We start from the raw sequence: 461,373 nt of genomic DNA, 5'->3' as shown, positions 1-461,373 counted from the left end.
AGTGTTGTAAGGGAAGGGAATATAAATCCAGAAGAAGTTGAGAGAGAATGGACTGCTCAAATTGAGAAGTTTTTATCTTACGGATTAACACCAACTCATTTAGATAGTCATCATCATGTGCATGGTTTACCGATTTTACATGATGTTCTTGAGAGATTAGCGGCTAAATATAATGTTCCGATTCGTCGTTGTGAGGAAGATAGAGCGGTGCATCCATTTTCTGATGTGTTTTACAGTGACTTTTATGCGGATGGTGTGACGGAAGATTACTTTGTGAAGTTAAAAGAAAGAGTACAAGGTGAACAAACGGTAGAAATTATGGTTCATCCAGCTTATATTGATCCAGAGCTTGTGAAACGTTCTTCTTACGTAATGGATCGAGTGAAGGAATTGCGTATTTTAACAGAGAGTGAGTTGCCAGAAGGAATAGAGCTTGTGAAGTTCTAATAGAAAAACGACGGCTACATCATGCCGTCGTTTTTTCTATTTATAAAATGGACAGAATATATCCGCCAAAGGCTCCGAGTATAACGATAACCCAAGGTGGTGTTTTCCAAAAAGCTAGTAAGCAAAAAAGAAGCGAAGCGAAAACGAAATCTGAAGCATTTATAATTGTACTCGTCCAAATGGGATCGTAAAAAGCGGCAATTAAAATACCAACAACTGCGGCGTTAACACCAAGTAGTGCGCCTTGTATGAATGATATTTTTCTCACACTGTTCCAAAATGGTAAAACACCAATGACGAGTAAGAAAGCAGGGAGGAAAATCGCAATTGTTGCGAGTATTGCCCCAAGCGTCCCGTTTAACACTGCTCCTATATACGAGGCGAATGTAAATAGTGGTCCTGGTACTGCTTGTGTTAATCCGTATCCAGCTAGGAACTGTTCTTTCGTCATCATTCCGTTTTGTACGAACTCACCTTCAAGAAGGGGTAGCACGACGTGTCCTCCTCCAAATACAAGTGCGCCAGAGCGATAGAAACTATCAAATAAAGCGATGTAATAAGAGAACGGTCTTAATATTGGTAGCAGTAGTAAGAGTCCAAAGAATAAGACGAGACAAGAAACTGCTATCTTTTTTGAAATAGGTACTTTTATATGCTGAGATTGGCTAATTGGTTGGTTGCGATATAAAAACCAGCCGATAAAGCCACATATTATAATGAGGATCACTTGCGTCCAGCTACTTGGCCATAATAAGGCGATTGCGGCAGTTACAATCGCAATCGTCGCACGGTTGCGATCTGGAGTTAACTTTTGCGCCATTCCCCATATGGCGTGAGCGACAATAGCGACTGCTACAAGTTTTAGTCCATGAATCCAGCCAGCACTCCCAAGATCGAACTGATTAAGGAATGAGGCGAAGAAAACTAAAACAAGGACAGACGGTAAAGTGAATCCAATCCATGAAATAATAGCTCCTAAAAGCCCGCCCCGTAATAATCCAACCCCCATACCGACTTGACTGCTGGCAGGACCAGGAAGGAATTGACATAGCGCTACTAAATCTCCATAGCTTCGTTCATCCATCCATTTTCTTTTTTGCACGTATTCGTGGTGAAAATAGCCGAGATGAGCGACAGGACCGCCGAATGAAGTAAGTCCTAATTTAAATGAGACGAGAAAAATCTCTAATAATGTGTGAAAGGTGTGTTTGTTTTTTTTCAAAATAACCTCCTAGAATGTTTTTGCTATGTGCATTATACAAGAAGTGGTAAAGCAAAAGGAACAAATCTAATGTAAAGATTTTGTGAATCTTTTCTTTGTAATTAAAATTGAAAAAGTCATAAATGATTATGTCTAAACCATAAAGTAGTAGAAGTAGTGCTGGGAAATTTATATAAGGAGAATGCCTTATGACAACACATTTCTTTGCCAGGTTAACAGGTAAGAGGGAAGTGCCTCCTGTAAATACAGAAGCTTTTGGGGTAGCAGAGTTTATTTTTAGTGATGATTTAACGAAATTGCATTACAGAGTAATACTAAAAAATATAGAAAAGGTTACATCGTGTCAAATTCATTTAGGGAAGTCTACTCAAATTGGTCCTGTTGTTTTATATTTGTATGGTCCACTGGAGCAAGGGATTAGCTTGAACGAGGGAAGTATTACTGGTGTAGTGAATGTGGAGGATTTTGAGGGACCTTTACAAGGGAAATCATTTGTACATTTACTTCAAGAAATTATTCAAGCAAATGTATATGTTAATGTTCATACGAAATCACAAAAAAGAGGAGAAATAAGAGGGCGAGTTAGAAAAGTAAAGAAGTAGAGGAAAAGGCTGTCCATATGTTGGAACAGCCTTTTCTCATTATATAAGGTGCTAGTTTTAGCGATTATTGTCGGTAAATCGATATATTTTGAAAAACGCTGATATAACTCGCGTTGCGCCGATATATTTCAATAATCGCTGATATAACTCGCGTTACGGTCGATATTTTTAAAAACTGCCTCGATTAATTTTTCACAGGTTGATTTTTAATAAAGAAGTCCATAACGTAAAATACTTCGTCATCTGGTATTTGTATTTCAAATGTATTTTCAATTGGTTGCAATGCTTTTTTTACTTTCATATACATCCAGTATTCATCTTGTCTCCTTTTCTCCTTATCAGGATGAGGAAGAAGGCTTTCTCCTTTTTGGAGACGGTCAACCATACAGCTCATATGCAGAATAACACCCATTAAGCTATCAGGAGTTAGCTGTAAGGAAATTAATTCTTGGATTGTATTTAATGCGTAACGAATTGTTTTAATCAGTAATGCCCCATCGTTACGTTGCATTTGTTGTTCAAGAATATCCGCCATTTTTGCATATGTTTCTTCATACGTAATTAATTCTTGAATGGGCTGAATCGCTGTGTAGTTTACGATGTCTTGGAAATGATATGTTAAGCACGGCACTTGCACATCGAAATTCGTGACGATACAAATGATGTTACGCTCTTTTTTTATGTTCTCGATCATTTTCGTTAAATCTTTTTCATGGACGATACTAATCGGAATAATTTCAATTAAGTCTTTATCAAATCGTAAATAGTTCTCTAACATTTTTTGAATAGCTAAAGCACTTCCTTCACCAGTTAAACAAGCTGTTAAAATAACAGATTTCATTGGAGAGAGAGGTTTTTTCTTTTCTTCTTGTACGTTTAAGTAAAACGGTGTTAAATTTTTTACTGTTTCATATAGCGCATCTAATGAATAACCGAGCTGAGCTTTTCGAGCTGCTTCTAGTGCATGTGGTGTGCTCGTCATCGAGAGAACACGTACAGGAATTTTGAATTCCGTTTCTAATATGTCACCGATATAAGCAAGTGACCCCATATCAACAAGTAAAAGAAGCCCATTTACATTTTGGAGTGTTTTCATATAAACTTTCACACGCTCTAAGAAATCTTTCGGTGATTCGTGTAACGGCATATCAATACCGGTTACTTCCTCAATGCCGAGAAGTTCGTTTGCAACGTTTGCCATTTCAGTTGCGATGCCATTACCGTGTGCTAATATTAATACTTTTACTTCTGTTTGTGAGGCAGGAATTGGATCAACAACGAAGAACATTGTTAAAAAGCCAGCTTCATCAATAGGCATTGTTATTTGTAATTCTTCCTCCAGTAGTTGAATGCATTGCATGGCTACGGAAAAGGCTTCTTTATATTTCGTACGAATTTGATTTAATTGTGGGTGATGTATTTGTTTTCCACTTTGTAAACGTTGTAGAGTTGTCTGTACATGTAAGCTTAAAGCGAGAAATACTTTTTCATCAAACGTCTTAGATAAATGCTTTTCAGCAAGTTCCGCTATTTTTTCACATACGGACACGATATTACGATCCACAATTTTAAAAACATTTTCATGGCTTGTTTTTTTTGATATTTGGTTAAAATATTGTACGAAAAAGCTTTGAACATCATTTTCTATTAGTAATTCTAATTCTTCCTCTTCAATACCACGTGCTTGAAGTTCTTCGTATTTATAATCAATATAATCGTAAATAGAAGAGCGTTTTTCATCTTCTGTTTTATGATTACTCCAACCTTCATCACCTGTAAATACAAATGTTTCATTTGGTATTTGATATAAGTGACGGCTCTTTCTTTCAATGAACAGTCCTTCTTTCATATACCAAGGTAAATCTGTACTTGAAACATAGACAGAATCACGTTTCTTTGTCACGAAGTCAGAATAGGCTTTCGCACAGGCGATTTGAACATCCGTTTTTAATTGACCGATGTTATTGGGACAATTGTAAAAGACGAAAGCACGCATTGCATTTGGGCTAACGTGAATTTCTTTTCGCAGACGAATTGCTTCATTTGTGAAAAATAGCTGTAGTAAAGCAAAGCGTTCTTTATGTGTACGCTCACGAAGTGGTGGCAGCGTAACAGTCATCGGTATACGTCTTGTAAATGTTTTTAATAAAAAGGAATTTGGTTCTTCTGTTGTTGCAGTAATGATTAATACTTGTGCTTTACGTTCGTTTTCTGTTTCTCCAAGGCGGCGGTATACTCCGCGGTCAATAAAGGTGAAGAGCATTTCTTGTCCCTCTGGAGGCAGACGATGTACTTCATCTAAGAAGAGAATTCCTTCATGAGCTTTTTCAATTAATCCTTTTTGATCACTTGCACCTGTGTAAGCCCCTTTTTTAATCCCAAATAACTGTCCAAGTAGTAGTTGTGGATTGTTTGCGTAATCAGCACAGTTAAAGACGATAAATGGTGCATTTTTGGGAAGCTGTTCAACTTCAATTGCATATTCGTGCATTAAAGAAGCAAACATAGACTTTCCGACCCCTGTTTCTCCTAGTAGTAAAGTATGCATACCGTTTGGAGGGTAGAGAATAGAAGCTTTCGCTTTTTCAATTGCGATTTTAAGGCTCGTATTTTCAATTGCAAATGTATCTAATGAAGTTATGTCTTTTGAATGCGTTTCCAACGAAGTGTTCGTTTCTATGTAAAAACGAACAGGTCGCGTATTTGTTTTTAATAACCGTTTATCTTTTACAAGTTTGTTTAAGTCGCTACTCACATTGGCGCGATCTAGTTGTAGAAATGTAGCGAGTTCTGATGCGGTTACACCTTCTGTATAATTTCCTTCTTGTATTGCATTAAAAATGAGATCTATTCGTTTCATTTCCATTCACCTCGAAACTTCATCACTATTTAAAATTTTACACAAAAATGGGAAGGGTGGGAAGAGAAAAATAAAACAGCTTTAGTCTAGAAGTACTAAAGCTGTTACAATCTTGTGTCTTTCCAAAAATTTACCTCGAGGTGAGAAGATGGATTATAGGGAAGAAGTTTGTATCCTTGTGACTGTAAATAATCAATTACTTTTGGCAGTATTTGTACAGTCACACTCGAATCATGCATTAAAATAACTTCGACTTGTTCATCACTTTGATTACGCACTCTTTCGAGTATGGCAGAAGGATTATCATAGCTTTTCCAGTCATAAGTATCGATCGTCCAATCCCACATTTTATACTGGGCTGATACAAGTGCATCACGGTAATTCTTTTTTAAGTAAGGCATACTACCATATGGAACGCGAACGAGATGTGTATTTAATTTCGTAACTTGCTGGACAATGCTTTGTGTTTGTTCCATTTCTGCAATTAAAGTGGAAGGGTCACCAGTGTAAAGGCGTTTTACATCATGTGACATGCTATGGAGCCCGATATAATGTCCTTCTTTAATTAATCGTTGCATCGTTTTTCTGTAATGCGGCACTTTTCCGCCAATAACAAAGAAAGTTGCTTTTCCGTTCTTTTCTTTTAAGATGTTTAAAATTTGCGTCGTATATTTGTTTGGTCCGTCATCAAATGTTAAGTACGCAATTTTTTGTGTAGGAGAAGTTGTTTCAGTATTTGGATGATGTTCAGCAGGAATAACGGTTGTTGCTTCAGTATTAGATGATGCGTACATAGTAATTGTTAAGAATAAAATAATACATTGAAATACTCGCTTGATCATAACATTCACCCTCAGTTTGACAATCAAGATGTAAAAAAACTTGATACTTTTCTTATTATGTATATCTTTCTCCAATAGAGGAACTCTCAAACAATCTATATTTTGGAAATATAAAATAAGGAATAAAAAATAGCATCCTAAAGGATGCTATTTGAATATTTCATAATGGTAAAGGCTATACTACAATTAGTCTTCGCGTTTTTTCACTTTTTTATAAAAGGAAATAAGTGGTTTGTAACGTTCATGTACAAGCCCGATTATTTCAGCAATGATTTCTGTGAAGAAAATCAAAGCGAAAAGAAGAATAATGGATAACCATAACGTTGCACTAGTGAAAATAATGGCATTTACACTAAAGAAAATACCGAATGCGTATATAATTAGTACCGTTTTACGATGAGAGAATCCCATTGCAAGTAAGCGGTGATGTAAATGCGATTTATCTGGTGCTGAAATAGGTTTTTTATTTACGATACGACGGATGATTGCAAATATCGTATCAAATATAGGTACACCTAAAATGATAATTGGAACGATAAAGCTGAATAACGTTACACTTTTGTATAATCCAAGTAACGATATAACAGAAATACAGTATCCTAAAAATAGTGCTCCTGTATCTCCCATGAAAATTTTTGCTGGATGGAAGTTGAAGAATAAAAATCCAATTGTACTTGCTAATATAATTAATGCGAGTGGCAAGATAATAGCTGTTCCAGTACCCCATGGGCTAGTGAAGGCCATATATGCTAGCGTTGCAAGTACGATAGATGAAATACCAGCAGATAATCCATCTAAGCCGTCAATTAAGTTGATTGCATTCGTAATACCTACAAGCCAAAATACTGTAATTGGATAAGCAAGCCATCCAAGTTCAGTATCCCCAAGGAATGGGATATATAATACTTGCACTAATAATCCACTTTTTACAATCATAATGGCAACTAACAGTTGTCCACCGAATTTTACTTTCGCAGATAACTCGTACATATCATCTAAAATTCCGATGATTACAATGATAATCGCACCTAGTGTTATCGATAACATTCTTTGCTCATATAAGCCGCCGACAACAAATCCTACAGCTACACCAATAAATATTGCTAACCCGCCAAGACGTGGCATAATCTTTTGGTGCACTTTACGTGCGTTTGGCTTATCTGTCGCTCCTATTTTAAAAGCTAATTTAATAACTAAAGGAGTAACGACGAGTACAGTGATGAAAGATGCCAAAATGGCATAAATCACTTGTGAGTCCATTAATACCCCACCCTTTATATTCTAACGTAATTTTTTTTTTGAAAATATATTTATCTGAAAATTATGATGTTTATTTACAGGCTCATAACATATGGTATCACAAAAAGATTAGAATTCAATCTTTTTTTCTCTTTACGGTTAATGGAAGCGGATAGAATATATGACAATTGTATATAGAATGTTGCATCATATGAGAAGGTTAATCGTACTGGACTTTGGAATATGACATTTCCTTTTTTTCTTCGATAGTGAATACTTTTAGTTCAGTATTATAAGTGTTACACGTAGAAATGAGTAAGTTTCATGTTAAAATGTGGGAATTTATCTCGCGTCAACTAGTAGCCCCATTCCCACTAATTAAAGTTTCACTTTATATTATAGTGCATTTAATTTTACAAAAACTTTAAAAAAAATAAGGGGAGTAATTCATATAATGAAGAAGGAAAAGGGTTTTCTCATTTTTAATGTGAGAGGGGGAAGCACAGGGAGAATTCTGTATTTCATATCTTTTCTATTGTAAATTCCTGTGCGAAAAGGAAATGAAAATTACGATAATAGGTACTGGATATGTTGGATTGATTACAGGAGTAGGATTGGCAAAGTTGGGGCATTCAGTTACATGTTTTGATATAGATGATGAAAAAATTAAACGAATAAAACAAGGCGATTTACCTATTTATGAGGTTAGATTACATGAATTAATAAATCATGCATATAAGAATAATGCTTTAATTTTTACATCAAATAAAGAAGAGGCATTTGATGATGTAGAGTTTATATTTATTGCAGTTGGAACACCATCTTTATTAGATGGGACGGCGGATTTAACGTATATTCAGAGTGCTTGTAACGATATTGGATTATATGCGACGAACGATATTATTGTTGTTACGAAAAGTACAGTTCCAGTAGGTACAAATGATGTAATGAAGGGATGGATTGAGGAGAAGTTAAAAGGGAGGCATACAGTACATATCGTATCGAATCCAGAGTTTTTGCGTGAAGGTTCAGGTATTTATGATTTCTTTCATGGAGATCGTATTGTAATTGGAGCGGATAGTGAGGAAGTAGCAAGAAGAGTAGAGAGTTTGTATAGCCAATTATGCTTAGAAACGTATGTTACAGATATTAAAAGTGCAGAGATGATTAAATACGCATCGAATGCCTTTTTAGCTACAAAGATTAGTTTCATTAATGAAATTTCAAATATATGTGAGAAGGTAGGCGCAAATGTATTGGATGTTGCTAAAGGGATGGGAATGGATCAGAGGATTGGTGCATCTTTTTTAAATGCAGGTATTGGATACGGGGGATCATGTTTTCCAAAAGATACGAAAGCGCTGGTGCAAATTGCGGGAAATGTTGCTCATGATTTTCGTTTGTTAAAAGCGGTTATTGAAGTAAATAATAAGCAACAACTGCTATTGATTGAAAAAGCGAAAAAAGTCATGAACATGAATAAAAAGCGGATTGCAGTTCTTGGCGCATCATTTAAACCGAATACGGATGATATTAGAGAGGCATCATCTCTTATTATAATAGAAGCATTACTTAATATAGGTGCAGATATTGTTCTTTACGACCCAAAAGCAATTCAATATGTGAAAAATATATTTGGAGATGCTATACAATACAGTAATTGTATAGATGAATCGATTAGAGATGCGAGTGGGGTTTTTATCGTAACAGAATGGGAAGCTATTCGAGTGTACCCGTTAGAAAAGTACGTACAACTTATGAGAGAGCCTATTTTATTCGATGGGAGAAATTGTTATACTGATGAAGATGTTAAGAAACAAAAGATAGATTATTACTCGGTGGGCAGAAAAAGTATTTGTAATAGAAAAGTTTCTGTTATGCGTTAAAAAGGGATGTACTCATGCATATTTTTATATGTCATAATAGAAGCTGTAATTAGTGAAAGAAAAGAGGCAATCACATGACTGAACGTTTAAAAGTAATGACAATTTTCGGGACACGTCCAGAAGCAATTAAAATGGCACCTCTTGTATTAGAGTTGCAAAAACACCCAGAAAAAATTGAATCAATTGTGACTGTAACAGCACAGCATCGCCAAATGTTAGATCAAGTATTAAATATCTTTGGAATTACGCCAGATTTCGATTTAAATATCATGAAAGACCGCCAAACTTTAATTGATGTTACAACGCGCGGTTTAGAAGGTTTGGATAAAGTAATGAAAGAAGCGAAGCCGGATATTGTACTTGTACATGGTGATACAACAACAACATTTATTGCAAGCTTAGCTGCTTTTTATAATCAAATTCCAGTAGGTCATGTTGAGGCGGGCCTTCGTACGTGGGATAAGTATTCTCCATACCCAGAAGAGATGAATCGTCAATTAACAGGTGTAATGGCGGATCTTCATTTCTCACCAACAGCAAAATCAGCAACGAACTTACAGAAGGAAAATAAAGATGAGTCACGTATTTTCATCACAGGAAATACAGCGATTGACGCGCTGCAAACGACTGTAAAAGAAACATATAGTCATCCTGTACTAGAGAAACTTGGAAATGATCGTCTTGTACTTATGACAGCTCACCGTCGTGAAAACTTAGGTGAACCTATGCGTAATATGTTCCGTGCAATTAAGCGTCTTGTTGATAAGCATGAAGATGTACAAGTTGTGTACCCTGTTCATATGAACCCTGTTGTTCGTGAAATAGCAAATGAAATTTTAGGTGAACATAATCGTATTCATTTAATTGAGCCGCTAGATGTAATTGATTTCCACAATGTTGCAGCTCGTTCATACTTAATGTTAACGGATTCTGGTGGTGTACAAGAAGAAGCTCCATCACTTGGGGTACCAGTTCTTGTTCTTCGTGATACAACAGAGCGCCCTGAAGGTATTGAAGCAGGTACGCTGAAATTAGCAGGAACAGACGAAGAGACAATCTTTGGTCTTGCAGATGAGTTGTTATCAGATAAAGAAGCTCATGATAAGATGGCGAAAGCATCTAACCCTTACGGTGATGGTCGTGCATCAGAGCGCATTGTAGAAGCAATTTTACAACACTTTAATAAGTAAATAAAAAAGGCCCAATCGGATAGATTGGGCCTTTTTGTTACGGCTGATTGCGCATAATCCACTCTGCATGAGCATTTGTAGAAGGTGGCGGATCAGTTGGTGTTTTATTTTGGTTTGTTTCTTTTTTTGCTTGTTCGTTAGAATTAGAACTTGAATTTGAATCAGGATTTGAGTTGTTTTTTGTAGTTGGATTTTTTGCTTTTTCCCCTAATTCTTTTTCAATTTCGTTACGCACCGTTTCTACACTGATTGGATCTGGAAGGAAGTAATAAATACCGCCTATCTTTTTGTCTTCGCCTTCAAGCTTTAACGTTTGCATTGTAGAAGGATCAAATCCAGAAAGTTTATTGTAAAGAGCAAGTCCGTCTGAAATAGGAATGTCGGTTTTTACATATTTTCCAACGACAGCTGTTAAATCTTTAATTTTAAATACAGTAGAGGTGGAGTTTAGCTTTTGGGCAACAGCGGCTAGTAATTGTCTTTGTCTAGCAGCTCGACCATAATCGCCATTTGGATCTTGCTTTCGCATACGGACGTAAGCAAGTGCTTCTTCACCGTTTAAGTTTTGCTGTCCTTGCTTAAATTGAATTTTTTTGTAGTAATCTACGTCAGAGCGCTCCCAGAAATCGAAGGGTACGTCAACCGTAACGCCGCCGACAGCATCAACGATACCTTTAAAGCCTTGGAAATCAATTTTAAGATAATGGTCTACAGGAACTTTTAGAAAGCCTTCGACAGTTTTGATTGCCATTTCTTCTCCGCCGTAAGCATGGGCAGCGTTAATTTTGTCTTCCTTATTTTTACCAACAATTTTAACTCGAGAATCACGAGGAATACTCATAAGTGAAATCTTTTGCGTTTTCGGATTGACTGTTGCAAACATTAATGAGTCTGTACGACCATTTTGACCGTCTGTCGCATAATCTTCTATACCCATAATGAGAATTGTAAAAGGTTCCTTTGTAATTTCTACATCTTTGTTTCTTAAATCCGATTTTTCACGAGTGAAACCACTATACATCCCCATAAGAGAAGAGTAAGAATTTAACACATAAACTCCTATACTGCCAAATAAAAATGCGAAAATAAGGAAGAAGAAAAGTTTCCTTCTTCGCTTCTTTTTTATTCTGCTATTTTGGAGATGATAATAACGTTCTTCCATATATAATCTCCTTAGTTCGTTAGTTCATTTGTAGGGAAGTAATTCACTACATTAATCTTTAAAGGTGATAAAAGGGTTATGCTTAGATAACATCTTGTTCTAAGTACAACATATCTCCTTCTGTAATTGTACATTTCCCGTTTGTTAATTCAATCATCCAATTTGTAAATGCTTGTTTGCCGTCTTCTTCTACATAAGTATCAAATGTGACATTTTCTAGATAATGTATATCTTTAATGGCATATTTTGAATTACGTAATTCATTTTCTACTTTGCCAAGTAATGTGTAATCAATCTCGGTTTGCATCACACGCATTAGTTTTCGCTGGACAACACCGACATGATTAATACCTTCGCTTGTACACTTTCCATATGCACGAATTAATCCACCTGCGCCAAGTTTAATGCCACCAAAATAGCGTGTTACGACAACGACGGTATCTTTTAGCCCCCGTTTTTTTAGTACTTCTAGCATTGGTACGCCAGCTGTACCGCTAGGCTCGCCGTCATCATTTGCTTTTTGAATATGATCTTGTTCGCCAATTAAATAAGCGGAACAATTATGTGTTGCATTCCAATGCTGTTTTTTTATTTTTTGTATAAATTCTTGAGCCTCTTCCTCAGTCGTTGCTCGGCTAATATAACAAATAAATCTTGATTTTTGAATGACGATTTCGTGTTCGCCGTAGTCTTTGATTGTTAAATATTGTAATAGCACTTGTATACGCCCCTATCTATCAAAATGACTAGTACTTTCCATTTTAAAAGCGAGCCTTTTTATATTCAAACATTTTTTCTAAATAGGCTGAAGTTTTTGGTGAGTATTTTATCTTTTTGTTGTAATTTGTCGAGATGGTGAGTATAATTTCAACCGGCATTTCCCTGTATGGATGCACCATTTGTAGTTTTCGTGTAAAATTAGGAAATAAAACTTTTTATAAGGCAGGTACGAAAATGAAAATAGCTATTGTTACTGATAGTACAGCATATATACCGAAGCAAATCCGTGATGAACTCAATATATATATGATTCCATTAAACGTTGTGTTTGGAACAGAATCTTATCAAGAAGAAGCTGAAATTTCAGCAGATGATTTTTATGTGAAAGTACGTGAACAAGAGGAACTTCCAAAAACTTCTCAACCAGCAATCGGAAAGTTTGTTGAGCTATATGAAGAACTAGCTAAAGATTATGATGCAGTTATTAGTATTCACCTATCAAGTGGAATTAGTGGTACATATCAAACATCAACGACAGCTGGACAGATGGTAGAGGGTATTGATGTATACACGTATGACTCTGAAATTAGTTGTGAAGTACAAGGATTTTATGTGCGTGAAGGTGCAAGGTTAGCAAGTGAAGGAAAGAGTCCAAAAGAGATTATTGCTCGTTTTGATGAAATGAAGAAAACGATGGACGCCTATTTTGTAGTTGATGATTTACATCATTTACAACGTGGTGGTCGATTAAATAGCGCGCAAGCTTTCATCGGCAGTCTGTTACAAGTGAAGCCAGTTTTATATTTTAGAGATAAAATCATTATTCCGTTTGAAAAGATTCGTACACGTAAAAAAGCATTAAAACGTATCATTGAAATTTTTGATGAGCAAGCAAGTAAAGGTGTACCTATGGAAGCAGTTATCATTCATGCGCAACGTGAAGAGGAAGCGAATGAATGGAAGAAAGAATTAGAAGCAAAATATCCTCACGTCACAATTCGTACAGGTTATTTTGGAGCTGTAATTGGTACGCACTTAGGTGAAGGTGCATTAGGTCTTGGATGGTATACGAAGTAATAAAGATATAAAAAGCTCTCTTTTTAAGAGGGTTTTTTTACGGGTATGTTACGTTTAGTTGACAAGTTAATATTTGGAAATGGTAAAATATACGTAAAATAAAATAATGAGGAAAGTTTTATAACTTACTTTTTACAAGAAACTATATTATAATAGAAGAGAGGTGAAACATATGGAGCATAATTCTTGTTTATGTCCAAAGTTTGAGTCAGCTTTTACTCTGCTTAGTAAGAAGTGGACTGGCTTAATTATTAAATCTTTGCTTGAAGAGTCGAAACGTTTTAGAGAAATCGCAGATATTATCCCAAATATGAGCGATCGTATGTTGTCAGAGCGTTTGAAGGAATTGGAAAGCGAGGGCATTGTAGTTCGTAATGTCTATCCAGAAGTACCAGTTCGAATCGAGTATGGCTTAACTGACAAGGGAAAAGCGTTAGAAAGTGTTATGGATGAGGTCCAAAATTGGGCTGAGAAATGGATGAAGTAGCATTTCATTTGTATTCGTATATTTAATAAAACGTAAGGGATTCCTTACGTTTTTTCTTTGTTTATAGAAGTAAGAAAAGTATATAAATTTCTACAAACACATACAAAAATATACGAATTTTGCGCTAGAGCTACATATAATATTACATTTGTTTTACAAAAACGTAACATTAGCAAAAAAAATCCCGAATTATGGTATAAATTTTATAGGTTATATACGGAAAAAGAAAAAAGAAAGCGGTGTAAAAAATAAAATGAAAAAGCTAAAAATGGCATCTTGCGCATTAGTTGCAGGGTTAATGTTTTCAGGGCTAACACCAAATGTATTTGCAGAAGATAAAATTTCTGACGTGAAATCACAAATTAATACACAAAATGACACTTTACATAAACAACAACAAGAACGTGATGAATTACAAAAACAAATGAATGACTTAAACAAAACAATTCAAGGTTTAGATAAGTCTGTTCAAGAGAATGCTGCAAAGCTTGATGAAACAACGAAAAAAGTTTCTGATACTGAGCAATTAATTGAAAAGAAAAATAAAGATATTGCAGAATTACAAACGAAGATTGCAAAACGTGAAGAGTTATTAAGAAAGCGTTTAGTTGCACTTCAAGAACAGCCAAATACGAACGTTGTAACAGAAGTTCTTGTAAACTCTAAAAACGTTGCAGATTTAGTTGATCGTTTAACTTCTGTTTCTAAAATTCTTGAGTCTGATGAAGATATCATGAAAACACAACAAGAAGACCAAGCTAGTGTGAAAAAAGATGTTGCAACGGTAAAAGAGAAACAAAAAGAATTAAAAGAAGCACAAGTTCAAATTGAAACTGCTAAGAAAGAACTTGACGCTGAAAAAGAGAAAAAAGCAACGGCGGTAAACGATTTAAGCGGTAAAATGGATACAGTTGTAACTACAATGACAAGTACAGAAAGTCAATTGAAAGAGCTTGAAAAACAAGCATTACAATTACAACGTATTGCCGAAGAAGAAGCACAAGCAAAAGCTGCACAAGAAGCTGCTGCTCAAAAACAAGCAGAGCAAGCTGCTAAAGCTGCGCAAGCTCAACCAGCACAAGCACCTGCAGAGCAAGCTGCACCAGCAAACAATGGTGGACAAGTTCAAAAAGAAGAGCCTAAAAAAGAAGAGCCTAAAAAAGAAGTACCTAAAAAAGAAGATAAAAAACCAGAACCGACACCAGGCCCAGCTCCGACTCCTGGCGTAATTGGTAAAGCACAACAATACTTAGGTTTACCATATGTTTGGGGAAGTGCATCTCCATCAAACGGTGGTTTTGACTGTAGTGGATTTATTTCTTACGTATTCGGTGTAGGTCGTCAAGACGTTAATGGTTACTGGCATTCAGTTTCAAAAGTAAGTAGCCCACAGCCAGGGGACTTAGTATTCTTCCAAGGTACTTATAAAGCAGGTCCATCTCACATTGGTATTTACGTTGGTAATGGTCAAATGATTCATGCTAGTGATAAAGGAATTGCGTACGGTGATATCAACAGCTCATATAACCAAAAACATTTCTTAGGTTACGGTCGATTCTAGGATTTATAAAAGAATAAAAAACGTGTATAAAGTCGATAGCTTACTATTTTATAAGTAGGTTATCGACTTTTTTGAGTTTTTACGGGATTTGAAGAAGGGTTTATAGTAGTGCTGGAGGTGATTGTCGATGCTAGCGGGGAAACAGTTGCTATTAGACGAACTTTCTTCAGATTTACAGAGGGAATTAAATGATTTGAAAAAGAAGGGAGAGGTCGTCTGTGTACAAGGTGTAAAAAAGAAGGCTTCTAAATATGTATGTCAGCGCTGTGGAAATATAGAACAGCGGCTATTTGCGTCGTTTTTATGTAAAAGATGCAGTAAAGTGTGCACATATTGCCGGAAGTGTATAACGATGGGGAGGGTAAGTGAATGTGCTTTACTTGTTCGCGGGATTGCTGAAAGAAAGAGAGAAAAGAATTTAAACTTGTTACGGTGGAGCGGAACGTTGTCTACTGGTCAGAATTTGGCGGCGCAAGGAGTTATAGAGGCTATTAAGCGAAAAGAATCATTTTTTATTTGGGCTGTATGCGGGGCTGGGAAAACAGAGATGTTGTTTTACGGTATTAACGAAGCGCTTCAAAAAGGAGAAAGAGTTTGTATCGCAACGCCGAGAACGGATGTTGTTCTGGAATTAGCACCGAGATTACAAGAAGTATTTCCATATATAAAGGTAGCGGCTTTATATGGAGGGAGTGTGGATAAAGAAAAAGATGCAGTACTAGTCGTTGCAACCACGCATCAATTATTGCGTTATAATAGGGCGTTTCATGTCATGGTTGTAGATGAGATAGATGCTTTTCCATATTGTGCAGATCAAATGTTACAGTACGCGGTAAAACAAGCGATGAAAGAAAGAGCGGCGCGTATTTATTTAACTGCGACTCCAGATGAAACGTGGAAGCGAAAATTTAGAAGAGGTGAACAAAAAGGTGTTATTGTTTCTGGACGATATCACCGTCATCCTTTGCCAGTTCCTTTATTTTGTTGGTGCGGGAATTGGAAAAAAAGCCTCATTCATAAAAGAATTCCTCGAGTTTTACTACAGTGGTTACAAACGTACTTAAATAAAAAATATCCTATTTTTTTATTTGTTCCCCATGTGCGATATATAGAAGAGATAAGCCTGTTGTTAAAGTCATTAAACAAGCGAATTGAAGGTGTACATGCAGAAGATCCGGGTAGAAAAGAAAAAGTAGCGGCTTTCAGAAAAGGAGAAATCCCATTATTAGTTACAACGACAATTTTAGAGCGAGGCGTAACAGTAAAAAATTTGCAAGTAGCGGTTTTAGGGGCGGAAGAAGAAATATTCTCAGAAAGTGCACTCGTACAAATTGCGGGCCGAGCAGGGCGGAGTTTTGAAGCACCGTATGGAGAGGTCGTTTATTTTCACTATGGTAAGACAGAGGCGATGGTGCGCGCGAAAAAACATATTCAAGGTATGAATAAAAATGCGAAAGAACAAGGATTGATCGATTAATGCATTGTTTACTTTGTGATGAGTGTTTTGTAGAAACGGTTAGTTGGTACAATTTTTTTGTAAAGTGTCATAGAAAATATATATGTGATAGATGTGAGCAGAAACTTTCCTATATTATAGGAGAAATTTGCATGGAGTGTGGGCGGCCTTTAGAATATGTTCCTTCCTCATTTCAAGAAGACGGTATTTGTATAGATTGTCTAAGGTGGATGAAAGAGGCGAAATATCGTTCTTTTAAAAACCGTTCGTTATATATGTATGATGATGAGATGAAAGAAATAGTAGCGCAGTTTAAGTTTCGGGGGGATGCAGAGTTAGTGCGCATTTTTTATCGTCCTTTTCGAAGTTTATTTCAAAAGTATTTTGCTAATGTTTCAACCGTTATCGCTGTTCCGCTTAGTAAGGAAAGGGAAGTTGAACGTGGTTTTAATCAAGCTGAGTTATTAGCAACTTGTTTACCTGTCAAAATTTCTTATCCATCATTAAGAAGAAGGGAAACAGAAAAGCAAAGTAAGAAGACACGTAAAGAAAGGGTGTCAGGGAGCAATCCTTTTTATTTTCAGGGAGAAGAGATGTTTTCTGGGCAACATATTTTACTCGTTGATGATGTGTATACGACTGGAATTACAGTTAGGCAAATCGGAAGTTTGTTATATGAAAGAGGGGCGAGGGAAGTATCTAGTTTGACACTTTGTAGAAGTTAATATGGCAGTGTCGAAAGGGATAATAAAAAGGCGATAAGTCTTCTTTGACTTCATATGTTGTCATTCGTTATAGTCAAAATATGGGGCGAATGCCCTGATTTTTAGAGTGAAGGGAATGGAATGAACATGCAAGGAAGAGTGAAATGGTTCAATGCAGAAAAGGGATTTGGGTTTATTGAGCGTGAAGATGGTGACGATGTATTTGTCCATTTTTCTGCTATTCAACAAGATGGGTATAAGTCATTAGAAGAAGGGCAACAAGTAGAGTTTGACATTGTAGATGGAGCACGTGGACCACAAGCAGCTAACGTTGTGAAATTGTAGGGGATATTGTTTTGGGAAGAGAAAGCTGCGTTTGTGGCAACGTTATATATATGTAGTAGAACCTCTTGTTTTTTGCAAGGGGTTTTTTGTTATAGGGTAAGTTGTCAAAAAGTTGTTTCTTTTCTGTAACGAATTGTCCACAGTTATATTCGTTATCCATGATGTTAATAGGATAAAATAAAGATAGAAACGATGCATCTTTTCATTTCAACAAAAAACGATAAAAAAATCGCAATTCCACTAATTTTTTTAAAAAAGTTAGAAGGAGTTTTTAAGCCAATGTCGAAATTATAGGACATAGGCTTGAAAGGAGGAATTCATCTATGAAATTCAACATTCGTGGTGAAAATATTGAAGTAACTCCAGCATTAAAGGAATATGTAGAGAAAAAACTAAGTAAGTTAGAGCGTTATTTTGATACATTCCCAGAGATTAAAGTTAATTTAAAAGTATACTCTGACAAGCAACGTGTCGAGGTAACAATTCCATTTACTGATTTATTACTTCGTGCAGAAGAAACTAATAGCGATATGTACGCTGCTATCGATTTAGTAGTTGATAAACTTGAGCGACAAATTCGTAAACATAAAACAAAGGTAAATCGTAAGTTACGTGAGAAAGGTTCTGTGAAAACGAACTTTATCCTTCCAGAAGCAGTAGCTGTTCTGGATGCGGTAGAAGAGGATGAATTAGAACTTGTACGTACAAAACGATTCGATTTAAAACCGATGGACGTTGAAGAAGCGATCCTACAAATGGATATGCTAGGACATAATTTCTTCGTCTTCACAAATGCTGATACAAATGAAACTAATGTTGTATACGGCCGTAAAGATGGGAAATACGGTTTAATCGAAACTAAATAATAATTCAAAAGCGCAGCCGAAATGGCTGCGCTTTTTTTGCTGAAAATAGATTTTTAAAAAACTTTTCTTAATTTAGAACGAGACATTCGGCCGATTGTTGTCATAGTTATAAGACAAGTGTTACAATTATCATTAGGTATATACATTTTAGTTTTTTTAATTAGGAGAAAAATTGGCATAACATACATTTGATTTTTACAACGACTGATTGTAATAGAGAAAAAGAAAAACAATCGGAAGTTTTATTTTAATAAAAAGAGGAGCGTATTTCCTATGATCGGTATTTTAAAAAAGGTATTTGATGTAAATCAACGCCAAATTAAACGTATGCAAAAGACAGTTGAGCAAATTGATGCATTAGAGTCATCTATTAAGCCACTAACTGATGAACAATTAAAAGGAAAGACGCTTGAATTTAAAGAACGTCTAACAAAAGGTGAAACAGTAGATGATCTGCTACCTGAAGCTTTTGCAGTTGTTCGCGAAGCGGCAACTCGTGTTCTTGGAATGCGTCCATATGGCGTACAGTTAATGGGTGGTATTGCCTTACATGAAGGGAATATTTCTGAGATGAAAACGGGTGAAGGTAAAACGTTAACATCTACATTACCTGTATATTTAAATGCTTTAACAGGAAAAGGTGTTCACGTTGTTACAGTCAATGAATACTTGGCACAACGTGATGCGAACGAAATGGGACAACTTCATGAGTTCCTTGGCTTAACGGTAGGAATTAACTTAAATAGTATGTCACGCGAAGAGAAACAAGAGGCTTATGCTGCTGATATTACGTATAGCACAAATAATGAGCTTGGATTCGATTACTTACGTGACAACATGGTTTTATATAAAGAGCAGTGCGTTCAACGTCCACTTCATTTTGCTATTATCGATGAAGTCGATTCTATTTTAGTCGATGAAGCACGTACGCCGCTTATTATTTCAGGACAAGCTCAAAAGTCAACAGAGCTATACATGTTTGCAAATGCATTCGTTCGTACGTTAGAAAATGAAAAAGAGTATTCATTTGATGTGAAAACGAAAAATGTAATGTTAACAGAAGATGGTATTACGAAAGCAGAGAAAGCTTTCCATATTGAAAACTTATTCGATTTAAAACATGTAGCACTTCTTCACCATATTAATCAGGCGCTTCGTGCACACGTTGTTATGCATCGTGATACAGATTATGTTGTACAAGAGGGCGAAATCGTAATTGTAGACCAATTCACTGGGCGTCTTATGAAAGGTCGTCGCTATAGCGAAGGTTTGCACCAAGCGATTGAAGCAAAAGAAGGTGTAGAAATTCAAAATGAAAGTATGACGCTTGCAACAATTACGTTCCAGAACTATTTCCGTATGTATGAAAAGTTATCTGGTATGACTGGTACAGCGAAAACGGAAGAAGAAGAATTCCGTAGTATTTACAATATGAATGTTATCGTAATTCCAACAAACAAACCGATTATTCGTGATGATCGTGCCGATTTAATCTTTAAATCAATGGAAGGTAAGTTCAATGCAGTTGTTGAGGATATTGTAAATCGTCATAAACAAGGGCAACCTATTCTTGTAGGTACAGTTGCAATTGAAACTTCAGAGCTTATTTCAAAAATGTTAACGCGTAAAGGTGTACGTCATAACATCTTAAATGCGAAAAACCATGCGCGTGAAGCAGATATCATTGCAGAAGCTGGTATGAAAGGTGCTGTAACGATTGCAACGAATATGGCTGGTCGTGGTACAGATATTAAGCTTGGAGATGATGTGAAAATCTTCGGTCTAGCAGTTATCGGTACAGAACGTCATGAAAGCCGTCGTATTGATAATCAGTTACGTGGTCGTGCTGGTCGTCAAGGGGACCCTGGTGTGACGCAGTTCTACTTATCAATGGAAGATGAATTAATGCGCCGATTTGGTTCAGATAATATGAAAGCAATGATGGATCGTCTTGGTATGGATGATTCTCAGCCAATTGAAAGTAAAATGGTTTCTCGTGCGGTAGAGTCTGCACAAAAACGTGTTGAAGGAAATAACTATGATGCACGTAAGCAGTTATTACAATACGATGATGTACTTCGTCAGCAACGTGAAGTTATTTATAAGCAACGTCAAGAAGTAATGGAATCGGAAAACTTACGTGGCATTATTGAAGGTATGATGAAATCTACAGTAGAACGTGCTGTTGCGCTTCATACACAAGAGGAAATTGAAGAGGATTGGAACATTAAAGGTCTTGTTGACTACTTAAATACAAACCTGCTTCAAGAAGGAGACATAAAAGAAGAAGAATTACGTCGCCTTGCTCCTGAGGAAATGAGCGAACCGATTATCGCGAAATTAATAGAGCGTTACAATGACAAAGAAAAGCTTATGCCAGAAGAGCAAATGCGTGAGTTTGAGAAGGTTGTTGTATTCCGCGTTGTAGATACGAAATGGACAGAGCATATTGATGCGATGGATCACCTTCGTGAAGGTATTCATTTACGTGCTTACGGTCAAATTGATCCACTTCGTGAGTACCAAATGGAAGGATTCGCGATGTTCGAGTCAATGGTTGCTTCTATTGAAGAGGAAATTTCTCGTTACATTATGAAAGCTGAAATTGAACAAAACTTAGAACGTCAAGAAGTTGTTCAAGGTGAAGCTGTTCATCCATCTAGCGATGGCGAAGAAGCGAAGAAAAAGCCAGTTGTAAAAGGTGACCAAGTGGGCCGCAACGATTTATGTAAATGTGGTAGCGGTAAAAAATATAAAAACTGCTGTGGTATTGTTCAGTAATATAGGGCGGTAGCTTTGGCTGCTTTGCAAACTTTTATATCAAAAATGTATAATTAAGAAGAATTAAACTCTCTCCGTAATAAGTGGAGAGAGTTTCCCTTGTTTTCATACGAAAGTAACAGCAATTACATAGAGGTGAAGGAAATGGAATTAGTAGAAATTAGACAGGAATTAGAGAAAATGGCTAAGCGATTAGCGGCTTTTAGGGGGTCTCTTTGACCTCCCTACTAAGGAGAAACAAATTGCAGAATTAGAAGAAAAAATGATGGGCGCAGGATTTTGGGATGATCAACAAGGCGCGCAAGTTGTAATTAATGAAGCGAATGCGTTAAAAGATATGGTTGGAAGCTTCCGTCAGTTAGATGAAACGTTCGAAAATTTAGAAGTAACGCATGAGCTTTTAAAAGAAGAATATGATGAAGATTTACATGAGGAATTAGAAGCAGAAGTAAAAGGCTTAATTCAAGAAATGAATGAGTATGAGCTTCAGTTACTATTAAGCGATCCTTATGATAAAAATAATGCGATTTTAGAATTACATCCAGGTGCAGGTGGAACTGAGTCACAAGACTGGGGTTCTATGTTATTACGTATGTATACACGTTGGGCTGAAAAACGTGGATTTAAAGTAGAAACAGTTGACTATTTACCAGGTGATGAAGCTGGTATTAAGAGTGTAACTTTATTAATTAAAGGTCATAACGCTTACGGTTACTTAAAAGCAGAGAAAGGTGTACATCGTCTTGTACGTATTTCACCATTCGATTCTTCAGGACGTCGTCATACATCGTTTGTATCTTGTGAAGTTGTACCAGAGTTCAATGATGAAGTTGAAATCGAAGTACGTACAGAAGATTTAAAAATTGATACGTACCGCGCAAGTGGAGCGGGTGGGCAGCACGTAAATACGACAGATTCAGCAGTTCGTATTACACATACACCGACAAATACAGTTGTAACGTGTCAGTCAGAGCGTTCACAAATTAAAAACCGTGAGCATGCGATGAAGATGTTAAAAGCGAAATTATATCAAAAGAAACTAGAAGAGCAACAGGCGCAATTAGATGAAATCCGCGGGGAACAAAAAGAAATCGGATGGGGTAGCCAAATCCGTTCTTACGTATTCCACCCGTATTCTCTTGTAAAAGACCACCGTACAAATACGGAGGTTGGTAACGTACAAGCAGTTATGGATGGAGAGATTGATCCATTTATTGATGCTTACTTACGTTCTCGCATCTAATAAGCGAAAAAAAGCCAACAAAATTGTTGGCACATGCTGAGGATATAGAGGATAGAAAGAATTTGATTTTATTTTTATAGATGAAGTAAAGAGGAAGAGAAGTTGGAAACGACAACTTCTCTTTTTGATGGGATTATATGTAGATTACAATGCTGTATATTGTTTTGTAAAAAGTAGAGAATAGTAAAATAGAGCGGTAATAGGGGAAAGATTTATATAGAACTTTTCTAATTTTCCTTTTAAAAAGGATTCTTTATAGAAGTTCTTTAAGTTGTTCACAGAATTGAAACAACTTATGAAAGCTTTATTTTATCAAGGTTCTCACTGTATTTTTGAGGAATATGAAATACACCTTGGTTTTTCTATATAAAGATAATGCTTATAATGAAAATGAGTGTGTTAAGAATAAAAAGAATATCAACAATGGGGAGCGATAGAATTGAAAAAGAAATTGTTGGCTATTGCGCTAGGGACATCGGTTGTTTTTGCTTTAGGAGCATGCGGAAATAAAGAAGAGAGTAAGTCTTCGAAACAGTCTGCAAGCACAGACAGCGCAGAACAAATTTTCCAAAGAAGTTGTGCGGGATGTCACGCAACAGATTTATCAGGGGCAACTGGACCTGATTTAAGAAAAGTAGGCGGTAAGTACGACGCTGCAGATATCGAAGAGATTATTAACAAAGGCCGCGGTTCAATGTCACCAGGACTTATTCAAGGTGAAGATGCGAAAAAAGTGTCTGAATGGTTAGCTGAACATAAATAAAAAAGGTGAAATGGACGAGTTGATAATATAGTCAACTCGTTTTCCTTTTTTCTGGTATGTAACATAACTGTAACAAAAATGTATCCAAATTGGAAACCGTTTGATGTTACAATGGGGTTTGTAGAATTTTGCTGAAATATATTACATAGAGTGGTATTGCTTATGAGAAAGCATAAGTAAACTATCTTCAACAAGGATGAATAAGTGAAAATGAAGGATGTCTTTTATTTTCAGATGTACAGAAAAGTATTTCGAAAAAAATCATTAAGTATTGGGTGATAAATAATGATAAAAATGACGAATGTTTATAAGGAGTACCCGAATGGTATGAAAGCCATTGCTGGTCTTACAGTTAACATTAAACAAGGTGAATTCGTATACGTAGTTGGACCGAGTGGAGCCGGAAAATCTACATTTATTAAAATGATGTATCGTGAAGAGAAACCATCTACAGGATCTATTAATGTAAATGGACTTACTATCGAAACATTGGCAGAAAGAGACGTTCCGTATTTTCGTCGTCAATTAGGCGTGATTTTCCAAGATTTTAAATTGCTACCTAAATTAACGGTATATGAGAATGTTGCATTTGCTTTAGAAGTAATTGAAGAAGAACCGGATGCAATTCGTGAGCGTGTAACAGAAGTTCTAGGTCTTGTAGGCCTTGAAGATCGTGCAGATGCACTTCCAAGTGAGCTTTCGGGCGGGGAGCAACAACGTGTGGCTATTGCAAGAGCAATTGTAAATAGACCAAAGGTTGTAATTGCCGATGAGCCAACAGGTAACTTAGATATTGAAACAGCTCTTGATATTATGAATATTTTTACTCGCATTAATGAGCGCGGCACAACGATCGTTATGGCGACGCATAATGCAGATATTGTAAATACAATCCGTCATCGTGTAATCGCGATTGAAGGCGGAAAAATTGTTCGAGATGAGATTGAGGGAGGATACGGATATGAAGGCTAAGACCCTTAGTCGACATTTGCGAGAAGGTGTAAAGAATCTATCACGTAACGGATGGATGACATTTGCTTCTGTTAGTGCAGTAACAGTTACATTATTACTTGTAGGTGTCTTTTTAACAGCGATTATGAATATGAACCATTTTGCGACGAAAGTAGAGCAAGATGTAGAGATTCGTGTACACATTGATCCAGCTGCAAAAGAAGCGGATCAAAAGAAATTAGAAGAAGATATGAGTAAGATTGCAAAAGTAGATTCTATTAAATATTCTTCTAAAGAAGAAGAGTTAAAACGTTTAATTAAAAGCTTAGGTGATAGTGGAAAAACGTTTGAGTTATTTGAACAAGATAACCCACTTAAAAACGTATTCATTGTAAAAGCAAAAGAACCAACCGATACAGCGACAATCGCGAAGAAAGTTGAAAAAATGCAGTTTGTCAGTAATGTTCAGTACGGAAAAGGGCAAGTTGAACGATTATTTGATACTGTAAAAACTGGTCGTAACATTGGGATTGCGTTAATTGCTGGTCTTTTATTCACAGCGATGTTCTTAATCTCTAATACAATTAAAATTACAATTTATGCTCGTAGTACAGAAATTGAAATTATGAAACTTGTTGGTGCAACAAACTGGTTTATTCGTTGGCCATTCTTGCTAGAGGGATTATTCTTAGGAGTATTAGGATCAATTATTCCAATTGGCCTAATTCTAGTTACGTATAATTCGTTGCAAGGTGTGTTTAACGAAAAACTTGGCGGAACAATTTTCGAGCTTCTACCATACAGTCCTTTCGTATTCCAATTAGCTGGTTTACTAGTGTTAATCGGTGCTTTAATCGGTATGTGGGGAAGTGTAATGTCAATTCGTCGCTTCTTAAAAGTATAAAAAGTTGCAAACATAATTCGTACAAGCTTATCATATAGTAGAAATAGGTAAAGGCATCACACACTGTGTGATGCCTTTTGCTACACCACCTGTGTGTTTTGGAAAGGGGAATTCCGCATTGAAACGTAGAGTTGCAATTATTGGAATGGTTGTTGCATTTTTAATTGGTGCTGGCGGAATGTTTGCAGGCATGTCTGTATTTGGGGTTACCCCAGCAGAAGTAACGCAAACAATTTCGAGTGGGAATGCTAGCACTGCGCAAGGGAATTTGGCAAAAATTAATGAGGCGTATGCACTAATTGATTCACGTTATGTGGAAGACGTGAAAGATGAAAAGTTAGTTGAAGGTGCAATACAAGGTATGTTGTCTACGCTGAAGGACCCTTATTCCACGTATATGGATAAAGAAACAGCCAAACAGTTTAGTGAATCGCTTGATCCTGAATTAGAGGGGATTGGGGCTGAGGTGAACAAGACGGACGATAAGCTTATTATCGTATCGCCAATTAAAGGTTCACCAGCAGAAAAGATAGGAATTAAACCGAATGACCAAATTTTATCTGTAGATGGAAACAGTGTGAAAGACTTATCACGTGAAGAAGCGGTATTAAAAATTCGTGGTAAAAAGGGAACGACTGTCGCAATTGAAATTAAACGTGCGGGAGTAACTGATCCGATTTTATTTAAAATTAAGCGTGAAAAGATTCCAATCTTTACAGTGTTTAGTTCTGTGAAGCAAGAGAGTGGAAAAGATATCGGTTATATGCAAATCACTTCTTTTGCTGAGAATACAGCGAAGGAATTTAAGGATCAGTTAAAAGAGTTAGAGAAGAAAAATATAAAAGGCTTAGTTATTGACGTGCGTGGTAATCCTGGTGGCTATTTAAATAGTGTAGAAGATATACTAGGGGAAATTATGACGAATAAAAAGCCAATGCTACAAGTAGAGCAGCGAAATGGTGAGAAGAAGAAATTCTCTACGGAACTGAAAGAGAGAAAACCATATCCAATTTCAGTATTAATTGATAATGGAAGTGCTTCTGCTTCAGAGATTTTAGCGGGTGCGCTGAAAGAAGGAGAAGGATACGATTTAATTGGTGAAAAAACATTTGGTAAAGGTACTGTCCAGCAAGCTGTTCCATTTAAAGACGGCAGCAACATTAAATTAACGATGTTTAAATGGTTAACACCGGATGGGAACTGGATTCATAAAAAAGGAATCGCACCAACAGTAGAAGTGAAGCAACCAAATTATTATCATGCGACACCAATTCAAATTGAAAAAACACTTTCATACAATTCAAATGATGTACAAGTAAAACATGCTCAAGAAATGCTTAAGAGCTTAGGGTATGTACCAGGTCGTGAAGATGGATACTTTAGTAAAGAGACAGAATCGGCGCTGAAAGCATTCCAAAATGCGAATGAGATGGAAGCGACAGGACAGCTTGATAAAAAGACAGCTGAAGCGATTCAAACTAAAATTATCGAAAAAATCCGTTCTGGAGAAAATGATTTACAATTACAGTCAGCATTAAAGTTAATGGCAAAATAAGAAGAAATACAGGCAGTTTGCTGCCTGTATTTTTTTGTGTTAAACAAACGTTTGTTTAGTTGTGATAATATAAAAAGAAAGAATGATATAAATGGTGGTGAATGAGTTCGTGGAGGCGTGGATTTTTGAAATAATGCGGGCAGTTGGACGTTTTTTCTTACACCCTGCTGTCTATATATTTGTAATAAGTAGTATCTTCGTTGGATACTTACGTATGTTAAGAGAACGAAAAGATTTTTCTTTTAAAGTTTATGATATTTGGTTTGAACTGCGAACCTCTCTATTTGCAGGGATTGGATACGGATTAGTAGTATCTATTATTACGATTGGGCTTGGACTTGTTGTTTCTAAAGCAAGCTTATGGGCCATTTTAATTTGGACATTACTATTTGGATTAACGGCTATGTATCGATATTTATCGGCAGCTTATACATTTAGCATTGCGATTGTATGTGTTCTATTATCTTCTAAGCTACCAGTTTCCTTCTTACAGCTTCGAGAAGGTGAAGAGAGTACCATTGTATCCCTTGCTATTTTACTAGGCGTTATGCTTATTGTAGAAGGCTTATTGATTTCTAAAAACGCGGTAGGATACTCTACACCGAAGATTAGGAAAGGGAAGCGTGGATTAAAGATTGGTTTACACGAATCAAAGCGTTTATGGATCGTTCCTATTTTTATTCTTGTACCGGGTGATGCGGTAACGCAGTTTATTTCATGGTGGCCTGTCGTTTCAATAGGTTCAAATACATATTCTCTATTCCTCGTTCCATTTTTAATTGGGTTTATGAGAAAGATTAAAAGTTATGAGCCGACGGAAGCTTTATTATTTACAGGAAGACGTGTTTATGGATTAGCAGGACTTGTGCTCGTTTTAGGAATCGCAAGTTACTGGTGGCACGTACTTGCAATTATCGCGATGGGAGTCGCGATGCTTGGGCGTTTCACAATTTCGATGCAAGAGAAAATTGCCGATGAAACAAGACCAGCGTATTTTGCTGCACGCAATGATGGGCTCATTGTACTAGATACAATTCCAAATACAATTGGAGCAGAGCTGAAATTACTGCCTGGAGAAATTATTACGAAAGTAAATGGAGTCATTCCAAAAAGCGCCGAGGAATTTTATGATGCGCTTCAAACGAAGACGACAGGAGCATTTTGTAAATTAGAAGTATTAGATACAAATGGTGAGCTTCGTCTTGCACAAACTGCATTATATGCTGGTGGACATCACGAATTAGGTATTGTATTCGTTGAACAGGAGCATGAGTGGGATTCAGAAGCGATGTAATAGAAGGAAAGGTATCACCTTGTGGTGATACCTTTTTTGTTTTTTGGGCGGGGAAGGGTAGTTAGTAAATGAAATTTATATCGGCGATTTTCCGAATATATCAGCGCAACTTAAAATATATCGGCGATTTTGCAAATATATCAGCGCAACTCGAAATATATCGGCGATTATTCGAATATATCGACTTTCCGGCAAAAAACGACAACTATCGCAAAGCTTATTTTCAGTTTCATAGACGGATAACTTGAATAATCATTTGATAATGGTTATCATTTAGGGAGTCTTTTTAATTTTGGAAAATGGAGGTAAGATATGCTGCGTAAATTTTTCTCTTACTATAAACCGTATAAAGGTTTATTTATACTCGACTTTTCTTGTGCGGTTGTCGCAGGATTACTGGAACTTGGCTTCCCACTTATCGTAAACCAATTTATTGATAAGTTATTGCCAGGGCAAAACTGGACGCTTATTTTATGGGCTTGTTTCGGTTTACTCGCAGTTTATATGTTAAATGCAGGCTTACAATATGTCGTTACATATTGGGGACATATGCTTGGTGTTAACATTGAAACAGATATGAGGCAGAAATTATTTGATCATATTCAAAAGCTATCATTCAGATTTTTTGATAATAATAAAACAGGTCATTTAATTTCGCGCCTTACAAACGATTTAATGGAAATTGGGGAAATTGCTCACCATGGACCAGAAGATTTATTTATCGCCGTAATGACTTTAGTTGGGGCATTTTCATTTATGATGATGATCAACTGGAAGTTAGCGCTATTAACGTTCTTCGTCATTCCATTCTTATTATGGTTGGCGCTTTACTTCAATAAAAAAATGACAGGTACGTTCAGACGTTTATTCTCAGATGTTGCTGATTTTAATGCATGCATTGAGAACAATGTAGGGGGCATTCGTGTTGTACAAGCATTCGGAAATGAAAAGTTTGAGAAAGAGCAATTCGCTGTGAACAACGCTCGTTTCCGTACAACGAAATTAATGGCGTATAAAATTATGGCTTTAAATTCATCGATTAGTTATATGCTCATGCGTCTCGTAACGCTCTTCGTATTAATATGCGGTACATGGTTTGTTCTGCAAGGAGAATTAACATACGGTGGATTTATCGGATTCGTTCTATTAACGAATATTTTCTTCCGTCCAATTGAAAAAATTAACGCGGTAATCGAAAGCTATCCGAAAGGAATCGCTGGTTTTAAAAGGTATGTAGAGCTTCTTGAAACAGAGCCTGACATTGTAGACTCTAAAGATGCAATGGAAGTTAAACAGGTACATGGTGATATTCAATATAACAACATTACGTTCGGATATGAAAATAAAGAACCGATTTTAAATGATATTAGTTTGAACATACATGCAGGTGAAACGGTTGCGTTCGTTGGACCATCAGGAGCAGGGAAAACGACGTTATGTAGCCTATTACCACGTTTTTATGAGCAATCATCTGGATCAATTCAAATTGATGGTATTGATACGAAAGATATGGCACTATCTTCACTTCGTAAGCAAATTGGAATTGTGCAGCAAGATGTGTTCTTATTCTCAGGAACAATTCGTGAAAATATTGCTTACGGGAACTTAAAGGCGTCAGAAGCTGAAATTTGGCAGGCAGTAAAACGTGCGCAGTTAGAAGACTTAATTTACTCACAACCAGACGGTTTAGATACTGTTATCGGTGAGCGTGGTGTAAAACTTTCTGGTGGACAGAAGCAGCGTCTAGCAATTGCTCGTATGTTCTTGAAAAATCCGCCAATTTTAATACTAGATGAAGCTACTTCCGCACTAGATACTGAGACGGAACTTGCAATTCAAAAATCACTTGCTGAATTAGCAGCTGGTCGTACAACGTTAGTTATCGCTCACAGACTTGCAACGATTAAAAATGCAGATCGAATTGTCGTTGTAAATAAAGACGGTATTGCAGAACAAGGTTCACATGATGAATTAATTGAGCAAGGCGGAGGATACAGTAGGTTATACGAAGCTCAGTTTAGTTCGTAAATATAATTTGTACTGAATTAGTGCACCATAAGTAGGTGAAAATCTCATATGGGAGGCTATAAAGTATGATTGTAACAACAACGTCTACAATTCAAGGAAAAGAAATTATTGAGTATATCGATATCGTCAATGGAGAAGCGATTATGGGTGCGAATATCGTTCGTGACCTCTTCGCTTCTGTCCGTGACGTTGTCGGCGGTCGTGCGGGTGCTTATGAAAGTAAATTAAAAGAAGCACGCGACATTGCAATGGAAGAGATGAAAACTTTCGCAAGACAAAAAAATGCGAATGCCATTGTTGGTATTGACGTGGACTACGAAGTCGTTCGCGAAGGGATGCTAATGGTTGCTGTGAGCGGGACTGCCGTCCGAATATAAAGTAAAAAGCCGTGCTGATGCACGGCTTTTTACTTTATATGTCGAAGTTTCAATATTTCTTGGGAAATGTGTAAGGCCCCGTCGATATATAGGGAAGACATTAGAGCGCTTCTTTACATTTCCGTATTTGAACTAATAATGTTTCGTATTCTCGTTCGAGAGATGTGATGTCATCGTGATGATTTGGTATGGAAATTCGGCCGATGATTTCTGTTAATTTTGTTTGTAATCGTAATAATTCTTGTTCAGTAACGTTTACAGAATCCCCGGTTGTTCTTTTTGTGTATTGCTCGTAATTACCGTGGAATACTCTTGGTTCATTCTCATCTACTTGTAGAATATGGTCTGCAACAGAGCGAATAAAGGCACGGTCATGGCTAATGAAAAGTATTGTGCCAGGATATTCTTGTAACATGGTTTCTAATTCTTCTTGCGTTGCTAAGTCTAAATAGTTTGTCAAACTTATTTCTATTTGCTATTTTTGAATTCGATATTATAAAATTGTGCTTTTGCCAGCGCCTCTGCATCGTTTTTGATTTCATCTAATCCATTCGCATCCCCAATGATATATCCTTCAAATGATGAACCAACAAAATCAAAGATGTATTGAAACTGAGCGATAAGCGGTAATGCTTTCAGTTTAGGGTTGTCTCCGCCAACGATGACAACGTACATTTTTTTGTCTTTCATTTTTTCTTTGAAATGAAGGGATGTATCACGCAAACTTTGTGACCAGCGATCAACGAAGTTTTTCATATGTCCGCTCATTCCGTACCAATATAGCGGTGTAGCAAAGATAATCGTGTCGTGCTCTAACATACGTTCAATTAACTGCTCGTAGTCATCATGTACAGGTTGGAATCCTTCTGCGTCATGACGTTGGTCTGTAATAGGATGGATTGTATGGTCTTGCAAGTAAATTTGTTCTGTTTCAATTATTCCATCTATCATCGTATGTGTTAAAGCTTCTGTATTTCCATTTTGTCTTGAACTGCCATGTATAACAAACATGTAATCATCTCTTTTCTTTTGCTTGTTTTAGGAGTGAAACGTGTTTTTGCAAATTCGTTTGGATGTTGGAAAGTAATGTGATTTGCTTTGTTACTTCATTGAGTTTATCTTCGTAAAGCGTAAGGATACTGCTGCACGGATTGTCGTACAGGTGCGGTTCAATTTCAAGGCAGCGCAGCATCCTTGCCGTCTCTTCTAAATTTAAGCCAATTTGTAAGTACATTTGAATAAGCTCCACTTTTCCGATGGCACTTTCATCAAAATCACGGTAGCCATTTGCGAGGCGCTTAGAAGGGAGTAATCCCTTTTCTTCGTAATGTCTTAGTGATCTTTCACTAACGCCAGTTTCTTTTGATAATTCTCCAATTCGCAATGTGTTTCACTCCTTTTACATGTATTGTAAACCTTCACACTAATGTGAAGGTCAACTCTGTTTTTTCGCAAAAGAAATTACATAATTTAAGAACACTTGAATGGCTTTAGATGGAATGAAATATTTGCCGCGAACGATAGAGAACGGACGGATTAGTTGTTCATTTGGAACTTCGACGTGGAATAGTTCTTTTGCTAGTAGCTCTTTCCGTACAGTCCAATCAGAAAGTATAGCGATGCCAAGACCGGCACTAACAGCTTCCTTTACGCTTTGGATACTACTGAATGTAAAGAATCGTTTCATTTTTAAATGGTGTTGATGAATAAAGCGGTCACTATAAGCACGTGTACCAGAACCACTTTCTCTTAGTACCCATACTTGATCTTGGAGTGTGCTTTCATTTATTTCATTTGTGCGGAGCAATGGATGATTTGGCGGAACGACGAGCTTCATTTCATCTTGCATAAACGTTTCAACGTCAACGTCAGCGTATACGACTTGTCCTTCCACTAAGCCGATATCAATTTGATTAGAGCGAAGACTTTGCAAAACTTCTTCTGTATTTGAGATAAAGGTATGCACTTCGACGCGTGGATTTTCATTCGCATAGTTAGCCAGTATTTTTGGAAGTAAGTATTCGCCAATTGTAAAACTAGCACCAATGCGAAGTGTTCCTGTTACAACGTTATGTAGTTCATTAATTTCTTGCTTAGCATCTTCGTAAAGAGAGAGCATTTGCTTTGCATGTATATATAATATATTTCCAGCTTCCGTGACTTGGACATGTTTCGGAGATCGCTGAATGAGTGTAGTTCCAAATTCGTTTTCTAAGTTGCGTATATGCATACTTACGCCAGGCTGTGAAAGATTTAATAATTCCGCTGCACGAGAGAAGTGTTTCTGTTCAACGACAGTAACAAAAATTTTTAAAATGTCTACGTTCATATAATGGGCTCCTTTCTTTTCTATCATCTTATCATAAGTATTTCTGATGATAGAGATTTGGTATTGGTATTAAACCTATTATAGAAACTCTCTTATAATGTAAGTAGAAAGAACATGCATGTTCCAATACGATTGTTGGGGTGGTACAAGGTGGAACAAACACTTGTTATACAAAAGAAGAAGGGCTTTGGATTTTCGCAAGGAATTGGGATTACATTATTAATCGCAATTGCCGCGAAATATTTAGCAGAGCTTCCATTTTTAAATATTATGGGACAATTAGTAATTGCTATTCTAATTGGGATGGTTTGGCGCGCTGCAATTGGAGTTCCTCATGATGCGATTGCAGGAACGAACTTTGCGAGTAAGAAGTTACTGCGCTTTGGGATCATCTTACTTGGAATGCGATTAAATCTTGTTGATATTGCGAAGGCGGGGCCGAAAGTATTGGTCATCGCGGCGGTTGTTATTACATTTACTATTTTTGTTGTATACGGACTAACGAAAGTATTTAAAGTAGAAAAGAAACTTGGGATTTTAACAGCATGCGGTACGGCAATTTGCGGCGCGGCCGCGGTCGTGGCAATTGCACCGCAAGTGAAAGCAAAAGATGACGAAACAGCAGTTGGAGCGGCGATCATTGCAATTTTAGGTACAATATTTACGCTTATTTATACGTTATTATATCCAGTGCTTGGCCTATCTCCATACGGATATGGAGTGTTCTCAGGGGCGACACTGCATGAAATTGCTCACGTAATTGCGGCTGCGGCGCCAGGAGGAAGCACGGCTGTAGATATCGCAGTTATCGTGAAACTAACGCGCGTTGCAATGCTTGTACCAGTAGCGATTTTAATTGGATTATGGTTTGGTAAGAGTGAAGGTAGCGAGGAAAAAAGATCATGGCGCGACCTTCCAATTCCATGGTTCATCTTCGGGTTTTTAGCAATGAGTGCAGTGCATTCGCTTGGGATTATTCCAGAAGTTGTTGCGGGATACATTGTTGTCATTGCTTATATGCTAATCGCAATGGCGATGGCGGGGCTCGGTTTAAATGTAGAGTTTAAAACGTTCCGTAAATTAGGAAGTAAAGCATTCGTGGCGGGGCTGATTGGCTCGGTTTGCTTATCGGTTCTTGGATACGTTCTTGTATGGGGATTAGGATTTATATAAGTAGGACGAAGAAGCTGTTCCAAAAGATATTTTGGGGCAGCTTCTTTCTTATGCTTATGGTGCTACTGATGTCGATATATTTGGGAAATCGCCGATATAAATGGAGTTGCGCTGATATATTTGCAAAATCGCCGATATATTTTAAGTTGCGCTGATATATTTAAAAAATCGCTGATATAAATTGAATTACTCTTGTACTTTGTTAGAGAAGATATGCAGTGAAATGTTTTTCTAAAATTTGTAAAGATATCTTTACTTATAACTGGAAAATATTTATAATTTAAGTAAAGATATCTTTACGTTTGAAGGTGGATCCTATGGGTGTGAAAAATAAAATAAAAGAGTTAAGAAAGCAAAATCATATAACGCAAGTTGAAATGGCAAAGGCGATGCAGGTGACGCGGCAGACAATTGTGGCGATTGAAAACCATCATTATAACCCGAGTCTAGAGCTATCCTTAAAAATCGCCAAATATTTTGGGATGAAGGTGGAGGAAATATTTACGCTGGAGTAAGGGGAAAGAAAATAAAGGATGAGCTTGAGAGATTTCAATTAGATTAAACGTTTAAATATATAAGGATTGGTTTTGGTTTATTAATTAGTACGGCATCAACGAGCGTGTTAGCAACAAAGAATAATAGATAGAAAAAGGGGAACTGGGATGGGATTACCGGTGTTATGTGTCGCTACAGCTATATTTGCGCTTCTTTGGGGAATGCAAAATTTTTCTCGTAATCCAGTGCCGAGTATTTGTATTATGATTGGTACTGTAGGTTTATCGTATTATTTATTATTATTAGCCCATTATCATAAAACGGCAACGAGTGTTGTTGTTGGAGCACTTATTTTATTTTGTGGGCGCGCCATACAAAAGGGGTTATTTCCATAAAAGCTGTTTATACACTTTGTATAAACAGCTTTTTGTATTTTTTTTACAAAATACTTGAAAGTTACGTAACGTCATCTTCTATAATGAGGGGGAAGAGGTGATGGTAGTGATTTCAATACAAGAATTGACGAGAGAAACAGGGGTTACAGTACGTACACTACGTTATTATGATCAAATAGATTTATTAAAGCCGAGCAGAAAAACAGAGGGTGGGCATCGGTTATATAGTGAAGCTGACGTTATTCGTTTGCAACAAATTTTATTTTTAAAAGAAATGGGATTTTCATTAAAAGAAGTTGCGAATATGTTAGTAAAAGGTGAGCTGGATTTGAAAAAATCACTTGAAAACCAACTTCGATTTGTACAAGAAGAGCAAAAGAAGTTCAATCGAATGGAGCGTGTTTTACAAGCGGTTGTTTATTCGGTAGATGTAGAGGGAGAACTTGATTGGAAAGTTATGTTTGAACTTATTCAGCTTTCAAAACAGTCTCCTCGTATACGTGAAATATTTCAAAATGAAGTATTTTCAAAGGAAGAACAAAAGTTGCTTCATAATTTGCCAAATATGAGTGAGGAAGATCCGAATGTTTTAGAATGGGTAGATTTATTAAAGCAATTACGTATTTTTATGAAAGAGGGTAAAGAAGCCGCTAATGATGAGGTACAAAGGGTAATGAAGAGATTAATGCAGAAGTGTTTAGAAATGGCTAATGGTGACGAAGCGTTTTTAGATAAGTTATGGGAGGTTAGAAAATCAAAGGAAGATTCACAGAAAATGAGCATGTATCCAATTGAAGAAGAGTTTTTATTATATATGGATGAAGCTTTTCGTATTTATGATGAAAGGGAGAAGGATAAATGAGCATACTCGCAGAATATCGTTGGTATTTTTTAATTGGAGCAGAGATTGTATTTTGGTTATCGGCTATCGGTTTCTTTTTACTCCGTTACGGATTCCGTTTGAAGAAGACGAGCTTTATTATGGGGATTGTACTCCTCGTAAATGAAGTGTTTATTTTAACATTAGGGGCAGTGGACTATTATCAAACAGGAAAGTTCTCTAATTTTCAAATCATTACTGTAATTATTTTACTGTATGCAGTTTTCTACGGGAAAAAGGATTTGAAGAAGCTTGATATATTTGCGCAAAAGCTAGTTGCGAAATGGCGTAATGAACCGGCGCCTATTATTGAAGAACAGGTAGAATTAACAGGTATGGCCTATGCAAAGCAGGAAATAAAAAATTGGGTATTACATCTTGTTTTATTCGTTGGTGTGCACATATTCTTTTTCTTCGCGTATGGATTTATTCCATTTGAACAATGGGGTAATTGGTTAGAATCGGGAATCGTTTTAAATAAAGCTGCAAGTCGCGTGAGCCAAGTTTGGGCAATTATATTTTTAGTTGATACAGCGATTTCATTTTCATATGTGGTTTTTCCGAAGAAGGAGAAAGGAAAAGAAAAGCTACTTTCATAGTTGAAAGTAGCTTTTGGGTATACAAATAATTTTTATAGGAGAGGATGACAATAGAAAAAAGAACCAGCTTTATATGTCTATTTCTCTTTAGTTTAGTAGCATGCTCACCATCTAACACTACAATTGATAAGAAGAACGATGTTATTGTAAAGGGAACCAGGATTTCCAATCTAGATAAATTTGAAAAGTTCGTTTTGAATGTCGAGCAAGGGGAAGTTGATAAAATAAGAATTGTACAGTATACCCTTGAAGGGGACCCGATTTTTCAAACGTTAGAGTATAGTGGGAACGATATATTTTATGTGTCAGATAATAGAAAAGATAAATTTGCTGGGAAGGATAAAGGGTTACATAAAGATAGCTGTAAAAGGATTGTTAAAGAGCAGCGCGAATCAGAAAGTACTTATCGGTTAATAGATTGTATGAATGAAGCTGGGCGCAATGGATATGACTTAGTATATGTACCTAAAAAATAGAGTTAGTAGAGGAAGGAAGTATTTACTCCTTCCTTTTTCTATGTGTATATTGTCGAAAACTTTACCGAATATCTGTTCGTTTTTTTAGGTTTTTTATAGGCATTCGTGGTAAAATAATAATACAGATTTTTATGAGGAGGTCGGATTTTACTTGGAACATCAATTTGAAATTATATCAGCGTATTCCCCGCAAGGTGATCAGCCAGTAGCTATAGAGAAGCTTGTAGAGGGAATTAATAGTGAAAAGAAAAAGCAAGTGTTGCTTGGAGCGACAGGAACGGGTAAGACATTTACGATTTCAAATGTCATTAAAGAAGTGCAAAAGCCAACACTTGTTATGGCTCACAATAAAACGTTAGCAGGACAGTTATATAGTGAGTTGAAAGACTTTTTCCCGAATAATGCAGTTGAGTATTTTGTTAGTTATTACGATTATTATCAGCCGGAAGCGTATGTACCACAAACAGATACGTTTATTGAAAAGGACGCGCAGATTAATGATGAAATTGATAAATTGCGTCACTCGGCAACGTCTGCATTATTTGAACGGGACGATGTAATTATCGTTGCGAGTGTATCGTGTATATATGGTTTAGGTTCTCCTGAAGAATACCGCGAGTTAGTTGTGTCACTTCGAGTTGGTATGGAGAAGGACCGTAATCAATTGCTTCGTGAACTTGTTGATGTACAGTATGGACGTAATGATATTGATTTCAAGCGTGGTACATTCCGTGTGCGCGGAGATGTAGTTGAAATCTTCCCAGCATCACTTGATGAGCATTGTATTCGAATTGAATTTTTCGGTGATGAAATTGATCGTATTCGTGAAGTAAATGCGTTAACAGGTGAAGTATTAGCAGAACGTGATCATGTAGCAATCTTCCCAGCATCTCACTTCGTTACACGTGAAGAGAAAATGAAGGTCGCTATTGAAAATATCGAAAAAGAATTAGAAGAGCGTTTAAAGGAATTAAATGATAACGGTAAGTTGCTAGAAGCACAGCGTATAGAGCAACGTACACGTTATGATTTAGAAATGATGCGCGAGATGGGCTTTTGTTCAGGTATTGAAAACTATTCCCGTCATTTAACACTTCGTCCAGCGGGTGCAACACCGTATACGTTATTGGATTATTTCCCGGAAGATTTCTTAATTGTTATGGATGAGTCGCACGTATCAGTGCCACAAGTAAGAGCGATGTATAACGGGGACCAAGCACGTAAGCAAGTACTTGTGGATCATGGATTTCGTCTGCCATCAGCTTTAGATAATAGACCGCTCATGTTTGATGAGTTTGAGGAGAAAACGAATCAAGTTATTTACGTTTCGGCGACGCCAGGACCGTACGAGTTAGAGCAGTCACCAGAAGTAATAGAACAAATTATTCGTCCAACAGGGCTTTTAGATCCACCAATCGATATACGACCTATTGAAGGGCAAATTGACGATTTATTAGGAGAGATTCAAGATCGTATTGCAAAAAATGAACGTGTATTAATTACGACTTTAACGAAGAAAATGTCAGAGGATTTAACGGACTACTTAAAAGATGTAGGAATTAAAGTTAACTATCTTCACTCTGAAATTAAAACGTTAGAACGTATTGAAATTATCCGCGATCTTCGCCTCGGTAAGTTTGATGTACTGGTCGGTATTAACTTATTACGAGAAGGATTAGATATTCCAGAAGTATCACTTGTAGCGATTTTAGATGCTGATAAGGAAGGGTTCTTACGTTCAGAGCGCTCATTAATTCAAACAATTGGTCGTGCCGCGCGTAATGAAAACGGCCGCGTTATTATGTACGCAGATCGTATAACAAGATCAATGGGAATTGCAATTGAAGAAACGCAGCGTCGTCGTACTATACAAGAAGCCTACAATAAAGAGCATGGTATTACGCCGAAAACGATTCAAAAAGGCGTACGTGATGTAATCCGTGCAACGACAACTGCTGAAGAGACAGAAACATACGAAGCAACTCCTGCTAAGAAAATGACGAAAAAAGAGCGTGAAAAGACAATTGCGAAGATGGAAGCAGAGATGAAAGAAGCAGCAAAAGCGTTGGACTTCGAGCGTGCAGCTGAACTAAGAGATTTACTATTAGAATTAAAAGCGGAAGGGTGAAAAGAGTGAGTAAGAGCAAGGATTTTATCGTTGTAAAAGGTGCTAGAGCACATAACTTAAAAAATATTGATGTAACCATTCCGAGAAATCAGCTTGTCGTTGTAACGGGATTGTCTGGTTCGGGGAAATCATCATTAGCATTTGATACGATTTATGCAGAAGGGCAGCGCAGATACGTAGAATCGTTATCTGCGTATGCGCGCCAGTTTTTAGGACAAATGGATAAGCCGGATGTAGATACGATTGAGGGATTGTCACCAGCGATTTCAATCGATCAAAAAACGACGAGTCGTAATCCACGTTCAACTGTCGGAACGGTAACGGAGATTTATGATTATTTACGTTTATTATTTGCGCGAATTGGTACGCCAATTTGTCCAAATCATGGGATTGAAATTACATCACAAACAGTAGAGCAGATGGTAGACCGTGTTCTTGAATATCCTGAACGTACGAAATTACAAGTGTTAGCTCCTATCGTTTCTGGGCGTAAAGGTGCACATGTGAAAGTACTTGAAGATATTAAGAAGCAAGGATATGTTCGTGTACGTGTTGATGGTGAAATGCTTGATGTGTCTGAAGAGATTACGTTAGATAAAAATAAGAAGCATTCTATTGAAGTTGTAATTGACCGTATTGTTGTAAAAGAAGGAATCGCAAGCCGTCTTGCTGATTCACTTGAAAGTGCATTAAAGCTTGGCGGAGGCCGAGTGTTAATCGATGTAATGGGAGAAGAGGAACTTCTATTTAGTGAACATCATGCTTGTCCACATTGTGGTTTTTCAATCGGAGAATTAGAGCCGCGTATGTTCTCATTCAACAGTCCGTTTGGAGCGTGTCCTTCTTGTGATGGACTTGGTTCAAAGCTAGAGGTAGATTTAGAGCTTGTTATCCCGAACTGGGATTTATCATTAAATGAACATGCGATTGCACCTTGGGAACCGACAAGTTCACAATACTATCCACAACTTTTACAATCTGTATGTAATCACTACGGCGTTGATATGGATATGCCTGTGAAAGATATACCGAAAGATTTATTTGATAAAGTGTTGTACGGAAGCGGGGAAGAGAAGGTTTATTTCCGCTATGTAAATGAATTCGGTCAAGTAAAGGAAAATGAGATTTTATTTGAAGGTGTTATTCCAAACATTGAACGTCGTTATCGTGAAACGAGTTCTGATTACATTCGTGAGCAAATGGAAAAGTATATGGCAGAACAAGCTTGTCCGAAGTGTAAAGGCGGCCGCTTAAAGCCTGAAAGCTTAGCTGTTTTTGTTGGTGATAAAACGATTGCTGACGTAACGAAGTATTCAGTTCAAGAAGTACAAGAATTTTTCTCGAATGTAGAGCTAACGGAGAAGCAACAAAAAATAGCTCATTTAATTTTAAGAGAAATTCAGGAGCGCGTTGGATTCTTAGTGAACGTTGGTTTAGATTATTTAACGCTAAGTCGTGCGGCTGGTACGTTATCAGGTGGTGAGGCGCAGCGTATTCGCTTAGCGACGCAAATTGGTTCTCGTCTAACTGGCGTACTTTATATTCTTGATGAGCCTTCAATTGGTTTACACCAGCGCGATAACGATCGTCTTATTCGTACATTGCAAGAAATGCGCGATTTAGGTAATACATTAATCGTTGTTGAGCATGATGAAGATACGATGATGGCTGCTGATTATTTACTTGATATCGGACCAGGTGCAGGTATTCACGGTGGGCAAGTTGTATCGGCAGGGACACCAGCTGAAGTGATGCAAGATGATAATTCGTTAACAGGAAAATATTTAAGCGGTAAAGAGTTTATTCCAGTTCCACTTGAAAGACGTAAAGGTGACGGACGTAAAGTGGAGATTGTCGGCGCAAAAGAGAATAACTTAAAGAATGCAAAAATGTCATTCCCACTCGGTACGTTTGTAGCGGTAACAGGTGTATCTGGATCAGGTAAAAGTACGATGATTAATGAAGTACTATATAAATCGTTAGCGCAAAAGTTATATAAAGCGAAAGCGAAGCCAGGTACTCATAAAGAGATTAAAGGTCTTGAACATTTAGATAAAGTAATTGATATTGATCAATCGCCAATTGGTCGTACACCACGTTCTAATCCAGCGACGTACACAGGTGTATTCGATGATATTCGTGATGTGTTTGCACAAACGAACGAAGCTAAAGTGCGCGGATATCAAAAAGGACGTTTCAGCTTTAACGTAAAAGGTGGCCGTTGTGAAGCGTGCCGTGGTGATGGAATTATTAAAATCGAAATGCATTTCTTACCAGATGTGTATGTTCCGTGTGAAGTTTGTCACGGTAAACGATATAATCGTGAAACGTTAGAAGTGAAATATAAAGATAAGAATATTTCTGAAGTGTTAGGGATGACAATTGAAGATGGAGTAGAATTCTTTGCCAATATTCCTAAAATTAAGCGTAAACTTCAAACGCTTGTAGATGTTGGGCTTGGTTATATGAAATTAGGTCAACCAGCAACAACATTATCTGGTGGGGAAGCACAGCGTGTGAAATTAGCTTCTGAATTACACCGTCGTTCTACAGGTCGTACGTTATATATTTTAGATGAGCCAACGACTGGGTTGCATGCGCATGATATTGCACGTCTTCTAGAAGTGCTGCAACGTCTTGTTGAGAGTGGTGAGACGGTACTTGTAATTGAACATAATTTAGATGTGATTAAAACAGCTGATTATATTGTTGATCTTGGACCAGAAGGCGGGGACAAAGGTGGACAAATCGTCGCTTCGGGAACGCCAGAGCAAGTAGTAAAAGAAGAGCGCTCGTACACTGGTAAGTATTTAAAAGAGATTTTAAATCGTGATAAAGCAAGAATGAAAGAGAAAATAAAAGAAGTAGAGTTATCGCAATAAGTTTATTGATGAAAACCGAGTGGAAATGACGCTCGGTTTTTATTGTATAGGGGGAGAAGATGGAGTTTTTAGAGGTGTTAAGAAAGAAAAATATGAAGGTAAGAGAATTTCAAAGTTGGGGTGTATATTTTCGAAAGCGCTGGGAGGATCACTTTGCAAATCATTTAAGTGATAAAGAAAAAGAAGATATTTTTCTTCATGGAGATAGGTATGCATGTGGTTATCTATGGCACATATTTAGTTATGAGAAAAAGAAGTGTTTAGAGGGTAAAGAAGCGGAAAACGCGTTTCATAATGAAGTGAAAAAGGATTGCTACATTTTCTACCAACACTGTGATGAGGTACTGTTAATAAAGGATGCGAGTTTGTTACATATGGATGATATATTGTGTGAGACAGAAGATGCGTATAAAGGTGATATCTATATCGTAGATAAAGATTTCACTTGGGCCTTTGTAAAAACTCATGAACATAGGTGGTGTGGTCCTTATTTTGCGAGGAAGTGTTAGTAGGTATACAAGCATGAAAGATAGAATAAGTTGATATAAGTGTTTGTATCATACTTGCGTTTATTATCTATTAGCGTATGATGAAATATATATGTTTAAAAGGATGTGTAACGAAATGAGATGGATTGTATCACTTCTTGTAAATAGCGTTGTGTTAATCGCTGTATCGGGGCTTTTAAAAGGGATTGCACCAGATGCATTTTACGTAGCAAATATACAAACTGCAATTATTGCGAGTATTATATTGGCGGTTTTAAATGTGTTCGTAAAGCCGTTTTTAATTTTAATTACGCTACCAATTACTGTTGTAACTTTCGGCTTCTTCTTAATTGTTATTAATGCGATTACGTTAAAAATAGCAGATTCATTATTAGGAGATGCTTTTAATATATCAGGATTTGGTGTAGCGATTGTTGCGGCAATTTGTATTTCAATTTTTAATATGATTATTGAGAAGGCAATTGTGGAACCTCTATATGAAAAAAAGAGAAAATGACAAAAAGAAAAACATTTCATTATTCGTATGAAATGTTTTTTTCTATTTATTAGAAACCGTATTTCTTGTTTCCAGAAAAAAATGGTACAATATCCGGTAGAATGGAATTTTACATCAAACGAGACTGAACCCGCAGCGGAGTGGAGGTTTATACATATGCCAAAAGTAAGGACAAAAGATTTAATTGAACAATTTCAATTGGAGTTAATAAGTGGTGAGGAAGGAATTCATCGTCCGATTGATACAAGTGATTTATCACGACCTGGAATTGAAATGGCAGGATTCTTTACATATTATCCAGCTGATCGCGTGCAGCTTCTTGGAAAAACGGAGCTTACGTTCTTTGATACGTTAACAACAGAGCAAAAACAAGAGAGAATGAAAGCGCTTTGTACCGAGGAGACGCCATGTATTATTATAACTCGTAATCAAGATGTACCAGATGAGTTATTACAAGCATCACGTGAATCAGGCATGCCTTTATTACGTTCTTCTCAAACGACAACGAGATTATCAAGTCGTTTAACTAATTATTTAGAAGGTAAGCTAGCACCAACAACTGCTGTTCATGGTGTATTAGTAGATATTTACGGTGTTGGTGTTTTAATTACAGGTCAAAGTGGTGTTGGTAAAAGTGAGACAGCTCTTGAACTTGTGAAGCGTGGTCACCGCCTTGTTGCGGATGATAGTGTAGAAATTCGCCAAGAAGATGAAGACACATTAGTAGGAAGCTCACCAGATTTAATTGAGCATTTATTAGAAATTCGTGGTCTAGGTATCATTAACGTTATGACGTTATTCGGTGCAGGGGCAGTGCGAAATTATAAGCGTATTACACTTGTTATTAATCTTGAAATTTGGGATCAAAAGAAAAACTATGATCGCTTAGGTCTTGATGAAGAGAAGATGAAAATTATTGATACAGAACTTACGAAGATTACACTTCCAGTTCGTCCTGGTCGAAACTTGGCTGTTATTATTGAAGTAGCAGCGATGAACTTCCGTTTAAAGCGTATGGGAGTCAATGCAGCACAGCAGTTCTCAGAACGATTAATGAGTGCGATTGAGTTAGGGAATCAGGAGTAAACATTGGAGAGGGAGGTCATACATATGCTGTTAGGTTCTGTACCGCAGCTTGACCGCGTAGCTGTCCAACTTGGGCCGTTTCCTGTTTATTGGTACGGGATTATTATCGGTACAGGGGTGCTATTAGGTCTTTGGCTAGCAACTCGCGAGGGAGAAAGGCTAGGTATTCCAAAAGATACATTTGTTGACCTTGTATTAATTGCAGTACCGATCGCTATTCTATTTGCGAGAATGTACTATGTTATTTTTGAATGGGAATATTACGCGCAAAACCCGAGTCAAATTATTAATATTCGTCAAGGTGGCTTGGCGATTCATGGTGGTTTAATCGGAGCGGTTATTACAGGGATTCTTTTTGCAAAGCGACGCGGGGTTTCATTCTGGAAGTTGGCGGATATTGCTGCACCAAGTATTTTATTAGGACAAGCAATTGGCCGATGGGGAAACTTTATGAACCAAGAGGCGCATGGTGATGAAGTAACGAGACAGTTTTTAGAAGGTCTTCATTTACCAGATTTCATTATTAATCAAATGTATATTGAGGGTGTGTACTATCATCCGACGTTTTTATATGAATCATTATGGAATTTTGCAGGTGTAATTTTACTACTTGCATTAAGAAAAGTGAATTTACGCCGCGGGGAATTATTCTTCACATATTTAATTTGGTATTCAGTAGGACGCTTCTTCGTAGAAGGCTTACGTACAGATAGTTTAATGCTAGGACCACTTCGTATTGCACAAGTAATGTCAATTGGACTTGTTGTTATTTCTATTATTTTCATTATTGTGAGACGAAAAATGGGGCAAGCTGATAAAAGATATTCGGAAAATTAGAGAAAAGTAGCATCTTATTATAAGATGCTGCTTCTTTCATATTCAGGAAGGCGAAAGGACTAAGGCAATGAGAATAAATACAGTGTTATTTGATTTAGATGGAACTTTAATTAATACAAACGAACTTATTATTTCTTCTTTTTTACATACTTTAAATACGTATTATCCAAATCAATATAAGCGTGAAGATGTGTTGCCATTTATCGGTCCATCTTTGCATGATACTTTCAGTAAGATTGATGAAAGTAAGGTTGAAGAGATGATTACAAGTTATCGCGAATTTAACCATGATCATCATGATGAATTAGTAGAAGAATATGAAACTGTATATGAAACAGTTCGAGAGTTGAAGAAGCAAGGTTATAAAGTTGGTATTGTTACAACGAAAGCGAGACAAACCGTTGAGATGGGATTACAGTTGTCAAAGCTTGATGAATTTTTTGATGTTGTCGTGACAATTGATGATGTAGAGCATGTGAAACCACATCCAGAGCCACTTCAAAAAGCGCTTGAATTATTAGATGCAAAACCAGAAGAAGCATTGATGGTTGGAGATAATCATCATGATATTGTCGGTGGTCAAAATGCGGGGACGAAAACAGCTGCGGTTTCATGGACGTTGAAAGGTAGAGCGTATTTAGAAGCTTACAAGCCGGACTTTATGCTAGATAAAATGAGCGATTTGCTACCGATTTTGTCTAATATGAACCGTTCATAAAGGTCCAAGTAAGTTAGTAGAGGAGCGAGCTAAGTGCGACGGACAACGCGCTATCCTGTTTCAGGAGAAAATTCATTATGGAATGTGTATAAAACAGTGTCTTTTTGGAAGGTAATGAAAAACTTTATTATTATCCAAATTGCGCGTTACACGCCAGTTTTATCTGTGAAGAATTGGTTGTACCGCACTTTTTTACGGATGAAAGTAGGAAAGAAAACATCATTTGCGCTTATGGTAATGCCGGATATTATGTTCCCGGAAAAGATAACTGTGGGAGAAAATTCGATTATTGGCTATAACACAACGCTTTTAGCGCATGAATATTTAATTCGTGAATATCGACTTGGGGAAATCGTCATTGGAAATGAAGTGATGATTGGAGCGAATGTAACAATATTACCAGGTGTGAAAATTGGAGACGGTGCGATTGTCTCAGCTGGCACACTTGTTCATAGAGATGTACCGAGCGGTGCTTTCGTAGGTGGAAATCCAATGCGTATTATTTATACGAAAGAGCAAATGACCGCAAGAGAAGGTTCATGGTGAAAATGTAACATTTCTCCTCTTTTTTTATGAATAAAAAGGAAATAATTGAGTATAATATACTGTTTTGTTTTTTACGGAATCGTTTATACTTATAGATAGAAGAATGTGTGAGCGAAGAAAACAAAAAACTGGAGGATATATGGGGAAAAATCAAAGGATATATAAGGAGAACGGACAAGTTATCTCTTTTAATCAATTAGCGGACTTCTTTTATAAAAAAGGGATGAGAGCTTACAAAGGACAAAAATTGCAAGATGCAATTAAATATTTTCGAAGAGCGGCACAAAGTGAGAAGGAGCCGTTTATTTTATGTCAATTAGCAACGGTATTATCTGAGGCTGGTGAATATCAAGAGTCGAACCAAATCTTCTTAAAGTTAGTTAGATCTAATCCAGAACTTGAACAGTGCTATTATTTTATTGCAAATAATTATGCATATATGGGGTTATTTCAACAGGCGAAGAAATATGCGGATCGTTATTTAGAAGTTGCAAAAGAGAAGGAATTCGTAGAAGATACATTAGAACTTCTTGAGATTATGGAAGAAGAAGCAATGGGTGCGGAAGAGATTGAAGATGAAGATGATTTAATTGTTATGCAGGAAGAAGCGAATCGTTATATTCGTAATGGACAATTGGAAGAAGCAATTGCTACATTAGAAATTGTTACGAAAGATTATCCGGAATTTTGGTCAGGTCATAATAATTTAGCCATTGCACATTTTCAATCGGGTAATGTAGACAAAGCGCTGAAGTTAACAGAAATGATTTTAGAGAAAAATCCTGGTAATATACATGCGCTTTGTAATACGCTTATTTTTCTATATTCAATTGGAGAGCATAAACAAGTAGAAGCGTTAGCGGGACAGTTAGTTTCGGTATATCCGATTTCATTTGAACATCGTTTGAAACTGGGAACTACACTTGCAACAATTGGTTATTTCGAGCATGCATATAAATGGTTCAAACTATTAAAGCGTCAAGGATACGAAGGAGACGTTAGTTTTTATTATTGGTTTGCATATTCTGCGTATATGGTGAAAGATCAGCAACTAGCTGAAAAAATGTGGCAACATGTCGTGGAATTGCATCCTGATAAAAAGGGAAAAGAACCGTGGAATGCGCTGAATTTAGCAGATGAAGGACAAAACGTGTTATTTGAAGAATTACGAAAATCATTTCAGCAAAGTGCGACGCTAGAAGAACAAATGCTAGCTTTATATTTAATGAATGAATTGTCAACGCCGGAGAAGGTTGGATTCTTCTTTGATATAACGCAAGCGAAGAACGGTGTTCCCATCGTATCGCAACTTGCAAAGTACTTCTTTTTACTTAATAGTCATAAGAGTATTCCAGCTGATTTACAACAATTTGAGCAGTGCGCGAGAATCGCGGATGCCTTATACAATTATACGAAAAAAGATGATGAATTAATTGAAGAGTGTTTACACTTTTGGTTTTGTACGTTCATACGTTTATATACATCTGGAGACATATTTACAAATGTGTACGGCTGGTCAGCTGCGATTGAATACATTGTACGCGGCGAACAAGGAAATAAAATGACACAGTCGGAGCTTGGAGATGTATATAATGTATCTGTAGCGACTGTCCGAAAGTATGTGCAAGCTGTTAAGCGTACGCACACATAAGATAAGCAAATCATTGGGAAAAAAATGATGCTAACAGTATAATGAGGGTAACTTAATTGTGTAGGAATGGATAGGAGTGAATAGTGTGTCAGAAGAAAAAATTTATGATGTCGTTATTATTGGTGCAGGACCAGCTGGTATGACAGCTGCAGTATATACATCTCGTGCAAATTTAAGCACATTAATGCTTGAGCGTGGTATTCCAGGTGGCCAAATGGCAAACACGGAAGATGTAGAAAACTACCCAGGTTATGAGTCTATTTTAGGACCAGACTTATCAAATAAAATGTTCGAGCATGCGAAGAAATTTGGTGCTGAATATGCATACGGTGATGTGAAAGAAGTCATCGATGGTAAAGAATACAAAACAATTATTGCTGGTAAAAAAGAATATAAAGCACGTGCAATTATCGTTGCAAGCGGTGCAGAGTATAAAAAAATTGGTGTACCGGGTGAAACAGAACTTGGCGGCCGTGGTGTATCATATTGTGCAGTATGTGATGGGGCATTCTTTAAAGGAAAAGAACTTATCGTAATTGGCGGCGGAGATTCTGCTGTTGAAGAGGGTGTGTTCTTAACACGCTTCGCATCAAAAGTAACGATCGTTCACCGTCGTGACACGCTTCGTGCACAGAAAATTTTACAAGACCGTGCTTTCCAAAACGAAAAAGTAGATTTCATTTGGAACCACACTATAAAAGAAATCAACGAAGCAAGTGGTAAAGTAGGAAGTGTAACACTTGTAGATGTAAACAGTGGAGAAGAGAAAGAAGTCAAGACTGACGGCGTATTCGTATACATCGGTATGTTACCATTATCAAAACCATTTATTGAACTAGGTATTACAAATGAAAATGGTTACCTTGAAACGAACGAACGTATGGAAACGAAAATCCCTGGTATTTTCGCAGCTGGTGATGTTCGTGAAAAAATGCTTCGTCAAATTGTAACTGCAACAGGTGACGGTAGTATTGCAGCACAAAGTGCACAACATTACGTAGAAGAATTATTAGAGGAATTAAAAACTGTATCAGAAAAATAAGGGATAATATACCTTGTGAGAAGAAAGCTACCGACAGGAGCTTTCTTCTTTTTTTTGTGTGAAAATGTCAAAGTTTTGTCAAAAAATATAAGGATTATAAGCTTTCTTATTGATATACTGGACTTTACGGAAAAAATCACTATAAGAAATGAGGAATTTATTCAGTATGGAATGGCGTAATATATATCGTGGATTTTGTATGGGTGTTAGTGATTTAATTCCTGGTGTGAGCGGCGGTACAATCGCTGTTGTGTTAGGGATTTATGAACAATTGCTTGCGGCAATTAGTGGATTCTTTAGTCGTGAATGGAAAAAACATTTAGGATTTTTAATTCCCCTTGCAGCTGGTGTGGCAGCAGCGTTTTTAACGTTAAGTCATGTTATTAAATATTTACTTGCAAATCATTATGAACCGACTCAATTTTTCTTCCTCGGTTTAATTATTAGTATATTACCGATGTTAATGAGAGAAGCTGATGCAAAGTCGTCGTTTAAAGGTAAGCACATTGTTTTATTAATAGTTGCAGCAATTCTTGTTGCGATCACAGCTTTCTTTAAACCAGATAAGGCAGCAGATCCAATTACGACGTTAACAATTTTAAATGCAATTGGTTTATTTTTCGCAGGATGGATGGCTAGTATGGCTATGCTACTTCCTGGGATTAGTGGATCGTTTATTTTATTAATTATTGGTGTGTATCCAACAGCAATTAACGCTTTAACTACACTTAACTTACCTTTAATCGTGGTTATCGGTGCTGGTGTTATGGTTGGATTTGTTGTAAGTAGTAAAGGCATTAGTTTTTTATTAGATCGTTATAAAAGTATGACATTTGCGGCAATTATTGGACTAGTTATCGGTTCGATTGTAATTGTGTTCCCTGGTATTCCAACTGGTGGATTTTCAATTATAAGTTCAATTATTACCTTTATTTTAGGATTTGCGATTGTTACTTATTTCGGTAAGAAATAAGGGCTTTAATCCCCTTGGCGATAAAAATCGTTAAGGGGATTTTTCATGCTATTCATTAAAAGTCTAAGCATTTACATTGCTTGTTATGGAAAGCTTTTTTAAAATTGTTGAGTAGCGTATGCTTAGCGAAAGAGGACTGGCTCCTTCGTTGTAGCAAACTGTTTTTGATAGTATAATGAAAGAAGTATGCAGTGAGAAATTTTACTGCAAGTAGCTGAGGTGAAGAAACATGCAAAGAGTGACAAACTGTGTGTTAATTAGAGATAATGAAGTACTCTTACTCCAAAAACCTCGCCGAAATTGGTGGGTTGCACCAGGCGGGAAAATGGAGCGTGGTGAGACTGTAAGAGATTCCGTTGTTCGCGAATATCGCGAAGAAACAGGTATTTATTTGAAAAACCCAGCGTTAAAGGGGGTCTTCACCTTTGTCATCCAAGAAGGTGATAAAGTTGTTTCTGAATGGATGATGTTCTCCTTTTTAGCGACAGATTTTGCAGGAGAAAACAAACTAGAGAGCGAAGAAGGCATCATTGGTTGGCATACATTTGATAAAATTGATGATTTAGCAATGGCGCCAGGAGATTATCACATTATTGATTATTTAATTAAAGGAAATGGCATAATCTACGGTACATTTGTATATACCCCAGATTTTGAGTTGCTTTCATATCGATTAGATCCGAGTTAAACCGTCAAGGAGAGGATACGATGACAGAGAATAATGATATAAAAATGGTAATTATTACAGGGATGTCTGGAGCTGGAAAAACAGTAGCTTTACAAAGTTTTGAAGATTTAGGATATTTTTGTGTAGATAATTTACCACCGATGTTATTGCCAAAGTTTATTGAGCTTATGGCGGATTCAAAAGGGAAAATGAATAAAGTGGCACTTGGTATTGATTTACGTGGCCGCGAGTTTTTCGAGCATTTATGGGGAGCACTTGATGATTTATCAGAACGTACATGGATTATTCCTCATATTTTATTTTTAGATGCGAAAGATAGTACGCTTGTAACTCGTTATAAAGAAACGAGACGTTCGCATCCACTTGCACCAACTGGTTTGCCGTTAAAGGGAATCGAAGCAGAGCGCAATTTATTAACAGATATGAAGGCACGAGCAAATATTGTGCTTGATACATCGGATTTAAAACCGAAAGAATTACGTGAAAAAATTGTTCACTTGTTCTCAACAGAAACTGAGCAAGCATTTCGTGTAAATGTTATGTCATTTGGATTTAAGTACGGTATTCCAATTGATGCAGATTTAGTATTTGATGTTCGTTTTTTACCAAATCCATATTACATTCCACATATGAAGCCATTAACAGGACTAGATGAAGAAGTTTCTTCGTATGTACTGAAATTTAATGAGACACATAAGTTTTTAGAGAAGTTGACGGATCTGATTACTTTCATGCTGCCTCATTATAAAAGAGAAGGCAAAAGTCAACTTGTAATTGCAATTGGATGTACAGGTGGACAGCATCGTTCTGTTACGCTTACAGAATACCTTGGGAAACATTTGAAACCAGAGTATAGTGTTCATGTATCTCATCGTGATGTGGAGAAGAGAAAGGGCCATTAAGGGATGAAAAAAGAGAGAAAGCCTAAAATTGTCATCATGGGAGGCGGAACTGGACTCTCTGTTTTATTAAGAGGATTAAAGCAATATCCTGTTGATATTACAGCAGTTGTTACAATCGCTGATGATGGTGGCAGTTCGGGTCGATTACGTGATGAGCTAGAAATTCCACCTCCAGGTGACATCCGTAACGTACTTGTCGCGTTATCGGATGTAGAGCCACTGGTGGAAGCTTTATTTCAGCACCGTTTCACAACAGGAGACGGACTGAAAGGTCATGCGTTAGGAAATCTATTGTTGGCAGGTATGACCTCGATTACAGGAGACTTTTTCCATGCAATTACGGAAACAAGTAAAGTATTAAATGTCAGAGGACGTGTATTACCAGCAGCGAATCAAAGTGCGGTACTTCATGCGGAACTTGAAGATGGGGAAATTGTAACAGGTGAATCAAAGATTCCTTATTACGGAAAGAAGATTAATCGTGTCTTTTTAACTCCAGAAGATGTAGAGCCATTGCATGAAACGTTGGCTGAGATTAAACGAGCTGATTTACTTGTTTTCGGCCCAGGAAGTTTGTATACGAGTATATTACCCAACTTAGTTGTTAACAAAATTGGGGACGCTGTTCTTGCCGCAAAGGCGAAGAAGGTATATGTATGTAACGTTATGACACAAGCGGGTGAAACGATGGGATATACTGCTTTTGATCATGTGCAGGCGTTACACGATCATTTAGGGCAACCATTTATTAATACTGCAATTGTAAATAACCGTGAGATTCCTTGTGAATTACGTAAGTTATATGAGGAAGAAATGTCTACACCAGTTGTAGTGGATGAAGAACGTTTTGCTGAAAATAATATTGATGTTATTCAAGAGGGATTAGCGAAGTATGATGATCGTGTTGTAAGGCATGATACGTTAAAGTTAGCTTCGATTTTATATTCATTGTTATAAATGTGCGTTGCCTCGTTTGAGGTGGCGCTCCTCATTCATATAGGACAAGAATTTTGTTCCATAATAATCGTATAAGGAGGTGTTGACTGTGTCATTTGCATCAGAAACAAAGAAAGAGCTGACGAATCTTGAAGTGAAAGAATGCTGTGAGAAAGCAGAATTATCGGCGTTACTTCGAATGAACGGATCGCTTTCTTTTTCAAACCGTCGTCTATCTATCGATATTCAAACAGAAAATGCGGCAATTGCAAGAAGGATTTATACGCTTTTGAAAAAAGGATATGATGTGACGGTAGAATTACTTGTTCGTAAAAAAATGCGATTGAAGAAAAATAATGTATATATCGTAAGGCTTGTTGAAAAGTCTCGCGAAATATTAGCCGATCTTCATATCGTTCGAGAGGACTTTTCATTTATTCGAAATATATCACAAGAATTGATTGAGAAGAAGTGTTGTAAACGATCGTATTTACGCGGTGCATTTTTAGCAGGTGGTTCAGTAAATAACCCAGAAACATCATCTTATCATTTAGAGATCTTTTCGTTATATAAGGAACATAATGATGCTATATGTGAACTGATGAACGGATTTGATTTAAATAGTAAGACGTTGGAAAGAAGAAAAGGGTACATTACGTATTTGAAAGAAGCGGAGAAAATTACGGAATTTTTAAATATTATTGGTGCTCATAATGCACTTTTAAGATTTGAAGATATTCGAATCGTACGTGATATGCGTAATTCCGTAAATCGTTTAGTGAACTGCGAAACAGCTAATTTAAATAAAACAATTGGTGCAGCGCTAAGGCAGATTGAAAATATCCGCTATATTGATGAGACGGTTGGTCTTGATATATTGCCAGATAAACTACAAGAGATTGCGCAACTACGAAGAGATTATCAAGATGTAACATTGAAAGAGTTAGGTGAGATGGTATCCGGGGGGAAAATTAGTAAATCGGGTATTAATCATCGTTTGCGTAAAATCGATGAAATTGCAGAGAAATTACGCGCGGGGGAAACGGTAGCAAAAAAATAAGAGGGTAAAGGGGAAATGGAGCTGTGGTTCAAAAACGAGTTCAGGTTTCATTAAAAAACGGTTTACAAGCACGTCCGGCTGCGTTGTTTGTACAAGAGGCAAATCGCTTTCATGCAGATATCTTCATTGAGAAAGATGGAAAGACAGTAAATGCAAAGAGCATAATGGGGATTATGAGCTTAGCAATTGGAACTGGAAGCATGATAACAATTACAACAGAAGGTTCAGATGCTGAAGAGGCTTTAGAAGCATTAGCTGCATATGTACAATAAAGAGCTATCGCGTATATGCGATAGTTTTTTTGTTTTGTTGTTTGTGCGGATTAGCGGGGAGGGGTATTTAGCTGGTTTGTCCTTGTCGGAGATTGTCGGTAAATCGATATGTTGTGTCGAACCGTTGATATATTAAAAAAATCGTTGATATAATTTGAGTTTTGTTCGATATAATTGAAAAATCGTTGATATATTTAGAGGGATACTGGATGGGGTATGTGAGCGGGGAACAATATATAAAAGAAGCGCCCAATTATAGGGCGCTTCCACTTTTAGTTGTATCCAGCTCCAGCGACCTGCGATTCTAAACGAGCCGCTTTCGCTTTTTAGTATTAACGATTTGTAAAGATCTTATCGATTAAACCGTATTCTAAAGCTTTTTCAGCTGTCATGAAGTTGTCGCGGTCTGTGTCGCGTTGTAGTACTTCAAGTGGTTGACCAGTGCGGTCAGCAAGAATTTGGTTTAGTTTTTCACGTAAGAATAGGATACGTTTTGCAGCGATTTCGATTTCAGTCGCTTGACCTTGTGCTCCACCAAGTGGTTGGTGAATCATTACTTCACTGTTTGGAAGTGCATAACGTTTTCCTTTTTCACCTGCTGCAAGTAAGAATGCACCCATAGATGCAGCCATACCGATACAGATTGTTGATACTTGTGGTTTAATAAACTGCATTGTATCATAGATTGCCATACCCGCTGTGATAGAACCACCAGGGCTGTTGATGTAGATGTGAATATCTTTTTCTGGATCTTGAGATTCCAAGAATAAAAGCTGGGAAACGATTGAGTTAGCTACGTTGTCATCAATTGCACTACCAAGCATAATGATGCGGTCTTTTAATAGTCGAGAGTAAATATCGTAAGCGCGTTCTCCACGATTTGTTTGTTCAATTACTGTAGGAATTAAATTCATCTGTTATTTCCTCCTTATAAAGCTTTCTTAGTCTTATAATACAATTATGGTCAATAAAGGTCAAACGAAACCACTTTAAATCAAAAAAATATGTAGTTGTACCATGAAATATTCGCTATGTTTTCGAAATTCCCTGCTTATGTATCTTCAACATCATAACCGAATTACATAAATTTAAACGTTATGAAAACTGTAGAAAAAAGAAAAGAACGCCTTTTAACTGAAGCGTTCTTTCGATAATTAGTCTTTTAAAAGATAGGTTACTTTATTTAAAATCTTTTCGATTTGTTTCGCGTTTTTACTATACATTTCGCTTGCTGATTTCGACTTTGTTTCTAGAGAAAATAGTTCAAGATCAGCATGACATTTTTTTAAAGATGCTAATAATAAAGGTTTGTTTTGAGGAGAAGGCATTTGGAGTTTGTCATTGTAAATGTCGATAGTAAGTTGTCCGTATGAATCCACTTGACCGAGGAAGACATTTTCAATAACAACACCGAGTTTTTCTAATTCTGAATGTAGCCAAGCACGGTTATGTCCGCTTGCTGAAAGAGGTTCATCTAGTACATTTCCATCCATAATAACAGTTTGTGGTTCTTTTTCATTCGGTACTTTTAAACCGATGTCTTTTGCAGTAAGTGGCTGAGAATCTTTCTTTAATAGTACATTTAATTCTCCGCTCGGTTCTAAGACAGCAAATTCGACTTCAGCTACGCTGAACGCACTTTTTCCACGGAGAAGTTCCAGTAATTCGTCACTCGTATATTTTTCTTTCTTCAAGTTATCTTCGAGTATCTTTCCGTCTTTTATTAATACGGTAGATTTCCCTTCAAAGAAGTCCCGAGCTGTTTTGTTCTTTAAAGAGAGGATTCCTGTGAAAAAAGGTACCGCAGCGAAAATGAGTATCGCAAAGACGCCGTGGAAAAATTTCGAATCGAGCCCTGTAGATACTTGGGCAGCGATGTCACCGATTGTCATTCCGGCAATGTATTCAAAAAAGGATAGCTGAGAGATTTGTCTTTTCCCTAACCATTTCGTAATAGCGAATAAAATAATTAATATGAATACAGAGCGCAGAATGACAAGTGTCCATTCCGGCAGGTGAGACATAGTCATTTCCTCCAGTCTACTTAAAACCCTTTATATTGAGGTTCTTCACGTTCTAATACTGAAACTCTATTCTGTAAATCAGCGATGATGCTGTCCATTTCTAACATACATTCGTGAAATATACGTTTTGATTCTTCATCCTGTGAATTTAGTGAAAGAGAGCTTAAACTTGCTTGAGCGCCCCTTACACTGGCAAGGCAGGTTTTAACGCTAGCGATAACTGTCATACGAACACCTTATCCTTTCGGTTTGAATAACAATGCTCCAATGAAGCCGAAAATAATAGCTGCTGATACACCGGCGCTCGTTACTTTAAACATGCCGGTAATAACGCCGACGATGCCATGTTTTGCAGCTTCTTCCATTGCGCCATGAACGAGGGCATTACCAAAGCTTGTAATAGGTACAGTTGCCCCAGCTCCAGCGAAATCAATTAATGGCTCATACAAATTAAATCCATCTAATATAGCTCCAGCAACAACGAGTGTTGCCATTGTATGGGCGGGTGTTAGTTTGCCGACATCAAACATAAGTTGGCCGATTACACATATGAATCCGCCAATGACGAAAGCCCAGAAAAAAATCATTGCGTTGCACCTCCAAATTCAATCGAAACGGCGTGAGCGATACACGGAATCGTTTCTTCTTGTTGGAATGTAAGTGGAGATAGTAAAGCGCCTGTCGCAACGACAAGTATTTTTTTGAACTCTCCTCTTTTCATTCGGTTTAATAAATGACCATACACGACTGTTGCGGAACATCCAGGCCCGCTAGCACCAGCTATGACAGGTTGTCCTTCTCTATAAATGATAATTCCGCAATCTTGAAATTGTTCGCTCGTTACTTTCGTTCCGTGTTTATGTAGTAAGTCGTAAGCAATTTCGCGTCCTACATGTCCGAGATCGCCTGTTACGATTAAATCGTAGTAAGAGGCATCAATTTGGCGTTCACGTAAATGGGCTTCAATTGTATCAACTGCAGCTGGAGCCATTGCGCCTCCCATATTAAACGGATCCGTTAATCCCATATCAACCACTCGTCCGATTGTTGCAGAGGTTACTCTTGGACCGTGTCCAGTATCGCTTAAAATAGCGGCTCCTGCTCCGGTTACTGTCCACTGTGCAGTAGGCGGCTTTTGTCCACCGTATTCGGTAGGGTAGCGGAATTGTTTTTCTACAGCAGTATTATGGCTTGAAGCTCCAGTTAATAAATATTTTGCACCTTTTGCATTTACGATACTTGCCCCAAGTGCTAAACCTTCCATAGAAGTAGAGCAAGCCCCGAATAATCCGAGATAAGGAGTGCCAAGTGTCCGGCAAGCAAAGCTTGTTGGAGTAATTTGATTGATTAAATCTCCTGCAAGTACAAATTGAATATCATCTTTACGAAGTTCTGCTTTTTCAGTAGCACGACTACAAGCTTCTTCGAATAAAATTTTATGTGCTTTTTCATAGGAATCTTGTCCGAGCCATAAATCTTCATGAAGGATATCGAAGTCTTCTGGAATGTTTCCCTTTGCTTCAAATGGTCCACCGACAACCCCTGTTGAGATAATGACTGGTTTGTTTTCAAATACCCACGTTCGGTGTCCTTGTAACATTTATAGACCTCCCCATTGAACGAGAATCGTTTTAATAAGTGCGATGACGAAAGCTGAAAATACACCAAATAAAATAACAGAACCAGCTAGTTTAAACATATTGCCGCCAACACCAAGGACGAATCCTTCCGTTCGGTGTTCGATACATGCTGCAATAACAGAGTTACCAAATCCAGTAACAGGTACAGCTGTACCAGCACCAGCAAACTGTCCAAAACGATCGTATATACCAAATCCAGTTAGTAACATAGAAATGAAAATAAGAGTTGCGACTGTTGGATTTCCTGCTGAGCGTTCAGTGAAATCAAAATATGTGATGTAAAAAGTAGAAATGAGTTGTCCAATGAAGCAAATAAAACCACCGACGAAAAAGGCTTTTATACAATTTTTTAAGACAGGTCGTTTCGGTTCGCGTTCTTGTTCGAATTTTTTATACTCCTGTTGTACAGGGGTTAAGTTTTTATCTTTACTAGACATTGCAATCCTTCCTTTTCTTTTAAAAAGCGTTAAGTGTTAGACTCCATTTTTTTACCAATGAATTTTAATTGTTTATTAATTTCATCTTTAGATACTTCTTTTTCCTTAATTTTTCTTTCGAGTTTTTCGAGTAACATAAAGATTTTTTTATCTGTACTGACACGAACATCGAAAGTAGGATGCTCATCACTTAGCTGCTTTTGAAGCTTTTTACGAAGAGGTTTTAATCCAAACCTTTCGTGATGCTCCGGTGTAACTGCTATGTAGAGATCTAAATTTGAATTCACTGCTGTGCTTTTTATAATTTCATCCATAGCGAGAGCTCTTTTCTTCGCTCCTTGTGATATAGATTGATTAAAGGATTCCGTACTCGTCTTTGTTAACTTTGGACCTTTTTCTTTCTCCGTTCGTTTTGCTTCTTCTTTCACTTTTTTATCTAAAGGACTATTATCACATCCGGTAAAAGAGCTAAATAGAAGTGCAAATAATGCGGTTATGAGGCCGAGTTTTCGCATAATTATCATTCCATTTCTATTGCAATATGTAATGTGATAGAAAAAGGATGACTGCATATCATCCTTTTTCTATTTCACAGCAAGACTGATTCGTTATTGCTGTGAGTATTGTGGTTCTTCTTGTTGGACTTCTTCAACGCGTGGGTTTAAAGAATCGATAATCGTTTGTGTTTGCTGCGCAGCTGTTTGGAAAAGTTGCTTAGCTTGTTGGTTATCCGTATCAAGAGCGAATCCCTCTAAGCTAGCTTGTGCACTTTTTAATCCAGAAACAGTTTGCTTTAATTTTGTAATTACAGTCATTGAATGAAGCCCCCTTTGGAATATCAATTCAAAGATTATAATTTGTGAGTTGGGGTGAATTTATGATTGGAAAATTTAGGGGTGGAATAGATTTTATATGCTTTTAGCTAAGATGCATAAGGTATTACGGGGATATTTTTATTGATTTAGATGGATTTTATTGCTATTATTATGAGAAGAAAATGAAGTGTTTTCTATAATCATGCGCCCATAGCTCAGTCGGATAGAGCGGTGGTTTCCGGTACCACGTCTGCCGGGGGTTCGAATCCCTCTGGGCGCGTCAAAAAGTCCTAACTTACGTTTTGTAGGTTAGGACTTTTTTATTTATCTCATTATTTGAGGGTTAAACAAAACAAACTGATGGAAGTCTCATTTTATATGTGTACTTTCAAAATGCCTTGTCTCATTGCTTCTGTTAAAGCTTCGGAGCGTGATCCTACTTTTAATTTTTTGAAGATTTTTGTTAGGTTGTATTCTACAGCTCTTGAACTCATGTACAGTTCATCAGCAATTTGTTTATTGCTACTTCCTTTAGAGACGGATTCTAAGATTTCTAATTCTTTTTGTGTAAGAAGAGCGGTTTTATTTTCAAGTTGTTGAGTCGTTATATCGTCTGTACGTAGTTGACGTAATAAAGAAATAGGAAGTAAAGTATATCCATTTACAGCTGCACGAATTGCCATTAATAGCTCTTGCTGAGAAGCTGATTTACTAATAATTCCGCTGATACCAGAGTTTATTAATAAATTAAATTGGGATACGTATTCAAAACCTGTGTATAAAATGATTTTTGCATCTGTTTGAATATGTAATATTTTCTGGGCGAGTTCAATACCACTACAATTGGGCATATTCATATCTAAGAGGTATACGTCAAAAGGTGTAGCGTCACTTTTTATAAGTGCTTCCTGTTCATTTAAAATATATTCTGCTTGCATATCTTCTTCTAATTCAATCATGCTCTTTGTTCCTTCGCCTACAATTTGATGATCATCTACGATTAATACTCGAATCATTATTTACCACCTCGGAACTGTAATGTTTATTTGAATTCCTTTTTTAGCTTCGGATACTATATGTATTTCTCCACCAATTGATTGAAGCCTTCCTTTTATACCGGAAAGCCCCATATGCTGATTAGGAGAGTAGGGAGTGTCTATATTAAAACCTTTGCCGTTGTCTCGGTAGTCTAGGAAAATACAGTTATTCTCTTCCCATAAAAAAATCGATACGATGGTTGCCTCGGAATGTTTATCTGCGTTTGTTAGTAGTTCTTGAATGATACGATATAAAGATAAAATTTTGTCAAAATCGTAATGATGTTCTTGAATTGATTCATGATCAAATTGAATATGAAACTGCACACGTAATTGTGTTTGGGCTAGCAATTCTCTTAATGCACCAATTAAACCAGCATCTGATAAAAGTGATGGACGCAATTCATTACATGTGTCGCGAATTTGTTGTATTACATCGTGCATACCGAAGTGGATTTTTTTTAGTTCATTTTTTAATTCTAGTGGAACGGATTTGTTTTTTAGTAAAGAGTCTAGTTTGCGGTACCATACGATTTGATCTTGTAATGCAGAGTCGTGTAAATCTGAAGCGAGTCGGCGCCTTTCTTGTTCAGAAATTTGAAAGAGTAGGCGTGATAAGCTTGCAGAATTTGTTTTGGATTCTAAACTCTCCTGCTCTAGAGAATGAATAATTTCATTAATGGTATACAAGTTTTCGTAAATAAGACGGACGTATGTCGTGACAGTGATGAACCATGATTTTTCATGCGTATTATATTTAATATTATTCACTTTTCTTCCAATCCAGATGTAGTGTTTTATATGTTTAGTAGAGTATAAGTAAATGCCAATGCATCCATCATCCTCTAATAAATCATTAATTAGTAATGCTGCCATATTCCATTTTTTCTTTTTAGAAAGTGTGAAATCTTTCGTTTGTCCATATCCGTTACAGAGTGTATATGTGTTGTCTTTCATATCATATTGAACAAATTGAATAAAAGAAGGTTTCAACATCGAAACGATTTCATTAGTGAATTTTTTCTCTAACTCTTCTGTTTTCATAATAGATGATAGCTGTGCGGTAAACTGTTCAATGTTTACGTATAAGTTTGTTTTAGTCCGAAAGAGGTGATTACGGAATGTAAAATCTAATCTTTCTTTTAATATGAGAAATAGAATGTTTAATGGAAAAATAATAATAAAACTTTGCAGTAGTCGAGAGAGAAAATTGTCTTTGTAATAAATGCTCCAGCTCGTAATGATTGCAATTAATAGAGTTGGAATTAGTGACAGAAATGCGTAATACCGTAAACGATCAAATACAAACTCTATATCAAAAATCTGCTTCGTCGCTACTAAATAAAAATAACCGATTGGTAGAGCGATTAGGAACATAGCGCCAATATCTGCTGAGAGAATCGGTGTTCTGAATATTGCATCTGGAAGAGCATAGAGTGTAACGAACGGAAAGAAGGCAATGGAATGAATCGTGAGCATTAATTTTAAAAATGGTTTATGTACTGTACTGTGATATTTGATATAGGCACGGATTAAAAAATATATACAAAAGATAATATTTATTGAAAGGTAAATTAGTTCTAATCCACTGGTATTAACCGTGAAAAACGGAATGAACATCGTTAAAATAGAGAGTGATAGTACAAGAATACCGATTGTAATATTAATTTGTAGAAATCTATTAGAAATAACGTATATTTGCTTCTTTTCAAATAGTTCATTCAACAAGAGAATGAGAGACATAGGTGTACCTTGAAATACAATACCTAAAATAATGATGGCGATAAAATCACCTCTACCAGATTCAACTGCAATTAGAAGGCTCGAAGATGTCATAAAGAGAAATGTTATTAAAAAGAATGTTTCTCGATTTAAAGGCTTCTGTTTATACAGAAAAATAGATAACCCTAAACAAATAAAGGCGAGTAGGGAGGGGAAGTATATCGAAATGATTTTATTGCGATAATCAATAATATGTTGTGTTCCTTTATAAGTTTGGGTGATATCGTCTCTTTTAACTTGTATTTCAGATGCAGTTAGTGATTGATTTTGATATCTTGGAAGTATTCCTAAATGAGGCTTTTCTTTATTAATTGAATAGATTATATCTCCTTCTTTTAAGTCCGTATGAAAAGCCCAACCGGAGGATTTAATTTTTGCTATTGTGTATGTAGCTGAGTCTGTTTTAGAAATAAGAACGCCGCTGTACGGTTGATTTATTTTATATAAAATATAGCCTTGTAAACAAAAGTACAGGAAGGTTACACATAAAATGAAAACAAAGTTACGTTGTATCTGCAACGGTTTGGGCACCTCTCTTTATAGGTATAACATTTAAATTCTGAATATTTTTATAATAACATTTAAGGAGTTTTCATACAATTAACTTCATCTGTTGAAATTGCGGTGAACCACATAAGAGTGGTTCACCTTTTTTACGGTAAATACAGTACGGATTGCGGACAATAGCATCAGAAAGAAGTCTATGATAAAGATACAAATTAACAAGTAAATGAAGGAGGAAATAGTGATGAAAAAGTTTTTGTTGATGGTAGGCGGGATCGTATTAGGAATGGCGGTTATTTATTTCGTAAAAAGTTAAAAGGAGCTGTTATGGATGGCATTTGAAATTCAAGGATTAAATAAAACATTTGGTGAATATAAAGCCGTTAATGATTTAAATATACGTGTAGAAGAAGGTGGAATTTTAGGGATGCTGGGCCGAAATGGTGCTGGTAAGACGACAACGATTCGTATGATCTTAGATTTAATCAAACCGGATAGCGGCCAAATTCTATGGAATAATCGCCCTTTTTCAAAGAAAGACCTATCTATCGGCTATTTACCAGAAGAGCGTGGATTATACCCGAAAATGAATGTAGTGGAGCAATTGGTGTATTTCGGCAAGTTAGAAGGAATGCCAGCTAATCTTGCAAAAAGGCATGCGTTACAGTGGCTAGAAAAATTAGAAATGACACCACATTTAAAGAAGAAAATAGAGGAATTGTCAAAGGGAAATCAACAAAAAATTCAATTGATTTCAGCGATATTGCATAATCCGGAATTCATCGTACTAGATGAACCATTTAGTGGATTGGATCCTGTAAATGCAGAGATGTTAAAAAATGTTGTGCTCGAGTTAATCGCGCAAAGAAAAACGATTATCTTCTGTAGTCATCAAATGGACAGTGTAGAAACGTTCTGTGAGGAAATTTGTATTATGAAAAATGGTCAACTTGTATTATCGGGTGCCTTGTCAGATATTAAGAAAAGTTATCAATACAAATATATGATGTTGCAAACGGAAGGGGATATTGAACCTATTCTTAAGAAGAAAAATTTCAATTTTGAAAAAGTTAATCGTACGTTCATGATTAAAGTTAATGATGGAGAGGATGCATTTTCGCTGCTTGAAGACATTAAAACTAAACAATATATCCGAGATGTTTCTATTAAAGAACCTTCTTTACATCAAATCTTTGTTGAAAAGGCGGGTGCATAAGTAATGAGGAATTTCTGGATTGTTTTAGGGCAAACGTATTGGGATCGTGTGAGGACGAAAATATTTATTGGGATGACATTGTTATTAATAGGGGGAGGGATATTCTTATTCTCCTTTCCAACTTTAGTACAAAAGTTTTCTGGAGAGAAAGAAAAAGCAAAGGTTGTATTTATTTCCGAAGCACCTAATGTTACTTTGGATCAATCTAATCTTAGTAAAGCTCTTCCAGAATGGGATTGGTCTTTAGGCGATAAAACAAAATTAAATCAATATAAGCAAGATTTGTTAGATAAGAAAGTCGAAGCGCTCTTTATATTAAAAGAGGGTGCGGGTGCTGAACCAGTATTAGATTACTTTATGAAGGTGGATAATCCTAAGTTGATTCAAAGTGCGCAGGTATTTGTACAAAATCAGTATTTTCAAAGTGCGGTAGTTAAACAACAGTTATCAGAAGAGGCTGTGAAATCACTGACGATGAACGTGCAAGCGAAAAAGCAAAACTTAAATAACGAAGAAACAAGCTCATTCTTACTGGTGTATTTATTAGTAGCGATTATGTACTTAGCAATTACTTCGTATGGAAATGCGATTGCTACAGCGGTAGCGTCAGAGAAGGCGTCGCGTGTTATGGAAGTGATGGTAACGAAGGTGTCGCCTGTTCACATGGTCTTTGGGAAGATATTAGGAGTCGGTCTTGCTAGTTTGACACAGTTATTTATTTTCTTCCTTAGTATGGCGCTATATATTAAATCTGGAATTTTTAAGGTATCGGATTCGTTTTTTGGAGTGAATATTGATGTAAATATGATTACAGGTGAGCATGCTGCATATTTCTTGTTATATTTTGTTCTCGGTTACTTCGTTTATGCGGCACTTTTCGCAGTGTTTGGTTCTATGGTAAGCAGGCCAGAAGAATTATCCGGAACAACGATGCCGATTACTCTTATATTGATGGGAAGCTTAGTGGTGGAGTTATTAGTAGTACTTGATAACCCTGAAGGGCTAGTATCAAGGGTGACATCATATGTTCCGTTTACAGCTCCAATTAGTATGGTAGTTAGGATTATTAATGGATCCGTTGGGAGTTTAGAAATTATTACATCTATGGTTGTATTACTGGCTAGCATTAGCTTAATTGCTATGTTTGCAGCGAAGGTCTATCCGAAAGGTGTATTAAGAAGTGGTAAGAGCCTTAAATTCATTCAATTGTTAAAAAATAATTAATTGCAGGGGGGAATAAATTATGGGATTTTTTCGAAAAGAAAACAAAAAATGATGGATAGTAATAACGAGAGAAGCGTGAAAAAAATAGTTGAGTTGTCTGTGGAAGAGATGAGAGGAATTCAAGGAGCGTCTAGTGAATCGAACGATTATCTCTATGATTCCTATGTAATTAGAAATCAAAGTTCCTTAGCTTTAAATAAGAGGTTTCTTTCTTAATTAAGAATCGTAAAAGAGTAGTTAGGCATAGTGAAGTGTCACTATACCTAAACTGCTCTTTTTATTTTGGAATTGAACAGAGATAAATTTAATGTTGTTATATATAAAATTAAGGGTTACTATTAGTATGTGGTAACAAATAATTGAGTTTATTATTTTCTTTCAATATTATTCAAATTTAGGTTGTAAGTTGTAAATCTCATTAATACATATAAATTAATAATATTTTGGAATGGGTGTCTGTGATAGCATTCTCCTTTTACCAAACTTATTGTACAATAGAAACAAGGGGGAGATTAGTTTGAAGGCAAGTCTTTTACAAGAACAAAGCTTACGTTTGGCAATGACACAAGAGTTAAGGCAAGCGATTACAATGCTCCAGTATAATGTACAAGAATTATCGGAGTTTTTGTATGAGCAATCGTTAGAGAATCCCCTTATTGAGTTAGGTGGTTTTGAGAGGGAGAAGAAAAAGAGCTCTAACAACAGTAAAAGTACCAGCAAACAAGTCGAGAATCAGATGGAGATCTACAGTGTGGATTCTACAACGATTCAGCAACATTTATTAAATCAAATACAGTATTATAAAATAGATGAAGAAGAGCGAAAAGTAGCTTCTTTCATTATTATGAACATGGATGGAAATGGATATTTACAAGAAACGAATGAAGAGTTAGCAGAGCTCCTTTCTGCACATATTCATGTAGTCGACCGATCTGTAGAGCTTGTCCAATCACTGGAACCAGCAGGGGTAGGGGCGCGTAATATTCAGGAATGTTTAACCTTGCAATTGAAGCGCTTACAAAGACGGAATGGAATAGCAGAAGAGGTTGTAGAAGATCATTTCGCTTATTTTGTGAAGAAAGATTGGCGAAAGCTCGTTCAAGTGTTGAAATGTAGTAATGAGGAATTACAGAGTGCGGTGAATTGTATAACGTCATTACAACCAAAACCAGGTCTTGCGTTTTCTTCAGATAAACCACTTTATATTGTGCCTGATATGGCGGTGAAAAAAGATGGCGATCGCCTCGTTTTACAAATGAATGAGAGAAATATGCCGAGAATTGAAATTCATTCTGAATATAGTGCGCTTCTTAATAATAGTGAAAGTGAAGTAGCATCTTACGTATCAGAAAAGTATCAGCATGTGCAGTGGATTATGCGCAGTTTGAAGCAGAGAAAACAGACGCTGCTGCAAGTGATGAATATTATTATGGAAAAACAACGTGATTTCTTCTGGAAAGGTCCAGAGTATTTAAGACCTCTCGCTTTAAAAGAGGTAGCGGAAGAGTTAAGTGTGCATGAATCAACAATTAGTCGTGCGACGCGAAATAAATATGTGCAAACACCACACGGTTTATTTGAGATGAAATCGTTCTTTAGCAATGCCGTTTCAACGACTGAAGATGAAGCAGTTTCTACAAAACGTGTAAAACAATTTATTCAAACGCTAATTGGGGCAGAGGATAAGAAAAAGCCACTTTCAGATCAAAAGATTTCAAAATTATTAGAAGAAGAGCATGAAATTGTTATTTCTCGAAGAACAGTGGCGAAGTATAGAGAACAAATGCATATCCCAGCTTCGTCATTACGAAAAACGATCGGATAGGTGAAGAAGATGAAAGTTGTACTGTATACTAAAAAAGATTGTGGCCTTTGCGTGAAGGCAAAACAAGTTTTACAGGAAGTACAATGTGAATATTCTTTTCAAATCGAGGAAATAGATATATATGAAGATAATGACCTTTTAGAAAAATATCACTTAATGATTCCGGTTGTAGAAATGGACGGAAAACAAGTAGAATATGGTAACATTCACAAAGGTGTCATAATAAACTATATAAAGAATGCAGTTAAGAGTTGAATAAGTTTCTATCTCCTGTTACAATAATACACGTAGCAGGGATTATTTTTTTAACCTATGTGGGACACAAAATGTCACTACGGGACGTAAAGTGACCATGAAGGAAAAATGAACCAATGTAGTGAGGAGAAAAGATATGCGCTCATGGATTCAGAACACAAAAAAATTATTACCTGATCTGCTACCTGTTATGCAAACGAGAATGCAAATTCTTCAATACATTAGGCTCATGCAGCCGATTGGAAGAAGAAACTTATCAGCAAGCCTCGGTATGACAGAACGAGTATTGCGAAGTGAAGTTCAAGTTTTGAAAGAACAAAACTTAGTTCACGTCGCTTCTTCTGGAATGACTTTGACAGAAGAAGGAACAGCTTTAGTTCTTGCTTTGGAAGACTTTATGAAAGAAATTTCCGGGTTAAAGGTTTTAGAAAAGCAACTTAAGGAAACATTAGACTTGGATGAAGTTTTCGTTGTCCCTGGTGATAGTGATGAATCACCTTGGGTCAAACTGGAGATGGGCCGTGCTTGTGTGACTTGTATAAAAGACCGTCTGACAGCGAATAATATCGTTGCTGTGGCTGGAGGAACTACGCTAGCTGCTGCTGCGGACATGATGCAACTTGATTGCAAAGATTTACATATGCTATTTGTCCCAGCACGTGGTGGAATTGGAGAAGGTGTTGAATTAGAAGCCAATACCATTTGTGCCAAGATGGCGCAAAATACGATGAGTAATTATCGCTTATTGTATGTTCCAGACCATGTTAGTAGCGAAGCATATGCGTCTATTGTGACAGAGCCTTCCGTGAAAGAAGTTCTTGAGTTGATTCGATCTTCCAATATCGTCATTCATGGAATAGGTGATGCGTTAACAATGGCACGTCGCAGAAGTACTTCAGAAGCAGATTGGTTAAAGATTCAGGCAAGCGAAGCAGTTGGCGAAGCTTTCGGTTACTACTTTAATGAAGAAGGAAATGTTGTTCATAAAGTAAGAACAGTGGGTATGCAACTAGAGGATTTACAAAATGTATCTCACGTTGTTGCAGTCGCTGGAGGTTCTTCAAAGGCAAAAGCAATACAGGCTGTAATAAAGCAAGGGCACACTTCAATTCTAATTACAGATGAAGGTGCAGCAAAACAGTTAACAAAGGGTTTTACCCTTTAATATAATCCCCCAAGGAGGAAATTCAAATGACTAAAATTGGTATTAATGGATTTGGACGTATCGGACGTAACGTATTCCGCGCAGCTCTTAACAACTCTGAGGTAGAAGTAGTAGCAATCAACGACTTAACAGATGCTAAAACATTAGCTCACCTTTTAAAATATGACACAGTTCACGGAACTTTAAATGCAGAAGTATCTGCTAACGAAAACAGCATCGTTGTTAACGGTAAAGAAATTAAAGTTATCGCTGAGCGTGACCCAGCTCAATTACCATGGAGCGACTACGGAGTAGAAGTAGTAGTAGAATCTACTGGCCGTTTCACTAAAAAATCAGACGCTGAAAAACACTTAGGTGGATCAGTTAAGAAAGTTATCATCTCAGCTCCAGCTTCTGACGAAGATATCACTGTAGTTATGGGTGTTAACCACGAACAATACGATGCAGCTAACCACAACGTAGTATCTAACGCTTCTTGTACTACAAACTGTCTAGCTCCATTCGCTAAAGTATTAAACGAAAAATTCGGCGTAAAACGCGGAATGATGACAACAATTCACTCTTACACTAACGACCAACAAATCTTAGACTTACCACACAAAGATTTACGTCGTGCTCGTGCAGCAGCTGAAAACATGATCCCAACATCTACTGGTGCAGCTAAAGCTGTAGCATTAGTATTACCAGAACTTAAAGGTAAATTAAACGGTGGCGCTGTACGTGTTCCAACTGCTAACGTTTCTCTTGTTGACTTAGTTGTTGAACTTGACAAAGAAGTAACAGTTGAAGATGTAAACGCAGCATTCAAAGCAGCAGCTGAAGGCGAATTAAAAGGTATCCTTGGATACAGCGAAGAGCCATTAGTATCTATCGACTATAACGGATGTACAGCTTCTTCTACAATCGATGCATTATCTACAATGGTAATGGAAGGTAACATGGTTAAAGTACTTTCTTGGTACGATAACGAAACTGGTTACTCTAACCGCGTAGTAGACTTAGCAGCTTACATGACTTCAAAAGGTCTTTAATTCTTAATTATATAAGTTATCAATGACAAAACGAGGGAGAGGGTTTGTTCCCTCTCTCTCTTCTTTCGTTTTAAAAGCAAATGTGTTAAGCTTTTGAATGGGTTTTGTCAATCCTAACTAGTAGTCGGAGGGAAATCCAATGAACAAAAAATCAATTCGTGACGTAGATTTAAAAGGTAAGCGTGTATTTTGCCGCGTTGATTTCAACGTACCTATGAAAGAAGGCAAAATTACAGATGAAACTCGTATCCGTGCAGCTCTTCCTACAATTCAATATTTAGTAGAGCAAGGTGCGAAAGTTATTTTAGCAAGCCACTTAGGCCGTCCAAAAGGTCAAGCAGTAGAAGAATTACGTCTTACTCCAGTAGCAGCACGTTTAGGCGAGCTTCTTGGTAAAGATGTTAAAAAAGCGGACGAAGCATTCGGACCAGTTGCACAAGAAATGGTTGCAGCAATGAACGAAGGCGACGTATTAGTTCTTGAAAACGTACGTTTCTATGCGGGCGAAGAAAAGAACGATGCAGAACTTGCGAAAGAATTTGCAGCACTTGCTGACATCTTCGTAAACGATGCATTCGGTGCAGCTCACCGTGCTCATGCTTCTACAGCAGGTATCGCAGACTACCTACCAGCAGTATCTGGTCTATTAATGGAAAAAGAGTTAGATGTACTTGGTAAAGCACTTTCTAACCCAGAACGTCCATTTACAGCTATCATCGGTGGTGCGAAAGTAAAAGATAAAATCGGTGTAATTCGTCATCTATTAGACAAAGTAGATAACTTAATCATCGGTGGCGGACTTGCTTACACATTCGTTAAAGCTTTAGGTCATGAAATTGGTCTATCTCTATGTGAAGACGACAAGATTGAACTAGCTAAAGAATTTATGCAACTAGCAAAAGAAAAAGGCGTAAACTTCTACATGCCAGTTGATGTTGTAATCACTGAGGAATTCTCTGAAACTGCAACAACTAAAATCGTTGGTATCGACTCTATCCCTTCTAACTGGGAAGGCGTGGACATCGGTCCTAAAACACGTGAAATTTATGCAGATGTAATTAAAAATTCTAAGCTTGTTGTATGGAATGGACCAATGGGTGTATTCGAAATGACTCCATTCGCAGAAGGTACAAAAGCAGTAGGACAAGCATTAGCAGATGCAGAAGATACATACTCTGTTATCGGCGGTGGTGACTCTGCAGCAGCTGTTGAAAAATTCGGTATGGCTGATAAAATGAGCCACATTTCTACTGGCGGCGGTGCGTCATTAGAATTCATGGAAGGTAAAGAGCTTCCAGGTGTAGTTTGTCTTAACGACAAATAAGTAGCAGCCAAAGAAAAAGGACGGTGCAAAGCATGCGTAAACCAATTATCGCAGGTAACTGGAAAATGAATAAAACTCTATCTGAAGCAGTTAGCTTCGTAGAGGAAGTTAAAGGTCAAATCCCAGCAGCTTCAGCTGTTGATGCAGTAGTTTGCTCTCCAGCTCTATTCTTAGAGCGCCTTGTAGCAGCAACTGAAGGAACTGACTTACAAGTAGGTGCACAAAACATGCACTTCGAAAAAAATGGTGCATTCACTGGCGAAATTAGCCCAGTAGCACTTAGCGACTTAAAAGTTGGCTATGTAGTACTTGGCCACTCTGAGCGTCGTGAAATGTTTGCTGAAACAGATGAGTCAGTAAACAAAAAGACTATCGCAGCATTTGAACATGGTTTAACACCAATCGTATGTTGTGGTGAGACTTTAGAAGAGCGCGAAAGCGGAAAAACATTTGATCTAGTAGCAGGTCAAGTGACAAAAGCACTTGCAGGTTTAACAGAAGAGCAAGTTAAAGCAACTGTTATCGCTTATGAGCCAATCTGGGCTATCGGTACAGGTAAATCTTCTTCTTCTGCAGATGCAAATGAAGTATGTGCGCACATCCGTAAAGTTGTTGCAGAAGCTGTTTCTCCAGAAGCTGCAGAAGCTGTTCGTATCCAATACGGCGGTAGCGTAAAACCAGAAAACATTAAAGAGTATATGGCACAATCTGACATCGACGGCGCTTTAGTTGGCGGTGCTAGCTTAGAGCCTGCTTCGTTCTTAGGTCTTCTGGGGGCGGTAAAATGAGAAAGCCAACAGCTTTAATCATTCTTGACGGTTTCGGACTTCGTGAAGAAACTTACGGGAATGCTGTAGCACAAGCTAAGAAACCTAATTTTGATGGTTACTGGAACAAATTCCCTCATACAACGCTTACAGCTTGTGGTGAGGCGGTAGGTCTTCCAGAAGGTCAAATGGGTAACTCTGAGGTTGGTCACTTAAATATCGGTGCTGGCCGCGTAGTATATCAAAGCTTAACACGCGTTAACGTTGCAATTCGTGAAGGTGAGTTCGATAAGAACGAAACTTTCCAAAATGCAATTAAAAGCGTAAAAGAAAAAGGTACTGCACTTCATTTATTCGGTTTACTTTCTGACGGTGGTGTGCACAGTCACATGAACCATATGTTTGCTCTTCTTCGCTTAGCAGCAAAAGAAGGCGTGGAGAAAGTTTATATCCATGCATTCTTAGACGGCCGCGATGTTGGACCACAAACAGCAAAAGGTTATATCGATGCAACGAATGAAGTAATTAAAGAAACAGGAGTAGGACAATTCGCGACTATCTCTGGTCGTTATTACTCTATGGACCGTGACAAGCGTTGGGATCGCGTAGAAAAATGTTACAGTGCTATGGTGAATGGTGAAGGCCCTACTTATAAATCAGCAGAAGAGTGTGTAGAAGACTCTTATGCGAACGGTATCTATGATGAATTCGTATTGCCGTCTGTAATTGTTAACGAAGATAACACGCCAGTTGCAACAATCAATGATGATGATGCAGTTATCTTCTATAACTTCCGTCCAGACCGTGCAATTCAAATTGCTCGTGTATTTACAAACGAAGACTTCCGTGAGTTCGATCGTGGTGAAAAAGTACCTCACATTCCAGAATTCGTATGTATGACACACTTCAGTGAAACTGTAGATGGTTACGTGGCATTCAAGCCAATGAACCTTGATAACACTTTAGGTGAAGTTGTTGCGCAAGCGGGATTAAAGCAACTTCGCATCGCGGAAACTGAAAAGTATCCGCACGTTACATTCTTCTTTAGCGGTGGTCGTGAGGCTGAATTCCCAGGAGAAGAGCGTATCTTAATTAACTCACCAAAGGTTGCAACGTATGACTTGAAACCTGAAATGAGCATTTACGAAGTAACGGACGCTTTAGTAAATGAAATCGAAAATGATAAACATGATGTTATCATTCTTAACTTTGCGAACTGTGATATGGTTGGCCATTCTGGGATGATGGAACCAACAATTAAAGCAGTAGAAGCAACTGACGAATGTTTAGGAAAAGTTGTAGAAGCAATTCTTGCAAAAGATGGTGTAGCACTTATTACTGCTGACCATGGTAATGCTGATCAGGAGTTAACTGCTGATGGCGGTCCTATGACAGCTCATACAACTAACCCGGTTCCTTTCATCGTTACAAAAAATGATGTAGAGCTTCGTGAAGGTGGTATTTTAGGAGATATCGCTCCAACAATGCTTACACTTTTAAATGTGGAACAACCGAAAGAAATGACAGGTAAAACAATTATTAAATAATTTGCTTATATAAAAAGGAGAGAATTTATTATGTCAACAATTATTGATGTTTATGCTCGCGAAGTCCTTGACTCTCGTGGTAACCCAACTGTAGAAGTAGAAGTTTACACAGAAAGCGGCGCTTTCGGACGCGCTATCGTACCAAGTGGTGCATCTACTGGTGAGCACGAAGCAGTAGAATTACGTGACGGTGACAAATCTCGTTACCTTGGTAAAGGTGTTGTTAACGCAGTAAACAACGTTAACGAAATTATCGCTCCAGAAATCGCTGGTTTCGATGTAACTGACCAAGCTGGTATCGACCGTGCTATGATCGAATTAGATGGCACTCCAAACAAAGGTAAACTAGGCGCTAACGCTATCCTTGGTGTATCTATGGCAGTAGCTCACGCAGCAGCTGACTTCGTAGGTCTTCCATTATACCGTTACCTTGGTGGATTCAATGCAAAACAATTACCAACTCCAATGATGAACATCATCAACGGTGGTTCTCACGCTGATAACAACGTTGACTTCCAAGAGTTCATGATCTTACCAGTTGGTGCTCCAACATTCAAAGAATCAATCCGTATGGGTGCTGAAGTATTCCATGCACTTAAAGCTGTATTACATGACAAAGGTCTTAACACTGCAGTAGGTGACGAAGGTGGATTCGCTCCAAACCTTGGTTCTAACCGTGAAGCTCTAGAAGTAATCATCGAAGCTATCGAAAAAGCTGGTTACAAAGCTGGCGAGAACGTATTCTTAGGAATGGACGTTGCTTCTTCTGAGTTCTACAACAAAGAAACTGGTAAATATGACCTTGCAGGCGAAGGCCGTACTGGCTTAACTTCTGCAGAAATGGTTGATTTCTACGAAGAGCTTTGCAAAGACTTCCCAATCATCTCTATCGAAGATGGTTTAGACGAAAACGACTGGGATGGTCACAAATTATTAACTGAGCGTATCGGTGATAAAGTACAATTAGTTGGTGACGATTTATTCGTAACTAACACTCAAAAACTTGCTGAAGGTATCGAAAAAGGTATCTCTAACTCAATCTTAATTAAAGTTAACCAAATCGGTACTTTAACTGAGACTTTCGAAGCTATCGAAATGGCTAAACGTGCTGGTTACACAGCAGTTGTATCTCACCGTTCTGGTGAAACTGAAGATGCTACAATCGCTGACATCGCAGTTGCAACTAACGCTGGCCAAATCAAAACTGGTTCTATGAGCCGTACTGACCGTATTGCTAAGTACAACCAATTATTACGCATCGAAGACGAACTAGGCGAAATCGCTGTTTACGATGGTATCAAATCTTTCTATAACATCAAACGATAATTGTAGAAAATAAACGACAGACCGTGAGAAATCACGGTCTGTTTTTTTATGTTAAAATTGTTCACCTGTCATAAGTGACATGAAATGTTTGAAGAAGCGGTTATAATCAAAATTAATTGCTATTTGATGACTCGGCCAATCAATAAATGGTTTAGGTTCTCCTAAAGAGCGAAATTCTCCAATGCTTGCCCCCTGTGCATAAGATTCTGTCATGACAACGATAGGTGATTTGTGATAGGTAAAAACATAGAGTTATCAAGTAAAGCGAGTATTGGCATTGTGTCATGGAAGGGGCTGCCCTTTAAATGTGGTAGGGCGTCTTTATAATATCCGTAGTAATAATGATCGAATAACGGTTTGACAAGTGGGGCTTTTCCTTTGGCCTCAATGTATTCGGCCATTTCTGGTGTAATGATGGAATATTGGGTGACGTTTAATGGGTATATGTACATGTTAGCTGCGGATTGAAGGACTATATTAGCTGCAGTAGGGTCGCCATAAAAGTTTGCTTCGGAAATAGGGGTAACATTACCAGGATGTAAAAAGGCACCGCCCATTACGTAGTAGGGTTTAACTTGCTCCATTAATTGTTTACATACGATAAATAAAATTGCTAGGGAGGTAAGTCTTCCTAAGCTCACAATAATTAATTCATCTTTATACTGTTCAATAAGAGGAATAACTTCAAAAAAATTCTCCATTTCTTCGTTAGTTACATTCACCTTTGGAATAATTGGCCCGAGCCCTTGTTTCCCGTGTACATCTGTAAAAAAAGCAGGAGGAGCACCAGTAATTGGACGTTCTGATCCACCAAAGATTTTGATATTTCTACCCTTTACTTCGCTTGTAAGAAAATGAGCATTTTCTACGGCCATTTTTTTTGGAACATTGCCATAATCAGCAACGATACCGACGATTTCTATTTCATTGATAAAGAATGCTAAGAGGAGAGCCATCGTATCATCAATCCCAGGATCACAAAAAATGAGAACTTTTTTGGGCATATGTTCACCACCTATCTTGTTTATCCCGTACAAACCCGCTTGGTGAGGAATGATCAATGGGGATGAGGAAACCCTCAATGATTAAAGTTTCACTTTATATATATGTAAGTTTAAGGATAAAAAGATTATTTTATTGAAATAACAGTCTTGTAAATTCAGAAAATAAAAACTTTTTATATTAGGTCAAGGTTTTTGACATAATTTTCGTTTGAAAATGCAGTCATATCAAGGTTGTAAGCGTGTAACATAGGCTGTTTTTGCTGTCAAGTTGATAAATTGCAGCTTTTTACAATTTATACTATGATAAAGATATTAACAGAAGATCGTATAAACATGAGGGATGATGAACATGAAATTTACAAAGATTCTTGTCCAAATTGCTGCTCTTTACGTGTTTTATATGGTTGGAACTTGGGTGCAAGAAATGTTAAACATTCCAATTCCAGGAAGTTTGATAGGGATGTTCCTCTTACTTGTTTTACTTAGCCTAAAAGTTCTTCCAGTGAAATGGTTCGATTTAGGAGCAGAAACACTCGTTGCTATTATGCCGTTTTTATTAATTCCGCCAACGCTTGGCCTAATGAATTACGGTGCTTTTTTTATGAGTAAAGGAATTTCTCTTTTCATTACAGTTGTAGCGAGTACATTTTTAATTATTATTGTCGCAGGACATACAGGACAATATCTTGCGAATAGGAAGGAAAGAGAGTCGCGATGAGCCAAATATTAATCGGAATCGGTTGGGTTCTTTTTACGGTGCTATTATATCAATTATCTAAAAAAATCTATAAATTATTTCCAACACCATTCACCATTCCAATGCTTGTAGCAACAGGATTAATGGCTTTCCTATTTATCGTGCTTGATATACCATATCAACATTATATGGAAAGTGGTGGTGGCTGGATTGCAAAGCTACTTGGACCCGGTGTTGTAGCATTTGCAATTCCTCTTTATAAACAACGTCATGTTCTGCAAAAATATGTTGTACCGATTGCTGGTGGGGTATTAGTAGGTACAACAGTTGCAATCGCTAGTGATTTTGCCATTGCTTCACTTATGGGAACAGATAAAAGCTTAATCTTATCGTCTTTACCAAAATCGGTAACAATGCCAGTTGCGATGAGCGTTTCTGAACAAGTTGGTGGTGTACCTTCCTTAACAGCAGCTTTCGTTGTTATCGCAGGTATTACTGGAACGATTACAGGACCTCTCTTATTAAAATGGAGCCGTGTTACAAACTCAGTTGGTAAAGGTATCGGATTTGGATGTGCTTCTCATATTATGGGTGTTATGAGAGCAATGAAAAATAACGAGCATGAAGGTGTTATTGGATCGGTAACAATGACATTAACAGCAATTTTGACATGTTTACTTGGACCGTTATTTGCAATGATGTTTATGTAATAGAAGAAAAGCGAGGGCAACTCTATAGCTCTCGCTTTTCTATAGGATTTATGCTACAGTTACAATAACTGAATCTTTGTAGGAGGTACGCCAAGTGCATACGTTATTATCCGTTTTACTTATTACTGTATCGATTTTAATGATTGTTATGGTACTTATGCAGTCTAGTAATAGCTCAGGCCTTTCAGGTGCAATTTCAGGCGGTGCAGAGCAATTATTTGGTAAGCAAAAAGCACGTGGAATTGAAGCAGTATTAAACCGTATTACAATTGTTTTAGCTGTATTGTTCTTTGTATTAACAATTGCTGTTACGTACTTAAACTTATAGAATTGAAAGAAGAAGCGTTAGTAAGATGTACTAATGGTTCTTCTTTTTTGTTTTGCCATTTGAAAGATGTTTCTAATTAGATTATAGAAATGTAAATATGGTACACTAGATATAGAAAGAATACGACTAGATTACAGAAGAGAAAGAGGAGAAGTACATGATGAAATTAGCATCTCCGAAACCATTTACATTTGAGGGTGGAGACCGCGCTGTTTTATTACTACATGGATTCACAGGGAACTCAGCTGATGTACGTATGTTAGGGCGTTTCTTAGAAAAGAAAGGCTATACTTGTCATGCGCCAATTTATAAAGGGCACGGTGTACCACCAGAAGAGCTTGTTCATACAGGCCCTACAGATTGGTGGCAAGATGTAACGGAGGCATATCAGCTTTTAAAAGATAAAGGTTTTGAGAAAATTGCTGTTGTTGGATTGTCACTTGGCGGCGTATTTTCTTTAAAATTAGGTTATACAGTACCGGTTTTAGGTGTAGTACCAATGTGTGCACCGATGTATATTAAGAGCGAAGAAACGATGTACCAAGGTATATTGGCATATGCCCGCGAATATAAAAAACGTGAGCAAAAATCACCAGAACAAATTGAACAAGAAATGTTGGAATTCCAAAAGACACCGATGAATACATTAAAAGCATTACAACAATTAATTGCTGACGTACGTAACAATGTGGATATGATTTATGCACCAACATTTGTTGTACAAGCACGTCATGACGAAATGATTAATACAGATAGTGCTAACATTATTTATAACGGTGTAGAATCTACGTTAAAAGACATTAAATGGTATGAAGACTCTACGCATGTCATTACACTTGATAAACAACGTGACGAGCTACATGAGGATGTATATAACTTCTTGGAGCAACTAGATTGGTAAGATCTAGTTGCCTCTTTTTTTCATAAGGAATTTTTTGTGAAAACTGTAAAAATCATAAGGGGAGTATTGAAGTTTCGCTTTATACATCCCCTATCTTTCGGATACACTAAATAATATAAGGTTTTAAAGGAGGTATTTTTGCTTGGAAGAAATCACACAAGAACATATTGATAAGTTGTTATTATTTATGAGAGAAGAAGCGTATAAACCGCTAACGATACAAGAGTTAGAAGAGGCATTTGGAATTGAAGGTTCTGAGGGCTTTAAAGACTTTGTAAAGGCACTTGTAATGATGGAAGAGAAGGGACTTGTTATTCGTACACGTAGCAACCGTTACGGTCTTCCTGAAAAGATGAATTTAGTAAGAGGTAAGTTAATTGGACATGCACGTGGTTTTGCATTCGTTGTACCAGACGAGAAGAAAACGGGAGACGATGATCTTTTCATCCCTCCTACAGAATTAAACGGTGCACTTCATGGCGATACAGTATTAGCACGACTTAGTTCTCAATCGAGCGGTTCACGTCAAGAAGGTTCAATTGTACGCATTTTAGAGCGTGGAACGAAAGAACTTGTTGGTACATATACAGAATCGAAAAATTTTGGCTTTGTTATACCTGACAATAAGCGCTGGACGAGTGATATCTTTATCTTGAAAAGTGCATCAATGGGTGCTGTAGAAGGTCATAAGGTAGTTGTGAAAATTACGAGCTACCCAGAAAACCGTTTAAGTGCAGAAGGTGAAGTTATTCAAATTCTAGGTCATAAAAATGATCCAGGAGTAGATATTTTATCTGTCATTCATAAACATCATTTACCTTTAGCATTCCCTGAAGAAGTGATGGAGCATGCAAACAGTGTACCAGAAACGATTTCAGAAGAAGATTTAAAAGATCGCCGTGATTTACGTGATCAAATGATCGTAACGATTGATGGTGCAGATGCGAAAGATTTAGATGACGCTGTTACAGTAACGAAGCTTGAGAACGGCAATTACAAGCTAGGCGTTCACATTGCGGATGTAAGTCATTACGTTCAAGAAGGTTCTCCAATTGATGTAGAAGCAGCGGAAAGAGCGACAAGTGTGTATCTTGTTGACCGTGTAATTCCAATGATTCCACATCGTCTATCTAACGGTATTTGCTCATTAAATCCGAAAGTAGACCGTCTGACATTATCTTGTGAAATGGAAATCAACAACTTAGGTGATGTTGTTAAACACGAGATTTTCCAAAGTGTGATTAAAACGACAGAGCGTATGACGTATGCTGACGTAAGAAGCATTTTAGAAGATGAGGACGAAGAGTTAATTAAGCGTTATGAGCCATTAGTACCGATGTTTAAAGAGATGGGGCAATTGGCACAAATTCTACGTGAAAAACGTATGCGCCGTGGTGCAATTGACTTTGACTTTAAAGAAGCGAAAGTATTAGTAGATGAAGAAGGAAAACCGACTGATGTTGTTATGCGCGATCGCTCTGTATCAGAGAAGTTAATTGAAGAATTTATGCTTGTTGCGAATGAAACAGTAGCAGAGCACTTCCACTGGATGAACGTACCGTTTATGTACCGTGTCCATGAAGATCCGAAAGAAGATAAGCTTGAGCGTTTCTTCGAGTTTGTAACGAACTTCGGATATGCGGTAAAAGGACGTGCGAATGAAGTGCACCCTCGTGCGCTGCAACAAATTCTTGAAATGGTTCAAGGACAGCCGGAAGAAGTAGTTATTTCAACGGTTATGCTTCGTTCTATGAAGCAAGCACGTTACGATTCGGAGAGCTTAGGACATTTCGGCTTATCAACTGAGTTCTACACGCATTTCACATCGCCAATTCGTCGTTACCCAGATACGATTGTTCATAGATTAATTCGTGAATACATCATTAACGGTAAAGTCGACAGTGAAACACAAGCAAAATGGCGTGAAAACTTACCAGAGATTGCAGAGCACTCTTCTAATATGGAACGCCGTGCTGTTGAAGCAGAGCGTGAAACAGATGAGATGAAAAAAGCAGAGTATATGGTTGATAAGATCGGTGAAGAGTATGACGGTATGATTAGCTCTGTAACAAACTTCGGTCTGTTTGTAGAGCTTCCAAATACGATTGAAGGTCTTGTACACGTTAGCTACTTAACGGATGATTACTATCGTTACGACGAAAAACATTTCGCTATGATCGGAGAACGTACAGGTAACGTATTCCGCATCGGTGATGAAATTACAATTCGCGTTATTAACGTAAATAAAGACGAGCGTGCAATCGACTTTGAAATCGTTGGTATGAAAGGCACACCTCGCCGTAAGTTCAAAGATCGTCCAGTCGTTATCGAGCAGCCAAGAACAGGCAGAAAGAAACGCGGTGGACGTAGCGAGCGCAGTAATGAGCGTGGCGGTGAACGTGGCACAGGTAGAAAATTTGACCGTGGTGGCAAAGGAAAAGGAAGAGGATCCGCATCTGCATCCACATCCGCATCCGCAAGTCAGCCAGGGAAAAAAGATGGTAACGGCAAGAAGAAAAAAGGATTTTTCGAAAACGTACCAGGATTCAAGAAGAAAAAGAAAAAGCGTAAGTAAGAAAAGAGTGGCTTCGCTTTGATGAAAAGCGGGGCCGTTTTCTTTTTTCTTCGTGGCTTGAGAGCGAGCCACTTTCGCTTTTTGATGGAATCCAGCTACAGTGGCTAGAATGTTTGGCGGCTTCGCTTCTTCCCAGAGGCAAAGAGCGCCTCAAGGTCAGAAGCTCCATCCACCTCACATTCTGAACGAGCCACTTTCGCTTTTTATTAACATTTGTTACAATAGTAAAAATAGAGGAGGGACGTTATATGCCAAAAGGTACAGGTAAGGTTATTGCACAAAATAAAAAAGCGTTTCATGATTATTTCATCGAAGAAACATACGAAGCAGGGCTTGTCCTTCAAGGAACGGAAATTAAGTCGATTCGCGCTGGTCGCGTGAACTTGAAAGATGCGTTTGCACGTGTACATAATGGTGAAGTATGGGTTCATAATATGCACATTAATACATACGAACAAGGGAATCGTTTTAACCATGATCCACTTCGTACGAGAAAATTACTTCTTCATAAAAAAGAAATTGATAAGCTAGCGGGCGCTGCAAAAGAAACAGGTTACGCATTAGTTCCACTTAGAATCTATTTGAAAAATGGATTTGCAAAAATGGCACTTGGTTTAGCAAAAGGTAAGAAACAATATGATAAACGTCACGATTTAAAAGAGAAAGAAGCGAAACGTGAAATTGCACGCGTGTTCCGTGATCGCCAAAAGATGTAATACAGATATTTACATTTGTAAAACGGCGCGCGTATGATATAATAACTTATGTAAGGTTGTTGCACATTGAAAAACAGCTCTTAGTAGCTATCACGATATTTTCTTCGTATGCTCCATTTTTATCATGGGGACGTTACGGATTCGACAGGGATAGTTCGAGCTTAGGTTGCGAGTCGAGGGGATCGGCCTCGTTAAAACGTCAAAGCCTATAATTGGCAAACAAAACAATCTTTCTTTAGCTGCTTAATTGCACTAAAGGTTCCTCCCTCCATCGTCCATGTGGTAGGGTAAGGGACTCAAACTAAGTGGACTACGCCGGAGTTCGCCGTCTGAGGACAAAGGAAGAGAACAACCAGACTAGCAACTTGGAAGCCTGTCGATAGGCCGAAGAGTTCGCGAAATGCTAATATATCGACTACACTCGTAGAAGCTTAAGTGCCGATATTTTTGGACGTGGGTTCGACTCCCACCGTCTCCACCAATACATATTTGGTGGTTTTTTTATTTTGTATGATATGAACCATAATTTTGCCAGATTGGCGAGGTTATGGTTCTTTTTGTTTGTGGCAAAGTTATGGTTCTAAAAATAGAATGTATCTAATTTCTTGGTTCTTTCAATTACATCATCAATGCATCTTGTGTGTTATCCCTTAACTATCACAATTTTATCCAGTAAAAGCCTGATTGGTGAGGACTCATAAGCAGTGGGGGATGAACATCTCTATTTAATTAATACTTCGATTTATTAGAATCTTCATATGTTTTGTGTTTTTATCCATACCTATTGTAAGATTATATAGAGTTCTCCTAATAAACTGTTTTAATGGATTATTTAGGAGTTTTAAATTTATAAATCTTAAATTATTTTTCCAAGATAATTTTTTTATCTAAATAATTTATATTGAAGTAGAGGTGAACCATCGGTGAAGCAGGTGTTGGTGATTAAAAATGAACGGTCTTCAGCAAAGAAAATCGTAAGCGGTTTAACGCAAGAAGGCTATTTCATTTTAAAACTTCACAATGAAAACGAAGGTTTAAATATAATATATGAACAAGATTGGGATATTATCATATTGGATTGGGACTCATTAAGTATATCTGGACCAGAAATTTGCAGACAAATACGACTTGTTAAAACCACACCGATAATTATTGTGACCGACAATATTTCTAGTAAGGATTGCATAGCAGGGCTACAAGCAGGAGCAGATGATTATATAAGAAAACCATTTGTGAAAGAAGAATTAGTAGCAAGGGTTCAAGCAATTTTAAGGAGAAGTGACTATATCCAGCAAAATGAGATGAAATTTTTTCAGTTTAAAGATCTCTTTGTTGATGCATCTAGCAATATTGTGAAAAAAGGTGGCGAAAATCTCTCACTTACTAAGCGCGAGTATGATTTACTTGTATTTTTAATCAAAAACAAAAACACAATATTGAGCCGTGAGATGCTTTTGAATCAAGTTTGGGGATATAACGTAGTAGTAAATCCAAATGTAGTAGATTTATATATTGGGTATGTAAGAAAAAAGTTAAAGTGCGAGAAGAAAGACAGATATATTCAAACGATACATGGCAGAGGCTATTCAATGATTGACTGATAAAAATAAGATAATAAAAAAATGAGTAAAACTATTTCATTCAGTTTTACTCGTTTTTTTATTAAATGTGATAATCAAATAGTTTCTGAGAAGTATTAAAAGATGTAAAAAAATATTTCTATCAGGTAATGGATTATGAAAACATTAGCTATTAATGAGCATTTTTTGCAGGGGAAATTATGGTTTATAAGGTGCTCATCTTTTGGGTATTGTGTAGGGGACGATTCTAGCGCGCATTAGTTGAGACCGGATCTAATGAAAGTGTCTACTCGAAAAAAATCGACACGCTCTGAAGAATAAAGGTTAATCAACACGCCCGACTTCATATATTACTTTGTTTGCCTGATTTTATGAATTCACACCATTCACAAGATTTTCACAGAATTAATGACTATACTAATTAACAGGATGTTCAAATGAAAATGATTATCAATAGCGATTCAATTGAATAAAAGTTACTTTCTAATTCAATCTATGGATGTCATCATTTTCGAAATAAATCACACTATAAGGAGTATACATATGAAAAAATCTATGCTTTTAAAATTAGTGAGTATTCTAGCAATTTTCACTTTAATGTTAGTAGCTTGCTCAGATTCAAGTAAAGAAACTTCGAAGGCTAATAATAAAGATAATGGTAGTGATAAGCCAAAAACGGTTGAAATCACTGATGCTCATGGAACTGTTAAAGTCCCTGTAAACCCAAAGAATGTAGTTGCTTTGGATAACAGAACTTTTGAAACTTTATCTGATTGGGGAATTAAATTAGCGGCTGCTCCAAAGGATATCATGCCTGCTGATTCAGCATATAAAAAGGATGAAAAAGTTCAAAATATTGGGAATCACCGTGAACCAAATCTAGAAATTATTGCAGCGGCAAATCCTGAACTTGTAATTGTTGGTCAAAGATTTGCTGACCATTACGAAGAAATCAAAAAATTAGTACCAAATGCAGCAGTTATTGATCTTAATTTTGATGTTTCTGAGAAAGCTACTAAGCCTGGCGAAAACTTAGTAAAAGGACTTAAAGATTCTACAATTACTTTAGGAAAAATCTTTAATAAAGATAAAGAAGCTAAACAATTAGTAGCTGATTTTGATAAATCTATTGAAAAAGCAAAATCTGCTTATAACGGAAAAGATAAAGTTATGAGTGTTATCGTTACTGGTGGTAATATTGGTTTTGCTGCGCCACATTCTGGTCGTGTTTGGGGACCAATGTATGAAATTTTCGGTTGGACTCCAGCGTTAGAAGTTTCAAATTCTACTGCAGGTCATAAAGGTGATGACGTTTCTGTTGAAGCTATTGCACAAACAAATCCTGATTGGATTTTCGTATTAGATCGTGATGCTGCAACATCTGATGCAGCTAAGTCAACACCTGCTAAGGATGTTATTTCTAAATCACCTGCTCTTCAAAACACAACTGCTGTTTCTAAAAAACAAGTTATTTATGCACCAGAAGATACTTACACAAATGAATCAATTCAAACTTATATAGAGTTATTTGGAAATATGGCAAAAACTTTAGCTAAGTAGTGTAAAGGGGTACGAAACAGTGTCAAAAAATATGATTTCTAGGGTTGAGAATATTTCTCAACCCCAGTTTTATAATCAAAATAAAATATGGACAAAACCTTTTATAATAGCAGTTATAGTTGTTATAATTTTAGGGATTATATCACTGTTTACTGGAGTTTATGATATACGTGGACAAGAGGACGGGACAGAGATGTTTTTCATAACTCGTGTTCCGAGAACAGCTGCATTAATGCTTACTGGAGCTGCGATGGCGATGGCAGGGCTCGTAATGCAACTCATTACACAGAATCGCTTTGTTGAACCTACTACAACGGGGACTATTGAATGGTCAGGCTTAGGCCTGCTTTTTGTGTATTTATTATTTCCTGCCCCGACTTTAGTTCAAAGAATGACTGGTGCAATCATTTTTTCTTTTATAGGAACTATGATTTTCTTTCTATTTTTAAGAAGAGTTAAGCTTCGTTCGTCTTTAATTGTTCCGATTATTGGATTGATGCTTGGAGCAGTAATTTCTGCAGTGTCTACTTTTTTAGGACTCCTTTTTCAAAAGACGCAAAGTATTGAAACTTGGTTTGTAGGTTCATTTGCTAACATTCAGGTGGGAAGATATGAATATTTATGGCTGATTGTTATCATTACTTTTCTTATTTTTATGTATGCTAATAGATTGACTTTAGCTGGACTAGGAGAAGATGTCGCAACAAGTCTTGGAGTTAATTACAATAGAATTGTTCTTTTTGGGACTGCTCTTATCTCTGTTGCAGTTGGAATTGTTGCAGCTGTTATTGGACACTTACCTTTCTTAGGATTAATTGTGCCAAATATCGTTTCAATGTTTAGAGGTGATGATCTTAGGAGTAATTTACCTTGGGTTTGTGTGATCGGAATGGGATCAATAACTGCCTGTGACATCATTTCTCGAACAATTATACAGCCTTTTGAATTACCTGTTTCTTTAATACTTGCAACAGTGGGAGCAGTCGTGTTTATTACTATTTTATTGAGACAAAGAAAACCAAGGAGGCTACGATGATCACATTAGAATATAGAAAAAAAGAAAATGTCGAAATCGATTCTAGCCTTCATAATGAAAGTAGATCAGCTAGTGCTTTTCGGTCTAAGAAGGAAGCAAGACGTTATTGGATTTTACTGATAACATTGATTGCTTTAGGTCTTCTTTCTTCATATGGACTTTTAGTTTATAACAATCCAGTTCCGATAGATTCACCTTCTTTTATCCCAGTCGTTAAGAGAAGGATAGTAGCTATTGTTGCAATGATTATTGCTGCGGTTTGCCATAGCTTGTCGACAGTTGCTTTCCAATCTATTACGAATAATAAAATTATTACTCCTTCACTTTTAGGTTTCGAATCACTTTATTCAGCAATTCAAACGAGTACAGTATTCTTCTTTGGTGCTAGTGCGTTAATAAATTTTAATGGAATTGGATCATTTTTATTCCAAGTTGTTGTTATGGTCTTCATGAGTTTAATACTTTATGGATGGTTACTTTCCGGTAAATACGGGAATTTACAACTTATGCTTTTAGTTGGAATTATTATTGGTACCGGGCTAAATTCTGTGTCAACTTTCATGAGAAAACTACTTGCGCCTTCAGAATTTGATATTTTACAAGCAAGATTATTTGGTTCTGTTAATCATGCAGATCCTGCATATTTTCCTATTGTAATTCCTATGATCATAATTGTAGCGGTATTAATTTTTGCTCATTCTAAGAATTTGAATGTTTTGTCACTAGGAAAAGATGTTGCTACTTCTTTTGGAGTTAAATACCAACCTAGTGTAATTTATACGCTTGTATTAGTAGCTATTTTAATGTCCATTTCAACAGCTCTAATTGGGCCACTTACTTTCTACGGCTTTTTAGTGGCAACTTTGAGTTATCAGGCAGCGTCAACTTATGATCATAGATATATTTTTCCGATGGCTTTTGCTATAGGATTTTTAATAATGACGAGCGCATACTTTTTAATGTATCATTTATTCCATGCTCAAGGTGTAGTTTCAGTTATTATTGAATTATTTGGTGGAATCATATTCTTAACTATAGTTTTAAGGAAGAGGGCTTTATGATAAAAATCGATAATGTTAAAAAGTTCTATACTGATAAGGTAAAAATAGGACCTTTGGATATTGAAATACCAAAAGCAGGCTTTACTTCTTTAATTGGACCAAATGGTGCTGGAAAGTCAACAACACTTTTGATGATTGGCAGACTTTTAGATATGGATGAAGGCCAAATTCAGGTAGCAAATATGGATGTTTCTGAATCCAAATCAAAAGATTTAGCAAAAGTTTTGACTATATTGCGACAAGAAAATCATTTTGTAACTAGGCTTACTGTGAGACAACTAGTTGGATTTGGGCGCTTTCCTTATTCAAAGGGAAGATTGACTAAAGAAGATGAGGCTATCATCTCTAAATATATCGATTTCTTAGATTTAACTAGTTTAGAGAATAGATATTTAGATGAGCTTTCTGGTGGTCAAAGACAAAGGGCATATGTAGCGATGGTATTGTGCCAAGAGACGGAATATGTACTTTTGGACGAACCTCTGAACAACCTTGATGTTGCTCGTTCTGTTCAAATGATGGAGCATTTGAGACGTGCAGCTAATGAATTTGGACGAACAATTTTGACTGTCATGCATGACATAAATTTTGCAGCTAAATACTCGGATAAAATTTGTGCTATGAAAGATGGACAAATTGCTGCTTTTGGAACAGTAGAAGAAGTTATGGACCCAACACTTTTGACAGATATTTTTGAAACAAAAATAGAAATTATTAATGGTCCTTATGGGCCGATCGCAGTTTATTAGTTATAAAATGTCTTGCGTAGATTATGCAAGCTACTCTAGTTGAAGTTGCTGTCTATATTTTATAGGCAGCAGCTTTTTTTATGTGATTACTCATAAAATGCAAAAGAATGCTTCACCTTTTCAAGTATGTACCAAACGAAAAAATATCTCTGTATAATTTTTCAAAAGAATTCAGCTTGTTTTTTGTATATGTAATATTGCATATCAGAGTGTATTGATAAAAGTGTAAGGGGTCACTATAATGAGGGCATAAAGATAAATCACATTTTCGTAGCAATAAAAAGGAGGAAATAATATGGAAATCGCAATGGCAGTTTTAAAATTTGTAGGTGGCGTAATCCCGTTAATTCAAGAACTTTTAAAAGCATTTATGTAAATTTATTAGTTAGCAATCATTTATCAATCATTATCATATTTTACTAAAAAAAGAACGGGGTGATTTTTCTGAATATTAAGAAAAACACTAAAAGAAGAAAGTTCCTTGCATGTTTATTAGTTAGTCTATGCACTATTAATTATTCATCTATTTCCTTCGCAGAAACACAAGCAAGTAATGCAACTGATGTAACCAAAAATGCTAGTGGCATTGATACTGGTATAGCAAATCTTAAATATAATAATCAAGAGGTTTTAGCTGTAAATGGTGATAAAGTAGAAAGTTTTGTTCCGAAAGAAAGTATCAATTCAAATGGTAAATTTGTAGTAGTGGAACGCGAGAAAAAATCACTTACAACGTCACCAGTCGATATTTCAATTATTGATTCTGTAGTGAATCGCACGTATCCAGGAGCTGTACAACTTGCTAATAAAGCTTTTGCAGACAATCAACCGAGTTTATTAGTGGCTAAGAGAAAGCCTTTGAATATTAGTATAGACTTACCGGGCATGAGAAAAGAAAATACAATCACTGTCCAAAATCCGACATATGGTAATGTAGCTGGAGCAGTAGACGATTTAGTATCTACTTGGAATGAAAAGTATTCTACAACACATACGTTACCTGCAAGAATGCAGTATACGGAATCTATGGTTTATAGTAAATCACAAATTGCAAGTGCTCTTAATGTTAACGCTAAATATCTTGATAACAGTCTAAATATTGATTTTAATGCGGTTGCAAATGGAGAGAAAAAAGTGATGGTAGCGGCGTATAAGCAAATATTTTATACGGTAAGTGCTGAACTACCTAACAATCCATCCGACCTTTTTGATAATAGCGTTACTTTTGACGAGTTAACTCGAAAAGGCGTAAATAATTCGGCTCCACCTGTTATGGTTTCAAATGTAGCTTATGGTAGAACGATTTATGTAAAATTAGAAACAACATCTAAGAGCAAAGATGTACAAGCTGCTTTTAAAGCCTTACTTAAGAATAACAGCGTTGAAACAAGTGGACAGTATAAAGATATTTTTGAAGAAAGTACCTTTACTGCTGTAGTATTAGGCGGAGATGCGAAAGAACATAACAAGGTTGTTACTAAAGATTTCAATGAAATCCGAAATATTATTAAAGATAATGCTGAATTAAGTCTTAAAAATCCAGCATACCCAATTTCATATACAAGTACTTTCTTAAAAGATAATGCAACTGCTGCTGTTCATAACAATACAGATTATATTGAGACGACAACTACAGAATATTCAAGTGCTAAAATGACACTTGATCATTACGGTGCTTACGTTGCTCAATTTGATGTATCTTGGGATGAATTCACATTTGATCAAAAGGGTAACGAAGTACTAACACATAAAACGTGGGATGGTAGTGGAAAAGACAAAACGGCTCATTACTCTACAGTTATCCCTCTTCCACCGAATTCAAAAAATATAAAAATTGTAGCAAGAGAATGTACAGGTCTTGCATGGGAATGGTGGAGAACAATTATTAATGAACAAAACGTTCCATTAACAAATGAAATAAAAGTTTCAATTGGAGGAACAACATTATACCCAACAGCTAGTATTAGTCATTAAGTATAAAAAAACACTTTTTCCACGGAAGAGGTGTTTTTTTATAGGGAATACAAATAAAATTATTTTCAAAATATGTGGTTGGAATTCAAGTAAACGCAATTTTAGTGAATACATTTTAAAGTCTTGCAATCAAATCAATCTTGATATATAGTTTAGTTAAGTGAACTAAATCAAATTGTATTCGGGGGTTTTGAAATGGAAAAAGAAATAATTTCAAACGAAAATAAACAAAAAAAGCCATTGCTTTTTAAAATTGGAATAGGACTTCTAATCATATATGTTCTACTTTGGGGAAGTGCTTTAATCATACCATTTACTTCACTTTCGACGCAGGTAAAGACCATTGTCATTCCAGGGTGTATAGTAATAGGAGAAATTCTATTTTTGATAGGTGCTGTCTTTGTTGGAAAAGAAGTGGTGGCAAAATATAAAAAGTATTTAAACCCGAAAAATTGGAGAAGAAAAGGTGAGAGAGAAGTATGATAAATAAAAATATAGCTGAGGAAATCAATCAAACACTTGAAGAACTATGGATATTACTTGAAACGAAAGAAAGATCTTATACGAATTTTAATTTAAATAATCAGCAATATACGTTGTTAACATTAATTATTAGGTACCCATCATCCACTCCTAAAGAGTTAGCTGAAAAAATGAATGTGACGAAAAGTGCCATTAGCCAGCAGTTAGTGAAACTTGAAACGGAAGGATATATTTTCAGAAGGCAACATGCAGAAGATAAACGTGCATTTTCAGTTGAATTAGGTGAGAAAGGCTTGTTATATAAAAAAGAAATGGACGCATATATGCAACAGGTTTCTGAAAAATATTATGCAAGTTTATCACCTGAAGAATTAACAAACCTTTTATCAGCGCTTCAAAAGCTAACGAAAGTAATTGATGAACTGTAGTGGTTATTCAATGTAAAAAATAGTATACGCTGAACAAAACGGTCAGCGTATACTAATTCATGTTTCGAATATAAAAAGTAGATTTTTAATCAAATCAATTAAAAACTAAATTGTGGTTTCATATCACCTTTATAAGGTTCATGTTCAACGAATATAGTTATATCCTTACCAGTTTGGTCTTTACCAGTTCTTTTATACGTAAATTTATTCTTATTTAGTTCAGTAAGCTCAAGAGCAGCACCGTATTTATTATTTCCAATTGAAACATGGGCTCTTATTTTATTTTCGTGTACAACATCGAAGTAGCCATAATCACCGCGGCTTTGACCTGTTTCGCTATTGAAGAACTCATATTTATTAGATTTGTCATCAAATTTTGCTAGGCTTATAAAATTCGAATTAAACTGTGTTACATCGTTACCAGCTTCGTTTAATACCTTTGTTCCGTGCCAAAGGGTACCGCCCAAAATTTTATCTCCATCAACGTTTTTAACAATATCTCCTGTAGTCGTGTTCAGCTGCTTGTCCGGATCAGTGAAAGAAAGTTCTTTTTCTTTATATGGGACATGTTCAACGAAAACTTCTACATCTTTACCGTTAGCGTCTTTCCCCATTCGTTTATAAGTAAATACATTTTTGTTTAGTTTTGTCATGTCAACGACAGCTTGATACTTCATTGATTCTGAAATTAATATTCTCTTCTTCCCATCATTTGTGACAAAGAAAGTTCCTTTATCGCCACGACTTGCACCTGTTTTAGCATCAAAAAATTCATATCTGCCTGACTTCGCATCATATTTTGCAAGACCAATGAAGTTTGCATTCTCTTTTGTTAAGTCATTCTTATCTTTGTCATACACTCGTGTACCTTGCCAATTTGTCTCGCTAAGAATATTAGCCATTTTTTGCCCTTTAGTTAATTTATTTTCCTTTTTTGTTTCTTTAGCAACTTGTTCTTGTTTTTGTTTCCCATGATTTTCTTCAGCTTTAGTACCAGCACACCCTGTTAATGCTAATGTGAATCCGAGCAGTACGGATGATAGTGCTTTTGCTTTTTTGTTCATGTTTTATCGTCTCCTTATTTTATGATTTCAAGTAGTACGGTTAGCGATTATAGTAGCAGTGCGTCATATATGAACTTAGTTGCTACGTTTCTTATGTTAATACCCGACTATAAACTGCCTCTAAATAAAACATTAAAAAAATATAAACTAATTCCTAAAATTTGTTCATATTTATAAAAAATCGCTAGATTACTGTAGTGCCTACGAGTAATCCAAAAAATACATTGTAAAGAAGAAGGAAAGCGGCTAATAATAATGTAATTGCTAATAGAGCTAATCGATTTTAGTACAAAACTTTTGAGAAAAACTGTAGGGGAAATGAAGATTTTATAGAATTCGTTTCATATAGGAAGGGGATGTCCATGTTTGATTCAACAGATTTTAAGATTATACAATTACTACAAGAAAACGCTAGAATGAACTGGAAGGAAATTGGGGAGATAGTACATTTGACTGGCCAGGCTGTTGGGAAACGAATTAATAAATTAGAAGAAGCAGGTGTTATTCAAAAATATACGATAAATATCGATAGGGCGAAGCTAGAAGGTTCTATTATGACCTTTGTTACACTATTTTTACATGCACCACACTATCATAATCAAATTCAAAACTTTTTTGAAAAAACGGACGTAATTACTGAAATGTATCGTATAAGCGGCGATGGATGCTATATCATGACTCTTCACACATCTTCGCATCAGCAATTAGAAGAGGCTCTTGCAGATGTTTTACATTATGGTGATTATCGTATAAATACTGTCATTAAGACGATGGAAAAAAAGAAAGAATAAGATACTTATCCTTTCTTTTTTTTCATATGGAACTGTAATTCTTTATTTGCTTTTGTTTATAAAACAGTTTGCCGACATGACTGTTGCATAAATATCACCAAACTCTAATGCGCTCATGAACGATTGATGAGCGTGTACTGCGGGGATTAGATTTCCTTGAAATTCTAAATCTTTTGTTGTACAAGCATCTTCAATTACAATACATTGAAATCCGAAGTCACTGGCAGCGCGCACTGTTGCATCAATACATACATGAGTCATCATACCGCAAATGACTAGTCGGTCTATTTTCTCTGTCTGTAATATTTCTAATAAATTTGTTCTTAAAAAACTGTTAGGGTGATGTTTTTGAATGACTCTTTCGTTAGCAATTGGTTGTACATCATCATAAATTTGAACACCTATTGTATCGGGTAAGAAGAAAGTAGCCCCTTCATTGTTCGCAATATGTTGTACGTGAATAACTGTTTTATGTTTTTCACGAAATGCTTTCAAAACTTCTTTCGCTTTTTGTGCGGCTTTTTCAGGTTGATGTAATTCCATATTGCCGCCTTCAAAGTAATCATTTTGTATGTCTACTAATAGTAACGCTTCGTTCATCGTTATTCCCCCATACTTAGTGATTCAGCACGTTATTTGTACTGTACCGTTATTATATAAATTGTAGCTATGCGGAAGTAATAACGGTATGAAACGATTTTAACGGATATAGTTTCAGTGTGAAAAAAGTGAAAGTTGGTATAAGTACAAATGGATTTTGTGGAATTCACAGCAAAGTTATAGATAGAGTGGCATCGCAAGGTTAAAAACCATACCTTTGCTGGAGGAGCGGGTTATGGTTTTTTTATGAGGAAATACGATTTTAAGTTTTTGCTGAAGGTGTTTTTCTAGGATATGCTGTGAGTGATTGGAGTGAGGTAGTGTCAGATATTGTCGACCAATCGATATATTGGAAAAATCGTTGATATATTTGTAAAGGGGTGTTTGAGGTGATTGTGAAAGAGAGAAAAATGCCGATTTATATAAGACAGTTAGAAGCACTTCTTAGAAGGTTACCTGTACATCATCCGAAACGAAATTTAATTGGAGAAAACTTGGCAAAACACATGGCGGGGTATAAAGGAGAGCAAGCGATTGATTATCCGCTTAGTTTTATTTCTGAGAAAGAGTATAGTGTTTTACATGATGTTCGCTTATGTAATTATGATAAATACTTTCAAATTGATACTATTATCCTTTCCACAAAGTTTCTTCTTTTTCTTGAGATAAAAAATATAGCAGGTACATTAATGTTTGATGCAAAGTTTAATCAACTTATCCGAATAACAGAAGGAAATTCAGAGGGATTTCCAGATCCGGTTTTACAAATAAAAAGGCAAGAAATACAACTAAAGAAATGGTTAAACTCACATGGATTTTCCTCTAGTCTTCCAATTGAGTCCCTCGTTGTTATTAGCTCGCCTCGTACCATTATAAAATCTTCAGATGACAATCTTCTTCATACAATTATTCATAGTGCCAATTTACCTCATAAAATAAAGTGGTTTGAAAGTAAATATAAGAGAAAAGTTATAGATAATGTAGATAGGCTCATTCATCAAATAATAGCGGAGCATTCTCCACTTCAACAAAATATACTTGAGCAATATAAAATAGAAAAAGAGGAGTTGCTAAATGGAGTACAATGTGAGAAATGCTTAGTTATTCCAATGGTTAAAGTTAAGAAGGGTTGGCGTTGTACAAGTTGTAAAGATTTTTCAAAAGTGGCAAATGTGGATGCTATACGAGATTATGCATTGCTCATTAGTAAGACATGTACGAATGGTAATTTGAAAGAGTTTCTCAATGTTTCGTCGGGTATGGTTGTAAACAGAATTCTCCACACACTAAATCTTCCCTATACTGGCAACAACAAAGGACGAATATATGATTTAACTTCTTTCCAATCGTAATTTTGCTATAATAAATAAGTACTTATACGAAGGGGAGTCTAAAGAGAGTATGAAGTCATTTAATATCGATCATGTTATAGCTAGTGTTTTGCAATGGATATTAAATATAGCTTTAATTATATTATCCATTGTGTTATCAATTTTCTTAGTGAATGAGACAATTACATTTGTGCAGTATATTTTTTCGGCAAAAGAGTATACGTCTTATAAATTGGTTGAAAGTATCATCGTTTATTTCTTATACTTCGAGTTCATTGCATTAATTATTAAGTATTTTAAATCGAATTATCATTTCCCGTTACGTTATTTTATTTATATCGGAATTACGGCTTTAATTCGATTAATTATTGTGTCTCATGAGGAACCGATGGAGACGTTATTATACGCAGGAGCAATTCTTGTTTTAGTTATTGCTTTATACATATCGAATATGAGAGATTTGAGAAAAGAGTAGTAGTGCAGACGTAAGTTTGCACTACTTTTTTCATCTTGACCTTCAAGTTGCTTGAAAGTTTACAATGAAATTAGGGCGTTTGAAATCGAAAAAAATTGAGAAATTAAGTGAAGAGGTTTCTTTTACTTGGAGGTTATAGGAATGAATCAGGAATTGAAGTTACGTCCATTAGAGCGAGAAGATTTAAAGTTTGTACACGAACTTAATAATAATGCACATATTATGTCTTATTGGTTTGAAGAGCCTTATGAGGCATTTGTGGAGCTGCAAGACTTATATGATAAACATATACATGATCAAAGTGAACGCCGATTTATCGTTGAGAAAGACAATGAAATGGTTGGATTAGTTGAGTTAGTAGAAATCGATTATATTCACCGTAGAACAGAATTCCAAATTATTATTGATCCGAATTATCAAGGATATGGTTATGCAGTGGATGCGACGCGTTTAGCAATGGATTACGCTTTTTCCGTACTAAATATGCATAAGATTTATTTAGTTGTAGATAAGGAAAATGAAAAAGCAGTACATGTTTATAAAAAAGTTGGGTTTATGATAGAAGGTGAGCTTATCGATGAGTTTTTCGTTGATGGTAACTATCATAATGCAATAAGAATGTGTATGTTCCAAAAGGCATACTTTGGCACAAAATAACCGATTGGAAGAGCTATAGATAAAATATTATCTGTAGCTTTTTTGTGATGTGAAAAAACATTTTTTATTGTAAAACGATAAATAATTGTTGATTTTTAATAATTCCGGGCGTATTATGATGGTAATAAGATCAGTGAGAATTAAAGGAGAGCATATGATGAAAAATAAATACGTAGTAGCTATTTCTTTCATGATTTTAGCGATTATTTCTTTAACTATACATGCTTCAAACAGTAAAGTAGGAGCGGATGGATTCCTTGAAGAACCTTTCTTTTTCCTAGTACCGATAAGTTATGTATTGTTCCTTAGTGGTATTGGTGTATTATTATTTGGATTTATTACTTCAAAGCTGAAAAAGGGCAATAGATAGGGGCTATCAATAGGGACAAAACACTCACTATGAAATAGAAACATACCATATGGAAGAAAAAGAATAAGTGAGATGAATCATGATGAATCATCATTTTTATAATGGAAGACAAGTAGGAGCAGCTATTACACTGGCTGGGGCACAGGGGACAATTCATGCTATGAATCAAGCTATTCAAATGCAACAACAAGCATATTTTGCACAAATGATGCAAAGTCAGTATATGCCGTATTCACAGTTTCCGATGCAAATTGTACATTACGATGTACATCCAGCTGGTTTATTTTCCATTCCATATGGCGGGACATATTTCTTATGAAAGAAAGCGACTGGTTAGAGTCGCTTTCTTTTTTTATCCCGCTATGGGCGGCCTGATTAAAGTTTCATTTTATATTCCACCTAGCTTCATCCCAAGGAATGCGAAGAGGATACCAATTATGTAAGTAGCACTTAAATATAAAAGGAAGATGTATAGTTTTTTACGATTGAGAAGCTGAACAGATTCTAATTTAAACGTAGAAAATGTAGTGAATGCGCCCATAAATCCAGTACCTAATAATAGTTGCCAGCCTGTAGTGACTCCGTTGCCAATTATATATCCAAGTAAAAACGCCCCTGTTATATTAATAAGGAATGTAGCAATTGGAAATTGTGTTTTATTTCTTTTCTTAAACCAATTGCTAATTGCAAATCGTGTAATCGCACCGAAAAATCCTCCTGTTGCGACTAATAAAGCTTCTATCATGAGTAATCACCTTCCGTAAGAGATTTCTTAATTAAGAAATCTCCAAGTGTATAGCCAAGGCCAGACATAATGAGGCCACCAAGTATGCTGCATGATACATATAAGAAGGCTATGCTCCACTCAGAATGATTGATCAATTGCACAGTTTCTACACTAAATGTTGAAAAAGTCGTAAAGGAACCGATGAATCCAGTTCCGATGCCTGTGATAACCTCTGAAGGTAAGATGTTTAGCCGAGCGATATAAGTAGTTAGCCACGCTAAGAAAAAGCAACCGATTAAGTTAATGAGTAATGTTGCCAATGGAAATGAATGATGCCAAAATGTGTTGATATTAAGACCTAAATAATAACGAGAAAGAGCTCCTAATATACCAGCAATGCCAACGATAATATAAATCAATTTTCTCACCTCTTTAAATAGCTTGCTCAAAAAAATAGACTCCTACCAGTATCCATACTGGTAGGAGTCATTAGCTAAGCAGCGTTTATGGCGAACTCCATCGCCTATGATTATTACATATAGTGTACTAAATATACCGTTTAATTTCCAGTGAGGAGGTGGGTGTAACGTTTCTTTTTTTGATGTCTGAAGGCTTTTTAAGTAATTAAAATGGGATCGATTACTTATCAACTAAATATAGTGATATAAGGTTTTAATTATGATAAAATGTTTCTTATGTGTGTCGTTTTATTTCATTTGACTGAAAATAAAGAAAAATAAATTCACGTGAAAAGGAGTCATTTATTTGAAGAAATTTTTTAAAATCGTATTTATATGTGTTTTAGTAGTAGCGGGCATTGTAGGAGGATTTCTAGCGTATATGACACTTACTAAAGAACAGCCTGCTGATGTTACAAGCTTGAAGGTGGAGAATAATAAGGAGCGCGTATTAGCGACTGGAAATGAATTTAAAGTTACAACATTTAATATTGGATATGCTGGGTTAGATAAGGATCAAGATTTCTTTATGGATGGTGGAAAGGGATCTGGTTCAAGTAGTAAAGAGCAAACGGAAACTAATTTAAAGAATATGCTTTCGTTTTTACAAAATGAGAATAGTGATTTTGCGCTATTACAAGAAGTTGATATAAAGTCACTTCGTTCATTTGATGTAAATGAACATGAATTTTTGAAAAAAGGATTACCTGATTATGTTTCATCATTTGGCAAGAACTACGATACGAAATGGGTTCCAGTGCCAATAACAAATCCAATGGGCTATGCGGAGGCTGGATTAAGTACGTTTTCTAAATACACTGTTCAAGAAGCGAAGAGGTTCCAGCTTCCTGGAATGGAGCCTTGGCCAAAGCGTTTGTTTGATTTAGATCGAGCAATTGTGGAATATAAAATTCCTGTTAATAATGGGAAACATGTTAGACTCGTAAATTTACATTTGTCTGCTTATGATGAAGGCGGGAAAATTAGAAAACAGCAAGTAGAGTACTTAAAAGAATATATGAACAAGCATTATGAAAATGGTGATTACGTAATAATGGGCGGAGATTGGAATCAATTAGTTTCAAACGCTCAATTAAGTGATCCGAAGTTCGTGAAAGAGCGTCCTGAGTGGTTAGTAGAGTTACCGAAGGACTTTACGGACGGTGGCTTTAAGTGGGCTGTAGATCCGTCTGTTATGACTGTGAGAGATGATGTAAAGAAATATGTAGAAGGTGAAAATTTCGTCACTATTATTGATGGCTTTATCGTTTCACCGAATGTAGAGATTGTAAATGTACAAGGGAAAGATTTAAAGTTTGAAAATAGCGATCATAACCCAGTAAGTGCGGTATTTAAACTGAAGTAATTGATATGTATAAGTAGAAGGTGGGGCTTCATATGGAGTGGTTAAAGAGGACTTGTTTTTCTAACCTTGAGAAAGAATCACAGAAAAATCATTTATTACTGTTTATAACGATTTGTAGTTTCTTCCTTGGGATAATCGCGATTGGGTATTATGGATATATTTTTACAGAGAGAGCAATAGCGTTTTGGATTTGTGGTATTTCTGTCGTTGTATTTGGAACGCTTTTTACTTTTATAAAAAGTATGGAATCAGCATATAAATATATCATGACATTTATGTTGCTTACAATGTCTTACATTATGGTACAAGCTTTTAATGAAAGCCCGGCTGTATTTCAAATGGTCTATTTTACATTAGCTGTTTCACTTATTTACTTAAGTGAGCGCCTCATTTTAATTCTTGGCGGGGTAGCTGTTGTGATCACATTTATCCTTTGTAGCTATTGGCCGGAGCAATTTTTTGCTTATACAGCCTCGTCTGAAGCTGCTAATTTTGCAAGTTTGTTAGCGATTGTAACAATCGCTATGTGGGGCGTCACGAAAATCGGTTCTAATCTGCTCCTTCGTTTAAGTGATGAGAAGCAAGAAGTAATGAGAAAAGCTCAGGAGTTAGAAGAGACGCAAAGACTTATTGAAGAAACAGTTGTGAAACTAGATAGTAATTTCAATCATTTAAGACAAAATATGAACACGTCGATGGAATCGATGAGTGAAATTAATTTTGCCTTTGAAGAGGTGGCAGTTGGTACGCAATCACAATCAGAGATGATGTATCGTTCGGTAGAAGTATTGAATGATATGGAGGGAAATATTGAACAAATCATCTCTCAAGTAAGAACTGCATCGGCTCGTGTGGATGAAAGCTTAGAAATTTCAAAAGGTAGTGTACATACTCTAAGAAATTTTGAAACTAACATGAGAAGTTTAAATGATGTTGTTTCACAGTCTGGAATTATATTTAGAGATTTAATGATGCAATCGAAACAAATTAATGAAATTGTAGATGTAATAACGAATATTTCAAGTCAGACGAGTTTGCTAGCTTTAAATGCAAATATTGAAGCTGCGAGGGCAGGCGAGCATGGAAAAGGTTTTGCTATTGTAGCGAGTGAAGTGTTAAAGCTTGCTGAAGAATCAAATCGTTCTGCGGGAAGAATTCAAGGGATTTTGAAGGAGTTTAGTAATCAAGCAAGTAAGGTAGAAGTGCAGGTAGAGAAGTCAGAAAGAGTACAAGAAGAATGTAACGAGATGTTAGCAAGCGTTTTAACAAACGTAACTGATTTAGGGAAGTTTATTGATACGATTAATGAAGTAATGCGAGAGGTTGTTGTTCATCAAGAAAGTTTCCACGTTAAAACGACGAATATCGTAAAGGATGTTACGTATGCTTCTAACGTAATTCAGCAAACTTCTACAGCTACAGAAGAAGTGCTAGCGAGTGTGGAAGAAGAAAAATATCGAAATGATACGTCAGTGAAGACGTTACAAACTGTTAGCGAGCAAGTGAAGTTGTTAGAAGATATTTTAGAAAAGTAATATTGTTTGGAAAGAGCACAAATGATGTGCTCTTTTTTCATTGAAATGAATACTTGATAGGAATTTAATTGCTTTTCTGCGCGTTTTCTGCCAAGCTTAAGGAGATAAAGTGAGACTAGTACATACTGATTATTAGCCCTCACTAATCAAGCTATCCGCAAATAGCGGAATAAAATACTTCAAAGAAAGAATTATATAGGTGACGCATATGATCGAAGTTAAGACTTCTGAACTTAGTGATGGAGAATTTAATAGAGGTGTATTTGCAACTCGTGATATTAAAAAGGGTGAGTTGATACACGCAGCACCAGTTATCTCTTATCCGAATGAACAGCATGAACATATTGAGAAAACGTTACTTGCTGACTACGCATTTGAGTATGGGATCAATCATACGGCAATCCTTTTAGGATACGGTATGTTATTTAATCATTCATATAAACCGAATGCAACGTATGATATTGTCTTCGAGAACCATACGTTTAACTTCTTTGCTTATAAGGATATAAAAGCAGGAGAAGAAATTTTAATCAATTATAATGGTGAAGTTGATAACGATGAGCTGTTATGGTTTGATAAAGAAAAAGAAGAGAACGAAAAGTAATATAAAGAGTATAGAAAGAGCACATTCTGTCGGATGTGCTTTTTTTATTGATGTAAATAAAGTAAAAAGTACAAAAAAATACCACTTTCTTTTTGTATGGTATAGTAAGATACTGAGGGATAGTGTTTTGAAAAAGTCACATATTTTACAAATTGTTGTCTTTCTGATGACATGTCAAGTTTAGTAGTCCATTTGGGTTGCTTTATTATGCAATATATATTTTAATATGAGTGGCACCTCTTATAAATTAAGAGGTTTATAGGTGTCTCGAATTGATTTTGGGTACACTGTATCCACCACTTTAGGTTCTTTCATGTACGTGGGGATATTATGGGCCCGTATAACGGGATAAAATGAATATAGAAATAGAGGAATCGTAAAATGAATATGCAAGAGGTTTATAAATATTTAAGTACGGTATTGCCTGAAGGACATGTTAAACAAGATGAAATGTTAAAGAATCATACGCATATTAAAGTTGGTGGAAAAGCAGATGTTTTTGTTGCGCCTACAAATTATGATGAAATTCAAGAAGTTATCAAATATGCGAACGAATATAATATTCCAGTTACGTTTTTAGGAAATGGATCGAATGTCATTATTAAAGATGGTGGAATTCGCGGGATTACAGTAAGTTTAATTCATATTACAGGTGTTACTGTAACAGGAACGACGATTGTAGCACAGTGTGGTGCAGCAATTATTGACGTATCACGTATTGCTTTAGACCATAACTTAACGGGTCTTGAGTTTGCTTGTGGTATTCCAGGTTCAGTTGGCGGAGCGTTATATATGAATGCAGGTGCATACGGCGGTGAAATTTCGTTTGTATTAACAGAAGCTGTCGTAATGACAGGTGATGGAGAGCTACGTACTTTGACGAAAGAAGCATTTGAATTTGGATATCGTAAGAGTGTATTTGCGAACAACCATTACATTATTCTTGAAGCGAGATTTGAACTTGAAGAAGGTGTACATGAAGAAATTAAAGCTAAAATGGATGATTTAACGTTTAAACGTGAGTCAAAACAGCCTCTAGAATATCCTTCGTGTGGTAGCGTATTTAAGCGTCCACCAAATAACTTTGCTGGTAAGTTAATTCAAGACTCAGGACTACAAGGTAAGCGAATTGGTGGAGTGGAAGTTTCTTTAAAACACGCTGGATTTATGGTGAATGTTGATAACGGAACAGCACAAGATTACATCGATTTAATTCACTTCGTACAAAAGACAGTTGAAGAGAAATTTGGCGTGAAGTTAGAGCGAGAAGTAAGGATTATTGGAGAAGATAAGGAATAACGAAATACGTATGAAGATATGAATTATTTTAAAATAATATTTGGATATTGTTGACAATTTGTTTTCAATTCAATATAATGCTAATAATTTAACAAATAACATACGTTGAAAGAGCCCAGTAGCAGTTTGTCACTGTTAACGAGAGAGCTAGGGGTTGCTGGAACCTAGCACAAACAAACTTGCGAATTACACTCTGGAGTATCTTAGGTAATGCTAAGCGGACTAGCAATCGATATTATTGCTAAGAGTGGTATGAGTAGCTATGCTATTTATGCAAACTGGGTGGTAACACGGTGAATAATCGTCCCTATGTCTATCGTAGACATAGGGGCTTTTTTGTTTTTAAAAAATAAAGGGGATGACAAAAGATGAATATTATTGATGAATTAGAATGGCGCGGCGCCGTTAATCAGCAGACTGACGAAGAAGGCTTACGTAAGCTAGTAGAAGAGAAAAAGATTTCACTATACTGCGGAGTTGATCCGACTGGTGATAGTATGCATATCGGACATTTGATTCCGTTTATGATGATGAAGAGATTCCAATTAGCTGGTCATCATCCTGTTATTTTAATTGGCGGGGCAACAGGAACAATTGGTGATCCGAGTGGACGACAATCAGAGCGTCAACTTCAAACGTTAGAAGTGGTTCAACATAATGTAGATGCGTTAACAGCACAAATGAAAAAGCTATTTGATTTTGGTGGAAATAGCGAAGTGAAGATGGTAAATAACTATGATTGGACACATGAAATAAATATTATTGAGTTTTTACGTGATTACGGGAAAAACTTTAGCATCAATAGCATGTTAGCGAAGGATATTGTAGCAAGCCGTTTGGATACAGGTATTTCTTTCACGGAATTCACGTACCAAATTTTGCAAGCAATGGATTTCCATCATTTATACACGAAAGAGGATGCTCAACTTCAAATTGGTGGTAGTGACCAATGGGGAAATATTACGAGTGGTTTAGATTTAATTCGTAAGTTAGAAGGTCATGAGGCGAAAGTATTCGGATTAACGATTCCGTTATTATTAAAATCGGACGGTACAAAGTTTGGTAAATCAGCAGGTGGTGCGGTTTGGCTTGATCCCGAAAAAACGACACCGTTTGAATTTTACCAGTTCTGGGTAAATACAGATGACCGTGACGTAATTAAATACTTGAAATACTTTACGTTCTTAACGAAAGAGCGTATTGATGAATTAGCAGCGAAGGTAGAAACAGAGCCTCATAAACGTGAAGCGCAAAAAGTATTAGCAGAAGAAATGACGAAATTCGTTCATGGAGAAGAGGCGTTATTACAAGCTGAGAAAATTACAGCAGCGTTATTTAGCGGAGATATTAAATCGTTAACAGCTGATGAAATTGAACAAGGCTTTAAAGAGATGCCGACATTCCAGTCTTCAAAAGAGACGAAAAATATTGTAGAGTGGCTAGTTGATTTAGGAATTGAACCATCTAGACGACAAGCGCGTGAGGATATTAATAATGGAGCTATATCTATGAATGGCGAGAAAGTAACAGATGTGGGTATAGATGTTACTGTAGAAAACTCGTTTGATGGAAGATTTATTATTATCCGTAAAGGAAAGAAGAACTATAGCTTAGTGAAATTGGGATAATAGTTTTTGTGGAAGAGTGGAAGGAAAGAAGATGCTTTCACTCTTTTCATATACACAATTTAGACATAAAATAATCAGTAAATTTAGATAATTAAAAGGGTTATATTATTCTTTTGCCGAATAAATAAATTAGAGAAAATTACGGATAAAAAATAGCCCGAACCATGCAGGGCATGATTCGGGCTTATATTCAGATTAGTAAGCTAAGCTGAATAGACCTTTAATGTGTGATAAGTAACGAACGTTACTTGCTTCTTTCATTAATGATGCTGGTAGACCTTTAAGTGGAGTATTGCTTGCTCCGATTGTAGCAACAGCATCTTTACGTCCTAGACTAGCAAGTGTTCCAGAGTTTACAGGTGCGAACTCTTCGAATGCTTTGCCTTCTAGTGCTGCGTATAAGTTGTATCCAATTAACTCACCCATTTGCCAAGCGATTTGTGCAGTTGGTGGGTATGGACGACCGTCTGGAGAGAAGACAACAGCGCTGTCTCCAGCAACGAATACGTCTTTGTGAGAAGTAGATTGTAGGTATGCATCAACTGTTGCACGTCCACGGTTAACTTCAAGACCTGATTCACCGATTAATGGGTTACCTTGAACGCCACCTGTCCAAACGAATGTGTTAGCAACAAGTTTTTGACCGTCTTTTAAGTCGATTTCATTGCCAGCAACGTTTGTTACAGGAAGACCAGTTAAGAATGTAACGCCGCGTGCTTCTAGGCTAGTAGTTGCACGTTCGATTAAGTGGTCTGGTAATACTGGAAGGATTTTTGGACCTGCTTCAACAAGAAGAAGTTTAACTTCTTTTGGATTTACGCCGTGGCTTTTTGCAAGTTTAGGCATAATGTCAGCAAGCTCACCAACTAGCTCAACGCCAGTTAATCCGCCACCACCGATTACGATTGTAGCATCAGCTTCGTTTTTCGTTTTCGCGTATTCACGAATACGGTCTTCAACGTGTTTGTAGATTTTGTTTGCATCAGCAGCAGATTTTAATACCATGCTGTTTTCTTCTAGTCCTGGAATACCGAAGTAAGCAGTTTTACTTCCTAAAGCAACTACAAGTGCATCGTAAGATAAAGTAGTGCCGCCAGCTAGTTTGATTTCTTTGCTATCAACTGAGAATGACTCAACTGTTGCAATTTTAAGATCGATATCTTTACCTTTGAAAAGCTTTGTAAGTGGCATTGCAATTGCTTGCTCAGACACGTTACCAGCTGCAAGGCGGTGTAATTCAGTGATGATTTGGTGTGTTGGGTATTGGTTAATCACTGTAACTTGTGCTTCTGATTTGCTGTAATATTTACGTACGTTTAAAGCGGCAAGAAGACCGCCATAACCAGCGCCTAAGATGACAATTTGTTTTGACATAGTATGATATCCCCCGTCTTTACTAATTGTTGTTATAAGTTAAATTATTTATTGTTACGTTCTGCACTAATTTGAAGATATGCGTTCACAAAGCGGAACATTTTTTGTGCTTGTGGATCTTTTAGTAATTTTAACAGACCGAATAGGCCGATAACTTCGTTGCTTTCGTCAGCACGATCTTTCGCTTCGATTGCAGTTGCAGCCATGCTTTTCACTGTATCTTTTACAGGTTCTACAAGCTCTGTAATTGCACCAACAGTGTCGCTTTTTAATACTTCATCAGTAGCAACAGTTTGAGCGAAGTCATAAGACTTAGTTAAAATGTTAACAAGCTCAGTTAATTTTGGAAGCTGTTCTACTAGTGTTGTTAATGATTCTTGTACCTCAGGTTTTAACAACTGATCAAGTACATCAAGTTGTCCTTGGCTAGCAGAAATTTGTACAGTTTCTTGTTCTGGCTTTGTTTGAGTCATAGTTTCTGGCATCTCCAATTCTCCTTTACGATAGCAATACTCTTATTTTTTATAAGTAAGATAGTAAACGTTTACGAAACTTTATGCAAAGTTTCACAAAACACAATAAAATGCCTTTAAATTTATGACAGCAAGTAAGCTGCAAACATAAATCTAAAACCATAACGTCTTACTTATTATTTATGAACTGTCCGATATATGGCTTGTCCGCATAATGGAAAAGCTCCGTTACCGGAAAGTGTATATAATATATATCCTATATTATATACTATATACACCTATGTTAACATAAAAATGATTCCTAATTATTTGATATTGAGTGTATAACGTAGTACTGACAAGGTATGAAAGCGTATAAAATATTTTGTTTCAGTTAGAAATGTACATATATATATAGAAAAAAAGGAAAAAACGAACAAATTCATGTTCGTTTTTTCCTTTTTCCTATTATTCACCTTCCGCAATTAGCATCGATGTGTTACCTTCTTTTTCAAGATGGCATTCACCCCAAGAACAAAGAGAATCAAGAATGGATTCTAAAGACCAACCGTAGTCGGTAAGAGAATATTCTACTTTCGGTGGGACTTGGTTGTATACTTTTCTTTGAATAACACCGTCGTCTTCTAATTCACGTAATTGCTGCGTTAACATTTTTTGTGTAATACCAGGCATTGAGCGTTTTAATTCACTCGTTCTCTTTGTACCTTTCGTTAAGTGACAAAGAATAACAACTTTCCATTTGCCGCCGATAACTTCTAAAGTCGCCTCTACAGGAATATTGTATTTCTTCATATGAAGCCCTCCCTTTTTGAGTAAAGTAAGTTTAATAATACAAATGTTACTTTTTAGTACCTATAGCACTTTAAAGTACGTACTTTTTATTATGTTAAATATGTTTCATAATAGCACATGTAAGAGGCAAATGAGTAGTACGGTACCGAAAAGTGACTATGTTACTTTTTAGTGCCTATCGTACTTTAAAGTGCGTTCTTCAAAAAAGGAATGAAACCATTCATAATAGCATTTGTAAGTATGAAATATATTTTTTAGAAGATAAAAGGGCCTTTTTATCACACTATTATGATTGGATTTCTTGTAATAAGGAGGAATTCAATTGAGTTCATATACAGTACCATCTTCGGAAGCTCAGACGAGTCGAAGAAGTATGTTTGCTTTATTAGCACTAGCAATTAGTGCATTTGGGATTGGTACGACCGAGTTTATTAGTGTCGGTTTACTACCATCTATTTCAAAAGATTTAAATGTGTCGGTTACAACAGCTGGTTTAACGGTTTCCTTATATGCGTTAGGAGCGGCAGTAGGAGCTCCTGTTTTAACAGCGTTAACGGCTAGTATGTCGCGAAAGACATTATTAATGTGGATTATGGTTATTTTCATTATTGGTAATGGCATTGCGGCTGTTGCAACAAGCTTCACTGTATTAATTATCGCAAGGATTGTAGCTGCATTTGCACACGGTGTGTTTATGTCGATAGGATCTACAATTGCGGCTGCAATCGTACCAGAAAATAAACGTGCTAGCGCAATTGCGATTATGTTTACTGGATTAACAGTTGCGACTATTACTGGTGTGCCAATTGGAACATTTATCGGTCAAGAGTTTGGCTGGAGAGCGTCATTTATGGCGATTGTTGTAATTGGAATTATTGCTTTCATCGCAAACAGTATATTGGTCCCATCTAATTTAAAAAATGGTGTACCTGTATCGTTTCGTGATCAATTTAAACTAATTAAAAATGGAAGACTGTTACTTGTTTTCATTATTACTGCACTTGGATACGGTGGTACATTCGTAACATTTACTTATTTATCACCCCTATTACAAGAAGTAACAGGATTTGAAGCAAGTACCGTTACCATCATTTTATTAGTGTATGGAATTGCCATTGCGATAGGGAATATGGTCGGCGGAAAATTATCGAATCATAATCCGATCCGAGCGCTATTTTACATGTTCCTTATTCAAGCGATTATATTATTTGTTTTAACATTTACAGCGCCATTTAAAGTAGCTGGATTAATCACAATTATTTTCATGGGACTATTCGCATTTATGAATGTTCCGGGGCTACAAGTATATGTAGTTATATTGGCAGAGCGCTTTGTTCCAGGTGCGGTTGATGTTGCTTCAGCAATTAATATTGCCGCATTTAACGGAGGAATCGCTTTAGGTTCTTATATAGGTGGCCTTGTAACGAATTCGTTAGGATTAATCCATACTGCTTGGGTAGGCGGTCTTATGGTAGTAGGTGCTGTGATTTTAACAGCATGGAGCATGACATTAGAAAAAAGAGATCAAGTAAAATAAAAGGAGAGAAAATAAAATGAAAAACTTACAAAGTAAAACAGTATTAAATAATGGTGTAGAAATGCCTTGGTTCGGTTTAGGTGTATTTAAAGTAGAAGAAGGACCAGAACTTGTAGAAGCTGTAAAATCAGCGATTAAAGCAGGATACCGTAGCATCGATACAGCTGCAATTTACGGAAATGAAAAAGCTGTAGGTGAAGGAATCCGTGCAGGTATTGAAGCGACTGGTATTTCAAGAGAAGAATTATTCATCACTTCAAAAGTATGGAACGCAGATCAAGGATATGAAACAACAATCGCTGCATACGAAGAGAGTCTAAAAAAATTAGGACTAGATTATTTAGATTTATATCTTGTTCACTGGCCTTCAGAAGGAAAATATAAAGATACATGGAGAGCGCTAGAAACACTTTATAAAGAAAAGCGCGTACGTGCAATTGGTGTAAGTAACTTCCAAATCCATCACTTACAAGATGTAATGAAAGATGCAGAAATTAAACCAATGATTAACCAAGTAGAATACCACCCTCGTTTAACACAAAAAGAACTACAAGCTTTCTGTAAAGAACAAGGTATTCAAATGGAAGCATGGTCACCACTAATGCAAGGTCAATTATTAGATAACGAAACATTACAAGAGATTGCTGAGAAACACGGTAAAACAACAGCTCAAGTTATTTTACGTTGGGATCTTCAAAACGGAGTAATTACAATTCCAAAATCAACGAAAGAACACCGTATTATTGCAAATGCTGATGTATTTAACTTTGAATTAAAAAAAGAAGACATGGAAAAAATCGATGCGTTAAACCAAAATCACCGCGTTGGTCCAGATCCTGATAACTTCGATTTCTAAGATTAAAGTAAAAAAGAAAAAAGAGTGCTTTTATTGAACTGCACCCCAATTGTTAGACACAGTCTAACAATTGGAGGTGCAGTTTTTCTATGGCTAAATTTACAGCTGATGAAAAAATACAAATCGTTCTACGTTATTTGAACGGAAATGAAAGTTATCGAGAAATGGGTAGATCGCTCGGTATAAGTGACACAATCATTTTGAATTGGGTAAACCAATATAAACAGAATGGTCTGGAAGCTTTTCTAAAACGATGTACAAATTACACACAACAATTTAAACTAGACGTACTAAACTTTATGATTGAAAACGGTATGTCCTTATTTGAGACGGCAGCTATCTTTAATATTCCTGCCCCTTCAACGATTTCTGTTTGGAAAAAACAGCTCGAAACACAAGGAATTGATGCCCTTCAATCTAAGAAAAAGGGGCGTCCATCCATGAAAAAAGATTCAAATAAACAATTAAAACAACCTTTAGCTGAAGGGTCAGTCGAAGCACTTGAAGCACGCATTAAACAGCTTGAGATGGAAAATGAGTACTTAAAAATGTTAAATGCCTTAGTTCAAAACAAGGAAAAATCACAAAACAAGACAAAGCGCAAGTAGTCTATGAATTAAGGCATAAATATTCGGTGAAGGCACTCGTGGAGCTAGCTACTATTCCTCGAAGCACGTATTATGATTTAGTAAAGAAAATGAATCGTCCAGATGTAGATGCCGATTTGAAAGTTGAGATTAAAGCGATTTATGAGGAAAATGAAGGTCGTTATGGTTACCGTCGCATTCGTGATGAATTAACGAATCGTGGCCAGAAAGTGAACCACAAGAAGGTTCAGCGCATTATGAAAGAGCTTGGGTTAAAGTGTGTTGTGCGTATGAAGAAATATAAATCCTATAAAGGAAAAGTCGGTAGAATTGCACCTAATATTTTAGAGCGTAATTTTCATACAGATGCACCGAATCAAAAGTGGGTAACAGACATCACAGAGTTTAAATTGTTTGGAGAAAAACTGTATGTATCACCTGTATTAGATTTGTATAATGGTGAAATTATTACCTATACAATTGGTTCTAGACCGACGTATTCGCTTGTTTCAGGCATGTTAGAGAAAGCATTGGAACGTTTACCTGAAACCCACCAGCTACTGATGCATTCGGATCAAGGATGGCATTATCAAATGAGACAGTACGTCCGGACACTTGAATCAAGAGCTATCGTCCAGAGTATGTCTCGAAAAGGCAACTGTTACGACAACGCAGTAATAGAAAATTTCTTTGGGATTATGAAGTCGGAGTTCCTCTACATAAAAGAATTTGAAAATGTAGAGCACTTTAAAATAGAATTAGAAAAATATATAGATTATTATAATACGAAACGGATTAAGGCAAAATTAAAAATGAGCCCAGTACAATACCGGACTCACTTTTATCAAGCTGCCTAATGAAATAACCGTGTCTAACTTTTAGGGGTCACTTCATTATGCGCTCTTTTTTTTTGCATAAAAATATTTTCTAATTAAATACTACTTAGTATTAAGTTTGTTATTAAGGGGCTGTAAACATGAATATAAAGCAATCGTTCAAACTTTTAGCTATGTTTTTAAGTGTCTTATTTGTATTATTCCCACTTCAAAAAGCATTCGCAGAAGTTATGGATCATACAAAGTATGAAATGAATTGGAGTTATAGTAAGTCAAAGAAGAAACCAATTCGAACAGAACTTATTAAAACGGCAGATGGAAAAATTGCATTTTGCTTAAATGTAGATTTAAAATCTCCGAGTGGTCAAGATTTACCAGAAATGGGTAAAGTGGATATTAATGTGTACCGTGTACTGTTGAATGGATATCCACAAAAGAGCCCACAAGAATTAGGAGTATCTGATTGGAGAGAGGCGCATTACGCAACGCAGCTTGCAGTATGGAATGCGTTAAAACAAATTGATGTTAATGATTTAGATTTCCGAAATAAAAATGTAGAGAAAGTAACAAAAGATATCGTTGCAAAAGCAAACGCTAGCGAAGAGCTACAAGAAATTACGATGAGTGTAACTCCTACAGAAGAACAAGAAGCAGTATTAAAAAATGATTTCTTTGAAACAGGTTTATATACGGTAGAAACAAATGCAAAAAGCGGAACGTATAAAGTGCAAGCAACAGGTGCACCAGCGGGCGTGAAATTTGCAAATGAAAAAGGCGAAACAAAAACAGAATTTAATGTAGGAGAGAAGTTCCGCATTTTAATTCCGAAACAAACACCAGCTGGTGGATTTAGCTTTAAAGTGTCAGGAAATTTAACGAAATTACAAGGGATTGCGCATAAAGGTACACCGACAATTCAAAATGCGGTAGTATTACTTGAGCGTAGTGAAGAAAAAACAAGTCCAGAGTTAGCGGTAAGTTGGAAGAAACCAGAAGGGCCACAGACGCCAAATAAACCGTATACTCCAAATGAGCCACATAAACCGAATCAAAAAAGATAATGAAAAAGCATTGGCGTGTGCCAATGCTTTTTCATTATGGATTCTTCAAAGATATACCAAGATAATAATTAATCAAGTGAAACACTATTCCAACGTTTTAAAAAGTATTTTAAAATAATAAGATATAACAAAATCTAAACGTTACAATCAACGGATTTTATTCACAAAATTGTAACATTATTCTAATTAGAGAGGCTATCAAACAAAGTGTAAAGCGTGTACAATTCAGTTGGAAAAACTACCTATAGATGGTCATATATAAAGAAAATGTAAGATTTTATTGTCGCTCATGCTTTTAGATGTATAGATGACAAGACTGAAAAATATCTATTACTATTCTTTTTTTATGTAGAAAGAGAACTCGTCACAAGTAGAGAAGTGAGGAGGATACAATACATAAAAGCTTTACAATGTAAGAAAGTGAATATGTGGAAAGGGATGCGGTAGTAATAGATATAGGTGCGAGAGATCTTAGTCTGTACATTAAATGTTTTTATAAAGATAATAGGATTTTTAATTAAATGGATATATGTAGGATGGTTTGTCTAAAAAAAGAATAGAGGACACAGATTATGTCAAAGAAGAAAAAGAGTAGGGTATTAGTAGCTGGTGTTTGTTTAGCTACGTTATTAACACCATATGGTCTTGAAGTGCCTAGGGTGTATGCAGAGATGTCACTTGCAAATATGGAGAAACAGCAAGAAGAGCGAGTGTATCAATTGTTGCCAAAAGGTGACGTGAAAGAGATACGTGACTTGCATAAACGTCAATTTAGTTTTTCTCCATATGAACCAACAGGTATTTATGCAGAACCAGGTGAAGAAATAGTTATTCAAGTAGGTGGCAATCAGCAAATTAAAGCTTATATTGGTACATATTCTTATGAAAATGAAAATGTATTAGGAGGACCTATCGAATTTAATTTAAATCCTGGTGAGAACAAAATTTCTTCTCCAAAGGGTGGGTTATTGTACTTTTATAATTACAATAATTCAGGTGAAATAACTGCTAAAGTGGAGAAAGGTGGAAGTACAAATCCTTTATTTATTTTAGGGAAACATACGACAGAAGATTGGAAGCGTATGTTGGTAGAGAATCCTAACCCTTATGCAATAGAGATGAAGGGGGAAAATAGTTTATTGACTATGCACCCTGAAACTGTGAAGGAACATTTGAAGCAAGCAGATCCAACTGAGTTACTAAAGAAACATGATGAAATCATTAATATAGAAAGTAGAATATCAGGTTTATCAAAAGATGGTGTAGGCGCTACGAATAGGGGCAAACATTATATTCATTTCGTGGAAGATTGGTATACAAAAACTCATATGTACGCTATGGAGTATAGAACAGCCTATTCAAAAGGGAGTTTAAAACCAGTATTAGATGTAGAAGAATTAAATGCTAATGGATGGGGCCCTTGGCATGAATTAGGTCATCAACATCAGCAGGATCCTTGGTTATGGAATGGGCTTGGAGAGGTAACTGTTAATATTTATTCTTTAGCGGTTCAAACTACATTTGGGCATAAAACGAGATTAGAAAAAGAAGGGCGTTATGAAGATGCATTTGCATATTTAGGTAAACCGGATGCGCAAGAGAAAATGGGGGTATTCGAGAAATTAGTTATGTTTTGGCAGCTGCATTTAGCTTATGGAGATCAATTCTATCCGAAACTGCACCAAATGTACCGTATGTTACATGATGTAGAAATGCCTCAATCTGATGAAGAGAAAAAGCAGATGTTTATTTATATGACGTCCAAAGCAGCTGGACAAAATTTAATTTCTTTCTTTGAAAAATGGGGATTAACTCCAAATGATGATACAAGAGAGAAAATAGAGGGATTAAATTTACCTAAATTAGAAAAAGAAATATGGTTATCGACAGATAGTAATCCAATTCGAGAAAAACAAACTGAGCTATATGAAGTTCCATATGGTGAGCCAAATGATACAAAAATACAAAATATAGCAGTTGGTACTACATATGATGAGAAAAAAGCAAACGAACTTGTACAAAATTTAGGAGAAAGTGTAAAAGTAACAGGTGTAATTATACAAGATAAACCTGGAATTGGAGAAAAAACTGTAAAAGTAGAAATTATAGATGAAAAAGGGAATAAAAATTTAATTCCAGTTTTAGTGAATGTTGGCTACGAAAATAGTATAGTCTTCCAGGGCAATGGTGATGCGATACGTTCTATCGTAACTGTGAATCATAATACGAAAAAGCTACAGACAACATTTACGGATTCTAAAGTTCATTATCGTTTTGAGAATGAAAAGTATATGGGAATCACGCTATATGATCAAAATGGAAATGAAAAGAAAGTTATTTCGGTAGAAGGGCAAGAGAGTTCGAAAAACTTTGCAGAACAGTTAAATGGTATAGACTTTGCATATGGTGATGTTGTGGAAGTGTATCATGCAGAATCAGAACGATTAAACTGGTATCAAAATAACGAGTTTGTAGGTAAGGGAAAAGGGGAAGCAGAACAAAAGTTATATTTCAAAATAACAGAGCATGGTTTCGAAAGAATGGAAACGCAACAAGAAGTAACAGCAGTCCCACAAAAAGTAGTAATCGGAACAGACGTTGAAAAATTAGATGTAAAAAACTTTGTTCAAGTGAAGGATGGAGAAGTAGTTGGATTTGTAGAAAAACCGGATACAACAAAAATCGGTGAACAAAAAGTGAAAGTAGAAACGAAAGATCGTTTTGGAAATAAGAAAGTGACGGAAGTGCCATTGGAAGTAATCTATGGCGATAGCTTAGTCTTCCAAGGTGATGGTAATAATACGCGTTCTATCGTAACTGCGGATCATAATACGAAAAAGCTACAGGCAACATTTACGGATGCTAAAGTTCATTATCGTTTTGAGAATGAAAAATATATGGGAATCACGCTATACGATCAAAATGGAAATGAAAAGAAAGTTATTTCGGCAGAAGGGCAAGAGAGTTCGAAAAGCTTTGCAGAACAGTTAAATGGTGTAGACTTCGCATATGGTGATGTTATTAAGGTATATCATGCAGAATCAGATCGATTGAAGTGGTATCAAAAAAATGAGTTTGTAAGTAACGGTAAAGGGAAACAAGAGTTGTACTTTAAATTAACGGAAAAAGGTTTCGAGAGAGTGGAAGCTCAACAAGAAGTAACAGCAGTCCCGCAAAAAGTAGTAATCGGAACGGACGCTGAAAAATTAGATGCGAAAGACTTTGTTCAAGTGAAAGATGGAGAAGTACTCGGATTTGTAGAAAAACCGGATACAACAAAAATTGGTGAACAAAAAGCAAAAGTAGAAACGAAAGATCGCTTTGGGAATAAGAAAGTGACAGAAGTATCTGTGGAAGTTACATATGGAGATAGCATAGTATATCAAGGTGTGTCGAATGTAACACGTTCAATTGTTACGTTAAACCACGCTGAAAAGAAATTACATGCAACATTTACAAATGAGGAGATTCATTATCGCTTTGTAAATGAGCAGTATATAGGCCTTACGATTTATGATCAAAATGGAAATGAGAAAAAGCATGTAACGGCAGAAGGACAAGAGACTTCAAAGAATTTTGCTGGGCAAGTAAATGGAACGGCATTTGAGTATGGAGATGTGCTGAAAGTATACCATGCGGAACCGAGTCGTTTGAATTGGTACAAAAAGAATGAGTTAGTTAAAAAAGAGGATGCGATGAAGGGGCAAGAAATATCCTTTAAGATTACTCAAAATGGATTAGAGCAAGTGCAATAATAAGAAAAAGCTCGTAAAACATAATGTTTTACGAGCTTTTTCTTATTATTCAGCTTCAGATACTACTGTGAAGCGTTCGTTTACGTGTTTTGGATTTTCGATTTCATCAAGTGCTGCAACTGCGAAGTCTTCGTAACTTACGTAGCTATCACCTTTTGAGTTAACAAGAAGATTGTCTTTGCCAGCTTTGTAAGAACCAGTGCGTTTTCCTAATGCGAATAGTGCAGAAGGGCTGATGAATGTCCAAGTGATATCATTTGTTTGTTGCAAGATTTCTAAGTTTTTACCTTGGTTTTGAGCTGTTGCAAGGTATTCGCCCGGGAAACCTGGTGCATCAAATACACGTGTTGTTTTTTCTTCGTCTACAAATAAGCTTCCTGCTCCGCCAACTACAAGTAATTTTGTATTTGGTGCACCTTTCACAGCTTCAATAAGTACGTTTCCTGCATCTACGTGAAGGTGTTCTTGTCCTGCTGGAGCACCGAATGCATTTACAACTACATCGAATGCTTGCAAGTCGTTAGATGTAAGAGAAAATACATCTTTCTCTAAAACTTTTACGTTTTCTTCTGTAATTTTTGCAGCATTTCTTACGATTGCAGTTACTTCATGTCCGCGATCTAATGCTTCTTTTAAAATACGACTTCCAGCTTTACCAGTTGCTCCGATAATTCCGATTTTCATAATAAATCCCTCCAAAGTGTTTTGTTAAAGTGTATATCTGAAAGCGAATGAATGTATTGTAATTAGGTTTGTTACAACCTGATGTAACCATTATAGTTACAGTTATGTATTTTTGTCAATGATGTTGTTTATGAAATTATTTTTTGTTTAGTATGCACAGCTTGTAAAAGTAAAATCACAAATGAACAACGCATTCATTGAAGGGAACCTAATATTTGGAAGTCGTAAGATGTCGAAAAATGTTGATTTTTGAATATTTTTTGAATATAATTCGATTTATGGAGAAAAGGAGGGGTTAATTGTATGAATATTTTGGAACAATTCGTTTCGTCAACGAATACGATTCTTTGGTCATATATTCTTATTGCAATGTTAATTGGTTTAGGGCTTTATTTTTCTATTAAATTAAAATTCGTACAACTTACTCATTTAGGGGAAATGATTCGTTTAATGGGTGATGGACTAACTGGTAAGACACGTAAAAAGGGCAGCGTATCATCGTTCCAAGCATTTTGTATGAGTTCTGCAGCTCGTATTGGTATCGGGAACTTAGCTGGTGTAGCGTTAGCTATTTCTATGGGAGGACCTGGAGCTGTATTTTGGATGTGGGTTATTGCGATTATCGGTGCGTCTTCAAGTTTCGTAGAAAGTACGCTTGCGCAAATTTATAAAATAAAAGATGGCAGTGGCTTCCGCGGTGGTCCTGCTTATTATATGGAAAAAGGTTTAAATAAACGTTGGATGGGGATTTGGTTCTCTATTCTGATTACAATTAGTTACGGTTTAATTTTCAACTCAGTACAAGCAAATACAGTAACATTAGCGTTTGAAAATGCATTTGGCTTAGAGCGTTATATTGTTGGTATTGTATTAGCTGCATTAGTTGGGGTTATTATTTTTGGTGGTGTAAAAAGTATTGCACGTATGTCGGAAATGATTGTTCCACCAATGGCGCTTATTTATATTGCAGTAGCGGTTTTTGTTGTCATTAAAAACTTCTATTTAATACCAGATGTGTTTACGGAAATCTTTAACGGTGCATTCGGTTTAGATTCAGCTGTAGGTGGCGGTATCGGTGCTGCGATGAAATATGGTATTCAGCGCGGATTATTTGCGAACGAAGCAGGTATGGGTAGTGCGCCGAACGCGGCAGCAACAGCTGATGTAACGCATCCAGCAAAACAAGGTTTTATTCAAACGATTGGAGTATTAGTAGATACATTCTTAGTGTGTACATCAACAGCATTTATCGTACTATGTTCTGGTGCGTATAAAGCAACGAATTTAGAAGGTATTGAATTAACACAAAATGCATTAAGTTCACAAATTGGCCCATGGGCGAGCAGTTTCTTAGCGATTATTATTTTCTTATTTGCATTTAGTTCACTTCTAGGAAACTACTATTATGGTGAAACAAATATTGAATTCATTAAGCAAAGCAAAACGTGGTTAACAATTTACCGTATTGCGGTAGTTGGAATGGTATTATTCGGTTCTGTTGCGACGCTTCAAGTTGTATGGAATATGGCAGACTTATTTATGGGTCTAATGGTAATCACGAACTTAATTGCGATTACACTTCTTGGCCGATTTGCGTATGCAGCATTAGCAGACTATGTAAGGCAAAAGAAACAAGGGAAAGATCCAGTCTTCAGTGCAGATTCTATTCCTGGTTTAACGAATACAGAGTGTTGGGATAAGTCAGCGGTAACGGATAAAGAAAAAGCAGTGTAAATGAAAAGGCGAGCATCGAGGTGAATTCGATGCTCGCCTTTTTTGTTGTAGTAAATGATGAAAAGGGTGAGAGGTAGTTATTAATATAACTTTTTTTATTTGTTCCTCTCGTTATTTTTGGGGAACGTGCTGTTTTAAAAGTATGACTGGTTGAAGAGGATAAGTGATTGAGTATTGGATAAATGCATGTAATAGCTATATTTTTATGAAAAAAAACACGTATGTTAAGATAGTTAACATACTCATGTCATAAAACCTTACATAAAGTTCTTGATTACTTAAAGTTTTTAGAATATAATTTTCTTATTGTTAGGAAGAGGGGGCAATACAAATATGGATTTTTTAGCTAGGGTAATTGGGGATGTAAATAATATCCTTTGGTCATATGTCATTATTGCGATGTTAATTGGGTTAGGGCTCTATTTTTCATTTCGTGTGAAATTTGTCCAAGTTCGTTACTTCGGTGAAATGATTCGTTTGCTTGGGGATGGAGCAAGCTCGAAAACGAGGAAAGCGCAAAAAGAGAAGAGCGGTGTATCGTCATTCCAAGCATTTTGTATGAGTACAGCTTCTCGTGTAGGTACTGGTAACTTAGCTGGTGTAGCTATTGCAATCTCAGCAGGTGGACCAGGAGCAGTATTTTGGATGTGGTTAATCGCGGTAATTGGGGGTGCTTCTGCATTTGTAGAGAGCACATTAGCGCAAATTTATAAAGTAAAAGATGGGAATGCATTCCGTGGGGGCCCAGCGTATTATATGGAAAAGGGTTTAAATAAACGCTGGTTAGGTGTTGTGTTCTCTGTTCTAATAACAGTAAGTTTCGGATTGATTTTTAACGCTGTACAGTCTAATACTGTAGCAGCTGCCTTTGATGGTGCATTTAAAACAGATAGCAGATTAGTAGGTCTTGTTATGGCTGGTTTACTTGCAGTTATTATTTTCGGCGGAGTAAAACGAATTGCTCGCGCGGTTGAAATGATTGTTCCAGTAATGGCAATTATTTATGTAGCAGTGGCATTATTCGTTGTTGTAACAAACATTACGGCAATTCCATATGTATTTAAAGAAATTTTCTTACATGCTTTCGGAATTAAAGAAGTAGTAGGCGGAGGATTAGGAGCTGCGATTTTATTAGGGGTAAAACGTGGATTATTCTCAAATGAAGCAGGTATGGGTAGTGCGCCGAACGCAGCAGCGACTGCAAACGTAACGCACCCAGTTAAACAAGGTTTCATTCAAACTTTAGGGGTATTTACAGATACATTATTAATTTGTAGTTGTACAGCATTTATCATTCTTTTATCAGACGTGCATAATGCAGCTGATTTAAATGGAATTCAATTAACGCAGCAGGCGTTAAGTCAACATATCGGTCCATGGGCTTCTATATTTGTAGCAGTTGCGATCTTCTTGTTTGCATTTAGTTCATTAGTAGGTAACTACTACTATGGTGAAACAAATATTGAGTTCTTAAATGGAAGTAAAGTGTTATTAAATGCATACCGCATTGCTGTACTTGGTATGGTTATGCTAGGATCTGTAGCGACAATTCAAATCGTTTGGGATTTAGCAGATTTATTTATGGGAATTATGGCTGTTATTAACTTAGTAGCAATTGTATTCCTTTCTAAGTATGCTTTCGCAGCGTTATCAGATTATATTAAGCAAAAGAAACAAGGGAAAGATCCAGTCTTTTATGCGGAGTCTATTCCAGGTTTGAACAATACAGAGTGTTGGGATGAGCCAGTAGTAGCTGATAAAGAAAAAGCAGTATAATGAGGTGAGCATCAAGTGAAACTTGATGCTCATTTTTGTTGGTTCAGCTATTTGTGTGAAGTGAAACTCCTGCTCATTAAAGTTTCGCTTTATAATGAAAAAGACGAACATTCATGAATGTTTCGTAATAAAATGTATTTTTTTTAGAAAAGTGCGGATATGAGTTGTGATTTATGTTAGAATGGAAAATGCCTTTGAAATAAGAGGTTTTATGATCTTTCCTATCCGATTGAAGATTTTGGAGGGGAAATGGAAAGTTCGGATTATTTCTTGTTTTGAATGGTCAGACGTTCAACGTTAATGAAGAGTTAAATGGAGGATTTTATTAATGAAGTTTGTTATGTTCCTTGTAGGATTACTCGTTGTATTTGTACTCGGTTTTCTTATAAGTGCCGATCGAAAGAAGATTAAGTATAAACCAATCGCAATTATGCTTATTATTCAGCTAGCATTATCTTATTTCTTATTAAATACGCAAGTTGGTTATATTTTAGTAAAAGGAATTTCAGATGGATTTGGCGCACTTCTTGGATATGCGGAAGCTGGAATCGTTTTCGTATTTGGTGGTCTTGTTAATAAAGGAGAGGTTTCATTCTTCTTAACAGCGTTATTACCAATCGTATTCTTTGCGGTTTTAATCGGAATTCTGCAACACTTTAAAATTTTACCGATATTTATTCGTGCTATTGGTACGTTGTTAAGTAAAGTAAATGGTCTAGGAAAACTAGAATCATATAACGCAGTAGCAGCTGCCATTGTTGGACAAGCAGAAGTATTTATTACAGTAAAAGATCAATTAAGTAAAATCCCAAAACATCGTTTATATACATTATGTGCATCTTCTATGTCGACAGTGTCGATGTCAATCGTTGGTTCTTATATGAAAATGATCGAACCGAAATATGTAGTAACAGCACTTGTATTAAATTTATTTAGTGGTTTCATTATCATTCATATTATTAACCCGTACGATATTACAGAAGAAGAAGATACACTGAAATTAGAAAATAAGAAAAAACAATCATTCTTTGAAATGCTGAGCGAGTACATTATGCTTGGTTTCACGATTGCGATTACAGTAGCAGCTATGTTACTCGGTTTCGTAGCATTAATTACAGCAATCAATAGCTTGTTTGATACAATGTTCGGTATTACATTCCAAGCTATTTTAGGATATATTTTCTCACCATTAGCATTCGTAATGGGCATCCCGCAAGCAGAAATGGTAACAGCGGGACAAATTATGGCAACAAAATTAGTATCAAACGAGTTTGTTGCGATGCTTGACCTTGGAAAAGTAGCTGGTGATTTATCGGCTCGTACGGTTGGTATTCTTTCTGTATTCCTTGTATCATTTGCGAACTTCTCATCTATCGGAATTATCGCAGGTGCAACGAAAGGTATCGATGAAAATCAATCAAATGTTGTATCATCATTCGGTTTACGCCTTGTGTACGGTGCGACGTTAGTAAGTATTCTATCAGCGATTATCGTTGGTGTTATGTTATAAAAAAAGGATGGCTCTAGCTCATAGCTAGGGCTACTTTTTTTATGGTAAATTTGCATGAAAAAACCAATTAATTAGGAATATATTAACATATAAAAATCTTTTAAAATTTATATTGCATTTCACCTAGATAACGCTTACAATTTGATTTGTAGGTGGTATCAATTTCAGACTTTCAAGTATGGTAGGAGAGAAGAAGCTACCTTTTATAAATTGCAATTTATGTAAACGCTTACTGATTTTAGATGACAGTTGAATAGTTTTAGGGGTTTTAAATTTTTTTAACAACAATGGTCAGACGTCATTCGTTATACGTTATACGACCAATAATTCGTGGGAGAAGTGGGGGATTCACATATGAAAATAGTAATGTTTCTAGTCGGTTTACTTGTAGTGTTTGTACTAGGTTTCCTTATCAGTTCAGATCGTAAGAAGATTAAATATAAACCAATTGCACTTATGCTTGTTATTCAATTGGTACTTGCGTATTTCTTACTAAATACAAAGGTCGGATTTGTATTAGTAAAAGGGATCGCAGATGGATTTGGTTCTATTTTAAAATTTGCGGAAGCTGGGGTTAATTTCGTATTTGGTGGTCTAGCAAACGATGGACAAGCACCATTCTTCTTAACAGTATTATTACCGATTATTTTCTTAGCAGTATTAATCGGGATCCTGCAACATATTAAAGTTTTACCGATTATCATTCGTGCAGTCGGTTTCCTATTAAGTAAAGTTAACGGTTTAGGAAAACTAGAATCATATAATGCGGTAGCAGCTGCAATCGTTGGTCAAGGGGAAGTATTCATTACAGTAAAAGATCAACTAAGCAAATTACCGAAAAATCGTTTATACACACTTTGTGCATCTTCAATGTCTACAGTATCGATGTCAATTGTCGGTTCTTATATGAAAATGATTGATCCAAAATATGTAGTAACAGCACTTGTATTAAACTTATTCAGTGGATTCATTATCGTTCATATCATTAATCCATATGAAGTAAAAGAAGAAGACGATATTTTAGAATTACAAGAAGACAAGAAACAAACATTCTTTGAAATGTTAGGCGAATATATTATGCTTGGTTTCTCAATCGCTGTAACAGTAGCGGCGATGTTAATCGGTTTCGTGGCATTAATTACAGCAATTAATGGTGTATTCGATTCAATTTTCGGAATCACATTCCAAAGCATTTTAGGATATATCTTCTCACCATTAGCATTCGTAATGGGTATTCCAACATCAGAGATGTTACAAGCAGGACAAATTATGGCAACAAAATTAGTAACGAACGAATTCGTTGCAATGCTTGACCTTGGAAAAGTAGCTGGCGATTTATCAGCTCGTACAGTAGGTATTTTATCTATCTTCCTTGTATCATTTGCGAACTTCTCATCTATCGGAATTATCGCAGGTGCAACGAAGAGTATCGATGGCAAACAAGCAAACGTTGTATCATCATTCGGTTTAAAACTTGTATACGGTGCAACGTTAGTAAGTATATTATCAGCGATTATCGTTGGGGTTATGCTTTAATAAATTAAGAAAAGCAATGAGCGTAGGCTCATTGCTTTTTTTGTTTAACTTGCTTTATCCAAGTTTCTTTTAAAACGTGGTTTCTCTAAATAAGTTCCCAGTCTCCAGGCATATTCCACTGGCCCCATTCGGTATTTTTGGAGCCAATAGGTGCTAACGAATAATTGAATCGTATAAATTCCGATGGTTAAAAGAATACCGAAGAAATAGCCGATTTTCCCGTATAAGCCAAATCCATATGCGTAAAAAACAGTTGTTGCGATAATAGATTGCGCTAAGTAATTACTAACGGACATTTTCCCCATGTTCGCCATGTATGTTAGTAGGCGGGTTGCTTTTTTGTAATGGAATAATAAAATGATTGTGCTTCCGTAAAAGAAGGTCATAGTTACTGGTGTAAGACCATCTTGTAACATAATTAAAAGCGAGTGCTTTATGAACATAGCTAAGATTTTAATTGTAAAAGAGAAGAGACCGGTGGCAAACCATATTTTTTTGACAGCAGGTATATGTTTACTGACCTCAAATAGCCAGCCTTTTTTCCCTACATACATTCCGAGTAGGAACAGTGGAGACATAAAAATTATTGCGAAAACTGATATGAAAAATAATCCGAATGCACCGTCAATTCCCATGTAATCAAAAGGATTTTCAGTCAATCTAAAGTTGACGTGATCCATATAGCTTCCAGTTTGATGGACTTTATGTTCTTTTTCAGTATAAGGTGCGAAATCATTTATATTTGTAGATGGATCAGTTTGATAAGACATAAGTGTAGTAAGTGCGAGTAGAATAATCGCCCAAATAAGCAAAGTTTTCGGTTTTCGATTGATGAATATCATTAAAAAAATCCCGATTATTCCGTATGCAAATAAAATATCCCCCTCCCAAACAAAAGTGCCATGAATGTAGCCGAGTAGTAAAAGAATGATAATACGTCTTATGTATGTGGGGAAGAATTTTTTTCCTTTTGCGATAATACTTTTTTGTAACAAAATAATGCTAAGCCCAAATAGAAAAGAAAATAGGGATATAAAGTTATGTGTGCCGAAAAATTGAATAAACCAATTAGCACCTTTATCAAGATCGCCAAATAGATAAGTTGGTTTTTCACTGGTGAAGAACCCAAATTGAATTAATGTCATATTGACTAGTAAAATGCCAAACAAAGCGAAACCACGAATTGCATCAACAGCTTCTACACGTTGATTCATTTTTCCTCTCCTCGTATATTCGTTTTTATATTGAAAATAATACCATTTTATATCTGGTACTATGTCAAATATGAGGAAATTTAAGGTGATTTTAAGATAGAGAGCAAACAAAAAAATCACCTTAATACATGTATTAAGGTGATTGAAATATTACTCAGCTGGAGGCGTAAATGTACGTTTCTCTAATTCAGCATCTAGCATAAACAGTGCGTTTGAATCGCTTGTAATACGTTTTAGTTTTTGGATGATGCTATCGAATGAAGCTTCTTCTTCAACTTGTTCATCAACGAACCATTTTAAGAATGTAATTGTTGCATGTTCACGCTCATCCCAAGCGATATCAGATAAGTTGTAAATACGTTTCGTTACTTCACGCTCGTGTTCAAGTGCAACTTCAAAAGCGTTTAATACAGATTCGTATTCGTTATTCGGATTATCAAATCCAGTAATAATAGCGCGCTCTCCGCGGTCATTAATATAGTTGTAAAGCTTCATTGCGTGGAAACGTTCTTCTTCAGCTTGTACAAGGAAAAAGTTAGCGAATCCATCATAGCTCTCAGCTGTACAGTAAGCAGCCATTGCCATATAAGCATGGGCAGAGTAAAATTCAAAGTTCATTTGTTCATTTAATGCGTCGTGCAATTTTTTTGATAACATAAAATCCCCCTTAGTATTGTGACAAGAATATTATACCATAATTGATAATATTCTCATTTAGATACTTCGAACCTTTTCGAAAGCTTTGTGACGTGTGCGTCCATAATGTCTTGTAAGTCTAAATCATATTTTTGCGAAAGAATAATAAGGTTAGATAGTACATCGCCAAGTTCTTCTTTTAGTTCTTGTTTTAGCTCTTCTTCTGTTTTCGCATCTTCATCAGGGCGATCGCGGCCGATTTCAATAGCACGAACGACTCGTGAAACTTCCCCAACTTCCTCGGTTAAGAAATTTAAGCGAATAAAGGCATTATACTGTGACCAGCTTCGTTTTTCGTAAAATTCCTCAACCCATCTTTGAAATGCAACGATATCCATTTCTTCCTCATCTCCTCAATATGTTGTACAATGTCAATTGTATCATAACAATATATAGTTTCGGGGTGTAGGAATGAGAAAGATTTGTGTGTTTGCAGGTTCTAATTTAGGGGAGAGACCAGAATTCAAAGAGCAGGCAATTCAGTTAGGTAAAATGTTTGTTGAGAACGAGTATGAGCTCGTATACGGTGGTTCATGCGTTGGATTAATGGGAGAAGTAGCAAACGAAGTTCTTCGTTTAGGTGGACGTGTAACAGGTGTTATGCCACGCGGTCTATTCCGAGGAGAAATTGTGCATACAGGATTAACAGAATTAATTGAAGTAGAGACGATGCATGAACGTAAAGCGAAAATGGCAGAGCTTGCAGATGCTTTTATTGCGCTTCCAGGCGGATACGGAACGTTTGAAGAACTATTTGAAGTTGTATGTTGGTCACAAATTGGTATACATAATAAGCCGGTTGGTTTATTAAACATAAAAGGTTTTTACGGACCAATTCTGCAAATGGTTGAACGTGCAGCAGAAGAAGGATTTATGAATCCATCAAATAAAGAATTGATCGTTTCAGCTGAGACGGCAGATAAACTAATTCATGCAATCCAAAATTATGAGCGTCCTGTTTTGGGAACAAAGTGGAAGCAACTATCATAGCAAATACGGAAACACATGTCGTTTTAATTTAAGATGGCATGTGTTTTTAATTTGGTTAAATATGTTAATGTTGAGATATGATGTTTTTTTGAAAAGGAGAAATTGATGGAGGAGTTTGTGTATTTACATCCTGTTTTTAAAAGTATTTTAGCAGCGTCTATTCTTGTTATGCTAATCGTTTCAATACAGAAGAAAGAGCTAATTAATGAATTTTCGCTTTGGTTTATTTCGATATTGTGTATCAGTGTTTCGGCGATAACACTCTTTATGATTGGCTTTATTGTTGATGAGTATAATTTGGCTGGAGATCCACAATCGTTTTGTATGTTTATTGCGATTGGTTGTATTAGTGGCCTGAATTTCATTATTTATTACAGAAGGCAATAAAAGAGGCATTCCATATTACTTTGGAATGCCTTTATCATTTTGATTGCTTTGTTTTTTATAGATGTCTTTGGAAACACATGTAAGTTTATTTTAAAAAAGCATGTGTTTTTAATTTGGTTCAATATATTGATAGTGAGATGTGGAAGCGTTTGAAGAGGGGAAGTAGATGGAGGGATGTTTTGATGAATTAAAAAAGAACATCTGAATAAAGGGTGAGTAAGGAATTATTGAGTGATATATAATTGTTCCGTTAAAGGATCAGATTGTGGAAGATACCTAATGTTTTTATGAAGTTAGTAGAGGTTTTTTTAATCGAAATGAGAATAAATTTTATAGATGTAATCCTTTGGAAATTTTTAATCAGCTATGTATCATAATCTAATCATTAAAATGAAATTTGGAGGAGAGATGAGCATGGGGCGTTCTGTATTAAAAATGTATAACTACCACTTATGGGCAAATGAAGTTATTTTAAATCGCTTAAAAGAACTACCGCAAGACATTTTCCATAAGGAAGTTAAGAGTGGTTTTTCTTCGGTTGCAAAAGTAATGTCTCACATATACCTCACAGATTTAGCCTGGTTTGAGATTATTTCTGGTAAAAGCATGAGTGATGCAATGGTACACACAGACCAATTGAAAGAGCAGCTGGAAACAAAAAATATTGAGGAAATGAAAACTAGTTTTTATGAATTATCTAAACGATATAAAGTACTTTTAAGTAGTCAACAAGATTATGAAAAAGTGGTTGAGGTTGATAATCCATATGCTGGGCACCTAGATACGACGGTTTCTGAAACAATACTACACGTCGTCACCCACGGAGCATATCACCGTGGGAATATAGCCACAATGTTGCGGCAAATGGGTTATACCTCTGTTATGCAAGATTTCGGACTGTTTCTATATTCAAAATGAATTCTTTTTATTTACCATAGAATATGGGTTTTTATGATATTTTTTGGGGACTGCTTTTATTATTGGTTTAAGTTTAATTATGTAATATAGAATAAAGGCATTCCATATTATTTCGGAATGCCTTTATTGTTATTTTTATTTTGTTTTTTATACAGGTACCAGCCACCCCATCCGCCACCAATTGCTACGACAACGAGGAAAGCATAGTCTTTAACCTCGACACGTATATTGAAAATATTAGCTATAAGTAAGAGAATCCCAACTGTTATCAACGCAAAAAATGCTCTAATTAAGTAGTCTTTCAACTGAACCACTCCCGTCATTTAAGTAGTAAATGATGAATTTGGAAAAGCTTTTTGGATCTATGATACTAAAGGGTGTTTCCTATATTTTAACATAGATGAGATTGTAATATATTGATAAAAGTAGGGGAGAGGGGCGCTGATATTGTCGTGATTTGTCGGCAAATTGATATCCTTTGTCAAATCGTTGATATATTGCGGGTAATGATCGATATAATGAAAAAATCGTTGATATATTGCGAGTTATGATCGATATATTTGAAAAATCGTTGATATAATTTCGTGTACCGTTAAGTGCGACCATTACATAAAAAAGCGACTCTAAACGAGCCGCTTCCGCTTTTAAGTATTATTGATTCAAGAACGCACGTAGCATCCAAGCGTGTTTTTCTAGTTCTGTGTAGATGCCTAGTAGTAGGTCAGATGTCATTTCGTCGTCAGAGTCTTGAGCGATTTCCATGCCTTTTTTCAGTTCGACTAGCATCATTTCGTAGTCTTTCATGATTGCTTCGACCATCCCTTCTGCAGTTTCTCCGTATGCTGCTTCTTGAATAGAAGATAGTTCTAAGTATTCTTTCATTGTTGCTACTGGTTTGCCGCCAATTGCTAAAATACGTTCTGCAATTTCATCGATGTGAGTAGCTGATTCTGTGTAAAGTTCTTCGAATTTCTCGTGTAATGTGAAGAATTGAGGTCCTTTTACATACCAATGGAAGTTGTGAAGTTTTGTGAATAAAACGCTCCAGTCTGCTACTTGTTTGTTTAATACTTCGATTACTTGTTTGTTCATTATGATCAATCTCCTTTTGAGTTGTTATGTGATATCAATTACTAATTTATAATTATTATAATCTAGTAATCTATATAAATCAACCCTTTTGCTGGAATTAATTTGAACAAATTATGAACTGTTGTAAATAAAAGGCCCTATTACGATGAAGTAATAGGGCCTTTGTTTGAGATATGGCTCTTGTTCTAAACGAGCCGCTTGTGCTTTTAGTGATATCCAGCTCCGGTGACTAGACCAGTCGGTCATTTCGCGCCTTCCTGTGAGGCAAAGAACGCCTCTTCGTCAGGAGCTCCAATGCCCTCCTGTTCTGAGCAAGTCACCTCCGCTTTTAATTAATATCCAGCTCCAGCGGCTAGAATCTCCGGTCATTTCGCTCTCTCGCTCGAAGCAAAAAGCGCTTCAAGGTCGAGAGCTTGAAGTGTCCTGCGATTCTGAACGAGCCGCTTCCGCTTTTATTTGTTAAACAGCCTTTTGTTTTTCTTCTACATCCTGTCCATCCCAGCACTCTGTATTCTTTAAGCCAGGGATAGAGTTTGCAACGAAGACAGGATCTTTGCCTTGTTTCTTTTGCTTCAAATAGTCTACTAATGCAGCGTAAGCAAATTTGCTAAGGAATGAGATGGCAATTAAGTTTGTGAATACCATTAGTCCCATGAATAAATCAGCTAAACTCCAAACTGTTTTAAGAGCAGCGATTGATCCGAAGAATACCATTCCGACAACTGCAACACGATAAATCATTAACCATGTTTTGCTTTCTTTAATGAAAGCGATATTTGTTTCACCATAATAGTAGTTTCCTAGAAGTGAACTGAAAGCGAATAGGAAAATAATAATCGCTAAGAAAGTGCTTGCCCACGGTCCAATTTGTGAACTTAATGCGTTTTGTGTTAATTCGATGCCTTCTAAATTTGATCCTTTGTAAAGTCCAGAACATAATACGATAAATGCTGTTGATGTACATACTAAGAATGTATCTACGAAAACGCCTAATGCTTGAACAAGCCCTTGTTTTACAGGGTGAGATACATCAGATGTTGCGGCTGCATTAGGAGAACTACCCATTCCTGCTTCTGTAGCGAATAAACCGCGCTGAATACCGAACTTGATTGCTGCTCCAATACCACCAGCGATGGCTTGGTCTAAACCGAATGCACCGTTAAAGATTTCCATGAAAATGCTTGGTAACATACTGAAGTTGTTAATAACGACAAAAATAGCCACGCCGATATAAACGATTGCCATTGGCGGAACAATCATTTCTGTAATACGTGAAATGCTCTTAATACCACCAAAAATAATAACTGCAACTAATAAGGCTAATAGAGCTCCTACGATCGTTCGCTCTAGTCCAAAAGCATTTTCAAACGCTATTGTTACTGTATTCGCTTGAACTGAATTGAAAATTAATCCGTACGCAACTGTAATAAGAAGTGAGAACCAGATACCCATCCAGCGTTTGTTTAATCCTTTTTCCATGTAATATGCTGGTCCACCACGGAACCTACTTCCATCTTTTACTTTATAAATTTGCGCAAGTGTACATTCTACGAAACTAGTAGCTGCTCCGATAATCGCGATAAACCACATCCAAAATATTGCGCCAGGTCCACCCATTGAAATTGCTAATGCTACGCCAGCTAAGTTCCCAATACCGATACGTGCCGCTGCACTTAAGCAAAATGCTTGGAATGGGGAGATGCTATCTTTCTTTTTTTCTTTTCGATTAAACCCTTTACTAATTAAGCTGACCATCTCACTGAAATGAGTAATTTGGACAAATTTTAATTTAAAAGAGAAGTAAAGACCGAAGCCGATTAGCATTGCAATAAGAATATATGACCATAAAATATTATTCGTTACCTCAAGGAATCTGCTAAAGATATCAACCATATAATACACTTCCTTTTTTTCGTAATAAGAAAATTATATGCAAAAAATATACGAGAATCAATTTTTCTAAAAAATTATGTTACTTAAGTCATTTTTGTGTTATGATTATGTTACATCGTAATATTTTTAGAATTATTTACATTTTAAAAAACTAAATTTAAAGCGAGAAGGTGGGGATAATTTGAAAGAAGATTCTTTATTGAAAGTAAGCCTTGAGAGTTTGAAAATGAGAAGTAATATATTTTTTATCATTACATCTTTAAGTATCTTTTTAGGGTCCACTTATTATTACAATAAAAGATTTCCAAATCACAAATATCCTGAGTGGTTAGAATTTCTAAAGCTGATTGGATGAATAAAAGACGGAAAAACAGAAAATTAAAATAAATAAGTTATGGAGGAGCTAAAAATGAATATTAGAGAAAGTGAACTTCCGGGTATTGGTTATAAGTTTCAAATCGTTACGAAAGGTAACGAAAAGATGGTAATTGTTATTCATGATGATGGACGTAGAGAAATGTATCATTTTGATTCAGACCATGAAGAAAGCATCTCAAGTATTTCACTACGTGACTCAGAGGCAAGACAAATTGCAGCAATATTAGGTGGAATGGTATATAAGCCTAGGGCGTTAGAAAATGTTGAGATGGTTTTTGAAGGTTTAGCGATTGAGTGGTTCAAAGTGGAGAATACAGCTCCAGCAATCGGAAAAACAATTGGCGATCTTGAAATAAGAAAAACATATAGCGTAACGATAATCGCGGTTATGAAGAAGAACATGAAGAAGCTATTTAATCCAGGACCAGAAACAGTAATTGAAGAAGGAGATATGCTGGTAGTTTCAGGTGAGAGAGAAGAAATTAAAAAAATCATTAATGAATTACTTTCAAATAGGGGGGACTGATTAGATGGATACGTTAATTTTTGAAGTTGGTACAGCTTTAGTTTTAGTGGCAATTGCAGCAGTAATTGCTGGAAAATTTAAATTCTCAGTAATTCCTTTTCTAATTGTTCTTGGAATGTTAGTAGGACCGCATGCACCGACGATAGGTGTTATCGATCTCAAATTTATTGAAAGTGCAAGTGTAATTTCCTTCCTTGGACGAATTGGGGTTCTATTCCTTCTATTCTATCTAGGATTAGAATTTTCAATGAAAAAACTAATTAAATCTGGACGCTCTATTGCGATTGGCGGAACGATTTATATTTTAATTAACTTTTCACTTGGTTTGTTATACGGATTTATAATGGGATTCCCATTACTAGAAATCTTAATTATTGCGGGTATTATTACGATTTCTTCTAGCGCTATCGTTGCTAAAGTGTTAGTGGACTTAAGAAGAACTGGTAATAATGAAACCGAATTAATTTTAGGAATTATTATGTTTGAAGATATATTTCTTGCTGTATATTTATCAGTTGTTTCTGGTTTAGTACTTGGGGATCATGCTTCCTTCTTAGGTGCTCTTACTTCAATTGGAATTGCTTTAGGATATATGCTTCTATTCTTTATAGTAGCTAGAAAGGCTACGCCGTTATTAAATAAATTGCTCAACATTAGCTCAGATGAAATCTTTATTATTGTAGTATTTGCTTCGTTATTCTTCATTGCTGGTTTTTCAGAAACAATTCACGTTGCAGAAGCAATTGGAGCACTTCTTCTAGGATTAGTTTTCTCTGAGACAGAGCATAGTGACCGAATTGAACATCTTGTTGTTCCATTTAGAGACTTTTTCGGAGCTATTTTCTTCTTCAGCTTCGGGTTAAGTATTGATCCGTTCTCATTAGGCGGAGCGATATGGTTAACGTTAGGCGCTGTCCTTCTTACGATAATCGGTAACTTTGTAGCAGGAATGATCGCAGGAAGACAAGCTGGATTATCCCATAAAGCATCAACAAATATCGGATTAACAATCGTTTCAAGAGGAGAGTTCTCCATCATTATGGCTAATATCGGTATCGCCGGTGGTTTAATGTCAGTACTGAAACCATTCTCAGCACTATACGTGCTTATACTATCCATTTTAGGCCCACTTTTGACAAAAGAGTCGAAGAATGTATATAAATTCTTAAATAAAATCTTTAAGTGGGATACGAAGACTAACTAAATTTACAAAAATAAAAGTACAAGATATTTCCTGCTTGTACTTTTATTTTTGTAATGAAAACAGTAAAGAGAGGTAAATGATGTTAGGAGAGTTGATTCATTCCGTTTTAGTTTTTTTAGAAGGACTTGGTTATTGGGGAATTATGCTTGGATTAATGCTAGAGGTTATTCCAAGTGAAATCGTATTGTCTTATGCAGGTTATTTAGTATCAACAGGAAGCATTACATTTTGGGGCGCTGTCGCGTTCGGTACAATTGGTGGTGTAATTGCACAACTATTCATTTATTGGATTGGTCGATATGGAGGAAGACCTGTTCTTGAGCGATATGGAAAATATATTTTAATTCAGAAGAAACATATTGATTATGCTGAAGACTGGTTTAATCGTTATGGAACTGGCGTTATCTTTACCGCACGTTTTATTCCGGTTGTGCGTCATGCTATTTCGATACCAGCAGGTATTGCAAAAATGTCACATACTAAGTTTATTACGCTAACTACATTAGCTGTTATTCCTTGGTCAATTGTGTTTGTATATTTAGGTTTTAAATTAGGAACAGAGTGGGAAAGTATAAATAAAGTTGCGGGGCCATATGTGAAATACTTTGCACTTGCTGCCATTGTTTGTGCAATTGGTTACTTTGTATTAAAAAAAATGATGAAAAAAAAGTGATTACAGAAAAGGAATCTATGTCGACGTAGATTCCTTTTTTATTGGCATTTTTTCAAGGATGAAAGAATATGTTTAATATTTACCATATTGTGGCATACATATAGAAAAAGGGTGCTTGGAAAGGGGAATAAAGAGAAATGGAACTCCAGTTTCAAAATGTATATCAACAGGTAGAGAATTGGTATGTGTTGGATTCGGAGCTTCCTTGGGATGTCAAAAAGTTGAGAGAGGATTTGTTTTCTCTTATTGAAGTATGTAAAACGCCCGTTATTTTTTGTGATACGTGTGATGCAAACGATGTGCTTCTATCATTAGGAGAAGAGGAAGAAGAGTTCCTATTCCCAGTAGGTGGTTTTTATCATAAAGAAAAGCAATTAATTTTCGTTTGTATATGGGAAGAGTATGAGCAAGTTCTCAAAACGCTACTGCATGAATTCCGCCATGCGATGCAGCATAAGAGAGATATATTGTATGTGGGAAGTGAACGGTACGAAGAGCGGTGGATTGAAAAAGATGCGAGGAAGTTCGCGGAGAGGAAATTGGATGAATATAAGAGTAGAAAGTTAATGTAAAGCATAGTGGAGAAATAGAGCTGTGCTTTCTTTGTGCTTATTAAAAATAAGTATTTGACTTTTATAAAGTTTAGTTCTAAACTAATGATATAAAATGAGCGAGGTGATGAAATGAAAACAGAAGATAGACTAGGGCTACTATTATGGTTTCGTTTATCACGTTTTTATAACAAGAGCATCCGTGAGACGAATCAGCATTTGAAAAAATGGAATGTATCTGCCGCTCAGTTTGATGTGCTAGCTCAAGTCGGAGGACATGATCGTTTAACACAACAAGAACTTGGAAATAAGCTATTTGTTACGAAAGGAAATGTGACGCAGCTTTTAAATAAAATGGAGCAGCTTGAGTGGATTCATCGTGAGCAAGAGGGTACTACGAAATATATTTCGTTAACAGAAAAGGGCAGAGCTTTATATGAGGAAATTGTCCCACCTCAAGAAACGTTCCAAGCAGAGAAGTTTCATAATTTAAATATAGAAGAACAAAATCAATTATTAACACTACTAAAAAAGTTACAGTAAGAAAAAAATTTTAAAATAAATCTCGAATTCGAGATAATATGAGGTGAAGGATATGTTTAGAAAAGTTGATCATAAAAATATGGGCAGAGCAAATCATGGTTGGTTAAATACACATTTTCATTTTTCCTTTGCTAATTACTATAATCCAAATAACATGAGCTTCGGATCGTTACGTGTTATTAATGATGATCTAGTAGCGGCACAAACTGGTTTTGATATGCATCCGCACCGTGATATGGAGATTATTTCTTACGTTGTAGATGGTGCTTTAACACATGAAGACAGCATGGGAAATCGCGGAACGATTGAGCGTGGACATGTTCAATATATGAGTGCTGGCACGGGTGTATTTCATAGCGAGCATAATTTAGGCGATGAAACGCTGCGTTTATTACAAATTTGGATTTTACCAGACCGCGCAGATCATAAACCAAACTATGGTGAGTTTAAATTTGATTGGAGCAAGCGTAAAAATGAATGGTTCCATATGGTATCTTCAGTAGAAGGAAATGCACCAATTCAAATTCACCAAGATGCGAATTTATATTCTTTATCATTAGAGGCTGGAAAAGAAATTCATTTTCCAGTGAAAGAAGACCGTCAATTGTACCTTGTACAAATTGAAGGAAGCAGCGTAATAAATGGTGAAACGTTTGTTATGCGGGATGCAGCAGAAGCGGTAGAAGAAGATATTCACATTCAAGCGAAAGAGCAATCACACTATTTAGCAATTGAATTGAAAAAACAATAAAATGCGTAAAAAAAAGAGGACATCCGATAGGATGTCCTCTTTTTTGATTGGAATTGTCTGAAAAATGTTTCTCAAATTTTTGGTAGAGGTATCAGCTGTAAAAATCAGAATTGTATAAAAGTGTCAAAAATCTTTATGGGAATGGGGAATGTTATAGTGAAAAAGCAAGTCATTTCATCAGCATTAGCGTTAACTGTTATCGCCGGGGGATTTGGAGCGTTTGGGGCAACGACAACGAAAGCGGAAGAACAAAAAATTCAATATCATCAAGAATTTAAAACACCTGCATACATAGGTGAAGAATGGAAAGCACCGGAAGGACTAGATAAAAAAGAGACGGTCTTTCAATACTTAGAGAGTAAGAAAGATATGTTTAAATTAGCAGGAAATATTGAAAAGCATTTTAATATCGTTGGAGAAGAAAAAGACGCTGAATCTGATACGACACATGTAAAGCTAGTTGAGAAACATAATAACATTCCTGTGTACGGTTCTGATCAAACTGTTACACTTGATAAAGAGAATAATGTAAAAGCATTCTTCGGACAAGTTATTCCGAATTTAGATGATAAAAATATTCCTGCAGCTGCAAGCATTACTGCGGAACAAGCAGAAACAATTGCAAAGGCAGATATTGAGAAAGAAATTGGTAAAGTAAAGAGTTATGACGGTGTGAAAAAAGATTTATTTGTATATGAAAAGGACGGTAATTACTATCTTGCATACTTAGTTAAGGCATCGATTTCAAAACCAGCTCCAGGATATTGGCATTATTTTGTTGATGCAACGAATGGAAATGTTATTGAGAAATATAACGCTGTAGATAACATTACTGGATTTGGTTACGGAGTATTAGGTGCTAGACAATCATTTGAAATTGCTCAAGATACGAAAACAGGACAATTCAACTTGTTTGATGGTAAACGAGGACAAGGTGTTCATACATTTGATGCAGAAAATATGGACGAGAACTGGTTTAATTTATTCTCACAATGGCTTGGATATACAGGAGAAGAAGTTGAAAGTAAATCTAAGTTCTTCGAAGATAAAGCTGCAGTTGATGCGCATGTAAATGCAGGAAAAGTATATGATTACTACAAAAAGACATTTAATCGTAACTCTTTCGATGATAAAGGTGCGAAGCTTATTTCAACTGTTCACGTAGGGGAGAGCTGGAATAACGCAGCCTGGAATGGTGTGCAAATGATGTATGGTGATGGCGATGGAAAAACATTCATTCCATTATCTGCTGGACTTGATGTTATCGGTCACGAATTAACGCATGCTGTAACTGAGCATACAGCAAACCTTGTTTATAAAAATGAGTCAGGGGCGTTAAATGAATCGTTATCTGATATTATGGGTGTTATGGTTGAGAAGAAGAGCTGGGATTTAGGTGCTGACATTTATACACCTGGTAAACCAGGCGATGCACTTCGTTCATTAAAAGATCCAGCGTCTATTCCAAACCCATTAAAACCAAGTGAAGGTTACCCAGATCACTATAGTAAACGTTATACTGGAACGGCTGATAATGGCGGCGTCCACATTAACAGTAGTATTAATAATAAAGCTGCTTATTTAGTATCTGAAGGCGGAGATCATTACGGCGTGAAAGTAACTGGAGTGGGCCGTGAAGCGACAGAAAAAATTTACTACCGTGCGCTTACAAAATATTTAACTGCAAACTCTGACTTCAAAATGATGCGTCAAGCTGCACTTCAGTCAGCTGAAGATTTATATGGTAAAAACTCTAAAGCTGTACAAGCTGTAACGAAAGCTTATGATGCAGTAGGCGTAAAATAATAAGAGAAAAAAACCTGACTAGAGTGTCAGGTTTTTTTTCTTTATCCCGCTAGTCGCGAATGCCTAATGCGATTTTCGCCATACGTGACATACGTTCTTTCGACCACGGTGGATTCCAAACGACATTTACTTCTATTTCATTAACTTTAGGTACGTTCGTTGATAATACTTTTTTAACGTCTGATACGATTTGCCCAGCCATTGGACAACCGATAGAAGTCATAGTCATCGTAATGACAGCATTATTATTTTCATCTGCTGTAACATCATACACTAATCCAAGATTAACGATATCAACACCTAGTTCAGGGTCAATAACAGCTTCTAAATTGGCCAATAATTTATTTTCAAATGCTTCTTGTGACATAAGCAGCCCCTCCTATATTTTAATGATATCGATTCTCATTATAACGGAAATGAGCATAATGTGCAGGAAATGAGCTCAAAAAAATATCCCTCTTTGAAAGAGGGATATTTTTGAAAATCTATTCTGTTTTAAAATGAGATACGAGTTGATCTAACTCTTCAACTGTTTGTTTCATTTTTCCAGCAGTTACTGTCATTTCATTCATAACGATAACTTTCTGTTCAGCAGATTGTGCCGTTGCGGCGGTTTCGCTGGATACTTCGGTCGAGATAGAAGAGATGTTATTAAGTGAAGCATTCATTTCTTCAGCACTTGCAGCCATCTCTTCAGCAGTTGCTGATATGTCTTGCATTTGAGTAGAAGCTTGATTTACTTGCTCCAAGATTGTTGTGAAAGAAGAACCTGCTTCACGAATAACGTTAATACCTTCTGATGCTTCAGATCGCCCTTGAGACATCATAGAATTGGCAATTTCTGTATCATTTTGAATTTGATGAAGTAATTGATTAATGTCTGTTGCAGCTGTTTTAGATTGTTCAGCAAGCTTTCGAACTTCGTCAGCTACGACAGCAAATCCTTTTCCTTGTTCACCAGCACGAGCTGCCTCAATAGAAGCATTTAAAGCAAGTAAGTTTGTTTGCTCAGCAATATTAGATATAGATTGTAAAGCTGTATCAATATATTTCGTATGAGTGATTAGACGTTCGACTACTTCTGACGTAGCATTTACAGCTTCGTGAATCGTTGTCATTTGTGTAATAGATTTTTGGATAACGTTATTTCCATCATTCGCATGTTCATAAGTGGCTACAGCCAATTCTGCTACAGAGGACGCAGAATTAGCAATACGTTGAACACTTACTGCCATATCGTCCATTGCAGTTGAACTTTCTTCCATACTAGCAGTTTGAGATTGAATACTTTCATTTAAATTAGACATCGATCGTTGAACTTTTATTGTTGCTTCGCGTGATGTAGTTGTTTTTTCTAGCATATTTTCAGAAGCAGTTTGTACTTCCACTGATGTTTTTTGAACACGATTAATGATATGTTGTAGGTTTTCTAACATTTTATTAAATGATGTTGCGATAGCACCGATTTCATCGTTGCTATTTACTTGTAGACGTGCCGTTAAGTCACCTTCTTGAGAGGCTAATTCTTTTAGTTTTGTGTCAATTTGTTGAATTGGTTTCACAAGTTTACCAGAGAACCACCATGCAAGAATAATTGCAGCGACAATACAAATAACAAGTGATAAGAAAATAACATATTCGATTAAGAGTGCAGATTGGTCAATTTTTTCAATAGATTGTTCACGTAATTTAGCTTGTTCATTACTGTAATTTGTGAAGTCACCAATTACTTTATAGACAGTTCCGTTCTCTGAAGAAGCTACTTGTAAAGCTTCTTCCCATTTTTGTTCTTTTGCAAGAGTGAATACTTTTTCTTCAACGAACTTTCTCCAAGTAGACCCTAATTCCATTGTACTTTTTACGGACGAAGAAGCATTTGGATTAGAAAGAAGTTTATCTTTTGAATCCTCAAGACGTTTACTCATCTCATTAAACTTGTCTAATTCGACTTGATCATGTTGTAGTAAATAACCTCTTAAAGCAGAGAGCTGTACTTGATAAGCGTCTCCACGTTCTTTTAATTCTGTTGCCAGTGGAGAAATTTCTTTTTGTAATGTTTCAGCTTTACGAGATTGGTCAATAGCAAAAAATAAAATAAATGCTAAGGCGATACCGAATAAAGCGCAAATCGTTCCCATCATGAACATAAGTTTTTTTCTGATACTTACAAAATTCATATGATAAAAAGCCTCCTTTGTGAAATCTTAGTATTAGAATTAATAAATGTAAAAAATTGAAAGAAAGCTTTACTCCAGTTGGAATAAAGCTTTCTTATTTCCTTTAGGAATTATAGCAGACGGAATGAGAGATAGAAAGAGATATTTTAAAGTGAAAAAAGAGAGACTGTAAAACTTGCTTTCCTATACCTTTGAGTTCGTGTCATTTTCACTTTAAGCGTTTGTTTTGAAATGAGAAACGAGAACTTCAAGTTCTTGTACGATTGTTTTCATTTCAGATGATTTGTTAGCCACGATACTCATTTTGTTTACTTGATCACCAGCCGAATGTGCTGTTTGTGATGTTTCTGCAGCAACTTCGTTTGAAATAGAAGCGATATTATTTAAAGCTGCATTCATTTCTTCAGAGCTTGCAGCCATCTCTTCAGCAGTTGCAGACATTTCTTGCATTTGCGTAGAGACTTTGTTAATGTAGTTAACAATTTCTGAGAATGAAGATCCGGCGGTACGAATAACCGTAATTCCTTCAGAAGCTTCTGCTTGGCCTTGTGTCATCATGTCATTTGCTATTTTTGTATCGGCTTGAATTTGATGCAGTAAATGGTTAATGTCAGTTGCGGCTAGTTGAGATTGTTCAGCAAGTTTTCTAACTTCATCGGCAACAACAGCGAATCCTTTGCCGTGTTCACCAGCACGAGCTGCTTCAATAGAAGCATTTAAAGCGAGTAAATTTGTTTGCTCGGCGATATTCGAAATAGATTGAAGTGCAGTATCGATATGATTTGTATGTGTAATGAGTCGCTCAACTACTTGTGATGTAGCGTTAACGGCTTCGTTAATTGTATGCATTTGTGTAATAGATTTCTCAATGACTTTATTCCCATTATCTGCTTTTTCTGAAGTTGTGACAGCTAAACTAGTAACAGAAGAGGCGGACTCAGCGATACGCTGAACACTCGTTGCCATGTCATCCATTGCGGTTGAACTTTCTTCAATGCTAGAAACTTGTGAACGAATATTGTGTTCAAGAGCATTCATAGTTTCTTGGGTCCTTGCGGTATTTTCCATAGAAGCGGTTGTTTCGATAAATACATTTTCGGAAGCTTCTTTTACACTTGTTGATGTTTGTTGAACTTGTTTTATTATATGCTGTAAGTTAGTGAGCATTTGATTAAAGGAATTTGCAATGTCACCAATTTCATCTTTACTCGTTACGTGTAATCTAGCCGTTAAATCTCCATCTTGAGAAGCTAATTCTTTTAACTTCTCATCAATTTGTCGAATTGGTTTAACGAGTTTACCAGAGAACCACCATGCTAATAAAATAGACGTTAATGTACATGTAATGAGTGAGAAGAAAATAATATATTGAATAAGTGATGAAGAAGACTCGACATCAGCAATTAATGCGTCACGTTTCTCATTTTCTTCATTTGTATATTTATTAAAACGACCTAAAAGATCATTTACATAATCTGTTTGTGCTAAAGCAATTCTAGATGCTTCGTCCCATTTTCCTTCACGCGCAAGAGGGAGTACCTCATTATCTATGACGCTACGCCATTTTCCTCCCATTAAAATGGCTTCTTTCATTCCTTCTGGGAGCTTTTTGTCACTTGTTACTTTCTCTCTAGTATCAGCTAATTTTTTCCCTTCTCGGTTGAACTTATCTAATCCTTTTTGATCATGTGATAGCAAATATTCTTGTAAACCAGCAACTTGTCCTTGGAACCAATCGCCACGTTCTTTTAAAATCGTCGCTCTTTTCGATACATCATTTTTTAACGTTTCGATTTCACTTGCTTGATTCATGGCGAATGAAAGAATAACAATAAGAGCAATGCTAAATAAAGAAGAAATGCTTAAGAGTGTGAACAGTAGTTTTTTTCGAATACTAACATATTTCATCGTTACCCCTACCCTCATTTAAACTGTTTATTATGATTTATAGATATTTAAAACGAAATTAATAAAAACATTATTATGAAGTTATTAATCTGTTCAATAAAAATTATAGCAGATAATGGAAGGAGTCAGATTGGTATTAGAAAAAGTTCTTAAAATGTATACATTTGCATATCATAAAATTCATAAATAAATATTAGAAATGCTATTGAAATTTGAAATGACATCATGTATACTTCTAATTAGTTGATAACGATTATCAGTATCAACTAAAAACATTACTCTTCGTTATGTTGGTCATACCCCTTTTTGACGACGTAAGTCAGAGACGAAATGTTGAAATATCTTGTGTCCTATTCTACAGAATTATGGTAATCTCCAACCTCAACTTATATGCGTGAGCATGCAAAAAGGATCCTATCCGTGAAGGGATCCTTTTTTGCATGCTGTCGCAATTATTGTATATAGACCAGGGATACGTTCTTCGATTCCTTCTGGTGCAGTAGAAGGGAAGACCCATCTTTGATGAGATCCATGTTCTTCAACTAGTTTTTCAATTTTAAAATGTTCTTCCGCAAGTGTTGTAATGATTTCTCCTAGCGTCCAGCGACGGATGGTTGTTTTAGGTAGCGATTCTTTCTGTGCTTCTGTAAGAAGGATGCTATAAGCAACATCATCTTCAATTAATTCTTCATCGAAATAATTTCCACTTGCTCGAAATGATGGATGGTCTACTCCTAATAGCTTTGTGTATATTGGATGGTAATCGCGAAGGATAAGTATCCCCCCTGGCTTTAGTAGTTGAGAAATTTTTTTGAAAAGTGGTTTTAAATCTAGAAAGTAATGAAGTACACCAAGCTCCAGTAATACGATATCAAATGATTTGGAGAGATTTACATCTAGTACATCAGAAACGATGTAATGAATAGAGACGTCTGCGGCGGCAGCAAGTTCATTTGCATATTTTGCATTACTTGCTGAAATATCAACAACTGTTACGTCAGAACCTAAAAGGGCGAGAGCAACAGCTTTATTTCCTTTTGAGCCGAGTAAATTAATAATACATTTTCCTTTTGGAGATTGTATGTAAGGTAAATAATGTGCTACTTCGCGTGTGGGATCTTCCATGATTTTTTTCGCATAATCCTCCGGTGCCCCATGGCGATTCGTCCAAGCTTCATAAGCAGCTGTATTCCAGCTTTTTTCATTTATAGTGCTTAGTTGTTTTTGGTTCAATGTTATCACTCCTTTTGTGAACGTATAGGTATTCGGCGGGAGGATGGGATTTCCTGTTTTTTTGATTTAAAGTTTGATTTTTCTGTTAGTTAGTCGTAAAATACGTGTTATACGTAAAAGCATTGAAAAGGAAAAGTAGAATGAAAATATTCTTTCCAGAGAGCTTCGGTAGCTGAAAAGAAGCAAGAATATTCATTTGAACAATGGCCTTTGAGCTTCGTCCTGAACTTATCAAATGATAATAGTAGGCGGCGACGAGAGTTGGTACTCGTTATCAAAACCACAGTATAAGAGCATAGAGCTCCGTACTTGTTAAGGCTAATTATGTGAGTGATTGGCGAAATAAGGTGGTACCGCGACTGTTTATACAGCCCCGCCCTTATCTTTTTTAAGATAGGGGCGGGGCTTTTTATATTTTAAAGGAGGAATATAAGATGAGTATTTTTATTGGAGGCGCTTGGCCGTATGCAAATGGTTCGTTACACCTTGGCCATATTGCGAGTTTATTACCTGGAGATATTTTAGCGCGTTATTACAGGGCAAAAGGTGAGAATGTGCTGTATGTTTCAGGGAGTGACTGCAATGGAACACCGATTGCAATTAGAGCAAAACAAGAAGGTGTGACAGCAAAAGAAATTGCTAATAAGTATCATGAAGAATTTCAGCGATGTTTTCGTGATCTCGGTTTTACGTATGATTGCTATACACGTACCGATAGCGAGCATCATCATGAAACTGTTCAAAAAGTTTTTTTACGTTTATTAGAAGAAGGCTATATTTATAAAAAAACAGTGGAACAAGCATATTGTGAAACGTGTACGCAGTTTTTACCGGATCGTTATGTAGAAGGAATATGTCCATATTGCCATGAAGCAGCAAGAGGAGATCAATGCGATGCTTGTTCTGCTATTTTAGATCCTCTTGATTTGTTAGAAAAGAAATGTAAGTTATGTGGTAGTACGCCATCTGTAGAGGAAACAGAGCATTTCTATTTTGCATTGCATACATTTCAGGAGCAAATTAAAAAAGTTGTAGAAATCGCAAAAGAAAAAGGAACATGGCGTGATAATGCAATTCAATTAACGGAAAGATATGTAAAGGAAGGGTTACAAGATAGGGCTGTATCAAGAGATTTACCAATCGGGGTATCAATTCCAGTGAAAGGGTATGAAGATAAAAAAATTTACGTATGGATTGAAGCAGTGGCAGGATATTATTCAGCGAGTAAACATTGGGCTGAAGAAACAGGAAAAGATGATCAAGAGTTTTGGAATAGCGATGCGCAAACATATTATGTACACGGCAAGGATAATATTCCATTTCACTCCGTCATTTGGCCAGCGGTATTACTTGGAATAGGGGAAGAAGCAATCCCGCGTCATATCGTTTCGAATGAATATTTAACAGTTGAAAAAAGAAAATTATCTACAAGTAAAAACTGGGCAGTATGGGTGCCTGACATATTAGAACGCTATGATCCAGATTCTATCCGTTACTTCTTAACAGTAAATGCACCAGAAAATCGTGACACTGATTTTTCATGGCGTGAATTTATTTACAGTCATAATAGTGAATTGTTAGGAGCATATGGAAACTTCGTGAACCGCACATTAAAGTTTATTGAAAAATATTATGATGGCACTGTACCAAAGGGGACTATTGATATAGAGCTGAAAGATAAATTAGAAGGATTATATAAAAATGTAGGAGAGGCGATTGAGCAAACTAAATTTAAGGTGGCGTTAGAGACAATATTTGATGCAGTACGTTTTGCAAATAAATATTTTGATGAAAAGCAGCCTTGGAAACAAAGAGAAGATGATCCAGTTTTGTGTGAAGAAACGATTTATAACTGTGTGTATCTTATCGCTAATTTTGCAAATCTCCTTGAACCGTTTTTACCATTTTCAAGTGAAAGAGTTAGAAGCACATTGTCGATTATTAAACGAAATTGGGAACCGCAAAATACGTTGCCAAGTAGAATTGATAGCGTGCAGCCACTATTTGAGCGAATCGATGTAAAACAAATTGAGCATGAGGTAGGGAAGCTATATGGAGCGGTAAAGTGAAATATAGAAAAAGACCTTTCAAGTAAATGAAAGGTCTTTTGTTATGCAGTATGATTCTCTTTCTTATCTTTCAAAAAGAAAAGTACGGCAAGGATTACAAGAATAATAGCTGCAATATCATACGTTATTTTAAATGTAGTATTAAAGTTTAAGTACTCTACGAAAGGAGTTTTCACTGCTCCTGCATATATACAAACGGGAATGAGAAGTAAATCGTAAAATTTCTTTTCTTTCATATATCTTATTAGGAAGAAGATACACATAATAGCAAAAAATATGATGCTTAAAATAGTCATTTATACCTCCAGATAAATTTACTTATTTTAATTGCAGTTATATCTTTTATATAAATTCTGTATTTTTTCAAGCGCTATGCACGCGATTGTGTTTCCTTTCTTTCCTAGCCGTAAGCAGCTGAGGAGTGAAAATCCCAACCAATATAAAAATAATACCAATCCACTGCATGAATGTTACGACTTCATGTACAAGTGTAATAGAAGCGATAATAGCAGTTGGTAATTCAGCTGCACCTAATATTGTACCGAGTCCTGTTCCAACCTTTGGTACACCGATTGAAAAACAAATGACAGGTACAACAACGCCGAATAATCCGAGGAAGAAAGCATATTTCCATAGACCGGCTTGCAGGGCACCATCTGTTAAAAAGGTTGGTGGGAAGAATAGACATACGATAAGAGTCGCACTTGTTGTCATAAGAAAGCTTTTCGTATAAGGCGGAACATCTGTAGCAACGCGTCCGCTTGCAAAAACATAGAATGAAAAAGAGACTGCAGCTAATAGTCCAAAGATAATCCCTTTCGTAGAAAAACTTTGTCCGAGGCCTTCAAATACACCACCTGCAAACAATGTACCAGCAAATAAAATAAGGATAGATATGATCTTATCGCGGCTTGGAAATGTTCGATTTGCAATTGCTTCGATAATGACACCAATCCAAGTGAACTGAAAGAGTAGGACGACAGCGATAGATGCGGGTAGTTCTTCTACAGAAATAGCGTAGAAAATTCCAGTCATACTCATTGTTGTTCCGACGGTTAGTAATGAAAAGAATTGTTTTTTTGTTACTTTATGACGTGAAAAGAAAAGAACGAGTAGAAATAGTCCAATCCATCCGAAGACATATTGTCCCCCTAATAGTTGATGTGCTGAAAATCCATTTATGAATCCGAGTTTGAAAATAGTTGAAAGTATGCCGTAGCTGCAAGCACCGAATAAAACGAGCAATGAATATTTAAACTTATCCATAAAAAATCCTCCTTTTAAGTAATAAAAAACGCCCGCTATCCAAATAAGGATAACGGGCGAACGAAACAGAGTAAGACACTCTACAAAATTCCGCCACTCACACATGAAGTATGAGTTTGGGGTATGTAATTATAGTGAATGTTACATTGCTTTTGGGAATACAATGGAGCATTTTACACCTTGAGCTGTGTTTTGTATCCCGTAAGGAAACTGATGTTTATCTAATATTTGTTTCACGATATATAATCCAAGACCACTACCTTGTACTAAACCGTGTTTATCAGGGTTTGCGCGATAGAAAGGCTCAAATAAATGAGCAAGTTTATCTTCATCAATTTGTGAACCTGTATTCAATACTTCTAATGCGTAACCGTTTGGTTTTTCATAAAGCTTTATATATACGTGCTGATGGTCAATTGTATAATGAATTGCATTTGAAATAATGTTAAAAATAGCAGTTTGAATAAATTTAGGATCAGCTAAAATTTGTACGTCGTGTTTAATATTAGATTGTACATTTAATTGTTTTACAGATACAAAGTAATCTACTTTCTTTATAACATCCTCAATAATATTAGATAAAGAAATGACTTCTAAATTCGGTTTAAATTGAGGGTTTTGTATTTTGGATAATTCCGACATTTTTTCCGTTAATATGTTAATGTCTTGCATCATCTCGTAGGAACGTTTCAAATACTTATCTCTATCTTTATAAGCTCCAATTCCGTGAATCATGCCATCTAGTTGTCCCATAACGGCTGCGATGGGTGTTTTTAATTCATGGGATACCATAGACATAAATTCTTTACGAGATTGTTCTAATTGTTGTTCCTTCTTGAGCTCATTTCTTAAATCTTGATTGCTTTCATGTAAATTCTTCACAATATTTGGTACTTGTGAAGCGGCTACTGACAAATTAAAATCTGTTTGATCTGTATTTTTGTTAAGTAGCTTTTTATCTGAGAAATCAAGATTCATAATATCTTTTAAAGCATCGCTCATATATTGAAAAGGTTTAGCAATTAGTTTTGCGTACATTAAAGATCCGAGTAGAGATAATGCAAGCATTGTCGCGCCAACCTGTGGAGCTAACTGCTGCAACGCATCTGCTAACTTTGGATTATCATTTGTATCATTTGTTTTACTTGCTGCATTTTGTGTATGTAAGGCATCATTATTAGCGGCTTTCTTTTCTGCTTCTGTAAGCTGATTAGAAGTGCTATTTTCCCCCGAAAGGTTTTGTGTATGTTCTTTTGCCTTTGCAGTTTGGCTAGGCTGCAAAAGGTGATTGATAGCTGTAGAAAGAGATTTATAATCTACAATAGAAGATTGGAAATTAGAAATGTTTCCCTCTGACACAGCTTTATTTTGATTCGTTTTACTTTGATCGTTTTGCTTATCTAAATCCGCCTGTTCTGTAGTTGGCGTTCCATTTTCTTTCACAAAACGTTCTTTATCGTAGTTTGAAGCTAGAAAGTAAATGATTTGATAAAGACAAAGTGATAAAAGAATACAAAATAATAAGGTTTTGATGAAAATATTTTTGGTGATGTTGTCTTTGCTACGATTCGATTTTGTAGCCAATGCCTTTCACCGTTTTAATATAAGGAATTCCTAATTTTTTTCTTAAGTTTTTAATATGTGTATCTATAACTCTTACATCACCATAATGTTCATAGCCCCATACCTTATTCAACAAATCACTTCTTGATAATACTTTTCCTCGATTTTGCAGTAAAGTATAAATAATTTCAAATTCTTTTGTTGTCAATTCAATTTGATTACCATGAACATAAGCTGCATATGCTGTAGAATTTAACATCAATTCATGGAATTGTAGTATAGTTGCAGCTTCTGCTTCCTTTGTTGCTGCCCTTCTTAATACAGCCTCTACACGCTTAATAAATACGGTGTAATGGAACGGTTTCGTAATATAGTCATCAATACCTAACTCAAATCCTTTAATTTCACTTTCTTCATTATGTAAGCCAGTTAACATAATGATTGGTACATCAGATTGTCCTCGCATAATTTTACAAATACTATAGCCATCTATATCTGGTAACATTACATCGAGGAGGACAAGATCGTATGAATTTTTTTGGAAAAGAAGAATACCTTCTGTTCCAGCACCAACTACATCAACAGTAAAGTTTTGTGCCATTAGAAATTCACGAATAAGTTCTTGTATATCTGGGTTGTCTTCAATCACCAGTATATGCGTCATAGTAACACCTCCTAAATAACGCTTTTTACTGCAATATTCGAATTCATCATTTTTCGAGTGACTCAGATTGTTTATACATATAATAAGCCCCCGCTATAAAATAATAATAAAAGTAGCAAGGGGAATAGTTTAGTGTTACTGATTAGTTCAGAATTACAGTAGTTCTATTATAGTATGTATTATAAAATTTATAAAACATTATAACTGTATAATTTTAATATCTACGTTTATCAATGTTTGGATATTAGCTAATCAAATCTATTCCTATTATATATGTAAATACAGTTGTTTTGCTACTGTAAATGAATAAATAAAATAAGCCAAGACATAAAATTCTTGGCTACACATAAATCTTGTTTTTAGGCTATTTTACAGTGACAGTAGCTTGCTGCTGAACGCGCTCAAATAACCAGTGTATATCATTATTATACATACGAATACAACCAAGTGTTGTCCATTTGCCGATTGCTTGATTATTGTTAGTTCCGTGAATCGCATAAGTTGTTCCGTAAGTTCCTGCCATATTTAATCCAAGCCAACGGTCACCAAGTGGATTACGTGGATCGCCGCCTTTAATTTTGCCTGTATAATAAGGGCGGTTTTTAATTTTATTTACGATTTGAAAAGTGCCTTTAGGTGTAGGCGTTGCAGCTTTTCCAGTAGCGACAGTAAAACTTTTTATAAATTTTCCATCCTGATAATAATCCATTTTATTTAACTGAGTGTCTACGATTAATTGATCTTTCGTTGTAGCGGCCTCTGCGCTAGCGAATGGAAGAGTTAAAAATCCTAATGATAATAGTGCGCTTAATAATAATTTTTTCATTGTTATTCTCCTTTTACGATCGTAATAGTCTTACATACAATGAAGTTGTAATCCTCGTAATGCTTTATTTACATTTTCATCTAATGTTTCAAAGAATGTAGTGATTTTGCTGTTGTGTTTGTTGTTTTTATCAATAAGTAATCTTTCGTTTAATAAAAGCTCGCCGCGTAGTCCAAAACTTTGAACTTGAATATTTAGCTCATCTTCATTTTCAGAAATAATTGGTAAGAAATAGTGAAAAGCTTTCGTTGGAATGATGTAGCTTTTGCCAATCATGCTTTCTTGGTTTGAGTTAGTCCATTTTTTCGTGACAATTTTAATATTCTTTTTTGAAACGATAAAAGATAGTGTTGTAGATTTTGTTAAACTTACGTCAAATTCACTTGTTTCACATATGTGTAAATTAAAAACGGTTTCATTTTGATGAGATTCAACATTTGTATTAATAAAATCGTGCATTTTATATGCTTCCATTTCGTATTCACCCTTTTTTCAATTTCGAAAAACGACTTATATTTATTCAAATTAATGCTTAGTCATATATTAGTTAAATTTTTCAACAAATTCCGATATAATCTTACAATACGTATATGAAGCTAATATGAAGTTAGCATGAGTTTGTGGTGGTTTTTTATTGAGAACAAAATAAGAAAGGTTTTTCAGTGTTAAAAAATGGATAAAATTTGCATATTATTAATGCGTCTTTTTGTTATTTCGACTTAAAAAATGCTTTTAACTACTTAATAAAGAACGGAAATCATTAGTGTGACCCTTACAAAAATGTAATAAAAATGTAAGCTATTGTGATAGTTATTTCGACAATTTTTTTATAGAATAATAGTAAGAAGTTGTACGTGATTGAAAGGAGAGATGACATGGAATGGATTCATGAATTATTTCAGCAATACGGGTACTATGTTGTACTTGTAGGTTTGCTGTTAGAATATATTGCACTTCCGTTTCCGGGAGAGCCAACGTTAGCATATGCGGGATTTTTAGCACATAAGGGTGATTTAAGTTTACCGATTTTAATTATTCTATCCTTTATTGGGACAAGTGTAGGAATGACGATTCAATACTTTTTAGGAAATAAATTAGGTATGCCTTTCATTCAAAAGTATGGGAAATACGTATTTTTAACACAAAGAAAAATTGACTTAACGAGAATGTGGTTTGATAAGTATGGGTACTTCTTAATTTTTATTGGTTTCTTTATTCCTGGTGTACGTCATTTCACAGGATACTTTGCAGGAATTATTAATTTACCATTCCGTCGTTTTGCCATTACAATTTATTCAGGCGCTCTATTTTGGGTATCATTCTTCTTAATCGGTGGTTACTGGTTAGGTGGAAACTTACATGATATCTTTGGAGTGCTAGAAGGTCATATCGGTAAAATCATTTTTGGAGTTATTGTGATTGTAGCGGTTACGTTAGGTATTCGTTTCCGTAAGCAGTTAAAACGAGTATTACTACAAAACGCAAGCTAATATGAAATCCATTCTATGTCAGAATTTAGGAAGGCAGTGCAAAAGCACTGCCTTTTTTATTTTATTGTTAAGACTATGTTTAATGTACATTTTACATTCTTTATAGGAATTTGATACAGGATAAGAAATAAGTATCTTGTCAATTATTATAGTCGTAATGACAATTATAATTGACAAAAATAAGGATATTATTTACAATTTTAATTAAATAAATGAAAAAGAGGGAAGACATGAAGCTTCAAAATCGAGTGAGGGAATTGCGAGCAAAGCATCGTTTATCACAAGGGGATTTAGGAAAAGTGATTGGATCATCACGGCAAACGATTAGTTTAATTGAACGTGGGGATTATGCACCATCTATTGTATTGTCTTTAAAAATCGCGCAAATTTTCAATGTACCAGTGGAGGAAATATTTACGTTAGTAGAGGGGGAAGAGGACGATGAAGAGTAAGCGAAAAAAACAATTTGATTCTGTGGGGAAAATAGCAGTAAGTATGATGGGTGGCTTTTTAACGTCTTATATAGCTTTAAATTTACTCTCGGATGAACCGAGAAAATTATCATCTAATACATTTATAGGTATATGTACTATTTTTGGAATTTTAATGATGTACTATACTTGGAAGAATACACGTATGTTAGCAGAGGCACGCGATGAAGAAGAGAGCGTACAAGGCAGAAAATTAGGCATTATAAGTATATATTTACGTGTAGGTGATATAGTTACGCAGGCATGGTTTGTATATGCAGTTATTACATGTAGACGTGCACTGTTGCAGGATACAAATGTTTCATTTGCGGTGTGGAATTTAGTAGCTTCTATTGTTTGTTTAACTACTGTAGTAACTATCGGACTCATAACAAAAAATCGTTATAATAAGCTATATCCTGAACAAGGTGTAACGTATATGGAATCTATGAAAATGTGGACGAAAAATGCAGATGAAGGATTAAAGCACATTGTGCATGAGGCTGGATATAAAGCGTATGAATTTACGAATACAATATTGGCATATGTATGGTGGGCTGCCGTTATATATACAGCTGCTAGTGATATCGATTTTGTGTTAATTGGTTTAATCTCATTTATTTGGATATTGCATCTCGGGAAGTTCATGTACGAAATGCAGAGAAAAATGATTTATTAAGGGGAGAAAAAGGTGGATATTTTAAGAAGGCCAGCTGGCTCAATGACAGTGGCGCTAATTCTGTCCATTTTATACGGAGTAATCCGAACTGGGAAATTAGAAGTAATTTTGAACCTATGGGCAATAGTTGGAATTTCATTGTTAGTGTTAGCCATTCATGAGCTAGGACATGTAGTATTTGGTGTAATAGGTGGTTTAACATTTAAATTTATGACAGTAGGACCCATTACTATTCAAAAAGAAAAGGGAAAATTACGTATTCGAGAAAATAAATTATGGGCGTACTTTGGAGGCGTTGCAACACTAGTACCACCTTCTATAGAGACACCGAATCTTTCGAAAAAGTGGGCGTGGCTCACTTTAGGTGGACCGATTACGAGTTTACTATTTGGTATTACTTCCGGTTACATATACATGGTGAGTTATTATCAATATCTTTTATATTTTTCCTTTTTCCATTTTGCAATCTTTGCGGTTACAATTGTGCCAATAAAAGGAATGCTTATGAGTGATGGGATGCAATTTCTTATTTTAATTAAAGATGATGAAAGAGCTAGAAATCACTTATATGAGATTCAAATATCGAGTGAGTTATTTAGTTATAAAAGACCGAAAGATTGGGATGAAAGATTAGTAGAATTGAGTGAGGAGAAAATAAAAGAGAATAAAGGGATAAGAGAGATAATGAGTAGACTTATGCTCGTCTTTTTTGCTCGTGCAGATCAAGAGGGAATGGAAAGAGCGATACCGTATATAGAACGAATTGTTCAACTACCTGTAACGAAAGAAAATAAGTTTTTCGTTAGTAGTTTTCATAGTTGGTACCTTTTATATAAAGCTCTTTATCAGATGGATAGTCTTTCGTTGCAAGAAGCAAAGGAACATGCAAAGGCTATTACAAAAATGGACCTAAGTGGATATTACCGTACACAAGGAATTATTAAATATGTAGAGGGCAATATGGAAGCGTCCCGTACTTATATGAAGAAAGCTGATCAAGAATTAAAGAGCGCCGAGAAGAGTGAAATGGGATATTTACAATTAGAAAGAGAATGGTTTAAGCAGCTGAAAGAGAGGGTATCTTACGATGGGTGAGGTATCCTCTTTTTTATATGTCATCTTATGCCGTTCCATAAATAGCCTAGGGCGAGTAAAATGAGATAAGAAGAGCAAAGCTTGGAGGAAGTAAATATGGAAATTTTATCAATTATTTTGATAGTCTTGCTCATTTATGTTGTTTTTAAAGTGGCATATGTAGCATTAAAGATACTCGCGATCCTATTAATTATCTTTTTAATCGTAGAGTTCGGCAGTAAGTTGCTTGGGGGATAGGGTATGTTGTGCGTTTTGAGTGTCGAAGGATGTCGGTAAATCGATATCCTACGTCGAATCGTTGATATAATGAAAAAATCGTTGATATAAGTGGAGAAACGATCGATATATTTGAAAAATCGTTGATATATTTTAGTGAATACGAAGTGGGGTATGTGGAAAAGAAGTTGCCATGAGGGTAACTTCTTTTTATCGTGATGCGGGGATATGCAAACCAACATAAAAAAGCTGGAAGAGTATCTTCCAGCTTAAGAGTTACTTTCGATTTGGCGACCGCTATCTTCTTCATTGTCTTGTAATAGGTTGAATACGTCTGCTAGGCAGAATGCAATGAACCAAGTCCATAGACCGTGGAAGAAAGCTGAGCTTAATTGAAGTGGTAATGTATAGTTTGTCATTGAGTAGGAAATACATCCACCAACGATTCCGATCATTGTTAATAACATTGTTTTTTGAGCATTTTCTTCTGGATTAAAGAGGAAGTAAATGTATCCGCCTAAAATTGAAGCGCTTACAAGTGTTTCGATTCCATTAAAGATGATATTCTCTCCAAGCTGAGTGTTTGTCCAGAAGCAGATTGTTCCGCCGATAATAGCAAACAGGACAGCTATTGTATATCGTATATATTGATTCATATGTTCATCTCCTTATGTAATAAGATGATTTGGAAGTCAAAAAGGTAGGTATAGTATATTGAAGTGAGTTTTAATTGTACGTATCTTTTTATAAAAAGATCATTGAAGAGTAACTAAGATGATCGGTTGTTTAAACCGTTACGTGTATGGTGTCTGAAATATACCCGACTGCTCGTTTCTTTTTGCTTGTAAAATAAGAGAAACTTCCAAGTCTATATACTCTTTTTTTGTGAGTCTGCTTTCATTATAACACATTTAGAGACATAATAATAGAATTATCTGATTTTGTAATAAGTGTAAAAAATAAAAAGCGCAAGGAAATACCATTAACGGTGCAGTTTAGTGGAAGAAGGATTTTAATTTATTATGATGAAATATGTAATCAAGGTGAGATCTAAGAAGGAGGCTTAAATACTATAAAAAATGTTTTATAGTATGAATGTAAGGGAGGAGAGCTAACTTGGAGTTCACAACAGAAAGATTAATAATTAGACCTTTTAAGAGTACTGATTTACAGGATGTATTTGTTATTTATAATAGTGATGATACATGTAAGTTCCTATTACATAATAAGTGGACTCATGAAGACATGCAGAAAAGATTTAATAAGAAGTTAGCAAATAATGTACTTACTAAAGAATCAATATTAAGTTTGGCAGTTATATACAAAACTAAAGTAGTTGGTGATTTATCCGTATGGTACACAAATATGAAAGACACTGTTGAGATTGGTTATAGTTTTTCAAATGAAGTAGCTGGGAGAGGTTTGGCGACAGAAGCAGTAAGTAGTTTGGTATTGAAATTATTTAATGAATTTAATGTACATCGTATACAGGCTAATCTTGATGCACGTAATACAGATTCACAAAAATTGTGTGAACGAATAGGCATGAGAAAGGAAGCCCATTTCATACAAGATTTTTGGAATAAAGATGAATGGACAGATAGTATTGTATATGGGATGCTATCCTCCGATTTGTAGTAATAAACTTAGTGATTTTATTATGCTAAAAGGTACGTGAGTTGAATAACAAAGGGCATAACATATTATATATGACTAATATGTTATGCCCTTTAATTTATTAACCTTTTTTATATGCGTTTGAAACGGCCGACAATTTCAACTGTTTCAGTAATGTTCATAAATGCTTTGTTATCCACTTGACGGATAATACGTTTCATTTCGCCTAACTCATAGCGAGTCACGACAGTGTAAATCATTTTTTTCTTATGGTTTGTATAGCCGCCGACAGCGTCTACCATTGTCACCCCGCGTATGCCGTGATGTAGTAGTGCGCTTTTTATTTCCTCACCTTTTTCTGTAACTGTCATTATCGTTAATTTAATATGTTTCGTATGCACAGCATCGATAACTTTGCTGACTACAAACCGGCTAATTAACGTATAAAGTGTAATATCCCATCCGAAAATAAAACCTGCTGCAACAAGTAAGACTAAGTTGAATACAAAGATGATTGCTCCAATTGAAATATCTCGATGTTTCGCTACAATCAATCCAACAACATCAAAGCCACCTGTTGAAGAAGCAAATCGGAATATGATTCCGGAAGCTGCTCCGCAGATTACACCACCGAATACAGAAGATAGTAAAATATCGTCTGAAACCTGGTGTACAGGGATAATGTTCATCGCTAACGATGATACAGCTACAAAGTAAGCTGTTAAAAAGGTTGTCTTCTTGCCTAAGTAAAAGTGACTTAAAATAAGAAGAGGAATGTTTAGTAAAAAGATAAGTGCACCGATATTGTAGTGCATTAAATAACCGATAATCATCCCTACACCAGCGAATCCACCGCTAATCATGTTATGCGGGATAAAAAACATATTCATAGAAATTGCATACAAAATAGAAGCTATAAAAATAACAACCAACTGTATCATAAATTCTAAGTGAAATGTTTTAGCTGCTGGGAAGGATAAAAAGGCGGTGTCGGGAACGTAATCGGCGTCTCCTAGTTGACCCATAGTATGTTTCATCTCCATATTCATTTTTGATTACAAGAAGAGAATAAAGGTTTTTTCAAAAACTGGCAATAGTTTTATTATAATGCAAAAATTTTATAAATTTCTAATAAATCAAGCCTATTCATTGATGTGCGTGAATATACTAAAGAAAGCGAATACAACGTTTCTTAATTATTATTTTCTTGAGAAAATATGCAAAATACTTTTTTTGAAAATAAAAGGAAATAGAGAATGTTTGCCTAATGTGCTAAAATGACCTTATTAAGGATGTGAAGCGATGGAATTTTTATTGCAGGATGCAATTCTATATATATCGTTTGTAACGACGGCACTTTGTTTATTAGAAGTTTTCTTCCTTGCTAATGTTTCTCGCTTTGTGCGTCAACAAGCGTCAAGCGGTAGACAAAGAGCTTTTGCGCTAGTTGATACATGTGAAGATAGTGCGGGAAATGTACCGCTATTTTCTATTTTTTATAAATATGGAATGATTCGTTCTGTACGCAGACAAGAATCAAGTGAAGAGAATGACGAGGTCGGTCCGTATACACCAATGTTTCGCTAAATAATTACGAAACATTGGAGGAATGAACATGTTAAAATCATACCGAGCTGTGCTCGTTAGTTTATCATTATTATTTGTTTTTGTTTTATCTGGTTGCAGTAATGCAGCCCCAATTGATGCACATAGTACTGGGATTTGGGATCATTATTTTGTATATCCAATCTCGTTTATGATTCAATTTGTTGCTCATCATATACCTGGAGCTAGCTTTGGGATTGCTATCATTATTATGACGCTCGTTATTCGTTCAGCAATGATTCCATTAGCTGTTTCGCAATATCGCAGCCAAGCGAAAATGAAGAAAATGCAACCTGAACTGCAGAAGCTAAAGAAAAAGTACGGTGATGTAAGCAAAGACCTTGAAAAACAAAAGCAGTATCAAAAAGAAATGTCAGAACTAATGAAATCAGGCGGTTGGAATCCACTTGCTGGTTGCTGGCCATTATTAATACAAATGCCGATTTTCTCTGCTTTGTATTATGCGATTAGCAGAACGGAAGAGATTCGCACATCTTCGTTTTTATGGGTGAACCTAGGACATGCAGATCCATATCATATATTACCGATTATTGCAGCGTTAACGACATTTATTCAGATGAAAGTTTTCCAATCGAATATTACACCTGGAGAACAAGTACAGATGCTAAAGATGCAGCAAATTATGATGCCGGCAATGATTCTATTTATGGGGTTTGCGGCGCCATCAGGACTTGTGTTGTACTGGATAACAGGTAACTTATTTACAATGACACAAACAATTGTATTAAGAAAAATAATGGAACGTGAAGAGTTACAATTACAAAAAGCATAGAGAAACACCGCTCATTACGAGCGGTGTTTTTTTGTTAAGTCGTTAAGGAAATGTTAAGAAACCGACATTACTATAGGCATTGTATACGAAAGTGTACATGCATTAGAAATATGAAGGAGGAAATTTCCTATGAAGAAGAAAACAGTTGGGTATTTAGCGATTGCAGGTGCGTTATCATTCGGAATCATTGGAGGAGTCGGCATTCCGGCATTCGCGGCAACGAATACTCCAGCAGTGGATCAGCCTGCAAAAACGGCGAAAAAGGATTTGGATGACGCTACAAAACAAAAAGTAAAAACAATTATGGACGATACAAAGAAACAGTTAGAGGAAATAGGTGTAAAGCTTCCGGAGAAAGAGAAGCGTAAAGACATGTTTGTAGGATTAGATGAACAGGCGAAAGCAAAAGCGAAGTCAATTTTAGAGCAAGAGAAATCCGGAAAACTAACACGTGAACAAGCAAAAGAGGAATTAACAAAGTTAGGCGTGAAAATGCCTGAGAAAGGTAAGCGTGGAGACATGTTTGCTAACTTAGATGAACAGGCAAAGGAGAAAGCGAAGTCGATTTTAGAGCAAAAGAAATCTGGAAAATTAACGCATGAACAAGCAAAAGAGGAATTAACAAAGCTAGGCGTGAAAATACCTGAGAAAGATAAACATGGAGACATGTTTGCAGGATTAGATGAACAGGCAAAAGAGAAAGCGAATTCAATTTTTGAGCAAGAAAAATCCGGAAAATTAACGCATGAGCAAGCAAAAGAAGAATTAACGAAGTTAGGCGTGAAACTCCCAGAGAAAAAGAAGCATGAAGACATCTTTGCAGGATTAGATGAAGCAACAAAAGAAAAAGCAAAAGCGATTTTAGACAATGAAAAGAAACAATTAGAGGCATTGAATGTTGATTTACCGCACCATAAGTTTTTTATGAAAAAAGAAGATAAATAATTGAATGAAGTCGTATCTTTCGTGTGGGCAACCGGAAGGTACGTGCAAGGACCGATTTCTATAAGTAGAAATCGGTCCTTTTTAATGTGGCATTGAAATTCTTTTTATTGTTAGTATGTATCCGAAGACGCAGTAGAAGATTGCAAAACCGATAAACACTTCCGTATATTGATATTTACCCAATAAGTAGAAGGAAACAGCTGGTATAATAGTTACAGCTAAAATGCTATAACCAGGATACTTGTTTCGATACGTGATAGTGAATAGAACAGAGAGAAACGTAGCGATGATACAAAAGACAGCAATCATTATTAGTACACCTCCTAAAATAATTATACCATTTTTAGGGAATTAGAGAAGTTTTGTATGTTCTGTTATAATATAAGAAGCGAAATATTTCCTATGTTATATAAAAAAATATATTGATTTTTTCTAACAATTCAATATAATGAACAATAACTACAAAATTCGACATCAAGAAGTGATGATGAGGACACGATCAATTTTTTACGATTCTCAGAGAGGGAAGCCTTTGGCTGTGAGCTTCCTAATACGGAAAAATGGATTACCACCTCTGAACTGCAGCAGTGAACGAACATCTAGTAATTGCTTGCCGGCAAAAACCGTTATTTAGACTTGAGAAATTGGTGAAGTGTGTTACTTTACGAATTGAAACAAGGGTGGAACCACGAATACAACACTCGTCCCTTTTTTAGGGAGGAGTGTTTTTTTATTTCATTTTTGCATCACACTAGGATTGGAAGGAGGATACGCAGCATGCATCATGATGAGAAGAACAAAATTGGTTTAACAGTAGCACTTTCTATCGTAGTAGGAACGATTATTGGATCTGGTGTGTTTATGAAACCAGGGAGCGTATTAGATTACTCGGGGAGTTCTAATATGGCCATTCTTGCTTGGATAATTGGTGGTCTGTTGACGCTAGCGAGTGGTTTAACAGTAGCTGAAATTGGAGCGCAAATCCCGAAAAATGGTGGGTTGTATACGTATTTAGAGGAGATTTACGGAAGTTTTTGGGGATATTTATCAGGTTGGATGCAAACAATTGTTTATGGACCTGCTATTATCGGAACATTAGGTTTATACTTTAGTTCTTTAATGATTAATTTTTTCTATTTAGATAAAGTGTGGAATTTACCAATTGCAATTGGAACGGTTGTGTTCCTTGGCGTTATAAATAGTATGGGAACAAAATACGGAGGTATCGTCCAAACAATCACGACAATCGGGAAGATGATTCCGATCATATTAATTGTCGTGCTAGGTTTTTGGAAAGGGAATAGCGATATCTTTAACGTAGTAGTGCCGATATCAGAAAATCAAAGTATCGGTATGGCAATTTTAGCAACGTTATTTGCTTATGACGGATGGATTTTACTTGCTTCGATTGGCGGAGAAATGAAGAATCCAACAAAGTTATTACCGAAAGCAATGACAGTGGGGATTTTAATCGTAACTGCTGCTTACGTATTAATTAACTTGGCGTTATTAAATGTATTACCAGCAGCGAAAATTGTAGACCTTGGAGAAAATGCGACAGCGACAGCTGCGGGTATGTTACTTGGAGAATATGGCGGGAAGATTATTAGTATCGGTATTATCGTTTCTATTTTCGGCTGTTTAAATGGAAAGATTTTAACATTCCCACGTATTCCAATGTCTATGGCGGAACGTGGACAACTTCCATTTTCTAAGTTTATTGCAAAGGAAAGTCCGAGATTTAAAACACCAGCAAATGCGATTACTGTTGAAATCATTTTAGGAATTATTTTAATGATTATTAGTGATCCAAATAAGCTATCTGAGATTTCCGTATTCATTATTTATATTTTCTATGTAATGACGTTTATTGGTGTCTTCATTTTAAGAAAACGTAATAAGAATAAAGAGCGTGCATATAGTGTACCGTTATTCCCAATCGTACCAATCGTAGCGATTTTAGGTTCGTTCTTTGTAATCGGTAGTGCGATTATTAACGATCCAGTAAGTTGTTTCTTATCAATTGGAATTGTCTTTACTGGACTACCGGTGTATTGGTACTTGAATAAGAAGAAAGAAACAGAATGATGGAAGGGTAGGCGTATAATACGCCTACCTTTTTTACTGTAAAAAAATTATACTTGCGTCCGCTTTCTATTTTGGTTACTATAATCGTAGTAACCAAAATAGAAAGCGTGGGGAAAGACTTGAATTTTCGTGTTTATATTTTAGCTATCGCGGCTTTCGTAGTCGGAACGGTTGAGTTAATTATAGGAGGAACGCTCGATTTAGTTGCCAATGATTTAGGAGTATCTATTAGCGCAGCTGGTCAGCTTATCACAATATTTTCGGTAGTATTTGCTTTGTCAGGTCCAGTTTTATTAGCTTTGACAGGGAAGTTTGAAAGAAAAACATTGTATGTTGGAGCATTATCGATTTTCTTAATCGGAAATATTATTTCGGCATTTAGTGTAAATTACGGAATGCTAATGTTCTCAAGGGTTATTTGTGCGGCAAGTGGTTCATTAATTATTGCGCTATCGGTAACACTTGCTTCTAGTGTAGTAGAACCGCATTTTCGTGCGCGTGCAATTGGAATCATTTTTATGGGAATTAGTGGATCACTTGTACTTGGAGTACCGCTTGGTCTTGTACTCGGAAATGCATACGGATGGCGTGCACCATTTGTGTTAATTTCGGTATTAACAGTTATGGCAATTGCTTGTATTTCATTATTCTTAACGAAAGTACCACCGACATCGGTATTATCAATAAAAGAACAACTTGCTACTTTAAAAGATAAAAAAATTGTAAGTGCACAGTTAACATCATTTTTGTTTTTAACGGGTCATTTAACATTGTATGCATATTTAACACCGTTTTTAAAAGATGTTATGCATGTTGAAGCAAACTGGATTAGTGTGTTTTACTTTATTTTCGGAATCGCAGCAGTAATTGGCGGCGGATTCGGTGGATGGCTTGCTGATAAATGGGGATCGAAGAAAAGTATTATCTCGATTATTATCGTATTTGCATGTGCAATCTTCATGTTGCCATTAATGACATTCTCATTCCCGCTCTTCATCATTATGATGGGACTTTGGAGTATGCTGAGCTGGGCGATTTCACCAGCACAGCAAAATTATTTAATTGAAATTGCACCGGAATCAGCTGGTATTCAGCAAGGTTTAAATAACTCTGCGCTTCATTTAGGAATTGCACTTGGTTCAACAGTAGGTGGAGTTGTTATTGAAAAATCATCTGTTATATATAATGCTTGGGTAGGCGGTGGCTTTATTATATTAGCACTGCTTTGCGCGATTTTCTCGATTACGAGAGGACGCTCTACTCAGTTCGTGAAAGAAGAATCTATCGTTTGATAGGTTCTTTTTTATTTGTAAAAAATTGCAGGTTTTAGTAGGTAAATGGAGAAAAGGGTATATAGCGAGGTGAGGTATATGTATTCGAATTTTTCAATTATTGGTCTTCTAATTTCAATGCTCCCTTTGTTTCTTATTATTCTTGCACTTAGATGGGTTCGTTTCATCTATCAAAATTCAGAGAAACAGGTAGAGCAAAATGAGAAAATCATTGAGCTGTTGATGGAGATAAAGGAACAAAATAAAAAGGAGTCTAAGTGAAAAACTAGACTCCTTTTTATTATTTAATTAGTATCTTAATTTCATTAACAAACTCTTAATCTCCTCATCTTTCATAAAGAGATCGTGGTGCTTCTGGGTAATCTTTGCAAGTGCAACGTCGTGATAGAAAAATTCTGTAAAGAACTTTACGAAAGGTTGTGACATTGTTTTCATCGCTTGCCATGATTCTTGTTCTACGCCAGCAAATAAAATTTCACGATCGTCAACGATGAGTAGCAAGTAGCGCTCTAATGCATTAGGCTCTTCAGCTGGGATTAGAAAATGCATGTTTTCTAAGTCTGTTTCTACTTCTCCAACAATAAGAGATTCAATTTGAACACCTTGTTTTGCTTTTTGTTCTAGTAAAGGGAGATATTCTAAAAGAGTATCATTCCAAGCTGAAATACGGATTGATTCTTGTGCACTTTCAATGAGTTCTTTACTTTGAACTCGAATAGAAGATTGCATTTTTAAGCTCCACACACGGTCATCTGTAAATGATTTTTTTGATATGTTTGTTTCCAGTTCTTTAATATTTGATTGGAATTCTGTCGTTAATTTTTCAATTGCTAGTTTTAGTGGTAATGCTGTATACAATTTTTTCTTTTCTGAAACAGAATCCATTACCATTCCTTTATCGATTAGGCGTGCTAGTACTTCATATATTTTTGCTTTTGGAACACCTGAATGCTTCACAATTGTTGTAGCATCTAATGGTTCATTGCTTGATACGACAACTTCATAAGCTTGGCTTTCATATTGTGAGAAACCGAATTTTTGTAACATAGTTCCCTCCGAACGAATGAGATTATATTTTAAGGATAATGAACTATTTGTTTTTGCACAAGTGGTAGTCCGTTTTCTAATTGTATTAAGGTGAGAATTAATTTCAATTTTTTAATTTTATCTATTATACTTAATATAATGATTAATAAGATTTTAATTTAATACGAAGGGGATGCTTGGGGGAAAATGTTAAGAAGTTTACGTTTAAAAATTGCGGTAGTGTTTTCAGTACTTATTTCTATGATGTTCGTAATATTGGGTACAGCTGTGTATCAATTACAGAAAGAAAAGGAAGTGCGCTCCTTAGACGAGTATTCTCAAAATGCGATGGATCTTGTGACAGAGCAACTTACGACATTTATTCAAAGAACGGATGAAGATATGGGGTATTACGCGAACAGTGAGATGATTCGTAATATGCTTCAAGGTGGGGTTACTCCGGAAGAGGAAGCGTTTTTAACGAAAGAGTTTGCGGAGTATAAAAAGAATCATCCTGGTATTTTAGATTTATATATTGGTACGAAAGATAAAAAAACATTAAGTGCCAATCTTGCTGAAGGTGGGCAAGTGCCAGAAGGATACGATCCAACGACAAGACCATGGTATAAAGATTCAGAGGCTGATGTAAAAAAGGTCCATTGGGGACAACCTTCTTATGAAATTGCAACAGGCAAGTTAAGTGTAGGTGTTTCTAAAGCAATTACAGCTCAAGATGGGTCTGTATTAGGCGTTGTTGCGATGGATGTATCGCTTGGGACGATTCAGAAGTTGCTTCACAATATTCAATACAATAATGACGGAGAAATGTTTATTATAAATGATAAAAATATGGCTCTTGTTTATCCAGAAAAGATAGGGAAAGATGTTTCTAAAGAGCCACTTATAAAGAGTTTAAATAAAGAGGTAACAAAATATGCGGTCACTACAATAAAAGGTGAAGATGTAATTGTTTACAGTCAATCATTTGATACGATGAAATGGACGATAGGAATCTTTTATCCGAAAGAAACGATCGATGGGCTATTAAATAGTACGAGAAATACAGTTATTATAATGGCATGTATTAGTTTATTAGTTGGAATCGTAGCTTCCTACTTATTCTCAAGAAGATTAGCAAGACCACTGCAACTATTAAAGAATCACGTTCAAAAAGTAGCAGAAGGCGATTTAACGCTGCGAATGAAAGTGACAAGTAAAGATGAAGTTGGAGAGTTGACGAAGCACTTTAATGATATGGTTGAACAAATGAATGAAATGGTAAGTAAAATTAAAAACAGCGTATCAACGGTGCAACAATCAACGAATAGTTTACATTATTTAACGAACGAAACAGTGGCGGCTAGTAGAGAAGTTTCAGGAGCAATGGATGATGTGAGCGGAGGAGCTTCTACTCTTGCGAATAGTGTGGATGAAGTTTCTGCTCAGCTCGAAAATATGGCGGAGTCAGTGGAACAAATGAATAGCTCTGTTGATGAAATAAAAGGAGTGGCTGGCAAAGCGGAAGAGGCATCTAAGCAAGGATTAAATACAATGAGGAATTTAATCCGTACGAGGGGACAATCATCTTCGATTGTTGTTCATACAGAAGAAGCATCGGATAAGTTAGAACAAAGAGTTGGATCGATTCAAAATGTTGTTGAGCTTATAAAAGGCATTTCGGATCAAACAAATTTACTTGCTTTAAATGCTTCAATTGAAGCTGCCCGTGCAGGTGAGCAAGGTAAGGGATTTGCGGTTGTTGCTGAAGAGGTTCGGAAATTAGCGGAACAATCAAAAGAGGCAACCGGAGAAATCACAACGATGATTGGTGATGTGCAAGTAGAAGTAAAAAAAGTTGTAGAAGTTGTAAGTAAATTGAAAGACATTGCAGATGTGCAAAATAAAGTGACGACAGAGGCAGAAATGGAGTTCCGCACAATTATGTCAGTTGTAAATACGATTAGTACTTCAGTTGAAAAAATTGTAGAAGAGGTATATAACATAGGTTACGAGCAAGGAGAAATTACAGCGGTAATGCACACAATTGCTGGTACGAGTCAAGAAAGTGCAGCTGTTTCCGAAGAGGTACATGCTGCAACGGAATCACAGGTGAATCATTTAGAAAAGGTAGCTCACACGATGGAAAGTTTGACAGAACATATGAGAGATTTAGAAAGATTAGTCGAGCAGTTTAAAGTGGAAGAGTAACATATTAGTAAAATGATGAGGATTTCGGTAAAATAGACAATGGATATATAAGAAACGATTATAGGAGGAAGACTACTATGGCAATTGTTGATGTATCGATTATTCCAGTAGGAACAGGTAATCCAAGTGTTAGTGAATATGTAGCAGAAGTACAAAAGGTGCTAGAGAAAAATGCGGATCGCGTGAAGTATCAATTAACACCGATGAATACAATTATTGAAGGAGATCTTCCTGTCATTCTAGAAGTAATTCAACAAATGCATGAAGTGCCTTATACGAAAGGTGCACAGCGTGTTGCAACAACAATTCGTATTGATGATCGTCGTGATAAAGTAAGCACAATGGAGAAGAAATTAAACTCTGTTCGATCAAAATTATAAGAAAAAGCAGCGATCTTCGCTGCTTTTTTCATATAGGAGGTAAATAAGATGAGTGAAAAGTTTAATGAACAATTTGACGGGTTGTTAGAGAAATACACGGAATTATTACTTGGAGAGAGCAATGAAGAGAGAAAAGAGCAGGTGCAGAAGTGGGCACTTTATTCTTACATAGCGAAGACGATGCCAGCTTTAGTGAAGCATTGGAATGAGACATATCCAGATGCGAAAGAAGAGATGGTGCAGTTAATTACGGATATTAAAAGGCTGAATGAAGAGAAGCGAAATGAGCAGTGAGAAAACTTGAGGTGAATGTTACCTCAAGTTTTCTTTATTAATATCCTTATATAATTTACATGGAATATTAAGGGTTTTATAGGCATGTCGAATATTTTCGGTATGCCTATTTTTGCCCTAGTAAACCCGTTTTTTCTAAATGTCGAAAAATATTCCCTTCATATTTACATGCGAGAATATAGGTTTTTAAATGTTTTTATAGTATTTTATAAATTATCTAAATAATTATTTGTATCCAATAATTTTAAACAATGATATAATTTTGAAGAGGGGTAAAAAACAGATAAATTACAGTCATAGGGGTGAATTACATGGAACAATTAATGCGAAATTCGTTTCTTTTCTTATCTAAAAATAAAGCGCTAACAAAACTGGCTAAAAAGTACGGTTTACGCTTTGGTGCAGGTCGCTTCGTCGCAGGGGAGACGATTGAATTAGCGACAGCTGCCATTCAGGCATTAAATAAGCAAGGACTTTGTGTAACAATCGATTATTTAGGTGAATTCGTTGATAATGAAGCGGAAGCAAATGAAATGGCTAACCAATCGATTGAAGCGATCCGTGCAATTGGAAGAGAAGGTCTTGATTCGCAGCTTTCTTTAAAGATGACTTCTATGGGATTAGATATCTCTGATGAAATCGTAATGAACAATATGCGCCGTATTTTAGAAGCGGCAAAAGAAAATGGTGTGTTCGTTACCATTGATATGGAAGACTATACACGCTGCGGGAAAACAATTGATATCTTTAAACAATTAAAATCTGAATACGATAATATTGGTACTGTTATTCAAGCTTACCTATATCGTACAGAAAAAGATATTGAAGACTTAAACGCTTATAATCCTAATTTACGTCTTGTAAAAGGGGCTTATAAAGAACCTGAAGAAGTGGCGTTCCCGGACAAGAAAGATGTAGATGACAATTATAAAAAAATTATTAAAATGCACTTATTAAATGGGAATTATACTGCAATTGCTTCACATGACGAAGCGATTATTGAATATACAAAAAAACTTGCCGAAGAACACAACATTCCAAGGGATCAATTTGAATTCCAAATGTTATATGGTATTCGTAATGAGCGTCAACTTGAGCTAGTAAAAGAAGGTTACAAAATGCGTGTTTACGTACCTTATGGAAACGACTGGTATGGCTACTTCATGCGTCGTCTAGCAGAGCGTCCAGCAAACGTTGCGTTCGTATTAAAAGGTATGGTTAAAAAATAACCAAGGAGAAAATACTCCTTGGTTATTTTAATTGCTGAAATGCGTAATGCGCCATTTTTTTCGTATCAGGATATAGTTGCGCGCGAGTAGAAGATAATACGACGTTAATGACGCGTTTACCGTCTTTTTCATCCACTGTTACGACTGTATATTTGCCGAGTGCTGATAGACCGCTTTTACTTCCAATCGCATATGGATCGTCATATAGTTCTTCTCGTCCATAGTTTGCGATGTTTGGAGAGCGTTCTGAAGTATGTAGAGTTGTACGTGTTGAATTCATATATTCTAAAACAACTGGATACTTTAATGCTTCTTTCGTAATAATAGCAATGTCATATGGTGATACTTTATTCCCAATTGCATCAGCACCACTTGCGTTCTTGAAAGTTGCATGCTTTGTACCAAGTTCCTTTGCTCTAGCATTCATCATTTTCACAAATTCATTTTTTGATCCTGCGATATGTTCTGCAATTGATTCAGCTATTGGATCTGCACTAATGATAAGCATAAGTTTTAATGCCTCATCACGCTTTAATTTTTCTCCAGCACGAAGTTTAATTTTCTTGCTTTGACTTTCTGTTTTAATTGCATTTTCTGTAACCGTAATTTCTTCATCTTCTTTTACATTCTCTAGTAAAAGAAGGGTTGTCATCATTTTGGCTATACTAGCCGGATAAGAACGTTCGTCTTCGCGTTTCCCATACAAAATTTCACCTGTGTTTGCATCGATTGTAATCCCATATTGCCCAGTAATGTTAGGTTGATCAGCTCTTACAGCTTGTTGCCTTTGTGCATAAGAGAAGAAAATCATCCCTGTAAATAGTGTAGCAATCATTACAATCATAACTATTGTTCGTTTCATCATCGTTCCCTCTTTTGTTTTCCATATGTACAAATAAATTGGGCAGAAAAAGCAGCCATTAATCATTATGCCACGTTCTCTGCCCAAAAATATAGCGTTATTTTTCGCCCATATTATGCTTCTTATATTGTTGGTTATTACCTTGGCGTCCTTTTTCAACACCTTGATTATGTGGACCTGCGTTTCCAGTTACACTAGCTGCACTAATTCCAGCATTTGAAGGGTTCTTCTTAAGTTTTGCCATATATATTCCTCCAGTTTCGTCAGATTATAAAAAGGAAAAGTGCATTTAAACAAAGAAAATACACATGTATAGCATAGCCAAATGAAAGAAAAATATTTATTTCAGAAAATTTTATCAATAAATATATTGCGAAAATTTAAACAGTATCATATATTTATTAGTAGAGGCTCACTCATTGATTGCGACTTATGTCGAAAAATTGAATGAGCATTCATTCAAGAATAGGGGGAGAATTGGATGTTCCAAATTAAAAAGGCTGCTGTTCTAGGTTCAGGCGTAATGGGTTCGGGAATTGCGGCACACTTAGCTAATATTGGTATTCCGACATTATTGCTTGATATTGTACCACCTGCGCTTACGAAAGAAGAGGAAGCGAAGGGACTTACATTAGAACATAAAAGTGTGAGAAATCGTTTTAGTAATACGGCTGTACAGAAACTATTGAAGCAAAAACCAGCTCCTCTGACAGTGAAAGGAAATCTAGCACTGATTGAAGCAGGTAACTTAGAAGATGATCTTGAGCTTCTTGCTGATGTAGATTGGATTATTGAAGTAGTAGTTGAAAACTTAGATATTAAAAAGAAATTATTTGAAAAAGTAGACGCTGTTCGTAAACCAGGTTCTATTGTAAGCTCGAATACGTCAGGTATTTCAGTTGAAAAAATGGCAGAAGGTCGTTCAGACGACTTCCAGAAACACTTCTTAGGCACACACTTTTTTAACCCACCACGATATTTAAAACTTCTAGAGGTAATACCGACGAAAGAAACAGATCCACAAGTATTAAGCTTCATGAAACTATTTGGCGAAGACGTTCTTGGAAAAGGCGTTGTTATCGCAAAAGACACACCAAACTTTATTGGAAACCGCATCGGTACGTACGGTTTATTAGTAACTCTTCAAGAGATGATAAAACGCGGCTACAGCATTGGGGAAGTTGATTCTGTAACAGGTCCATTAATTGGTCGTCCGAAGAGTGCAACGTTCCGTACATTAGATGTTGTCGGTTTAGATACATTCGTACACGTTGCAAATAACGTATATGAAAACGTACAAGAAGAAGAGCGTGATGTATTTAAAGTACCAGCTTTCATGCATGCCATGCTTGATAAAAAATGGCTTGGAAGCAAAACAGGTCAAGGCTTCTTCTTAAAACAAGGAAAAGAAATTTTAGAACTAAATCCTGAAACGATGGAATATGAAGCGCGTAAAAAATTAAAAGCTGCATCCGTAGAGTTAAGTAAACAAGAAAAAGGATTAGCGAATAAATTGAAAGCGCTTGTATACGCAAAAGACCGCGCAGGAGAGTTATTATGGAACATCATTACACCAACTCTTTTATACTCTGCAAAACTTCATAAAGAAATTGCTGACGATATCGTTGCAATTGACCAAGCGATGAAGTGGGGCTTCGGCTGGGAGCAAGGACCGTTTGAAGTTTGGGATGCAATCGGCGTTGAAAAATCTGTTCAAAAGATGGAAGAAAACGGCGTAGTCGTTCCTACTTGGGTGAAAGAAATGTTAGAGAAAGGTTTCACTACTTTCTATAAACATGATAACGGCGATAGCTACTATTACGATAATGGCGAATATAAGCTAATCGAGCGTAATAAAAAAGCAATTTCTCTTAAGCAATTAAAAGCGAAAAATGGTGTATTAAAGAAAAATAGCGGAGCGAGCTTAATTGATTTAGGCGACGGCATCCTTTGCTTAGAGTTCCATTCGAAGAGCAATGCAATCGGTATGGATATTACGCAAATGATTAACTACGCTGTTGATGAAGTAGAAAAGAATTATAAAGGTCTTGTTATCGGTAACCAATCGAAGAACTTCTGCGTTGGTGCGAACCTAGCAATGATCTTAATGGAAGCACAAGACGACAATTACTTTGAAATTGAGTTGGTTGTGAAAAACTTCCAAGATGCAATGACGAAAATTAAGTACTCTTCTAAGCCAGTTGTAGCAGCACCATACGGTATGACGCTTGGCGGAGGTACAGAAGTTTGCTTACCAGCAGCTAGCATTCAAGCTTCTAGTGAAACGTATATGGGCTTAGTAGAAGTTGGTGTTGGCTTAATCCCTGGCGGAGGCGGTAATAAAGAGCTATACATTAAACACTTAAATAAAATGCCAAACGGTGTAGAGTTTGATCTGCAAAAAGTTGCGAATAAAGTGTTCGAATCTGTAGCGATGGCGAAAGTTTCTACATCAGCACAAGAAGCTGTATCGAACAACTTCTTAGGCGATAAAGACGGTATTAGTGTGAATGGTGATCACTTACTATATGATGCGAAACAGAAAGCACTTGCTTTATATGAAGCTGGCTATAAAGCACCGATTCGTAAAAAGATACCAGTTGTTGGTGAAACAGGATATGCAACTCTTGTACTTGGTGCAGAAGCAATGCATTTATCAGGTTACATTTCTGAACATGATCTTCACATTGCGAAGAAACTTGCATATGTCATTGCGGGCGGAAAAGTGCCGTACGGAACAGAAGTTGATGAGCAGTATTTATTAGATGTAGAACGTGAAGCATTTATTAGCTTAGTAAGTGAGATGAAATCACAAGCAAGAATGCAGCACATGCTTGTAAAAGGAAAGCCATTACGTAACTAATAACGAGGGGAGATATCGTTCATGAGAGAAGCTGTCATTGTTGCGGGAGCAAGAACACCAATTGGAAAAGCAAAGAGGGGTTCATTAAAAACAGTTCGTCCTGACGATCTAGGGGCGTTAGTAGTAAAGGAAACGTTAAAGCGTGCAAATTATGAAGGACCAATCGATGATTTAATTTTCGGTTGTGCGATGCCAGAAGCAGAACAAGGTTTAAATATGGCTCGTAATATCGGCGGACTAGCAGGACTTTCTTACGATGTTCCAGCTATTACAATTAACCGTTACTGTTCTTCTGGTTTACAAAGTATCGCTTACGGAGCAGAGCGCATTATGCTTGGTCACTCTGAAGCTGTATTATCAGGCGGAGCGGAATCAATGAGTTTAGTTCCAATGATGGGACACGTTGTTCGTCCGAATAGTCGCCTTGTAGAAGCGGCTCCGGAATATTATATGGGTATGGGACATACAGCAGAGCAAGTTGCTGTGAAATATGGAATTTCTCGTGAAGAGCAAGATGCATTTGCAGTAAGAAGTCATCAACGTGCTGCCAAAGCATTAGCGGCAGGAAACTTTGCTGATGAAACAGTATCTGTAGATGTGACGTTACGCTCGGTTGGCTCAAACAATAAACTGCAAGAAGAAACAATCATTTTCGCACAAGATGAAGGTGTAAGAGCAGAGACGACGCTAGACATTTTAGGTAAATTACGTCCAGCATTTAACGTTCGCGGTTCTGTAACAGCTGGTAACTCTTCACAAATGAGTGACGGTGCAGCATCTGTACTATTAATGGATCGTGAAAAAGCAGTGAGCGATGGCATGAAGCCACTTGCGAAATTCCGTTCATTTGCAGTAGCTGGCGTACCACCAGAAGTAATGGGAATCGGCCCAATCGCTGCAATTCCAAAAGCGTTAAAACTAGCTGGCTTAGAGCTATCTGATATTGGCTTATTCGAACTAAACGAAGCATTTGCTTCTCAATCGATCCAAGTTATTCGTGAACTTGGTTTAGATGAAGAAAAAGTAAACGTAAACGGTGGTGCAATCGCACTTGGACATCCACTTGGCTGTACAGGAGCAAAACTAACACTATCTCTTATTCACGAAATGAAACGCCGCAACGAACAATTCGGTATCGTAACAATGTGTATTGGCGGCGGAATGGGAGCAGCGGGAGTGTTTGAATTACTATAAAAAAAGTGGAAGCGGTTCGCTTAGAACGAGACGACGCTAAAGCAAAGAATGGAAGCAACAAAGGTTTATAAAAAATAAACGGGAGAGCCAGCTTCTTTCAAAAAGAGAGAAGCTGCTCATGAAAATATGAAGGAGGAAATTTTCATGGAAAAAACAGTAGGAAATGCGGTTAAAGGCGGTAGCTTTTTAGTTGATGAGATTACGATTGATCAAGTGTTTACGCCAGAAGATTTTTCATCTGAGCATAAAATGATTGCAAAAACGACAGAGGACTTTATCGTAAATGAAGTTCTTCCAGAGCTTGAATATTTAGAGCAACATGAATTTGATCGTTCAGTTCGTCTTTTAAAAGAAGCTGGGGAGCTTGGTTTATTAGGCGCTGACGTACCAGAAGAGTACGGTGGGATTGGTCTTGATAAAGTAAGCTCAGCGTTAATCGCAGAGAAATTCTCTCGCGCTGGCGGCTTTGCAATCACTCACGGTGCTCACGTAGGTATCGGATCTTTACCAATCGTATTATTCGGTAACGAAGAGCAAAAGAAAAAGTATTTACCATTACTTGCAACTGGTGAAAAATTAGCTGCATACGCATTAACTGAGCCAGGTTCAGGATCTGACGCATTAGGCGCAAAAACAACTGCACGTTTAAATGCAGAAGGTACACATTATGTATTAAACGGTGAAAAACAGTGGATTACAAACTCTGCATTCGCTGACGTATTTGTTGTATATGCAAAAATTGATGGAGAGCATTTCTCAGCATTTATCGTAGAGAAAGAATACGCTGGTGTATCTACAAGCCCTGAAGAGAAGAAAATGGGTATTAAATGTTCTTCAACTCGTACGTTAATTTTAGAAGATGCGTTAGTACCGAAAGAAAACCTACTTGGTGAAATCGGTAAAGGTCATATTATCGCATTCAACATTTTAAATATCGGTCGTTATAAATTAGGTGTTGGTACAGTTGGATCTGCAAAACGTGCAGTAGAAATTTCAGCACAATATGCAAACCAACGTCAACAGTTCAAGCAACCAATCGCTCGCTTCCCATTAATTCAAGAGAAACTTGCGAATATGGCAGCAAAAACATATGCAGCTGAAAGTTCTGTATATCGTACAGTAGGTTTATTCGAAAGCCGCATGAGCACATTATCTGAAGAAGAAGTAAAAGACGGTAAAGCGGTAGCAGCTTCTATCGCTGAATATGCAATCGAGTGCTCTTTAAATAAAGTATTCGGTTCTGAAGTATTAGACTATACAGTAGATGAAGGTGTTCAAATTCACGGTGGTTACGGATTTATGGCAGAATACGAGATTGAAAGAATGTACCGCGATTCTCGTATTAACCGTATTTTCGAAGGAACGAACGAAATTAACCGCCTAATCGTACCAGGTACGTTCTTACGTAAAGCGATGAAAGGTGAATTACCACTTCTTCAAAAAGCACAAAAATTACAAGAAGAGTTAATGATGATGATGCCAGAAGAAGTAGGCGATGAGCCATTAGCACTTCAAAAGTATTTAGTAACTAATGCGAAGAAAATAGGCTTAATGGTAGCTGGATTAGCTGCTCAAAAATACGGTAAAGCATTAGATAAAGAGCAAGAAATTCTTGTGAATATCGCTGACATCGTAAGCAACCTATACGCAATGGAATCAGCTGTTCTTCGTACAGAAAAAGCAATCAAAACAACTGGTCTTGAAAAGAATAAACAAAAAGTGTTATACACTGAAGTATTCTGCCAAGAAGCATTTAACGAAATCGAAGCAGATGCGAAAGAAACACTTATCGCAGTTGAAAACGGCGACATGCTGCGCATGATGTTATCATCATTACGTAAATTAACTCGCCACACACCACTTAACGTAATTCCGAAGAAACGTGAAATCGCTGCGAAAATTTTAGAAGATGAGCGTTACACAGTTTAATATCTTTAAAGAACAGTAGTCGTTTATACGGCTACTGTTCTTTTTTTTGAAAAAAAGAAATTTTTAGTGACATAAAACTAATACCATTAGTATAATAAAACTAATGGTATTAGTTTTCGTGAAAAGGGAGATGGGACTATGAGGATGATACATGAAAAAACGTTATATCAATTGTCATTTTTGCCAAGAGCGTTTCCTGTAAATTGTTACTTTGTAGAGGAAGATGATGGTTTAACTTTAATTGACGCGGCTTTGCCATATAGCGCAAAAGGTATTTTACAGGCGGCTGAGAAAATAGGAAAACCAATTACTAAGATTGTATTAACACATGCGCATGATGATCACATCGGTGCATTAGATGCATTAAAGGAAGTACTTCCTCATGTTCCAGTCCATATTTCTAAGCGGGACGCAAAGCTGTTAGAAGGAGATACGACGTTACAAAAGGATGAACCGAATATACCGATAAAAGGCGGTGTACCTAAAAAAGTAAAAACGGTACCTGATGTTTTATTAGAAGATGGCGACCGAGTTGGATCGCTTCTTGCAATTATGACACCGGGACATACACCAGGATCCATGTCGTTTCTTGATGTACGAAATAAAGCTCTTATTGTTGGGGATGCATTTCAAACAAGAGGAGGTATGGCTGTTTCGGGACAAATGAAATTTTGGTTTCCGTTTCCAGCGATGGCAACGTGGAGCAAAGAAATATCATTACAAAGTGCACAGAAGCTAAGCGAATATGAACCTTCCTTGCTTGCGGCAGGGCACGGAAAAATGATAAAGAATCCAGGGGCCGTCATAGAGCTTTCTATTAAGGAAGCGAAGCGGAATATAGAAAGTAAGAAAGAGGGGTAATTTATGTCACCGAGAATCGGACTTACATTGCAGAAAATTGTAGAAACAGCTGCAGAAATTGCAGATACAAATGGAATACAAGAAGTAACGTTAGCTTCATTAGCGCAAAGGTTAGGGATACGTTCGCCCTCACTATATAATCATGTAAAAGGGTTACAAGATGTACGGAAAAATCTTGGTATTTACGGAATAAAACAGCTGCATAACAAACTGGAAGAAGCGGCCGAGGATAAACAGATGGATGAAGTAATTCATGCATTAGGAGAAGCGTATGTAGCATTTGTCCGAAAACATCCTGGACTATATGAAGCAACTTTTTTACGAGATGAAGAAGTAAGAAAAGCAGGTGACGAAATTGTAAAGCTTTGTCTTCGAGTTTTACAACAGTATGGCTTAGAAGGAGAGAATGCACTTCATGCGACACGCGGATTCAGAAGTATTTGTCATGGATTTGCTTCGATTGAACAGCAAGGCGGATTTGGTTTGCCGTTAGATCTGGATATAAGTTTACATGTATTATTGGAAACGTTTATTAAAGGATTACGTGAATAAGAAACGAGGCAAACAAAAACCTTAGAAGTGATTCTAAGGTTTTTTAGTGCATATGATTCGAAAAGAGCGGTAGGCTTTTTCTCATTACATGATATTATTTAGTAGGTTTGAAAAATGTGTATATAGCTACGGAAAGGCAAACGAAAATAAAAGCAATAGGATCTTGATATGGACTAGGCTCAGAGCCCTTCTGGATTTCTGTAAGGAAGTCATGTGTTTTCATGTTCATTGCTCCTTTAACTAATAAATTTTATATGATGCGAGAGTTATGGTGGATAGATAAGAAATTTTTGGAATTTCATCTAATAATTATTCTATAGTAATCTAATTCCAAAAACTATATAATACAAAGCTTTCATGATATGTAAAATTGCATATTATTCTTTTTGAAAAAATTGTTATATTATCTATATATTTGTATTAAAGGTTTTTGTTAAGGTAATGAAAACAAATGGAGGAATAGTATGAGAAAAACAGTATTAGACGCGTATAATGCAGAAAGAGAAGTAGATAACATAACATATAAAAATCTAGTTGTAACGATTGCTAGCATTCTAGGGTTCTCACTCTTAGGGGGATTATTCCTTGCTTTAGCCCTTGGAATTTTTGGAGAAGAGGTATTACGTGCTAATTTAGAGGGATATTATTTACTTCTATTTGATGCAGCTGTTGTTACTATTGTTTTATTTGCGTATAAACCAGTGCTTCATTTTATTAAGAACATATGGGATGTATCTATTTTAAAAAATGGGAAAACCTACTTGTATTTATTAATAGGTTTTATCATCATTGCATTAACTCAGTATGTAATGTTAGAGTTGTTTAGCTTTGAAAGTGCAGAGCAGCAACGAGATCAATTAGGGAGCTTAGGACTTCAAAATAGTCTACAAAGTATTATATATGTGTTAAGTGTTGCTATAATTACACCAATTAAAGAAGAAATTTTATATAGAGGTATTTTGTATCGATTTTTTGAAAAGAAATATAGTTTTCTAGTTGGTATCATTATTTCTTCCTTTATCTTTGGGATTCTTCATGGTGGTTTTCCGGTTACGGCAATGATTATGGGGATTGTATTTGCTATGTTATATAAGAAAACACAATCTATTTTACCTAGCATCATTTTACATATTGTATGGAACCTACTTGTGAGTATAAGTATGATTGTTTCTTTATAAAATTGAATGAATATTTAGCATAAAAGATGAATGGCCTAGCTATTCATCTTTTATTTTGTTTATATGTGGGAAAAGTTGATGAATACAATCCAAAAAGAACCAAATACTAATGATGAATGAACAAAGAAAGGCGGGTATGTTATATGCAAAACTTAACAGAGCTTGAAGTAGAAAATTTACGTCATTTAATTGGTGGACACGCAACAATTATTAACAAGTTGGAGCAGTATGCACAGACGTGTACAGATCCACAACTGAAACAAATGCTACAAAAAGATGCGCAAGATGCACGAAATACGAAACAGCAATTAATGACTTTCCTAGGATAGGAGGAAGCGGAAAATGAATGAAAAAGATATGGTAAATGATTATTTAGCAGGATTAAATGCAAGTTTAACAAGCTATGCAAATTATATTGCTCAGTCTGATAATGAACAGTTACATCAAACGTTAATTCAAATTCGTAATCAAGACGAGGCGCGCCAACGTAATATGTATGAGTATGCAAAGCAAAAGAGTTATTACAAACCGGCAGCACCTGCTAATCCAATGATTGTACAGCAATTAAAAAGTCAATTAAGTGCGGAATAACAGGAAAAAGAAGACGAGCGAATTTATTCGCTCGTTTTCTTTTTGTATATGTCAATAAATACATAATAAATATTTTTCCAGTTGTAACAAATATGACGAAAATGGAATATAACAATTCACAAAAAGGACAAAAACTTTGTTCAATATTTCACAAAGTATCCATGGTTTCTATCGTGAGAACCTCTATAATTAGGATTGTAAAGAACAAAAGAAATAGATTATATGATCAATTAGGAGAGATTGCTATGAAAAGACATACAAGAAAAATTGCAATTATCGGTACTGGATTAGTTGGATCAAGTTGTGCGTATTCTATTGTGAATCAAGGTATTTGCGAAGAGCTATTATTAATTGATATAAATCATGAACGTGCAGTTGGGGAAGCAATGGATTTATCACATTGCATTAACTTTACAAATACAAGAACAAAAGTATATGCAGGAAGCTATGAAGACTGCAAAGATATGGACATTGTCATTATTACAGCAGGACCAGCACCAAAACCAGGGCAAAGTCGCTTAGATACTTTAGGAGCGAGTGCGAAGATTATGGAAAGTGTTGTTGGTGGCGTAATGGAGAGTGGATTTGATGGTATTTTCTTACTTGCATCGAACCCAGTTGATATTATTACATATCAAGTTTGGAAATTATCTGGATTACCTAGAAATCGCGTAATCGGTACTGGTACATCACTAGATTCTTCTCGCTTAAGAACAATTTTATCTGAAATGCTACATGTAGACCCTCGTAGTATTCATGGGTATTCATTAGGAGAACATGGTGATTCTCAAATGGTTGCTTGGTCTCATGTAACTGTTGGTGGAAAGCCAATTCTGCAAATTTTAGAAGAACAAAAAGAACGATTTGGAGAAATAGATTTAGATGGAATTGTTGAGAAAACTGCAAAAGCCGGATGGGAAATTTATAAACGTAAAGGAACTACTTATTACGGAATCGGAAATTCTCTAGCATATATTGCAAGCTCAATCTTTAATGATGATCACCGTGTCATTGCTGTATCAGCCATTTTAGATGGTGAGTACGGTGAATATGATATTTGTACAGGAGTACCAGCTATTATTACTAGAGACGGTATAAGAGAAGTTGTAGAACTCAATTTAACAGAGGATGAAGAATCTCGATTCGCAAAATCAAACGATATTTTACGTGATTATATGAAAACAATTGGTTACTAACTTATAGGAGAAGGTGAAACAAATGAAGGAATATATAATGTCTCGTGTATTTAAAGCATCTGCTGGTATCGCACAAGGTATTTTCGTATCCCTCGGAATTGGTTTACTAATCGAAAATATAGGAAGAATTGTTGATATACCATTACTTATTACAATCGGAGTTGTTGCAAAATCACTAATGGCACCGGCAATTGGTGCAGGAATTGCTTTTATGCTCGGTGCAAACGGTCTTGTAATCTTCTCGGCGATGGTAGCCGGAGCGATTGGTGCCGGATCCATTTCAATTACTGAAGCTGGTCTAATTATTAAAACAGGTGAGCCAATCGGTGCATTATTAACAGCAACTTTAGCTGTATATATTGGTAAACGTTTAAGTGGAAAAACTGCTTTAGATATGATGCTCGTTCCATTTGCGGCCATATTAGGTTCTGGTTTAGTTGGTATTTGGTTATCTCATAATATTACTCCTGTTTTAAATGCAGTTGGAGCGTTCATTAAAGATAGCTCAGCTGGTAGCCCGTTTATCGCTTCTATCGTCATTGCAGTAGTTTGGGGACTATTACTTATCTCTCCAGCTTCATCAGCTGCGTTAGCGATCGCACTTAGCTTAGACGGTGTTGCAGGTGGTGCAGCTCTTGCCGGATGCGTTGCTCAGTTTATCGGATTCTCTGTCATCTCAGCAAAAGAAAACAATTTAGGTGGCATATTAGCTCAAGCTCTTTGTACTCCGAAAGTACAGTTGCCAAATATCACTAAAAATCCAATGATTCTCGTCCCAACTGTCGTCGCCAGTGCTATAGTCGGTCCGGTATCCGCATTAATTTTCCAACTGGAAGCAGGAAAAGAAATTGCAGGTCTTGGATTAAGTTCTCTTATCGCACCAATTAATTTAATTTCCAGCGAAGGATGGGAAGTTCTCCCGGCGATGGTAATTACTTATATCGTCATTCCAGTAGCTGTTTCTTATATACTTTACATTGCTCTTAAAAAAGCAGGTCGTATTCATTCTGGTGATATGACTGTACCGCAATCTTAAATTGAACATCTCCTTAATAATAGATAAAAGCAGACTGAGAAGCCACAGTCTGCTTTTTTTTCATGTTACATTCTATGATTTTGTTTTACTGGAACTCTTATTGATTCTTTGGCCAATAAGAGTTGAACGCCGAAGTATAGTATGCTTGCGAGTGTCATTCCAGAAACGGCATCTACAAAGGCATGTTGCTTCGTAAATAGCGTTGATAAAATAATAAGTGTACCGAAGAAAGTAAGGATGTAATATTCAAAAGCATGTTGCTCTCTACGCTTAAAGGCAGCTAACATAATTACAAATGTAGTAAGAACGTGAATGCTAGGGAAACAGTTTACCGGTTGATCGATACTATAAATATAGCGAACTAGTTCAGAAAATACATCTGTTCCAACGACAGTCGGACGCGGTACAGTTGTTTGCCAAAAATAATAAATAGAAAAACAAGCAAGCTTTCCAAAAATAACACTGCTTAAAGTGACATAATATTGCTTTCGGTCAGCGAAGCAGTAATAAATAAGTGCGCCGTATAAGTATGGAAACCAAAGTAAATAAGGAATAATAAATGCTTTTACAAATGGAATCCAATCATCTACTACAGTTGTAACGTCTACTGCGTGAACAGTCGATTTATTTAATACGTCGTAAAGGGGACTTACGAGTACGAGTAGAAGTATATAACTTAACGGAAGAAAAGATGAAAGTTTAAATTTCTTCATGTTGATCTCCTATGTTTAGTAATGTAAGTAAATTCAATTGATTATAATATAGAAACGTGAATTGGGCTATCGATTTTACTTACATTTTCTTGAATTAACCTTACGTTTTTGTCACTTGACTAAAAAGAAGGGTGAGGGTGCTAAATGAAGCGTTTATCATATTTTTTAGTTTTTATATTGTTATGCCTAGTAGGTGCTGGGTGTGCAAAGAATAACGAAGGAGAAAAATTAGAATATAACGGAAGAGCACTCGTAATTGGAGTTGTTGGAGAAAAGCCGAAAGATACGTTTAGGAATGTAAAGTTTGAAAGTATAAAGTTAGAAGAAATGCAGGAGAAATCAGCAAAAGTTGATGGTTTTTTCGTTATGAAAGAATACTTTAAAGAGGCATCAAAGGAGCAGTATACGGACTTATTTTTATCGTTAAAGAAGCCGGTATTTTTTATTGGTTTGCAAGATAGACCGTATTTAATTTTTACTAACAAGGATTTAGATTATGATAATACCCCGAAGGATAAAACGATGACGTATACGCAAGGGTTTGTAAATATGGGGAACCCTGAAGGTCAATATTGGGGTATGGGATTATATAATGATACTGTTTCCGATCGAAATATTCATAATATGTATATAGTCGTATTTCAAACCATTTCGGATTACTTAAGTCGATGATGAAGGAGCCTGTAAAAAAGGCTTCTTATTTTTTAAAAATAAACGTTTGTTTAAGCTGTATGCTCGGTAGAAAGAAACTCATGTAGTTCAAAGGTTAAGAAAGAAAAATGGAGAATTAATCAAACGTTTGTTTAAGCTGTATGTTCGGTAGGAAGAAATCGATGCAGCTCAAAGGTTAACAAAGAAAAATGGAGAATTAATCAAACGTTTGTTTAAGCTGTATGTTCGGTAGAAAGAAACTCATGTAGTTCAAAGGTTAACAAAGAAAAATAAGAAATTAATCAAACACTTGTTTAAGATATATGTTTGGTGCAGAATCTAAAAAAATTTATATATTTATTTTTTTCTTAACAAATGGCGGAAAAATAAGAAAAATTCGCAGGATTATTAAAAATTATCACGAAATAAGTAAAAGTTTAGCGAATAATGGTTTGAAATAATAAAACGTTTTCTATATGATAAAGGTAAAGGTTAGTAAAAAAGTAGGTGAATTTATGACAGTAACATTTTATTCATATCCAAAGTGTGGCACATGTCAAAAGGCAAAGAAATGGTTTGAGGCAAACGATGTAGCATATGAGATGATTCATATTGTTGAAAATCCACCATCAAAAGAAGATTTACGTAATTTACATGAAAAAAGTGAATTACCATTAAAAAAATTCTTTAATACAAGTGGAATGCGTTACCGTGAACTTGGTCTGAAAGATAAGTTGAAAGATGCAAGCGAAGACGAAATGTATGAGCTTTTAGCATCTGATGGCATGTTGATCAAACGTCCAATTGTAACAGATGGAACGAATGTAACACTTGGTTTTAACGAAGAGCAGTTTGAAAGTGTGTGGAAAAAGTACCAATAAGGTATTTTTACATAATTAATACATTCACTGGAGGTACAGTCATGAGCATTCCAAATAATTTACGTTACTCTGAAGAACACGAATGGGTAAAAACTGAAGGTAATGAAGTTGTTATCGGTATCACTCACTTTGCACAAGGTGAGCTAGGTGATATCGTATTCGTTGAACTTCCTGAAGTAGGTGCAACAATCGAAGCTGACGAGCCATTCGGAAGCGTAGAATCTGTTAAAACAGTTTCTGAGTTATACGCACCTGTAAGCGGTAAAGTTGTAGCAGTAAACGAAGAATTAAGTGACCAACCAGAACTTGTTAACGAATCTCCATACGAGGGTGCATGGATGGTTAAAGTTGAACTTTCTGATGCAAGCCAAGTTGAGAAGTTATTAACTGCAGAAAAATATGCAGAAATGACAAACCAAGACTAATTATAGTCGACTAAAGGACAGCCTTTGTGCTGTCCTTTTTTATTTTGTGTAAAATAATGAATGTAGAATCATATACTAATTATCGTGTAGGAGAACGTTTTTTGAAAAAACTTTTTCGTTTAATCTTTATGCAGGTCTAGCCGTTTTTGTTTTTCGTTGTCTAGCTCCAGCGACTAGATTGTTCGGTGGCTTCGCTTCTTCCTACAAGGCAAAAAGCGCCTCTACGTCAGAAGCTCCATCCCCCTCACAATCTAAATGAGCCGCTTGCGCTTTTCATTGTCTAGCTCCAACTCCTAGCCCTTCATGTCTAAGAACCTTCCGCACGAGAAGACAAAAAGCGTCTTCTGTACGGAAGAACCTTAGCCAACAGGGCTAAACAGTCGGTTTCGCTTTTCTTTTGCAAAAATAAACAGGAAACAACATGAAAATAACGAATATACTATATACTAAGTTCAAGGTTGTATAGTATATGGTGATCGGGTGATGACATATGATTTATGTGGAAAAAGTCATTATTGTAGAAGGTACATCAGATAGAAGAAAGATTGAATCTATTATTCGTGAACCAGTGGAAATTGTTTGTACAAATGGTACAATTGGTTTGTCGAAAATGGATGAGCTCGTTGATCAGTTTTTTGATAAGGAAGTGTATGTGCTAGTGGATGCTGATGATGCTGGAGAAAAGTTAAGGAAACAATTTCGAAAAGAATTTCCGCAAGCCGAGCATATCTATATTGATCGCTCGTACCGAGAAGTGGCAACTGCGCCATCTACACACTTAGCAAATGTATTATGGGGAGCCGACATTGACGTTTATACAGAATATTTACGGTAAGGAATGATAGAAGTGATTGATTGGACAGGAGCCGAAGCTACAGCCCTAATAGAGAATGAAGAAAAAACAGTGTTATATGTATATACTCCAATGTGTGGAACATGCCAATTAGCAAAAAAGATGTTAACAGTCGTTGAGATGACAATTGAAGGCCTCAAAATTGGGATGTTAGATTTAAATTATGCTCCGCATTTAGCGAAAGAGTATGGGATTGAAAGTGTACCTTGTTTACTTGTTTTTGAAAATGGGACACTGATGAAGAAGATATATGCATTTCATTCGGTTGAATATTTATATACGGAATTAAAGTAGGCGGCAAAATTTTTGCCGCCTCGACATATTTCTTGGGAAATATGTCGAGATGCAGGATGGATACAGTATTTGTCGAGCGAAAATAACAGGATTGCTCTTTAGTGAGAGGGAATGGTATGTAATAGAAAGTGATATGAAGGATGTGATTTAGGGTGAGATTATATTCTTTGCTTCAATCATTTGTAAATTACGCTAATGGTCAATATCATTTAGAACCACTTTTAAGACAAGAAGAAAAAACTGTTAATTTCCGCTTTAGAGATGAAAGTTGTTCGTTACAAATTTCAAGAGATTATATAGAGCTGGTACATGAGGAAAGAGGAACGGAACAAATCATTTGCTTAGACGAAAAGGATATAGAACAATTGGTGAATGGAAATGTACGATTGCAAATGTTAATGAATGATGGACGTGTACAATATTCAGGAACGTACCGAACGATGTTATTAGTGGAATCGATGTTTCATATATGTAAACCGATGTCAGTAGGTGCTTAAAATTCTGAAGTTTCATTTTTTACGAAAATTTCTGTTGACATGGTGAGTGTATATTGATACAATTCAAGTCATAAAATATAGACAATTTCATAAATTTCAAATCAGACGAAAATTGAATCTGATTTCTCTTATCAAGAGAGGTGGAGGGACTGTGCCCTGTGAAGCCCGGCAACCGTCAACTTATGTTGAAATGGTGCCAATTCCTGCAAAGCGAATGCTTTGAGAGATGAGAGAGAGGGATAATGTTGTTATATACGCATATAAACCTTTCTGCTTCTCTAAAGCAGAAAGGTTTTTTTATTGTTTGAATGTGGAGGACATTCAAATAATAAAAGTAGTTATAACGGTGGACTACACGCATCAAAAATAAAAATTGCGAGGTCTATCTAAACAAAAAAGGGGTGAACATCATGATTCTGTTAGAGAATGTAAAGAAAATATATAAGGCGAAAAGCGGTGATGTCACTGCTGTAGATAACGCCAATTTAAAAATAGAAAAAGGCGAAATATTTGGTGTTATCGGATATAGCGGCGCTGGGAAAAGTTCTTTAATCAGATTGTTTAATCAGTTAGAGAAACCGACTTCTGGCCAAATTACAATTGCGAATCGTGTTATATCAGCAATTACAGGAAGTGAACTTCGTAAGGCAAGGCAAGAAATCGGAATGATTTTTCAGCACTTCAATTTACTTTGGTCACGAACTGTACGTGAAAATATAGAGTTTCCACTTGAAATTGCAGGTGTTGATAAAACGAAGAGAAGAAAACGTGTTGATGAATTAATTCATCTTGTTGGATTAGAAGGAAGAGGAGACGCGTACCCATCTCAGCTGAGCGGGGGACAAAAACAACGCGTTGGGATTGCAAGAGCATTAGCTAACAACCCACAAGTACTTTTATGTGATGAAGCAACGTCAGCTCTTGATCCAGAAACGACAGATCAAATTTTGGATTTACTATTAGACATTAATAAGCGCCTTGGTTTAACAATTGTACTCATTACACATGAGATGCACGTAATTCGAAAGATTTGTAATCGAGTGGCAGTAATGGAGAGAGGAAAGATTGTAGAAACGGGTCCAGTACTTGATGTATTCCGTAATCCGAAGCAAGATATTACGAAACGATTTGTACAGCAGTTAACAGATTCTGAAGATACAAATGAAACGATTGAAAGTTTAATTGAAAAATATCCAGATGGAAAAGTGATTCGTTTGCAGTTTATCGGTGAGGCTGTAGAAAGACCAGTGCTTCAACGATTGATGCAACGCAGTGATATAGAAGTTAGCATTTTGCAAGGAAATATCGCACAAACGAATAACGGTTCTTACGGTAGTTTAGTTGTTCATTTAAATGGTGAGGAAACAGCGATCCAGCAAGCAATAGAAGGAATTCATCAAGATCAAGTAGAGCTGGAGGTGATTGCACATGGATAAGTTACTCGCAAATGTTGATTGGAATCAAATGTTAGAAGCAACTGGTGAAACGTTATATATGACGGCAATCGCAGCTCTTGCGACATTTGTTTTAGGACTAATTTTAGGATTGTTACTCTTCATGACAGCGAAAGATAATTTATGGGAAAACAAATCAATTAATACGGTGATTGGAGCATTCGTAAACATATTCCGTTCTATACCGTTCATCATTTTAATTATTTTATTAATCCCATTCACAAAGATTCTTCTTGGAACAATTCTTGGAGCAAGTGCAGCGCTGCCAGCTTTAATTATTGGAGCGGCACCATTCTACGCGAGAATGGTTGAAATCGCACTTCGCGAAATTGATAAAGGTGTAATTGAAGCTTCAAAAGCAATGGGAGCAAAAACAAGCACAATTATTTTAAAAGTATTGATTCCAGAATCGTTACCAGCATTAGTATCTGGTATTACAGTTACGACAATTGCTTTAGTAGGCTATACAGCAATGGCGGGAGTTGTTGGTGCTGGTGGTCTTGGAACACTTGCTTACTTAGAAGGATTCCAGAGAGGGAATAACGATGTAACAATCGTTGCGACAATTTGTGTATTACTAGTTGTATTTTTAATTCAGTGGATTGGTGATAGTTTAACGACTCGAATAGATAAACGATAATAAAAAACGGGAGGATGTTTCAAATGAAAAAATTATTACTTACGGCACTTATTTCAACTTCAATTTTTGGTTTAGCTGCTTGTGGCGGGAAAGATAAAGATGAAAAGAAACTTGTTGTTGGTGCTTCTAACGTACCGCACGCTGAAATTTTAGAAAAGGCAAAACCGTTACTTGAGAAAAAAGGAATTGAGTTAGAAATTAAAAAATTCCAAGACTACGTATTACCAAATAAATCGTTAGCGGATAAGGATTTAGATGCAAACTACTTCCAGCACATTCCGTATTTAGAAAAAGAAATTAAAGATAAAAAGTATGACTTTGAAGTAGCAGGAAAAATTCATTTAGAGCCAATTGGTGTATATTCTCAAAAATATAAGAGCTTAAAAGAACTTCCGGACGGAGCAACAATCATTATGAGTAATTCTGTTGCTGACCATGGACGTGGTTTAGCAATTTTACAAAAAGAAGGCATTTTAAAAATTAAAGATGGGGTAGATCCAGTTAAAGCAACTCCAAAAGATATTGCAGATAATCCGAAAAATCTAAAATTCAAAACGGATATCGAGCCTGGTTTATTGCCACAAGTGTATAACAATAAAGAAGGCGATGCTGTTTTAATTAACTCTAACTATGCAATTGATGCAAAGTTAAATCCGGAAAAAGATGCCATTGCAATTGAAGGAAATGATTCACCGTACGCAAACATAGTAGCTGTTCGTAAAGGCGATAAAGATAAGAAAGAGATTAAAGCTCTTGTAGAAGTATTACATTCTAAAGAAATTGAAGACTTCATTAATAAAGAATATAAAGGGGCAGTTGTTCCTGTAAAAGAATAATTGCTGAAAAGGGCTGGTCTGATGCCAGCTCTTTTTCATAACTACATAACTATTGGGGAGAAGGGGACATCATATGAAAAAGATTCTATTGTCAGTTGTTACAGCGCTGTCTGTATTTACATTAGCTGCTTGCGGAGGGAAAGATGAGAATAAGCTTGTTGTTGGAGCTTCTAACGTGCCACACGCTGTTATTTTAGAAAAGGCACAGCCGATATTAGAGAAAAAGGGTATTAAATTAGAAATTAAAAAATTCCAAGATTATGTGTTGCCGAATAAAGCGTTAGCGGATAAGGAAATTGATGCGAACTACTTCCAGCACATTCCTTACTTAGATAAAGAAATCCAAGAAAAGGGATATAAAATTGTAAACGCAGGAAAAATTCATTTAGAGCCGATGGGCATTTATTCTAAGAAATATAAAAGCTTAAAAGACTTACCAGATGGCGGGACAGTTATTATGAGTAATAATGTAGCGGAGCGAGGCCGTATGTTAGCATTGTTACAAAAAGGCGGCGTGATTAAGCTTAAAGATGGTGTAGATGTGGTTAAGGCGACAGTAAAAGATGTAGTCGAAAATCCGAAAAACTTAAAATTTAAAACAGATGTTGAACCTGGACTTTCACCGAAGTTGTATGAAAATAATGAGGGAGATGCTTTATTCATTAATTCGAACTATGCAATTGATGCAAAATTAAATCCAACGAAGGATGCAATTGCGATTGAAGGAGCAGACTCTCCGTATGCAAACATCATTGCAGTTCGTAAAGGTGATGAGAAGAAAAAAGAAATTAAAGAGCTAGTAGAAGTACTGCATTCAAAAGAAATTCAAGATTTTATTAATAAAGAATATAAAGGTGCTGTACTTCCGGTAAGTGAATAAATATAAGGAAAGGACTGGGGAATTACCAGTCCTTTTTTCTTTATATAAATAAGAAGAAAGGTGTATCATAGAAAGATGTAAAGGAAATACTTATATACATTTGTGAAAAAACGGTTACTTTTTTTCGTCGTTTGCGATATCATTTTATTTGATATAAAATTAGAATGAGAATAAAATGAGAATATGAACGTTTTAGGAATTTTTAAAATGTATATATAGGATTAATGGAGGTATTGAGATGGCTGGTTCTACATTAACGGTTAAAGACTTACACGTATCAATTGACGGCAAAGAAATTTTAAAGGGTGTAAACCTTGAAGTAAAAGGTGGAGAAATCCACGCAATTATGGGACCTAACGGAACAGGTAAATCAACTTTATCTTCTGCAATTATGGGTCACCCAAAGTATGAAGTAACAGAAGGTAGCATCATCATTGACGGTGAAGATGTATTAGAAATGGAAGTAGACGAGCGCGCACAAGCGGGTCTATTCCTAGCAATGCAATATCCAAGTGAAATTAGCGGAGTAACAAACGCTGACTTCTTACGTTCTGCAATTAACGCACGTCGTGAAGAAGGCGATGAAATTTCTCTTATGAAATTTATCCGTACATTAGATAAAAACATGGAATTCCTAGAAATGGATCCAGAAATGGCACAACGTTACTTAAACGAAGGTTTCTCTGGTGGAGAGAAAAAGCGTAACGAAATTCTTCAATTAATGATGATTGAGCCAAAAATCGCAATCTTAGATGAAATCGACTCAGGTCTTGATATCGATGCATTAAAAGTTGTATCTAAAGGTATTAACCAAATGCGCGGCGAAGAGTTCGGTTGCCTAATGATTACGCATTACCAACGTTTATTAAACTACATCACACCAGACTTCGTTCACGTTATGATGAACGGTCGTATCGTTAAATCTGGTGGCCCTGAGCTTGCACAACGTCTAGAAGCTGAAGGTTACGACTGGATTAAAAAAGAATTAGGTATTGAAGACGAAACAACAGAGCAAGAAGCGTAAGAGAGGAGCATAAACATGACAATCGGTACATTACCTTTCGATCAAGAAACAATCCGTCAACGCGCAAGCGAAGTAAACGAAGCTGCTTGGTTGACTGAGTTCCGCTTACAAGCTCTTGCACAAGCAACAGAACTTCCAATGCCAACGCCTGATAAAACGAAAATTGAAAAATGGGACTTTATCGGAAAAGGCGACGCTGCTAAGCAAGAGCCTGTAAGTTCTTTAACAGAGCTTCCAGAAGCAGTGAAAAACTTAATCGATGAAAATAACAGCGTATTAGTGCAACGTACTGGTACAACTGCGTTCGTTTCTTTAGCAGACGAAGCAAAAGACAAAGGTGTTATTTTCACAGATATCGTAACAGCTGCAACAGAGCATGCTGAACTACTACAAAAGTATTTAATGAAAGACGGCGTGAAAGTAGACGAGCATCGTCTAACTGCACTTCATGCTGCATTAATCAACGGCGGTGCATTCGTATATGTTCCGAAAAACGTTGTTCTTGAAACTCCACTTCAAGCTGTATTCTTAGTAGACGGCGAAGAAGCTAACGTATATAACCACGTATTATTCGTAGCTGATGCGAACAGTACTGCAACTTATGTAGAAAACTATGTTGCAAATGAAAATGCTAAAGGTATTGCAAATATCGTAGCAGAAGTAATTGTGGAACAAGGCGCACAAGTGAAATTCGGTGCGGTTGATCTATTAGCAAAAGACGTAACAACTTACGTTAACCGCCGCGGTGTTGTTGGACGCGACGGCCGCATTGATTGGGCTCTAGGCCTTATGAATGACGGAAACACAATTTCAGAGAACGTTACGAACTTAATGGGCGACGGTTCATATGCTGATACGAAAACAGTAACAATTGGCCGTGGTAACCAAACACAAAACTTTACAACTAAAGTTGTTCACTTCGGTAAACACTCTGAAGGTTGGATTTTAAAACACGGTGTACAAAAAGATAGTGCAACATCTATCTTTAATGGAATTGGTAAGATTGAACACGGTGCATCTAAATCAAATGCACAACAATCTTCTCGCGTTCTTATGTTAGACGAGAAAGCTCGCGGTGATGCGAACCCAATTCTTTTAATTGATGAAGATGATGTTATGGCAGGTCACGCAGCTTCAGTAGGCCGCGTAGATCCGTACCAATTATACTACTTGATGAGCCGTGGTATTCCAAAACGCGAAGCAGAACGTTTAGTCATCCATGGATTCTTAGCACCTGTAGTAAATGAGCTTCCAATTGAAGGAGTAAAAGCACAGCTTGTTGAGGTAATTGAAAGGAAAGTTCGCTAATGAATATTCATGAAATACGCAAACAGTTTCCAATTCTTGATCAAAAAGTGAACGGCAAACAACTTGTTTATTTCGATAGTGCAGCAACTTCTCAAAAACCAATTCAAGTCATTGAAACGTTAGAACGTTACTATAAAGAATATAATTCTAACGTGCATCGCGGTGTTCATACGCTCGGTACGAAAGCTACCGACGCGTATGAAGGTGCACGTGAGAAAGTTCGCAAGTTTATTAACGCGAAATCAATGGAAGAGATTATTTTCACGCGCGGAACGACAACTGCATTAAATACAGTAGCGGCTAGCTATGGCCTTGAAAATGTAAAAGAAGGCGATGAAATCGTTATTTCTTACATGGAACACCATAGTAACATCATTCCGTGGCAACAAGTTGCGAAGAAAACTGGCGCAACTTTGAAATACCTTCCGCTTCAACCAGACGGTACAATTTCTTTAGAAGATGTTCGTCAAACTGTTACACCGAATACAAAAATCGTTTCTATTATGCAAGTATCAAACGTACTTGGAACGATTAACCCTGTAAAAGAAATCGGAGCAATCGCACACGAAAACGGAGCAATTATGGTCGTTGATGGTGCACAAAGTACACCTCACATGAAAGTGGATGTACAAGATTTAAACTGTGATTTCTACGCATTATCTGCTCATAAGATGTGCGGACCTACAGGTATCGGCGTATTATATGGTAAGAAAGAATTGCTAAACAATATGGAGCCAATTGAATTTGGTGGTGAAATGATTGATTTCGTAGATTTACAAGAATCTACTTGGAAAGAGCTTCCGTGGAAGTTTGAAGCGGGTACACCGATTATCGGTAATGCAATCGGACTTGGTGCGGCAATTGATTTCCTAGAAGAAATCGGTCTTGATAATATTGAAAAGCATGAGCATGAATTAGCGCAATACGCTTTAGAAAGACTATCAGAAGTAGATGGCGTTACAATTTATGGTCCAAAGCATCGCGCTGGTCTTGTTACATTTAATATTGAAGACGTACATCCTCACGATGTAGCGACTGTATTAGATGTAGAAGGCATTGCAGTTCGCGCAGGACATCACTGTGCACAACCGCTTATGAAGTGGCTAAAAGCTTCTTCAACAGCACGTGCGAGCTTCTATTTATATAATACAAAAGAAGAAATTGATACATTTGTTGAATCGCTAATCAAGACAAAGGAGTATTTCACAAATGTCATTTAATAATTTAGATACGTTATATCGTCAAGTTATTATGGATCATTACAAAAATCCTCGTAACCATGGCGTGTTAGAAGATAGTGTTACCGTTAACTTGAACAATCCAACTTGCGGCGATCGTATTCAACTTACGATGAAAGTAGAAGAAGGTATTGTGCAAGAGGCGAAGTTTGAAGGCGAAGGATGTTCAATCTCAATGTCTTCAGCTTCAATGATGACACAAGCAGTAAAAGGTAAGAAAATTGAAGAAGCACTTCAGCTTTCGAAAATTTTCTCTGACATGATGCTAGGAAAAGAGTACGATGACAGCATCGATTTAGGAGATATTGAAGCATTACAAGGCGTATGCAAGTTCCCTGCACGTATTAAATGTGCAACATTAGCGTGGAAAGCGTTAGAAAAGGGCTTAAACGAAGATAAGTAATGTTAAAGGTTCCTAAAAATGAGGTTATCTAAGGAGGGACACACCAACATGGCGAAGCAACTGCCAGATATCGGCGATTACAAATATGGTTTCAAAGACAAAGACGTTTCGATTTTCCGTGCTGGACGCGGTTTAACAAAAGAGATCGTTGAAGAGATTTCACGTATGAAAGAAGAACCACAGTGGATGTTAGACTTCCGTTTAAAATCACTGGATAAGTTCTATGAAATGCCAATGCCACAATGGGGCGGCGACTTAAACGACTTAGATTTCGATGAAATTACGTACTACGTAAAACCATCTGAGAAATCTGAGAAGTCTTGGGATGAAGTACCTGATGAAATTAAAGCAACATTTGATAAATTAGGTATTCCAGAAGCTGAGCAAAAATATTTAGCTGGTGTATCTGCACAGTACGAATCTGAAGTTGTATACCACAACATGAAAGAAGACCTAGAAGCTCTAGGAATCGTCTTCAAAGATACAGATAGCGCATTAAAAGAGAACGAAGATATTTTCCGTGAGCATTTCGGAAAAGTAATCCCACCAACAGACAACAAATTCTCTGCATTAAACTCTGCAGTTTGGTCTGGTGGATCATTCATCTACGTTCCAAAAGGTATTAAAGTTGATACACCACTTCAAGCGTATTTCCGTATTAACTCTGAAAATATGGGACAATTCGAGCGTACGCTTATCATCGTAGACGAAGGCGCACACGTACACTACGTAGAAGGTTGTACAGCACCTGTTTACACTACTAACTCACTTCACAGTGCGGTAGTAGAAATCATCATTAAAAAAGATGCGTATTGCCGTTATACAACAATCCAAAACTGGGCGAACAACGTATACAACCTAGTTACAAAACGTGCGGTTTGTGAAGAAAACGCAACGATGGAATGGATTGATGGTAACATCGGTTCTAAATTAACGATGAAATACCCAGCAGTTATCTTAAAAGGCGAAGGCGCTCGTGGTTTAACATTATCAATCGCGATTGCTGGTAAAGGCCAACACCAAGATGCTGGTGCGAAAATGATTCACTTAGCACCAAACACGTCTTCAACAATCGTTTCTAAATCGATTGCGAAGCATGGTGGTAAAGTAACTTACCGTGGTATCGTACACTTCGGACCAAAAGCGAAAAACTCTCGCTCTAACATCGAGTGTGACACGTTAATCATGGATAACCAATCTACATCTGATACAATTCCTTACAACGAAATCAAAAACGATTACGTTTCACTTGAGCACGAAGCGAAAGTATCGAAAGTATCAGAAGAACAATTATTCTACCTAATGAGCCGCGGTATTTCTGAGCAAGAAGCTACAGAAATGATCGTAATGGGCTTCATCGAGCCATTCACTCGTGAACTTCCAATGGAATACGCAGTTGAAATGAACCGCCTGATCAAGTTTGAGATGGAAGGTTCTATCGGTTAATAGTTAAAGTAGAAGCGCCCTGCTGTGCAGGGCGCTTTTTTGTTTTGCGGATTTGTCGTGGCTTGGGAGAGGATACCCGGGTGGGTGTTCAGCTAAATATATCAACGATTTTTCAAATATATCGATCATAAACGGGAATATATCAACGATTATTTCAATATATCAACGTTTCGACAAGGAATATCGATTTGTCGACAAGATAAGACAAAAGAAAATCCTCACATACCCCAAACATTTTATAAGAACAGAGAACGACTAGGTTTAAGACAAAGATACTGACAAATCCACTTGAACAACCACCCACTGAATTCTCTATTAAACTTTTTGACAAATCCACCCCTCCCTCCACTATCTGGAATTCTTTCCTGCATTAGCAAAAGTTTCTCATATGAAAAGGACAATCTTTTGCTTTTTCTCACAATGCGAGTACAATGTAAAATAGCAAGAAAAGACGAAAAGTATTTACAGGATTATTGTGTGCGCATAGCGTAAATGGCAGTAAGGAACTGAGAGGAGGTTTTTTCTCTGAATACAAATAAAGAAACAATCATCCACCTTTATCATACAAACGATATACATAGTCATTTTGAAAATTGGCCGCAAATTTCTCGGTTTGTTCTAGGGGAGAAAAAGCGAAGACAGGAAGCGGGAGAGACTGTTTTGACGGTTGATATCGGTGATCATGTGGATCGTTTTCATAGTATTTCGGAAGCGACAAATGGCCTTGGGAATACGAAGCTTTTAAATGAGGCGTTATATGATTATGTAACGATCGGAAATAATGAAGGCATTACGTTAGCGAAGGAGCATTTGAATCGTCTATATGATGATGCTGGATTTGAGGTGCTCGTTGCGAATTTATTTGAAAAAGAAGGGGTACGTCCAGCGTGGGCGAAACCTTATAAATTACATACGACGACAGATGGGATTATCATTGCTTTTATCGGATTAACGGTAGCTTATCCAGAGTTTTATCATATGCTCGATTGGCATATTGAAGATCCGCTTATCCATTTAGAGTCTATTTTAGAAGAAGTGAAAGATGAGGCGCATATTACCGTTGTCCTATCTCACCTTGGAAAAAGTATGGATGAGTATATGGCAGAGCATTATGATATAGATGTTATTTTAGGTGCACATACGCATCATTTATTTGAGCGTGGTGTTCTACTGAACAATACTTTACTTTGCTGTTGTGAAAAGTGGGGACGTTACGTTGGCCACGTTCAGCTTACTGTGGATAAAGAGACGAAGAAGCTGTTGAAAAAAGACGGTAGAGCGATTAAGACGGAACGTTTAGGTGCTTATAGCGAGCCGTTATCCACAATTGAAATACTGCAGGAAGAAAGTAATCATATAATGGCAGAGCCTGTCGTTCATTTAAAAGAGTCATTACCGGTTGATTGGTTTCAGGAGACGCCGTTTTCTCATATGTTAGCAAGTGCGCTGAAAACATGGTGCGATGCAGAGATTGGCATGGTGAACGCCGGTGTACTTCTTGAAGGGCTAGAAGAGGGTGTTGTAACGCGCGGAGATATTCACAGAATTTGTCCACATCCAATTAATCCGTGTGCTTTGAAAGTTCCAGGAAAGATATTAAGAGAAGTTATTTTGAAAGCACGTAAACCGAACATGGAGAAGCTTGAGGTGAAAGGATTCGGATTTCGGGGGAAAGTGATGGGGAAAATGATTTATGCTGGTGTAGAAGTCATTCCAGATACGATTCCTGGCAATAAAATTTTATTAGAAGATGTATTGATTAACGGCGAATCGCTGGAGTTAGACCGTATATATACGGTAGGAACAATCGATATGTTTACGTTTGGATACTTATACCCAGAGCTATCCACACTTTCTGGCAAACAATATTATATGCCAGAACTACTTAGAGATGTGTTAACGGATATGTTAATAACTCATACAACTTCCGTTAAACTATAGGCTAGTTAACTTGTAACACTCATTTTTCTCTTGTCATACAGATAAGAAAGAGAGGAGTGTGAACTATGGTTAATGTGGAGCCAATTATAATTGATAATTATACGTTTATTGCGGTTAGCGTGAAACTTCCAAAGACGAATTTGCTAGCTGTAATGAGCGATAAAGGATATATTATGTGTGGTGCATTAGATGTAGGTCTTTTAAATGAGAAATTAGGTGATCGAGGAATTATTGCTGGCCGTGCGGTTGGTGTAAGAACGATTGAACAACTTCTTGAAGCGCCACTAGAATCGGTAACGACTGGAGCTGAAGCGTTAGGCATTCCAGTAGGAACGATTGGAAAAGAAGCATTATTAAAAATGAGATAAGCATATATCGTCCCTCCTTCTTGCATAGAAATGATATAAGAAGGAGGTTTTTTTATGAGTATATTTCGCTCGAAAAACTCGCGGTTTCGAAGGGGACCTATTGCCTTTCGGTATATACTGCTTATGTCGTTTATTCTTTTTGTTATATTACTTACGCAAGGGTTGTGGATTGTGAATAATAGTATTCAGCCGACCTTAATTAAATATGGGGAAGTAGAGACACATAAAATGGCGACAGCAATTATGACGAAGGCGGTAAAGGATAGAATTAATGAAGGATTCGATGTCGATTCATTAATGAAAGTACAGAATGATAAAAACGGAAAAGTATCCACAATTAATTTAAATACGAAGCAAGTAAATGAAATCGTAACGTCAACGACCACGTACATAGAAAAATATTTGCAACAAGTAGAACAAGGGAAGTTGAAGGAGCTAGGTATTTCTGAAAAAAACGGGGCGACTATGGCAGTTCCTTTTGGGCGTGTAACTGATAATGCACTTCTTGGTAATATAGGACCAGATATTCCGATTCATTTCACGCCAATTGGGCATGTGAATACAGATATTAAACAAAAAATTGAGCCGCATGGAATTAATACTACAGCGATTCAAATTGTTATGGAAATGGAAGTAACATTGCAAGTAATTATTCCATTTCATACGAAAGAGATAACTGTGAAACAAAATGTTCCGATTGCGACGCGTATCGTTCAAGGGGAAGTGCCTACGTATTATGGAAGCGGAAGTGTTGCTGTACCTGATAAAAAGAAAACAGATAGTTAGTTGCATATAAAGTAAAAATCGGCTGAGCCGGGCTTTTACTGGATAAAAAATAACCGTAGCAATGCAGCTACGGTTATCTTTTTGTATTTGCTCGTTCTTTGCGTTCCCAAAGGCTTAAATGCATGTATGGATCGAAGGCCCATTCTGTATAGCCATTGTCTTTATATATGCCAAAATGTAAGTGGGGTGGGAATTTTCCGGCTGTACCAGGAGGTCCATAACCAGTGCTACCAACAAATCCAATTACTTTTCCTGGCTCAACAATTTGTCCAAGCTGTATTTCTTTTGAGAACCCGCCTAAATGAGCGTAATAATGGTAATTATTATGAAGGTCACGAATACCAATGCGCCATCCACCAAGGCGGTTCCAGCCTTTTGTTTCAATAATGCCATAGCAAGTCGATCTTACTGGCACGCCATATCCGGCGAAAATATCGGTTCCTTCATGAATTCGTCTTCCGCCAAAACTTCTTCCAGCGCCGAAAGTACTACGGTAGCTATGGTCACTACGAATCGGAAGAGGAAAAGCATTTCCTTCTAAATTAATACGTCCATAATGTTTATAAATTTGGGCGTACTCGCTAATTAAATCAACTGTTTTTGCACGTCTATAATATTCCCAAAGCATAATTTTAATACGGTCTTCTGACGTTCCTTGTTTCCTTAAAATGGTCGCTGCAGTATGCAGAAGATCACGGTCGCTATTTGCATTTGCAAATCCATCTTTGTCACCATCTAAACCTATTCCGCCAAATAGAGAAATTGTATGGGGGAGAGTATCGTTACTATTAACAGGTCCAGCCCATATTTCTGGTTTGAAATAAAGGGAAATGATGGCATCTGGTTTTTTTGGAATATCTTTTCTTACGCTCCGTATATTTCTTTCATATTGATCCATTGCAGCTAAGTAATACCATGGAATGCCTGAAGATTGCTCGGTTTCTTTATATAGTGCCATGCGCTTTTCGTATATGCTTTGCTGATTATCTTCACCGTAAGCGATGTTTTGGTGGAGAAGAAAACAAATAGAAAGCAAAAGAGAAATTTTTCGAAGCATGAAATAGACTCCTTTCACAACATCACTCTTTTTAGTGTGGGATATACGGAGTATTTCATTATAGGGAACGATTGGAAAAAATCTTAGAATCTTCATTTGAGCAAATCGCTTTCATACGTTAGAATAGATATGTTACATTGAAAGAAGCGAACACGGTAAACTATTTCATATTGTGCGGAGTTGATAACCATGACAAAACAAACAGAATATAAGCGCAAGCCCGAATGGTTGAAAATTAAGTTAAACACGAATGAAAACTATACAGGCTTAAAGAAAATGATGCGTTCTAAGAATCTTCATACCGTTTGTGAAGAGGCAAAATGTCCGAATATTCATGAATGCTGGGCTGTAAGAAAAACAGCAACATTTATGATTTTAGGTGCGGTTTGTACACGTGCTTGTCGTTTTTGTGCGGTTAAAACAGGCTTACCAACTGAGCTTGATTTACAAGAACCAGAACGCGTAGCAGATTCAGTAGTACAAATGGGCTTAAAGCACGTTGTTATAACAGCGGTTGCACGTGATGATTTAAAGGACGGCGGAGCAGCTGTTTTTGCTGAAACAGTACGAGCAGTACGTCGTAAAAACCCATTCACGTCTATCGAAGTATTACCATCTGATATGGCTGGGGTAGAAGAAAACTTAAAAATGTTAATGGATGCAAAACCAGATATTTTAAACCATAACATTGAAACAGTACGTCGATTATCTAACCGAGTTCGCGCTAGAGCAAAGTATGACCGTTCATTAGAGTTTTTACGTCGAGCAAAAGAAATGCAGCCTGATATTCCAACTAAATCGAGCATTATGGTCGGCTTAGGTGAAACAAGAGAAGATTTAATTGAAGCAATGGATGACTTACGTGCAAACAATGTGGATATTTTAACTCTTGGACAATATCTACAACCATCTAAGAAGCATTTACCAGTTATTAAATATTATCCACCAGCAGAATTTGCAGAGCTTAAAGAAATTGCACTTAGCAAAGGATTTAGCCACTGTGAAGCTGGCCCACTTGTGCGTTCTTCTTACCATGCGGACGAGCAAGTACGTTCTGCAAAAGAAAAAACAGCAGAAGCTAAATAATGAAAAAAGAGAGCTAACGATCAGCTCTCTTTTTGTTTGTACTCTAAAACGGTATTTGTACATGTTAATAAAATCTTTTTTAATTCTTCTGTGGATAATTCAATTGTAAATTCAGGTACACCAGGTGTAATTAAAATTTTATCGTACGTATAAACGGAACTGTCCACAATAATTGTTACTTCTTGTGAATAACCAAAAGGAGCTACACATCCTGGAGTACAGCCAGTTTCCATTCTTAGTTCATCAGGAGAACAGAGCGATAAGCGTTCTCCCGTTATTTCTTTCATCTCTCCGCGATTAAGCCGATTTCCTTCTAACGTAAAAAACACATAAAAATTTCCAGATGTTGATTTTAAAAATAAGCTTTTACTTGGAGTACCTTGTAAGCCAAGTCTTTCACGTACAATCCGATCTGTCTCATAATCGAGTACCGGTTCGTGTTCGAACTTTTCATAAGAAACATTTGTTTTATGTAGTAGAGCAAGTACGTCTTCGTACATATGAAATAATACCCCTTTCTATTGTTAGAACAGTCTCTTCTCGTGGCGTCAACTGAATGTTTTGGAAAGGGATATTACTTGGACGATGCTTCCCATAAGCGTGTTATGATACATTGTTCGTCGATTGTAATTTCGTAAATATCAGGATTCGTTAAATTTCTCCATTCATTAAAACCAATCGTATGATCAAAATGCTTTAAAATGAGTGTAAGTAAATTGCCATGTGTAACAAGTAGTGTTGTCGTATGGTTTAATTGTAAAACGTCTTGAATAAGCGATATGGCACGGTCTGTTGCTTGTTTTGTGGACTCTCCGCCTAAGAAGGCAATATCTATGTTCGTAAAAGTGGATTCTAGTTTTTGCATCCAATCATCCATTGGAACGTTGCTCAATATGCGTTCAGTTAATCGTTCATCTTCTTGGATAGATAAGTTAGCTTGGAGCGCATAGGGCCGAATGGAATCGATAGCTCGGACAAATGGGCTTGAAATAATATGATCGATTTGTAGAGTATTTTCTAAGAGGAATGTAGCAAGGGTATTTGCTTGGTCTTTTCCATCGGTCGTTAATTCAGCATCACATTCTTGCCCAATTGCTGAACAATGTCGTATTAAAATAATTTTCTTCATAATTCATCCCCATCTTTCAAGTTGACGCTATATACTTCGACAAATGTGGAAATAATTCCTTTTTATTGGAAACAGCATATGGATTTAAATATGTGGAAAAGTAATGTGGATAATAAAAAATTGAGGTGCAATGATGAAAAAAATGATATGTATCGTATTCATTATTTGTTTTCTTGCGCAATTGTCCACAACATATGCAGAATCCAACCGAAAACTAAATTATCCAAGCAATCAAAATAAGTCATTTGTGAGTGAGGATGTTTTTTATAAACAGTTAGATAAGAAGATCTATAAAGAATACAAAAATGCAGCATATAGTGTTCGGAAAAAAATCTTATTTAAAGAAGTGCCTGATGAAGAATTTTCTTTCCTACAAAAAACAGCTGTCGGTTGTCGAGGTAGAGTGGTACTTCAAGATTTTTTTGTTCACTCTGATCGCCAAGTATACTTTTTCGCTTCTTTTATTCAAAATGAAGTAGGAGAGTTTCATAAGTACATCGTTATAGATGCAGAAACAAAGAGGGAGTTGCGAGAGGGTAAAAGTTATCATCAGTGTGGTAATCCATATAAAAAATAAACCACCAATTTTGGTGGTTTATTTTTTACTCCGGTACACTCATTAATTTCTCTTTCATTTTGCGAATAAGAACGACAGCGCCAATTGTACACAGAAGTGTAATTCCTTCGGCAACGAAGATGTTGATTGTTTTTGTTTGGTAAAGTGCCGCGAAAAAGTCTACAAATGCGTGGAATAGTATAGCGTATACTAGGAAGATGTATTTCTTCTGTTTGACTGCGTATAAAACAAGCATTGTAAAGGCGATTTGAAGCACGAGTGCCATAATTCTTTCTAAGCTACCAAGGAAGTATAAGTAGGCAGGTTGCTGAATTAACATGTCCTGTAAAATGCTAAGCTCGGGTTTTTGTTCAATCAGTCGAGCGAAGCTACCATCGTTAATAGAATTAGCAAAGATTAATGCTTGTAATGCAGAAAAACCGCCAATTAAAATAGATTCAATTCCGCCGTGACCAATTCCATAAGCGAAGCCATCTTTATATTCTAGATATTTTTTTAGTAAGAAGAAGAAGGCAACGAAGCGTCCTAATTCTTCAAAAATACCAGCAGTCAATCCGCCATAAATTGCGAAGACAAACGGATTTTCTAAAAATGGAGCGATTGTTGAATTACCGCGCATAAATAGGTGGAATGGTGTTTCAAGAATTTGGGTGAATCCGATAAAGATAAGAACACCAATGCCGACCACTTTCCAATTAATATTATATTTTTTACGGAAATAAACGAGTACGATAATTGGGACCAGAATCGAGACAATGAGTTGAAAGATGATGCTGGCAATTACAGTATTTGAAACCATACTTTCACCGCTTTCTAATATATGTACATATCTATTATGCATGAAATAGGGGAGAGATGAAACTTTTAGAAAGAAAATGAATTTACTTATTGACTCTAACGTTGCGTCATACTTTATCGTATGTACTAAGGGGGAGATACAAATGACAATGAGAGTAAAAGAAGTAGCTGATTTAGTTGGAATTAGTGTGCGCACACTGCATCATTACGATGAAATCGGGTTGTTAACCCCAGACGAGACGACAGAGTCTGGATATCGTCTGTATTCCAATGAAAATTTAGAGACATTGCAGCAAATTTTGTTTTTTAAAGAACTAGGCTTCCCTTTGAAAAAAATTAAAGAGATTATCATGAGTCCATCATTTGATCACGAAGAGGCACTACAGCTTCATAAGAAAATGCTTCTTGAAAAGCGTGCCAGATTAGATAAGGTGATTGCGACGATTGATAAAACAATTCAGCATACAAAAGGAGAGATTGAAATGACGAACAAAGAGAAGTTTGAAGGATTCGATTTCAGCCATAACCCATATGAAGAAGAAGCCCGTGAAAAATGGGGAAACGCAGCTGTAGATAAAGCGAACGAATATGCAAAAGGTATGTCAAAAGAGAACCAAGAGGAGTTTAATGCTATTTATAGAAATTTAGCAACGCTTAGACACGATGCACCAGATTCTAAAGAGGCACAAGAAGCAATTGGAGTGTGGTATGGTTACTTGCAAAACTTCGGCGAATATTCATTAGATGCTTTTAAAGGACTCGGTCAAATGTACGTCGCTGATAAGCGCTTCACGAAAAATATCGATAAGTTTGGTGAGGGGTTAGCGCAGTTTATGTGTGATGCGATGGAGATTTATGCGGATCGTAATAAAAAATAAAAAGTAAAACAGGTGGAGGTTCTCTCCACCTGTTTTACTTTTTAATCATATTATTTAAAGTCTGATCCCCCGTATTATTCAAATGAGGATTTTTACTCATTTCACGTTTTAGCATATCGAGGCTTTGCGTATATTCTGTATCATTTAATGCGCCAGATTGAAGGCCTTGAATTTGGGAAATCAACTTTTGGTCTGTTGATACATATGCTTTATAATAGCGAGGGACGATGGACAAAGCAGCTCTATATACTTGATCCGCTACGAGTTTTGGATCCGTTGTGTTTGCACGGTATACAACAAATACTTCATCATCGGTAACGAGTGTAGCAGCGTTTGTAACGTCAGGAAGTTTGACTGTCATGCTTGTAATCATTTCAGCGACTTTCTCGCGATTAATGGCCCCTACTTGTTTGTTAGATACTTCATGCTTTTGTTTAGAAGAATAACCGACTCTTGCGAGTCTTGTATTTGTATTTTCCGTATGATACATGTCGTTTTTATTGGAAACAAGAACACGGCTTCCTTCTTCACGTTCCATTTCAGCTTTGTTCGCTGATTGGCAGCCTGCAAATAAGGAAAGAGTGAGAAGGGAAAGTAAAATTTGTTTTTTCACGATGTATCACCTCCTTCTCCATAGCATGTACTAATTTGCAATTTTTTGTATTTGAAATTGTTGGTTGTTATGCTTTGTGATACGATAAAAAGAAGAATGCTTAGAGAGGAAGTTAATGATGGAGCAAAAGCAAGAGCAAGAGATTCATGCTACGGTGAGCATTAATAATGTTCAGTACGAAGTAATTAAAAACTTTCGTGACGGTTTTAGTGAAGAAGCATTTAAAGAGCGCTATGCAGAAATTTTAAATAAATATGATTATATCGTTGGAGACTGGGGATATGAGCAACTTAGACTGCGAGGATTCTTTGATGATAGTAACCAACGTGCGACATATGATACGAAAATTAGTACGTTAACGGAGTATTTATACGAGTACTGTAACTTCGGTTGTGCACACTTCGTATTACGAAAAGTGAAGAAATAAAAAAATCCTCTTACAATTGTAAGAGGATTTTTTACATATTCTCGCTTATAAACAAATCGAGATATGATCGCCTTCAGAAAGTATTGCATTTGGTTTCATTTGTTGTCCATTTAATTGAATATCCCCATTTTTAATTTTATCCACAATGCGTGTACGGCTCCAGTCGGAAATATATGTGGATAAGGCTTTATCAATGCGGTGGGAACCGAAAACGATATCTAATACGATCGTGATTTCAGCTACGCCACTTTCTTTATGTTGCGTAATAGAAATAGTAGTACTTGTTTCTGTTTGATCTTGCTGCGTCATATCGATCGTTTCAACGTGATCAGTAAATGATTTATAAATACGCAGTTTTTGATTCCACGTATGATCTTTCGAACATTTATAAATGGCAAAGCGGTATATGTTTTTTCCATTGGCGTTATGCCTACGAATATTCGTATCAGTAAATAGGGTAGTACGTCCGCAATTTTTACAATATTTTTCGATTGTGTGTTGCTGATTTTCATATAAACTCCAAGAAAGTTGTACTTTCTGCATTTTCCTTCACCTCTTATAGTAGTGGCAAAGAAACGTAATACAGCTATTTGGATGTCTTGTAGTATGAAGACATGAGAAAAAGACAAAAATAAAAGGAGGTTCCCCAAAGAGGAACCTCCGTAAACATCATACTACAGATGCAATACGTTCCTTTGTAATGGGAATGGGCAGACTACTCCCTTGAAAAAGCGTGGTGCTTTTTTGAGAGTAATGCTATCCAATTGCTGGTCCATTACAAAGTAAATGTTGGCATACGTAGATAACGTCCTTTCTATCCAAATAGATTTATTCTTCATTATAACATATAATACTGAAAATTCTAAATAATAAAGGCGAAAAAACACCAGCTAAAATAGCTGGTGCATACGATAAATTATATAAGTTCAAATAAAAATGAGCGTAATTCTTCTGCAATTTCTTCAGTCATAGAAAATGCGTGCTCTAAGTAGCCTGGTTCGTTTAAATCGTCAGCACCGATAATTGCAAATTTATTACTTTGCATATCAAGTACAATTGTTTTACCGTAATGACGATCGGAGTATAAAAGCGCTAAATCGTGACGCTCATTTTCTCCCATAAAGCTAACGAAACGAGTTTTTGTAGCGACAGTGTCGTCGTACAGAAAGAAACGTTCTTCCATACACATGGCTCCTTTATTAAATATCTAAGTTTAAGTGTGGTTTATGATCTAAATGGTGATGTGTTTTAATGAATCGTACTGTTCTTGTTTTGTAACGCATTACGATAGAGTATGTTTCAGCTAAATCTCCGCCAAGGAATTTAACACCGTCTAATAACTCACCAGCAGATACACCAGTTGCTGAGAAGATTGCATCATCCCCAGATACTAAGTCATCTAACATAAGAAGTTGACGAGGGTCTTCTAATCCCATTTCACGACAACGAGCTTCTTCTTCTTCGTTCATTGGAACTAAGCGAGCTTGCATTTCACCTTCAAGGCACTTTAATGCTGCTGCAGAAATAACACCTTCTGGAGCTCCGCCAATACCTACGAATAAGTCGATACCCGTTCCAGGTAGTGCTGTTGCGATTGACGCACCAACATCACCGTCACCAAATAATTTTACGCGTGCACCTTTTGCACGAACACGGTCAATAATATCTTGATGACGTTCACGTTCTTGAACGATAACCGTTAGGTCACGAATCTTTTTATTGTTAGCTTCTGCTACAATTTCAATTGTTTTTTCAATTGGATCATCTAAGCTAATTTTACCAGCTGCTTTTGGACCAACCGCGATTTTTTCCATGTACATATCAGGAGCATGAAGAAGGTTCCCTTTGTCTGCGATTGCAATAACTGCCATTGCATTTGCAAGACCTTTTGCAACGATGTTTGTACCTTCTAATGGATCAACGGCGATGTCTACTTCCGGACCGTTACCTGTTCCTAGTTCTTCACCAATATACAACATCGGTGCTTCATCAAGTTCTCCCTCACCAATTACAACTGTACCTGCCATGTTTACTGAATCGAACATATCACGCATTGCTGTAGTTGCTGCATCATCTGCTTCATTTTTCTTTCCGCGGCCCATCCACTGTGCGGATGCTAAGGCTGCTGCTTCTGTTACACGGACAATTTCTAGTGCGAGTTCACGTTCCAAGATTCCATTCCTCCAATTTCAAAAATCATACAAATATAACTATAACAAATAACGGAGAAAAGGTGAATTCGAAAAATTGTCGATTTTTTCAGAAGAAAGCGTTACAATTAAAATGTAAATGCTTTAATTTCCAGGTAGGTGACATTCATGTATTTTGTAGACAGAAAGAAAATAGAACAAATGCTAGTATGTTTAGAACGAGCAACAAGTACATTTCAAGAGAAAAAGATATATGAAACCGAGTTTGAATTTTACGCATTAGAGCGCATAGCCCATCTTATTATTGATACTGTATTAGATGTAGGAAATGCGATGATTGATGGATTTATTATGCGCGATCCAGGAAGCTATGAAGATATTATTGATATTTTAATGGACGAGCGAGTGATAAGTGAAGAAGATGGCCAAGGGATGAAAGAAATTATCCTTCTTCGAAAAATGCTTACGCAAGATTATATTCAAATGAAGCATGATGAATTATATAAGACGATTCAAAAACATATTGCAGTGGTGGAAAAGTACCCAGCAAATATTCGCAGTTATTTAGAAAAGGAATTAGGACCTGTATCTGCATTTGTACCAGAATAATTATGCTTATAAGATCCCCAGAGAATACCTTTTGGGGATCTTATATTGTATGTGAGAAAGAAAAGGGAGAAGGGTGAAGTATGGGGGAAGCACGTACTACGAAAGACGAGATTGTACAATTGTTGAAAGTAAAGGGAGAGCACACAGTAGCTGAACTAGCAGACGTTTTAGAGATTACAGAAATGGCAATCAGAAGACATTTAAGTAATCTTGAGAAAGACGGACTCATTTATTCTAAGATGGTAAGGCAACATGTCGGAAGACCAACTTATTTGTATGGATTAAGTGAAAAGGGAGAAGATACATTCCCGAAAGAGTATAAGCAATTTGCGATTGATATGCTAGAAGATTTAGCTCGAATCGGCGATGAAAAAATACTTCGTTACGTTTTAAAAGAGAGAACGAAGCGAATGGAAGAACAGTTGCAAAAGAGAGTAAGTAATCAAAAGAATTTAGCATATAAAGTGCAAGAGATAGCAGCTATGCAAGAGAAAAATGGTTATATGGTTCAAATAAAGAGAGATGGAGAGAACTCTTTCGTAATTGAAAAACAAAACTGTCCGTTAAAAGAAATTGCAGAGAGATTCCCACAAGTATGTGAAGATGAAAAAGAGATGTATAAGCGTTTATTTACGAACGCAGATGTGAAAACGCTAGCAAACATGTGCGAGGGCGATTGTAGTTGTTCTTACCAAATAAAAGAGAAAAAATGAACGTTATGGGGCGCTTTAAAGTAAAGCGTTTTTTTCTTTGGAAAAAGCGGGTAATATAAGAGTGGTATGATAGGTGAGAACGTTAGCATAGAAGGAGAGACATAATGATGTATAAAGGTTACTTAATTGACTTAGACGGTACGATGTATCGCGGAGAAGAACAAATTGAAGAAGCGAGCGACTTCGTAAAAGCTTTAGGAGAGCGCGGCATTCCTTATTTATTCGTTACGAATAACTCAACGCGTAAACCAGAACAAGTGGCAGAAAAACTTGTTCGTTTCGATATTCCAGCGAAAGCAGAGCAAGTATTCACAACGAGTATGGCGACTGCGAACTTCATTTATGAACGTAAACAAGATGCAACTGTATATATGATTGGTGAAGAAGGCTTACACGATGCACTTGTGGAAAAAGGATTTGAACTTGTGGATGAAAATCCTGATTTCGTTGTTGTTGGTTTAGATCGTGACATCACATATGAAAAGTTAGCAAAAGCGTGTCTTGCTGTGCGTAACGGTGCAACGTTTATTTCCACAAATGGGGACATTGCCATCCCAACTGAGCGCGGGTTATTACCAGGTAACGGTTCATTAACATCGGTTGTAGCAGTATCAACAGGTGTGGATCCAATCTTTATCGGAAAACCAGAATCAATCATTATGGAACAAGCTTTAAAAGTTCTTGGTATAGGAAAAGATGAAGCATTAATGGTTGGGGATAACTATGATACAGACATTTTAGCAGGAGTAAATGCTGGTATGCATACGCTTCTTGTCCACACTGGAGTCACAACTGTGGAGAAGTTAACAGAATACGAAGTTCAACCGACGCAAGTTGTGCATAACTTGACGGAGTGGATTGAGAAGATGTAATGAAATGCAGGTAGCCGGAAGAGGTTACCTGTTTTTTTATGCATAATTGCATATGTACTATAGGTATACGGAATGTAAAATTTAAATGTATTGATATAAGGGAGGAATAAGAATGTACTGGATGTCATGTATTATGCTTGTTTTTACATTATGCGTTTTGTTCTTTGTTCTATGGAAAATATATAAAATAAATGAAATGAAAAAAAGCGCAGGAAAACTTATTGCAATGTATCCTCGGGTGAAAAGACGTTGGATTGCATTACTTGGACCAGCATATTTCATTGGACAATGTATGTATATATATGCTCAGTACGTAAGTGGCGATATTGATACAGTTGAACAGTTTTTTATTCAGCTAGGTATTCATGCTGTAGCAAGTTGTTTTATGACTTTAATAGCTATACATCTTATTAAAAGTGTACAAATATATGAAAAAGGTGTAATAGATGGATTAAACTTTTATTCATATGAAGAATTGAAAGGCTATAAAACATCAACATGGGAAAATCCAAAAGAAAATATATTTTTATATCGCGGGAGAGAAAAAATGAATGACAATGTGAATTTACTTATTAGAAAGGAAGATATGAATGAATTAGAAAGCATTCTTCAAAGATATATTCCGAAATTAATGGTGAAATAAAAAAACTCCGGTTTTAACAACCGGAGTTTTTTATTAGAATGCACGATTCACAACGTCTTTTACTTCTTCAAGATATTGTTTACGCACATCATTATCCACAGAAGGGACACTTGTATAGAATGTATGCTCAAGTGTTTCAATACCTGTAAATTCAAAAATACCAACATCCGCTGTTTTCTTCATTGCATCAAACATACCGCCTGCTGTGTATGCCTCTTTCGTATTGCCCATTGTAGATAATAACAATCCTTTTTTACCGCTTAATAACTTTTCAATGCCGTTTTCACCGTAAGCATAAGCAAATCCATGGCTAAACACACGGTCAACGTATCCTTTTAAAATAGCAGGAAGTCCCGCCCACCACACTGGATAAATGAATGTAATGCTATCAGCCCAAGAGATATGCTCTTGTTCTTCTTTAATATCTTCGGGTGTGTTTCCTTGAGAAAATGAGATGAAATCGGAAGCGCCTAATACTGGATTGAAGTTTAATTCGTATAGATCGCGAACGCGTACTTCATGACCTTTTTCTTCTAATTCACGTTTTACCGTTTCTAAAATCGCATGGTTGAAGCTTTCTGTATTTGGGTGTGCATAAACGATTACATGTTTCATTGTTCTTCCTCCTATTTGTGGATATGTGAATAGCTATTTGTATATCTGTAACTATTATGGTTACTACTTTTATAGAAGTCAAGTAATACATATGTATGTATAAAAAGACGCTCGAAAATCGCCTTTTTATACCCCGCTCATACAAAGTACAAAGAAGACGAATAAAATGATAACAATACCAATGCCAAAGTTAAATACGAGAGTACTATCCATATATGTAGCCTCCTTGTTTGAAAGTAAAAAGCACTCTAGTTAAGAGTGCTTTTTTTATTTTGAATCTACTTTATAACTTTTAGAAAGTGATTCATGCGTGTAATGATTTACATTATTTTATGTATTTATACTTTGAAATGAGTAAGTCCTTGTTGGATATAGAAAAAAAGACACTCGTTCGAGTGTCTTTTAAGATGACAAAATGTGCCAATTGCTTGAGGTTGATAAGACGCTAATTTCCGTGTTAACGCCTTTTCTTTAATCAAGAAGTGTAGCAACAGCGATTCAAATAAATTGTACCATCTGTTTAATCGCGGTGCGTATGCAATTGTGCATATTATGATCATGAGGTAGGTAATGAACTGTGAATAATTTGAAGTGATTTATTTACGATTTCTTCTGCGGCATATATGCCGATTGCGTCTGTTTTTAAAATATGGGGTTGTAAGTTATCATGCATTGCCCCTAACTCACCATGAAGTGGTGCGAAGGCATGGTTCGCCTTTTCAAGCATGCATAAATCAAGTAAAGAATCCCCAGCTGTAATAATCGTATCTATTTGCAAAATTTCTTTTATATATTGCACGGCGTCCCATTTATTAATTGGTTTTGGTACAAAGTATAGCTTTCTACCTTGAAGTGAATGATTCCAGCCTTGTTTGTCTAACCAGGAAGTGAAGGATGATAATTCATCATAAGGAATGTTCTCCCGTTTAATAATGCAATAATGGAATAGATCATCAGCTGTTTTTTGTGATATAACCCAATCTTTATGAGCTATTTGTCCAAATTCCTTTAGTATGTCGTTTCTCTCTATACATTCAACCGATAGTCTTTCTTTTACTGTCCTGTTCCAAGTACCATCTTGTTTCCCGTTATGAAGGATATTGCCGCCGTTACTTGTAATGGCGTATTCGGGAATGATTTCGTTTTGGAATAAAGCAATACGCTGAAACTGCTCAATAGTTCTTGTTGTAACTGGGATGAAATGTGAGTGCAGTTGTAATTTTTTTAGTAGTGAAATGGTTTTATGTGATATGAAAGAAATTTCTTTTCCATCTAAAGTTTCAATGAGTTGAATTGATTCATCTTCTATAGGGGCACGAAACGATTTCCGGGAATAAATAAGCGTTTGATCAAGATCACTGGCGAAAATCATATTGTTTCCTTCCTAAGAAGCTTAATGAGCCCGCAACATGAATAAGCCATATTCTCATAGGTTTCAATTGGGACATTCTTTTCTTTAGCGAGAAGTAAAATATGCTTTAAATCGGGATTATTTTGCTTACGTATTAAAATTTTCCACGGTATTCTCCGGAGTAATACACGAGTTGTTTCACCGACTCCTGGCTTAATTAAGTTAATATCGTCAATTTTAAAGTGATTTTGGATAGACTGTATATCTTTTAATCCTTGCCAAGATGGATCAGTGTAAGTTGAAGTAATATAACGTAATTGATTATCTATATGAGAATGAACAGAAGGGAATAAATCTGTTACCTCATCAACGAAGAAATTTGATAAGTCTTCTTGTTCTAGCTCCTTATAATATTTAACACCATGAAAATCATTTGGACCGATATAGGTGTCATTTAGTACAGTGCGGCTAATTAGTCCAGAGACTGTTGCATTTAAGCAAGCGCTAGGAATAAGAAAATCTTCACGTGTACCGTAAATTGAAGTACAGTAACCGGGATCAGCAAGCACAGCCATACAATGAGAAATGTGTGTATTATTTCGTTCGTTAAATGTGTGTACTGCATATTCTAATTCTTTTTTTATTGCACCTTTCCCAGTCCATCCATCAATGAATTGAATTGTTTCTTTAGGGTGATGTTCTAAAATATAATGGAGTGCATTTTCATCAATACCGCGTCCGCGAACAATAGAAATACAATAGTGAGGTACATCAAGGTTGTATTGATAGCGTATGTAGCGTTTGATAAGAATGCCAATAGGTGTACCAGCACGAGCTAATGAAACGAGGACAAGGTTAGTTCCTTTAGTTTGTATAATCTGTTCGGCGACAACTCCAACAGCGATGGCTAGTTTGTGTTTGTATTGTTGCAGGGAAGAAAAGAATAAATCCATATACGCTTTAGATGGTTTATATTCCATTGGTAACATTTCGGAATAATGTGTGCCAGCTTGAATTGCTTGTTCTCTAGTTTCCGTGGAACTTTCTTTCATTAAATCACTAATATCTTTTAATAGAAAAATAGCATCATTTGGATTGTAACTACTAATATGAGAATTTACTTTTACCATAATTATCAACCTTCCTTTTCTATACTATTTGAAAATGAGACGATATGAATAAAGGGAATAACTGTTTGTAACTGCTGTAGAAGAGGAAACAGGGCTTTTTCTCCTAAATCACGCTCAATAAAAACAAATACTTCATCGTAATCATGAGGTGAAATATTATAAAAGTAATTTGTAATAGTAGAATCTTCAGGACTTGGATATGAGAAATGATTATGAATGGCATAGTTCACATCATTTGAAACAGGATGGATAGGGCTTCTTGTTGTAGATTGATATAAAATATTTTCACCCATTTCAGCAGCAATTTTCATTGGGATATACATAAATTCACCCGTTCCGAGACAGAGTGTTCGTTTTCCAACTCTTTCTCTTTTTAAAGCTTTTCCTGCTTCTTGAGCGAAAGAATGAATGTGCTTTTGTTCATATGCTGAAATGCTAAATCGCCCAGTATATTTTATATAATTTGATGTATAGGGTGATTTTGGGCAGGTAAGGGTATGCTTTTTGAAATCAGGTTTTGTTTCTTTAATTTGAATATCTGTTTTTGCAATATTTAATGGTTGGCCAGTTGTATGAATACTGCCTTCTAATAAAGAAATAACATGAATCTTAATTTGAAGTTCTTCTTCTAATTGTTTAAATTGTTTTCTATCAGTATGAGAACGCCAGTCTAATAAAGAAGCAATTATATATTCTTCTCGTGGGAATTTATTTTGAATAGATCTAATAATATTTAATGCTGTTTTTCCTGTTGTCATCTCATCATCTACGAGAACAATTGGATTGTTATTTTGAAAAAAGCTTTCATCTACATAACAACGGTGCGATGTTGCATGAGAATGTTCTTCCTCAAATGTAATGACAGATTCTAGGTGGGGTATCGATTCCCTAGTTGTATGCACATACTTTGCATTTTGAAAGCATTGAAACATAGAATGACCAAGTGCTGTCGCTGTTTCAGCGAATCCGATGAACAAAACTTCTTCTTGCAGAGGATATTGATAACGAAATACTTCCTCTGGGATTTCATCAATTTCTAATGAAATGAGATTTAAAATTTCTTTTTGAAATGGATGAGAAATATTATGTAGTATTTCCATATATCTTGCAGCGAGAGCAACTCCACTTGATAGGGAGACTGCAGGTTTAATAGGAAGATGCTTTCCAAGGATTGTACTCACAAATAAAAAACTACGTTTCTTATTTATTCTCGCAGCCATTTGAAAAAGCTTGTCTAGCGCTAAATTATATGGATTATCACGTACTTCTACATGGACTTGTATATTATTTAAAACGTTATACGTGTTGCTTTGCGTTTGTAATAAGGAGATCGGTGAATTGTTTGTTTTCATGTAGCACCCCGTAAATATTAGATTTTAAAATGGTTTTGCGAGCCCAGCCATAATGAGGTTTTACTTCATTCATTTTGTTAGAAAAACTACTTTTTAGCACTCCATTATACGTATCTGCATTTTGTAAAATGGATCTCGCATCTAAATAATCTTCCATTGTGACAATATGCATTGCCTGTACAACTTTAATATGAGATGGGTGAATAACTGTCTTACCGATTAATCCATTTGCATGGTCGAGTGATACCTCTTGGATGAGCCCTTCTTCATAATCATTAGAAAAATATTCCCATACACATCCTGAAATAATATATTCATTTGTTGCCCTTGAGAAAACGTTAATAATGTCCGAAATACAATCACGAACAACAGTAATATGATAGATAGGTGTGTATTTATTACGCCGAATACTAAATATACTTGAAAAGTCAGTAGCACCAATACGTACATTTAAGATGTGATCACGATAGGAATCTAGTAAATCCTTTATTTGTAATAATGATTCTATCCGTGTTTCTTTATACATAATTTCTGGTGATTCTAAAATCGGCATTCCATAAAGTGATAATGAGTATAACTCGTTTATATATGCAAGCTGATTGATATAAGCCTTTCCATTAATCGGTGTGAATTTTGGAAAGACAAAACCACATAAACAATGAACAGCACTACCTAATTCAGTAACAATTGTCTTCATTTGACTTGGCTGTCGAACTCTAATAAAAAGAAGTGGGATGTCTGCTTGATTTAGTATGTTGGCACTGACTAAGTTGGCGATTTGCTGTATTTGAACGACGATGTTTTGCTCTGCAAGTTTTACTTCTTCATCGCTGATAGCGTCCTCTAGACAAAGAATAATTGAGGTAGCATCCACATGTTTCTTTCTAATTATATCTTCCGCAATCGTTTCTTTCGTGCCAGGAGTATATAGTGTGGCGCCTAGTGCGTAAGCTAGTTGTTCTTTCCCTATATTTTTTGAAAAACTAAGAGGTTCTTTATAGAAAAAATTTTGCCGTTCTTCTAAGGAGAGGTAAGAAAAGTAATTCAAATTGTCACCACCTTATTTGTAATGATTCTGTTTAATTGTAACATAATAAGAAAAATCTTCCATAAAAATGAAGCGAGAAATTAAAAAAATATATTGAGAAAGATGAATTATAAGATGAATATCGAATATTGTTAATAGAAATATAATAGGGGGAAAGAGAAAGTGGATATATATAAGTTAACAGAGGAAGAAGCAAATGAGATAAATACGTGGACGTACGAGGAACCATATAGTTTATATAGTTTTTCAGGCGAGAAAGAAGTAATAGAAGAGCTATTAGATGGAACGTATTATGGCTGTTGTGTCGATCAAGGAGAGTTCATCGGCTATTTTTGTTTTGGAGAAAATGCACAAGTACCAGGTGGAAGAGATGCTAATTTATATGGTGGAGAAGATGTGATTGATATCGGACTTGGTATGAAGCCGGCGTTAACTGGGAAAGGAATGGGGAAAGAATTTTTCCAAGCTGGAATAGCGTTTGCCACGAAAGAGTTTAACGCAAACATGTTTCGATTAAGTGTAGCAACATTTAATACAAGAGCGATTACGCTATATAAAAATATCGGATTTAAGCAAGGGCCTATTTTTTTGAGTCGCGGAAGAGAATTTATGCTTATGGAATACGAAAGACCGTCAGCATGAAACTGACGGTCTAGAAAACATTATTATTCCGAGTGATCAGCTCGGTGCGCTAAACGGCTTGAGGCAGCGGCAGCAATTCCGCCAACGATATCGTCAAGGAACGTGTGCACTTTTCCAGTTGATTTATCATTTAAGTATTCTAAAATACCAGGTTTTAATTTATCGATATATCCAAAGTTCGTGAAACCGATAGATCCGTATACATTCACGATAGAAAGTGCGATAACTTCATCAATTCCGTATAAGCCTTCATCACGTTTTACAATATCTTGTAACGGCTCACTTAGCATTCCCTTTTCAGCAAGGACATCAAGCTCGATACCAGTAATCAGTGCGTTTTGTACTTCACGTTTTGATAGTACACGTTCTACATTGTAACGGCATTCTGACATCTCTAAATTTGGATGATATTTTTTTTGAAGAAAATGAACAAGTTCAGCAATATCGTCAATTGTTACACCGCGTTCTTGTAATAGTTGTAATGCTCTTTCTTGTAGTTGATTTGATTCTTTCATGTTTATCACCTTTTTTTCTTTTTAGTATTTGTATACGTTTCGTTGCTTTATCATGTGCATAGGAATGAAAGGCGAGCACAAGCTCATATATATAAAGAAAAACCATAGGTGGCGACTGCGATGATTCAGCATATTTATGAGCATTATCACATGCATGTTAAAGAATTAATCCCCCTTGGCCCCTATAAAAGCTTTTGGATTCGCAACAAAATTTATGTACTTGTTCCAATTGGAGAAATGGAGGAAGAAGTACTTGTAGAGATGAAAAAGCTCAGTGATTATATGAACCAGCAAGGGGATATAACTGTAGCGACTTTCGTTCCGACTATACACGGCTACTATGTAAGTGAGATAGAAGAACAAAATTACTGCTTATTAAAAGGTATGCGCACGTTAGAACGACATGCTATGTCATTAGGAAGTGAGCTTTCTATATTCCATAAACGAGGTGCATTCTTTCCAGAAGAAATTGAGCAATTAAGCCGTATTGGTGAATGGAAAGCGTTATGGGAAAAAAGGCTCGATCAATTAGAAAAGTTTTGGCAATCACAAGTGATGAACCACCCTTCAGATGTATTCGATCAATTGTTTATTGAATCCTTCCCGTATTACTTAGGAGTTGCAGAAAATGCAATTCAATATGTTGTCGATACAGAAATGGATGATACGCCGCAACTAACGGATGCAGCAACAATTTGCCAAGAACGATTCACACCTTTATTATGGCATCAAACGAAGCGGCTCAAACTTCCTTTTGATTGGGTGTATGATCACCCGAGTCGAGATATTGCAGAATGGATCCGCCATATGACGATAGAAAAAAAGAAAGACTGGGAGCAAACAATCGTTCAATTTGTTACAGATTATGAACGTAATTATTCGCTATCCTCATTTGGTTGGCGCTTATTATTTGCAAGGCTCCTGTTCCCGCTTCACTATTTTGAAACGGTCGAACGATATTACCAAACTGGAAACGAAGAACAAAAAAGCATATATAGAGATCGCTTAGAAGCCATTTTACACGATGTGAACCGCTCAGAGCAATTTATGAAGCATTTTTATGGCTCACTTCGTTTACCAGTAGATAAGCTTGGGATTAGAAAATTAGATTGGTTATCTTAAAAATATAAAAAAGAGACCGAGTGAGGTCTCTTTTTTATATACCACAATTTTATGTAATACATTATGCCCCTACCTGCTGATCTGTACATATATTTAAAACGAATTGATGCCTTTCGAGCTTTTCATTTACTTTACCCAATAATTCTTGCTGGATTTCTTTAAATAAAAATTGATAGCTTGTATTCCATGTTGGTATAACGGATGAAAGGCCTAATAAATACTCTTTCTTCTTTTCTAGTTCTTGAATTGTTACAAAAGTGTTCCCCATTTTTGGCATCTGTCGTCCCCCTATATTTTTTTACTGTATATGTGTGAACGATTCACTATATAGTATTAATTATCGCATTTTTTGAGAAGGATTTCCAATTTTGTTTTATGATGTTAACGGATAAATGTGATTTGAATAAAAAAAGGAGACCAAATTTGGTCTCCTTTTAGAAGGCGATTCTGAACGAGCTGCTTCTGCTTTTAATTAATATCTAGCTCCAGCGGCTAAAATGTTCGGTGGCTTCGCTTCTTCCGTCGAGGCAAAAAGCGCCTCTATGTCAGAAGCTCCATCCCCCTCACATTTTGAGCGAGCCGCTTCCGCTTTTAGATTAAAATACTTGTTCTACTTCGATAACGCCTGGTACTTCTTCAAGTAACGCGCGCTCGATACCAGCTTTTAGTGTGATTGTAGAACTTGGGCAGCTTCCGCATGCACCCATAAGGCGTAGTTTTACGATACCTTCTTCAATGTCTACTAATTCAACGTCTCCGCCATCGCGAAGTAAGAATGGACGTAATTTATCTAATACTTCTAATACTTGTTCTTGCATATGTGGGTTTTCCATTTTTATCGACTCCTTTCATCAGTTTTATTATAATCAAGATAGAGGGGAAAATCTATTTTTTCTCTTCTTGTTTTATTGTCGAAATATTGTATCGTGTTTTTTCAGTATAGGGGTATGGAATAAGTTTGTAAAATGATGTGCTTATGTAATAAGACATCTGAATATACTGTTGGGACAAGAAGTGGGGGAGAAGAAATGGTTAATGTTCAAGTGTATGGGACGAAAGTAATTTGTGCGAGCTGCGTCGGAATGCCATCTTCAACAGAAACGTTTGAATGGTTACAAGCGGCAATTGGTCGTAAATATGAAGGACAAGAAAATAAATTTAATTTCGAGTATATTGATTTCCAAGAAGAACAAGAAGATGCAGATAAAAAAGCATTCGCAGAGCGCGTAGTGGAAGAAGATTTATTTTATCCGGTCGTTCTTGTAAATGGAGAAATTGTTGGAGAAGGAAATCCTCGTTTGAAGGATGTTTATGAAGAAATCGAGAAATATTTATAAAACAAGAAGTCTTTGCGAATTTGCAAAGGCTTTTTTTATTGGAGGGATAGATATGAAAAATGGAGTGAAGCATGCGTTACCAACGGAAGTACAACAGTTAATGGAGCGGTACACAGTAGAATTAAAAGAAATTTTTTTAGATGAAAAAATAGTAGGGGTATATATTTACGGCTCCATCGCACTTGGTGCATTTTATGCAGAAACGAGCGATGTTGATTTTGTTACAGTAATAAGTGATTCCGTGAATGAAGCTGAAAAACAGCAGCTTGTGGAACTACATAAGAAACTTAGTGATAATACGCTAGGTAAAAGAATGGACGGTATGTATATTCCGCTTGCTGACTTAGGGAAATACAATGATGAAATGAACGAGTACGTGTATTGTACAGATGGTAAAGCTAATGTTGGTCATTGGGACATTAATGCGGTCACATGGTGGACGTTGAAAAATCAAGGCATTACAGTTACAGGAAAAGAAGCAGAAGATCTTCCGCTGCAAATACAATGGAATGATGTAGTAAATACGATGAAATACAACGTAGAACAGTACTGGAGTGAAAAGGTGAAGAAGCCATATTTATTTTTTATAGAAGAGTGGGTAGAATCAGCTGTCGTTACGATGGGACGCATTTTATATACACTAGATTATAAAACAATCGTTTCAAAAGATAGAGGATTGCAATACTTGTCAGAACGTTCAGCGGAAGAATGGGAGCTCTTATTAAAAGAAGTAGCGAGAATACGGCACAATCCAAAAGAAAAGCGAATGCTCTCAAGGTGGAGAAGAGCAGATATGACGAAGAGGTACTTACTGCATTTAATTGAGACGTGTAGAGAGAAATGGTAGGGAAGAAAATGGACAATACAGTGGGGTGTATTGTCTTTTTTTATGTTGAATTTGGTATATAATGGTTTAAAAGGTTTAATTATACTGGAGGGGATAGGATGAATATAGAATTAGCTACATATGAAGAAAAGAATGAACAAATGAGTATGCGCCAAGTAATTAGCATTCTATTAATTATTTTTGGGGTCATGCATGGAATTGGTTTTTTGAACCTTTTATATGATTCTTCCTTATATCCATGGTATGTAGATCATCTTATTCCACCTTTCACGTTTTGTATGATTATCGTAATGTATGCACCGGCAAGAAATTGCTGCTTACATTTAATAAAATCATTACAATTCAATAATTTTAAACACTATGTAACGATAGTAATGACAGCGATTGTAATGCTTATATATCTTGCAATATTAAATTTAGTTTTACCACATGGGATTGGTGTGGACGAGTCTAGTATAGTAATAAAGCCTACTAAAAGTGAAATCATTTTATATGTAGTTGTGCTCACCATTTTTGCACTGATTTGGGAAGAACTTTTATTTCGGGGGATGTTTTTTGCGAAATTATCCCAGCGCTTTTCGGCACTTACTAGTGCCGTTATAAGTGCTTTCATATTTACTTTTGGCCATCCCCTTACAGTAGGTAGTATTTTATATATTTTTGGTATGGGTATATGTTTAGCATACACATATAAGAAAACGAAGAATTTACTCGTTCCAATTGGGATTCATTTATTAAATAATTCGTTTTATTTATTAGTAAATTTTCAACTATAAAAAGACGCCTTTTAAAAAGGAAGTCTTTTTTATTTTGTAGTAGATAGAAAAGTATTTACAAGTATTGTGTAGAGGAAAGATAATAGAAAAAATATGCGCATGGGGGAAGATGATGAGTAAATATAAATTACATATAGATAAAGAACAACTATGGAAAGGCTGCGTTTTAAATTCGATTGCCCATGCAATTAATGTAGCGCATTGTCCAGATTTCTCACATGAAAGTTCATGGGATGGATTTAACTATAGTATGCAAGATAGCCAAGGCGGACAAGGGACAATTACGTTTCATCCGAATTACACGATTGTATGTCTTCAAGATGTGAATAGCGAGAGAATTGATGAGTGGATTGATGCGAAAAATTATTTTGAAGGGGCACCTTCGGAAGTAATAGATATTGCGAAAGAAGAAGCACTTCAATACGTATTAGAAGAAGTAGAAGGCGAAACAGTTCCTTTTATTACAACTGCATTTTGGATTGAGGATAGTGGTGCGTATTCAATTGATTCATTTGAAGAGATGGAAGAGCACGGCGGATTCTTATTAGAAATTCCATTAATTGATACAGAATCAGCAATAGAAAGACTGGAAGAAGAGTATGAACTGACAGAGGAACAAATAGAGCTTTTACAACTCGTGTATAAGAAAAAAATCCAAAGTCCAAATGAGGAAATTAAGTTGTCTAAAGAAGAAATAGCAATGATTGGAACGGAAGATAGCGAAGGATTGGAAGTTAGTAAGGACTCATTTGAAGAAATGAATATTACTTGGGAGTTGTAGGGGGATAACATGTTTCCGATTGGTGATCAGCCGAAGATTATGAAAGACTTAGCAAGTATAGCTGGTGATTTAGAAGAAGTAGCGATTGAGGGGAAAACAAAAAATATAGAACGACTAGCATCTTTGAAAGTTAAAAAGTTATGGATGTTCACAGTAAATCAAAAGCAGTTTGATCATATTCTTACGTATGTTTGTCCCGATATATTATACGTTTACGAAATGAGGGTCGAGGATTTAAGTAGCCTTCAGAAATTGTCTAATTTACAACAGTTGTATATGTGCTGGAATACAAAAGCGAAGACGTTATGGGATATTGATTATAATAAAAAACTCAAATCCTTACTAATTGATGATTTTTCTAAGTTAGAAGATTTAAGTGCTTTAAGTAAGTGCACACAACTTAATACCTTCTATATGGGTGGTGGAATAAATACAGCGATGAAAGTACAAACTTTAAAACCACTCGCTGAATTACAGCAGTTGCAAAAGCTTACTTTGATGAATTTAAAGGTTAAAGATGATTCATTAGAACCGTTAATGCAATTGAAAAATTTAAAGGAGTTAAGCTTATCTAATCAATTTAAAGTGGAAGAGTATGCAAAACTCTCTGTAGCATTGCCATATACGGTATGTGAGTCTTTTAAACCTTACGTATATATGAACGATGCAATAGATGGGAAAAATATAATGGTGACTGGGAGAAGAAGGCCAGTCCTTAATTCAAAAACGGATACTGTGAAGATGCAAAAGTATGAAGAACGATTTAAAAAGTTACAAGAAGAATATAAAGCACTAGTAGAAAGCACAATGTGAAATTACATTGCACTTTTTACTAGTTTTTTCATATACATATCAACTTCATGAAAGAATATGGGCTCTTTTTCCTCGGTATTCAGATGCACGGCGCAATGTAAATATTGCTGTAAGTAGCGAGTAGCTTGTTCGTACTGTTTTAATTTGTAGAAAGAAAAACAGGTAAGAAGTAGAAACGGTTTTTCTTCTAATATTGGAACGACAGCTAGTACGGGAGTAATGGAATGTATATTTATTTCCACTAAATTTTCATAAGATGCCCACGTTTGAAACCAGTCGAAAATAGTAGAAAGGTAATTCGGAATTTCGATAGTTTCATGTGAAACATTATGCAATAACTGGTTCTGTTTGATATGCATAGGCTCTATTCTCGTTTGTAGAATGCAATCGAATATTGAAATGTTCTCTTTTATTTGTAATTGGTTCGTAATAAGCTGCGGGAGACCGATAGGGTGGACTCCTATATTTATATAAAAGTCATCTCCAAACTGGCTTTTTTGTATGTTAATGAGCTTATAAAATCCGTTTTCAGCTTTGAAAAATGTATGTCTTTTTTTCTTAAAGCCGAGTGATTTTAAAGTGGCGTGTAAATTTGTAATAAAATCTTGCTCCTTTTTAGAGCCAGGCTTACTCTTCGTCATATTCATACGTAGTTAAGTTTTGTAAGAAACTTTCAAAGTTAGGTGCTAATTCAATAATTTCCTCAAACTCATTATCGATAAATATAACTGGAGGATTTTCAGCTACATTTCGATAGTCTAATGCAATCCATGTATGTCCATCACCAGATAAAAGTACGATATTCTCAGGCATTTCCCATTCTCGAATTAAATAGCAGCTCTCTAAAATACTAGATTCATTTTCATCAAAAGAAATACCATATAAACCAGATACATTAACGTGATCGTCTGCCCAAGGATTTGGCTTTGAAGTAGGGTGAACATCGAGACGAAGAGTTCCCCCATTTTGTTCTTTTAGAAGGGTTATATATGATTCTGGAAGCTTTACGTTCAGTACTTCTTCTGCTTTTTTGATTAGTTCATCGTTAATGGGTGCTAGTTTTAAATAGTCATCGTCTGCCCAAATTGTACTCTTCATATTCGGTTACCTCAAATAATAGTTTTAAGAATCTTATGTCATATATTATAGTTAGTTTAGATAACACGCAATAGAGGGAGGGACGGAGTATGGATGTGTATGAATACCTCGATCACGTAAATTCTAAAGAAGATTTATTAAAATTTCTTGTATACCTCCAAAAGGATTTTAAAGTGAATAAAGATGAATGGGAGAATGTAGAGGTAGAGACTTATTTAGAGGCATTAAATAGTTGGTTAGGTTCTTGTGAATCGGTTTATATAAATCAAGGAGAGAAGTTTCCAGAAAATATTTCATGGAAGTTTATTGCTCAAATGTTACTTGCGGCAGCTCATTATGAATAAAATTAGATTTTTAAAAGATAGAATGGAGAAGATATCATGATTAATCATAATAAAATTAAACAACTTTTAGCACATGTAGATCGTGCTGAGGATAATGAAATTGAGCTAGAGTATGAATCTGAACCTATGACGATAGAATTGTTTAATAGTGAAGAAATAGAAGAAGGGCAACTTGGTTATAGTTTTGATGAAGAAGGAGATTGGAAAGAAGGATGGATTGTAATAGGGATAGATTCATATCTTGGAGACCCGATTTTTGTAGATAGTAATGATGAGAACTGTCCAGTTTATACAGCTATGCACGGTGAGGGAGAATGGGAGCCGGAATGTATAGCGGAGCGTATAGAAGATATTATTGAGAAAGTGAAGGGGAATGTGCGAGAAATAAAATAGTATTTCAATGTGATTAAGAGGGAGGAAATGTAGTATATATTTACTAAAAAAGATGTATAAAAATGATTTTGATGCATCCTTTTTAGTGAATATATAAAATAATTAACTTAGTGTATTAAAGATATGATACATGATTATTTTAATATATTTAAAAGTAAAATGAAATAAGAAACGGATAATTGTCGGAATATATTCGATTTCCGTTCATTTTTATGAAATATGTGTACTTTTTGTTAGATTCCTTCATTTTGTCCATATACAATAAATGTATATAGAAATAAGAAAAGGATGAGGTACGTGAAGGACACTGTTTTACAAGAAACGATTTCTCCACAAGAATTACATAAAGTTGTTCAAAAGAATACAGCTTATTATGATTTTAAGTGGGGTAAAGTAGAAAACCCTGCGCAAGGGAATACATGGAATTGGGTAGCCTTTTTCTTCCCAACCTTTTGGTTAGCTTATCGCAAAATGTATAAGTTATTTATTATATTTGCGTTATTGGCTATACCTAGTATAGTTATAACCCCTTTTATAGATATTCCAGAGGGGATTTATGTAACATTTAGTTTAGCTCTTCAATTAGGAATGATGATATTTACTGGATGGCAAGGAAACCGTTTATATTATAAGCAGGCTGTTCGTGTTTTTCGTAAGGGAGAAGATGCGTCTGATCATGAGAAGGCGTATTTCTTACAATCTAAGGGTGGCGCTAGTGTAGCTGGTATGATTGGTTTACAAGTTATAGTCGGGATTGTGTTTGGCGGAGCTATGCTCGGACTTTCTCTTTTACCAACTGAGCCGAATATTAAAAACGTTGTTCGTTCAACTGGTGAAGGGGTTACTTTAGAGATTATGACTGATAATCCAAACTGGAAGTTTGTGAAGAAAGAAAAAGATTATGATGTAGTAGAGTTTACTGGTTATGATTATACAGAGAAGAAAAACGTGAAAATTAAATTTGCTGTTTATTTCGATGAAGATTATTTCGAGTGGCAAGAGGTATATGAAAATAATAAGAAGTTAAGTGAAGAAGAAGTAGAAGAATATCAAATTTATATTGAAGAAAATAATTGGGGTTTCTAGAGGGAACTCGTTCATTTTGAAAAGAAGAATCTTGTGAAGGTTCTTCTTTTATTTATTAGGGGGAGAGAAATGATTTCAGCATTAATAGAAGCTCTAATAGGATCTATTAGTTTAAGTACGGGTTTACACACGAAAAAGATTGATGCTAACATACTTTACTTGCAGCAGTATGAATGGTTTCGAATGATATATGAAGACGAGAAGTATCGAAAGTTATTTATTACGAACTACAAAGTTCGCTCATATTTACAAAGTAAGTTAAGAGTTCGATTGCTCGTAAAAAATAAAAATGCACAACGAAGATTTTTAAAATTAGTAGAAGAACAAATAGAAAAAAAGCATACGAATTGAAATTTTGTAAAATACAATAAAAAATGAGAATTTGAGGTAGGCTTGTCAATAACGTGAGACTATGGCACTATAAAGAAATGCTATACAAATTTTATTTATCGAGATGTAAACATCAATTTTGATTTTTACGTATAAATAATGAACGGAGGAAATGAATTTATGGCTACTTTACCAAATTGTCCAAAATGTAATTCAGAATATACGTATGAGGATGGTGTTCTTTTCGTATGTCCAGAATGTGCTCATGAGTGGGGCCAAGACGCAGAAGCTGAAAATAATGATGGTGCAAAAGTTGTAAAAGATGCGAACGGAAACGTTCTTCAAGATGGCGATGCAGTTACTGTTATTAAAGACTTAAAAGTAAAAGGAACTTCTTCAGTTGTGAAGATCGGTACGAAAGTAAAAAGTATCCGTCTAGTTGATGGCGATCACGATATCGATTGCAAAATCGACGGTTTCGGAGCTATGAAGTTAAAATCACAGTTCGTTAAGAAGGCGTAAGACAATAAAAAGAGGAGGCGAATAGCCTCCTCTTTTTATTATGTCACTTTTTGTCGGTAAATCGATATTTCGTACAAAATCGTTGATATATTCTGAGTTATGATAGATATATTTGAAAAATCGTTGATATATTGCAAGTTATGATAGATATATTGAAAAAATCGTTAATATAATTTCATTCATCGTGAACTACGCAAGATTCACCGTGCATCATAGTCAATTTCTTTCAACTGACATCGTTTAGTAAAGAATGTTTTATATCCAAGCTGTAAAAAGATAATGACAGCAAAGGCAGTACTTCCAGAAATACCGAGTATGATAGCGATTTGATATTGAATGGCTGTGAATGGTGATACACCGGATAATATTTGACCAGTCATCATGCCTGGTAAGCTTATAATCCCCATTCCGACCATAGAATTAATTGTTGGTAAAATAGCAGAATCAAAAGCGTCTCGAATGAGCGGAGCAGCAGCTTCTTTCGGTGTTGCTCCGAGCATAAGTGCACCTTCAATTTGACCTCTTTGCGACTTCATATTGTTTAAGAACGTATTCGCGCCGAGAGAAACACCAGTCATGGCATTCCCAACTAACATTCCTGTAATAGGGACGATATATTGCGGAGCATACCAAGGGTCATGACCGATAATAACGAAGATAAATAGTAGAAGTGGCCCAATTGATCCGGCGACCATGGAAAGGGCGGCTACTCGTTTTAATTCTTTAGACATCGGGATGTTAACTCGTTTATAAATATTAAAAATTGCAAAGGTAGTAATAGAAGTAATGAGAGCAATTGTATAAAATGGATTACTGTTTTCAAATACGTATGTAAGGACATATGCAACAAGTACGAGCTGAATGGTCATACGGAATGTTGCGAGCGCGATTTGTTTTTCGCGAGGTATTCCTTTTAATTTTACAAGTCCAATTAAAATAAGAATAAAAATATAGGCAGCTGCAAGTTGCCAAATTTGGAGTTCAATAACGCCCTTCAACAGAGAGCACTTCCTTTCTAGTTGCACCGTTTGCTTTACTAATCTCAATAATGTCGTCTGCAATTTCTTCTGGAAGTTGTTGTGAGTGTGTGATGAAGATAATTGTTTTTTTCTTTTTTCGTGCTAGTTCAGTAAATTGTTTCATAACGCGGCGTTCTGTATCACTGTCTAATGCTGAAGTTGGTTCATCTAATAAATAGACAGGCGGATCCATAAGTACGATACGTGCAAAGGCAAGTCTTTGTTTTTCACCGCCGGATAATGAGGAGGCGCTATCTTCTAATTGCTTGTCTAAGCTAACGGTTTGTAGTGCGCTCCGCAGGGCATCATCATTTGGAAATGGTTTTTCAGAAAGACGAAGTCCCATTAATAGATTTTCTTTAACGGTTCCATCAAAAAGAGGTGGAGTTTGCCCAAGCATAACTACGTCACGACGTAATTGAATAGGCGGATAATCAGAAATTAACTTTCCGTTATATTCAATTGTGCCGGATGTTGGAGATTGTAAATCGTTTAACATGCGAAGCAATGTGCTTTTTCCGCTTCCGCTTTCACCGATAATGCAAGTGATCTTTTCTTTTTGAATCTGTAAATAAGGAATGTGTAGTATATCTTTATATATAACGTCTTTTAATATAAACATAAATCGCTCCTTTCTGATTCTAGTTATATCGTATCAAAAAAGAGGGGGAAATGGTTATAACGAACAACGTTTTTTCTGCGTCTTGAGTTTTATTAATAAGTTAAGTAAACGATCTAATTCTTGGCTGAAAGAAATCACTTTATCATGAGTGAATCCGTATCGTTCAACGAGATAGATTAACTCTTTCTTTTTCGCTTCTATTCGATTGTTTAGTTTCGATAAGTTCATAAGTGGAATGTAATGCCTCCTACAAAAGTATTTATAACATAAAAAATAAGACCGAATGAATTCGGTCTTCAAGGAAATAATAAAACAACTTACAAATAGCATACACTGTTTATCAATAGTTTTTAATATAAAAATGAAAAATAAATCATTATACATATTGAGAAAGATGTGTCTGATAATTTTTAAAAACTGATGCAAAGAAGCTGCCTACATAGTAGACAGCCTGTAAAGTATTAACCTTTATGATATTTGTACATCCAAAGAAGGCCGGATTTTAATAATCTTGGTACACGTCCCATTAACGGTTGATTTGCGAGTAAACCGAATCCATGCTTCTTACCAAGAGATCCTAGAACACCTTTTAATTTAATAACAGGTAGTTCATCAGGGAGTGGTTCATTATTCCAACGTTTTAATAATATTTGGACAATTTGTTCTCCTTGACCTTCAGCAAGTTGGGCAGATGGTGCATGTGGAAGTGCTGCGCAATCTCCTACAACGTAAACGTGCTCGTTGTTTGGAATATTGTGATATTTCGTTAAGACAACCCGTCCGCTACCATCTTGTTCAACTGGAAGGTTTCGAACAACTTCATTTGCTTGAATACCAGCTGTCCAGACAATTGCATCACATTCAAGTGGTTCATCGTGATTATACACAATATTTGGTTCCACTTTTGTAATGTTAGAGTTTCTTATAATATTAACTTTATGTTTTACGAACCATTCTTCTACGTATCTACTTAATTTCTCTGGATACGGGAATAAAATTCTATCTTTTCGATCAAATAAATAGATTTTTAAATCAGAACGGCTTTCGCGAAGTTCACTTGCAACTTCCACACCACTTAAGCCAGCACCAACGACAGCTACTGTTGCATTTGGTTCTAGACTATTTAATTGTTCATATGTTTTACGTGTTTGTTCAATTGATTGTAGACTATGTGTATATTCCTTCGCCCCAGGAACGTTATGATATTTATCTTCACAGCCAAGTCCGATAATTAAATCATCATATTGGATTGCTTCGCCGCCATCGAGATGAACCGCTTTTTCTTCGAGGTCAATATTTGTTATTGTGCCGTATTGAATATTGAGGCGTGGGTGCTCAGGAAACGGTATACGAATATGCGTTTCTGAAATAGTACCCGCAACTAATGCATAATATTCAGTTTTGAAGCAATGATATGGTACTTTGTCGATTAATGTCACTTGTACATCATCTGGAAGTTGGTTGCTTGGAAGTAGCCTTTGTAGAATTCTCATTCCACCGTAGCCGCCACCTAGTATTACGAGGTGTTTCATGATGGATTACCCCTTTTCTGTTGAAATATCCCCTAATCATAAAATTTTATATTAATAAAATATTTTGACTTTACTCAATCAAATTATATCGAATTTGTGAACAAATAACAATGCATGAATGAATACTCTGTTGTACAATAAGAAGAAAAGTAAAGTAAACTGTTTTGCCCTTTTAGTTACTATTTCATTGCAAGTAGCATGTTATATAAAATAAAATCATCTACTTTGAAGTGAAATAGTGAAGTAACTAAATAGTTTAGGATGTATAACGAAAACAACAAGAGACAGCTTAGTTTTCTTCTTATAGATGAAGTCAGAAGGTAATTTGTTTTGTAGTACAGGGGGGAGAATTTTGATTAAACCATTAATTGAATTTTGTGTAGGTAACCTTGCAAGTGGTTCACAAGCAGCTCTAGAAAAATTAGAAAAAGATCCGAATTTAGATGTAATGGAGTATGGTTGTCTAGGGTATTGTGGTATTTGTTTTGAAGGACCGTTTGCACTTGTAAATGGTGAAGTTGTACAAGGTGCAACAGTAGAAGAGCTTGTTAATAATGTATATGAGTATTTGGATGAAAATCCAATGTTTTAAGGTGTTGCGAATGAGCAACGCCTTTTTCATTTTATTTTAGATAAAACGTTATTTTGGAGGGTAGTTTAATACTATAGATAAATAAAAAAAGGCCCTTTTTAGAAGGGCTTTTTTCTTACACAATGTGTGTAAGAGTGGCTCATCGCCAAACGTTGTCAAATATGAGAAACGGGGGACATTCATATTGTGTTCTAAAAGCATGCATTCTATACTTAAAATAACAAATTATTTTTGGAGTGAATACAAATGAGCCAATTTTCTTTTACAAAAATGCATGGTCTTGGCAATAGTTATATATATGTAAATATGTTTGAAGAGCAAATTCCCGAAGAAGATTTAGCTCTTGTGGCGGAAAAGGTTTCAAATATTAATACTGGTATTGGAGCAGACGGAATGATTTTAATTTGTCCGTCTGATGTAGCTCCGGTGAAAATGCGTATGTTTAATAATGATGGATCAGAAGGAAAGAGCTGTGGTAATGGTTTGCGCTGCGTAGCGAAATATGCGTATGAGCATAAACTAGTAGAGGAAACAGTTTTCACAATTGAAACGTTAGCTGGCATTGTAACGGCTGAAGTAACAGTAGAAGATGGTTTCGTGACATTAGCGAAAATCGATATGGGAGCACCGCGTCTAACACGTGCAGAAATACCGATGCTCGGTGAAGGTGAAACACCATTTATTCGTGAAAACTTCTTATATAATAATCATCGTTATGCATTTACGGCTGTTTCAATGGGGAACCCGCACGCGGTTATTTTTGTTGAGGATGTAGAGAAGGCACCTCTTACAACACTTGGTCCAGTTCTTGAGACACATGAAATGTTCCCAGAGCGAGTGAATGTTGAATTTATCGAGATTTTAAACGATGAAGAAATGAATTTCCGCGTTTGGGAACGTGGTTCAGGTGTAACGCAAGCTTGCGGAACAGGGGCATGCGCTGCCGTTGTAGCTGCTATTTTGAATGGGAAGATGGAACGTGGTAAAGAAATTACAGTCCATTTAGCTGGCGGCGATTTAATGATTGCGTGGACAGAAGAAGGAAACGTGTTAATGAAAGGACCTGCGGAAGTAATTTGCCGCGGAGTGTATGAGTACAAGATAGAAGCGTAAAGATGTATAATAGAATGAGAACAGAAAGGATGGTGTATTTCATGATTGAAGTAACAGAACAAGCAGCTTTTCAAATTAAAGATATGTTAAAAGATGCTGAAGATGGAGAGAAGTATGTGCGCCTTGCTGTACATGGCGGCGGATGTACTGGCCTTTCTTACGGCTTAGGATTTGAAGTAGAACCAAAAGAAGACGACACAGTTCTTGAGTTTTTCGGTGTTGAATTTGTTATCGATACAGAAAGTGCTCCAATTGTTAAAGGAGTAAAAATTGATTATAAACAATCTATGCTTGGTGGCGGATTCACAATCGACAATCCAAACGCAATCGCATCATGCGGATGTGGATCATCTTTCCGTACAGCGACGAATGCTGGTACGCCAGAAGAGTGCTAAGGTTTTAGCCGAAATAGAAAAAGACCTTTTTAGCGATGGAATAAAATCGTTAAGGAGGTCTTTTCTTTTGCCGTAAAAGCCCGATTACCAAGGTTAATCAATATTTCACTTTATTTTTGCATAGATGCAAGTATCAGTTAGTTGTTTGCTGTCAGCTGAAAAATCTTCATTACGTAATATCCCTTCAAGTTCAAAGCCTAGTTTTTCAGGGAGTGCACGACTTTTCGTGTTATTACATTCACATCGTATTTCAATCCTTCTAAATTTGAATAACTGAAATCCAAGGTTTGTTAACGCACTTACTGTTTCTGTCATATATCCACTGCCACTAAATTGCGTGTTAATCCAGTATCCAATTTCACATTTAGAAACCTTCCAATCAATTCGATGAAGGCTAGCTGTTCCAACAAAATCATTCGTCTCTTTATGATAGATAAGATAGCGAAAGCTTTCTCTTTTCAAAAAATCTATATGTGCATTTCTCAGAAGAATTTCCGTTTCTTCAACAGTAGGAATGGACTGAAATAAAGACAACCATTGCTTTAATTCATTAATGGAATCTTTAATAGCTTGTTGTACTATATCCCCTTCACCAGCTTGAAGTGGTGCTCGAAGAATGAGTCTGTCTGTTTCTATTTGTAACGGAACATCTAATAAAATAGAGTTCATATCATTTCTCCTCTCGAAAACTTTAAATTAGGACAGAATGAAACTTATATCATAAAAAAACTTTCACCCAAAAGAAATAATTCTGGAGGACGAGAGTTGCAATTTATAATAAATGAATTGAAAAATACTTTATCTCACTAATAGAAAATCACGTCACAGCATCACCATTAGTTATTATAGAACTGTGCGAAGTACAGGAATATAGTAAAGCTTATCTCCCATAAAGGAACCTCTCAAAAACGCGTAAACAATAAATATATATTCAATTCATTATTTAGAAATCCCTTTTCACATATTGAAAACTAAACTATCATTCGGTACAGCAGCATTAGGCTGTTAAACTAATGCATATGTTAATTGAATAAGGAATTATTATTTTTTAACCTGCTTTAAATTGAACGCATAATTCACGATTGATTATCTAAACGCAATCGCATCATGCAGATTTGGATCACTTTTCCGTACAGCGATGAATGCTGGTAAGTCAGAAGAGTGCTAAGTTTTTAGCCAAAATAGAAAAGACCTTTTTAGCGATAGAATAAAATCGTTAGAAAGGTCTTTTCTTTTGGCGTTAAAACAGAAAATGCATGTAAAGTTACTTTAGAATTTAATTTGAATGTTATTATATAGAGAATATATGATAATTATTGTGAATTCGACTTTCATATTGTTCGTTTAAGACAAGATTATGCAACAGAAATGTAAATGAATAGAAGAAATATACTATTTATTAGTTATATTTAATGTTAATATTTGTAACGAAGATGATTGGTGAGGGCTGATTAAAGTTTCACTTTATATAAAAAAGGTGCATGAGAGAGAAGGCTATAGCAAATTGTATAGAACTGAATAGTTCCGTATTAATTAAAATACGTTGATTACTAGATATTAAAAAATACCGGGGGGATTAGAGTGAAGTCATTTAAGAGAATACTTATAGTAGGGATGGCGTTGACTACAGTATCGATTTTGGGAGCTTGTTCTAGCGATACAGACGTATTAACAAAAGTAGGAGCAAAGCAACCAGCGAAGGCGGAAGGTGACGTACTAAAAGATCAGAAGAAAACACCTATGACTACGAGTAAACGTGAAAGTATTAAAAATGAGGACGCTTCATCATCACAGAAGCGTTATATTTCTCATGATGAATCTCAAAAAATTGAGGAAGGTATGACGTATACGGATATTCTTAATACGATTGACTACGGTGGTGAGAACATAAAATATTATAATAACAATGAAAAACGCGTATTTTATACTGAAAAAGATACGGATGGTACATATGAAATTATGGTTGAATTAAATACATATGGTTACGTTGTGAATATTGAACGTACTGCTATAAAAGATACAGATACAGATAAAGATAAAGATAAAGATAAAGGTAAGGAGAATCGGGTATCTACGAAACGTATTGAAGAGCCTGTAAAGGAATATGAAGAAAAAAACGATCGTGTACCGTGGTATAAAGATGTAAATAACAATTCGGCAGCAGTAAGTTACAATCAATATTTGAAAATAAAAAAAGGTATGCCCGCGAATCAGGTAAAAGCTACAATTGGACAGCCACATGTGATTGAGAAATATAAATCTTATTCAGTATATGACTATACTGGTTATGGTGGAGAAGGATCATTACGTGTAATCTTTGAACCGAATGGAACTGTTACGGATGTAGTGGAAGATGGTTTACCACGATAATAAATTAATTACGGGAAGAATTGTAGTAAAGTTGTCTTTGATTTTATAAAGTTTTTGGGAGCATCTCCCAATATAGGTGAAAAAATAATTATAGTATTAGTATTTACCGAAGCTTCTTCCAAATTCAATAGCGTTATTGTGGATGTTGTTGCCGTATTATTTTTGTTGATATATACCGCAGTAGGGCAGCAATTGTAATTGGACGTAAAAGGATGCGGAGGAGTAGCAGCTTCCTTTTGAAAGAAGGAGGAAAATATGATGGAGGATATTTTTGAATTCATAGGGAGATACGTAATTAAACCTATTATTAATTTAGTAAGATATCTTGTAATAGAGATTATAATTGAGGGCATAATAGAAGGCGTAATAAACGGTATAAGGAAATTACGTGATAAGTTGCGAAATTGGCGTGAAAGACGTTATTGGCGGTAGTGTAGCTGATGAGAGTGTGAAACAAAAACGTTATACAGAAGTTATGAAGAAGTTTAATGAAATGATAGCAAACCACCCGCATTTAGAATCTGTACTCGTTCCAATTGGTGATGGAATGACAATTTCTAAAGTGAAGAAATAATTATTATCTTACAAAAGTGTAATGTTCATGTCATGTTTTTGAATTTCTTCTTTAAGCTCTGGGCTTTAAGATAAGAATATAAGAAAAAACATATGAGGTGAAGGAAATGAAAAGATACATTGCGCTATTTAGTATTTTAGTTGTATTCGCAAGCTTGTTAGTTGGTTGTGATTTAAACCGTATGGGTAAAGATGAGTACTACGTTCAAATTACAGTAGATGGAAAAGAAGTTCATAGTAAAGCTGATAATGGTCAAAAATTTAAAGATTATGAATATAAGTTGACTGGCTTTGATAAAGACGGTAAAGAGAAAGAATTAGAATTTACAGCTCAAAAAAATCTTCGTAAAGAAGCATTCCTACGCGTATATCACTCAGATAAAAAAGGTGTATCAGCTTGGGAAGAAGTAAAGAAAGACGAGCTTCCAGCGAAAGTGAAAGAAAAATTAGGCGTGAAATAAGACAGATAGAAAAGGAATTGACGAACAGGGTCAATTCCTTTTTTTGCTTTCAAATTCTTCTTCTGAAATGACTTTAAATCCGTGTCTTTTAAATAAAGCAGTAGTTACCCCGTAACCAGTTTGCTTATTGCCATTAAATTCACCAGTGTAAATCGTAGAACTGCCACAAGATGGACTACGTTCCTTTAAAATAATATATTCTGGGTGTAAATTTTTAATTTGTTCTAATGCTTTATAAGCACCATTTACGAAAGCTTCTGTGACATCTTCACCATCTTTTGTCATCACTTTCGCTTTTCCGTCCAAAACGTCGTCGCCATTCCCGCCAATAATTTCAGCAGAAGGACGAGGTGTTGGCAGTCCTCCTAATACTTCAGGACAAATGAGGACTGTATCTTCTTTTTGTAGTAGCTCCTCTATTTTTGAAACGAGATTGTCATTTCCGTCATATCGACAAGCTATACCACCTAAACAAGCGCTAATTACGATCATATTTTCATCTCCATTAAAAAAATATTAAATTCCACGCCAAATTCTCTTCCTGCCTCTTACTTATAAATGAGGTGATATAAATGGGAAGCTTATATAATTTAATGAAACCATACAGTGAATTTCGAAGTAAAGAAGAGTTTAATACATATCAAAAACAAGTTTTGAAGTGCTATCGATTTCAATTGAATAAAACGGATGCTACCATTATTCATTTTTTAGGAAAGTATGCGGTGAATGAGAAACAAAAAACAGTAGGAGTCGCCTGTCCGTTAATGGAGACGATTGCGAAGAATGTTGGAAAGAGTATTCGTACAGTACGCCGTTCAATTGCAAAGTTAGAGGAACTAGGAATTATAAAGCGTGTTGCAACAAAAGAAAGACATAAGCGCGGCGGGTATAGTGCGAACTTATATATTTTTCTTATATCTGCAATTGACCGCATGGATGACCGTATGAAAATGTCCGCATGTGAAAGTGAGGATTATACAGCTGGCTGTAGCGGAAAGGAGCAAAAAAGCGAAAGGGAAACAATTCTTTCTAAAAACATTCCACAAATAAAAGAGAAAAGAAAAATAACGTACGAGCTTGATGAGACATATTGCCGTCATGATATACCGAAGCCTTTTATATACGCACTGGTACCGATGACGAGTAATCCGCAGAAAATTAATATATTTTGGAGTAAGGTCGAGCTTGCGTATAAAAAGAGCGGGTTACTAGAACAAGGTGTTTTACTAGAGCAAATATTAGCTGATGAAGAAGTGTATGGAAATTTCATTTGGCGAGTGAAGAGTGTTGTGAGAGCTTATAAATATGGGGAAATCCGTAAAAATGTGAAGGCACTTTTATATAGTACAGTGCGAGATCTATTTTTAGAGGTTGGATTAGAGTGGGGAGCTGCATTAAGGAGAAGTAAGGGGATAGTGCTGTTTGACCCATTTAAAAAAGAGCCATGCGTATAATACATGACTCCAAGTAGCTAGTCGAACTTTCTTACAACTGGAACACGAATCGCTACAAATAGTACGAAGACGATAACAGCAATTGCACCGCTTTTCATAACGGTTACGATTGGAATTCCCATTGCAAGTGCGATTGATGTGAATGCATAAGAGAGCGGGATAAAGCCCATTGATGATAGCATAAGTAAGCTCATTACGCGTCCCATCATTTCCTCTTTTACTGTCGATTGAATCATCGCCATAAGCGGAACGATAGCCATTGCGATTGTAATACCGTAAAACATGCCGGCTAATAATGCTTGCCAAAGTACGGTGCTAAAGTTGATGGATAAGAAGAATACACCAGACAGTAGCATCATGATAATGCAAAATAGTCCGCGTCTACGATTAATATTTTTTAAACCGACAATGACAGCGCCTATTGCCATTCCGCCGCCTACAGATGCTTCTAAGTAACTGAAATGGAGCGAGTCACCGTGCAGAACATTTTTAACGAAAAGCGGGAAACCGACTTGCATCGGACCAATTAAAAATAAATTTAAAAAGGCGCTACAAAGAAGGAAAGTTGAAAGGAATGGCGATTCCTTTACATATAAGATTCCTTCTTTAATGGAAGTGAACATACCTTTATCTGTATCTTTTAGTTCTGGCATCGTAAATTGTATTTTTTGAACGAGTATGGCTGCGACAATCAGTAATAAAATTGTAATAGAAAATATTGTCTCGTAGTTTGTAAATTTGATCAGAATTCCGCCAAGTACAGGGCCTAAGATGACCGATGCTTGGTTCGTCATTTGTGTAAGTGAATTCGCTTGTGTTAACCGGCTTTTTTCTACCAATTCAGGTAAGATAGATCCATCTGCTGACCAGAAAAAAGCATCAGCAAGTCCAAAGAATAAAGCGAATAAAGCAAATGTATATAGTGTTACATCACCAACGATAAACCATGTGAGAATGGTTGCGACAAGAATCGCTCGAATAATATTGGAGTAAAACATAATGTTTTTTTTCGGGAATTTATCAGCTACAGCGCCGCCGATAATCATAAAAATAAGCCTTGGAACACTAAGAGCTACGAAAACAACACCGAGTGAAGCTTCAAGGTTTAATGTTTTTGCTATGTACCACGTTTGTGAAAAAGTAAAAAAGGCTAAAGCAAAGCTTGAAAAAAGGGTAGCTGCCCAAAGAAAAAGGAAATTCGTATTTTTTAATAACGGTTTTCCGCTTCCTTCTAAAGCAGTTTTATTTTGTTGTAGTTCCTCCATATTGCTTCCTTTCTATGTGACAAATTTAAACTAAAAAACCAGTAAACGCCCGATTGGTGAGGACTAATACTCAATGGGAGATGCCCTCCGCTGAGTATAGTTTCACTTTATACAGTTTCTAATATTTCTATACTGCACTTTCTCATTGTAGACAATAATAATGGATTTGCCCAGTAGCTATTTAACGACAAAAAAAGATGCCGAATGGGCATCTTTTTTTAGGCTAACGCAATATAAATATCCAATTGTGCATGATTTGGATCTAATGCTCTTTCGTCGTAAAGCTCGAAGTCTGTTGTGAAGGCACGTTTATTTTCTTTCGACCATTGCCAAATATATTCCCAAGCTTCGCAAACGACTTCAGCAACTGGTCCCTTTCTCGTTGTAAATACCGCATACGTAGCGGCAGGTATTGTTAAAGTTGTCATATTTTCAGGAACATCTTCTAATGAAGAAACGGGCATACCGATTGTAAATGTATATGTACCGGTTTCATCTGATTCGTAGTTTGAGTAGAAAGCGAATGTTTCTTTCGTTTGTTGATTTAGGATGTGATGCATCATTTGTTCTTGAAAGTATTTGTTCCAGAGCTCGGGAATTTTTCCTTCAGTAGATGCCTCTATTTCGTTAGTCGTCGTAATCGAAACGCCGATTGCTTGGAAAGCTTCTTTTTTTACGATAATGGGTTCGTTTATCATTACAAATTCCTCCTTTAAAACAAGAACATTTGTTCTTTAATAATATAACATATTTTTACATGTAACGGTTATTGTTTTTTGAAAATTTTAATCATAAACAACAAACTGAAATGACTAAATATGGTAGATTTTCTATTGTATGTATGAATAGATTAAGGGATATGTTAAGCTTTTTATGTATCCTTAAACTGTTATATAGACCTATGTCATAAGGTGCTTTTATAGGTTTATATAAGTGTCCGATATATCTTCTATTTTTGATAAATTAAAATAGTAATATTCTATGAGATTTATATTGTTGATATTGGGATTTCAACGATATATTTTCATAGGTCGGATTGTTGCGAGTGGATATATATTGCTATGTATACGGCTACGAAATTAAGTAGACGGATAGCAAGTATATAGAAAGGAGAAAGATAGAAAATATGAAACAAGCATTGAAGTGTTTTAATGTCGTAACGATGATCACACTTCTCCTATCCATCATATTGCCTGCACCTAGTGCTTTTGCTACAGAGATAAATAAAAAAAGCTGGGATGAGTTACAAGGAAATGATGTGAAAATTAAGGCAGAGCAAGTAAATGCTGAAATATATAAGGGAGAAGTAGCGGAGAGGGAGCACGTATTTCAATATACGATTGAAAATACGGGAGCTACACCAATTCAAGAATTGGTGCTTAAACAAAGTAATGAAAATGAAATTACGTTCCCTTCGCAATCTGTGAAAGTAAACGGAGAGAAGTTACCTGAAAATAAGGTAGCGGATTTCTATGTAGAGGAAAAAGATAAGGGAGGAAAGGTTCTTTCTTCTAATCTTAAAATTAAAGATTTAAAATCACATGAAAAAATGACTGTGTTAATAAAAGCTCGTCGTGCACAACATTTTAATAAAGAGTATAAGCAAAAAATTAGTGTGCAAAAGGATCAACTACAAATAGGAAACATGTCTGTAGATGTTGAAGGGCTTCCTTCTGAAGAGAAGTTAGAGGCTAATACCGATGATGAGGCTGACAGTAGTAAGAAAGCTATCGGATCAACAACTGATTCAAAAGTTAAAGAAGTGGATGCAAAAGTATCTGCAGAGGATAAAAATAAACTTGCACCAAAAACAGAAATAGAGAAGATAAAACAACCTGAAGCTGAGAAGCAACTAGAAAAAGAGAAAAAGCAATCACCTTTAGCAGTAAAGCAGAGTGATGAAGAAGTACAAGCTGCATCAGAAAATGCTTCGAAGGTTCAAATCCAAACAGGAGATAAACAAGGATTTGGAGACCCGTTGTATTCTACAATTGCTGCTGGTAATTTAGTACAGACTGGTAATGTGACCCTTGGTTTGACAACTGACCATTACGGTAGACAAAGTATGGGTTATAAAACGAACAAAATGATTGTGGACGTTGATAACGATGATAGTACTTTTAATTCGTCAACAGGTGCATTTCCTAACATTCCTGCTGGAAGTAAAGTAAAAAAGGCGTATTTGTTTTGGACAGCTGCAATGGGAACTGTAACTAGTACAAATGTTAATCAAAGAGTTAGTGATAATGATGTACGACAACCAGTCAAAATGAAAATGGGAAATAAAGAATATGCAGATGTAACTGCTGATAGCATACGAAAAGCGGATAGCTTACCTTTTATTTCTAATTACTCAGGTGCTGGTGCTGGTTATGTTGCATATGCGGATGTAACAAATGTAATTGCGCAGCAAGGGATTTCTCAAACGTTGACAGTTGCAAATGTGCCACAAATTAAAGATGTAACAGGTGGCGGCTATTACTGGGGCAACTGGAATCTTATATTAGTTTATGAAAACTATAAAGAAACAGTAAAAGACATGAAGATTTGGGAAGGGCTAGTCTCTCAAAAAAGTACAGCCTGGACAGATATTAGTGTTAATAAAATAAATACACCAAAAGAAGGTGCTTTTAAGGCGAAATTTAGTTATTTTTCATCGCAAGGTGATCCAGCTGAGAAAGATGGATATGCATATGATTATGGAGAATATGATTTTGGTGCTGGATATATAAAGATAAAAAATATTAACGGTAAAGATAATGATGCGAATGATTCGTCTATGACAGAAGTACAAGTAGACGGTACTAACGAGTTTGTTACGAAAAAATATCCAGGATATAATCCGGATTGGACGAATTCATTCAGTACTGACATTCATACGTATCATCTTGAAGGACCGAATCAAGTAAAAAATGATTTAAAAGAAGCAAAAATGCGTTTTAGAGCAAATAGTGGCTATGGTGATATTTACGTATTAAATAACGCTACATTTGTTACAGAACATAATGCTCCAAACTTACAAGTTGATAAAAAGGCGTTAGATAGTGCTGGTAAAGAAGTTAAGGAAATTAAAGCTGGTGAAGAGTTTACGTATCAAATTGAAGTGAAAAATGATACGAAAAATAACCAAGCACCTGTATCTAATGTAAAAGGTTTTGATAAATTAGATGATCGTTTAGAGTATGTTCCGGAATCTATACAATATATTTCTGGAAGTAATAAAGGAAATAAAACAGATAATGCAAGCGATGATGAAGCGGAGTTTGTAAATAATCAAATTGATTTCCGTGTTGGTGAAGGTGCTAATGCTAAAGACGGCGGTGTTTTAAAGCCTGGTGAAAGTGCCATTATTACATTCAAAGTAAAAGTGAAAGCTTCTGTACAATCAGATACAACAATAAAAAATATCGTTGCTGTAAAGGGACAAGATAGTAGCGAGGTAAATTATGAAACTGCAGATGATGCAGATATTACGGTTACGACTCCAAAAGAGATCCCTGGAGAAATAGAAGCTAAAAAAATAGCATCTAATAAAACACCGAAGCTAGGTGACGAGGTAGAGTATCGTATTACATTTAAAAATAAGACAAAAGATGGACGTCTAGATGTATTGACCATTGAAGATGAATTACCAAGCAATCTTGAATACGTGAAAGATAGTTTGAAAGCAGAAGGTGCAAAACCAGAGCCAGTAGAGCTGAAGTTTGAAAATGGAAAAGTAATTGCAAAGTATCCAGAAATTATGGATATGGAAGAAAGAAGTATCGTCTTTAAAACAAAAGTAAAAGAAACTGCAAAAATTGGTGAAGAAATTGTTAATAAAGCAACCGTTAGTGATAAAACAAATCCACCAAAGGATTTAGAAGAGAAGATTACACCACAGCATAAGGCTGGTAAAATTGCTGCAAAGAAAAAAGCAACAAATAAAAAGCCGAAGCTAGGAGAAGAAGTTGAATATCAAATTAGCTTCAAAAATACGGTGGAAAACGGAAAACTAGATGCAGTTACAATAGAAGATGAAATTCCAGCTAACTTAGAATTTGTTCAAGGCAGTGAGCGAGCTGAAGGTGCTGAACCAAATCCAGTAGAGTTAAAAGTAGAAAATGGTAAGGTAATCGCCAAATATCCAGAGATTATGGATACAAAAGAGCGAAGCATTGCCTTTAAAGTGAAAGTAAAAGAAGAGGCAAAAGCCGGAGAAACAATTGTTAATAAAGCGGTTGTGAGTGAGCCAAATGGACAAACTGAGCATCCAGAAGAAAAGATTACGCCGGATTATAAATACGGTAAAGTGGATGTTGAAAAAAGCGTAACGAATCAAACACCAAAACTAGGAGAAGAAGTGGAATACCGAATTACATTTTATAATACGGTAGAAAACGGAAAACTAGAAAAGGTGCTAGTAGAAGATACACTACCTAAAGGTGTTGAATACGTGAAAGATAGTTTGAAAGCTGAAGGTATAAAACCAGAGCCAGTAGAACTAAAAGTGGAAGACGGCAAAGTAATGGCAAAGTATCCAGAAATTACGGATACAGAAAAAAGAAGTATTGTTTTTAAAGTGAAAGTAAAAGATTCGGCAAAAGTAGGGGAGGCAATCGTAAATAAAGCAATTGCAAAAGATCCGAAAAATGAGCCTGTTGAATCGAAGGTTGTTATTACACCGCAAAGTAAAAAAGGTGAAGTTGCTGCTACAAAGGTAGTTAATAATAAGAAACCGAAGCTAGGCGAAGAAATCGAGTACCGCATTAGTTTTCATAATACGGTTGAGAACGGAAAACTAGAAGAGGTGCGAGTGGAAGATACAATTCCAAAAGGTCTTGAATATGTAGAAAATAGTATCAAGGCCGAAGGAGAAGCACCTGGACCAGTAGAATTAGCTGTTGAAAATGGAATAGTCAAAGCTAAGTATATCGATATTATGGATATGGAAGAAAGAAGTATCGTCTTTAAAGTAAAGGTGAAGGAAGAAGCAAAAGTAGATAAAGAGATTGTCAATAAAGCAATTGTTGATGATACGAAAAATCCACCGATTGAGCCGGAAGAAAGAATTACTCCGCAATATAAGGATGGAATAATTGATTCGAAGAAGACAGTAGATAATCCATCACCAAAACTAGGAGAAGAAGTAGAATACCGAATTAGCTTTAAGAATACGGTAGAAAACGGAAAACTAGAAAAGGTAACGATAGAGGATACAATTCCTAACGGTTTAGAGTATGTAAAAGGCAGTGAAAAGGCTGAAGGTGATAAACCAGCTCCATTAAAGTTAAGTGTGAAAGATGGAAAAGTTATTGCTGAATACGACAATATTACAGATATGAAAGAAAGAAGTATTGTCTTTAAGGTAAAGGTGAAGGAAGAAGCGGAAGTAGGTAAGGAAATCATCAATAAAGCAATTGTTGATGATATGAAGCATCCGAAAGAACCAGAAGCAAAAATTACACCATTACACAAAGATGGAAAAATTAAAGCGAAGAAAATCGTAAATAATGAAACACCGAAGTTAGGAGAAGAAGTAGAATACCGAATTAGTATGAAAAATACGGTAAAGAACGGAAAGCTAACAGACGTGACAATAGAGGATACTTTACCAGAAGGTTTAGAGTATGTAGAAAATAGTTTGAAAGCAGAAGGTGCCGGAACAGATTTAGTAGAGCTGAAATTTGAAAACAGTAAGGTAATGGCAAAATATCCAGAAATTACGGATATAGAAGAAAGAAGTATCGTTTTTAAAGTGAAAGTAAAAGAAGAAGTAAAAGTCGGTAAAAAAATCATTAATAAAGCAACTATTGATGATTCGCAAAATAAGCCAGTTAATCCGACAGCGGAAATTATTCCTCAGTATAAAGTGGGAAAACTTGAAGCGAAAAAGATGGTAAATAATGAAACGCCGAAGTTAGGAGAAGAAGTGGAATACCGAATCAGCTTTAAAAATACGGTAGAACATGGAAAGCTAACAGAGGTAATAATAGAAGATGATTTACCAAATGGATTAGAGTATGTGAAAGATAGTGTAAAAGCAGAAGGTTCTAAGCCAGCTCCAGTGGAATTGAAATTTGAAAACGGTAAGGTAATGGCAAAGTATCCTGAGATTACAGATACAAAAGAGAGAAGTATTACCTTTAAAGTGAAAGTAAAAGGTAAAGTGAGCGATTCAATTGTTAATGAAGCGATTGTGAGCGATACGAAACATCCGCCAGAAACACCGACAGCAGAAATTATTCCGCAACATAAAGACGGAAAAGTGAAAGCGAAGAAGACGGTAAATAATGAAACGCCGAAGTTAGGAGAAGAAGTAGAATACCGAATTAGTATGAAAAACACGGTAGAAGACGGAAAACTAGCAGAGGTGAAAATAGAAGATACTTTACCAGAAGGTGTAGAATATGTAGAAAATAGTGTAAAAGCAGAAGGTTCTAAGCCGGATCCAGTAGAATTGAAAGTGGAAAATGGTAAGGTAATGGCGAAGTATCCAGAGATTACGGATACAGAAGAAAGAAGTATCACTTTTAAAGTGAAAGTAAAAGATGAAGTGAAAGTCGGTAAAAAAATCGTCAATAAAGCAATTATTGATGATACGAAAAATGAGCCAGAAACACCGACGGCAGAAATTACTCCACAGCATAAAGACGGAAAAGTGGAAGCGAAGAAGACGGTAAATAATGAAACGCCGAAGTTAGGAGAAGAAGTGGAATACCGAATTAGCTTTAAAAATACGGTAGAAAACGGAAAGCTAGCAGAGTTAAAAATAGAAGACGATTTACCAAATGGATTAGAGTATGTGAAAGATAGTTTACGAGCAGAAGGTTCTAAGCCAGATCCGGTAGAACTGAAAGTGAAAGATGGAAAAGTAATCGCAAAATATCCAGAAATTACGGATACAGAAGAAAGAAGTATCGTCTTTAAAGCGAAAGTAAAAGAAGAATTTAAGGTTGGTGAAGGCATTGTCAATAAAGTAGTTGTTGATGATACAAAAGATCCAACAACTTCAGAAGTAACAATTACGCCAGAATATAAAGACGGTAAGCTTAAAGCAGAGAAATTTGTAAACAATAAAAAACCGAAATTAGGAGAAGAAGTAGAATACCGAATTAGTTTTAAAAACACGGTAGAAAACGGAAAACTAGTAGAGGTTAAAGTAGAAGATGAAATTCCAGCTGGATTAGAGTACGTGGAGAACAGTTTACAAGCAGAAGGTTCTAAACCAAGTCCGGTAGAATTGAAATTTGAAAACGGCAAGGTAATGGCAAAGTATCTAGAAATTGCGGATACAAAAGAAAGAAGTATTATTTTTAAAGTGAAAGTAAAAGAAGAGGCAGAAATAGGCAAGGAGATTGTTAATAAAGCAATCGTAGTAGATACAAAAAATGAGCCAGAAGAGCCTCGTGTGGAAATTACTCCGCAATATAAAGATGGTAAAATTGCTGCGCAGAAAGTAGCAAATAATCATAAACCGAAACTAGGAGAAGAAGTAGAATACCGAATTAGTTTTAAAAATACGATAGAAAACGGGAAACTAGCAGAGGTAAATATAAAGGATGCCTTACCAAATGGTTTAGAGTATGTAGAAGGCAGCATCACAGCAGAAGGTTCTAAACCGAAACCAGTAGAGCTACAGGTGAAAAATAATAAAGTAATGGCAAAGTATCCAGAAATTACAGATACAGAGGAAAGAAGTATTGTCTTTAAAGCGAAGGTAAAAGAAAGCGCAAAAGTGGGAGAAGAAATCGTAAATGAGGCAATTGTAGATGATACAAAAAATCTACCAGAAGAGCCTTATGTACCGATTACACCACAATATAAAGATGGAAAAATTGAGGCAAGAAAAGAAGTAAGTAATCGTGAACCGAAGTTAGGTGAGGAAATCGAATATCGAATTATTTTTAATAATACGGTGAAAGATGGAAAACTAGTAGAGGTAAAGATAGAAGATAAAATTCCAGCTGGATTAGAGTTTGTAGAAGGAAGCGAAAAGGCTGAAGGTGAAGAGCCAAAACCAGTGGAGTTGAAAGTAGAAAATGGTAAGGTAATGGCAAAGTATTCAGAGATTATGGATACGAAAGAAAGAAGTATCGTCTTTAAAGTGAAGGTGAAAGATTCGGTTACAATAGGTAAGGACATTACAAATAAAGCGATTATCCACGTTGATGATCCGAACCACCCTATAACTGAACCGACAGCGAAAATTACACCGCAATATAAAGACGGTAAAATTGCTGCTCATAAAAAGGTGAATAATCATAAACCGAAGTTAGGTGAGGAAATCGAATACCGAATTTCATTTAATAATACGGTGAAAGATGGACAGCTGGCAGAAGTGAAAATTGAGGATGAAATTCCGTCTGGTTTAGAGTATGTGAAAAATAGTCTAAAAGCAGAAGGTGAGAAGCCAGCCCCAGTAGAGTTGAAAGAAGAAGCTGGTAAGGTTAGTGCCAAGTATGAAAATATCACTGACATGAAAGAAAGAAGTATTATCTTTAAAGTGAAGGTGAAAGATTCTGTTGAAGTGGACAAAGCAATTGTAAATAAAGCAATTGTTGATGATACAAAAAATCCACCAGAGCGACCGGAAGTAGATATTACACCGCAGCATAAAGCTGGTAAATTTAAAGCTGATAAAAAGGTAAGCAAAAAAGATCCAAAGCTAGGAGAAGAAGTAGAGTACCGAATTAGTTTTAAAAATACGGTAGAAAACGGAAAACTAGCAGAAGTGAAAATTGAGGATGAATTACCAACTGGCTTAGAGTATGTGAAGGATAGTTTAAAATCAGAAGGTAATGAGCCAGCGCCAGTAGAGTTAAAAGAAGAAGCTGGTAAGGTTAGTGCGAAGTATGAAAATATTACTGATACAGCTGAGCGTAGTATTCGCTTTAAGGTAAAAGTAACGGAAGCAGTAAAAGTCGGTAAGAAAATCGTGAATACGGCAATTGTGGATGATGATAATCCGAAGAATCCGCCGCAAAAACCAGAAGCGATTATTACGCCGGAGTATAAGGACGGAAAACTAAAAGCTGAGAAAACAGTAAATAATCCAGCTCCAAAATTAGGAGAAGAAGTAGAATATCGAATTACGTTCCGTAACGTAGTAGAGCATGGAAAAGTAGCGAAGGTGAAGATTAAGGATGAATTACCAACTGGCTTAGAGTTTGTAGAAGGTAGTGAAAGAACCGAGGGAGAGAATCCGAAACCGTTGTATGTGAAAGTGAAAAACGGCACAGTACTCGCAGAATATCCAGAAATTACGGATACGAAAGAAAGAAGCATCGTCTTTAAAGTAAAAGTGAAAGAAAAAGCTAAAATTGGCGAAGCGATTGTGAATACGGCGGTTGTGGAAGATACTATAAATCCACCAGAGAAACCAAATGTCGCTATACAGCCTCAACATAAAGATGGTGCATTACAAGCAGAAAAAACAGTAAGCAATCATGAACCGAAGTTAGGAGAAGAAGTAGAATATCGAATTAGCTTTGAAAATACGGTAGAGAACGGAAAACTAACTGAGGTAAAAGTAGAAGATAAAATTCCAGCCGGTTTAGAATACGTACAAGATAGTATAAAGTCTGATGGGCCGGAACCAATTCCAGTAGAACTTAAAGTTGAGAATGGAAAAGTAACAGCAAAGTATCCAGAAATTACGGATACGAAAAAAAGAAGTATCATCTTTAAAGCGAAAGTACAAGAAACGGTACAAGTAGGAAAAGAAATTATAAACAAGGCGGTTGTGGATGATAATAATCCGACAAATCCACCGGTTGAGTCACTTGTACCAATTACACCGCAATATAAAGATGGGAAACTAGAGGCAAGGAAAGAAGTAAGTAATCATGAACCAAAGCTAGGGGAAGAAATCGAATATCGAATTACTTTTAACGGCATAGTAGATGGCGGGAAGTTAGTTGATGTAAAGATTGAAGATGAAATTCCGTCTGGTTTAGAGTATGTGAAAGATAGTCTGAAGGCTGTAGGTGATAAGCCTGTACCAACAGAACTTAAAGTTGAGAATGGAAAAGTAACAGTAAAGTATCCAGAAATTACGGATACGAAAGAAAGAAGTATCATCTTTAAAGTAAAGGTAAAAGAATCAGTAAAAGTTGGAGAGGAAATAACAAATAAAGCGATTATTCACGTAGATGATCCAAATCATCCAGTTATGGAACCGACAGCGACAATAAAGCCAGAATATAAAGATGGTAAGGTAAAAGCAACGAAGACAGTAAGTAATAAAGAACCGAAGCTAGGAGAAGAGATCGAATACCGAATTAGCTTTGAAAATACGGTAGAAAACGGAAAATTAGCTGAGGTAAAGATAGAAGATGAAATTCCAGCCGGTTTAGAGTACGTGCAAGATAGTATTCGATTTGAAGGGGCTGAACCAAATCCAGTAGAGTTAAAAATGGAGTTTGGAAAAGTAATAGCGAAGTATCTAGAAATTACAGATACGAAAGAACGTAGTATTATTTTTAAAGCGAAGGTAAAAGCAGCACCAAGTAAAGGGATAACAAATAGAGCGATAGTGGACGATAGAATAAATACACCACTTGAGCCTACAGTTACAATTTTACCGAAAACAAAAGAAGATTTTAAGATACCGGAAGATCCGAAAGAACCAGAAGTGAAACCGGAAGTGAAACCAGAGGATCCGAAAGAGCCGAAGGAGCCAGAAGTGAAACCGGAAGATCCGAAAGAACCGAAGGAGCCAGAAGTGAAACCGGAAGATCCGAAAGAACCGAAGGAGCCAGAAGTGAAACCGGAAGATCCGAAAGAACCGAAGGAGCCAGAAGTGAAACCAGAGGATCCGAAAGAACCGAAGGAGCCAGAAGTGAAACCAGAGGATCCGAAAGAACCGAAGGAGCCAGAAGTGAAACCAGAGGATCCGAAAGAACCGAAGGAGCCAGAAGTGAAACCGGAAGATCCGAAAGAGCCGAAGGAGCCAGAAGTGAAACCGGAGGATCCGAAAGAACCGAAGGAGCCAGAAGTGAAACCGGAAGATCCGAAAGAACCGAAGGAGCCAGAAGTGAAACCGGAAGATCCGAAAGAACCGAAGGAGCCAGAAGTGAAACCGGAGGATCCGAAAGAACCAGAAGTGAAACCGGAGGATCCGAAAGAGCCGAAGGAGCCAGAAGTGAAACCGGAAGACCCGAAAGATCTGAAGAAACCGGAAGTAAGACTGGAAAAGTTAAATAAAGACCCGCAAGTAAAAGTAGAAAAAGAATTACCGAAAACAGGGGCAGCACATCCATGGATGATGTCAGTTGGTGCGGGAATTTCATTCTTAGTTGGCGGAGTATTATTCGTATTAGGTAGAAGAAGAAAACAATAATTTTTGTAGACGAAAAGCACACTGAGTTCGATAGTGTATCGAATTCAGTGTGCTTTTATTTTTACATATTAAAACATACTTGAGCTATGCATTGGTTGAAGTTTTGCATTTGGATCGAAGTAAGCTTTTGCATTGTTTACTGCTGTCGGTGCTTCGCCAAATCCACAAGCGATAAGTTTTACTTTTCCTTCATATGTACAAATGTCACCAGCAGCGTAAATGCCAGGAATATTTGTTTCCATTTTTGAATTCACAAGGATGCTATTTTTTTGTATATCTAAGCCCCAGTTTTTAATTGGGCCAAGAGAGGAAACGAAGCCGTAGTTTACAATTACATCATCAACATCGATGATAACTTTTTCTTCAGTTTTTACGTGCTGAAGAACGACTTGTTCAATTTTGTCATCACCAATGAGTTCAACTGGAACATACGGTGTACTTACTTCTGCACGAGAATTCATTAAGTTTTCGACGCTATGTTCATGTGCGCGGAATTTATCACGGCGATGAACGATTGTAACTTTGTCAGCAATCGGTTCTAACATCATCGTCCAGTCTACTGCTGAGTCGCCACCGCCAAATACTACGACGCGCTTGCCAGCAAATTTATTCATATCATCAACGAAATAATGTAAGTTTTTCTTTTCGTATTTTGCTGTACCTTCTAATTCTAAGCGGCGTGGTTGGAAAGCACCATTGCCGGCAGTAATAATGACTGATTTAGAATAGTGAGTTTGTTTATTCGTAACAAGTTTAAATATACCATCAGCTTGTTTTTCAAGCGTATCAACAGCTTCTTCTAAGCAAATGGTTGGATCAAATTTCTTCATTTGCTCTTTTAAGTTATCAACTAATTCTTGTGCGCGCACTTTTGGAAATCCAGCTACATCATAAATGTATTTTTCAGGGTAGAGTGCGGATAATTGTCCTCCAAGTTGAGGTAAGCTTTCAATGATTTTTACACTTGCTTGTCTCATCCCGCCATAAAATGCTGTGAATAGTCCTGTTGGACCACCACCAATAATTGTTATGTCGTAAACTTTTTGATTTTCTGCCACTTTCATTCCCCCTATAGATGGAATTTTGATATTGATTTCATATATTGTTCATATGTACACGAAAATCCTGCAAATGATGACACTTTCAAATAAATGATAGCATATTTGAGTTCATAATACTTCTGAAAACGACTGAATTGTGTGTAAGTTTTCGCATAGATGCTTTTTGTATTGTATAAAATATACAGAAAGGAAAATACATGAAAAAAAGGCTGAAAAACCCTTGAAAACGCTATGTTATTTTAAAATATTGATAATTCTCCAGAAGCTTGAATTCTGGAATAAAACCGACTAATATAGGGAAGTATTATGTTAAATTTCTATGACAAAATTCGTACGATTTTTTGACTGCGTTTTGTTATGATATAGAATGTGATAAATTCCACATTCTTGACAAATAGAGTTTTTAGTACTTGGTATTATTTCTCATTACTATTATATAAAGAAAAGGGTTGTGATTTGGTGAAGACTCCAAAAATCGTAGTTTTAGGTGCAGGTTATGGCGGGATGATTACGACTGTTCGTCTGCAAAAAGCATTATCTGTAAATGAAGCTGAAATTACGTTAGTAAACAACAACAGCTATCACTACCAAGCGACTTGGTTACACGAGAGCGCAGCTGGTACATTACAAGATGAAAAAATCTGTCTAGATATTCAAGACGTTATTGATACAAATAAAGTGAACTTTGTACAAGACACAGTAGTAGAAATTAAAGCTGCTGAAAAACGTATTATCTTAAAAGACGGCGAGTTAGAGTATGACTACTTAGTAATCGGTCTTGGTTTCGAATCAGAAACATTCGGAATTACAGGATTAAAAGAGCATGCATTCTCAATCGCTAACATTAATGCAACTCGTGAAATTCGTGAGCATATGGAAGCTAGTTTCGCTAAATATGCAGATGAAAAGCGCGATGAGTTAGTAACAATCGTTGTTGGTGGTGCTGGATTTACTGGTATCGAGTACGTAGGTGAGCTTGCAAACCGTGTTCCTGAACTTTGCAAACAGTACAATGTACCACGTGAAAAAGCACGTATCATCTGTGTAGAAGCTGCTCCAACAGCACTTCCAGGTTTCGATCCAGCATTAGTAGAATATGCTGTAAAACAACTTGAGAAAAAAGGCGTAGAATTCCGCATTGGTACAGCAATTAAAGAAGCAACTGAAGAAGGTATTATTGTTGCAAATGGTGATGATACTGAATTAATTAAGTCTGAAACAGTAGTTTGGGCTGCAGGTGTTCGTGGTAATGGTATTGTGGAAGAGTCTGGCTTTGAAGCAATGCGCGGACGTGTAAAAGTTGATGAGTACATGCACGCTCCAGGATACGAAGAGGTATTCATGGTTGGTGATGCAGCGTTAATCATTAACGAAGAAATTAACCGTCCTTACCCACCAACAGCACAAATTGCAATTCAACAAGGTTACAATATTGCACACAACTTAACTGTATTAGTTCGTGGCAAGGGCGAAATGAAAAAATTCGCATTCGATAATAAAGGATCTGTATGTTCTTTAGGTCATGACGATGCAATGGGCGTTGTTATGGGTAAAAAGTTAACAGGTTGGAAAGCTTCCTTCATGAAGAAAGTAATCGATAACCGCTATTTATTCTTATTAGGTGGACCTTTATTAGTTCTTAAAAAAGGTAAATTAAAGTTCTTTTAATATATAGTAGAAAAAGCAGAAACGGCTAAGCGCCGTTTCTGCTTTTTTTCATATAATACATGTTTTCGATATAACAATAGAAAGATGGGAGAAATGTTTTATTTGAACATTGCCGTATCATGAAATGGATGAATCCAATGTTTTATTTTCTTCATAATTACATTTCTGCATCTTGATATTTTTTTGTTAACAGTATATCGACAAAATGGGTTTTTTCACTTTTTGAAAAAAGGAAATTTCACAGCGAATTAAAAAGTATAGTATAATATATAGAAAAGAAAGAATATTCTGTCCGTTCGGATGGAGGAGGATGCATCATGGGGAAGCGCGGGAAAGTATGGTTAGCTGTTAGTGGCTTAGTAGCTACAAAAGATGGCAGGTGGCTATTCGTTAAGAAGAAATACAGTGGATTAAAAGGGAAATGGTCTTTACCGGCTGGTTTTGTAAATGAAGGTGAGACAGTTGATGAAGCTGTGAAACGCGAAGTGTTAGAAGAGACAGGCATTGTCGCTCATGTGAAGGGGATCATTGGTGTTCGATCGGGTGTTATTCGTGATGAAATTAGTGATAATATGATTATTTTCCTTTTGGAGCCTGAAGGAGAAAATATTATTGTACAGGAGAAAGAATTGTCTGAAGTGGCGTTCTTACATCCAGATAAGATTGCGGACGATCCGAATACGTCTGTACTTATTAAATATTTGTTAGAAGGAAGATCAGAACTACATCTTGAAGTGGACAAAACATTAAATCCAGGAGAACCATTTGGTTATACAGCCTATCACGTATTTACGGCACGTGCGAAGGAGAGGGAGAAAGAGTGAGTATACCGGTACTACTTATTTCAATGATGTTATTTTTTATTTTGTTCTTTGGAATTGGATTTTTACTCAATATGATTTTGCGAGCTACTTGGGTAATGGTTATTGTGTATCCGATTGTTTGTATGCTTATTATTAATAAAGCGAGTATGTGGGATTATTTTTCAAAACCGAAAGAAACATTTTCTTCATTTGGGACAAGTGTATCGCACTTAGGACAAGCAGACGTGTTTATTCTATCTACTGGATTAGTAGGGGCTGCTTTAGCAGGAGTCGTAATCAAGAAACTTCGGAAAAGCGGATATCAAATGTTTTAATCTCCAACTAAGTTGGAGATTATTTTTTGCATATTCCTTCATCGTATAGGGAATGATTAACGATGAAGGAGTGTGGAATATAAAAATGTTAAAACGATATTGTATTCGCATTATGATGACTTGTTTACTTGCATTTGCATTATGCGTAACATGGAAGGCTTTCACTGGAGTTTCTTTATTAGAGATTGTAAAGACATATGAAGGAATGAGTGCAAAAGAAGTACATGCAGCAGAAGTTAAGAGAAATGTTGCTCCGAGTAAAGCAGTGATAAATGCTTTAGAGCAGGCAAACGACTGGTCTAAATATCGTTCAATTGAAATGACTGCAACAGGTTATACATCGGGGATTGAGTCAACAGGTAAGAGGCCAGGGCATCCAGAGTATGGTATTACATATTCAGGTGTTAAAGTGAAAAGGGATTTATATTCCACAATTGCTGCGGACTTACGCGTATTCCCGATTGGAACGATTCTCTTCGTGCCAGGTTACGGGTATGGTGTAGTAGCTGATAAGGGCGGAGCAATAAAAGGAAACCGTCTTGATTTATATTATGATACGGTGAAAGATGTTTATAGCCAATGGGGTAAGAAAAAAGTAAATGTGTATGTAGTAAAAGTAGGAAAAGGTAAGTTTACAGAAGAAGAGTTAACGATGTTAAATCAAGACGAAACGATGCAAGTGTTTCGTGGTCAATATTTAAAGCAAAGATAGTCTAGTCGTAATTACGCTAGACTTTTTTTCTTGGCTTATTTCATAATAGAGGAGATTTTACACGTCATATAACTGTAGTTAGAATTGTCGCATTTTATCGAAAATAAAGTTATAATGGTGGTAGAGAAATTTAGGGGGTCTGAACATGTTTCAAGTACAAAAAGAATTAGCAGGTCACGAAGCAGTAATTGTCGCTTTATTTGAAGAAGAGAAAATGAGTAGTTTTGTACAAGAACTGGACAAAGCGTTTGAAGGACAATTACAAGTTTTACTAGAAGAGAAAGAATTATCTACGAAGAAAAAGGCCATTTCGAAAGTACATAGCTTAGGAAAAACAAATGTGAAACGTTATTACTTTGTTGGTTTAGGCAAGAAAGAGTCTTATACGACAGAAACGTTACGTGTGGCTCTTGGAAAAACGTTTAAAACACTACAAGCAGCAAAAGTACAAGATGCAGCAATCTTACTTGATTCTTTCGTAACAGAGAAATTAGACGCGATTGATGTCGCTCATATTGCAGCAGAGGTACAAGGCCTTGGTACATATGAATTACAAACGTATAAATCAGATAAAAAGGATCGTGTAGAGTTAGAGAAGTTCACGGCTATTACAGCGGAAGATGCACAAGAAATTGAAGCCGCATTAACAGTTGGCTACGTACATGGACGTGCAACAAATTCAGCTCGTACACTTGTAAATATGCCGCCAAACGTATTAACAGCGACAAAGCTTGCTGAGTATGCTGTTGAGTTAGCGAAGAAGTATGATATGGACTATAAAGTTCTTGAAAAAGAAGAGATGGAAAATCTTGGTATGGGTGCGTTACTTGCAGTAAACCAAGGTAGTACAGAGCCACCCAAAATGATTGCTCTTATTTATAAAGGAAAAGAAGAGTGGACAGATGTCATTGGATTCGTTGGAAAAGGTATTACATACGATACAGGTGGTTATTCTTTAAAACCACGTGAAGGCATGGTTGGTATGAAAGGTGATATGGGCGGTGCAGCTGCTGTATTAGGTGCGATGGAAATTATCGGAGAACTGCGCCCAGAACAAAATGTGATCGCTGTTATTCCTTCAACTGATAACGTTGTAAGTGGTACGGCATTTAAGCCAGACGATGTAATCACATCTATGAGTGGAAAAACAATTGAAGTATTAAATACGGATGCAGAAGGTCGTCTAGCTTTAGCTGATGGTATTACGTATGCGAAAAAACTTGGTGCAAACTACCTTGTTGATGTTGCAACATTAACAGGCGGTGTAATTGTTGCACTTGGAAACCATACGACAGGCGCAATGACAAATAATGAAGAGTTGTTTGAGCAAGTGCTAGAGGCTTCTATGGAAACAGATGAGCCAATTTGGCAACTACCGATTTTTGATCGTGATAAAGAACGTGTGAGAAATAGTAAGTTTGCTGATTTAAATAACTCACCAGGCCGTGAAGGACATGCGGTTATGGCAGGTACATTCCTAGGCGAATTCGCTGAAGATACACCGTGGGTACACTTAGATATCGCTGGAACATCAGAAACAAAAGGCGCGCACGACTTAGGTCCAGCTGGAGCAACTGGTGCAATGGTACGTACACTTGCAACACTTGTGGAGCGTTTCGGAGAAGAATAAGAGTATAAGTGAAGACTGTTCCAATATTTTGGAACAGTCTTCTTTTTTATAGGTTTGTTTATCCTGCTATTTGTCGGGCTGTAAGACCCACACCTCAAAATTCAGTGGAAGCAAAGAAGTGAGGTGGGGTTGCCCGTAAACGCTCGATTGGTGAGGGCTGATTAAAGTTTCACTTTATAAAGAAATCGTATACAAAATCCCATTTAAAGCAAAAGAAGTACGGCCCGTTTCTTCAGAGACAACTAATATAAGTGCATCACTCTTTTCTGATAAGCCTATTGCAGCTCTGTGACGTGTTCCTAGCTCAGGATCAACTTCTGTACTTTTCGTTAAAGGAAGAATATTAGCAGCTGAGACTATATGATTATTTTTTACGAGAACGGCACCGTCATGAAGAGGGTTACCTGGGTAAAATATTGATTCGAGTAATGGCGCAGTTAAATGAGCGTTTAATGTCGTTCCAGTTTGAATGAAAGCTTCAAGCGTCTCATTTCGTTCCACAACGATAAGAGCACCATGTTTTCTAGCGCTTAAATGTTGGATAGCTGTCGTAATAAAAGATGAACTTTCCGTATAAGGTGATAAATATGCCTGAATATAGTATGTAGCTGCCAATGTTTGTACATTTGCTAACATATGATGAATATCTTCCATTTTGCATAAAATACATTCGTCTTCTTTATCGATTGCGTTCCTCATAATCGATAGTTCTTTTTCAGCAATTTCAATCATTTGCTTTGTTTGTATTTTGAGCTCTTCTGACAAGCCCCATTCGTGCATAATCCTCATTCCCTTTAGTGGAGTATTTAACCATAGTGTATACAAATATTCCTAGTAAAATCCTGCTAGATTTTATAAAATATTGAGATACAGCATGTTTTTTTCATATAATAAAGGTATGACGAGCGAGAGGAGAGAGAAGAATGAATTGGAAACAAGAATTTGATCGCTGGCTTTCTTACGCGCAATTAGATGCAGAATTAAAAGAACAGCTAGAAAACATGAAGCAAGATGAGAAGAAAATCGAGGATAGCTTTTATAAAAATCTAGAGTTTGGCACAGGTGGTATGCGTGGTGAACTTGGTGCTGGTACGAACCGCTTAAACGTATATACAGTTCGTAAAGCAACAAAAGGATTAGCAAGCTTTATTGAAAAGTTAGGTGAGGAAGCGAAAAAACGAGGTGTTGTTGTAGCCTATGATTCTCGACATAAATCACCTGAGTTCGCAATGGAAGTCGCTGCTACACTTGTTGCACGTGGTATCACAACATATGTGTTTGAAAGCTTACGTCCAACGCCAGTGCTTTCTTTCGCAGTTCGTCATTTACATACAGTAAGTGGAATCGTTCTTACGGCAAGCCATAATCCGCCTGAATATAACGGATATAAAGTATACGGTGAAGATGGTGGACAGTTACCTCCAAAAGAGGCAGATGAGTTAATTAGCTACGTAAATGCAGTAGAAGATGAATTAACAGTTGAAGTCGCTGATGTAGAGCAATTAAAAGCTGACGGTTTATTACATATTATTGGACAAGAAGTAGATGATGCATATGCTGCAGAATTGAACAATGTCATCATTAATAAAGAAATGGTACAAAGGGTTGGTAAAGACTTAAAAATCGTCTTTACACCATTACACGGAACATCAAATATTTCTGTACGCCGTGGTTTAAAAGAAGTTGGATTTACAGATGTAACAGTTGTAAAAGAGCAAGAGTTACCAGATCCAAACTTCTCTACAGTAAAATCACCGAACCCAGAAGAGCACGCAGCGTTTGAGTATGCAATTCGTGACGGTGAAAAGGTAGGCGCAGATGTATTAATCGCAACTGATCCTGACGCAGATCGCCTTGGTGTAGCAGTTCGTAATCATAATGGTGAGTTCCAAGTATTAACTGGTAACCAAACAGGTGCTTTAATGCTTGATTACTTACTATCTCAAAAGAAAGAAAACGGAACACTTCCAGAGAACGGTGTCGTATTAAAAACAATCGTAACGTCTGAAATTGGCCGTACAATTGCAAAAGCATACGGTTTAGATACAGTTGATACGTTAACTGGATTTAAATTTATCGGTGAGAAAATTAGACAGTATGAAGAAAGCGGACAATACGAATTCCAATTCGGTTATGAGGAAAGCTATGGTTATTTAATCCGTCCATTCTGCCGTGATAAAGATGCAGTACAATCTGTCCTATTTGCATGTGAAGTAGCTGCATACTACAAATCACAAGGGAAAACGTTATATGATGGTCTATTAGAAGTATTTGAGAAGTATGGTTTCTTCCGTGAAGACCTTGTATCGTTAACGTTAAAAGGAAAAGATGGAGCGGAACAAATCCAAGAGATGATGGCGACGTTCCGTGAGAATCCTCCGAAAGAAGTAGCGGGCTTAACAGTCGTAGCAGTGGAGGACTATAAAGCAAGTATCGTTACATCTTTACAAGATGGACATAAAGAAGAGATTCACTTACCGAAATCAAATGTGTTAAAATATCAATTAGAAGATGGTTCATGGTTCTGCCTACGTCCATCTGGAACTGAACCGAAGATTAAGTTCTACTTCGGTGTACAAGATAGTTCTTTACAAAATAGTGAACAAAAGTTACTTACTATTAAAGAAGACATTATGAATCGTTTATAATACAAAGTAATTTTAAGTAGTAAGGAACAAAAGGGAGCGAAATCTCCCTTTTGTTTTATGTAGGAAATAATTGCTATTAATTCCGACAGGAGAGAGGGTATTTTGTGATGAAAAAAGTAAGAAAAGCGATAATCCCAGCAGCTGGATTAGGAACACGTTTTTTACCAGCAACGAAAGCAATGCCGAAAGAAATGTTACCGATAGTAGATAAACCAACGATCCAGTACATTGTAGAAGAAGCAGTGAAATCGGGCATCGAAGATATTATTATCGTTACTGGTAAAACAAAGCGTTCTATCGAAGATCATTTCGATAACGCATTTGAACTAGAGCAAAACTTATTAGAGAAGAAAAAATATGAGTTACTTGAAAAAGTACAAGCTTCTTCAAAAATGGTAGATATTCATTACATCCGTCAAAAAGAGCCGAAGGGGCTAGGGCATGCTGTTTGGTGCGCGCGTAAATTCATTGGTGATGAGCCGTTTGCAGTGTTACTAGGTGATGATATTGTCCAAGCTGAGAAACCATGTTTACGTCAATTAATGGATGAGTATGAAAAAACACTTTCTTCTGTTATTGGTGTACAAACTGTTCCAGAAAATGAAACACACCGTTACGGAATTATCGATCCATTAGAACAAGAAGGTCGTCGTTACCAAGTTCGCAATTTCGTTGAGAAACCAGCACAAGGTACAGCACCTTCAAACTTAGCAATTATGGGACGTTACATTTTAACGCCTGAAATCTTTATGTTCTTAGAACAGCAACATGTCGGTGCTGGTGGTGAAATTCAATTAACAGATGCAATCCAAAGCTTAAATGAAATTCAACGTGTATTTGCTTACGATTTCGAAGGAAAGCGCTACGACGTAGGTGAAAAGCTAGGATTTGTTCAAACGACAATTGAAATGGCCCTGCAACACCCAGAATTACGTGATGACATGGTTGTAATGATGAAGAAAATTTTAGAAGAACAAGTGAATCAAGAGTCTTAATATAAAAAAAGAGTTATTGCAGCAAGCTGCAATAACTCTTTTTTATTATGAAATCGTCGAATGAGAATGCTGATAAGCAGAACGACGCACAGCATAGTATATGCGAGGGGCGATAATAGCACCGATAATTGTAAATGCAATATCTTTTACTGCAAACCACATCATAATCATCCAAGCAGCATTATAGCTCATATTACCGCCCATAAAGAGATTGATTGCCCCGTACATGTAAGTAGTACCGATTATATAAGTTAAAATAATTCCTGTGAAAGAGGCAATCGCAAATGTAATGAATGTTGGTCTTTCTTTTTGTTCTACTAGTTTCCCCGATACGTAAGCAACGATAATAAATGCGATAATAAAACCACCAGTAGGATCTAAAAGTGCTCCAAATCCAGCCTTGAAGTTAGCGAAGATTGGTGCGCCGGCTACGCCAACGAGCATATAAACAGTCATGGATAAAGCACCAAGTCTACTTCCAAGAAGAAGACCTGCTAAAATTGCGAAAAATGGTTGCATAGATAATGGGATACCTGCTACTTGAAGGAATGGTGCCCAAGATACAATATTTGCACCGATGGCCATAAGAGCAACGAACATGGCAGCTAATGCTAAATCTAAAACATGTAATCTTCTCATAATGTTAACCTCCTGTTGTTTTTAGGTTAACATTATCGTAGCTAAAATATTTACTTGTTGTCAATCAAAATATTTTGATAAGAAGGCTTTAAATAGTCTCTTAACAACGTATATGGAATACGAAATTGCGGAATTCCACTTGAATACGGAGCAATCTCATATAAAGGGAAATAAATGACGAGATTGTCTGGCTCTAAAAAGAAGTGAAACTTTTTCATACTCATTACCTTTTCAGTTGCATCAGGAAAATAAATACTTTCATTTTGTTTAATTTGTCTTACAATCTCTGCACGGATTACATCTTTATATTTATCTTTTTGTTGAAATAAATCGTCTAAGTGCAGTAGCTTTTTTTCTTTTAAATCAAATGTATTTGCCTTCCACGTATAAAGACCGTGTGCTCCGCCAGTATATTGATAGTAATTCACATATAGGCTAAGAAAAGGTGGTTTGTTTAAAGAGACTTTATAATCAACATTTGCTACGTACGGATGAAATGGTGTACTAGATCCTTCTGTCTCTTTATAGTATTTTTTTGCTTCTTTTTCTAATTTGTTTTTAAATTTGTCAGTGGATTTTTTGTAGTATAAATTGAGCTTATTTTGAAATGTAGAGTCAGAAAAGTTGTGAAAAGAAGGCCTATTTATTTGATATTCTATATAAGGTTTCTTACCTTTTTGCGTTACAGTCTTAACATCGATTGTCAGGTTAGATGCTTTGGCTGTTATTGCACAATTTGGTACAATAGTCAGCAAGGAGAACATAAGCAGTAATATACAAAATTTCTGTTTCATTTAGGTGAAGCCTCCTTATATAAGTGTTATAAGTAGTTTGAAAATAAATAGGTAAAATTATACATTTAATTAAAGCAAGAGAAGGAGGAAGCGATATGGCAAAAACTTTAATGGATTCACTTGGAATTGAGTTGTTAGAGATGACAGAAGATAAGGTGGTTGCTACGATGCCTGTTGATGAGCGTACGCATCAGCCATTTGGATTTTTACATGGCGGTGCATCGGTTGCATTAGCAGAAACAGTGGCAAGTGTTGGTTCATACAATTTAATTGATCAAGAAAAATGTATTTGTTTCGGATTAGAAATTAATGCAAACCACATTCGCTCAAAGAAAGATGGAATTGTAACAGCGATCGGAACACCGATACATAGAGGACAATCGACAATGGTTTGGGATGTTCGTATTATTGATGAAAATGATGATTTACTATGTATATCAAGATGTACAGTAGCAATTAAAGAAAAACGTGAAAAGTAAAAAAGAGGCGCTCTTATGAGCAGCCTCTTTTTCTTATAATTAGAACTGGATTTTCTTCTCTAAGAAACCTTTTAGTTCGCTAATTGGCATACGAACTTGTTCCATTGTATCACGGTCACGTACTGTAACAGCTTTGTCTTCAACTGAGTCGAAGTCGTATGTGATACAGAATGGTGTACCGATTTCGTCTTGACGACGGTAACGTTTACCGATAGAACCAGTTTCATCAAAGTCTACCATGAAGTCTTTAGCTAATTCTGCGAATACTTCAGTAGCACCTTCAGATAGCTTTTTAGATAGTGGTAAGATAGCTGCTTTGTATGGTGCTAAAGCAGGGTGGAAACGAAGAACTGTACGAGAATCGTTTTCTAATTGCTCTTCTTCATATGCATCACATAAGAATGCTAATGTTACACGGTCTGCGCCTAAAGATGGCTCGATGCAGTATGGTACGTAACGCTCATTCGTTTGTGGATCGATATAGTTAAAGTCTTCGTTTGAGTGTTCCATGTGACGTTTTAAGTCGAAGTCTGTACGAGATGCAACGCCCCAAAGTTCGCCCCAACCGAATGGGAATTTGAATTCAATGTCAGTTGTTGCATTACTATAGTGAGATAACTCTTCTTCACCGTGGTCACGAAGACGCATGCTCTCTTCAGTCATACCAAGTGAAAGTAACCAGTTTTTACAAGTTTCACGCCAGAATGCGAACCACTCTAAATCTTCACCAGGCTTACAGAAGAATTCAAGTTCCATTTGTTCGAATTCACGTGTACGGAATGTGAAGTTACCAGGCGTGATTTCGTTACGGAAACTCTTACCGATTTGGCCAATACCAAATGGAAGCTTTTTACGCATAGAGCGTTGAACGTTTTTGAAGTTTACGAAAATACCTTGTGCTGTTTCAGGACGAAGGAAGATTTCGTTTGTGCTAGACTCTGTAACACCTTGGAATGTTTTGAACATTAAGTTGAACTGACGGATTTCAGTGAATTCTTCACTACCGCAATCAGGACATTTTACTTCATGTTCTTTCATTAAGTCAGCCATTTGGTCGAAAGTAAGACCATCAACAACCATTTCGATGCCTTTTGCATCTAAAGCATCCTCAATTAATTTGTCAGCACGGTGACGAGCTTTACATTTTTTACAGTCGATCATTGGATCGTTGAAGTTACCAACGTGACCAGAAGCGATCCAAGTTTTAGGGTTCATTAAAATAGCTGCGTCTAAACCAACGTTGTATGGAGATTCTTGAATGAATTTTTTCCACCAAGCTTTTTTAACGTTATTTTTTAATTCGATTCCAAGTGGACCGTAATCCCAAGTGTTTGCAAGACCACCGTAAATTTCAGAACCAGGGAAAACAAAACCGCGATGTTTTGCTAAGTTTACAACTTGTTCCATTGAATACATAAGAAAATCCTCCTTTTGAAAGTTAACGTATTGGCGATGACATACTCTGATACTTTGGAAACGAGCAGTATAGCTAAAAAGAACATAAAAAAACGCTCATCCCAAGGCTATTTGCCTAGGGACGAGCGTTTGCCCGCGGTTCCACCCTAGTTGATACACAAAAGGTGCATCCACTTTATCATGTATTGCTCGGGACTGCCGTTTCCTTGCGGCTTCAGGCTTTCACTATCCCTGAATCGCTTTTTATGCAAGTACTTATAAGTCCGTCATCGCTACTTATATTAGTAATAATGAACATATTCTAACACGTTCTTTTTTAAATCTCAATAGAGGAACGCGTCTATCTATGATAGAGTCTCGCCTATTTTTTCATTATTTATTCCGTAATTTTCTTTAATATGCTTAATTGCTTCACGCTTACTTAATGGAGCGAGCTCGTTGTTTTGCACGTATTCCCAAACTACATCCGGATTTGTTTTTGCATATTCACGAAGGACCCAGCCAATCGCTTTTTGAATGAAAAATTCTTTTGAAGAATGTAGTTGTCCAATAATCCAGAAAAGAAGTTCCTCATCCATCTTTTGTTTATATTTCAGTTGGAATAAAATAGCGGCGCGTTGTAACCATATGTTATCTGATGCAATCCATTTTGGAATATAAGCAGAAATCAATTCTGGGTGTTTTAAAAAGATAGTACCTAAGAATGTAGGGACGATGCTATCGACAGAGTCCCACCAAGATTTTGTGACAATAAGTTCTTCTAAGAAGGGGATATGAGTTTCGTTTATATGCTTTTTATATTTTTGCATAATATCAAGTGCGGCCGCTTGGAATTCACGTTCTGGTAAGTCCCAAAGCTCACGTACGATAATTTGGAAGTCTTTTTTATCTGGGAGAGTATGTATTTGAATGACGTCTTTTAATAATTGGCGTCTTTCCGGTGTTTGAATACCTAGAAATGGGAAGTGATTTTTCATATAACGAGCCATAGGTTCTGCTTTTTCAGGATTTTTATGAGCTGTGAAATGCTCTTGTAATGCTTTTACAAATGGATGCATAAGTGTTTCTCCTCTCTTATTCTCTTTCTTCTCTTATTATACAAAGAGTTTGGATAAATTTTAAAACATAACTTGCAATGTAATGAAATATGTTGAAAGTAGAGAGGAGAGGATAAGATGGAGGATCAAGGCGTACTAGCAGGTTTCTTTGCTCTTAGTTTTGCGTTTATTCTTGTTATATTGATTTGGGCAATTATTTCATATTTGTTAACGGCTTTTGCACTTTATTCGATGGCGAAAAATGATGGTGCAACGGACGGGGTGCTTGCGTTTATTCCGTTTTTGAATAGTAAGACGTGGGGTGACTTAGCGAAAGATAAATTACCAGATTTTTTGAAAGAAGAAGCAGGGTGGAAAGTATTCGGTATATATGTTGCATGTTTCATTTTTAATTTCGTACCAATTATAAGTTTACTAGCAACAGCTGTATCGATTGTATTATCTATTTATCTTATCTACGCTATTTTAGACAGATATGGAACGAACTCTATATTATTTACGATTATTCATGTAATCACATTTTCGGTGTTCTTACCGATTCATTTATTTATTATTCGAAATGAACCGGTGAGATATAAAGAGTAGATTTTTCGTTTTTGTTGATAAGTCGATATATTTTAGATATAAGTAAAAAAGCGCCCTGATTATCAGAGCGCTCTTTTTACTACATAAGGTAGCGTAAATAAATATAAATGTGAGAAATGATTAATGAAACGATCATAATTGGGAAACCGACTTTTAGGAATTCCATGTAACTAAATTTATGTCCTTCGCGGCTCGCAATACCTGCAACGATTACGTTAGCAGAAGCTCCGATTAATGTTCCGTTTCCACCGAGACAAGCACCTAGTGCTAATGCCCACCATAATACATCGATTTGTGCGTCAGATGGTGATAAGCCTAGCCCGACTGCCATATCGTTAATAAGTGGAATCATTGTTGCGACGAATGGGATGTTATCAATTGTTGCAGAGGCGATACCAGATACCCATAAAATAAGGATGGATGCGTAAGAAATATCTCCGCCTGTTATACCAATTACTTTTTGAGCTAACATTTTAATAAGACCGATATCGATAAGTCCTCCAACAAGTACGAATAGCCCTGCGAAGAAGAAGATTGTTACCCACTCTACGCTTGCAAATACTTCTTCAATTTCATGCTCTTTCACACCAATTAACATAAGTACAGTAGCACCAGTTAAGGCAATGATAGCCGCATCAATATGGAAAATAGAATGAGTCATGAAACCTACAATCGTAAGTCCAAGCACCGTTAAAGATTTTTTCATTAATACTGGATCTTTAATGTATTGTTTTTCATCTAAGCTCATTAATTTTTTAACCTGTACAGGATCGGCAATTAATTGTTTACGGTACATGAAGTAAAGTATGGTTGCTGTAACGCCAATAATAATAATTACGATTGGTGCTAGATTCAATAGGAAAGCATTGAAGTCTAAATGCTTATTGGCAGAACCAATCATAATGTTAGGTGGATCACCAATTAATGTTGCCGTTCCCCCAATGTTTGAAAAAATAATTTCAGAAAGTAAATATGGAACAGGATTTACTTGCAGTATGCGCGTAATAGATAAAGTAACTGGAACAACAAGAAGTACAGTTGTAACGTTATCTAAAAATGCGGAGCCAAGCGCGGTAAGTAGGGAAAGGGAAATTAAAATTTTAATTGGATTTCCTTGTGCCCCTTTTGCTGCTTTAATGGCAACGTATTGGAAAACACCTGATTTACTCGTAATGTTCACCAAAATCATCATACCGATGAGTAGCGTAATCGTTCCCCATTCAATATGTTTCGTAAAGGCGTTATGTAAATCGACGACCCCCACAATTACCATGAATGCTGCACCAAGAAGTGCGATGACAGCGCGATTAATTTTTTCAGAAATAATAATGGCATATGTAATTAAAAAGACTGCGATAGCAAAATAATACTGCCAGTTAGCGAGTTCTTGCGTTGTTTCGTGCAAAAATCTCATCTCCTTTCATTCATTTTTCTTAGTGTGTCAAATATTAACTAGATGAAACACACATAACGTCATTATAAAGTAGAAAAACTGCGGATGTAAATGAAAGGAGGGATTTTGTCATATTTTCTGCATAGGTCATTTTTTCTTATTTTTTAAAATATTTGTGGGCATTTGACATATATATAAGATACATCCAATCTGAATATTTAAAATGGAATTAGCATTCGAGCTTGTTCGTGTAGGAGTGTCAAATAGAAAGGAATGATAAAAATGATAAGGAAGGGATCGTATGGATGAACAACGATTTTTATTTTTAGACTTTGAGTTTACGATGCCCCAGCATAGAAAGAAACCGAAAGGATTTTTTCCGGAAATTATTGAGGTAGGACTCGTTTCAGTTGCTGGCCGTAAGGTGGAAGATACGTATTCATCACATGTCAGGCCGAAAACATTTCCCTCTTTAACGGATCGATGTAAGAAGTTTTTAGGAATAAAACAAGAAGTCGTGGATAAAGGGATTTCATTTCCTGAACTCGTTAAGAAGCTTGCGGAATACGAAACGAAATGTAAACCGACAATTGTAACGTGGGGAAATATGGATATGAAAGTGCTGAAGCATAATTGTGAAATGGCAGGGATAGCTTTTCCATTCTTCGGACAGTGTCGTGATTTATCGCTTGAGTATAAGAAGTTTTTTGGAGAAAGAAATCAAACAGGATTATGGAAAGCAATTGAGGCGTACGGAAAAGTAGGGACAGGGAAGCATCATTGTGCGCTTGATGATGCGATGACGACGTACAATATTTTTAAACTAGTAGAAAAAGATAAAGAGTATTTAGTAAAACCAGCACCTCCAACATTAGGAGAACTCGTTGATTTTTCAAAAGTGTTAAAGAAAGTGAGCACACAGTAACGACCAAATTGCACATTATGTAATTTGGTCGTTTTGTTTTTTAAAGTTTGTAGTCTTTCTTTAACTGTTCTAATGTTTCTAGACTACGCTCTGCAAAAGGTGAATCATCTTCAGAAAATGAATTCATTTGGGTTTCTAATGCTAATTTTAGTGACTTGGTATAATCCGGAATTCCTCCTTCATATTTTTTCACCATTTGCTCTGGAATGTTCGTCTGTTCACGGAAAGCTAAAGCGCGTCTTTCATGGAAAAATGGTACGTCAGCTTGTTTTACGTTATGTAAGTCACCTTGCACCGGATGTTTTAAAACAGCTAATACTTTTACGACGTAACTGCCAGGGCGGCTATTTGTAACTTCGCCGATGTATTTGCCAGTTTTATAAATACCAGTAACGATTTCACCAATTTCAAATGTTTCTCTCATATTTTTCACCTCAAGTTTATAGTAAGGAAAGTAGGAGAAGGAGTCAAAGAAATCATTCACTTTCGGAACGCCCCCTTGAGAATATGGATAGGTTCCACTATAATTTAAAGTTATATAACAGAAAATTCTGATGTTTTACAAATCCTATAATAAGGAGTGTTCTATATGATGCCTTTATATTTTCCGGAAGATAAAACAGAATATATTATTCCAGGGATTGTTTGCGTGCTATTTATAATTGGTGCCGTTGCTACGTGGCGTATGTTCATTCGTGTATCAAAACGCGAAGCGGAGCGATTACAGAAAGTTGAAGAAAAACTATTAGCTGAAAAGAAACAGTAACGCATTTTTGTATGTTTCCCTCTATGCTCGGACAATCTAAGGGCAGAATATATTTTGGAGGGAATGGAATGAAGAAACGGCTTTTTTTCAGTTGTTGTTTATTATTTCTGATGGCAGGTTGTGACCAAGGAAAGCCGAAAGAAATTGAAGTGAAATTACATAATGCTTCAGGAGATGAAGTAGGGACTGCGAAAGTAGTGCAGCAAACAAGTGGCGTGAAAATTACGATTAAAGGAGAAGGTTTCACGCCAGGACCACACGGACTACATGTACATGAAATCGGAGAGTGTAAGGCACCTCGTTTTGAATCATCCGGGAATCATTTTAATCCTGATGATAAAAAACATGGTCTTCTTAATCCGAAGGGTGCAGAAAACGGTGATTTACCGAACGTAGTTGCAGATGGTTCTGGGAAGATTAAAGCGGAAATCGATGCACCTCACATCACACTTGAAGAAGGAAAAACGACGATTCATAGAAAGGATGGAGCGTCTATTATTATTACAGAAAACCCTGATGATGGTATGACACAACCGACAGGTAAATCAGGCGATCGAATTGCTTGTGGTGTAATTGTAAAAAAAGCAGCGGATATGAAGAAAAAGTAAAAGCTACCGTGCTGGTAGCTTTTTTTGTGTAGTATAAGTGAAAATATATCAGCGATTATTGGAATATATCGATTGTAACTCAAATTATATCGGCGATTATTAGAATATATTGACCGTAACTTGAAATATATCAACTTACCGACAAAATATGACAAAGGAGTCTGTCCAAGAATGATTAGGGGACAGACTCCTCTATTATTATGAAAACGTATGACGCAGTCTGTTCAAAATTTCTTCTAAAACAGATCGTGGACAGCCGATGTTAATTCGAATATGTTCTTCGCCACCTAACCCGTATTTCTCACCAGCTTCAACGATGATTTTTCCTTTTTCCTCAAGTAATGCAGTACGCTCGTTTTGAGAAAGTTTTAGACGAGAACAATCAATCCATAATAAAAAGCTACCTTCTGGCTTCGTTACGGAAAGAGCAGGTATGTGAGTTTTAATATATTCACAAGCAAATTGAGCATTATCTTCTATATATAATCGAATTTCGTTTAACCAATCATTACATTCTGTATAGGCACTTTGCATCGCTGTGTAGGCAAAGATATTTAACCCGTGGAAGCCTTGTCTATATTGGATAGCTGTAAAGGCGTGACGGAGTTTTTCGTTTGGAATGATAATAATCGAAGCTTGTAATCCAGCGATATTAAATGTTTTACTTGGAGCCATACAAGTGATAGTGCGCTCTGCTAATTCTTCAGATAAGGAAGCGAACGGCGTATGTGTATGGTCTGCATAAATGATATCGGAATGAATTTCATCCGCGACAACGATAACGTCATATTTAGTACATAACAATCCGAGCTGCACAAGTTCCTCTTTTGTCCAAACGCGTCCGATTGGGTTATGAGGGCTACAAAGAAGCATGAGTTTGACACCTTGCTGAAACTGCTTTTCTAAATGCTCAAAGTCTATCACATATGTATCATTTTGTTTCTGTAATGGACTCACGCATAACTGCCTGTTGTTTGTTGTGACCATTTCGAAAAATGGAGGATAAATAGGTGGTTGTACGAGAACGGATTCGTTTTCTTTTGTGAAAGCCTGTATGCTCGTACTAAGAGCTGGAACGATCCCCGCGCTAAAAACAATCCATTCTTTTTGAATGTCCCAGTTATATTGTTTTTTTGTCCAGTTACAAATAATATCTCCAATATTTTCGGGAGGAAGTGTATAGCCGAAAATAGGATGCTCAATACGTTTCTTTAAAGCAGTTTGAATTTGTGTTGGTACTTCAAAATCCATATCAGCAATCCAAGCATGGATAAGTTCTTCGTTTTTATATGTATCCCATTTTATACTATGCGTTCCACGTCGATTGATTGCTTTATGAAATAGTTGCATACGTTTGCCCCCTTCTTCTGTAAAACCAATAAGTTATGAAAGTTCTCTCTCTTCTTATAGAATAGCTGATGTGATAGGATAAAGAAAAGTATTAAAAAGTGAAAAGGCGGGAAGCGAATGGGTACATATGAAAAGATGATAGAGGTTGTGAAGAATTGGGATCCGTTTCAAATGGGACCGGAGTTTTATGAAACAGAAGCGAGCGATGTTGTGAACGTCATAAGTGTGTTTGATGATCCAAAATACATCGCAAAGAAGATTCAACATATATACTTTATGTCTTTTGAGGAAGTACCTGCGCTTGAAAAATGTGAGAAATTAGCTGTGGAATTACTTGTAATAAAAGAAGGCGGAAGCTGTTCATTATAGGCTGTCGGAATTTCCGACGGCCTTTTTTATATTATCCCGCTATTTGCCGGGCAGTAAGACCCCCACCTCAAAATTCAGCAGAAGCAAAGAAGTTAGGTGGGGGCTAATTAAAGTTTCACTTTATTGCGCAGAAAAAGCGATAATTTCTTCATAAACATGTTCAGGCTTTTCTTCAGGTAGTAAATGTCCTGTATTTTCGTAAGAAATAAATTTTGAATTCGGTAAATCTTTGTGTAGACGATGACCTACATGTACAGGGACGACGCGGTCTTTTTCACCCCAAATGAGTAGTGTAGGTGTTTCGATTTTTTGTAATTCAGTTGAAGATAAGTCACCTTCACGGTCTCGTATCATGCGAGTTAAAGCGGGAAATATACGGTCGTCATAAAAAGGAGCGGAGTAACCTTTTTTCATTTCATCGTCAATTAATGAGTGATCATGAACGACATTCATTAAGTTATGAACAATACCGCGTCTAATAATCCAGTTCTTTACGTATAAATGAAAGAACGGTAAATAAGAAGAGTATAGTAAAGGTAAGGTTGCGCGTGCTAAATAGCTAGAGCTGCATAGTAAAATCGTTTTTGAAATGAGTTCAGGACGTATACGGTTTACATAGAGAGAAATTTGCCCACCCATAGAGTGCCCAACTAATACAATGTTTGAGAGAGATAAATGTTCAATTAAATCAATAATAATCGTTGCTAAATTGTGATAAGAATACTTAAACAGATGAGACTTATCACTTTTTCCGAACGGTGGTAAATCAAGAGCAATCACTGTTCCTGCTTTCGATAGTAAGGGAATGAGACGACGGTAACTGAATGAGGAAGATAAAAAGCCGTGAACGAGTACGAAAGTAGGACGTTCTGTTTTGTTATCGTGTTCATACAATTCGTAATGAATAGTAGTGCCGCGAGTGGAAAAAGTGAAATAAGGACAAGTATATTCGTGATTCATTTTTTGTCACTCCATTGATTTTTGTTCATATCATCTCCAAGGAAGAAGAAAATATGTTAACAAAAAAAGGCAAGATGACGACGTCATCTTGCCTTTCGTTTATTCAGTATTACCCGCGAACAATATTAGGCGGTGTTTTTCCTTGTAATCCTGCAACTAAATTTTCAGCGGCGGTCATAGCCATTTGCTGCCTAGTTTTTAATGTTGCAGATCCGATGTGTGGTAAAGTTACAACATTTTGTAATGATAAGAGTGGATTATCTTTTTGAATCGGCTCTTGTGTAAATGTATCGATACCTGCTGCAAAGATTTTCTTTTCTGTTAAAGCATGGATTAACGCTTCTTCATCTACTGTTTTCCCGCGAGAAGCATTAATGAAGATTGCTGTTTCTTTCATTAATGAAAATTCCTTTTCTCCAATAAGGTGATATGTTTCATCTGTTAATGGAGTAAGAAGAACAATAAAGTCAGACTGCTTCAGTAGCGTTTGTAAATCACAATATGTAGCATCGAATTTTTGTTCAGCTTCTTCTTTACGACGGCGGTTATAGTAAAGAACATTCATATCAAATCCGAATTTTGCTCGTTTTGCAACGGCTTCTCCAATTCGGCCCATACCGATAATACCAATTGTGCTATGGTGTACATCTAGTCCGAAGTGTTCTTTTCCGATTTCAGCGTTCCATTCACCATTTTTCACGTAAGAATCGAGTTCGCAAACGCGGCGCCCAGCTGATAGCATAAGGGCGAAAACGAGATCAGCTACTGTATCATCTAATACGTATGGTGTATTCGTTCCGATAACATTTCGGTTTTTCATCGCTTGTAAATCAAAATTATCGTAACCGACAGAAATGTTGCTCACTACTTTTAAGTTAGGAGCCACTGTCAGTAATTCTTCATTAATAGCAGATCCGAAATTTAATAACCCATCTTTATCTTGTATTTTCTCTAATAGAACATCACGAGGTACTTTCTCATTTTGATCCCATTTTTCATAATCACAGTGTTCTGATAAATAGTTTTCTACAAATGTTGGAACTGGTTCAGCAATATAAACTTTTGGTTTCACGGTTCCATCCCCTTTCGCTTTATCACGCATTTTTCCGCTGATTAAAGTTTCACTTTATTTTGACATAATTCAATAGAAAAATCTTCTTTTCAAACTGGAAAGGGTATTTGTATAATTTAGACACAAACGAAAAGGAAGGATGATTTATATGGTGACAGAAAAAGAATTAGAATTATTAGCTTGTCTTGAAAAGAGTAGTCGATTATCTGTAGATACATTAGCGAAGCTGTTAAATATAGAGGTAGAAGAAGTAAAGAAGATGGTTGCGAGGTTAGAAAATGAAAAGATTATTGTGGATTATGTAACACATATTGATTGGACGAAGGTGAAAGAACATACAGGTTTAACGGCAATGATCGATGTGAAAGTTACGCCAAAGCATGGCGTTGGGTTTGATGCGGTTGCTGAACAAATTTATCGTTATTCAGAAGTGAAATCCGTTTATTTAATGTCAGGGACATATGATCTTTCTATTACATTAGAAGGGAAAACGATGGGAGAAGTAGCGATGTTTGTTTCTGAGAAATTAGCAACAATTGAATCTGTTGTTTCTACAACTACTCATTTCATTTTGAAGAAGTATAAACATGAGGGCGTTATTTATGAAAAAGACGATGATGATAAGCGAATTGTGGTGACACCATGAAGCAATTTGAACTATCTAGATCAGCAGAATCTTTAAAACCATCTGGTATTCGAAAATTTTTTGATTTAGCAGCAAATATGAAAGGTGTTATTTCCCTCGGGGTAGGAGAGCCGGATTTTGTTACACCTTGGAATGTAAGGCAAGCATGTATTCGTTCTTTGGAACAAGGGTATACGTCATATACAGCAAATGCAGGATTATTGGAGCTCCGTCAAGAAATAGCAAAGTATCTAAAAAAACAATTTGCAGTATCTTATGATCCAAGTGATGAAATCATTGTTACAGTTGGAGCGAGCCAGGCGTTAGATGTGGCGATGCGCGCCATTATAAATCCTGATGATGAAGTGCTCATTATTGAACCGAGCTTCGTTTCTTATGCACCACTTGTGACATTAGCTGGAGGAGTTCCGGTTCCTGTGGCGACTACGTTAGAAAACGAGTTTAAAGTACAACCAGAACAAATTGAAGCAGCTATTACAGCGAAAACAAAGGCAATTTTGCTTTGTTCACCAAATAACCCGACAGGTGCAATGCTAAATAAATCCGAGCTTGAAGAAATAGCAGTGATTGTTGAGAAGTACAATTTAATCGTATTATCTGATGAAATTTATGCAGAACTTGTATACGACGAAGTATATACAAGTTTCGCGAGTATTAAAAATATGCGTGAGCATACGATTTTAATTTCAGGATTTTCAAAAGGATTTGCGATGACAGGATGGCGCCTCGGTATGATTGCAGCTCCTGTTCAATTTTCAGAATTAATGCTCAAAATCCATCAGTATTCAATGATGTGTGCACCGACGATGTCTCAGTTTGCAGCACTTGAGGCGTTACGCGCAGGGAACGATGAAGTAATTCGAATGAGAGATAGCTATAAGAAGCGTCGTAACTTCATGACGACATCTTTCAATGAAATGGGCTTAACGTGTCATGTGCCGGGCGGAGCATTTTATGTTTTTCCTGCTATATCTTCAACCGGATTATCTTCAGCGGAATTTGCAGAACAGTTATTGTTGGAAGAAAAAGTGGCCGTTGTCCCTGGTAGCGTATTTGGCGAAAGTGGTGAAGGATTTATTCGTTGTTCATATGCGACGTCGCTTGAACAACTTATGGAAGCGATGAAGAGAATGGAACGATTTGTAGAAAATAAAAAAAGGACAAAACGTAATACGTTTTGTCCATAAAAGGGGGGGAATACTAGAAAGCCATGTGTTAGTAGTCTATCCCAATATTGGAGAATTATACTTCTTTAAGGGAAATTTTTCATGAATTTTGAATGAGTTCTGTCATAGTGGTATAATTTACTAATATAAGGTATACGCATTCTAGATATCATTATCTAGAATGCGTACTAACCAATCGGATATTTAAAATAAATATATCTGCTTTGCTCTCTATAATTGTAGAGAGAATGGTAAACGTATGGGAGTGTTTCATATGTCAGAACAATATACAACAGGAGTGGTTGTAACAGGGAAAGTGACTGGAATTCAAGATTACGGTGCATTTGTAGCGTTAGATGCAGAAACACAAGGACTTGTGCATATATCTGAAATTACAAATGGATATGTAAAGGATATTCATGACTTTTTAAAAGTCGGCGATACAGTAGAAGTAAAGGTACTTTCAATTGATGAAGAGCACAGAAAAATGAGTTTATCGTTAAAAGCGGCGAAAAGAAAACAAGGAAGGATTCTTATACCGAACCCATCTGAAAACGGATTTAATACGCTGCGAGAAAAGTTGGCAGAATGGATTGAAGAGTCCGAGTTAACAAAGTAAAAGAGGAACGCATATGAGCGTTCCTCTTTTACTTTATCTTATGATATATATTTGCAAATATGATTGCATGCAATCATATTCGTATGTCGGAGGTGAAAGGACATACTGATTATCGAATTTCGTTTGTTTCTGGGTGCGTACCAAGATTTTCAGATGGTTTAAACAGTAAACCAAGGTTGATAAGCCCAGATATACCAACGATGCCGTAAATAATACGTGCAAGAGCTGAATTTTGTCCGCCGAAAATGGCTGCTACTAAGTCAAACTGGAAAAATCCGATTAGTCCCCAGTTCACAGCGCCAATTACAGTAAAGATTAATGCGATACGTTGCAGAGTACTCATGAAAAAGCCCCCCTTAATTGTGAAGCGTGAGCAAGCGATGAGTTAATTAACTCTTTTATAGAATGGGATAGTTATGTTGTTTTTATACATAAAAAATGTTCGAAAAAGGATGTATATACATCTATACCGAAAAATACGAATTTTTATGCAAAAAATGAACTTTTTCTAAAAATTATATATTGGTTACGTTTACAATGTTTGAATCGCTTGATTTACAACTTCAGTTTCGCTAAAGTGAATACAGAAATACATATCCATAATTGGAGGGAAAAAGATGAGTACACATGTAACGTTCGACTATTCTAAAGCGTTATCCTTCATCGGTGAACATGAAATCACTTATTTACGTGATGCAGTGAAAGTAACACATCACGCAATCCACGAAAAAACTGGAGCTGGGAACGATTTCCTTGGGTGGGTAGACCTTCCGCTTCAATATGACAAAGAAGAATTCGCTCGCATTCAAAAATGCGCAGAAAAAATTAAAAATGACTCTGACATTTTACTTGTTGTAGGTATTGGTGGTTCTTACCTAGGGGCACGCGCAGCAATCGAAATGTTAAGCCATTCTTTCTACAACACGCTATCTAAAGAACAACGTAAAACTCCACAAGTGCTATTTGTTGGACAAAACATTAGCTCCACTTACATGAAAGATTTAATGGACGTATTAGAAGGTAAAGACTTCTCTATTAACGTTATTTCCAAATCAGGTACAACAACAGAGCCAGCACTAGCATTCCGTATTTTCCGTAAGTTATTAGAAGAGAAGTATGGAAAAGAAGAAGCTCGCAAACGTATTTATGCAACTACAGATAAAGCGCGTGGTGCATTAAAAACATTAGCTGATAACGAAGGTTACGAAACATTCGTTATTCCAGATGATGTTGGAGGACGTTTCTCTGTATTAACGCCAGTTGGTTTATTACCAATCGCAGTAAGTGGCTTAAATATTGAAGAGATGATGAAAGGTGCAGCTGCTGGTCATGATGACTTCGGAACATCAGAACTAGCAGAAAACCCAGCTTACCAATACGCAGTAGTTCGTAACGCTTTATACAATAAAGGAAAAACAATTGAAATGCTTGTTAACTATGAGCCAGCACTTCAATACTTCGCTGAGTGGTGGAAACAGTTATTTGGTGAAAGTGAAGGAAAAGATCAAAAAGGTATTTTCCCATCTTCAGCAAACTTCTCAACTGACTTACACTCATTAGGTCAATACGTTCAAGAAGGTCGTCGTGACTTATTTGAAACAGTTCTTAAAGTAGGTAAATCTACACATGAACTAACAATCGAATTAGAAGACAACGATTTAGACGGATTAAACTACCTTGCTGGTGAAACTGTAGACTTCGTAAACACAAAAGCATACGAAGGTACATTACTTGCACATAGCGACGGGGGAGTACCAAATTTAATCGTAAATATTCCTGAATTAAATGAGTACACATTCGGTTACCTTGTATACTTCTTCGAAAAAGCATGTGCGATGAGCGGCTACTTATTAGGCGTAAATCCATTTGACCAACCTGGCGTAGAAGCATACAAGAAAAACATGTTTGCTTTACTTGGTAAACCAGGATTTGAAGAATTAAAAGCAGAATTAGAAGAGCGTTTAAAATAATAAAAAGCGACCGGATTCCGGTCGCTTTTTATTATTTTATCGAAAAGTCCATCAGTATATTCAAACTAGAGTGGGTATGCTAAAGGAAAAGTCTTGGAGGGATGGACTTGATTCCGATTCAATCAAATTTAGAAGGACGTACATATGCGTTATATAAATTAGAAGAGGTTATGAAACCACTTGGATATAGTATTGGTGGTAATTGGGATTATGATAAAGGATGCTTCGATTACAAAATCGATGAAGAAGATGGGTATCAATTTTTACGAGTGCCGTTTACAGCAGTAGATGGTGAACTAGATGTACCTGGTGTAGTAGTCCGTCTTGAAACGCCGTATATTCTTTCGCACGTATATCAAGACGAACTAGATGATAATGTGAATACTTTAACCGCGGGAACGAGTGGGATGGATCAATTTGCTGAACCGAAAGATCCAGATGCAGAAGTGAAAAGAAAATATATCAATATTGGAAAAGTGCTCATGCGGGAACTAGAAAAACATTTTCTTAATGGTGAATAACAATGAGTACGTCGCTTTCGATAAGAATGAAAGTATGGACTGGGTTAATCATATATTGATCGTCGCGCTTTATACCTAGTAAGAGAATGTTTTGTTTTAAAAGGGTATAGCTACAATTTGCAAAGGTTTGTCCGGTGCAGGACGGAGAAAGCTCCATCAGTTGTAATTTATTATCAGAGATTTCATCGTAAAGTGAGAATAGTACACCTGAAATAGAAGGGAATAAAAGAGAAGCGGTAAATACATAACTCGTTAATTTATTTCCTTCTATAATTTCTGACGCGCCAGCTCTCGTTGCATTTTGAATTTGTTCAGTAGTAAGTAGTTCTGCGATGCAGTGAATGTTTGGATTGAGTCCTTTTGCAGTTAAAATATTTAAAATGGATTGTGTATCTGCTAAGCTTTCGTTCTTTTCTTTATCCGCTGTTATTAATATGGTGTGTGCCGTTTTAATATTAGCTTTTAATAAAGTTTGATCGTGGTGCGGACAACCTTTTATAAATTCTAAATGATGAAATGGTTTTGGGAGTAAAGAAAGTGTTTCATCAATTAAAACGATATCAAGGTTTGGTTGTAATACATGCATTTGCTTTACAACATGTTTTGCACGCTCATTCCAGCCAACGATAATCATATGACCGTTAGAGGTAGCGGCTTCTTCACCTTTAATTTTCATATATTGTTTACTGATCATCTCAGTAGCGAATAGAACCATATAATAAGAACAAAAGCCAGTTCCTAATAAAATAATACTTATACCTATTAGTTTTCCTATCGTTGTATGGGGAGCAAAGTCGCCATATCCAACTGTAAAAATGGTAACGATTGACCACCAAATTCCGTCAAACCATGTAGTGAAATGAGAGGGTTCTAATCTATGTATAAGAAAACCAGAAAAAGCAGTGAATACAATAATAAAGCAAATTAAACGAAAAATAATGGAATCACGAAATGTATCTACTAAATTCGGACGGGATTTCAATAGTAAATTCCTCCTTGTTTTGCAGGACTACATTCATTGTTACCATTATAGAAAAAAGAAAAACTCTCTAATTAAAGAGAGTTTGTTTTATGCTACATACTTTCCACTTCAGTTTGTTGGACACTTTCAAGATGTTGAAGAGCATAGTAAACATCAGCAGTAGGTCTTTTTTGATCAATGGACAGTTTAAGATGTAAATAGTGAGAACCGTTTTCTAATGTTTTAAGCTTCATATTCTTAACTTTTATATCCATTTCCTTTATTTCTTCAATTACGATTGGGATATTGTCCATATTTCGTACAACAAGTTTCACAGCGATATCACGTTGACGAAATGACCTAGGGCCTACATATTTCATCGCGAGTGGTATAAGTTCGACACTAATCATAAGGAAACACATTCCGAAAATCGCCTCGATATAGAAACCAGCTCCAACGGCAATACCAATACCAGAAGCACCCCAGATCATAGCGGCAGTCGTGAGTCCTGCAATGCTATCGTTGCCTCTTCTTAAAATTACGCCAGCACCTAAAAAACCAATTCCTGATACAATTTGAGCGGCAAGTCGAAGTGGATCCATATTCATATGATCGGTATGTGGTAAGTTATAAGCTGCTTTAATAGAAACAATCGTTAGGAGGCAACTAATAATAGAAATAACTAAACACGTTTTTAAACCAAGTGGTTTCCGTTTTAATTCACGTTCTAAACCAATGGCAAACCCTAAAATAGCCGAGAGACCTAGTTTGATTAATAAATCGGTATAGTCCATATATATTCCTCCTTGTATGATATGGTATATGAATAAAACGCTTAGTATAGAAAGAAACGTTTTTTGATAGAGTAACTTTATATAAAATATATGTAGGAATTACTCATACATGAAAGAGATATTTCGTTTAAGTATATGATATTAAAAAAGAAATGTGGGCAGTTTTAAAAAAAAGTTTATAAAAGGTGTTGCATTTCATTTTTCACCATGATATATTAATAACCGTCGCTGATGCGGAAACGCAGAAAACGACAAAAAAAGAAATTGAAAAACTTAGTTGACATCGAAAAACGAAGATGTTAACATAAGGAAGTCGCAAATGAGCGACCAAGTAGTTCTTTGAAAACTGAACGAAACAAACAACGTGAAACGTCAATTTTTATTTTTAGATGCTAGACAAACTAACTTTATTGGAGAGTTTGATCCTGGCTCAGGATGAACGCTGGCGGCGTGCCTAATACATGCAAGTCGAGCGAATGGATTGAGAGCTTGCTCTCAAGAAGTTAGCGGCGGACGGGTGAGTAACACGTGGGTAACCTGCCCATAAGACTGGGATAACTCCGGGAAACCGGGGCTAATACCGGATAATATTTTGAACTGCATGGTTCAAAATTGAAAGGCGGCTTCGGCTGTCACTTATGGATGGACCCGCGTCGCATTAGCTAGTTGGTGAGGTAACGGCTCACCAAGGCAACGATGCGTAGCCGACCTGAGAGGGTGATCGGCCACACTGGGACTGAGACACGGCCCAGACTCCTACGGGAGGCAGCAGTAGGGAATCTTCCGCAATGGACGAAAGTCTGACGGAGCAACGCCGCGTGAGTGATGAAGGCTTTCGGGTCGTAAAACTCTGTTGTTAGGGAAGAACAAGTGCTAGTTGAATAAGCTGGCACCTTGACGGTACCTAACCAGAAAGCCACGGCTAACTACGTGCCAGCAGCCGCGGTAATACGTAGGTGGCAAGCGTTATCCGGAATTATTGGGCGTAAAGCGCGCGCAGGTGGTTTCTTAAGTCTGATGTGAAAGCCCACGGCTCAACCGTGGAGGGTCATTGGAAACTGGGAGACTTGAGTGCAGAAGAGGAAAGTGGAATTCCATGTGTAGCGGTGAAATGCGTAGAGATATGGAGGAACACCAGTGGCGAAGGCGACTTTCTGGTCTGTAACTGACACTGAGGCGCGAAAGCGTGGGGAGCAAACAGGATTAGATACCCTGGTAGTCCACGCCGTAAACGATGAGTGCTAAGTGTTAGAGGGTTTCCGCCCTTTAGTGCTGAAGTTAACGCATTAAGCACTCCGCCTGGGGAGTACGGCCGCAAGGCTGAAACTCAAAGGAATTGACGGGGGCCCGCACAAGCGGTGGAGCATGTGGTTTAATTCGAAGCAACGCGAAGAACCTTACCAGGTCTTGACATCCTCTGAAAACCCTAGAGATAGGGCTTCTCCTTCGGGAGCAGAGTGACAGGTGGTGCATGGTTGTCGTCAGCTCGTGTCGTGAGATGTTGGGTTAAGTCCCGCAACGAGCGCAACCCTTGATCTTAGTTGCCATCATTAAGTTGGGCACTCTAAGGTGACTGCCGGTGACAAACCGGAGGAAGGTGGGGATGACGTCAAATCATCATGCCCCTTATGACCTGGGCTACACACGTGCTACAATGGACGGTACAAAGAGCTGCAAGACCGCGAGGTGGAGCTAATCTCATAAAACCGTTCTCAGTTCGGATTGTAGGCTGCAACTCGCCTACATGAAGCTGGAATCGCTAGTAATCGCGGATCAGCATGCCGCGGTGAATACGTTCCCGGGCCTTGTACACACCGCCCGTCACACCACGAGAGTTTGTAACACCCGAAGTCGGTGGGGTAACCTTTTTGGAGCCAGCCGCCTAAGGTGGGACAGATGATTGGGGTGAAGTCGTAACAAGGTAGCCGTATCGGAAGGTGCGGCTGGATCACCTCCTTTCTATGGAGAATTGATGAACGCTGTTCATCAATATAAGTTTCCGTGTTTCGTTTTGTTCAGTTTTGAGAGAACTATCTCTCATATATAAATGTATGTTCTTTGAAAACTAGATAACAGTGTAGCTCATATTTTTTAATTTTTAGTTTGGTTAAGTTAGAAAGGGCGCACGGTGGATGCCTTGACACTAGGAGTCGATGAAGGACGGGACTAACGCCGATATGCTTCGGGGAGCTGTAAGTAAGCTTTGATCCGAAGATTTCCGAATGGGGAAACCCACTATACGTAATGGTATGGTATCCTTACCTGAATACATAGGGTATGGAAGACAGACCCAGGGAACTGAAACATCTAAGTACCTGGAGGAAGAGAAAGCAAATGCGATTTCCTGAGTAGCGGCGAGCGAAACGGAACATAGCCCAAACCAAGAGGCTTGCCTCTTGGGGTTGTAGGACATTCTATACGGAGTTACAAAGGAACGAGGTAGACGAAGCGACCTGGAAAGGTCCGTCGTAGAGGGTAACAACCCCGTAGTCGAAACTTCGTTCTCTCTTGAATGTATCCTGAGTACGGCGGAACACGTGAAATTCCGTCGGAATCTGGGAGGACCATCTCCCAAGGCTAAATACTCCCTAGTGATCGATAGTGAACCAGTACCGTGAGGGAAAGGTGAAAAGCACCCCGGAAGGGGAGTGAAAGAGATCCTGAAACCGTGTGCCTACAAATAGTCAGAGCCCGTTAATGGGTGATGGCGTGCCTTTTGTAGAATGAACCGGCGAGTTACGATCCCGTGCAAGGTTAAGCTGAAGAGGCGGAGCCGCAGCGAAAGCGAGTCTGAATAGGGCGTTTAGTACGTGGTCGTAGACCCGAAACCAGGTGATCTACCCATGTCCAGGGTGAAGTTCAGGTAACACTGAATGGAGGCCCGAACCCACGCACGTTGAAAAGTGCGGGGATGAGGTGTGGGTAGCGGAGAAATTCCAATCGAACCTGGAGATAGCTGGTTCTCCCCGAAATAGCTTTAGGGCTAGCCTTAAGTGTAAGAGTCTTGGAGGTAGAGCACTGATTGAACTAGGGGTCCTCATCGGATTACCGAATTCAGTCAAACTCCGAATGCCAATGACTTATCCTTAGGAGTCAGACTGCGAGTGATAAGATCCGTAGTCAAGAGGGAAACAGCCCAGATCGCCAGCTAAGGTCCCAAAGTGTGTATTAAGTGGAAAAGGATGTGGAGTTGCTTAGACAACTAGGATGTTGGCTTAGAAGCAGCCACCATTTAAAGAGTGCGTAATAGCTCACTAGTCGAGTGACTCTGCGCCGAAAATGTACCGGGGCTAAATACACCACCGAAGCTGCGAATTGATACCAATGGTATCAGTGGTAGGGGAGCGTTCTAAGTGCAGTGAAGTCAGACCGGAAGGACTGGTGGAGCGCTTAGAAGTGAGAATGCCGGTATGAGTAGCGAAAGACGGGTGAGAATCCCGTCCACCGAATGCCTAAGGTTTCCTGAGGAAGGCTCGTCCGCTCAGGGTTAGTCAGGACCTAAGCCGAGGCCGACAGGCGTAGGCGATGGACAACAGGTTGATATTCCTGTACCACCTCTTTATCGTTTGAGCAATGGAGGGACGCAGAAGGATAGAAGAAGCGTGCGATTGGTTGTGCACGTCCAAGCAGTTAGGCTGATAAGTAGGCAAATCCGCTTATCGTGAAGGCTGAGCTGTGATGGGGAAGCTCCTTATGGAGCGAAGTCTTTGATTCCCCGCTGCCAAGAAAAGCTTCTAGCGAGATAAAAGGTGCCTGTACCGCAAACCGACACAGGTAGGCGAGGAGAGAATCCTAAGGTGTGCGAGAGAACTCTGGTTAAGGAACTCGGCAAAATGACCCCGTAACTTCGGGAGAAGGGGTGCTTTCTTAACGGAAAGCCGCAGTGAATAGGCCCAAGCGACTGTTTAGCAAAAACACAGCTCTCTGCGAAGCCGTAAGGCGAAGTATAGGGGGTGACACCTGCCCGGTGCTGGAAGGTTAAGGAGAGGGGTTAGCGTAAGCGAAGCTCTGAACTGAAGCCCCAGTAAACGGCGGCCGTAACTATAACGGTCCTAAGGTAGCGAAATTCCTTGTCGGGTAAGTTCCGACCCGCACGAAAGGTGTAACGATTTGGGCACTGTCTCAACCAGAGACTCGGTGAAATTATAGTACCTGTGAAGATGCAGGTTACCCGCGACAGGACGGAAAGACCCCGTGGAGCTTTACTGTAGCCTGATATTGAATTTTGGTACAGTTTGTACAGGATAGGCGGGAGCCATTGAAACCGGAGCGCTAGCTTCGGTGGAGGCGCTGGTGGGATACCGCCCTGACTGTATTGAAATTCTAACCTACGGGTCTTATCGACCCGGGAGACAGTGTCAGGTGGGCAGTTTGACTGGGGCGGTCGCCTCCTAAAGTGTAACGGAGGCGCCCAAAGGTTCCCTCAGAATGGTTGGAAATCATTCGTAGAGTGCAAAGGCATAAGGGAGCTTGACTGCGAGACCTACAAGTCGAGCAGGGACGAAAGTCGGGCTTAGTGATCCGGTGGTTCCGCATGGAAGGGCCATCGCTCAACGGATAAAAGCTACCCCGGGGATAACAGGCTTATCTCCCCCAAGAGTCCACATCGACGGGGAGGTTTGGCACCTCGATGTCGGCTCATCGCATCCTGGGGCTGTAGTCGGTCCCAAGGGTTGGGCTGTTCGCCCATTAAAGCGGTACGCGAGCTGGGTTCAGAACGTCGTGAGACAGTTCGGTCCCTATCCGTCGTGGGCGTAGGAAATTTGAGAGGAGCTGTCCTTAGTACGAGAGGACCGGGATGGACGCACCGCTGGTGTACCAGTTGTTCTGCCAAGGGCATAGCTGGGTAGCTATGTGCGGAAGGGATAAGTGCTGAAAGCATCTAAGCATGAAGCCCCCCTCAAGATGAGATTTCCCATAGCGTAAGCTAGTAAGATCCCTGAAAGATGATCAGGTTGATAGGTTCGAGGTGGAAGCATGGTGACATGTGGAGCTGACGAATACTAATAGATCGAGGACTTAACCATATAATATGAAGCAATGTTATCTAGTTTTGAAAGAATATAAAAAACTTGTTGACTTTAGAAGTTAAATGAGTTACAATAATTCTTGTCTTAAATGAATAGAGTCTGGTAATGATGGCAGAGAGGTCACACCCGTTCCCATACCGAACACGGAAGTTAAGCTCTCTAGCGCCGATGGTAGTTGGGACCTTGTCCCTGTGAGAGTAGGACGTTGCCAGGCAAATGGAGGATTAGCTCAGCTGGGAGAGCACCTGCCTTACAAGCAGGGGGTCGGCGGTTCGATCCCGTCATCCTCCACCATTTAGCCGACTTAGCTCAATTGGTAGAGCAACTGACTTGTAATCAGTAGGTTGGGGGTTCAAGTCCTCTAGTCGGCACCAGAAAATCATGGCGGTTGTGGCGAAGTGGTTAACGCACCGGATTGTGGCTCCGGCATTCGTGGGTTCGATTCCCATCAGTCGCCCCATTTTTTCTTAAAATATTAATATGCGGGTGTGGCGGAATTGGCAGACGCACTAGACTTAGGATCTAGCGCCTTTGGCGTGGGGGTTCGACTCCCTTCACCCGCACTTTTAATAAAATATCTCAAACATGTCTTGCGGAAGTAGTTCAGTGGTAGAATACAACCTTGCCAAGGTTGGGGTCGCGGGTTCGAATCCCGTCTTCCGCTCCAATTTTCAATATGACATGCCGGGGTGGCGGAACAGGCAGACGCACAGGACTTAAAATCCTGCGGTGGGTGACCACCGTGCGGGTTCGACCCCCGCCCTCGGCACCATATGCGCCCGTAGCTCAATTGGATAGAGCGTTTGACTACGGATCAAGAGGTTAGGGGTTCGACTCCTCTCGGGCGCGCTTTTATTAACGGGAAGTGGCTCAGCTTGGTAGAGCACCTGGTTTGGGACCAGGGGGTCGCAGGTTCAAATCCTGTCTTCCCGATATTCCCAAAAACATGGGGCCTTAGCTCAGCTGGGAGAGCGCCTGCCTTGCACGCAGGAGGTCAGCGGTTCGATCCCGCTAGGCTCCACTTATTTTAATATCATTTATGGCGGTGTAGCTCAGCTGGCTAGAGCGTACGGTTCATACCCGTGAGGTCGGGGGTTCGATCCCCTCCGCCGCTACCATAAAGGACCTTTAGCTCAGCTGGTTAGAGCAGACGGCTCATAACCGTCCGGTCGTAGGTTCGAGTCCTACAAGGTCCACCACTAAAGGTTTATATCTCGGAGGTATACCCAAGTTCGGCTGAAGGGATCGGTCTTGAAAACCGACAGGCGGCGAGAGTCGCGCGGGGGTTCGAATCCCTCTACCTCCTCCATTTTTTCTTAAATTACATATTATATCATCGCGGGGTGGAGCAGTACGGTAGCTCGTCGGGCTCATAACCCGAAGGTCGCAGGTTCAAATCCTGTCCCCGCAACCAAATGGTCCCGTGGTGTAGTGGTTAACATGCCTGCCTGTCACGCAGGAGATCGCCGGTTCGACCCCGGTCGGGACCGCCATTTTAATAAGGCTCGGTAGCTCAGTCGGTAGAGCAGAGGACTGAAAATCCTCGTGTCGGCGGTTCGATTCCGTCCCGAGCCACCATTTTGAAGTCGCAAGCCGGCTTAGCTCAATTGGTAGAGCAACTGACTTGTAATCAGTAGGTTGGGGGTTCAAGTCCTCTAGCCGGCACCACTTTCAAAATGAGCCATTAGCTCAGTTGGTAGAGCATCTGACTTTTAATCAGAGGGTCGAAGGTTCGAATCCTTCATGGCTCACCATTTTCAATTTAATGCGGGTGTAGTTTAGTGGTAAAACAAGAGCCTTCCAAGCTCTGGTCGAGAGTTCGATTCTCTTCACCCGCTTTTCAATTATGGGCCTATAGCTCAGCTGGTTAGAGCGCACGCCTGATAAGCGTGAGGTCGATGGTTCGAGTCCATTTAGGCCCACCATAATTGTTCCGCAGTAGCTCAGTGGTAGAGCTATCGGCTGTTAACCGATCGGTCGTAGGTTCGAGTCCTACCTGCGGAGCCATATTTATAGAGAAGTACCCAAGTGGCTCAAGGGGCTCCCCTGCTAAGGGAGTAGATCGCGAACGCGGTGCGAGGGTTCGAATCCCTTCTTCTCTGCCAGTAATTGGCCCGTTGGTCAAGTGGTTAAGACACCGCCCTTTCACGGCGGTAACACGGGTTCGAATCCCGTACGGGTCATACTAAAAGAGATAGCATAATCTGCTATCTCTTTTTTGTTGTATAAAAGTAGACTTTGGATAGTCTGCTTTTTTTATGCAATAGAAGAAATATGAAGTATTCGCTGTTGCAGTTAGGTACATAGAGAGCCGTAAATACAATCATGTTATTTATTTGGACCTGTATGGATATGAAGGAAGTATGACTGTAGCCTCCTATACTTGGAGAAACCGATGAAAATACATCCGGGAGCTACTGTGGAAAATAAATAATATATAGAAGACAGCTTTTTTAGGTTGTCATTATTGTCGAGTTTTGTCGGTAAGTCGATATATTGCAAAAATCGCTGATATAATTTGAGTTACGATCGATAAATTTCAATAATCGCTGATATATTTGGAGTTACGGTCGATATATTCTAAAAATCGCCGATATAATTTCACTTACCGACAAAAACATAAGAAAATCCCTTTCACAATCTAAAGAAAACGCCTCCATTGAAATTGATTCCACACCTATTCTAATAACTTTACACTCTATGTGAAAAAGTTCACAAATAGGTCATAATTTGTGAAGTAATTCACAATAATACGTGCTACAATATGAATGTAAAGAAGTTAAACAACATTAAATTAGTATTTTAATTAATTACTTAAACAATCATAAAAAATAGATGTGAACAATAGAGAGGGGAAATTACCATGAAAAAAGGTATCAATCGTGTAGTATTAGTAGGAACAGGAGCTGTAGGTTGTAGTTACGCTTACTCAATGATCAACCAAGGTGTAGCTGAAGAGTTCGTATTAGTAGATGTTAATGAAGCAAAAGCAGAAGGGGAAGCAATGGACTTAAGCCATGCGGTACCATTCTCTCCATCACCAACAAAAGTTTGGAGCGGTAGCTATGCAGATTGTAAAGATGCAGATTTAGTAGTTATCACTGCTGGATTACCACAAAAGCCAGGTGAAACTCGTTTAGACTTAGTTGAGAAAAATACAAAGATCTTTAAACAAATCGTTCGCGGTATTATGGATAGTGGATTCGATGGAATCTTCTTAATCGCAACTAACCCAGTTGACATTTTAACTTACGTAACTTGGAAAGAATCTGGTTTACCAAAAGAGCGCGTAATCGGTTCTGGTACTACTTTAGACTCTGCTCGTTTCCGTTACATGTTAGGTGACTACTTAGATGTAGATCCACGTAACGTTCATGCTTACATCGTTGGTGAACACGGTGACACTGAACTTCCAGTATGGAGCCACGCTACTATCGGTGTACAAAAACTAGAAACAATCTTAGCTAACAACGAACAGTACAATCAAGAAGACTTAGATAAAATCTTCGAAAACGTACGTGATGCAGCTTACCATATTATCGAGCGTAAAGGTGCAACTTACTACGGAATCGGTATGTCACTACTTCGTGTAACTAAAGCAATCTTAAACAACGAGAACAGCGTATTAACTGTATCTGCATACCTTGAAGGTCAATACGGAGAGAAAGATGCTTACGTAGGTGTTCCAGCTGTAATTAACCGCGAAGGTGTACGTGAAATCGTAGAACTTGAGCTAAATGAAGATGAAAAAGCGAAATTCGCTCATTCTGTAAAAGTATTAAAAGAAACAATGGCACCAGTACTATAATAATTGCTAAATAATTCAGAGGTGGGAAACTGCTTCTTACCTCTGAACTTATATAATTTAATATAAATTCCTTTTCCGGTTTCCCTTGTATATCCCCAATATACCCCTTTTGCTGGATAAGGGTCGTTTATAGAAAAGAGCACTCTACTTTACGTAGAGTGCTCTTTATTATCCCGCATTAACGGGCAGTAAGATCCCCACCTCAAAATGCAGCGAAAGCAAAGAAGTTAGTTTGGTGATCAACTGCCCGTAAAAGCCCGATTGGTGAGGGCTGATAATCAGTGGGGGATGAACACCCCCCACTGATTAAAGTTTCACTTTATCATTTTTTAGGCGTTAATCCCAATTTCTTTAAAATATCTGTCAGTGTACCGCTTTTTGATTTTTCTACAGGTGTTTGTGATTTAGATGCATCTGGCCCTTTTTTCAAGAAGTTCTTTTCAACGAAGCGAATATCTTTTTCGTCGACAATCCCATCTTTATTAAGGTCTCCGTCTTTTACAGTTAGTCCTTTTTTACCATAGTTGCTAGCGATAATTTCAGCATCTTTAATATCGATTACTTTATCAGCATTTACATCGCCGGCAAGGTTTTCGTCAGGTCTTGCATAATAATATTGGCCAAGCAGCTTACCGTCTTTTTCAGTACCAAGTTTCGTTGTTAGGCGGCTTGTTAAATGTCCTGGCACTTCTACATATACGTTATAGTCGCGTTTATTAACTGGAAGTCCATTTAGTTTGAAGTACCCATATTTATCTAGTGAACCTTCAAACTTATGACGGTAAGAATCAGTTGCGTATACTTTTACGCCAAGCTTTGCATAATCAAACTTTTCATCTAAATATCCACGTTCATTTAAGAATGCACCAGGTTTAATATTTCCTTCTACTAGTGAATTTAAGGACATAACTGAGAATGTTTGATCTTGAAGTACACGCATTCTATTTGGTTCTGATTCACCTTGTTTCCAGTAAACAAAAATTGGTGACTCTAATTGAGCGTTTGCTTCATAAAATTCATCATTTTCTACTTTGAAAGTTACATCAATGAACGGGAAATCACCATCTAATCCAGCAAAGTTTTTGTCATCGATAGTGCCGCCAACTGTAACCGAACCTGCCTCTAGTTTCGGTTCATTTACTTTTGCGGTTACTCCTTTTTCGGAAAGTAGCTTTTCAAAAGAAGGATTAAATTTTGCATTTGCAAATTTGAAGTTCTTCTCTAGGAAGTTTACATTAAATTGCCCAGCAACAAATTGTTTTACGTGTTTTGCGTTTAGTGTTACTGTGAACTCGTCATTTTTATATAATTCTTTTTTATCGTAACTAGCTTTCGCATATTGAGCACCTTGTGGGATAAACCAGTAGTTATTTACACCGCTTGGATAGTCAGCTCCTGCAGTTGCATAATCGAAAATATATACGCCTGTGTTCATTGGACCTTCCGTTCTGAAGGAGTCAGGTGTAATGCCAACTTTAAAGTCGCCATTTGCATTAATCGGTAAAAACTTATGCAAGTATGGAGAATAGTCATAGTACATAACGCCATTCGCTTCTTGCGTAATGTTTAATCCTTTTCCTTTTAAGTAGTCAACGTTTGAATCGTATACATTTCCTTTAATCCATAGTGCTTTTTTGCCATCTTCTACTGTATAATTTTCTTCATTTAACTCGTAAATACCAGGTTTTAATCCAGTTAGTTTCACTTCTGGTGGGGTATTATCAATTACAACATAATCACCTTTTACACGTGCTTTCCCAGCCTTATCATAACCGACAAACTCAATTGTGTAGTCTCCTTCTGGTAAGTTGATTTTCTCATCACCAATTGGTTTTGCAGGATCATTTGTAAAAGGATACACTTTTCCATTAAAGAATGAGTCTAAGTAGTAATACACATCAGTTTTTAGTCCACTTGTGTTTAATGTCCCAATGAAGCCCAGAGCTTTATCTGTTTTGGAATCTTTTACGATAAGATCTAACGTTTCAAGTTCGCTGTTTAATTGGAATGCCCCGTGAACATACGATTCACCGTATGGATTAAATTTAGATGTATCAGTTGAAATTGCTTTTCTTGATAGTATTGCATTTTCAATACCAGGCTCTGATACACGAATAGAGAATGGGATTTGATATGTTTCTTCTTTATTTTTCGTGTTCGTAATATGAATATATCCTTCATATCGGCCTTGTTTTACACCGGCTGGAACATTAATTTTTGCTTCAATTTCACCTGCTTTGCCAGCATCAAGAGTAATTGTTTCTGGAGCAGAGATTTTTACACCGTTTGCGACAGCATCGTTAATAGTAGACGAAGCTGGTGTATAAGAAATTTCTGTTTTAAATTCTTTTTTCTTTTGTTTATTATGATTAGTTACTTTTATATTTCGTTTTTGTTCAAGAGCTTCACCGTCTTTTTGATAAAACTTACCGAATGCAATAGATCCAGTTTCTTCGGGCACTTCAATTACTTCATCATTTACAACAGTTTGTGTCGTATCTAATACTTTAAAGCTTGTTTCTGTACGAACGGCGTTGTAAGCATCTACTCGCCCAGCTCCAACTTCATACACCGAATATTTTTCTTTTAAATCATCAGCTGTGTTCATAAGAGACGCTTTTACATCGAACGGAGAGTAGTCTGGGTGTTCTTGTAAAATTAGAGCAGCAACGCCAGCAATATGAGGGGAAGCCATAGATGTTCCTTGCATACGCTCATAGGAAACAGCGTAGTTTTCACCCTCTTGCGGGTCGTTAATATATTCAGGAACTGTTGAAAGGACAGCGACACCAGGCGCTGTAATATCAGGCTTAATATCATCATTTGCTGTAACAGGACCGCGTGAGCTAAAGTCTGCAAGATGATCGCCTTCTGTTTGAATGTAATTAATTTCATCGAAAGTTAAGGATGTGCTACCTTGTTCAATTTGAGCTTTTAGTTTTTCACCGTCTTCTTTCGTTAGGCGGAATGCTGGAATGTATTTTGTGCTTTCACCAACGTAGAAAGGAATTTCTCCATCCACGTTGTTATAAATAATAACGGCCTTTGCACCTGCTTGTTTTGCGTTAGCAATTTTTTCATCAAATGAGGTTGTACCACGTGCAACGAGAGCGATTTTTCCTTTCACATCTTTTTTACTAAACTCGTCAGGCGTACCGATTCCTACAGATTCAATAGGTAAAGTTTGTCCCTTGAAATCTTCTATTTTATCAGTGAAGTTTTTGCCGAACAAAATTAGGTTAGGGAATTGTAATTGTCCAGCATGACCTGATAGTTTCGGTAAGGAAATAGAGCTATCACTGGCTCCAACCGTAATAGCAAATGGCGAAGCACCTGGTGATCCGAGTGTTGATGGATTCGGTCCAGAGTTACCAGCAGCAACGACTGTAACAACGCCTGAAAGCATCGCGTTATTAACAGCGATAGATGTTGGATCAAGAGGATTGTTGCTATCATCACCTAACGATAAGTTAATAACGTTCATACCGTCAGAAATAGATTTATCAATTGCAGCGATAATACCTGAACTATCTCCACTTCCGTATGGACCGAGTACACGATAGTTATACAGTTCAATGTCAGGTGCAACACCTTTTACTGCTGAATCAGATTGGTTCTTCTTTTGAGCAGAAACGATACCTGCTACGTGAGTGCCGTGGGCTGTGTAGAAGGAAGAACCACGGTTATCAAATTCAGGAGCACCAGATTGTTGCCATTCTGAATAAGTAGTTTCCATTGGATCTGCATCATTATTAATAAAGTCCCAACCCTTTACTGAATTTGGATCTACTTTGCTAGAGTCCTCACCAGGTTTTGCGCGATAGCCTTTATATACGTCTTTTAAGTCAGGGTGATTGTAATCAATACCTGTATCTAATACACCAACTTTAATTCCTTTTCCGGTAATACCCTCACTATGTAACTTATCTACCCCGATTTGAGGGATGCTGTCTGTTAGTTTTTGGGGTGCTTTTTGCTCAGCTTGTTTTGGTAAATTTAATTTCACTTCGTAATCTTTCCAAATGCGTTTTACAACGCCAATCCGTAACAACTCTTCAACTGTATTTGCTGGTAATGTCATCGCAACACCATTTATCGCATGCTTATAAGAACGTTTAATTTGTACAGACTGGAAGTTTCCTGATTTTACTGATGGGCTGAATTGATAAAGACGTTTTAGTCCTTTTTCGAATTCTTCATGTTCTTGATCAATACGTGCTTTTATATTTTCAGGAGCAGCTTGTAATCCTTTTTCTTTTTGTTTTAATTCATTAATCTTTACTGGAGCAGTTTGAAATTCTACGATGATATTTACAGGCTCAGAACTACTCGTATTAATATCTGGTGAAATTGTAAAACCAGGGTTGGCATCTACCGTTTGTAATGCTAGGCGTTGTTCTTTAGAAAGCTTAGATAATATAGAATGAATATTTGAAGCTTCAATTTGGTTAATAGGACTTTCAGCAAGTACATTGAACGGAATAGCAGTTGAAAACAAAACGCCAGCTGTTACAATTCCGGTAACAAAACGGTTTTTCTTTTTCATTTATAGGCCTCCGATAATTTATATTTTAAAAAATTATTTCTCCACACCTGCTGTTTGCTCAGCATGGAATGTCCAGTTTAGCTGCAAAGAATCACCTTGAAATTTATTTTGATCTTGGTCGTTATCTTCAAATGAGAAGAGGACGTGTAAGTAATCTGTTTCACCAGATTTAATACCATCTATTAAGTTATGACGTTCTAAAGACGTAGCGACATCTTCAGGTTTCATAGTTTTTAATTCTGATAGTTTGGTTTCCCACAAAATCTCATGATCATCGTTTGAATTAGATGGCTGTCCGTCATTCACTAGAAACTTGACGATAATGTGATCACCTAAATCTTCACCGTCATTATTTTGCTTTGCATCTGTAACTTCATATGATGTTTCAAGTGCTACTTTTGCGATATCCAATGTACCTTTATTTTCAAGCTTGAAGTTCCTTTCAATAAAATCACCTGGTTTTAAATCTTTCACATTAACGATTACACTTGGATTAATAGAAAGATCTAGTGTTCCAGCTTGAAATGAATTACTCGATGTTTCTGAATCACTGAAATAGGCGAATACACCTCCGAATGTAAGGGATAAACCAAGTGAAGCGGTGACAACTCCCATTCCTACTTTTTGTTTTAATGACATAAGAAAGCCCCCTAGTTAAATTTTTATAGCAATCGTTCGCAACAAGGATAAATAAGTAAACATAGTAGTCCGCTATGAATTATAGTTACGAAAGATTTCTGTTCTTTATTGAGGACAAGTATATGCTTATGAATTTCGCATTTCAATAAAATTATGACAAAAAATGTTGAGAAACATTTTTTTATGACAGATTATTTTGTTTTGATTTTGAGTGGAAAATAGCATGAAAAATAGAATAAACCTAATAAAATAAAGGTTGAGAAAAAAATAATAGGCGTAAATATAGAAGTAGAATGAAGCGTTTACAATGAATATTCGTCAAAATTCGATATTTTACACAGAAATGTGAAGAAAAACTAACATTTTTAAGAAAAAAACGAATGTTTTTTATAAATTAACAAGGATATTGCAGTTTTTCGCAGAAATAGTTAAAGTATAAAAAATTCTGTCATCTAAGTGAGGTGAGCATATTGAGTGTAATAAATTGTGAAGAAGTGAAACGAGATGAGTTTCATACAGAAAAGTACTATGAAAGTTATAACATCTTTGGCGCGCATGTTGTGACGGAAGATGAGATTCAAGGGGTACGATTTACAGTGTGGGCTCCTCATGCGAAAGCAATGAGTGTTGTTGGGGATTTTAATGAGTGGGATTATGAGCAACATAAGATGCTACAAGTGACAGAAGAAGGCATTTGGTCCTTATTTATACCGCATATTGAAGAAGGAGAAATATATAAATATGCGATCGAAACGTTGGCTGGTGACGTCATTTTAAAGGCAGATCCGTATGCTGTATATGCAGAAGTAAGACCGAATACGGCATCTGTAGTTTTTGATATAAAAGGATATGAATGGAATGATAAAAACTGGAATCGTAAGAAAAAGAAAAAATCGATTTATAAAGAAGCGATGACAGTTTATGAATTACATTTTGGTTCTTGGAAAAAGAAAGAAGATGGAACGCTGTACTCTTACAGGGAAATGGTTGAAGAGCTCATCCCGTATGTGGTGGAACATCAATTTACACATATTGAAATTATGCCGCTTGTTGAGCATCCATATGATCGTTCTTGGGGATACCAAGGAACGGGATATTATGCAGCGACGAGTAGATTTGGTACGCCGCATGATTTAATGCATTTTGTCGACGAATGTCATAAATATGGAATCGGTGTCATTTTAGATTGGGTGCCGGGGCATTTTTGTAAAGATGCTCACGGTTTATATTTGTTTGATGGTACACCGACCTATGAATATAAAGATAAAGATGTACAAGAAAATCCAGTATGGGGAACTGTCAATTTTGATTTAGGAAAGAGAGAGGTACGTAATTTCTTAATTTCAAATGCGTTATTTTGGATGAGATATTTCCATATTGATGGTTTCAGAGTTGATGCAGTTGCGAACATGTTGTACTGGAATAAAGAAGGACAAGAGCAAAGTAATGAGCATGCTGTTTCATTTTTAAGGGAGTTAAATGAAGCAGTGTTTGCAGAGGATGAAGATTTTCTTATGACGGCAGAAGATTCAACAGCTTGGCCACTTGTAACAACTCCAACGTATGAAGGTGGGCTTGGATTCAATTACAAATGGAACATGGGCTGGATGAATGACGTGCTGAAATATATGGAGTGTGCGCCTGAATATAGGAAACACATTCATGAGAAAATGACGTTTTCTTTACTATATGCGTACTCTGAAAACTTCATATTACCGCTTTCTCATGATGAAGTCGTTCATGGGAAAAAGTCGTTATTAAATAAAATGCCAGGTGATTACTGGGATAAGTTTGCTCAACTTCGTTTATTATATGGATATTTCTTTACTCACCCAGGAAAGAAGTTACTTTTCATGGGAGGAGAATTCGGACAGTTTGATGAGTGGAAAGACCTTGAAGATTTAGATTGGAATTTACATGATTTTGAAATGCATCGTTATATGCATGATTACTTTAATGAGCTCATAGCATTGTATAAGCGCTCAAAACCACTTTGGCAGCTTGACCATTCACCTGAAGGTTTTCAGTGGATTGATGCTAATAATAATGAGCAAAGTATTTTCTCTTTTATCCGCCAAGGGGATAAACAAGAAGATGCGTTAGTTGTCGTATGTAATTTTACGAAAGCTACATATGAAAACTATAAAGTAGGTGTACCAGATTTCGAGTATTATAACGAGATTTTAAACAGTGATGCACAGCAATATGGCGGTTCGGGGCAAGTGAATAAGAAACGTCTTAAGACAATTCTAGAACCGTACCATAATCAAGCGGCACATGTAGAGATTACAATTCCACCATTCGGCGTATCCATATTACGACCAGTGAAGACGAGAAAGGGGAGCAAAAAACAAGATGGCTCAAAAACAAAAGTGCGTAGCAATGTTACTAGCAGGGGGAAAAGGTAGTCGTTTAAGTGCATTAACAAAAAATTTAGCCAAGCCAGCTGTTCCATTTGGTGGTAAATATCGCATTATTGATTTTACGCTAAGTAACTGTGCGAATTCTGGTATTGAAACGGTTGGGATTTTAACGCAATATCAACCACTTGAACTTCATAATTATATCGGAATCGGAAATGCGTGGGATTTAGACCGAGTAAACGGTGGGGTCACAGTATTACCTCCTTATGCGGAGTCTTCAGGGGTTAAGTGGTATACAGGTACGGCAAGTGCCATTTATCAAAATTTAAACTATTTAAGTCAGTATGAACCGGAGTATGTTCTTATTTTATCAGGCGACCATATTTATAAAATGGATTACAGTAAGATGCTAGATTACCATATTGAGAAAGAATCGGACGTATCCATTTCTGTTATTGAAGTACCTTGGGATGAAGCGAGTCGCTTTGGCATTATGAATACAAATGAAGAGATGGAGATTGTTGAGTTTGAAGAGAAACCACAATTTCCAAGAAGTAATCTTGCATCGATGGGAATCTATATTTTTAATTGGTCAATTTTGAAAGAGTATTTAGAGATGGATGCAAGAAATCCTGAATCTAGTAACGATTTTGGAAAAGACGTCCTTCCGCTTTTATTAGATGAAGGGAAGAAGCTAATGGCGTACCCGTTTGAAGGATATTGGAAAGATGTTGGAACGGTGAAGAGCTTATGGGAAGCGAATATGGATTTGCTTCGCGATGAAACATCACTGAATTTAAACGATCGTAATTGGCGTATTTACTCTGTCAATCCAAACGAACCGCCTCAATATATTGCTGAAAAGGCGAAAGTAGAAGAATCGCTTATTAACGAAGGGTGCGTCATTGAAGGGGACGTGAAGCATTCTGTGTTATTCCAAGGAGTGACGGTGGAAGAAGGTAGTATGGTAATTGATTCTGTCGTTATGCCAGGGGCCAAGATTGGTAAAAATGTTGTGATTGAAAGAGCGATTGTTGGATCAGAAATGGTTATCGAAGATGGAACAATCATTCGTCCAGAAAAGAATGTTGACGATGTAGTATTAATTGCTGAAGGGAAATAGAAAAGGGGGATGAAATGAATGGGAGAAAAAATGTTAGGGATTATTAATGCAACGGGAAGTTTTCCTTCCTTAAAGAAAGTAACAGGGCATCGTTCACTAGCGGCGTTACCGTTTGGGGGCCGTTATCGACTCATTGATTTCATGCTTTCAAATATGGTGAATTCTAGTATTCATAGTGTGGCAGTTTTTACAAGCCATAAAAACCGTTCGTTAATGGACCATGTCGGTTCAGGGAAACAGTGGGATTTAGATAGAAAACGAGACGGACTATTTTTATTCCCGCCAAACTGCCAATGTGACCAAGATGAGTTTGGGTCTTTTGCACACTTTAGAAGACATATTGATTATTTTCTAAGAAGCAGAGAAGAGTACGTTGTTATTACGAATAGCCATCTTGTAACAGCATTAAATTTTCAAGCGGTGTTAGAGCGACATATACATACGGCAGCTGATATTACGGAAGTTTGCCATGAAGGGGTTTCGCTTCAAACATACGTGTTAAAGAAACAATTATTATTAGATTTATTTGAGACATATAAAGATGTGGAGCAATACAGTTTATTTGATGTAGTGAGAGAAAAACGCGGGAAATCATTACATATTGCTACATATGAACATACTGGATATGTAGCAATTATTGACTCGATCGAAAGTTACTATAAACATAGCTTAGAAATTTTGCAACCTGCTATTTGGAAGCAATTATTTAAGAAAGAAGCACCGATTTTTACGAAAGTAAAAGATGAGCCACCAACTCGTTATCTAAAGGGTGCAGTTGTGAAAAATACAATGATTGCAAATGGCAGTATTATTGAGGGGGAGGTAGAAAACAGTGTTATTTCCCGTTCAGTTAAAATTGGAAAAGGATCAATTATTCGTAACAGTATTATTATGCAAAAGAGCCAAATTGGAGATAACTGTATAATAGACGGTGTTATTATTGATAAAGACGTGAAAATTGGCGACGGTGTCGTATTAAAAGGAAATATCGATGAGCCGTATGTTGTAGAAAAAGGAAGCGTACAAAACAGTACGATTAATAGTTATTCCTAAAGAATCAGTGGGGGCCTTTTCCTCCACTGATTAAAGTTTTAATTTAAATGAAAACTCGAAGGGAGGAAGCTGCAAGAGGAGTAATAAAAACTTTTCGCGCAGTGGGACAACAAGTGAATATTTTATTTGCAGTATCAGAATGTGTACCGTTTGTGAAATCGGGAGGATTAGCTGATGTAGCGGGTGCGCTCCCAAAAGAGCTGAAAAAATTAGGAGTGGACGTTCGTATTATACTTCCGAATTATAGCCTCATTCCACAAAAGTTAAGAGATGGATGTACGTTACATAAAGTAATTAACGTCCCGCTCGGGTGGAGAAATCAATATTGTGGAATTTTAAAAGGTGAGCAAGACGGAATTACGTATTACTTAATAGATAATGAATATTATTTTAAGAGAGATTCTCTGTATGGTCATTATGATGACGGGGAGCGTTTTTCTTATTTCTCAAAAGCAGTGTTAGAGTGTATTCCGCACCTTGATTTTGAAGTGGATGTTCTTCATAGCCACGATTGGCATACGGCTATGGTTAATTTCTTACTTCGTGAAAAGTATCAAGATAACCCGTTATATGAGCGTATTAAAACGGTATATACGATTCATAACTTGCAGTTCCAAGGTGTATTTCCTCCTGAAGTGATGTACGACTTGTTAGAGCTTGGTGATGAATATTTTCATAGTGAGCAGCTAGAGTTTTATGGAAACATAAACTTTATGAAAGGCGGTATTATCGCTTCGGATCAAATTACAGCGGTGAGCCCGACGTATAAAGAAGAAATTCAATATGAATTTTTCGGTGAGAAGCTAGATGGATTACTGCGAAAATATAATGATAAGCTTAGCGGCATTGTAAATGGTATTGATACGAGCGTATATAATCCAGAAAAGGATTCGTATATTAAGGCTCAGTATGATGCAGAGTCATTATATGAAAAGAGTGAAAATAAACGCGCTTTGCAGCGTTATTTTGGTTTGCCAGAAAAAGAGGATACACCAATTATTTCAATGGTAACGAGATTAACGAAGCAAAAAGGTCTTGATTTAGTACGCACTGTATTCCGCGAAATAATGGAAGAAGATGTACAATGTATTATTTTAGGTTCAGGTGATTCGGAATATGAGCAATTCTTTGAGTGGATGGCATATGAGTATCCGGAGAAGGTAAAAGTTTATATCGGATTTAATGAAGAATTAGCGCACCAAGTGTATGCGGGAAGCGATTTGTTTTTAATGCCATCGCTGTTTGAACCGTGTGGACTTGGACAACTTATCGCATTAGCGTACGGTACGATTCCAATTGTAAGAGAAACAGGTGGATTAAACGATACAGTACATTCTTATGATGAAGAAACAGGCGAAGGAAATGGTTTCAGTTTCACGAACTTTAATGCACATGACATGCTGCATACGGTTCACCGTGCAATTGAATTTTATCACGATAAACCAGTGTGGGAGCAGCTTGTAAAACAAGCGATGACTGAAGATTATAGCTGGGAGCAATCGGCTCTTGCTTATAAGGAATTGTATAAAAGTCTCATGGAATAACATGTAGGTGGTGAAAAAATGTTTACTCATGTTGAAAGTTTTAAATCAACTTTTCTAGAAAAGTTAGAGACGATGTATGGGAAAAGTTTCAAAGATTCTACAACTCGTGATCAATATAATACGCTCGGCCATATGGTACGTGAGTATATGAATAGTCAATGGATTGCAACGAATGAGAGTTATCGATCCGGAGAGCAAAAGCAAATGTATTACTTGTCTATTGAGTTTTTGCTTGGACGTTTGCTTGGAAGTAACATCTTGAATTTAGGTATTAGAGATGTATGCGAGCAGGGGTTATCTGAACTAGGGATTTCGTTGCAAGAGTTAGAAGAAGTGGAAGCAGATGCAGGCCTTGGTAATGGTGGGCTTGGACGCTTAGCAGCCTGTTTTCTCGATTCACTTGCATCTTTAAACTTGCCAGGACACGGCTGTGGAATTCGTTATAAACATGGTTTGTTTGATCAGAAAATTGTTGATGGTTATCAAGTTGAATTTCCAGAACAGTGGCTTCTTCATGAAAATGTATGGGAAGTAAGAAGGCATGATCAAGCTGTGGAAGTAAGTTATTTCGGCAGTGTTGAACCGCTAGAAATTGACGGGCGTTTAGAGTTTAGGCATACAAATGCAGAAGTCATTATGGCAGTGCCATATGATGTGCCGGTAGTAGGCTATGAGACGAGTACTGTAAATACACTTAGACTTTGGAATGCTGAACCAGTTCCGTTCCCGCAAAACTGCAAAGATATTTTGAAATATAAGCGCGAAACAGAGGCTGTATCGGAGTTTTTATATCCAGATGATACGCATGATGAGGGGAAAATACTTCGTTTAAAACAACAGTATTTCCTCGTATCAGCAAGTTTACAAAATATCGTTCGAATGCATAGAGAAAGATACGGTGACCTTCGTCAACTACATGAAAAAATTGCGATTCACATTAACGATACACATCCGGTTTTAGCAATTCCAGAACTGATGCGTATTTTACTAGATGAAGAAAAGTTAACATGGGAAGAAGCTTGGCACATAACGACGCAGACGATTTCTTATACGAATCATACGACGTTATCAGAAGCGCTCGAAAAGTGGCCAATTCACATTTTTAAACCATTATTACCGAGAATTTATATGATTATTGAAGAGATTAATGAACGTTTCTGTCATGAACTTTGGGAACGTTATCCTTATGAATGGCATCGCATTGAAGACATGGCAATTATTGCGCATGATCTTGTGAAAATGGCTCATTTAGCAATTGTCGGTAGCCATAGCGTAAACGGTGTAGCAAAAATTCATACGGAAATATTAAAGCAGCGGGAAATGCGATTGTTTTATGAATTTTATCCAGATAAGTTTAATAATAAGACGAATGGAATTGCTCATAGGCGCTGGCTTATGAAAGCAAATCCACAGTTAACAAATCTCATTTCAGAGGCGATTGGAACGGAGTGGAAGAAAGAACCGATTAAGCTTCAAGAGCTACAATTAGTTCAATATGATGCGAGTTTCCAAGAGAAATTTGCAGAGGTAAAACAAGAGCGTAAAGAGATTTTAGCGGAGCGTATTCATAATACAATGGGGATTACGATTGATCCAAATTCTATTTTTGATGTGCAAGTGAAAAGATTACATGCTTATAAACGACAATTATTAAATGTTCTTCATATTTTATATTTATATAACCGTTTGAAAGAGGATGCTAGTTTTACATTTTATCCGCGTACTTTTATTTTTGGAGCGAAAGCATCACCTGGCTATTATTACGCGAAAAAAATTATTAAATTAATAAATGAACTCGCAAGAAAAGTAAATAATGACCCGTATGTCAGTCAATATATGAAAGTTATCTTTCTAGAAAACTATCGAGTTTCTTTAGCGGAAGATATATTCCCAGCGGCGGATGTAAGTGAACAAATTTCAACGGCGAGTAAAGAAGCATCGGGAACAGGTAATATGAAATTTATGATGAATGGTGCGATTACACTCGGAACGCTAGACGGTGCTAACGTTGAAATAAAAGACCGGGTCGGTGATGATAACTGTTTTATTTTCGGTTTAACGGCCGAAGAAGTTCTTCATTACTATCAAAATGGTGGATATCGTGCAAGTGATTATTATCACCACAATAGACACATTAAAAAAGTAGTTGATCAATTAACAAATGGTTTCTTTGCACAATCGGGAGCTGAATTTGAAGCGATTTACGATTCTCTTGTTATTCAAAATGATGAATATTTCGTTCTGCGAGATTTTGGCCCATATGCTGAAAGACAAGAAGCTGTCGGTAGAGCTTATGAGAACCGAACAAAGTGGCTAGAAATGTCGATTTTAAATATTGCACAGTCTGGTCATTTTGCGAGTGATCGAACGATTTTGCAGTACAGCAATGAAATTTGGGGTATTGGTAATGCAGTTAAACAGTTTTAAAGAAGTTGCTATATTGGGAGATATATTATTGATTTACCAACAAAAATGGATATTAATAAATAAAACGGGCTTAATAAAATTAAGCTCGTTTTATTTATTTTGCTTAAGAAAGACATGGAACAGTGGTATATATGATACCTGCCCCATCATACTCTCCTGTCGCAAAGTATGAAAATGTAAAGAAACCTGTGACCGTAAAAATTACAATAAGAAAAAGTGTGAAGATAAATTTTAACATGTAAGGTCCCCTCATCCAAAAATAACTTCATAGAGTATTATAGTATACGAATATTTTATTTCCAATTGTTTACTGGTTAAAAATGAGAAGTCAGACATGTTTTGTATGTTGTAATGGAATGATTATTTGTAATGGATTTTGTATTTTTTGTAAATGTCATATTGTGATGGACGTGTGCATACTCCCAATCATGATCATTAAAATTTATGTTTCGGGGAGGGAGAAGTGGAACGACATCGAACAAGTTGACGAAACGAAAGCTACTAGCTACTTGTAGTTTATAATAATTTCGAAAAGCGATATCTCCTACTTTTGGAGAAGCGAATGTATAAAGTCCATACTGTGCGAAGGCAGTATTTATACGTGCATCTAATATGTGTAATGTGGCAAGCGCACCACCTAGACTATGCCCAGTAGCTAGCAGTTTTTTATGGGCTGGCAATGATACGAGCATATCCATAATAGAATCACGACAAGACTCATAAATAGAGAGAAAGCCGTTATGGACATTTCCGCTATTTAAAGCATAAGGATAAGGTTTTTGATTGACGAGAGAGTCAATAATCCAATCAGGGTCTGTTTGAGTGCCCCTGAAGGCAACGATAATTGTATCCTCAGATTCTAATATAAACCCGAACCATTCTGTTGTTTGAATGGCTTTTCCTTGAAACCCTTGTACATATTGAAAACCATCTGGTATTTCGAAAATACCATTTTGTTTATATTGTTCATACGTTAACTCACAACAAGAAGCTAACAGTATGGCAGTGTCTTTATCAAAGGATAAAGGAGTACGCATTAAGGAAGCCCTCCTTAAGAAAAGGTATAGTTTAATATATGCGGTGAGGAACTTGATTCATGCTTTTGGAAAAAAGACTTGAACCTACAGTTACGTGAGGGAGTATGATTTTTGTAAACATATTGTTAGGAGGAGTGTAAGATGAGCAAAAGGGAAGGCTGTTCAATTGGTGAGTTTGCAAAGAGGACAGGCACATCAATACGGACACTACAATATTACGATGAAATTGGACTACTTAAACCTGGAAAGAATGTTAGCTCTGGTCACCGTTTGTACAAAGGAAAAGATATATTAGAGCTACAGAAAATAGTGAGTCTTAAAGTATTAGGATATAGTTTAGAAGAAATACGCGTTATGCTGAAAATGCCAAGTTTGAATGTAAATTTAAAAGAAACGTTGGAACAACAAAGAAAAGCCTTTGAAGAAAAGAGAAGACACATTGAAGTTTCGATAAAGGCGCTTGAACGAACAATGGTATGTCTTGAGGAAGATGAAGAGTTGGATAGTGACATATTAATGAGTCTAATTAACAGCATTCAAAAAGAAAACGAACAACGTTTATGGCTTGAAGGATATGTATCAAAAGACTTTGCTGATGGATTATATAATAAGTCGGAAGAAGAGGGCATAGCACTTGATAAAGAGTTTGTGCGTTTAGCAAAAGAAGTGAAAAGGTTATTTGGAAGACAAATTGAGGATTCAGAAGTGCAAAAATTGGTTGATGAACATATGAAGGCGACTCTTAAGTATGTTGGTGAAGAGACAATGTATTCTTTAGGTAAATTAGAGAATGTAGAAGAACAATATAATAATATGATGCCATCTCCTTACACGGAAGAAGAGACATGGCTTAATGAAGCGATGGAGTATTATATGATTCGAAATGGTATGTATAGCCCTCCGCAGTAAAAATAAAGTGCCATAGTCATAAACTTTAGAGAAATGCCTCCGATGTTTTTTGCATTGGAGGCATTTTTTACTCTTTTCCATCTAAAAGGTGAACAAGGCCACCTAATATACTACTTTCACCAGTACTTTATAATGCTGGGCTTGTAAGAGGTTTGAAAAAATAGTCTGTATATATTTGAACGATGATTACCTATTTACTTGTGTTTGTTCGCACTATATACCGAAAATTTCGGGAAACAAAACATATTATTTATCTGTTTGTTTTTGCTTTTTTTTCAAATACTCCGCACGTAATTGTTCAAGTTTTTGCTTTTTATCAAATTTGGCAGGCTTCTGTTTTTCATGAAACTTTGCCACAGCTACCTGACTTTTGGAATCCAATTGATATTTTCCCACTTTGTTCACCTACTTTTCTTGTCTTGAAAGAGAATCTATTCAACAAATATAATATACCTTATTTTACTGAAGTAAACCTTATTACTTTATTTCATCTGCTTTTTCTCGTTTGTAGACGTAAATTAAAACACCCTTTCACTGCATTACTGCAAGCAAGGGTGTTTAATTTTAGTATTATATTAGTCGATGGACAAGCCTGCATAAGGGCCCTTTTTACTCTTTCCCATCCAATAAACGACCAAGGCCACCTAATACACTACCTTCGCCAGTACTTTGCGCTGCTGGGCTTGTAAGGCGTGCTGCTAATCGGCTAAGTGTTAAGGACTGAATCCAAACTGTTCCAGGACCTTCTAATGTTGCGAAGAATAAACCCTCGCCGCCAAATAGAGCTGTTTTTACTTTACCAACGAATTCGATATCATAGTTAATATCTTTTGTCATGGCAACGAGACAACCTGTATCAATGCGAAGTTTCTCACCAGGTTTTAATTCACGTTTATATACAGTTCCACCTGCGTGCATGAAAGCAAGGCCGTCACCTTCAAGTTTCTGCATGATAAACCCTTCACCACCGAAGAAACCAGTTCCTATTTTTTTCGTAAATTCAATTCCGATAGAAACACCTTTTGCGGCACAAAGAAAGGCATCTTTTTGACAAACTACTTTTCCTTGATATTCTGTTAAATCTACAGGAATAATTTTACCAGGATAAGGAGCAGCAAATGAGACGTGGCGTTTGCCGTGACCTGTATTTGTAAATACAGTCATAAACATACTTTCGCCTGTAACGAGACGTTTACCAGCGCCCATTAATTTGCCGAATAAACCGTTAGATGGGCCAGAACCGTCACCAAAGATTGTTTCCATTTCAATGTAATCTTCCATCATCATCATTGCGCCAGCTTCTGCGATAACGCTTTCTTTTGGATCTAATTCAATTTCAACAAACTGCATATCATCGCCATATAACTTATACTCGATTTCATGTGCTTGCATTTTTTCACCTCATAAATATGTAGTAATTATATTGTACAGAAGTTAAAAGAATTAGAGTACTGTATTTTTGTTAATTTTTGAATAAAAATAGAATGAAAATTTAAGGTTATACTAGGATTATAAAAAATGATGGAATGAAAGTGTTCTCATTTGACGTTTTCGATATAGCATGATATAGTGAAAGCACTATTGAGCTACATAATGTGGTACGGAAATAAAGCACGTTGTATTAAAGGCTGTAAGCTTGTTATACATTCATGTCCTTTATATCCACCTTTTCATGTGGATTCATAGTTTCATTTTTATTTAGGAGGTACATGACATGCAAACAGGTAAAGTTAAATGGTTTAACGGCGAAAAAGGTTTTGGCTTCATCGAAGTTGAAGGCGGAGAAGACGTATTCGTACATTTCTCAGCTATCCAAGGCGACGGCTTCAAAACTTTAGAAGAAGGTCAAGAAGTTTCTTTCGAAATCGTTGAAGGAAACCGCGGACCACAAGCAGCTAACGTTACAAAAAACTAATTAGCTAGCGATAAAAAGCATTCCGATTTTCGGAATGCTTTTTTTTATTCTTTGGAACTAGATTCATTTGAAGATAATTCACCTTTGAAGGTACGTTCTTCAAAATCATCAAGCATTTGTTCATATTCTTCATGCTCTTCTGTAGCGAAAACTTGTGGGTTTTTCCCGTACATATCCGTACCGATAAAGTTTTCAAAATCCTCCACGTAGCCTACGTTTTCTTCACTATTTACATACATGCCATTATAGTTTTTTGAATCTTGTCTTTCTAAATCAGACGGCGTTTCAGATGTTCCGTAATTTGCGACATCTTGCCACGCATCTTCCGCATCGTACTCAACAGAATGGTCCTCATCATGCTTGTGGAAAGAAGGAGACAACACTTCTTCTTCAACTGGCCGTGTATTCATATTTAACTTATTTGTCGCGTGCTGTATGCATGTTGTAGCAGTCGGCATTGCTTCCAATCTTTCAAATGGAATTTCTTCGCCAGACACTTCACAAATGCCGTACGTACCCGCTTCTATTTTTTGTAGGGCATGTTTCGTCTCCTCAAGCTGTTTATGCCAAAGTTCAATAAGCCCGAAGTCTTTTTCCCGTTCATATAGCTCTGTAGCCATATCACCTGGATGGTTGTCATAGCTAGACAGTTCTCCTACTGAATCGCGTTCAGAAGCACGATCTGTATTTTCATGAGTTTGTATCGTTTGTTCCAGTTCTTGTTTTTGTTTTTCTAAAATGGATTTAAATTGACCTACTTGTTGTGGAGTTAACATAGTCGTCCACCTTCCTACAATTCAGTTTCTTTACATAGTATGAGCGTTGAGAGTAGGAATTATGAGATGAATTTCAGATATGAAAAAGGAGCCACATAAGCAGCTCCTTTTATAGAAAGTATCCAAGTAATAATCCGATTCCCATTAGGAAACCGAAGATTGTATTTGTTTTTGCTGTTGCAATCATCGCAGGTACCATTTCCATTGGAATGCTTTTGCCGATAAAGCCTTTCGTCGCTTTAAATGCTTTCGGCGCACTTAAAAATACGATAAGCATCCATGGTGATACGATGCCCACGATAATTAAAGCAATTGCCCAAATGTAGGAAACGATGAACATCGAAGCAAGTACACCAACAGCTCTTTCACGTCCAACGAGAATTGCTAACGTTTTACGACCGTTTTCTTTATCGCCATCCAAGTCACGAATATTATTAGCTAGTAAAATGGCACCAATTAAAATGGAGCTTGGAATAGATAGTAAAATGACTTCTGATGTTACAGTGCCAGTTTGAATAAAGAATGAAATCCCAATAATAATGACACCCATAAATAATCCGGCTGTCAACTCTCCAAATGGTGTATATGCAATTGGAAGTGGGCCACCTGTATAAAGGTAAGCAACGGCCATACAAACAAGACCGATTGCAGCAAGCCACCAACTAGAATTTATACAAATATAAACACCTAATAGTATTGCGATGCCGAAAAATCCAAATGCTAAGTTAAGCACTGTTTTTGGCTGAATGCCATCGCGAACGATAGCGCCGCCGATACCAACTGAACCTTCGTGATCAAGTCCTCTTTTATAATCAAAGTATTCATTAAACATGTTTGTTGCTGCTTGAATGAGAAGACAAGCAAGAAGCATCATAAGGAAAAGAGGAAGATGTATTTGATTTATACCTCCGACCTGCATCGAATATGCTGTTCCGATGAAAACAGGTACGAAAGCGGCTGTTAATGTATGGGGACGTAGTAAACTCCACCAGATGCGCCAGCCTGTTTGCTTACTTGGCTTTGGCGCCGTAGGAGAGGAATTCGTTTTGACGTTCATTTCCATGTTGAATCCTCCTTTGGTCACATATTGTACACAACTAAGTGTAGAAAAAGCATCATTTAGTGTCAACGTTTATTTTCTAGGAAGAGAAGGTGAATTTCTCAGAAATGCTAAACGTTGACAGGCCTTTCGTTTGAGGTGTATCTTAAAATCAAGCGTAATTATGACTATTTTTCGCCCATAGGGGGGAGACAATTGTGATTCAAACGAAACAAAAAGGCTTGCAAGAAGTTCTTATTGCAGCTATCAAGCGTGCAACTAACGAAAAAACATTGGTTAGTTTTGTAAAACAAATAGACTGGGTGGATCCGCTTCTGTTCTATGCAGCAGGAAAAAGGATTTCATTCGAAAATAGATGTTATTTTGCAGACCCGGCTCAGCATGTAATATTTGCAGGAATTGGCTCTGTTTTCACTATAGCAAATTCTTCTCATAAGCGCTTTCAAACCGCTCGTGACGAGTGGGAGAAAGTAAAAGAGAATGCATTTGTCCAAAGAGATGAATATGAATTTGGAACGGGTCCGCTTTTATTTGGTGGTTTTTCATTTGATCCAGAAAAAGAGAAAACGGACATATGGAAAGAATTTAAAGATACGACATTTTCACTACCAGCATTTTTATTAACTGTAAAAAATGAAAAAGCATGGTTAACGATGAATACATTTGTTGCAGCAACAGATTGTGCAGAAACTCTTTATAATGAAATGATTTCTTTAGAAGAGAAAATTTTTGAGGAGAGTAAATGTGCGCTAAACGGATCGAAATTAACTGTTATTTCTAAAGTAGAAGTGGATCCGAAAGGCTGGATGAAAGCAATTGAAAAAGTACAAGATGAGATGAAGCAGGGTAACGTGCAGAAGGTTGTATTGGCGAGGGAACTAAAAGTAGAGATGAACCATTCGATTGATTCTGCTCTTGTTTTAGAAGCACTTCGCATTGGTCAACCGGATTGTTACGTATTTTCTTTTGATTATAAAGGAGCATGCTTCTTAGGAGCGACGCCTGAGAGATTAATTCGCAAAGAAGATGAGAAATTTACATCGATGTGTCTTGCTGGTTCAATCGGTCATGGTCATTCTATAGAAGAAAGTGAACGAAATAGTAATGCGCTTCTTCATGATGAAAAGAATTTAGCTGAACATGGTTATGTTGTTAACATGATCCGCTCGGTACTAAATGAACATTGCGAATACGTTAATATTCCGGAAAGCCCAGGTTTATTAACAACGAAAAACTTAATTCACTTATATACGCCTGTAGAAGCAAAAGGCGATGCGAATCTTTTAACAATGGTAGAAGAATTACATCCAACACCAGCTCTTGGCGGGACACCTCGTTTGGAAGCGATGAAACTGATCCGTGATGTTGAATTGTTAGACAGAGGGTTGTATGGTGCACCGATTGGCTGGATAGATGATGAAGGAAATGGTGAATTTGCGGTTGCGCTGCGCTGCGGATTATTAAATGGCGAGAAAGCATCCTTATTTGCCGGTTGTGGTATTGTAATTGATTCAATCCCGCAGCTTGAATATGAAGAAACAAGTTTGAAGTTTAGACCGATGCTTGGTGCTTTGGAGGAATTAATGAAATGAACAATCATATAGAAGCATTATCATATTATTTAGGCGCGTTCGTGGATGAACTGACGCGTCTAGATGTATGTGATGTTGTCATTAGTCCAGGCTCACGGTCAACACCGATTGCTTTACTAATGGAACAACACGAAGGAATGAACACATATTTACATGTAGATGAAAGATCAGCTGGATTTTTCGCGCTCGGTATTGCGAAAGCGAAAAAACGCCCAGTAGCATTATTATGTACGTCAGGAACAGCAGCAGCTAATTACTATCCAGCTGTATGTGAAGCTTTTCATTCAAGGGTCCCGCTTATCGTCTTAACAGCGGATAGACCGCATGAATTAAGAGATGTGGGTGCACCACAAGCAATGAATCAATTTAATTTATACGGTACTTTTGTGAAACAATTTACAGAGATGGCACTGCCAGAAGCGAGTGAAGCGATGTATCATTACGCTCGTATGACGACGCAGCGCATAGTAGCAAATGCTTGTTTAGCGCCGCAGGGTCCTGTTCATCTTAATTTTCCAGTTCGCGAGCCACTTATCCCTGATTTCTCACTAGAAAGCTTATGGGATAAAGGACGTAGTGAATATACAGGAGTAGTTCAGCAAGGAAACGTGACGATGCCGAGTGAATATGTAGATTCTCTTGTAGGGCGCCTTTCACATATGGAAAAGGGGCTTATTATTTGTGGAGATGATAGTCATTCAGAAATTGCAATGTTTGCAACGCAACTAGCTGAAAAAACTGGCTATCCTATATTAGCAGACCCACTTTCTAATATTCGTAGCGGACACCACGATAAAACGATGGTAATTGACTGTTATGATACATTTTTACGAAATGAGCAGTTAAAAGAAAAATGGAAACCGGACGTGTTAATTCGCTTTGGTGGTATGCCTATTTCTAAATCATTAACGCAGTTCATAAAAAAACAAACGAAAGCAGTTCATATCGTTGTCGATGAATCAGGACAATGGAGAGATCCAGCTCTTGTTGCGACAGAAGTTGTGCAAGCAAGTGACGTTGAATTCTGCAAGGCAGTAATAGAAAAAATGCCAGTTATGAAGAAGAATGATTGGTTCGTAATGTGGCAACATATAAACGAAAAAACGAAGGAAACGCTTCGTGAAATGGAAACATATGAAACTGCATTTGAAGGAAAGGTTATTACAGATATTGTGCGCGTATTACCAGAAGACGCAACGTTATTTGCGAGCAATAGTATGCCAATTCGTGATACAGACTCATTCTTCTTCACATCGGATAAAAACATCCATGTGATGGCAAACCGTGGCGTAAATGGTATTGATGGAATCATTTCGACAGCTTTAGGAGCGAGCATTATTTGCGATCCACTTGTATTAGTGATTGGTGATTTATCATTTTATCACGATTTAAATGGGCTATTAGCAGCGAAATTACATGAATTAAACATAACAATTGTCGTTGTAAATAATGATGGCGGGGGTATTTTCTCATTCTTACCACAATATGAGAAAAAGGAACATTTTGAATCATTATTTGGAACACCAATTGGACTTGATTATGAGCACGTTGTCAAAATGTACGGTGGTTCATTTAGCCGTGTAAATGGTTGGGAGCAATTCCGTGAAGAAGTACAAAAGGGAGCAACGACAAAAGGTTTACACGTTGTGGAAATTTGTACGAACCGTGATGAAAACTTAACATTGCACCGTACGTTATGGGCAAAAACACAGGACGTAATTACTACATCGTTGCAAGGTGAATCAAAATGAACGTAACACTGCAAGGTGTATCGTATGAATATGAAGTAGTTGGAAGCGGGGAACCACTTCTACTTCTTCATGGTTTTACGGGAAGCATGGAAACGTGGCGTTCCTTCGTTCCTTCTTGGAGCGAGCAGTTTCAAGTCATTTTAGTAGATATTGTTGGGCACGGAAAAACGGAAAGCTCTGAAGATGTGACGCATTATGACATCCGAAATGTGGCATTGCAAATGAAAGAACTATTAGATTACCTTCATATTGAAAAAGTACATATACTTGGCTATTCAATGGGCGGTAGATTGGCGATTACGATGGCATGTCTATATCCAGATTATGTACACTCTCTTTTATTAGAAAACTGTACAGCTGGGCTCGAAAACGAAGAGGATAGAAAAGAACGTCGTGAAAAAGATGATCGACTTGCCGATAAAATTGAGCGAGAAGGCATAGAAAGTTTTGTATCCATATGGGAAGATATTCCACTTTTTGAAACGCAAAAACGTTTAGCAAAAAACGTACAAGAAGCGGTACAAAAAGAGAGGCTTGCTAACAACCCAAAAGGGCTCGCAAATAGCTTGCGCGGCATGGGAACTGGGGCTCAGCCTTCATGGTGGGATGAGCTGAAAAACTTAAAAATACCTGTTCTTTTAATGAACGGAGAATATGATGAAAAGTTCTTCCGCATATTAAAAAACATCGAAAAATGCGTCTCTGATGCGAAATTTGTCAAAATTCATGGTGCTGGCCATGCAATTCATGTGGAACAACCGGAAAAGTTTGATACAATAGTAAAGGGATTTCTAAAAACTATGCAGTGATACTTTTTTCAGCAAGAAGGAAGCCACACTTATAGGTGAAATCAGAAATATACAAGGAGGTAGTTGTAATGGCTATTGAATGGGTAAAAGAAGGCAATTACGAAGATATTATTTATTCAACATACAATGGTATCGCAAAGATTTCGATTAACCGTCCTGAAGTACATAACGCATTCCGTCCAAAAACGGTAATGGAGTTAATCGATGCTTTTGCACAAGCTCGTGATGATGCAAATGTTGGCGTTATCATTTTAACAGGTGAAGGTGGACGTGCATTCTGTTCTGGCGGCGACCAAAAAGTTCGCGGTCATGGTGGATATGTAGGTGACGACCAAATCCCTCGTTTAAACGTATTAGACTTACAACGTCTAATTCGCGCAATTCCTAAACCAGTTATCGCAATGGTAGCAGGTTATGCAATCGGTGGAGGACACGTACTTCATATCGTATGTGACTTAACAATCGCTGCAGACAACGCTGTATTCGGACAAACAGGTCCTAAAGTAGGAAGCTTTGACGGTGGATACGGAGCTGGTTACTTAGCTCGTATGGTAGGCCACAAGAAAGCTCGTGAAATTTGGTACCTATGCCGTCAATACAATGCACAAGAAGCGCTTGATATGGGCTTAGTAAACACAGTAGTACCATTAGAAGAGCTTGAAGCAGAAACAGTACAATGGGCACAAGAAATTTTAGCAAACAGCCCAATGGCACTTCGTTTCCTAAAAGCTGCATTCAACGCAGACACGGACGGTCTAGCTGGTATTCAACAACTAGCTGGAGATGCAACGTTATTGTACTACACAACTGACGAAGCAAAAGAAGGTCGCGACGCATTCAAAGAAAAACGCAGTCCGGACTTCGGTCAATTCCCTCGTTTCCCGTGATGAAAGCGGAGCCGACTGTTTAGCCCCGTTGGCTAAGGTTCTTTCGCACAGAAAGTGTTTTTTACTTTCTCGTGCGGAAGGTTCTTAGACGGAAGGGGCTAGGAGGCGTAGCTAGATCAGATTAAACCGGAAACAAAACAACTAAGAGACTTGATATCATATCAAGTCTCTTTCTTTCATGAAAGGAGAATGAATGATGGAGACGATGCCAAATTGGTTAATGCAACGTGCATTTTTAACACCAGATCGCACTGCAATTGAAATAGAGGAAGAGAAAGTTACTTTTATGGAGCTACATGAAAAAGTAGTATCTGTTTGTGAACACCTCACGCATGTTGGAGTGGAGCGAGGGCAAAAGGTGGCTGTTCTGATGAAAAATGGTATGGAGATGATTACAGTTATTCACGCCCTATCTTATGTAGGTGCAGTAGCTGTGCTTTTAAATACGCGTCTTTCAAGAGAAGAGCTACTTTGGCAAATGGATGATGCTGAAGTTGTTTGTTTAGTAACGGATCAAGATTTTGATGCTAAAGATGTTCCTGTTTATTCATTCGCCGAAGTGATGAATGGACCAAAAGAGGAAGCCTCTATACAAGAAGAGTTTTCTTTAGAAGAAGCGATGACAATTATTTATACGTCTGGGACGACAGGCAAACCGAAAGGCGTTATTTTAACGTACGGCAATCATTGGGCAAGCGCAGTCGGTTCGTCGCTTAATTTAGGACTTCGTGATGATGATTGTTGGTTAGCCTGCATGCCGATGTTCCATGTTGGCGGGCTATCTCTTTTAATGAAAAACATTATGTACGGCATGCGTATTTTACTTGTTCCGAAATATGATGCTGATTTTATTCATAAAGCACTTCAAACGAGAGGAGTAACAATTATTTCTGTCGTTTCTAAAATGTTAACTGATTTATTAGAGCGACTTGGAGAAGAGACATATCCATCTTCTTTACGATGCATGTTACTTGGCGGAGGGCCAGCGCCAAAACCACTATTAGAAGCATGTGTAGAAAAAGGGATTCCTGTATATCAAACGTACGGTATGACAGAAACATCTTCGCAAATTTGTACGTTATCCGCAGATTACATGTTAACGAAAGTAGGATCAGCTGGAAAACCACTATTTCAGTGCCAACTTCGTATTGAAAAAGATGGCGTAGTAGTGCCACCATTTGCGGAAGGTGAGATTGTAGTAAAAGGACCGAACGTAACAGGCGGTTACTTTAACCGTGAAGATGCGACGCGAGAGACTATTCAAAACGGATGGCTTCATACTGGCGACCTCGGTTATTTAGACGAAGAAGGGTTTTTATACGTATTAGATCGTCGCAGTGATTTAATTATTTCTGGCGGAGAGAATATATATCCAGCTCAAATTGAAGAAGTGTTGCTTTCTCATCCGGCAGTAGCGGAAGCTGGTGTTGTCGGCATGGCTGACGATAAATGGGGACAAGTACCAGCTGCTTTTGTTGTGAAAAGCGGGGCGGTAACAGAAGAAGAAATTCTTCATTTTTGCGAGGAGAAGTTAGCGAAATATAAAGTGCCGAAGAAAGCATGTTTCTTAGAGGAATTACCACGTAACGCTTCGAAAAAATTGTTAAGACGAGAGTTAAGACAATTAGTGGAGGAGATGTAGGTGGAAATAAAAAAAGCGACACTGTATATAACGGAAATGCCACTCGTAATCCCGTTTGCTGCAAGCTACGGGACTTACGAAAAGCGTGAGAGTATCGTTATTGAATTAGAGGATACGGACGGGTACATCGGATTTGGGGAAGTCGTTGCATTCTCTGAACCGTGGTATACGGAAGAAACGGTGAAGACAGCGCTGCATGTACTGCAAGACTTTTTAATACCTGATTTATTAAAGGCTGAAATTTCTCATCCGAATGAGGTACCGGGTCTATTTCAACATATAAAAAGAAACCGAATGGCAAAAGCCGGAATAGAGGGGGCTGTTTGGGATTTATATGCGAAGCGTCAAAAGAAATCGCTAGCGACAGTACTTGGCGGAACTAGTCATGAAATTGAAGTCGGCGTTGTAATTGGCCTTAATACGATTCCAGTTATGTTAAAACAAATCGAGAAGTACGCGGAAGAAGGATACGAGCGTTTTAAAGTGAAAATAAAGCCAGAGCATGATTATGAGTTATTAAAAGAAATTCGAAAAGAGTTTCCGCATATCCCGCTAATGGCTGATGCAAATTCAGCATATACATTAGCGGATACAGAGAGGCTGAAACGACTAGATGAATTCCAATTAATGATGATTGAACAACCGTTAGCGGATTACGATTTTCTTGATCACGCGGAGTTGCAAAAGAAAATTGAAACGCCGATTTGTTTAGATGAAAGTATTCATGGTTTAGAAGACGCACGCGTTGCGATTACGCTTGGTAGTTGCCGCATCGTTAACATTAAGCCAGGGCGAGTGGGCGGATTAACAGAGTCGGTTCAAATTCATAATTATTGCATGGAGCATAACATACCCGTTTGGTGCGGTGGTATGGTAGAAATGGGGGTTTCACGAGCGCAAAATGTTGCTCTTGCTTCACTGCCGAACTTTACGATTCCTGGTGATATATCCGCTTCTAGTAGACATTGGCAGAGGGATATTATTTCACCGGAAGTGACGCTTGAGGGCGGGAAAGTGATTGTACCGCAAAGTGTTGAAGCTGAGTATAAAGTTGACCGCGAAAGATTGGAAGAAATTACGAAGCAGCGGATTGTTTTTGAGCGGTAAATGGAAGTTTCATTAGGATGCCCGCAAGTAGCGAGAGGATTTTGTCGTTCATTGTCGGTAAGTCGATATATTTCAATAATCGCTGATATAATTTGAGTTACGGTCGATATAATTGGAAAATCGCTGATATAATTTTATTTACCAAGGTTACTTTAACGAGTAGCCTTTTCGTATTGTACAAATTGGATAGACTAGTTTACAATCGAGCGTATAAAAATGGAATGAAAAAGGGGGAGTAAAATGAAGCGCATTTCAATTTTAATAGCTGATGATGAGGCGGAAATTGCTGACTTAATTGAGATACATTTAGAAAAAGAAGGGTACCATGTTGTGAAAGCAGCGGATGGGGAAGAGGCGGTTCATATTATTGAAACGCAGCCAATCGACTTGGTAGTTTTAGATATTATGATGCCGAAAATGGATGGTTATGAGGTGACGCGTCAAATTCGCGCGAAACATCATATGCCAATTATTTTTTTAAGCGCGAAAACTTCGGACTTTGATAAGGTGACAGGTCTTGTACTAGGTGCGGATGATTATATGACGAAGCCTTTCACACCGATAGAATTAGTTGCACGTGTAAATGCACAACTGCGTAGGTTTTTTACGTTAAATCAACCGAAAGTAGCGGAGAGTAAATCTGCTTTAGAAATAGGCGGAGTCGTAATTAATCCTGAGCGCAGGACGGTTGATGTGTATGGTGAGCAAATTGAATTAACGCCGAAAGAGTTCGATATTTTATATTTATTAGCGAGTCATCCGAAGAAAGTATACAATGTGGAAAATATTTTTCAGCACGTATGGGCGGATGATTATTATGAAGGTGGAAATACAGTAATGGTACATATTCGTACTTTGCGGAAGAAACTTGGAGAAGATAAAAGAAAGGATAAATTAATAAAAACAGTGTGGGGAGTAGGTTATACTTTCAATGGCTAATATGATGAAAAGTTTTCGATTTAAAATGATTGCCTTATTTGCGTTAAGTATGGTGCTTGCAGCAACTGTAACTTATATAATTTATAAAGGATTGCAGTTGTATTATAAAACGATGGTTCGCTACGAAGAGCCTTTAGCACAATTTAGGTCAATGGTAAGGGAATTTGGAGACATTAACTTCTTTTTAATTTTCTTTATTCCGTTATCTATTATCTTTTTCTTCTTTTTGACAAAACCGTATTTAAAATACTTTGATGAAATTTCTAATGGGATTCATCATCTTGCGAACGGTAACTTTACGAATAAAGTTCAAGTTTCATCAAATGATGAGTTTGGAAATATCGCGCGTGAAATAAATGTTGCAAGTGAAAAGTTAAAAGAAGCTGTTGAAAGAGGAGATTTTGCTGAAAGTAGTAAAGATCAGCTCGTTGTGAATTTAGCTCATGATTTAAGAACACCGTTAACATCCGTGTTAGGATATTTAGATTTAATTCTTAAAGATGAAAATTTAACAAAAGAACAAATTAAACATTTCTCCACAATTGCATATACAAAATCGCAAAGACTGGAAAGTTTAATTGATGAGCTATTTGAAATTACACGTATGAATTATGGCATGCTAAAACTGGATAAAAAGCCGATTGATATAAGTGAGTTGCTTATACAGTTAGAGGAGGAATTGTATCCGTTATTAGAAAAACATCATTTAGAAGCTAGATTGAATGTGGATCCTCATTTACCGATGCACGGTGATGGGAAATTGTTAGCTAGAGTATTTGAAAACTTGTTAACAAATGCCGTTCGTTACGGGTATGATGGGCAATTTGTTGATATGAATGGGTATGTTGATAATGGAGAAGTTGTCGTACAAATTATGAATTACGGAGATAGCATTCCAGAAGAAGATTTACCTTATCTTTTTGATATGTTTTATACAGGTGATAAAGCGAGAACAGAGAACCGTGGCGGGACAGGCCTTGGACTATTTATTGCGAAAAATATTGTCGAGCAACATAACGGTACGATTTCTGCTGAGAGCAATGTAGTTAGAACGCTATTTGAAGTACGATTGCCAAAAGACGAGAATGTAACAATTTAATAAAAATTTAAACTTTACCCCACTTTTTATTTTAATAGTTTTTTCTATTCTATACGTAAGTTACGTTAAGGAGGAACTAGAAATGAAAAAGTGGGTATTTATTTCTTTTTTTATAGCATGCACAGTATGTGTAGGCGTTTATATATCACCGTTATTTCAAAAGGAAATCGATGTTAAAATTGTCGGGAAAGATGAGCTAGTAAAGGCGGCAAACACCGAGGGGAAAGAGATTACGAAGGAACAAATTTATAAGGGCGATTTATTATTAGTTAACAGGGATTATCCAGTAAAAAAAGATAGTATTAGGTCTGATGTTATAAATGTAAATCATAATAGTGAATTAGTAAGAGGTTATGTAATATTTGATAGAAATCTTCGTTTATCAAAGGATGTTGTGAAAAAGTTTTTGAACGTTGTCGATGCGGCTGGAAAAGAAAGTGTTAACCATTTTTTGATTAGTAGTGGTTATAGAGATTTCCAAGAGCAAAAACAGCTATATGAAAAAATGGGATCTGATTATGCACTTCCAGCAGGATACAGTGAACATAATTTAGGATTATCACTGGACATTGGGTCTACTCAAAAGAAAATGGAGAAAGCGCCTGAAGGAAAATGGATTGAAGAGAACGTATGGAAGCATGGCTTTGTATTACGTTATCCGAAAAATAAAAGTAACATTACTGGAATTCAATATGAGCCATGGCATATCCGTTATGTCGGCCTACCTCATAGCGCAATTATGCAAAAAAAGAATTTTACACTAGAGGAATATTTAGAGTTTTTAAAAGAGGAAAAAGAGGTTTCAACTGAAGTAGAAGGTAAGAAATATACTGTTTCTTATTATAAAGTTTCTGAGAATACGAAAGTGAACGTTCCAGCAAACAAGCAGTATGAAATTTCCGGGAACAATATGGATGGGGTTATTGTGACGGTTCAGGAATAGAGAAAAAGGCTGTGCCATTTGGGACAGCCTTTTCTTATATAAGAAAGGAAGTGACGTTTTTTGTCGGTAAATCGATATTCTTTGTCGAATCGTTAATATATTATAAGTTATGATAGATATAATTGAAAAATCGTTGATATATTGTAAGTTATGATAGATATATTCAAAAAATCGTTGATATAATTTCCTATACTATTAGCATTTTGGAGGAGCATCTTTTTATGTATTTTTAAACATTATAACGTTATATTTACTTCTCCCTTTTTTTGTGTTACGCTAAACGTGTGAAAGAGATATAAAATGAAACTTTAATGTAAGCGTATTCTTATGGCTTCTTATAGAAAAGGGTGGAAATACAATGACAGAACGATTCGTACTACGTAATGTGAAACGTGTGAACGGGGAAGAGATTGACATTGTAATTGAAAATAACAAAATCGCACAGGTGACGAAAGCTGGTGCTGGCGAGGGTGGAAAGGTTCTTGATTACTCTGGTACTTACGTATCGAGTGGCTGGATTGATTTGCACGTTCACGCTTTTCCAGAGTTTGATCCGTATGGCGATGAGGTAGATGAAATTGGCGTTAAGCAAGGGGTAACGACAATTGTTGATGCGGGTAGTTGCGGTGCTGATCGCATTGCAGATTTAGTAAAAAGTAGAGAGCAGGCAAAGACAAATTTATTTGCCTTTTTAAATATTTCTCGCATCGGTTTGAAACGAATTGATGAATTATCCAATATGGAATGGATAGATAAAGAGAAAGCGATAGAAGCAGTAGAAAAGTATAAAGATGTAATCGTTGGGTTAAAGGCGAGAATGAGTAAAAGTGTCGTTTGTGATAGTGGAATTGAACCGCTGCATGTAGCGCGCGCTTTATCTCGAGAAACATCATTACCGATTATGGTACATATCGGTTCAGCGCCTCCCCGTATAGAGGAAGTTGTACCTCTTTTAGAAAAAGATGATGTGATTACACATTATTTAAACGGGAAAGAAAATAATTTATTTGATGAAGAAGGGAAACCGCTACCTGTGTTGTTAGATGCGGTGAATCGCGGCGTGCATTTAGATGTTGGTCACGGTAATGCTAGCTTTTCTTTTAAAGTAGCAGAAGCGGCGAAGTGTCACGATATTGCCTTTCATACAATTAGTACGGATATTTACCGGAAGAATCGTATACATGGTCCAGTGTATAGTATGGCTCACGTTCTTTCGAAATTCCTTTACTTAGGTTATCCGCTAGAAGAAGTGATTGATGCGGTTACGAAAAATGCGGCAGAGTGGCTTAAGAAACCAGAGCTTGGCCGTATTCAAGAAGGAGATATTGCAAACTTAACTTTATTTACGGTTAAAGATGAGAAGGTTACGTTAATTGATTCAGAAGGGGATCAGCGCATTGCTGAAAAAAGAATTGATACGAAAGGGGTTGTAATTAATGGGTCAGTCATTGAATGTTAAGTACGGATTAAAAAGAGTAATTAATGCGAGCGGTAGAATGAGTATTTTAGGTGTATCTGCTCCTACAGATACGGTAATGGATGCGATGAAACATGGTGGACAAAATTATGTGGAAATTGCTGATTTAGTAGATAAAGCAGGAGACCATATTGCGAGAATTCTAGATTCAGAGGCAGCGGTCGTTGTGAATTCAGCATCGAGCGGAATTGCGCTTTCTATCGCTGGTATCGTTACAGAAGGAAATCGCCGTAAAAGTGAAAGACTTCATCAAGAAGTAATCGCGAAAAACGAAGTGATTATGTTAAAAGGTCATAACGTTCAATACGGTGCTCCTGTTGAAACGATGATTTACTTAGGTGGAGGAAAACTCGTTGAAGTTGGCTACGCAAATGAAGGGAAAGCAGAACATATTGAAGATGCGATTGGCGAAAATACAGCAGCAATTCTTTATGTGAAATCACATCATGCAGTGCAAAAAAATATGATTTCTGTTGAAGAAGCATGGGAAGTAGCGCAGCGAAATAACGTACCACTTATCGTTGATGCGGCAGCTGAAGAAGACATTCAAAAATATGTGAAGTATTCAGATCTTGCTATTTATAGCGGTTCAAAGGCGATTGAAGGACCTACTTCTGGTATTGTTGGCGGGAAACGAAAATATATTGAGTGGCTGAAAGTGCAATTACATTGCATTGGAAGAAGTATGAAGGTTGGGAAAGAAACAACATTTGGCTTACTTCAAGCGCTTGATGAGTACGGAGTAAAAGAAGATAAGAGCGAGCAAGAAAAAGAATTGCTACAAGTACTTATGCCGCTAAAAGAATTAAATGGTGTAAATGTAACGATCGTTCAAGATGAAGCTGGAAGAGCAATCTTTAGAGCACGTATTCATATTAACGAAAAAGAGTTAAATAAATCGGCAAAAGACGTTGTGGCTGCATTACGCGACGGGGAAATCGCAATTTACACACGTGATTACGGAGTAAGACAAGGGTTCTTTGATATCGATCCACGTCCACTTCAAGGTGATGACATACATGTAATTGAAGAAAAAATGAGAGGGATTGTAGGGGGAAACTAAAATGACAAACATTCAAAAACGTTTTTATAAAGGCCGCGTAGCATTAAATGTATTGGCAAACAATATAGAAAATGCAAAAGATATTTTTGAAGCAGCAGAAGGTTATGTAGTAGTGGGAGTGTTATCAAAAGACTACCCAACAGTAGAAGAAGCTGTTACAGCTATGAAAGCATACGGAAAAGAAATTGATGACGCTGTATCAATCGGACTAGGCGCAGGAGATAATCGCCAAGCAGCAGTTGTGGCTGAAATTGCGAAGCATTATCCTGGTAGCCATATTAACCAAGTGTTCCCTTCAGTTGGAGCAACGCGTGCAAATCTCGGCGAAAAAGATAGCTGGATTAATAGTTTAGTATCACCAACAGGAAAAGTAGGTTACGTAAATATTTCTACTGGCCCAATTAGTGCGGCTGGAGAAGAAAAAGCAATCGTTCCAATTAAAACAGCAATCGCACTTGTGCGTGATATGGGCGGAAATTCATTGAAATACTTCCCGATGAAAGGGCTAGCTCACGAAGAAGAATATCGCGCAGTTGCGAAAGCTTGTGCAGAAGAAGGATTCGCATTAGAGCCAACAGGTGGAATTGATAAAGAAAACTTTGAAACAATTGTACGTATTGCGCTTGAGGCAAATGTAGAGCAAGTTATCCCGCACGTATACTCTTCTATTATTGATAAAGAAACTGGTAATACGAAAGTAGAAGATATTCGTGAATTATTAGCAGTCGTGAAAAAGCTAGTTGATCAATATGCGTAAGAAAATTGCAGCGTTCGGCGAAGTAATGATGCGCCTGCAAGTACCTGGATATGAATTGTTGTCGCAAGCTAACACGTTAAATTACTCATTTTCAGGTACAGGTGTGAACGTTGTAGCGGCACTTTCTCACTTAGGGCATGAAGGGCTTCTTATTTCAACTTTACCGGAAAATTCGGTTGGAGATGCAGCTGTATCTTACATTCAAAAGTTAGGGATTCAAACTTCTCTTGTTTCAAGAGGCGGTAAATATGTAGGTATGTATTTTTTAGAAAATGGATTCGGTGCACGTGCAAGCCGCGTTACATATTCGAATCGATTAGAAAGTAGCTTCAATACGGCATCTGAAGAGATGTACCAATTTGAAGAAATTGCTAAGGAGATTGATATCGTTCATTTTTGCGGTATTACACTTGCGATGAATGATACTGTACGCCATCATATGAAGTCTTTAGCGAGAGCAGTTAAAGAAAACGGAGGAACCGTCGTTTTTGATTGCAATTATCGTCCATCACTTTGGGGAGAAGACGGATATGAACAGGCAAAACCGCATTATGAAGAAATGCTGGGGCTTGCTGATATCGTTATGATGAACGAAAAAGATGCGATGTTCGTTCTTGGAATGAAAACAGAAGAGACGGAGCGAGAAGCGCAGCTGCTGGATCTTATTCCAAAGGTAGCTGAAACGTATCATATCGCTACAATCGCTGGTACTCATCGCTCTATTAACAGCGATAATACACATTCGCTTCGCGGGTTTATATGTAAAGATGGTTCGTTAACTTTTGCAAAAACACTTACGTTTTCTGTATATGATAGAATAGGTGCTGGAGATGCTTATACGAGCGGAATTATTCATGGCGAGATAAAAGAGTTTGCACCAGAGAAAGCTGTTTCATTTGCGTCAGCAGCTGGAATGCTAGCACATACAATCGTCGGTGATACGCCAATGTCATCAGAGAAAGATATACTTCGGGCGATGACGGCATCAGTAGGTGATGTAGAAAGGTAGTGGGTGTAACAGTGAACGTAACGAGGAAAAAAGGACCATTATATTTACAAATAAAAAATATTATTCGTGATCGAATATTGCATGGCGTATATGCGATTCATACGAATATTCCTTCAGAACCGCAATTAGAAGAAGAGTTCAAAGTTAGTAAGATTACAGTGCGTAATGCGATTAAAGAACTCGCTCAAGAAGGATATTTGGAAAAGAAGAGCGGCAAAGGAACGAAAGTGATTCGTAATACTTCTGCGACAAAACTGTCAAAGGGTAAGAAATTTACAGAAGTGTTAGTGGAAGAAGGATATAAAGTACAAAAGAAATTATTAAAAGCAGAAATCGTTCATAATGAGGAAGGAACAGTGCCGTTTCGATTATTCGGTAAAGAGAGTTTTCGTATCGAGCGCCTATATATGTTAAATGATACGCCGTATATTCATTATACGCACTATTTCTCAGCTCGAATGGCGAGTACAGATTTATCGGACTTTGATTTACAATCGCTTTACGATTTAGTTGAGGACCGAGGTATACATTTAGAAAACTTCAGAGATGAATTCGCGGTTGGGCTTGCACCTAATTTCGTTGCAGAAGCGCTAGGTGAAAAAGAGGGAACAGCGTTATTAAAACGTATGCGCTATTCTTATGATGAAGTTGGCGAAGTAATTGAATATAGCGAAGGCTACTACAATACAGAAATGCAGCATTATGTAGTGAATTATGACGTATAAAAAAGAGGGGATGTTCCCTCTTTTTTTATAAAGTAAAACTTTAATTAGTGGAGGAGGGCATCACCCACTAATTATTAGCCCACACCAATCGGGATAAAAGTAAGGAGAATGAGAGATGGATATATACTTATTAATCGTCACGTTACTTGCGATCACAATTGTTATTTTAGGGGTATCATGGTGGAAATGGCATGCATTTATTAGTTTAACAGTTGCGAGTTTGTTTTTAGCTATTATGTCTGGACTGAACTTAACGAAAATAGTGGCTGCCTATGAAACTGGTGTTGGTAGTGTACTAGGTCATTTAGTTGGTATTTTGGCACTTGGAACTATACTCGGGAAAATGATGTCTGATTCAGGAGCAGGCATGCAAGTTGCAGATTTCTTTATTCGATTTTTCGGCGTAAAAAAATTACCTTGGGCTATGTTATTTGCAGGTTTTGTTATAGGGATTCCCGTCTTTTTTGAAGTAGGGATTGTTATTTTATTACCACTTGTAATTTCAATTCGAAAAACAACGAAGCAAAACATATTATTAATTGCTTTACCTGTTATTGCGGGATTATCTATCGTACATGGGCTAGTACCTCCGCATCCAGGTGCCATGACTGCAATCGGTATTTATAACGCGAACTTAGGAAAGGTACTTTTATATTCATTAATTATCGCGTTACCGACGGCTATTATAGCAGGCCCAATATTTGCAAAGTGGGTACATAAGAGGGTTATACCTGAAAATGAACCGGAGCTTGTTCGAGTTACGACAGTATCAACTGATTTGCCAAGTCGTAAAGTTTCATTCTTTATTATTTTATTACCAGTTGTATTGATGATTTTATCAGTAGTTGCACCATATATTTCATTACCGAAAAAATTAACTGAATTTTTCGTGTTTATAGGAAGTCCAGTAATCGCCTTACTTATTTCATGTTTCGCAGCATTTTATTTACTTGGTATCAAACAAGGTATTAATAAAAAGATGATTAAAAAATTAACAGATGAAAGTTTATTGCCTGTCGGTTCTATTATTTTAATAATTGGTGCAGGCGGTGGATTTAAACAAATATTAATTGAAAGCGGCGTTGGAACAGCTATTGCACAAATGGCAGAACATATTTCGTTATCACCAATCGTATTAGCTTTCATGGTAGCTGGTTTAATTCGAATTGCAACAGGTTCAGCTACAGTAGCATTAACGACAGCAGCAGGGATTGTTTCACCAGTTATTCAGCACATGTCTGGTGTGAATTTAGAGCTTCTCGTTATTGCAACCGGTGCAGGTTCATTAATGTTTTCTCACGTAAATGATGCAGGGTTCTGGCTTGTAAAAGAGTATTTAGGTTTGACGGTTAAGGAAACGTTTAAAACGTGGACGGTACTCGAGACATTGTTATCATTTATTGCATTCGGTTTTGCCCTTTTGTTGAATATGTTTCTTTAGGAGAGGAGGTCAGATTTAAACGAATAAAACCTACAGAGAAATTACATTTCCTCTGTAGGTTTTATTCGTTTTTTGTGCTTTCTATTACTTAATGGAACGGACATACTGATCTTCTCCATCGTCTTTGACAAAGACTCCTAGCTCATTCAAATCTTTGCGTAAATGCTTCTTTTTTTTCGAGTTTCCTTCTCGAAGGGCATTTCGTCTTTCATACAAAATAGTATTTATGCTTTTATTAAATCGCTCATCCTCTAATTTCCATAAGCTATACTCATGTTTATAAGGATCTTGTTCCACCCAGGGGAAGCCGTGCATTAAGAAAGTATCTTTAATTTTGCTTGGGTTAATGTCAGATGTTTCACGTAACCATTCTCGCTCTTCTTGATCAATGATAACCACTTGACGCTTATCTACAAAAACGGCTTTTACATTTGATCTGGTGATTTGTTTCTTTTGATCGTCCTTATTCACGTGAATGCTTTCCGAAGTAATGTTCATCTTTAAAGCGTCACTATAAATAATTAAAGAAAATAAAATTCCTGCAAAAACACCAATTAGCATGAGGATAATAGGAAGCCAGAAGGGGTTAATAAAATTTAAAAGTTCTATAATTTTTGAATCAGAAAAGAGAGGAATCCTTTTTATAATCTCTATTAATTTAGGTGAAAAATATCCAATAATGCCTAAAAGGATTGGGCTTACTATAGCAAGTAATTTTTCTAAAAAACCTAATCCAATGACAGATGCCTTTTTCATGTGTAGTTCATCCTTTCATATATATTTTTTTAATCAAGGCATATTTAAACAGTGAGTTTCTTCACCATTTTTATGAGCTCATCTGAGTAATTTTCTATGGATATAGATGAATTTGCCTTCAGCATTCTTTCTTCGATTGCTCCTAAAATAAATGAAGCTAATGTGTCGGTTTGGAAAGAATCGGAAAACACGCCATTTTGTTGACCAGTCTTCAAAATATCTAATAATATCGTTCTAAGAGCATCCTCCTCTTCGTCGTCTTCGATTCTGTAATAAGGAACGTTCTCTTCATTTCTTGCATTAAAGACAATCTCAATTAAGGCAATATTATTTTTGTAATGAGTTTCTTGATAAGCCAAGTGTGCTTCAATAAAAGCCTCTAGTTTATTTATTTCAGATTGAGCTAATAGTACTCGATTACTAATAAATTCATGTTGTTTGGCAACTAAAAATTGTAATGTGCGATTCATAAGGTAAAGCTTATCGTTAAAATGATAAGAAATAAGTCCGGTGCTAATCTTAGCTTTTTTTGCTACCTTCGTTAAGCTTAAGTTGTTATATCCAACCTCTTCTAATGTATCAATACATGCAAGAATAATTTGTTCACGCCTAGCCTCTGCAATAAAAGAATCAGTCACGCTATTCAACTCCTAATTTATATGATTTAAATGTATAATCAAAAAATTGATTGATCGTTCAATTAAATATTAGTAAGAAATTAAAAGTATGTCAAATGTTTTATGCTTACATCTGGATAAGGCTCATTCGCTTTTTAATAAAGCCCAATTCCTAAAACAAGCCCGTTTTTAGGTAAGCCAAGCTTCCTATTCGCCCTGAAAACATAATATAAATGGAATCCCCTCATTTAGAGCAAGGTGAACTTGTTATGAATGATACTAAAGGAGGAATAGGGTAATGAGCGAAAAGTGTGAACACAGACATGATGATTGTAACCGCAGACATGGTTGCGGAGGCGGTTTTGCGCTTCTAATCGTATTGTTTATTTTATTAATTATCATCGGTGCTAGCTGCTTCGGCGGAGGCGGCGGTTGTGGCTATGGTGGTTATGGCGGTTATGCTGGCGGCTACGGCGGATATTGCTGCTAATTATTAAAAACTATTGAAAATAGCCTTGTGCATATTGCACAAGGCTATTTTATTCATATTTTTATATGCTGTGATAATTTATTAATGTACAGAGAACGGATTAAGAAGAAGAAAATGATCTCGATAATCCCGAAAAAGGTGAGTACGATACATGTCTCTTTTAATAAGGAGAAAGAAAACATGCTTTGTAAAAACTTAACCGCAAATAATGTGTGAACACCAGCAACGATGTAAGGAACGAAAAATAAAATCCCTAATTGAATCGTTGCAGAGCGAAACATTTCTGATTCAGTTAAGCCAAGCTTTGTAATCGTAATATACTTTTGTCTTTCAGTTGTTAAGTCATTATACATACGGAAATATAAAACACTAGCTGCTCCGATAAAGAAAATAAAGCCGAGAAATGCCCAAATAAAGAATTGAGCGACTGCATTTCCTTTACTATGAACGAGTTCATCCGTAGCTGTATAAATATAAAATGGTTTAATGAAATTTTCTTCATTTTTATGTGCTTCATACAAAATTTCTGCATCATGATCTAAGCTTTTTAATATATTTTTTGTTGGGACAATTGCATTTTCCCAATTTTCCACGAAGTAGTTATAGACTGTAATTGTTTCAATATGAGGAATCATATTTTCAATTACTTCATCTTGCATCACAATTAAGTGAGGTAATGCAAAGGGAGGCTCAATTCCTCTATTAATAAAACCTTTAATTTGAAATTCCTTTTTATTAGAGCCAAGTGTAATTGTGTTCTGCTTCGCAAATGGGTTAGACACGAGATTTAATAACGCTGGTGAATAGCGAGAAATATTATAAACTTGTGAAGAATCGAGAGTGATTTTTGGTCTGTTTAATTGCTGTGCTATTGCGTTATAATCACTCATTTTCATAATGGCAATTGATTCTTTTGAAGCTGTATCTTTTAAAACGGTAAACTTATATTTGTCATATTGAAAATTAGCATTTGTAAGTTCAGTTTCAATCGTAGTAATATGCTTTTGTTCAAATGCATTAACACCTTCTGATGTATAGGTGAATGGTATTGGATATCGTTCTAGTATGGGTGCTTTCGTATTATTGTTTGCAGCAAATAACCCGATAATAATTGTAAATGCAAGTGCAGATAGCATAGAAACAATAAAGAGTACATTAATATTACTGCGTGTACGAGAAACTAAATCTGAAATCCATAACATATTTATTTGTTTTAAGTAAAACTTTCTTCGTTTCTTTAAAATATAGATAAAGAGAAGAAATGTTTGTGAAAAAAATAAATACGTCCCAATCACTACAAGCGGTAAAATAGATAGCATAATTAAGAATACAGATCCATTTTGTGCATTTTTTTCCGTTATGTAGCCTTGCGGATAACCGGCAATATAATAACATAGTCCTAAACAAGTTAAAGCAAATAGTGAAATGAGTATAGATGGTTTTTTTTCACTCTTCTCTTTGTTAACACCCTTAATAAGCTTCGTTGTTTTTCGAGTACGAATAAACATTGGTGTAAATGTAGAAACGATTAAAAATAAAATGATAAACGTTACGGTTGTAACGATAATCGCTTCTGTTGGCCAATATAAATAGAGACCTTTCGCGTTTGTTAATTTCGAAGTGACTAATAAGAAAAAGTTAGAAAATACAAGTCCACCTTGAATGCCGATAAAGATGGATAATATCCCAATTATCATGTTTTCGGTAAATAACAATCTTTTTAATTGTCTCTGTGAGATACCAAGAATAGTGAGTATCCCGAATTGCTGCTTCCGCACATTTAAAAATGTTCCAATTGAATATAAGAGAAAGAAGAACGAGAACATAACAATCACAAGCTGTGCTGTACTAGCTAAATTCATTAGAGGATCACGTTCTTGAAAGCTTTGTACACTCTGTAAGCGTGGATGATACGCGTATACAGTAAATGAAAAGAAAACCATGATAGAAAACGCACTACTTACAAAGTAGGCGAAATATGCTTTTGAATTACGTGAGACATTTTTAAATGCGAATTGCCAAAACGTCATCCACGTCTTCCTCCTAATAAGGCTAGAACATCTAATATTTCTTGATAAAACTTCTCGCGATATAATCCGCGGTGCAGTTCATTGTAAAGCTCTCCATCTTTAATGAAAATAACACGGTTACAATAACTTGCTGCAAACGGATCGTGCGTAACCATTAAAATCGTTGCATCTTCTTCTTTGTTTAATTTCGTAAATAACTCCATTACATCAATAGCGGCTTTTGAATCCAGGTTCCCTGTCGGTTCATCGGCTAGTAAGAGAGAAGGGTGATGAATAACAGCACGTGCTACTGCAGTACGCTGTGCTTGTCCTCCAGAAACTTCAAAAATACGTTTGTCCAAAATATGATCAATTCCAAGCTTTTTTGAAATGTTATCAAGCTTTTCATCCATTTCTTTTAATGGAACATTATCTAATGTTAAAGGTAGTACGATATTTTCACCGATTGTTAGTGTATCTAGTAGGTTAAAGTTTTGGAAAACAAATCCTAACTCTTGGCGGCGGAAAATAGCTAACTTCTCTCTACGAAATGTGTGTGGTTTTTTTCCGTTAATAACGACGTCACCAGAAGTAGGAGAATCAATTGTAGAAATAACGTTTAAAAATGTAGATTTCCCGCTACCAGATGGACCCATAATGGCAACGAATTCCCCTTTATCTACGTGTAAATTTATATTTTTTAAAGCAGTATGAGGGACTTTTCCCTCATATACTTTTGAGACGTTTTTTATGTGTAATACTTCTTCCATAGTAATCACCTTTCTACTTTTAAAACTTAATATGTTGTGATAATTTTTGCATATAAAAGGAACGAATTAAAAGGAAAAATAAAATTTCAACTGTTCCAAAAATCAACAGTACGACTGTAATCTCAGCGAAGAACGAGAGATGTAAAACTTCTTGTAGCATCTTTGTCGCAAACATCGTATGGATTGACGCCATGATGTAAGGCACGAAGAAAAGAATCGCAAGCTGAATTGTCGCTGAACGTTTCATTTCAGTTTCAGTTAAGCCAATTTTCGTAATCGTTATATATTTTTCTTGCTCATTTGTTAAATCTGTATACATTCGGAAGTAAAGAACACTACCAGCACCGATAAAGAAGATAACACCTAAGAAAGTACCAATTAAGAAGAACGAAGCGACATTTAGTTTTGTCTTATATAGGGAATCGCTCGCTTCACTTGCATGGAAAGGTGGATGCTCTGCTTGAATTGCTGCATTATCGTTATCAATTTTTGTTATAAACGATGAACCGATATTATGTGCTTTTTCCCAATCTGTAACTTTGAAGTTATATACACTCATTTGTTTGGAAACTGTGGATAAGGATTCTACATTTTCATCAGATAGTATGAGTAATTGGTATATTAAGCTGTTTGGGAATGGGCTATAACTTTTATATTCTTTCACTTGTAGTTGTAAATTGTTTTGAGTAAGTGTAAGAGTATTTTTCTTTTCTTCATTGTGAAGTGTTCCAATAACTTGATCATCTAAGTCTTTCATAAGAATATAAGATTCATTCTTATTTACCGTGAGTTTTTCCCAATTTAATGCTTTAGCAAGTACATTATAGTCACTTTGTTTAATTGCGTAATAGAGCTGCGTGTTATCTTCAGCTGAAGATACCTCATATATATCCGTTTTAAATTTTGTATAAGTAAAGTGCTCTTCATTAAATTTCTGCTCTAACCAGTTTAAATGTTCATCAGCTAATGTATTTTCAGTATGCGATAAATACGTAAACGGGAAAGGGTTCTGTCTAATTGCATCAAACTTTGTAAATTTCCCAAAACCGTATAAGAATGTAATCATTGTAAAAGCGAGTGTTGATAGCATCGCTACAATAAAGAGCATGTTAATGTTTGTCCGAATGCGCGCTGCTAAATCCGAAATCCAAAGCATATTAATTCGTTTCATATAAAACGTTCTTCGCGTTTTTAAAATACGAATAAGTAAAAAACTAATTTGTGAAAAGAAAAAGTATGTTCCAGCTGCAATAAGCGATGGGATGACAAATATACTAGAGACGGCATATAAAAGCCCAATGATGTCACCTAGCGACATAAAATACAACGGATTTGCGGCTAACGCATATCCACATATTAAACACGTCGCACCAAATAGAGAGATGAGCACGGATGCTTTTCTTTCTTTTTGTTGTGTTCCTTCTTTTAAAAGACGTACGGCTTTTCTCGTACGAATGAGCATCGGTGTAAAAGATGATACGAGAATGAAGAGCCCAAGAAAGATGATGATAGTTAAAACGATAGCACTTGTAGGCGGATATAAATATAAACCAGGTACGTGTGTAATTTTGGCGGTAACTAATAAAAAGAACTGTGAAAAGACAACTCCAAGTTGAATACCAAAAAATATAGAAAGAGCACCAATTAACATATTTTCTATAAATATGAGTCGCTTTAATTGTTTTTGAGATATGCCAAGTACTGTTAAAATCCCGAACTGTTTTTTTCTTACTTTTAAAAAGGTCCCGATTGAATACAGTAAAAAGAAAAATGAAAAGAACACAATGACAACTTCTGAAATTGTCATTAATATGTTCAGAGAATAATTCACGTCTGTCATATGCAATTTAGGATGAAATAAATAAACTGCAAATGAGAAAAAGATTGCGATGGAGAACGCACTGCTTACAAAATAGGCGAAATAAGCTCTGGCGTTCCGCGTCACGTTTTTAAATGCAAACTGCCAAAATGTCATTTGCCTAGCCTCCTAGTAGGATGAAGAGGAAAAGGATATAAGAAATACCCTTTCCCCCTACTAAATACATTCATAAAATTTAACCATTTGTATACTCTGATAACTTTTGCATGTAAAAGGAACGAATGAATAAGAAAAATACGATTTCAACTACGCCAAAAATAATAAGAACAGCTGAAATTTCTTTGAATAGTGATAAGGCAATTACGTCTTGAAGCATTTTTGTTGCGAACATTGTATGAATGGACGCCATAACGTACGGAACGAAAAATAAAATGCTAAGTTGAATGGTTGCAGATCTTTTCATCTCTGCACCTGTTACCCCAATTTTTGAAATTGCTACATACTTTTCTTGTTCGTTCGTTAAATCTGTATACATTCGGAAGTAAAGAACGCTCCCTGCTCCAATAAAGAAAATGACACCTAAGAATGTCCCGATTAGGAAGTACGCGGCACTACCAGATGTGATTCTGTATAATGAACCTGCTGATTCATAGGAGCGAATAAGAGGGCCTTCGTATTGGAATTTCTGTCGATCTCTTTGTATTTTTTTCATAAAATCATCAGCAATTTCATAAGTCTTTTCCCAATTTTGTACGTTATAATTGTACGCTGTTACGTGTTTTGTTGTATTTGGTAAGTTGTTTACAACAGCGTCAGGTAAAATTAAAGTTTGGTATGAAAAGTTAGATGGAATGGCCCCTGCTTGTTCATAGCCCTTTACTTGTAATTGCGTATTTGTAATAGAAAGTGTAATAGACTTTCTATTGTAGCTTGGCTCAAATTCGCTGAATAAGGTTACATAAGCGCTACCTGTTAAGACATATGCTTCATTATCTTTCATGAATAGTTGTTTCATTTGCAGGGAAGCTGCGAGTTTATTATAGTCACTTTGTTTTATTGCGTATATGTCATTATAAGCTGTTATGCCTTCATCTTCTTTCAGTGGTGTTTCATATAAATCAGCTTTTATTTTTTTATAAGAGAAATTCTCTTTTCGTAATTGTTGTTCAAGCCAATTTAAATGATCATTCACAAAAGGATTTGCGTCATAAGAAAAATAAGAGAATGGAAAAGGTGAACTTCGCGTAACCTCTAGCTTTGTAAACTTTCCGACTCCATATAGAAACGTAATCATTGTGAAAGCAATTGTAGATAGCATCGCTACAATAAACAGCATATTAATATTCGTTCGGATGCGGCTTGCTAAATCCGAAATCCACAGCATATTAATCCGTTTCATATAAAACTTTCTTCTTTTCTTTAAAATATAAATAAGTAAGAAACTAATTTGAGAAAAGAAAAAATATGTTCCGATTGTAACGAGCGTTGGAATGACGAAAATACTTGAAACCATATATATAACGCCTACTTGCGAGTTTATTGAGAAGAAATATTTAGGGTTTCCAGCTAAAATATAACCACCTAATAAACAGATAGCACCAAATAGAGAGATAAATATGGATGGTTTTCTTTCCTTTTGTTTCCTACCATTAGTTTTTAAAAGGTTTACTGTCTTTTTCGTACGAATTAGCATGGGTGTAAATGAAGATACAACGATAAAGAGACCAAGAAACACAATCATTGTTAAAATGAAAGCATTCGTAGGGATATATAAATATATCCCTGGTAGATGTGTAATTTTCGCTGTTACTAATAAGAAAAACTGCGAGAAGACAAGTCCAAACTGCATGCCGAAAAAGATAGATAAAATACCAATTAACATATTTTCAGTGAAAATGAGCCGATGTAATTGCTTTTTTGATATACCTAAAACGGTTAACACACCAAATTGCTTTTTCCGAACTTTTAAAAACGATCCGATTGAATAAAGTAGAAAGAAGAACGAGAACAAGACAATGATAACTTCTGAAAATATCATTAATCCTGAAATTTCAGAGGTCATGTCAAAGTTTTGTAATTTCGGATGGAATAAGTAAACAGCAAACGAAAAGAACACAGCAATGGAAAAGGAGCTACTTACAAAGTAAGCAAAATAAGCTCTTGAGTTGCGCGTGACGTTTTTAAATGCAAATTGCCAAAATGTCATAGATTATACCTCCGGCTAGAAGATATAGAAGTAATTGTATTGCAAAAAATGTATGAGAGTGAGTTCTCATACATTTTGCTTGCATATGTTACGATCATGCTTCGGTCACCTTCTCCGTATGTTCTGCTTGATTATTTGCAGCGTTGTGGAAGATGATTTTAATCGTCGTTCCTTTACCAACTTCAGAATCTAGTTTGACAGAGTGACCTAAATAATCACAAATTTTACTTACAATATAAAGTCCCATACCAGTAGATTCTCCGAATGCGCGACCGTTTTTCCCAGTGTAAAATGGTTCAAATACTCTTCGAATATCTTCTTGCGGAATACCAACACCTTCATCGCGAACTTCTAAAATAATATCTTTTCCGTTTCGGTAAGCAGATAAGAATACTTTCTTTCCGCGTTCCCCAGAGTAACGAACAGCATTTGTCATTAACTGATAGATGATAAATTTTAGCCATTTCGCATCAGAAGCAACTTTTAAATCAGAATGGACTTCTAAAACAGGGAAGACACCATTACGAATGAATAGTTCTTTTAATCCGTTAATATTTTTTGTTACCGTATCTTTTAATGAAATCGTCTCGACATGGAAATCTTCATGGAAGTTATTTAACCTAGCCATGTATAAAGCCATATCAAGCCCTTGGTTTAGACGCTCTAATTCTTTTTTAAACTTTGGAATTAAATGCTCGTCTTCCATTTCTAGCACCATAAGCTGCATAACAGAAACAGGTGTCTTCATTTGATGTACCCAATGGTTAATGAATAATTGATGTTCTTGTTGTTTTACTTCATACGATTGTAGTTCTTTTTGGAATAGACGGTACTGCGTACGTACGAGTTCATTGACACCGTGAGGCATCGGAGCAGTTGCTCTTTCAATAAACGCATCTTCCATTTTTTCTGGTTGCTCACTTAATCTATGGTACATTCTACGATTGCGAACGTAACGATAAGCGAGGAAACAAATAAATAAGTATAAACTTAAAACGACGAAGTAAAATTTATTATTTTGAAATCCGTCTACTGCATCATAAAGAACGAAAATGATACCGAAGTTTAATACGTACAGTAGAAAAAATGCAAAATGATCACGTAAAAATAGCTTCATGCTTATTCACTCCAAGTTGCGTTAAAGCGATATCCAAGTCCACGTACTGTTTCAATAGAGTTCTCAATGCCAAGCTCATTAAACTTTTTACGAAGACGTGTAATGTTTACGTTTAATGTATTTTCCTCAACGAAACTTTCGTCATCCCAAAGCGCAGCTAATAAATCTTCACGGCTCGCTGTACGAGGGAATTTAGATAATAACATTTCTGCTAAAATTGCCTCTTTCTTCGTTAAAAGAACTTGTTCAGATCCAAAATGAATTTCTGGACGTTCTGGGAATAGTTTTAATCCTTCTACTTCAACGATACGTTCAGAAATATTTGGTGCATAATCACCGTAAATACGGCGTAATTGTCCTTTAATTTTCGCCATTACAACGTCGTAGTGGAATGGTTTTGTAATGTAATCATCCGCACCGCTTTCAATTGCCATAATTTGTTCCATCTCACCAGCACGAGCTGAAATGAAAATAATTGGACAAGTAGATTCATGACGAATTTGACGGCACCAGTAGAAACCATCGAATTTCGGTAAGTTTACATCAAGTAAAACAAGATGTGGTTTCACAGCGTTAAACGATTCCATAATATCATCGAAATTCTCCGCTACCACAGCCTCATAACCGTACTTCTGAATGTGAGATTGCAGTAATGATGAAATATTTGGATCGTCTTCAACGATTAAAATTTTATACATATGTATATTCCTCCTCAAAAAAACAATTGTAGCTATAGTGTATCATGTGTTTCAAGTCTTTTCATTATGTTGAAAGATAAGCTAGTAAACAGTATAGGTTAAAAGTGAGAAAAGTAAAAAGGGCGCTGGATGAAATTGACAAATAACGGTAATTGGTTTAATATTTAGATAAATATCTAAATGTCTAATTATCGAAAGGAAGAAAGACATTGAATCAAGCATTCAAAGCATTAGCAGATCCAACAAGGCGAAAAATTTTAGACTTATTAAAAGAAGGCGATCTAACCGCTGGTGAGATTGCTGAACATTTCAATATGACAAAACCAAGTATTTCACACCACTTAAATGCACTTAAAAATGCTGAACTTATTCAAGATGAAAAGAAAGGGCAATTCGTTATGTACTCTTTAAACACAACGGTCTTTCAAGATTTATTGACTTGGGTGTTTACATTTACGAATAAGGGGGAAGAGGGGAAATGAAAAAGCATCTTTTTGCAATCTTATTAATTGTTATAACTTGTTTAGCTTGGGCGTTTGCTTGGCCACATTTACCGGATACAATTGCAACGCATTGGAGCGGCGGTAAAGTAGATGGATATTCTTCTAAATCGTATGGAATGCTTTCTATGGTTGGAATTATGATTGTTTTATATATTTTTCTAAACGTGTTACCAAAGATTGATCCAAAGAAAGCGAACTACGAGAAGTTTTCTAAAGCTTTTATGATGATGAATAACGGGATACTACTGCTACTATTTGTAGGGAATATAGATATTATTACAAGTGGATTAGGATACAATTTATTCATTAATCGCGTGCCGGAATTATTAGTGGGTATTTTATTTATAGTCATCGGAAACTATTTACCACAATGTAAACCAAACTACTTTGTAGGTATAAAAACGCCGTGGACATTAAGTAACGAAGAAGTGTGGAGAAAAACGCACCGTTTTAGCGGAAAGGTGTTTGTTGCATTGGGGATCATTATGATTTTAAGTGTTTTTGCACCAGTGGCGTGGAAATCTTTCGTAATGGTTGGAATTATTATTGGTGCAGTAGGATTAACGATGGGATATTCTTATGTTGCTTATAAAAAAGAAATAGGGGCCTAATAAAAAATTATGGGGGAGAGAGGATGAAAAGACACGTATTACCATGGAGTTTAATTATTGGCATTGCAATTGGATGGTATATTGTATGGCCATATTTACCAGAACAAATTCCACGCCATTATAATGCGACAGGAGTAGTAGATGGATATTTTTCTAAAGTAGAAGCAAGTTCTGTTTCAATAGGTAGCATGATGTTGCTGTATTTGATATGGCTAGCTCTTGGGTATATTGATGTAACGAAAGATAAGTATAAACAGCATGCTAAAGTCCTTTCCGCAATCCATTATGCAATTCTTTTAATAGGATTCGGTTGTAACTTATTTGCACTATTAGCCGCGTCTAATTATATTGCATCGGGCTCAATTGCATTTAATTTTGGGCTTGGAACATTGTTTCTTGTACTAGGTAATTACATGCAACAAACGAAGCCGAACGGGTTAGTAGGCATTCGAATGGACTGGACATTAGAAAATCCTGTAGTTTGGAGAAAAACACATAGATTTGCTTCGAGGGTATTTGTAATAGGTTCACTTTGTATATATGCAGGGGCTTTGCTTCCAGATCCATTTAATATTTTTATGGGGATTGGAATCATATTAATATGTATTATCGTATCAACAATAAAGTCATATAGTATTTATAAAGAAGAGTTGAAAATGTAAACAAAGCTGCTTTTCCTTTTAGGGAAGAGCAGCTTTGTTTTTTATCACTTCTTCAAAACCGGTATCCAAATTTCACTTTTAAAGTTTGGAGAAGATATGTCTTTCTGTTCATTCCACAATACTTCCGGTCCTTCCGCTAGTTCATAGTTCGAAGAAGGGAACCATTCAGAATAAATACGCCCCCATACATTTTGTAGTGCATCAGGAAATGGACCGACAGCTTCAAATATAGCCCATGTTGAAGCTGCAACTTCAAGTTGCGCGAATTGCTCTGGACAATCCTTTGTTGTGGCTACTCCAATATAGTGATCAAGTTCTCCTTTTTCCTCCATTCTTCCTTCAGAAAAATTAGTAGAAGCACTAATAATTCCAGTAGGTTCAATGTTTGAAAGGGACTTTAATGTTTGAATAGACTCTGGGTTTAAACTTTTCCACATAGAAGCAATTTCTTCATTTACACCGTTAAAAACGATTGGTACTCGTTTTGTAATACCTATAATTCGAAAGGGCTCTTTTTCTTCAATTCGATAGTTCATTTCATTTCCTCCTTGAATGGATAATTGGAAGGTCATTGGTGAATAAGCCTTCAAAGAATGGCTACTATTTCGGGCCTCTGAAGGTGTTATACCGTGCAAGTTTTGAAATGCACGAGCGAATGAATCTGGTGAGTTGTATCCATATTTTATAGCGATATCAATGACTTTTACATTGTTGTTTTTTAGTTCAAAGGCAGCGAGAGTAAGACGTCTACAGCGAATATATTCTGATAGTGATATGCCAGCTAAAAAAGAAAACATTCTCTTGAAATGATATTCGGAGCAGTAAGCTATTTTTGCGACTTCTTTAAAATCAATTTCATGTGTAAGGTTGTTTTCGATATACTGCATTGCAGCATTCATATTTTTAAGTGAATCCATATTATGACCTCCTCTGTACATAGAATAGCAGGAACGAAATAGCTCCATCCGACATTTCGTGCACAACTTTGTAGGTGCATTTTTTACCTTACAAAATTGTAATGTTCCTGTAAGGAGAATGAATGGATGGTATGATATCCCAATGTTATAGTAACAAAGTACTTTAATTCATTACGTTAACTTTTTGATTTCTTTACTTATGTGCCTTACATAACTGTCATGTTTGTGTAAGAAACATCGATAGTGGCAAGAGTAGAGAGTGTATATAGTTGAAAATAGAGAATAGATGAAATGAGGGATGTCGAGATGAAAACAGTGCTAGAAGCAAAAAATATTGAAAAAGTATATGACACGGGTGGTAATAAATTTGCAGCGTTAAAAGGTATTAACTTACAAGTAAAAGAAGGTGAGTTCGTTGGAATTATGGGACCTTCTGGTTCTGGTAAGACGACTTTACTAAATGTTCTTTCTACAATTGATAATGCGACGAACGGTGAAATTTTAATTGATGGAAAAGATATCGTAAAAATGAATGACGATAAGTTAGCGTTATTCCGCCGCGATCATTTAGGTTTCATTTTCCAAGATTATAACTTATTAGATACGTTAACGGTGAAAGAGAATATCGCTTTACCACTTGCGTTATCAAAGGTGAAAGCGAGTGAGATTGATCGCCGCGTTCTTGAAATCTCAAAGAAATTCGGTATTGATCATATTTTAAGTCAGTTCCCATATCAAGTATCTGGTGGACAGAAGCAGCGCTGCGCAGCATCACGTGCGATTGTTACGAATCCAAGTATGATTTTCGGAGACGAGCCAACTGGAGCGCTTGATTCTAAATCTGCAACAGATTTACTTGAAAGTATGAAGTCGTTAAACGAATATGATAACTCAACAATTTTAATGGTAACGCATGATGCATTTGCAGCAAGTTATTGTAAACGAGTTATTTTCATTAAAGATGGTGAACTATATAAAGAATTGCACCGCGGTGAATCGACGCGTAAACAGTTCTTCCAAAAAATTGTTGATGTAATGTCTTCTATTTCTGGGGGTATGGCTGATGACCTTATCTAGCATTGCCCTCCGCAACATACAGCGGAACTTTAAAGACTACTTTGTATATTTTGCATCTATGATTTTTAGTATCGTTATTTATTTTACATTTAAAGCACTGCAATACAATTCACAAATGGAAAAAGCTGCAGAAGCTTCAAAAAAAATTAGCGGAGCGTTCCAAGTTTCAAGTGTCATGCTTATCATTTTCGTAGCAGTGTTTATTATATATTCGAACGGTTTCTTTACACGTAAACGTAAAAAAGAAGTTGGCTTATATTCGTTATTAGGTATCCGTAAAAGACAAATTGGTAAAATGCTCTTTTATGAAAATATGTTAATGGGATTAATGTCATTAGTAATTGGGATTGCGATCGGTAGTGTCCTTTCGAAATTATTCCTTGAGTTATTAGTAAATATGATGGGATTAAATTTAAACGTTCATTTTGAAGTACCGATGGCTGCCATTATTGATACAGCAATTATTTTCTTTGTGATTATTTTATATACATCACTTCAAGGATATCGTTTAATTTATCGCTTTAAGTTAATTGAACTTTTCCGTGCAGAACGTGAAGGAGAAGCAATGCCAAAAGGATCTGTCATCATGGCATTAATTTCAGTTTTCTTAATCGGTTCAGGTTATTTTTTAGCGCTAATGTACATGAAAGCAGTTATGTATGCAGACTTTATGGTCGTTGCATTATATATTTTATTAGCGACAGTAGCAGGGACTTATTTACTGTTCATGTTCTTCACAGTATTTGTATTGAAACGTGCAAGAAATAATAAGTCAGCATTTTATAATGGTATGAATATGGTAACGACATCGCAGTTACTATATCGTATTAAAGGAAATGCGAAATCATTGGCGACAATCGCTATTTTAAGTGCAGTTACATTAACAGCGGTTGGTACGTCAGTTACGATGTATTACAACACATTTACGCAATCAAAAGTTGCTGCGCCGTATAGTTATTCCTATGAGAAAAAAGATGCAGCATTAGATAAAAAAGTAAATGAAATACTTGCTGGAGAGAAGAATAATCACCCAGTCACATATGAATCAGAAGTTGAAATGATTCCTGTGAAAGGAACATTTAAAGGTGAAAGAGCTGATCAAGTTCTGAACACACACTATAATGTTACGAATCAGTACCAGCTTATTTCTCAATCAAGCTTTAATAAACATGTGAAACATTTAGATGTAGAACCTGTAAATTTAAGTGCGAATGAAGCTTTCGTATATGATAGCTTATATATTGAGAAACTTGATTTTGGTCCTCTTTATACAGGAAATACAGCTGTATTCCCTGTTGGAAATGAGTCAAAAGAATTAAAAATTAAAGGTGTAAATAATAGAAGCCTTACAAATTTAAATGAACTATTTGTAATCGTTCCTGATAAAACATATGAGCAAGTGAAACAAGTAAACGAAACGCGTACTGTAAAAAATATTGATGTAAAAGGTGAGCGAAATAGTAAAGAGTTAACAGCAAAATTAGCAAGCATTATGCCAGCTGGAGAATCAGAAGTTTTAAAACCATTTAACGATTTCTATACAGGATTCCAAATGGGGCTTGAAACGACAGGCTTAATGATGTTTATTGGGTTATTCTTAGGATTAGTATTCCTATTAGCAACAGGCTCAATCATTTACTTTAAACAATTAACAGAAGCAAGTGCTGACCGTGATCGTTACATTGTCCTTCATAAAGTTGGTGTAACGAAGCAAGAAATGAAGAAAGCTATCGCAAAACAAGTAAGCTTTATCTTCGCTATTCCGTTAGTAATCGGTATTTTACACAGCTTATTTGCACTAAAAGGTTTATCAAATATATTACCATTTGAAATTATGATTCCGCTTCTCATTAGTATTGGAGTATACGGTGTCATCTATATTGGATATTACTTCTTAACGGTTCGTTCTTATTATAAGATCGTGAGTGCGAAGTAATAAGGGGCAGCTATCGCTACACGCGATAGCTGTTTTTTTATTCTTCATAAAATCTTAAGAAACTTCCTCAATTTTTATTAAGAAACGATAGTTATACTTAGACACAAGTTAAAAACTATCGAACGAATGAGGAGAGGTTTACATGCAGCTCATTACATTTTTACATGAATTTATAAAGCATCCAAAACATACTGGTGCAATTGCGCCAAGTTCAAAAATATTAGCAAAGAAAATGGTCGATGTAATTGATTTTAATAAAGCGAAATGTATTGTAGAGTTAGGGCCTGGCACAGGGGTTTTTACGAAAGAGATTATGAAGAGAAAAAAGAAGGAAACAATATTTCTTCTTATTGAAATTAATGAAGTATTTTTCAAAGAATTAAAAAGAAAGTTTAAAGATGAGCAGAATGTCATTGTTGTACACGGTTCAGCTGAAAATATAAAGAAGTATATGGAGGAGCTCAATATAGAATGCATTGATTACGTTTTATCAGGGTTGCCTTTCACTTCTTTACCAGAAGAAGTTTCAAAGCGCATTTTAAATAATGCGATGGAAGCGATACATGAGAATGGTGAGTTCATTACATTTCAATATTCACTTGTGAAAAAAGGGTTTATACAGCATTTCTTCCCTGAAATTACACTAGAAAAAGTATGGCTCAATTTCCCGCCAGCCTACGTCTTTAGTTGCAAAAAAGAACTAAGGAGAGCGTATGCATAATGGAATTACATGAATTATTATCCTATATCGAGCAATACGGTTATTGGGCATTATTTTTCTGTTTATGGTTAGGTATTATCGGTATGCCAATTCCAGATGAAATGATTGTTATGAGTGGTGGTTTCGTATCTTCAGTAGGGATATTAAGTGTTGTTCCTTCATTTGTATTAACATATTTAGGTGTTGTATCAGGGCTTTCTTTAGGATATATATTAGGGAAGGTATTTGGCACGAAGGTACTCCATAAATTGATGAAAAAGAAAAAAGCAAAGTATTTAATAAAATCACAAGAAATGGTTGATAAATACGGACAGTACGCGTTAGTTACAAGCTATTTCATACCAGTTGTAAGACATATCGTGCCGTATTTAGTTGGAATGAATAACATGTCATTTAAGACGTATGCATTGTATTCTTATACGACAGGATTTGTTTGGACACTCGTTTACTTTGTGCTCGGTGCTTTATTTGGACAACATATTGAAAAAATTGTAGCAGTTGCGATAGAGTATGGTGTGTATTTTGGCGGAAGCATCGCATTGATTGTGAGTGTGTTTTATTTATACAGACAAAAAAGAAATACAGTGATGAGTAAATAAAGGAGGCGACAGCCTCCTTTTATTATTAATATGGATCCATTTATTGAAGTGCGGATGCAAAGCCCTGTTACATTAAGAAAAAGTTAAGAAACCGTACGAGTTTTTATTAAGAAATACGCCCTATACTTAGAAAGGTCTTATAGAAAAACATAATGAAAGGCGGAATATAGATGAAAAGATTTATTTTAGGATCATTACTTGTCATCATAGCAGGAGCGGCATATTTGTTATACGGGAGTGCTGCAGTGGATTCCATGAATCCGTTTCTTAAATTAGAATATCGTTATGCGGTAATTGATAACGATGGAGAAGATTTAGGTGGAAATAACGGCCGTGCATACACAGTGGACGCATATGATAAGGATGGAAATAAAAAAGAGATAACAATTGATGGAGTGGATACACTGCAAAAAGGTTCCTACTGGCATGTAATTACGAGAGGAAAGTCTGTGCACGATAAAGTGCAAATAGAAGAAGAAATAATTCCTGATGGAGCGAAGGGGAAGTTAGGATTATAAGTATAGAACCGATTCTCAATAGGGGAATCGGTTTTGTTATTTTATGGTAAAGTGTAGGAGGGGGAGTGTGAGTTATGTTACTCATTGTTAGTCTTATATTAATTGGGATTATGTGCAGTATGAGAATAGTATACTTACATATGATAGAACGAGAAAAGATAGAAGAGAGATATGTATATTGCCCAAAATGTGATGCGAAAATTAGAAAAGGGAATGCTGCGCCTTTTTGTTCAAAATGTAATTTAATATTTTAGAGAAGGTAAAAAGGCAACAACGAACATATTTCATTTCGTTGTTGCCTTTTTTATGAAGAATAATAACAACTTTTTATGTTCCACTGATAATTTCTATAGTTACCTCCGCAAGAATAGTGGATTTTTTTTAATAAAATCATTTTTAATAATTTTATTTTGGAGCTACAGACGTTGAAACATAAAATTGTTACTTCTTAGTATCTATAACACTTTAAAGTGCGTACTTTTTATTGTGTTGTAGATAAGACATAATTACATACGTGAGAGGGAAATGAGTAGTGTAGAACTAAAAAGCATATACGCTATCTTTCATAACTATCGTGCTTTGATCGGTCAGCCCTTGTCACATTAATTGATATCCATTAATCATTTTTAAATAGATTTTAGGAGGAGATTTTAAATGAAAGATTTATTAAAAGGCACACTTGGTTTTGGTACGGCACCACTAGGTAATATGTACCGCAATATTCCAGAAGAAGAAGCAATCGCAACAGTGGATGCTGCTTGGGATAATGGTGTTCGTTACTTTGATACAGCTCCACTTTATGGATCTGGTTTAGCAGAGATTCGTCTTGGTGAAGCACTATCGAAAAGAAATCGTGATGAGTACTTCTTAAGTACAAAAGTAGGTCGAATTATTTCAGATGAATTAGAAGATCCATCTACACGTGATTTAGGTGAAAAAGGCGGACTGTTCGAATTTGGTCGTAAAAATAAAATTATCAACGACTACAGTGCGGACGCAACTCTTCGTTCTATTGAAGATAGTTTAAAACGTTTAAAAACAGATCGTCTAGATTTTGTTTATATTCATGACGTAGCGCAAGATTTTTATGGAGATGAGTGGATTTCACAATTTGAAATTGCTCGAACAGGAGCATTCCGTGCACTTACTCAATTACGTGATGAAGGTGTAATTAAAGGCTGGGGTCTTGGAGTAAATAAAGTAGAATCAATTGAACTTATGTTGGACTTAGAAGAAGCAAAACCAAATGTTTCTTTACTAGCTGGTCGCTATTCATTATTAGACCATGAGCGTGCATTAGAACGTGTAATGCCTGCAGCTGTAAAAAACAATATGGACATTGTTGTTGGTGGACCATATAGCTCAGGTGTTCTTGCTGGAGGAGCACACTTCGAATACCAAAAAGCGTCACCAGAAATCATTGCAAAAGTTAATAAAATGAAAAACCTTGCAGATCGTCATGGAATCAGTATTAAAGCTGCTGCTTTACAGTTTGCACTGGCTAATCCAGCAGTTGCTGCTGTTATTCCAGGTGCAAGTAAACCTGAACGAATTGCAGAAGACCAAGCGGCATTAAAAACAGTGATTCCAGCAGCGTTCTGGGAAGAAATGCGTGAACAAAAACTAGTTGCAGCTAATGCACCACTACCAATTAACGTTAAATAAAAAGGAGAGTAATTAACATGGCAAACACTATTACATCTATTGAAATTCCAGCTTCACCTGAACAAGTATGGCAATTAATTGGAGGCTTTGATGCACTTCCAGACTGGTTACCATATATCCCTAGCAGTAAAGTAACTGAAGGCGGACGTGTACGTCATTTAGCTAATCCTGATGGCGATGCGATTGTAGAGCGTTTAGAAGCATTTAATGAGAAAGAACGTTACTACACATATTCAATTATGCAAGCACCATTTCCTGTAACTAATTATTTATCTACAATCCGTGTTAAAGAAGGTAAAGGTGTTAACACATCATTAGTTGAATGGTCTGGTAGCTTCACTCCTGTAGAGGTTACTGATGAAGAGGCAATTAATCTATTCCATGGAATTTATAAAGATGGTTTAGAGGCGTTACAACAAGCGTATTTAGCTTAATCAATTTATTAAACATTTGAAAGCCTGCAGTGTAACAGCTGCAGGCTTTTTTATGATTATTGCATTTCTTTTTAAGAAAATATTAAGAAACCCCGTTACTATTTGTTAAGAAAATGTATCTATACTGAATTCTGTTGCTTAAAGAGAACATCAAGAATAATAGCAGGAGGTACAGATAGATGAAAACAATGTTAGAGGCGAAAGGGATTTCGAAAATATATGATACGGGCGGTAATAAGTTTGAAGCGTTGAAGGATATTCATTTACAGGTGAAGGAGGGAGAGTTTGTTGGCATTATGGGGCCGTCTGGTTCTGGTAAGACGACACTTTTGAATGTCCTTTCTACTATTGATACAGCTTCGAAGGGTGAGATTTTAATTGATGGAAAAGATATTGTGAAGATGAATGATGATGAATTGGCGTTATTCCGACGTAATCATTTAGGGTTTATTTTTCAAGATTATAACTTATTAGATACGTTAACAGTACGAGAAAATATCGCTTTGCCGCTCGCTTTATCAAAAGTGAAGGCGAAAGAAGTAGAAGCTCGCGTTGAGGAGATTGCGAAGAAATTTGGAATAAGTCATATTTTAAATCAATATCCGTATGAAGCGTCAGGTGGGCAAAAACAACGATGTGCAGCATCAAGAGCGATTGTAACAAATCCAAGTATGATTTTTGGAGATGAGCCAACGGGTGCGCTTGATTCGAAGTCAGCGACAGATTTATTAGAAAGTATGAAGACATTAAATGAAAAAGATCGTGTAACGATTTTAATGGTAACGCATGATGCATTTGCAGCAAGTTATTGTAAACGAGTTGTATTTATTAAAGACGGAAAGTTGTATAAAGAATTATATCGCAAAGAGATGACACGTAAACAGTTCTTCCAACAAATTATTGATATGATGTCTTCAATCTCTGGAGGTGCTACAAATGAGCTTATCTAGCATCGCGCTTCGGAATATAAAACGGAATTTTAAAGATTATTTTATATACTTTGCTTCCATGATTTTTAGCATCGTTATTTATTTTACGTTTAAGGCGTTGCAATACAATTCACAAATAAGTGAAGCTGGAGATAACATTGGACGAGGATTCCAGCTTGCGAGTGTAATGCTTATTATTTTCGTTGCGATATTTATTATATATTCGAATGGTTTCTTTACACGAAAGCGTAAGAAAGAAATAGGTCTTTATTCTTTACTTGGTATTCGAAAAAAAGAAATAGGTAAGATGCTTTTTTATGAAAATATGTTAATGGGTTTAATATCGTTAGTAATCGGAATTGTAATTGGTAGTTTACTTTCAAAAGGATTCCTAAAGCTACTTTTAAATATGTTAGAGCTACATGTAAATGTTCATTTTGAAGTGCCAATTGGAGCGATTATAGATACAGCAGTTATTTTTTGTTTCATTATTTTATATACATCATTTAAAGGATACCGCGTTATTTATCAATTTAAGTTAATCGAGCTATTCCGTGCAGATAACGAAGGCGAAGTAATGCCGAAGGGTTCAAAAATAATGGCTATCATTTCTTTATTATTAATTGGCTCGGGTTATTTCTTGTCAGTAACGGCTATTAAAAATGCAGGCAGCGATAACTTTATGCCACTTGCACTTTACATTGTAGTAGCGACAGTACTTGGAACGTATTTATTATTTATGTTCTTTACTGTTTTTGTATTAAAGAGAGTGCGAAATAAAAAATCTTCATTCTATAACGGAATGAAAATGGTTACGACATCTCAGTTACTATACCGCATTAAAGGAAATGCAAAATCGCTAGCAACAATTGCAGTATTAAGCGCAGTAACGTTAACGGCAGTTGGAACGTCTGTTACGATGTATTACAACACATATATGCAGGCGAAGAAATATCATCCAGTTAGTTATTCTTATGAAAAGAAAGATATGGAATTAGATAGTAAAGTAAATGAGATTTTAAAAGAAGGACAGAATGAAGTCATTCATCAATATGAATTAGAGACGGTAAAAGTAGTAGGAGAATACGGTGATGGTACTTCATTACAATCAAGAACAACAGAACTTATCGCACAATCATCATTTAATACAATCGCAAAATATTTAAATGAAGAAACTTTAGATTTAAAGAAGAACGAATTGTATGCATTTGATGGCATGTACAGTAAAGGTAAGAGAGATAGTGGCGTATATAAAAATCGAAAAGCTACATTCCCAATTGGAGAAGTAGCACCAGTAAAAGTGAAAGATGTCCAAGCAAAAAACATTACAAACTTATATGAACTTCTAGTTGTCGTTCCGGATGAAGCATATGAGCAAGCGAAGAAGACAATTGGAGCTCATACTGTGAAAAATATTGATGTGAAAGATGAAAGAAATAGTAAAGTATTAACAGAAAAACTAAAGAAATTAATACCGGAAGAAGATGCAGAAGGCAAAGAACAATTCAGTGATTTCTATACTATTTTCCGTGATGGTATTGAAATGTCAGGTTTAATGATGTTTAGTGGTATGTTCTTAGGGCTTGTATTTTTGCTTGCAACAGGGTCTATTATTTATTTCAAACAATTAACAGAAGCACATGCAGATCGTGAGCGTTACAGCGTTCTTCGAAAACTAGGTGTCACGAAAAAAGAAATGAAAAAAGCGATCGCAAAACAAATGAGATTTATCTTCTTCATTCCTTTAGTAGTTGGTATATTACACACTTTATTCGCGCTAACAGGATTAGCGACAGTACTTCCGTATGAAATTGCAGTTCCGTTACTAATTAGCATCGGTGTGTATAGTGTTATTTATATTGGTTATTATTTGTTGACGGTTCGTTCTTATTTTAGGATTGTTAGTAAATAAAAATGGTAATAAGGTCTTTCGTTTTTATTAGTTAAAATTAGGTGTGCATAACTAGGGTTTGATAAGGGTAATTTGAAACAGAAAAGAGATGGCAAAACCATCTCTTTTCTGTTTCAATGTTCTACGCTATTATCTATTTTCTTTCGATTCACATATAGGAAATACATCTTGTAGATAAGGAGAAAGATAATCCTTTATTTTAATAATTAAAGTGGAGAAAAGTAGGAATTAGAGCTTTTGTAATAAACGCTCGCTACTATTCATATCATTTTTGCATAATGGACATTTTGGTTCTTCTTCTAATGAAAAATTTTTACGCATCCATCCAAGGCAGTCTTCTGCCGTGCATTCCCATACAGCTATTGCTTCGGGATCTTCTACAGGCTTATCATTTTTTCTCCAATACATGTGATCGCTCCTCTAAAGTGAAAAGTTTTTTTAAAAAATAAAAAGGCTGTTAACGTTTTTTGTTAACAACCTTTTACTTATTAATTATACTGCATTTTTCGCAAAAATACGAAGTTTAGTAATTATTAAAGTATAATAAAGTGTTGATTATACAACCGCAGGATTATAAATCATCGTAAAGTGTCCTGGTAATAATTCAATGTGACAAGGTGTATGAAGCGAGCTTTCTCCATCTGTATCTACTTCTTTTTCTTCTTTCGTTTCAATATGAATGGATTTCGCTTTTACGTGGAAGATGTCATTTTCATTTGAGTCTTCAAATAGTTTCTTTCCGATGTAATCTTTAAATGCTTGAATACCTGTTGATTTGACTACGAAAATATCAAGTGTTCCATCATCACATTTTACGTTCGGAATAAAGGATGGAATACCACCAAGATATTCACCATTTCCAACCATGACAAGGACAGCTTCGTCTTCATATACTTGTCCGTCATAAGTAATTTTTACCGGGAATGTTTCAGCATTTTTTACAGTTCGAATTGTGCTTAAATAGTAACCGATTTTACCAAGCTTTGCTTTTTCTTCTGCATCGATATTGTTTGATACTTCAGATACGAGTCCAATGCCCCAGAAGTTTAAGAAATGTTGTTCATTTGCTTTTGCAACGTCAACTGGTTTTACGTGTTCCTTTGTGATAAGTTTTGCTGCTTCTGCAATGTTTTGCGGAACACCAAGTGTGCGAGAGAAGTCATTGCAAGTTCCACCTGGAATGATTGCAAGTGTAGGTCTAGTTTCGAGAGGTGCTAAGCCATTTGTGCATTCAAATACTGTTCCATCACCACCAAAGACGATAATTAAATCTACTTTACTAGCAAACTCTTGGCAATATTTTGTTGCATCACCTTGTTTTTTCGTATGAAGGATATGTAGATCAGGAAAAGCTGCGGCAAGAGGTGGTACGATTTTTGTTAAATTTGTATGTAAGTCACCTTGACCAGCTTTCGGATTTACGATGAGGAGTACTTTTTCAAATTTTGTCTTTGTCATATTTCATCTCTCCCTGTAGTTTGTAATGGAAAGAAAGGAGCTGTTCCCATGTATTTTAGAACAGCTTCTCCCTATTAATTGGATGCTAACATTGTCAGTTATTGTCGGTAAGTCGATATATTTAAAAAATCGCCGATATACATTTTATGTACTATCAATTTTTTAAGTTATACGATTACTCCGTTACAACTGAAGCGATAAATGGTAAGTTACGATATTTCTCAGCACAGTCGATACCGTAGCCAACGATAAATTCGTCTGGAATTTGGAAGCCAACATATTCAGCTTTTAAGTCCACTTTACGGCGTTCTGGTTTATCAAGTAGCGTACAGAACTTAAGTGCCTTTGGTTTATGCATAAAGAAGTGGTCTTTTAGAAAATGAAGTGTTAAACCAGAATCGATAATATCTTCTACAACAATTACGTTTTTCCCAGTAATGTTTACGTCGATATCTTTTAGTAGTTTCACTTTTCCTGTTGTTTCTGTTTGATTTCCGTAGCTAGATGCAGAAATAAAGTCAATTGTTACATCATTTTTGATGTGACGAATTAAATCAGCAGCAAATACGAATGAACCTTTTAATACTGCGATAACTACGATTTCTTCTCCTTCAAAATCACGTTCGATTTGAAGTGCTAATTCTTTAACTTTTGCTTGTAATTGTTCTTCAGAAATTAAAGTGTCTTTTATTTTAATATTCATTGTAATCCTCCTACAGTGTAAAACTTGCGAACATTTCGACTGTAAAGGATAGAATAGAAAAAGTCAAAGGAGATAGTAATTTTTTACAAAGATAACGCCAAAATCATCTGATGATATGATATACTAAGTGTATTAAGAAAACGCTTCCATAAAGGGTGAATATGATGAAGAAGAAACAGTACACAAGTGTAACATTTATAAAAGCATTACTTTTAACAATTGTTCTTGGCCTGTTGGCTTACGTAATTGATGTACCTGCGATTCGTATTTCATTAATTGGAATGACTTTAGTGTTAGGAGCAATTTCGCACGGTATGATGTCGCAGCTAAAAGAAGCTGGACTTGATGATATGAGAGATCATATAGATAAAAAGTAAGAAACCTTCATTATATAGAGTGAAGGTTTTTTTGTTTCTTACAAAAATGTAAGGTAGTTGTAAGGCAAATCGATAGTTGCATAATAGCATTTTGGATAAACTATGGGTGTAAGGTAAAAGGCAAGCATATTTTAGGTAAATTAAGTTTTAGGCACTCTATATGTGAAAAAGGAGTAGGAGGGCATGGAGAAACGTTGGACGACCTTTTCTTTTCTAGCGACTAGTAACACCGTAATGCTAGATGGAAAAATGGATTTTTTGCACTTGTTTGATCGTGAAGATGATCATTCTTCTTCTAAATTTACAATGAAATGGAATAAATGGAGCGATAGTTGTAGGTTTGAAGAAGAGACCCCTAACGAAGAGCAAAAGATTATTTTAACAAACCCTATTAAAGCGTGGGTTGTTCAACGTCGTAAGTGTAACGTCAAAAATCACTTCAAGAAAACTGAGCCGAGACAATTAGTTATCGCTCCGGCCCGTTCTACTTCCAAATCACGCGAAAGTAACATGTAAATAATTGAGACACACACCCGAAAAAACATCGTACATATTGCGATGTTTTTTTCTTTTTCTACAATGAAATCTTTAAATGAAATATATTTCATCTGCATCTTATATTTATATCTCTTGCTTATTCTAGTAATACATCCGATGCGAGTTGATGTGAATAAAATATAAGGAGAGAATGAAAATGAAAAAGAGACTATTACCAATTTGTGCAATGGCACTTTTAGCAGTAGGATATTCTTCAGTAGCGAGTGCAGATACTGGAACAGTAACAAAGGAAGAAGCACAAGTGCAACAAGATAAAGCTAAAAAAGAAGAAGCTATTAAGGAACAGCAAAAAAGTGAAGTAGAGAAAAAGCAAGCGGCACAAGTACAAGAAAAAAATGATATGGCTAAAAAAGAAGAAGCAATAAAAGCTGAGAAAAAAAGTGAAGAAGAGAAAAAGAGAATAGCGCAAGAACAGTTAAAAAACGATATGGCCAAAAAAGAAGCAGCGATAAAAGCCGAGCAAAAGAATGAAGTAGCTAAAAAAGAAGTAGCAAAGCCAGTTGTACAAGGTGAAAAATTACCAAATACAGCATCAAATAATGTAGCAATGATGGGATTAAGTGCATGTCTTGTAGCGGTAGGTACATTATTTGGTTTGAATCGTCGCAATAAGATTAAAGCGTAAATAAAATATTTTCCTATAAAGAATAGGATAATTTCATATATTAAAAATGGTAGGTTACTCCTACCATTTTTGGCATGGAGGAATGAAGAATGAAGTTACTCAATTATATCGGTATCATATTGATGGCTATAGGGCTATTCATGGGATCCTATTATGCTGTGGAATGGTATAAAGGAAGAAGCTCTGCCGGGCAATTAACTGCAGAAGAAATAAAGAGTCTTAAAAATATACAATATACTCAACTTTCTCGTGAAACACCTGTAACTTCTCAAGTGCCTTCTTCTCAAACAGAACATAAAGAAGGAGAAAAGGTAGCGATGTTAAACATACCAAAAATAAAGAAAAAGTTTTCTATATATTGGGGAGCGGATGATACGACTTTGAAAAAAGGAGTGGGTATGTTCGTTAGTAATTTAACGACAACACCATCTGGAGGGGGACATACTGTACTGAGTGGACATCGAGATACTGTATTTACAGATTTAGGGGAGTTGAAAGAAAAGGATACCCTTGTTTTAGAGTATGATAATAAAACGTACACATATGAAATTCAAAAGACATGGATTACTCATGCGGATGATCGTACTGTTATTATAAAAAAAGAAGAACCGATATTAACACTGACAACTTGTTACCCATTTGATTATATAGGGGATGCACCAGATAGATATATTATCGAGGCGAAGTTAACTGGCAGTTATTCAAAATGAAATTATAGTTTTTGAAAGCAGGAGGGGGATATATCAGTTATGTCAAAAAACATTTTAATTGTTGAAGATGAAGACATATTACGTGAAATATTAAAAGATTATTTTTTAAGTGAACAATATGTAGTGTTTGAAGCGAGGGACGGGAAAGAGGCTTTAGTTGTATTTGAAGAAGAAGAGGTTGATTTAGTTATTTTAGATATTATGTTGCCAGAACTCGATGGATGGTCTGTTTGCCGAAGAATTAGGAAGACGTCTGAGGTGCCTATTATTATGCTGACGGCGCGCGTAGATGAAGACGATACGTTACTTGGTTTTGAACTTGGGGCAAATGACTATGTGACGAAGCCGTATAGTCCGCCAATTTTATTAGCAAGAGCGAAAAGGTTGTTAGAAAGCAGAAAAGTGACAAAGCAACTTTTAGAGAATGAAGATGATACATTATCAATCCACGATATTCACGTTCATTTTCCGTCGCGCACTGTTACGGTAAATCGAACTGATATTAATTTAACACATACAGAATTTGAAATATTAGCGTATTTCATGAAAAATCAAGGAATCGTTTTAACGCGAGAACAACTCATTTCAAGAATTTGGGGATATGAATTTGCTGGCGATGATCGAACGGTTAATAGTCATATTCGTAATTTAAGAAATAAATTAGGAGAGAAAGCAAAGTACATTACAACTGTAGTACGAACTGGTTATAAATTTGAGGGGAATATATGAGAAAAGGAATTGTACTAAAATTATTTACTCTTACAACAGCATTATGTATGTTGATTTTAGCGACGATATTTATTGGACAAACGATATTTTTTAAACAATATTATGCGAATCGAAAAGTGGAAGATATTAAAGTAAATTTAAATTCCTTTGAGAAGAATTATTTAAACTACACAGGAAACGTAGAAGGAATTCAGAAACTTGAGCAAGACTTTTTAAGAGAAAATAATACGTGGATTACGACATTAGATAAGAACGGGAATTTAAAACATGCAGATGATTTTTATTTTGAAGTAACGATAGATCGTAGGCAACAAAAGAGCTTTGGACAACAAATATTCAAAATTCCTTTATACAATCTCGTCAATATAGAAGAGATTGATAATAAATCATCAGATCAGTTTCTAGGCCAAGGAATTTATTTTTCTGGAGTGAAAAAAGGAGATAGTTTTATTCCATTCTCTTTCTCGTTATCTAAGCAGAATTTAAGTGGATCTAATAAACCGTTAGAAAAAGCATTTAAGGAGAAAATGAGTAAATTAGATGAGGAGAAAAAGAAAGCAGCTGAGGAACAAGTAAGTAAGGAAAAGAAGCCGGCTGTTCAGGAGCAAGCTGCCCAAGAACCAGATGCTTACATAGGTGGGTTTGTTACAAAAGTACAGTTTCCAGATGTAAAAGGTCCTGTGAATCCAATTTATAAAAATACTTTATTTTTGGATAGTATAAAAGAATTTCAAACGGATGTATTACTAAAAGAGAGTAATCAAATAGAGTATTCAACAAAGACAATGGACTATGAAAAGAATGATATAAAATATAAATTATTAATGAAACCAATAAAAGAAAAAGATGGATCAGTAACATATATTTATGCGATGGCTTCTTTACAGCCCGTAGATGAAGCTGTACAAATGGTGCAAGATTATTACATCTATATCATTGCATTTGTAGTCGTTCTTATTTTTTTAGCTTCGTTTTATTATTCAAAACAAATTGCAAAACCATTATTAAAAATAAATGATACGACGAAGAAAATAGCACAATTAGATTTTACAGAAAAAATACCCATTACTTCAAAAGATGAAATTGGAGATTTATCGAAAAATATTAATGTGCTATCAAATAAACTCCATTCGCATATTGGGCAGTTAGAAGAAGATATTGAAAAGGAAAGAAAGTTAGAAAAGACGCGAAAAGAATTCATTTCTGGTGTTTCACATGAATTAAAAACACCGCTAAGTATTATGAAAAGCTGTATTTCTATTTTAAAAGACGGGGTAGCTGAGCATAAAAAGGATTATTATTTTCAGGCGATGGAGAGAGAAGTAGACAAAATGGATACGTTAATTTTGGATATGCTTGAGTTAGCTAAATTTGAATCTGGTACATATAAAATGAAAAAGGATTCGTTTTATATTGATACAGTAATTGAAGACATATGTGAACATCTATCTGTGGAAATAGAGAAAAAAGAGCTTCGTGTTCATAAAAATATATGTTCATTTGAAGTGATTGCAAATCAAGGCCGGATTGAACAAGTCATCGTGAATTTCATTACGAATGCCATACGTTATACACCAAATAAAGAAGATATTATTATTTCTACAATAGATGAGAAGGATCGTATAAAAGTGTGCATTGAAAATAAAGGTACTCACATTGAAGAAGAACAATTAGATAAAATTTGGGATCGTTTTTATCGAGTGGATACAGCTCGTCAGCGTTCACAAGGTGGGACGGGGCTTGGGCTTGCCATTTCAAAGAATATTTTAGAACTACATGATACTGAATATGGGGCAGGAAATACAGAAGATGGTGTGTTATTTTATTTCTATTTACCGAAAAAAGCGTAGAAAATATGATCTACGTTTTTTTAAATTATTTTCATATTATCTTTACCTAATCTTTATTTTTAATCAGTATAATTTGTTTAGAATATGAGGTTATGTAAGGAGTCGATGAACCGTGCATAGCAATTGGCTAAGTATAATGGTATTTATTTTCTTTTGCGCATTTATTGTATTTTTAATTGATATTACGATATGAAAAAAGAGCGCTCATTAAGCGCCCTTTTTTTGTGTATTCATTTGATAAGCACTGATGCTTTTGAATAAGCGTGGTGAAGTGAGGAATAAAAATATAAGTAAAACTGTACATAAAATAAAAGAACCAAGCATTGTACTTCCATTTACGATTAATGAATATAGTACAGCTGATTGACCTTTCGGTGCATATTGTCCCCAGAAAATAATACCGGCAATAAAGTGACAGAAGTAGCGAGCAAAGCTACCGACAAATGTAGCAAGGATAATATAAACAAGGATTTTCTTACCATGGTTTTGTTTTGCTGAAGGTCTTTCTTTACGACTACCTAAACTTGATTGCTCTTCACTATTTTCATTGGAAGTTAAAAGTGCTTTTTGAATTGGGCGATGGAATAATCCAGCAAATCCAATAAAAGCAAAGGCAATGAAGTATTCAATGAATGCTTGCACCGGTGTTAAAATGTAAGCATCTCCTACAACAATTTGTAAAAGACCCCAAATTAAGCCTCCTAAGAAAGCCGTTTTAAAACCCCAGCGGTAAGCGATAATAAAAATAGGAATCATAGCGAATGAGATAGAACCGCCTGTTGGAAGTTTAAGTGATAATGGTAAAATATCGATAATCATGGCGAAGGCTGCAAGAATAGCAGATTCGATCATCGCTTGTAAATTGGTGTTACGCATGTTGTCTCCCCCTAAATCCAAGTTGTACAAAAAAGAATAGATATCATAGGAGGATACGAAATACGTAAATAAAAATGAGGTATGTATTTCGGACGTTTGCACAATCCCTGCGTTAGCATTAACTAACAGGTTCGAAGGGTCGGAACGAAGTGTTCCCTCTCAGCGGCATGGCTCCCCCAGTGATAACGAGATTCTTTATTTGCTATTGTTTATTGTAAGCGAAATGGATGAGAATGGCAAACAAATGCTGTATGACAATAATTGAAATAGAATTGTAGCGAAATGTTAATAAATATGAAGCAAAAGGGTATAGTACAAGAGAAATTGGGTGTGGTATAATTTTTTTGAAAATAATTATCATTCTCTTCTGAGGGGGAAGGTTATGAGCTTAGTAGATATTAAAATTGGAGAGAAAGTGTTAGTAAAAAGTATTCAGTCTTTAGATCAGCTATTAAAGCGTAGACTAGCTGCTTTCGGTCTTGCGGAAGGAAGCGAACTTCGCTTGAAACAGAAAGCGATGTTCAAAGGTCCTTGTACATTGGAGTGTCGTGGACAGTTAATTAGTATTCGTCATTGTGACGCGAAAATGATAAAGGTGGAATTAGCGTGAATAAGGTAGCTTTGCTAGGGAATCCGAATACAGGGAAGACATCATTATTTAATGCACTTACTGGTTCTTATGAATACGTAGGAAACTGGAGCGGTGTAACAGTAGAAAAAAAGGTTGGTAAATTAAAAGATAGACAAGGAACATTAATTGATTTACCAGGTGTGTATGATTTAAATCCAGTTTCACGTGATGAAGGTGTTGTAACAAACTTTCTATTAACAGAAGAATTTAATCATATGTTAAATATCGTAGATTCCTCGCAGTTTGAGAGAAATATGCATTTAACGTTGCAATTACTTGAATTTGGTAAGCCGGTCTCAATTGGTTTAAATATGGTTGATGTGGCGAAGCAAAGAGGAATTGTCATTGATGTAAAACGATTATCAGAACTATTAGGTGTAACAGTCGTTCCTGTCGTTGCAAGAAGTGGAAAAGGTTGTGAAGAACTACTTGCGACTCTTAAAGAAAATGACAAAAAGGAGAAAAAGCCATTCCTTATTTCATATGGTGTACAAATGGATGAAGGAATTGGAGAAGTAATTGCTCTTTTAGAGACAGCGAATTATGAGCATCCGAGATGGTTAGCACTTCAATTTTTAAGCAATAACGAAGTAGTAGAAAAAGAAATGAAAGCATTACCAATTTATAAGGAACTCATAGCCATTCGATCTCGCTTAGAAGGAAAACTTGATTGTACGTTAGAAGAGCACATTTACAAAACTCGTGAAGCGTATATTGAAAAGTTAAAAACAAATGTTATGAAGCATGAGAAAGAAGGAAAAATTCCTTTTTCAGAAAAAATTGATAGATTAATTACACATAAAATTTTAGGACTTCCAATCTTTTTAGCAGTTATGTTTTTTATTTTTCAGGTTACGTTTACGTGGATTGGTACACCTTTATCGGATATGTTAGATGAGTTTTTTGGTGGTCAGCTTACGGATTGGGTGACGGCTGGACTTACAAGTATTGGAGCTTCTGATTTTATTCAAGCACTCGTTACAGAAGGTATTATTGCCGGTGTTGGTGCTGTATTAGTATTCGTACCACAAATCTTTGCACTATTCTTTTTCATTTCATTATTAGAAGACTCAGGATATATGGCGCGAATTGCAGTTGTTATGGATAGAATTATGGAGTTCTTTGGCTTAAACGGTAAAGCTTTTATTCCGATGATTATTGGTTTTGGATGTAACGTTCCAGGTATTATGGCAGCGAGAACGATTGAACAGGAGAAAGAGCGCTTACTTACAATTTTAGTAACACCGTTTATGTCTTGTTCAGCACGATTACCTGTATATGCATTATTTGCGGGCGTATTTTTCCCGAATAGTCAGGCGACTGTTGTATTTTCTTTATATGTTGCAGGGATTGTTCTTGCGTTATTAGTTACAAAAATTATGTCTCTTACGATTTTGAAAGCAGAAAAATCTATTTTCGTAATTGAATTACCGCCTTATCGTGTGCCACAAGCGAAAACGTTATGGCTGAGCACGTGGGAGAAAGGAAAGGGATTTGTTCGTAAAGCTGGTACATTCATCTTTGGTGGTTCGGTTGTTATTTGGTTATTAAACTATGCAGGTCCATCAGGATTTGGCGTTGATATGGGAGATAGCTACTTAGCGATGATTGGTGGATTTATCGCACCATTATTTGCACCGCTCGGCTTCGGAACGTGGCAAGCTGCGGCATCCCTTTTAACAGGATTTTTAGCGAAAGAAGTTGTCGTTTCTACAATGGCAATTATTTATGCGGTTAAAGAAGATGTGCTTGGAAATGTAATGGGAGCACATTATACAGCATTATCAGCTTATGCATTTATGTTCTTTATTTTATTATATGTTCCGTGTTTAGCGACCGTAGCTGTTATTAAACGTGAAACAGGATCAGCGAAATGGACGATTTTTTCAGTCGTTTATCCACTCGTAGTTGCTTATGTATTAACGCTCATTATATACCAAGTTGGATCCTTACTCGGATTCTAGAAGGAGATGTATTGTGATGATGGTCAATATTATAATTGGAGCTATCATTTTTGGTTATGCAGCATATACGTTAGTTAATTTTGTAAAGAGAAGTAAAAAAGGAAAATGCGCGGCATGTTCTTTAAATAAGTCATGTCAGTCGCAAACTTGTAGCCCGGATATGGAGCAAATTGCTCATAATAAATAGAAAAAAGCTTTGCGAATTTCGCAAAGCTTTTTTGTTTTACTTTTTACTTTTTAATTTTTACAAGTTGAGAAGCTTCTACGCCTTTGTAACCAGGGAATTCTTTACTCGGGTCTTTATCAAATTTTAATACACCTACAGATTTTTCATCACCTTTTACATTGCTGTAAGTTGCGTCATCAACAATCGCATACATATCTGTATATGCACGGCCACTTCCGATAATTGTGTTGCCTTCATATTTTAATTTCGCTCCATCAAGTGTAGCATTTTCTACTTTCTCTTTTGCGAATAATACACCTTGTTCTGTTGTTACAGCTGGTAATTTATCAAGTGGTTTCGTGTTGTCTTTTTCATCAACTTTGCTAAGTAACTCTTTTTTCACTAGTTCTTCACCAGTTTTCTTATCCATTACAAGAACTTTTTTACCATCTAATGTTGTCATTTTCATTTTATAGAAGTCTTTTTCTTTCACTTCTTTTTTGTTTTTATCTGTAATTTGTTGAACTTGTTCTTCTGAGCCGTACAGTACAAAACCGTTCGCTTTCTCTCCTAATAAAGAACAACCTGATAATGCTCCAAATGAAATTGCTGCTGCTAATCCGATTCCTACTAATTTTTTCATGATGATTTCTCCTTTTATATGTTTTATAGTAAATACAATTTTTGTATTAGTGCTTACATGTGAAGAAGCTTGTTTGTTGCTTCTGGTATTAGTGTATAAGAAATATCGGAATGCAACTATCGAGTTAGCTTACAGTAACATTACACTTATGTAATTTAGTGAAAGTGCGCAAAAGTAAGTTAATTTCAAAGAGGGATAATGAGAATATATTAGAAATACAATATTGTATATAGAATGTCATATTATAATGGATGTATTTTGGAAATAACATGTAAGGACATATTAGTTTTGTTATAATAAACACATAGGCTGTAAAATGAATATTCTTTACTGTAAAGGGAGATTTTTCAGTTTTCCAAGTAGTGAATTTGAAATATGAGGTATATCATAGGAGGAATTTAAATGTCTGTATTTAAACGATTAAGAGATTTAACAATGTCAAATGTGTATTCGTTAATTGAAAAAGCGGAAGATCCAGTTAAGATGACTGATCAATATTTACGTGATATGCAAGCGGATGTACAAGAAGCAGAGAAAAGTGTAGCGGCTCAAATCGCGCTTGAGAAGAAATTCAAAATATTATTTGAAGAGCAAGAAGCACTTGTGAAAAAACGTGAAGAGCAAGCTCATATGGCTGTTCAAGCTAATAACTTAGATCTTGCGCGTCGTGCTCTTGAAGAAAAACAAAACGCAGAGCAAAAGATGAATGAGTATAAAGCAAGCTATGAGCAAAACAAAGCTGCTGCTGATAATCTGCGCCTTAAGCTAGAAGAAATGCGCAAGCAATTAAATGAGCTGAAAAATAAACGTGAAACACTTGTAGCACGTGTAAATGCAGCGAAAGCACAGAAAAATATTAATCAGGCGATGTCTGGATTTGATTCAAATTCAGCAAAAGCTGGTTTAAGCCGTATGGAAGAGAAAGCTCTTCAATTAGAGGCTGAAGCGGAAGCAAGCGGTGAAGTTTATAAGAAAGAAAAGTCATTAGATGATGAATTCGCAAGCTTAAACAAAAATTCTGCTGTTGACGATGAATTAGCTCGTATTATGAAGCAGTATGAGAAATAATATAGAATAGAGACAAATGAACCGACATGTCTAAATATATTCATGTCGGTTTTCTATTATATTTTAGAGGAGGTTTTGCAATGACATGGATGAATGTAGTTGCCATGCTTGTATGGACTGGAGCGAGTGCAGTACTTTTATTTGCAATTATGTGGGTTGATTCAATTTTTACAAAATACAATGATTTAAAAGAAATCAAAAATGGGAATACAGCTGTAACAACTCGTTTTATTATGAAATTATTTGCACAGGGGTACATTTTATCCCAATCGATAACGAAAGCAAATGATTTATGGCAAGCGCTACTTGCATCAGCAGTTTCTTTCGTTATTTTATTAGTGGTAGAAATGTTTATCGAATTTGTGTTAAAGAAAATGTCTGGCTTAGATTTAGAAGAAGGTACGAAAGAAGGCAGCGTTGCACATGCGATGTTAGCTGGATCATTACATATTGTTGGTGCACTTATTTTAGGTGCTTGTTTATAAAGAGAAAAGGAGGGGTAGATCATGAGTTTATTTAAACGAATTAAAAATATAATGAAAAGCCCAGAGCCACCGAAGCCGGAAAAGAGTCTTTTAACGTTAGCTCCTGGTGATATGATTGAAGTTTCATTAGTCATGTACGAATTAATTGGGAAAACGAGTATGCATTCTCGTAAGGAAATTGTTTTAACACTGCAAGACGGGAAAGACATTCGTTATTTAAAAATTGAAGATCGTGAAAATACGTATTACAAATTATATACACCAATTGATGGTCGCTTAGATTCAATTGAGGAAATTCCGACGACAATTGAAATGGATGATACTGAGTATCATATGGAAGAACAATATAACGGACGTGTTATTGTGATGGGGAAAACACCATTCTCCGCTTCAGAGGAACAGTACGTATGGGAATTCCAATCAGATAACCGAAAATTATTGCGTATTGAATGGCAAAATGGTCGCACAATGATGTATGAGGGAGAAGCAATCATTCCTGCTGATGTACAAATTATAAGAGCAACGTAAGGGGGCGTAATCATGTCAAACCGATTGTTTACCATGATTAAATCGTTTGTGATCCCTATACTTGCTATCGTTATATTACTTGTTGTTGCTGGTTATGCCTTATCAGGTTGTCAAGGCGGGCAGACAAAGTCGATTCAAGACCGTTATCCGCTTGAGTCTGTCGCAAAGGAAGGTAAACAAGAATCTTACGTGTATAGGGCCGCCAATCGGTCAGTTCCTGAAGTCGCGAAGGAACTTATAGCCGAAAGGAAACCGAAACAAGCATCTAAAGAAGACGAAAATCAAATGTTTCTCGTTTATTCGGATAAAATGTATAACCTTCAAAAGGATAAAGAGAAACCAACCGATACGTTAATTGAAGTAAGTAATGAGGAATTTGTCCGTCAAAACTACCAACCGTCCTTCTTGCAAGGATATATTATGGGTAGCATATTAAACGATATATTCGGTTCACGAAAATCATCATACGGTGATTATCGAGGATATAACGACAGACAAAATCATAAACCAGTCATTCCAGAGAGACCACCTACGAAAGAAGAAAAGAAAACCCCACCTCCAATTACGAAGGAAGGGAAAGGGTCTATCATTAAGCGAGGCGATAATGTAGATTCGAAACCATCAGTAGGTGATAAGGGAAGTATTACTGAAAAAGGAAGTAATACGACGCCCCCACCTTCTACTGGAAGCAAGGGTAAAATTACAAAAACACCAGGCGGTTCAAGCGGATCAGATGTGAAGCCGAAATCATCTATTAAAACGCCGCCAAGAAATACATCTCCTCCAAAAACGAGGGTCGGTGGTTCAGGAAAGATTACGAAGAGAAGATAGTGTAGAGACCGAAAAGTGTAAATTGCTTTTTGGTCTTTTTGTGGAAATTAATTCCTTATAACTGGTACAATTGAAGTATAAGGAGGGGATAGTATGACTACGTATAAAAGATTTAGTGTAATTATGTTCCTTGTATTATTCCTCAGCTTGTTTATTAGCACGACAATGAAATTTCATTTTGTAGTAGGTATTCTATGGATATTGTGTACATGCACTTTATTGTTGTATATCCCGCTGCGTTTTCAACATGAAGTGACGGCTTTTCAAAAGTATGTAGCGTGGATTAAACGTGGGAGTCGGTGGGGCGAGTAAAAATATATCTACTTACTGAAAAAAACTGACAACGATAGCAACTTAATAATAAGAAGAGGGTGTGCCAAAATGTTAGCACACCCTCTTTTTTCATAATGATTAATGAATATCACGTTTCTTGAAATTACCGCCTTTTACTTCTGCTACGTCATAAACGGTAATAAAGGCATTAGGATCGATTTCATTAATAAGTTCTTTCATTTTACTTTCTTCTAAACGGTTAATTACGCAAGAAATTTCTTTGAATTTCTCTCTTGAATAACCACCGTATACTTCGTTATATGTTGCACTTCTGCCTAAACGATCGCGAATTGTTTCTACCATTAATTCAGGCTCTTTTGTGATAATTTTAAATGCTTTTGAACCACTTAAACCAACTTCAACGATATGAATCACTTTCGAAGCAATAAAGTAAGCAATTGCCGAAAGGATAGCTCCTTGAAGACCGAATACCGTTGATACGAAAATAAATACGAACATGTTTAAGAATAAAATAAGGTCACTCGTTCCAAATGGTAACTTACGAGAAAGCAATACAGCAAGCATATCGATTCCATCTAATGCCCCACCGTTACGTAATGCTAGTCCCATACCAAAACCGATAATAATACCACCAACAACTGTAACTAATAATGTATCGCCTTCAATAATAGCTGGTATTCCGTGCATGACAACGGTACCTATTGCTAATGAAGCAATCCCGATAATGGAATAAATCGCAAAGCTTTTACCGATTTGCTTATATCCTAACCAAACGAAAGGAATGTTAATAACTGCGATTAGAGCTCCTAATGGCAATCCAAATAATCTTGAACTAACGATACTTAAACCAGTCACACCACCATCTGATACGTTATTTGGAATTAATACTGCTTCTAATCCGTACGCTGTGATAAATGCCCCAATAATAATCATCAAAGCTTTCGAAGCAATTTTTAGCTTATTGGGCTTGTTTTTGATACTTTTCTCCATATAATTTCCTCGTTTCAAACTAGTTTCTTGTTTGTTACATAATTTACACCTAAATTTTATTTTAACATTTAATTTGAAAAATTTCTCCTTTAATGGATGTATGCAGGGAATATTATGACCATATTATCTTTAAAATATTTTTGAAATAAGTATAAGAAATCCCATCCTTTCAAAGGATGGGATGCTATTAAGAAAATATAAAACTAAGTACTGATACGAATACAGCGAAGCCTAAAATAGTTCCACATATTTTCATATGGCGCTTACGTCCCATTACGACAATCGCAACATATTCACGGATCATTGCGTTAGGCCAGTAATAAAATGCAGTTTTTGATCCAATACCTTGGCTGTTAAGACCAGCTTGTCTTGCATATATACCAGCACGGAAAAGGTGGAAATTATTCGTTGTAAAAATACTTTTATATTTACCTTCTGGTTTTAAAGAATCCATAATTTCTTTAGAGAACAGCATATTTTGATATGTGTTTACAGAGCGATTTTCCTGGACTGTATGTTCAAGAGGAATTCCTTTTTCAACAGCGTAACTTTGCATCGCTTCCGCTTCTGGAAGACCTTCATCTGGACCTTGTCCACCAGAAAAAATAATTGTTGGTGGTGTATTCACAGCGGCTTGTTTCCAATAGAAGTCGATCGCTTTATTAATGCGGCTTGCAAGTAAAGGTGGTACTTTATCATTAATTAAGCCGCTACCAAGAACGATGATGAAATCTTGATTACGTCTTGGTCTGTTGAATTGGTATAAAAAATATGCGCTTAAGAAGTTAGATAAGTGTATAAAGAAATAGAAGCTTATAAGAGAAATAGCTGCAAAAATAGGCTCTAAATGCGATGAGACCAAACTTGCTGGATTTATAATAGGGAGTAACATAAAGAATAACATCCCTAAAGCAGCAAGGAGTGTTAAACAGTTGGTGAATCGTCTTCCTTCTCGCTTCATTAAAATTCTAGCATTAAGAAATAGCCCAAACATTAAAGCAATAATACCGAAAGGAAGCATAATAAGAAGTGCTAAAATAGGTAAAATTATAATATAGCGTAGGACATCACTACTTGAATTCACAGATATAATCACACAAAAAAGAAGGAAAAAACAGACAAAGGCATTAAATAAAAAGCCGTTTATTATTTTTCGTGGATCTTTTAAATAGGAAATAAGAAAAATAATAAATAGTATAAGAGGAATAATTCCGAAATACATCATAAATATAGTACACCTCAATTTGTATAAGAATTTGACATACCTTTTATATTACATGATTTTATAAGTAAAAATGAAAGGAAAAATGATTTTGAATTTTCTCAATAAAATATATAGATACGTATGTTACAATATATTCAAAGCGATATATTAAAAGTAAAATGGTTGAAAAGGCACTCAGTAGAGTGCTTTTTCTTTTTGTATGCAATTGTGCATATTATATTTTTTTTCAAATGAAGAGGATTACAATATAAGTTGTAGACAGACTTTATAAAGCAGAATTTCATACAAACATTTCCCTCTACTTTTTGTATCTAACAATCGTATAACAATAAATAATTCTGTTTTATAGTGTCTGTTTTTGAAAGGTGGCTTCTTTGAAGGCACCTTTTTTTTATTAGTATAGATAGTTTTCACTGTTAGCATAGTGTAAACTATCTATACTAAACATTAGCAATCTTCCGTATAAATATTATCAATTTACTATATATTCCAGTGGTGTTAACCTACATATGAAAGGCTTTCTTTTTCAAAATATTACCCCTAATAAAATTTGGAAGAAGTCAACTGTCTCCAAACTTGTCTTTATGCTTAAAGAAAAAGCACTCAAATTGAGTGCTTTTTCTTATTGAAACATGCTATTTTTCTAGGCGATTTTCATAAAATAAAAGTAAAGAAATGAAAGTGGGTGACAAAATGCCGGCAGTTGTGGAAGGTGTTATTATTGAAAACTGCAATGGAACAATTAATGTAGGTGACAAATATAACGTACAGCCGATTGAAAAGACGAAGGCTTATAATGGATCGGGATCATCAAATACAGGAATGAAAGTACAAACGTTTAGCGGGATTAGTACAGCTGATGTATGGGATAATGATGCGAATGATCAGGGGATACAGTTTACTTTATAGTACAGTATGTAAAATTGCATAAAATGAAGAAGTTGCCCTATGATACAATCTAGCTGTGAGCTGTTAATGATTCTTCTATAGTGTAGTTGTTAGATTAGAAATATAACATCTTATCGAAAATCATACGTACAAAAAAAGACACTTCAAACGAAGTGTCTTTTTTATTTTAGTGATATCCTTTAGCAGAGTCTTTATGAATTTTATTTTTAAAAATACTGTAGCTCCAAAGCTGATATCCAATAACGATTGGTACCATGACCATTGCTACGAAGAACATAATTTTTAAGTTTAATTGACTACCAGCTGCGTTGTATAACGTTGTACTGTATGCATCGTTAATACGGGATGGTAACATTCTTGGGAACATACCTGCAAAGCCAGTTGTCATAAACATTGCGATTGTTAGGCAAACGAATGTGAATGCAAGGCCGATTTTATGTTTGTACACCATAATAAGTGCGAGTACACTCATTAGCATTGCAAGTACTGGAAGAATGAATAGTACCGGATATTCCGTAAAGTTTTGGAATAAGTTTGTCCGATTAGCAGTTGCTACATAGAAGATAGCTAAAATAATAGCTGCTGCCATTGAAAATGGTCTTGCGATTTTATAAGCACGGTCGGATACTTCACCAGTCGTTTTAATCATGACCCAAAGGGCACCGGATACGACAAATATAGCAGTGAAGAACAACCCTCCTAAAATACCGTAATGGTTTAGTAAGCTAAGTAAATTTCCTTCATAGCCATTTTTTCCGATTTGTAGTCCGTAATACAAGTTAGCGAATGTAACACCGAATAAGAAGGCGATTAGGAAACTGCCAATTGCAAATGCCCATTTACAAGTTTTTTGCCAAATTGGTGAATCATCTTTATGCATGAATTCCAGTCCAGCGGCACGAGCAAATAGTGCAAGTAATACTAAGAATAACGGTGTATATAGATAACTAAACATATTTGCATATGTGACTGGGAAGGCAGCAAATGTTGCGCCACCAGCTGTAATTAACCACACTTCATTACCGCCCCAGAATGGGCCAATTGCTTCTTGTAATTGATTTCGTTCTTGTCGATCTTTCGTAACGAAAGGAAAGATCATTCCGTTACCAAGTGCATACCCGTCAAGGATGAAGTAAACTGTCCAAATCACGCCCCATAAACCGAACCAGATGATTGCAAGCATATCATGAGACATGGGCCACGCCTCCCTCAGTAGCAGGTTCTTCTAATGCTGCAGGTCCTTTTTTCGCGAACTTCAGCATTAAGTATACGTCTGCGATTAAAAGTAAAGTGTAGAACAAAATTAAACTAATTAATGAGAACCAAATTTGCGGGACAGATATAGGTGATACAGATTCTGCTGTACGCATTAGTTTATATACTGTCCAAGGTTGGCGACCTACTTCAGCGACAATCCATCCTGCGTTAATCGCGATATAAGGAAGTAAGACAGACCATATTGTAATTTTTAAATAACGTTTTGAGTTTTCTAGTTTTCCTTTTCGGTTTAAATAGAAGCCATACCAAGTTAATGCCATAAAGAACATACCAAGTGCAACCATTAAGCGGAAGCTATAATACACGAGGTTAACATTTGGACGTTCATCTTTCGGAATATCTTTTAAACCAATAATTTCGCCATCAAATGAGTTTGTATAGAAGAAGCTTCCGAGTTTTGGAATCGTAAGGAATTCAAAGTTTTTCTCATTTTTTACATCAGGAATTTGAACAATTGAGAAGCCTTGTCCTTTTCCAGTTTCCCAAACTGCTTCCATCGCAGCTCCTTTTGCTGGTTGATATTTAGCTGCTGATACACCAGATTGATGTCCCATAAACGGTGTAATTGTTGCGGCGAATAAGCCTAACATTAAACCAAACTTAAATGATTTTTTGAAGAATTCCACTTCATTTTTACGTAATAAGTGATAGGCACTAATTGCCATAACGAAGAAAGCACCTACGATATAACAACCAATGACAGTATGGAAGAACATATTCCAAGCATATGGATTTGTAACGAGTGCCCAGAAATCATTTAATTCAGCGCGGCCATTACGTACTACGTAGCCAACAGGGTTTTGCATAAATCCGTTTGCTGTAATAATCCAAAGTGCGGAAATGTTTGTTCCAAGTGCAACCATCCACATACAGAAGGCACGGAACTTTGGTGAAATTTTGTCTTTACCGAATAACCATATTCCCATGAAAGTAGATTCTAAGAAGAAGGCAACGAGTGCTTCGATTGCGAGAGGTGATCCGAAAATATCTCCCATATATTTGGAGTACTCAGACCAGTTCGTTCCAAATTGGAATTCCATCGTAATCCCAGTTATAATCCCCATTACGAAGTTAATTGTAAATAATTTACCCCAGAAATTTGCCATTTTACGGTATGTTGGATTCAATGTGCGGGCGTATTGAGTTTCCATACATGCTACTAAAATGACAAGTCCGATTGTCAAAGGTACAAATAAAAAGTGATAAAAAATAGTAATTGCAAATTGAAAACGACTCAGTAACAGAACGTCGGACATAATAAATATTCACTCCTTTTTTACATTATCTACAATCAGTTTATAGTGAAAATACGTTTAAAGTATGTGAGACTTGTTACAAAGCTGTGTGTATATTTTGAAAGAATTATGTCGATTATCTGAAAATATCTTATTTTTACTATAAAGCGATATCCTTTTTGAGTTTTTCATATTTTGGTACACTATATAAGTAATGTAAATGAGAGAAAAGAGGGTTTTTTACTATGAAGTCATTAGAAGAGATTTTACAATACAATGAAAAATTTGTTGAAGAGAAAAGATACGAAGAGTATGAAACGGGAAAATTCCCGAATAAAAAAATGGTAATTATCTCTTGTATGGATACTCGTCTTGTTGAATTATTACCAAAAGCAATGAATATGCGTAACGGTGATGTGAAAATTATTAAAGTAGCAGGAGCTGTTATCTCACATCCATTCGGAAGTATTATGCGTAGTATTTTAGTTGCTGTATATGAACTTGGTGCTGATGAAGTTTGTGTAGTTGGTCACCACGATTGCGGTATGGCAAAAATTCAAGCAAGCAGTACAATTGAGAAGATGAAAGAGCGGGGTATAACAAATGAGAAATTAGATACACTCCGTTATTCTGGAATCGATTTAGAAAGATTCCTACAAGGGTTCTCTAGTGTAGAAGAAAGTGTAGAACATAGCGTATCGATACTTCGCAACCATCCATTACTTCCAGAAGAAGTACCTGTTCACGGTCTTGTTATAGATCCTGATACAGGAAAATTAGATTTAGTTGTGAATGGTTACGACAATTAAGAATTTACTTTGTCATCCTTTTTATCTGGGACAGGATCAAATCCTCCCGGGTGGAAAGGGTGACATTTTAATATACGCTTACAAGTAAGCCAAAAACCTTTGAGTGCACCATGTTTTTGAAACGCCTCTAATCCGTAATGAGAACAAGTCGGATAAAAGCGGCAAGTTGGTGGTGTCATCGGAGAAATGAACTTTTGATAAAAGCGTATAATCCCAATAAAAATCTGTTTCATAATGGTCTCCTTTTCAGCATAGTCTTAAAGTATTATAGCACGACGGTACATAATACTTTACTAATGTGCATTTCCGTTATATCATATTGGATATAACGGAATTAAATTAAAAGCGGGAGAGATGTTGTATGCCATCAGTAGAAAGCTTTGAATTAGATCATACGATTGTAAAGGCACCTTATGTAAGACATTGCGGAGTTCACAATGTAGGTAGTGACGGTATTGTAAATAAATTTGATATTCGTTTTTGCCAACCGAATAAACAAGCAATGAAACCAGATGTTATTCATACGTTAGAACATTTATTAGCATTTAATTTACGTAAATATATTGATCGTTATCCGCATTTTGATATTATCGATATTTCACCGATGGGCTGCCAAACAGGATATTATCTTGTAGTAAGCGGAACACCGACAGTACGAGAAATCATTGATTTATTAGAATTAACATTAAAAGATGCGGTTCAAATTACAGAAATTCCAGCTGCAAATGAAACACAATGTGGTCAAGCGAAGCTTCACGACTTAGAAGGAGCACAACGCTTAATGAACTTCTGGTTAAGCCAAGATAAAGATGAACTTGAGAAAGTGTTTGGATAAAATAAAAAACTGCCTGTGAAAGGGCAGTTTTTTTATTGTCCTAAGAGCAACCATACTCTTCTTTTTTATGAAAATATATTACATACTCCAACATATAAAACAAAGGCAGAACAGAGAAAATAAACAAATGCTTTCGTTTTTTGCTGCTTCTTTATTTCATCGATTCCAAAAAGGATACACATAATACTTAAAAGGATAAACACGTAAGGTAAAAGAATAGTGAAGTTTGCAAAGAAGCTAAATAGGGCGAGAAAAAGAGCGATAGTGGCGATTATAATTTGAATGTTTTTTAACATGGAATCCCCCTTAAGTAGAAAGAAATAGTTACTGAGAGAAAATAATTATAAATGCTAAATTGGTCAAAATTTCATTCTACATATAACGAAAGTAGTTTGATATTAAAAAGAAGAATATGAGACTGGAAACGAAAAAATACGGGATACTCATTGATTTTCGTCCGGATTTCAATTCATTAATTCCTAGAAGAATAAAGAAACAACTGAGAATAAATTGTACGTATGGGAGAAGTGAAAAATTATCGGTAACATGGATATAAGTGCTTAGAATGAGTAAGAGAAGCATGAGAAATGCTAAAAAACTCCGTAATATAGTTAGAGTTAGCATTGTATAGCCTCCTTTAGACCATTTATCGGAATATTTCTGTGAAACCAATAAATAAAGCAGCGGCTCCTGCTAGTAGAGCGAGCACACTACCTCCTGTTTGCCTCTTTAATATTTCCTCTAAACTTATGGTGAGGGCCATAACTCCTAAAGAGATAAACATATACGGCATTATTTCTCTATTACTAGTAAAAAATCCATAGATTGCTATAGATAAAGCAATAAGTGATAAAGTAATCCGTACTCCTTTTAGCATGCATGTACCTCCTTTTATTTGATATAGCTAATGATGAGAACAATCCAAATGAAAGCATCGGCAATAATACAAATAAATCCCGTTGCTGCCTCCTTTTTCTTTATTTGTTCAAATGCGATGAGAAACATTAAAGCCCCTAATAGAAATTGTGAAAGAGGTAAAAAATTATTTTGACCTGTATATAATCCAATTGCCGACATAACGATCACAGTGAGTGCTACTATGATGCGAAGTATACGAAGCATATTAGGAATTCTCCTTATTCTTTTTTGTATAAGGATTGTCTTCTAGTTTATCGACGGAATGTTTATAAGCATAGCCTTTATTAATTGTCATGACGGAGAGTAAGAGGATGATTAGGACGATGATAATACCGATAATTAATATTTTGAACATAAAATCCCTCCTTTTCTTTATTTTACATAATTTTGTAATTGATGAAAACAATAGAAAATAAAAGGATGAAAGAAGGGTGTTACATGGAGACGAAAAAAACATATTATATATCAATAGGAAATGGTCAAATTTCACAAGTGAAGACGGCGGATACGTATAATTTTGAGATTTCCGCAAATGATGAGGAAATTACGGAATTAAGAGAGCACTTTGATCAAGCATATGTAGAAGATTTAGGGTCATTTGTACGCTCCCACGTTCCATTTGTTGAGTATCATCACGATTCAAATAATGACCGATATGATGAACAACTACAAAAAGCATATAAAATGATTTACGATTTAGGAAATCATGAGACGAAAGAATTAGTCGCGCAAATGGGAATAATCAATGGATTGTAATTGGATAATATTATGCAGAAAAGCGAGAATATGCTACAATTTGTGGTAGGAAAAACTTGTAACCATCAATAGGGGAGTAATGGCATGTACAAATTTAAAGATTATTACCACAACACTGTACAATTATCGTTTGAACGTTATCCATTTTCTCCTGAGCCAAAGCATGTTTGGGTTGTATGCCGGTACGGGGATCAATGGTTATTAACGCATCATTTACGTCGCGGTCTTGAATTTCCAGGTGGTAAAGTAGAACTAGGGGAAACACCGGAAGAAGCGGCAGTTCGAGAGGTTCATGAAGAAACCGGCGGCATAGTTTCTGATTTAACTTACTTAGGACAATACAAAGTATCTGGAAAAGACAAAATAATCATTAAAAACATTTATTTTGCAACAATTAGTGCGGTAGAAGAACATACGCATTACGAAGAAACGAAAGGGTCTGTTTTATTAAAAGACATTCCTGACAACATTAAAACGAATAGAAAATTTAGCTTTATAATGCGTGATGACGTATTAGCGCGTACGATGAAACATATAGAAGAAATCGGCTGTTTTACGAAGTAAAGTGGCCGGTTTCTTTTTTTGTATGTAAGAATAAATGTAAATATATCTTTACATTATTTTGGGTATATTATACAATTTTGTAAAGATATATTTACATTTTAGGAGGGGGAAGATGGATAAAAGAAAAGAAACGACTGTTACTGTTTCGATGGTTAAATTAAACTTTTCTTTATTTTTTATAATAATTGCTTTGTTGTTTGGAATTGGTTATTTGCATATATTTCTTTCAGGTGGGGTTCAAGTTGAAGTTACATTATTAACGATGTTTCTTTTTATTATCGCAATGATTGTTCTCGTTTGTATTCATGAAGCGATACATTTAATTGGCTTTCGCTATATCGGAGGTGTTCCGTGGAGTGAACTAAAATGGGGCGTTAATTGGAAATTAGGTGTTGCATATGCTCATTCTAAACAGGCGGTTACAGTAAAGCAAATGAAGAAAGTGTTAATGCTTCCGTTTTTACCAACTGGAATTTTGCCAATTGTATTGGGATTAGCTATGAATCTGGAGCCACTCTCATTTTTAGGAATTCTACTAACAGCAGGTTGTATCGGTGACATTGCCTTATATCAAAAAGTTTCAAAGTTTCCAGATGATGCGCTAGTAAAAGATCATCCGAGTAAACCAAAGTTTACAGTGTATGAATAATAAGAGGAGGCTTTTTTGAACAACGCCTCCTCTTATTATTTTTATTTTTTTTCGGTAAATCGATCTATTGTGAAAATCATTGATGTAATTTAATTACTATTATTGTGTTTTTATCTCCACCTCTAAAAACGAAAGCACCTCCAACAAATCATCTACGATACGTGAATGCTTAAAATTCCCCCAAAACGAATCTTTTTTCCAAACACCAAGAATCCCTACTTGTTCAGAACCAAGCACATCGTTTTCTGGATGATCTCCAACATAAAGACATTCTTCTGCCTTCACATCTAGTCTTTGCAAAGCACGTTCGAAAATTTCAGGATGAGGTTTTTTAATTCCTTCAGCTTCTGAAACGAGAATGGTGTTTGTATACGTATGTATATGTAGTGCTCGAAGGTTGCTCATCTGAAATTCAGTAAAACCATTTGTGATAATACCAATTTTAATGTTTCGCTGTTGTAACTGTTGAAGTAGTTCATGCGTGTTTTTGAAAGGGATACAATGATGTTGGAAGTTTGTAATGTAGTCGTGCAGCATTTGCTCTTGCGTTAAAGTAGTAATGATGTATTCGGAAAGGAGAGTAGCATATACTTTATCCTTCCACGTATAGCCATTATTATCGAGTTCAAGAAATCGAGAACAATACTCTGATTTCTCTATACTCATCAAATGTGAGGAGAAGCGATTATATTGCTCACAAATAAATTGTTCTAAAGATTGGCGCCGATCTAATAGTGTTCCATCTAAGTCGAATAAGATTGCACGAATCATGAGAAGCCTCCTTGCAGTTTTTATAATTAATTATCGCATATTCGTAAAAAAATGATTATGATATTTTGTAGAATGGAATAATGGGGGATTGTATGAAGAAATTGTATAGCAAGTTAGTGTGTTGTATTATAGCAAGCAGTTTAGTTGCAGGATGCGATAGTGCTATCGAGGTTACGAAAGAAAAAGAAATTTGTAAAACAGAAGAAGAGTGTACGCAAATAGGAGATAAAACATTACAAAAAGTATATAAAAAGATAGAGGGACTTTCAGAACTTGAAAAAGTAGAGGATTATGACATAGGAGAGTATGAAAGTATGAATATGAAAGAGGCGGAACAGAAAAAAGAAGAGGATGACAATTATTTCTTTTTAGCTTCTTATTATATCGATGGTGATGAAATTGTAGATCCTTATTTTGAGAAATTGGATCGTAAGAGATTGAATAAAGCTTTTGCAGATGACGAAGTAGCAAAAGATGATTTGTTAAGTCAGCGACAAGATAGAGAGTATCATGAAACTTTATGGGACATGTATCGCACTCTCATTCCAGTGAAATATCGTGAGAATATAACAGGGTTTGATCTAATAACGGATGGTTATGATGGCGTTGTTGCTCATGTCATGCCAAGTATGGATGACCCGAGAGATTGGTTGCTTAGTTTAGACGTGCTCGATTCTGGGGTGAATATAGATGAAGTGATGAAAACATTAATTCATGAAACGGCTCACGTATTAACGATTGGGCATAAACAAGTACCAGTGGATAGGAAATATTTAGAGGCGTTTGATGAAGAGAAAGACATTTCATCATATCGAAATAAATGTAAAACGGTGTTCTTGAAAAATGGATGTGCGAGAAAAACTTCGTATATTAACCAATTTTATAATGAATTTTGGAAACCAATTGAGCAAGAGTGGACAGAAAAGAAAGTAGAAGAAAGTGAAGAGGCACAAATTAAATTTTATAAAGAAAAGCATGATGAGTTTGTATCGCTGTATGGAACAACAAATGTAACGGAAGATATCGCAGATACATTTACAGCGTTCATTTTACAAGATTCAAAAAAGGTGAAAGAAGGAACAGAGTTAAAATATAAGAAAATTGCTTTCTTCTATCAGTTCCCTGAGCTTGTAAAAATGAGAGCGGAAGTGCTGTCGGGATTATATGATGTTTCGAAAACGATAGAACAACAAAGTGGAGACTAATGTGAGTTATGCGTTCGATATAGTTTCGTTAAAGTAAAGCGTGAAGAATTTTTAATTCTTTGCGTTTTTTCATGTTGATAAAATTGAAAATTCTGTATTTTTCTTTAAAAGAAGAAGGAACTGGAGGTATAAAATAGAATTAGTATAAAAACGTCACAATTTAGACACAATTATAATGCGCGTGTTGTAGGGACTATAAGTTTACTCTCGAGGAGGTAATGAAACGTATGAAAACGATTCTTGCTGTTGCTGGTCTCATTTGGGTAATGTCTCACGGTTTTCCGATTTTTGAAGGGGAGCAAATTCGTAGTGCTTTGAATGAAAAGTTTAATGATTATCATGTGATAGATCGAAAAGATAATGTCGTTACAGTACGTGTGAAAGACTGTTTCCATACAGTTACGGTTGCGGATGGAAACATTACAAATGAAACGAAAATGTGTGATAAAAGGTAAAAGAAAGAAGCTGACTATAGCGTACTGTTTTGAGTCAGCTTCTTTTTCTTTTTCCAATTAGAATTTTTTCAAATGCCTCAACAAATACATACATAAGAGTTGCAAGAACACATGTGAGTAGTACGCTAAGTAAGACGAGTGTGAAATTAAAGACTTGGAATCCGTAGCTAATTAAGTAGCCAAGTCCTTGTTTGGAAACGAGAAGTTCTCCGAAAATAACACCGACCCAGGATAAACCAACGTTTACTTTTAACGTTGAGATAATTGCTGGAAAGGATGCAGGGAGAACGACTTGCTTATAACATTGCCATTTATTTGCACCAAATGTGTCCATCACTTTTATATAGTTAGAATCGACTTCTTGAAATGCACTGTAAATAACGAGAATGGTAATGATGATGGAAATGATTACTCCCATTGCGATAGAAGATGAAATGTTTGGACCGAAAATAACGATGATGATTGGACCGAGTGCAACTTTTGGCATTGCATTTAGGACGACGAGATAAGGATCAAGTACGCGGGCTAGAAGTGGCATCCACCAAAGGAACGTGGCAATAATAGCACCAAGTACTGTTCCGAGAATGAAGCCTACTCCTGTTTCCAGTAATGTCGTCCATATGTGGACCCAAAGTGAACCGTCGATCCATTTCGTTAAGAAGAGATCCCAAATACTCGAAGGAGAGCTAAAGAGTAAAGGATCAATCCATTCTTTTTTACTAGCTATTTCCCATAGTGCAAAGAAAAGAATAAGTAGTAAAAGTTGTAGCGAGCGAGCAATCCAAGCGCGTCTGCGTTCGTTCTTTCGAAATTGTTCATGTAGTTGTTTTATATTATCCAAGTCGTTCCAGCTCCTTCCATATATCTTGAAAGAGGGCTGGGAAATCGTAGTGATGGCGTGCTTCTAACGGTGATAAAGAACGGATACTTTCCGGGACGATAAAGGTTTTTGCGATTTTTCCGGGATTCGCTTGCAGTAAATAAATACGATCACTCATCGCGATCGCTTCTTCAATATCATGAGTAACAAGTAGTGATGTTTTCTTATATTTATTTAGTAAGTTGAAAACGAGTTCTTCTAGTTTTAATTTCGTTTGATAATCGAGTGCGGAGAATGGTTCATCTAGTAATAAAATTTTCGGATCAGTCGCTAATGTTCGAACGAGAGCGGCACGTTGACGCATACCGCCGGATAGTTCACGAGGATATTGTTCTTCTACACCATGAAGACCGACTTGTTTTAAAAGATTTAAAGTATGTTCTTTCATCTGCTCATCATAAATCTTTCGAATATGAAGTCCAAGCATAATATTTTCTTCAATCGTTTTCCAAGGGAATAAGTAATCTTGTTGCAACATATATCCCATAGATGATGTTTTCGTTGTAATCGGTTCACCATCTAAAAAGACGATACCGTCAATTGGATCAAGTAGTCCAGCAATGATTGAGAGGAGCGTTGTTTTACCGCAACCACTTGGACCGAGTATAGAAATAAATTCGCCTTCTTCCACTTGTAAGCTCATATCTTCGAGAATAAGTTTGGCATTCTCTTTTGCAAAAAAACAGTGAGAAACGTTACGTATTTGCAAAAAACTCATACACTTCGCCTCTATTTCTTAATAACGCTTTCGGCAATTTTTGTATTGACGAGCGCTTCATGTGGGACTTCTTTTTGTAATTCACCAGCGTCTTTCATAATAGTTTGGAGCTGTTTCCATTCTTCTGCATCTAATAGTGGATTTGTCGCATAAGAATGTTGCTTTTTATACCGTTCAATTACTTTTACTGTAATGTCTTTTGAAGTGTCTTTAAATAGCGGGGAAACAGTATCAGCAATCTCTTCTGGACTATGTGTATCAACCCATTGCTGTGCTTTATAGAGAGCACGTGTGAACTTTTCAGCAGCAGCTTTATCTTTCTTTAAGAAACTTTCTTTTGCCATGAACGTTGTATAAGGAACAGTACCAGATTCATTTCCGAATGAAGCGACGATATAACCTTTACCTTCTTTCTCAAGTATACTTGCAGTCGGTTCAAAGAGCTGTACAAACTCTCCAGTACCAGATGCGAAGGCATTTGCAATATTAGCAAATTCGATATTTTGAATTAAGTTCGTATCTTTGCGAGGATCAATGCCATTTTTCTTTAAAACGTATTCTCCAACCATTTGCGGCATGCCGCCTTTACGCTGTCCTAAAAATGTAACACCTTTTACGTCATTCCAATTAAAAGAGTCTAGTTTTTTACGTGAAACTAAAAATGTCCCATCTGTTTGTGTAAGCTGTGCAAAGTTAATGACAGGGTCTTTCGCTCCTTGTTGATGAACGTAAATAGACGTTTCAGAACCGACGAGAGCGATATCAATTCCGCCAGATAATAGGGCGGTCATCGTTTTATCACCGCCAGCTGTTGTTTGTAGGTCAATATTTAGTCCTTCATCTTTAAAAAATCCTTTTTCAATCCCAACATATAATGGGGCATAGAAGAGAGAATGGGTAACTTCGCCGACGCGAATGTTTTGAGTTTGTTCTTTCGTACCTTCTTTTTTACTACTACAAGCAGCAAAAGTAAAAACAGCTAGTAACATGATGCAAAAAATCGCGATTAATTTTTTCACTATATAACACCTCCTAGAAGTCACTCTACAAGCATGATATGTAGGTAATCGCCCATATGTGAGTGTAGATAGCAGGAATTTTTTTGGTGGTAAAGAAGTACAAATATAAGGGGTGATAAAATGGAGTACGAATACGATGATAGCGTACATTTACATCTTGATTATTTCGGGACAGAATGTGATATGGAATCGATTGCTTATAAGAGAAAGAATGAAGACGTATGGGATGTGTATTTTAATTTTGGAGTATACGGTATTCAGAAAGACGATGTAGAGTTAGGGAGATTTATGGACGAATATGCTGGTCATTACGTTTTTTCTGTACATGCTCGCGATCTTAGCTGGGAATTTGGAAGTGCCCAGTTTGAAGAGTGGGTTTTGAAAAATCGGATAGTAGAAAAAACGCTACAAAAATAGGAGGAATTTTGTGATTGGATTTCTCATCTTATTATTTATTTTTGTGGCCGGATTTTTTATCATGCAAATGCTTATTTACCGATTTGCAAAGAAAAACATCCATAAATATACAAAAATAAAATGGTTTCATATGTGGCTACATATGAATATGAAAAAAGGTCCGAGATTAGATTTTTTTGATTTTGTAATTATAGTACTCGTATGTATCGTATGGAAAATATGGCTGCTTCCTTTTATATAATACACATGCTAATCATTTTCTCTTTTATCATAAAATAACGAAAAGAACCTGTCTTGTGGCAGGTTCTTTTCGTTATAGTAATAGTTGTTAAAAACGTGCAACGCCTTTTTATTAATTCTTTCGTATTTTCATGTTAAATCTTCAATAGCAGGACTTCTAAAAAATAGTTATTGTATCATAAAGTGGAATGCTGAAATTAAGTTTTTCAAGAATTAGTAATTTGTATGCCACAATTTAACTGTTGATTAAGGGAATATTAAGACAATACATTTATGATAGAAACAAGTATGCAGACGAAATATGTAATATATGTTATTTTAATAGAAATAGTTCTTTCGATGCGGGGGAAATTAAGACATAGAAACGAGGGAATGAATTGAAGTATGGTTCTACACTTTTTCATCTTCCAAAAAGAAATATATTAATTTCTAGCATTATAAGTAGTATGGTGACTTTATTAGTAATAACTATGCTGTTTATGATTTTAAAGGTTTTTAATTTAGACATGATGAAAGATCATTTAAATCAAAAGCTTGTTTTAAGTGTTATGATGATTTTCATATGGGGCATAACGTTTTATATTACGCATTTCAATAAAAAAGAGATGTCTATACTTAGAGCATCCCTGCGAGTGCATTTTATATTACTTTTACTAGCTCATACAGTAGCGTTATTTTATATTGTCATGCAAGTTAATATGAGTTTCATAGAGGCAATGAATTGGATTTACTTTTATAATATGCAGTTTATATTAAGTTTTGTAGTAATTTATGCAATATATATTCTTGTATATAATTTAATAGGTAAGGTTTTTCTAAGTATGGTTTTAACGAGCTGTACGTTAGTCATTTTAGGTATTGTGAATTATTTAAAGCTTATTTTCAGAGGCGATCCGTTATATCCTTCTGATTTCACACAAATTACGCATATGCAATCTGTTATACCGATGGTGATGGACTATTTTAGCTGGAGCTATATTTTTGTCATTATCTTAAGTATCGTAGCTTGTATTGTAGCAGGGATATATATGAGAAGATATATTCAAAATGTAAAGATTCATCTAGGAATAAGAACCTTATTAGTAGTAGGATCTATTTTTGTTCTATATGCGTACGGTAATTTTGCGAATACATTTATGAATAAAGTATTTCAAAAATCAGGTGTAGATTTTGTTTTGTGGAATCAAAATGAGAACTATGCTTCAAATGGTTTTGTACTAGGGTTTATTAGCAATTTAGATACAACAGTTATGAAAAAACCAAAAAATTATTCTAAAGAAAATATGCTTCAAATAGCAAACGATATAAAAAAACAATATAGTGGAAATATAGGGAATGAAAAGAAAAAAGAGAAACCGAATATTATTTTTGTAATGAGTGAATCGTTTTGGGATCCCACGAAAGTAACCAACCTTTCTTTTAGTGAAGATCCTGTACCAAATTTACATCATTATATAGAAAACTTTCCTGGTGGACAAACTATTTCTCCTACATTTGGGGGAAATACGGCGAACGTTGAATTTGAGGCATTAACAAGTTATTCAATGAGTTTGTTAAAGCCAGGTTCTATACCATATCAGCAGGTTATTACAAATAAGAAAGAAATTCCATCAATCCCTACGGCGTTGAAAAAAGAAGGTTATTATACAAGTGCAATTCATTCATTTGGTCGCACATTCTTTAAACGTGACGATGTATATAAGGTGTTAGGATTTGATAAGTTTAATGCAGAGGACACGATGGAAAATGTGGATATTGATGGAGATTATATTAGTGATTTAGCGATGAGTAAAGAGATAATTGCTGAGTTAGAGGAACAAAAACAGCCAACATTTATTCATGCAGTTACGATGCAAAATCATTTTCCATTTACAGAAGGCCGATTTGGTGAAAACCTAATAGAAATTAGCGGTCTAGAAAATGAAGAATCAAAGGGAGAATTAGAGACGTATACAGAAGGATTAAGACGTTCAGATGAGGCCCTTCAATATTTAATAGAGCAACTAGATAATTTAGATAGACCTACATTATTAGTATTCTTTGGAGATCATCTTCCATCATTAGGAACAAATAAATCTTTTTATAAAGAAAATGGGTATATAACGAATGAAAAAACACCGAGCGAACGTTTAGCGATGGCGCAAACTCCGTTATTAATGTATGCAAACTTTGATATGCCAAATGATAATTTAGGTTTAGTAAGCCCAATTCATTTTTCTAATCTTATTTTTGATTATGCAGGATTAAATAAATCCTTATTTTATCAATTTTTATCGGAACTTTACAAGGAAATACCAGTGCTTAGAGATGAATTAAAAGTTGATAAAAATGGAGAAGTAATCAATGATTTAACAAAGAAACAAAATGAAATGTTAGAGCAATATAAAATGCTTCAATATGATTTACTCGTTGGAAATCAATATAGTAAAGATATTCTCTTTAAATAAAAGAAACAAAAAGAACTTGTATAACGATACAAGTTCTTTTTTCATAGTATTTAACGGGGTAACCAGACAAGCTGGGTTTAGGGAGTATTACTTGTACATTTAGTATATATGAAAATATAATCGTTTTATTTGTGTATTTGTGAGAAATGTGTGAATTTTATGTTTTATAAAAAACGATTATGTTAACGTTCATTCTTATATTGCAGTTGTTATGTTTGTAAAAATTTTATCAGTTCTTTATTTAATTCATCCGCTTGATCGATTGGTGAACCATGACCACTATTTGTAAGAGCATGTAACTGAGAATTTTTAATTCGTTGTTGCGTAAGCTCAGCACTTTTGTAAGGAATTAGTTGATCGTGAACGCCGTGGAAGATTTTTGTTGGGACGTTAATTTTATTTAAATCTTTCGTTACATCTTCATTTGCAGCTGCTTGTAAAATTTTGATAAGGGCATAAGAAGCGGACTGCATACCGAGATAAGAAAACCATTCAAGGGTTGCAGCTCCTAAGTTTCTATTGAAAAAGGATAAAGATACATCATTTAAAAATTTTGGTAAATTAGCATACATTTGATTAATGAGAGCATCTGCTTGTTCTTTCGGTACACCGTAAGGGGACTCTTGATTTTTAACGAAAGAGGGAGAGACAGCGTCAATTAATGCGAGCTTAGAAATGCGGCGCCCATTATAGCGAGACATATATCGAATAGAAAGAGCACCACCAACTGAGAAACCGACTAACGTAGCGTTCTCTACTTGAAGTGCTTCCAGAACAATTGCGATATCATCGGCTAATCGATCATACGTGTAACCAGTCCATGGCTTATCAGATTGCCCATTCCCTCGTATATCCATGGCGATACAGCGAAAGCCATGCTCTGGTAAAACATTGAGTTGATATTGATACATTTGATGATTTAAAGGCCATCCGTGAACGAAGAAAACAGTCTTACTACCTGGACCAGGATTAACGTCTTGCACAAAAATATGCACATCTTTCTCGACAGTAACAAACATAAATTTCCCCCTATTTTATGAATATGCTCTATCCCAAAAGCGTTGTTTTGTCATAGCTTTAATAAATTCATTTGCTAGTCGCGTAGGGTCTTGTTCTATTAAAACACCAGGCTTTCCTTCGATATTTAAAGATTGAATAATAGAAGAGCCGTTTTGGAAGGAGCCAATCGGCTTAAAGTGATTATATGATTCTACGACAAATGAACTTGCTTTGTTAAGAAAATGATCATCCATCTTTCCGTCAATAAGAAGTAATCCATCATAAAGGAGTGGTGAGCCTGTTAAGAAAGTATCATTTACTTCCCACTGTCCATTTGGCGTTCCCTGTACTATGCCTAATCGTTCGGAAACGATCACTGGTTGAAGACCTACTTGTTTGAACTGATTTATTATATATTGTGCGCTTGGTCCATCATATCCATTTGCAACAATGACACCTACTCGTAATGTATTAGGACTAAAGGTTGTATTTGCCATACTTAGTGCTGGAGATGATTTTGTAACGTTGGATTCTTGCACATTTGGGACTTTTGCTCCGAGAGCTTCTGCAACTAAAGTAGCCAATTCTGTACTAATATGTCCAATCATATCCACGACTTGTTGGCGGACAGATTTACTTTTGACTTTTCCTAATTCAAAGGAGAAAGCCTGCATAATATGGATTTTTTCGACGTGACTCATACTATTCCAAAATAAACGAGCTTGAGAGAAGTGGTCTTTGAAGCTAGCAGCAGTTTCCCTTGTTTTATGACCAGATACAGTAGAAGGGTATGTAACGAATCCCCCCTTTGTTCCAGGTACAGTATAAGGAGAATTATTTGCTAAGGAATTGTTATGGTAGGCAACTTTTCCTTTGTCGATTATATATTTAGACGCACCATCTCTTTGGTTGTTATGAAATGGGCATATTGGACGGTTAATCGGTAGTTCTTGATAATTTGTACCAACGCGTGCTAATTGTGTGTCTGTATAAGAAAAGAGTCTACCTTGTAAGAGAGGGTCATTGGTAAAGTCAATACCACGGACGATACTTCCAGGGTGTAGTGCCACTTGTTCAGTTTCAGCAAATACATTATCTACATTGCGATTTAAGGTCATTTTCCCAATGATTTTAACGGGAAAATCTTCTTCAGGCCAAATTTTCGTTGCATCTAATATATCGAAGTCGTATTTAAATTCGTCCTCTTCTTCTAAAATTTGAATGCCAAGTTCGTACTCAGGATAGTTTCCAGCATTAATATTTTCCCACAAATCACGGCGATGGTAATCTGGGTCAGCACCACCTAGTTTTTGTGCTTCATCCCAAATTAACGAATGAACGCCAAGCTTTGGCTTCCAGTGGAATTTCACGAATCGTGACTTTCCATTTTTATTAACTAGACGAAATGTATGAACGCCAAATCCTTGCATCATTCGAAAGCTTCTTGGAATTGCACGATCGGACATAATCCACATCATCATTGCAGCTGATTCTTGATTGTTGGCGATGAAGTCCCAAAAAGTATCATGTGCTGTTTGACCCTGTGGAATTTCATTATGTGGCTCTGGTTTAAGGGCGTGAATAAGATCAGGAAATTTAATGCCATCTTGAATAAAGAAAATGGGAATATTATTTCCTACTAAATCAAAATTTCCTTCTTCTGTATAAAATTTAACGGCGAATCCTCTTACATCTCGATTCGTTTCATTTGCTCCTTTTGATCCAGCTACTTCAGAGAAACGAATAAAAAGCGGTGTTTTTTTTGAAGGGTCTTGTAGAAAGTGGGCCATTGTTAGCTCTTCTAAAGATTCATATAACTCAAAAATGCCATGTGCTCCGTATCCTCGTGCGTGAACGACTCGTTCTGGAATTCGTTCACGGTCAAAGTGAGAAAGTTTTTCTCGCATAAGGAAATCTTCTAGAAGGGTAGGGCCACGATCACTGGCAGTTAAAGAGTTTTCATCATTTGAAATTTTAACACCTGTATTTGTTGTCATCTCCTTTCCTTCATTTTCACGCGTGAAAGATTGGAGTTGTTCTGTCTTTTTATTTTTTTTGCCGTCCATAAAAAACACCTCCCATAATATACGTATTATTTTTTGTGTTTTTTATGCTTGTATATAGCATGAAGATGTTGCGTCGTTGGGATGATTTTCCTCAAATGTTCGATTTATCTTTGTTTGTCTATGAAAATCATTTATTATAATAAATGGTATTCTTCGAGATATTATTTTGAAGGGGTGTTGAAGTGAAAGAAAGTTTTCTATCATATAAAGAAGAAGAAAAGAATGCAAAAATCCTTTTATGGGTGTTATATGTCATTGTTATTGTATATCAAATTTTCTATGCAATCGTATTAGACGATAAATCAATAATGGATAAGGGATACAACATAGTATGGCAAGTTATTTGCGGAGTAGCAATACTGTGCGTGAATATATATTTAATGAAAAAAGAGAAGGCAAACCTTGTTAAATATGCATGGATATTTGCATACATAGGGATAGAAATCGCTAATATATTTTCATATATTTTTTATAATAAGGCGGCGTTTGATGCGACAAATATAATAGAAATTATTCTCATTTTCTTTGTACCCATATTTTTAAATAAAAAATTTTATGTGATTTTACTTTCTTCTATTGTAGGAAAATATTTAATTTATTTATTTGTATTAGAGGAAGTAAAAGCATTTATGTATCTTATTATGTATACACTTATGCTAATTGCGGCGTATATCATTTTAAACCGATTTTTACAATATTTTTCAGCTGTAAAGGAAAGTATTGCGATTGCTAGCGAATCACAGAAATTAGCAGTAATCGGAAAAATGGCAGCGACGGTTGGACATGAAATTAAAAATCCACTCGCTTCATTAAAAGGATTTACGCAATTACAACGAGAGAAGCATGAAGAGGATCCTATTTATAAACGTATGATTTTTGAAATAGAAAATATGAATAATATGATAAGCGAGTTAATGGAAGTTGCTACATGCAAACCTTCTATTTATAAGAAACATGATGTAGGAAAAATTGTATTACAAGTAATAACAAGTCTTCGCGAAAAAATGAATGAATTAAACGTACAGTTTATTTCTAATGTGGAAGAAAAAACAATAGAAGTTGAATGTGATGAACGAAAAATAAGAGGAGTCTTTTTATATACGATAAAAAATGCTTTAGAAGCAATGGAACAAGATGGCATATTACATGTAAGATTAGAAAATAAAGGGAAAGAGTATGTAATGATCAGCGTGATTGATAATGGTCATGGTATTAAGCAAGAAAACTTAATTCGTGTTACAGAGGCCTTTTATACAACGAAACAAGATAAAATTGGTCTGGGACTTACGGTAGCGAATCGAATTGTCGCCGAGCACCTTGGTGAGCTGCATATTTCAAGTGAAAGAGATACTGGAACGAGAATAGACATCATTCTCCCAAAGAAGTGTGGAAATACTGAAATCCAAGTGGAAGAAAAGCTAGGAGTTACCATATGAATAAAGGCTATATATTTAAAAACGAAGAAATAAAGGCGCTGAAAGCATTTTTAAGTTTATTTTTCATTATATTTTTTGTATATGATCTTGCTTATGAATTTATCGTACCGTTAATCGGTGGAGAGCAAGAAGGTGTAGGTGAGTTTGAAGATGGTTTAGGTTTATGGCTTTACTTTTTGATGGTGGTATTGTTTTGCGTTGGGATATACTTTATGAAATGGAAGAATGCTTTTGCGGTAAAGTATATTATTCTAATTGGCTATAATGTATTAGATTTTATCCATAACATTATGATTTATTATGGTAGCGATGCAGAATTTGACGGTGGAAATATAGTAGAAGGATTTTTTATTTTGTTTGCACCAATCTTTGTGAATAAAAGATATTTCTGGTTAATTCCAGCGATACTTGTCGGAAAGTATGCTCTTACAGGAATCATTATTCAATCTTCTCTCGTTTTAATCCCAATGGCATTATATAGCGTATTTACTATCATATGTTGGATTATATTTTTGAGGGTTCAGTCTTATGTTCGTACGCTTGAGATGATGGACAAAGAAATAAAACAGACAGAAAAACTAGCAGCTGTTGGAAAGATGGCAACGGTTATTGGTTATAAGATTAGAAGACCTTTAGCAAACTTAAAAAAACTTGTGAATAAACAAGCAGACAAGCATCCAGAGGATAAAATTTATAGTGATATTATGAAACAAGAAGTAGATCGGATTCATATAATTGCTACAGAACTTAGTGGATTTGAGAAATCTAAATCACTAGAATCAGAAACTCATAACATACAAGAAATTATCTCTTATGTTATTCGAGTTATGGAAAAGCCTGCTTTAAAACAAGGAGTCTACATACAAGGTATTTACAGTAAAGACTTACCATCAATTACATGTGATGAAAAACGATTAAAACAGGTCTTTTTTAATTTAATTAAAAATGCAATTGAAGCAATGTCAGTTGGCGGAACAATTACGATTAAAGTTACTGTAAAAGATGGAATCATCATTCAAGTGAAAGATGAGGGATGCGGCATTCCGAAAGATAAAATTCCAAAGTTAAATGAAGCCTTTTATACAACGAAAGAAACAGGAACTGGTCTAGGTTTAGTAGTTACAGAAAAAATTATTAAAGACCACAACGGTAAAATGAGTTTTGAAAGTGAAGTTGGGGTTGGAACGACGGTTGAGGTTATGTTACCACTGCATTAAATAGAAAAAACATCACTTCCAAATAAGTGATGTTTTTCTATTTTATCTTGCTATTTGTGGATAGTAAAAATCTCATTTTATCGATAAAGAATGTATGATGTATTTCTAAGATCAAAATGTTTTTTTAGTTTTTATTATGGATTTTCAAGTAAAAAATTTAGACTATAAAAATTAATTGTTTTTTCTAAAAAAACTATTTTCTTTTTTGGGTTTTAATGGTATATTCAAAACACGATAAATAAATACCTATTTTTGGCACACTATTCGAAAGGATAGGTCGCAAAGCTAAGAGTCTAAAGTAATGAAAATTACTATGATAGTCTGGTTGCAGTTTGGATTTTCACACATAGTTGTATGTATGAAAATCGAAGAGGCAACCGGATTTTTTATTGTCTCAAAAAGAAAAAATAAATGGGCACACTATTCGAAAGGATAGGTCGCAAAGCTAAGAGTCTAAGGTAATGAAAATTACTATGATAGTCTGGTTGCAGTTTGGATTTTTACACATAGTTGTATGTATGAAAATCGAAGAGGCAACCGGATTTTTTATTGTCTCAAAAAGAAAAAATAAATGGGCACACTATTCGAAAGGATAGGTCGCAAAGCTAAGAGTCTAAGGTAATGAAAATTACTATGATAGTCTGGTTGCAGTTTGGATTTTCACACATGTTGTGATGTATGAAAATCGAAAAGGCAACCAGGCTTTTTATTTTCTAGGAATACACATTATGATTGTAAATTTAGCTGAATAATAAATTTAATGTTCGAAATATTCGGTTCATAAGAAGTGAGGGAGGGAAGTACATTGCAAAATCAAATAGGTAAATTTGGGCGTATACTTCTCGCTGGAGGAATATTATTTACGCAAGTTGGTGTGCTAGATTACTCTGCAACGAAAGTTTATGCGGTTACAAACGACGAGCAAGGACGTTTTATCGTTCATATGGATAAAAAAGAAATAAAAGTTGATGAAAATGTAGTATTAAAGATTACAAATACAAATAAACAAGATGCTAATATCGAGCTGAAATTATCTAATGAACAGCTGTTCAATGAAGCAGAAACGAAAAAAATGAACGAAAACAATAAAGCGATTCAAAACATTTCAGTAACAGAAGATCACATTGTAAAAATTGAAAAGAATGAACAAAGTAATTTTATCGGTGACGTATATGTAGTCATTCAAATGAAAAAAGCTGGAGAGTACAAATTTGAACCGATAGTGAAGTTTGAAGGGAATGAAAAGAAAATTGAATCTCCTTCTCTACATGTTGTAGAGAAAAAAGAGGCTTTAAATGTAGCCATTTCTGATGAAAATCCAAAGGCTTCAGAGGAAGTTATGAGAAAAGAAATAAGTGAAAAAGTGAAAGTATCGGAAGAAAATAAAAAACAAGAAATAAATTCTACTAATGCTGAAGTTCCAAAAGAAACGAAGACTTTAGCGAAAGAAAAGGTTAATGAAGAACTCGTACCAAAGGAAAATGAATTAAAAGAGAGCAATAGGATAAACGAAAATAATCAGGAATTACCTGCTATTCAAGCTGAGAAGGTATTAAAGAGCCAATCTCTACTAGCTGCTAGTCCTGTTACAAGTATTCTTAAATATCCAAATGTAAAGGTAATAAATAATAGAACAGGTGAAGGGCCTTCTATCTCGGGTAAATATGCTTTTAGATTTGTTTGGAGCCCACAAGTAACATATGAGGTAAAGGGTAGTAGCAATGACAGAACTGGTCAAAGTCAATATACATTTAGAAATTCAAATAGAGAACAGTACGTATTAGTAAAAAAAGCTGGTGAATATCAAGGGAAATGGATTGATGTCCGTATTAATATTCACTCTATGACAGCTTCATCTGTAGATGTTAAAACACCAATAACTAAAGGTGATGCAAAAAACTTTTTACAATTATATGGGAACGGAAGGTCAGGACAAACTTATAATGCTTCCTTTGAATTTTATGAACACGGAACAAGTAAAAAAGTACCATTAACGGCAATGTGGAATTTCAAAAGGATAAATAGTTATAAAAATGTAACGTTACGTAATGATGGCAGTCATTTAACGAATTTATACGTGTATGATACGAGTTCAATTAGGTATCAAGACAAAGGGAATAATAAAATCGAGTTTTCTGGCACAGCAGGTCCAGTAGCTACTCCAGAAGCAGATATGACAATTACATTTGATAATTTAACAGAATTACCGCTAGAAGTTAGATTAAATGCTTCAGGTGTTAATGTATCATACGACCAATTAGCGATTGCACAAATTGAAATTCCAGCTCCAAGTGTAATAGGAGATATTGTGGAAGATAATTCCCGTCAACTTTCTTATAAGGTATATCAAAATATGCCTGCTCAATCGAAAGAGATTCACTATGCGAAATCTTTTGTATTAGAAAGTGAAGTGAATAAGGATTTTACTGTGAATGATGTTTCCATTCAAGATGTGGAGAGTGGAGATGATGTAAGTAGCTTCTTTGATATTAGCAGGACAAACAATAAAGTCACTGCGGTTGCGAAAGTAAATGCGCTAAAAACAGAAGAATTCAACGGGAAAATTTATGAAATGACAATTACAGGTTCTCCTGTAAAAGGTGCTAATGTAATGAAATATTACAAAGATGGTTATCTTGAAATACCGGTGTCAGCTAAAAATTATTTAGATGGCGATAAGAATGGACAAGATAGTAATCGAGATGGAATCGCAAAAATAAGGTATAAAGGTATTCCAACTGGGAAACCAGTCCCACAAAAAGTAGTGCAAGGAACAGATTTAACAAAAATGGATATTTCTAAATTTGTGACAGATTTATCTGTAGATACAAATTTGGATGTAGATAAACCAATATCAGTAGTGAAGTTAATCAATATTCCAGATACCAAAACAATAGGGAATCATACTGTAACGGTTGTAATTGAAACGAAGCAAGGTGTACAAGCGGAGATTCAAGTGCCGGTTACTGTCGTTGATGGGACTTTAAAGTTAGTAGACGTACCAAAAGAAATTACATTTGGAGATTTAACAATTCCATCGAAAACAACGACATACGCACCGAAGACGATTTCAAATCCTTTAAAGGTAACCGATGATCGTGTTAAAAAGCAAAAATGGAGTGTATATGTAAAGGAAATCACACCATTAACTTCAGCACAAAATGACACATTGACAGGAGCATTGATTTACAAACGAAATGGAAAGGATACACCTTTAAGTACTTCTAGTATAGAAGCATTCTCGTATACTTCTAAAAACGACGAGGAGGTTTCACTAAATTGGAAGGAAAACGAAGGAATTCATTTACAAGTAAAACCAGGGCCGAATGTCAAAGCAAATACTAAATATGCTGGACAGCTAGAATGGACATTAACCGATGCTCCTCTCTAAAAATATATGAAATATATAAATTTTAGAAAGGAGAGAGTAATGAAAAAAATAGTTGGTATTATCGTTTCCACAGTTATATGTGTGCCGTTTCTTATGGCAAATGTAGTAACGGCTACAAGTACGAATTCAAAAGCGGGTATTACATTTTCGAATAGCTATACACCAAATACATCAACTGATCCGACAAAGATAAATACAAAAAAAGAGACAGTTGATAAAAATAAAAATGGAGATAAATATTTACCGAAAACAGGAGGCCAGACACGGGACTTCAAACAATATATAGGATTGTTTTCAATTGTTTTATCTCTATATGTATTCAAAAGACTTAGGGGAAAGCAAGTGTATTCAAAATAAAAAATAGATGAAAACAGAGAAAAGGGGAAGGTACATATGAAACTAGCAAAATTAGCATTAATCGGTGCAGTATCATTAACATCAGTTGCAGCAGTAGGAACTTCAGCATTTGCGGAAGAGAAAGCAAATATGAAATCAAAAACAGATGTAACGTTTATTGAAGATACAAGCACAACAGATCCAAACAATCCAGAAAATCCAAATGAAAAAGTTACACCAGAGAACCCTGGTGACCATGAAATAGGAACAAAAGGTCCATTAAGTATTAACTACGTTTCTAACTTACACTTCGGCGAGCAAGTTATCTCTGGTAATGATCAAACGTACTTTGCAAAATTGGATAAAGTGAAACAAGGGAGCAAAACAGTTGAAGTACCTAACTTCGTATCTGTAACAGATAACCGTGGTACAAATGCAGGATGGAAATTGAAAGTAAAGCAAAATGCACAATTTAAAAGTGGTAATAGTGAGTTAACAAATGCAGCTTTAAGCTTAAGTAACCCAGCTGTAAATTCTGTAACTGATGCACAATATGCACCTACAACATTTAAAAATAAAGTAACGCTAGCTCCAGGTGGAGATGCGGTGGAAATTACTACTGCCGCAAAGAATAAAGGTATGGGTGATTGGACGACTGCATTCGGTAAAGGAACAGAACAAGGTAAAAAGAGTGTGAGCTTATTCGTACCAGGTACGACAGCGAAAGAAAAAGGTGCGAAATATTCAGCTGAGTTAACTTGGACTTTAGAAGATACACCAAACTAAGCTTATACAAGATTGAAAATTAAGAATGACTGAATTTTAAAAATGATCATAAAGGGGTATAAAACTATGAAATTAGCAAAAATAGCATTAATTGGAGCGGTAACATTATCATCAGTATCAGTAGGAACGTCTGCATTTGCAGCTGAGAAAGATGGCGGGAAATTAGACTCAAAAGCATTCATTAAATTCGAGAAAAATACAGATAAAATTGATGTTGTTAATCCAGAGAATCCAGATGAAACTGTAGATCCAGTTGATCCAGATAAAAAAGGTACAGATGGTCCACTAAGTATTGATTATGTATCTAACTTCAACTTTAAAACACAAAAAGCATCAGGGAATAACGAAATCTACTTTGCAGAATTAGATAAAGTAAAGAAAAAAGTAGACGGTTCTGTAATTGACGTGCCGAACTACGTTCAAGTAACAGATAATCGTGGTACAAATGCTGGATGGCATTTAACAGTAAAACAAAATGGTCAATTCAAAACTGCAGATGATAAAGCGTTGGATGGCGCGACATTAACATTAAAAAATTCAGCTTTGAAATCAAATGCAGGTAGCGACGCACCAACAGCAGAACAATCTATCACATTAAATCCAAGTGGTGCAGCATCTGATTTAATCGATGCAAAAGAAAACCAAGGTATGGGTACATGGGTAAATACGTTTGGTAAAGATGCAACAGAAGCGAAACAAAGTGTAGAGTTATCTGTACCAGGTAAAACGAAAAAAGAACAAACACAATACACAACTTCACTAACTTGGGAACTAACAGACGCTCCTATGTAAGTAAGAGGAATTTTAAGATAAAAGAGGAAAATGAGAAGAGATAAGGGAATGGCTTTAACCTTGTCTCTTTCTTGTCTATAAAATGGATATGAAGGGGATTACATAAGAGATGGTAAAAAAACTATTTACTAGCTTACTATTAATTACATGCTTCATGGTAAACGCTTTTTCAGTATATGCAGCTGAAATGAAATTCGCTGTGACAGCAGTTATACCAGAAAATCAAATTGATAAAAATCAAACGTATTTTGATTTGAAAATGCAACCTGGACAAAAGCAAACAATTCAAGTCCAAATGAAAAATGATACGAATAAAGAAGTTGTGGTAGAATCGTTTGCTAATACAGCAATTACGAATAGCAATGGTATTACAGATTATAGTACAGTAGAACCAAAAACGGATTCTACTTTAAAATATCCGTTTTCTAAAATTGCTAAAATGCCAAAAGAAACGAAAGTCCCAGCTAACAGCATAGTGACAGTTGATATAAACCTAGAAATGCCAAATGAGTCGTTTGATGGTGTTATTTTAGGTGGTTTATACTTTAAAGAAAAAGAAGATGAGAATGCAAAGAAAAAAGATGAAGGTGTGCAAATTGAAAATAAATATGCATACGCAATTGGTGTTGTTTTAAAAGAAACAGATGCTGAAGTAAAACCAGACATGAAATTAAACGAAGTAAAGCCAACACAAATTAACGGGCGTAACGTTGTTACTACAAATTTACAAAACGTAAAGCCAGCAATGTTAAAAAATTTAAGTGTTGATGCAAAGGTATATAAAGAAAAAGGTACAGACATTTTATTTGAAGCGAAAAAAGAAAATTTAAGAATGGCGCCAAACTCAAACTTTGATTACGCTATTAGCTGGGAAAACAAAGCATTTGATCCAGGAACGTACCGAGTAGAAGTGAAAGCCACTGATGGCGATCAAAAATGGGAATGGACGAAGAAATTTACAATTGAAGGAAAGACAGCTGATAAGTTAAATGATATAGCGGTAGAAGCGAAAAAAGACTACACACTATATTACATTATCGGCGGAGTACTACTGTTAATTATATTATTAGTTCTTGTATTCTTCTTAGGTAGACGTTCTAAAAAAGAGGACGATAACGAAAAATAATATATTGATAGTGTAAAAAGAAATTAATGGATGTTTTACTACGAAAAATATATAATGGCTTTGTCTGTTATTTGTTGTAGTTCATTTATATTTCTATTTGTTGACCCGAATTTCGGGTCTTTTTTTATGAAATGAATTGCTATATGTTAGTAATTAGAAAAACAGAATATACAGCACTTGCAGTATGAATATAAAGAGCGGTTGTATCCTTTCACAAAAATAGGTTTCCAGCTGTAATACTGGTAGCACCAGTAAAGTCGGTGCTACCAGTAGGTTCATTTTTCGGCACAACGAAAGCATTTACGTAGGTACATGTGCTTTCTCATTTATCTATTTTTCTGTGGTCGGTTGTATTGTGTATATAAATTAAAAAAATGATAGTGTTAGAGCCACCATTTCTCCTGCGGAAGCAAAATAACATCCACATCAAAATTCTCTTTAAACCAATCATACATCAATGTCTCTTTCACTAAATATTCAGAGGCAGAGTGTGATACCCCAATTAGAGACATATTCGTTTCTTTTACATAATCCATAATGAGAGAGTATTTATGTCGGCCGTAATCATTGTCGATATGGCAATGGATTTCTCCTGTAATATATGCTTCAGCACCTTTTTCTTCTGCTTCCTTCATTAAAGATACAACATCGCCACATCCAGCGATAATTGCGATTTTTTTGATGGAATCATGTCGTTTACCTTCGAAGTCTGTGTAAGGAATCTGGAAGAGTTGTTTTAGATGTTTTTGGAGTGCTTCTGTTGATGTTTCATCTATTTCACAAATAAGGCCAACTGGTTCTTGTTCTGGACCTCCATATGCAAAGTCGTCCACTACAGTAGCGTTTAATGCTTTTGCAATTGAAATACTCGTTCCATGTGTTTGATGAAAATCCATTGGTACGTGACATGTATATATAGAAAGTTGTTTTTCTTTTATTCCTTGCAAATATTTTTCAGGAATTGGTATGAAACCGCGGCCTGATCTTCCAATTGGATCACCGCACTCCATTACAAGGGGATGGTGCATAAAGAGTAAATCACCGGGTGTGGATTGTGAAATGAATGTTTCAAGAACGTCATCTGTAGGGAATACAGCTAAAAATACTTTGTTTACATTTTCAGATCCGTGCATCATAAGGCCGTTAAATAAATCTACAAAATTTGCTTCGAAAAATTGTTGCCAAGGAAATTTGATAGGATCATATACGGCTGGGATAAATCGACTAAAGGCGCTATCTTTTCCGTATTTTTCAATTTGAAATAAGTGATTGAGTGATTGCTCTATTTTTTTTAAGGCTGGCATGTTTAATAATCCTCCTTAAGATGATTCTTGCTTTATGAGTTGATTATATTCTTCGTAGCAAAATAAGAAGCGGATAGGAAACAAATAAAACCTAGAATCCAGCTAATAGAAGGAGAATAGGGAAGTACATGCTGTAATAGCATTCCGCTAGAAATGAAGAAAATACTAAATAGACCTAATAACATAGGATAGCGTTGTAGTTTGAACACAGATAGTAAACATCCTTTCTCCTGCATGAACTACTCATAAAAGCTCGATTGCTGAAACTTTATCACATACATTGTATATTAGTCTTAATTTTCTGTATATAACTTTTAAGAAAAATGGTGATACAATATATGAATGATAAGAGAAGAGAGGATGAAGATTAACATATGTACGTTACTGTAACAGAAGCAGCATATAAAAAGATTATGGATACGATTCCAAGTGAAACGAAATATATAAAGTTATTTTACGATAATGAGGGTTGCGGTTGTGTTATGAGCGGAATCATCGATTTAGTAGCTGTAGCAGAGAAAGATGAGCGCGATGTGGATATTGAATCAAGCACAATGAATTTTATCGCTGATCGTACAAAGCTTGTATTTATGGACGATAAGTTAACGGTTGATTGGCATGAAGGTGGAGGAACTTTTCAGTTGAAGAGCCCAAGCCAGTTTTATAATCCAAATATGAAATTACACGTTCGAGTATAGTAAAGGAAATGTGAGTCCAAAATGTATTTTGGACTCACATTTTTTTATTTTATAAGTCGCTATTATTGTCGATATATTGAAAAAATCGCTGATATAAATGGAGTTGCGCTGATATATTTGGGGAATCGCCGATATAATTTCATTTACCAAAACGTCCCAATAGTAAAAAGGTTTTTTCACATAATGAAATGTACATATGATTGAATTTTCTGTATAATCTTATTTGCGGAGGGGATACGCATGAGAAGATGGGGAATTGAGTTATTAATTTTAAGTGTTGTTATTATTTGGGGGATTAACTATACGATTGCAAAGTATGGATTTTTAGAATTTACAGCAATTGAATTTACTGCACTTCGTATGATGGCGGCGGCACCGCTCCTGTTACTTCTTACCTTTTTTATTGAAAAGTCGGTTTATATGGAGCGAAAGGATATACCTAGATTAATCATTGTTAGCGTTGTAGGTATTGTACTGTATCAAACGTTATTTATGGAAACTGTCAAATATACATCCGCTACAAATGCCTCTTTACTCATTTCTATTTCACCTATTTTTACAACTGTATTTGCGATTTTTCTGAAACAAGAAAATTTTTCTTCTCGAAAGTTAATCGGTTCTATGATTGCTTTTGTTGGTGCAGCATTAGTTTTAGTAGCAGGACATTCACTTACTAGTTCTTTTTATGGCAATGGAATTGGACTTATTACATCAATATGCTGGGGGCTTTATCCTGTTTTAGCAGGACCATTAATTAAAAAATATTCAGCATTACGTGTTACAGCATGGTCTGCATTAGTGGGTGCGATTCCGCTATTATTGTTAAGTGGTCCGCATGTGTTTGTCATGCCATTTCACATTACTCACGGAATGACACAATTTGCTTTACTATATTCTATTTTCTTTGTCACAGTATTTGGTCTAGTAATGTGGTATGTTGGTGTTCAAAAAATTGGGGCGTCACATACGATGGTATATATGTATATAACGCCGCTTGTAGCTGTTTTATTTGCAGCTGTCTGGGCAAATGAATATGTATCGTTTCAACAGATCATCGGTGGAATTATCATTTTTGTCGGTCTATGGTTTGTGAAATCGGAGAAAGTAAAAGTTCATTCTATTGCAGGGGAACCTATATCAAAATAGGAAAACAGATTACCTATGATCTGCTTTCCTATTTTTTTATTTTTGGTAAGAAGATGAGAAATAAGATAGCAGTAATAAGTGGGATTAAGTTTAAAAATGGAATACGGAAGAGTGTAATAAGAATAATACCTGGAAGAAGAACACCGAGGACAGCGTAAAAAATGCTATGGTTTTTCGTGTACCAATACAATGAAAGTCCGATAAGTGCAGGGATAATGAGGTGAATGAGAGCCATTAAAAAATAAATCATTAGACGCCCCCTTTATTTGTGTGCTTATTACATCATATCCGTATGTTCATAGATTGATATCATTTTTTTCATAAATGGACGAAAAAAGTTTGAAAAACCGTCACAAAATATGAGAATATAATGTTTGAAATCTTGTATAATATTATTTTCTAAAAACATTTAAACAACATAAACATACTGTTTATGTTGTTTTTAATTTGAGTGAAATGGATGTAAAGAATATGAATTTGAAAGAAATTTTTTGTCGGATAGATAAGAACGAATGAAGAGAGGTACAGCATGATTAGTATGTCACTAAGATCATTTAAAATCCAATCGTATTATATACTAGGTATTTTGTTACTAGGTTGGATGTTAACACCGTTTTCAGCACACTTTTTAGGCGCTGGAATTGGGCTTATTGTAAGTATGTATTGCGTTTGGCTTTTAGGGAGAAGAATTGAGAAGCTTGGAGATAGTATTGTAAAGAAGACGAAAGCACCGACACTCGGTATGTTTAACCGTTTTGCAGCTGCCATTTTGGGTGCTATTATTATGTACGAAATTGAGCACCACATGGTTATGTGGGCATTTGCAGTAGGGATTATGGGTGGTTATTTCTTAATCGTTGTGAATTTAGGATACTATAGCATGAAAGATGAGAAAGAACTAACAAAGAGCTAAAAGAGATAAAAAGATAAAAGACTTCTTTTTAGATGGAATAGATGATCCAGCCACGAATAGAAGCGGTCAGGGCCTTTTTTAACCCCATACGATGTGAAACCCGAGAGATGTAGCGAGTAGGGATATAATGTATATATTCGAAGCTGTAATTTTATAATCTAGGTCACAGATGAAGAGATTAGCATTTCACTTTATATAAGATATAGAAAGAAGCTTACGTTTTCACGTAAGCTTCTTTTTTATGTAAGTGTGTGTAACCGTTAAGCCGCATTGGGTTTTGTCGGTGAGTACGCGAAACTTTACGGTTACACGACACTTATTCATATGAGTAAAGGGTTATTCCAACAGAAAGTTTTAATTTAAGCGATTGGACCGCCTAAGTTAATAATATCTTCAGAAACGCTTTCGAACTTTTTGAAGTTCTCTTTGAATTCATTTGCAAGCTCGATTGCTTTTGCTTTGTAAGCAGCTTTATCAGCCCAAGTTTGTTCAGGCATTAACACTTCGTCAGGTACACCTGGTACGTGAAGTGGAACTTCAAGACCGAAGATGTCATGTTTAGCTGTTTCAGTTTTTGCAAGTTCGCCGCTTAATGCTGCTTGAATCATTGCACGAGTATAACCTAGGTTCATACGTTTACCAACTCCGTACTCGCCGCCAGTCCAGCCAGTGTTTACTAGGAATACTTTCGCATCGTGTTTCTCGATTTTTTCACCAAGCATTTCAGCGTAGCGAGATGCATCAAGTGGTAAGAATGGTGAACCGAAGCAAGTTGAGAATGTAGCTTGCGGAGATGTAACGCCGCGCTCTGTTCCTGCTAGTTTACTAGTGTAACCACTTAAGAAATGATACATAGCTTGCTCTTTTGATAACTTACTGATTGGAGGCAATACGCCAGATGCATCAGCAGTTAAGAAAATAATTGTATTTGGGTGTCCAGCAACACTTGGCAGTACGATATTGTCGATCGCATGCATAGGGTATGCAGCACGAGTATTTTCTGTTAAAGTAGTATCGTTGTAGTCGGCGATACGCGTTTGGTCATTAATGATAACGTTTTCTAAAACAGATCCAAATTTGATTGCATCGAAAATTTGTGGTTCTTTCTCGTGAGAAAGGTTTACACATTTTGCATAGCAACCGCCTTCAATATTGAATACACCGTTATCAGACCAACCGTGCTCATCATCACCGATTAATTTACGGTTTGGATCAGCAGATAATGTTGTTTTACCTGTTCCAGATAAACCGAAGAATAGTGCTACGTCGCCTTCTTCACCTACGTTTGCAGAGCAATGCATAGAAAGAATATCTTGTTCAGGTAATAAGAAGTTCATAATAGAGAAGATTGATTTTTTCATTTCTCCAGCGTATTCTGTACCACCAATTAGTACGATACGTTTTTCGAATGAAACCATAATGAATGCCTCAGAGTTTGTACCGTCAACAGCTGGATCAGCTTTGAAATTCGGTGCAGAAACAATGGTGAACTCTGATTCATGAGTTGTTAATTCTTCTTCAGTTGGACGAATGAATAACTGATGTACAAATAAATTGTGCCATGCATATTCGTTAATAACTTGAATTGGTAGGCGGTAATTGCGGTCAGCGCCTGCAAATCCTTTGAAGACGAATAACTCTTCTTTTTCTTTTAAGTATTCTAAAACTTTAGTATATAATTTATTAAAATGTTCTTCAGAAATCGGTTGGTTCACAGCTCCCCAAGCAATTTTGTCAGCAACCGATGCTTCTTTCACAATAAATTTATCTTTAGGAGAACGTCCTGTATATTTTCCAGTTGAAGCAGAAACGGCACCAGTCGAAGTTAATTTCCCTTCATTTCGCATTAATACTTTTTCCACTAATTGCGGAACACTTAGTTGAATCTGTGCATTGCTTCCGTTCAATAATTCGTGTAAACCAATTTGGACATTCACAGTACTCATATTTATATACCATCCTTTTCATTTAATGAAATATTTCTCGTAATCCCCAACAAGAGTATAACACAATTATATAAATAATGTATACTATTTATTTCTTTTTGTTTGTGTGAATGCATTATTTCCCTATTAATATTTCATTTCAGGCGTATTGAGAAAAACTTTCAGGAAAATGTGAATATTAATTGACAAATGAATATCATTTCTTTAGTATAGGTTGGGACGGATACTCTCTTATCCCGAGCTGGCGGAGGGACAGGCCCGATGAAGCCCAGCAACCTCACTTGTATTGATAAATGCAGGTGAATAGGTGCTAAAACCTGTGCGAGGCTACAGGTCTCGAACGATAAGAGCGAAGGGCAAAAAGCAGTATGCAAGTAGCAAATTAAACCTTTCCTCTATGTAAAGTAGGAAAGGTTTTTCTGTATGCTTGTGTGGGAGAATAAATGTATGTCGCAGTTTGTGGCAAATTAAGGATGAGTTCCGTACAATATATACAATTACTGTAGGGAGGTTTACCACATGACAAAAAAACGTCATCTGTTCACATCTGAGTCTGTAACTGAAGGACATCCAGATAAAATTTGTGACCAAATTTCTGATTCAATTTTAGATGCGATCTTATCAAAAGACGCAAATGCACGTGTAGCTTGTGAAACAACTGTAACAACTGGTTTAGTATTGGTAGCGGGGGAAATTACGACTTCTACTTACGTAGATATTCCAAAAATCGTTCGTGAAACAATTCAAGGCATTGGTTACACACGCGCAAAATACGGATTCGATGCAGAAACTTGTGCTGTTTTAACATCTATCGATGAGCAGTCTGCTGACATCGCTATGGGTGTTGACCAAGCGCTAGAAGCACGCGAAGGTCAAATGACTGACGCTGAGATTGAGGCAATTGGTGCAGGAGACCAAGGTTTAATGTTTGGTTTCGCATGTAATGAAACACAAGAGTTAATGCCACTTCCAATCTCGCTTGCTCACAAATTAGCTCGCCGTTTAACTGAAGTACGTAAAGATGATACATTATCATACTTACGTCCAGATGGAAAAACGCAAGTTACAGTTGAGTATGATGAAAATGGTAAACCAGTACGTGTTGATACTATCGTAATTTCTACACAACATCACCCAGATGTTACATGGGAAGAAATCGATCGCGACTTAAAAGAGCACGTAATTAAAGCTGTAGTACCAGCAGAATTAATGGATGGAGAAACGAAATTCTTCATTAATCCAACTGGCCGCTTCGTAATTGGTGGACCACAAGGTGATGCTGGTTTAACAGGACGTAAAATCATCGTTGATACTTACGGTGGATACGCTCGCCATGGCGGCGGTGCATTCTCTGGTAAAGATGCAACAAAAGTTGACCGTTCTGCAGCATATGCAGCTCGTTATGTTGCGAAAAACATCGTAGCAGCTGGTCTTGCTGACAAAGCAGAAGTACAACTTGCATACGCAATCGGTGTAGCACAACCAGTATCAATTTCAGTTGATACATTCGGCACAGGTAAAGTATCTGAAGACGTACTAGTAGAACTAGTTCGTAACAACTTCGATCTTCGCCCAGCTGGTATTATTAAAATGCTAGACTTACGTCGCCCAATTTACAAACAAACAGCAGCTTACGGCCACTTCGGACGTACTGATGTAGATCTTTCATGGGAACGTACAGACAAAGCTGCAGCTTTAAAAGAGCAAGCTGGTCTATAATATATGAAAAAAAGCTTTGCGCGGTGAGCGCAAAGCTTTTTTTATTTCGTTTTACTTACAATTTGAATGCATGATTTGCAATATACTTCGCCTTCTAGCTCAATATACTTTTTCGTATTAGTCATGCCTTTTCATACGTTTGTATTTCCTTTTTACATGATTTACAAAGGGTGGGTTTCTACTGGAACATATGCAATCAACCTTTCATTTGACGTGCTTTACCTGCGCAAAAGGCACTGCTTAGTAAAAATAGTGTCGCGAATATAATGCTTACTAATGTAGCGTATGGAATTGCACCTTTTAAGGAAAAGCCGACAGTGATTGAAGCGATGAATAAGAGGATGAATGTTGTTGTTAATTTTTTATAAAGTTCCATACTATGTAGACCTCCAATTTATTTTTTAGTACAAGTTTTAAAATTGAATTCTATTATGTAGAAAATATAAAGAGTAGCTAAAGATGTGTAGTCTAGGAGTATAAGAAAGTGCACTTTCCTTTTTGTGGGTTAGTATACTTATATTGTATCATGGCGCATTATTGGCTTCATACATAATTGTGTAAAGATATGTATGATAAAATGAAGAAAAGTCTTTAAGAAAGGAAAGATAAAAAATGAGTGTAACTGAACATAAAAAACAAGCTCCAAAAGAAGTGCGTTGCAAGATTGTTACGATTTCCGATACACGTACGGAAGAAACGGATAAGAGCGGACAACTATTACATGAATTGTTAAAAGAAGCGGGCCATACAGTAACCTCTTATGAAATTGTAAAAGATGATAAAGAAAGTATTCAGCAAGCAGTGTTAGCTGGTTATCATAAGGAAGATGTAGATGTTGTATTAACAAATGGCGGTACTGGTATTACGAAGCGTGATGTAACAATTGAAGCAGTGTCAGCTCTATTAGATAAAGAGATTGTCGGGTTTGGTGAGCTGTTCCGCATGATTAGTTATTTAGAAGATATCGGAAGCAGCGCAATGTTAAGTAGAGCGATTGGCGGTACAATTGGACGCAAAGTAGTTTTCTCGATGCCAGGGTCGAGCGGAGCGGTTCGTCTTGCGATGAATAAATTAATTTTACCGGAATTAGGCCATATTACATTTGAGCTGCATCGCCAATGAGTAAGTGGGCTGGAATTGTATTAGCGGGCGGTATGTCGAGTAGATTCGGTGAGCCAAAAGCGTTAGCGAGCTGGCAAGATAGTACTTTTATTGAGCATATTTTGAAAGAGATGACGAGTGTGCTCCAAGAAGTTGTAGTCATCAGTCATTCTGATATAAAAGAGCGAGTAGAGCAATTCGTACAAGTTCCTGTTATAGAAGATATTCCGCACTATAAAGGAAATGGGCCGCTTGCCGGCATTGTATCAGGAATGGAATACATAGAAGCAGATTGGTACGCTATTATGCCTTGCGATGCGCCAAATGTTTCGCATGAATGGTTTACCATTTTACTGGAGCAAACGAGCAATGAATATGATGCGGTTGTACCTATTATTAATGGAAGAAAACAGCCGCTACTTGCAGCGTATCATAACCGCGTGAAAGAAAAGATTTATGCTTTACTTCAGGAAGAAAAAAGAAGTATGGGGCAGCTTTTATCACAATGTAATGTGAAGTATGTTTCTGGAGAAGATGTACAAGTGAATGCGGGTTGGTTTATAAATGTAAATACGAAAGAAGAATATGTGCAGGCTCAAAAAGACCTTTCAAATGAATGAAAGGTTTTTTTGATATACAGAATTGGGGAACAATTGCTGTATAAAGGTATGTGAGTAAGTTGATTTTAAGGGGAATTCTTAAAATCATTATACAGCAAAAACACTGTATAACCATATATTAATTTTTATGGGTTTTTATTACAAGTCTGTTTAGTTATGTTTATTTTTGCTATAATGAATATGGAAATAAATGATATTTCACCTTATGTATCATTCATTCAACTAAAATTTACAAGTGTGTAATAAACTCCCTTCGTTTTTTGAAGGGAATTTTTCTGTTCAAGCAAGTAACTCTGATGCGGTATGCTGAAGGACTTCTTCATACTGGTTAAGTAAGCCGCGAAAGATCTCATCCCAGCTTTTTGATTTCGCAAAAGATGAAGCTGCTATTCCCATTTGCTCAAGTTTTTCTTCATTTTGCAATAAAGAATAAATGGATGATAGAAATGCATCCACATTTTTAGGGGGACAAAGAATTCCCGTTTTTCCATCTGTAATAATATTTTTAACCCCGCCACTATTTGCACCAATAACAGGTGTGCCACATGCGAGTGATTCAAGTACGACATTTCCGAATGTTTCAGTAGCTGATGGAAATACCATTATGTTAGAACAAGCATATGCTTCAGCTAAATCTGCACTTTGTAAATAGCCAGTAAAAGTGACATTTGTTTGCGGAACAGCTTCACGCAAATTTGTTGCTAGAGGACCGTCTCCTGCTATAAGCCAATGAATGTCGCTTCGAGTATGTGCTGATTTAACGATAAGATTTTGCAACGTATCAATATCTTTCTCAGGAGCAATTCGTCCAACATAGGAAAGGACATACTTCGCTGTAATATTATATTTTTTTCGGAATAGGTCTGTATTGTAAGCTGGATGAAAGAGTGTGCAATCTACACCACGTCCCCATATAGAGAGGGTCTGAAAGCCTTTATTTTTTAATTGATGTAATGTTTCAAAGGAAGGTACAAAATTTTTTTGCATATGACTATGAAACCATTTTAAATAGTTCCAAAGCATATTGGAGAGGAATTCGATTTTGTAATAACGTAAATAGGCATCGAAATCAGTATGATAAGAACCGACAACTGGGATGTTTAATTTTTTTGCGTAATACAGTCCACAAAGTCCCATGTTGAAAGGTGTGGCAATGTGAATAATGTCAGGTTTAAAGGAATGAAGTTCCCGTTTAATACGCGGAGTAGGAAAAGAAAAGCGACATTCTGGATATAATATTGTTAACGGGATACTTCTCATCTTGTTCACATTAGCCACGAAATTATCTTCAGCTGTATGTTGAGGGGCGAAAACAGAATAGGCGATCTGTTCTTTCTGAAAGTAACTTGTTAATCGTTCTAACGTTTTCGTAACCCCGTTAACTTGTGGCGTAAAAGTATCGGTAAAAATGGCGACTCTCATCATATCACTCCTTTATGTGAAAAGTGGGATGAATTGATAAAAAGAGATGATGCCAGAGCAAGTGCCAAGGCACATGCCGACGAATACATCTGACGGATAGTGAAGCCCTAAATAAATACGAGAAATACCGACGCATAATGCTAACGGTAATAGGAAAGTAAGTAAGCTTGGATTATAGCAAGTAAATGGAATGAAGACAGAGAAAACGGCTGTTGTATGACCAGACGGGAAAGAGTGGTCTTTTAATGGATGGACTGGATATTTCGCATCCTGAATTGTTAAATACGGACGTTTTCGTGGATACCACCTTTTTAATATTTGTACAGGAATATGGCTAATTGCTAAAGAAATAGCAGCAGCGATTGCCGCTTGGTGTAAAGTCCCTTTTGCAAAAATTAAAAAGAAAAGTGTAAGTGCAATGGAGAAAGTAGCACCACCGATATGGGTAATATTGCTGAAAAAGATATTTAATGTTTTTTGATCAAAGTAGCGATTAATTCCTTTAAAAATGTAACATTCTATTTTATATAATCCACTGACCTTCATGAAAATTCTCCTCCCTCGTTTACATATATATGGAGATATTAGCTTTTATTTTAATAAGATTTTGTTGAGGGAGTAATAATGTTTTGTAAAGAAAAAGTTAGTTTTTATATAAAAAAAGCTGCCAGTATTATGGCAGCAGTAAAATCATTTTTGTAGTGATTTATAATATTGACCTTTTTCAACATACTGCGTACGAATACGCTCCATATCTTTACGGTCTTCTTCTGTTAATTCACGAATGACTTTCGCGGGGCGACCGAAAGCTAACGTGTTTGGTGGAATTTTCTTTCCTTGTGAAACGAGGCTTCCAGCGCCGATAAAAGCTCCTTCGCCAATTTCAGCACCATCTAATATAATGGATCCCATTCCAATTAAAGCATCCTTTTTAATATGACAGCTATGTAAAATAACTTGATGTCCAACTGTAACATCATCTTCTAAAATAAGAGGATACTGAGGGCTTTGGTGGAGTGTACATTGGTCTTGTACATTTACTCGGTCTCCAATTATTGTTGGTGACACATCACCACGGATGACTGTATTAAACCAAATACTTGATTCCTCGCCAACGGAAACGTCGCCTGTAATCGTAACATAGTCAGCGATAAAAGCACTACTCGCAATTTTCGGATTTTTTTCTTTGTAAGGATATATCATGTAAAGTCTTCCTTTCCTAGAGACTAGTTTTAGTGTATCAAATTATGAGAAAGAGTGAAATGGAGGAGGTCCGTATGTGGAATTATGAAGCAGAGGAAGCGAAAGCTGTCATTGTTATTGTGCACGGCGCAATGGAATATCACGGACGTTACGAAGCCGTTGCGGAAATGTGGAATCATATCGGCTACCACGTCGTGATGGGGGACCTTCCGTCACATGGAACGACTTCAAGAAATAGAGGACATATTGATTCATTTGATGAATACATAGAGGAAGTTAAATTATGGGTGAAAGAAGCAAGAAAGTATAGATTACCTATTTTTCTATTCGGTCATAGTATGGGTGGTCTTATTGTCATTCGTATGATGCAAGAAACGAAGAGAGAAGATGTCGAGGGTATTATTTTGAGTTCGCCTTGTTTAGGGGTAGTGACTGGACCCTCTGCTCCGCTTCAATTTGCTTCAAAAATATTAAATGTTGTGGCTCCAAAATTGCAATTTGCAACGAATCTTACGGTGGAAATGTCAACACGTAACCATGAAGTGAGAGATGCAATGGAGAATGATTCATTGTTCTTGCGCAAAGTATCAGTACGTTGGTATAGTGAATTGATTAAGTCTATCGAAATTGCTCATAAAAAAATAGACGATTTTCCAGACGTTCCGCTCTTGCTAATGCAAGCATGTGAGGATAAACTTGTAGATAAAACACGTGTCCGCATGTGGTTTGATAATGTTAAAATAGGTGATAAGGCATATAAAGAATGGCCGAATTGTTATCACGAGTTATTAAATGAGTATGAGCGTGATGAAATTTTGAATTATATTCAGTCATTTACTGAAATACATGTCAATAATATAGTAAAAACAAACAAATAAATCATTATTTGTACATTTAATAGAGGAGATGAAGGAAGAAGTGAACGTACCGAGTAATCCCATAACGCTCATGGCGAAAGTATACCGTGATGTGTTTCCGGTTGTACACCATGAGCTAGCGATGTGGAAAGAGCGTGCCTACCATATTCCGAATGATGAGCTTCATAGTCAGGCAATCGCAAGTATTGAGCATAAAACGTTTCATTGTGAGGGTGGTGGCATTTTATCGCTGCTAGCAAATGAACACCGAGAGGAATGTATTCGTTTTATCGTAGCGTATCAAACAATCAGTGACTATTTAGATAATTTATGTGATCGCAGTACATCACTTGATCCGAATGATTTTGCCGCGCTACATGAATCAATGTTAATGGCACTATCACCTGAAGTGGAAGGTGGCGGTAATTATTATCGTTACCGTGATGATCAAGATGATGGTGGTTATTTAGATGAACTTGTTGAAACGTGCCAAGATGTTTTAAAGAAAACGAAGCACTATGACAAAATTGCTCCTGTTCTTCATGAACTTGCTTGTTATTATTGTGATTTACAAATTCATAAACACGTGAAGTTAGAAGAAAGAGAACCGCGCCTGAAAAATTGGTTTGAAGCACATAAAGAAAACTTACCTGAGATGAGCTGGTTTGAATTTTCAGCATGTGCCGGTTCTACACTTGGAATCTTCTGCCTTGTAGCATATGCATTTCATGATGAATTACATGATGAAGATATTGCGAAAATTAGACAAGGATACTTTCCTTACGTACAAGGACTTCATATCTTACTTGATTATTTCATTGATCAAGAAGAAGACCGCATAGGCGGGGATTTGAATTTCTGTAGTTATTATGAAAACGAGCAAGCTATATTAGATCGTATGAAACACTTTGTAGAAGAAGCAGAGAAGAGCATTGGTGATTTGCCTCATGCGAAGTTTCATCGCCTTATAAGCCGAGGGTTACTTGGTATTTATTTATCAGATCAAAAAGTATCAGCACAAAAGAATATGCACAAAATGGCACGGCGCATTGTAAAGTACGGAGGCCTCACTTCACGATTCTTCTATTGGAACGGGAAGATGTACCGAAAGAAAATGGCGCAGTGATGAAGAAAACCACTCATGTAGAGTGGTTTTTTGTTATAATATGGTAAAGGTGGTGGTGGAAATGAAGCGATTGTTTCAAAAGCTATATGACAATATTGAAGTAACATTACTTGTGCTACTTTCCATTTCATTTGTAACTGGAATGTATATGATGATGAATAGGCCAAGTGGTCCTACTGTGATGGATTACGTGCCACAAGTAATAATTGGCGCAATTATTATAGTAGATATTGTCTTTTTAATAAGTGGTAGAAAAAAAGAAAATAGTAAATAAAAAAGCATTTGTACACGAGAGTACAAATGCTTTTTATTATGATCGTATTTTTGAAAATACATATATAAGAAGTTCAATTGCAAAAATAACTAAAACAGATAGTCCGAATAAAGGCATGACAGCGCCTAATATAACCATCATGATAAAGAAAACGAATATACTTTTCTTATCTCTTTGCTTTGGAGGTGCTGCTAATTTTCCTTTTGGCTTTCTTGCTAACCACATTTTTACTCCGTAATAAATAAGAAGTAATAGAGATAATGTCGTTAGTAAGCATAATATTTTATTTGGCCATCCGAATAAATGTCCTTCATGAAGCGGGATACCGTAAGTGAACCATTGTGCAAGTAATCCATAATCACGGTAGTCCGTTTTTGAAATGAGTTCCCCGCTATATTGATCAAAGTAAGCTGTTATCTCTTCACTTGGTGCAACATGCATCCCTGTAATACCAGAACCGCTCGATTTTGAAACAGTGAATACACCTTTCGGATCAGCTGGTAGTGAAATAACATATGGCTTCTTTATTTCAATTCCTTTTTGTAATTCATCGACAGAAATTGCTTTCGGTTCATTTGAATTCGATTCAGGAGGAGCTTCTTTTCTTGTTGCCCACGGCAATTCTTTTACCTTTGATTCAGGCGGTGCCATGTACAATTTTGGATATCCGAGTGATTCATTAGAAGATGCAATTTTATAAATTTGGTTCCCCATAAATCCTGACCATGGCAATCCAGATGCGATTAGCAGAAAGAGAGGAATTGTAAATATAATACCGATAATAGAATGACGTCTTTTTGCTTTTTCTCGCTTATTGGATGAGGGTGTGTTTTTGAATTGGCGTATACTCATGTACAATCCGGTTACGATTAAAAAGATTGTCCAGCATGCTGCAAGTTCTACAGTATAGTTGACGACAGTGCCACCAACTAAAAGAGAACTATGTAATTCCCTCATTATATTGGCAAATGTTTCACTTGCGTTTTGATCCCCAACAATTTGATTATTACTATCTAAATACACATATTTTTGTTGCCCAGTATACTCATTTGCAATTGTAAGTCTCGTATTATAATCCCCATTAAACTCACTAATTTTCGCCACGCTATAATGTGGATATTTTTTCTCTGTTAAGGAAATAGAATCAGACATCGAAATAGATTCTGTTTGAGCACTCTTCCCAAAATATAAATCTTTATAGATGAAATCTTCAACTTCCTCCCGAAATAAATACCCAATTCCGCTCAGTGACAACGTAATAAGAAGCGGCGTAATAAAAAGTCCAGCATAAAAATGCCAACGCCAAAAAATGTAATGAAGCGAACGATTTTGTTTCATACTTTCAGTTCCCCTAACCTTCCCTATATGAATAACTACTTATTTAATATAGCGAGATTAAGTGTGATTACTTTGAAAGAATTGTGAAGAAAGTTAAAAGTTTTTAGGGGTTTCAACGTTTATAAATGTTTCTACTTATTTGATAAATACATTTCAACAACCGCTTCAGCAAGACATTGAGCGGAATCAACAAAATCCTCATTTGCCACTACATTCAAATCGGTACATGCGATAATAGCGGTATCAACTTCATCTTTCAATTGTAAAACGAGCGCATTCCACAATTCGCGAGCTTCTTCAACCTCCCCAGATTTAATATAAGTAATGATTTGATTAATCATTTCCTGCCATTTTTCATGATGAATATACTCTATATTACGTTTTGCAATCCCGTTTTGGTAAATCCCAGCTTGAACAGTTGCTTCTGTTGCGAGAAGAGCGACTCTTTTTGTATTTTCAGGAATTGCTTGTAACGTTTCATCGACTATATTTAAAATCGGGATAGAAAGCGAACGCTGTAATTCTTCAAAATAAAGATGCGCCGTATTGCACGGCATAGCGATAAAGCTTACGCCAGTACTTTCAAGTTTTTGTGTCCCTTCAATAATCGCTTTTTTCATCGCTTCGTGATCAATAAGGCGATCCATATAGAATGGTGTTGGGCACGAGTAAATCATCATATGAGGAAAGTCCATATCATGCTTTGCTCCGTATATTGTTTGGCACTTTGCTACAACTGTATCGACGAATGGCCCAGTTGATTTTGGTCCCATTCCTGCTAGTATTCCGATCATTGTTTCGTCTCCTTTAATATGTAATTAAAAACGTTTTTTGCGAACAACAAAAAGAAATAAAGTAAGTAATAAAAATGAATATACGATAGCCCAAGCTGTGAGCCATAGCGTGTGAGTAAGTATATTAAATTTATATTGGCCAAGCATTAGAAAGCTTTCGATAGGTGGTAAAAACCATAGTAACTCTTTTTTAAACCGGATGGAGGAAATCGTTATAAGTAATATAAATGTCAGGCTAAGCCAAGCTGTGCTTGCTTTTGGAATAATATTTCTAGTAAATAAAGTTGCGATTGAAATTCCTAGTATAGAGAAAGACATGTGAGCGAGAAATCCGACTAAAAATAAAGAAACTGTCATTTCTTCATTAAACATTTGCAAAATAATTGGGTAGATTACGGATATAAAAGATAAAACAGTACAAATGAGAAGAGCCGTAATATATTTACCCAAATATAGTGCGGAAATATTATTTGTGTGAGAAATAGTAATTTGTTCTTGTACAGGGTCTTCGGTATGAAAAATTGTGACCGTAATCCAGGCAGATAATAAATAAAGCGCGAGAGCTGTTTCTAAGTATGTCGGTACAATAGGAGTCGGTTTATATGTATATACAAAAAGTAAGCTCACAAAGTACATCGCAATAGGAGGGACGTACTTATACGATTTTGTATAGTCGAGAAAATGGTAACGAATAAGCGCGAACATAATAAACCTTCTTTCGATTTAAAAGTTAGGTTGTAGCAGTGTGATAGATGCTTTTTTATGTAATAAAAACTGAAGCATTTCGTTTGTATATTCTTTTTCGATTTGTAATTGAATAAGGTTTTGATTTGCATTGTGTGCAACGTGTATAAAACCGGATTGCTTTTTTAGTTCTATCGCTGAAAATGTTTCGTGAACGATTGCTTCAATATAGACTTGTTCTGCTCCTTTTTGTACAAAAATATCTTCTGTGATTGTATGATTTGCTAACGTCACAATTCTATCGGCGAAGTTTTCTAATAGTTGTTTTTCATGACATGTGAAGAGTATGGATATGCCGTGTTGTTTTAATGAGAGTAAAATATGTTCTAATTCTTGCTGAAAGTGAGGATCGAGTCCAGAAAGCGGTTCGTCTAAAACTAATAAATGGACGTCTGTAAGTAATGCTTGCATAATACCGGTTTTTTGTTTCATACCTTTTGAAAAGTTTCGTACAACGGAATGTCTTGCATGATGTAGGTGAAAAGATTCAAGAAGCATCGGGATTTTATCTTTTAAATATTTTGTTGATAAACCGTGAATGTGGCCGAGATGATATAAATAATCCTCTAATGTAAAACGAATCCCTTCAGGAAAATGTTCAGGTACATAGCCAATTTGTATATGTTCTTTTCTTTGAAGTGCTCCTGCCGTAGGTGAAACAAATCCTGCAATTATTTTGAGTAGAGTACTTTTTCCAGTCCCGTTTCCGCCAACGATGGCGAGTGCTTCTCCTTCTGAAATGGATAAATCAATGTTGTCTAGTATAAGTGATTTGCCGTACTTCTTTTGAATTCCCCGTAGTTCTACTAGCAAAGTTCTATCCTTCTTTCTTTAAATAGTGTATATATCCATTATATAGGAGAATAAAAAAAGACGTGCAGTGAATGCACGTCTTTTTTTGTTATGTTTTGTCGAACAATCGATATATCCGAGAAATCGTTGATATATTGTAAGTTATGATAGATATATCGAAAAAATCGTTGATATATCCCGAGTTACGATAGATATAATTGAAAAATCGTTGATATATTATCGCTTCTCAATCGCCACAATAAATGGCGGGTTATTTTGTTGATTAATGAAGCCATATCGCAGTACGTGTGCTTGTTTTTGGTCTAGTTCTTCGGCAAATGTAAGTACAGCGTCGCGTTCTACTTGTCCTTCTGGGTGTCCGTGGTAAATAACAAGGACGATGATACCTTCAGGTGCCATTACTTCTAATAATTGTTCGATCGCTGAGATTGTTGAGTTCGGTTTTGTAACGATATGCTTGTCTCCGCCTGGAAGGTAACCTAAGTTGAAAATTGCGCCTGTTACTTTTCCTTTTGCATCTTCCGGTAATACGGATAGAAGTGTATCGTGACTATCGTGAACTAAAACAGTATGTTCGAAAAGTTCTTTTTCTTTTAGACGAGTTGTTGAGCTTTCAATTGCCTCTTTTTGAATATCAAATCCAAATACTTTTCCGTTATCTCCAACGATTTCAGCTAGGAAGCAAGTGTCATGCCCATTGCCGAGTGTTGCATCTACAGCGTAATCGCCTTCTTTTACTGCTGTTTGCAAGAGAGTGCGAGCAAACGGTAATACACGTTCTAATTTCATTTTTGTTTCTCCTCATTTGCATATTTTCCTTGCCAGCTTCCGCGGCGTACAAATTCTGCATCGATGGAATTTAATACTTCCCATTTATTTAAGCTCCACATTGGGCCAATCATTAAATCAGGTGGACCGTCACCTGTGATACGGTGCACAATTACGTCTTCTGGAATAATTTCAAGTTGGTCAACAACGAGACTTACGTAATCCTCAAGAGAAAGGAACTCGAGTTGTCCTTTTTCATATTGCTTCACCATTGGCGTTCCTTTTAATAAGTGAAGTAAGTGGATTTTAATTCCTTGTACGTCAAGCTTCGCTACTTCACGAGCTGTTTCCATCATCATGTCGTAATCTTCAAGTGGAAGGCCGTTAATAATATGAGAACAAACTCGAATGCCGTGCTTACGTAATTTATTTACACCTTCCACATAAGACGGATAATCGTGAGCGCGATTAATAAGATTTGCAGTACGTTCATGAACAGTCTGTAGTCCGAGTTCAACCCAAAGGTAAGTGCGTTTATTTAAGTCCGCTAAATATTCAACAACATCGTCCGGTAAACAATCTGGACGAGTCGCAATAGAAAGACCGACAACGTCTTTTTCTGCTAGAAGCGGTTCGAATTTTTCTTTTAACACTTCAAGTGGTGCATGTGTATTTGTGTACGCCTGGAAATAAGCGATACATTTTCCGTCTTTCCACTTTGAGCGCATTTTTTCTTTCATTTCATGATATTGCGTTATAACATCATCGCGGCGATCGCCAGCGAAGTCACCAGATCCAGCAGCACTGCAAAATGTACAACCGCCATAAGCAACTGTACCGTCACGGTTCGGGCAATCGAAGCCAGCATCTAATGAAACTTTAAAGATTTTTTCACCAAATTCATTTCGTAAATGATAATTCCATGTATGATAACGTTTATTGTCGTTTGTATATGGAAAAGGGTTTTGAACCTTCATTACTTTCCCTCCTAAGCCGAGTCAAAATAACACAAAATCCATTATAACATACTCATAAGGTTCATAAGGAAGGGACACACTAAAGGGGAATTGAAGCAAGGAGGGACAATTATGGCAGAGCGTCAATCACTTGAATCGTATATTACACAAGCGGAACAAGCGGTGGAATATGCGAAAGAACAATTAGATCTTGGTATGAGACAGGAGCATTATAATACGATGGAGTATTCGGATGCGCAGCTACAATTAGAACAAGCATATAACGATTTACAAACTATGCAACAACATGCGAATGATGAGCAACGTGAGCAATTAAATAGAGCACGTATGGCAATTCGCCAATTGCAACATCAAATGATTATTACACCGCACTAATAAGGAGTGAATGTAATGGCGAAACGTTCAGATCAAAATAACCCAGAGCAAAAAACACAAAATGGACATAACGCTGAGTTTTCGAATGAGCTTGATCCGATTGTTCAAGTGAAACAGCGTAATAGTAAAAAAGGACAACCTCAAAAATCAAAACAATCAGAGTAAACCAGGTCGAAATATGACCTGGTTTTATTTTGCTATATGACAATAATGTAAGATTCCTGTAAGGTTTACCGATAGTTGTAATTGTCCTTTTCCAGTAGAGTAAGGGAGGATTAAATTTTGGACAAGGAGCTGCTTTATGGGGAACAATATTACAAACAAGCGAATTGATGAGTTAGATTACATTCGTGGCTTTGCATTACTGGGGATTATTTTAGTAAATATTCTTGCACTACTTCATATTAAAATCCCAGATCCTAATACAGTGGATGCTAGCTATCAAAGGTTTCTATACTTATTTGTAGAAGGTCGTTTCTTCTCAATCTTCTCATTCTTATTTGGAGTAGGATTCTATATCTTTATTTCAAGAGCGATTGCGAAAGGGAAAAATGGCTATGTTTTATTTTTACGTCGCTTAGTAGCGTTATTTATTTTTGGTTTAATTCATCAAATGTTTCAGCCTGGGGAAGCGCTGGCGTTATACGCAATTTGCGGGTTAATCGTTTTACCGTTTTATAAAGCGAAAAAAGAAGTGAACCTAGTACTAGGACTTATTTTGACAATTGCCTTCAGTGTAATGGGAGTTAAAGAACTATTACCACTTGGCTTAATTTTATTAGGGCTTGCTGCAGGACAATTTCGTGTATTTGAAAATCTCGCGCAAAATATAAAGAAAGTCGCTATTTTTACAGGTATTATGTTTGTTTTAAGTGTCATAGCTGTATGGTATCAATATGGGCACGTTCCTGCTGAACCATTTATAAATATGATACTTGAGAGTGAGGATGGAACAATGAATGCTGCAAGCCAATTTTTAAAAATTGGTGTTACAGTTGGACCGATTATTTCAGCTTTCTATGTTGGAGCATTAATTTTATTACTTCAATTAAAACTAGTTGAAACATTGTTAGCACCACTGAAATATTATGGCCGCATGGCTTTAACGAATTATATTGGACAAACTGCAATGATTTTAATCGCAGGAAGTGTATTTAACTTTGCAGAAAACTTAACGTACATGCAGACTTTATATGTGTGTATTGCAATTTATGCAATTCAAATTGTATTTAGCGTAATTTGGATGAAAATCTTTAAAATGGGTCCATTAGAATGGATTTGGCGAGTTGTTACGTATTGGACGGTAACACCTTTAAAGAAATAGAGAGAGAAATGGGCTATTCCTTTTGTGGAACAGCCCATTTTTATTTTCATCTTTTTCGGAAAGTTGATATTCCTTCGCGAATCGCCGATATATATTGGAAATCGCTAATAAAATTTCATTTATCAACGAACCTTACACACTTATCTTTTTTATATTACAAAAGTGTAAGGTAAATGTAATGTTAACAAATAGCAGTTCGCCTCTAAAAAGCGCAAAATAGGTAATGGAAAAACAAGCGTAGGAGGATATATATGACGAAACCAGTTGTAGACGTGAAAAACGTTCAAAAAGTGTACGGTAAAAAAGGTGAGAACCAATCACATGCATTAAAAGGTGTTTCATTCTCAATTCAAGAGGGTGAGTTTGTAGGGATTATGGGACCATCTGGTTCTGGTAAAACGACATTATTAAATGTAATTTCAACGCTTGATAAAGCAACGGGCGGCGTTGTTGAAATTGCGGGTACGGATATTACGAAAATGAAGCAAGGTGAGCTTTCTGATTTCCGTTCACAAAAATTAGGATTCATCTTCCAAGACTTTAACTTATTAGAGAACTTATCTATTTATGAAAACATCGCACTTCCATTATCTCTTCAAGGTGTCGCGTCACGTAATATTGGACCGAAAGTAGAAAAAGTAGCGGATATGTTAGGGATTACAGAAATTCTTCAAAAGTATCCATCTGAAGTATCTGGTGGACAGAAACAACGTTCAGCAGCAGCGCGTGCTTTAGTACATGAGCCTGCAATTATTTTAGGGGACGAGCCAACAGGAGCGCTTGATTCTAAAAATGCAACGAGTTTACTTGATGCGATGACAAACTTAAATAAAGATCAAGGCGTATCTATTATGATGGTTACACATGATCCGTACAGTGCAAGTTACTGTCAGCGTATTTTATTCATTCAAGATGGTGAGCTATATAAAGAAATTCACCGCGGCGGTACACGTGAAGAGTTTTATAAAGAAATTTTAGATGTGCTTGCGGACTTAGGCACACAAAAAGCGTAAGAAAGGGGGTTCTAGAGCATGTTATTCAAACTTTCCATGTCAGGGCTAAAGAGTAAGCTAAAAGATTACATCGTCTTACTTGTCGGTCTTGTCATGTCGATTTCAATTTTTTATATGTTTCAAACGTTAGCACTAAATGAATCATTTCTTGAATCTAATTCAGTGATTAAATCAATCGGATTTGTATTCCAAGCAGGTTCATTTTTATTAGCAATCATAACGTTCTTCTATATTTTATATGCGAACTCTTTCTTACTATCTCTTCGTCAAAAAGAGTTTGGTATGTATATGATGTTAGGAGCAAAAAAGCATAAAGTTACATTACTTATGTTTATTGAGACAATTGTATTAGGCGCCGCATCTCTTGCGATCGGTATTACAGTTGGTGTAGGACTTGCAGAAGGTATCGGTCAATTATTAATGAAACAATTAGAATTTGCTGGTGAAGGCTATAAAGCATTTTACCTGCCATCAATGACTGTTACTTGTATTTTCTTCTTTGCATTATTTGTACTATCAGCAATTATGAACAGTATTAAGTTATCACGTATTTCTGTATTGCAACTTGTACATGCAGATGCACAAACAGAACGTGTTGCAGTAAAAGGAAAAATGACAGGTTTAGTTGCATTCCTAGCGGTTATTTTATTAGGAATTGGCTATGCATCAATGATTTATATGGAAAAATTAAGAGAGATGGGAATCCTTATTGCATTAATTACAACAACAGCTGGTACTTACATGCTATTTGGATCACTTCTTCCAGTCATTATTAAAAAGTTAAAAAGTAATAAAAAGCGTAGTGAAAAAGGACTTAATGCTTTTACATTTGCACAATTAAATTTCCGTATTAATAGCTTAACGAAAGTACTTGCAACAGTAGCGATGTTAGTTGCTCTTGGAGCTGGTGCAATTTCAGGTGGTATGGCGTTTAAAAATAACGTTATAAAAATGGTTGATGGTTTAGTAATCTATGATTCAGTAGTTCATAATCCGACAGCTGAAGAAAAGAAAATTTTAGACGGTATTACATTTAAAGAGAAAAGCGAATATCGTTACAAAGTAGATGATAAATACGTTTACTATGTAAAAGAAGATTTAGAGAAAAATCGTCCTTTAGTAAAAGATATGGAAAATATGAAGTCGATGAAGGATTTAGTAAATACGAAGAAGGCTTCACAGGAATTACCAGTAGGCGCAGTTTCTAGAGAAATGAATGAAAAAGATGCGAACGCTAAAGAACTTCCAGAAGAATGGGTCGATGCTTTTAGCACAATTCATCCATATTATATATACGAAGATCATGCAATTAAAATTGTAGATCAAAAAATGTACGATGGGATAAGTGGTAAAGAAGGTATAGCATTTATCGGAAAAGCAGATGATTTCTTAACATATACAAAAGAATGGAAAAAACTTGACGAGTTGCAATTAGATAAATATAAAAATGTAACAGCTGAAAGAATGAACAGTAAATATCAATCTTACGACATGTTCTATGGTGTTGCGAGCGGAACAGTATTTATGGGCTTCTTCCTTGGAATTGCTTTCTTAGCAATGATGGCAAGTTGTTTAATGTTCAAAATTCTTTCTGGTGCCTCAAAAGATATTACGCGTTATCAAATGCTTCGTAAAATCGGAGTACGCCGTGAATTATTAACAAAATCAATTTATAAAGAGTTATTCTTAGTATTCTTATTCCCAGCAATTGTAGGTATTGCTCACGTATTAGTTGGTATGAATATTTTCGGATTTATTTTACTTGATCCGTACTTCCGTATTTGGGTACCGATTGTTATCTTCGTAATTATTTATGCAATTTATTACTTCATTACCGTTCAATTGTATAAAGGAATTGTTCTTCCGAAAGAAGATTAATAAAAAACCGAGCGAAATTGCTCGGTTTTTATTATTTTCAGAAAAAACACTTTAACGTTACTGAAATGTATAATATAATGTAAATAAGTAACGTAACATAAAAGTAGAAGCAGCTGGATAAGGAAAGGAGGAATCCAATCTATAGAAAGAAGCTGAACTTTTATCCCCTATTTCTTTTCAAACCACAACGTATTTGTACAATCGTAAATTTCCAAATTGAAAATTGCTTGAATCACAAAAGTATATTGTGAAAATAATGGATAATACATGGAAATCTCATAGCATGATAAGGTAAAATGGACAACATGATGAGAAAATTACCGTTCATAAGATGAGGAGAATACATGTATGGAAGTTGTAGAGGCATTAAAAGATATAAGCCAAATTGAGGCTATGAAAAAATATTTAAAAGAGCACTCCCAGCGAGATTATCTTTTATTTGTTATTGGAATTAACACAGGATTAAAAATTACAGAACTACTTAGTATGAAATTTGAAGATGTATTAAATGAAGACGGGACTGTTAAAGAGTTTTATACTCTTCCTGTGAAAGATGAAAAATTCAAACAAGATATTTATTTAAATACAAAAGTAAAAGAAGCGCTTTTAGATTACGTACAATCTATTGGCGTTAAAAGAGAAAATTACGTATTTCAATCTAATAAAACGCCAAATTCAATTACGCGCCAACAAGCGTATCGTGTAATTCATAATGCTGCAGAAGCAGTTGGAGTTGTTGGTAAGATCGGAACAAATTCAATGCGAAAAACGTTTGGATTTCATGCGTACAAAAGAGGGATAGCGATTGCGTTATTGCAAAAACATTTCCATCACGCGACTCCATCAGAGACGCTAAAGTATTTAGGCATCTCAAAGGATGAGACCTTTAAAACGGAGATTGATGTCGATTTATAAAAGCCGTAACTAAAAAAATTAGGAGGCGGAAAATATGAATATTAGAGAGAGTGAACTGCCGGGTATTGGATGTAAGTTTGAAGTGATTACAAAAGGTAATGAAAAGATGGTTATCGTTATTCATGATGATGGCCGAAGAGAAATGTACCATTTTGATGCTGATCATGAGGAGAGTATTTCAAGCGTCTCTCTTCGTGATTCTGAAGCGAGACAAATTGCAGCTATATTGGGCGGAATGGTATATAGGCCACAAGCTTTAGATACGATTGAAATGGCCTTTGAAGGATTATCAATTGAGTGGTTTAAGGTGGAAAATAATGCACCAGTCGTACAAAAAACAATTGGTAGTTTACATGTCCGAAACACATATAATGTAACGATCATTGCCATTTTGAAAAAGAATATGAAGAAGTTCTTTAATCCAGGTCCAGATTCTATCATTGAAGCTGGCGATATGCTTGTATTATCAGGCGAAAGACATGAAGTAAAAAGAATTATTAATGAGTTGCTTTCAGTAGGAGGGGATTCATAATCGATGGATACTTTAATCTTTGAAGTTGGGACTGCGTTAGTATTAGTCGCTTTTGCAGCTATTCTCGCTGCAAAGTTAAAGTTCTCGATTATTCCGTTTCTCATTATACTCGGTATGCTAGTGGGGCCACATGCGCCAGATTTAGGGCTTATCGATTTAAGATTTATTGAAAGCGGAGAAGTTATTTCCTTCCTCGGCCGTGTTGGCGTTATATTCCTCTTATTCTATTTAGGCTTAGAATTCTCAATTAAAAAATTAATTAAATCTGGAAAATCAATTGCTTTTGGGGGGACTGTTCATATATCGCTTAATTTTATATTAGGTTTACTTTACGGATATATAATGGGTTTCCCCTTATTAGAAACATTAATTATTGCTGGGATCATAACAATTTCATCGAGTGCAATTGTTGCGAAAGTAATTGTTGATTTAAGAAGATCTGGTAATAAAGAGACGGAGCTAATTTTAGGAATCATTATGTTTGATGATATCTTTTTAGCAGTATATTTATCAGTCGTTTCAGGATTAGTACTCGGAGGGGCAACGTCATTTGTAGGTGCTCTTACATCTATTTTAATCGCAGTAGGGTATATGCTACTATTCTTTGTAGTTGCTAGAAAAGCTACACGATTCTTAAATAAAATGTTAGATATTTCGTCCAATGAAATTTTCATTATCGTAATATTCGCTATTTTATTCTTTGTAGCAGGATTTTCAGAAACGATTCATGTCGCGGAGGCAATTGGAGCATTATTATTGGGGCTCGTCTTTTCTGAAACAGAGCATAGTGATCGAATTGAACAGCTCGTTGTTCCATTTCGTGATTTCTTTGGAGCTATATTCTTTTTCAGCTTCGGTTTAAGTATAGACCCATTTTCGCTTGGGGGAGCAGTGTGGTTGGCATTAGGAGCAGTTTTCATTACTCTTATCGGTAATTTTACTGCTGGAATGGTAGCGGGGCGTAAAGCTGGGTTATCGCATAAGGCTTCTACGAATATCGGTTTAACACTTGTATCACGCGGAGAATTTTCCATTATCGTCGCGAATATTGGAATTGCGGGCGGCTTAATGGCAACGATTAAACCATTCTCAGCTTTGTATGTTTTAATATTAGCATCGTTAGGACCTTTGTTAACGAAAGAATCTGGGAGAATATATTCCTTATTAGATAAAATATTTAAATGGAGCGCTAAAGAAAGTGCGAAGCGAGAAAAAGAAGTTGGATAGTATAAATAAGGGTAGACTGCATGAAAATTTCATGCAGTCTACCCTTTTATATATTGTTACTGTTGTCGTTTTTTGTCGGTAAGTCGATATAATTGAAAAATCGCTGATATATTTTGAGTTGCGGTCGATATATTTCCAAAATCGCTGATATATTTTCAAGCAGGGATAAATATAATTTCATTTACCGTCGAACCATTATCTGAATTTCATCAACTATTAATCAGTTGCCTTCCTATTTAAAAACGACTACAATTTTACTGTTATATATATGAACGAAAAAAATAGAATAGGAGGGGAAACTATGCCAAGGAAAGTATGGCTATTAGTAGCTGGGATGATTATTAATGTCACGGGTGCTTCTTTTTTATGGCCTTTTAATACAATTTATTTGCATGATCACCTAGGCAAATCTTTATCTGTGGCCGGAATGGTATTAATGATCAACTCGCTTACTGGTGTAATCGGAAACTTGCTCGGCGGTGTTTTATTTGATAAATGGGGCGGTTATAAATCAATTTTAGTAGGGATTGTCATTACACTTGTATCGATTTTAGGTCTTGTGTTCTTCCACGGTTGGCCGTTATATGTTGTGTGGCTAGCGTTAATCGGCTTCGGTTCTGGGATGGTCTTTCCATCGATGTACGCGATGGTTGGTACGGTTTGGCCAGAGGGCGGAAGACGAGCGTTTAATGCGATGTATGTTGGACAAAACGTTGGTATTGCGATTGGAACAGCGTGCGGTGGTTTAGTTGCTTCATATCGTTTTGATTATATTTTCTTAGCGAACTTTATTTTATACTTTGTTTTCTTCTTAATTGCTTTTATCGGATTCCGTGGTATGGAAGACAAGAAAGAGCCAGGAGTGCAAAAAGAAGTCGAAACGAAAAAAGGGTGGTCACTTACACCTGGATTTAAAGCACTTCTTATCGTGTGTGTAGCATATGCTTTATGCTGGGTTACATACGTACAGTGGCAAGGAGCGATTGCAACACATATGCAAGAATTGAATATTAGCCTTCGTCACTATAGTTTATTATGGACGATAAACGGAGCGATGATTGTTTGTGCGCAGCCACTTGTTAGTATGCTAATTCGTTGGATGAAGCGTTCCTTAAAACAGCAAATTATGATTGGAATCTTCATTTTTGCGGCGTCATTCATTGTGTTAAGTCAAGCGCAGCAATTTACGATGTTCCTCGTTGCGATGGTAACATTAACAATTGGTGAGTTATTTGTATGGCCTGCGGTTCCAACGATTGCAAATATACTTGCACCAAAAGATAAATTAGGGTTTTATCAAGGGGTCGTAAATAGTGCGGCGACTGTAGGGAAAATGTTCGGGCCGGTCGTTGGCGGAGCAATTGTGGATTTATACAATATGGAAGTATTGTTTATAGCAATCATGGTAATGCTTGTAGTAGCGCTTATAGCAACGAGTATTTATGATAAACGAGTAAAAGTAGAAGAAACAGTTGAAGAAAAAATTGCAGTTTAGTTTGACGGAACATGTTCACATGTTTTAGAATATATTTAAATAAAACAACCTTTAGAACAAGGGAGATAGCTCGGCTGTCTTAAGATGAATTCGTTAGTTATTAAGAGTAACGATTAACCGAGAAGTCCTCGCTTTAAGTAAGCTCTTAAGAGATACTAGGTGAAGGATAGTTCACTTAACTTATATGTGTAATAACAGTGAGAAGGAGTAGTAGTAATAGAAGCTGGTTTAGAGAGTTGACGGTCGGTGCAAGTCAATCCACGTTTCGTTATGAACTCGCCTTTGAGTTGCAGTTGTGAAACTAATAGTAGCAATTGCCGTTAATCCACGTTACGGATCTAAGCGAATGTATATTTTTACATTAATTTAGGGTGGTACCGCGGGAATCTATAACCTCTCGTCCCTTTCTAGGGATGAGAGGTTTTTTGTATTTTGGGCGGTGAAAATAAACAGAATTTCAAGGAGGGTATCTCATGAGCTTTAATCATCAAGAAATTGAGAAGAAGTGGCAAGGGTACTGGGAAGAGAATAAAACATTCCGTACGCCAGATGAGACAGAAAAACCAAAATTTTATGCACTAGATATGTTCCCATATCCATCAGGTGCAGGCTTACACGTAGGACATCCAGAAGGTTATACAGCGACAGATATTTTATCTCGTCTGAAGCGTATGCAAGGGTATAACGTTCTTCATCCAATGGGATGGGATGCATTTGGTCTTCCAGCAGAGCAATATGCACTTGATACTGGAAACAGCCCAGCAGAATTTACAGAGCATAATATTAATACATTCCGTAATCAAATTAAATCATTAGGTTTCTCTTACGATTGGGACCGTGAAGTAAATACAACAGATCCAAACTACTATAAGTGGACACAATGGATCTTCCTGAAATTATTTGAAAAAGGTTTAGCTTACGTTGATGAAGTACCTGTAAACTGGTGCCCAGCACTTGGTACAGTACTTGCAAACGAAGAAATCATTGACGGTAAGAGTGAGCGTGGTGGACATCCAGTTGAGCGTCGTCCGATGAGACAGTGGATGTTAAAAATTACAGCTTACGGAGATCGTCTATTAGAAGATCTAGATGAGCTTGATTGGCCTGAAAGCTTAAAAGATATGCAACGTAACTGGATCGGTCGTTCTGAAGGTGCAGAAGTACACTTCAACATCGACGGTACAGACGAGAAGTTCACGGTGTTCACAACGCGCCCTGATACACTATTTGGTGCAACATATTGTGTACTTGCTCCGGAACATGCACTTGTTGCAGAAATTACAACAGCAGAACAAAAAGAAGCGGTAGAAGCTTACATTAACGCTGTAAAAATGAAGAGTGACCTAGAGCGTACAGAACTTGCGAAAGAGAAAACTGGTGTATTCACTGGTGCTTACGCAGTTAACCCAGTAAACGGTGAGAAATTACCAATCTGGATCGCTGACTATGTTCTTGCAACTTACGGAACAGGTGCTGTAATGGCAGTTCCAGCTCACGATGAGCGTGACTATGAATTCGCATCAGTATTTAATCTTCCAATGAAGGAAGTTGTAAAAGGCGGAGATATTACGAAAGAAGTGTACACAGGTGATGGTGCACACGTAAACTCAGCATTCCTTGATGGATTAAATAAAGAAGAAGCAATCGCAAAAATGATTGAATGGCTTGAAGCAACGAGCGCAGGAAATCAAAAAGTAACGTACCGTCTACGTGACTGGTTATTCAGCCGTCAACGTTACTGGGGTGAACCAATTCCAGTAATTCACTGGGAAGATGGTACAATGACAGCTGTGAAAGAAGAGGAATTACCATTAGTTCTTCCGAAAACAGAAAACATCCGTCCTTCAGGTACAGGTGAATCACCACTTGCTAACATTGACGAGTGGGTAAATGTTGTTGATCCTGAGACTGGTAAAAAAGGTCGTCGTGAAACAAATACAATGCCGCAATGGGCTGGTAGCTGTTGGTATTACCTACGTTACATCGATCCAAACAATAGCGAAGCACTTGTAGATCCTGAAAAAGTAAAACAATGGCTTCCAGTTGATATTTATATCGGCGGGGCGGAGCACGCTGTACTTCACTTACTATATGCTCGTTTCTGGCATAAAGTATTATACGATATCGGTGTAGTTCCAACGAAAGAACCGTTCCAACAATTATTCAACCAAGGTATGATTCTAGGTGAAAACAACGAGAAAATGAGTAAATCAAAAGGTAACGTTGTAAATCCTGATGATATCGTAGCAAGCCACGGTGCAGATACACTTCGTCTATACGAAATGTTTATGGGCCCATTAGATGCTTCAATCGCTTGGTCTGAAAATGGTCTTGACGGAGCTCGTCGTTTCCTAGACCGCGTATGGCGTCTATTCGTTCAAGATAACGGTGAATTAAGTGAGAAAATTACTGATGCACCAAATAAAGAACTTGAAAAAGCTTACCACCAAACAGTGAAGAAAGTAACAGAAGACTATGCAGAACTTCGCTTCAACACAGCGATTTCTCAAATGATGGTATTCATCAACGATGCATACAAAGCTGAAACACTTCCGAAAGAATATGTAGAAGGTTTCGTAAAAATGATTGCACCAGTTGCACCTCACATCGGGGAAGAGCTATGGAGCAAACTTGGATACAATGAAACAATCACATATGCAAGCTGGCCAACATTTGATGAGTCTAAACTTGTAGAAGATGAAGTTGAAATCGTTGTTCAAGTTATGGGTAAAGTTCGCGCAAAACTAACAATGAGTAAAGACGCATCAAAAGAAGAAATGGAACAACTTGCACTTGAAGCAATTCAAGACCAAATTGAAGGGAAAACAGTTCGTAAAGTAATTGTTGTTCCTGGAAAACTTGTTAACGTTGTTGCAAACTAATTTATTCTAAATGAAAGCTCAGAGTATGTATACTCTGAGCTTTTTTGTGTATAAAATAATCTTTGGATCACTTTTATATAAAATTTTACTTTAAAGACGTTTCGCATCTTTTCCTTTAATTTGTTTGTTGAGGAATTCTTATAAAGACAAACACCTATTCTTCACTAGGAAATATGATAAAAAAGGTAGGTAAAATTGAGTAGAAGAGGTGAAAGGAATGAAAGGGATCGACAATAATGCACCACATGGTTTCTTTGGGGGTGGATCGGATAGTTATGAACAAATGATGTTAATGGGAGGAGGACAACAAGGGTACGGTGGAATTCCGAGCTGGATGGGCGGAACACCTGGAGGTTTTTCTACATCAGTAGCTGGTGTACAAACTGGAATTCCAACATTAACAGGAGGATTTCCATCATCGGTAGCCGGAGTGCAAACTGGAATCCCGACATTTGTTGGCGGAGCAGCAGGAGGAGTACCAGTAGGCGTACCAACTGCATTTCCATCTTTCGTTGGAGGAGTACAGACAGGATTTCCTATACCGGGAGTAGGTGTTGTAGCAGGAGGAGTAGGTGGATATCCGCAAGTAGTACACGGCCACCATGGACATCACCACCATCAAGGTCAACATGGCCACCATGGACATCACCACCATCAAGGTCAACATGGCCACCATGGACATCACCACCATCAAGGTCAACATGGCCACCATGGACATCACCACCATCAAGGGCAACACGGTCACCAAGGCCATCATCACCAGCAAGGTCATCACCAACAACAAGTACATCACCACGGACACCACCACATTCATCCGCAAGCTGTTCTTTATCAAACGCACCAAGGGCATCATGGCCACCATGGACATCACCATCAAGGCCAACATCATGGACACCAAGGTCACCACCAACAACAAGTACATCATCATGGCCATCAAGGTCATCAACAACAAGTACATCACCACGGACATCAAGGTCACCAACAACAAGTACATCACCACGGACAGCAAGGCCATCAACAACAAGTACATTACCAAGGTCAACATCATCACCAACAGCAACAGCAACAGCAACAGCAACAGCAACAGCAACAATATCTACAACAGCAATCTTCTCCTTGGACAGGTGGAATTGGAGCAGGAGGAGCAGGGGCAGCGGCAGGAGCAGCTAGTATTAGTGGAGCAGCAGGACACGCGGGGCACGCGGGTCATTAATGAGTTGCAGAAAAAAAGACATAGTAAAAAACTGCTAGGAAATCCTAGCAGTTTTTTTCAGCTTCTTGGCGCTGACGTTCGATTTCAGCACGAAGTTGTGGCTCTGGTGCTTGCCAGCCTTCTGGTTTTAAAATTTTGCCGTCGCCTTCGCGGAAGCGAGGTTTTCCATCAGGGAATAGCTTTGCCATGTTTGCGTTATTTACAATTTCAAATCCTTTATCAGGACGTACGCCCATTTCTGCAAACGTGCCGAATGCAAAGTAAATAAGGTCAATCAGTGCATCGTATTGATCTTCAACAGTCGTTGCCTCTAGAAATTCTTCTAGTTCTTCCTGCATAAAACTTGCACGGATTTTTGCACGCTCTTCTGTTAATTTTGTTGGAGTATTTGTCACAGGATGTCCGAATACTTCATGCATTTTCGCAACAAGTTCGTATCCTTTATCTAAACCTTTTTCGTTTGTCATGTTGTTTCATCCTTTCTTACGTTATGCCGAAGTTTATTGTAACATAAGGTGATTATGAAATGAAAAGAACATCTTATCGAAATAAGATGTTCGCTCGTTATTCTTCTTTTTTTATTAAAAGGGATGAAATAAGATCGATGCCAAAAATACCGACCAGTAACATTGGTATAACGACAAGCAAGTAACGTGTGAAGGAAACATTTTTTAAGTATGTATGAGCAAATAAAAAGACGCCGAGAAATAAAATACCATTTAAAATAGGCTTTACTAATTTTTTAGACATAAGCTCCCCCATAAATATCTTCTCTCTCTATTTGATAATAAAAAAACTCCTCTCTCCGTTGTATCATGCTGGAGAGAGGAGTTCAATCATTTCTCATTCAATGACACCAGAATTTGTAATATTTACGGTGTATTTTATATGAACCGGAACATCTTTATACATTTGTCTCCATTCTTCTAATTTGAATGGGCGATAATGTTGCTTATACTTTGCACCTAGCCCGAGAGGATCGACGCCTAAAGATTTAAGTTGCTTAATTAACTTAGCAGCTTGTTTCTCTAATTGTTTTTGGACATCTTTTTCAATGTTTTTTGTGTTCTTGTTATTTTCTAAGTTAATTTGTTTTGATAGTTCTTGAATACGTGCATCAAGACGAACGTTAATGAAAAAAGAAGGCTTTCCGTTTTTAATTTTTATATCGTAAGTTGGAACAGAACGAATATTATTAATCATTACGTACGCAGAATCTGTTTTAAATTCATGTGAATCTAATTTATGTTTCTCTAATAGTCCTTTAAATATGAACATATCTTTTTCCGCAATTTTACCGATATATTTATCCTTTTTAAAAAGGCCAATTCCGGTAATTTTTATTTTATCACCATGCTTCTTTAGAATGGGAATATAGTAGTCTTTTCCTTCTTGATAATAGCGAAATGCTCCTATATGTAGATTATCCGCTGGTAAAGGTCCGGTCTCCATGTTATGTTCTAGCAATTTTTTTATATAAATTGCAACGTTGTATGAAGTCGAATATTTGCCTTTTAAAAGTTCAGTACCATTCCCATCTAATAAAGCAGCATATAAAGCGTTCCCTATATTCACATCTCGAAGTAATGTATCGAATGAAGTAGACATTCCTGTTTTGGCAAGTCTTATTGTATATAGAGCGACACGCATTTGTCCGCTAGCAAATGGTTGAGAAGACTCTAAAGATGTGTCTGCTTTTACTTGTTTTACCGCATTTGCACTGCCTTCAAAAACTTGAACTTTATTTCCTTTTTTCTGAATGGGACAAACGAATGTCACTTTTACTTTATTATCTTTTGCGACATCAAAAACGCTTCCTTGAATAAGTTGTACATCATCGATAATATTTTTTTGTAAACATCCAGTTAGACTGAAGAATGTTATACAAGAAATAAGTATTAATTTACTTGTGCTTTTGATTTTTTCCATTTTCTTTTCACCCACACAATAATAAATAGGATTGGGATGTATACATAAATGAGCCAAAAACTAACTTTTGATACATTACTAATAAAGTTATTAATATCGTGTCTGTTTGTTAAAAGTTGCGAAACAATGAGAGTGATAAAGATAAAAGCAATTAAAACACCCCTTTGTTTTACACGGAATATTTCATGAGTTCCTCTCATTGACGCCCATAAAGGGAGGATAAAACTTGAAATAATAACGAGTGCATAGCCTGAAATTGCAATATATTCGAGTCTTTCTATAAATGGTAATTGAATGACTTGGGTCATAGAAAGTTGTGCCCATATTGTTTTTAACAATTGCTTCTCACTAAAAAATGCAAAGGCTAAAAGGGTACTAAATAGATATAGAAGATTTGAAAATAGTGCTCCAAGCTGAGCGTATTTATGAGATTGCATAGGCTTTTTCACAAATGGATACACCATGAGGTAAATCTCAAAACCGGTCATACTGTAGATTGACAGTTGAGCGGATTTTAAAATGTCTGAAAAAGAATGTGTGAATATAGGTAGTAAATTATCCCAATGTGAATATTTTAAAACGAATAAGCTTAGAAATAAATATCCTAATGTACCACCAACAGAGATGACGCAAATACCGGTAATGACACGAAATCCAGAAGAGATAATGTAATAGCTAACTAAGCATAAAAAGAGTGTTAACATAAAGGTGGAAGCGGTAGGAAACATCCATACTTGAATAATTTCAACATATGTTCGGATGACTGAAATACTAACGATTAAAAAATAAGCCATAAAGATGATGCTAATGCCATTTCCTAGCCATTTTCCAAATGTTTGCCGATGTAAATCAACTAAATTCCCATTTGTTTCTTTTAATAAGACATACATCATCCATATAATAATATGGATGAAAATTCCTGTGATTATAACTCCCATCCAGCCGTCGTATCCAGCGGCTTTTGCGATAATTCGAGCGAATCCGAGAACTCCAGCACCGAACTGTGCACCGTGAATTAAGAAGAAAACAAAGACAGGAGATATTTGATATTTTTCTTGAACTTTACTCATCGAATGCACCTCATTTCTTAATCATCAAAGTCTGATCTATGTTTTGTTGAAATTCCTTTCGCTGCTTTTTTTACATGTTGTGGCCTTGCTTGTACATCTCTTGTATCAATCATTGTTAAAGGAAAACGAATCCAAGAATCTTTAACAGATTGTTGTCTTGTTGGATAAAACAAAGCGTACGGCTTGCGTAAAGAAGTAAGCCTGAATAGATGAGTAAATAAGAAGATAAATCCAAGAGAAATCCCGAACAATCCGCCTATTTCTGCAAACATAAGAAAAGGAAAGCGTAGTAATCGAACAGCGTTACCCATTTTATAAATAGGTGTAATAAAGGAAGCAAGTGCTGATAAGGCAACGATAATTAATAAAATATTGCTCGTTAAACCAGCTTGTACAGATGCTTGCCCGATTACGATACCGCCTACAATACCGAGCGTTTGACCAACTTTCATTGGTAACCTTGCGCCGGCTTCTCTTAATAAATCAATTGCAAGTTCTAAAAAGAGCGCTTCAATTAAAGGTGGGAATGGTACTTGTGCCCTTGATAAAATCAAAGTTTCAAGTAAATCACTTGGAATAAGTTCATAATGATAATTTAAAACTGCAACGTATAACGGTGTAGCGCAAATTGAAAATAGAACGGCAATTAATCTTAAAATCCTTGAAAATGTAGCGTACATCCAGGAGACGTTATAGTCTTCTGGTGAAATGAAAAAATCGAAATAGGATACAGGTGTTAGTAAAACACTTGGAGAACCATCAACGAAAATAGCGATTTTTCCATCAATTAGTGCTTTTGTAACTCTATCAGTGCGTTCTGTATTGATATAGAGAGGGAAGATTGATTTTTCACCCATCAATTCTTGTATATAAGCACTATCATTAATTTGATCATACTCAAGAGCGCGTAATGATTCTTCTAGAAAATCTACATTATCTTTTTCAGCGAGGTTGTCTAAATACATCATGACAACTTTTGTTTTGGAAAACTCGCCGATAATCATTTCTTTTGTTTGTAAATCCAAAACAGGAAGACGTTTTCGAACTAAATTAATGTTTGTATCAATATCCTCTACGAAACCTTCTTGCGGACCAATAACAGTTGATTCGTTTAAAGGAGGGGTTGGCGCACGATAATTATCAATTGCAATGTTTGCAAGCATACATTTTTGATCTTGCTGATTTAATTGAATGATTGCATGCCCCTTTAAAACCATATCCTCAATTTTTTGTAAATCGTTCGTAATTGTAATGCCGCTCATCGGAATATGTTCTTTTAGTTGTTCTAGAGAAGCACAAGGTTTCTCTAAAAGAGTAGGCATTAAATATTTCTGTAATTTCTCTCCATCAAGTGAAGGGCGATAGTAAGAAATCCAATAAGGCATCGTTTCATCGTCAGATGTATGGTAATTAATAAAATCACTAGACTTTTTAAGTTTCTCTATTAAATCTTGTAGGGAATGAATACGGTCTTTTTCTGGTTTTGTAAAGTCATAAATACTATTACCTCCAGAGCTTTGTTGCTTACTTTGAGAAGGTTCATCTTGCTTAGTATTTTGTTTTTTATCTTGAGAAGAATCACCTTGCTTAGCGCTTTGTTGCTTATCCTGAGAGGAATCACCTTGCTTAGCGCTTTGTTGCTTATCCTGAGAGGAATCACCTTGCTTAGCGCTTTGTTGCTTATCCTGAGAGGAATCCTCTTGCTTAGCGCTTTGTTGCTTATCCTGAGAGGAATCCTCTTGTTTAGCACTTTGTTGCTTATCCTGAGAAGAATCCTCTTGTTTATCGTTTTGTTGCTTATCTTGAGAGGAATCCTCTTGTTTAGCGCTTTGTTGCTTATCCTGAGAGGAATCCTCTTGTTTATCGTTTTGTTGCTTATCTTGAGAGGAATCCTCTTGTTTAGCGCTTTGTTGCTTATCCTGAGAGGAATCCTCTTGTTTAGCGCTTTGTTGTTTATTCTGAGAGGGATCCTCTTGTTTATCGTTTTGTTGCTTACCTTGAGAGGAATCCTCTTGTTTAGCGCTTTGTTGTTTATCTTGAGACGAGTCCTCCTGTTTAGTACTTTGTTGCGTATCCTGAGAAGAATCTTTTTGCTCGTTATTTTTACCTTTATTATGTTTCATACTTCTAGTCTGTTCTTCGTTATCATCCTCTTGATTGTTAGAATGCTGCTCCCAGTTATCTGTTTCGTTTGCTTCTGGTGTATTTGATTTTTTTTTCTTACGTAACCAATTCCAAATCATATGTACGCCCTCTTTAATCTTGTAATATAGTGCTATTTTGTGGCTAATTTTGTATATTATTCATTTATTTATGAAAAGAAGAAGGAGATTAGTTTACATAGAAAAAAATCTTTAGTAAGCAGTTCATACTATAACAGGGAGAGGGAGAGTCTGTGCAAATTGTAAAAAAGGAGAAGTTCGTTTTAAAAGAGTTTATGTTTGAAAATGGCAGAGAAATTCCTGTTCAAATGGGATACGAGACATATGGTACGTTGAATAGAGAAAGGTCAAATGTGATTTTGGTTTGTCATTATTTTAGTGCAACAAGTCATGCGGCAGGAAAATATACAGTGCATGATGAGGAGTCTGGTTGGTGGGATGGGCTCATTGGACCTGGGAAAGCAATTGATACAAATAAGTATTTTGTTATATGTACGGATAATCTTTGTAATGTGCAGGCGAGGAATCCATATGTGATTACAACAGGACCGAAATCGATTAATCCAGAAACTGGAGAAGAATATGCTATGGATTTTCCGGTTTTTACATTTCTTGATGTAGCTCGTATGCAATATGAGTTAATAAAAGGTATGGGAATTTCAAGGTTACACGCTGTAATCGGACCGTCGGCGGGGGGAATGATTGCACAACAATGGGCGGTTCACTATCCACATATGGTAGAGCGGATGATTGGCGTTATTACGAACCCACAAAATCCAATTATTACGTCAGTAAACGTAGCGCAAAATGCGATTGAGGCAATTCAACTGGATCCAAGTTGGAAAGATGGAAAATATGGAGAAGAGCAGCCTATAAAGGGGCTTCATTTAGCGAGTAGAATGATGTTTATGAATGCGTTTGATGAGCATTTTTATGAAATGGCATTTCCTCGTAATAGTATCGAGATAGAACCTTATGAAAAGTTTTCTACATTAACATCATTTGAAAAAGAGATAAATACAGCGACATATAGAAGTATAGAGTTAGTAGATGCAAATTCATGGATGTATACTGCGAAGGCAGTTTTATTGCATGATATTGCACATGGGTTTTCTTCACTAGAAGAATCTCTTTCTAACATAGAAGCGAATGTACTTATGATTCCGTGTAAACAAGATTTGCTTCAGCCGTCTCGTTATAATTATAAAATGGTAGATATTTTGCAAAAACAAGGAAAATATGCGGAAGTGTATGAGATAGAAAGTATAAATGGGCATATGGCAGGAGCATTTGATATTCATTTATTTGAAAAAAAGGTTTATGAATTTTTGAATCGGAAAGTATCTAGTTTTGTGTAAAAGACAAATGATGGGGAAAAGGTGCAATGTTTGTAGTAGGCACCTTTTTTTACATAATTTGTAGACGGAAAATATATGTAGCGATTGCTATACCGAAAAACGCTATGCTAAGCAATAGAAATAAGAATGACATTTCTTGTGGGGAGTTTATTTTTCTATTATTTTTCATACTAAGAGCAATAATTGCAGCGAGTAAGAACACAATGCCCATAATGAAAAGAAAAAGCGTCATTTTAATCGACTCCTTTCATAAAACAAGTATATTGAGGATACAATGTGCTAGTTATGTTTGTAAAGAATAAATTTTTAGAGAAAATTGAGAAATAGTTTTTCGATTCTTTGCGTTCTTTCTTTTGCGTGCTAAAATTGGTAGAGAATGTTTGTGAAAAAGAAACTAAAGGTTTTATTGTATATAAGGAGGAACTACATATGACAGAAGTTAATACAATTACTACAGAAGAGGTACAAGAGCGTTTAGAAAATGGAGAAACGTTATTTCTAGTAGACGTAAGAGAAGATGAAGAAGTAGCGGCAGGAAAGATTCCAGAAGCTGTACATATTAAAATGGGCGATATCCCACATAAAGTAGATTTCTTTAATAAAGAGAATGAATATATCTTTATTTGTCGTTCGGGAATGCGCAGTGAAAATGTATGTCATTATTTAAATGAGCAAGGGTTTAAAACAGTGAACATGGTTGGCGGTATGCTTCAATATGAAGGTGAAACGAAATAGTTAATAGTTAAAAACTTGAAACGAGTCTGTTTCAAGTTTTTTTCTTTTGCATACAGTATAAAAAAGGAGGAGGGGGAAATGGGAATTAATTTGCGTAAAGTGAAAATTATTAATAATACAGGCGCTGTTAATGTCGGTGACTGTTATGATATCTCGCCTTTAGCTGTGGCAAAAGTATATGCAGGTGCTGGAGGATCGAGTGCGGCTATTTTTTTAAATGGAAAAAGGCAGCCAGAAGCGGTGATTAGAACATCGGTATTTCTTCCGCCTTTGGCAACAAGTACACGTACGTTAGGTTCATAAAGGAAAGGTAGAGTGTAATTATGCCTGCGCATATAAAAGAATTTGTTATTGTTAATAATACTGGAAATATATTTACCGGTGATAATTTGAGTGATACTTCATTTACTGCTTCGAAATCATATAGTGGTTCGATGGGATGCACTTGGATTGATGTTGTTACAGTAATAGGGACGGAGACAAAGCTTTGTTTACAACCAGGAGATTCTGTCACAACAACATATACAAGAGGCACTCCTGCTGGTACTGTAACAGGAACAAATATGAGGCAAAGTGTAAATGCATCGGGTATAGCACAAGCTGTCCCTAATACAGATAATATGGATTCAATTGCAGGACTCCCTTAAGGCATTAAGGGAGTTTTTATTATTTAAAATAAAAATAGTCTTGGAAATTATTTTTGTAAATAGATTAAGAAGAGGCTTATTTATTATGAAAAAGACGGTTTGTAGGTGGTGAAAGTGTGAAGAATCGTGATAATAATCGGAAGCAAAATTCGTTAAGCTCTAATTTTAGAATTCCACCCGAACTTATTGGGCCTACTTTCCCCCCTGTTCCAACTGGATTTACAGGTATAGGGATTACTGGTCCAACCGGTCCACAAGGCCCAACAGGACCTCAAGGACCAAGAGGATTACAAGGTCCGATGGGGGAGATGGGCCCGACAGGACCTCAAGGTGTGCAAGGGATACAAGGATCAGTTGGGCCAATAGGTGCAACTGGACCAGAAGGACAGCAGGGGCCACAAGGATTGAGAGGACCACAAGGAGAAACTGGAGCGACAGGACCTCAAGGGGTGCAAGGGTTACAAGGTCCGATTGGTCCAACGGGAGCGACTGGGGCACAAGGTATACAGGGGATACAGGGATTACAGGGGCCAATTGGAGCGACGGGACCTGAGGGACCTCAAGGAATTCAAGGCGTCCAAGGGTTACCGGGTGCAACTGGTCCACAAGGAATACAAGGAGCACAAGGGATACAAGGAACACAAGGACCGAGTGGAAATACAGGTGCAACCGGAGCGACTGGAGCAACTGGTCAAGGAATAACAGGCCCGACTGGAATAACAGGTCCAACTGGAATAACTGGACCATCTGGAGGACCTCCTGGTCCGACAGGGCCAACTGGTGCGACAGGTCCGGGTGGCGGACCGAGTGGAAGTACAGGTGCGACTGGAGCAACGGGGAGTACTGGGGCTACAGGAAGTACAGGGGTAACAGGAGCAACGGGAACTACAGGTCCGACTGGAAGTACGGGAGCACAGGGCTTGCAAGGAATACAAGGAATTCAAGGGCCAATTGGCCCAACAGGTTCAGAAGGACCGCAGGGGATTCAAGGTATTCCTGGTCCGACGGGAGTAACTGGTGAACAAGGAATTCAAGGAGTTCAAGGTATTCAAGGGATAACGGGAGCAACAGGAGATCAAGGTCCGCAAGGGATACAGGGGGCTATAGGTCCTCAAGGGGCCACAGGAGCAACAGGAGATCAAGGTCCACAAGGAATACAAGGAGTACCAGGGCCATCAGGAGCAACAGGACCACAAGGAGTTCAAGGGATACAAGGTCCAATGGGCGATATAGGACCAACAGGTCCAGAAGGCCCAGAGGGACTTCAGGGCCCGCAAGGAATACAAGGAGTACCGGGGCCAGCTGGAGCAACGGGTCCAGAGGGGCCACAGGGGATACAAGGAATTCAAGGACCGGTAGGAGCAACAGGCTCACAAGGTCCCCAAGGAATTCAGGGAATTCAAGGTGTGCAAGGGATAACGGGAGCAACAGGAGTACAAGGAGCAACTGGAATTCAAGGTATACAAGGAGAAATAGGAGCAACGGGTCCAGAGGGTCCCCAAGGAGTGCAAGGTGCTCAAGGGGCGATTGGTCCAACAGGTCCAATGGGCGCACAAGGAGTGCAAGGAATACAAGGGATTCAAGGCCCAACAGGTGCACAAGGAGTGCAAGGTGCTCAAGGAATACAAGGAATTCAAGGTCCGACGGGTGCAACAGGAGATACGGGAGCAACTGGGGCGACAGGGGAAGGCACTACAGGCCCAACAGGAGTAACTGGTCCGACAGGGGTAACAGGACCATCTGGAGGACCAGCAGGACCGACCGGCCCAACGGGGCCATCAGGTCCGGCGGGAGTGACTGGTCCATCGGGTGGACCACCTGGCCCGACAGGAGCAACTGGGGCGACAGGAGTAACAGGGGATACCGGGGCGACGGGCTCAACTGGAGTGACAGGAGCGACAGGAGAAACGGGAGCAACCGGAGTGACGGGTTTACAAGGTCCGCAAGGAATTCAAGGTGTGCAGGGAGAGATAGGTCCGACGGGTCCCCAAGGTGTTCAAGGTCCCCAAGGAATTCAAGGAGTAACGGGGGCCACTGGAGATCAAGGTCCGCAAGGGATTCAAGGCCCACAAGGCGACATAGGTCCAACAGGCCCACAAGGAATTCAAGGCCCACAAGGTTCTCAAGGAATCCAAGGAGTGACAGGGGGAACAGGAGCACAAGGCCCACAGGGAATCCAAGGTCCGCAAGGTGACATAGGTCCGACTGGGCCACAAGGTCCAACTGGAATCCAAGGGATACAAGGAGAGATAGGTCCAACAGGTCCAGAAGGCCCAGAGGGACTTCAGGGCCCGCAAGGAATACAAGGTGTGCCAGGGCCAGTTGGAGCAACGGGTCCTGAGGGTCCTCAAGGGATACAAGGCATTCAAGGACCGGTAGGAGCAACAGGCCCACAAGGTCCACAAGGAATACAGGGAATACAAGGTGTGCAAGGGATAACGGGAGCAACAGGAGCACAAGGAGCAACTGGAATTCAAGGGATACAAGGGGAAATAGGAGCAACAGGTCCAGAGGGGCCCCAAGGAGTGCAAGGTATACAAGGGGCGATTGGTCCAACAGGTCCGATGGGCGCACAGGGAGTGCAAGGTATACAAGGGATTCAAGGAGCAACAGGAGCACAAGGAGTGCAGGGACCACAAGGAATTCAAGGAGTGCAAGGTCCGACGGGAGCAACAGGAGAAACGGGAGCAACCGGAGCGACGGGAGAAGGATCAACCGGTCCAACAGGAGTAACCGGTCCAACAGGGGTGACAGGCCCGTCAGGAGGACCAGCAGGACCGACTGGCCCAACGGGGCCATCAGGTCCGGCAGGAGTGACAGGTCCATCAGGTGGACCACCTGGCCCGACAGGAGCAACAGGTGCGACAGGAGTAACAGGGGATACCGGGGCGACAGGCTCAACTGGAGTGACAGGAGCGACAGGAGCGACAGGAGAAACGGGAGCAACCGGAGTGACGGGTTTACAGGGTACGCAAGGAATCCAAGGTGTTCAAGGAGAGATAGGTCCAACCGGTCCACAGGGTATTCAAGGTCCCCAAGGAATCCAAGGAGTAACGGGGGCAACCGGAGCACAAGGTCCCCAAGGAATTCAAGGTCCACAAGGCGACATAGGTCCAACAGGCCCACAAGGAATTCAAGGTCCACAAGGTCCTCAAGGAATCCAAGGAGCGACGGGGGCAACAGGAGCACAAGGTCCACAGGGAATCCAAGGTCCGCAAGGTGACATAGGTCCGACCGGCCCACAAGGCCCGCAAGGAATTCAAGGCCCGCAAGGAATTCAAGGTCCAACGGGAGCAACAGGAGCAACCGGAGCGACAGGTCCCCAAGGAATTCAAGGCCCACAAGGAATTCAAGGCCCGCAAGGAATTCAAGGTCCAACGGGAGCAACAGGAGCAACCGGAGCGACAGGTCCCCAAGGAATTCAAGGCCCACAAGGAATCCAAGGCCCGCAAGGAATTCAAGGTCCAACGGGAGCAACAGGAGCAACCGGAGCGACAGGTCCCCAAGGAATTCAAGGCCCGCAAGGAATTCAAGGTCCAACGGGGGCTACAGGAGCAACCGGTTCACAAGGTCCAACTGGAGATACAGGTCCAACCGGAGCTGGAGCCACTGGAGCGACCGGGGCGACTGGAGTTAGTACAACTGCAACGTATGCGTTTGCGAATAATACATCAGGAACCGCTATTTCCGTTTTATTAGGTGGTACGAACGTACCATTACCGAACAATCAAAATATTGGCCCAGGAATAACTGTTAGTGGTGGGAATACTGTATTTACAGTTGCGAATGCAGGAAACTATTATATAGCTTATACAATTAATTTAACGGCAGGATTACTTGTAAGTTCTCGTATAACTGTAAATGGCAGTCCGCTTGCGGGAACGATAAATGCCCCGACAGTCGCTACTGGTTCATTTAGTGCAACAATAATTGCTAACTTGCCTGCTGGAGCTGCAGTTAGCTTACAATTATTTGGAGTAGTTGCAGTAGCTACATTATCTACGGCAACGCCAGGGGCTACTCTAACTATTATTAGATTAAGTTAATAAGCAGAAAACCTTGAAACTTTTATGTTTCAAGGTTTTTTATCCTTGTATTTGTAAGTAAACCTCGTTAACCAGGGGGAGTGGATACCCTCTAATTATTTAAAGTTTCACTTTATTCACTTGAGCAAAAACATCGCAGTTCGAAAATATATTATAATAGAATGAAAAGAAAGAAATTTGGCAGAAAGGGAGGGTGGCGATGCAGGAGATGGTTAAAGATTTTTTTGGACGCCCACTTCAAGATTTACGTATATCTGTCATTGATCGTTGCAATTTTAGATGTACATATTGTATGCCGGCGGAAATATTTGGGCCAGATTATGCTTTTTTGAAAGATGAGTTTTTACTAACTTTTGATGAAATTGAGCGTTTGGCAAAATTATTTGTTAACATCGGTGTACGAAAAATTAGAATTACTGGCGGTGAGCCACTACTTCGTAAAGATTTAGCAAAACTTATTGCACGTCTTGTGAAAATTGATGGGCTAATAGATATAGGGTTAACTACAAATGCTATCCATTTAACGAAACAAGCGAAGGCATTAAAAGAAGCTGGATTACATAGAGTGAATGTTAGTTTAGATGCGATAGATGACGACATATTTAAGAATATTAATGGTCGAAATATTAATACGAAACCGGTGATTAAGGGAATTATAGCAGCTAAAGAGGCGGGGCTGGAAGTAAAGGTAAATATGGTTGTGAAAAAAGGGATGAACGATCATCAAGTACTTCCGATGGCTGCGTATTTTAAAGAGCAAGGAATCACGCTTCGGTTTATTGAGTTTATGGATGTTGGTAGTACAAATGGGTGGAATTTTGATCAAGTGGTTACAAAGCGAGAATTGATTGAGATGATTCATAAGGTGTATCCGCTTGAGCCAGCTGAAGCCCATTACTTTGGTGAAGTTGCGAAGCGATATCGGTATGTTGGAACAAATGTTGAAGTTGGTTTTATTACATCTGTTTCTGAGTCATTTTGTGGCTCTTGTACGAGGGCGAGAATTTCGGCAGATGGAAAGTTTTATACGTGCTTATTTGCGACAGAGGGTTTGAATGTAAGAGAACTTCTTAGAGGAAATCTTTCGGATGAGGAGTTATTAAGTGTTATACAAGATGTATGGATGAATAGAAAAGATAGGTATTCGGATGAACGGACAGAAGAAAGTGCAAAAAATCGTCCGAAAATCGAAATGTCTTATATAGGAGGATAAGAAAGGGGGCTATCGCATGCAGGAGCGATATTCAAGACAAATATTATTTTCTGGTGTTGGAGAAGAAGGGCAGAGAAAAATAAGAGAGAAGCATGTGCTTATTATTGGTGCTGGTGCTCTCGGTGCGGCAAATGCAGAAGCGATTGTTAGAGCAGGGGTTGGAAAAGTAACGATTGCTGATCGTGATTATGTAGAATGGAGTAATTTACAAAGACAACAACTATATACGGAAGAAGATGCAAAGCAGTATAAACCGAAGGCGATAGCGGCTGCAGAACATTTACAAGCGATTAATTCTGAGGTGGAAATAAATCCGGTTGTGACGGATGTAACGGTGCAAGAAATGGAAGAGCTAGTGCGTGATGTAGATTTAATATTAGATGCGACAGATAATTTTGAAACGCGTCTTCTCATTAATGATATTTCACAAAAGTATAATATTCCGTGGATATATGGTGGTTGCGTCGGGAGTTACGGAGTAACGTATACAATTTTACCAGGGAAAACACCGTGTTTTCGCTGTTTAATGGAGCATCCGGCGAGCGGAGCAACATGTGACACAGCTGGTATTATACAACCGGCAGTACAATTAGTAGTTGCGCATCAAATTACGGAAGCGCTGAAAATATTAGTAGAAGACTTTGGTGCGCTTCGTGAAACGATGTTATCGTTTGATCTTTGGAATAATCAACAGATGGCATTTAAAGTGAATAGGCAGAAAAAAGATACTTGTTTATCTTGCGGAAGGTTACGTACATATCCGAGTTTAACATTTGAAGGACAAACGAAAACAGAAGTGTTATGTGGGCGGAATACAGTACAAATTCGCCCGGGTGTGCGGAAGAATTTTAATTTAGAAGAAATTAAAAAACGCTTACAAAGAAGCGTAGAGATAAAGGCGACACCTTATTTATTATCATTTCCGGTAGAAGAATATCGTTTTGTTTTATTTACAGATGGCAGGGCGTTCATTCATGGGACGAATGATATGAATGTAGCGAAAAGTTTATATGCAAGATATATAGGTTGAACCTAAAGGAAACCCTTTAGGCTCAACGGAGAGAGGATTATGAATTTCTCGTATAATCTCCACTTTTTCCACCTGTTTTTTCAAGTAAGTACGTTTCGCCGATAATCATACCTTTATCGACAGCTTTACACATATCATACACAGTAAGAGCGGTAGCGGAAGCAGCTGTTAAAGCCTCCATTTCAACACCGGTGCTACCTTCTGTTTTAACTTTTACTTCAATGAGTAAACGATATTGTTCTTCTGATTGTTTCCAATCGAAAGAAACGTCAACACCTTTTAATAATAAAGGATGGCACATTGGGATAATATCAGAAGTTCGTTTCGCGGCCATAATGCCTGCGATTTGCGCAACTGCTAATACGTCACCTTTCCCAATTTCATTGTGAGAGATTTTATCGTAAATTTCTTTCGTAACGACAATGCTAGAGCACGCAATTGCTGTTCGAACGGTTGCTTTTTTGTCGCTTATATCAACCATTTTTGCGCGTCCTTGGTCATTGAAATGTGTAAATGAAGACATGGAATTCCTCCTTGAAGTAATTTCTATTGAATATATAAAGTTTAATCGAGATAAAAAAAATTGCAAATATGAGGTGAGAAACGATGGTAGAAAAACGAATTCCAATTCAAGTTGCTGAGGCAGTAGAACGGGTAATGAAATATGCGAAGCATGGTGAAGTAGAAGAAATTTCTATTACGGAAAGTTACGGGAGAATTCTCGGGGAAGATGTTGTCTCAGATCATGACGTTCCTCATTTTGATCGTTCCCCTTACGATGGTTTCGCCATTCGAGCAGAAGATACGAAAGAAGCAACTCAAGAGAATCCAGTTGAATTTGAAGTAATAGGAGAAATCGGGGCGGGGTCTGTTTTTTTAGAAGAAGTAGGAGCTTTTGAAGCAATTCGCATTATGACAGGAGCAGCTATTCCAGAAGATTGCAATGCAGTCGTAATGCTAGAGCTGACAGAAGGGTTTGAGAAGAACGGGAAAACATATATGAAGTTAAAACGCCCTTTTAATAACGGTGACAATGTGTCGTTTAAAGGAGAAGATATAAAACAAAATCAAGTTCTCGTTAAGAAAGGTGTTGCAATTAACCCAGGGGTTGCAGCCCTACTAGCAACGTTTGGATATAGCACTGTGAAAGTTGTAAAACAGCCTGTTGTCGGTATTGTAACGACAGGAAGTGAATTATTAGAAGTACATGAGCCTTTAGAACCGGGGAAGATTAGAAATAGTAACTCGTATATGATCGCAGCTCAAATTATGAAAGCTGGCGGGAAAGTTCGTTATTATGGTCAACTCGCGGATGAGTTAGATGCATGTTTTACAGCAGTTCAATCAGCGATGGGTGAGGTCGACATTTTAATTACAACAGGTGGTGTATCAGTAGGAGATTATGACTACTTACCAGCTATTTATGAAAGGTTACAGGCGAATGTACTCTTTAATAAGATAGCCATGAGGCCTGGAAGTGTAACGACAGTAGCTGAAGTAGATGGAAAGTTACTCTTCGGTTTATCAGGAAATCCGTCTGCTTGTTATGTAGGCTTTGAATTATTTGTGCATCCAATTATAAAAACGTATTTGTATGCGAAGGAACCTCACGTATATAGAGCGGATGCTATTTTACAAAAAGATTTTCCAAAGCCAAATCCATTTACTCGTTTCGTAAGAGCGAACGTGACAATCGTGGACGGGGCATTACAAGCGATGCCGGTTGGTTTAGATAAATCGAGTGCGGTATCTTCACTTGCAGATGCGAATGCTTTTATCGTGTTACCTGGAGGAACGAGAGGATTTGAGACCGGAATGAAAGTATCCGTATTATTGTTGGAGCACTCTGAGGGATGTGATTGGCCATGGGCAAAGCCCCTTCAATCTTACAAATAGTAGGATATCAAAATAGCGGAAAAACGACACTTGTAGAGAAAATTGTGCATGTGTTAGCTGAAAGTGAAATGAAAGTTGCTACAATTAAACATCACGGGCACGGAGGTTTTCCAGAAGTAGCGCAAAAAGATAGCGAAAGACACCGTAAAGCTGGTGCTGTCGTAAGTAGTGTAGAAGGTGCTGGATTGCTTTCACTTTCTTCACTAAGAAAGAAATGGTCCTTGCAAGAAATTATTCGCTTATATGAGTTTTTTGAAGTGGATACAATTTTAATAGAGGGCTATAAAAAAGAGAACTACCCGAAAGTAGTGTTACTTCGTTCTGCGGAAGACGTTGAACTTTTACATAAAGTAGAAAATATAGTGGCGATTATTACGTGGTATGATGTCCCGGCAAATATACGAGAAGAATATAAAGTATTTCATATAACAGAAGAAGAGTTGTACATAGACTGGTTTTTACAAACGGTTAGGAGTGCGAAATGACAAATACATATTATGAAGTAATTGATACAGAAATCTCGATTGAAGAGGTAACGAAGAAAGTGATTCGACGTGAATGCGGTGCTGTTACAACATTTATTGGAACGGTTAGAGAGTTTACGAAAGGGCGTCGTACATTATACTTAGAGTATGTTGCTTATAAGACGATGGCAGAAAAGATGCTAGAGAAAATTGGTCTGGAAGTGAAAGAGAAATGGCCGGGTACATATGTTGCGATTACACATCGCATCGGTACGTTGCAAATTTCTGATATAGCGGTTGTTGTTGCTGTTTCAACACCACACCGTAAAGCGGCTTATGAAGCAAACGAATATATTATGGAACGCATAAAACAAATTGTTCCGATTTGGAAAAAGGAGTTTTGGGAAGATGGTGACTCATGGATTGGTGATCAATTAGAAAAAACACCATATCCGGCGGGAGAGCCTGGGAAGGAGCTATAAGTATGATTCGAGTATTGTTATTTGCGCACTTGCAAGAAGAGGCAGGAACAAGTGAATTACAAATAGAGAAAGAAAATATTACGGTTGCAGAGTTAAAAGATGTTGTTGCGAAAGAATATAATGTACCAGTTTCAGAGCCAATTATGGTTGCGATTAATGAAGAATACGCAAATGAAGATGACAGGGTCCAAGATGGTGATGTGGTTGCACTTATACCACCAGTGAGTGGTGGTTAATATTGGATTCATTAAAACGACTTTCCTAAGTAGGGGAAGTCGTTTTTTTATGGCGTTTTTGAGAACACTAACTTATAGGATAAGGAGGACGTTATGAAAAAAATATGTGTAATTATTACAGCGATATTTTCTATCTTTTTCTCTTCTCCAAGCGATTCTTTCGCGAAAGAATCAAGAGAACAGCTTTTAGAGAGTGCGTTATTGAATAGGTACTATTCGGTTATTAGACAAGTGACAGAAGATCAATATGAATGTGATGCAGTTATAAATATAAAGCGTCTCGGCAGGAAAGATGAATTTGTTCCTAGATTTGAAGTGACGCTACAATTTCTTACATTTCAAGGGGCGCATAATCCGCCAAATGACAAAGTTACACTTACTTTGGAGGATTATTTAGATCATATAAAGGTAAAAAATGTGGAGCGAGAAAAAAATGTTTCTAATGATGTTGTAGAAAAGATTTGTGCTCGCAAAAAAGAAAAAATGAAAGCTCATTCTAATGATTGAGAGCGGTAACTTATTCCGCTATTTGCGGGATGATTAAAGTTTCAATTTATGACATTTTACAGAGAAAGGTAATGGGCGATGGATATATTTTTAGCAATTTTACCAGCTATATTTTGGGGGAGTATTGTGTTATTTAACGTAAAACTGGGCGGGGGACCGTATAGTCAAACGCTTGGAACAACGTTTGGAGCACTTATTTTCTCAATTGTTGTTTATATTTTTATGAAGCCAGTATTAACACCTACTGTGATTGGAGTTGGAGTTGTGTCAGGTTTATTTTGGGCGCTTGGTCAGGCGAATCAATTGAAAAGTATTGATTTAATGGGCGTTTCGAGGACGATGCCAATTTCAACAGGACTTCAATTAGTTGCGACGACTTTATTTGGCGTTATCGTATTTCATGAATGGTCCACGACAATATCGGTCGTCCTTGGGATTTTAGCGCTCGTTTGTATTATTGTCGGTGTTATTTTAACATCACTTCAAAGTGAAGAAGAAAAGAATGCAGAGCAAGCAGCAAATTTTAAAAGAGGTATCATAATTTTATTAATTTCAACAGTCGGTTATTTAGTTTACGTAGTAGTGATTAGACTATTTAACGTAGATGGTTGGTCAGCTTTATTACCACAAGCAGTTGGGATGGTATTAGGAGGGATTTTGCTTACCTTTAAACATCATCCATTCAATAAATATGCAATCCGAAATATTATTCCAGGATTAATTTGGGCAGCTGGAAATATGTTTTTATTCATTTCGCAGCCGCGTGTTGGAGTCGCAACAAGTTTCTCGCTATCGCAAATGGGGATTATTATTTCCACGCTTGGTGGGATCCTTATATTAGGTGAAAAGAAAACGAAACGCCAATTAACGGGTATCGTTGTCGGTATCGTTTTTATTATTGCAGCCGGAATTATGTTAGGTATAGCAAAAAGTTAAAGGAGGTATTGAAATGTATAGTGATTTAGAAGGAAAAGTGGTCGTTATTACAGGATCAGCAACTGGTCTTGGTAGGGCGATGGGAGTAAGGTTTGCTAAGGAAAAAGCGAAAGTGGTTATTAATTATCGCTCACGAGAATCAGAAGCAAATGATGTGTTAGAAGAAATTAAAAAGGTAGGCGGAGAAGCGATTGCTGTAAAAGGTGATGTCACGGTCGAATCAGATGTTGTGAATCTCATTCAATCTGCTGTGAAAGAATTTGGTACGCTTGACGTTATGATTAATAATGCAGGGATAGAAAACGCGGTACCGTCGCATGAAATGCCACTTGAAGATTGGAATAAGGTAATTAATACAAATTTAACAGGTGCTTTTTTAGGAAGTCGTGAAGCGATTAAATATTTTGTAGAACATGACATTAAAGGGTCTGTCATTAATATGTCTAGTGTTCATGAGAAAATTCCGTGGCCACTATTCGTGCACTATGCAGCGAGTAAGGGTGGTATTAAACTGATGACAGAAACGTTAGCGCTAGAATATGCGCCAAAAGGTATTCGAGTAAATAATATTGGACCAGGTGCAATTAATACGCCGATCAATGCAGAAAAGTTTGCTGATCCTAAAAAACGTGCTGACGTAGAAAGTATGATACCGATGGGCTATATTGGAAACCCTGAAGAAATTGCAGCAGTAGCAACTTGGCTCGCTTCTTCAGAGGCGAGTTATGTAACTGGAATTACGCTATTTGCAGATGGTGGAATGACGTTATATCCATCGTTTCAAGCTGGGCGTGGGTAATATAAAAGGACGAAGAGATAAAACTCTTCGTCCTTTTTTACAAAAAAAATAGCGGCCAGCTATTTTAAATTTAGTGATTAATTGTATCTTGAAGAAATTCTGTTGCTTGATGTTCAGTAACATTTTGTACGAGCGCGACTTCGCTAATCATCATTTTTCGTGCATTATCTAGCATTTGTTTTTCGCTCGCATTTAATGCTCTCTCTTTATTGCGGCGAAGTAAATCCCGAACAACTTCTGCGCTATCTTGCAGATTGCCGTTTTTCATTTTTTCCATATTCATTGTATATCTTTGTTTCCATGAGAGTGATGGGTCTGACTCCCCGTTTTGAAATTCAAGAAGTATATCATCTAACGTACCTCGATCAACGATATAACGAATACCCGATTTTTTTAATTGATCCATCGGAAGCATTACTTGCATATCTTTACTAATGATGCGTATCACACAATATTGACGTGAAGTACCTAATATTTCTTTCTCTTCAATTGCTTCAATGATTCCTGCACCGTGCATTGGATAAACGATTTTATCACCAATTTGAAACAAATCATCCACCTCCATATGTGGTAACCACTTTTAATGATAGCATACGTATGTAAAAATGTCAAATTTTATATAATAACATAATATTTATATTCGAGTCAATAAGATAAAGTGCTTTTTTATGTTTTTTTTGGGGACCTTATTTATAGTGATTTTTTTTAGAAAAATAGTACAGGTGAAGAAAGAAGGCATATCCACTTATTTTTAAGCATAAAATGTAAAAGCGCTAATACAATATACCTAAATCCGTTCTTTGCAAAGGAGGGAGAGAAGGTGGGGCGCACAATAAAAATTGATATTACAAATAAAGTTGTAGCTAAATTTAGACAAAATTATTTGGAATTATATACGAGTAAATTTATGATAGGTAAGTTTTATGTCTATACTGAAGATAAAGAATATGTGTTAGAAGACGGATATATATATGAGAATGGAAAGTTTTATCGCATCATAGATACGCACCGTGGCAATAATCAAGCGGCGGAGGGCTGCGATCTAGGACGGTGTTAACATGATTCGTGTGAAAGTATTTGATGAAAGTCACGAAAAAGACTTAGAAGATGCTGTAAATGTTTTTTTGAAAAAGATTGATGATAGCAACTTTGTAGATATTAAGTATCAAGTTGGTGTTTCCATTAACGACGATGAAAACCAAATTTATTGTTTTTCAGCAATGATCGTTTATAAAGCATAAAAAAGAGCTGGCTCACCCAGCTCTTTTTTATGTTTTATGTTGGGACAACATGTGTCGGTAATACGTTCATAATAGATTGGGGTGTGCCTAATTTCTTTGTCGTTAAAAGAGGCTCCCCTGTTTCATGATTTTGGGCATCTTTACACATACCAAGGTGATAACGATCACCTAAAAATGGATCAATATAAAAACCGTTTTTAAATACTTTATCATTCGGATGTTTTTCATGGTGAATATCAGAGCAGTTAATGCAATAGAACATAGCGTTCAACCCCTTTTTATTTTGTTTGAAAAAAGTGAGTCGGTAGTCATTTCGCTCCTAAGGAAATGTTGAGGAGAAGAGAAATAACTACCTACTCAAATGGTGGGCATATTCCTTCTGATTTGTCATATCTCGCGTATTGTCCCTGAGGGAAGGAGGAGAGACGAAGTACGCATGATATAAGTAAGGCGCTTCTTTCAATATGAATGATGGAGTTTCATGTTGAGAGAAGTTTTTATTTTGTATTGCCTTTGTGAGTATATTATGAGGAAATGCTAAGAGGGTGTTTGTCCTGTTGAAAAAATGTTGAGAATTTCTCAACAGTAAAAGAATTAGCATTGACATGAAACTAAAAGGTGTTATATTATCGAAGTGTAACCAAAAGGTGTTATGTTATAACGCCGAGTAAAGGAGAATGAACATGGAACAACAAAATACATTAAATGATATTAAACAAACAATCATTTTTAACGCGTCTATTCAAAAGGTTTGGAGTGTAGTATCAACTGCAGAAGGGATTGCGTCATGGTTTATGCCAAATGATTTTGTATTAGAGGTAGGGCATGAATTTCATGTGCAATCGCCATTTGGGCCATCACCATGTAAAGTGTTAGAAATTGATGAGCCAAACCATTTATCTTTCTCATGGGATACAGATGGCTGGGTTGTTTCATTTAATTTGAAAGACTTAGGAGATAACAAAACAGAATTTACGTTAATTCACGGCGGCTGGAAACATCCTGATGAAATTCTTCCGAAAGCGAATGCGAAGAGCTCTATTATTCGCGATAGAATGAGCGGTGGTTGGGTAGCGATTGTAAATGAAAAACTGAAAAAGGTTGTCGAAGGCTAAGTGTCCTCGTCAGCAGCGAAATATGATGTATTTCAAGCAATTGCTGATCCAACCCGCCGAGAAGTAATACGGTTATTAAGTGACAAAGAGTTACCGATTTCCAAAATAACGGATCATTTTCCGATGAGTCGTACTGCGGTTGTAAAGCACCTTCATATTCTTTCGGAAGCGAATTTAGTAAGTGGAAGAAAAAGCGGAAGAGAGAAGATATATCGTTTGCATCCAGAACCATTAGAAGAATTACAACAGTGGCTCTCGTATTATGAACGTTTTTGGGATAATAAATTATCCATGCTGAAACATATTGTGGAGAATGAAGAATAAAAAAAGGGTGACCAAAATGGTCATCCTTTTTATTGTTGCTCACTTGTTTGTGTAGCTGGCTTTAATAAAAGCCAAGCAATAATTAATGTAAATACTGCTAATACGAAAGTGCTCATATAAATGACATGTACGCTTGATGCTAATGCGGATTGTGATTCGGTTACTACGTTTGCTGTAGTACCGCCATGTCCACCAGATACAAGATCAAGATTTTTAATACCACGTGCGTGAATCATCGTATTGAAGATTGTACCGAATATTGCAGCACCTAACGTTTGACTAAATGTATTAATAAATGTATTTAAACCAACAGCTGTCCCGCGTGTATGAGCTGGCACGGCTGCTTGAATTGTTACCATGTAAATCGGTGTCACAAGCCCCATTCCTAAGCCGAATAATCCGACTGCTACATAAATAAGGAACGATGGTGAATTTGTTGATAGTGTAAATAATAAGAACGTAGCAACTGATAAGATGCTAGCTCCAAGTAAAATAATTTGTTTCGTTTTTAACTTGCCAACTAAGTTACCCGAGAACATAGCACCAAATGTCCACATAACAGGAATTGGCATTAAAATGAGTCCAGCTTCTGTTGCATTTTTTCCTAAAACACCCTGGCTCCAAATTGGAAGATACACAGTAATACTAATAATCATTGCGCCAGCAATAAGAGTTAATATATTTATCGTAGATAATGTACGGTTAGAGAAAAGTGCTAGCGGAATTAATGGTTCCGGAGATTTTTTCTCGATGAATAAGAAAATAATAAATGAAACGACGGCGAAGATTAATAGGCCGATAATTGTTATGTCTCCCCAGTTTTGCTTACTGCTACCTGTTAATAATGCATATAGTAGAGCGATTGTACTTAATGAGAAGACTGTTGCACCAAGATAATCGATATGATGTTTAGCAGGTTTAATAGATTCTTTGTAGTAAATTACAATCATTAAGCAAGCGATAATTCCGAATGGGACGTTTAAGAAGAAAATATAACGCCAAGAAAGAGAATCAACTAAAAATCCACCTACTAACGGTCCGATAACACCGGATACACCCCAAACGGCACTCATCCAACCTTGTGCTTTCGCGCGGTCTTTCGCTTCGCTATATAAGTCTCCAATAATCGTCATTGTGATGGGCATAACAGCACCAGCACCGATACCTTGAAGCGCGCGGAAGAAAATTAATTGTTCCATCGATGTAACGACTCCGCAAAGTGCAGAACCGACTAAAAAGATTGTAGCCCCGATCAGTAAAACCTTTTTACGACCGAATAAATCAGCGAGCTTTCCGTATATTGGAGTCGAAACAGCTGTTGCAAGCATATAAATTGCATATACCCAACTAACAAGTTCGACGCCTGACAAATCACTCGTTATACGAGGGATTGCTGTACTAACAATCGTTCCTTCTACCGCAGAAAGAAACGTCATTAACATTAAAGACATCATGACTTTTTTTCTCATTTGTTTTCCCCTTACCCTTTTTAAATATTCAACAATATAAAATATAAAGGTACTAAGGTATATAAAGCAACAAAAAAGCAATGGAAAGTTACATGGAGCAGATGTTTGTCGCTTCTTGTCGGTAAGTCGATATATTTGAGAAATCGCCGATATAAGTTGTAGAATCGCTGATAAATTTGGAAAATCGCCGATATAATTACAGAATCGCTGATATATCTGTGGAATCACCGATAATAATTTCATGTACCTATAAAAAAAGAAACAGGAATCCCTGTTTCTTTTTTTAATATTGCATTTTCGCGTTTTCTCCAGCTGTCGTTCCAGCAATTCTACCAGTAACAAGGGCTGATGTAATATTATAGCCACCAGTATAACCGTGGATATCAAGAACTTCTCCGCAGAAATATAAGCCGTTCGTAAATTTAGAAGACATTTCTTTCGGATTAATTTCTTTCACGGATACACCTCCGCCAGTAACGAATGCTTTTTCAATTGACTGCGTACCATTTACATTCACAGTAAACTCTTTAAAGTCTTTCACAAGTGCACGAATCTTTTCGTGAGAAACTTGTCCAGCTTGTTCACTACCGTCAATTTCATTTTTTTCTAATAAGAATAGGAAGTAACGTTCAGGGACATAACCTTTTAAAACGTTTTTAATTCCTTTTTTCGGATCTTCTTTCATTTGTTTCAGCATGCGCTGAAATAATTGCTCACTATTTTCCTCTGGCAATGCATCAATACTCATTTGTATTGTGTTCGTTTTAAACTTTTTAAGTGCTTTCACGACGAATTGACTACAGCGAAGAGCAGCAGGACCAGATAGGCCAAAATGAGTGAAGAGCATGTCCATTTTGTGAGAAATGATAGCTTTTCCTTTCGGGTTTAATACGCTTAAGTTTATATCACGTAAAGCAAGACCTTGTAATGAGCGATCACGTATAAACGGCTCGTTTGACAGGATAGGTACTTCTGTTGGGAATAATTCTGTAATTGTATGACCTGCTTTTTCAGCCCAAGCGTATCCGTCTCCAGTGGAACCAGTTTGAGGAACAGATTTTCCGCCAACAGCGATAACGACGTGATTTGTTTCTAACACTTCGCCTGTTTGCAGTACAACTGCTTTCGTTTGACCATTTTCATATTCAATCGTTTCAACAGGCGTATTTGTACGGATTTTTACACCTAAGTTTTTTAATCGTGTTAAAAGTGCGTCTACAACAGATTGCGCTTTGTTTGACACAGGGAACATGCGACCGTGGTCTTCTTCTTTCAATTTAACACCGAGATTTTCGAAGAATGTAATAATATCTTCATTATTAAAAATAGAAAAAGCGCTGTATAAGAAGCGACCGTTTCCTGGTATATGTTTAACAATTTCATCAAGTGGTAGACGGTTTGTTACGTTGCAGCGTCCGCCACCAGAAATCGCAAGTTTACGCCCAAGTTTATTTCCTTTATCAAGAAGTAAGACATTTGCGCCTTCTTCTGCAGCACCAATTGCAGCCATTAGCCCAGAAGGACCGCCGCCGATGACAATAACATCATAATGCATAATATATCGACCTCATTTTCTACATTTCCTGCCTAAAAGAATAGCATGTTTTCCCTTAAAAGAAAAATAGAGTGAAGTACTGCTTAATGAGAGAATTGTGGTACAATACAAAAGTTAGAGTTCAGCACTATCCTGCTATTTGTAGGCGATAAGACTAAAACCTCAAGATTTAGGAGAAGTAAATAGGGAGTCTGTTAGCCTGTAAATGCTCGAATGGTTCAACTAATAAGGAGTAGGAGAGAAGTCTCCAACTAATTATAGTTTCACTTTATGTAGATGTAGGAGGATTTTTGTATGTCCGATTCGAAATTTCTGCGCGGAACGCTTATTGTTACGCTAGGGACATTTTTAGTAAAGTTCTTAGGCATGATTTACGTCTTTCCGTTTCATGCATTAGTAGGCACAGAAGGCGGAACGCTCTATACATATGGATACATTCCATATACGATCTTTTTAAGTATCGCAACGGCAGGTGTGCCGCTTGCTGTTTCAAAATTTGTTTCCAAATATAATGCGCTTGGCGATTATAAAACGAGCCGGAGAATGTTCCGCTCGGGAATGGTTATGATGATAGTAACAGGAGTTCTTTCGTTCCTAGTACTGTACATGACGGCGCCACTGTTTGCAGAAGCGATGCTTGGTAAACAAAGTATACACAATAATGTAGGAGAAGTTACGACGATCATTCGTCTTGTAAGTTTCGCACTTATTGTTGTACCAGCAGCGAGTTTAATTCGTGGTTATTTCCAAGGTCACCAGTCTATGGGACCAACTACCGTTTCACAAATTATTGAACAAATTATTCGTATCGTCTTTTTATTAGCTGGTAGTTTTATCGTTATTAAAGTACTTGGCGGTACAGTTGCAACAGCAGTTGGAGTAGCGACATTTGCTGCGTTCGTTTCAGCGGTTGGAGCACTCGGTGTGTTAATTTGGTACTGGTTAAAACGTAAAAAATATTTGGATCAATATTTAATTGAACAAACTGTACCAGAATCAACAGTAAGTACCGTTCAATTGTTTAAAGAGTTATTCGCATATGCGATTCCTTACGTTGTAATTGGGTTAACAATTCCTTTATATCAACAAATTGATACATTGACATTTAACTCAATTATGCAGGTGATTGGTCAAGGTGATATCGCAGAGCGAGCGCTTGGTATTTTCACAATGTGGACGCATAAGTTAATTATGATTCCTGTATCACTTGCAACAGCGTTTAGTTTAACGCTTGTACCAGCAATTACAAAATCATTTACTGAAAAACAATACCGCTATTTGAAATTACAAATTACACAAACATTCCAAGCAAATATGTTTTTAACATTGCCAGCAGTTATCGGTATTTCAACACTTGCATATCCAATTTACACTGCTTTTTATGACTCAGATCCATTAGGTGGACAAGTATTAATGTGGTATGCACCAGTTGCATTGTTATTTGCTTTATTTACAGTAACAGCGGCAATTCTTCAAGGGATTAATCAGCAGAAGCATGCGATTGTCGCGCTTATTATGGGTGTTATTTTGAAATTTGTATGTAACGTAATCTTTATTCGTTATTTCGGTACAGTAGGAGCAATTCTAGCGACCGCAGTTGGTTTCTTAGCTTCTGTTTGGTATACAAATCGACAAATTAAAAAATACGCACATTATTCATTCGGTGTTGTATATAAAAGAACATTCCAAATTGCAGTACTGACACTTATAATGGTCGTTGCTGTAAAACTATCACAATGGCTTCTATCCTTCATGATTTCGCCTGATGGCCGTATTGGTGCTCTTATAACAGTTGCGATTTGTGCAGGTATTGGTGGTCTTGTTTACGGATTGTTAGCAATTCGCACAGGAGTACTTGAAAGAGTATTTGGCGGAGAAGCATTAGATAAAATTCAACGTAAACTTGGTAGTAGATTTAAAATAAAGTTGAAATCAAGAGGGGCGTAATTACGTCCCCTTTTCTATGATAAATAAAGAAGGTGAAAAACGTGAGATTAGATAAATTATTAGCGAATATGGGATATGGAAGTAGAAAAGAAGTAAAGAAATTATTGAAAGATGGCGTTGTGAAAATTGATGGAACGCCAGTAAAAGATGCGAAAGTTCATGTAAATGTAGAAGAGCAAGAAGTTATGATTCACGGTGAAGTTGTGGAATACAAAGAGTTTGTTTACTTAATGATGCATAAACCACAAGGTGTTATTTCAGCGACGGAAGATGATAATCATGAAACAGTAATAGATTTATTAGAATTAGAAGATGCAATCTTTGATCCGTTCCCAGTTGGACGACTTGATATCGATACGGAAGGTTTCTTATTGATAACAAATGATGGGAAGTTATCACATCAATTATTATCTCCGAAAAAGCATGTGCCGAAAAAATATTATGCACACGTTGCAGGAGTAGTAACAGAAGAGGATGTAAAAGAGTTTGCTAAAGGTGTTATTTTAGACGATGGCTATGAAACAAAGCCAGGTGCGCTTACAATATTGAAAAGCGATGATATTTCTGAAATTGAGCTTGTGATTACGGAAGGGAAATTCCATCAAGTGAAGCGTATGTTTGAAGCGGTAGGGAAAAAAGTAGTCTACCTAAAGAGAACAGAGATGGGTCCGTTAGTATTAGATGAAGAACTAGAACTTGGACAATACCGAGAGCTAACAGATGAAGAAGTAGAAATGTTAAGAACATATCAAGTAGATACTGAAAAGTAGTACCTTTATAGGTGCAGAAAAAACCCCTTTCTAATAGTTAGAAAGGGGTATGTATTTATTTACATACAATTATTTTTCGTTATGAGGTCATTCTCACTTTCTTTCCTGTTGTTGTCCACTTACCGCGGCAAGGGCTATACACGAGTTCATTAAACTGCAACACATTTAGATCACGTTGTATCGTTCGCGGTGTGATCCCGAACTCATCTACAAGGTCTTTCGTCGTTACCGTTCCGTTTTCATTGATGTACATATAAATTGATTTAATGCGTGTTAGCATACGAGTAGTTGTAGGTTTCAAGAGAAAACCACTCCTCTACTAGTTTTTTTGACCCCATTCAGGAAAGAAGGTCGTTACTACCATTGTACTCTACATGATAAAATTCATGCTTTAATCTACTTAAATTTTACAAAAGTTTAACAAATATTTATATAGAAAAATATTGGTAGTTGACATTGTATATATGGTCAGTCAACTAACACATAAAATTCTACGTAAAACGCCAAATTCCTGCAAATTTTTTTGAAAAAATAAAAGAAAAACTAATAAGAAATGTCTGAAATATTACAATTGTTCGGTATTTAGTTTTCGTGTATGGCATAAGGGATTTCGGTTTGCTATGATGAAAGAGATAATATAGTGAAGGATGGATGCGTGATGTCAGCGATTAATTGGACTGAAGAAGTTGCAAAACGAAAAGATGATTTAATTCGTGATACACAACAATTTTTACAAATTAAAAGTGTATGGGAAGAAGAATCCGCGAAAGAAGGCGCACCATTCGGTGAAGGTGTAGAAAAAGCGCTATCTTTCATGTTACATAAAGGAGAAGCTGAAGGTTTTGCTTCTAAAAATTTAGAAGGATATGCAGGTCATCTTGAAATGGGACAAGGAGAAGAGTTAGTAGGTATTCTTTGTCACGTTGATGTTGTACCAGAAGGAGATGGCTGGACGACTCCTGCGTATAGTGCGGATATTCGCGACGGAAAGATTTTTGCACGTGGTGCAATTGACGATAAAGGCCCAACGATGGCAGCATATTATGCAATGAAAATTGTGAAAGAATTAGGCTTACCTCTTTCAAAACGTGTTCGTATGATTATAGGAACAGATGAGGAAAGCAATTGGAAATGTGTAGATCACTACTTTAAAAACGAAGAAATGCCAACAATCGGTTTTGCACCAGATGCAGACTTTCCAATTATTAATGCAGAAAAAGGAATTTCTGATATACAAGTTGTGCAAAATGGTAGTGAAGAGAAAAAAGATACATATGAACTTGTTTCATTTGATTCAGGGCGTCGTTTAAATATGGTTCCTGATTTTGCAGAAGCGGTTATTACAGGAGAAGATGTAAATGCACTTACAGTAGCATATGAAGAGTATTTACAAACTGCTAAAAAAATAGGGAAATCGACTATAGAAGGCAATACAGTGACGTTGCAAATAGAAGGAATTTCAGCGCACGGATCTACTCCTGAAAAAGGAGAAAATGCAGGTTTATTATTAGCAAACTTCTTAACTACAGTTTCACTTGATGGAAAAGCAACTGCATTTGCGACATTTGCAACAGAAACATTTACTGGTGATATTTTTGGTGAAAAAGCTACTATTGCTTATAAAGATGAAATTAGCGGTCCATTAACAGTGAATGTTGGTCGCCTTTCTTATAAGAAAGAGAATGGTGGTAATTTAGGATTAAACGTACGTTACCCAGTTACGACTAACTTTGAAGAAATGATTGCAAAGTTAAAAGAATATGTAGGTACGTATGGATTTGCAGTAGCAGACTATTCTAACTCTCGTCCGCATCACGTTGATAAAGATCACGAGTTAATTCGTACGTTGCAACGTGTATATGAGGAACAAACAGGTGAAAAAGCTGAATTGTTAGCAATCGGCGGAGGTACTTATGCTCGCTCATTAAAAGCTGGTGTGGCATTTGGACCGCTATTCCCTGGAAAAGAAGAACTTGCGCATCAAAAAGATGAGTACATTGAAATTGAAGACTTATTAAAAGCAACAGCAATTTATGCGCAAGCAATTCATGAACTAGCGAAGTAAAGTGAAACTTTAATCGCCGATATATGAATAATGACCGCTCTCTACTTTAGAGGGCGGCTTCTTTTTAATTGAATGAGATAAGAAAGAAAAGAAACAATAGAAAGAAGGAGACGGTGTACATGGATAGGCATTATTTTGTCGCAATTACGTTACCAAATCATATAAAAGAAGTGCTGTCTAACTATAAAGAGGATACGAATGAGGAATTACCATTTCGCTCGTGGGTACATAAGGAAGATTATCATATTACCCTTTCCTTTTTAGGAGGTGCGACAGAAGAACAGTTAAAAGGTATAAAGAATGGATTACAAACACTTACAAAAACAAAAGAACTATCGTTCACGTTACAAGGTTTTTCAACGTTTGGTAGAGAAGATCAGCCCCGTATTTTTTGGGCGAAGGTAAGTGAGAATCACGATTTGTTTCAGTTGCAAAAGCAAGTACATGTCATTTGTGAAGAAAATGGATTTTCTCTAGAAACACGCCCGTATCATCCACATATTACTGTTGCTCGTAAATGGATAGGAGAAGAAAAGTTTCATTTAGAAAGTATAAAAGAAGTACCTGAAATATCATTTCAAGCAGATACAATTACTTTATACGAATCCCACGTGAAAGAAACCCCGAAGTATAAATCGATTGCTGAAATAAAATTACAAAAATAGAATGGTGAAAACGTTTTTTATGCAGGTGAATATACTATAGAGAAGAATGGAGTTACTGTATAGAGTCTTGTTGATAAGAAAAGCCTTATCATTTGCAGCTCATTTTATCTCGCTCATTAAAGTTTCACTTTATTTTAACTTTGAGAATGATGGTGATTTTTTTATGTTGAAAGTAAAACGTCCATTTGATGCCTATTTAGATGAAATGAATAAAATTACAATTTTGCTCCCACATGCGTATGGAACAAGTCGGACATTTCGTTTGCAAGAAGGAAGTAATGGGAAAGATTTACCGATTGCTCATACGATTGCGCTTCCAGATGCAACGAAGTATGAGTGCTTTATAGAAGAGCCGCTAGATGTGGGAAAGTATTATACAGTACGAGATGAACGGAATGAAGAAACGGATTTACAAATAGGTGCTGTTATTCGAACAACAATTTTCGATGAAAAGTATTATTACGAAGGTACAGATTTAGGTGCTGTGTATCAAAAAGAAGAAACGACATTTAAAGTATGGGCCCCAACTGCAAGGCTTGCGAAAGTAAGAATTTATAAGAGCGATAAAGAATATGCCGATCATGAAATGTACAGGGGAGAAAACGGAGTTTGGATTCAAACATTACAAGGTGATTTAGACGGAGCACGCTATACATTTCTCGTTTGTATTAATTTAATATGGAACGAAGCTGTAGATCCTTATGCAAAGTCGGTGACGGTAAACGGAAAACACGGTGTTGTTATCGATTTAGAAAAAACGAATGTAACAAGAAGAGAAGGATTACCACCATTACAATCAATGACAGATGCCATATTGTATGAACTGCATATTCGTGATGCGACTATACATCAAAATAGTGGAGTGATTCAAAAGGGAACATATAAAGGATTGATGGAAGAGGGAACAACAGGACGGAATGGGACTTTAACAGGGTTGTCTCATATAAAAGATTTAGGTGTTACACATGTTGAACTATTACCGTTATATTGTTTCGGTGGTGTAGATGAGGCGAATCCTTCGTCTGCCTATAATTGGGGCTATAATCCATTATATTACAATGCACCAACAGGATTTTATGCTACAAATCCCTCTGATCCGTATAACAGGATAGTAGAGTGTAAACAGTTGATTGAGACATTTCATGAGCATGGTATTAGGGTAATTATAGATGTTGTATATAATCATGTTTATGAAAGAGAGCTATCATCATTTGAAAAGCTTGTTCCAGGATACTATTTTCGTCATGGTGAAGATGGTATGCCTTCTAATGGGACGGGAGTCGGAAATGATATAGCATCTGAACGGAAAATGATGAGGAAATTCATTGTAGAGTCTATTTTATATTGGCTTACTGAATATAATGTCGATGGATTCCGATTCGACTTAATGGGAATTTTAGATGTTGATACAATGAATATGATAGAAAAAGAAGTGCGAAACATAAAACGAGATGCTTTGTTATTAGGAGAAGGATGGGATTTACAAACACCGCTTCCTCGTGAGGAAAAAGCAACGTTAAATAATGCGAAGAAAATGCCACATATGGCGCAGTTTAATGATCAATTTCGTGATGGGATAAAAGGGAGTACATTTCATATAAATAAGCGTGGTTTTGCATTTGGTGGGCATGTAGACTGTAATCATTTGCAGTATATTGCAGCAGGAAGCCTTTTAAGTATGAAAGAAACAGGGCTGTTTCTAGAGCCGGCCCAAAGCATTAACTATGTAGAATGTCATGATAATATGACGATGTGGGATAAACTAGTGCGCAGTAATGAAGAATCAGAAGCGATTTTGAAAAAACGTCACCTGCTAGCGAGCGCAATGGTTATTCTTTCACAAGGTATTCCTTTCTTACATGCAGGACAAGAGTTTTATCGTACGAAGAAAGGAAATGAAAATAGCTATAATGCAAGTGATGAGATCAATCAATTAGATTGGGATCAAAAAGAGAAAGAAATAGAGACCGTTAACTATATAAAAGGTTTAATTGCGATTCGTAAAGAGCATGGGGCATTCCGATTACAAAACGCAGACCTTATAAAAAAACATATGACTTTTTTACAAACATCTACAGAAGTACTTGCATATCACCTAGAGCATGCAGAATCGTTTGGGCCGTGGAAAGAGATTGTCGTTTTATTTAATAGCGGTTTAGAAGCTAAAACTGTGCAACTTCCGAAAGAAGAAACGTGGCATGTGATAGTAGACGAAAAGCAAGCGAAAATAGAGCCAATTTCTTCATTTAGAGGAAAGGAACTTAGGCTCGCTCCAATTAGCACGTATATATTGACGATAATGTGACAAATCGCTACTTGACGATGAGAATGTAATAAATGTAGAATTGACAAAGGTGACGATTTTGATAAGTTGTCATTCTATGACAGGTTTTGTAAAATAAAATAGAGAATTTTTGGCTGAGGCTAATTTTTCTTTTCATTTACAGTAAAATATATGAATCCACAACATGTGTAGAAATGTTGCGGTTTTTCTTTTCATAACTATAAAAGATAAGGATTTGTTAACGGGTAATGAATATGGAATGGTTGGAACAATTATTAGGAAAAGAGTGGAGTCTTGTACCGGCTGGTGGAGTAACGGGCGATGCATATATTGCGCAAAACGGACAACAGAAGTTATTTTTAAAGCGGAATACATCGCCCTTTTTAGCGGTATTGTCAGCAGAAGGAATTGTTCCAAAATTACTTTGGACAAGAAGGGTAACGAACGGTGATGTAATTTCTGCTCAAAAATGGCTTCCGGGACAGAAGTTAGAGCCAGAGGATATGAAACTAGAACGTGTTGCGAAACTTTTGAAGAAAATTCACTCCTCTAAAGCGCTTGTACAGATGATTCAAAGACTTGGGAAGCAACCGCTTCACGCACAAGAGTTATTACAACAACTGCAACTCGTTTTAAGAGGAGATATAAGGGATGATGAAACAATTCAGCAAGGCCTTCAATATTTAATGGATTCATTAAAAGCTATTGAATACAATGAATTCGTTGTATGCCATTGTGATGTAAACCATAACAACTGGATATTGTCGGATGAAGATGAGTTGTTTTTAATTGATTGGGATGGAGCTGTAATTGCTGACCCAGCTCTAGACCTTGGTATGTTATTATATTGGTACATTCCGCGCCAGGAGTGGAGTGAGTGGCTCGGTTTTTATGATATTGAAATGGATGAATCGCTGCTTAGGCGCATGAGATGGTATGTGATAGCACAAACGATTTTGTCTATTCAATGGCATACAACAAAAAAACAGCAAGCAGAAGCTGAATATTGGCATCAATATTTACAGCAACTACTTGCTTCAGAATAATACTTAAGAAAAATTGTCCATTCCAGCAATCCACTGAGTAAGTTGTTCTTGATTATTGGAAATATGGTTGTCCAAATTAGAGGAAGATTTACCCGATTGACTATAAGAATATACATCGTTTAGCATTGTTTTAGCGTCACTACTTATATTATCGTTTGCGAGTAACGATTGAATGAGGCGCTCTAATTGCTCGCATTCTGAAACTGTCCCGCAGCAATCACTTTGGTGGTTGACTAAAATATCTTTCAGCACTTCTAATTGATGTTGTTGATTAATTGGCATGAACGGATCATCCTTTCGATTGTTTTTCTCTTCAAATGTAAGAGAAAAAGCTGTTTCGTCATGGAATGTTTAATGCTGTATGTAGTTTTTATCAAAATGGTACATCTTATACTTGAAAGAAACGGACCGAGTGCTCGTACGTACTTGGTTTTTTGTTTGGTAGATTGATAAAAAAAAGAAAGAAGGAATTATTCCTTTAAAATAGTTTTGTAAAGAGAGGGAGACATCTATGCGTTTAAGACATAAACCATATGCAATGGATCGAATTAACGAGTATTCACATATCGTAATCGGAAACCCAGAGGAGCGCGCTGGTAACTGGAAAGAAGTATTTGGAAATGAACAACCAATTCATATTGAAGTAGGTACAGGTCGTGGCCGCTTTATGTATGATATGGCAAAAGCGAATCCACATATTAATTATATTGGAATTGAAAAATTCACAAGTGTTGTTGTAGATGCACTTGATAAATTAATTGAAGAAGAAGTGCCGAACTTAAAGTTAATTAATAAAGATGCTGAAGATTTAACAGTTTTCTTTGCAAAAGGTGAGATTGATCGCGTTTATTTAAACTTCTCAGATCCATGGCCAAAGAAGCGTCATACGAAGCGTCGTTTAACGTATAAAACGTTTTTACGCAATTATGAAGAAGTGTTAGTAGAAGGCGGAGAAATTCATTTCAAAACAGATAACCAAGGTTTATTTGAATATTCTCTTATGAGTATGGCTGAGTATGGTATGTTACTAACTTACTTAAGCTTAGATCTTCATAACAGCGACTTTGAAGGTAACATCATGACTGAATACGAAGAGAAATTCTCTAGTAAAGGTCATCGTATTTACCGAGTTGAAGCAAAATATCGTACAGAGCCTATGCAGTAATGCATAGGTTTTTTTATATCTAAAATAATCAGAATTTTATGTTAAGATTAATTGAAAGGGGGATGTGTAATGGAACAGTTACAAATTGGAGATATAAAAGTAACGTGGTTAAAAGGCGGAAATACACATTTAGATGGAGGGGCAATGTTTGGTGTTGTGCCGAAAGTACTTTGGTCACGTAAATATAAACATAATGACACAAATCATATTTACTTACGAACAGATCCGTTACTTTTACAAACGAAAGATGGAAATATGCTCATTGATTCAGGAATAGGAAACGGTAAGTTGGATGAGAAGATGAAACGAAATCAAGGTGTAACAGAAGAATCATCGGTTTATGAATCGTTAGAAAAACAGGGATTAAAGCCTGAAGATATTCAATATGTTTTAATGACACACCTTCATTTTGATCATGCATCTGGCCTAACAAAATGGGATGGAGATCACCTTGTACCAGCGTTTCCAAATGCGAAAGTTTATGTAAGTGAAACAGAGTGGAATGAAATGAGGAACCCAAATATTAGATCCCGTAATACATATTGGAAGGAAAATTGGGAACCGATTGTAGATCAAGTTGTTACGTTTCAGCAAGAAATAGAAATTACAGATGAAATCAAGATGGCACATACGGGTGGGCATAGTGATGGACATGCAGTCATCATTTTGGAGAGTCAAGGGGAAACGATGCTACATTTAGCAGATCTCTTGCCGACGCACGCGCATCAAAATGTATTATGGGTAATGGCATACGATGATTATCCGATGACCTCGATTGAAAATAAACAAAAATGGATGAAGTATGGTGCTGAAAAAGAGGCATGGTTTACGTTTTACCATGACGCATATTATCGCGCTGTGAAGTGGAATGAGGAAGGTCATATCGTAGAAAAAATAGAACGGAAAACGAGTATAGAAGCATAAAAATAGGAGGTTGTTCCATCATATTTATTGGAGCAGCTTCTTTTTTATTGTCGGGTTTTGTCGGTAAGTCGATATATTTAAAAAATCGCTGATATAATTTTAATCAATACCCGCAATTTCAAAAAAATAAGAGGTTCACCTAATGGGAACCCTCCGTTTTATGCTGCTATAACCTCTAAAACAGTACCTGTTTTAGCATCAACTAAAAATTCAAATCGTTCTTGTATATCATCTAACATTGTTGTAAGACCGCCGCGATAAACTTCATATGCGACATCATATTTTTCAAATGTCTCTGGAACCATATGTACCCAAGAGCCAGTAATTTCACCTTTATGACTTAATGCTTGTTTCACCATTTTCAATGCTTTTTCTGAAGAAATATGGGATTGTTCTTGTACTTTGTTTGCAACGAGATAACCAGCTGCGAACCCAACGCCAAGACCTGCTACTAAACCTTTCCAGCTCATATATTCACCTCAATTCTATAAAATAAAAATAGTGTACCAATAATAATTATAAAGCAAATACAGCTAAAAAAGAAGAAACTAGAAACATTTCGAAAATTTCGTTACAATAAAAGAGGTATTCTACTAAGGTTTGAAAGAAGGGGACTTCGTGAATAAAGAGACATTGCAATTATTTCGTACGTTAACAGAATTACAAGGTGCATCAGGTTTTGAACATGATGTACGCCGTTTTATGAAACAAGAATTAAGCAAATATGCGGATGAAATTGTACAAGACGGTTTAGGTAGCGTATTTGGTCTGAAAAAAGGGGACGAAACTGGCCCGCGTGTTCTTGTAGCAGGTCATATGGATGAAGTAGGTTTCATGGTTACGCAAATTACGAAAAACGGAATGCTTCGTTTTCAAACGTTAGGCGGCTGGTGGAGCCAAGTTTTATTAGCGCAGCGTGTACAAGTTATGACGAAGAATGGTCCTGTTATTGGGGTTGTTGGTTCTATTCCTCCTCATTTATTAAGTGACGCGCAACGTGCAAAACCGATGGATATAAAAAATATGTTAATTGATATAGGTGCAGATAGTTATGAAGATGCGATTGAAATTGGTGTAAAACCGGGACAACAAATCGTGCCGATTTGCCCATTCACACCGATGGCAAATGAGAAGAAAATTATGGCGAAAGCTTGGGACAACCGTTACGGATGTGGTCTTGCAATCGAATTGTTAAAAGAATTAAAAGATGAAACATTACCAAACACATTATATTCTGGTGCTACTGTACAAGAAGAAGTAGGCCTTCGCGGAGCGCAAACCGCTGCAAATATGATTCAACCAGACATTTTCTATGCGCTTGATGCAAGTCCAGCAAACGATGCATCTGGTGACAAAACGCAGTTCGGTCAATTAGGAAAAGGTGCCCTTCTTCGTATTTACGATCGCACGATGGTAACACATAGAGGAATGCGCGAATTCATTTTAGATACAGCAGAAACAAACAACATTCCGTACCAATACTTTATTTCACAAGGTGGTACAGATGCTGGCCGTGTACATACAAGTAACTCTGGTATCCCATCAGCAGTAATTGGTGTTTGCGCACGCTACATTCATACACATGCTTCAATTTTACATGTTGATGATTATGCAGCGGCGAAAGAATTAATTACGAAGCTTGTAAGAACAACAGATAAAACGACGTTAGAGACAATTAAGAATAACGCGTAGAGAAGAAGGGCGAAAAACCCTTCTTTTTTTAGGTTGAATAGATGACCCAGCGATGAGTGGTGGCGGTTAGTGCCTAATGGGTGCTCGAATGATGTATTAAGACCGCGGATAGGAAGAAAGAAGAAGCCTGTTTTTGTGTTTAGGACCAGTAATATTGTAGAAAGCGACCTTCTTTTATGGGGAGAAGGAATTCCCTGGTGGTGTGTGGTAGTGGTTGGTACTTAATTTGTGCCGAAGCGGATATTAGAATAGAATGATGAATTTTTATAGAGGTGAACGAAATGAAGGTAGTAGTTGGATCGAAGAATAAAACGAAGGTTGGCGCTGTGGAGAAGGTTTGGAAAGATGCTGAAATTACATCTCTTTCTGTTCCTTCAGGAGTAGCAAATCAGCCGTTTTCAGATGAAGAGACGATGCAAGGAGCGATTAATAGAGCGAAGCGAGCGCTAGAGGAAGGAGGAGCTCAAATTGGTATTGGGCTAGAAGGCGGCGTAATGAAAACGGAGTACGGTTTATTTATGTGTAATTGGGGCGCGCTAGCAACAAGTGATGGTAAAATATTTGTTGCCGGCGGGGCACGTATTACGTTACCGGATGATTTTTTAGCACCTCTTGAAGAGGGCAAGGAGTTAAGTGAAGTGATGGAAGAGTTTGTACAGAGAAAAGATATTCGTAGTCACGAAGGTGCAATCGGTATTTTTACAGATGATTATGTTGATCGCACGGAATTATTTGTACACGTTGTTAAGTTACTTGTTGGGCAATATAAGTATGACAAAAAGCAAGCATAAACCTTGCACCATGCGTGATGTATGGTAGTATAAAAGAAAGATTATAACATGAAAACATGCACTCGTTAGAGGAGGAAATATAGATGAAGTCATTAGAAAGCATGGAGCAATTCCAACAATTAAAAAATGAAGAGAATGTAGTCTTTATGTTCTCAGCAGAATGGTGCCCAGACTGCCGTTTTGTAGACCCATTTATGCCAGAAGTAGAAGAGAAATATAGTGATTTCTCATTTTACTATGTAGATCGTGATGAGTTTATTGATCTATGTGTAAAATTAGACGTATTTGGCATTCCGAGCTTTGTAGCGTACAATAAGGGTGAAGAAACTGGTCGCTATGTAAACAAAGATCGTAAAACACAAGAACAAATCGAAGAGTTTATTGAAGGTTTAAAATAAGGCAATTTGCCAATTGAATTGTAAAACAACCTCTACCTTCGCGGGGGAGGTTATTTTTTTGGAAGGGAGGAAAAAGAGATGAAGATGACAAGTAAAAAGATGAAAGACGAGTTAATGAAGAAATTATCTCGCCCAGAATGGGACTTTCAGTATGATAGCGAGAAAGAAGTTCTACGTATTGAACAGAAAGACTCTAAAAAAGGTATTAACGTATCGCTTCCAGGAGTTGTGGCAAAATGGGAAGTGAATAAAGAAAAAGCAATTGAAGAGGTTGCTTATTATGTACAAGAAGCGCTAATTGCGATGCATAAAGAAGAAAATAGCGGAGCGAAAATTTTACCTGTTATTCGCTCTACTTCTTTCCCGAAACAAGCAGAAGAAGGAAATCCGTTTATTATGACGGATCATACAGCGGAAACACGTATTTACTATGCGTTAGATTCGAATAAAACGTATCGACTAATCGATGAGCGTCTGTTACAAAAATTAGAACTTACAGAACAGCAAGTACGTGAAATGGCATTATTCAATGCTCGTTCATTAGGTTATGAATTTAAACAAGACACAGTAGCGGGTAATACATTCTACTTTTTAAACACAAATGATGGATATGACGCGACGCGTATTTTAAACGAATCGTTACTACAATCGATGCGTGAAAAGATTTCTGGTGACATGGTTGTTGCTGTTCCTCACCAAGATGTATTAATTATTGCTGATATCGTTAACGAAATCGGTTATGATATTATTGCACAAATGACAATGAAATTTTTTGCCGAAGGGCATGTTCCGATTACATCACTTTCATTCGTATATGAAGATGGAGACTTTGAACCAATCTTTATTTTAGCGAAGAATCGGAAGAAGACAGATGGAAAAGAGAAAGGATGAACGAAGTGAACGTTTTTTACAACCTTGAAGGAATTGGTGACACTTTAATTGTTGCCTTACAAGATATTACTTTAGAGAACCGTACTTTTGATCGCAAAGGAGATGTTGCTCGCGTTTATGATCGTGAAAGCAACGTAACGGGAGGATTCAACATCTTTAATGCATCTTCTTATTTAGAAGTAACAGAAACAGGTAACCTTACATTAACGAAAGAGCTTGTTGAGAAAATCAACGAAATTTTAGCGAAGAACGGCTTTGAAGAAACAGTAGAAGCAGATCTTTCTCCGAAATTTGTTGTAGGTTATGTAGCTGAAAAAGAAAAGCATCCAAATGCTGATAAGTTAAACATCTGTAAAGTAGAAATCGGTACAGAAACATTACAAATCGTATGTGGCGCACCAAACGTTGATGCAGGACAAAAAGTTGTCGTTGCAAAAATCGGTGCTGTAATGCCGAGCGGTATGTTAATCAAGCCAGCTGAGCTTCGCGGTGTTCCTTCTTCTGGAATGATCTGCTCTGCACGTGAATTAGAGCTTCCAGACGCTCCACAAGAAAAAGGTATTCTTGTATTAGAAGATAGTTTTGAAGTTGGACAAGAATTTAAATTTTAATTGATATAAGAAAAGAGAGGTTGTCCTTTTGGGCAGCCTCTCTTTTTTGTCATTTTTGTTGGTAAGTCGAAATTTCGTGTTGAATCGTTAATATATTGAGAGTTGTGATAGATACACTCAAAAAATCGTAAATATGGTCAGGGTGTCACCTTTTGTCTTAAAATCTATATTGTATTTTATAAACAAACTAGTTAAAATTTAGAAAAATAGAAGGGGATAGACGTATGAAACAACAACCAAAAATCGCAGAACTTCTAAAACGAATTGAAACTTCAAAACAGCAAGATGTTGAGCTAGGTACTTATGAAATATATGTGTTTAGTGAAAGTGAATTAGAAAAAGGACAAATCGGTTACCGATATGATAAACATAAAAAGTCATTAATAAGTGAAGAAAACGGAAAGTGGCAAGAAGGATGGATTGCAATTGGATATGAAACGGATATGGGCGATCCAGTTTTCGTAAATATAGATGATGACGCTTATCCAGTTTATACTGCAGAACGTGGTACAGAAACATGGCAGCCAGTTTATATTGGAAATATGGATGAGATTATAGGGCAATTATAAGAAAAACTTTGAATCCGGTGCAAAGTGATGGGAGAGAAGTATGAAGTATATAAAAATAATGAGCATGATTGTATTCATTGGAATATATATGACCGGTTGTTCACAAGAGCAGCCGAAAAAAGAAACTACATCTTCTATACAAGAGAAAAACAAAGATACCAAAGAAGACGCACCGGTAGAAAAGCAGCAAGAACAAGAAAAGAACGAAGAATCGCAAGTAGAACAGAGGCAAGAGGAAGTATCAGCCGAGGAAAAGAAAGAAGAAACTACAACTGTGCCGCCAATTGAGCAACCAGTGCAAAATAATGAACAAAAAGTAGAGAGTAATGAAAAGCAAGGAAAGTTTCTCGTCGTTATTGATCCAGGGCATCAACAAAAAGCGAATTTAAATTTAGAGCCGATTGGACCAGGGGCAACAACGCAAAAATATAAAGTGACAGACGGTACAACAGGTGTTGTGACGAAAAAGAGAGAGGCTGTACTTGTATTAGAAATGGCTTTTTTATTAAAAGAAAAGCTTGAAGCAAAAGGAATACAAGTGTTAATGACGAGAATATCACAAGACGTTGATATAAGTAATAAAGAACGGGCGACATTCGCAAATAATCATAAGGCCAATTTATTTTTACGTCTTCATGCAGATGGTTCTGAAAATCCAAACCAAAGTGGATTTGCTGTATTGACGCCGGCAGAAGGAAGTCCGTATACGAAAGAGATTTATGCGGAAAGTCTTCAAATCTCTCAAACGATAGTAAATAAAATGAGAGAAAATCAGCAAGTGAAAGTAAATGGAATTAAATTTAGGGATGACCTTTCTGGATTCAATTGGTCCAAAGTACCTGGCGTACTATTAGAACTTGGGTTTATGTCAAACCATGAAGAAGATAAAAAATTATCTGACCCGCAGTATGTAAATTCTTTATTGCAAAGTGTAACGGATAGTGTAGATGCATATCGGAAGAGTAAAGCTTAAGCGCAGTCTTACATGAAAGGCTGCGTTTTTCCATATGAAAACACTCGTAAATTAGAATATTGTGGATAAATATGACATGCTTAATTTTACCTGCACTTTTTGCCGAATGCTGATACAATAAAGGATGTTACTATTTAGTAGAAAGAGTGGTAAGCATGTTAGATTGGATGAAAAAGCTGTTTAACAAAGAGGAAGAACAAACAGCGATGAATAAAGAAGTACCAAAGCAAATTGAAAGTCAGCCGAAAATTCCTCGTGTAAACCACTACACTGAAGCAAGAGAAGCACAAATGGCAAGTAGGAATGCAGGTAAATGCCGTTTTCCTTTAGTACCGGATAATGGGTTCGATGAAGAGGATGAAAGCGAAGTAAATCGCTTTGAAGAACAACCTGTTCAAGGAGTAGCATATGAAGAACCGACTGCCCAAAGAGGAATAAAGGTGGAAAGAAGCAGACGACCGTATGTGGAAAAGGTAGTTTCTACATATGAAGAGCCGGAAGTGCAATATGAACCGGTGCGGGAGTCTGTCGTTAAAAAGGCATCTGCACCTTCGCAAGAGAGTAACCGTAGACCATTTCGTCCAACAGAAATGATTTCGCCAATTTATGGATATAATCGTCCTTCAGTAGAGAAAAAGGTTGAAAAGCAGGAGGAAGTAAAAGAAAGAGAAGATCTTGAAATATCTGTAGAGGGAAAAGCAGTTGTTGATGCATGGTTAGAGAAAAAAGGATATAAATTATCTGATTTCTCAGAAGGGCAAGCAACGTCTTCTGCTCCAGGTGAAGTAGTTGAACAGAAAGGCCAACAGGGCAAAAAAGAAGAAAAATCAGTTGTTGATCAATGGCTAGAGAAAAACGGTTATGAAATTGAACGCCAAGTGCCTTTAGTAGAAGAAAAAGAAGTGATTAAAGAAATGAGTACACCGCAGGAAGTTTCAGCGGATGAATTACTTCATAAAACAGTAGCTGAGCAGATGGAAAGTGCTAAGCTAGAAAAAGATGTAGTGGTGTTAAACGAAAACAATCTACAAGAAGAATTAGTAGCTTCTAAAGTAGAGCATGAGGATACAATATTATCAGAAGAAATTAAACGTAATACAGAAATAAAACAACCTACTATTGAAGTAGAAAAGCAAGCTCCAGAAGAATCAGTGATTGTCAAAGCAGAAGAAAAACTTGAAGAAACAATCATTGTGGAAATACCAGAAGAGCTAGAAGAAGTGGAAGTAATTACAGAAACAGAAGAGCTAGAAGAAGTGGAAGTAATTGCAGAAAAGGAAGAGTCAGAAGAAGTGGAAGTAATTGCAGAAGCAGAAGAGCTAGAAGAAGTAGAAGTAATTGCAGAAGCAGAAGGGCTAGAAGAAGTAGAAGTAATTGCAGAAGCGGAAGAGTCAGAAGAAGTGGAAGTAATTGCGGAAACAGAAGAGCTAGAAGAAGTGGAAGTGATTGCGGAAACAGAAGAGCTAGAAGAAGTGGAAGTAATTGCGGAAATAGAAGAGGTAGAAGAAGTAGAAGTAATTGCGGAAACGGAAGAGCTAGAAGAAGTAGAAGTAATTGCGGAAACGGAAGAGCTAGAAGAAGTGGAAGTAATTGCGGAAACAGAAGA

Annotated in this window: 465 protein-coding genes, 23 tRNA genes, 3 rRNA genes, 1 other RNA gene, 2 pseudogenes, 7 riboswitches and 4 other annotated features (2 of these 505 only partly in view); of the genes and pseudogenes, 338 read left to right on the top strand and 156 right to left on the bottom strand. The window is 36.5% G+C overall.

Annotation, left to right across the window (positions count from 1 at the left end; all coding sequences use genetic code 11):
- Positions 1 to 447, top strand: the 3' portion of a protein-coding gene (gene chbG / locus QCI81_RS12830) for a chitin disaccharide deacetylase (RefSeq protein ID WP_016079721.1). Its footprint begins 258 nt before the window's first position; the window shows 447 of its 705 coding nt (coding positions 259-705); its start codon lies beyond the left edge, outside the window; it ends in the stop codon at positions 445 to 447.
- A 40-nt stretch (positions 448 to 487) separates the two neighbouring features.
- Here chbG and QCI81_RS12825 read toward each other — a convergent pair whose 3' ends face one another.
- A complete protein-coding gene (locus tag QCI81_RS12825; protein ID WP_090978141.1) occupies positions 488 to 1,669 on the bottom strand; it encodes a chromate transporter in 1,182 nt (393 codons plus the stop codon).
- A gap of 188 nt (positions 1,670 to 1,857) precedes the next feature.
- On the opposite strand from QCI81_RS12825, the gene exsM reads away from it, so the two are divergent.
- Positions 1,858 to 2,271 (top strand): exosporium regulatory protein ExsM, encoded by a 414-nt coding sequence (exsM, locus tag QCI81_RS12820; RefSeq protein WP_000207046.1) that lies wholly within the window; start codon positions 1,858 to 1,860, stop codon positions 2,269 to 2,271.
- A gap of 184 nt (positions 2,272 to 2,455) precedes the next feature.
- Here the strand turns inward: exsM and QCI81_RS12815 are convergent, their stop codons facing one another.
- The 3 genes from QCI81_RS12815 to QCI81_RS12805 form a co-directional block, all read right to left on the bottom strand.
- On the bottom strand, positions 2,456 to 5,131 hold the full coding sequence (locus tag QCI81_RS12815; RefSeq protein WP_078994120.1) for a sigma-54-dependent transcriptional regulator: 2,676 nt from the start codon (positions 5,129 to 5,131) through the stop codon (positions 2,456 to 2,458).
- 104 nt (positions 5,132 to 5,235) lie between these two features.
- A complete protein-coding gene (locus QCI81_RS12810) occupies positions 5,236 to 5,973 on the bottom strand; it encodes a polysaccharide deacetylase family protein (protein WP_016513232.1) in 738 nt (245 codons plus the stop codon).
- 186 nt (positions 5,974 to 6,159) lie between these two features.
- Positions 6,160 to 7,233 (bottom strand): glycosyltransferase family 4 protein, encoded by a 1,074-nt coding sequence (locus tag QCI81_RS12805; protein ID WP_000378306.1) that lies wholly within the window; start codon positions 7,231 to 7,233, stop codon positions 6,160 to 6,162.
- A gap of 539 nt (positions 7,234 to 7,772) precedes the next feature.
- Here QCI81_RS12805 and QCI81_RS12800 point away from each other — a divergent pair.
- Together QCI81_RS12800 and wecB are read left to right on the top strand one after the other, a co-directional pair.
- Positions 7,773 to 9,098, top strand: a complete 1,326-nt coding sequence (locus tag QCI81_RS12800) for a UDP-glucose dehydrogenase family protein (protein ID WP_098818455.1) — start codon at positions 7,773 to 7,775, stop codon at positions 9,096 to 9,098.
- 74 nt (positions 9,099 to 9,172) lie between these two features.
- On the top strand, positions 9,173 to 10,288 hold the full coding sequence (gene wecB / locus QCI81_RS12795; RefSeq protein WP_000140121.1) for a non-hydrolyzing UDP-N-acetylglucosamine 2-epimerase: 1,116 nt from the start codon (positions 9,173 to 9,175) through the stop codon (positions 10,286 to 10,288).
- 37 nt (positions 10,289 to 10,325) lie between these two features.
- Here wecB and QCI81_RS12790 read toward each other — a convergent pair whose 3' ends face one another.
- Both QCI81_RS12790 and QCI81_RS12785 read right to left on the bottom strand, forming a co-directional pair.
- Complete coding sequence (locus QCI81_RS12790; RefSeq protein ID WP_353810780.1) at positions 10,326 to 11,450, bottom strand: LCP family protein; 1,125 nt, start codon at positions 11,448 to 11,450, stop codon at positions 10,326 to 10,328.
- A gap of 82 nt (positions 11,451 to 11,532) precedes the next feature.
- The gene (locus tag QCI81_RS12785; RefSeq protein ID WP_000926670.1) at positions 11,533 to 12,168 is read right to left on the bottom strand and encodes a YigZ family protein; all 636 of its coding nucleotides are present in this window, start codon (positions 12,166 to 12,168) and stop codon (positions 11,533 to 11,535) included.
- A gap of 236 nt (positions 12,169 to 12,404) precedes the next feature.
- Between QCI81_RS12785 and QCI81_RS12780 the strand changes: the two genes are divergently transcribed.
- The 16 genes from QCI81_RS12780 to QCI81_RS12705 all read left to right on the top strand — a co-directional run bounded on the left by QCI81_RS12780 (position 12,405) and on the right by QCI81_RS12705 (position 30,562).
- Entirely contained in the window at positions 12,405 to 13,247 is an 843-nt protein-coding gene (locus QCI81_RS12780; protein ID WP_000684727.1) for a DegV family protein, read from the top strand.
- Positions 13,248 to 13,419: 172 nt separating this feature from the next.
- Entirely contained in the window at positions 13,420 to 13,734 is a 315-nt protein-coding gene (locus QCI81_RS12775; protein WP_000400857.1) for a winged helix-turn-helix transcriptional regulator, read from the top strand.
- A 148-nt stretch (positions 13,735 to 13,882) separates the two neighbouring features.
- Positions 13,883 to 15,295: a C40 family peptidase gene (locus QCI81_RS12770; protein ID WP_071731492.1), complete on the top strand. Its 1,413-nt coding sequence runs from the start codon at positions 13,883 to 13,885 to the stop codon at positions 15,293 to 15,295.
- A 127-nt stretch (positions 15,296 to 15,422) separates the two neighbouring features.
- Positions 15,423 to 16,772, top strand: coding sequence for an ATP-dependent helicase ComFA (comFA, locus tag QCI81_RS12765; RefSeq protein WP_071731493.1), 1,350 nt, complete (start codon positions 15,423 to 15,425; stop codon positions 16,770 to 16,772).
- The gene (locus tag QCI81_RS12760; protein ID WP_071731494.1) at positions 16,772 to 17,476 is read left to right on the top strand and encodes a ComFC family protein; all 705 of its coding nucleotides are present in this window, start codon (positions 16,772 to 16,774) and stop codon (positions 17,474 to 17,476) included. The genes comFA and QCI81_RS12760 overlap by 1 nt, the downstream gene beginning before the upstream one ends.
- Positions 17,477 to 17,602: 126 nt before the next feature.
- Positions 17,603 to 17,800 carry a cold shock protein CspC gene (gene cspC / locus QCI81_RS12755; RefSeq protein ID WP_001990088.1) on the top strand — a complete coding sequence of 66 codons (198 nt, stop codon included), beginning with the start codon at positions 17,603 to 17,605 and terminating at the stop codon, positions 17,798 to 17,800.
- Positions 17,801 to 18,123: 323 nt separating this feature from the next.
- Positions 18,124 to 18,666 carry a ribosome hibernation-promoting factor, HPF/YfiA family gene (gene hpf, locus QCI81_RS12750; protein ID WP_000671193.1) on the top strand — a complete coding sequence of 181 codons (543 nt, stop codon included), beginning with the start codon at positions 18,124 to 18,126 and terminating at the stop codon, positions 18,664 to 18,666.
- Positions 18,667 to 18,939: 273 nt separating this feature from the next.
- The gene (gene secA / locus QCI81_RS12745) at positions 18,940 to 21,447 is read left to right on the top strand and encodes a preprotein translocase subunit SecA (RefSeq protein ID WP_000579372.1); all 2,508 of its coding nucleotides are present in this window, start codon (positions 18,940 to 18,942) and stop codon (positions 21,445 to 21,447) included.
- Between the two features lie 144 nt (positions 21,448 to 21,591).
- A protein-coding gene (gene prfB, locus QCI81_RS12740) for a peptide chain release factor 2 (protein WP_098852422.1) occupies positions 21,592 to 22,690 on the top strand; the annotation gives its coding sequence in 2 pieces (ribosomal slippage) (positions 21,592 to 21,663 and positions 21,665 to 22,690; 1,098 coding nt in all).
- 439 nt (positions 22,691 to 23,129) lie between these two features.
- The gene (gene cccB / locus QCI81_RS12735; RefSeq protein ID WP_353810779.1) at positions 23,130 to 23,453 is read left to right on the top strand and encodes a cytochrome c551; all 324 of its coding nucleotides are present in this window, start codon (positions 23,130 to 23,132) and stop codon (positions 23,451 to 23,453) included.
- Positions 23,454 to 23,738: 285 nt separating this feature from the next.
- On the top strand, positions 23,739 to 24,425 hold the full coding sequence (gene ftsE / locus QCI81_RS12730; protein WP_000594319.1) for a cell division ATP-binding protein FtsE: 687 nt from the start codon (positions 23,739 to 23,741) through the stop codon (positions 24,423 to 24,425).
- Positions 24,415 to 25,308 (top strand): permease-like cell division protein FtsX, encoded by an 894-nt coding sequence (gene ftsX, locus QCI81_RS12725; protein WP_065485793.1) that lies wholly within the window; start codon positions 24,415 to 24,417, stop codon positions 25,306 to 25,308. Before ftsE ends, ftsX begins: the two co-directional genes overlap by 11 nt.
- A gap of 118 nt (positions 25,309 to 25,426) precedes the next feature.
- Positions 25,427 to 26,863 carry a S41 family peptidase gene (locus tag QCI81_RS12720; RefSeq protein WP_081366383.1) on the top strand — a complete coding sequence of 479 codons (1,437 nt, stop codon included), beginning with the start codon at positions 25,427 to 25,429 and terminating at the stop codon, positions 26,861 to 26,863.
- 91 nt (positions 26,864 to 26,954) lie between these two features.
- Positions 26,955 to 28,157, top strand: coding sequence for a PDZ domain-containing protein (locus tag QCI81_RS12715; protein ID WP_053563366.1), 1,203 nt, complete (start codon positions 26,955 to 26,957; stop codon positions 28,155 to 28,157).
- Between the two features lie 312 nt (positions 28,158 to 28,469).
- On the top strand, positions 28,470 to 30,185 hold the full coding sequence (locus QCI81_RS12710) for an ABC transporter ATP-binding protein (protein WP_353810778.1): 1,716 nt from the start codon (positions 28,470 to 28,472) through the stop codon (positions 30,183 to 30,185).
- Between the two features lie 65 nt (positions 30,186 to 30,250).
- A complete protein-coding gene (locus QCI81_RS12705; protein ID WP_000637523.1) occupies positions 30,251 to 30,562 on the top strand; it encodes a heavy metal-binding domain-containing protein in 312 nt (103 codons plus the stop codon).
- 100 nt (positions 30,563 to 30,662) lie between these two features.
- Here QCI81_RS12705 and QCI81_RS12700 read toward each other — a convergent pair whose 3' ends face one another.
- The 4 genes from QCI81_RS12700 to QCI81_RS12685 are packed head-to-tail and all read right to left on the bottom strand — an operon-like array spanning position 30,663 to position 32,891.
- The gene (locus QCI81_RS12700; RefSeq protein ID WP_071731498.1) at positions 30,663 to 31,022 is read right to left on the bottom strand and encodes a macrolide transporter; all 360 of its coding nucleotides are present in this window, start codon (positions 31,020 to 31,022) and stop codon (positions 30,663 to 30,665) included.
- A gap of 8 nt (positions 31,023 to 31,030) precedes the next feature.
- Complete coding sequence (locus QCI81_RS12695; protein WP_098852423.1) at positions 31,031 to 31,573, bottom strand: flavodoxin family protein; 543 nt, start codon at positions 31,571 to 31,573, stop codon at positions 31,031 to 31,033.
- Positions 31,574 to 31,577: 4 nt separating this feature from the next.
- Complete coding sequence (locus QCI81_RS12690; RefSeq protein WP_071731500.1) at positions 31,578 to 31,946, bottom strand: MerR family transcriptional regulator; 369 nt, start codon at positions 31,944 to 31,946, stop codon at positions 31,578 to 31,580.
- Positions 31,947 to 31,997: 51 nt separating this feature from the next.
- Complete coding sequence (locus QCI81_RS12685) at positions 31,998 to 32,891, bottom strand: LysR family transcriptional regulator (RefSeq protein WP_071731501.1); 894 nt, start codon at positions 32,889 to 32,891, stop codon at positions 31,998 to 32,000.
- 150 nt (positions 32,892 to 33,041) lie between these two features.
- On the opposite strand from QCI81_RS12685, the gene QCI81_RS12680 reads away from it, so the two are divergent.
- The 22 genes from QCI81_RS12680 (at position 33,042) to QCI81_RS12575 (ending at position 53,635) form a co-directional block, all read left to right on the top strand.
- Positions 33,042 to 34,064 (top strand): YeiH family protein, encoded by a 1,023-nt coding sequence (locus QCI81_RS12680; RefSeq protein WP_000438413.1) that lies wholly within the window; start codon positions 33,042 to 33,044, stop codon positions 34,062 to 34,064.
- 317 nt (positions 34,065 to 34,381) lie between these two features.
- A complete protein-coding gene (locus tag QCI81_RS12675) occupies positions 34,382 to 34,579 on the top strand; it encodes a helix-turn-helix transcriptional regulator (RefSeq protein WP_000538363.1) in 198 nt (65 codons plus the stop codon).
- Positions 34,580 to 34,726: 147 nt separating this feature from the next.
- Entirely contained in the window at positions 34,727 to 34,954 is a 228-nt protein-coding gene (locus QCI81_RS12670; protein WP_000524131.1) for a hypothetical protein, read from the top strand.
- 100 nt (positions 34,955 to 35,054) lie between these two features.
- The gene (locus QCI81_RS12665) at positions 35,055 to 35,816 is read left to right on the top strand and encodes a MerR family transcriptional regulator (RefSeq protein WP_353810777.1); all 762 of its coding nucleotides are present in this window, start codon (positions 35,055 to 35,057) and stop codon (positions 35,814 to 35,816) included.
- Complete coding sequence (locus tag QCI81_RS12660) at positions 35,813 to 36,433, top strand: hypothetical protein (RefSeq protein WP_071731504.1); 621 nt, start codon at positions 35,813 to 35,815, stop codon at positions 36,431 to 36,433. Before QCI81_RS12665 ends, QCI81_RS12660 begins: the two co-directional genes overlap by 4 nt.
- A gap of 44 nt (positions 36,434 to 36,477) precedes the next feature.
- Positions 36,478 to 36,909 carry a DUF4362 domain-containing protein gene (locus tag QCI81_RS12655; protein WP_071731505.1) on the top strand — a complete coding sequence of 144 codons (432 nt, stop codon included), beginning with the start codon at positions 36,478 to 36,480 and terminating at the stop codon, positions 36,907 to 36,909.
- A 151-nt stretch (positions 36,910 to 37,060) separates the two neighbouring features.
- Complete coding sequence (uvrB, locus tag QCI81_RS12650; RefSeq protein ID WP_353810776.1) at positions 37,061 to 39,037, top strand: excinuclease ABC subunit B; 1,977 nt, start codon at positions 37,061 to 37,063, stop codon at positions 39,035 to 39,037.
- A gap of 5 nt (positions 39,038 to 39,042) precedes the next feature.
- On the top strand, positions 39,043 to 41,919 hold the full coding sequence (uvrA, locus tag QCI81_RS12645) for an excinuclease ABC subunit UvrA (protein ID WP_000045587.1): 2,877 nt from the start codon (positions 39,043 to 39,045) through the stop codon (positions 41,917 to 41,919).
- Between the two features lie 59 nt (positions 41,920 to 41,978).
- Positions 41,979 to 42,428, top strand: a complete 450-nt coding sequence (locus tag QCI81_RS12640) for a DUF4275 family protein (RefSeq protein WP_000394744.1) — start codon at positions 41,979 to 41,981, stop codon at positions 42,426 to 42,428.
- 115 nt (positions 42,429 to 42,543) lie between these two features.
- Positions 42,544 to 42,924, top strand: a complete 381-nt coding sequence (locus QCI81_RS12635; protein WP_001267308.1) for a phage holin family protein — start codon at positions 42,544 to 42,546, stop codon at positions 42,922 to 42,924.
- Between the two features lie 156 nt (positions 42,925 to 43,080).
- Positions 43,081 to 44,010, top strand: a complete 930-nt coding sequence (gene hprK, locus QCI81_RS12630) for an HPr(Ser) kinase/phosphatase (RefSeq protein ID WP_001127251.1) — start codon at positions 43,081 to 43,083, stop codon at positions 44,008 to 44,010.
- A 24-nt stretch (positions 44,011 to 44,034) separates the two neighbouring features.
- Positions 44,035 to 44,847 (top strand): prolipoprotein diacylglyceryl transferase, encoded by an 813-nt coding sequence (gene lgt / locus QCI81_RS12625; RefSeq protein WP_000924240.1) that lies wholly within the window; start codon positions 44,035 to 44,037, stop codon positions 44,845 to 44,847.
- Positions 44,848 to 44,914: 67 nt separating this feature from the next.
- Positions 44,915 to 45,565, top strand: coding sequence for a pyrophosphatase PpaX (ppaX, locus tag QCI81_RS12620; RefSeq protein WP_001222403.1), 651 nt, complete (start codon positions 44,915 to 44,917; stop codon positions 45,563 to 45,565).
- 33 nt (positions 45,566 to 45,598) lie between these two features.
- Positions 45,599 to 46,111: an acyltransferase gene (locus tag QCI81_RS12615; protein ID WP_001255077.1), complete on the top strand. Its 513-nt coding sequence runs from the start codon at positions 45,599 to 45,601 to the stop codon at positions 46,109 to 46,111.
- 139 nt (positions 46,112 to 46,250) lie between these two features.
- Complete coding sequence (locus tag QCI81_RS12610; protein ID WP_000517723.1) at positions 46,251 to 47,762, top strand: tetratricopeptide repeat protein; 1,512 nt, start codon at positions 46,251 to 46,253, stop codon at positions 47,760 to 47,762.
- 85 nt (positions 47,763 to 47,847) lie between these two features.
- A complete protein-coding gene (trxB, locus tag QCI81_RS12605; protein ID WP_071731508.1) occupies positions 47,848 to 48,804 on the top strand; it encodes a thioredoxin-disulfide reductase in 957 nt (318 codons plus the stop codon).
- Between the two features lie 166 nt (positions 48,805 to 48,970).
- Positions 48,971 to 49,777, top strand: a complete 807-nt coding sequence (locus tag QCI81_RS12600; RefSeq protein WP_000455196.1) for a DUF368 domain-containing protein — start codon at positions 48,971 to 48,973, stop codon at positions 49,775 to 49,777.
- A gap of 229 nt (positions 49,778 to 50,006) precedes the next feature.
- Positions 50,007 to 50,465: an NUDIX hydrolase gene (locus QCI81_RS12595; protein WP_001190080.1), complete on the top strand. Its 459-nt coding sequence runs from the start codon at positions 50,007 to 50,009 to the stop codon at positions 50,463 to 50,465.
- A gap of 20 nt (positions 50,466 to 50,485) precedes the next feature.
- Entirely contained in the window at positions 50,486 to 51,367 is an 882-nt protein-coding gene (rapZ, locus tag QCI81_RS12590; protein WP_000138459.1) for an RNase adapter RapZ, read from the top strand.
- 3 nt (positions 51,368 to 51,370) lie between these two features.
- Complete coding sequence (locus QCI81_RS12585) at positions 51,371 to 52,324, top strand: gluconeogenesis factor YvcK family protein (protein ID WP_000712187.1); 954 nt, start codon at positions 51,371 to 51,373, stop codon at positions 52,322 to 52,324.
- A gap of 88 nt (positions 52,325 to 52,412) precedes the next feature.
- Entirely contained in the window at positions 52,413 to 53,363 is a 951-nt protein-coding gene (whiA, locus tag QCI81_RS12580; RefSeq protein WP_353810775.1) for a DNA-binding protein WhiA, read from the top strand.
- A 23-nt stretch (positions 53,364 to 53,386) separates the two neighbouring features.
- Positions 53,387 to 53,635 carry an HPr family phosphocarrier protein gene (locus tag QCI81_RS12575; RefSeq protein WP_000250307.1) on the top strand — a complete coding sequence of 83 codons (249 nt, stop codon included), beginning with the start codon at positions 53,387 to 53,389 and terminating at the stop codon, positions 53,633 to 53,635.
- 332 nt (positions 53,636 to 53,967) lie between these two features.
- Here the strand turns inward: QCI81_RS12575 and clpP are convergent, their stop codons facing one another.
- The 8 genes from clpP to QCI81_RS12535 form a co-directional block, all read right to left on the bottom strand.
- Entirely contained in the window at positions 53,968 to 54,549 is a 582-nt protein-coding gene (gene clpP, locus QCI81_RS12570; protein ID WP_001049162.1) for an ATP-dependent Clp endopeptidase proteolytic subunit ClpP, read from the bottom strand.
- Positions 54,550 to 54,789: 240 nt separating this feature from the next.
- On the bottom strand, positions 54,790 to 55,659 hold the full coding sequence (locus QCI81_RS12565) for a DUF421 domain-containing protein (RefSeq protein WP_053563375.1): 870 nt from the start codon (positions 55,657 to 55,659) through the stop codon (positions 54,790 to 54,792).
- Positions 55,660 to 55,679: 20 nt separating this feature from the next.
- Complete coding sequence (locus QCI81_RS12560) at positions 55,680 to 55,886, bottom strand: DUF1657 domain-containing protein (RefSeq protein WP_000215906.1); 207 nt, start codon at positions 55,884 to 55,886, stop codon at positions 55,680 to 55,682.
- Positions 55,887 to 55,895: 9 nt separating this feature from the next.
- The gene (spoVAE, locus tag QCI81_RS12555; protein WP_353810774.1) at positions 55,896 to 56,246 is read right to left on the bottom strand and encodes a stage V sporulation protein AE; all 351 of its coding nucleotides are present in this window, start codon (positions 56,244 to 56,246) and stop codon (positions 55,896 to 55,898) included.
- The gene (gene spoVAD, locus QCI81_RS12550; protein ID WP_000938972.1) at positions 56,243 to 57,259 is read right to left on the bottom strand and encodes a stage V sporulation protein AD; all 1,017 of its coding nucleotides are present in this window, start codon (positions 57,257 to 57,259) and stop codon (positions 56,243 to 56,245) included. The genes spoVAE and spoVAD overlap by 4 nt, the downstream gene beginning before the upstream one ends.
- Positions 57,260 to 57,736, bottom strand: a complete 477-nt coding sequence (spoVAC, locus tag QCI81_RS12545) for a stage V sporulation protein AC (RefSeq protein WP_000095399.1) — start codon at positions 57,734 to 57,736, stop codon at positions 57,260 to 57,262.
- 29 nt (positions 57,737 to 57,765) lie between these two features.
- Positions 57,766 to 58,251, bottom strand: a complete 486-nt coding sequence (locus tag QCI81_RS12540) for a YhcN/YlaJ family sporulation lipoprotein (protein WP_001228545.1) — start codon at positions 58,249 to 58,251, stop codon at positions 57,766 to 57,768.
- A 93-nt stretch (positions 58,252 to 58,344) separates the two neighbouring features.
- Positions 58,345 to 58,551, bottom strand: coding sequence for a DUF1657 domain-containing protein (locus QCI81_RS12535; RefSeq protein WP_000216166.1), 207 nt, complete (start codon positions 58,549 to 58,551; stop codon positions 58,345 to 58,347).
- A gap of 204 nt (positions 58,552 to 58,755) precedes the next feature.
- Here QCI81_RS12535 and QCI81_RS12530 point away from each other — a divergent pair.
- Positions 58,756 to 58,831 (top strand) — tRNA-Arg (locus QCI81_RS12530).
- Between the two features lie 94 nt (positions 58,832 to 58,925).
- On the opposite strand, the gene QCI81_RS12525 is transcribed toward QCI81_RS12530, so the two are convergent.
- Both QCI81_RS12525 and QCI81_RS12520 read right to left on the bottom strand, forming a co-directional pair.
- Entirely contained in the window at positions 58,926 to 59,567 is a 642-nt protein-coding gene (locus QCI81_RS12525; RefSeq protein WP_000621765.1) for a response regulator, read from the bottom strand.
- Positions 59,568 to 59,570: 3 nt separating this feature from the next.
- Entirely contained in the window at positions 59,571 to 61,889 is a 2,319-nt protein-coding gene (locus tag QCI81_RS12520) for an ATP-binding protein (RefSeq protein ID WP_353810773.1), read from the bottom strand.
- A 316-nt stretch (positions 61,890 to 62,205) separates the two neighbouring features.
- Between QCI81_RS12520 and QCI81_RS12515 the strand changes: the two genes are divergently transcribed.
- The 10 genes from QCI81_RS12515 to eno all read left to right on the top strand — a co-directional run bounded on the left by QCI81_RS12515 (position 62,206) and on the right by eno (position 73,554).
- The gene (locus QCI81_RS12515; protein WP_353810772.1) at positions 62,206 to 63,090 is read left to right on the top strand and encodes an ABC transporter ATP-binding protein; all 885 of its coding nucleotides are present in this window, start codon (positions 62,206 to 62,208) and stop codon (positions 63,088 to 63,090) included.
- Between the two features lie 3 nt (positions 63,091 to 63,093).
- Positions 63,094 to 64,314, top strand: coding sequence for an ABC transporter permease (locus QCI81_RS12510; protein ID WP_001243601.1), 1,221 nt, complete (start codon positions 63,094 to 63,096; stop codon positions 64,312 to 64,314).
- Between the two features lie 517 nt (positions 64,315 to 64,831).
- Positions 64,832 to 66,139 carry an RNA polymerase factor sigma-54 gene (rpoN, locus tag QCI81_RS12505; RefSeq protein ID WP_071731511.1) on the top strand — a complete coding sequence of 436 codons (1,308 nt, stop codon included), beginning with the start codon at positions 64,832 to 64,834 and terminating at the stop codon, positions 66,137 to 66,139.
- 9 nt (positions 66,140 to 66,148) lie between these two features.
- Positions 66,149 to 66,394, top strand: coding sequence for a glutaredoxin family protein (locus QCI81_RS12500; RefSeq protein ID WP_000869730.1), 246 nt, complete (start codon positions 66,149 to 66,151; stop codon positions 66,392 to 66,394).
- Between the two features lie 136 nt (positions 66,395 to 66,530).
- The gene (gene cggR / locus QCI81_RS12495; RefSeq protein ID WP_001258185.1) at positions 66,531 to 67,559 is read left to right on the top strand and encodes a gapA transcriptional regulator CggR; all 1,029 of its coding nucleotides are present in this window, start codon (positions 66,531 to 66,533) and stop codon (positions 67,557 to 67,559) included.
- A gap of 26 nt (positions 67,560 to 67,585) precedes the next feature.
- Positions 67,586 to 68,590 carry a type I glyceraldehyde-3-phosphate dehydrogenase gene (gene gap, locus QCI81_RS12490; protein ID WP_000161234.1) on the top strand — a complete coding sequence of 335 codons (1,005 nt, stop codon included), beginning with the start codon at positions 67,586 to 67,588 and terminating at the stop codon, positions 68,588 to 68,590.
- A 139-nt stretch (positions 68,591 to 68,729) separates the two neighbouring features.
- Positions 68,730 to 69,914 (top strand): phosphoglycerate kinase, encoded by a 1,185-nt coding sequence (locus QCI81_RS12485; RefSeq protein WP_001036331.1) that lies wholly within the window; start codon positions 68,730 to 68,732, stop codon positions 69,912 to 69,914.
- A 32-nt stretch (positions 69,915 to 69,946) separates the two neighbouring features.
- Positions 69,947 to 70,702, top strand: a complete 756-nt coding sequence (gene tpiA, locus QCI81_RS12480; protein WP_001231038.1) for a triose-phosphate isomerase — start codon at positions 69,947 to 69,949, stop codon at positions 70,700 to 70,702.
- Complete coding sequence (gene gpmI / locus QCI81_RS12475) at positions 70,699 to 72,228, top strand: 2,3-bisphosphoglycerate-independent phosphoglycerate mutase (protein WP_001231158.1); 1,530 nt, start codon at positions 70,699 to 70,701, stop codon at positions 72,226 to 72,228. Before tpiA ends, gpmI begins: the two co-directional genes overlap by 4 nt.
- A gap of 30 nt (positions 72,229 to 72,258) precedes the next feature.
- Positions 72,259 to 73,554: a phosphopyruvate hydratase gene (gene eno, locus QCI81_RS12470; RefSeq protein WP_000103951.1), complete on the top strand. Its 1,296-nt coding sequence runs from the start codon at positions 72,259 to 72,261 to the stop codon at positions 73,552 to 73,554.
- A gap of 51 nt (positions 73,555 to 73,605) precedes the next feature.
- Here the strand turns inward: eno and QCI81_RS12465 are convergent.
- Positions 73,606 to 74,558, bottom strand: a pseudogene (locus QCI81_RS12465) (nucleoside hydrolase).
- A gap of 349 nt (positions 74,559 to 74,907) precedes the next feature.
- On the opposite strand from QCI81_RS12465, the gene QCI81_RS12460 reads away from it, so the two are divergent.
- The 15 genes from QCI81_RS12460 (at position 74,908) to QCI81_RS12390 (ending at position 89,356) form a co-directional block, all read left to right on the top strand.
- Positions 74,908 to 75,276 (top strand): CidA/LrgA family holin-like protein, encoded by a 369-nt coding sequence (locus QCI81_RS12460; protein ID WP_000673222.1) that lies wholly within the window; start codon positions 74,908 to 74,910, stop codon positions 75,274 to 75,276.
- Entirely contained in the window at positions 75,273 to 75,965 is a 693-nt protein-coding gene (locus QCI81_RS12455) for an LrgB family protein (RefSeq protein WP_000078304.1), read from the top strand. Before QCI81_RS12460 ends, QCI81_RS12455 begins: the two co-directional genes overlap by 4 nt.
- A gap of 94 nt (positions 75,966 to 76,059) precedes the next feature.
- Entirely contained in the window at positions 76,060 to 76,293 is a 234-nt protein-coding gene (gene secG / locus QCI81_RS12450) for a preprotein translocase subunit SecG (protein WP_000557266.1), read from the top strand.
- 160 nt (positions 76,294 to 76,453) lie between these two features.
- The gene (gene estA, locus QCI81_RS12445; RefSeq protein WP_000761986.1) at positions 76,454 to 77,194 is read left to right on the top strand and encodes a carboxylesterase; all 741 of its coding nucleotides are present in this window, start codon (positions 76,454 to 76,456) and stop codon (positions 77,192 to 77,194) included.
- 142 nt (positions 77,195 to 77,336) lie between these two features.
- Positions 77,337 to 79,769: a ribonuclease R gene (gene rnr / locus QCI81_RS12440; RefSeq protein ID WP_097961007.1), complete on the top strand. Its 2,433-nt coding sequence runs from the start codon at positions 77,337 to 77,339 to the stop codon at positions 79,767 to 79,769.
- Positions 79,770 to 80,017: 248 nt separating this feature from the next.
- Entirely contained in the window at positions 80,018 to 80,485 is a 468-nt protein-coding gene (gene smpB, locus QCI81_RS12435) for an SsrA-binding protein (protein ID WP_001123920.1), read from the top strand.
- A gap of 126 nt (positions 80,486 to 80,611) precedes the next feature.
- Positions 80,612 to 80,966: a transfer-messenger RNA gene (gene ssrA, locus QCI81_RS12430) on the top strand.
- A 442-nt stretch (positions 80,967 to 81,408) separates the two neighbouring features.
- Positions 81,409 to 82,086 carry a response regulator transcription factor gene (locus QCI81_RS12425; protein WP_053563383.1) on the top strand — a complete coding sequence of 226 codons (678 nt, stop codon included), beginning with the start codon at positions 81,409 to 81,411 and terminating at the stop codon, positions 82,084 to 82,086.
- A gap of 522 nt (positions 82,087 to 82,608) precedes the next feature.
- Positions 82,609 to 83,625: a siderophore ABC transporter substrate-binding protein gene (locus QCI81_RS12420; protein ID WP_063246369.1), complete on the top strand. Its 1,017-nt coding sequence runs from the start codon at positions 82,609 to 82,611 to the stop codon at positions 83,623 to 83,625.
- 19 nt (positions 83,626 to 83,644) lie between these two features.
- Complete coding sequence (locus QCI81_RS12415) at positions 83,645 to 84,661, top strand: ABC transporter permease (RefSeq protein ID WP_000042077.1); 1,017 nt, start codon at positions 83,645 to 83,647, stop codon at positions 84,659 to 84,661.
- Positions 84,658 to 85,722 (top strand): iron chelate uptake ABC transporter family permease subunit, encoded by a 1,065-nt coding sequence (locus QCI81_RS12410; protein WP_353810771.1) that lies wholly within the window; start codon positions 84,658 to 84,660, stop codon positions 85,720 to 85,722. Before QCI81_RS12415 ends, QCI81_RS12410 begins: the two co-directional genes overlap by 4 nt.
- Complete coding sequence (locus QCI81_RS12405; RefSeq protein WP_000590061.1) at positions 85,719 to 86,471, top strand: iron ABC transporter ATP-binding protein; 753 nt, start codon at positions 85,719 to 85,721, stop codon at positions 86,469 to 86,471. Before QCI81_RS12410 ends, QCI81_RS12405 begins: the two co-directional genes overlap by 4 nt.
- A gap of 435 nt (positions 86,472 to 86,906) precedes the next feature.
- Positions 86,907 to 88,445: an anthrolysin O/cereolysin O family cholesterol-dependent cytolysin Alo gene (gene alo / locus QCI81_RS12400; protein WP_000576726.1), complete on the top strand. Its 1,539-nt coding sequence runs from the start codon at positions 86,907 to 86,909 to the stop codon at positions 88,443 to 88,445.
- 195 nt (positions 88,446 to 88,640) lie between these two features.
- Complete coding sequence (locus QCI81_RS12395; protein WP_353810770.1) at positions 88,641 to 88,928, top strand: transporter suffix domain-containing protein; 288 nt, start codon at positions 88,641 to 88,643, stop codon at positions 88,926 to 88,928.
- The gene (locus QCI81_RS12390) at positions 88,925 to 89,356 is read left to right on the top strand and encodes a MarR family winged helix-turn-helix transcriptional regulator (RefSeq protein WP_000608841.1); all 432 of its coding nucleotides are present in this window, start codon (positions 88,925 to 88,927) and stop codon (positions 89,354 to 89,356) included. Before QCI81_RS12395 ends, QCI81_RS12390 begins: the two co-directional genes overlap by 4 nt.
- A 98-nt stretch (positions 89,357 to 89,454) precedes the next feature.
- Here QCI81_RS12390 and QCI81_RS12385 read toward each other — a convergent pair whose 3' ends face one another.
- On the bottom strand, positions 89,455 to 90,420 hold the full coding sequence (locus tag QCI81_RS12385; protein ID WP_071731063.1) for a DUF4822 domain-containing protein: 966 nt from the start codon (positions 90,418 to 90,420) through the stop codon (positions 89,455 to 89,457).
- Between the two features lie 356 nt (positions 90,421 to 90,776).
- Between QCI81_RS12385 and QCI81_RS12380 the strand changes: the two genes are divergently transcribed.
- Positions 90,777 to 91,211, top strand: a complete 435-nt coding sequence (locus QCI81_RS12380; protein ID WP_053563387.1) for an Lrp/AsnC family transcriptional regulator — start codon at positions 90,777 to 90,779, stop codon at positions 91,209 to 91,211.
- 42 nt (positions 91,212 to 91,253) lie between these two features.
- On the opposite strand, the gene QCI81_RS12375 is transcribed toward QCI81_RS12380, so the two are convergent.
- Positions 91,254 to 91,811, bottom strand: coding sequence for a cysteine hydrolase family protein (locus tag QCI81_RS12375; RefSeq protein WP_353810769.1), 558 nt, complete (start codon positions 91,809 to 91,811; stop codon positions 91,254 to 91,256).
- Positions 91,812 to 92,206: 395 nt separating this feature from the next.
- Between QCI81_RS12375 and QCI81_RS12370 the strand changes: the two genes are divergently transcribed.
- The 5 genes from QCI81_RS12370 to QCI81_RS12350 all read left to right on the top strand — a co-directional run bounded on the left by QCI81_RS12370 (position 92,207) and on the right by QCI81_RS12350 (position 94,963).
- A complete protein-coding gene (locus tag QCI81_RS12370; RefSeq protein ID WP_071731068.1) occupies positions 92,207 to 93,163 on the top strand; it encodes a nuclease-related domain-containing protein in 957 nt (318 codons plus the stop codon).
- 49 nt (positions 93,164 to 93,212) lie between these two features.
- A complete protein-coding gene (gene psiE / locus QCI81_RS12365) occupies positions 93,213 to 93,617 on the top strand; it encodes a phosphate-starvation-inducible protein PsiE (protein ID WP_000834708.1) in 405 nt (134 codons plus the stop codon).
- A gap of 141 nt (positions 93,618 to 93,758) precedes the next feature.
- Positions 93,759 to 94,274, top strand: coding sequence for a spermidine N1-acetyltransferase (gene speG, locus QCI81_RS12360; protein WP_001071090.1), 516 nt, complete (start codon positions 93,759 to 93,761; stop codon positions 94,272 to 94,274).
- A 118-nt stretch (positions 94,275 to 94,392) separates the two neighbouring features.
- Complete coding sequence (locus QCI81_RS12355) at positions 94,393 to 94,644, top strand: DUF3955 domain-containing protein (protein ID WP_146632288.1); 252 nt, start codon at positions 94,393 to 94,395, stop codon at positions 94,642 to 94,644.
- A 79-nt stretch (positions 94,645 to 94,723) separates the two neighbouring features.
- Complete coding sequence (locus tag QCI81_RS12350) at positions 94,724 to 94,963, top strand: DUF3947 family protein (protein ID WP_023523378.1); 240 nt, start codon at positions 94,724 to 94,726, stop codon at positions 94,961 to 94,963.
- A gap of 69 nt (positions 94,964 to 95,032) precedes the next feature.
- On the opposite strand, the gene crcB (QCI81_RS12345) is transcribed toward QCI81_RS12350, so the two are convergent.
- Both crcB (QCI81_RS12345) and crcB (QCI81_RS12340) read right to left on the bottom strand, forming a co-directional pair.
- A complete protein-coding gene (gene crcB, locus QCI81_RS12345) occupies positions 95,033 to 95,389 on the bottom strand; it encodes a fluoride efflux transporter CrcB (protein ID WP_000568581.1) in 357 nt (118 codons plus the stop codon).
- Entirely contained in the window at positions 95,386 to 95,790 is a 405-nt protein-coding gene (crcB, locus tag QCI81_RS12340) for a fluoride efflux transporter CrcB (protein WP_000639312.1), read from the bottom strand. Before crcB (QCI81_RS12340) ends, crcB (QCI81_RS12345) begins: the two co-directional genes overlap by 4 nt.
- Before the next feature lie 54 nt (positions 95,791 to 95,844).
- A riboswitch (Fluoride riboswitch) is annotated at positions 95,845 to 95,904 on the bottom strand.
- A gap of 232 nt (positions 95,905 to 96,136) precedes the next feature.
- On the opposite strand from crcB (QCI81_RS12340), the gene QCI81_RS12335 reads away from it, so the two are divergent.
- The 5 genes from QCI81_RS12335 (at position 96,137) to tyrS (ending at position 102,261) form a co-directional block, all read left to right on the top strand.
- Complete coding sequence (locus QCI81_RS12335) at positions 96,137 to 97,195, top strand: endonuclease/exonuclease/phosphatase family protein (protein WP_000713106.1); 1,059 nt, start codon at positions 96,137 to 96,139, stop codon at positions 97,193 to 97,195.
- 32 nt (positions 97,196 to 97,227) lie between these two features.
- The gene (locus QCI81_RS12330) at positions 97,228 to 98,730 is read left to right on the top strand and encodes a DUF4077 domain-containing protein (protein WP_353810767.1); all 1,503 of its coding nucleotides are present in this window, start codon (positions 97,228 to 97,230) and stop codon (positions 98,728 to 98,730) included.
- 208 nt (positions 98,731 to 98,938) lie between these two features.
- A complete protein-coding gene (locus QCI81_RS12325) occupies positions 98,939 to 99,334 on the top strand; it encodes an SET domain-containing protein (RefSeq protein ID WP_000573647.1) in 396 nt (131 codons plus the stop codon).
- A gap of 381 nt (positions 99,335 to 99,715) precedes the next feature.
- On the top strand, positions 99,716 to 100,633 hold the full coding sequence (gene murB / locus QCI81_RS12320) for a UDP-N-acetylmuramate dehydrogenase (RefSeq protein ID WP_001057102.1): 918 nt from the start codon (positions 99,716 to 99,718) through the stop codon (positions 100,631 to 100,633).
- 96 nt (positions 100,634 to 100,729) lie between these two features.
- Positions 100,730 to 100,945: a binding site (T-box leader), on the top strand.
- Between the two features lie 56 nt (positions 100,946 to 101,001).
- Complete coding sequence (gene tyrS / locus QCI81_RS12315) at positions 101,002 to 102,261, top strand: tyrosine--tRNA ligase (RefSeq protein ID WP_353810766.1); 1,260 nt, start codon at positions 101,002 to 101,004, stop codon at positions 102,259 to 102,261.
- A 195-nt stretch (positions 102,262 to 102,456) separates the two neighbouring features.
- On the opposite strand, the gene QCI81_RS12310 is transcribed toward tyrS, so the two are convergent.
- The 3 genes from QCI81_RS12310 to QCI81_RS12300 all read right to left on the bottom strand — a co-directional run bounded on the left by QCI81_RS12310 (position 102,457) and on the right by QCI81_RS12300 (position 104,900).
- On the bottom strand, positions 102,457 to 103,635 hold the full coding sequence (locus QCI81_RS12310; RefSeq protein ID WP_000043199.1) for an NAD(P)/FAD-dependent oxidoreductase: 1,179 nt from the start codon (positions 103,633 to 103,635) through the stop codon (positions 102,457 to 102,459).
- 44 nt (positions 103,636 to 103,679) lie between these two features.
- A complete protein-coding gene (locus QCI81_RS12305) occupies positions 103,680 to 104,120 on the bottom strand; it encodes a DUF1641 domain-containing protein (RefSeq protein WP_001115309.1) in 441 nt (146 codons plus the stop codon).
- Positions 104,121 to 104,555: 435 nt separating this feature from the next.
- The gene (locus QCI81_RS12300) at positions 104,556 to 104,900 is read right to left on the bottom strand and encodes a winged helix-turn-helix transcriptional regulator (RefSeq protein ID WP_000760481.1); all 345 of its coding nucleotides are present in this window, start codon (positions 104,898 to 104,900) and stop codon (positions 104,556 to 104,558) included.
- 373 nt (positions 104,901 to 105,273) lie between these two features.
- On the opposite strand from QCI81_RS12300, the gene QCI81_RS12295 reads away from it, so the two are divergent.
- From QCI81_RS12295 to QCI81_RS12275, 5 genes are all read left to right on the top strand, one after another.
- Positions 105,274 to 106,437 carry an MFS transporter gene (locus tag QCI81_RS12295; RefSeq protein ID WP_353810941.1) on the top strand — a complete coding sequence of 388 codons (1,164 nt, stop codon included), beginning with the start codon at positions 105,274 to 105,276 and terminating at the stop codon, positions 106,435 to 106,437.
- Between the two features lie 16 nt (positions 106,438 to 106,453).
- A complete protein-coding gene (locus tag QCI81_RS12290) occupies positions 106,454 to 107,293 on the top strand; it encodes an aldo/keto reductase (protein ID WP_353810765.1) in 840 nt (279 codons plus the stop codon).
- A gap of 89 nt (positions 107,294 to 107,382) precedes the next feature.
- Positions 107,383 to 108,737 (top strand): IS3 family transposase gene (locus tag QCI81_RS12285; RefSeq protein ID WP_353810764.1). Its coding sequence is split into 2 segments (ribosomal slippage): positions 107,383 to 107,842 and positions 107,842 to 108,737, totalling 1,356 coding nucleotides; the frame shifts between segments, so codons are not numbered across the junction.
- A gap of 119 nt (positions 108,738 to 108,856) precedes the next feature.
- Positions 108,857 to 109,777 (top strand): thioester domain-containing protein, encoded by a 921-nt coding sequence (locus tag QCI81_RS12280; RefSeq protein ID WP_001022535.1) that lies wholly within the window; start codon positions 108,857 to 108,859, stop codon positions 109,775 to 109,777.
- Positions 109,778 to 110,349: 572 nt separating this feature from the next.
- On the top strand, positions 110,350 to 113,532 hold the full coding sequence (locus QCI81_RS12275; protein ID WP_353810763.1) for a putative mucin/carbohydrate-binding domain-containing protein: 3,183 nt from the start codon (positions 110,350 to 110,352) through the stop codon (positions 113,530 to 113,532).
- Between the two features lie 45 nt (positions 113,533 to 113,577).
- Here the strand turns inward: QCI81_RS12275 and QCI81_RS12270 are convergent, their stop codons facing one another.
- Positions 113,578 to 114,216 (bottom strand): NAD(P)-dependent oxidoreductase, encoded by a 639-nt coding sequence (locus QCI81_RS12270; protein ID WP_353810762.1) that lies wholly within the window; start codon positions 114,214 to 114,216, stop codon positions 113,578 to 113,580.
- A gap of 303 nt (positions 114,217 to 114,519) precedes the next feature.
- On the opposite strand from QCI81_RS12270, the gene QCI81_RS12265 reads away from it, so the two are divergent.
- The 4 genes from QCI81_RS12265 (at position 114,520) to QCI81_RS12250 (ending at position 120,772) form a co-directional block, all read left to right on the top strand.
- On the top strand, positions 114,520 to 115,950 hold the full coding sequence (locus tag QCI81_RS12265) for an alanine/glycine:cation symporter family protein (RefSeq protein ID WP_353810761.1): 1,431 nt from the start codon (positions 114,520 to 114,522) through the stop codon (positions 115,948 to 115,950).
- 333 nt (positions 115,951 to 116,283) lie between these two features.
- Positions 116,284 to 117,726: an amino acid carrier protein gene (locus tag QCI81_RS12260; protein ID WP_168410393.1), complete on the top strand. Its 1,443-nt coding sequence runs from the start codon at positions 116,284 to 116,286 to the stop codon at positions 117,724 to 117,726.
- Positions 117,727 to 118,054: 328 nt separating this feature from the next.
- A complete protein-coding gene (locus tag QCI81_RS12255) occupies positions 118,055 to 119,236 on the top strand; it encodes a NupC/NupG family nucleoside CNT transporter (RefSeq protein WP_000673841.1) in 1,182 nt (393 codons plus the stop codon).
- 354 nt (positions 119,237 to 119,590) lie between these two features.
- Positions 119,591 to 120,772, top strand: coding sequence for a NupC/NupG family nucleoside CNT transporter (locus QCI81_RS12250; protein WP_000706853.1), 1,182 nt, complete (start codon positions 119,591 to 119,593; stop codon positions 120,770 to 120,772).
- 44 nt (positions 120,773 to 120,816) lie between these two features.
- Here the strand turns inward: QCI81_RS12250 and QCI81_RS12245 are convergent, their stop codons facing one another.
- The 3 genes from QCI81_RS12245 to QCI81_RS12235 all read right to left on the bottom strand — a co-directional run bounded on the left by QCI81_RS12245 (position 120,817) and on the right by QCI81_RS12235 (position 123,020).
- Positions 120,817 to 121,986 (bottom strand): DUF418 domain-containing protein, encoded by a 1,170-nt coding sequence (locus tag QCI81_RS12245; RefSeq protein ID WP_353810760.1) that lies wholly within the window; start codon positions 121,984 to 121,986, stop codon positions 120,817 to 120,819.
- A 150-nt stretch (positions 121,987 to 122,136) separates the two neighbouring features.
- On the bottom strand, positions 122,137 to 122,643 hold the full coding sequence (locus QCI81_RS12240) for a ferritin (protein WP_000949403.1): 507 nt from the start codon (positions 122,641 to 122,643) through the stop codon (positions 122,137 to 122,139).
- Between the two features lie 53 nt (positions 122,644 to 122,696).
- Positions 122,697 to 123,020 (bottom strand): MazG nucleotide pyrophosphohydrolase domain-containing protein, encoded by a 324-nt coding sequence (locus tag QCI81_RS12235; protein ID WP_000355749.1) that lies wholly within the window; start codon positions 123,018 to 123,020, stop codon positions 122,697 to 122,699.
- A 73-nt stretch (positions 123,021 to 123,093) separates the two neighbouring features.
- Here QCI81_RS12235 and QCI81_RS12230 point away from each other — a divergent pair, with 73 nt between their 5' ends.
- The 3 genes from QCI81_RS12230 (at position 123,094) to QCI81_RS12220 (ending at position 124,977) form a co-directional block, all read left to right on the top strand.
- Positions 123,094 to 123,672 carry an LOG family protein gene (locus QCI81_RS12230; RefSeq protein ID WP_001225756.1) on the top strand — a complete coding sequence of 193 codons (579 nt, stop codon included), beginning with the start codon at positions 123,094 to 123,096 and terminating at the stop codon, positions 123,670 to 123,672.
- Between the two features lie 105 nt (positions 123,673 to 123,777).
- On the top strand, positions 123,778 to 124,059 hold the full coding sequence (locus tag QCI81_RS12225; protein WP_098852439.1) for a hypothetical protein: 282 nt from the start codon (positions 123,778 to 123,780) through the stop codon (positions 124,057 to 124,059).
- 414 nt (positions 124,060 to 124,473) lie between these two features.
- Positions 124,474 to 124,977 (top strand): DinB family protein, encoded by a 504-nt coding sequence (locus QCI81_RS12220; protein ID WP_000533785.1) that lies wholly within the window; start codon positions 124,474 to 124,476, stop codon positions 124,975 to 124,977.
- 107 nt (positions 124,978 to 125,084) lie between these two features.
- Here QCI81_RS12220 and QCI81_RS12215 read toward each other — a convergent pair whose 3' ends face one another.
- The 3 genes from QCI81_RS12215 to QCI81_RS12205 all read right to left on the bottom strand — a co-directional run bounded on the left by QCI81_RS12215 (position 125,085) and on the right by QCI81_RS12205 (position 127,962).
- A complete protein-coding gene (locus QCI81_RS12215; protein WP_000656311.1) occupies positions 125,085 to 125,282 on the bottom strand; it encodes a hypothetical protein in 198 nt (65 codons plus the stop codon).
- Positions 125,283 to 125,628: 346 nt separating this feature from the next.
- Positions 125,629 to 126,069 (bottom strand): Dps family protein, encoded by a 441-nt coding sequence (locus QCI81_RS12210; RefSeq protein ID WP_001041895.1) that lies wholly within the window; start codon positions 126,067 to 126,069, stop codon positions 125,629 to 125,631.
- Positions 126,070 to 126,528: 459 nt separating this feature from the next.
- Positions 126,529 to 127,962 carry an alanine/glycine:cation symporter family protein gene (locus tag QCI81_RS12205; protein ID WP_065485686.1) on the bottom strand — a complete coding sequence of 478 codons (1,434 nt, stop codon included), beginning with the start codon at positions 127,960 to 127,962 and terminating at the stop codon, positions 126,529 to 126,531.
- A 409-nt stretch (positions 127,963 to 128,371) separates the two neighbouring features.
- Between QCI81_RS12205 and QCI81_RS12200 the strand changes: the two genes are divergently transcribed.
- From QCI81_RS12200 to nprB, 7 genes are all read left to right on the top strand, one after another.
- Positions 128,372 to 128,866, top strand: a complete 495-nt coding sequence (locus tag QCI81_RS12200; protein WP_001026075.1) for a cation:proton antiporter regulatory subunit — start codon at positions 128,372 to 128,374, stop codon at positions 128,864 to 128,866.
- 4 nt (positions 128,867 to 128,870) lie between these two features.
- The gene (locus QCI81_RS12195; protein ID WP_000380223.1) at positions 128,871 to 130,070 is read left to right on the top strand and encodes a cation:proton antiporter; all 1,200 of its coding nucleotides are present in this window, start codon (positions 128,871 to 128,873) and stop codon (positions 130,068 to 130,070) included.
- Positions 130,071 to 130,149: 79 nt separating this feature from the next.
- Positions 130,150 to 130,743: an undecaprenyl phosphate transporter UptA gene (uptA, locus tag QCI81_RS12190; protein WP_141544873.1), complete on the top strand. Its 594-nt coding sequence runs from the start codon at positions 130,150 to 130,152 to the stop codon at positions 130,741 to 130,743.
- Between the two features lie 137 nt (positions 130,744 to 130,880).
- On the top strand, positions 130,881 to 131,315 hold the full coding sequence (locus QCI81_RS12185) for a DUF3920 family protein (protein WP_000422799.1): 435 nt from the start codon (positions 130,881 to 130,883) through the stop codon (positions 131,313 to 131,315).
- A gap of 111 nt (positions 131,316 to 131,426) precedes the next feature.
- Entirely contained in the window at positions 131,427 to 131,837 is a 411-nt protein-coding gene (locus QCI81_RS12180) for a MarR family winged helix-turn-helix transcriptional regulator (protein WP_098355598.1), read from the top strand.
- A gap of 52 nt (positions 131,838 to 131,889) precedes the next feature.
- Positions 131,890 to 132,588, top strand: coding sequence for a pirin family protein (locus QCI81_RS12175; protein WP_098355599.1), 699 nt, complete (start codon positions 131,890 to 131,892; stop codon positions 132,586 to 132,588).
- A gap of 156 nt (positions 132,589 to 132,744) precedes the next feature.
- Positions 132,745 to 134,394 carry a neutral protease NprB gene (nprB, locus tag QCI81_RS12170; RefSeq protein WP_142340460.1) on the top strand — a complete coding sequence of 550 codons (1,650 nt, stop codon included), beginning with the start codon at positions 132,745 to 132,747 and terminating at the stop codon, positions 134,392 to 134,394.
- Between the two features lie 49 nt (positions 134,395 to 134,443).
- On the opposite strand, the gene QCI81_RS12165 is transcribed toward nprB, so the two are convergent.
- From QCI81_RS12165 to QCI81_RS12150, 4 genes are all read right to left on the bottom strand, one after another.
- Positions 134,444 to 134,761 (bottom strand): metal-sulfur cluster assembly factor, encoded by a 318-nt coding sequence (locus tag QCI81_RS12165; protein ID WP_353810759.1) that lies wholly within the window; start codon positions 134,759 to 134,761, stop codon positions 134,444 to 134,446.
- A gap of 118 nt (positions 134,762 to 134,879) precedes the next feature.
- Complete coding sequence (locus QCI81_RS12160) at positions 134,880 to 136,571, bottom strand: methyl-accepting chemotaxis protein (protein ID WP_353810758.1); 1,692 nt, start codon at positions 136,569 to 136,571, stop codon at positions 134,880 to 134,882.
- A gap of 213 nt (positions 136,572 to 136,784) precedes the next feature.
- Positions 136,785 to 138,479 (bottom strand): methyl-accepting chemotaxis protein, encoded by a 1,695-nt coding sequence (locus QCI81_RS12155; RefSeq protein WP_098852441.1) that lies wholly within the window; start codon positions 138,477 to 138,479, stop codon positions 136,785 to 136,787.
- A 414-nt stretch (positions 138,480 to 138,893) separates the two neighbouring features.
- A complete protein-coding gene (locus tag QCI81_RS12150; RefSeq protein ID WP_098852442.1) occupies positions 138,894 to 139,712 on the bottom strand; it encodes a class I SAM-dependent methyltransferase in 819 nt (272 codons plus the stop codon).
- A 113-nt stretch (positions 139,713 to 139,825) separates the two neighbouring features.
- Positions 139,826 to 140,096, top strand: a binding site (T-box leader).
- Positions 140,097 to 140,146: 50 nt separating this feature from the next.
- Here QCI81_RS12150 and metG point away from each other — a divergent pair.
- On the top strand, positions 140,147 to 141,781 hold the full coding sequence (gene metG, locus QCI81_RS12145) for a methionine--tRNA ligase (RefSeq protein WP_353810757.1): 1,635 nt from the start codon (positions 140,147 to 140,149) through the stop codon (positions 141,779 to 141,781).
- A gap of 41 nt (positions 141,782 to 141,822) precedes the next feature.
- Here the strand turns inward: metG and QCI81_RS12140 are convergent, their stop codons facing one another.
- The 6 genes from QCI81_RS12140 to QCI81_RS12115 form a co-directional block, all read right to left on the bottom strand.
- The gene (locus tag QCI81_RS12140) at positions 141,823 to 142,077 is read right to left on the bottom strand and encodes a hypothetical protein (protein WP_000154123.1); all 255 of its coding nucleotides are present in this window, start codon (positions 142,075 to 142,077) and stop codon (positions 141,823 to 141,825) included.
- A 67-nt stretch (positions 142,078 to 142,144) separates the two neighbouring features.
- Positions 142,145 to 143,047: an EamA family transporter gene (locus QCI81_RS12135; RefSeq protein ID WP_000357148.1), complete on the bottom strand. Its 903-nt coding sequence runs from the start codon at positions 143,045 to 143,047 to the stop codon at positions 142,145 to 142,147.
- 141 nt (positions 143,048 to 143,188) lie between these two features.
- Complete coding sequence (locus QCI81_RS12130; RefSeq protein ID WP_098033351.1) at positions 143,189 to 144,631, bottom strand: sensor histidine kinase; 1,443 nt, start codon at positions 144,629 to 144,631, stop codon at positions 143,189 to 143,191.
- Positions 144,609 to 145,274, bottom strand: coding sequence for a response regulator transcription factor (locus QCI81_RS12125; protein WP_000148833.1), 666 nt, complete (start codon positions 145,272 to 145,274; stop codon positions 144,609 to 144,611). Before QCI81_RS12125 ends, QCI81_RS12130 begins: the two co-directional genes overlap by 23 nt.
- A gap of 364 nt (positions 145,275 to 145,638) precedes the next feature.
- Positions 145,639 to 146,100, bottom strand: coding sequence for a L,D-transpeptidase (locus tag QCI81_RS12120; RefSeq protein ID WP_000735058.1), 462 nt, complete (start codon positions 146,098 to 146,100; stop codon positions 145,639 to 145,641).
- A 30-nt stretch (positions 146,101 to 146,130) separates the two neighbouring features.
- Positions 146,131 to 146,574 carry a DUF3978 family protein gene (locus QCI81_RS12115; RefSeq protein ID WP_000388762.1) on the bottom strand — a complete coding sequence of 148 codons (444 nt, stop codon included), beginning with the start codon at positions 146,572 to 146,574 and terminating at the stop codon, positions 146,131 to 146,133.
- 401 nt (positions 146,575 to 146,975) lie between these two features.
- On the opposite strand from QCI81_RS12115, the gene QCI81_RS12110 reads away from it, so the two are divergent.
- From QCI81_RS12110 to QCI81_RS12090, 5 genes are all read left to right on the top strand, one after another.
- Positions 146,976 to 147,590, top strand: a complete 615-nt coding sequence (locus QCI81_RS12110; protein WP_000454754.1) for a DedA family protein — start codon at positions 146,976 to 146,978, stop codon at positions 147,588 to 147,590.
- 230 nt (positions 147,591 to 147,820) lie between these two features.
- Positions 147,821 to 148,042 carry a helix-turn-helix transcriptional regulator gene (locus QCI81_RS12105; protein ID WP_000776173.1) on the top strand — a complete coding sequence of 74 codons (222 nt, stop codon included), beginning with the start codon at positions 147,821 to 147,823 and terminating at the stop codon, positions 148,040 to 148,042.
- Positions 148,032 to 148,739 (top strand): DUF3169 family protein, encoded by a 708-nt coding sequence (locus tag QCI81_RS12100; RefSeq protein WP_000837721.1) that lies wholly within the window; start codon positions 148,032 to 148,034, stop codon positions 148,737 to 148,739. The genes QCI81_RS12105 and QCI81_RS12100 overlap by 11 nt, the downstream gene beginning before the upstream one ends.
- 42 nt (positions 148,740 to 148,781) lie before the next feature.
- Positions 148,782 to 149,834 (top strand): zinc metalloprotease, encoded by a 1,053-nt coding sequence (locus QCI81_RS12095; RefSeq protein ID WP_002083694.1) that lies wholly within the window; start codon positions 148,782 to 148,784, stop codon positions 149,832 to 149,834.
- A gap of 96 nt (positions 149,835 to 149,930) precedes the next feature.
- On the top strand, positions 149,931 to 150,071 hold the full coding sequence (locus tag QCI81_RS12090; protein WP_000404758.1) for a DUF3985 family protein: 141 nt from the start codon (positions 149,931 to 149,933) through the stop codon (positions 150,069 to 150,071).
- 248 nt (positions 150,072 to 150,319) lie between these two features.
- Here the strand turns inward: QCI81_RS12090 and QCI81_RS12085 are convergent, their stop codons facing one another.
- Positions 150,320 to 150,706 carry a DUF3938 domain-containing protein gene (locus QCI81_RS12085; protein WP_001077773.1) on the bottom strand — a complete coding sequence of 129 codons (387 nt, stop codon included), beginning with the start codon at positions 150,704 to 150,706 and terminating at the stop codon, positions 150,320 to 150,322.
- A gap of 460 nt (positions 150,707 to 151,166) precedes the next feature.
- Here QCI81_RS12085 and QCI81_RS12080 point away from each other — a divergent pair, with 460 nt between their 5' ends.
- The gene (locus QCI81_RS12080; protein WP_098679833.1) at positions 151,167 to 151,688 is read left to right on the top strand and encodes a GNAT family N-acetyltransferase; all 522 of its coding nucleotides are present in this window, start codon (positions 151,167 to 151,169) and stop codon (positions 151,686 to 151,688) included.
- Positions 151,689 to 151,798: 110 nt separating this feature from the next.
- On the opposite strand, the gene QCI81_RS12075 is transcribed toward QCI81_RS12080, so the two are convergent.
- Positions 151,799 to 152,692: a YitT family protein gene (locus QCI81_RS12075; RefSeq protein WP_000530043.1), complete on the bottom strand. Its 894-nt coding sequence runs from the start codon at positions 152,690 to 152,692 to the stop codon at positions 151,799 to 151,801.
- A gap of 277 nt (positions 152,693 to 152,969) precedes the next feature.
- On the opposite strand from QCI81_RS12075, the gene QCI81_RS12070 reads away from it, so the two are divergent.
- The 3 genes from QCI81_RS12070 to QCI81_RS12060 all read left to right on the top strand — a co-directional run bounded on the left by QCI81_RS12070 (position 152,970) and on the right by QCI81_RS12060 (position 155,010).
- On the top strand, positions 152,970 to 153,254 hold the full coding sequence (locus QCI81_RS12070) for a hypothetical protein (protein WP_000394930.1): 285 nt from the start codon (positions 152,970 to 152,972) through the stop codon (positions 153,252 to 153,254).
- 28 nt (positions 153,255 to 153,282) lie between these two features.
- The gene (yidC, locus tag QCI81_RS12065) at positions 153,283 to 154,065 is read left to right on the top strand and encodes a membrane protein insertase YidC (protein WP_000920524.1); all 783 of its coding nucleotides are present in this window, start codon (positions 153,283 to 153,285) and stop codon (positions 154,063 to 154,065) included.
- Positions 154,066 to 154,194: 129 nt separating this feature from the next.
- Positions 154,195 to 155,010, top strand: a complete 816-nt coding sequence (locus tag QCI81_RS12060) for a hypothetical protein (RefSeq protein ID WP_098679831.1) — start codon at positions 154,195 to 154,197, stop codon at positions 155,008 to 155,010.
- A gap of 81 nt (positions 155,011 to 155,091) precedes the next feature.
- Here QCI81_RS12060 and QCI81_RS12055 read toward each other — a convergent pair whose 3' ends face one another.
- Complete coding sequence (locus QCI81_RS12055; RefSeq protein ID WP_098679830.1) at positions 155,092 to 155,319, bottom strand: hypothetical protein; 228 nt, start codon at positions 155,317 to 155,319, stop codon at positions 155,092 to 155,094.
- A gap of 166 nt (positions 155,320 to 155,485) precedes the next feature.
- Positions 155,486 to 155,722 (top strand) — a binding site (T-box leader).
- Positions 155,723 to 155,787: 65 nt separating this feature from the next.
- Between QCI81_RS12055 and QCI81_RS12050 the strand changes: the two genes are divergently transcribed.
- From QCI81_RS12050 to QCI81_RS12040, 3 genes are all read left to right on the top strand, one after another.
- Positions 155,788 to 157,098 carry an APC family permease gene (locus QCI81_RS12050; protein ID WP_098852445.1) on the top strand — a complete coding sequence of 437 codons (1,311 nt, stop codon included), beginning with the start codon at positions 155,788 to 155,790 and terminating at the stop codon, positions 157,096 to 157,098.
- A 53-nt stretch (positions 157,099 to 157,151) separates the two neighbouring features.
- Positions 157,152 to 158,390, top strand: coding sequence for an MFS transporter (locus tag QCI81_RS12045; RefSeq protein WP_141505378.1), 1,239 nt, complete (start codon positions 157,152 to 157,154; stop codon positions 158,388 to 158,390).
- 78 nt (positions 158,391 to 158,468) lie between these two features.
- Complete coding sequence (locus QCI81_RS12040) at positions 158,469 to 158,651, top strand: hypothetical protein (protein WP_353810756.1); 183 nt, start codon at positions 158,469 to 158,471, stop codon at positions 158,649 to 158,651.
- 27 nt (positions 158,652 to 158,678) lie between these two features.
- Here QCI81_RS12040 and QCI81_RS12035 read toward each other — a convergent pair whose 3' ends face one another.
- Entirely contained in the window at positions 158,679 to 159,437 is a 759-nt protein-coding gene (locus QCI81_RS12035; RefSeq protein WP_053563419.1) for a TrmB family transcriptional regulator, read from the bottom strand.
- A 186-nt stretch (positions 159,438 to 159,623) separates the two neighbouring features.
- On the opposite strand from QCI81_RS12035, the gene QCI81_RS12030 reads away from it, so the two are divergent.
- From QCI81_RS12030 to QCI81_RS12015, 4 genes are all read left to right on the top strand, one after another.
- Positions 159,624 to 161,624, top strand: coding sequence for a methyl-accepting chemotaxis protein (locus tag QCI81_RS12030; protein WP_353810755.1), 2,001 nt, complete (start codon positions 159,624 to 159,626; stop codon positions 161,622 to 161,624).
- Between the two features lie 77 nt (positions 161,625 to 161,701).
- Positions 161,702 to 162,004: an MTH1187 family thiamine-binding protein gene (locus tag QCI81_RS12025; protein WP_001018860.1), complete on the top strand. Its 303-nt coding sequence runs from the start codon at positions 161,702 to 161,704 to the stop codon at positions 162,002 to 162,004.
- 48 nt (positions 162,005 to 162,052) lie between these two features.
- On the top strand, positions 162,053 to 162,298 hold the full coding sequence (locus QCI81_RS12020; protein ID WP_001290594.1) for a YusU family protein: 246 nt from the start codon (positions 162,053 to 162,055) through the stop codon (positions 162,296 to 162,298).
- A gap of 311 nt (positions 162,299 to 162,609) precedes the next feature.
- The gene (locus QCI81_RS12015; RefSeq protein ID WP_000436780.1) at positions 162,610 to 163,527 is read left to right on the top strand and encodes a proline dehydrogenase family protein; all 918 of its coding nucleotides are present in this window, start codon (positions 162,610 to 162,612) and stop codon (positions 163,525 to 163,527) included.
- Positions 163,528 to 163,549: 22 nt separating this feature from the next.
- Here QCI81_RS12015 and QCI81_RS12010 read toward each other — a convergent pair whose 3' ends face one another.
- The gene (locus QCI81_RS12010) at positions 163,550 to 164,389 is read right to left on the bottom strand and encodes a D-alanyl-D-alanine carboxypeptidase family protein (RefSeq protein ID WP_353810754.1); all 840 of its coding nucleotides are present in this window, start codon (positions 164,387 to 164,389) and stop codon (positions 163,550 to 163,552) included.
- A 97-nt stretch (positions 164,390 to 164,486) separates the two neighbouring features.
- Complete coding sequence (locus QCI81_RS12005; protein ID WP_353810753.1) at positions 164,487 to 164,633, bottom strand: YuzL family protein; 147 nt, start codon at positions 164,631 to 164,633, stop codon at positions 164,487 to 164,489.
- A gap of 237 nt (positions 164,634 to 164,870) precedes the next feature.
- Here QCI81_RS12005 and QCI81_RS12000 point away from each other — a divergent pair, with 237 nt between their 5' ends.
- The 10 genes from QCI81_RS12000 to QCI81_RS11955 all read left to right on the top strand — a co-directional run bounded on the left by QCI81_RS12000 (position 164,871) and on the right by QCI81_RS11955 (position 175,789).
- Entirely contained in the window at positions 164,871 to 167,252 is a 2,382-nt protein-coding gene (locus QCI81_RS12000; RefSeq protein ID WP_353810752.1) for a 3-hydroxyacyl-CoA dehydrogenase/enoyl-CoA hydratase family protein, read from the top strand.
- A gap of 21 nt (positions 167,253 to 167,273) precedes the next feature.
- Positions 167,274 to 168,446, top strand: a complete 1,173-nt coding sequence (locus tag QCI81_RS11995; protein ID WP_001206331.1) for an acetyl-CoA C-acetyltransferase — start codon at positions 167,274 to 167,276, stop codon at positions 168,444 to 168,446.
- Positions 168,447 to 168,590: 144 nt separating this feature from the next.
- Complete coding sequence (locus QCI81_RS11990) at positions 168,591 to 170,375, top strand: acyl-CoA dehydrogenase family protein (protein WP_000416293.1); 1,785 nt, start codon at positions 168,591 to 168,593, stop codon at positions 170,373 to 170,375.
- Between the two features lie 138 nt (positions 170,376 to 170,513).
- Complete coding sequence (locus tag QCI81_RS11985; RefSeq protein ID WP_098852448.1) at positions 170,514 to 171,236, top strand: MBL fold metallo-hydrolase; 723 nt, start codon at positions 170,514 to 170,516, stop codon at positions 171,234 to 171,236.
- 3 nt (positions 171,237 to 171,239) lie between these two features.
- A complete protein-coding gene (locus QCI81_RS11980) occupies positions 171,240 to 171,788 on the top strand; it encodes a TetR/AcrR family transcriptional regulator (RefSeq protein WP_098361537.1) in 549 nt (182 codons plus the stop codon).
- A 464-nt stretch (positions 171,789 to 172,252) separates the two neighbouring features.
- Positions 172,253 to 172,966: a CPBP family intramembrane glutamic endopeptidase gene (locus tag QCI81_RS11975; RefSeq protein WP_001232991.1), complete on the top strand. Its 714-nt coding sequence runs from the start codon at positions 172,253 to 172,255 to the stop codon at positions 172,964 to 172,966.
- Between the two features lie 143 nt (positions 172,967 to 173,109).
- Complete coding sequence (locus QCI81_RS11970) at positions 173,110 to 173,295, top strand: hypothetical protein (RefSeq protein ID WP_001180555.1); 186 nt, start codon at positions 173,110 to 173,112, stop codon at positions 173,293 to 173,295.
- Positions 173,296 to 173,308: 13 nt separating this feature from the next.
- Entirely contained in the window at positions 173,309 to 173,557 is a 249-nt protein-coding gene (locus QCI81_RS11965; RefSeq protein ID WP_001002981.1) for a spore coat protein, read from the top strand.
- A gap of 245 nt (positions 173,558 to 173,802) precedes the next feature.
- Positions 173,803 to 174,753 carry an L-lactate dehydrogenase gene (locus QCI81_RS11960; protein WP_061457847.1) on the top strand — a complete coding sequence of 317 codons (951 nt, stop codon included), beginning with the start codon at positions 173,803 to 173,805 and terminating at the stop codon, positions 174,751 to 174,753.
- A gap of 22 nt (positions 174,754 to 174,775) precedes the next feature.
- Positions 174,776 to 175,789: a PTS sugar transporter subunit IIC gene (locus tag QCI81_RS11955; protein ID WP_000666168.1), complete on the top strand. Its 1,014-nt coding sequence runs from the start codon at positions 174,776 to 174,778 to the stop codon at positions 175,787 to 175,789.
- A gap of 65 nt (positions 175,790 to 175,854) precedes the next feature.
- On the opposite strand, the gene QCI81_RS11950 is transcribed toward QCI81_RS11955, so the two are convergent.
- A complete protein-coding gene (locus QCI81_RS11950; RefSeq protein WP_000713773.1) occupies positions 175,855 to 176,502 on the bottom strand; it encodes a phosphatase PAP2 family protein in 648 nt (215 codons plus the stop codon).
- A 144-nt stretch (positions 176,503 to 176,646) separates the two neighbouring features.
- Here QCI81_RS11950 and QCI81_RS11945 point away from each other — a divergent pair, with 144 nt between their 5' ends.
- The 18 genes from QCI81_RS11945 to yunB all read left to right on the top strand — a co-directional run bounded on the left by QCI81_RS11945 (position 176,647) and on the right by yunB (position 192,427).
- Entirely contained in the window at positions 176,647 to 177,174 is a 528-nt protein-coding gene (locus QCI81_RS11945; RefSeq protein WP_000826910.1) for a hypothetical protein, read from the top strand.
- Between the two features lie 494 nt (positions 177,175 to 177,668).
- The gene (locus QCI81_RS11940; RefSeq protein ID WP_000218968.1) at positions 177,669 to 178,034 is read left to right on the top strand and encodes an arsenate reductase family protein; all 366 of its coding nucleotides are present in this window, start codon (positions 177,669 to 177,671) and stop codon (positions 178,032 to 178,034) included.
- A 41-nt stretch (positions 178,035 to 178,075) separates the two neighbouring features.
- Complete coding sequence (gcvH, locus tag QCI81_RS11935) at positions 178,076 to 178,459, top strand: glycine cleavage system protein GcvH (RefSeq protein ID WP_000026896.1); 384 nt, start codon at positions 178,076 to 178,078, stop codon at positions 178,457 to 178,459.
- A 490-nt stretch (positions 178,460 to 178,949) separates the two neighbouring features.
- The gene (locus QCI81_RS11930; protein WP_000640870.1) at positions 178,950 to 179,294 is read left to right on the top strand and encodes a toprim domain-containing protein; all 345 of its coding nucleotides are present in this window, start codon (positions 178,950 to 178,952) and stop codon (positions 179,292 to 179,294) included.
- 3 nt (positions 179,295 to 179,297) lie between these two features.
- Positions 179,298 to 179,606: a thioredoxin family protein gene (locus tag QCI81_RS11925; protein ID WP_002025020.1), complete on the top strand. Its 309-nt coding sequence runs from the start codon at positions 179,298 to 179,300 to the stop codon at positions 179,604 to 179,606.
- A 152-nt stretch (positions 179,607 to 179,758) separates the two neighbouring features.
- Positions 179,759 to 180,103, top strand: coding sequence for a hypothetical protein (locus QCI81_RS11920; RefSeq protein ID WP_001242140.1), 345 nt, complete (start codon positions 179,759 to 179,761; stop codon positions 180,101 to 180,103).
- Between the two features lie 125 nt (positions 180,104 to 180,228).
- Positions 180,229 to 180,336: riboswitch (SAM riboswitch) on the top strand.
- A gap of 177 nt (positions 180,337 to 180,513) precedes the next feature.
- Positions 180,514 to 181,539 (top strand): methionine ABC transporter ATP-binding protein, encoded by a 1,026-nt coding sequence (locus QCI81_RS11915; RefSeq protein ID WP_071731087.1) that lies wholly within the window; start codon positions 180,514 to 180,516, stop codon positions 181,537 to 181,539.
- Complete coding sequence (locus QCI81_RS11910; protein WP_000359401.1) at positions 181,532 to 182,197, top strand: methionine ABC transporter permease; 666 nt, start codon at positions 181,532 to 181,534, stop codon at positions 182,195 to 182,197. Before QCI81_RS11915 ends, QCI81_RS11910 begins: the two co-directional genes overlap by 8 nt.
- Positions 182,198 to 182,220: 23 nt before the next feature.
- A complete protein-coding gene (gene metQ, locus QCI81_RS11905; protein WP_000735081.1) occupies positions 182,221 to 183,033 on the top strand; it encodes a methionine ABC transporter substrate-binding lipoprotein MetQ in 813 nt (270 codons plus the stop codon).
- A 73-nt stretch (positions 183,034 to 183,106) separates the two neighbouring features.
- Complete coding sequence (gene metQ / locus QCI81_RS11900) at positions 183,107 to 183,913, top strand: methionine ABC transporter substrate-binding lipoprotein MetQ (RefSeq protein WP_000722397.1); 807 nt, start codon at positions 183,107 to 183,109, stop codon at positions 183,911 to 183,913.
- Positions 183,914 to 184,151: 238 nt separating this feature from the next.
- Complete coding sequence (gene sufC, locus QCI81_RS11895) at positions 184,152 to 184,937, top strand: Fe-S cluster assembly ATPase SufC (RefSeq protein ID WP_000929163.1); 786 nt, start codon at positions 184,152 to 184,154, stop codon at positions 184,935 to 184,937.
- 15 nt (positions 184,938 to 184,952) lie between these two features.
- A complete protein-coding gene (gene sufD / locus QCI81_RS11890) occupies positions 184,953 to 186,245 on the top strand; it encodes a Fe-S cluster assembly protein SufD (RefSeq protein WP_000152173.1) in 1,293 nt (430 codons plus the stop codon).
- Entirely contained in the window at positions 186,245 to 187,465 is a 1,221-nt protein-coding gene (gene sufS, locus QCI81_RS11885) for a cysteine desulfurase SufS (protein WP_001020767.1), read from the top strand. Before sufD ends, sufS begins: the two co-directional genes overlap by 1 nt.
- A complete protein-coding gene (gene sufU, locus QCI81_RS11880; protein ID WP_000009523.1) occupies positions 187,455 to 187,886 on the top strand; it encodes a Fe-S cluster assembly sulfur transfer protein SufU in 432 nt (143 codons plus the stop codon). Before sufS ends, sufU begins: the two co-directional genes overlap by 11 nt.
- A 48-nt stretch (positions 187,887 to 187,934) precedes the next feature.
- Positions 187,935 to 189,332: a Fe-S cluster assembly protein SufB gene (gene sufB, locus QCI81_RS11875; protein ID WP_001118824.1), complete on the top strand. Its 1,398-nt coding sequence runs from the start codon at positions 187,935 to 187,937 to the stop codon at positions 189,330 to 189,332.
- Between the two features lie 525 nt (positions 189,333 to 189,857).
- Positions 189,858 to 191,273, top strand: a complete 1,416-nt coding sequence (locus tag QCI81_RS11870; RefSeq protein WP_346655883.1) for a bifunctional metallophosphatase/5'-nucleotidase — start codon at positions 189,858 to 189,860, stop codon at positions 191,271 to 191,273.
- 65 nt (positions 191,274 to 191,338) lie between these two features.
- Positions 191,339 to 191,641: a YunC family protein gene (locus QCI81_RS11865; RefSeq protein ID WP_000248467.1), complete on the top strand. Its 303-nt coding sequence runs from the start codon at positions 191,339 to 191,341 to the stop codon at positions 191,639 to 191,641.
- A gap of 54 nt (positions 191,642 to 191,695) precedes the next feature.
- Positions 191,696 to 192,427 (top strand): sporulation protein YunB, encoded by a 732-nt coding sequence (gene yunB / locus QCI81_RS11860; protein WP_000021807.1) that lies wholly within the window; start codon positions 191,696 to 191,698, stop codon positions 192,425 to 192,427.
- Positions 192,428 to 192,500: 73 nt separating this feature from the next.
- On the opposite strand, the gene QCI81_RS11855 is transcribed toward yunB, so the two are convergent.
- On the bottom strand, positions 192,501 to 193,484 hold the full coding sequence (locus QCI81_RS11855; protein ID WP_000944681.1) for a M23 family metallopeptidase: 984 nt from the start codon (positions 193,482 to 193,484) through the stop codon (positions 192,501 to 192,503).
- 189 nt (positions 193,485 to 193,673) lie between these two features.
- Here QCI81_RS11855 and lipA point away from each other — a divergent pair, with 189 nt between their 5' ends.
- Positions 193,674 to 194,570 carry a lipoyl synthase gene (gene lipA, locus QCI81_RS11850; protein WP_000166367.1) on the top strand — a complete coding sequence of 299 codons (897 nt, stop codon included), beginning with the start codon at positions 193,674 to 193,676 and terminating at the stop codon, positions 194,568 to 194,570.
- 20 nt (positions 194,571 to 194,590) lie between these two features.
- Here the strand turns inward: lipA and QCI81_RS11845 are convergent, their stop codons facing one another.
- Entirely contained in the window at positions 194,591 to 195,070 is a 480-nt protein-coding gene (locus QCI81_RS11845) for a YbaK/EbsC family protein (RefSeq protein WP_000272751.1), read from the bottom strand.
- Between the two features lie 74 nt (positions 195,071 to 195,144).
- Complete coding sequence (locus QCI81_RS11840) at positions 195,145 to 195,699, bottom strand: histidine phosphatase family protein (RefSeq protein WP_053563427.1); 555 nt, start codon at positions 195,697 to 195,699, stop codon at positions 195,145 to 195,147.
- A 142-nt stretch (positions 195,700 to 195,841) separates the two neighbouring features.
- Between QCI81_RS11840 and QCI81_RS11835 the strand changes: the two genes are divergently transcribed.
- Positions 195,842 to 196,276, top strand: a complete 435-nt coding sequence (locus QCI81_RS11835) for a hypothetical protein (RefSeq protein WP_071730771.1) — start codon at positions 195,842 to 195,844, stop codon at positions 196,274 to 196,276.
- A 25-nt stretch (positions 196,277 to 196,301) separates the two neighbouring features.
- Here QCI81_RS11835 and QCI81_RS11830 read toward each other — a convergent pair whose 3' ends face one another.
- Entirely contained in the window at positions 196,302 to 197,117 is an 816-nt protein-coding gene (locus tag QCI81_RS11830) for a YhfC family intramembrane metalloprotease (protein WP_142340462.1), read from the bottom strand.
- A gap of 100 nt (positions 197,118 to 197,217) precedes the next feature.
- Here QCI81_RS11830 and QCI81_RS11825 point away from each other — a divergent pair, with 100 nt between their 5' ends.
- On the top strand, positions 197,218 to 197,952 hold the full coding sequence (locus QCI81_RS11825) for a MerR family transcriptional regulator (protein ID WP_098852451.1): 735 nt from the start codon (positions 197,218 to 197,220) through the stop codon (positions 197,950 to 197,952).
- A gap of 34 nt (positions 197,953 to 197,986) precedes the next feature.
- Here QCI81_RS11825 and QCI81_RS11820 read toward each other — a convergent pair whose 3' ends face one another.
- Positions 197,987 to 198,565, bottom strand: coding sequence for a YhcN/YlaJ family sporulation lipoprotein (locus QCI81_RS11820; RefSeq protein WP_098852453.1), 579 nt, complete (start codon positions 198,563 to 198,565; stop codon positions 197,987 to 197,989).
- 115 nt (positions 198,566 to 198,680) lie between these two features.
- Between QCI81_RS11820 and QCI81_RS11815 the strand changes: the two genes are divergently transcribed.
- A complete protein-coding gene (locus QCI81_RS11815; RefSeq protein WP_000970508.1) occupies positions 198,681 to 198,992 on the top strand; it encodes a YutD family protein in 312 nt (103 codons plus the stop codon).
- A 45-nt stretch (positions 198,993 to 199,037) separates the two neighbouring features.
- Here QCI81_RS11815 and QCI81_RS11810 read toward each other — a convergent pair whose 3' ends face one another.
- The 3 genes from QCI81_RS11810 to glpX all read right to left on the bottom strand — a co-directional run bounded on the left by QCI81_RS11810 (position 199,038) and on the right by glpX (position 201,163).
- Complete coding sequence (locus QCI81_RS11810; protein WP_001174588.1) at positions 199,038 to 199,535, bottom strand: hypothetical protein; 498 nt, start codon at positions 199,533 to 199,535, stop codon at positions 199,038 to 199,040.
- 373 nt (positions 199,536 to 199,908) lie between these two features.
- Entirely contained in the window at positions 199,909 to 200,175 is a 267-nt protein-coding gene (locus tag QCI81_RS11805; protein WP_000392611.1) for a DUF3055 domain-containing protein, read from the bottom strand.
- 16 nt (positions 200,176 to 200,191) lie between these two features.
- Positions 200,192 to 201,163, bottom strand: coding sequence for a class II fructose-bisphosphatase (gene glpX / locus QCI81_RS11800; protein WP_000439090.1), 972 nt, complete (start codon positions 201,161 to 201,163; stop codon positions 200,192 to 200,194).
- Positions 201,164 to 201,310: 147 nt separating this feature from the next.
- Here glpX and QCI81_RS11795 point away from each other — a divergent pair, with 147 nt between their 5' ends.
- From QCI81_RS11795 to QCI81_RS11780, 4 genes are all read left to right on the top strand, one after another.
- Positions 201,311 to 201,751 carry a DUF86 domain-containing protein gene (locus tag QCI81_RS11795; protein WP_353810751.1) on the top strand — a complete coding sequence of 147 codons (441 nt, stop codon included), beginning with the start codon at positions 201,311 to 201,313 and terminating at the stop codon, positions 201,749 to 201,751.
- Between the two features lie 80 nt (positions 201,752 to 201,831).
- Positions 201,832 to 202,464, top strand: a complete 633-nt coding sequence (locus QCI81_RS11790; RefSeq protein ID WP_098852455.1) for a helix-turn-helix transcriptional regulator — start codon at positions 201,832 to 201,834, stop codon at positions 202,462 to 202,464.
- Between the two features lie 107 nt (positions 202,465 to 202,571).
- On the top strand, positions 202,572 to 203,336 hold the full coding sequence (locus tag QCI81_RS11785) for a TIGR01457 family HAD-type hydrolase (RefSeq protein WP_000276470.1): 765 nt from the start codon (positions 202,572 to 202,574) through the stop codon (positions 203,334 to 203,336).
- 112 nt (positions 203,337 to 203,448) lie between these two features.
- Positions 203,449 to 203,979, top strand: coding sequence for an iron ABC transporter substrate-binding protein (locus QCI81_RS11780; protein ID WP_098852456.1), 531 nt, complete (start codon positions 203,449 to 203,451; stop codon positions 203,977 to 203,979).
- Between the two features lie 33 nt (positions 203,980 to 204,012).
- On the opposite strand, the gene QCI81_RS11775 is transcribed toward QCI81_RS11780, so the two are convergent.
- From QCI81_RS11775 to QCI81_RS11755, 5 genes are all read right to left on the bottom strand, one after another.
- The gene (locus QCI81_RS11775; protein ID WP_000683411.1) at positions 204,013 to 204,594 is read right to left on the bottom strand and encodes an NAD(P)H-dependent oxidoreductase; all 582 of its coding nucleotides are present in this window, start codon (positions 204,592 to 204,594) and stop codon (positions 204,013 to 204,015) included.
- Between the two features lie 556 nt (positions 204,595 to 205,150).
- Positions 205,151 to 205,966, bottom strand: coding sequence for an HAD family hydrolase (locus tag QCI81_RS11770; RefSeq protein ID WP_000575380.1), 816 nt, complete (start codon positions 205,964 to 205,966; stop codon positions 205,151 to 205,153).
- Positions 205,963 to 207,075: a cysteine protease StiP family protein gene (locus QCI81_RS11765; RefSeq protein ID WP_063548941.1), complete on the bottom strand. Its 1,113-nt coding sequence runs from the start codon at positions 207,073 to 207,075 to the stop codon at positions 205,963 to 205,965. The genes QCI81_RS11770 and QCI81_RS11765 overlap by 4 nt, the downstream gene beginning before the upstream one ends.
- Before the next feature lie 5 nt (positions 207,076 to 207,080).
- Positions 207,081 to 208,427, bottom strand: coding sequence for a phosphoribosyltransferase family protein (locus QCI81_RS11760; protein WP_023523339.1), 1,347 nt, complete (start codon positions 208,425 to 208,427; stop codon positions 207,081 to 207,083).
- On the bottom strand, positions 208,372 to 209,475 hold the full coding sequence (locus tag QCI81_RS11755; RefSeq protein ID WP_078401278.1) for an HpcH/HpaI aldolase/citrate lyase family protein: 1,104 nt from the start codon (positions 209,473 to 209,475) through the stop codon (positions 208,372 to 208,374). The genes QCI81_RS11760 and QCI81_RS11755 overlap by 56 nt, the downstream gene beginning before the upstream one ends.
- 162 nt (positions 209,476 to 209,637) lie before the next feature.
- Between QCI81_RS11755 and QCI81_RS11750 the strand changes: the two genes are divergently transcribed.
- Positions 209,638 to 210,117 carry a GNAT family N-acetyltransferase gene (locus tag QCI81_RS11750; RefSeq protein WP_353810750.1) on the top strand — a complete coding sequence of 160 codons (480 nt, stop codon included), beginning with the start codon at positions 209,638 to 209,640 and terminating at the stop codon, positions 210,115 to 210,117.
- Between the two features lie 23 nt (positions 210,118 to 210,140).
- Here QCI81_RS11750 and QCI81_RS11745 read toward each other — a convergent pair whose 3' ends face one another.
- The gene (locus QCI81_RS11745) at positions 210,141 to 210,632 is read right to left on the bottom strand and encodes a phosphatidylglycerophosphatase A family protein (protein ID WP_000665102.1); all 492 of its coding nucleotides are present in this window, start codon (positions 210,630 to 210,632) and stop codon (positions 210,141 to 210,143) included.
- 120 nt (positions 210,633 to 210,752) lie between these two features.
- On the opposite strand from QCI81_RS11745, the gene yutH reads away from it, so the two are divergent.
- Entirely contained in the window at positions 210,753 to 211,754 is a 1,002-nt protein-coding gene (gene yutH, locus QCI81_RS11740; RefSeq protein ID WP_000614218.1) for a spore coat putative kinase YutH, read from the top strand.
- A gap of 61 nt (positions 211,755 to 211,815) precedes the next feature.
- Here the strand turns inward: yutH and QCI81_RS11735 are convergent, their stop codons facing one another.
- Together QCI81_RS11735 and QCI81_RS11730 are read right to left on the bottom strand one after the other, a co-directional pair.
- Positions 211,816 to 212,031, bottom strand: coding sequence for a hypothetical protein (locus tag QCI81_RS11735; RefSeq protein ID WP_001125507.1), 216 nt, complete (start codon positions 212,029 to 212,031; stop codon positions 211,816 to 211,818).
- Between the two features lie 319 nt (positions 212,032 to 212,350).
- Positions 212,351 to 212,587, bottom strand: coding sequence for a NifU family protein (locus tag QCI81_RS11730; RefSeq protein ID WP_000431159.1), 237 nt, complete (start codon positions 212,585 to 212,587; stop codon positions 212,351 to 212,353).
- Between the two features lie 195 nt (positions 212,588 to 212,782).
- Between QCI81_RS11730 and QCI81_RS11725 the strand changes: the two genes are divergently transcribed.
- The 5 genes from QCI81_RS11725 to QCI81_RS11705 all read left to right on the top strand — a co-directional run bounded on the left by QCI81_RS11725 (position 212,783) and on the right by QCI81_RS11705 (position 216,308).
- The gene (locus QCI81_RS11725) at positions 212,783 to 213,091 is read left to right on the top strand and encodes a YuzD family protein (RefSeq protein ID WP_000248588.1); all 309 of its coding nucleotides are present in this window, start codon (positions 212,783 to 212,785) and stop codon (positions 213,089 to 213,091) included.
- A 52-nt stretch (positions 213,092 to 213,143) separates the two neighbouring features.
- Positions 213,144 to 213,938, top strand: a complete 795-nt coding sequence (locus QCI81_RS11720; RefSeq protein WP_353810749.1) for a nucleotidyltransferase domain-containing protein — start codon at positions 213,144 to 213,146, stop codon at positions 213,936 to 213,938.
- A gap of 98 nt (positions 213,939 to 214,036) precedes the next feature.
- Positions 214,037 to 214,714 (top strand): CPBP family intramembrane glutamic endopeptidase, encoded by a 678-nt coding sequence (locus QCI81_RS11715; protein WP_353810748.1) that lies wholly within the window; start codon positions 214,037 to 214,039, stop codon positions 214,712 to 214,714.
- Between the two features lie 112 nt (positions 214,715 to 214,826).
- Positions 214,827 to 215,495: a hypothetical protein gene (locus QCI81_RS11710; protein WP_098852461.1), complete on the top strand. Its 669-nt coding sequence runs from the start codon at positions 214,827 to 214,829 to the stop codon at positions 215,493 to 215,495.
- A gap of 9 nt (positions 215,496 to 215,504) precedes the next feature.
- A complete protein-coding gene (locus tag QCI81_RS11705) occupies positions 215,505 to 216,308 on the top strand; it encodes a leucine-rich repeat domain-containing protein (RefSeq protein ID WP_071730777.1) in 804 nt (267 codons plus the stop codon).
- A 2-nt stretch (positions 216,309 to 216,310) separates the two neighbouring features.
- Here the strand turns inward: QCI81_RS11705 and QCI81_RS11700 are convergent, their stop codons facing one another.
- Complete coding sequence (locus QCI81_RS11700) at positions 216,311 to 216,949, bottom strand: DUF4304 domain-containing protein (RefSeq protein WP_071730793.1); 639 nt, start codon at positions 216,947 to 216,949, stop codon at positions 216,311 to 216,313.
- A complete protein-coding gene (locus QCI81_RS11695) occupies positions 216,936 to 217,406 on the bottom strand; it encodes an SMI1/KNR4 family protein (protein WP_071730779.1) in 471 nt (156 codons plus the stop codon). The genes QCI81_RS11700 and QCI81_RS11695 overlap by 14 nt, the downstream gene beginning before the upstream one ends.
- Before the next feature lie 89 nt (positions 217,407 to 217,495).
- On the opposite strand from QCI81_RS11695, the gene QCI81_RS11690 reads away from it, so the two are divergent.
- The 5 genes from QCI81_RS11690 (at position 217,496) to phnA (ending at position 220,081) form a co-directional block, all read left to right on the top strand.
- Positions 217,496 to 217,750 carry a DUF7660 family protein gene (locus QCI81_RS11690; RefSeq protein WP_000383680.1) on the top strand — a complete coding sequence of 85 codons (255 nt, stop codon included), beginning with the start codon at positions 217,496 to 217,498 and terminating at the stop codon, positions 217,748 to 217,750.
- Between the two features lie 36 nt (positions 217,751 to 217,786).
- On the top strand, positions 217,787 to 218,143 hold the full coding sequence (locus tag QCI81_RS11685) for a hypothetical protein (protein WP_071730781.1): 357 nt from the start codon (positions 217,787 to 217,789) through the stop codon (positions 218,141 to 218,143).
- Between the two features lie 288 nt (positions 218,144 to 218,431).
- Entirely contained in the window at positions 218,432 to 219,229 is a 798-nt protein-coding gene (locus tag QCI81_RS11680) for a DUF2628 domain-containing protein (RefSeq protein WP_098852463.1), read from the top strand.
- Between the two features lie 69 nt (positions 219,230 to 219,298).
- Positions 219,299 to 219,580 (top strand): hypothetical protein, encoded by a 282-nt coding sequence (locus tag QCI81_RS11675; RefSeq protein WP_098852464.1) that lies wholly within the window; start codon positions 219,299 to 219,301, stop codon positions 219,578 to 219,580.
- 159 nt (positions 219,581 to 219,739) lie between these two features.
- Positions 219,740 to 220,081, top strand: a complete 342-nt coding sequence (gene phnA / locus QCI81_RS11670; RefSeq protein WP_000212735.1) for an alkylphosphonate utilization operon protein PhnA — start codon at positions 219,740 to 219,742, stop codon at positions 220,079 to 220,081.
- 200 nt (positions 220,082 to 220,281) lie between these two features.
- Here the strand turns inward: phnA and QCI81_RS11665 are convergent, their stop codons facing one another.
- From QCI81_RS11665 to QCI81_RS11650, 4 genes are all read right to left on the bottom strand, one after another.
- A complete protein-coding gene (locus QCI81_RS11665; protein ID WP_016079861.1) occupies positions 220,282 to 221,079 on the bottom strand; it encodes an ABC transporter permease in 798 nt (265 codons plus the stop codon).
- The gene (locus QCI81_RS11660; protein WP_000470263.1) at positions 221,063 to 221,722 is read right to left on the bottom strand and encodes an ABC transporter ATP-binding protein; all 660 of its coding nucleotides are present in this window, start codon (positions 221,720 to 221,722) and stop codon (positions 221,063 to 221,065) included. The genes QCI81_RS11665 and QCI81_RS11660 overlap by 17 nt, the downstream gene beginning before the upstream one ends.
- 54 nt (positions 221,723 to 221,776) lie before the next feature.
- The gene (locus QCI81_RS11655; RefSeq protein ID WP_001054090.1) at positions 221,777 to 221,950 is read right to left on the bottom strand and encodes an aspartyl-phosphate phosphatase Spo0E family protein; all 174 of its coding nucleotides are present in this window, start codon (positions 221,948 to 221,950) and stop codon (positions 221,777 to 221,779) included.
- Positions 221,951 to 222,183: 233 nt separating this feature from the next.
- Positions 222,184 to 223,254: an NAD(P)/FAD-dependent oxidoreductase gene (locus tag QCI81_RS11650; protein WP_000682065.1), complete on the bottom strand. Its 1,071-nt coding sequence runs from the start codon at positions 223,252 to 223,254 to the stop codon at positions 222,184 to 222,186.
- Between the two features lie 352 nt (positions 223,255 to 223,606).
- Between QCI81_RS11650 and QCI81_RS11645 the strand changes: the two genes are divergently transcribed.
- The 3 genes from QCI81_RS11645 (at position 223,607) to QCI81_RS11635 (ending at position 225,354) form a co-directional block, all read left to right on the top strand.
- Positions 223,607 to 223,846 (top strand): YuzB family protein, encoded by a 240-nt coding sequence (locus QCI81_RS11645; protein WP_000595026.1) that lies wholly within the window; start codon positions 223,607 to 223,609, stop codon positions 223,844 to 223,846.
- A 246-nt stretch (positions 223,847 to 224,092) separates the two neighbouring features.
- The gene (dapF, locus tag QCI81_RS11640; protein ID WP_000077392.1) at positions 224,093 to 224,959 is read left to right on the top strand and encodes a diaminopimelate epimerase; all 867 of its coding nucleotides are present in this window, start codon (positions 224,093 to 224,095) and stop codon (positions 224,957 to 224,959) included.
- A gap of 41 nt (positions 224,960 to 225,000) precedes the next feature.
- The gene (locus QCI81_RS11635) at positions 225,001 to 225,354 is read left to right on the top strand and encodes a HesB/IscA family protein (protein WP_053563443.1); all 354 of its coding nucleotides are present in this window, start codon (positions 225,001 to 225,003) and stop codon (positions 225,352 to 225,354) included.
- Positions 225,355 to 225,459: 105 nt separating this feature from the next.
- Here QCI81_RS11635 and QCI81_RS11630 read toward each other — a convergent pair whose 3' ends face one another.
- Positions 225,460 to 226,023, bottom strand: a complete 564-nt coding sequence (locus QCI81_RS11630; RefSeq protein ID WP_182812039.1) for a GNAT family N-acetyltransferase — start codon at positions 226,021 to 226,023, stop codon at positions 225,460 to 225,462.
- Positions 226,024 to 226,935: 912 nt separating this feature from the next.
- Between QCI81_RS11630 and QCI81_RS11620 the strand changes: the two genes are divergently transcribed.
- The 4 genes and pseudogenes from QCI81_RS11620 to QCI81_RS11605 all read left to right on the top strand — a co-directional run bounded on the left by QCI81_RS11620 (position 226,936) and on the right by QCI81_RS11605 (position 228,758).
- Complete coding sequence (locus tag QCI81_RS11620) at positions 226,936 to 227,724, top strand: hypothetical protein (protein WP_353810747.1); 789 nt, start codon at positions 226,936 to 226,938, stop codon at positions 227,722 to 227,724.
- Between the two features lie 54 nt (positions 227,725 to 227,778).
- A pseudogene (locus QCI81_RS11615) lies at positions 227,779 to 227,999 on the top strand (hypothetical protein).
- 113 nt (positions 228,000 to 228,112) lie between these two features.
- Positions 228,113 to 228,298, top strand: coding sequence for an O-methyltransferase (locus QCI81_RS11610; protein WP_098852468.1), 186 nt, complete (start codon positions 228,113 to 228,115; stop codon positions 228,296 to 228,298).
- A gap of 106 nt (positions 228,299 to 228,404) precedes the next feature.
- Positions 228,405 to 228,758, top strand: a complete 354-nt coding sequence (locus QCI81_RS11605) for a YxeA family protein (RefSeq protein WP_000833148.1) — start codon at positions 228,405 to 228,407, stop codon at positions 228,756 to 228,758.
- A gap of 30 nt (positions 228,759 to 228,788) precedes the next feature.
- Here QCI81_RS11605 and QCI81_RS11600 read toward each other — a convergent pair whose 3' ends face one another.
- Entirely contained in the window at positions 228,789 to 229,250 is a 462-nt protein-coding gene (locus QCI81_RS11600) for a 2-thiouracil desulfurase family protein (RefSeq protein WP_000635489.1), read from the bottom strand.
- An 80-nt stretch (positions 229,251 to 229,330) separates the two neighbouring features.
- On the opposite strand from QCI81_RS11600, the gene QCI81_RS11595 reads away from it, so the two are divergent.
- The gene (locus tag QCI81_RS11595; RefSeq protein ID WP_000535246.1) at positions 229,331 to 230,212 is read left to right on the top strand and encodes a helix-turn-helix domain-containing protein; all 882 of its coding nucleotides are present in this window, start codon (positions 229,331 to 229,333) and stop codon (positions 230,210 to 230,212) included.
- A 17-nt stretch (positions 230,213 to 230,229) separates the two neighbouring features.
- Here QCI81_RS11595 and QCI81_RS11590 read toward each other — a convergent pair whose 3' ends face one another.
- A complete protein-coding gene (locus tag QCI81_RS11590) occupies positions 230,230 to 231,477 on the bottom strand; it encodes an MFS transporter (RefSeq protein ID WP_000391931.1) in 1,248 nt (415 codons plus the stop codon).
- Between the two features lie 218 nt (positions 231,478 to 231,695).
- The gene (locus QCI81_RS11585; RefSeq protein ID WP_098852469.1) at positions 231,696 to 232,175 is read right to left on the bottom strand and encodes a GyrI-like domain-containing protein; all 480 of its coding nucleotides are present in this window, start codon (positions 232,173 to 232,175) and stop codon (positions 231,696 to 231,698) included.
- Positions 232,176 to 232,603: 428 nt separating this feature from the next.
- On the opposite strand from QCI81_RS11585, the gene QCI81_RS11580 reads away from it, so the two are divergent.
- A complete protein-coding gene (locus tag QCI81_RS11580; RefSeq protein WP_353810746.1) occupies positions 232,604 to 242,800 on the top strand; it encodes an isopeptide-forming domain-containing fimbrial protein in 10,197 nt (3,398 codons plus the stop codon).
- A gap of 68 nt (positions 242,801 to 242,868) precedes the next feature.
- Here QCI81_RS11580 and QCI81_RS11575 read toward each other — a convergent pair whose 3' ends face one another.
- Positions 242,869 to 243,858, bottom strand: coding sequence for an NAD(P)/FAD-dependent oxidoreductase (locus QCI81_RS11575; RefSeq protein ID WP_000829772.1), 990 nt, complete (start codon positions 243,856 to 243,858; stop codon positions 242,869 to 242,871).
- Positions 243,859 to 244,320: 462 nt separating this feature from the next.
- Here QCI81_RS11575 and QCI81_RS11570 point away from each other — a divergent pair, with 462 nt between their 5' ends.
- The 5 genes from QCI81_RS11570 (at position 244,321) to pepA (ending at position 249,009) form a co-directional block, all read left to right on the top strand.
- A complete protein-coding gene (locus tag QCI81_RS11570; RefSeq protein ID WP_000856602.1) occupies positions 244,321 to 245,529 on the top strand; it encodes an NAD(P)/FAD-dependent oxidoreductase in 1,209 nt (402 codons plus the stop codon).
- A gap of 317 nt (positions 245,530 to 245,846) precedes the next feature.
- The gene (locus tag QCI81_RS11565; protein WP_000517993.1) at positions 245,847 to 246,353 is read left to right on the top strand and encodes an NUDIX hydrolase; all 507 of its coding nucleotides are present in this window, start codon (positions 245,847 to 245,849) and stop codon (positions 246,351 to 246,353) included.
- Positions 246,350 to 246,667 carry a YuiB family protein gene (locus QCI81_RS11560; RefSeq protein ID WP_000027016.1) on the top strand — a complete coding sequence of 106 codons (318 nt, stop codon included), beginning with the start codon at positions 246,350 to 246,352 and terminating at the stop codon, positions 246,665 to 246,667. The genes QCI81_RS11565 and QCI81_RS11560 overlap by 4 nt, the downstream gene beginning before the upstream one ends.
- A gap of 85 nt (positions 246,668 to 246,752) precedes the next feature.
- Positions 246,753 to 247,379, top strand: a complete 627-nt coding sequence (locus tag QCI81_RS11555) for a 3D domain-containing protein (protein WP_142340464.1) — start codon at positions 246,753 to 246,755, stop codon at positions 247,377 to 247,379.
- 145 nt (positions 247,380 to 247,524) lie between these two features.
- Entirely contained in the window at positions 247,525 to 249,009 is a 1,485-nt protein-coding gene (pepA, locus tag QCI81_RS11550; RefSeq protein ID WP_353810745.1) for a cytosol aminopeptidase, read from the top strand.
- 174 nt (positions 249,010 to 249,183) lie between these two features.
- Here the strand turns inward: pepA and cdaS are convergent, their stop codons facing one another.
- On the bottom strand, positions 249,184 to 249,789 hold the full coding sequence (gene cdaS / locus QCI81_RS11545) for a sporulation-specific diadenylate cyclase CdaS (RefSeq protein WP_000545250.1): 606 nt from the start codon (positions 249,787 to 249,789) through the stop codon (positions 249,184 to 249,186).
- Between the two features lie 143 nt (positions 249,790 to 249,932).
- Here cdaS and QCI81_RS11540 point away from each other — a divergent pair, with 143 nt between their 5' ends.
- Complete coding sequence (locus QCI81_RS11540; protein ID WP_353810744.1) at positions 249,933 to 251,657, top strand: phospho-sugar mutase; 1,725 nt, start codon at positions 249,933 to 249,935, stop codon at positions 251,655 to 251,657.
- Between the two features lie 107 nt (positions 251,658 to 251,764).
- Positions 251,765 to 252,652: a UTP--glucose-1-phosphate uridylyltransferase GalU gene (galU, locus tag QCI81_RS11535; protein ID WP_071714559.1), complete on the top strand. Its 888-nt coding sequence runs from the start codon at positions 251,765 to 251,767 to the stop codon at positions 252,650 to 252,652.
- A gap of 45 nt (positions 252,653 to 252,697) precedes the next feature.
- On the opposite strand, the gene QCI81_RS11530 is transcribed toward galU, so the two are convergent.
- Together QCI81_RS11530 and QCI81_RS11525 are read right to left on the bottom strand one after the other, a co-directional pair.
- Complete coding sequence (locus QCI81_RS11530) at positions 252,698 to 253,291, bottom strand: biotin transporter BioY (protein ID WP_353810743.1); 594 nt, start codon at positions 253,289 to 253,291, stop codon at positions 252,698 to 252,700.
- 50 nt (positions 253,292 to 253,341) lie between these two features.
- Positions 253,342 to 254,085: a DUF3298 and DUF4163 domain-containing protein gene (locus tag QCI81_RS11525; RefSeq protein ID WP_000810334.1), complete on the bottom strand. Its 744-nt coding sequence runs from the start codon at positions 254,083 to 254,085 to the stop codon at positions 253,342 to 253,344.
- Between the two features lie 95 nt (positions 254,086 to 254,180).
- Between QCI81_RS11525 and QCI81_RS11520 the strand changes: the two genes are divergently transcribed.
- Positions 254,181 to 254,564: a hotdog fold thioesterase gene (locus tag QCI81_RS11520; protein WP_001140612.1), complete on the top strand. Its 384-nt coding sequence runs from the start codon at positions 254,181 to 254,183 to the stop codon at positions 254,562 to 254,564.
- A gap of 39 nt (positions 254,565 to 254,603) precedes the next feature.
- On the opposite strand, the gene QCI81_RS11515 is transcribed toward QCI81_RS11520, so the two are convergent.
- The gene (locus QCI81_RS11515; protein ID WP_000287154.1) at positions 254,604 to 255,980 is read right to left on the bottom strand and encodes a glycine--tRNA ligase; all 1,377 of its coding nucleotides are present in this window, start codon (positions 255,978 to 255,980) and stop codon (positions 254,604 to 254,606) included.
- Between the two features lie 344 nt (positions 255,981 to 256,324).
- On the bottom strand, positions 256,325 to 257,038 hold the full coding sequence (locus QCI81_RS11510) for a DNA alkylation repair protein (protein WP_023523268.1): 714 nt from the start codon (positions 257,036 to 257,038) through the stop codon (positions 256,325 to 256,327).
- Positions 257,039 to 257,155: 117 nt separating this feature from the next.
- On the opposite strand from QCI81_RS11510, the gene QCI81_RS11505 reads away from it, so the two are divergent.
- Complete coding sequence (locus tag QCI81_RS11505; protein ID WP_000390061.1) at positions 257,156 to 257,623, top strand: hypothetical protein; 468 nt, start codon at positions 257,156 to 257,158, stop codon at positions 257,621 to 257,623.
- Between the two features lie 79 nt (positions 257,624 to 257,702).
- On the opposite strand, the gene QCI81_RS11500 is transcribed toward QCI81_RS11505, so the two are convergent.
- Complete coding sequence (locus QCI81_RS11500; RefSeq protein ID WP_000545210.1) at positions 257,703 to 259,028, bottom strand: ArsB/NhaD family transporter; 1,326 nt, start codon at positions 259,026 to 259,028, stop codon at positions 257,703 to 257,705.
- A gap of 289 nt (positions 259,029 to 259,317) precedes the next feature.
- Here QCI81_RS11500 and kapD point away from each other — a divergent pair, with 289 nt between their 5' ends.
- The gene (gene kapD, locus QCI81_RS11495; RefSeq protein WP_000344360.1) at positions 259,318 to 259,941 is read left to right on the top strand and encodes a 3'-5' exonuclease KapD; all 624 of its coding nucleotides are present in this window, start codon (positions 259,318 to 259,320) and stop codon (positions 259,939 to 259,941) included.
- Between the two features lie 40 nt (positions 259,942 to 259,981).
- Here kapD and kapB read toward each other — a convergent pair whose 3' ends face one another.
- Positions 259,982 to 260,365: a kinase-associated lipoprotein KapB gene (gene kapB / locus QCI81_RS11490; protein WP_182812020.1), complete on the bottom strand. Its 384-nt coding sequence runs from the start codon at positions 260,363 to 260,365 to the stop codon at positions 259,982 to 259,984.
- 165 nt (positions 260,366 to 260,530) lie between these two features.
- On the opposite strand from kapB, the gene QCI81_RS11485 reads away from it, so the two are divergent.
- The gene (locus QCI81_RS11485; protein ID WP_000982763.1) at positions 260,531 to 260,707 is read left to right on the top strand and encodes a hypothetical protein; all 177 of its coding nucleotides are present in this window, start codon (positions 260,531 to 260,533) and stop codon (positions 260,705 to 260,707) included.
- Between the two features lie 68 nt (positions 260,708 to 260,775).
- Positions 260,776 to 261,315 (top strand): superoxide dismutase [Cu-Zn], encoded by a 540-nt coding sequence (sodC, locus tag QCI81_RS11480; RefSeq protein ID WP_023523265.1) that lies wholly within the window; start codon positions 260,776 to 260,778, stop codon positions 261,313 to 261,315.
- A gap of 198 nt (positions 261,316 to 261,513) precedes the next feature.
- On the opposite strand, the gene QCI81_RS11475 is transcribed toward sodC, so the two are convergent.
- A complete protein-coding gene (locus tag QCI81_RS11475; protein WP_182812017.1) occupies positions 261,514 to 262,665 on the bottom strand; it encodes a PatB family C-S lyase in 1,152 nt (383 codons plus the stop codon).
- A gap of 117 nt (positions 262,666 to 262,782) precedes the next feature.
- On the opposite strand from QCI81_RS11475, the gene QCI81_RS11470 reads away from it, so the two are divergent.
- On the top strand, positions 262,783 to 263,034 hold the full coding sequence (locus QCI81_RS11470; RefSeq protein WP_000537641.1) for a YugE family protein: 252 nt from the start codon (positions 262,783 to 262,785) through the stop codon (positions 263,032 to 263,034).
- 120 nt (positions 263,035 to 263,154) lie between these two features.
- On the opposite strand, the gene QCI81_RS11465 is transcribed toward QCI81_RS11470, so the two are convergent.
- Positions 263,155 to 263,994, bottom strand: a complete 840-nt coding sequence (locus QCI81_RS11465; protein ID WP_001015204.1) for an alpha/beta fold hydrolase — start codon at positions 263,992 to 263,994, stop codon at positions 263,155 to 263,157.
- A 109-nt stretch (positions 263,995 to 264,103) separates the two neighbouring features.
- Positions 264,104 to 265,096 (bottom strand): 2-hydroxyacid dehydrogenase, encoded by a 993-nt coding sequence (locus QCI81_RS11460; protein WP_002094180.1) that lies wholly within the window; start codon positions 265,094 to 265,096, stop codon positions 264,104 to 264,106.
- A 118-nt stretch (positions 265,097 to 265,214) separates the two neighbouring features.
- Between QCI81_RS11460 and QCI81_RS11455 the strand changes: the two genes are divergently transcribed.
- The 3 genes from QCI81_RS11455 (at position 265,215) to yugI (ending at position 267,497) form a co-directional block, all read left to right on the top strand.
- Positions 265,215 to 265,712, top strand: coding sequence for an Lrp/AsnC family transcriptional regulator (locus QCI81_RS11455; RefSeq protein WP_000255696.1), 498 nt, complete (start codon positions 265,215 to 265,217; stop codon positions 265,710 to 265,712).
- Positions 265,709 to 266,899: an aminotransferase gene (locus tag QCI81_RS11450; RefSeq protein WP_000808529.1), complete on the top strand. Its 1,191-nt coding sequence runs from the start codon at positions 265,709 to 265,711 to the stop codon at positions 266,897 to 266,899. Before QCI81_RS11455 ends, QCI81_RS11450 begins: the two co-directional genes overlap by 4 nt.
- A gap of 253 nt (positions 266,900 to 267,152) precedes the next feature.
- A complete protein-coding gene (gene yugI, locus QCI81_RS11445; RefSeq protein WP_000003764.1) occupies positions 267,153 to 267,497 on the top strand; it encodes a S1 domain-containing post-transcriptional regulator GSP13 in 345 nt (114 codons plus the stop codon).
- A 109-nt stretch (positions 267,498 to 267,606) separates the two neighbouring features.
- Here yugI and QCI81_RS11440 read toward each other — a convergent pair whose 3' ends face one another.
- Positions 267,607 to 267,840: a DUF378 domain-containing protein gene (locus tag QCI81_RS11440; protein WP_053563451.1), complete on the bottom strand. Its 234-nt coding sequence runs from the start codon at positions 267,838 to 267,840 to the stop codon at positions 267,607 to 267,609.
- A gap of 274 nt (positions 267,841 to 268,114) precedes the next feature.
- Here QCI81_RS11440 and QCI81_RS11435 point away from each other — a divergent pair, with 274 nt between their 5' ends.
- Both QCI81_RS11435 and QCI81_RS11430 read left to right on the top strand, forming a co-directional pair.
- On the top strand, positions 268,115 to 269,467 hold the full coding sequence (locus QCI81_RS11435) for a glucose-6-phosphate isomerase (protein ID WP_000103663.1): 1,353 nt from the start codon (positions 268,115 to 268,117) through the stop codon (positions 269,465 to 269,467).
- A gap of 107 nt (positions 269,468 to 269,574) precedes the next feature.
- Positions 269,575 to 269,988 carry a YugN-like family protein gene (locus QCI81_RS11430; RefSeq protein ID WP_000612347.1) on the top strand — a complete coding sequence of 138 codons (414 nt, stop codon included), beginning with the start codon at positions 269,575 to 269,577 and terminating at the stop codon, positions 269,986 to 269,988.
- On the opposite strand, the gene QCI81_RS11425 is transcribed toward QCI81_RS11430, so the two are convergent.
- Together QCI81_RS11425 and QCI81_RS11420 are read right to left on the bottom strand one after the other, a co-directional pair.
- On the bottom strand, positions 269,975 to 270,970 hold the full coding sequence (locus tag QCI81_RS11425) for a potassium channel family protein (RefSeq protein WP_000842316.1): 996 nt from the start codon (positions 270,968 to 270,970) through the stop codon (positions 269,975 to 269,977). The genes QCI81_RS11430 and QCI81_RS11425 overlap by 14 nt on opposite strands.
- A gap of 92 nt (positions 270,971 to 271,062) precedes the next feature.
- Positions 271,063 to 271,743, bottom strand: coding sequence for an MgtC/SapB family protein (locus QCI81_RS11420; RefSeq protein WP_000386677.1), 681 nt, complete (start codon positions 271,741 to 271,743; stop codon positions 271,063 to 271,065).
- Positions 271,744 to 272,150: 407 nt separating this feature from the next.
- On the opposite strand from QCI81_RS11420, the gene QCI81_RS11415 reads away from it, so the two are divergent.
- From QCI81_RS11415 to QCI81_RS11290, 26 genes are all read left to right on the top strand, one after another.
- A 16S ribosomal RNA gene (locus tag QCI81_RS11415) occupies positions 272,151 to 273,702 on the top strand.
- 146 nt (positions 273,703 to 273,848) lie between these two features.
- A 23S ribosomal RNA gene (locus tag QCI81_RS11410) occupies positions 273,849 to 276,770 on the top strand.
- Positions 276,771 to 276,871: 101 nt separating this feature from the next.
- A 5S ribosomal RNA gene (rrf, locus tag QCI81_RS11405) occupies positions 276,872 to 276,987 on the top strand.
- Together the 16S, 23S and 5S rRNA genes with 22 tRNA genes alongside form the textbook arrangement of a ribosomal RNA operon.
- A 4-nt stretch (positions 276,988 to 276,991) precedes the next feature.
- A tRNA-Val gene (locus QCI81_RS11400) sits at positions 276,992 to 277,067 on the top strand.
- 4 nt (positions 277,068 to 277,071) lie between these two features.
- Positions 277,072 to 277,147: transfer RNA gene (locus QCI81_RS11395), tRNA-Thr, on the top strand.
- Between the two features lie 10 nt (positions 277,148 to 277,157).
- A tRNA-His gene (locus tag QCI81_RS11390) sits at positions 277,158 to 277,233 on the top strand.
- Between the two features lie 22 nt (positions 277,234 to 277,255).
- Positions 277,256 to 277,336 (top strand) — tRNA-Leu (locus QCI81_RS11385).
- A gap of 29 nt (positions 277,337 to 277,365) precedes the next feature.
- Positions 277,366 to 277,440, top strand: a tRNA-Gly gene (locus tag QCI81_RS11380).
- 16 nt (positions 277,441 to 277,456) lie between these two features.
- A tRNA-Leu gene (locus tag QCI81_RS11375) sits at positions 277,457 to 277,545 on the top strand.
- Positions 277,546 to 277,548: 3 nt separating this feature from the next.
- Positions 277,549 to 277,622 (top strand) — tRNA-Arg (locus tag QCI81_RS11370).
- A 10-nt stretch (positions 277,623 to 277,632) separates the two neighbouring features.
- Positions 277,633 to 277,706 (top strand) — tRNA-Pro (locus tag QCI81_RS11365).
- 15 nt (positions 277,707 to 277,721) lie between these two features.
- Positions 277,722 to 277,794: transfer RNA gene (locus QCI81_RS11360), tRNA-Ala, on the top strand.
- Positions 277,795 to 277,814: 20 nt separating this feature from the next.
- Positions 277,815 to 277,891: transfer RNA gene (locus tag QCI81_RS11355), tRNA-Met, on the top strand.
- 4 nt (positions 277,892 to 277,895) lie between these two features.
- Positions 277,896 to 277,972 (top strand) — tRNA-Ile (locus QCI81_RS11350).
- Positions 277,973 to 277,989: 17 nt separating this feature from the next.
- A tRNA-Ser gene (locus tag QCI81_RS11345) sits at positions 277,990 to 278,082 on the top strand.
- A gap of 28 nt (positions 278,083 to 278,110) precedes the next feature.
- Positions 278,111 to 278,187 (top strand) — tRNA-Met (locus QCI81_RS11340).
- 3 nt (positions 278,188 to 278,190) lie between these two features.
- A tRNA-Asp gene (locus tag QCI81_RS11335) sits at positions 278,191 to 278,266 on the top strand.
- Between the two features lie 9 nt (positions 278,267 to 278,275).
- Positions 278,276 to 278,351 (top strand) — tRNA-Phe (locus QCI81_RS11330).
- A 14-nt stretch (positions 278,352 to 278,365) separates the two neighbouring features.
- Positions 278,366 to 278,441, top strand: a tRNA-Thr gene (locus QCI81_RS11325).
- Between the two features lie 10 nt (positions 278,442 to 278,451).
- Positions 278,452 to 278,527: transfer RNA gene (locus QCI81_RS11320), tRNA-Lys, on the top strand.
- 13 nt (positions 278,528 to 278,540) lie between these two features.
- A tRNA-Gly gene (locus tag QCI81_RS11315) sits at positions 278,541 to 278,611 on the top strand.
- A gap of 10 nt (positions 278,612 to 278,621) precedes the next feature.
- Positions 278,622 to 278,698 (top strand) — tRNA-Ile (locus QCI81_RS11310).
- 7 nt (positions 278,699 to 278,705) lie between these two features.
- A tRNA-Asn gene (locus QCI81_RS11305) sits at positions 278,706 to 278,780 on the top strand.
- Between the two features lie 7 nt (positions 278,781 to 278,787).
- Positions 278,788 to 278,878: transfer RNA gene (locus QCI81_RS11300), tRNA-Ser, on the top strand.
- 6 nt (positions 278,879 to 278,884) lie between these two features.
- Positions 278,885 to 278,956, top strand: a tRNA-Glu gene (locus QCI81_RS11295).
- Between the two features lie 680 nt (positions 278,957 to 279,636).
- Positions 279,637 to 280,581 carry an L-lactate dehydrogenase gene (locus tag QCI81_RS11290; RefSeq protein ID WP_000715346.1) on the top strand — a complete coding sequence of 315 codons (945 nt, stop codon included), beginning with the start codon at positions 279,637 to 279,639 and terminating at the stop codon, positions 280,579 to 280,581.
- Positions 280,582 to 280,903: 322 nt separating this feature from the next.
- On the opposite strand, the gene QCI81_RS11285 is transcribed toward QCI81_RS11290, so the two are convergent.
- Positions 280,904 to 285,127 carry a S8 family serine peptidase gene (locus tag QCI81_RS11285; protein ID WP_353810742.1) on the bottom strand — a complete coding sequence of 1,408 codons (4,224 nt, stop codon included), beginning with the start codon at positions 285,125 to 285,127 and terminating at the stop codon, positions 280,904 to 280,906.
- 33 nt (positions 285,128 to 285,160) lie between these two features.
- Positions 285,161 to 285,766 (bottom strand): CalY family protein, encoded by a 606-nt coding sequence (locus tag QCI81_RS11280; RefSeq protein WP_069356392.1) that lies wholly within the window; start codon positions 285,764 to 285,766, stop codon positions 285,161 to 285,163.
- Between the two features lie 470 nt (positions 285,767 to 286,236).
- Here QCI81_RS11280 and glgB point away from each other — a divergent pair, with 470 nt between their 5' ends.
- The 5 genes from glgB to glgP all read left to right on the top strand — a co-directional run bounded on the left by glgB (position 286,237) and on the right by glgP (position 294,276).
- A complete protein-coding gene (glgB, locus tag QCI81_RS11275; protein WP_075717046.1) occupies positions 286,237 to 288,174 on the top strand; it encodes a 1,4-alpha-glucan branching protein GlgB in 1,938 nt (645 codons plus the stop codon).
- Entirely contained in the window at positions 288,122 to 289,252 is a 1,131-nt protein-coding gene (glgC, locus tag QCI81_RS11270) for a glucose-1-phosphate adenylyltransferase (protein WP_000057604.1), read from the top strand. Before glgB ends, glgC begins: the two co-directional genes overlap by 53 nt.
- An 18-nt stretch (positions 289,253 to 289,270) precedes the next feature.
- Positions 289,271 to 290,305 (top strand): glucose-1-phosphate adenylyltransferase subunit GlgD, encoded by a 1,035-nt coding sequence (gene glgD / locus QCI81_RS11265; RefSeq protein ID WP_016079899.1) that lies wholly within the window; start codon positions 289,271 to 289,273, stop codon positions 290,303 to 290,305.
- 113 nt (positions 290,306 to 290,418) lie between these two features.
- Positions 290,419 to 291,849 carry a glycogen synthase GlgA gene (gene glgA, locus QCI81_RS11260; protein WP_063549374.1) on the top strand — a complete coding sequence of 477 codons (1,431 nt, stop codon included), beginning with the start codon at positions 290,419 to 290,421 and terminating at the stop codon, positions 291,847 to 291,849.
- Positions 291,850 to 291,867: 18 nt separating this feature from the next.
- A complete protein-coding gene (gene glgP / locus QCI81_RS11255) occupies positions 291,868 to 294,276 on the top strand; it encodes a glycogen phosphorylase (RefSeq protein WP_023523259.1) in 2,409 nt (802 codons plus the stop codon).
- Between the two features lie 103 nt (positions 294,277 to 294,379).
- Here glgP and QCI81_RS11250 read toward each other — a convergent pair whose 3' ends face one another.
- Together QCI81_RS11250 and QCI81_RS11245 are read right to left on the bottom strand one after the other, a co-directional pair.
- Positions 294,380 to 294,514 (bottom strand): hypothetical protein, encoded by a 135-nt coding sequence (locus tag QCI81_RS11250; RefSeq protein ID WP_000911077.1) that lies wholly within the window; start codon positions 294,512 to 294,514, stop codon positions 294,380 to 294,382.
- A 76-nt stretch (positions 294,515 to 294,590) separates the two neighbouring features.
- Complete coding sequence (locus tag QCI81_RS11245; RefSeq protein WP_001260112.1) at positions 294,591 to 295,313, bottom strand: lipase family protein; 723 nt, start codon at positions 295,311 to 295,313, stop codon at positions 294,591 to 294,593.
- Positions 295,314 to 295,454: 141 nt separating this feature from the next.
- Between QCI81_RS11245 and QCI81_RS11240 the strand changes: the two genes are divergently transcribed.
- Entirely contained in the window at positions 295,455 to 296,222 is a 768-nt protein-coding gene (locus QCI81_RS11240) for a MerR family transcriptional regulator (RefSeq protein WP_353810741.1), read from the top strand.
- A gap of 246 nt (positions 296,223 to 296,468) precedes the next feature.
- On the opposite strand, the gene QCI81_RS11235 is transcribed toward QCI81_RS11240, so the two are convergent.
- A complete protein-coding gene (locus tag QCI81_RS11235; RefSeq protein ID WP_000521637.1) occupies positions 296,469 to 296,618 on the bottom strand; it encodes a hypothetical protein in 150 nt (49 codons plus the stop codon).
- A 213-nt stretch (positions 296,619 to 296,831) separates the two neighbouring features.
- Positions 296,832 to 297,614, bottom strand: a complete 783-nt coding sequence (locus QCI81_RS11230; RefSeq protein ID WP_001147841.1) for a TIGR00266 family protein — start codon at positions 297,612 to 297,614, stop codon at positions 296,832 to 296,834.
- A 322-nt stretch (positions 297,615 to 297,936) separates the two neighbouring features.
- Between QCI81_RS11230 and cspD the strand changes: the two genes are divergently transcribed.
- A complete protein-coding gene (gene cspD / locus QCI81_RS11225; RefSeq protein ID WP_001193052.1) occupies positions 297,937 to 298,137 on the top strand; it encodes a cold-shock protein CspD in 201 nt (66 codons plus the stop codon).
- A 44-nt stretch (positions 298,138 to 298,181) separates the two neighbouring features.
- Here cspD and QCI81_RS11220 read toward each other — a convergent pair whose 3' ends face one another.
- Together QCI81_RS11220 and QCI81_RS11215 are read right to left on the bottom strand one after the other, a co-directional pair.
- Positions 298,182 to 298,913 (bottom strand): yteA family sporulation protein, encoded by a 732-nt coding sequence (locus tag QCI81_RS11220; RefSeq protein ID WP_000957398.1) that lies wholly within the window; start codon positions 298,911 to 298,913, stop codon positions 298,182 to 298,184.
- Positions 298,914 to 299,022: 109 nt separating this feature from the next.
- On the bottom strand, positions 299,023 to 299,976 hold the full coding sequence (locus QCI81_RS11215) for a 1,4-dihydroxy-2-naphthoate polyprenyltransferase (protein ID WP_098851926.1): 954 nt from the start codon (positions 299,974 to 299,976) through the stop codon (positions 299,023 to 299,025).
- 194 nt (positions 299,977 to 300,170) lie between these two features.
- Here QCI81_RS11215 and QCI81_RS11210 point away from each other — a divergent pair, with 194 nt between their 5' ends.
- From QCI81_RS11210 to gntP, 15 genes are all read left to right on the top strand, one after another.
- The gene (locus QCI81_RS11210; RefSeq protein ID WP_353810740.1) at positions 300,171 to 301,565 is read left to right on the top strand and encodes an isochorismate synthase; all 1,395 of its coding nucleotides are present in this window, start codon (positions 300,171 to 300,173) and stop codon (positions 301,563 to 301,565) included.
- Positions 301,562 to 303,316: a 2-succinyl-5-enolpyruvyl-6-hydroxy-3-cyclohexene-1-carboxylic-acid synthase gene (menD, locus tag QCI81_RS11205; protein ID WP_353810739.1), complete on the top strand. Its 1,755-nt coding sequence runs from the start codon at positions 301,562 to 301,564 to the stop codon at positions 303,314 to 303,316. The genes QCI81_RS11210 and menD overlap by 4 nt, the downstream gene beginning before the upstream one ends.
- Positions 303,313 to 304,125, top strand: a complete 813-nt coding sequence (gene menH, locus QCI81_RS11200; RefSeq protein ID WP_353810738.1) for a 2-succinyl-6-hydroxy-2,4-cyclohexadiene-1-carboxylate synthase — start codon at positions 303,313 to 303,315, stop codon at positions 304,123 to 304,125. The genes menD and menH overlap by 4 nt, the downstream gene beginning before the upstream one ends.
- A 68-nt stretch (positions 304,126 to 304,193) precedes the next feature.
- Complete coding sequence (gene menB, locus QCI81_RS11195) at positions 304,194 to 305,012, top strand: 1,4-dihydroxy-2-naphthoyl-CoA synthase (RefSeq protein WP_000963881.1); 819 nt, start codon at positions 304,194 to 304,196, stop codon at positions 305,010 to 305,012.
- 196 nt (positions 305,013 to 305,208) lie between these two features.
- Positions 305,209 to 306,654 (top strand): o-succinylbenzoate--CoA ligase, encoded by a 1,446-nt coding sequence (locus tag QCI81_RS11190; protein ID WP_353810737.1) that lies wholly within the window; start codon positions 305,209 to 305,211, stop codon positions 306,652 to 306,654.
- Complete coding sequence (gene menC / locus QCI81_RS11185) at positions 306,655 to 307,761, top strand: o-succinylbenzoate synthase (RefSeq protein WP_098519337.1); 1,107 nt, start codon at positions 306,655 to 306,657, stop codon at positions 307,759 to 307,761.
- Between the two features lie 240 nt (positions 307,762 to 308,001).
- Entirely contained in the window at positions 308,002 to 308,700 is a 699-nt protein-coding gene (locus QCI81_RS11180; protein WP_000822510.1) for a response regulator transcription factor, read from the top strand.
- Complete coding sequence (locus QCI81_RS11175; RefSeq protein WP_000002602.1) at positions 308,693 to 309,799, top strand: sensor histidine kinase; 1,107 nt, start codon at positions 308,693 to 308,695, stop codon at positions 309,797 to 309,799. The genes QCI81_RS11180 and QCI81_RS11175 overlap by 8 nt, the downstream gene beginning before the upstream one ends.
- 82 nt (positions 309,800 to 309,881) lie before the next feature.
- Positions 309,882 to 310,742, top strand: a complete 861-nt coding sequence (locus tag QCI81_RS11170) for a M15 family metallopeptidase (protein ID WP_353810736.1) — start codon at positions 309,882 to 309,884, stop codon at positions 310,740 to 310,742.
- Between the two features lie 358 nt (positions 310,743 to 311,100).
- Positions 311,101 to 312,201, top strand: coding sequence for an amidohydrolase/deacetylase family metallohydrolase (locus QCI81_RS11165; protein ID WP_353810735.1), 1,101 nt, complete (start codon positions 311,101 to 311,103; stop codon positions 312,199 to 312,201).
- Complete coding sequence (locus tag QCI81_RS11160) at positions 312,179 to 313,282, top strand: DgaE family pyridoxal phosphate-dependent ammonia lyase (RefSeq protein ID WP_353810734.1); 1,104 nt, start codon at positions 312,179 to 312,181, stop codon at positions 313,280 to 313,282. The genes QCI81_RS11165 and QCI81_RS11160 overlap by 23 nt, the downstream gene beginning before the upstream one ends.
- A 1-nt stretch (position 313,283) precedes the next feature.
- Complete coding sequence (dagF, locus tag QCI81_RS11155) at positions 313,284 to 314,039, top strand: 2-dehydro-3-deoxy-phosphogluconate aldolase (protein WP_353810733.1); 756 nt, start codon at positions 313,284 to 313,286, stop codon at positions 314,037 to 314,039.
- Positions 314,032 to 315,048: a sugar kinase gene (locus QCI81_RS11150; protein WP_063548895.1), complete on the top strand. Its 1,017-nt coding sequence runs from the start codon at positions 314,032 to 314,034 to the stop codon at positions 315,046 to 315,048. Before dagF ends, QCI81_RS11150 begins: the two co-directional genes overlap by 8 nt.
- The gene (locus QCI81_RS11145; protein ID WP_000539259.1) at positions 315,048 to 315,773 is read left to right on the top strand and encodes a GntR family transcriptional regulator; all 726 of its coding nucleotides are present in this window, start codon (positions 315,048 to 315,050) and stop codon (positions 315,771 to 315,773) included. The genes QCI81_RS11150 and QCI81_RS11145 overlap by 1 nt, the downstream gene beginning before the upstream one ends.
- A 115-nt stretch (positions 315,774 to 315,888) precedes the next feature.
- Entirely contained in the window at positions 315,889 to 317,214 is a 1,326-nt protein-coding gene (gene gntP / locus QCI81_RS11140; RefSeq protein ID WP_000356187.1) for a gluconate permease GntP, read from the top strand.
- 84 nt (positions 317,215 to 317,298) lie between these two features.
- On the opposite strand, the gene QCI81_RS11135 is transcribed toward gntP, so the two are convergent.
- Both QCI81_RS11135 and QCI81_RS11130 read right to left on the bottom strand, forming a co-directional pair.
- A complete protein-coding gene (locus QCI81_RS11135) occupies positions 317,299 to 317,970 on the bottom strand; it encodes a YqeB family protein (protein WP_000710352.1) in 672 nt (223 codons plus the stop codon).
- Between the two features lie 44 nt (positions 317,971 to 318,014).
- Positions 318,015 to 318,608, bottom strand: a complete 594-nt coding sequence (locus QCI81_RS11130) for a TetR/AcrR family transcriptional regulator (protein ID WP_063246442.1) — start codon at positions 318,606 to 318,608, stop codon at positions 318,015 to 318,017.
- A 277-nt stretch (positions 318,609 to 318,885) separates the two neighbouring features.
- On the opposite strand from QCI81_RS11130, the gene QCI81_RS11125 reads away from it, so the two are divergent.
- Positions 318,886 to 319,077, top strand: coding sequence for a YjcZ family sporulation protein (locus QCI81_RS11125; RefSeq protein ID WP_001290392.1), 192 nt, complete (start codon positions 318,886 to 318,888; stop codon positions 319,075 to 319,077).
- A gap of 53 nt (positions 319,078 to 319,130) precedes the next feature.
- On the opposite strand, the gene QCI81_RS11120 is transcribed toward QCI81_RS11125, so the two are convergent.
- The 6 genes from QCI81_RS11120 to QCI81_RS11095 all read right to left on the bottom strand — a co-directional run bounded on the left by QCI81_RS11120 (position 319,131) and on the right by QCI81_RS11095 (position 327,696).
- On the bottom strand, positions 319,131 to 321,107 hold the full coding sequence (locus tag QCI81_RS11120) for an FtsX-like permease family protein (RefSeq protein ID WP_000144950.1): 1,977 nt from the start codon (positions 321,105 to 321,107) through the stop codon (positions 319,131 to 319,133).
- Positions 321,104 to 321,856 carry an ABC transporter ATP-binding protein gene (locus QCI81_RS11115; protein WP_000393250.1) on the bottom strand — a complete coding sequence of 251 codons (753 nt, stop codon included), beginning with the start codon at positions 321,854 to 321,856 and terminating at the stop codon, positions 321,104 to 321,106. Before QCI81_RS11115 ends, QCI81_RS11120 begins: the two co-directional genes overlap by 4 nt.
- Before the next feature lie 19 nt (positions 321,857 to 321,875).
- A complete protein-coding gene (locus QCI81_RS11110) occupies positions 321,876 to 323,831 on the bottom strand; it encodes an ABC transporter permease (protein WP_000145007.1) in 1,956 nt (651 codons plus the stop codon).
- A 79-nt stretch (positions 323,832 to 323,910) separates the two neighbouring features.
- The gene (locus QCI81_RS11105) at positions 323,911 to 325,881 is read right to left on the bottom strand and encodes an FtsX-like permease family protein (protein WP_071731791.1); all 1,971 of its coding nucleotides are present in this window, start codon (positions 325,879 to 325,881) and stop codon (positions 323,911 to 323,913) included.
- 94 nt (positions 325,882 to 325,975) lie between these two features.
- A complete protein-coding gene (locus tag QCI81_RS11100) occupies positions 325,976 to 326,998 on the bottom strand; it encodes a sensor histidine kinase (protein ID WP_000765341.1) in 1,023 nt (340 codons plus the stop codon).
- 2 nt (positions 326,999 to 327,000) lie between these two features.
- Positions 327,001 to 327,696, bottom strand: a complete 696-nt coding sequence (locus tag QCI81_RS11095) for a response regulator transcription factor (RefSeq protein ID WP_000276738.1) — start codon at positions 327,694 to 327,696, stop codon at positions 327,001 to 327,003.
- Between the two features lie 209 nt (positions 327,697 to 327,905).
- Here QCI81_RS11095 and QCI81_RS11090 point away from each other — a divergent pair, with 209 nt between their 5' ends.
- Genes QCI81_RS11090 through QCI81_RS11080 form a run of 3 tightly spaced genes read left to right on the top strand, consistent with a single transcriptional unit; the run spans position 327,906 to position 329,472 of the window.
- Positions 327,906 to 328,178: an autorepressor SdpR family transcription factor gene (locus QCI81_RS11090; RefSeq protein ID WP_001070523.1), complete on the top strand. Its 273-nt coding sequence runs from the start codon at positions 327,906 to 327,908 to the stop codon at positions 328,176 to 328,178.
- Positions 328,175 to 328,810, top strand: coding sequence for an SdpI family protein (locus tag QCI81_RS11085; protein WP_000716363.1), 636 nt, complete (start codon positions 328,175 to 328,177; stop codon positions 328,808 to 328,810). The genes QCI81_RS11090 and QCI81_RS11085 overlap by 4 nt, the downstream gene beginning before the upstream one ends.
- Positions 328,811 to 328,833: 23 nt before the next feature.
- Positions 328,834 to 329,472: an SdpI family protein gene (locus QCI81_RS11080; protein ID WP_071731792.1), complete on the top strand. Its 639-nt coding sequence runs from the start codon at positions 328,834 to 328,836 to the stop codon at positions 329,470 to 329,472.
- A gap of 44 nt (positions 329,473 to 329,516) precedes the next feature.
- Here the strand turns inward: QCI81_RS11080 and QCI81_RS11075 are convergent, their stop codons facing one another.
- Complete coding sequence (locus QCI81_RS11075; RefSeq protein ID WP_053563479.1) at positions 329,517 to 330,389, bottom strand: AraC family transcriptional regulator; 873 nt, start codon at positions 330,387 to 330,389, stop codon at positions 329,517 to 329,519.
- A 306-nt stretch (positions 330,390 to 330,695) separates the two neighbouring features.
- Between QCI81_RS11075 and QCI81_RS11070 the strand changes: the two genes are divergently transcribed.
- The 10 genes from QCI81_RS11070 (at position 330,696) to QCI81_RS11025 (ending at position 340,180) form a co-directional block, all read left to right on the top strand.
- Positions 330,696 to 331,466, top strand: coding sequence for an ABC transporter ATP-binding protein (locus QCI81_RS11070; protein ID WP_000859655.1), 771 nt, complete (start codon positions 330,696 to 330,698; stop codon positions 331,464 to 331,466).
- The gene (locus QCI81_RS11065) at positions 331,453 to 333,402 is read left to right on the top strand and encodes an ABC transporter permease (protein WP_000176150.1); all 1,950 of its coding nucleotides are present in this window, start codon (positions 331,453 to 331,455) and stop codon (positions 333,400 to 333,402) included. Before QCI81_RS11070 ends, QCI81_RS11065 begins: the two co-directional genes overlap by 14 nt.
- A 142-nt stretch (positions 333,403 to 333,544) precedes the next feature.
- Positions 333,545 to 334,123, top strand: coding sequence for a class I SAM-dependent methyltransferase (locus QCI81_RS11060; RefSeq protein ID WP_001176064.1), 579 nt, complete (start codon positions 333,545 to 333,547; stop codon positions 334,121 to 334,123).
- Positions 334,123 to 334,722 carry a DedA family protein gene (locus tag QCI81_RS11055; protein WP_071731793.1) on the top strand — a complete coding sequence of 200 codons (600 nt, stop codon included), beginning with the start codon at positions 334,123 to 334,125 and terminating at the stop codon, positions 334,720 to 334,722. The genes QCI81_RS11060 and QCI81_RS11055 overlap by 1 nt, the downstream gene beginning before the upstream one ends.
- A 170-nt stretch (positions 334,723 to 334,892) precedes the next feature.
- The gene (locus QCI81_RS11050; protein ID WP_071731794.1) at positions 334,893 to 335,240 is read left to right on the top strand and encodes a YxeA family protein; all 348 of its coding nucleotides are present in this window, start codon (positions 334,893 to 334,895) and stop codon (positions 335,238 to 335,240) included.
- 74 nt (positions 335,241 to 335,314) lie between these two features.
- Complete coding sequence (locus tag QCI81_RS11045) at positions 335,315 to 335,494, top strand: hypothetical protein (protein WP_071731795.1); 180 nt, start codon at positions 335,315 to 335,317, stop codon at positions 335,492 to 335,494.
- A 400-nt stretch (positions 335,495 to 335,894) separates the two neighbouring features.
- On the top strand, positions 335,895 to 336,905 hold the full coding sequence (locus QCI81_RS11040) for an aldo/keto reductase (protein WP_016079933.1): 1,011 nt from the start codon (positions 335,895 to 335,897) through the stop codon (positions 336,903 to 336,905).
- Between the two features lie 17 nt (positions 336,906 to 336,922).
- The gene (locus QCI81_RS11035) at positions 336,923 to 337,339 is read left to right on the top strand and encodes an SRPBCC family protein (protein WP_065485475.1); all 417 of its coding nucleotides are present in this window, start codon (positions 336,923 to 336,925) and stop codon (positions 337,337 to 337,339) included.
- A gap of 179 nt (positions 337,340 to 337,518) precedes the next feature.
- Complete coding sequence (locus QCI81_RS11030; protein ID WP_071731796.1) at positions 337,519 to 338,289, top strand: ABC transporter ATP-binding protein; 771 nt, start codon at positions 337,519 to 337,521, stop codon at positions 338,287 to 338,289.
- The gene (locus QCI81_RS11025; RefSeq protein WP_353810732.1) at positions 338,276 to 340,180 is read left to right on the top strand and encodes an ABC transporter permease; all 1,905 of its coding nucleotides are present in this window, start codon (positions 338,276 to 338,278) and stop codon (positions 340,178 to 340,180) included. Before QCI81_RS11030 ends, QCI81_RS11025 begins: the two co-directional genes overlap by 14 nt.
- Positions 340,181 to 340,408: 228 nt before the next feature.
- Here QCI81_RS11025 and QCI81_RS11020 read toward each other — a convergent pair whose 3' ends face one another.
- The 3 genes from QCI81_RS11020 to hpt form a co-directional block, all read right to left on the bottom strand.
- Positions 340,409 to 340,588 (bottom strand): cold-inducible protein YdjO-related protein, encoded by a 180-nt coding sequence (locus tag QCI81_RS11020; protein WP_000289925.1) that lies wholly within the window; start codon positions 340,586 to 340,588, stop codon positions 340,409 to 340,411.
- Between the two features lie 147 nt (positions 340,589 to 340,735).
- On the bottom strand, positions 340,736 to 341,638 hold the full coding sequence (locus tag QCI81_RS11015; RefSeq protein WP_000167902.1) for a diacylglycerol/lipid kinase family protein: 903 nt from the start codon (positions 341,636 to 341,638) through the stop codon (positions 340,736 to 340,738).
- A gap of 175 nt (positions 341,639 to 341,813) precedes the next feature.
- Positions 341,814 to 342,341, bottom strand: a complete 528-nt coding sequence (gene hpt / locus QCI81_RS11010) for a hypoxanthine phosphoribosyltransferase (RefSeq protein WP_065485468.1) — start codon at positions 342,339 to 342,341, stop codon at positions 341,814 to 341,816.
- A 161-nt stretch (positions 342,342 to 342,502) separates the two neighbouring features.
- On the opposite strand from hpt, the gene QCI81_RS11005 reads away from it, so the two are divergent.
- The 6 genes from QCI81_RS11005 to QCI81_RS10980 all read left to right on the top strand — a co-directional run bounded on the left by QCI81_RS11005 (position 342,503) and on the right by QCI81_RS10980 (position 347,190).
- Positions 342,503 to 342,718 carry a hypothetical protein gene (locus QCI81_RS11005; protein ID WP_002001286.1) on the top strand — a complete coding sequence of 72 codons (216 nt, stop codon included), beginning with the start codon at positions 342,503 to 342,505 and terminating at the stop codon, positions 342,716 to 342,718.
- Between the two features lie 183 nt (positions 342,719 to 342,901).
- On the top strand, positions 342,902 to 343,234 hold the full coding sequence (locus QCI81_RS11000) for a hypothetical protein (protein ID WP_071731798.1): 333 nt from the start codon (positions 342,902 to 342,904) through the stop codon (positions 343,232 to 343,234).
- Between the two features lie 178 nt (positions 343,235 to 343,412).
- Positions 343,413 to 343,901, top strand: a complete 489-nt coding sequence (locus QCI81_RS10995; protein WP_000746704.1) for an LPXTG cell wall anchor domain-containing protein — start codon at positions 343,413 to 343,415, stop codon at positions 343,899 to 343,901.
- An 89-nt stretch (positions 343,902 to 343,990) separates the two neighbouring features.
- On the top strand, positions 343,991 to 344,611 hold the full coding sequence (locus tag QCI81_RS10990) for a class D sortase (protein ID WP_000771598.1): 621 nt from the start codon (positions 343,991 to 343,993) through the stop codon (positions 344,609 to 344,611).
- A gap of 39 nt (positions 344,612 to 344,650) precedes the next feature.
- Positions 344,651 to 345,340 (top strand): response regulator transcription factor, encoded by a 690-nt coding sequence (locus QCI81_RS10985; RefSeq protein ID WP_000041862.1) that lies wholly within the window; start codon positions 344,651 to 344,653, stop codon positions 345,338 to 345,340.
- Positions 345,337 to 347,190 carry a sensor histidine kinase gene (locus QCI81_RS10980; protein ID WP_065485466.1) on the top strand — a complete coding sequence of 618 codons (1,854 nt, stop codon included), beginning with the start codon at positions 345,337 to 345,339 and terminating at the stop codon, positions 347,188 to 347,190. Before QCI81_RS10985 ends, QCI81_RS10980 begins: the two co-directional genes overlap by 4 nt.
- Positions 347,191 to 347,397: 207 nt before the next feature.
- Here QCI81_RS10980 and thiT read toward each other — a convergent pair whose 3' ends face one another.
- Positions 347,398 to 348,066 (bottom strand): energy-coupled thiamine transporter ThiT, encoded by a 669-nt coding sequence (gene thiT / locus QCI81_RS10975; protein WP_065485465.1) that lies wholly within the window; start codon positions 348,064 to 348,066, stop codon positions 347,398 to 347,400.
- Between the two features lie 86 nt (positions 348,067 to 348,152).
- A riboswitch (TPP riboswitch) is annotated at positions 348,153 to 348,254 on the bottom strand.
- A gap of 194 nt (positions 348,255 to 348,448) precedes the next feature.
- Between thiT and QCI81_RS10970 the strand changes: the two genes are divergently transcribed.
- Genes QCI81_RS10970 through QCI81_RS10960 form a run of 3 tightly spaced genes read left to right on the top strand, consistent with a single transcriptional unit; the run spans position 348,449 to position 350,848 of the window.
- Complete coding sequence (locus QCI81_RS10970; RefSeq protein ID WP_000060512.1) at positions 348,449 to 348,676, top strand: FeoA family protein; 228 nt, start codon at positions 348,449 to 348,451, stop codon at positions 348,674 to 348,676.
- Entirely contained in the window at positions 348,673 to 350,661 is a 1,989-nt protein-coding gene (gene feoB, locus QCI81_RS10965) for a ferrous iron transport protein B (RefSeq protein ID WP_053563489.1), read from the top strand. Before QCI81_RS10970 ends, feoB begins: the two co-directional genes overlap by 4 nt.
- Before the next feature lie 16 nt (positions 350,662 to 350,677).
- On the top strand, positions 350,678 to 350,848 hold the full coding sequence (locus tag QCI81_RS10960) for a FeoB-associated Cys-rich membrane protein (protein WP_000989598.1): 171 nt from the start codon (positions 350,678 to 350,680) through the stop codon (positions 350,846 to 350,848).
- Positions 350,849 to 350,891: 43 nt separating this feature from the next.
- Here the strand turns inward: QCI81_RS10960 and QCI81_RS10955 are convergent, their stop codons facing one another.
- Positions 350,892 to 351,470, bottom strand: a complete 579-nt coding sequence (locus tag QCI81_RS10955; protein ID WP_048565089.1) for a lipoprotein BA_5634 family protein — start codon at positions 351,468 to 351,470, stop codon at positions 350,892 to 350,894.
- A 402-nt stretch (positions 351,471 to 351,872) separates the two neighbouring features.
- On the opposite strand from QCI81_RS10955, the gene QCI81_RS10950 reads away from it, so the two are divergent.
- The 5 genes from QCI81_RS10950 to QCI81_RS10930 all read left to right on the top strand — a co-directional run bounded on the left by QCI81_RS10950 (position 351,873) and on the right by QCI81_RS10930 (position 354,694).
- Positions 351,873 to 352,538, top strand: a complete 666-nt coding sequence (locus tag QCI81_RS10950) for a PspA/IM30 family protein (protein ID WP_000110280.1) — start codon at positions 351,873 to 351,875, stop codon at positions 352,536 to 352,538.
- Between the two features lie 80 nt (positions 352,539 to 352,618).
- Positions 352,619 to 353,023 (top strand): DUF350 domain-containing protein, encoded by a 405-nt coding sequence (locus QCI81_RS10945; RefSeq protein WP_000220087.1) that lies wholly within the window; start codon positions 352,619 to 352,621, stop codon positions 353,021 to 353,023.
- A 21-nt stretch (positions 353,024 to 353,044) separates the two neighbouring features.
- Positions 353,045 to 353,551, top strand: a complete 507-nt coding sequence (locus QCI81_RS10940) for a DUF4178 domain-containing protein (RefSeq protein ID WP_353810731.1) — start codon at positions 353,045 to 353,047, stop codon at positions 353,549 to 353,551.
- A gap of 12 nt (positions 353,552 to 353,563) precedes the next feature.
- A complete protein-coding gene (locus QCI81_RS10935) occupies positions 353,564 to 354,382 on the top strand; it encodes a DUF4247 domain-containing protein (RefSeq protein WP_065485463.1) in 819 nt (272 codons plus the stop codon).
- A gap of 93 nt (positions 354,383 to 354,475) precedes the next feature.
- On the top strand, positions 354,476 to 354,694 hold the full coding sequence (locus QCI81_RS10930) for a hypothetical protein (protein ID WP_016123492.1): 219 nt from the start codon (positions 354,476 to 354,478) through the stop codon (positions 354,692 to 354,694).
- 99 nt (positions 354,695 to 354,793) lie between these two features.
- On the opposite strand, the gene QCI81_RS10925 is transcribed toward QCI81_RS10930, so the two are convergent.
- Both QCI81_RS10925 and QCI81_RS10920 read right to left on the bottom strand, forming a co-directional pair.
- Positions 354,794 to 355,666 carry a YitT family protein gene (locus QCI81_RS10925; protein WP_023523234.1) on the bottom strand — a complete coding sequence of 291 codons (873 nt, stop codon included), beginning with the start codon at positions 355,664 to 355,666 and terminating at the stop codon, positions 354,794 to 354,796.
- 187 nt (positions 355,667 to 355,853) lie between these two features.
- Positions 355,854 to 356,891 (bottom strand): YdcF family protein, encoded by a 1,038-nt coding sequence (locus tag QCI81_RS10920; protein WP_023523233.1) that lies wholly within the window; start codon positions 356,889 to 356,891, stop codon positions 355,854 to 355,856.
- A 675-nt stretch (positions 356,892 to 357,566) separates the two neighbouring features.
- On the opposite strand from QCI81_RS10920, the gene QCI81_RS10915 reads away from it, so the two are divergent.
- Positions 357,567 to 357,800, top strand: coding sequence for a spore germination protein (locus QCI81_RS10915; RefSeq protein WP_002001299.1), 234 nt, complete (start codon positions 357,567 to 357,569; stop codon positions 357,798 to 357,800).
- A 166-nt stretch (positions 357,801 to 357,966) separates the two neighbouring features.
- Here QCI81_RS10915 and cydB read toward each other — a convergent pair whose 3' ends face one another.
- The gene (gene cydB / locus QCI81_RS10910) at positions 357,967 to 358,995 is read right to left on the bottom strand and encodes a cytochrome d ubiquinol oxidase subunit II (protein ID WP_000017662.1); all 1,029 of its coding nucleotides are present in this window, start codon (positions 358,993 to 358,995) and stop codon (positions 357,967 to 357,969) included.
- Entirely contained in the window at positions 358,985 to 360,334 is a 1,350-nt protein-coding gene (cydA, locus tag QCI81_RS10905; RefSeq protein ID WP_053563495.1) for a cytochrome ubiquinol oxidase subunit I, read from the bottom strand. Before cydA ends, cydB begins: the two co-directional genes overlap by 11 nt.
- 224 nt (positions 360,335 to 360,558) lie before the next feature.
- On the opposite strand from cydA, the gene QCI81_RS10900 reads away from it, so the two are divergent.
- The gene (locus tag QCI81_RS10900) at positions 360,559 to 361,122 is read left to right on the top strand and encodes a beta-class carbonic anhydrase (RefSeq protein WP_000838173.1); all 564 of its coding nucleotides are present in this window, start codon (positions 360,559 to 360,561) and stop codon (positions 361,120 to 361,122) included.
- Here QCI81_RS10900 and yidD read toward each other — a convergent pair.
- The gene (yidD, locus tag QCI81_RS10895) at positions 361,119 to 361,355 is read right to left on the bottom strand and encodes a membrane protein insertion efficiency factor YidD (protein ID WP_000809334.1); all 237 of its coding nucleotides are present in this window, start codon (positions 361,353 to 361,355) and stop codon (positions 361,119 to 361,121) included. The genes QCI81_RS10900 and yidD overlap by 4 nt on opposite strands.
- A gap of 128 nt (positions 361,356 to 361,483) precedes the next feature.
- On the opposite strand from yidD, the gene luxS reads away from it, so the two are divergent.
- Positions 361,484 to 361,957, top strand: coding sequence for an S-ribosylhomocysteine lyase LuxS (luxS, locus tag QCI81_RS10890; RefSeq protein WP_001141371.1), 474 nt, complete (start codon positions 361,484 to 361,486; stop codon positions 361,955 to 361,957).
- A 65-nt stretch (positions 361,958 to 362,022) separates the two neighbouring features.
- Here luxS and QCI81_RS10885 read toward each other — a convergent pair whose 3' ends face one another.
- The 4 genes from QCI81_RS10885 to ytzI all read right to left on the bottom strand — a co-directional run bounded on the left by QCI81_RS10885 (position 362,023) and on the right by ytzI (position 363,230).
- Complete coding sequence (locus tag QCI81_RS10885) at positions 362,023 to 362,253, bottom strand: YczI family protein (protein ID WP_071731803.1); 231 nt, start codon at positions 362,251 to 362,253, stop codon at positions 362,023 to 362,025.
- A gap of 350 nt (positions 362,254 to 362,603) precedes the next feature.
- On the bottom strand, positions 362,604 to 362,834 hold the full coding sequence (locus QCI81_RS10880) for a DUF3953 domain-containing protein (RefSeq protein WP_000912059.1): 231 nt from the start codon (positions 362,832 to 362,834) through the stop codon (positions 362,604 to 362,606).
- A 14-nt stretch (positions 362,835 to 362,848) separates the two neighbouring features.
- Entirely contained in the window at positions 362,849 to 363,079 is a 231-nt protein-coding gene (locus tag QCI81_RS10875) for a DUF3953 domain-containing protein (RefSeq protein WP_071731804.1), read from the bottom strand.
- Between the two features lies 1 nt (position 363,080).
- Complete coding sequence (ytzI, locus tag QCI81_RS10870) at positions 363,081 to 363,230, bottom strand: YtzI protein (RefSeq protein ID WP_063548871.1); 150 nt, start codon at positions 363,228 to 363,230, stop codon at positions 363,081 to 363,083.
- 83 nt (positions 363,231 to 363,313) lie between these two features.
- Here ytzI and QCI81_RS10865 point away from each other — a divergent pair, with 83 nt between their 5' ends.
- The 3 genes from QCI81_RS10865 to QCI81_RS10855 all read left to right on the top strand — a co-directional run bounded on the left by QCI81_RS10865 (position 363,314) and on the right by QCI81_RS10855 (position 364,844).
- The gene (locus QCI81_RS10865) at positions 363,314 to 363,631 is read left to right on the top strand and encodes a hypothetical protein (RefSeq protein WP_000448409.1); all 318 of its coding nucleotides are present in this window, start codon (positions 363,314 to 363,316) and stop codon (positions 363,629 to 363,631) included.
- Between the two features lie 84 nt (positions 363,632 to 363,715).
- Entirely contained in the window at positions 363,716 to 364,195 is a 480-nt protein-coding gene (gene mutTA, locus QCI81_RS10860; RefSeq protein WP_000276385.1) for an antimutator 8-oxo-(dGTP/GTP)ase, read from the top strand.
- A 112-nt stretch (positions 364,196 to 364,307) separates the two neighbouring features.
- A complete protein-coding gene (locus QCI81_RS10855) occupies positions 364,308 to 364,844 on the top strand; it encodes a DUF3267 domain-containing protein (protein ID WP_071731805.1) in 537 nt (178 codons plus the stop codon).
- A gap of 99 nt (positions 364,845 to 364,943) precedes the next feature.
- Here QCI81_RS10855 and QCI81_RS10850 read toward each other — a convergent pair whose 3' ends face one another.
- The gene (locus QCI81_RS10850) at positions 364,944 to 365,615 is read right to left on the bottom strand and encodes an HAD family hydrolase (RefSeq protein WP_071731806.1); all 672 of its coding nucleotides are present in this window, start codon (positions 365,613 to 365,615) and stop codon (positions 364,944 to 364,946) included.
- Positions 365,616 to 365,707: 92 nt separating this feature from the next.
- Between QCI81_RS10850 and QCI81_RS10845 the strand changes: the two genes are divergently transcribed.
- Both QCI81_RS10845 and QCI81_RS10840 read left to right on the top strand, forming a co-directional pair.
- Positions 365,708 to 366,820, top strand: coding sequence for a recombinase family protein (locus tag QCI81_RS10845; protein WP_353810730.1), 1,113 nt, complete (start codon positions 365,708 to 365,710; stop codon positions 366,818 to 366,820).
- A 227-nt stretch (positions 366,821 to 367,047) separates the two neighbouring features.
- Positions 367,048 to 367,275: a hypothetical protein gene (locus QCI81_RS10840; protein WP_000849112.1), complete on the top strand. Its 228-nt coding sequence runs from the start codon at positions 367,048 to 367,050 to the stop codon at positions 367,273 to 367,275.
- Positions 367,276 to 367,309: 34 nt separating this feature from the next.
- Here the strand turns inward: QCI81_RS10840 and QCI81_RS10835 are convergent, their stop codons facing one another.
- The 3 genes from QCI81_RS10835 to QCI81_RS10825 are packed head-to-tail and all read right to left on the bottom strand — an operon-like array spanning position 367,310 to position 369,892.
- On the bottom strand, positions 367,310 to 368,116 hold the full coding sequence (locus QCI81_RS10835) for an ABC transporter permease (RefSeq protein ID WP_000368798.1): 807 nt from the start codon (positions 368,114 to 368,116) through the stop codon (positions 367,310 to 367,312).
- Entirely contained in the window at positions 368,109 to 368,873 is a 765-nt protein-coding gene (locus tag QCI81_RS10830) for an ABC transporter ATP-binding protein (RefSeq protein ID WP_000009022.1), read from the bottom strand. The genes QCI81_RS10835 and QCI81_RS10830 overlap by 8 nt, the downstream gene beginning before the upstream one ends.
- 11 nt (positions 368,874 to 368,884) lie before the next feature.
- Positions 368,885 to 369,892 carry an ABC transporter substrate-binding protein gene (locus QCI81_RS10825; RefSeq protein ID WP_071731808.1) on the bottom strand — a complete coding sequence of 336 codons (1,008 nt, stop codon included), beginning with the start codon at positions 369,890 to 369,892 and terminating at the stop codon, positions 368,885 to 368,887.
- Between the two features lie 120 nt (positions 369,893 to 370,012).
- Here QCI81_RS10825 and QCI81_RS10820 point away from each other — a divergent pair, with 120 nt between their 5' ends.
- The 3 genes from QCI81_RS10820 (at position 370,013) to QCI81_RS10810 (ending at position 372,996) form a co-directional block, all read left to right on the top strand.
- Positions 370,013 to 370,309, top strand: coding sequence for a DUF3986 family protein (locus QCI81_RS10820; protein ID WP_000455579.1), 297 nt, complete (start codon positions 370,013 to 370,015; stop codon positions 370,307 to 370,309).
- A 10-nt stretch (positions 370,310 to 370,319) separates the two neighbouring features.
- A complete protein-coding gene (locus QCI81_RS10815) occupies positions 370,320 to 370,550 on the top strand; it encodes a hypothetical protein (protein ID WP_000578980.1) in 231 nt (76 codons plus the stop codon).
- A gap of 376 nt (positions 370,551 to 370,926) precedes the next feature.
- Positions 370,927 to 372,996 carry an LTA synthase family protein gene (locus QCI81_RS10810; RefSeq protein ID WP_071731809.1) on the top strand — a complete coding sequence of 690 codons (2,070 nt, stop codon included), beginning with the start codon at positions 370,927 to 370,929 and terminating at the stop codon, positions 372,994 to 372,996.
- Positions 372,997 to 373,205: 209 nt separating this feature from the next.
- Here QCI81_RS10810 and QCI81_RS10805 read toward each other — a convergent pair whose 3' ends face one another.
- Together QCI81_RS10805 and QCI81_RS10800 are read right to left on the bottom strand one after the other, a co-directional pair.
- On the bottom strand, positions 373,206 to 374,015 hold the full coding sequence (locus tag QCI81_RS10805; RefSeq protein ID WP_000498279.1) for an alpha/beta fold hydrolase: 810 nt from the start codon (positions 374,013 to 374,015) through the stop codon (positions 373,206 to 373,208).
- 15 nt (positions 374,016 to 374,030) lie between these two features.
- A complete protein-coding gene (locus QCI81_RS10800) occupies positions 374,031 to 376,061 on the bottom strand; it encodes a catalase (protein ID WP_071731810.1) in 2,031 nt (676 codons plus the stop codon).
- A 182-nt stretch (positions 376,062 to 376,243) separates the two neighbouring features.
- Between QCI81_RS10800 and QCI81_RS10795 the strand changes: the two genes are divergently transcribed.
- From QCI81_RS10795 to QCI81_RS10765, 7 genes are all read left to right on the top strand, one after another.
- On the top strand, positions 376,244 to 377,497 hold the full coding sequence (locus QCI81_RS10795; protein ID WP_353810729.1) for an ATP-binding protein: 1,254 nt from the start codon (positions 376,244 to 376,246) through the stop codon (positions 377,495 to 377,497).
- The gene (locus tag QCI81_RS10790; protein WP_053563505.1) at positions 377,494 to 378,714 is read left to right on the top strand and encodes an ATP-binding protein; all 1,221 of its coding nucleotides are present in this window, start codon (positions 377,494 to 377,496) and stop codon (positions 378,712 to 378,714) included. The genes QCI81_RS10795 and QCI81_RS10790 overlap by 4 nt, the downstream gene beginning before the upstream one ends.
- 244 nt (positions 378,715 to 378,958) lie before the next feature.
- A riboswitch (cyclic di-GMP riboswitch) is annotated at positions 378,959 to 379,047 on the top strand.
- Positions 379,048 to 379,118: 71 nt separating this feature from the next.
- A riboswitch (cyclic di-GMP riboswitch) is annotated at positions 379,119 to 379,207 on the top strand.
- A 71-nt stretch (positions 379,208 to 379,278) separates the two neighbouring features.
- A riboswitch (cyclic di-GMP riboswitch) is annotated at positions 379,279 to 379,367 on the top strand.
- A 152-nt stretch (positions 379,368 to 379,519) separates the two neighbouring features.
- Complete coding sequence (locus QCI81_RS10785) at positions 379,520 to 382,105, top strand: WxL domain-containing protein (protein WP_353810728.1); 2,586 nt, start codon at positions 379,520 to 379,522, stop codon at positions 382,103 to 382,105.
- Positions 382,106 to 382,144: 39 nt separating this feature from the next.
- Positions 382,145 to 382,462, top strand: a complete 318-nt coding sequence (locus QCI81_RS10780) for an EF2685/EF0750 family sortase-dependent surface protein (RefSeq protein WP_353810727.1) — start codon at positions 382,145 to 382,147, stop codon at positions 382,460 to 382,462.
- Positions 382,463 to 382,498: 36 nt separating this feature from the next.
- Positions 382,499 to 383,227, top strand: a complete 729-nt coding sequence (locus QCI81_RS10775) for a WxL domain-containing protein (RefSeq protein ID WP_000761531.1) — start codon at positions 382,499 to 382,501, stop codon at positions 383,225 to 383,227.
- Positions 383,228 to 383,293: 66 nt separating this feature from the next.
- Positions 383,294 to 384,019 (top strand): WxL domain-containing protein, encoded by a 726-nt coding sequence (locus QCI81_RS10770; protein ID WP_065229467.1) that lies wholly within the window; start codon positions 383,294 to 383,296, stop codon positions 384,017 to 384,019.
- Positions 384,020 to 384,128: 109 nt separating this feature from the next.
- On the top strand, positions 384,129 to 385,145 hold the full coding sequence (locus QCI81_RS10765) for a WxLIP family cell surface protein (RefSeq protein ID WP_353810726.1): 1,017 nt from the start codon (positions 384,129 to 384,131) through the stop codon (positions 385,143 to 385,145).
- 383 nt (positions 385,146 to 385,528) lie between these two features.
- On the opposite strand, the gene QCI81_RS10760 is transcribed toward QCI81_RS10765, so the two are convergent.
- On the bottom strand, positions 385,529 to 386,449 hold the full coding sequence (locus QCI81_RS10760) for a Nif3-like dinuclear metal center hexameric protein (RefSeq protein ID WP_353810725.1): 921 nt from the start codon (positions 386,447 to 386,449) through the stop codon (positions 385,529 to 385,531).
- A gap of 374 nt (positions 386,450 to 386,823) precedes the next feature.
- Here QCI81_RS10760 and QCI81_RS10755 point away from each other — a divergent pair, with 374 nt between their 5' ends.
- On the top strand, positions 386,824 to 387,147 hold the full coding sequence (locus tag QCI81_RS10755; RefSeq protein WP_353810724.1) for an iron-sulfur cluster biosynthesis family protein: 324 nt from the start codon (positions 386,824 to 386,826) through the stop codon (positions 387,145 to 387,147).
- 240 nt (positions 387,148 to 387,387) lie between these two features.
- Positions 387,388 to 388,293 carry a DMT family transporter gene (locus QCI81_RS10750; protein ID WP_053563509.1) on the top strand — a complete coding sequence of 302 codons (906 nt, stop codon included), beginning with the start codon at positions 387,388 to 387,390 and terminating at the stop codon, positions 388,291 to 388,293.
- Between the two features lie 28 nt (positions 388,294 to 388,321).
- Here QCI81_RS10750 and QCI81_RS10745 read toward each other — a convergent pair whose 3' ends face one another.
- Positions 388,322 to 388,543 carry a hypothetical protein gene (locus tag QCI81_RS10745; protein ID WP_000639042.1) on the bottom strand — a complete coding sequence of 74 codons (222 nt, stop codon included), beginning with the start codon at positions 388,541 to 388,543 and terminating at the stop codon, positions 388,322 to 388,324.
- Positions 388,544 to 388,822: 279 nt separating this feature from the next.
- Between QCI81_RS10745 and QCI81_RS10740 the strand changes: the two genes are divergently transcribed.
- Positions 388,823 to 389,206, top strand: a complete 384-nt coding sequence (locus QCI81_RS10740; RefSeq protein WP_000624926.1) for an ATP synthase subunit I — start codon at positions 388,823 to 388,825, stop codon at positions 389,204 to 389,206.
- A 359-nt stretch (positions 389,207 to 389,565) separates the two neighbouring features.
- Here QCI81_RS10740 and pckA read toward each other — a convergent pair whose 3' ends face one another.
- Positions 389,566 to 391,152, bottom strand: a complete 1,587-nt coding sequence (gene pckA / locus QCI81_RS10735) for a phosphoenolpyruvate carboxykinase (ATP) (RefSeq protein WP_053563510.1) — start codon at positions 391,150 to 391,152, stop codon at positions 389,566 to 389,568.
- Between the two features lie 228 nt (positions 391,153 to 391,380).
- Positions 391,381 to 391,502, top strand: a riboswitch (SAM riboswitch).
- 169 nt (positions 391,503 to 391,671) lie between these two features.
- Here pckA and metK point away from each other — a divergent pair.
- Entirely contained in the window at positions 391,672 to 392,871 is a 1,200-nt protein-coding gene (gene metK / locus QCI81_RS10730; RefSeq protein WP_000163117.1) for a methionine adenosyltransferase, read from the top strand.
- A gap of 196 nt (positions 392,872 to 393,067) precedes the next feature.
- On the opposite strand, the gene QCI81_RS10725 is transcribed toward metK, so the two are convergent.
- Positions 393,068 to 393,247, bottom strand: coding sequence for a hypothetical protein (locus tag QCI81_RS10725; protein ID WP_000424797.1), 180 nt, complete (start codon positions 393,245 to 393,247; stop codon positions 393,068 to 393,070).
- Between the two features lie 236 nt (positions 393,248 to 393,483).
- Here QCI81_RS10725 and QCI81_RS10720 point away from each other — a divergent pair, with 236 nt between their 5' ends.
- Positions 393,484 to 393,993 carry a MogA/MoaB family molybdenum cofactor biosynthesis protein gene (locus QCI81_RS10720; RefSeq protein WP_000117130.1) on the top strand — a complete coding sequence of 170 codons (510 nt, stop codon included), beginning with the start codon at positions 393,484 to 393,486 and terminating at the stop codon, positions 393,991 to 393,993.
- Complete coding sequence (locus QCI81_RS10715) at positions 393,990 to 394,592, top strand: molybdenum cofactor guanylyltransferase (RefSeq protein WP_053563511.1); 603 nt, start codon at positions 393,990 to 393,992, stop codon at positions 394,590 to 394,592. Before QCI81_RS10720 ends, QCI81_RS10715 begins: the two co-directional genes overlap by 4 nt.
- A gap of 279 nt (positions 394,593 to 394,871) precedes the next feature.
- On the opposite strand, the gene QCI81_RS10710 is transcribed toward QCI81_RS10715, so the two are convergent.
- From QCI81_RS10710 to QCI81_RS10700, 3 genes are all read right to left on the bottom strand, one after another.
- Positions 394,872 to 396,014: a glycosyltransferase family 4 protein gene (locus tag QCI81_RS10710; protein WP_353810722.1), complete on the bottom strand. Its 1,143-nt coding sequence runs from the start codon at positions 396,012 to 396,014 to the stop codon at positions 394,872 to 394,874.
- Between the two features lie 12 nt (positions 396,015 to 396,026).
- Positions 396,027 to 396,560 carry a phosphatase PAP2 family protein gene (locus QCI81_RS10705; protein WP_353810721.1) on the bottom strand — a complete coding sequence of 178 codons (534 nt, stop codon included), beginning with the start codon at positions 396,558 to 396,560 and terminating at the stop codon, positions 396,027 to 396,029.
- A 144-nt stretch (positions 396,561 to 396,704) separates the two neighbouring features.
- Entirely contained in the window at positions 396,705 to 397,217 is a 513-nt protein-coding gene (locus tag QCI81_RS10700) for a gamma carbonic anhydrase (protein WP_000640208.1), read from the bottom strand.
- A gap of 74 nt (positions 397,218 to 397,291) precedes the next feature.
- Here QCI81_RS10700 and QCI81_RS10695 point away from each other — a divergent pair, with 74 nt between their 5' ends.
- The 3 genes from QCI81_RS10695 to QCI81_RS10685 all read left to right on the top strand — a co-directional run bounded on the left by QCI81_RS10695 (position 397,292) and on the right by QCI81_RS10685 (position 399,474).
- Positions 397,292 to 398,095 carry an alpha/beta hydrolase gene (locus QCI81_RS10695; protein ID WP_025118653.1) on the top strand — a complete coding sequence of 268 codons (804 nt, stop codon included), beginning with the start codon at positions 397,292 to 397,294 and terminating at the stop codon, positions 398,093 to 398,095.
- Positions 398,096 to 398,135: 40 nt separating this feature from the next.
- Positions 398,136 to 399,200 (top strand): tetraprenyl-beta-curcumene synthase family protein, encoded by a 1,065-nt coding sequence (locus QCI81_RS10690; RefSeq protein WP_053563513.1) that lies wholly within the window; start codon positions 398,136 to 398,138, stop codon positions 399,198 to 399,200.
- Positions 399,201 to 399,261: 61 nt separating this feature from the next.
- A complete protein-coding gene (locus QCI81_RS10685) occupies positions 399,262 to 399,474 on the top strand; it encodes a hypothetical protein (RefSeq protein WP_000825356.1) in 213 nt (70 codons plus the stop codon).
- Positions 399,475 to 399,510: 36 nt separating this feature from the next.
- On the opposite strand, the gene QCI81_RS10680 is transcribed toward QCI81_RS10685, so the two are convergent.
- From QCI81_RS10680 to mnmL, 6 genes are all read right to left on the bottom strand, one after another.
- A complete protein-coding gene (locus QCI81_RS10680) occupies positions 399,511 to 400,812 on the bottom strand; it encodes a PepSY-associated TM helix domain-containing protein (protein WP_098236127.1) in 1,302 nt (433 codons plus the stop codon).
- A gap of 131 nt (positions 400,813 to 400,943) precedes the next feature.
- Positions 400,944 to 401,606, bottom strand: a complete 663-nt coding sequence (locus tag QCI81_RS10675) for an aspartate/glutamate racemase family protein (protein WP_098851953.1) — start codon at positions 401,604 to 401,606, stop codon at positions 400,944 to 400,946.
- 24 nt (positions 401,607 to 401,630) lie between these two features.
- A complete protein-coding gene (locus QCI81_RS10670; protein ID WP_098851954.1) occupies positions 401,631 to 402,311 on the bottom strand; it encodes an ABC transporter permease in 681 nt (226 codons plus the stop codon).
- Between the two features lie 18 nt (positions 402,312 to 402,329).
- Complete coding sequence (locus tag QCI81_RS10665; RefSeq protein ID WP_353810719.1) at positions 402,330 to 403,163, bottom strand: ABC transporter ATP-binding protein; 834 nt, start codon at positions 403,161 to 403,163, stop codon at positions 402,330 to 402,332.
- 216 nt (positions 403,164 to 403,379) lie between these two features.
- On the bottom strand, positions 403,380 to 403,952 hold the full coding sequence (mnmM, locus tag QCI81_RS10660) for a tRNA 5-(aminomethyl)-2-thiouridylate-methyltransferase MnmM (protein ID WP_353810718.1): 573 nt from the start codon (positions 403,950 to 403,952) through the stop codon (positions 403,380 to 403,382).
- Positions 403,949 to 404,908: a tRNA modification radical SAM protein MnmL/YtqA gene (mnmL, locus tag QCI81_RS10655; RefSeq protein ID WP_000868033.1), complete on the bottom strand. Its 960-nt coding sequence runs from the start codon at positions 404,906 to 404,908 to the stop codon at positions 403,949 to 403,951. Before mnmL ends, mnmM begins: the two co-directional genes overlap by 4 nt.
- Before the next feature lie 111 nt (positions 404,909 to 405,019).
- On the opposite strand from mnmL, the gene QCI81_RS10650 reads away from it, so the two are divergent.
- The 11 genes from QCI81_RS10650 to QCI81_RS10600 all read left to right on the top strand — a co-directional run bounded on the left by QCI81_RS10650 (position 405,020) and on the right by QCI81_RS10600 (position 417,762).
- Positions 405,020 to 405,283, top strand: a complete 264-nt coding sequence (locus QCI81_RS10650; protein WP_000840865.1) for a YtzC family protein — start codon at positions 405,020 to 405,022, stop codon at positions 405,281 to 405,283.
- Positions 405,284 to 405,298: 15 nt separating this feature from the next.
- On the top strand, positions 405,299 to 405,448 hold the full coding sequence (locus QCI81_RS10645; protein WP_001129340.1) for a hypothetical protein: 150 nt from the start codon (positions 405,299 to 405,301) through the stop codon (positions 405,446 to 405,448).
- A gap of 136 nt (positions 405,449 to 405,584) precedes the next feature.
- Positions 405,585 to 406,607: a DUF418 domain-containing protein gene (locus QCI81_RS10640; protein WP_353810717.1), complete on the top strand. Its 1,023-nt coding sequence runs from the start codon at positions 405,585 to 405,587 to the stop codon at positions 406,605 to 406,607.
- Between the two features lie 251 nt (positions 406,608 to 406,858).
- Positions 406,859 to 407,620, top strand: coding sequence for an ABC transporter ATP-binding protein (locus QCI81_RS10635; protein WP_000165837.1), 762 nt, complete (start codon positions 406,859 to 406,861; stop codon positions 407,618 to 407,620).
- 18 nt (positions 407,621 to 407,638) lie between these two features.
- The gene (locus QCI81_RS10630) at positions 407,639 to 409,498 is read left to right on the top strand and encodes an FtsX-like permease family protein (protein ID WP_053563518.1); all 1,860 of its coding nucleotides are present in this window, start codon (positions 407,639 to 407,641) and stop codon (positions 409,496 to 409,498) included.
- Positions 409,499 to 409,846: 348 nt separating this feature from the next.
- Positions 409,847 to 410,413 (top strand): tyrosine-type recombinase/integrase, encoded by a 567-nt coding sequence (locus QCI81_RS10625; RefSeq protein ID WP_000454210.1) that lies wholly within the window; start codon positions 409,847 to 409,849, stop codon positions 410,411 to 410,413.
- Positions 410,414 to 410,447: 34 nt separating this feature from the next.
- The gene (locus tag QCI81_RS10620) at positions 410,448 to 410,945 is read left to right on the top strand and encodes a cation:proton antiporter regulatory subunit (RefSeq protein ID WP_001026053.1); all 498 of its coding nucleotides are present in this window, start codon (positions 410,448 to 410,450) and stop codon (positions 410,943 to 410,945) included.
- A 3-nt stretch (positions 410,946 to 410,948) separates the two neighbouring features.
- Complete coding sequence (locus tag QCI81_RS10615) at positions 410,949 to 412,172, top strand: cation:proton antiporter (protein ID WP_000380176.1); 1,224 nt, start codon at positions 410,949 to 410,951, stop codon at positions 412,170 to 412,172.
- Positions 412,173 to 412,473: 301 nt separating this feature from the next.
- Positions 412,474 to 413,667, top strand: coding sequence for an MDR family MFS transporter (locus tag QCI81_RS10610; RefSeq protein ID WP_001137538.1), 1,194 nt, complete (start codon positions 412,474 to 412,476; stop codon positions 413,665 to 413,667).
- A gap of 188 nt (positions 413,668 to 413,855) precedes the next feature.
- Positions 413,856 to 414,075, top strand: a binding site (T-box leader).
- 65 nt (positions 414,076 to 414,140) lie between these two features.
- Positions 414,141 to 416,549: a leucine--tRNA ligase gene (gene leuS, locus QCI81_RS10605; RefSeq protein WP_353810716.1), complete on the top strand. Its 2,409-nt coding sequence runs from the start codon at positions 414,141 to 414,143 to the stop codon at positions 416,547 to 416,549.
- Between the two features lie 217 nt (positions 416,550 to 416,766).
- Positions 416,767 to 417,762, top strand: a complete 996-nt coding sequence (locus tag QCI81_RS10600) for a hypothetical protein (protein ID WP_353810715.1) — start codon at positions 416,767 to 416,769, stop codon at positions 417,760 to 417,762.
- 44 nt (positions 417,763 to 417,806) lie between these two features.
- On the opposite strand, the gene QCI81_RS10595 is transcribed toward QCI81_RS10600, so the two are convergent.
- The 5 genes from QCI81_RS10595 to QCI81_RS10575 all read right to left on the bottom strand — a co-directional run bounded on the left by QCI81_RS10595 (position 417,807) and on the right by QCI81_RS10575 (position 423,004).
- On the bottom strand, positions 417,807 to 418,229 hold the full coding sequence (locus tag QCI81_RS10595; protein WP_000180554.1) for a pyrophosphohydrolase domain-containing protein: 423 nt from the start codon (positions 418,227 to 418,229) through the stop codon (positions 417,807 to 417,809).
- Between the two features lie 97 nt (positions 418,230 to 418,326).
- Positions 418,327 to 418,512 (bottom strand): hypothetical protein, encoded by a 186-nt coding sequence (locus QCI81_RS10590; protein WP_000038781.1) that lies wholly within the window; start codon positions 418,510 to 418,512, stop codon positions 418,327 to 418,329.
- Positions 418,513 to 418,605: 93 nt separating this feature from the next.
- Entirely contained in the window at positions 418,606 to 419,691 is a 1,086-nt protein-coding gene (gerHC, locus tag QCI81_RS10585; protein WP_353810714.1) for a spore germination protein GerHC, read from the bottom strand.
- The gene (locus QCI81_RS10580; protein ID WP_000049082.1) at positions 419,661 to 420,761 is read right to left on the bottom strand and encodes a spore germination protein; all 1,101 of its coding nucleotides are present in this window, start codon (positions 420,759 to 420,761) and stop codon (positions 419,661 to 419,663) included. Before QCI81_RS10580 ends, gerHC begins: the two co-directional genes overlap by 31 nt.
- A gap of 17 nt (positions 420,762 to 420,778) precedes the next feature.
- On the bottom strand, positions 420,779 to 423,004 hold the full coding sequence (locus QCI81_RS10575) for a spore germination protein (RefSeq protein WP_353810713.1): 2,226 nt from the start codon (positions 423,002 to 423,004) through the stop codon (positions 420,779 to 420,781).
- Positions 423,005 to 423,156: 152 nt separating this feature from the next.
- On the opposite strand from QCI81_RS10575, the gene QCI81_RS10570 reads away from it, so the two are divergent.
- The gene (locus QCI81_RS10570) at positions 423,157 to 424,281 is read left to right on the top strand and encodes a homoserine O-acetyltransferase family protein (RefSeq protein ID WP_053563521.1); all 1,125 of its coding nucleotides are present in this window, start codon (positions 423,157 to 423,159) and stop codon (positions 424,279 to 424,281) included.
- 49 nt (positions 424,282 to 424,330) lie between these two features.
- Here the strand turns inward: QCI81_RS10570 and QCI81_RS10565 are convergent, their stop codons facing one another.
- On the bottom strand, positions 424,331 to 424,513 hold the full coding sequence (locus tag QCI81_RS10565) for a hypothetical protein (protein ID WP_000171889.1): 183 nt from the start codon (positions 424,511 to 424,513) through the stop codon (positions 424,331 to 424,333).
- Positions 424,514 to 424,710: 197 nt separating this feature from the next.
- Here QCI81_RS10565 and QCI81_RS10560 point away from each other — a divergent pair, with 197 nt between their 5' ends.
- From QCI81_RS10560 to QCI81_RS10535, 6 genes are all read left to right on the top strand, one after another.
- Positions 424,711 to 425,016: a rhodanese-like domain-containing protein gene (locus tag QCI81_RS10560; protein WP_000141254.1), complete on the top strand. Its 306-nt coding sequence runs from the start codon at positions 424,711 to 424,713 to the stop codon at positions 425,014 to 425,016.
- Between the two features lie 78 nt (positions 425,017 to 425,094).
- Positions 425,095 to 425,319 (top strand): spore germination protein, encoded by a 225-nt coding sequence (locus tag QCI81_RS10555; RefSeq protein WP_000512463.1) that lies wholly within the window; start codon positions 425,095 to 425,097, stop codon positions 425,317 to 425,319.
- 20 nt (positions 425,320 to 425,339) lie between these two features.
- A complete protein-coding gene (locus QCI81_RS10550) occupies positions 425,340 to 425,663 on the top strand; it encodes a hypothetical protein (protein ID WP_053563522.1) in 324 nt (107 codons plus the stop codon).
- Between the two features lie 116 nt (positions 425,664 to 425,779).
- Positions 425,780 to 429,709: a BclA-related collagen-like exosporium protein gene (locus QCI81_RS10545; protein WP_353810712.1), complete on the top strand. Its 3,930-nt coding sequence runs from the start codon at positions 425,780 to 425,782 to the stop codon at positions 429,707 to 429,709.
- Between the two features lie 199 nt (positions 429,710 to 429,908).
- Complete coding sequence (moaA, locus tag QCI81_RS10540) at positions 429,909 to 430,922, top strand: GTP 3',8-cyclase MoaA (protein ID WP_053563524.1); 1,014 nt, start codon at positions 429,909 to 429,911, stop codon at positions 430,920 to 430,922.
- Between the two features lie 16 nt (positions 430,923 to 430,938).
- Positions 430,939 to 431,952 carry a molybdopterin-synthase adenylyltransferase MoeB gene (locus QCI81_RS10535; RefSeq protein WP_088362724.1) on the top strand — a complete coding sequence of 338 codons (1,014 nt, stop codon included), beginning with the start codon at positions 430,939 to 430,941 and terminating at the stop codon, positions 431,950 to 431,952.
- Between the two features lie 37 nt (positions 431,953 to 431,989).
- Here the strand turns inward: QCI81_RS10535 and moaC are convergent, their stop codons facing one another.
- Positions 431,990 to 432,475, bottom strand: coding sequence for a cyclic pyranopterin monophosphate synthase MoaC (gene moaC / locus QCI81_RS10530; RefSeq protein ID WP_000094146.1), 486 nt, complete (start codon positions 432,473 to 432,475; stop codon positions 431,990 to 431,992).
- Between the two features lie 83 nt (positions 432,476 to 432,558).
- On the opposite strand from moaC, the gene moeA reads away from it, so the two are divergent.
- From moeA to QCI81_RS10495, 7 genes are all read left to right on the top strand, one after another.
- Positions 432,559 to 433,848 carry a molybdopterin molybdotransferase MoeA gene (gene moeA, locus QCI81_RS10525; RefSeq protein ID WP_353810711.1) on the top strand — a complete coding sequence of 430 codons (1,290 nt, stop codon included), beginning with the start codon at positions 432,559 to 432,561 and terminating at the stop codon, positions 433,846 to 433,848.
- Positions 433,818 to 434,333: a molybdopterin-guanine dinucleotide biosynthesis protein B gene (gene mobB / locus QCI81_RS10520; protein ID WP_098356025.1), complete on the top strand. Its 516-nt coding sequence runs from the start codon at positions 433,818 to 433,820 to the stop codon at positions 434,331 to 434,333. Before moeA ends, mobB begins: the two co-directional genes overlap by 31 nt.
- Positions 434,330 to 434,794 (top strand): molybdopterin synthase catalytic subunit MoaE, encoded by a 465-nt coding sequence (gene moaE / locus QCI81_RS10515; protein ID WP_000185943.1) that lies wholly within the window; start codon positions 434,330 to 434,332, stop codon positions 434,792 to 434,794. Before mobB ends, moaE begins: the two co-directional genes overlap by 4 nt.
- A 2-nt stretch (positions 434,795 to 434,796) precedes the next feature.
- Complete coding sequence (moaD, locus tag QCI81_RS10510) at positions 434,797 to 435,030, top strand: molybdopterin converting factor subunit 1 (RefSeq protein ID WP_000621772.1); 234 nt, start codon at positions 434,797 to 434,799, stop codon at positions 435,028 to 435,030.
- 93 nt (positions 435,031 to 435,123) lie between these two features.
- Complete coding sequence (locus QCI81_RS10505) at positions 435,124 to 435,537, top strand: DUF3888 domain-containing protein (RefSeq protein WP_353810710.1); 414 nt, start codon at positions 435,124 to 435,126, stop codon at positions 435,535 to 435,537.
- Between the two features lie 78 nt (positions 435,538 to 435,615).
- Entirely contained in the window at positions 435,616 to 436,473 is an 858-nt protein-coding gene (gene glcU, locus QCI81_RS10500) for a glucose uptake protein GlcU (RefSeq protein ID WP_000350865.1), read from the top strand.
- A gap of 13 nt (positions 436,474 to 436,486) precedes the next feature.
- Positions 436,487 to 437,272, top strand: coding sequence for a glucose 1-dehydrogenase (locus QCI81_RS10495; RefSeq protein ID WP_053563527.1), 786 nt, complete (start codon positions 436,487 to 436,489; stop codon positions 437,270 to 437,272).
- Positions 437,273 to 437,342: 70 nt separating this feature from the next.
- On the opposite strand, the gene QCI81_RS10490 is transcribed toward QCI81_RS10495, so the two are convergent.
- Positions 437,343 to 437,837: a CarD family transcriptional regulator gene (locus QCI81_RS10490; protein ID WP_000451442.1), complete on the bottom strand. Its 495-nt coding sequence runs from the start codon at positions 437,835 to 437,837 to the stop codon at positions 437,343 to 437,345.
- Positions 437,838 to 438,092: 255 nt separating this feature from the next.
- Between QCI81_RS10490 and QCI81_RS10485 the strand changes: the two genes are divergently transcribed.
- Together QCI81_RS10485 and QCI81_RS10480 are read left to right on the top strand one after the other, a co-directional pair.
- Entirely contained in the window at positions 438,093 to 438,329 is a 237-nt protein-coding gene (locus QCI81_RS10485) for a DUF2553 family protein (protein ID WP_000533806.1), read from the top strand.
- 1 nt (position 438,330) lies between these two features.
- Positions 438,331 to 438,513 (top strand): sporulation protein Cse60, encoded by a 183-nt coding sequence (locus tag QCI81_RS10480; RefSeq protein ID WP_000621751.1) that lies wholly within the window; start codon positions 438,331 to 438,333, stop codon positions 438,511 to 438,513.
- A gap of 34 nt (positions 438,514 to 438,547) precedes the next feature.
- Here the strand turns inward: QCI81_RS10480 and QCI81_RS10475 are convergent, their stop codons facing one another.
- Positions 438,548 to 438,775, bottom strand: coding sequence for a DUF3973 domain-containing protein (locus QCI81_RS10475; RefSeq protein WP_000498988.1), 228 nt, complete (start codon positions 438,773 to 438,775; stop codon positions 438,548 to 438,550).
- A gap of 421 nt (positions 438,776 to 439,196) precedes the next feature.
- Between QCI81_RS10475 and QCI81_RS10470 the strand changes: the two genes are divergently transcribed.
- On the top strand, positions 439,197 to 439,628 hold the full coding sequence (locus QCI81_RS10470; RefSeq protein ID WP_069356322.1) for an SRPBCC family protein: 432 nt from the start codon (positions 439,197 to 439,199) through the stop codon (positions 439,626 to 439,628).
- On the top strand, positions 439,629 to 439,952 hold the full coding sequence (locus QCI81_RS10465) for an ArsR/SmtB family transcription factor (protein WP_000098837.1): 324 nt from the start codon (positions 439,629 to 439,631) through the stop codon (positions 439,950 to 439,952). It begins immediately after the preceding gene.
- A gap of 29 nt (positions 439,953 to 439,981) precedes the next feature.
- Here QCI81_RS10465 and QCI81_RS10460 read toward each other — a convergent pair whose 3' ends face one another.
- A complete protein-coding gene (locus QCI81_RS10460) occupies positions 439,982 to 441,421 on the bottom strand; it encodes an MDR family MFS transporter (RefSeq protein ID WP_001228030.1) in 1,440 nt (479 codons plus the stop codon).
- A 283-nt stretch (positions 441,422 to 441,704) separates the two neighbouring features.
- On the bottom strand, positions 441,705 to 442,976 hold the full coding sequence (locus tag QCI81_RS10455; RefSeq protein WP_025118400.1) for a BaiN/RdsA family NAD(P)/FAD-dependent oxidoreductase: 1,272 nt from the start codon (positions 442,974 to 442,976) through the stop codon (positions 441,705 to 441,707).
- Between the two features lie 294 nt (positions 442,977 to 443,270).
- Between QCI81_RS10455 and QCI81_RS10450 the strand changes: the two genes are divergently transcribed.
- Entirely contained in the window at positions 443,271 to 444,923 is a 1,653-nt protein-coding gene (locus QCI81_RS10450) for a putative polysaccharide biosynthesis protein (protein ID WP_353810709.1), read from the top strand.
- A 41-nt stretch (positions 444,924 to 444,964) separates the two neighbouring features.
- A complete protein-coding gene (locus QCI81_RS10445; protein WP_001234948.1) occupies positions 444,965 to 445,693 on the top strand; it encodes a pseudouridine synthase in 729 nt (242 codons plus the stop codon).
- Positions 445,694 to 445,772: 79 nt separating this feature from the next.
- Here QCI81_RS10445 and QCI81_RS10440 read toward each other — a convergent pair whose 3' ends face one another.
- A complete protein-coding gene (locus QCI81_RS10440; protein ID WP_000805512.1) occupies positions 445,773 to 445,994 on the bottom strand; it encodes a DeoR family transcriptional regulator in 222 nt (73 codons plus the stop codon).
- Between the two features lie 357 nt (positions 445,995 to 446,351).
- Between QCI81_RS10440 and pepV the strand changes: the two genes are divergently transcribed.
- The 4 genes from pepV to QCI81_RS10420 all read left to right on the top strand — a co-directional run bounded on the left by pepV (position 446,352) and on the right by QCI81_RS10420 (position 451,753).
- Complete coding sequence (gene pepV / locus QCI81_RS10435; RefSeq protein WP_353810708.1) at positions 446,352 to 447,758, top strand: dipeptidase PepV; 1,407 nt, start codon at positions 446,352 to 446,354, stop codon at positions 447,756 to 447,758.
- A gap of 119 nt (positions 447,759 to 447,877) precedes the next feature.
- Positions 447,878 to 448,423 carry an RNA 2',3'-cyclic phosphodiesterase gene (gene thpR / locus QCI81_RS10430; RefSeq protein ID WP_000373843.1) on the top strand — a complete coding sequence of 182 codons (546 nt, stop codon included), beginning with the start codon at positions 447,878 to 447,880 and terminating at the stop codon, positions 448,421 to 448,423.
- 163 nt (positions 448,424 to 448,586) lie between these two features.
- Positions 448,587 to 450,728, top strand: a complete 2,142-nt coding sequence (gene pulA / locus QCI81_RS10425) for a type I pullulanase (RefSeq protein ID WP_353810707.1) — start codon at positions 448,587 to 448,589, stop codon at positions 450,726 to 450,728.
- A 227-nt stretch (positions 450,729 to 450,955) separates the two neighbouring features.
- The gene (locus QCI81_RS10420) at positions 450,956 to 451,753 is read left to right on the top strand and encodes a phosphotransferase family protein (protein WP_002094168.1); all 798 of its coding nucleotides are present in this window, start codon (positions 450,956 to 450,958) and stop codon (positions 451,751 to 451,753) included.
- A 3-nt stretch (positions 451,754 to 451,756) separates the two neighbouring features.
- Here the strand turns inward: QCI81_RS10420 and QCI81_RS10415 are convergent, their stop codons facing one another.
- A complete protein-coding gene (locus QCI81_RS10415) occupies positions 451,757 to 452,035 on the bottom strand; it encodes a YtzH-like family protein (RefSeq protein ID WP_001122235.1) in 279 nt (92 codons plus the stop codon).
- Between the two features lie 229 nt (positions 452,036 to 452,264).
- On the opposite strand from QCI81_RS10415, the gene trmB reads away from it, so the two are divergent.
- Together trmB and QCI81_RS10405 are read left to right on the top strand one after the other, a co-directional pair.
- Positions 452,265 to 452,918 (top strand): tRNA (guanosine(46)-N7)-methyltransferase TrmB, encoded by a 654-nt coding sequence (gene trmB, locus QCI81_RS10410; RefSeq protein ID WP_001239383.1) that lies wholly within the window; start codon positions 452,265 to 452,267, stop codon positions 452,916 to 452,918.
- A gap of 69 nt (positions 452,919 to 452,987) precedes the next feature.
- Complete coding sequence (locus tag QCI81_RS10405) at positions 452,988 to 453,842, top strand: YtnP family quorum-quenching lactonase (protein WP_000436840.1); 855 nt, start codon at positions 452,988 to 452,990, stop codon at positions 453,840 to 453,842.
- A 158-nt stretch (positions 453,843 to 454,000) separates the two neighbouring features.
- Here the strand turns inward: QCI81_RS10405 and QCI81_RS10400 are convergent, their stop codons facing one another.
- Positions 454,001 to 454,312 carry a PepSY domain-containing protein gene (locus QCI81_RS10400; protein ID WP_000118541.1) on the bottom strand — a complete coding sequence of 104 codons (312 nt, stop codon included), beginning with the start codon at positions 454,310 to 454,312 and terminating at the stop codon, positions 454,001 to 454,003.
- A 148-nt stretch (positions 454,313 to 454,460) separates the two neighbouring features.
- Here QCI81_RS10400 and QCI81_RS10395 point away from each other — a divergent pair, with 148 nt between their 5' ends.
- The 8 genes from QCI81_RS10395 to QCI81_RS10360 all read left to right on the top strand — a co-directional run.
- A complete protein-coding gene (locus tag QCI81_RS10395) occupies positions 454,461 to 455,534 on the top strand; it encodes a M42 family metallopeptidase (protein ID WP_001031517.1) in 1,074 nt (357 codons plus the stop codon).
- A 281-nt stretch (positions 455,535 to 455,815) separates the two neighbouring features.
- On the top strand, positions 455,816 to 456,325 hold the full coding sequence (locus QCI81_RS10390; RefSeq protein ID WP_095690125.1) for a DUF84 family protein: 510 nt from the start codon (positions 455,816 to 455,818) through the stop codon (positions 456,323 to 456,325).
- Between the two features lie 83 nt (positions 456,326 to 456,408).
- Positions 456,409 to 456,723: a thioredoxin family protein gene (locus QCI81_RS10385; protein ID WP_000838193.1), complete on the top strand. Its 315-nt coding sequence runs from the start codon at positions 456,409 to 456,411 to the stop codon at positions 456,721 to 456,723.
- Positions 456,724 to 456,801: 78 nt separating this feature from the next.
- On the top strand, positions 456,802 to 457,614 hold the full coding sequence (locus tag QCI81_RS10380; protein WP_000784605.1) for a DUF1444 domain-containing protein: 813 nt from the start codon (positions 456,802 to 456,804) through the stop codon (positions 457,612 to 457,614).
- Positions 457,611 to 458,225, top strand: a complete 615-nt coding sequence (gene ytpR, locus QCI81_RS10375; protein WP_001006777.1) for a YtpR family tRNA-binding protein — start codon at positions 457,611 to 457,613, stop codon at positions 458,223 to 458,225. Before QCI81_RS10380 ends, ytpR begins: the two co-directional genes overlap by 4 nt.
- A 224-nt stretch (positions 458,226 to 458,449) precedes the next feature.
- Positions 458,450 to 458,794, top strand: a complete 345-nt coding sequence (locus tag QCI81_RS10370; protein ID WP_000813348.1) for a hypothetical protein — start codon at positions 458,450 to 458,452, stop codon at positions 458,792 to 458,794.
- A gap of 40 nt (positions 458,795 to 458,834) precedes the next feature.
- Complete coding sequence (locus QCI81_RS10365; RefSeq protein ID WP_353810706.1) at positions 458,835 to 459,767, top strand: N-acetylmuramoyl-L-alanine amidase; 933 nt, start codon at positions 458,835 to 458,837, stop codon at positions 459,765 to 459,767.
- A 155-nt stretch (positions 459,768 to 459,922) separates the two neighbouring features.
- Positions 459,923 to 461,373, top strand: partial view of a DNA translocase FtsK gene (locus tag QCI81_RS10360; RefSeq protein WP_353810705.1) — the start only. Its footprint extends 2,266 nt past the window's final position; only the first 1,451 of its 3,717 coding nucleotides appear in the window; it begins with the start codon at positions 459,923 to 459,925; its stop codon lies off the right edge, out of view.

Source organism: Bacillus cereus group sp. MG20 (assembly GCF_040459885.1).
GTDB classification, from domain to species: Bacteria; Bacillota; Bacilli; order Bacillales; family Bacillaceae_G; genus Bacillus_A; species Bacillus_A cereus.
Note: the sequence above shows the minus strand (reverse complement) of the source record. Positions and strands in the feature narration are given on the sequence as shown.

Bases quoted from the DNA above. Each gene is read 5' to 3' on its own strand.
- exsM (WP_000207046.1), top strand. From the start codon at position 1,858: ATGACAACACATTTCTTTGCCAGGTTAACAGGTAAGAGGGAAGTGCCT.
- QCI81_RS12815 (WP_078994120.1), bottom strand. From the start codon at position 5,131: ATGAAACGAATAGATCTCATTTTTAATGCAATACAAGAAGGAAATTAT.
- QCI81_RS12810 (WP_016513232.1), bottom strand. From the start codon at position 5,973: ATGATCAAGCGAGTATTTCAATGTATTATTTTATTCTTAACAATTACT.
- QCI81_RS12805 (WP_000378306.1), bottom strand. From the start codon at position 7,233: ATGGACTCACAAGTGATTTATGCCATTTTGGCATCTTTCATCACTGTA.
- QCI81_RS12800 (WP_098818455.1), top strand. From the start codon at position 7,773: ATGAAAATTACGATAATAGGTACTGGATATGTTGGATTGATTACAGGA.
- wecB (WP_000140121.1), top strand. From the start codon at position 9,173: ATGACTGAACGTTTAAAAGTAATGACAATTTTCGGGACACGTCCAGAA.
- QCI81_RS12790 (WP_353810780.1), bottom strand. From the start codon at position 11,450: ATGGAAGAACGTTATTATCATCTCCAAAATAGCAGAATAAAAAAGAAG.
- QCI81_RS12780 (WP_000684727.1), top strand. From the start codon at position 12,405: ATGAAAATAGCTATTGTTACTGATAGTACAGCATATATACCGAAGCAA.
- QCI81_RS12775 (WP_000400857.1), top strand. From the start codon at position 13,420: ATGGAGCATAATTCTTGTTTATGTCCAAAGTTTGAGTCAGCTTTTACT.
- comFA (WP_071731493.1), top strand. From the start codon at position 15,423: ATGCTAGCGGGGAAACAGTTGCTATTAGACGAACTTTCTTCAGATTTA.
- QCI81_RS12760 (WP_071731494.1), top strand. From the start codon at position 16,772: ATGCATTGTTTACTTTGTGATGAGTGTTTTGTAGAAACGGTTAGTTGG.
- cspC (WP_001990088.1), top strand. From the start codon at position 17,603: ATGCAAGGAAGAGTGAAATGGTTCAATGCAGAAAAGGGATTTGGGTTT.
- hpf (WP_000671193.1), top strand. From the start codon at position 18,124: ATGAAATTCAACATTCGTGGTGAAAATATTGAAGTAACTCCAGCATTA.
- secA (WP_000579372.1), top strand. From the start codon at position 18,940: ATGATCGGTATTTTAAAAAAGGTATTTGATGTAAATCAACGCCAAATT.
- ftsE (WP_000594319.1), top strand. From the start codon at position 23,739: ATGATAAAAATGACGAATGTTTATAAGGAGTACCCGAATGGTATGAAA.
- ftsX (WP_065485793.1), top strand. From the start codon at position 24,415: ATGAAGGCTAAGACCCTTAGTCGACATTTGCGAGAAGGTGTAAAGAAT.
- QCI81_RS12715 (WP_053563366.1), top strand. From the start codon at position 26,955: ATGGTGGTGAATGAGTTCGTGGAGGCGTGGATTTTTGAAATAATGCGG.
- QCI81_RS12710 (WP_353810778.1), top strand. From the start codon at position 28,470: ATGCTGCGTAAATTTTTCTCTTACTATAAACCGTATAAAGGTTTATTT.
- QCI81_RS12705 (WP_000637523.1), top strand. From the start codon at position 30,251: ATGATTGTAACAACAACGTCTACAATTCAAGGAAAAGAAATTATTGAG.
- QCI81_RS12695 (WP_098852423.1), bottom strand. From the start codon at position 31,573: ATGTTTGTTATACATGGCAGTTCAAGACAAAATGGAAATACAGAAGCT.
- QCI81_RS12685 (WP_071731501.1), bottom strand. From the start codon at position 32,891: ATGAACGTAGACATTTTAAAAATTTTTGTTACTGTCGTTGAACAGAAA.
- QCI81_RS12675 (WP_000538363.1), top strand. From the start codon at position 34,382: ATGGGTGTGAAAAATAAAATAAAAGAGTTAAGAAAGCAAAATCATATA.
- QCI81_RS12670 (WP_000524131.1), top strand. From the start codon at position 34,727: ATGGGATTACCGGTGTTATGTGTCGCTACAGCTATATTTGCGCTTCTT.
- QCI81_RS12665 (WP_353810777.1), top strand. From the start codon at position 35,055: ATGGTAGTGATTTCAATACAAGAATTGACGAGAGAAACAGGGGTTACA.
- QCI81_RS12660 (WP_071731504.1), top strand. From the start codon at position 35,813: ATGAGCATACTCGCAGAATATCGTTGGTATTTTTTAATTGGAGCAGAG.
- QCI81_RS12655 (WP_071731505.1), top strand. From the start codon at position 36,478: ATGACAATAGAAAAAAGAACCAGCTTTATATGTCTATTTCTCTTTAGT.
- QCI81_RS12640 (WP_000394744.1), top strand. From the start codon at position 41,979: ATGGAGTTTTTAGAGGTGTTAAGAAAGAAAAATATGAAGGTAAGAGAA.
- QCI81_RS12635 (WP_001267308.1), top strand. From the start codon at position 42,544: ATGAGATGGATTGTATCACTTCTTGTAAATAGCGTTGTGTTAATCGCT.
- hprK (WP_001127251.1), top strand. From the start codon at position 43,081: ATGCCAAAAGTAAGGACAAAAGATTTAATTGAACAATTTCAATTGGAG.
- lgt (WP_000924240.1), top strand. From the start codon at position 44,035: ATGCTGTTAGGTTCTGTACCGCAGCTTGACCGCGTAGCTGTCCAACTT.
- ppaX (WP_001222403.1), top strand. From the start codon at position 44,915: ATGAGAATAAATACAGTGTTATTTGATTTAGATGGAACTTTAATTAAT.
- QCI81_RS12610 (WP_000517723.1), top strand. From the start codon at position 46,251: ATGGGGAAAAATCAAAGGATATATAAGGAGAACGGACAAGTTATCTCT.
- QCI81_RS12600 (WP_000455196.1), top strand. From the start codon at position 48,971: ATGGAATGGCGTAATATATATCGTGGATTTTGTATGGGTGTTAGTGAT.
- QCI81_RS12595 (WP_001190080.1), top strand. From the start codon at position 50,007: ATGCAAAGAGTGACAAACTGTGTGTTAATTAGAGATAATGAAGTACTC.
- rapZ (WP_000138459.1), top strand. From the start codon at position 50,486: ATGACAGAGAATAATGATATAAAAATGGTAATTATTACAGGGATGTCT.
- QCI81_RS12585 (WP_000712187.1), top strand. From the start codon at position 51,371: ATGAAAAAAGAGAGAAAGCCTAAAATTGTCATCATGGGAGGCGGAACT.
- clpP (WP_001049162.1), bottom strand. From the start codon at position 54,549: ATGAATTTAATTCCTACAGTAATTGAACAAACAAATCGTGGAGAACGC.
- QCI81_RS12565 (WP_053563375.1), bottom strand. From the start codon at position 55,659: ATGTCTCACCTGCCGGAATGGACACTTGTCATTCTGCGCTCTGTATTC.
- QCI81_RS12560 (WP_000215906.1), bottom strand. From the start codon at position 55,886: ATGACAGTTATCGCTAGCGTTAAAACCTGCCTTGCCAGTGTAAGGGGC.
- spoVAE (WP_353810774.1), bottom strand. From the start codon at position 56,246: ATGATTTTTTTCTGGGCTTTCGTCATTGGCGGATTCATATGTGTAATC.
- spoVAD (WP_000938972.1), bottom strand. From the start codon at position 57,259: ATGTTACAAGGACACCGAACGTGGGTATTTGAAAACAAACCAGTCATT.
- spoVAC (WP_000095399.1), bottom strand. From the start codon at position 57,736: ATGTCTAGTAAAGATAAAAACTTAACCCCTGTACAACAGGAGTATAAA.
- QCI81_RS12540 (WP_001228545.1), bottom strand. From the start codon at position 58,251: ATGCGAAAACTCGGCCTCATAACCGCATTATTTGCACTTCTATTTAGC.
- QCI81_RS12535 (WP_000216166.1), bottom strand. From the start codon at position 58,551: ATGACTGTAATTACAAAATTAAAGCAAACTGTTTCTGGATTAAAAAGT.
- QCI81_RS12525 (WP_000621765.1), bottom strand. From the start codon at position 59,567: ATGATTCGAGTATTAATCGTAGATGATCATCAAATTGTAGGCGAAGGA.
- QCI81_RS12515 (WP_353810772.1), top strand. From the start codon at position 62,206: ATGGCATTTGAAATTCAAGGATTAAATAAAACATTTGGTGAATATAAA.
- QCI81_RS12510 (WP_001243601.1), top strand. From the start codon at position 63,094: ATGAGGAATTTCTGGATTGTTTTAGGGCAAACGTATTGGGATCGTGTG.
- QCI81_RS12500 (WP_000869730.1), top strand. From the start codon at position 66,149: ATGAAAGTTGTACTGTATACTAAAAAAGATTGTGGCCTTTGCGTGAAG.
- cggR (WP_001258185.1), top strand. From the start codon at position 66,531: ATGCGCTCATGGATTCAGAACACAAAAAAATTATTACCTGATCTGCTA.
- gap (WP_000161234.1), top strand. From the start codon at position 67,586: ATGACTAAAATTGGTATTAATGGATTTGGACGTATCGGACGTAACGTA.
- QCI81_RS12485 (WP_001036331.1), top strand. From the start codon at position 68,730: ATGAACAAAAAATCAATTCGTGACGTAGATTTAAAAGGTAAGCGTGTA.
- tpiA (WP_001231038.1), top strand. From the start codon at position 69,947: ATGCGTAAACCAATTATCGCAGGTAACTGGAAAATGAATAAAACTCTA.
- gpmI (WP_001231158.1), top strand. From the start codon at position 70,699: ATGAGAAAGCCAACAGCTTTAATCATTCTTGACGGTTTCGGACTTCGT.
- eno (WP_000103951.1), top strand. From the start codon at position 72,259: ATGTCAACAATTATTGATGTTTATGCTCGCGAAGTCCTTGACTCTCGT.
- QCI81_RS12460 (WP_000673222.1), top strand. From the start codon at position 74,908: ATGAAATTTACAAAGATTCTTGTCCAAATTGCTGCTCTTTACGTGTTT.
- QCI81_RS12455 (WP_000078304.1), top strand. From the start codon at position 75,273: ATGAGCCAAATATTAATCGGAATCGGTTGGGTTCTTTTTACGGTGCTA.
- estA (WP_000761986.1), top strand. From the start codon at position 76,454: ATGAAATTAGCATCTCCGAAACCATTTACATTTGAGGGTGGAGACCGC.
- smpB (WP_001123920.1), top strand. From the start codon at position 80,018: ATGCCAAAAGGTACAGGTAAGGTTATTGCACAAAATAAAAAAGCGTTT.
- QCI81_RS12420 (WP_063246369.1), top strand. From the start codon at position 82,609: ATGAAAAAATCTATGCTTTTAAAATTAGTGAGTATTCTAGCAATTTTC.
- QCI81_RS12410 (WP_353810771.1), top strand. From the start codon at position 84,658: ATGATCACATTAGAATATAGAAAAAAAGAAAATGTCGAAATCGATTCT.
- QCI81_RS12405 (WP_000590061.1), top strand. From the start codon at position 85,719: ATGATAAAAATCGATAATGTTAAAAAGTTCTATACTGATAAGGTAAAA.
- QCI81_RS12395 (WP_353810770.1), top strand. From the start codon at position 88,641: ATGGAAAAAGAAATAATTTCAAACGAAAATAAACAAAAAAAGCCATTG.
- QCI81_RS12390 (WP_000608841.1), top strand. From the start codon at position 88,925: ATGATAAATAAAAATATAGCTGAGGAAATCAATCAAACACTTGAAGAA.
- QCI81_RS12385 (WP_071731063.1), bottom strand. From the start codon at position 90,420: ATGAACAAAAAAGCAAAAGCACTATCATCCGTACTGCTCGGATTCACA.
- QCI81_RS12380 (WP_053563387.1), top strand. From the start codon at position 90,777: ATGTCCATGTTTGATTCAACAGATTTTAAGATTATACAATTACTACAA.
- QCI81_RS12375 (WP_353810769.1), bottom strand. From the start codon at position 91,811: ATGAACGAAGCGTTACTATTAGTAGACATACAAAATGATTACTTTGAA.
- psiE (WP_000834708.1), top strand. From the start codon at position 93,213: ATGAAGTCATTTAATATCGATCATGTTATAGCTAGTGTTTTGCAATGG.
- speG (WP_001071090.1), top strand. From the start codon at position 93,759: ATGAATCAGGAATTGAAGTTACGTCCATTAGAGCGAGAAGATTTAAAG.
- QCI81_RS12355 (WP_146632288.1), top strand. From the start codon at position 94,393: ATGGTAATAAGATCAGTGAGAATTAAAGGAGAGCATATGATGAAAAAT.
- QCI81_RS12350 (WP_023523378.1), top strand. From the start codon at position 94,724: ATGATGAATCATCATTTTTATAATGGAAGACAAGTAGGAGCAGCTATT.
- crcB (WP_000568581.1), bottom strand. From the start codon at position 95,389: ATGATAGAAGCTTTATTAGTCGCAACAGGAGGATTTTTCGGTGCGATT.
- QCI81_RS12330 (WP_353810767.1), top strand. From the start codon at position 97,228: ATGGAGTGGTTAAAGAGGACTTGTTTTTCTAACCTTGAGAAAGAATCA.
- QCI81_RS12325 (WP_000573647.1), top strand. From the start codon at position 98,939: ATGATCGAAGTTAAGACTTCTGAACTTAGTGATGGAGAATTTAATAGA.
- murB (WP_001057102.1), top strand. From the start codon at position 99,716: ATGAATATGCAAGAGGTTTATAAATATTTAAGTACGGTATTGCCTGAA.
- tyrS (WP_353810766.1), top strand. From the start codon at position 101,002: ATGAATATTATTGATGAATTAGAATGGCGCGGCGCCGTTAATCAGCAG.
- QCI81_RS12310 (WP_000043199.1), bottom strand. From the start codon at position 103,635: ATGTCAAAACAAATTGTCATCTTAGGCGCTGGTTATGGCGGTCTTCTT.
- QCI81_RS12305 (WP_001115309.1), bottom strand. From the start codon at position 104,120: ATGCCAGAAACTATGACTCAAACAAAGCCAGAACAAGAAACTGTACAA.
- QCI81_RS12300 (WP_000760481.1), bottom strand. From the start codon at position 104,900: ATGAAGAAATACAATATTCCTGTAGAGGCGACTTTAGAAGTTATCGGC.
- QCI81_RS12295 (WP_353810941.1), top strand. From the start codon at position 105,274: ATGTTTGCTTTATTAGCACTAGCAATTAGTGCATTTGGGATTGGTACG.
- QCI81_RS12290 (WP_353810765.1), top strand. From the start codon at position 106,454: ATGAAAAACTTACAAAGTAAAACAGTATTAAATAATGGTGTAGAAATG.
- QCI81_RS12280 (WP_001022535.1), top strand. From the start codon at position 108,857: ATGAATATAAAGCAATCGTTCAAACTTTTAGCTATGTTTTTAAGTGTC.
- QCI81_RS12275 (WP_353810763.1), top strand. From the start codon at position 110,350: ATGTCAAAGAAGAAAAAGAGTAGGGTATTAGTAGCTGGTGTTTGTTTA.
- QCI81_RS12270 (WP_353810762.1), bottom strand. From the start codon at position 114,216: ATGAAAATCGGAATTATCGGAGCAACTGGTAAAGCTGGAAGTCGTATT.
- QCI81_RS12265 (WP_353810761.1), top strand. From the start codon at position 114,520: ATGAATATTTTGGAACAATTCGTTTCGTCAACGAATACGATTCTTTGG.
- QCI81_RS12260 (WP_168410393.1), top strand. From the start codon at position 116,284: ATGGATTTTTTAGCTAGGGTAATTGGGGATGTAAATAATATCCTTTGG.
- QCI81_RS12255 (WP_000673841.1), top strand. From the start codon at position 118,055: ATGAAGTTTGTTATGTTCCTTGTAGGATTACTCGTTGTATTTGTACTC.
- QCI81_RS12250 (WP_000706853.1), top strand. From the start codon at position 119,591: ATGAAAATAGTAATGTTTCTAGTCGGTTTACTTGTAGTGTTTGTACTA.
- QCI81_RS12245 (WP_353810760.1), bottom strand. From the start codon at position 121,986: ATGAATCAACGTGTAGAAGCTGTTGATGCAATTCGTGGTTTCGCTTTG.
- QCI81_RS12240 (WP_000949403.1), bottom strand. From the start codon at position 122,643: ATGTTATCAAAAAAATTGCACGACGCATTAAATGAACAAATGAACTTT.
- QCI81_RS12235 (WP_000355749.1), bottom strand. From the start codon at position 123,020: ATGGATATCGTTGCATTTCAAAGATGGGTTGAGGAATTTTACGAAAAA.
- QCI81_RS12230 (WP_001225756.1), top strand. From the start codon at position 123,094: ATGAGAAAGATTTGTGTGTTTGCAGGTTCTAATTTAGGGGAGAGACCA.
- QCI81_RS12225 (WP_098852439.1), top strand. From the start codon at position 123,778: ATGGAGGAGTTTGTGTATTTACATCCTGTTTTTAAAAGTATTTTAGCA.
- QCI81_RS12220 (WP_000533785.1), top strand. From the start codon at position 124,474: ATGGGGCGTTCTGTATTAAAAATGTATAACTACCACTTATGGGCAAAT.
- QCI81_RS12210 (WP_001041895.1), bottom strand. From the start codon at position 126,069: ATGAACAAACAAGTAATCGAAGTATTAAACAAACAAGTAGCAGACTGG.
- QCI81_RS12205 (WP_065485686.1), bottom strand. From the start codon at position 127,962: ATGGTTGATATCTTTAGCAGATTCCTTGAGGTAACGAATAATATTTTA.
- QCI81_RS12200 (WP_001026075.1), top strand. From the start codon at position 128,372: ATGAATATTAGAGAAAGTGAACTTCCGGGTATTGGTTATAAGTTTCAA.
- QCI81_RS12195 (WP_000380223.1), top strand. From the start codon at position 128,871: ATGGATACGTTAATTTTTGAAGTTGGTACAGCTTTAGTTTTAGTGGCA.
- uptA (WP_141544873.1), top strand. From the start codon at position 130,150: ATGTTAGGAGAGTTGATTCATTCCGTTTTAGTTTTTTTAGAAGGACTT.
- QCI81_RS12185 (WP_000422799.1), top strand. From the start codon at position 130,881: ATGGAACTCCAGTTTCAAAATGTATATCAACAGGTAGAGAATTGGTAT.
- QCI81_RS12180 (WP_098355598.1), top strand. From the start codon at position 131,427: ATGAAAACAGAAGATAGACTAGGGCTACTATTATGGTTTCGTTTATCA.
- QCI81_RS12175 (WP_098355599.1), top strand. From the start codon at position 131,890: ATGTTTAGAAAAGTTGATCATAAAAATATGGGCAGAGCAAATCATGGT.
- QCI81_RS12165 (WP_353810759.1), bottom strand. From the start codon at position 134,761: ATGTCACAAGAAGCATTTGAAAATAAATTATTGGCCAATTTAGAAGCT.
- QCI81_RS12160 (WP_353810758.1), bottom strand. From the start codon at position 136,571: ATGAATTTTGTAAGTATCAGAAAAAAACTTATGTTCATGATGGGAACG.
- QCI81_RS12155 (WP_098852441.1), bottom strand. From the start codon at position 138,479: ATGAAATATGTTAGTATTCGAAAAAAACTACTGTTCACACTCTTAAGC.
- metG (WP_353810757.1), top strand. From the start codon at position 140,147: ATGAGTATTTTTATTGGAGGCGCTTGGCCGTATGCAAATGGTTCGTTA.
- QCI81_RS12140 (WP_000154123.1), bottom strand. From the start codon at position 142,077: ATGACTATTTTAAGCATCATATTTTTTGCTATTATGTGTATCTTCTTC.
- QCI81_RS12135 (WP_000357148.1), bottom strand. From the start codon at position 143,047: ATGGATAAGTTTAAATATTCATTGCTCGTTTTATTCGGTGCTTGCAGC.
- QCI81_RS12125 (WP_000148833.1), bottom strand. From the start codon at position 145,274: ATGACGCATATACTGGTGATTGAAGACAACCCAGATATACAAGAACTT.
- QCI81_RS12120 (WP_000735058.1), bottom strand. From the start codon at position 146,100: ATGAAAAAATTATTATTAAGCGCACTATTATCATTAGGATTTTTAACT.
- QCI81_RS12115 (WP_000388762.1), bottom strand. From the start codon at position 146,574: ATGGAAGCATATAAAATGCACGATTTTATTAATACAAATGTTGAATCT.
- QCI81_RS12110 (WP_000454754.1), top strand. From the start codon at position 146,976: ATGGAATGGATTCATGAATTATTTCAGCAATACGGGTACTATGTTGTA.
- QCI81_RS12105 (WP_000776173.1), top strand. From the start codon at position 147,821: ATGAAGCTTCAAAATCGAGTGAGGGAATTGCGAGCAAAGCATCGTTTA.
- QCI81_RS12100 (WP_000837721.1), top strand. From the start codon at position 148,032: ATGAAGAGTAAGCGAAAAAAACAATTTGATTCTGTGGGGAAAATAGCA.
- QCI81_RS12095 (WP_002083694.1), top strand. From the start codon at position 148,782: ATGACAGTGGCGCTAATTCTGTCCATTTTATACGGAGTAATCCGAACT.
- QCI81_RS12090 (WP_000404758.1), top strand. From the start codon at position 149,931: ATGGAAATTTTATCAATTATTTTGATAGTCTTGCTCATTTATGTTGTT.
- QCI81_RS12085 (WP_001077773.1), bottom strand. From the start codon at position 150,706: ATGAATCAATATATACGATATACAATAGCTGTCCTGTTTGCTATTATC.
- QCI81_RS12075 (WP_000530043.1), bottom strand. From the start codon at position 152,692: ATGGGTCAACTAGGAGACGCCGATTACGTTCCCGACACCGCCTTTTTA.
- QCI81_RS12070 (WP_000394930.1), top strand. From the start codon at position 152,970: ATGGAATTTTTATTGCAGGATGCAATTCTATATATATCGTTTGTAACG.
- yidC (WP_000920524.1), top strand. From the start codon at position 153,283: ATGTTAAAATCATACCGAGCTGTGCTCGTTAGTTTATCATTATTATTT.
- QCI81_RS12060 (WP_098679831.1), top strand. From the start codon at position 154,195: ATGAAGAAGAAAACAGTTGGGTATTTAGCGATTGCAGGTGCGTTATCA.
- QCI81_RS12055 (WP_098679830.1), bottom strand. From the start codon at position 155,319: ATGATTGCTGTCTTTTGTATCATCGCTACGTTTCTCTCTGTTCTATTC.
- QCI81_RS12050 (WP_098852445.1), top strand. From the start codon at position 155,788: ATGCATCATGATGAGAAGAACAAAATTGGTTTAACAGTAGCACTTTCT.
- QCI81_RS12040 (WP_353810756.1), top strand. From the start codon at position 158,469: ATGTATTCGAATTTTTCAATTATTGGTCTTCTAATTTCAATGCTCCCT.
- QCI81_RS12035 (WP_053563419.1), bottom strand. From the start codon at position 159,437: ATGTTACAAAAATTCGGTTTCTCACAATATGAAAGCCAAGCTTATGAA.
- QCI81_RS12030 (WP_353810755.1), top strand. From the start codon at position 159,624: ATGTTAAGAAGTTTACGTTTAAAAATTGCGGTAGTGTTTTCAGTACTT.
- QCI81_RS12025 (WP_001018860.1), top strand. From the start codon at position 161,702: ATGGCAATTGTTGATGTATCGATTATTCCAGTAGGAACAGGTAATCCA.
- QCI81_RS12020 (WP_001290594.1), top strand. From the start codon at position 162,053: ATGAGTGAAAAGTTTAATGAACAATTTGACGGGTTGTTAGAGAAATAC.
- QCI81_RS12015 (WP_000436780.1), top strand. From the start codon at position 162,610: ATGGAACAATTAATGCGAAATTCGTTTCTTTTCTTATCTAAAAATAAA.
- QCI81_RS12010 (WP_353810754.1), bottom strand. From the start codon at position 164,389: ATGAAACGAACAATAGTTATGATTGTAATGATTGCTACACTATTTACA.
- QCI81_RS12005 (WP_353810753.1), bottom strand. From the start codon at position 164,633: ATGGCAAAACTTAAGAAGAACCCTTCAAATGCTGGAATTAGTGCAGCT.
- QCI81_RS12000 (WP_353810752.1), top strand. From the start codon at position 164,871: ATGTTCCAAATTAAAAAGGCTGCTGTTCTAGGTTCAGGCGTAATGGGT.
- QCI81_RS11995 (WP_001206331.1), top strand. From the start codon at position 167,274: ATGAGAGAAGCTGTCATTGTTGCGGGAGCAAGAACACCAATTGGAAAA.
- QCI81_RS11990 (WP_000416293.1), top strand. From the start codon at position 168,591: ATGGAAAAAACAGTAGGAAATGCGGTTAAAGGCGGTAGCTTTTTAGTT.
- QCI81_RS11985 (WP_098852448.1), top strand. From the start codon at position 170,514: ATGAGGATGATACATGAAAAAACGTTATATCAATTGTCATTTTTGCCA.
- QCI81_RS11980 (WP_098361537.1), top strand. From the start codon at position 171,240: ATGTCACCGAGAATCGGACTTACATTGCAGAAAATTGTAGAAACAGCT.
- QCI81_RS11975 (WP_001232991.1), top strand. From the start codon at position 172,253: ATGAGAAAAACAGTATTAGACGCGTATAATGCAGAAAGAGAAGTAGAT.
- QCI81_RS11970 (WP_001180555.1), top strand. From the start codon at position 173,110: ATGCAAAACTTAACAGAGCTTGAAGTAGAAAATTTACGTCATTTAATT.
- QCI81_RS11965 (WP_001002981.1), top strand. From the start codon at position 173,309: ATGAATGAAAAAGATATGGTAAATGATTATTTAGCAGGATTAAATGCA.
- QCI81_RS11960 (WP_061457847.1), top strand. From the start codon at position 173,803: ATGAAAAGACATACAAGAAAAATTGCAATTATCGGTACTGGATTAGTT.
- QCI81_RS11955 (WP_000666168.1), top strand. From the start codon at position 174,776: ATGAAGGAATATATAATGTCTCGTGTATTTAAAGCATCTGCTGGTATC.
- QCI81_RS11950 (WP_000713773.1), bottom strand. From the start codon at position 176,502: ATGAAGAAATTTAAACTTTCATCTTTTCTTCCGTTAAGTTATATACTT.
- QCI81_RS11945 (WP_000826910.1), top strand. From the start codon at position 176,647: ATGAAGCGTTTATCATATTTTTTAGTTTTTATATTGTTATGCCTAGTA.
- QCI81_RS11940 (WP_000218968.1), top strand. From the start codon at position 177,669: ATGACAGTAACATTTTATTCATATCCAAAGTGTGGCACATGTCAAAAG.
- gcvH (WP_000026896.1), top strand. From the start codon at position 178,076: ATGAGCATTCCAAATAATTTACGTTACTCTGAAGAACACGAATGGGTA.
- QCI81_RS11930 (WP_000640870.1), top strand. From the start codon at position 178,950: ATGATTTATGTGGAAAAAGTCATTATTGTAGAAGGTACATCAGATAGA.
- QCI81_RS11925 (WP_002025020.1), top strand. From the start codon at position 179,298: ATGATAGAAGTGATTGATTGGACAGGAGCCGAAGCTACAGCCCTAATA.
- QCI81_RS11915 (WP_071731087.1), top strand. From the start codon at position 180,514: ATGATTCTGTTAGAGAATGTAAAGAAAATATATAAGGCGAAAAGCGGT.
- QCI81_RS11910 (WP_000359401.1), top strand. From the start codon at position 181,532: ATGGATAAGTTACTCGCAAATGTTGATTGGAATCAAATGTTAGAAGCA.
- metQ (WP_000735081.1), top strand. From the start codon at position 182,221: ATGAAAAAATTATTACTTACGGCACTTATTTCAACTTCAATTTTTGGT.
- metQ (WP_000722397.1), top strand. From the start codon at position 183,107: ATGAAAAAGATTCTATTGTCAGTTGTTACAGCGCTGTCTGTATTTACA.
- sufC (WP_000929163.1), top strand. From the start codon at position 184,152: ATGGCTGGTTCTACATTAACGGTTAAAGACTTACACGTATCAATTGAC.
- sufD (WP_000152173.1), top strand. From the start codon at position 184,953: ATGACAATCGGTACATTACCTTTCGATCAAGAAACAATCCGTCAACGC.
- sufS (WP_001020767.1), top strand. From the start codon at position 186,245: ATGAATATTCATGAAATACGCAAACAGTTTCCAATTCTTGATCAAAAA.
- sufU (WP_000009523.1), top strand. From the start codon at position 187,455: ATGTCATTTAATAATTTAGATACGTTATATCGTCAAGTTATTATGGAT.
- sufB (WP_001118824.1), top strand. From the start codon at position 187,935: ATGGCGAAGCAACTGCCAGATATCGGCGATTACAAATATGGTTTCAAA.
- QCI81_RS11865 (WP_000248467.1), top strand. From the start codon at position 191,339: ATGGTTAATGTGGAGCCAATTATAATTGATAATTATACGTTTATTGCG.
- yunB (WP_000021807.1), top strand. From the start codon at position 191,696: ATGAGTATATTTCGCTCGAAAAACTCGCGGTTTCGAAGGGGACCTATT.
- QCI81_RS11855 (WP_000944681.1), bottom strand. From the start codon at position 193,484: ATGCTTCGAAAAATTTCTCTTTTGCTTTCTATTTGTTTTCTTCTCCAC.
- lipA (WP_000166367.1), top strand. From the start codon at position 193,674: ATGACAAAACAAACAGAATATAAGCGCAAGCCCGAATGGTTGAAAATT.
- QCI81_RS11845 (WP_000272751.1), bottom strand. From the start codon at position 195,070: ATGTACGAAGACGTACTTGCTCTACTACATAAAACAAATGTTTCTTAT.
- QCI81_RS11840 (WP_053563427.1), bottom strand. From the start codon at position 195,699: ATGAAGAAAATTATTTTAATACGACATTGTTCAGCAATTGGGCAAGAA.
- QCI81_RS11835 (WP_071730771.1), top strand. From the start codon at position 195,842: ATGATATGTATCGTATTCATTATTTGTTTTCTTGCGCAATTGTCCACA.
- QCI81_RS11830 (WP_142340462.1), bottom strand. From the start codon at position 197,117: ATGCATAATAGATATGTACATATATTAGAAAGCGGTGAAAGTATGGTT.
- QCI81_RS11825 (WP_098852451.1), top strand. From the start codon at position 197,218: ATGACAATGAGAGTAAAAGAAGTAGCTGATTTAGTTGGAATTAGTGTG.
- QCI81_RS11815 (WP_000970508.1), top strand. From the start codon at position 198,681: ATGATGGAGCAAAAGCAAGAGCAAGAGATTCATGCTACGGTGAGCATT.
- QCI81_RS11810 (WP_001174588.1), bottom strand. From the start codon at position 199,535: ATGCAGAAAGTACAACTTTCTTGGAGTTTATATGAAAATCAGCAACAC.
- QCI81_RS11805 (WP_000392611.1), bottom strand. From the start codon at position 200,175: ATGGAAGAACGTTTCTTTCTGTACGACGACACTGTCGCTACAAAAACT.
- QCI81_RS11795 (WP_353810751.1), top strand. From the start codon at position 201,311: ATGTATTTTGTAGACAGAAAGAAAATAGAACAAATGCTAGTATGTTTA.
- QCI81_RS11790 (WP_098852455.1), top strand. From the start codon at position 201,832: ATGGGGGAAGCACGTACTACGAAAGACGAGATTGTACAATTGTTGAAA.
- QCI81_RS11785 (WP_000276470.1), top strand. From the start codon at position 202,572: ATGTATAAAGGTTACTTAATTGACTTAGACGGTACGATGTATCGCGGA.
- QCI81_RS11780 (WP_098852456.1), top strand. From the start codon at position 203,449: ATGTACTGGATGTCATGTATTATGCTTGTTTTTACATTATGCGTTTTG.
- QCI81_RS11775 (WP_000683411.1), bottom strand. From the start codon at position 204,594: ATGAAACATGTAATCGTTTATGCACACCCAAATACAGAAAGCTTCAAC.
- QCI81_RS11770 (WP_000575380.1), bottom strand. From the start codon at position 205,966: ATGATTTTCGCCAGTGATCTTGATCAAACGCTTATTTATTCCCGGAAA.
- QCI81_RS11765 (WP_063548941.1), bottom strand. From the start codon at position 207,075: ATGGTAAAAGTAAATTCTCATATTAGTAGTTACAATCCAAATGATGCT.
- QCI81_RS11760 (WP_023523339.1), bottom strand. From the start codon at position 208,427: ATGAAAACAAACAATTCACCGATCTCCTTATTACAAACGCAAAGCAAC.
- QCI81_RS11745 (WP_000665102.1), bottom strand. From the start codon at position 210,632: ATGAAAGAATCAAATCAACTACAAGAAAGAGCATTACAACTATTACAA.
- yutH (WP_000614218.1), top strand. From the start codon at position 210,753: ATGATTCAGCATATTTATGAGCATTATCACATGCATGTTAAAGAATTA.
- QCI81_RS11735 (WP_001125507.1), bottom strand. From the start codon at position 212,031: ATGCCAAAAATGGGGAACACTTTTGTAACAATTCAAGAACTAGAAAAG.
- QCI81_RS11730 (WP_000431159.1), bottom strand. From the start codon at position 212,587: ATGGAAAACCCACATATGCAAGAACAAGTATTAGAAGTATTAGATAAA.
- QCI81_RS11725 (WP_000248588.1), top strand. From the start codon at position 212,783: ATGGTTAATGTTCAAGTGTATGGGACGAAAGTAATTTGTGCGAGCTGC.
- QCI81_RS11720 (WP_353810749.1), top strand. From the start codon at position 213,144: ATGAAAAATGGAGTGAAGCATGCGTTACCAACGGAAGTACAACAGTTA.
- QCI81_RS11715 (WP_353810748.1), top strand. From the start codon at position 214,037: ATGAATATAGAATTAGCTACATATGAAGAAAAGAATGAACAAATGAGT.
- QCI81_RS11710 (WP_098852461.1), top strand. From the start codon at position 214,827: ATGAGTAAATATAAATTACATATAGATAAAGAACAACTATGGAAAGGC.
- QCI81_RS11705 (WP_071730777.1), top strand. From the start codon at position 215,505: ATGTTTCCGATTGGTGATCAGCCGAAGATTATGAAAGACTTAGCAAGT.
- QCI81_RS11700 (WP_071730793.1), bottom strand. From the start codon at position 216,949: ATGACGAAGAGTAAGCCTGGCTCTAAAAAGGAGCAAGATTTTATTACA.
- QCI81_RS11695 (WP_071730779.1), bottom strand. From the start codon at position 217,406: ATGAAGAGTACAATTTGGGCAGACGATGACTATTTAAAACTAGCACCC.
- QCI81_RS11690 (WP_000383680.1), top strand. From the start codon at position 217,496: ATGGATGTGTATGAATACCTCGATCACGTAAATTCTAAAGAAGATTTA.
- QCI81_RS11685 (WP_071730781.1), top strand. From the start codon at position 217,787: ATGATTAATCATAATAAAATTAAACAACTTTTAGCACATGTAGATCGT.
- QCI81_RS11680 (WP_098852463.1), top strand. From the start codon at position 218,432: ATGAGGTACGTGAAGGACACTGTTTTACAAGAAACGATTTCTCCACAA.
- QCI81_RS11675 (WP_098852464.1), top strand. From the start codon at position 219,299: ATGATTTCAGCATTAATAGAAGCTCTAATAGGATCTATTAGTTTAAGT.
- phnA (WP_000212735.1), top strand. From the start codon at position 219,740: ATGGCTACTTTACCAAATTGTCCAAAATGTAATTCAGAATATACGTAT.
- QCI81_RS11660 (WP_000470263.1), bottom strand. From the start codon at position 221,722: ATGTTTATATTAAAAGACGTTATATATAAAGATATACTACACATTCCT.
- QCI81_RS11655 (WP_001054090.1), bottom strand. From the start codon at position 221,950: ATGAACTTATCGAAACTAAACAATCGAATAGAAGCGAAAAAGAAAGAG.
- QCI81_RS11650 (WP_000682065.1), bottom strand. From the start codon at position 223,254: ATGAAACACCTCGTAATACTAGGTGGCGGCTACGGTGGAATGAGAATT.
- dapF (WP_000077392.1), top strand. From the start codon at position 224,093: ATGAGCCAATTTTCTTTTACAAAAATGCATGGTCTTGGCAATAGTTAT.
- QCI81_RS11635 (WP_053563443.1), top strand. From the start codon at position 225,001: ATGATTGAAGTAACAGAACAAGCAGCTTTTCAAATTAAAGATATGTTA.
- QCI81_RS11630 (WP_182812039.1), bottom strand. From the start codon at position 226,023: ATGAACTCTATTTTATTAGATGTTCCGTTACAAATAGAAACAGACAGA.
- QCI81_RS11605 (WP_000833148.1), top strand. From the start codon at position 228,405: ATGAAAAGATACATTGCGCTATTTAGTATTTTAGTTGTATTCGCAAGC.
- QCI81_RS11600 (WP_000635489.1), bottom strand. From the start codon at position 229,250: ATGATCGTAATTAGCGCTTGTTTAGGTGGTATAGCTTGTCGATATGAC.
- QCI81_RS11595 (WP_000535246.1), top strand. From the start codon at position 229,331: ATGGGAAGCTTATATAATTTAATGAAACCATACAGTGAATTTCGAAGT.
- QCI81_RS11590 (WP_000391931.1), bottom strand. From the start codon at position 231,477: ATGGAGGAACTACAACAAAATAAAACTGCTTTAGAAGGAAGCGGAAAA.
- QCI81_RS11585 (WP_098852469.1), bottom strand. From the start codon at position 232,175: ATGATAAACGAACCCATTATCGTAAAAAAAGAAGCTTTCCAAGCAATC.
- QCI81_RS11580 (WP_353810746.1), top strand. From the start codon at position 232,604: ATGAAACAAGCATTGAAGTGTTTTAATGTCGTAACGATGATCACACTT.
- QCI81_RS11565 (WP_000517993.1), top strand. From the start codon at position 245,847: ATGGGGAAGCGCGGGAAAGTATGGTTAGCTGTTAGTGGCTTAGTAGCT.
- QCI81_RS11555 (WP_142340464.1), top strand. From the start codon at position 246,753: ATGTTAAAACGATATTGTATTCGCATTATGATGACTTGTTTACTTGCA.
- pepA (WP_353810745.1), top strand. From the start codon at position 247,525: ATGTTTCAAGTACAAAAAGAATTAGCAGGTCACGAAGCAGTAATTGTC.
- cdaS (WP_000545250.1), bottom strand. From the start codon at position 249,789: ATGCACGAATGGGGCTTGTCAGAAGAGCTCAAAATACAAACAAAGCAA.
- QCI81_RS11540 (WP_353810744.1), top strand. From the start codon at position 249,933: ATGAATTGGAAACAAGAATTTGATCGCTGGCTTTCTTACGCGCAATTA.
- galU (WP_071714559.1), top strand. From the start codon at position 251,765: ATGAAAAAAGTAAGAAAAGCGATAATCCCAGCAGCTGGATTAGGAACA.
- QCI81_RS11530 (WP_353810743.1), bottom strand. From the start codon at position 253,291: ATGAGAAGATTACATGTTTTAGATTTAGCATTAGCTGCCATGTTCGTT.
- QCI81_RS11525 (WP_000810334.1), bottom strand. From the start codon at position 254,085: ATGAAACAGAAATTTTGTATATTACTGCTTATGTTCTCCTTGCTGACT.
- QCI81_RS11520 (WP_001140612.1), top strand. From the start codon at position 254,181: ATGGCAAAAACTTTAATGGATTCACTTGGAATTGAGTTGTTAGAGATG.
- QCI81_RS11515 (WP_000287154.1), bottom strand. From the start codon at position 255,980: ATGTATTCAATGGAACAAGTTGTAAACTTAGCAAAACATCGCGGTTTT.
- QCI81_RS11510 (WP_023523268.1), bottom strand. From the start codon at position 257,038: ATGCATCCATTTGTAAAAGCATTACAAGAGCATTTCACAGCTCATAAA.
- QCI81_RS11505 (WP_000390061.1), top strand. From the start codon at position 257,156: ATGGAGGATCAAGGCGTACTAGCAGGTTTCTTTGCTCTTAGTTTTGCG.
- kapD (WP_000344360.1), top strand. From the start codon at position 259,318: ATGGATGAACAACGATTTTTATTTTTAGACTTTGAGTTTACGATGCCC.
- kapB (WP_182812020.1), bottom strand. From the start codon at position 260,365: ATGAGAGAAACATTTGAAATTGGTGAAATCGTTACTGGTATTTATAAA.
- QCI81_RS11485 (WP_000982763.1), top strand. From the start codon at position 260,531: ATGATGCCTTTATATTTTCCGGAAGATAAAACAGAATATATTATTCCA.
- sodC (WP_023523265.1), top strand. From the start codon at position 260,776: ATGAAGAAACGGCTTTTTTTCAGTTGTTGTTTATTATTTCTGATGGCA.
- QCI81_RS11475 (WP_182812017.1), bottom strand. From the start codon at position 262,665: ATGCAACTATTTCATAAAGCAATCAATCGACGTGGAACGCATAGTATA.
- QCI81_RS11470 (WP_000537641.1), top strand. From the start codon at position 262,783: ATGGGTACATATGAAAAGATGATAGAGGTTGTGAAGAATTGGGATCCG.
- QCI81_RS11465 (WP_001015204.1), bottom strand. From the start codon at position 263,994: ATGAATCACGAATATACTTGTCCTTATTTCACTTTTTCCACTCGCGGC.
- QCI81_RS11460 (WP_002094180.1), bottom strand. From the start codon at position 265,096: ATGCGTGATAAAGCGAAAGGGGATGGAACCGTGAAACCAAAAGTTTAT.
- QCI81_RS11455 (WP_000255696.1), top strand. From the start codon at position 265,215: ATGGTGACAGAAAAAGAATTAGAATTATTAGCTTGTCTTGAAAAGAGT.
- QCI81_RS11450 (WP_000808529.1), top strand. From the start codon at position 265,709: ATGAAGCAATTTGAACTATCTAGATCAGCAGAATCTTTAAAACCATCT.
- yugI (WP_000003764.1), top strand. From the start codon at position 267,153: ATGTCAGAACAATATACAACAGGAGTGGTTGTAACAGGGAAAGTGACT.
- QCI81_RS11440 (WP_053563451.1), bottom strand. From the start codon at position 267,840: ATGAGTACTCTGCAACGTATCGCATTAATCTTTACTGTAATTGGCGCT.
- QCI81_RS11435 (WP_000103663.1), top strand. From the start codon at position 268,115: ATGAGTACACATGTAACGTTCGACTATTCTAAAGCGTTATCCTTCATC.
- QCI81_RS11420 (WP_000386677.1), bottom strand. From the start codon at position 271,743: ATGGACTATACCGATTTATTAATCAAACTAGGTCTCTCGGCTATTTTA.
- QCI81_RS11290 (WP_000715346.1), top strand. From the start codon at position 279,637: ATGAAAAAAGGTATCAATCGTGTAGTATTAGTAGGAACAGGAGCTGTA.
- QCI81_RS11285 (WP_353810742.1), bottom strand. From the start codon at position 285,127: ATGAAAAAGAAAAACCGTTTTGTTACCGGAATTGTAACAGCTGGCGTT.
- QCI81_RS11280 (WP_069356392.1), bottom strand. From the start codon at position 285,766: ATGTCATTAAAACAAAAAGTAGGAATGGGAGTTGTCACCGCTTCACTT.
- glgC (WP_000057604.1), top strand. From the start codon at position 288,122: ATGGCTCAAAAACAAAAGTGCGTAGCAATGTTACTAGCAGGGGGAAAA.
- glgD (WP_016079899.1), top strand. From the start codon at position 289,271: ATGGGAGAAAAAATGTTAGGGATTATTAATGCAACGGGAAGTTTTCCT.
- glgP (WP_023523259.1), top strand. From the start codon at position 291,868: ATGTTTACTCATGTTGAAAGTTTTAAATCAACTTTTCTAGAAAAGTTA.
- QCI81_RS11250 (WP_000911077.1), bottom strand. From the start codon at position 294,514: ATGTTAAAATTTATCTTCACACTTTTTCTTATTGTAATTTTTACGGTC.
- QCI81_RS11245 (WP_001260112.1), bottom strand. From the start codon at position 295,313: ATGCGTACTCCTTTATCCTTTGATAAAGACACTGCCATACTGTTAGCT.
- QCI81_RS11240 (WP_353810741.1), top strand. From the start codon at position 295,455: ATGAGCAAAAGGGAAGGCTGTTCAATTGGTGAGTTTGCAAAGAGGACA.
- QCI81_RS11230 (WP_001147841.1), bottom strand. From the start codon at position 297,614: ATGCAAGCACATGAAATCGAGTATAAGTTATATGGCGATGATATGCAG.
- cspD (WP_001193052.1), top strand. From the start codon at position 297,937: ATGCAAACAGGTAAAGTTAAATGGTTTAACGGCGAAAAAGGTTTTGGC.
- QCI81_RS11220 (WP_000957398.1), bottom strand. From the start codon at position 298,913: ATGTTAACTCCACAACAAGTAGGTCAATTTAAATCCATTTTAGAAAAA.
- QCI81_RS11215 (WP_098851926.1), bottom strand. From the start codon at position 299,976: ATGGAAATGAACGTCAAAACGAATTCCTCTCCTACGGCGCCAAAGCCA.
- menD (WP_353810739.1), top strand. From the start codon at position 301,562: ATGAACAATCATATAGAAGCATTATCATATTATTTAGGCGCGTTCGTG.
- menH (WP_353810738.1), top strand. From the start codon at position 303,313: ATGAACGTAACACTGCAAGGTGTATCGTATGAATATGAAGTAGTTGGA.
- menB (WP_000963881.1), top strand. From the start codon at position 304,194: ATGGCTATTGAATGGGTAAAAGAAGGCAATTACGAAGATATTATTTAT.
- QCI81_RS11190 (WP_353810737.1), top strand. From the start codon at position 305,209: ATGGAGACGATGCCAAATTGGTTAATGCAACGTGCATTTTTAACACCA.
- QCI81_RS11180 (WP_000822510.1), top strand. From the start codon at position 308,002: ATGAAGCGCATTTCAATTTTAATAGCTGATGATGAGGCGGAAATTGCT.
- QCI81_RS11175 (WP_000002602.1), top strand. From the start codon at position 308,693: ATGGCTAATATGATGAAAAGTTTTCGATTTAAAATGATTGCCTTATTT.
- QCI81_RS11170 (WP_353810736.1), top strand. From the start codon at position 309,882: ATGAAAAAGTGGGTATTTATTTCTTTTTTTATAGCATGCACAGTATGT.
- QCI81_RS11165 (WP_353810735.1), top strand. From the start codon at position 311,101: ATGACAGAACGATTCGTACTACGTAATGTGAAACGTGTGAACGGGGAA.
- QCI81_RS11160 (WP_353810734.1), top strand. From the start codon at position 312,179: ATGGGTCAGTCATTGAATGTTAAGTACGGATTAAAAAGAGTAATTAAT.
- dagF (WP_353810733.1), top strand. From the start codon at position 313,284: ATGACAAACATTCAAAAACGTTTTTATAAAGGCCGCGTAGCATTAAAT.
- QCI81_RS11150 (WP_063548895.1), top strand. From the start codon at position 314,032: ATGCGTAAGAAAATTGCAGCGTTCGGCGAAGTAATGATGCGCCTGCAA.
- gntP (WP_000356187.1), top strand. From the start codon at position 315,889: ATGGATATATACTTATTAATCGTCACGTTACTTGCGATCACAATTGTT.
- QCI81_RS11135 (WP_000710352.1), bottom strand. From the start codon at position 317,970: ATGAAAAAGGCATCTGTCATTGGATTAGGTTTTTTAGAAAAATTACTT.
- QCI81_RS11125 (WP_001290392.1), top strand. From the start codon at position 318,886: ATGAGCGAAAAGTGTGAACACAGACATGATGATTGTAACCGCAGACAT.
- QCI81_RS11120 (WP_000144950.1), bottom strand. From the start codon at position 321,107: ATGACGTTTTGGCAATTCGCATTTAAAAATGTCTCACGTAATTCAAAA.
- QCI81_RS11115 (WP_000393250.1), bottom strand. From the start codon at position 321,856: ATGGAAGAAGTATTACACATAAAAAACGTCTCAAAAGTATATGAGGGA.
- QCI81_RS11110 (WP_000145007.1), bottom strand. From the start codon at position 323,831: ATGACATTTTGGCAGTTTGCATTTAAAAACGTGACGCGGAACGCCAGA.
- QCI81_RS11105 (WP_071731791.1), bottom strand. From the start codon at position 325,881: ATGACATTTTGGCAATTTGCATTTAAAAACGTCACGCGCAACTCAAGA.
- QCI81_RS11100 (WP_000765341.1), bottom strand. From the start codon at position 326,998: ATGAAGCTATTTTTACGTGATCATTTTGCATTTTTTCTACTGTACGTA.
- QCI81_RS11095 (WP_000276738.1), bottom strand. From the start codon at position 327,696: ATGTATAAAATTTTAATCGTTGAAGACGATCCAAATATTTCATCATTA.
- QCI81_RS11085 (WP_000716363.1), top strand. From the start codon at position 328,175: ATGAAAAAGCATCTTTTTGCAATCTTATTAATTGTTATAACTTGTTTA.
- QCI81_RS11080 (WP_071731792.1), top strand. From the start codon at position 328,834: ATGAAAAGACACGTATTACCATGGAGTTTAATTATTGGCATTGCAATT.
- QCI81_RS11075 (WP_053563479.1), bottom strand. From the start codon at position 330,389: ATGGATTCACTTAAAAATATGAATGCTGCAATGCAGTATATCGAAAAC.
- QCI81_RS11070 (WP_000859655.1), top strand. From the start codon at position 330,696: ATGAAAACAGTGCTAGAAGCAAAAAATATTGAAAAAGTATATGACACG.
- QCI81_RS11065 (WP_000176150.1), top strand. From the start codon at position 331,453: ATGACCTTATCTAGCATTGCCCTCCGCAACATACAGCGGAACTTTAAA.
- QCI81_RS11060 (WP_001176064.1), top strand. From the start codon at position 333,545: ATGCAGCTCATTACATTTTTACATGAATTTATAAAGCATCCAAAACAT.
- QCI81_RS11055 (WP_071731793.1), top strand. From the start codon at position 334,123: ATGGAATTACATGAATTATTATCCTATATCGAGCAATACGGTTATTGG.
- QCI81_RS11050 (WP_071731794.1), top strand. From the start codon at position 334,893: ATGAAAAGATTTATTTTAGGATCATTACTTGTCATCATAGCAGGAGCG.
- QCI81_RS11045 (WP_071731795.1), top strand. From the start codon at position 335,315: ATGTTACTCATTGTTAGTCTTATATTAATTGGGATTATGTGCAGTATG.
- QCI81_RS11040 (WP_016079933.1), top strand. From the start codon at position 335,895: ATGAAAGATTTATTAAAAGGCACACTTGGTTTTGGTACGGCACCACTA.
- QCI81_RS11035 (WP_065485475.1), top strand. From the start codon at position 336,923: ATGGCAAACACTATTACATCTATTGAAATTCCAGCTTCACCTGAACAA.
- QCI81_RS11030 (WP_071731796.1), top strand. From the start codon at position 337,519: ATGAAAACAATGTTAGAGGCGAAAGGGATTTCGAAAATATATGATACG.
- QCI81_RS11025 (WP_353810732.1), top strand. From the start codon at position 338,276: ATGAGCTTATCTAGCATCGCGCTTCGGAATATAAAACGGAATTTTAAA.
- QCI81_RS11020 (WP_000289925.1), bottom strand. From the start codon at position 340,588: ATGTATTGGAGAAAAAATGATAAGCCTGTAGAAGATCCCGAAGCAATA.
- QCI81_RS11015 (WP_000167902.1), bottom strand. From the start codon at position 341,638: ATGACAAAGACAAAATTTGAAAAAGTACTCCTCATCGTAAATCCGAAA.
- hpt (WP_065485468.1), bottom strand. From the start codon at position 342,341: ATGAATATTAAAATAAAAGACACTTTAATTTCTGAAGAACAATTACAA.
- QCI81_RS11005 (WP_002001286.1), top strand. From the start codon at position 342,503: ATGATGAAGAAGAAACAGTACACAAGTGTAACATTTATAAAAGCATTA.
- QCI81_RS11000 (WP_071731798.1), top strand. From the start codon at position 342,902: ATGGAGAAACGTTGGACGACCTTTTCTTTTCTAGCGACTAGTAACACC.
- QCI81_RS10995 (WP_000746704.1), top strand. From the start codon at position 343,413: ATGAAAAAGAGACTATTACCAATTTGTGCAATGGCACTTTTAGCAGTA.
- QCI81_RS10990 (WP_000771598.1), top strand. From the start codon at position 343,991: ATGAAGTTACTCAATTATATCGGTATCATATTGATGGCTATAGGGCTA.
- QCI81_RS10985 (WP_000041862.1), top strand. From the start codon at position 344,651: ATGTCAAAAAACATTTTAATTGTTGAAGATGAAGACATATTACGTGAA.
- QCI81_RS10980 (WP_065485466.1), top strand. From the start codon at position 345,337: ATGAGAAAAGGAATTGTACTAAAATTATTTACTCTTACAACAGCATTA.
- thiT (WP_065485465.1), bottom strand. From the start codon at position 348,066: ATGCGTAACACCAATTTACAAGCGATGATCGAATCTGCTATTCTTGCA.
- QCI81_RS10970 (WP_000060512.1), top strand. From the start codon at position 348,449: ATGAGCTTAGTAGATATTAAAATTGGAGAGAAAGTGTTAGTAAAAAGT.
- QCI81_RS10960 (WP_000989598.1), top strand. From the start codon at position 350,678: ATGATGGTCAATATTATAATTGGAGCTATCATTTTTGGTTATGCAGCA.
- QCI81_RS10955 (WP_048565089.1), bottom strand. From the start codon at position 351,470: ATGAAAAAATTAGTAGGAATCGGATTAGCAGCAGCAATTTCATTTGGA.
- QCI81_RS10950 (WP_000110280.1), top strand. From the start codon at position 351,873: ATGTCTGTATTTAAACGATTAAGAGATTTAACAATGTCAAATGTGTAT.
- QCI81_RS10945 (WP_000220087.1), top strand. From the start codon at position 352,619: ATGACATGGATGAATGTAGTTGCCATGCTTGTATGGACTGGAGCGAGT.
- QCI81_RS10940 (WP_353810731.1), top strand. From the start codon at position 353,045: ATGAGTTTATTTAAACGAATTAAAAATATAATGAAAAGCCCAGAGCCA.
- QCI81_RS10935 (WP_065485463.1), top strand. From the start codon at position 353,564: ATGTCAAACCGATTGTTTACCATGATTAAATCGTTTGTGATCCCTATA.
- QCI81_RS10930 (WP_016123492.1), top strand. From the start codon at position 354,476: ATGACTACGTATAAAAGATTTAGTGTAATTATGTTCCTTGTATTATTC.
- QCI81_RS10925 (WP_023523234.1), bottom strand. From the start codon at position 355,666: ATGGAGAAAAGTATCAAAAACAAGCCCAATAAGCTAAAAATTGCTTCG.
- QCI81_RS10920 (WP_023523233.1), bottom strand. From the start codon at position 356,891: ATGATGTATTTCGGAATTATTCCTCTTATACTATTTATTATTTTTCTT.
- QCI81_RS10915 (WP_002001299.1), top strand. From the start codon at position 357,567: ATGAAAGTGGGTGACAAAATGCCGGCAGTTGTGGAAGGTGTTATTATT.
- cydB (WP_000017662.1), bottom strand. From the start codon at position 358,995: ATGTCTCATGATATGCTTGCAATCATCTGGTTCGGTTTATGGGGCGTG.
- cydA (WP_053563495.1), bottom strand. From the start codon at position 360,334: ATGTCCGACGTTCTGTTACTGAGTCGTTTTCAATTTGCAATTACTATT.
- QCI81_RS10900 (WP_000838173.1), top strand. From the start codon at position 360,559: ATGAAGTCATTAGAAGAGATTTTACAATACAATGAAAAATTTGTTGAA.
- yidD (WP_000809334.1), bottom strand. From the start codon at position 361,355: ATGAAACAGATTTTTATTGGGATTATACGCTTTTATCAAAAGTTCATT.
- luxS (WP_001141371.1), top strand. From the start codon at position 361,484: ATGCCATCAGTAGAAAGCTTTGAATTAGATCATACGATTGTAAAGGCA.
- QCI81_RS10885 (WP_071731803.1), bottom strand. From the start codon at position 362,253: ATGTTAAAAAACATTCAAATTATAATCGCCACTATCGCTCTTTTTCTC.
- QCI81_RS10880 (WP_000912059.1), bottom strand. From the start codon at position 362,834: ATGCTAAAAGGAGTACGGATTACTTTATCACTTATTGCTTTATCTATA.
- QCI81_RS10875 (WP_071731804.1), bottom strand. From the start codon at position 363,079: ATGCTTCGTATACTTCGCATCATAGTAGCACTCACTGTGATCGTTATG.
- ytzI (WP_063548871.1), bottom strand. From the start codon at position 363,230: ATGTTCAAAATATTAATTATCGGTATTATCATCGTCCTAATCATCCTC.
- QCI81_RS10865 (WP_000448409.1), top strand. From the start codon at position 363,314: ATGGAGACGAAAAAAACATATTATATATCAATAGGAAATGGTCAAATT.
- mutTA (WP_000276385.1), top strand. From the start codon at position 363,716: ATGTACAAATTTAAAGATTATTACCACAACACTGTACAATTATCGTTT.
- QCI81_RS10855 (WP_071731805.1), top strand. From the start codon at position 364,308: ATGGATAAAAGAAAAGAAACGACTGTTACTGTTTCGATGGTTAAATTA.
- QCI81_RS10850 (WP_071731806.1), bottom strand. From the start codon at position 365,615: ATGATTCGTGCAATCTTATTCGACTTAGATGGAACACTATTAGATCGG.
- QCI81_RS10845 (WP_353810730.1), top strand. From the start codon at position 365,708: ATGAAGAAATTGTATAGCAAGTTAGTGTGTTGTATTATAGCAAGCAGT.
- QCI81_RS10840 (WP_000849112.1), top strand. From the start codon at position 367,048: ATGAAAACGATTCTTGCTGTTGCTGGTCTCATTTGGGTAATGTCTCAC.
- QCI81_RS10830 (WP_000009022.1), bottom strand. From the start codon at position 368,873: ATGAGTTTTTTGCAAATACGTAACGTTTCTCACTGTTTTTTTGCAAAA.
- QCI81_RS10820 (WP_000455579.1), top strand. From the start codon at position 370,013: ATGGAGTACGAATACGATGATAGCGTACATTTACATCTTGATTATTTC.
- QCI81_RS10805 (WP_000498279.1), bottom strand. From the start codon at position 374,015: ATGTTTGTTACTGTCGAGAAAGATGTGCATATTTTTGTGCAAGACGTT.
- QCI81_RS10800 (WP_071731810.1), bottom strand. From the start codon at position 376,061: ATGGACGGCAAAAAAAATAAAAAGACAGAACAACTCCAATCTTTCACG.
- QCI81_RS10790 (WP_053563505.1), top strand. From the start codon at position 377,494: ATGAATAAAGGCTATATATTTAAAAACGAAGAAATAAAGGCGCTGAAA.
- QCI81_RS10780 (WP_353810727.1), top strand. From the start codon at position 382,145: ATGAAAAAAATAGTTGGTATTATCGTTTCCACAGTTATATGTGTGCCG.
- QCI81_RS10775 (WP_000761531.1), top strand. From the start codon at position 382,499: ATGAAACTAGCAAAATTAGCATTAATCGGTGCAGTATCATTAACATCA.
- QCI81_RS10770 (WP_065229467.1), top strand. From the start codon at position 383,294: ATGAAATTAGCAAAAATAGCATTAATTGGAGCGGTAACATTATCATCA.
- QCI81_RS10765 (WP_353810726.1), top strand. From the start codon at position 384,129: ATGGTAAAAAAACTATTTACTAGCTTACTATTAATTACATGCTTCATG.
- QCI81_RS10760 (WP_353810725.1), bottom strand. From the start codon at position 386,449: ATGCCAGCCTTAAAAAAAATAGAGCAATCACTCAATCACTTATTTCAA.
- QCI81_RS10755 (WP_353810724.1), top strand. From the start codon at position 386,824: ATGTACGTTACTGTAACAGAAGCAGCATATAAAAAGATTATGGATACG.
- QCI81_RS10750 (WP_053563509.1), top strand. From the start codon at position 387,388: ATGAGAAGATGGGGAATTGAGTTATTAATTTTAAGTGTTGTTATTATT.
- QCI81_RS10745 (WP_000639042.1), bottom strand. From the start codon at position 388,543: ATGATTTATTTTTTAATGGCTCTCATTCACCTCATTATCCCTGCACTT.
- QCI81_RS10740 (WP_000624926.1), top strand. From the start codon at position 388,823: ATGATTAGTATGTCACTAAGATCATTTAAAATCCAATCGTATTATATA.
- pckA (WP_053563510.1), bottom strand. From the start codon at position 391,152: ATGAGTACTGTGAATGTCCAAATTGGTTTACACGAATTATTGAACGGA.
- metK (WP_000163117.1), top strand. From the start codon at position 391,672: ATGACAAAAAAACGTCATCTGTTCACATCTGAGTCTGTAACTGAAGGA.
- QCI81_RS10725 (WP_000424797.1), bottom strand. From the start codon at position 393,247: ATGGAACTTTATAAAAAATTAACAACAACATTCATCCTCTTATTCATC.
- QCI81_RS10720 (WP_000117130.1), top strand. From the start codon at position 393,484: ATGAGTGTAACTGAACATAAAAAACAAGCTCCAAAAGAAGTGCGTTGC.
- QCI81_RS10715 (WP_053563511.1), top strand. From the start codon at position 393,990: ATGAGTAAGTGGGCTGGAATTGTATTAGCGGGCGGTATGTCGAGTAGA.
- QCI81_RS10710 (WP_353810722.1), bottom strand. From the start codon at position 396,014: ATGAGAGTCGCCATTTTTACCGATACTTTTACGCCACAAGTTAACGGG.
- QCI81_RS10705 (WP_353810721.1), bottom strand. From the start codon at position 396,560: ATGAAGGTCAGTGGATTATATAAAATAGAATGTTACATTTTTAAAGGA.
- QCI81_RS10700 (WP_000640208.1), bottom strand. From the start codon at position 397,217: ATGATATATCCTTACAAAGAAAAAAATCCGAAAATTGCGAGTAGTGCT.
- QCI81_RS10695 (WP_025118653.1), top strand. From the start codon at position 397,292: ATGTGGAATTATGAAGCAGAGGAAGCGAAAGCTGTCATTGTTATTGTG.
- QCI81_RS10685 (WP_000825356.1), top strand. From the start codon at position 399,262: ATGAAGCGATTGTTTCAAAAGCTATATGACAATATTGAAGTAACATTA.
- QCI81_RS10680 (WP_098236127.1), bottom strand. From the start codon at position 400,812: ATGAAACAAAATCGTTCGCTTCATTACATTTTTTGGCGTTGGCATTTT.
- QCI81_RS10675 (WP_098851953.1), bottom strand. From the start codon at position 401,606: ATGATCGGAATACTAGCAGGAATGGGACCAAAATCAACTGGGCCATTC.
- QCI81_RS10670 (WP_098851954.1), bottom strand. From the start codon at position 402,311: ATGTTCGCGCTTATTCGTTACCATTTTCTCGACTATACAAAATCGTAT.
- mnmM (WP_353810718.1), bottom strand. From the start codon at position 403,952: ATGAAATTAGAACGTGTATTACCGTTTGCTCGCACTCTCTTGCAAACA.
- mnmL (WP_000868033.1), bottom strand. From the start codon at position 404,908: ATGAAGGTTCAAAACCCTTTTCCATATACAAACGACAATAAACGTTAT.
- QCI81_RS10650 (WP_000840865.1), top strand. From the start codon at position 405,020: ATGGCAGAGCGTCAATCACTTGAATCGTATATTACACAAGCGGAACAA.
- QCI81_RS10645 (WP_001129340.1), top strand. From the start codon at position 405,299: ATGGCGAAACGTTCAGATCAAAATAACCCAGAGCAAAAAACACAAAAT.
- QCI81_RS10640 (WP_353810717.1), top strand. From the start codon at position 405,585: ATGGGGAACAATATTACAAACAAGCGAATTGATGAGTTAGATTACATT.
- QCI81_RS10635 (WP_000165837.1), top strand. From the start codon at position 406,859: ATGACGAAACCAGTTGTAGACGTGAAAAACGTTCAAAAAGTGTACGGT.
- QCI81_RS10630 (WP_053563518.1), top strand. From the start codon at position 407,639: ATGTTATTCAAACTTTCCATGTCAGGGCTAAAGAGTAAGCTAAAAGAT.
- QCI81_RS10625 (WP_000454210.1), top strand. From the start codon at position 409,847: ATGGAAGTTGTAGAGGCATTAAAAGATATAAGCCAAATTGAGGCTATG.
- QCI81_RS10620 (WP_001026053.1), top strand. From the start codon at position 410,448: ATGAATATTAGAGAGAGTGAACTGCCGGGTATTGGATGTAAGTTTGAA.
- QCI81_RS10615 (WP_000380176.1), top strand. From the start codon at position 410,949: ATGGATACTTTAATCTTTGAAGTTGGGACTGCGTTAGTATTAGTCGCT.
- QCI81_RS10610 (WP_001137538.1), top strand. From the start codon at position 412,474: ATGCCAAGGAAAGTATGGCTATTAGTAGCTGGGATGATTATTAATGTC.
- leuS (WP_353810716.1), top strand. From the start codon at position 414,141: ATGAGCTTTAATCATCAAGAAATTGAGAAGAAGTGGCAAGGGTACTGG.
- QCI81_RS10600 (WP_353810715.1), top strand. From the start codon at position 416,767: ATGAAAGGGATCGACAATAATGCACCACATGGTTTCTTTGGGGGTGGA.
- QCI81_RS10595 (WP_000180554.1), bottom strand. From the start codon at position 418,229: ATGACAAACGAAAAAGGTTTAGATAAAGGATACGAACTTGTTGCGAAA.
- QCI81_RS10590 (WP_000038781.1), bottom strand. From the start codon at position 418,512: ATGTCTAAAAAATTAGTAAAGCCTATTTTAAATGGTATTTTATTTCTC.
- gerHC (WP_353810714.1), bottom strand. From the start codon at position 419,691: ATGGAAAAAATCAAAAGCACAAGTAAATTAATACTTATTTCTTGTATA.
- QCI81_RS10580 (WP_000049082.1), bottom strand. From the start codon at position 420,761: ATGAGTAAAGTTCAAGAAAAATATCAAATATCTCCTGTCTTTGTTTTC.
- QCI81_RS10575 (WP_353810713.1), bottom strand. From the start codon at position 423,004: ATGATTTGGAATTGGTTACGTAAGAAAAAAAAATCAAATACACCAGAA.
- QCI81_RS10565 (WP_000171889.1), bottom strand. From the start codon at position 424,513: ATGACGCTTTTTCTTTTCATTATGGGCATTGTGTTCTTACTCGCTGCA.
- QCI81_RS10560 (WP_000141254.1), top strand. From the start codon at position 424,711: ATGACAGAAGTTAATACAATTACTACAGAAGAGGTACAAGAGCGTTTA.
- QCI81_RS10555 (WP_000512463.1), top strand. From the start codon at position 425,095: ATGGGAATTAATTTGCGTAAAGTGAAAATTATTAATAATACAGGCGCT.
- QCI81_RS10550 (WP_053563522.1), top strand. From the start codon at position 425,340: ATGCCTGCGCATATAAAAGAATTTGTTATTGTTAATAATACTGGAAAT.
- moaA (WP_053563524.1), top strand. From the start codon at position 429,909: ATGCAGGAGATGGTTAAAGATTTTTTTGGACGCCCACTTCAAGATTTA.
- QCI81_RS10535 (WP_088362724.1), top strand. From the start codon at position 430,939: ATGCAGGAGCGATATTCAAGACAAATATTATTTTCTGGTGTTGGAGAA.
- moaC (WP_000094146.1), bottom strand. From the start codon at position 432,475: ATGTCTTCATTTACACATTTCAATGACCAAGGACGCGCAAAAATGGTT.
- moeA (WP_353810711.1), top strand. From the start codon at position 432,559: ATGGTAGAAAAACGAATTCCAATTCAAGTTGCTGAGGCAGTAGAACGG.
- mobB (WP_098356025.1), top strand. From the start codon at position 433,818: ATGGGCAAAGCCCCTTCAATCTTACAAATAGTAGGATATCAAAATAGC.
- moaE (WP_000185943.1), top strand. From the start codon at position 434,330: ATGACAAATACATATTATGAAGTAATTGATACAGAAATCTCGATTGAA.
- moaD (WP_000621772.1), top strand. From the start codon at position 434,797: ATGATTCGAGTATTGTTATTTGCGCACTTGCAAGAAGAGGCAGGAACA.
- QCI81_RS10505 (WP_353810710.1), top strand. From the start codon at position 435,124: ATGAAAAAAATATGTGTAATTATTACAGCGATATTTTCTATCTTTTTC.
- glcU (WP_000350865.1), top strand. From the start codon at position 435,616: ATGGATATATTTTTAGCAATTTTACCAGCTATATTTTGGGGGAGTATT.
- QCI81_RS10495 (WP_053563527.1), top strand. From the start codon at position 436,487: ATGTATAGTGATTTAGAAGGAAAAGTGGTCGTTATTACAGGATCAGCA.
- QCI81_RS10490 (WP_000451442.1), bottom strand. From the start codon at position 437,837: ATGGAGGTGGATGATTTGTTTCAAATTGGTGATAAAATCGTTTATCCA.
- QCI81_RS10480 (WP_000621751.1), top strand. From the start codon at position 438,331: ATGATTCGTGTGAAAGTATTTGATGAAAGTCACGAAAAAGACTTAGAA.
- QCI81_RS10475 (WP_000498988.1), bottom strand. From the start codon at position 438,775: ATGTTCTATTGCATTAACTGCTCTGATATTCACCATGAAAAACATCCG.
- QCI81_RS10470 (WP_069356322.1), top strand. From the start codon at position 439,197: ATGGAACAACAAAATACATTAAATGATATTAAACAAACAATCATTTTT.
- QCI81_RS10460 (WP_001228030.1), bottom strand. From the start codon at position 441,421: ATGAGAAAAAAAGTCATGATGTCTTTAATGTTAATGACGTTTCTTTCT.
- QCI81_RS10455 (WP_025118400.1), bottom strand. From the start codon at position 442,976: ATGCATTATGATGTTATTGTCATCGGCGGCGGTCCTTCTGGGCTAATG.
- QCI81_RS10450 (WP_353810709.1), top strand. From the start codon at position 443,271: ATGTCCGATTCGAAATTTCTGCGCGGAACGCTTATTGTTACGCTAGGG.
- pepV (WP_353810708.1), top strand. From the start codon at position 446,352: ATGTCAGCGATTAATTGGACTGAAGAAGTTGCAAAACGAAAAGATGAT.
- thpR (WP_000373843.1), top strand. From the start codon at position 447,878: ATGGATAGGCATTATTTTGTCGCAATTACGTTACCAAATCATATAAAA.
- pulA (WP_353810707.1), top strand. From the start codon at position 448,587: ATGTTGAAAGTAAAACGTCCATTTGATGCCTATTTAGATGAAATGAAT.
- QCI81_RS10420 (WP_002094168.1), top strand. From the start codon at position 450,956: ATGAATATGGAATGGTTGGAACAATTATTAGGAAAAGAGTGGAGTCTT.
- QCI81_RS10415 (WP_001122235.1), bottom strand. From the start codon at position 452,035: ATGCCAATTAATCAACAACATCAATTAGAAGTGCTGAAAGATATTTTA.
- trmB (WP_001239383.1), top strand. From the start codon at position 452,265: ATGCGTTTAAGACATAAACCATATGCAATGGATCGAATTAACGAGTAT.
- QCI81_RS10405 (WP_000436840.1), top strand. From the start codon at position 452,988: ATGGAACAGTTACAAATTGGAGATATAAAAGTAACGTGGTTAAAAGGC.
- QCI81_RS10400 (WP_000118541.1), bottom strand. From the start codon at position 454,312: ATGAGCTGGAAAGGTTTAGTAGCAGGTCTTGGCGTTGGGTTCGCAGCT.
- QCI81_RS10390 (WP_095690125.1), top strand. From the start codon at position 455,816: ATGAAGGTAGTAGTTGGATCGAAGAATAAAACGAAGGTTGGCGCTGTG.
- QCI81_RS10385 (WP_000838193.1), top strand. From the start codon at position 456,409: ATGAAGTCATTAGAAAGCATGGAGCAATTCCAACAATTAAAAAATGAA.
- QCI81_RS10380 (WP_000784605.1), top strand. From the start codon at position 456,802: ATGAAGATGACAAGTAAAAAGATGAAAGACGAGTTAATGAAGAAATTA.
- ytpR (WP_001006777.1), top strand. From the start codon at position 457,611: ATGAACGAAGTGAACGTTTTTTACAACCTTGAAGGAATTGGTGACACT.
- QCI81_RS10370 (WP_000813348.1), top strand. From the start codon at position 458,450: ATGAAACAACAACCAAAAATCGCAGAACTTCTAAAACGAATTGAAACT.
- QCI81_RS10365 (WP_353810706.1), top strand. From the start codon at position 458,835: ATGAAGTATATAAAAATAATGAGCATGATTGTATTCATTGGAATATAT.